The following is a 461,373-nucleotide window of genomic DNA, read 5'->3' as shown; positions in this document are numbered from 1 at the left end:
ATTAAACGTCAATGTAAATAGAGAGCCAAAAAGTGGTGGTTGCAAAGGTTCTATTATTAAATTTAATGTAAATAATATATTAGGGAAAGCTCCTTATAAATTTGAATGGAGAGCTCTAAGTTTGAATAATAGTATTTTTTCTTATGATAGTTTTGCTCTCTTTAAAGTACTTAATGATTCTGATGTTGTCTCTTTAGTTGTGTATGATATTAGTGGATGTGAATTTAAATATCAATGGGTTTTAATGAACAGTGCCATTAAAACTGAAATATCTCCAAGTAAGAATTTTTCAATCTGTAATGGAACATCTGCAAGTTTTAATATCAAATCATTAACTAAAAATAATTACACTTATACTTGGTCGCCAACTACTGGTATTGGCTCTCCAATTGGTGATTTTATTAAAGCTTCCCCATCAAAAAGTACAATGTATAAAGTTACTATTCGTGACTCTAATGGGTGTGAGTCTTTCGATTCTGTTTTTGTTAAAGTTACTAATGGTTTGTCTGCAAATTATACCGATAAATTTATTTGTACTGGTGAACAAACTCTTCTTACTGGAAAAACTGATTCTGGTTCTGCTCCTTTTAAATATAGTTGGTCGCCTTCTCAATTTCTAAGTAATTCTTCTTTAGCTAATCCTTTTGCATTTCCTAAAGTTACCACCAAATTCAAATGTATTATTATTGATGCTATTGGATGCACTGATTCTGTTTTTGTTAATGTTAATGTCGCTAACAAATCAACTAAACTTATGGGAGAACCTAATGATATTATTGATCTTGGTTCAATTGAGCAGAATTTTATTCATTGCAGAGATATTAATATTAACAACATGCAAAGTACTCCAATTACTATTGATGCATTAAATTTTTTGTCTAATAAAAATTATATTATTTCAAAAAATCCTGCTCCTTTTTCTATTCCTCCGCTTTCTACAAAAACTTTCAATCTCTGCTTTATGCCTTTGATTGAGGGCTTTGTTTATGATACTTTACTTCTGGATATTAAAGGAAGTTGTAGTAATAAATTTATAGTTAATGCTAATTCTTTTTATTCTGATTCTATGGGCAAAGGCTGCTCCACACAATACTTAAAATTACCTAAAAATGGATTTAATAATTTACTTAAGTTATCGCAAATAAATAGCTCTTACTGCGATTTTAAAGTAAAAGTTCAATACCCACCAAGCATAATTGGTAAAATTATTAGTATCGATTTAATTGATATTAAAGGAGAACTTGTTAAAATATTAAACTATTCAAAAACAGGATCAAAATTAGAAGATGAAATCAATTTTGAAATTGGTGAAATTATTCTTCCAATAAATAATGGAATTTATTTTTTAAAAGTAAATTGTGGTGGTGCTTCTAATGTTATTAAAGTTTTTCATTGATTCGATTTTATTAGAATAGTAGTTTTTTTAATTTTAGAATTATTAAGTTTGTATTTAATTTTAAAATTTATTCAATTATTATAATTAGATATTATAAATGAACCAGGACTTAATTACTCAAGAAAAATTAAAGCAACAAGTTAAAGACTATTGGAACGAACAGCCATGTGGCACACAGTTTTCTGATAGTGAAAAACTTAGTCAAGAATATTTTAATGATATTGAGAAACATCGTTACTTTGTTGAACCAGAAATTTTTTCATTTGCACAGTTCACAAGATTTCATGGTCAAAAGCTATTAGAAGTAGGTGTTGGTGCAGGAAGCGATTTCACTCAATGGGTTAGAGCTGGAACCAAAGCTCATGGCATTGATGCAACTGCTGAAGGTGTTGCCCATGTAAAAAAAAGGTTGGAATTATTTGACTTATATGCTGAAGAAATTAAAGTTGGAGACGCTGAAAATTTACCTTATTTAGATAACTTTTTTGACATTGTTTATAGTTGGGGAGTTATTCATCATTCACCCGATACACCTAAATGCTTTAGAGAAATTGTTAGAGTTATTAAGCCAGGTGGCAAAGCAAAAATTATGGTGTATCACAGGCATTCTTTACTGACTTATTTCTTTTGGATAAAATATGCACTTCTAAAAGGTAATCCATTTAAATCATTAGCAAATGTACTTTGGAACAACATGGAAAGTATTGGAACTAAAGCATATACAAAAAAAGAAATTGCTGAAATTTTAAAAGACCAACCAATAAAAAATTTAGAGATAAAAACTAAAATTACTTACTATGATAAGATGACAAGATTTGGAGGAATTCAATTTTTGATTGGTCGGGTTCTTGCATATATTCTTGGTGGAGATAAAGTTGGTTGGTTCTTAACTGTTGAATTTGAAAAAAATAATTAATAAAAAAAATTGTTATAAATGAGTTTAAAAAATTATATAGCTACAAATAATAATTTTGTGGTTAACTTTTTAAAAATATTCCTATATAAATTAAAGAATAAATATTACCATGTAAATGAAATTATTGATGTTGTTAGTATTGAAAATAATGGACAAATTAAAGTGAAATTAAAAGAAGGATTAATCATTTATAGTAATCCATCTAAAACTATAGCTGAGATTCAATATACTGATAGAGTAAAGTATGGTAATAAAAATAAATTGAATAAGATATTAGATGTAGATAAATTTTATTTTTTATATGAAGTGTTAAGTGAACTTTTTGTAGAGAAAGTTCATTTCCAATACTTCAAGCCAATGTTAGATGAGGTTATAGTTGATTGTGGAGCAAACATTGGTGGATTTGTAATTCAAGCTGCAAAAATGATTGGCGATAAAGGTAAAATAATTGCTATTGAACCTGATGAAGAAAATTACAATTTACTTCAAAAAAATATTGAAGCAAACGGATTTACAAATGTAATATTAGTTAAAAAAGGAGTATGGGATAAAAAAGATACTTTAACATTTCATATTGGTATTCGACCTGGTGAACATTCTATTATTATGCATGATGATATTAAAAACCAATCTCATATTAAAGAAGTAAAAATTGATGTTGATACATTAGATAATATTCTTACTGAGATAAATATTAAAAGCGTAAACTTTGTAAAAATTGATATTGAAGGGGCTGAAATTCAAGCCATTAAAGGTATGGAATCGGTATTTACTCAAACAGGTGTAAATTGGGTTGTTGAAGCAGGACATTTAGTTAATGGAGAAATGACTTTTAATGAAGTTGAGTCATTTATGAAATTAAAGGGTTGTAAAATATTAAGCACCCAAGAATCTTTTAGGGGAACTATTTATGCAATGAGTTAAATTAAATCTAATATAGTTTTGGTTTTGTTTGCAATATATTTACTTTCAATTAAAATACAAATAGTAGATTTTGAAATCAATTTTTTAAACTAAAATTATTTTTGATAAAATTGTAATGCAATATCAAATTAAATCACTTTTCTGATAAATGAAATAACCCTAATTATTTTTCACTAGTGATTTTTTTTTACTATTTTCGATTACAAATTTATAAGAATTACTTATCTAAAGAAAGCTTCATTAATGGTACTACCAATTTATTTATATGATCATCCAATTCTGAGGAAAAAACTTTCTCTAGTTGAGAATATTAATGATGAATTAGTCTCATTAATTGAGAATATGCACTTAACTATGGAGGCAGCAGAAGGCATTGGATTAGCTTCAAATCAGGTTGGTCAGGATTATAGATTAATTACAGTAGATTTAAGAGGAATTAAAGATCATGAGAATTTCAAGCCATTAACATTAATAAATCCAATTATTAATGCTTTTAGTGAAGAAAAAGAAAAGTATGATGAAGGCTGTTTATCTCTTCCAGATTTAAGGGCTGATGTAATCAGACCAATTGAAATTGAAGTTTCTTTTTATGATGAGAACATGATTGAAAAATCAATTAATGCAAATGAAATTTTAGCAAGAGTTATTCAGCATGAAGTAGATCATTTAAACGGTATTTATTTTTTTGATCATTTAAGTACTGTTAAAAGATCTTTGTTAAAAAGGAAATTACTTGAAATTAAAAGAGGTTATATTGATACAGATTACTTAATTTACAATTGATGCTTTAATAACATCTTTGAGTGTTTATAATCGAAATTCAGATTCTATAATTCAATTTACTAAATGCTAACTTTTACAATACGCCAATTCCTTTATTCACTCCTAATTATATTTGGAGTAATGACTGTTTCTTTTGCTGTTGTTAGAGTTTTACCAGGCGACCCAGCCAGGCTTATGCTTGGTCAACGTGCCGATTTGCAATCGGTTGAATCATTAAGAAAACAATGGAAACTAGATCAACCTATTTATGTACAATATGCTGATTTTATGGTGCGAGCTGTTCAAGGAGATTTAGGTAGAAGTTTTTCATTCAACAGACCAGTTCTTGAAACCATTCTAGAGAAATTCCCTGCAACTGCCATTTTATCTGTCTCTGCAATGTTTGTTGCTACTATATTAGGAATTTTGATTGGTGTAATGTCTGCTTGGAAACCATATACTATTTTTGATAACACTGCAATGGTCATTGCATTATTAGGTATTTCTGCACCAGTATTTGTAACTGGTTTATTACTCGCTTTAGTTTTTGGTTTGTGGCTTAAAATATTGCCATTATCAGGATACATTTTTCGTGGAGGTGGATTGCATCTTCAATATCTTGTGCTTCCAATGGTTGCATTAGCTGCCAGACCATTATCAATAATTGCCCGTATAACAAGAAGTTCAATGTTAGATATTTTATCTCAAGATTATATTAGAACTGCCAGAGCAAAGGGTTTGCCAATTCAAAAAACTATTCTTAAACATGCATTAAGAAATGCCTTAAATCCAGTTGTAACTACAATTTCTGCTTGGCTTGCTGCAACTTTAGCTGGTACATTATTTATTGAATATATTTTCTATTGGCCCGGTTTAGGTCAGTTAGCATTTGAAGCAGTTAGACAACTTGATTTTCCAGTTATTCAAGGTACTGTACTTTTTACTGCTGTTGTTTTTGTAATTGTTAATTTCTTTGTTGATGTAATTTACTCTTTACTAGATCCAAAAGTAAGACTATCATAATTATTGTTTTACTAGATTTAAAAGAATAATTTTTAATCTGATTTGTATAAACTAATTTTATCAATATCTATTTACAAAATATATTTTAACGCATTTTTATTATTAATCATAAATTTTATTTATTCTATTGGAAAATTCTTTTTGGTTCTATACAATTAAAATACTTCATTTAATTGGAATGTCAATTTGGTTTGGTGCAGCATTGAGTTGGGTTCGAGATATAAAAAAATCATTGGAATTAGGAGAACCACATTTGAAACCAATGGTTTCAAGAATTAATTCAATGAGTATTTTATCAACAATTAGTGGCACAATAACAATTGTAACTGGAGTTGTATTTATATTCCTTAAAGGTGGCTTTGGTGTTGTTCCTATACGCATTCATATTGGTTTTACTTTCGCTTTAGCAATGTTTGTAATCGGTGTTTTTGTTATCAGACCTACTTGGGCTAAAATTGAAGGGACTATTGCAAGCAACGGTGATATAAATAATGCAAAATTGAATTCAAAAAAAATTGCAATGTTAACTAGTATTTTTCATTTACTATGGTTGTTAACTTTAGTAACAATGGTTGTTCCATTTGAAGCACTTTAGAAAATTAATTTAAACACTTTTGTATGTTTTGTTTTTAATCAGAATATTTTATTTATATATTGAAAGAGTTAATTGAGTTAAAGCAGAACAATAAAGATAATGCCAAATCTCTTTGGTGGTATTCTTGGAAAAGACTTAAAAGAAATAAACTTGCAATTGTCGGTTTAACTTTTGTTGCAGTATTTGTATTAATTGCCGTGTTCGCAAATTTTATTGCACCAATGGATCCTGATTTGCAAACTTTAGAATACTCCCTCAAACCTTCAGGATTTAGAGGAAATCTTTTAGCGATAAAATCACCTGCAAGTGAATATCAAGAAGAATTAGTTGCAATAGAATCTTTTGTTATAAAAGGAGATTCAGTATTTTGTAAAACAACTTCTGGTGAAGATAAAGTATTTCCAAAGTTATCATTAAATGGAAAAACTGAAAGTCAATGGCATCACACTCCGCTATATATTATGGGTACTGATAGGTATGGACGAGATGTTTTTAGTAGATTAATTTATGGAGCTAGAATATCCTTATCAGTTGGATTTATAGCAGAAGGGATCTCATTATTTATTGGTATAATATTAGGAGCATTAGCAGGTTATTTTAGGGGCTGGGTTGATGGGGTTGTAATGTGGATTACTAATGTGGTTTGGAGTTTTCCTTTTATACTTTTGGTTATTGCTTTTTCTTTAGTTCTTGGGCAAGGTTTTTGGCAAGCATTTGTTGCAATTGGAATTGCTAATTGGGTTGATGTTGCTCGAATTGTTAGAGGTCAGTTCTTCTCACTTCGTGAAACAGAATATGTTGAAGCTACAAGAGCTCTTGGCTTTAGTTCAACTCGAACAATTTTCAAACATATTTTACCAAACGCCTTAGGTCCTATTATTGTTATAGCCACAGCTGGTTTTGCTAGCACTATTATTGCTGAAGCATCTTTATCATATTTAGGATTAGGTGTTCAGCCGCCTATGGCTTCTTGGGGACAGATGATTCGAGATGGTCATGGTTATATAGTTGCAGGTACAAATTGGGGGCTCATGATATATCCTGCTGTTACAATTGCTCTTGCAGTTTTTGCTTTCAATGTTTTTGGTGATGGATTAAGAGATGCATTAGATCCAAAGTTAAAACGGTAATTTTATTAATCATTTATTTTAATTTATCGTTTATTTCAGTTACAAAATTTTTTTAAGTTTTGTATGTTAAAGTTGAATTCTTAGAGTTAATTAATTGAATCTTAATTATTAAACTATATTATAATGGGTTTACTAGAAGTTAAAAATCTTTGTACTTATTTCTATACAGATGATGGCACTGCAAGATCTGTAGATAATGTTAGTTTTGATGTTGATAGAGGAGAAACACTAGGCTTAGTGGGCGAATCTGGCTGTGGTAAGTCAGTAAGTGCTTTATCTATTATGCAACTTATTCCAAATCCCCCTGGATTAATTGTAAGTGGACAAATAATTTATAATGGAAAAGACTTAACAAAATATTCTGAGGAGGAAATGAGGTCAATTAGGGGGAATGAAATTTCAATGATTTTTCAAGAACCAATGACTTCACTTAACCCGGTTTTTACAGTTGGACATCAAATTGATGAAGCAGTAATTCTTCACCAAAAAGTCTCTAAAAATGAAGCAAAAAAACGTTCAATAGAGATGTTGAAACTTGTGGGGATTCCAGCACCTGAACAAAGATATTCAGATTATCCACATCAATTATCTGGTGGAATGCGTCAACGTGTAATGATTGCCATGGCATTATCTTGTAACCCACAATTGCTTATTGCTGATGAACCTACAACTGCATTAGATGTTACTGTTCAAGCTCAAATACTTGAACTTATAAAGAAACTTCAAAAAGAATTTGGTATGGCAATGATAATGATTACCCATGATTTAGGTGTTATAGCTGAAGTTTGTGATCGAGTTGCTGTAATGTATGCTGCTAAAGTAGTAGAATATTCTACAGTGGACGAAATTTTTTATAACCCAAGACATCCATATACTTTAGGGCTGCTCAATTCCTTGCCAAAAATAGGTCATATAAAAGATAAACTTGAAACTATTGAAGGTTCTGTTCCCTCAGCTACTAACTTCCCAATTGGATGCCACTTTTGCACAAGGTGTGAATATGCTGATCAAAAATGTATTGATGAAGAACCACCATTAGTTGAGATTAAAAATGGTCATTCTGTTGCATGTTGGCAAATCGATAATGTACCTATGAAGATTAATTAAAAATTTTCAGATGATAATTTTATGAACACTTATAAAAATATTTTTTGAACCAATTAATTTACTAATTATCTTTTTAAAATTTTATCAAAGTAGAAAATTTTATGTTAATTTTTTCACTTTCTAGTTATTTTATAATCTATGTTTAATAGTTTTTTGTCATTGAGTTTAATATTCATTATTACTTCTTCTTGTAGAAAAAATGAAAGCAATATCATAACTTCTAAAGGAAACCTTGGGAGTAATATAAATACACCTTATAATGAGTTTTTTCCTTGTATGATTGATTCACTAACCTTAGTTTATTCAAGTGACAAACCAATTCCAATTGTTAAAGGTTTAAGTAATCAATTAGCAAATAATAATATTCCACATTTGTACTTATCAATTTTTAGTGAAGCTGAATGGGAATTTTCATTAAGTTATCAACCTTCATTTAATGAAGATAATTTATTACAACAATTATTTTTTTCAAATTGTGATAATATATATTGCTTAGGTACTAAGTTAAAATTAAATACTAATTCATTAAGTAATTATCAATCTAATAAACAAAACTCTAAATTATTTTCAAATGAAAAAGATTGTGATCTTGTAATTATTAATAAGAATAATTTTAAAGAAATGTCACATGAAATTAACTCCCCCTACTGGGATTCACAAGTAACATTATCAAATGATTGTAAAAATATTTATTTCTCAAGTGACAGAGATAAAGGGTTTGGTGGAAGTGATATTTGGAGAGTCTTGATTGAAAACAATAAATTTTCAGAACCTGAAAATGTAAAATTTATAAATTCAGAATTTGATGAACTCTCTCCTTATTTTGATGATGTTAATGATAGACTATATTTTGCTCGGAAGGAACTTAACAGTGGATTAGATATTTACTATTATGATTTTGGGAAAAAGATAATTATTAAATTACCTCAACCTTATAACTCTGAAAAAGATGATTTTACTCCATATATTTTTGGTGGAAAAATGTATTTATCTTCAAATAGAGATGGCTCTTGTGGTGGATTTGATTTGTATTCTTTCGATAAACCTAAATAATTTTAATTTTGAATTATGAATTATGATATATAATTTATAAATTTTATATCAAAAAATTTTAACTATAAAGTTTTCTTATTTGAGGTATCAAATACTCTTCAAATGCTTTAGTTAAATCATATTCAGCATTCCACCCCCAATCTATTTTCGCAGCCGAATCGTCTATATCAGCACACCATGAATCAAGTATTTGCTGCCTTTGAAGATGAGTGTCAAATTCAATTTTACAATCATTAAAATATAATTTAATTAATTCGAAAATCTCAATTGCAGATGGAGCAAAAGAAGTAACGTTGTAAGCTGATAATGTTAAGTTTTCAGATTTTGCAGAATGAAGTTTTAATATTGCATTTATAGCATCAGGCATTACCATAAAAGGTATAGTTGTATCTGCCCTTGCAAAACATTTATAAGTTTCTCCTTTAGCAATTGAATGCAACATCTCAGGAGCATAATCGCTTGTTCCACCACTCGGAATTGTAAATGCACTAATCAGACCAGGAAATCTTAATGCTCGAAAATCTATTTTTCTAAGGTTAGGATTATTTTCAAGTAGTTTGTAATGTTTAGAATAATATCTTCCCAAATGTTCGCTAGCAAGCTTGTTTGCTCCATACATTGTAATTGGATTTAAGAATTCATTTTCATTTACTTTACCCTTTAACATTTTAATTTCAAGGCTTGGTATTCCATAAACTGCTATTGAACTTGGAAATATAAACTTGACTCTTTCTGAATGTTCATTTGATTCACTATTTGCTAATTCTAGTAAATTCAAAGTTCCCTGAACATTAACTTCATGAGCTAACAAAGGATTTCTTTCACCAGAAGTTGATAACAAAGCTGCTAAATGAATTACAGATCCAATATTAAAATCAACAGCAATTTTATTTAATAATTCTTTATCAAGAATATTTCCTTCAATTGTTGAAAGGCACTTATGGGTTAGGTTAACTGGGAGTGGCTTTAAATCCATTGCAACTATGTTTCTTGCTCCTTCTTGATAGAAACTTTCAACTAAACTATGCCCTATTTCTCCTCCTGCTCCAGTTATTAAGACTATAGATTCCTTGCTCAAAATGATTTTACATTAGTTAATTATAAATTTATAGCATTAAATTAAAATCTCTAAAAAGAAATTTTTCTAAAATTGATTTAAAGAGATTTTAGAGTTCTACAATGAATTGTGAAAAATTAAGTAAATCCATTTGCTCTATAAATATTTTATCTACTCTAGAAAATTTATTACCTAGTTCTAATTGTTCTTTAAATGAATTATGATTCTCGTTTGAACCAGTTGCAATAACAGCTACTGAACTATCCTCCAAATTTTTAACAGTTCCGTTTATATCAAAAGCATTTGCAATTTTTACTACAAAAGCTCTAAATCCAACTCCTTGAACTCTACCATAAATTAAATATTTTTTTGTTGATTTATACAAATTAAACTTAAAAATTTAATTCATTTAGAATCTCATCAAAAGCAATATTCTTCTGTTCCCATGTTTCCATATTCTTAACTAAAGCTAATGATGTTTCAATTTCATCTTCCCCAATAATAATAACATATTTACAATTCAATTTACTTGCTTCACGTAACTGAGCTTTCATAGATCTGTTCATCAAATCCATTTCAACCGATTTGTTTGAGAGCCTTATTTTATGAGCTAATCTAGAAGAAATTAATTGTGCTTTTTCTCCCAATGAAACAATATATACAAAACAATTATTTCCTTTTACATTTAATCCATTCTCTAATTTTGAAACTAATATTAATCTTTCCATTCCAAAACCGAATCCAGTTGCAGGAGTTTGATTCCCTCCAATTTCTGCAATCAAATTATCATACCTTCCTCCACCACCTAATGCATCTTGAGATCCTAATGATTTTGTTTGAAATTCAAAAACTGTTCTAGTATAATAATCTAGACCCCTTACTAATCTTTTATCTACAATATATTCAACTTCATTTTCATCTAACAAATTTTTTAATCTGTTAAAATGTTCCAATGATTCTTCATTTAAAAAATCTAAAATGCTTGGAGCATCAACACAAGCTATTGCATCATATTCATTTTTGGAATCTAAAATTCTTAACGGATTTGATTCAATTCTATTTTTACTATCTTCCGATAATTGACTTTTGATTGAATTAAAGTAATCTACAAGAGCTTCACGGTATCTTATTCTTTCTTCTTTATAACCTAATGAATTAATCCTTAATTTGAAATTATTTATACCTAATAATTTTAATAGATCGTAGCCAATACTTATTACTTCTGCGTCTGCTATTGCTGAATGCGAACCAATAAGCTCAACACCAAAAGTATGATATTGCCTGGTTCTACCTTTTTGTGGCTGTTCATATCTGAATGAAGCTCCAACATAATACCATTTTGTAATTAATTGTTGTTTTCCTATATCATGCTGTATAAAAGCACGAGCAACAGGAGCTGTAAGCTCTGGACGTATTGAAATAGACTCAGGTGGAGTACTTTTATCATTAAATGTGTACATCTCCTTTCCAACTGCATCAGAAGCATCTCCAACTCCTCTGATAAATAATTCTGTTCGCTCTAGTATTGGGGTTCGAATTTCACTAAAGCCATATAAATTCATTAAATTACTAATTATACTTTCAAGAGAATGCCACAATGAAATGTCATCTCCATAAATATCTGAAAACCCTTTTAGCGTTTTGTATATCATTAAAATTAGGAAGGAGTATTTTCAAAATATTTATCTTCTTCATTTCTTAATAATTCCAATATTTCTTCTTGAGTTGAAACAGCAACAACTTTTTCTCTAAATTCAACACTGTTCATTAATCTACTAATTCTACTAAGCATTTTTAAATGAGTACCAACTTGTGTTTCTTTAGCAACAAGCATAAACAAAATATTAACAGGTTGATTATCTAACGAATCAAATGCTATTGGAGATGCACAGGTAGCAAAAACAGCAGTAATATCATTTACACCATCTGTTTTGCCATGAGGAATTGCAAATCCATGACCAACTCCAGTGCTCATTAATTTTTCTCGTTCCAAGATAGCAGTTCTAACTTTATTGATATTTTCAACTTTGCTAGAATTTTCTAAAGAGTTAATCATAGTGTTCAGAGCAGCCTCCTTATTTTCAGCATTCAACTGAACTATAATGTTACTTAAATCTAAAATTTCTGTGATACGCATTATTTATTTTTAAAAAAGTTTGCTATATAAAAATACATTGTTCGATTTAAATTTAATAAATTTTATTTGTGATTAAATTTAAATATTCTACAATTATAGTTTATGTATTAAGTGTGAAGAAAAAGAAATTTTAACTATCGATTTTTTAACTTTTGATTTCAAGGCAATCCCTATTTTTGCGGTTCAAAATTACGTTTTTATATTTGTTCAAAGATGAAATAATTTTACTTTTATTTAATATTACAAAATTATTTTTTTATTATTTTTTTATTTAAACATTAATATCCATATGCCTTTAATCAATTCTATATCTGGGCTTAGAGGTACTATTCCAGATTCATTGACTCCTGAAATTGTTATTCAATATGCAAATGCTTTTGTAAAATTTACAGGTGTTGGAGGTACAATTGTTATTGGTCATGATGGCAGACCTAGCGGTGAATGGATTTGCAATATTCTTGAAGGTACTCTTCAGGCATTAGGTTCAAAAGTAATATCAATTGGTATGGCTCCAACTCCCACTGTTCAGTTAGCTACTGAAAAAAGTGATTCTGTGGGTGGGATTTCTGTTAGTGCTTCGCATAATCCAGCACAATGGAACGGACTCAAATTCTTAAATAGTGATGGCATTTTCTTGGATAAAGATGAATGCAATACTTTTTGGAGCTTTTTAGATTCAAATCTTGATTATGTAAATTTCAACGAATATAATAAATTGCTCGATGAAAAACATTGGACAACAAAACATATATTTGAAGCTCTTTCTTTAAATTTTGTTGATCTTGAATTAATTGAAAAGAGAAATTTTAAAGTTGTTGTTGATGCAGTTAATGCATCAGGTTCTTTTATTGTCCCGAAGCTATTGGAAACATGCGGCTGTGAAGTGATAAGGTTGTATTGTGAAGGTAATGGAGAATTCCCTCATACTCCAGAACCTATTTCTGAAAACTTAAATGAACTTTCAAAAGCTGTTATTAAAAACAATGCTAATTTTGGTATTGCTGTTGATCCTGATGCTGATAGATTAGTATTAATTGATGAAAATGGCGAACCAATTGGTGAAGAATATACCATTACAATTGCAATTGATTTTATATTAGCATATTATAAATCTCTTATGAAAAAGGATTTATCTTGTGCTATCAATTTATCCACAACCAGGGCTGTTGAAGATATTGCAAAAAGATATGGAGCTGTAGTTTATAGAACTCCTGTAGGTGAAATTAATGTTGCAAAAAAAATGAAAGAGGTTGGCTCTGTAATTGGTGGTGAAGGTTCTGGAGGCGTTATATTGCCTGAATTACATTTCGGTCGAGATTCAATTGCAGGGATTATAATTATTTTGAATGCACTTGCTCGCGATGGAAGAAGTTTAAGTAAATTACGTGAGAGTATGCCACATTATTTTATCTCTAAAAAGAAAATTACAGTAACTGATAAAAATAATTTAAGTGATATAATTATTAAAATCAAAGAAGTTGAAAATGATGGAGAAATTAATACTGATGATGGCTTAAGAATTGCTTTTAACAATTCTTGGGTTCATTTGAGAGGTTCAAATACTGAACCTATTATAAGGGTTATTGCTGAAGCACCAACCCCTGAAGCCGCTGAAAAACTTGCTTTAAAGTATGTTGATATGTTTTCTTAGCTCTTTTATTTATTTATAATTGTTTTGTAATTATTATTCTAATCTCCTAATTAAATACATTAATTTTTAATTTTTTGCTTTCTATAAGTTTATTTTAATATTAAATTTTTATTATTTCTAACTTCACATTTAATAAGTTTATAGGTCATAATTTAACTCGTAAAGCTCTTGTTTGCTTACTTGTTGACCCTTCAATTTCAGGAATCATGATTTCATCTGAAGTTGGTACTGGCAAATCTGAATTAATAAAATTATTTTCTTTATTTGTAAATAATTACATTAACAATTCAATTCCATTTATTAAAATCCCCACAAATGTTACTTATGAGAATTTAGAAAATTCAATCGATGTAAGTAGTTTTATAACATCAAAATCAGATTTAAAAGATAAGAATTTATTTGAAAGAGCAAATAGTGGATTCATAATTTTGGATAATCTTCATTTGTTAAATTCATCTATTACAAACTACATTATTAATTCAGCAATTCTAAAAGGAATTCCAATTCTTGGGAACACAATTCCAGATTCTGATATTAGTATTTCCTTAATTGATAAAGTTGCATTTTTGATACATGAAAAAAAACTTGTGGATATTGAATTAATAAAATTTTTAAAACTTTTTAATAGCTCTACTCAATATAATTTTGAAAACAAGTATAATGAAGTTGAAAGTATTGATCTATCTGAAAAAATACATTTGGCTCAATTACTACTTCATAAAATTAATGTTTTAGATAATGCTATAAATCAAATTATCGATTATGCAACTAAGCATTCAGTGATTGGTGAAAGAGCTTTAATATTTGCAACAAAAGCTGCTAGAGCACATTGTGCATTAAGAGGTTCAACTATTATTGAAAATATAGATATCCAATTTGCTATTGCAACAGTCCTTTCTCCAAGAGCAGAAAGAATTTCAGACGAGCACTCAAATGAGGATACTGAAAAATCTCCTAAAGACAATTGCAATGACAATGAAGAAGATAATTCAGAGGAGTTAAATAAAGATTCTAATAAAGAATCTGATAAAGAATCAAACAAATATTTAGAAGATGAATTAGATAATAATAATGTAAATGAAAAACCTCTGTATGAAAATTCAAACAATTTATTTGATGACAAACTAGAATCGAATGATGAAAGTAGTTTACAATTTAAAAGCACAGAAAATGGTAAGGATAATAATTTTGAAAATAGTTTAAATTTGATTAAAGAAGAATTATTTTCAAGTCTAAATTTTAATAATGAAATTAATTTATCTGATAATCTTTTTAATAAAGACAATAATATTATTACTGGAAATCATTCTGAAAAAACAAATTATAAAAGAGGAAGATTTGTAAGATCAATAAAACGAAACAATAGGGGAAATCAGATTTCAATACTTTCAACTATTATTCAAGCAATTCCATTTCAAAAGATCAGAGGTAGAAAAGATAATGAAAGATTGATATTGAAAATTGAAGATTTAAGAGTTAAGCAATTTATTTCCAAAAGTGGTACTTTATTTGTTTTTTGTGTAGATGCTTCTGGCTCAATGGCTCAAAACAGAATGAGAGAGACTAAAGGAGCAGTGATTAAATTATTACAATCAGCTTACATCAATCGTGATAAAGTTGCAATGGTTGTGTTTAGGAAAGACGAAGCTGAAATTGTATTGAACCAAACTGGTTCTATTGAAAAAGCAAAACGAGAACTTGAAATTCTACCAACTGGAGGAGGAACGCCGCTTGCTGATGGTTTGTATAAATCATTAGAAATTGCTCTAAAAGCTAAAAAAATTAATCTTCAATCTGTAATTATTATTTTAACTGATGGTCGTGCTAACATTCCTATGAACAAAGATATTGCAATGATGCTTAATAATGTAAGGCAGGATGCTGTTAGAAAGGAAATTATATTACTTGGTGATTCTTATAAAAAATATAATATTAAAAGTATGATTATTGATACTAGATCTGTTTACTCAACAAAATCTGAGGCTTTTCAAATTGCTAATTTGATTAATGCTCAATACTTTCATTTGCCAATTGTAACAACAGATGAAGTAGTTAAATTAGTTAGGAATGCACTGTAAAAAAATTAAGTTTCAACTTTAACTGTAAATTCACAACCACATTTAGTACATCTAAATATACCAGATATCCAATTAAAAGCCTCATAAATTTCGACTTCTACAACATCTCCTTTGCAATCAATTTTTATACATTTGTTAATGTCAATTTCGAAATCTCTTTTTAATTCACTCATAAATTTTTTTAATTTAATTCATTAACACAAGTAATTATTTTTTTCTAGTTAAAAGCATTTCTCCAAACTCGATCAATTCTTTAGTATTGTAAATAATTGGAATAGTTGACAAGCTTTCAATAGCAAGCTTAGTATATTTTTCAACTTCTAACTTGGTTTTTTCTATAATTGAATATTTTTCATATAAAGATCTCATCAAATAAACTTTACCCTCTGGCAAACCTTTATTATTAATAAATTCGCTAATTAACAGAGCATCATCTTTATCTAAATCTGTATTCATGGCTGTTACAGCCAAATATGTTTTTTTACCTTCAATTATATCACCACCAATTTTTTTTCCAAAAGTTTCATCTCCAACAACATCCAGTAAATCATCTTGAATTTGAAATGCCATACCAATATTTAATGCAAACGATTTTATGGATTGAATATTTAACAAATTATCGGTTGCAATTAAAGCACCCATTTCTGCAGAAACTTCAATTAGCCTTGCAGTTTTGTACTTTATCATATTCAAATACTCTTTAATTGAAGCAGTATTACTTTGTTCCATATCACGGTCAAGTGCTTGACCTTCGCATACATCTAATAAGCCTTGTGAGAATATTTTACAGAGTTGATTTAAGTTGTTAGATTTGGTTTGAAGAAGAATATTATATGCCATTCCCATCATTGTATCACCAGATAAAATCGCAGTTTCTCTATCCCATTTCTTGTGAATTGTTGGCAAACCTCGTCTGGTATCAGCGTTGTCCATTATATCATCATGAACCAAAGTAAAATTATGCAAAACTTCAATTGATGCTCCGGCAAACAATGCTGTATCTGGTCTTGAACCAAACACTTTTACAACTATCATAGTTAAGAGTGCACGAATTCTTTTCCCTTCACTATTTAAAATATATCTGATTGGATTATATAATGAATCAATCGATTTATTTATTGTAGTTTCATCTAAGAACTTATCTATTTGTTTACGATAATAAATTAATGATTCTTCGAGTGTCAAAAGTTGTAATAAATTTAAGAAATTAAAAAAAATAAATTAAGGAGTAAGCCTATTCATTGTTCTTGGAAATGGTATTGCTTCTCTTATATGGTCAAGACCACACACCCAAGCAACAACTCTTTCTAAACCCATTCCGAATCCTGAATGAGGGACCGAACCAAATCTACGCAAATCTAAATACCATTCAAATGCATCCATAGGAAGACCTTCATCTTTAATTCTTTGTTGAAGAAACTCAATATTTTCCTCGCGTTGAGAACCACCAATAATTTCTCCATAACCTTCTGGAGCTATAACATCCATAGCTTTAACAACTAATGGGTTATTATCATCTCTTTTCATATAGAATGCTTTTATCTCAGTTGGATAATGATGAATTATTACTGGTCTGTCAAAATCTTCTGCAACTAAGGTTTCATGCGGTGCTCCAAAATCATCACCCCATTTCACCATTTCCATTTCTTCTTGATCTGACTTTCTATTTAAGTTCCAATTTGGAATTTTAATTTTTAGAAGCTCTACAGATTCAGTATATGAAATTCTTGGGAATGGTGTAACAACTGATTCTAATTTTGTGGTATCACGCTCAAGTCTTTTTAATTCTTCTTGACAATCAGTTAAAACTGATGCAATAATATATGAAATATAATCTTCCGCTAAGCGCATATTCCCTTCTAAGTCAAGGAATGCAACCTCAGGTTCAATCATCCAAAACTCTGTTAAATGTCTGCGAGTTTTTGATTTTTCTGCTCTGAATGTAGGACCAAAAGTATATATTTTCCTTAATGACATTGCACCAGCTTCACCATAAAGCTGTCCAGTTTGAGCAAGGTAAGCATTTTCAAAATCAAAATATGGAGTGGAAAATAAATTTCCTGTACCCTCACCAGCATTTGCTGTAAGAATAGGTGAATCTAGAAGTGTGAATCCTCTTGAGTCAAAAAAATCTCGAATTGCTTTTACAATTCTATGCCTAATTCTGAGTACTGCATGTGGCTTTGCTGAACGTAAATGTAAATGTCTTCTATCAAAAAGAAATTCAATTCCATGCTCCTTTGGAGTAATTGGGTAATCAATTGCTTTATTTATTATTTCAAAATCTATACCTTCAATCTCAAATACATTCTCTTGCTTTGGATGCTGAACAACCTTGCCTTTAATATACAAACTTGTCTCCTGAGAAATTTCATCAACTCTATCAAAAGCATTATTTAATGCTGAATTTGTGAAAACACATTGCACATATCCAGTTCCATCTCGAAGTACAACGAACTTTACATTTTTGGAAATTCTTGAGTTATAACACCAACCTCCTAAAGAAACTTCTTCTCCAATATGATCTTTTAATTCAGATACTTCTGTTAAATCGCTAAGTTTAATTGACATAATTTTTATTGATAAATAATTTGAAAATAATACAGATGAATTTCAAATTATAATTTATTGTTACCATTGTTCAATTTTTAATAGATGCAAATTTAACTCTCTATTTTAAATAAAAGGAAATGAAGGTAAATAAATTAGAAATATAAATTATATTTTTGTTCTTACTTTTTCATAACAATATTTAAGTAAAGATTCTAAAACCAAAATAAAATTTGTTTATTGCCTGGATATAAAAACCATATTTCTTTTGCAGTTGTGTTTGCTCTTATTCTTATTGTAGGCTCTACAACTACTGCATATGCTAATTCAATGAGCTTGCCATTAAAATTAAGTACAGCTATTGGTGTTGTGTGGTTGGCTGTTTTATTTTCATTGTTCCCAGATATTGACATTAAAAGTAAAGGACAATTGCTTTTTTATAGACTCTTTTTTGTATTAGATTTAATTCTTATTATTCTAGAAATGAATAAAGAAGCTGCACTACTCGGATTTTTAACTTTGCTTCCAATTGTTAGCCGTCATAGAAGTTGGACTCATTCAGTTTTTGCAATGATTTTAATTCCATTACCAATTCTTCTTTTACCAATGTACTATGCAAAAAATTACCATAATCTTGAAGGGCTACCCTTTTACTTAGGTTCAGTTGCTGGTTACTTTAGCCATTTGGTTGCTGATGGAATGATTATTAAAAAATCTAATTGAAATTTAAACTATATACAAATTATTTATATTTTATATTGTATAAAATCTTCTAATTTAATTTTAAATAATTAATATTTTTATAAAAAGTTAGATAACTGTTTTTGAATTTCTAACAATTCAATTTAATTATAAAATTAATTATATGAATAGTGTTTATATCTTTAAAGAGTTAAACAAACCAAGTTTTTTTCAACAACTATTTAATAAAAAACTTCCTCAAAATTTTGTTTTAGAAATAAACAATCTATTATCTCAAAATCAAATTTTGGAAGTAACTCAAGCAGACATTTCTGAAATTGCAAATAATTATGGAAGTAATATTTTAGGAAATAGTTTTACTGGTTTATTAGATTTATATTCAGTCTATTTCAAACATTGTTTAATTGATAAAGCTCTATCTGAAAACGAATTGATTGAATTAAAACACTTAAAGGAAATTTTATCAATTCCTAACAAAGATATTCTTGAATTACAAAATAATTATATAAGTGAAATTTATAAGAATAGTTTTAAAGAAATTATTTCTGATGGAAAAATAGAAGAATCTGAACAAGAATTTTTAAACAATTTACAGAAAGATTTACTTCTTTCTGAAGAATTTGAAATTGAAATATCCACTCAAGTTAGAAGACAATTTGTAAAAGATTTATTATTCAATTCCCTTACTGATGAAAGATTATCACCTACCGAAGAAGAACAACTAAATGCAATTTCTAAGAACTTAAATGTAAATCTTGATATTAATAATAAATCAAAATCCGATTTGGATAGATTTAAATTTTATTGGGTTATTGAAAATGGAGATATTCCTGAAATAGATGTTAATATCAATTTAGTGAAAAAAGAAAAATGTTTTTTTCAAACAAATTGTGATTGGTTTGAATTGAAAACTGTAACCCAAAGAATCAATTATAAGGGTACAACTGCAAATATTAAAATAATGAAAGGCGTTAGATATAGAATTGGATCAATTAAACCTCAAATAGTTTCCAGTGAACTTTTAATGAAAATTGATTCTGGAACATTGTATCTAACAAACCAAAGAATAATTTTTGTGGGTGAATTAAAAAATATGAATATTAAACTTCAAAAAATATTGTCTTTTACTCCTTTTTCAGATGGAATTGAAATTTCAAAAGATTCTGGTAGAAGCCCAGTAATTAAGTTTAAAAATAACATAGATATTTTTTCTTTAATGATGTCTAGATTGCTTAACAATTGAAATGAATTGTTAATTTACATAGGAATTTGTTAACTGGGAAAAATGTCAGAATCAGGATTTACAAGATTAAAGGATAAACAGGATTTTAATATACAGAATAATAAGAATAATCAAATTTATAATCTAAAATCTTAGAATCTTAGAATCTTAGAATCTTAGAATCTTAGAATCTTGGAAACTTAAAATCTTGTAAATCCTATAAATCCTGATTCAGACAATTTTCATCCAAAAAATAAAAATAGAAATGATAATAGACGAATTGATATATAAAATTAATGGTTGTGAAATGGAAGTGTATAAAACATTGGGCAATTGGTTTCAAGAGGTAATTTACCAAAGGTATTTGGCAATTGAAATGGAAAGAGCAAGCTTAAGTTTTGGTAGTGATAAAGAACAATCTATTTATTATGATTACATTAATGTAGGAATTCGCTGAGCTTATTTTGTTGTGGAAGGAAAAGTGATAGTGTAATTTAAGGCTTTGATAAATTTGGAAGATGTGCACTTAGCACAAGCTAAAAATTATGTTGTAGATTATGATTTTCCTATTGGTTTATTAATCAATTTTGGAAATACAAGTTTGCAATTCAAAAAAGTATTCAACAAAAAATATCAAGACAATCAAAATCCTGATTCAGACAAATGGTTCAAACTGAAAATATGGTATTTTATATTTACACAAAACCGTCTAACTGAAAATATAAATTTCTATAATAGCAATTGCAACCAAAAGTAAACAGATTGGCAAAAAACAAATGCTTGCTAAAAATGTCTTGTATTATTTATATAGTCAACCCATTAATGTTATTCAAAGCATTGCAGCTGCTTTGAATGTTAGTGCACCCACTGTTTTAAGACTATTAAATGATTTTGTGAGACTTGAGATTTTGGTAGAATTAACAGGTTTTAAACGAAACAGAGTATTTGCGTTTGAGCAATTTTTAAAATTATTCAGATAATGAGCAAAGTTGGTCAAATAGAACGTGCCACTCAATACCGAATTATTGCAAAAAGTTTTCAAAAGAGAATGTAATCTTTGTATATGCCAGTGAAGCTGATTTGCTCAACGTAGCATTGTTTGGAATCACATCAAAAGAATGGAGAGATAACAATCCAAATGCCGAATGTAATATTCGAGACAATGTAAGTATTGAACAATTAGCGATATTAAGTAATATGGAAAGTATTAACGCGGTATTAATTCACCAAGGACTATCTCTCAGAAAGATTAATACAACTGAATATAATTGCCATAACTCTAATAATATCATTGTTCAGAACAAGATTAAAACAATTTATAGATGCTCAAGAAAAAAAACGAAATGTATGAAGATTTAAATAATAACAACCACAAAATTATTAGTTAGTCTATGCAAGTTCACAATACACTTGGAAACGGATTTCATGAAGTTATTTACCAAAGAGCTTTAGCTATCGAAATGAGTCTTGCTAACTTTTCGTTTGTGATAGAAATGGAAATGCCTTTCGTTACAGAAATGAACATATAGGCACTAGACGGGTGGATTTTTTTGTTGAGAATTATATTATGTTGGAACTTAAAGCTATGGAAAAAATAGAAGTTGTTCACAAGGCTCAAGCTATAAATTACCTCGAAGCTTGTAACATTGCCGTTAGTTTACTTATCAATTTTGGAGGTTTAAGCCTTGAATCTAAAAGAATGTATAACAAGTTATTGGTTACTCCAACAGGATACTCAACAAATCATGTTATTCAAAACAATTTTTAAATCCTGTTCTGACAATTGAATTTTTCAATACTTAATACAACCAATCTTTTTGAAGCAGCTAATAATCTTTTTCAACATTTTATATTAATCTCATTTCAAAAACATAAACATAAACTTTGAACCAAAACAATTCAACTACCATTAAACCATTTTTAGTGGTTTCCAATGCTGAAAAAGCTATTGAATTTTATACTATTAATTTTGGTGCTGTTGTGTGCGTTAAGCATAAAATTGGTAATAATAAATTGATTTGTCAAATTGCAATTGAAGGGGCTGAATTCTGGGTTGGTGACAATGATAATGATACAGATGTTTCACCTAAAGTTGCTTCATTAAGTAGCATTGTAAGGTTAGTTTTAAACACAAAAAATGCTGATTCCCTTTTCAATAATGCCATCAAGAATGGTGCTACTCTACTTTGCCCAATGACTACTGAAAATGTATGGAGAATTGGAAGATTAATAGACCCTTTCGGGCATGTTTGGGAAATAGGTTATATTTTGTAACTAAACTTATGTTTCTTGATTTAATTATATTGAAATTTAGAAACAAACAATCCCAACTAATTACTTAATTGGGACTGCCTTAAATGTTTTCACTACGGAATAATCCTTATTGTGATTTGCTTCGCTACAAATATACTAAATTTGTAATGTTAATTTCATTTTTTTCAAATAATTTCTTGCCCCCTTGAGCAATGTCTTGTCCTGAAATAGGTTTACACTAAAAAGTGTAAAAATGGACAAAAAAATCATTCAAAAAGCAGGTAAGTATTATACCTTAGAAGAAAGACATCAAATCATTCAAGAGTTAATTGCGACTGGCTGTACTAAAGTTGAAATTTGGGAAAAATATACTGGAGATATAGAAGAACATGGTCAACTACTGCGCTGGATGCGTCAACTAGGATATAATGTTGGAATTAAAACAAGAAGGCCTAATATTGTATCAAATAATTATCTCATGGTAACTAAGAAATCAAAACCAGATAAGGAGATTAAAATTGAAGATGATTCTTTTGAAAATCTTCAATTAAAAAAACGAATTGCTGATTTGGAAAAGCAGTTAAAGGATGCCGAACTAAAGGCAATTGCATTTTCTACTATGGTAGATATTGCAGAAAAAGAGTTTAATATACCGATTAGAAAAAAGCTCAATACCAAACCATAGAAGTAATGAAAAATAATTTTTCACACATAGGATTAGCCAAGTTATGTGGATGGTTTGGTATTACTAGACAGGCTTATTATCAGAACAATTGGGAAGGAATATCTTCTACTCTAGAAGAAGATTTGATTATACATCAAGTAAAAGAAATTCGTAAAAATCATCGTAGAATGGGAACACGAAAACTATATGAATTATTACAACCATTTATTCTTGAACATCAAATAAAAATAGGCAGAGATGCACTATTTAATATGCTTTCGGCTAATCATTTATTAGTAAGAAAACGTAAACGTAGAATACAAACTACGAATTCATATCATTGGTTAAGAAAATATCCTAATCTCGTACGTGAGTTTGTACCAACTAAAATCAACCAACTTTGGGTAAGTGATATCACTTATTGGAAAATAGATACTGGAGAGCATCTTTACATCAGTTTTATTACTGATGCATATTCACATAAGATAGTAGGCTATCAAGTAGCTGAAACTATGGAAGCGATAGAAAGTATTCAAGCATTGCAAATGGCTCTCTCTGGCTTGGGGCCAGAGAGCCATTTGCAGCACACCTATCCAGTAAGTAATCTCATTCATCATAGCGATAGAGGTATACAATATTGTAGCAATGCTTATGTAAAGCTATTGAAAGATAATAATATCAATATTAGTATGACAGAAAAAGGCGATCCATTAGAAAATGCAGTGGCAGAACGTGTAAATGGAATCATCAAAGATGAGTATTTAGAAACTTATAATATTGATAACTTAAATGATGCTAAGGAATTACTTAAAGCTGTAGTAGATTTGTATAACAATGAAAGACCACATATGAGTATTGGAAACCATACACCAAATAATATACATCATTCAAAAACAAATATAAAAACCGATAGATTATGGAAAAACTATTATCGAAAAAAAACTACATTTGTAAACACAGTTCAGGACTAAATAGAAACTGTAAACTAATAGTAGGATTAATTAATTAAACTGTAAACTTTTTTTAGGACGAGTCAAGGCAATAGACATAGCAGTTTATGAATGGAATTGTATTTGTGGGTTTGAGAATATGCCCATACCCGACAAAAAATGCTGCCCAAAAATTAAGTTTATTTATAGATCGGAAGATTTTGATGATAAGGACTTAAAGAAAGTTATAGCAGATGCACCTCCTATTGGTTGTGGAACTGAAAGTGCGCCATGTAATGATGCGAACAGACCTTTAATTAGAGTAAATGCATCAATTGTAGCTGAAGAAAGACGCGGTCAGTGGAAGGTGGATAATAGCGGACATAATAATTTGATACCCGTCATACAGCATGAAATAGGTCATACATTTGGACTGTTTCATTTTGAAGATTGCCCAGGCAGTGAACGTGGTTATGGTGTTATGAATGCAAGTGTATCATATCCGCCAACTCGTGAAAAGTTAACCAAGGATGATAAATGTTATTTTAAAATGCTATACTGCCCAAATGGTCCAATAGGAGATGTGAATAATGGGAATCAAATTTCAATGAACTTACCACCTTACCCAAATCCTGCTCGTGATACAGTAAACATAAAATTTTCTTTGAAGAAACCATCATCAATTAAGATAGTTATCTATAATGCAAAAGGTGAGAAAATTTATACTGCTTTAGATGTAGATAATTTTCCAGCAGGAGAAAATTCAATTTATTACAACACGTTGCTTACAGAAAACGTTAATTATTTTTATACAGTAGAAACAGGAACAGAAAAGCGAACAGAAAAATTTGTGGTGCAAAGGTAGGCGGAGAACTAAGAATATCTAATAATAAAATAGCCACTTCGATATTAATTTGAAGTGGCTATTTTATTTACTAACAAACAGCCTATAAGCCGCATAGAACAGCATTTATATGGTTACACCTAACAACTTACAACATTTTAAAAATATACTTCATCTGAACATCATTTTCAATGGTATTATTTATCTCAATTACTTTTGTAGAAACCGCAACCCCATAGCTCGGCGAATACCACGAATCTGTTACCACAAATTTTTCTGAAGATTCAAAATTTAGTTTACCAATACTTGTATGGATATTCACAATATCCTTGTAAGCCCTATCAAGGCTTGCATTACAGTTTTTATCAAACATAAACTTAAGGGATACTTTATGCTTTTCTTTAGTATAAACTTTGTCTATTACAACCAAACTATTTTTACTTAAACAAAATGAACGCTTATATTTCACTCCTAAATTGTTATAGGCAAAATGCTCCGCTTCAACTTCCATATTATTTACATCATCATTAAGTATTTTAAAAATAGGTTTTTTAATCTCTTTTTTCACTCTCCATAATCCATCAAATTCTGCAATCTCTTTGTTATCAACTGTTATAGCATTATGGCTAAGTGAAGAACGCAAAGCATTGCGCAGTGTGGGTTCAGAGGTATAGCGGTATGTTCCTGTATCAACAATTATGGCATCATTTTTTGTGTATAAAGCAAAGCTCAATGAATCATTATTTCCATGCAAACCAATTACCCCAAGATCAATTATCACTTTATAGTTTTCGTTTTGTAAAATTATGAATCCTCCATTTTTATATACTTTTATTGAATTTTTATTTGTGGTATTACTATTTGTGATTTTCTTCTTAACAGAACGGAAAAATTCGTACCCTTCTGTGCCAGTAATTATCATTGCACTTAGAGAAATTTTTTTGCAATTTAATATAAAATCTTCTCGCTTGAAAATAACACCAGCAAGAGCCAGCGTGTCAGAATGGTCATAAATATTTTGGTCGTTGGTGGTTCGCAGAATTATTCCATCATCACTATCACCAAACTGTGGGGCAATATCACTACAATGGACATAATCATTTAGGAACTCCGACATTTTTTCAATTTTATTCATTGCCCACTCTGGAAATAGCTTACCAGCTTGCTTACAGAGCATTGATGAAATTAAGAACATCTCCAGAACTAACCTATGATAACATACCGAAAGTTCGTAATGAACTCCATCTTCCAATACCTGATTTTCAATTTCGGTGAGCAATCTTTTGTATCCTCCACCAAACCAATGCTTGCCTTGAGTCTCTTCATAAAAAATACTTCCTAATACAATTAGCCCAAAGCAATTTGAGATATAATGGTTTGTAAGGTTCGGGAAATATTCCAAATTATTTATTAAATGTTCTCCATGTGCATAAACTAATTTCAGGTAATTTGCCCACCATTGGCTTGAAATATTTGGCGCGCCATGGAACAAACCAAAGCCCATTGTAAGCCAATATCCGCGAATGGCAACCTCCATTGGCATTGCCCAATTAACCCCTTCATCAACTGGAATATTTTTTTGCCAATCCTCTGTACGCCGCATAAAATCTTGCTCGGAATATACCAGTTGCCATCACCAAGATACCAGCAAATACATGAACATAAAAGGCACTACGCCAAGGGATATAATTGACTAAATTTTGTTTTACCAACAAGAAATTTATATCAGGTTTGAACGAAAAATAATTAACACAAATTAAAATTAAATACAGCGAAAAGAGCATGGGAACAAACCAAGGTATTCGATATAAAATATTATTTAATTTTGATAATTGCAAGACTATTTTTTTAAGAGATTTTGTTTTCTGATTTAGCTCAGTAAAAGCAATTATGCTCCATGACACCATACTTTTGAGTGAGTAACAATTATTTTTTTTGTAAATTACTCCAAATAAAAATGTATTTCAAAAAAGAAAATATTAAAGAAGTTGGTAAGCTAAAATTTTATTCATCTGAAAGCGATTTTGAGAATGAATATATTATATTACGCAAAGTTGAAGGAAGGGTTTACCCAGATTCGGAACTTTTGATGCTACCTAATGTTGAACAAAACAATGTCCATTTTAAGGAATGGAATATCAGAAAAAAATCTGCTGATAATTTTATTAGTTACATTAGAAAAAAAAAATCAAAACTTTAAATTGCTTGATTTGGGTTGTGGCAATGGTTGGCTTGCAAATCTCATAGCAACTGCATTTAACGGAGGTTATGTGTTAGGAATTGACATTAACAAGTATGAACTTACTCAAGCAAATAATGTATTTAATCTGCCAAACATAAAGTTCGCTTATATGGATATATTTGATGATTGCCTTCATGAGAATATTTTTGATTATATACTTCTTTCATGTTCGGTGCAATATTTTCCTGACATTAAATTGTTGGTAAATAAACTTTTATCATTATTAAAAATTGATGGTGAGATTCATATAATTGATACCCCATTTTATACAAACGAAGAAATCTTATCAGCAAAATTTAGGAGCGAAAAATATTTCAATAAATATAATTCAGCAATGAAAGATAAATATTTTCATCATCAATTAAATAATTTATCAGAGTTCAAAACCAAAATTATTTTTAACCCTAAAAGCCCTATAAACCGCATAAAAAGGTCGCTATTTGATGATATAACACCATTTTTGCATATTGCAATTATGAGATAAAAAAGTTCAATAGATGTGTAGCCATTATTTTATGCGGGTTGATAGTACACCAAGCCCCTGACCATACATCTAAATTTTACTGGTGAGCCAACACCCAAGCAATTAATGCTTATAGCAGCAATGTAGCACAACCAAAACTTTTAGGTTGTTTTTCTTTATAGAACCCCCATAACACTTTAGGGCTTGCGTATGTATTAACGAATAATAATTTTACAGTTTAGCAAATGGTTTGCAGTTTGAAGTATGCAATTGTAAAACCCACTTGATAACCCTTTTGGTAGTATATCGCTCAAATTATAAGTTCCGTTTTTTAGTTCTTCATCTAACACAATTGAGACCATTTCTCCTATTGAATTTGTAAGATATATTTTAGTTCTCCCGTCTTCAATTATTCCAAATTCTATATTGATTTTTTTGTTATCTATACCTGATTCAATAACCTTTAAAAATAAATTTCCATTGTTTGATATAAACCTTCTTGTGCCACCAGAAGCGCATATATTCAGCACTTTAAAGCTACCATTATATGTCGGAACCTCATAATTAATTGGAGTTGAGTTTGCATCTAACCAATTAAATTTTTCAATCTTTATCTCTGTGAAATCTTTGTTACCCAAGCAGACAGTTATTGGTATTTTTGCTAAGGTATCGCTTAACCCGTCCCATTGTTTTTCTATTGTAATTTTTCTTAACCCAATATCTAACTTGGTTGCACTAAATTCACTTGCAAATAATACTGAATTATCATAACTTAGCTCTGCACGAAATTTTGTGTTCCCATTTTTAATTAAATAATTTCTTGCCCCTTTGAGCAACAATGGAATATATTTTTTATCATTTGGCGCACCCGAATCATGTGGGGTGCTAACTGTGCCACCAAGCCCCTGACCATACAAATAAATTTTAGCAGGAGAACCAATGCCCAAGTAATTAATACTTATTGCCCCATTTGTTCTGCCAATGCTTACAGGTGAAAAACGCAATTGTAAAGTTTTCATTTCGTTTGGTGAGAGTATAAATTCTGTGCTATCACTTATTAGTTTGAACTGCACATTATCAATTCCATTATTTGTGAGTGAATTAAATACAAGTGGTGCTGTCCCAATGTTTTTTATTGATGTTACAATTGTTGTATCTTTTTTATCATATAATTCAACCGCACCAAAATCTATTACTTTAGTTGGTATAGAAATTACTGGTGCTACACCCTCGCCGTAGATGTGAGTTGATAACACACCACTTTGCATTGTGAAATTTATTTGTGCTGAACGTAAACCTTGTGTTGTTGGGGAAAACCTGAACTCTATTGAACGAGTCTCATTCACCCCAAGTTCAAAGCCTTCTTTGGCAGTTACCGCAAGGAATTCCGAAGGGTTACTACCATTAATTGATACGGAATTTATTTTAACAATTACTCCGGAATTATTTTGAATAAATGCAGTAACAAGGGAATCTTTTTTACTACCAATTAATACTTTCCCCATATCAATATCTTGAATTGTAACAGCGGTGGGGGTAACAATTGACCATAACGAATCTGATAGATCATATTGAATTGGTGTATCATCTAAATTCCATAGATTAAGCCTTGAATCTATATCAAGCCCAGCCAGCCACTTACTATCAGGTGAAAACTGAACATCATAGATTGAGGTCTCATGCCATACACCAAAAGTTTTCATTACGCTTTTGTTCAAATATGAAAGGTCGTTAGGATTATATAGTGTTGGAATCGTCCTTGAATAAAACTCACCTTCACTCACAGCAATTATTGCCCCATCTGGACTGAAATTAGCTTTTATTATTCCATTACTTAATTTTTTTGTCTGAGCAGTTATATTAAAGTTGATTACATCTGCCATAAATAGGTTATTTGTATTCATTGAAAGAATTTTTTTTGAATCAGGTGAAAAGGCTAAAGGGCGATGTCCCTCCCACTTAGAAGAAATTTTGGTGTAAAGAGTATCCCTTTTCTTTACGTCAAACATAATAAGGGTATCATTAGTTCCCTCATTAAACAGACAAAGCAACGAGCCATTTGGCGATAAAATAAAATTATTATTAAAATTACTGGTTCTTATTTTCGAAACCGTTATACCACTAAACACATTCCACACACCAATTGAACCGTAATTATTAATCCCAACTGCAAATACACTATCTCCGATATTGTAAAGTTTTTCTGCTGTAAAGTCCGCCGTATCTGGCTCACGAGTATATCCATCCCAAGTAGGATAATACCAGTATTTAATCAAATCTCCACTCTTGGCCGAACGTATCTCTACTCTGCGCCCCCAGTCATTACTGCTTGCCACTACAATATAATTTCCGTCATTTGTGATTAAGGCATCTTTGATATCAGGTAGTTCGCCAGAGTCAAATTGGTGGGCTTTATCAAAAGGCATAATTAATTTTTTTGTGAGCGTTATCAGGTCGTAAATAAAAACCCTGCCACTGTCGCTACCAATTAATTTGTTCCCGTCTGGGCTATATCTCAGAATCTCACTTGTGAAAGGAAAAATAGATCTTGTCTTATCCTCCTCTTTTAATAACTGTGTTACCTTAACAACACAGCTATTACTTGGGCTGTTTGGCACCAACCAACTATAACTTTCACCATTTACACCTTTTGTGATGCTGTTCCAATTTTTTCCTGAGTCAATGCTGAACTCTAAACCTACGCTATCTTCAACTGGAATACCAGACCATTTAATATCTCTAATTTCACCCACACCAAGTTTTTCACCACCATTTGGAAATGTAATTCTCAAATCGGGCTTTGTTGGGCGCACACCTCTGAACCCACCAACAGCATAAAAACTCGGTTTTTGGCAGGCATTGCTTTCAAAGTCAAACCTGCAAGTTGTATATGATGAATCCTTTGGAATAAATCTAACTATCATTTTACGGCTTTCCCCAACATTCAACGCAAAAGGGGCATTACCACTTACAATTTCAAAACTATTATTACTTAATTTTATTTTACTTACCTGCACTCTCATATTTTGTGCTGTTATTGTAATTTCTTTTTCTTGAATTTGTGGCGGAGCAATATTATAAAAACTCAAAGTAACTGGATTTGTTATAATCTCCGGGGCAAGCGTTTTGGGCGCGGTGAACCATGTGTTCGTTTTTAAGTTTTTACCTACTACCTCTATTGTTACCTCACGGCGTTGGGTACAGTCTTCGCCGCTTAACCACTCTATTTCGCATGGCTTTACTCCTTGAATTTCACCCTGTATTTTAAAGGCAAGTTCCTCCGCTTTTTCTTTTGAACCATAACCCATATACAACTTTCCACCAGTTGCTTTTGCTATTTCGTCTAATGATTCAGAAATCCAACCCTTGTATTCTATGTTATCATACAAAACACCTGCATAAAATGTTATTCCTAACCTCCTACATACATCAATACATTCATCTATCTCTGGTTTAGGCATAGGATACCAAGCACCATCGGTTAGCAGTATTACATATCTTTTTTCTAAGCCATAGCTGGCTATTCTTAACGCACCATTTGGGGAGTTTAGAAGTTGTGCATAAAAATCGTTATTATCTCCTTCTTGTAAGCCTCTTGCTGCCAAATATGCTTTATCTCTGTTCTTTACAAAATCGGTCAACAATACTGGAGTATCATCACACATCTGCAACGAAAACTCAGATGGGTTGAATATGTATGAGGATATATATTTGTCATTAAATGCAACATAATACTTCATTGTATTTATCCAATGAATCGAAGCTGACACATCACAACTAATAACAACAGAGGTGGTTTTTGCTTTTTTAGGTGTTGGGCAGTCAATTTTTAAAATTTTTCTCTGTATTCCGTTTTCCACAATTCTAAAATCATCTATGGCGTAATTTGCTTGTGGGTTTACGTAAAATTTCCCCTTGATAACAGGGAAATAAGTGGAATCAATATCAAATAAAGCGATTGATTGGGCTTGCAGCTGCGAAGAAAAAATAAATAGGAAAAGAAGAAAAAAAGTTTTCATAGAAATGTTATATGACACATTAGGTAATAGCCATTTAAAATTTGGGTCATATTTATTTTTAATGCTCATTTAAGTATAAGACATAATGTTGTTAGTTCTCAGGTTATCAGCCATAAATTCTAAAATTTTCTTCATCAATGTTTTGCAGCTTGTTTTTATCTATCACTTAAATTCATACACATACCCCAAGTTTGCTACTAAGGCAAATCCCCATTTGTTTGGATCAATGTAAAGTTTATCATTTGCATCTCTTTCAAAGTTGCGACTAAAGAAAGAATTCTTACCATAACCAAACCCATACCCAATATAAAAACCATAGTAGTTTAAATCTAATCCAAACAATATGCTCGGACCTTGAAAAATTGTGTATTTATGTTCAGTTTTAAAAGTTGAATCGAAGGTGGTTATAGTGCTGTCATATTCTTTTAGATATTCATATTGACCACGAAGAAAAGATGTTATTGAAGTATGTTTTCTGTTATAAAATGTATTGGTAATATCCAGGGCAAATCCATAATTACTCGGTCCAAAACCAGCAGTAAGTCGTCCACCAATTCTTTCACTCAAATACCCACCACTTAAATTGAATATGCCGGGTGAGCCAATAACAATGCCTAGAGAGTAATATGAAGTAGGAACATATTCTGTTGTCTCCATAAATTTAATTTGTGAAACATGAAAAGTTTTTATGCTACTATCTCCTTTCTCGGTTTTATAGCGTAGCACAATGCTATCTTGCTCAGCCTTTGTAATTACCCCACGTTGTTGTCCTGAATCAGTTGTGATATATGTCTGCATGCGGGTTTGAGAGCTTGCAAGATTAGCACAGATAAAAAATAATGGAATAATTAATAGAAAATTTTTCATGATATTTAATGGAGAAATAAAAATTGTTAAATAGTAATAATTGTTTAAATTTTTCAAGTAACATTCAGACGATTTGCTAAAAATATTAATAATAGTATAATCATATTTTAATTAAAGTTTATGCTGAATTTATCCGAAACATTCACCATAGTCATAAGATTATAAACTATGTATCCAACACCAAACACCAAACTAATACCCCAACAAATATAAAATGATTCTTTTTTATGCTAATTCAAAAAAAATCAAGCCCCTCTAAATTTAAATATTTTGATCGGAGGGGCTATTTGAAATAACTGTTAATTTATTACCCCACCATTGCCATTTGGAGGTGAGTAAATTGGTGTATAAATAGTGAAAAAACCTTCGCTTAACACTTTGTTAGAATGATTTGTGAAGTCTTGAATCATTATTCTATACATATTTCCATCTGGTATAGTATTAGGTAAGTTGATTGTGAAAGACTCTGCTGTGGCAGGGGTCATTTCAGATATGCAATACCACCACCCTGTTTGTGCATTCCAAAGCCATATTTCTATATGTCCCTGGAACCTTGTAGAATCCCATTTTGCTGTAAAAGTTCTTGCACAATTTTCGCCACCATAAGGTTGAACCTCTGTGGTAGATGCTTTTGACATTGTAAAAGAAGAACCTATAATCGAGAATATAAGTAAAACTCTTTTTATTATATGTTTCATATTTTTTAATTAAATTTATTTCTTAAGGTATTTGATTTACTTTTAATAATGTTTTGACTTCATGTTCCACAATATTATTATTACTTCTATTCACTGAACTTGGATTTGCCCCAAACCAGTCGGATTTTGAAAAGATAAAATTGTTAGTTCCTAAAAAGTCTGTCTGGTGGTAAAACCAGGAGAGTATCCATGCTATAAGGGAAACAATAAATCCTATAACGAGATATCCCAGAAGAGTAATAATAACTCCTATTAATGCAAAAAGAATGATTTCCGGATCTCTATCTTTTAATTTCTTCTTAACTTTGTCATCGATTTCAGTTTTCATTATTTTATCCCAAACTTTTTCAAATCCATCACCGTAATTCTTCCATATTCTGATCTGCAAAGATGTATCACTACAAAAATCATCTGTCCCATCAAAGTCGAAAGAAGAGATATCTGCCGTTACTAAATCGGTTCGTGATAATTTGTCTTTTGAAATCATTTTTTTATTATAAACCAATTTGCTTCCTGCTTTTATCTCATCATAACACCACTCTGGTACCTTTCCATCAAGCGCATAACTTGAACCGCTTACTACATCTCTGATTCCAGCATCATACAATGTATATGCTTCTAATGGACCATCTCCTGAAGTTGCTGTTGGTCTTACTGAATGAAGAAATAAATTAACCCCCGGCATCTCTGTTTCTGCATAATACGTCCCTGGGTTCCATATATGTTCTCCACTCAGGTTTGTAATCCCTTCTGTTCTTATTCTAAATTTTTCCATATACGAAATCCCATATTCTGCACCATTACCAATCCTTGGGTTTGATTCAGTTGTTAGTAGTTTTTGCGTTACTCTTTTATCTTCATTAGACCAAGTTAAGTATTGGCTCTTAGGTGTATAAATTACTTTTTGCGAGCCGCTATAACCTATATCAAACCTCAAACTTTCATCCATACAATACAAACGCCACCAATTGGTTTCAGATATAGAACTCTTATTTACAGGTTCATTAAATTGATATTGAATTTCTGTCCCATATCTAACCCAATTAGTTTGAACATTAGGGGTTTCACCAACAGGTGCATAAGTATTCATCTCTATAGCAGTTAAGTATATGTTTATGTCCTCCGGCATTTCACCAGCTTTAGATAATGCATTGAGTATCTTTGTTGAATACCAACTTACATCCCCACCGCTCCAGGGTATAGCATTGTTTTGGTAGAAACCTATTTTTCTGAGCCTGAACTCCTCTCTAAAAATGGCAATAGCACTTTTATCTCTATCTAACACAAACGAAAAAGTAGGAGTTTCTGGGGGTGAGGGGCGCACATACTTTGTCATAGGTGAGCCGTAACTCCAGTGTGAGAAATTAAAACCCTCCTCACGAATATCTTTTACTGCCTCAAGTTCAATTTCTTCGCCACAAGGTAGTTCAATGTAAGCTACTTCTATCCCGCGCCTTATATCATATATCATGTTAGTTACAGATGTATTCTGCTGGTTTGCATAGCCGGAGTAACCTATTAATTCTCTTCTTTCGCCACATTTATGGTAGATCTTTACAGTAACATCCGTCAAATGACCACTACCATCTACCTCTTTTTTATAGCCAATTTCACTAGCTTTTCTATTATTTAAGTAAGTGGTCAAATCAAATTTGCATTTTACTCTGCTAATAAACACTACTACACTATTGCAGTTGGGGGCACGCCCAACTGGAACACTGCTAAGCAAAACTTGAACAGGTGGTGTAAACTGGGTTGGGACACCATTATTCATTATACCCTCAATTTGATAACAAGTTCCAGTTAAATCAATATTGATAGGGATTGATGCAAACGGGTCATCAGTCTCTAATGTAACATTCCCAAAACCTGGTAGGCTATTTACACTTTTACATCCTTCATCAATCAACCACTCAAAACTTAAAGAAGCACAATATTGCTTAGCCTTTGGAAGCCCTGGGTCAATATCAGATGTTACTTCAATAAGATTACCATATTTCCCCTTGTTCTGTATCTTTAGCGTGTTGTCAATCGGAGGGGAACCCGAGCCTATCATTGAGTTTAGGGGTGCATCATTAGTTATCCAACCAAAATGTTCATAATTAGAATCTGGGATTGAGACTAACTGGATTTGCTCATTCGGCGCAATTTTATAATTTCCAGCACCACCTAACAGAGCCAAGCTACTATTAAACACTTTTATCTGCCCGTTGGTTGGTGCTGAAACAACTACTTCAATCGAATCAAATTTTTTATAAACCGCCGTAATTTTTATATCCCTTAATTCACTGCACCCATAAGAAAATTTTACTACTGATTCGGTAGAGTTGTTAATAGCGGGGTTCTCAGGGCAAAGCCATTTTACAAACGAATATACGGAATCATTCTCCGCCGCAGAAAGCGTAACCTGTTCGCCAGAGATAAAATAATTATCCCCTTTTGGAATAGATATCAAACCCCAAATCCTATTGCTATCAGAGCCAGCAGGCGCACTTATATTCATGTTTAATTTGAAAGCATCTTTCTTATGAACGGCATATTCTTTGCGTGTGGTGCTATCGCCGTTTAGATAGTCAGTATAAACTGTCATTGTCAATGATGAGTTTTCTAAAGCTGGCCCAGGTTTGACAAATATGGTATTGCTATCTATACCACCTATCCAAATGGGGACAGTTACATCTGAATAGAAATGATGTGTAATTGAATTTGCATCAATATTTGAACTATCTAATTTCTTAAATTTTACCAAATTGCCTAATGGAGTTGTCAAAGAATTTATTTTCCTGTTGAACACAAGTTTTATACTATCACTGCATTTAATATATCCATTCTGTGGCAATGATGAAAAAAGTAATTTATGAACACTCGGAATAGTTTTAAAACTCACAACATAACCGGAGGCATTAAAATATGTTTGAGGTCCTGTGGTAATTCCACCAGAACCAACCCACAAGTTTTTAATGACCGCCACATACTCCATTGAAGGGATTAGCGGAATTGATGGAGTGAATTTCAATGTCGTGTCATCCACTAAAACATATTTGCCGGGAACTGATAAATACTTATGCAAAGAGTCTGCTAAACTATCTGATAAGATTCTTGGAATTACCTGTAACGTCTGTGGCACAGGGTTTTGGTTTACTGAGTTAGCCAAGTTGGGGTATTGCCAAGTTACCCGGCTTGAATCAATTGCCGTGTGTGTTCTGATTGTTATTGTCGGTAACAATTGAACATTTGTAGCATTGTCCGCGGGTGAGGATATCCAAGCAGGCGGGGACTGTGCATAAGAACCATAAGAAAACTGAATGAGCATTAGCAAAACAATTGCTTTGGCTCTGATGGAAAGATTAATTTTTTTCATTGTAAAAAAATTATTGGTTAAGGGATTTCCCGATATGGTTTTAAAATTAAAACCATTCGGAGCTAATAAATTCAAAACGAATTTGATGTGAAAAATGAAGACAATCGTGGGTTTTTATCGATTGTGATTCGGTAATATTTTTTTCTGTGAACAAAGAACGAACCAACTATTCAATTTCATTTTTACAACGCTACAAACCTAACAAACTATAGATTTCGTGGTATATGGCTGGTGTATAAAAAAATTAAAATTGTTGTGTAATATTTTAAACATTCAGAAGAAATGTTCAAAAATATTATTGTTAAGTTTGACAAAAAAATATTATCACTTTTTAACAACACTTCTAAAAATGAAATTTGTGTATAAAATAAAAGAGCAACGCTTAGAGAAAAGTTATACGCAGGAATTTGTAGCCAAAGAACTTGATGTCTGCCGCACAACTTATGGTAATTTAGAAAATGCAAAGGACTACAGCCTGCTCAAATACATTAGCGAACTTACTAAAATATTCGAATTCCCACAAATCTTTTTTTACAAACTCAACCCCAACTGGCAATCGCATCCCTCCAACCTCTATCAAAGCTGTAAAAAATTCACTCCTTTTACAGACCTTCCAAAAACATAATCAAAGTGACAACAATTCAATTCACTCTCGTCTGTATATCGTTTTTCTTCTATCGAAACATCAAAAGTTAAGGTTATCAATTCTTCGGATTGTGTCAATTCTTGAACATATACTTTTCCTGTTTGCCACACAAATTTGCTGTCATAATCCTCCATATATAATGCTCGGGTAATTTTGTCATGCTTGACGGACAACAATGATCCCAAACCTGTTGGTGTGGTATATGAACTATATGTAATCAAATAATCACTATATAAATCCGCAAAATTTTCCATTAAATTTTCCATTTCTTAACTTGAAAAGTTATTATTAATTCACTTGCAAATGTATTCAATTTTATTCTAATTCTGAGTAAGGTGAGTTATTTATTATGATTTATTATGATTTATTATTATTTATTATTTATTATTATTGTGATAATTAATATTCAATTAATAAATCTAAATCATTTTATGAAACACTTAGTCTTTTTTATTATCTTCCAAATTGTTATTTTACTTTCCAATTCCTTAATTGCTCAAAACATGAATTTACCTGCCCCACCATGTATGCCAAGCTACCGAAGTTTGGTCTATTCAAATTGGTATCAAATGAATACTTTGCCACTTACAAGCGATATGCCGCTTGATGTGATGGCAAGCTATATTGTAGGGGATAGCATTCAAAAAACTGTTTCTGTTGCATGGCTTGATGGTTTTTTCAAGCGTAGGACTTGGGACGATTCCTTAAAACGAGCTATAAGATACGACTACACAATGAATGACTATGACCCTGTTAGATTTTTCTACTACGGAAGAACTGGCTCTTTGAGCATTTATCAAATGGCAAGAGATTATTTACACAACAAAATTTTAGGAGATGTATTAGCCCTTTCTCCAAAACCATATTTAGATTATATGCTTACAAGTTCGGGCATAATAGCTTATGTAAAAACCGAAGAAGTAACAAATGCTTATGACCCTTATGCTGGCTGGGCAAAAAGCGGCAAGGTGCTTACAACCTCAATTATTGACCCGATAAAAGGGAAATTAATACCTGATTGCATTAACACAAACCCACCAGCGAAACCACAACCGAACACACTTTTAACTTCTACAAACAAGCATATTGCCAGTATTGGCTCATGCCTGCAATTTAAGTATGTGAGTGAATGGTTTAGAACTGGGATAAACAGCGATGGAACATATTTAACAGACACCACCTTAGAAGCCCATAAGAACAAAGAGTATGTTGTGTTTTTGGACGTTATAGATTTGTGCCATGAAAACTACTACAACTATTATTCTATTTTTCCACGAAAACAAAGCGATAGGTTTAGGAGTGTGGCTATGTTCCCTGTTCAAAATGGCATGGTAACGCATATAGAGGACTTTGGTTATGGCTCTACTCTATCAGTTACAGAGTTCATTGCAAGGCTTAGAGCAAGAATAAATGAGATGAAAAATTATTAACCACTAACCCAAAAAATAAAATTTTATAATGAGAAATATTTTAAAAGTAATTCTGTTTTTTGCTATATGTGGTTTTGCGAATGCGCAAAATATGCAGACTGACACCTGCCCTAAGAACCCATGTAATAAGCCTACAGGCTGCCCAGATAAAAAATATCCTTATCACTTTGACTGCTTTATTTCAAGTGGTCAGACTATCGTTAATGATTTTGAAACTTGTATATCTAACCCACACGCGTTTATAACACAAAATGGTACAAAAATTATGCCAGCGAGGATTAAACTCCCACTTTGCGCAGAGTTTGATAAGGATACATTGTATAATACAAACAATCCTCAAGAAAAAATGTATGATACTTTTTGCTTATACCCAAAGCACAAAAAGGTAGTTGCGGTGAATGATACTGCTATTGTAAAAGATACCGTTTGCATTTTTGATATAAAGAAAATTCATTGTGATTTAGCTGTGGTGCTTGATGAATGGAATTGCCTGTGTGATAAACAGAATGATAGTTGTAAATGTAAATTAAAAATTAGATTTAGTAACAGACCAGAGGATTTTTTAGGTGAACCATTAAGTAGAGTTCTTGGAATAAATCGAACTAAAGAAGCAGGAATAAATAAAGATGATTCCTGCCGCGGAAGATGCCCAACAGAGACAGGAATATTTATTAACTTTAGTAAAGGGGTTACTGATAGAAGCGATACAGTAAATATATTTTACTATAATGGTGAAAGCAGCGATTCAACCATGCAAAGCAATCTACAAAAATTAAGAAGTGGAATTGGTGGGCAAACAAAAGCAGTTTCGATGAGGGATTTATTAGAGCATGAGTTAGGGCATACTTTATTACGAATGGAATATGTGGACTCAACAGGTAGGGGTACTACGCATTATTACGAAAGAGATTCACTCGGAAATAAGATATTAAGTCGATGTGATTCAACAATTGATGGAATTATGCGGGGTGGAGGAGGAGGTGGAAATGCAAATCGTGAAGGGCTATCACAAGATGATAAATGTATGTTTATGAAGCTATATTGCCAAAGTGGAATAAGTGAGGTGGAGTTTTCAAGCAGTGATGCAAACCGCTCTACAATTATTGCATATCCTAACCCAACAAATTATTCACTTCATATAAAATTTAGAACTAATAGGGCGCAAAACGTAAAGGTATTTTTGATTGATGTAAAAGGGAAGAAAATTGAAGATGATTTGATTAAACAATTTGAAACAGGAGAACAATTATTTACAATTGATGCAAGCAGTTTTAATAATGGCAAATACTTCTGCACTATTGAGCATGATGGAATAACTGAAACTATTTCTTTTGTAATCCAAAAATGAGAAAATTATTTTACACAACAGCTTGTATATGGCTTATTTGCTTGAGTTGCGGATTATCTCAAAATGTGGAGTGGGTGAAATTAATTACAGGTAGTATAAATAACATCGACTTGGGACACATCTTTATAAGCGTTAATGGTGCTATTCTTTTTTCACAGGCTTTTACACCTGATACTTTACTAACTATTGACGACCAAATAATAAATCCAAATAATTATGGGGTAACAGAATTTTTTGTTTCAAACGTAAAAAACAATGGTACTATTGGCAATATAAAAATTCCTCAAAGTCGTAAAAAACATACTCTTAATGGTTTGGTGGTAGATGGTGATATGAACAGTTTTATAATTGGTGAGTATAATAATCTTGCAATATTTGATAGCATTATATTAGATAAGTCAGGTCAAACAAAAGGGTTTGGTATGTTTTTAATGAAACTTGATTCATCATTAAAAGTTAAATGGGCATACCCAATCTCATATTACAATAATGGAAGTTTTGGCACCGCGCAAGGTAAGGCTATAACCATAGATGAAAGTTCTTTATACTTCGCTGGGCTGTGCAGTGGTGGAGTAATAGCAAACAATGATACACTTAACTCTACAGCTTTTATAATTAAATCAGACTTGGAAGGCAATAATAAATGGGTAAAAAAAATTTATGGTAATCTCGGTTCATCGCAATTGTTTAACTACGGTATGCGACTTTCTAATGATAAGAAAAAAGGGTTGTTATTTGCTTCAAATATTTCTTATAAGGGAGCTATTATTATTGATTCTGTAAAACTAATTAGTAAAGAGAATGATATTCTAATTTCATTATTTGATACTTTGGGTAATTTGGTTTGGACAAAAATACTTGGTGGAGAGAAAACAGAAATTATGAGTGATGTGAAACTAATAAATGAAACCGTGTATGTAAGCGGTTTTACAAGTGGTGATATGTATATGAATGGAGAAAGAGTATTTAAAAATTCATCAACTTTTGTAATTGCCTTGAATGCAGGAAATGGTGAAAAAAAATGGATTAAAGACTACGGGAAATATTGTGGATACCCAAACTTGGCAGTTTCTAAAAATAATTTATTTGTTAGTGTAGAATTTTGGGATACTGTCTTATCGAACAGAAAATACATCCCATTTAAGAATGAAAAAGATACTTATTCAGCAGATATTTTAATTGAGCAAATAAATTCAAGTGGTGATGTATTATTTAGTTTTAAAATTGGCAACAAAGGAAGCGAACGGTTCCCAATTGTTGGCTTGGACTCATTAAATCACTTATACTTGATTTGCAACTTTGTTGGAGTGCCAGATATCCTAGGAATTTCTTTTGATGCTCATTACGGCTCATTCTTAGCAAAAATAAAATTGCCTACTTTATCGGTTAATTTAGAAGATAAAAATAATTTACAAGTTTTAGAATCAGAGGAGTTTGTAAAAATTAAAATGCCCGCTAAACCCCATAAATCCTTGCTTAGTTGCTTTAATTCAATTGGAGATAAATTATTTACTAAAGATATTTTACCACTTACAGATTTTATTGAATTGAGCAAATCAACTTTTAATAACGGTAAATACTTCTGCACTATTGAGCATGACGGAATAACTGAAACTATCTCTTTTGTAATTAATAAATGAGAAAATTATTTTACACAACAGCTTCTATATGGCTTATTTACTTGAGTTATGGGTTATCTCAAGAGGTGGAGTGGGTGAAGAAAATTGTAGGTAACGTCCACTTTCTAGATAAACCTTTTATTGAAACTAACAGTAATTCATATTGCTTTGGTTTTAACTTTTTGTCTGATACAATAATTAATATTGATAATAAAATTATTGACCCATTAACTACTCAAAAAGGCTTCTTTGTTTTCAGGTCTAATTTCAGTAATGAACTTATAAAAATTACTCAACCACTTTCCAAAAACAAAATTTTAATCCGTGATATTGCTTTACTTAATCAAGGTTATTCCTTGATAATAGGTGAATACTATGGACTAGCAATCTTCGATTCTGTAATTTTAGATAAATCTGGGAAGTTAGTTGGCAATGGTCTATTTTTAATTAAGTATGATACCACAGGTAAATTAATTTGGTCTTATCCAATAAAATATATAGATTATGGTTCAGCTCAAGGAGAGGCTTTAACTACAGATAAAAATGGTAATATATATGCGGCTGGGCTATGTGGAGGTCGGATAATATTAAATTCAGACACTTTAAGTGGTTGTCGAGGGTTTATTTTATCCACAGATTCGACTGGAAGAACAAATTGGATAAAAAAAATATACGGAAGAATTGATGGTCAGAGCTTTTCCACTAACAATATGGATATAATTAGTGATGACTTGAATCATATTGCATTTGTAAGTAATGTTGCTGAAAGTGGCAAGGTAGGTATTGATACAACAATTTTTACAGCGAGAAATTCTGATATATTCATTGCAATGCTTAATAACTCTGGTAAAGTATTATGGAGTAATTTAATTGGAGGTACATATTTTGATGAAGTTAACGAAGTCAAGTCAAAAAATGGGATTATTTATCTAAGTGGCCATACTACTGGTAACTTGCAATATAGAGGTGAAATTTTGGTAAAAGATAGCAGTTCATTTGTCATGGCTTTAGTAGCTGAAACTGGGAATCTTATGTGGATACAAACATTTGGTAATGCTTCATCTCCATCAATTGCACTTACCAAATTAGGAGAATTAGTAGTATCTTTTTCATTTAATCAACCCATTTCGATATTTAATAAAACTATAGTACCAACACTATCTGAATATTCTACATTTGAGTATTACTCAAGTGATATACTAATTCTGATGTTGGATCATTCAACTGGAAGTATTCTATGGCAAACTTCAATTAATGGGATGGGAAACGAGCGTTATCCGACTATTGCTACCGACTCAGTAAACAATATATACATTATATCTTTTCTTCAAGGAAGAACAGAATTAGGAAATTTTAACTTTAATATTCCTTATGGCGCTTTTTTAGCAAAAATAAAATTGCCTACTTTATCGCTTAAATTAGAAGATAAAAACAATTTGCAAATTTCAGAATCAGAGGAGTTTATTAAAATCAGGATGTCTGCTAAGCCGCATAAATCCTTGCTTAGTTGCTTTAATTCAATTGGAGAAAAATTATTTACTAAAGATATTTTACCACTTACAGAGTTTGTTGAATTAGACAAATCAACTTTTACTAACGGTAAATACTTCTGCACTATTGAGCATGACGGAATAACTGAAACTATCTCTTTTGTAATTAATAAATGAGAAAATTATTTTACACAACAGCTTGTATATGGCTTATTTGCTTGAGTTACGGATTATCTCAAAATGTGGAGTGGGTGAAGAAAATTCATGTAAATACTCATATCTTAGATATTTCTCAAATACAAGTTTCAGGTAACGGAAATTTATGTATTGGGCAAATGTATGTTTCAGATACAACAATGAAAATCGATGAAAATATCTTTGCTCCTGTTATGCATAATAAAACAGAATTTTACTTGGCAACTTTAAATTCTAATGGCGAAATTTTAAAAATCATTCAGCCACTTGGAAAGGAGCGTAGAAGCATACATGATTTGGCAATTGATAAATATGGGAACTATGTTATTTGTGGTGGTGCTTCTGGTAGAGCCATTTTTGATACGATTGTCTTAGAGCAAAACTCTATGTTTGCTTTGAAATATAATTATGAAGGCAAATTACTTTCTTCTTACAATAGTAGACCTTATTTACAATATAGCGGTGCGGAAATCATGTCTATTGATGTTAATAATTTCGATAATTCTACTTATTTTTCCGGGGCTTTTAGTCGGTGGTTGATTTTAGATAATAATGATACTTTAAAAAATGATGAACTATTTTATGGTGGAGGATATTTAATCAAAGTAGATTCAAATAATAAATTACTTTGGTCAAAGAAAATTAGAGCGAGAATTGATTGGAAACCTGTTTTCTATTACGAAAATGCTATTGTTTCAGATTCAACTGGAATTTTATTTGGTGCGAATATCCATGAAAATTTTGACTATACTTTTGACACCAGATATTACAAGGGAGTAATATGTTACCGTTACCATCATAGCTATAATCGTTACCATAATTACCCATCCATAACTTAAATTCAAATACATAAACATAAACTTTGAACCAAAACAATTCAACTACTATTAAACCATTTTTAGTGGTTTCCAATGCTGAAAAAGCTATTGAATTTTATACTATTAATTTTGGTGCTGTTGTGTGCATTAAGCATAAAATTGGTACTAATAAATTGATTTGTCAAATTGCCATTGAAGGGGCTGAATTCTGGGTTGGTGACAATGATAATGATACAGATGTTTCACCTAAAGTTGCTTCATTAAGTAGCATTGTAAGGTTAGTTTTAAACACAAAAAATGCTGATTCCCTTTTCAATAATGCCATCAAGAATGGTGCTACTCTACTTTGCCCAATGACTACTGAAAATGTATGGAGAATTGGAAGATTAATAGACCCTTTCGGGCATGTTTGGGAAATAGGTTATATTTTTTAACTAAACTTATGTTTCTTGATTTAATTATACTGAAATTTAGAAACAAACAATCCCAACTAATTACTTAATTGGGACTGCCTTAAATGTTTTCACTACGGAATAATCCTTATTGTGATTTGCTTCGGTACAAATATACTAAATTTGTAATGTTAATTTCATTTTTTCAAATAATTTCTTAAATATAATTTTTAACCTTTTTAAAATTCATTATGAATACAATTCTTGGTTTAGATATTGGAGTAGGTTCAGTTGGGTTTGCTTTAATTGAACTAATCGAAAACGATGAACCGAAAATTATTACAACTGGTGTAAGAATTATAACTCAAGACCCTAACTTTCATGGCAATTTCATTTCTGGGAAAACTGCAAGTAAAAATGAAGCCAGGCAAAGTAGCAGGTCTGCAAGGCGAAATTTACAGCGTTACAAATTAAGAAGATCTAAATTGAAAGATGTTCTTTTAAAACTAAATATGTACCCTAATAATGAGTTATTAAAAAATACTTCAAAATTAGAGCTTTTTACTTTAAGAAAAAAAGGATTAAGTCAAAAATTAACTTTACAAGAAATTGGAAGAATATTTTTAATGTTAAATGCTAAAAGAGGATTCTTAAGTAATCGTAAATCTGAAGCACCAGAAGAGAGTAAAAGTGAATATTTAATTAAAATTAATCAACTTAAAAAGGAAGTTCAAGATAAAACGATTGGAGAATATTTCTATAATAAAATATTAGATAATCCTGATTATCAAATCAAACAAAATATTTTTCCTAGAGCAGAATATATTAATGAGTTTGATACTATTTGGAACAAACAAAAAGAATTTTACCCAGATATTTTAACTGGTGGTTTGCATAAAAAAAATGCAAATACTTTATATAGAAAAATAAAAGAAGAAATTATTTATTTTCAAAGACCATTAAAAAGTGCTAAACATTTAGTTGGGAATTGTACTTTTGAAGCTCCAAGAAAAACAACGCCTAAGTCTTCACCTTATTTTCAATTATTTAGAATTTATCAACAGTTAAATAATATTGAACTTACTAATCTAGATAATTCTAAAAGGAATTTAACTTCTGAAGAAAGAATTATAATTTTTAATGCTTTACATAATCCTGATGAATTGGATAAAACTGGGAACTTAACTTCATCAAATTTATTCAAACTTTTAAAATTAAATAAAAATTTATTTACTATTAATTACCCTAAAATTGAAGGGAATAAAACTCTTATAATTTTATATAAAGCATTGGTAAAAGCTGGTGTAAAAAAACCAGAACAATATTTACAATTCGATCCATTTATTGAAGAAGAAAAAAATGGTTTGTATCAGCTGTGGCACATTACTTATAGCCTACAAACAGATGAAGAAATTTGCAATTCTTTAATTAAACATTTTAAATTTAGTGCTGATGAAAGTAAGATAATTGCTGAGAGTATTAAATTTACTTCAGATTATGGAAGCCTAAGTAGTAAAGCAATTAAAAAACTTTTGCCATTTTTAAATGAAGGTTTGCACTATGATAAAGCATGCTTGCAAGTTGGTTATAACCATACTCCTGAAGTAAACAAAGAGGTTATTGATTTGTTAGATTTTATGCCAAATATAAAGCCTAATGAATTAAGAAACCCTGTGGTTGAACAAATTTTGAATCAAACTGCAAATGTTGTAAATGCAATTATTAAAAAATATGGTCATCCTGCCGAGATTAGAGTAGAGCTTGCTCGTGAGCTGAAAAATAATGCTAAAAAAAGAGCATATATAGATAAATCTAACAGAGAATTAGAGTCAGAAAACAGTAAAATAAAATCTATATTAATTAATGACCATAACTTTAAAAGAGTGAATAGCAGAGATTTAAAACGTTACAGACTTTGGGTTGAAACTGATAAAAAATGCTTGTACTCTGGGAACAATATTCCATTTGTAGATGTGTATAATGGTAAAGCTGAAATTGAACATATTCTACCTAAGTCAAGAGCTTTTAGCAATGCTATGAGCAACTTGATTTTAGCTTACATGGACGAAAACAGAGTCAAAAATCAAATGACTGCTTTTGATTATATGTCAACTAAAAATGATACTGAAATAGTTAGATTTAAAAACGAAACTAAAAGACTTTTTTATGATAATAAAATTAGCAAAACAAAATTAGATAATCTTTTATGTGAAGGAGAAAATATTCCAGATGATTTTGTTGCAAGGCAACTTAAAGACACACAATACATTTCTGTTGAAGTTGTTAATAGATTAAAACAAATTTGCGGTTCTGTAAAAACTACTACTGGTTCTGTTACTGATTTTCTAAAAGATAGATGGAAACTTAATGATTTGCTAAATGAAATTAATTTTGAAGATTATAAAAGAGTAAGTTTAACTGAAATTATTGAAGTTAAAGATAAAGTTCAAGTTACTCACAATAAAGAAGTTATTAAAGACTTTACAAAAAGAAGTGACCAAAGGCATCATGCTGTTGATGCTTTAATTGTTGCTTTAACTACTGATTCTCATATCTTTAGGCTCAATAATTTAAACAAAGATTATGCAACATATAAAGATTTAAAAGAATCAAGTTATAATATTACTGAACCAATTAGAAATTTAAGATACAGAGCTAAAGAATTTTTAGAATCTATTTTAGTCTCTTATAAAAAGCCTTCAAGCAAGGTAATGAGCCGTAAAGTGAATAGATTCAAAACTAAAAATGGGACTAAAGAACAAATTACTTGGTCTCCTCGTGGAAGTCTGCATGAAGAAACTATTTTAGGACAGATTAAACAATATAAAGTTGTTAAAATTAAAGAGGCTTTTAATGAGCCTGATAAAATTGTTTCTGATTTACTCAAAAAATCTGTTAACTCAATTCTTGATGATAACAATTCAAACCCATCTTTAGCAATTAAATCTTTAAAGAAAAAACCCATTATAATTAATGGAATTGAAATTGAAACCGCTGTTATGTGGAATTACTTATACACAAAAAAGATAGGCTTGAACGATTCTATTACTCCACCCCAAGTTGAAAAAATAATTGATAAAAAAATTCAAAGGTTAGTAAGAGAAAGGATAAAAAATTCTGGTGGAAATATTAAAGCTGCGTTTAAGGATTATGCAAACAATTTGATTTATATTGACAAAGCAAAAAAATTGCCAGTTAAAAGAGTTAGGGTTGAAGATAATGGAAGTTTGATTCAATTAAAAAGAAGTGAAGGGTTTGGTTACGCTTACACTAAGGGGAACCACCATTCAATAATATACTCTGATAATGATGGGAACTTTGCTGAGAAAGTTGTTTCTTTTTTTGAGGCAACTCAAAATTGTTTGTCTAACTTGCACACAACTGGAACAATTTACCCAATTATAGATAAAAAGGATTTGACTGAAGATTTAAAATATAAATATTCGTTGCAAAAGAATGACTTGGTTTTAATTGGCTTAAACCCATTTGAATTAGACCTAAATGACTTTAGCAACAGAAAAATTATTGCTAAACATTTGTTTAGAGTACAAAAAATGAGTAAGGGACAATATGTTTTTAGGCATCAATTTCAAACAACTATTGATATTAATGTTGATTTTTCAATGAAAAGTATAAGTAGTTTAAAATATTTTCAAGATGTTTATAAAATTAAACTAAATCATTTGGGTGATATAATTAAAATTGGGGATTAATATTATTTAAATCAATTACATTATTTATAGGGGTGAAATTATTTTCATTCCTATTTTTTTTTAACAACAGAAACTAAAAATTACAATTTTTTTGCTAAAAGAATTGAATTATAGAATTAGATTAGTTTGTTTAAAAAATTGCAATGATTAAACGAGTAATTTATATTGGGAACCCAGCACTGCTCAAAACAAAAGATGAACAGCTTTTAATTGAATTTACAAGTGGAGAAAATAAAGGGGAAACAAAAGTGATTCCAATTGAAGATATTGGTTTGGTTGAAATTGACCATTACCAAGTAATGATTTCGCATGGGGCAATGAACAGATTAATTGAAAACAATACTCTCGTTTTAATTTGCAATAGTAAGCATATTCCATCTGGGCTTATGCTCCCATTTGAGGGGCATACAACTTTTTCTGAAACGCTTAGATCTCAAGTTTCAGCCACAGAGCCACTCACCAAGCAACTTTGGCAACAAACAGTAAAATCAAAGATATTTAATCAAGCAAAATCATTGGAATATGCAGGGGAAAATTCTAATGCACTTAAGGAATTGTTAAAAGAAGTTAAAAGCGGTGATACAACTAACACCGAAGGAAGAGCAGCAAATATTTATTGGAGAAAATTTTTTGGCAATGATTCTGATTTTAAAAGAAGAAGGTTTGGAAGCCCTCCTAATCATTTATTAAATTATGGTTATGCAATTCTGCGTTCAGTTATTGCACGTTCAATTGTTGGCTCTGGCTTGCTTCCAGCTTTAGGAATACACCATAAAAATAAATATAACCCTATGTGCTTGGCAGATGATATAATGGAACCATACAGGCCCTATGTTGACAAATTAGTGTTAGATATTGTTACTGAATTTGATGGTGATATACCTGCTGAATTAGATAAAAACTTGAAATCAAAATTATTAATTATTCCAGTTATGGATATTGAAATCAACAATGAAAAAAGTCCTTTGTTAATTGCAACAAATAAAACAACTTCAAGTTTGGCAAAATGCTTTTTGGGTAAAACTAGAAAATTAGTATATCCTCAATTTCATTATTAACATTTTTACTTATTTGAAAAACGACCAATCACAACGATTAAGCCTTTATAGAATTATGTGGGTATTTGTATTTTTTGATTTGCCAACTGAAACAAAACAAAATAGGAAAAACTATACTAATTTTAGGAAGGCATTACTGAAAGATGGATTTGCAATGGTTCAATTTTCTATTTATTCAAGGCACTGCGGAAGCTATGAAAATTCAATAGTTCATGTAAATAGAGTTAAATCTAATTTGCCACCAGCAGGTGAAGTAATGATTTTTAGAATTACAGATAAGCAATTTTCAGATATGGAATTTTTTGCTGGAAGAGAAGAAGTTGATTGCCCTGATATACCACAACAATTAGAAATGTTTTAAATAGGATTGAAAAAATTGATTACTAGCGAACTTATTTTCAGTATAATCATCATTTTTTTGTTTAAAAAAACGCCGAAACCCACGGTTTAATGCGGTTTTCGGCGCAAGTAAGATATTAAAAATATCACTTTGAAAGCAAATCACAACGCTATAATATTATTCTTAATAATATTATCTGATATTAAAAATATCACTTTGAAAGCAAATCACAACCCATCGACAATAAATGTAAATACAAATCAGATATTAAAAATATCACTTTGAAAGCAAATCACAACTTGCAGTTATAGTATTCAGGAATAAAAATATGATATTAAAAATATCACTTTGAAAGCAAATCACAACGAAAAAGAACTTTATTGCCTTATAAACAAAGATATTAAAAATATCACTTTGAAAGCAAATCACAACAATAATTGAATGCAATTTTTTAATATTAAAAATATCACTTTGAAAGCAAATAAATATTAAAAAATATCACTTTGAAAGCAAATCACAACAAAAGGCATTAATAATGCTTTAATCGATATTAAAAATATCACTTTGAAAGCAAATCACAACAGACGCTCGAAGAATAATTAATGGAACTGATATTAAAAATATCACTTTGAAAGCAAATCACAACTCGATTACTTGAGTTGTCGCAACATCGCCAGATATTAAAAATATCACTTTGAAAGCAAATCACAACCGTTTAGTAGTTTTAATCTGATTCTCTAAGATATTAAAAATATCACTTTGAAAGCAAATCACAACAACGAATTTATAGGCGTTAATTCGCCATCAGATATTAAAAATATCACTTTGAAAGCAAATCACAACTGTGAAATATCTGCTAGATTTACGATTTAGATATTAAAAATATCACTTTGAAAGCAAATCACAACTAAAATGCGTAACTTTTCGCCAACCTTTTAAAGATATTAAAAATATCACTTTGAAAGCAAATCACAACAATATATTGATGTTATTCTTAAACTAATTGGATATTAAAAATATCACTTTGAAAGCAAATCACAACACTGAATACCTACCTTCAAATTGTTTCTCTGATATTAAAAATATCACTTTGAAAGCAAATCACAACCGGTATCGTTTAAACTTATATTTTGCGAGGATATTAAAAATATCACTTTGAAAGCAAATCACAACTAGTGAGTAAATACTCTTTGAAATCATTACGATATTAAAAATATCACTTTGAAAGCAAATCACAACACAACTTTCATCAAATTAGATAAAATTGAAGATATTAAAAATATCACTTTGAAAGCAAATCACAACCATTTGTCTCGTGGACAGTTTTCGTTAATAGATATTAAAAATATCACTTTGAAAGCAAATCACAACTTGTTACGTCTGTAGTTGTTTCATTCATTTGATATTAAAAATATCACTTTGAAAGCAAATCACAACAGTTGTTCAATTGTATTCTCAATATTTTTAGATATTAAAAATATCACTTTGAAAGCAAATCACAACGGCGAGTGAAGTTGATTCTCCCTGCAAATGGATATTAAAAATATCACTTTGAAAGCAAATCACAACTTCTTAAATTAATTGAAGACGGAAAGATGGATATTAAAAATATCACTTTGAAAGCAAATCACAACGTACAAATCAAACTTACATCGGCGGAGGTTGATATTAAAAATATCACTTTGAAAGCAAATCACAACCAAGTGGGGCTGCAATTCAAAATGACAGCTGATATTAAAAAATATCACTTTGAAAGCAAATCACAACACACGTCCTTAAGTATATTTTTTACAAATGAGATATTAAAAATATCACTTTGAAAGCAAATCACAACTTCTTCTTTCTTTCTTAAATGTTTATATATGATATTAAAAATATCACTTTGAAAGCAAATCACAACATGATATGCTCGCAACTTTTAGCGAAAGTTGATATTAAAAATATCACTTTGAAAGCAAATCACAACTAGTTGTATTGTTAATCCCATTTACTATTTGATATTAAAAATATCACTTTGAAAGCAAATCACAACACATTTTATTACTCTTTAAAACATTTTTAAAGATATTAAAAATATCACTTTGAAAGCAAATCACAACAAAAATATAATAGCTTACAAATACAATTTAGATATTAAAAATATCACTTTGAAAGCAAATCACAACGCACTCCTAAAGTTGTAAATTTTAGACCGCGATATTAAAAATATCACTTTGAAAGCAAATCACAACACACAGCTTTATGGGTGGATACGGTTCACAGATATTAAAAATATCACTTTGAAAGCAAATCACAACACGAGGAATATTCGCATCCACAATTTTTAGATATTAAAAATATCACTTTGAAAGCAAATCACAACAAATAATATCTCCTAAATTTTTTCTGTTCCGATATTAAAAATATCACTTTGAAAGCAAATCACAACGGATTGCAATTTGATGACCCTAAAGCAAATGATATTAAAAATATCACTTTGAAAGCAAATCACAACATCATGGTCTCATGCAAGTTCATTGTGGGAGATATTAAAAATATCACTTTGAAAGCAAATCACAACACTCGCTCATTTTGTTTGTTTGTTTGTTTGGATATTAAAAATATCACTTTGAAAGCAAATCACAACCGTTAAACCTATCGATTTCAATAACTTTTTGATATTAAAAATATCACTTTGAAAGCAAATCACAACGCCTGCGTTGTAACAAATGGAGTTATATTAGATATTAAAAATATCACTTTGAAAGCAAATCACAACCACTCGAAGTTATTGCAAGTTTTAAAAAAGGATATTAAAAATATCACTTTGAAAGCAAATCACAACAAATGAAAGGGAGTTAACAATTGGGGAAGTGATATTAAAAATATCACTTTGAAAGCAAATCACAACCCTAACCTTCTCAATACCATTTAAAAATAGATATTAAAAATATCACTTTGAAAGCAAATCACAACTACATACTGAATTATCAAATAATAATTTGAGATATTAAAAATATCACTTTGAAAGCAAATCACAACCATTTGCCACGTGGACATTTTTCGTCTATGGATATTAAAAATATCACTTTGAAAGCAAATCACAACAACACTTTAAAACAATAAATAAGGTGCAATGATATTAAAAATATCACTTTGAAAGCAAATCACAACATATATTGGCGATGTTGCAACAACTCAAGTGATATTAAAAATATCACTTTGAAAGCAAATCACAACTTATTTGCAATTGGATCTATTTTATTGTTTGATATTAAAAATATCACTTTGAAAGCAAATCACAACCAACAAATAGCACTTCATATCAAATCCTAAGATATTAAAAATATCACTTTGAAAGCAAATCACAACTTGTTAGGCTGTAATTTTGAAAATAGAGATAGATATTAAAAATATCACTTTGAAAGCAAATCACAACTTCTTCTTTGTGGCATTCCGTATTCAGCAGGATATTAAAAATATCACTTTGAAAGCAAATCACAACTGTGTTTGTCATTTTATTCACCTTTGTTTTGATATTAAAAATATCACTTTGAAAGCAAATCACAACTGGCTGAGCTGTGCAGTTACGGGGTGGGTCGATATTAAAAATATCACTTTGAAAGCAAATCACAACACAAACATACCATTTAAATTTATTTTAAAAGATATTAAAAATATCACTTTGAAAGCAAATCACAACTCTATTGGATCGCGTTAAATGGTGATATTTGATATTAAAAATATCACTTTGAAAGCAAATCACAACTAGTTCCTTTTGTTTTAATAAACTTCCTAAGATATTAAAAATATCACTTTGAAAGCAAATCACAACAGACTGGAAGTGGTTTAAAATTTACAACTTGATATTAAAAATATCACTTTGAAAGCAAATCACAACAAATATATGGAATGGATTAATCAAAATTTAGATATTAAAAATATCACTTTGAAAGCAAATCACAACATTGTATTTTTTTGCCTTCAATTTTTTCGCGATATTAAAAATATCACTTTGAAAGCAAATCACAACGATTTGTAAAGTGCAGGCGAAACATACCAAGATATTAAAAATATCACTTTGAAAGCAAATCACAACGATGCAATGGTCGAGGAAATTGAAGAGCGAGATATTAAAAATATCACTTTGAAAGCAAATCACAACGAACAACTGGGGGGCAGGAATAGAAGACTTGATATTAAAAATATCACTTTGAAAGCAAATCACAACGACGATGGAACTTTAGGCGAGGTAAGCGTTGAAATTAAAAATATCACTTTGAAAGCAAATCACAACATACAGTCATAAGCTTGGCACTCGCTTACTGATATTAAAAATATCACTTTGAAAGCAAATCACAACGAGAATATTTGTAATCAAAATTTGATTGAAGATATTAAAAATATCACTTTGAAAGCAAATCACAACAACAATAAAATTGCAAATGAAATAATAAACGATATTAAAAATATCACTTTGAAAGCAAATCACAACAAATGCCTTTGTCAAAATAACTGGACTTTTGATATTAAAAATATCACTTTGAAAGCAAATCACAACGGACTAAAGAGAAAATATATGGTGTTGGTTGATATTAAAAATATCACTTTGAAAGCAAATCACAACAGTTGCTGTCAGAACTAAAAGGTTTAAATTGATATTAAAAATATCACTTTGAAAGCAAATCACAACTCCAACGGTAAAAGAACTTTCAGAGATTGGGATATTAAAAATATCACTTTGAAAGCAAATCACAACGCTCGACATAAATTGTTTGGTTTGATTCAAGATATTAAAAATATCACTTTGAAAGCAAATCACAACCCTGTAGGGAGATTTGTTATGGCTATTCATGATATTAAAAATATCACTTTGAAAGCAAATCACAACACTAAATCTCTTATTTGTTTGATTGTGTTTGATATTAAAAATATCACTTTGAAAGCAAATCACAACACCACTTCAATTGATGCCGTGCCTGCACTGGATATTAAAAATATCACTTTGAAAGCAAATCACAACACTTCTTTATTTTTAGAAAACTTAGTGGATGATATTAAAAATATCATTTTGAAAGCAAATAACAACACTATTTAGGGGACATAAATTTGTCAAGATGGTGAATGGTATGCCAAAGCGGGTTCCAAGTATATGGAAGACTGAAAGAGTTGGTGGTAGCAATAACTGCCTTGTTGATGTGCCTGTGAAGGACTGGGTTGAAGGATTGTGCTTTGATACCGGATGCACTACACCAAATGGCGATGGTGATGGGAACCTTGGTCTAAACAAAGAAAACGAGCCTGAACAACATCATTCTTCAAAATAAAAAATGAAATCAATAGTAGTATTAATTCTGTTGGGTTTATGTTCAACTGCCTTAGCTCAAATGCCACACAATTGGCAGAAGGTTATGGATTTCAAGGAGGCATATATTGCATCTATAAAAAATGGTGAGATATTAGATTCCCTAAATGCTGTAACCTTAGTAAAAGAAATGTATGAAGATTCGGCTGGCAGAACGAGTTATCATGAAGGGCTAAAGCGTTCCACAGACAGGGGAAGGACTTGGGAGTGGGTTTGGACGAAGTTCAAATTTGAGGCTACACGTATATCATATCCAAGTAAGAATACTATTGTTGTTGGTGGAAATAATCGTTTTTTAGGGGTGAGTAATGATTCCGGGCAATCTTGGCGGGATTTTCAATTTCCTAAAGAACCTGGGGAAAACAGCTATGATGCTTGGAGTCTATCTATGTTTGATGATAAACATGGCTTGATAAACATTACCGAACTTCAATATTATGGGGATAGTTTCATTTACAAAACAGATGATGGCTGGCAGACATATTCTAAGGTAATCCCACCAAAGGGTTATTATTATCCTAATCCATTAGGGGATAGGTCTCCTTATATGCAAGCCTTGACTAAAACAAATTATTTTGTAAAGTTGGGCATCTATTTTGATACCACACGTAAACAAGTATTTGGTAAAACAACAGATGCAGGTTCGACTTGGAAAATAATTACCGAAGATGAGATATTTTATGAGCGAAGCGACACTATTCAGGGGGTCTCATTTGATTTTGCAGATTCTTTGAATGGTTGGGCATTAGGTAATATGCGGTATAAAGGGGATAATGTCCCTTGGTGTATGTTATCTAAAACCACCGATGGTGGCTTAACTTGGAAGAAAGTTAATGAATACACAATGCCTTACCATAAAGGTAAGCAATATAAAGGTGCGAGCTATAATGGTGGAATAAGTGTAACAAATGATTCTGAATTTATTATAGCAATGCCCTTTGCAAGCAGAACCAAACAGAACAAAAATGATTGGAAAATAGATTCTGTTGATTTGGAATATTGGTATAATCGGGTATTTATTAATGCGCGTGGAAAAACTGATACTTACTTAGCATATTTTCCGGGGACGAAAGATATACTAATGGCAGACTTTGGTGAATACAAGCCAAGCGGAGCAATAGAAGAAGCAAGGGAGGGTATTGCAAACCTTTACCCCAACCCCGCGCAAAACCTCATAAACATTGGTTTGCAGGGTGTTGGTATTGGCATAAGTGAGGTGATATTGTTTAACAATATAGGTGAAAAAGTAATGAGTAAAATTATACCAAGTGGGGTAAAAGATTTGCAGTTAGATGTAAGTATTTTGCCTAATGGTATATATTCGGCGGTGATAAAAGAAGGAGGAAAAACAACGGTAAAGAAAGTAGTAATTACAAAATAATTTTTTTATAAAGGTTAATCAATCCTACTAGATTATTTAAAAGATATTTTGTTCTTGGGCAAGGGGGCATGCCCCCTTGTCTGTGAAGGAAGGTTCCATAGTGCTTTGCGGGTGTATCAAGTTTTATGCGGTTGTTCCCCAAAACCCAGTAGGAATGAAACTGTTATATCTATTGTTCTATGAGGTTTGAGGGTTTTTAAGAAATAACTTTACAAAACGAAAGAATAAATTTTGAAGGATAAAAATAATTATTAAGTTTGTTTTGTAAAAAAAGGATACACTTAATTGATGATAAATTGCAATTTCTAATGGAGATATAAAATAAAAAATAAGGTTTTGCTTGCTTTGTATCGCCTCCGCACAGCAACCTGACATAAACTAATTCCAAAATTATGTTTAAAGAAACTAGAACACCGGTAACCATTGTAAAAGTTTGTCTAATGGTTATCATTTTCTTTTCATTTGCTGGGACAAGCCAAAGGGCTTGGGGGCAGAATGAGAACCCAGCTTTACCACCACCAAGTGCGTGTGTGTCATGCCAATCAAATAACTGGATGAAAGTTCCAATGAGTTATCCGTATGTTTGCCCTGACAATTCGATTTGTACTTTGTGGGTAGATGTTCTTATTCCACTTGGTTGCGGGAGTTGTGAGATTTGGATAGGTGATATTACCGAACCAACAAACTGCTCTTGTTATGGCAATATGAATTGGAATGATATGGTAAAAGGGGCTGTAAAAATAGCACTCACCTATTATCAACAATCATGGTTCCAATGTAGTGGTAATGCAGTTCATGTATTTACAGCTGGATGCCTAAGACGGACTGACCCAATTACTCTTCCACCATTTTATCCAGGTGGGCAGCCACAAACTATTCAAATGATAATTCCTTGTGGAGAAAGTTGTTGTGAAAATGTTTATGATTTTTCTACAAGCCCTCCAACACTCGTGAGTTCTACTGTTCATGGTAATAACTTAGATAATTGTCAACCAATGTGGGGACCAATTAAAAATAATATTTGTTATACAATGGGCTGTGATGATGTAGTTCCATACATAAAACAGAAGAAAGAAAAAGAAACACTTACCAATAAATAAGTAACCATGAAAAAAATAATATTCTTACTTGGTATTTTCTTTTGTAGTATCAGGATAGCTAATGCCCAACCACACATTTGGAAGGAGGTATTGAATCTTGATAATAACGATCATGCTCCAATACTTTACAAAGGTTGTATATTAGATTCCAACAGTATGATTATACCACTTCAGATGGATGATATATTAGGCTTAAAAGGGCTAGTTGGTACAGTATTAAGAACAACTAATGGTGGGAAAACTTGGGATTATCTGGTTCCACGTTATACAATTGAGGCAACAAAAGAGACCTTATTTCCAAGAGTTGCAGATTATGTTAGTAAAGATGATATATTTATTGGGTGCCATTTCAATCACATTTTAAAAACAACTAATGCAGGTATAAACTGGGTGGTAACTTCATTACCAAGGTTTTCTACAAATAACTCTACCCAATTAGAAGATATCGCATTTTTAAGTATGTATGATAAAAATGTAGGAATCGCTTTGGTAGATAGTGAAATCTTTACTACAAATACACATCTATTTTCAACCACTGATAGTTGGAAGAGTTTTAAGGAAGTAAAAATACCAGAGGGATATTTCGTGGCACAATCAGTTGCTGGGAGTTATAGGGGTTTTGTTAAATGCTTAGGGCACGGAGTTTTTTTATGTAAGGTATTGGATAAAAAGACAAGTAAAGAAGAGTTCTTAGCTAGAACAACAAATGGGGGCGATAGTTGGCAGATAATAGAAGATCCTTTAAACTCACATATAAGGCGTGATTCTATTCAAGGGCGTAATTTTTCTTTTAAGGATTCATTGACAGGTTGGTGTATGGGGCATGTCTATCCAAAAGATCTACTTAAAGATACTACAAGAGGTTATTTATCTAAAACTATCAATGGTGGTAAAACTTGGGAATACATTGGTGAGATAAAAATGCCGATAGACTTAGATACAGTGAATAAAAATAGAAATACTTGGTATATGGGTTTTCACAAGTCCGATGATAAAAATTTGCAAGTAGCAACACCACTTACAAGCCGTTTAGGAAAGAAGGGTGAATGGGTAATTGACACTGCACAAGTATATCTATACTGGACCAAAACATATTTTGATTTGAGGTTTGGCGCACCAAATATCTTTATGAGGGTAAACGAGAATGTTATAATTAAAGACTTTGGTGAATACACGCCAAGCGGAGCAATAGAAGAAGCAAGGGAGGGTATTGCAAACCTTTACCCCAACCCCGCGCAAAGGCTGATAAACATTGGCTTGCAGGGTGTTGGTTATGGCATAAGTGAGGTGATATTGTTTAACAATATGGGTGAAAAAGTAATGAGTAAAATTATACCAAGTGGGGTAAAAGATTTGCAGTTAGATGTAAGCATTTTGCCCAATGGTATATATTCATTGCTGATAAAAGAAGGAGGAAAAACAGTGGTAAAAAAAATAGTAATTACAAAATAATTTTTTTGTAAAGGTTAATCAATCCTACTAGATTATTTAAAAGATATTTTGTTCTTGGGCAAGGGGGCATGCCCCCTTGTCTGTGAAGGAAGGTTCCATAGTGCTTTGCGGGTGTATCAAGTTTTATGCGGTTGTTCCCCAAAACCCAGTAGGAATGAAACTGTTATATCTATTGTTCTATGAGGTTTGCAGGTTTTTAAGAAATAACTTTACAAAACGAAAGAATAAATTTTGAAGGATAAAAATAATTATTAAGTTTGTTTTGTAAAAAAAGGATACACTTAATTGATGATAAATTGCAATTTCTAAGGGAGATATAAAATAAAAAATAAGGTCTTGCTTGCTTTGTATCGCCTCCGCACAGCAACCTGACATAAACTAATTCCAAAATTATGTTTAAAGAAACTAGAACACAGGGTGTTCTCAGTGGAAATGCCGCAACGCGTTTAACTTATCAACCATACTAAAAATTTGTGTAATGGTTATCACATTTACAACACTACTGGGGACAAGCCAAGGGCAAGATGGAGGCGATTTACCAGGACCAAGACCATAAATCTGGAAAGTAGAAAGAACAGGTGGTAGTGATAATTGCCTTGTTGGTGTGCCTGTTAAGGATTGGGTTGAAGGATTATGCTTCGATACTGACTGTAGCATTCCTACAACTGGTGGAGATGGGAACCTTGGTCTGAACAAGGAAAATGAACTTGAACAACATCATTCCTCTAAATAAAAATGAAATCAATAATAGTATTACTTTTAATGGGTGTATGTTCAACTGCATTGGCTCAAACGCCGCATAATTGGCGAAAGGTTATGGATTTCGAGGACACACACACCGCAGACATAAAAAGTGGCGAGATTTTAGATACTCTAAACGCTGTAACTATTGTTAAAGTATCTTATGAAGATTCAGTTAAAGGGTTCTATTCTCGTGAGGGGCTAAAGCGTTCCACAGACAGAGGAAGAACTTGGGAGTGGGTATGGTACAAATTCAAATTTGAGCCAGTTTGTCTATCATATCCGAGTAAGAATACTATTGTTGTTGGTGGAAGCAATCGTTTTGTTGGGGTGAGCAATGATTCCGGGCAATCTTGGCGAGAGTTCCAATTCCCCAAAGAATTCGGATCAAATAGATATGATGTATGGGATATATCTATGTTTGATGATAAGAATGGTTTAATAAACCTTACTGAACTTGAATATTTTGGGTTCAGCTATATTTACAAAACAGATGATGGGTGGCAGACATATTCTAAGGTAAGTCTGCCCAAGGGTTATTACTATTTTAACCCATTGGGGGGTAGGTATCCTTATATGCAAGCATTAAGTAAAACAAATTATTTTGTAAAATTGGGTATTGTATTCGATACTATAAACAAACAAGTATTTGGTAAAACAACAGATGCAGGTTCGACTTGGAAAATAATTACCGAAGATGAGATATTTTATGAGCGAAGCGACACTATTCAGGGGGTCTCATTTGATTTTGCAGATTCTTTGAATGGTTGGGCATTAGGTAATATGCGGTATAAAGGGGATAATGTCCCTTGGTGTATGTTATCAAAAAACCACCGATGGTGGCTTAACTTGGAAGAAAGTTAATGAATACACAATGCCTTACCATAAAGGTAAGCAATACAAAGGTGCGAGCTATAATGGTGGAATAAGTGTAACAAATGATTCTGAATTTATTATAGCAATGCCCTTTGCAAGCAGAACCAAACAGAACAAAAATGATTGGAAAATAGATTCTGTTGATTTGGAATATTGGTATAATCGGGTATTTATTAATGCGCGTGGAAAAACTGATACTTACTTAGCATATTTTCCGGGGACGAAAGATATACTAATGGCAGACTTCGGTGAATACACGCCAAGCGGAGCAATAGAAGAAGCAAGGGAGGGTATTGCAAACCTTTACCCCAACCCCGCGCAAAGGCTGATAAACATTGGCTTGCAGGGTGTTGGTTATGGCATAAGTGAGGTGATATTGTTTAACAATATGGGTGAAAAAGTAATGAGTAAAATTATACCAAGTGGGGTAAAAGATTTGCAGTTAGATGTAAGCATTTTGCCCAATGGTATATATTCATTGCTGATAAAAGAAGGAGGAAAAACAGTGGTAAAAAAAATAGTAATTACAAAATAATTTTTTTGTAAAGGTTAATCAATCCTACTAGATTATTTAAAAGATATTTTGTTCTTGGGCAAGGGGGCATGCCCCCTTGTCTGTGAAGGAAAGTTCCATAGTGCTTTGCGGGTGTATCAAGTTTTATGCGGTTGTTCCCCAAAACCCAGTAGGAATGAAACTGTTATATCTATTGTTCTATGAGGTTTGCAGGTTTTTAAGAAATAACTTTACAAAACGAAAGAATAAATTTTGAAGGATAAAAATAATTATTAAGTTTGTTTTGTAAAAAAGGATACACTTAATTGATGATAAATTGCAATTTCTAAGGGAGATATAAAATAAAAAATAAGGTCTTGCTTGCTTTGTATCGCCTCCGCACAGCAACCTGACATAAACTAATTCCAAAATTATGTTTAAAGAAACTAGAACACCGGGTGTTCTCAGTGGAAATGCCGCAACGCGTTTAACTTATCAACCATACTAAAAATTTGTGTAATGGTTATCACATTTACAACACTACTGGGGACAAGCCAAAGGGCTTGGGGGCAAGTGGAGAAACCACCGTGTGCAACCTGCGAGACTGGGTGGAACGCCTCCTATTTTAATGGATTCTCTGTATGTGGTGGAGAAAATTTCTCAGAGCGCATATTCTGTAACTTTAGAGTTTATTACAGATATACAAGTTGTGGTAATCGATGTGAATTATATGTTGACTCAATTAACTTTGATAATGCCTGCGACCAATTCTGTACTAATGATTACAGAGCAAGAATTAATGATGCAATTAAACATTTAACTTTCACACGTGGGGGTGGTTTTCCGTGTTATACAACAACAAATACAATAGCCATTATAACTTCGCAGTGCTATAAATCTAAAACTATAACTACAATACTTCCTGGGCAGCCTCCGATAACAAATAAAATGATGGTGTCATGCGGAGATGCCTGCTGCATTACTGTGTATGACAGAAGTACAGTTCCATCAACTCTTATTGGTCAATCATCAACGAATGGAAATTGTGACGAAGCCTATATCAGTGGTGTAGCTCTTGACGGTGTATGCTATCACTTTGGTTGTCCGGATCTTAGCAAAACATATGACAAGGATAAACCAGATATAAATATCTCAAACGCTAAAATTAAAAATTAATTATATATATGAAACTAACAATCTTGATATTACTCTTTTCTCAGACTCTAAATTGTCTTAGCCAGCCGCACCTCTGGAAGATAGTTAATGGCGGACCTGCTGGTGATCAGTGCTTTTTTTTTCGGGGGTGAAATAGTTGATTCTTTGAAGTCTTACATTGTATTCAATCATACCGATAGTGTTAATAATTTGTTTTATAGCTTAAGTAAATCCACAGATGGGGGTATGTCATGGAAAATACAAAAATCATGGGGTATAAATGATAGAGTTTTCCCGATGTCAATAGCCTACATTAGCGATGAGATAATGTATTTGGGCTGTTGGTTAAACGGGGTAGTTCTTAAGACCACGAATGGTGGTAAGAATTGGAGTATGAGATATATTGATACAATAGGAAGAACGATTCATATTAAATTAATAAGTATGCTTGATGCGGATCATGGAATATTAATATGTGATAATCTTGATTCAGAGACTGCAAGATATTACACCACAAATGATGGCTGGGAGACCTCGAATGAACTTATTCCGCCGAAAGATTATCAATTCTTGATGTCAAATGACTTTCTAGGAAGGAAGGGCTATATCAATTACTTAGAGCCAAACGTAATAGTCTGTAAAGTGGCATCGCCCATATATAAAGGTGATGCATTTGCAAGAAGTACAGATGCTGGAAAAACTTGGAGTGTAGATACGTCTGTGTTTTCTGTGGGAGTTGAAAATGGAAGGTTAGCGGACAAAATTTATTCGTTCAGAGATTCAAAAAATGGGTATGTATTTACATTTCAATATACCGATACATCAGATAAAACAGTTCAATATTTTTTTGCATCAACAACGAATGGAGGTGTGAGTTGGAGACCTAAAGGTAAAGTTGAGGTCGTAAAAAGTGATTTTTGGGGAGGTCCAACAGGGTTACAAATGGAGAATGATTTGAATGGTGTAATTTATGCACCAGTAATATGCAGAACGAATGACGGGTGCAAAACATGGGTTAGGGACTCAGTGGAGTTAGTCCCTAATAGGTTACCATTAATGGGTAGTGGTCTCAAAGTAGGGAAAAAAGCAGGTATTTACTTGTTTATAGCAGATGGTACTAGGTTAGTGAAAGATGCAGGCCTGTTATCTTCTATTGGTTTAAAGTCAACATTGGATAATTATCGTGTTAGCCTTTACCCCAACCCCGCACAAAGGCTGATAAACATTGGCTTGCAGGGTGTTGGAGTTGGTGTAAGCGAAGTTACTTTGTTTAATAATATCGGAGAGAAAGTAATGAGTAAGGTTATATCAAGTGGGGTAAAAGATTTGCAGTTAGATGTAAGCATATTGCCTAATGGTATATATTCATTGCTGATAAAAGAAGGAGGAAAAACAGTGGTAAAAAAAATAGTAATTACAAAATAATTTTTTTGTAAAGAAAAGTAAATCCTCTCAATTACTCACCTTACGCAAAAAGGTCATCAAAAATGGGAATTATGCCGCACTTAATGCTGATAGATTTTTAAGCTCCATGTAACATACTATTTTACATCCCCCTTACTGCCAAACCACGCATAAATGCTACAGGAACTATGTTCTCTGAATATACCTCATAAAATATATCTGTTTCCCTTACTTGACCTTCATACATATCCTTATACTTTATACTATCCTGACCACGCAACAAATTCTTTAACGCTCTTGTTAAGGCTGTGTCATTACCCACCTCTGACCACAAACCTGAATGATACGTATATACATCATCTGTATCATGTATCGTTATGCTTCTACCTCCAACAGTAAGAGTTGTATCTTTACCAAATTTTACCGTATCTAATAGATTCATCCGAAAACGCATATCACGCATTAATAGGGGGATAATTGGCTTACGTTTATCTTTTGTTGTATCAATAATATTCAACCACTCATACGCCGTTAGGGTATCAAATTTGTCTAAAGGTGCATCTGCGCCATAAGGGTAAGGTCTACGATAGTTCTGCTTTGTTATTGGAAACTCATGCCATAAGTTATACAGGTTTGTCCCTTTGCCACCTCCTAAACCTATTCTACGGTATACCTTCACCCGCGCAAATGGGGTTGTATTGGGGAGATTTGGCCATCTCGTAATGTAAGGCTCGCCCCTTCTCTGTCCTGAATCAGGAAGGATAGCAACATTCAAATCAAGCATGTTGTAGTTCGGTTCTTGGGAGTTAGGTGGACCTCCGGCTATGTTCAATGTGGCAGGGTTTACATATAGCACATTGTTGCTTAAATACTGCGAACCACTTGATATACGGTATGCGTGCAAACTATCCTGCTGACGAAACCAATGACCCCCTACTGCTAAATATAATCTCGATGGGCTTATACGGCTATTGTAATCTACCCTATCTCCATATACCACCTCTTTAAATGGCATGTTTTGAACTGTATCACCACCTCCCAAATCATAATAATAACTTATACAACTGTTCACCCAAGTCGCGTCAAACTTGAAACTTGGAGTGTATACCGATGTTATTCCACTATCTCGATATGCCTTATATGTATCATACCACATACGCCTGAACCAATCTCCACGATATGTTACCTGCTCATCTACATTTAAGTATTTATTCAAACTATCAGGATCCATGTGTGGCGTATTTAAGACTTTCCTGTTCCTTATCATATAGGTGAAACTATCCGGTAAATTGTATAAATCTATAAATTGTATTCCAAGTGATTTGTATATCTTCGCACTGAAATCTCCGTATAAATGCGAATGGGTCCCCCATATAAATTTCTGCTCAAACTTACTATTCCTATCATAACCCAAATATTTTGTAGGCGGGGCTGGTTCATGCTCTTCTTGCTGGGTGCTGGGCGTTGGGGCGGGAGCTGGTTTGTTGCTCTCCATCTCCCTTTTTATTCTATCTGCTTTCTCTTTGAGCGTTCTTTGCATCTGCTCTGTTTGGGAATGTAACATAAGAATGTTACTAAATATACTAATTACTATCAACAAAATAATTTGACTAATCCTTCTTGCTATTCTTCTAACTATTCTTCTAACTATTTTTGAGTCCATGGATATTACCTTTTGTTTTGAGTTGTTATTTGATCACTATTCTTCTTCTTAGAACTATTCTCTGTTAAACGCAATTTTCCAGTTGTTATCTCTTCGCTATCTACTCCTACAGATTCATGCGGTAGCTTACGCCTCTTGCCTTCTATGTTTCCCGGTACATCTTTGCTCGGCTCTAAAAACGTTAGTAATCTTCCGCTGATAACTGCTAATACCCATTTCTTATTCCCAAGTATATCTCCTAAATCTGCTCTCCCATCACTTACACCATGATAAATCGCATCGGCTAATGAATCCATTTCTACTCCTGCCGTATATACGAATGAGTAATTTGCTCCACCTCCACCCCAAATGTCATGAATACCGTCAAGGTCTATATCCCCCAAATCAGGGACACCAGGCCCACCTTGCCATACCGGGTTTATTCTATAACAACTCCAAATACTCGCCCAAGGTTTATTCCACCAATGTTTGCTATTTGGTGTTGCTTTCTCTTCCCCTTTTCCATATATCTCTTTTAACCTTTCACCTTTTACTCCCGCATATATTTTTAATTCCCCATCTTTACCTACTAACAATTCAGGAAAGCCATCACCGGTTACATCAAATATGTTTGCATCATACCAACCCAATGAATCCATATCAAACTCTTGACGCTCTAAGCTATCAGGTAGATTTCCCTGCCTGCCGTATAATATCCCGTATATTAGCCTGCCGTCTCCTCGTCCACCATAGTAAATATAATCCTCATACCCATCACCGTCTTGGTCTATTACTCTTACTATACTGGTACCTATTGTTCCAATTGGTCTTATATTCCAATAACTTTTATCATAAAGCCTGCTCTTATCTCGTCCCCAACGCTTTCCTTTCTCTCCAAGATACATCATTACAAAAGGTAGCTCTACACTAAGATTGGGTTGCTTATAGGCACTAATCCCTCCCCACATTAATATATCATCCACTCCATCATTGTTTACATCTGTTTTCGCGGGAACAGTCCTTGCGCCAAGCCAAGCATCATAACCATTACCAAGCCTAACTGAATCCCGTGTGCTATAGCTCGGTCCCCAGTATACCACCACATAGCTTAAATCTCTATACCGGGTGTTACCATAGCTTGTATCACTTAGCTTATCATAGCTCATCACTATATCCACGTTACCATCTTGGTCGTAGTCCCCATAACCTCCAAATCGCATCTGCAACCTACTTGAGGTGTCGCATATATCTATACCTTCACTAAACTTCGGTATTCTACCCTTTACTCCATAAAATAACTTCGGTAGCCTTCCCCAATCTGTCTTCCAATACATTATTATCCAATCATCTATACCATCTTTGTTCAAGTCACCTAACTTGTGCAGAGTTACATCGTTGTATGCACCTTCAGCAAGCATAGTGCCTATTGGCTCAAGGCACTTGGCATAAGGGTTACGTGGGTCTGAAACATTGTTAAATCCTTGCAAACAATCAGTTCTTTGCCCTTTGCTTACGCTTACAAGCAGGGCTAGCAGGGCAAGCATCAAATACAGATTCTTCTTCTTCATAATTTTTAAATCTTTTTTTGTTTTTTTGGTATTGATTAAGATACCAGAAATATAGTTGTAATTAATTTGATTAATTGCGAGTCGAGTGCAAATTAATCAATTTGATTTTAAATAGTTGAGGTGTAAGAATAAATAATTCAGGTTTCAATGCCAACCATTTTTCAAGTGAATCAAAAGGTCTTGTGTATCTGTGGTCTATCTTGTTTGTAGCGCATTTTATATCTAACAAAGAAGGCTTTGTGCAAAGATTATTCTTTTTACTATTGACTATCTATTTATAGATTCAAGTCCGTTGTCGGTGAGTATCAGCGTAATTTTAAATTTGAAATAGTTTGTGTAGAAGTTCCAAACTGAGCAGTTAATACCACCGCAGAGTAATGGAAGAGTGCGTAAAGGGAAGGATTATTTGGGTAATAGGAATGATGTAATAGAGAATATGAAGTTAAATGGGCGAAGAGTTGGGAGGAGAATAGTGTTTATCATTTACGAAGTAGGAACGAGAATGTGATGTATAGATATAAGATAACATTTGGAGAGTAGGAGAATAGAGAATCAAGAAGTTGTTTAATAAATAAAGTAATTGAATTCTTAAAATCTTTTTATAAACTAAAAATCAATTATAAGAAATTTTAATCCAGCTGATATTAAAATTAAAAACAAACATCCAATTATAATTTTATTATTAAATATTTTTGTACCCAAATATGAGCCTATTAATCCTCCAAATATTACAGCAATAATCCAATAAAAAATATTTGAATCTATTTTGTTAAATGCTGTAACATGACCTACTAAGCCAGCAATTGAGTTACATAAAATGAATAGAGCAGAAATTCCTGAAGCTTTTTTTAATGAAGTTTGATTTGTTAAAATGAGAATAGGTGTAAGAAAAATTCCACCACCAACTCCAATCAAACCCGAAACAAAACCAATAATAGCACCAAGAGATAATTTCCAAATTAGGGGCAAAGATTGAGTTGTATTTTTTTCAGTTTTTATAAACTCTTTTACAAACAATATAATAGCTGAAATTATTAAAAAAATTCCTGCAATTAATTTGAAATATTTTGGTGGAATAGCTACATAACCACCAATGAATGCCATTGGCAGAGCAGTTATTATGAATGAAAAAAAAATATTTTTATCGAAGTAACTTTCATTAATAAATTTATAAGAAGCAATACTTGCAACAACTATATTTAATATTAAAGAAGTTGGCTTTATTGAATCAGGAGCAAATGATAAAAGTGCCATAATAGCCAAATAACCAGAAGCACCTGCATGACCAATTGAGGAATATAGTAAAGCAATTACTGAGAATAAAATGAATGTTAATACAAAAAAATTATTTGTCATATTTACCAAAATTTAAAATTATAACCAATGCTTTATTCAATGATTAGCTTTCCAAATGAAAATATATATTTATCTGTTTGTAATCTTTAATGGTACAGACCACTTACTATATTTTGCTTTCATTAGTTAACTTTAATTCTCTCCCTATTCGGTAATTACGATTATACTCCATCGTTATTATGTATTTCCCTGATACAAGAGATTCAATATCTATTTCAAATTTGCCGATGCTGCTATTCTTCCTACACTTGTTCCGACTGCATATCTTCTAAATCTGATGGGGTCATAATCAACAATAGTATAAAGGTATTTCATAATACGGCGCAAAGTATCATTTGAATAATCAAGGCTATTTAGATATGCTTCAATCTCATCCGCAGTTTTTACTTTTCTCAAACTATCAATTACAATATACCCAACCAATACATCAATCGGCATATCTGTTGTGTAGGCAGGCGCAGTAAGTGCTTGCCCTTGTTTTGATGCGACTCCAGTATAACTATAGCCTAAAGCGCATGGCGGCGCAGGGTAGCCCCCATTTTGAGCCGATAAGAATTGTGAAGTGCTTACAAATAAACTCAATGTAGCAACAAAAAGGAAAGCATTGAAGTGTTTCATAAAGGAATAACAAATTAAAAAATGTGAGAATAAAATACTAAGACTTAATGCCGAAGAGAAATTTTAAAAAAAAACTTTAAACTACACAAGGAATATTTTGTAAAATTTAATAAATATTTTTTAATGATTATCTTCAAACCGAGTAATTAAAAAAATATTTATTCGATAAATTAGGTAAAATGTTATGCTTATTGTATTGAATTTCAAATGGGCAAAACTATACAACAAAAAAAACCTTGTAAAGCCCGCAAATACTTACTTTCACGATGAATGAATGAACTGCGCTATGTGTTTAAATGATACTAAATTTTATGCCTACCTTTTAACCACAAATTTTTCTGTCCTTTTTTCTTTTTCTGTTTCTACTACATAAAAATAATTTCCGTTTTCTGTAAGCAAAGTGTTATAATGAATTGAGCTTTCTCCTGCTGGAAAATTGTCTACATCTAATATCAAATGTAAGTATAAAGCGGTCTAATAAATAACCTTGTAAAGCGCTTAAATACTTGCTTATACAGCAACTAGATAAAACCTTATATAGCTACAATTGGTATTATAATGATTTCCTTATTAAACACAAAAAAAGCCGAGCATTGTTATTATAACTTTGTTCGGCTTTTGATTTTATTATTTTTTGTATTGTAAAAACTCGTATTTATGCGACTTACAGGACATTTTAATGAGGCTAATTTATTCTTGGATTTGGTATGACTTACTTTTTTTGATTTTTTGGATCATTCCGTTCTTCTTCTAATTTATTGATTTTCAGAGCCATCTGTTTTCTTTCTTTTTGCCATTCTTCTTTTTCTGAAAGATGAATCTTGAATTCTTCTTTTAATACATTAATTTCATCTGTTAATGTAGAAACAAGTTTTTCTTGTATCTCCATTTCTCTACAAGAAATTGTAACTGTGTTTGCTACAATTGAATCAATTTGAGTTTCAATACTAATGTTCATGACTCCAAGTTTTTCCTGAATTTCACTAAGTGGAACTTTAAATTTCTCTGCCATTAACTCAGCTATTTCTTTTTTGGTTCAAGTTTTTCGTTCATAAATTTAGACACCCATTCTCGAGACCTACCTATACTATTTCCAAGTTGGGTCTGTCCGATTTTATTTTTACGCATTAACAATTTTATTTTTTGAATATCAAGTTTCATATTCCCTTTCAGCAAATATAAATTAGAATATTTCACATACCTCACATAAATCGTAAAATGTGAAGTAAATTACCATTGATTGTGAGTTTTTTTACCATGAATTATCTTTAAGTTAAATCTGAAAATATTTGCAAATTATTTCATCGTAATTTTAACTTTTCACATTTTAATTTAATATTTTTTAATGAAAAATTACTTAAACTCACGCCGACTCATAACGGCGAATTGCTACAAGAAAGTTTTATCTATTTCTGCATTTTTTGCTATTTTGCTCTCAGTTTTCTTAACTGGTAATTTAATTGCACAACCAGTTCTATTAAACCCCTGTATGGCTGAAAATGACTGTTCAGATTCACCTTGGGGAATATTTGATGCTGAATTCCATATTTATATTTACAATAGCACACATGATACTATTATTGCGGAGTGCGATGATTCTGTTTGGTATAGATACAGATAGAATAAATGCACGGGTAAATATGAATTTATACTTGATTCCCTATATGGTTGCGACACATCAATAACTAACGATAACATGAATTCTATTTTACACCAAGCAAGAGCCAAAATTATTTTAGATAATATGGTTGGTAAAGCTCCTTCAAGTTCTGGGATAACATATCTTGAGAATGTATTTATCTATTCTGTCGGTTGTTTTCGTAAAGTATGCTATATCAATCCAATCCACCAAACCTCGACTCGAAAAAAAGATGAAGGGAAGATAGGTATGTCGCAGTCTCGGGGTGGGCCACAGAGCTATAAAGTAAATGGGGGCATTGGAGAATCGGATAGATATTATCCTGATTATACTTGTAAATATATTCCTTGCCCTGGTGTTACCTGCTGTTCTGTTCAGTATAGATTAGAATATATTGAAGGTTGGCTAAATCCAAACCCCTTGCTAATCAATAAAACGAGATATGGTTCACTCGAATGCCCGGCTATTCCAGTTGGTAGTACTACGGTTCAATGTAAATCAGTTTGCGATTAATTAAAATTACTAACAACCTCTAAATTACTTTTATTTAGAGGTTGTTAATTCAAAAAAATATTTATGAAACATCTAATTATTATCTTTCAATTACTTTTATTTACAAGTAATCTTCTTATTGCGCAAACGTACCATGATGCTCAATGGGTTGTATCCGATACCATATACAACAAATCAAATGGTAGAAAAGTATCAGTTCGTTGGAATGATATCCGTGCTTGTAATTCTGCAAACTGTATGGCAATTGGGAACCCGAATAATGTAAAATTTCTTATCAGAAGAACTACTGACGAAGGTAAATCTTGGGAGACTGTTTTTGCCGATTCATCTCTTGTGATAAACGGTAAACTCTACCCTTTTATGGATTTATATGATTTGGATTATCCTAATAAAAATTTATGTGTTGCATGTGGAGAAAGCCCTTACATTGTTAGAACGTCTGATAATGGTGGCACTTGGCAAAAAGTCTTAGTTACTGATACTTCACAGAAATTATGGTCGGTTAAAATGAAAGACGAAAAGAATGGCTTGGCGTGTAACAGAACAAATATTGTAGTTACAAATGACGGGGCTTTAACTTGGCAGAAAGTCCCTTTGCCAATTATTGATTCGGTTACTGTCCGCCCTACTCGTTGCCAAATGCTTGATGAAAAAAATTTTGTTTGTATTAGTTTTTATAAAGTAGACTATGCAAATGGGATTTATGATTATGCAATTTGCAGAACTGAAGATGCGGGAAAACACTGGTCAGCGTTTATATTCAGAGATGAACCTGAAAAAGGAGAATTCTATTTTGATTCACTTAGGTCACAATATGTAAGCAACTGTGTAAATGAACTGAATTTTACAAATAAGAATGAAGGGCTTTGTATTGGTCATAGAACCACAGAGGCAAATAATTTTATACGTAAAGATATTATTTACCGAACTACTGATGGTGGCAGGACTTGGCAGAAGGTTAGAAATCAATTTTCAGAAAGTAAAAAAGGGCTTTTATCACTATCATTTTATGATGAACTAAACGGTTTATTATGTGGTTACGATGGCGAGGTTTTAAGAACCACAGACGGTGGTAGAACTTATATTGAAGAATCAATTGATCCAAACGGGAAAGGAGTGTTTTTTTTCTCTGCCACTATGGTAAGCCCAGTCAAAGCATTTGGTGCTAATAGAAATGGATATATCTTTAAGTGGTTGGGACCGGTTGTTAAAGGTGTAGAGGAAAGAGATTCAAAAAATGTATTCTCTATTTCCCCCAATCCAGCAAGCAATTATTTTACAATTAATAGCAAAGGGCAGCCCGCTCAATACCGAATAGTTAATGGGCTTGGGGAGTTTGTATCCAGCGGCGTTTTATCACTCAATCAGACTAAAATTTCAATAGAAAATTTTAGTAGCGGAGTTTATTTTGTAACTGTAAAAACCACTAACAATGTTTTTACTGAAAAGTTGATGGTTCATTAACTATCATACTTACTATTTTTTTAATAACTCACCTTACGCCAAAAGGTCATCAAAAATGGGAATTATGCCGCACTTAATGCTGATAGATTTTTAAGCTCATTGTAAGCGGATTGTTGTGAGGCTAAATAAATCTGAGCTTTCATTTCAAAATGATTTTTGTTGGTTCGCAATTTTAAAAACTCAAGTTTGATATAGGCTTCTATTGATAATACAAAGTGATTCGTTTGTGTTTTTATTGTTTTTGTTGGAGCTTTTGCAAACCCAGTATTACTTTTTATTGATTTGTGATATTCCTCTACGCCCAACCGTTTTTTGTAGATTCTAGTGATTTGGGCATCCAATAAGTTCTTTTCGCTACAAGCCAAGTACAACTCCCCGACTCTACCATTCTCGTTTTTGAAAACTTGCTTTAAAAGCAACAGCGGAAAATCTACTTCTTTCAACCAAACCTCAACGGCTTGTTGTACCAGCTGTAGCTTATTAATACTTTTGTATAATTTATTCTCTTTATCCTCTAAGCATAATGCCACTTTTCGATTGCTTTTTACTCCCATTATAAAATCTCTTTTCAATTCTTTTTTTCAACAAATTATGTTCTCTACCGAGGAATACCAACTGTCGGCTAATACATAATTGAAATGCATCTTGTTAGTACAATCTCTGAGTATTTCTCTGAAAATCTCATTTTTTGTCTTACTACTTTTGCGTTTCGGGTTACCCGTTTTGGGGTCATCTTCCCACAAATCTTTCTTTACAAACTCAACCCCAACAGGCAATCGCATCCCTCCAACCTCTATCAAAGCCGTTATAAAATTCACTCCTTTTACAGACCTCCCAAAAACATGATCAATGTGCCAACAATTCAATTCACTCTCGTCTGTATATCGTTTTTCTTCTATCGTATCATCAAAAGTTAAGGTTATCAATTCTTCGGATTGTGTCAATTCTTGAACATATACTTTTGCTGTTTACCACACAAATTTGCTGTCATAATCCCCCATAGATTATGCTCGGGTAATTTTGTCATGCTTGACGGACAACAACGATCCCATCCCTGTTGCTGTGGTAAATGAACTAGATGTAATCAAATAATCACTATATAAATCCGCAAAATTTTCCATAAAATTTTCCATTTCTTAACTTGAAAAGTTATTATTAATTCACTTGCAAATGTATTCAATTTTATTCTAATTCTGCGTAAGGTGAGTTAGTAAGAGAAAAAGAGTTTGCTTAAAAATAAATTTTTATTAATAATTCACTTTTTTCTTGCGTATTTTTTTTTTTTGACTATGTTTGTAAGTGAAAGGTGTGTAAATCCTATCAATTAAAGAGTTGGTACCACTTTATTGGAAGTCCTTCACATTCACTTCGTCATATGAGGTGCTGGCATCTGACCCAATTCAATTATTACCTTAGCAAAAAATTATATCTTAAAAACACTAAATTTTTAGACAATGAGAAAAAGAATTATTTTAATTTTGAGCCTACTGATTGTTTCAGGTGTATTCCTCAATGTACAAGCAACAAAGTTTCAGACTAAACCCGAATGTATAGCTTCTCTAGTAGGTAGGACCTCAGGTAAATGTGCTTCAGGTTCAAAAGTATCTAGATGGGATGTCTATGTATATTATGAATCCTGTACTGGTAAAGTGTGGGAAACAACTTATGGATGTGATGGTGGTGTTTCACCAAGAGCATTAAACTATGACCCTTGTAATGGTGGAACTTTTAAAAAGCTAAGGGACGGATATTCTGTTGATGTTAGTATACCTACTAACATAGAAACATTAATACTAAACGCCGATTTACAAACACCTGGAGGTAATACTGGGCTCTTTTTCTATATAGACGAATGTATTTTCAGAGCAGTAAATCCTATTTCTCAATCTGAAATAGATGAAGCGAACAGGGCGTATCAATTATTCTTAAATTCTGGGATCAATCTCAATTAGTATGAAGCAATCTATTCTGGTATTTATCTTTTTGTTCATAACAGAGGTTTCCATAAAATCTCAAGTAATTGTTTTCAATTCCTCATGGAATGAAGGTAAGTCAGCTTGGGTTTCATTGGTATTACTTGATTACAAAGAGCCAAAGTTGTACCAATTTACATGGGGGGCTAATGGTGAAACTTATTGCAGTTATGCTACCTTGACAGATTCAGTCGTATTACCATTAGTCTATGATGAAGACGTAGATATATCAATAATGAACTCGCGTAAGAATATTGCCAATATACCTAATGGCGTTACCTTTAAAGATAATGTTGGGCATATCATAAAATTTCAGAATATCTCGGAGAGTTCTTTAGAGTATATGAAAAATAAGTGGTTAGAATTTTCTTCAAAAACTGATGTGTCAAGTGGTAAAGGGTTAGCTTATTTGCCATTTCAACCATTTGGTATAAAGCCAAAACCTATTAATTATAATCTTGAGAGCCATTAATATAATTTGATTTTAGTAATAGAGAAATATCTCCCCATGAGCAGTTGGTTTGTTTATGGGGAGATATTTTTGTCATTTATGAAGTATTGTTTAATCAATTGCATATATGTTAAAGTAAAGAAATCTAAAAACAGCCTGTAAGCCGCGTAGGCACAGCATATCATAGCTACTTACCTTATTTTTTTAGCTTTAAAAATAGACCTAAGATTTTTAATACTAAATTTTTATTAATAATTCACTTTTTTCTTGCGTATTTTTTTTTTTTTTGACTATGTTTGTAAGTGAAAGGTGTGTAAATCCTATCAATTAAAGAGTTGGTACCACTTTATTGGAAGTCCTTCACATTCACTTCGTCAGATGTGGTGCTGGCATCTGACCCAATTCAACTTTATTTATCAGCAGACTACGAGATTATAAAGCGAACTTTACTGATGAAAAATAATGGTACTCTTTAGTTTTAAAGTCTTCTTACAAACTTTCCTTTATCTATTATGAAAAACTTATTACTAATATCTATTATGAAAAACTTATTACTAACCTTTTCGCTTACTTCTCTCTTTTTTACTACAACTTTTGCTCAGGACACAACACTTCTTTCCCCGCCATGTTTACCAAGTTACCATAGTCTTTTTTTTAGTGAGCAATTTGAATTAAACACTTCACCCTTAGCAACTGATATGCCAATTGATTGCTTAATTGGTTACATTGGTAATGATAGTTTATGCAAGTATAAATTATCTGATGTATTGATAAATGGTATTCGGAACCAAACATGGAATGATACAATACGCAAGTCTTTAAGATACATATATGCCATGTCTGACTATGACCCTGTTCGGTTTGAAAATTTTAAGGAGACTGGAGTAATTGGAAGATATAAAAGCCCACGAGACGAAGCAATTAACCACATATTAAAACGTGTTAGAGAGGGGTTATCTCCAAATCCTTTTTTGGATTTCATGTTAGTCAATACTTCTATAATTGCACATATTAAAGTAACAAATGTTGTAAATGCTTATGACCCTGGAGCCGCTTGGGCAAAGAGTGGAAAGATAGTTAGCTCAACGATATTAGACCCAATAAAAGGAAAATACATACCATCATGTGTGAGCCTTTTCCCATCATCGGAACTAAATAATACACAAACACCTCAAAACACTTTAAAACAAATATCAGATTCTGGTAGTTGTTTACAATATGAGTATGCCACAGAGTGGCTTGGAATTCATGGAGGTGAAAATGATTATTTGAATCGAGATAAAATAGATACTTTGCTTGAAGCAAAAGCTGAGAGAGAGTTTATTGTTTTTCTTGAAGTTAGAAGTAACTGTAATCAGAATTATATAGATTATTATACTCTTTATCCTTGCCGCGATAATAGCCGTTTTCGTTATGTTTCAATATATCCAGTTATCAATGGACAAGTTAGCTTTATAGAAGATTTTGGGTATGGAACTTCACTTTCAGTAGGAGAATTTAAAGCAAGATTAAGAAATCGTATTAACGAAATTAAAAACTTCTAGCCCACTAATTAAATTAATATGAAACTAACACTGTTTTTTTGTATTTGGCTTGTTATAATAAATTTTAGCAATGCACAAACCACAGATTGTGGTAAGCCTCAAAAATGTGATGATAAACTGTACCCATTTATGTATTGTGATTCAAACCAAAGGAAAATTGTTTATAAATGTACGTCAAATCCACATAATGACACAATAGGTAAACCGTTAAGAATTAATTTACCACTCTGTGCTAAATTTGATAATTCATACAATTCTTGGCTTGCAGGTGATACTCTAAAAGATAAAATTTATATGTACGATACAAATAGAATCATTAAGTATAATGCTATAACTAATAAGCCAGATACAACAATTAAGATTGATACCATTCTTGTTTTTGAAAAGAGCAAGATGTATGGTGATTTAAAAACTGCGGTGGATGAATGGAATTGCCTTTGTAATAAACAAGATGAAGAGCCAAGTTGTTGTGTGAAAATAAGGTGGAGCAATAGGGGAATAGATTTTAGTAATGATAGCATAAATGTTCAGGGAATTGCTCCAGGATCACTATACACATCTACAACAGATACTAACTGTGTTCGTGTGTGTGATACCCAAAATGTGGCAGTGTTCCTAAATTATTCAAAGGCTCTAACAAATAGAAAAGATAGCATATCAAGACAGTTTTATAATGGTGATAAGCCTTGGTTCCTTGATAGTTTAGATATAGCACGTAATAGAACTCTCTCACTCATCCAACTTATCCAACATGAACTTGGGCATTATTTAGGATTTCTTCATTTTGATGAAAATGAAGAAACTGGCAGGGTTTATAAATGCAAATCGGATACTTCTGTAGGTGTTATGAATGATGGGGGTTCAGCATATCCTAATAGTCCAAGATTGGGTCTGACCAATGATGACAAATGCAGGTTTATGAAATTGTATTGCCCAGAGAAAACATCGGGTGTTCAAAACAAATTAGAAGTTTCAAAAAACTGCTTAAAAGATATTTACCCAAACCCTACAAGTAAATCATTAAAAATACCATTTGAACTAAATAAATCAGAATTAGTGAAAATGTGTATTACTAACCTGAAAGGAAAAATATTGAATCAGGTTTTTAAAGAGGAACTAACTCAAGGCAAATATACTCTTGATTTGGATATAGCAGATTACCCAAATGGTATTTATTTTCTTCAAGTTGAAATGGGCAAAACAAAAGCAAATAAAAAATTTATTATTAACAAATAAACCGTGACGAAACTTAATTACATACTGTTTATGTTGGCTGTTTATTTATCTAATATAGTCTTAATACAAGCACAAGATTTCAAATGGGCAAAAAAGATTATTGATAAAAAAACAACTGGTTGTGCGTATGTAAAAAGAATTACAATTGATAAAGAAGATAATATCATTTTAGCAGGAGGTTTTATTAAGGACGTTGTATTTGCTGACACCACCTACAAAAGCTATGGATATAACGATATATGTTTAATGAAATATAGTTCAACTGGAGAAAAATTATTTTTTAAGCAATTTGGTGGAAGGCAATCCGACCAAGTATATGGACTATTTGTAACTCCAAATTCAGATATTTACTTATGTGGTTCGTTTCAGGCAACCGCAATATTTGATACTTTAGTTTTCTATAAAGCACCACATATTTCAGACTATACTGAATACTATGACGAGATTTTTATTGTTGGTATAAATAAATCAGGTAAATTATTTTATGGAGAGCAATATAAAACTGGACCATTTAGAAATGAAGGACATAATATAGTTATTGACGCTGACGATAATATATTTTTAACTGGTGTATTCCGTAGCAGAATTAAATTCAAGGATAGTTTACTATTAGAGGGCGATCCATTATTCCTAACGAAAATAAATTCTAACCGCAATACTGAATGGATTAAGGAATTAACAAGGTATAATGATGACCTTTTTGTTGGTAATTTGTTAATTGATTCTCAACGTAATTTATTAGTTACAGGTAGAATTTCTCGGGTAGCTGATTTGGATGGGGTTAGTAATAAGATAAATTATCATAATGTTTTCATAGCAAAATATAGCTCCAAAGGGGAATTTATGTGGTATACAAATTTTGATACCGATAGAGAATACCCTATTAATCTAGCATTAGATAGCAAAAGTAATTCAATAATGACCACCACATTTAATAATAAACTTATTGTTGGAAATACCATGTTAACTACAACAGGAAATTATAACGGATTTATTGTAAAGCAAAATCAAGTAGGTGAAGTTATTTGGGCGAAGCAAATAGTATCAGATAATTTTAATGTGGCTGGCAATGCTATAATTGATAAAAGTGATAATATATTAGTTACAGGTAGATTTTTTGGTGAGATTAAAATCGGAGATAAGTCTGTTCAAAGCAATGGTCTCTCTGATATATTTATTGCAAAATTAGATGCCAATGGAAACACTTTGTGGCTTGCTACAATTGGTGGAAAAAATTATGACTATGACCCAATTATCAACTATAACAGTAAAGGGAATGTGGTGTTATTGGGAGCATATGATTTTACCACAACCATTGGAAATACAGTATTAAATTCTGACACATCTGGCAATACATTTTTAACCGAATTTTCAGAGCCACTAACTTCTGTTCCATCTGAAAAAACAGAGGCTTATAGATTAATCGTTCAGGATAATGGAGATTATTTAATTGACATAGATGGTGAAAGTATTACCGCTCAAATGTATAACCTATTAGGCGATGAGGTTAGAAAGTATACAACCAAAAAGATTAGTACATCTTCATTAATGAATGGGGTCTACTATTTAAAGATTTCAAACGGTCAAAATTATTTTTTAGAGAAGATAATTATTCAACATTAAAATACATGATACTCTGAATCAAACAGTGCATAATCTTTACTGTATTTAAAATTTGTTTAGGATTTTTTCCAACTGAAATATTGCTCATAAAATATTTGATTTTTTTTGTGAAGATAAGCCAATAATTGAATTTATGAGTAAAGAATTTTCAAGGTTTTAACTTTGTAAAAGAAAAAGAGTTTGCTTAAAAATAAATTTTTATTAATAATTCATTATTTTCTTGCGTATTTTTTTTTTTTGACTATGTTTGTAAGTGAAAGGTGTGTAAATCCTATCAATTAAAGAGTTGGTACCACTTTATTGGAAGTCCTTCACATTCACTTCGTCAGATGAGGTGCTGGCATCTGACCCAATTCAATTATTACCTTAGCAAAAAAATAATATCTTAAAAACACTAAATTTTTAGACAATGAGAAAAAAAAATATTTTAATCCCTTTTTTGTTAGTAGCTCTATTTTTACTATCATCAAATTTTTATCAATCTTATGCACGTTCTGTAACCTCAAACGGACCCTGCCCAAGTGGCTCTGAGTGTAATGAATGGATATATACAGCTGTCTATGCAACACAGGTTTCAGGTAATGGAACAACAAGTGAATATTTAGTATGTTCAATGGGTGTAGGCTGTAATGGCAAATCTTGGAACTCTTGTGGTATTTTAGAAACCCCAGCGGACACCAACTCAAACAGGACAGAAAGATTAAAAGATACTCCTGAATTATTAAAGCAGTTTTACAACGATATAAAAAAAGGATTAGCACTAACTGGTGAAAAATTTAATTCAAATTATAATAAATTTGAAGACCATAGTAATACCATAATAGTTTCTCCAAAAATAAATTCCATTGTGGAGTTGGTCAATATGAAAACAGGAGAAGTGGTTCACCGTTCATCAATGGTAAAAGGAAATGATGTTGTAGAGCTTGATAAGAAGAACTTAGAAAATGGAGTATATGCAATCGTAATTCGAGATAAGGATAATAATATGGTTGGTTTAGATGCTGTAATAAAATAGTATTTTTTAGAATATGCAAAATCCTCTAATCAAAGACTAATTGTTTAGAGGATTTTTTATTCGTTGTTATTTCTGAAATATTTTTTTCAATATTAATTCAATGTATAAAGCATAGTAACCTAACAGCCTGCAAGGCTTGTAGGCACAGAATGTTACAGCTAATTATCTTGTTTTTAGCTTTTAAAAATAGGCCTAAGATTTTTAATAATAAATTTTTGTTAATAATTCACTTTTTTGCTTGCGTATTTTTTTTTTGACTATATTTATAGTTGCAAGGTGTTTGAATCCCGTCATTAAAGAGTTGGTATCACTTTATTGAAGTCCTTCACATTTACTTCGTCAGATGAGACGCTGGCATCTGACCCAATTCAATTATTACCTCAGCAAATTTTTTTTTTAATTTTCGTAACTTCATGAAAAAATTTAAAATCATACCGAATGGTATGAAACTGATATTATTTACTATCTCATTGTTTCCAATCTTTAACAATATTTCATTTGCACAAGAGGCTGTATCTCCCCCGTGTAAGGATATCCAAGATACACCTTGGAGTGCAGCAGCTGATGGAGATGTAAATGGTAAGTATAATGTAAAACCAGATAAAGTTTTTGCTTCCTATAACTTTTTAAAATTTTATGACTCGTGCGATGTAGGTTATCAGTTCAGTGAACTTCAAATAAATTCCAAAAAAATAAAATTACAGAATTGGTGTATGGAGAAAGTAAGGAGAGAGTTTAATAATGATAGCCTAAGAAACGCAATGAGCCGCACTTATAGTTTTTTGGCTAGACCTGGGGATACTATATTTTTTTTTTAGAATTTTTTCATGGTATAATACAATAAAGCAAAACCGTGTATATTCATCATCAGGTAACATTTCGTTTTCTGTAGAACTTATTGATGCAACTAGTGGTAAAAGGTTGGCTTTATTAGATAGCGTATTTGTTAGGAAACAAACAGTGCCAACAGTTTCTCCTATTATCTCATCAATGTTTCCAATGGTCTTTAAACCTAAATATATTATTCCTAATGGGGTAAATGAAAGTAATTGCTACATAAGGGTATCAGGATACCAAGGGGAAGGTAGTGAGTATTATATTTACAGGAAAGATGAAATGACAATAGATATTTCTACAACATTTCTTAATGACCCAGATTTGATACAATTTTCGAAGGGTGTTAGTAATTACCAACAAATTATAAACTTTTTAAACTAATAAATAAAAATGAAAAAATATAAAATATTAATGTTGGCAGCTGCAATACAAGTTTTAATAGTTTCAAATCTTCTTGCGGATGTTGCTGAAAAATACAAAAAGAATGGTTGTGAAGCTTATGTAGGTCCTGGTCCACACTGTTATTGCTATTATATTTATTACGATTCCAATGGAAACGGAGAAGAAGACTTTTATGAAGCACGTTCTGGGAGCTATTGTAAACTCACCAACGTTGGATATTGGTTATGTTACTCTGATGGTGACTGTGCTCCGAGACCTCCAGTGGATAAATAATAGATAGCAGTCCCTTTGTTACAGGGCTATGAGAATTTGGTTAGAGATTCTTATACTTAAAAGAATATCTCATTTTGTAGGAACTTGGTAGTTTATCAAGTTACTACATTTATTTAAGACCATTAATACAAAATAGTTCAGCCCCTAAAACCACGTATCTATGCGGCTTACAAATTTTCTTTTAATTAAACCGATTCATATTTTGTTTTTATATTCACATATCTGTTACTATTCAATTATTTTTTATCACTTTAAATTTTTACTCTAATGGAAAAAATTACTCTGCTTCTTAACTTTATTGCTGTTAGTTACTAACCTATCTTTTGCTCAAAATGAAACGGGAACCAGGCCACTTACCAAAGATTGTGGTCAGTTCAGAAAAATTTGGTATGATTCCACAAATTCTATGTTTCAGGTTAAATATCCTATCATTCAGTCTATTCCTCCGATTTCAAGTGATATGCCTATAGATGTTATACTTTCGTATATTTATACAGATAGCTTGGTTAGGTTCTTTGAGAAAGGAACGAGAAAAAAAATCAATTCATGGACAACAATGAATGATACTTTAAAATCATCAGTCGTAGCACTTTATAAAATGGTAGATTATAATCCTATGATATTTAGGCAATATGATGGTGAAACTGGGCTTAATTCAGTAATGAGCGATTTAAAAGATGGGTTTGAAGAGACTACAAAACCATCTCCATGTGTAGATGTAGATGGTAGATATAGAATGTCCCCAGGTTTGTTACGCCACCAAATAGAAGAAAAATGGCTAACACTTTTACCTGGTGAAATGAAAAATAGCATTAAAATGTTTTCTCTGTTGCGTTCTGATTATATTTTACGTGTAAAAATTCTTTCAATAGATTCTACCGCAAACAAATACATAGCAGTTGATAGAATGACCAACAGGTATAAAGTACTTGCTGAGGAAATTGATACAATCAAGGGGAAGAGATTCCAGCCAGTAAATTACAGTTTGTTTAATACTTCGGAGATAATTAGACCCAAAATAGAGTTTCAATATTCGCCTTATGAATATAATGCAATACGAAGATATACAAGATTAGCAGATGCCCAAAAAGATAGTGCCTTTACAAATGGTTTAGGTGAATTTTGTATGCATAATAACCAAGAGGCAATAGTATTTTTAACACATGAAAATCCTTTATATGATGCACAAAATGATTATTTTGATTTAGGTGTAGCATCCGAATGTTTAAATGCCTTTCCAATTATTAAAGGAAATGTTCGTGATATTAACCATGTTTAGAATACAAACACTCTCCTAAATTATGGTTCTTGGAAGCAGAATGCTGATTCATTAATTCAAACTATTATCAACAAAACCTATTAAATTTAACAATGAAAAGTTATATAATAATACTTATAGCACTCCTTTTTAAAAACAATATTTTAGCACAAAATTGTGCACATTGTAAAGATAGAAAATACCCTTACTTTGTTTGTAAGGGTGATGTAATTTCCACTTTATGTACAAATGATCCGCAACATATAGGTGATGGTTCAAGGGTATTAAAGAAATGTCTAACTTCCTTTAATTTAAACAATATCAATTATGATGATACTAAAAGCCCATACCCAGTTGGAAAACGTATTTTTCAAACAAAAAGTGGTGTTGAATATGATGTTTATAGTGGGACAAAGGCAAAAGATTTGGTTAAAAAAGGACTGAGTGATTGGATGAATTCATGTGCAAATGGTAATGCAATTGATAATACAAACTGCGATGATTGTACGTTAAAAGTCCAATGGGCAAGTGATATAGCAGAATGGAAAAATTTAGATAAGAACCCAACATCAGAACATGATCCAAATAATGTTTTAGCTTATCTTTCTGAACAACAATTTAAAGTTGCTACTGGAAATCAAAAAGATTGTAGAGTTGATTGTTCTTCTTCAAGAATAGTAATTAATGGAACTAACTCATTTTTAGGTGGGACAACTAGACCCCCTTATAATTTTTTTTATACAGATAGAAATAATAAAACATATCCACAAAATGATCCAAAAGTTGAAAGAGAATATTATGATTTTTATGGTGTAATTACTCATGAAATCGGACATTGGTTAGGGTTTGCTCACTCTGACCCAAATTGCCAACCTGGAGATAACGCTCAAAGGAATATGATGACTGGTAGTGGTCTTCCATCATATCAAGACCAAGATTTAACAAATGATGATAGGTGTCGATTTATGAAATTATATTGTTGTCTGCCAAATTCAGGAATAGAAAATGATTCTATTCTAGTAAATTCGGACTTCACAATATCATCAAACCCAGCAAGGAGTGGGTCTGTGGTGATAGAACCATCAAATAGTGGAACAATAGTTAGATATTACATAAATGATATAAACGGTAAGATACTTATTGTAAAGGAGAATAGCAGCATCGGCAAATTTGAAATAGATATTGAATCTCTTGTATCAGGGAAATACATAATAACGATGGAGTATAATCGTAATTACCGAATAGGGAGAGAATTAAAGTTAACTAATGAAAGCAAAATATAGTAAGTGGTCTGTACCATTAAAGATTACAAACAGATAAATATATATTTTCATTTGGAAAGCTAATCATTGAATAAAGCATTGGTTATAATTTTAAATTTTGGTAAATATGACAAATAATTTTTTTGTATTAACATTCATTTTATTCTCAGTAATTGCTTTACTATATTCCTCAATTGGTCATGCAGGTGCTTCTGGTTATTTGGCTATTATGGCACTTTTATCATTTGCTCCTGATTCAATAAAGCCAACTTCTTTAATATTAAATATAGTTGTTGCAAGTATTGCTTCTTATAAATTTATTAATGAAAGTTACTTCGATAAAAATATTTTTTTTTTCATTCATAATAACTGCTCTGCCAATGGCATTCATTGGTGGTTATGTAGCTATTCCACCAAAATATTTCAAATTAATTGCAGGAATTTTTTTAATAATTTCAGCTATTATATTGTTTGTAAAAGAGTTTATAAAAACTGAAAAAAATACAACTCAATCTTTGCCCTAATTTGGAAATTATCTCTTGGTGCTATTATTGGTTTTGTTTCGGGTTTGATTGGAGTTGGTGGTGGAATTTTTCTTACACCTATTCTCATTTTAACAAATCAAACTTCATTAAAAAAAGCTTCAGGAATTTCTGCTCTATTCATTTTATGTAACTCAATTGCTGGCTTAGTAGGTCATGTTACAGCATTTAACAAAATAGATTCAAATATTTTTTATTGGATTATTGCTGTAATATTTGGAGGATTAATAGGCTCATATTTGGGTACAAAAATATTTAATAATAAAATTATAATTGGATGTTTGTTTTTAATTTTAATATCAGCTGGATTAAAATTTCTTATAATTGATTTTTAGTTTATAAAAAGATTTTAAGAATTCAATTACTTTATTTATTAAACAACATAACAGAGCATTTACCTAATGTTTTTATTTTTTTACAAGTATATAAAAAAAATTTAAATCGCAGAATAGTAAAAGTAAAAGTTGTAACAACTTATATTTAAAATTTATTGTGTAACTCAACAACAACTTAAATAAATAATTTTACAAAAATTTCATCCAGTTATTTTCTCATTTAATTTATTTAAAACTTAATGCTTGCACTGGGCGTAATTTTCCTGCAACAAAAGCAGGAACAAAGGTTGCAGCAAAACAAAGCAAGTAAGAAGTGGCAATAACAATTAAATAATCTGAATAATAAAAACTAACTGGTACTGCATCAACAAAATAGATTTCAGAGTTAAGTGGAATAAGTTTCCATTTGTACTGAACAAAAGTAAAAGCCAAAGAAATCACTAAACCTATAATTAATCCAATAGTATTAATAATTAACCCTTGAATTATAAATATCCATCTGATGTTAGATGGTGTTGTTCCAATGGTGGCTAAAGTACCAATTGATTCAGTTTTTTCTAAGACTACCATTAACAATGTACCAATTATATTAAACACTGCAACAATTGTAATTAAGCCAAGAACAATTGGAATTGGCTTACGCTGTAAGTCTAGCCAAGCAAATATAGACTGGAAGGTATCATACACAGTTCTAGGGTACATGGGGTATTCAAGAACAGTTTCTAAAATTCCAGAAGTAAAATTAATTGAGTCGGTATTCTTAACTAGAATATCACAACCGGTCATTTTATTTTCATCTATTGAAGCTATTTTTTTTACATCATCAAAGCAACCATAAATATACATATTGTCATATTCTCCAATCCCAGTTTGATAGAACCCAACTATTTTAAATTGTTCAACAACTGATGGGTTGTTGGAATTTGGCAATCCGTTAGAAGCAAATATTGTTGCAATATCATTTATTTTTAAATTTAACTTAACACCAAGTTTTTTTCCAATAACAATTGAACCAGGTTTTATGTTTTTAAATTCCCCTTCAACCATTTTATTTCTGACTTTAGAAACGTCTTTATCAATATAAATTCCTTTAAACAAAATCCCTTCTAATCCTTCACTGGTTCTAATAATTCCCTCTTTAGAAACAAATGGCGAAACCGATTCAACATTTGGTACAGCTTTAATTCTTTCAATAATTGAGTCTCTATTTTTAATACTCCCACCATCAAATTGAGTAACTTGAATATGCCCAACAAAAGAAATTAAATTAGTGTTAAGTGTTTTATCAAAACCATGTAAAATTGTTAAAGAAATAAGCAAAGCCATTACTCCAAGAGCAATACCAATTATTGCAACTGAAGTAATAAAATTCATAAATTTTTCTCGTCTAACTGAGCTTAGATATCTAATTGCAACAGAAAATAAAAAAAGGAATTTATTGATCATCATAAATACAACCAAATATAATTTTTATTCATCAGAACTTAAAAGTGAAGAGAGCATATCACTTAAAATAACTCCAGATTCTAATTTTGCACAAGAAATCATTGAATATTCCGATAACCCCCAAAGCACGAACTCCATAATAAAAAGCTTTTCTTCTTCAGATACATTTACTTCTTTATCCTCAGTAATCATTTTATCTACAAAGGCTTTTAAAGAATCAATATTGAGTAGATTTTTTTTGTATTCTTTATTAGAGATATCATAACCAATATCAATAACGTTACCAAGATTAAACCATTTAATAATTTCAGTATAAACACTTTCTTTGTTTTTATTTTTCTTTTCGGGAGAAGGATATAGCAAAGTAAAAGTAGTTTTAATAGCCTTTGAAACAAGGTTATAAGCCACAGCCACCGCACCCTCTTGTTCACCTTCATATACCATTTCAACCTTACCTGTTATTGCTGGAATCACACCTTGAAAATCTGATATTCTAACTGTTGTTGATTTTTCATTATTCATAATCATTCTCCTTTGTGCAGTACTCAACAAATTTTGATATGCTGAAATTGAAAGCCTTGCAGAGACACCACTTTTTTGATCTACATATTCACTTTTTCTTGCTTCAAAAGAAATTTGTTCTATTAATTCTTTTGCAATTTCTGGCACGAAAACTGAGTTTATAGATTTTACTTCTTGATTAGTTATTTCTATTGCTTGAACAAGATTTTTTGGATAATGAGTAAGAATTTGACTACCAATTCTATCTTTTAAAGGTGTAATAATAGATCCCCTGTTTGTGTAATCTTCTGGGTTTGCTGTAAAAATAAATTGAATATCAAGAGGTAATCTTAACTTAAAACCTCTAATTTGTACATCACCTTCTTGCAATATATTTAACAAAGCCACTTGAATTCTTGCTTGAAGATCGGGCAATTCATTTATTACAAAAATTGAACGGTTAGATCTTGGAATAATACCATAATGAATTACTTTTTCATTAGAGATTGATAATTTTAAATTAGCAGCTTTAATTGGATCAATATCACCAATTAAGTCAGCAACTGAAACATCAGGAGTTGCAAGCTTTTCTGAATATCTATCATTTCGGTGCAACCAACTTATAGGTGTATCGTTTTTGAGTTCAAGTATTAAATTTTTAGCATAAGTAGAAATTGGATTTTGAGGATCATCATTAATTTCTGATCCATTCACATAAGGAATGTATTCATCTAATAAGTTTATCATACCCCTAGCAATTCGAGTTTTGGCTTGCCCTCTTAATCCTAATAAATTTATGTTATGTCCTGACAAAATAGCTCTTTCAATTTCTGGAATCACAGAGTTTTCATAACCAATTATTCCATTAAATGCAGTTTCATTTTTACTTAAAAATTTAATTAAATTATCTTTTAATTCTTCCTTTATTGTTTTATATTTATATCCTGAATCAATTAGCTCTCCTAGAGTTTTTAGCATTAAAAATTATTTTTTGTATAAGATTATGTTTAAAGAAATTGTAAATGAATGGTAAAATCAAATAACGTATTTTAGTTATAATTATTTCCTAAAGCAAATATAAAACTTAAACTATATAAAAATTTGAACTTTAAGCTTAGAACATATTTAAATTATATAATCAGTTTAATAAAAATAATTGATATGCAATTCAATGAATTGAAATTGATATTATATATATTTTTTGTTTTATCAACTTTTAATAGTTCAATTTTTACAACAAAAGTAGAAGCACAAAATGTATCATCACAAATCTTTTTTGATGCAGTTTCATTTGCTTCAACGAATTCTCAAGATGATTTTTTCTGTGATATATATATTGCTATCCCATATTCAACTTTAGATTTCTCTCGGTTTGATGGGAAATTTGCAACTAATTATAGTTTGAAAATAACAATTAAAAAAGATGATAAAATTGTATATGATTCATCGTTCACAAGAATAATTTCAACGTATAAATACAACTTAACAAATGGTACTTCTCCAAAATTTGATTTTTATCAAAATAGGATATTGTTACCAATGAGTAATACAAATTATATTGCAGAGTTGGTGGTGAAACCACTAATTAATAATGAAACATTTTCAATAAAAAAAATTGTTGCATTCAAATCAATAGATAATTTAAACTTTGCTTTAAGTGGATTATTGCTTCTTTCAAAAGTACGTGAAGATATTTCTGGGTTTGCAATTACTCCATTAATTTCCGAAGATGTTACAAATTTATCTGAAGGATTTTTTATATTTTTTGAAGTCTACAATAAATCTAACAAGAAGGAATTTAAGTTTAATGTAACTTTTAAAAATGATAAAGGAGTTTCACTTTCAAATCCAATTTGGTTTGTTAAGAAAGCAAATGATGGAACAACCCAACAATGGATAAAATTGCAAACAAGTGATTTACCAAGAGGGTTTTACAATTTAGAATTAAAAGCTTTTAACACTGAAGATTCAACTAAACCAATTGCAATTTCTAATAGATCTATTAAAATTTCTGGAAGTGAAAATTTTCCTATAACTGAAATTGAACTAAAAGAAACATTAGATAAAATGCGGTATGTGGCTTACCAAGAAGATATTGACAGAATAAATAGTGGGATAAATATTTCTGAGAAGCTAAAAAAGTTAACAGAATTTTGGAAAAATTTAGATCCTACACCTAATACAATAACCAATGAAGCAATGGATGAATATTTTAAAAGAGTTAATATATCAAGTAAAAAATTATTCAACATTTAGAGATGGATGGAATACTGATAGAGGAAGAGTTTTAATACTTTATGGCGAACCAGATGTTGCAAATAATGACCCATTTAGAAGAGATGGAAAAGCAGTGGAAGTATGGCAATACAATTTTCTTAATAAAACATTTACATTTGTGGATGATAATGGATTTGGTGATTATAGGTTAATTACTTTACTTTCACAAAGTGAGAAATTTAGATATTCCAATTAAACTTAAATTATAATTCTTTACTAATTTTTTGTTTTTATTGTTATAATTAATTGTTGTTTCAAAATATTTTTTTATCATATATAAAAACAAATAACTATAATTATAATCAAATTAATAATGATTCAGTTCTTAAAAATATTATCTACAATTTTAATCACTCAATATAATATTACAGCATTTGATATTGATACGCAGTTAAATATTTATACAGTTAGTAAAGATAATAATTTAATAATAAAATATTCTTCCAATGAAGATTCATTGTTCTCGGTTGGTGGATTTGGTAGTTCAGAAAATAGCTTTGATAAACCAGTATCAATAACAATTAATTCGCTGAATGATATTTTTATTTGTGATTATAATAACAATAGGGTTCAAAGATTTAACAAGAGTTTGAATTTTATTAAATCAATTTATTTAAGAGAAGACCCAATTGAATCTCATAGGTTTGGTTATCCGCTAAATGTTGCAGTCTCTAGAGCAGGTAATTTATATATTCTTGATGGCGAAAACAAAAGAATAATAGTTACAACACCATTTGGTGAATGGCTTAATACTTATTTAGGAACAATTTCTAAAATTAAGTTGTTAAATCCAAAATTAATTAAACTAGATTTGAATGATAATATTTATGTGCTTGATAATAACAAGATTATAATGCTTAACCCATTTGGAGCTTATGTTAAAGATATAGTTATTCCAGATTCATTTGTAGTTGAAAGTTTCTCAATTCTAGATAACAAATTAGTTGCAATTTCTGATAATTTTATTTACATTTATGATTTGGAATATTCTTCCAAAATAGGGTTGATATCTTTAGAAAAAGGGGGTAGTGATATAAAAATAGTTAATGATAATTATATTGCAATTTCATCAACGAATAAAATATTTTCTTACAATATTAATTAATGATTAAAGGAATAACAATTGGTTCAGATTCACAGATTAAGGATTTGGGATTCATTGATCTTCAGAATTACATTATTGAAATATATAAAGAAATTGAAGCAGGAATAGAGCCTACCACTTTATGGATTGACATTTACAAACCTACAATTGAAGAAGAAAGTATTTTAGAAAATATTTTTCACTTTCATCCACTTACAATTGAAGATTGCAAGAATGAAAGTTACAATATTCGTGGAGGTGAGCATTTACCTAAGCTAGAAGATTATGATGATTATCTTTTTATAATAATAAATCAAATTCAACTAAATAGAAACACTCAAACAAACAAATTTGAATTACAAACGAATCAGTTAAATGCATTTATTTTAGATCATATAATTATAACTCATCACCTAAATTCTTCATCTGCAATTTTAAAGGCACATGAAGCTTGTATCAAAAACCCTAAAATATTTCATCATGGTCCTGACTTTTTATATCAATTAATTTTAGATGAAGCAGTGGATGAAATTCAACCTATTCTTAATAAATTTGATAATGTAATAGAAAAGCTTGAAGACGAAATATTTAAAACTCCTACTCAACTGATTCTTGCAAATATACTTTCATTAAAAAGAGATTTATTTAAAATTAGAAGAGTAATTACTTATCAAAGAGAAATAACATATAGGTTATCTAGAGGTGATTACAAGTTGATAACAGAAAAGGAGAGTATTTTTTATAGGAATGTTTATGATCATTTAGTTAGGGCAACTGAAATTACAGAATCTTATAGAGATACTTTAAGTTCACTTCTTGAAGCTTATTTATCAACTGCATCAAATAAAATGAATGAGGTGATGAAAGTTCTTACAATAATTTCAACATTTTTTTTACCCCTAACTTTTATAGTAGGACTTTACGGAATGAATTTTAAATTTATGCCTGAACTTGAATGGCATTATGGCTATGTAATGTGCTTAGGTTTAATGCTTGTTACATCAACTTTTATGTTTTTATTTTTTAGAAGAAAAGGTTGGTTATGAAATTAATTTCAATTAGATAATTCTTTTACCCATTACTGAAGCTACTAAATCTGAAGCTAAAACAGCACTCTTGTTTTTAATATCCAAAATTGGATTTACTTCAGCTATGTCAAGTGAATTCATTGCACCTTTTTCTGCAATTGTCTCCATAATTAAGTGAGCTTCTCGATAAGTTAATCCACCTGAAACTGGCGTTCCAACTCCTTCAACAACAGTAGGGTCAACGCTATCTAAATCGAAAGATACATGAATATGATCGCAATTTGATTTTAACAAATTAATTGCGTCAACAATAACTTTTTGTATTCCTTGTCTATCTATATCTGTCATGGTATAAGTTGTTACTCCATGAAATTTTAATAATTCTTTCTCACCTTTATCAACAGACCTTAAGCCAATTTGAACAATATTTTTAGGGTCTAACTTTACAAAATCTCCACCAACTTTTCTAAGCTCTTTTGGACCTAATCCAATTAAAACCGCAACTGGCATTCCGTGAATATTACCAGATGGGGAAGTTTCTGGTATATTAATATCAGAGTGTGCATCAATCCAGATTACACCTAATTTTTTGTTATTTTTTTTACAATAATTTGCTACTCCAGAAATAGTTCCAATTGCCATTGAATGGTCTCCCCCTAACACTAACGGGAAATTACCTTTTGATAAAACGCTACTAACTTTTTGAGCAAGTTTTTCACATGCTTTTTCAATTTCAGGTAAATATTTTAACTTATGATTTTTAATTTTTAGTACTTCTGGCATACTAATTTCAATATCACCATCATCTAAAACTCTATATCCTAAATCCTCTAATTTTTGTTCAATGTTTGCAATTCTTAAAGCAGATGGTCCCATATCTACACCTCTTCTGTCAGCACCCAAATCCATTGGAAAGCCTATGATATGTATAATCTGCTTTCTATTTTTTGAAGTTTTTTTAATATTCATATAAAATTATAATAATTGCAAAAATACACTTTATTGATTAACTAGTTTCAGCTTAAGTTATACTTCAACAACCTTTTAGGAACTAAATTAAAAATAATAAAATTGTTATTAGAATTTATATGAAAAAGAGGTAATTGGTAAAATCAAAGGCTTTGGTATGAGGGCTACGCCAAATACTGCTGAGAGGTGTTCATTTTGAACTCTTACACCAATCATAGAGGCTGTGTTTTGAGGTTTTGTAATATCACCATTCCATATTTCTCCAACCCAGTTCATATCATCACGACCAAATAAAGGCATATCAAAGCCCATTGCAACTCCAAATTTGGAAGTATAATAAAATTTTACTCTAGTGGTATCATAATTGAACAACTGAAATTTCAAATTTACTTCATCAGGTCCGGTTGCTCTTGCATGAAACATAAATGAATATCTACCACCATAAAAAGGAATGGTTGCAACTGAATAAATATGAGAATACATAGCTTGATCTCCTAAAAAAGTATAAGTACCACCGATTGCAACTTCTAAATCATTACTTCTTTCAATTGTATATTTCACACCTAGATGATATAGTTGAGAATTTAATGATAAACCAGGTATTGCAGTCATTGCTGCAGATATTGTAGCTCCATAACCTAATCCAAAACCTGCATACATAAATCCTAATTCATAATTTGTAATAAACCCACCAGGACCATTTGGTGAAGCTGTTGGCATTAAATAATGAAATGGTCTGTGAGTGTATGGTCCTTCAATTAGTGTAAATTTATTAATTAAATTTTTATCTATTGAAACTTCTCCTAAGGCTGTTTTTAATGTGATAGTTGAATCTGTAAATTTAGAAATTGTTCCTCTTACTGCATCACCATTCTTTAACCTTACCATATATTGAATACTATCTAATGACTGAGCTTTTAAAGAACTTAATGTTGCAAACAGGATTAAAACTGAGATATATTTCAAAAATTTAATCATACTTTTTTTATTTAAATTTATTTCTTAACGACGAAAAGAGTTTATATATATATATTTAATTTACTTTACAAACCAAATATATGTAGAATTTGCAATACTTAAAAGTCATTTTAGAATACACAACTTATATTAAAAATCTAACTTAAAATTGCTTTTATTTGATTTAACTTTTTAATAAAAAAATATCCTTACTTAAAATAAAAGTAAGGATATTAAAATTAATAATTTAGGTTGTTAACCAATAAATTTTTCTCTCATTTGAAAATGTAAATAAAGAACTATGCCAGTAAAAACTATGCCTCCAATTAAACCTCCAATGCTTAAATAGAGAGCTGTATTAGTTACAATAGTATTGATTAGCCCTACAAGCCAACCATAATAAACAAGCACCCAACCGGTTCTACCATGCTTTAACAAACTTGGGACAGAAAATATCATAAGTAAAATTGAAATACCTGATATAATAGATGTAATCAAAATCATACCACCCATTCCAACTTCCCCACCAAGTACTGAAGCAGCACTTCCAATAATTCCAAAGCCAAATAATGCTAGGAGTCCAATAATACCAAAGAAAGCGTAAATCATGTAACCCCATGGAGCAATTTTAGCTAAAACATCCTTAATATTATCAGGGAATGGCGGAAGTTTATCAATAAATATCAGTTCCAATTGTTCTTCTAAAATAGCTTTTTGCCCTTCTTGAGGCATTAAATTGTTAATTTCATCCATAAATTTTTTATTGGTATAATAATTGATTAGATCAAGTGAAAAAACTAAACGGAACTACCACCAGAATCTATAGCAACACCACCAGGACCAACATAAGTGGCATCACCAAAACCTAGAATAAATAATCCAACTACAAAAATACAAGCAATCCCAACTCCTGCACCTTTTCCAAAGCTTTTAGCTAATTCTATATATAACATAATTCCTACAATTAAATTTACGAATGGAATTAACATTAAAACAATCCACCAAACTGGCTTTCCAATTATTTCAAGAAGAATAACGATATTGTAGATTGGTACAATAGCAGCCCAACCAGGTTTCCCAGCCTTTTCAAAAATTTTCCACATAGCAGCAACAACTGCTAAAATAACGATGAGGTAAACTAATACTGCAACTATGCCAATTCCAGTTCCTGTTGATTCATCCATAATTTTTGTTTTTTTGTTAGATATTATTTACCTACTCTGTTAAAGGTTTTCGGTTACCCCTTAGTATAAATTAAATTTTTTTTCAAAATTTTAATAATTAAATAATCATCCTAATTGATTCAGCTGCAACAACTTGATTAAATTCAAATGCATTTTTTTTATAGTTAATAATATCAATTATTGTACCTATAAAACATAATCCGCCTGTAAAAAAATACAAAAGACCCATAGCAATTTGTTCTGTTAGAAATCTTTGAATTCCAGCCGCACCAACAAAACCAACAACAGTTGCAATTAAAATAAGTTGTGGATCACGTCTTTTATTTGAATAAAGAGTTAAGAACTTTACTTTTTGAGACTCATCTAAATTCTCTGTTAATTTTTCTAAAAACATTAACTCTTCTGAATCAAGATTTTTAAGTGAGAGATACAAATTATTATCCATAAATTTCTTTTTACTTTTTTAAAATACTAATTATTCTTTTTAAAATTATTAATAATGCAAAAAAACCAAACCAATGACTTTTAAAGGATTCTGATATATTACCATGAATCAAAAATGAGATTGATTTACCAATACCACATCCAGGACACCATTTAAAACCCAAAAATTTATAAATGCAAAAACTATAATTTGAATTTGAATTTGGATTTATTACTGATAAATAAACAAGTGAAGAAATCCAAAACATTAATTCTAAATTTGTGGATTTACTTATTAATTTGTTAGTAAGAATATTCATTTCTAAAAAAATACTTTATTTGAATTTCATAAACAAATTATTTATAAATTTATATATACTATTGAAAATATTACCCTCCAAAAGAGAACATTCCTTTGAATAATTGGCTTAATCCAGCCATTCCCAAGCCAACAACAAGATATGTGATTGTGCATACCATTATAGATTTACCTTTTTCAACTCTTGCAATTACAGAGATTCCAATTGCAGAAACAATTAACCACCAAATTGTAAAAGGATTTAAACTTCCAAATAAAAATTTCAAGAAACTATTCTCACTTTTCATGATTTGATTTAAACTAAAAGAAAACTCGTTATCAGTAATCAGAATTGCAATTGCACTAAAAACAGATTCAATTAAACTGATTATTCCTGCAATCATAGTCACAGCAAACGCAGTACTAAAAACTAACCCTTCATTTCGCTCTTTTTCTAAAATTCTAGCAACAATAAAAGTCAATAAACCGAATATAGCCCATATTAGTGGTGTTCCAACTATAATACCCAACATTCCAAAAATCATTGTCATACTCCCCTGAGTCATCATTTCTCTTGCTTTATCAATTTCTTCATCACTCATTTTACCATCTTTTTTCATCTTTTCAAATTGAGCCATCTGTTTATCTAGAATAACTTTCTTCATGCCATCAGATGTGGTTGCAATAATCATTGCAAAAGAGTAAGCTACAATAGAAAACAATAAACCCCAAATTATTATTGATTTCTTTTTAGTGCTGCTTAACAAGCCATCAAAGGCTTCTGTAGGAGAAGTAAGTACTTTTGCGAACCTATCAAAGGGGGTAAGTTCATCTATTGGATTTTCATTATTATATATTTCATCAGGTTCTTGAATTTCCTGAAAATTATTATTCTCTTCCATTAGTAGATTAACAAAATTGTGAATTGATTGAAAAAATAAAGTTTCTAAATTTTTATTAATGTAAATTAATACTTTTTTACAAAAAAATATCAATTTATTTCAAGGTTATTAATCAGATGAATTAATTTTTTATCTGAAGAGAGATAAATTAAAGATTGGTTGGGAAAATAAAGTTATTTAAAACTCAATTTTTATTCTATTGTGTTTGAAGTTTCATCTTTTTGTTTAAAATAATTAAAAACGGCTTCTCCAGTTTTATCACCTAACATATCTTTTAGCTCTTGAATTAGAGCTAATTGAACACCTCTTACAGATCCGAATTTTTCAAAAATCTTCAATGCAGTTTTAGGACCAACGCCATCAATATTAGTGAATTCAGTTTGTAAAGTCCTTTTATCTCTTAAAGATCTATGAAAAGTAATTGCAGTTCTATGGGCTTCATCTCTAATTTGTTGAAGCAACCTCAAACTACTTGAAGTTCTTGGTAAAATTAAAGATTCATCTTTTCCAGGTACAATAATTTCTTCTAGTCTTTTTGCCAATCCAATAAGTGGAATATGCTCTAAACCTAGTTCTAACATTGCTTCCATAGCAGATGATACCTGCCCTTTTCCTCCATCAATTACTATTAAATCTGGGAAAGATAGTCCTTCATCAATGACTCTTTTATATCTTCTAAAAACAGTTTCTTTCATTGTTGCAAAATCATCAATTCCAATCACATTTTTAACTTTGTATTTTTTATATTCGCTTGGTTTGGGCTTACCATCAATAAAACAGACCATTGAACTAACAGGTTCACTACCTTGAAAATTGGAGTTATCAAAACAATCAATTCGTCTTGGAGGTTTATCTAAAAACAAATCTCGTTGTAAAGAACTTAAAGTTTTTGGGATAACATCTTTGACTTTCATTTTTTGTATTTTCAAATCCTCAAGTAAAAATTTTGCATTAGTTTGAGCCATTGAAACTAACTTCTGTTTGTCCCCTTGTTTTGGGAAAACAAGTTTTACTTTTCCCTCTTTTCGTATGTCCGATAAAAATCTTTCTATCAAATCAACATCTTCAATTTCTGATGGTAACAATATTTCTTCTGGTACATCTTCACAAGTTAAATAATGCCTTCTAATAATAGAAGTTAGAATATCTTCTTCTGGCATTTCCAACACTCCGGTTAAATAGTGATGTTGTTTTCCTGTTAATCTTCCATCTCGAATTTTCAATATTACCGCACAGGCATCTTCATCTTGTGAACAATATGAAATAATATCTCTATCAGTCAAATCATCAACAACAACCTTTTGGTTACCTCTATATTCTTTTAATTTAGTTAATCTATCTCTGGAATGTGCAGCTTTTTCAAACATTAAAGCCTCTGAGTAATAAGTCATTTCACGTTCTAATTCATTTTCTAAGTCTTTTGTTTTTCCTTTAAGAACTCTTATCACTTGTATAATCATTTCATTATATTCCACACTTGATTGGTATGCTTCACAAGGACCTAAGCATTTACCTATATGATAATCCAAACAAATCTTAAATTTATTTTGTTCAATCAAGTCTTTTCTTAAATTTAAATCACAAGACCTTATCTGAAAGATTGATCTAATGGTTTTAAGCAAATATTTCATATACTTCAAATCTGTATATGGTCCAAAATATTTGCTACCATCTCTAATTTTTCTTCTTGTTGAAAATACTTTAGGAAATGGTTCGTTGGTTACTCTTATGAATGGAAATGATTTATCGTCTTTTAAAAGGATATTGTAACGAGGCTTGAACTTCTTAATTAAGGTATCTTCAAGAATTAAAGCTTCAACTGGTGAATCAGTTACAATTATTTCAATATCAAATATTTTATTTACTAATGCAATTGTTTTGGGATCTTTAGGTCTTCCCTCTTGAAAATAAGATTTAATTCGGCTTCTAAGGTTTTTTGCTTTACCTACATAAATTACAATCCCTTTTGAATCGTAATATTGGTAAACTCCAGAATCAGTTGGAAGATTCTGTATTTTATCTAAGATATTTGTTTCATTTTCCAAATAATCAAATTGTAAAATCTGAATAAATTATAAAAACAAGAGATGAATTCTTCAAGAATAATTAGTTTAAACAAACAAAATTTATGTTAACCAAATTTAAAAATAGAAATAAATTATCAAGTTAGAAAACAAAATTTATTTATGTAATTACAAATAATTTTCTAAAATTAAGTAAGTATTAAACCCAAGAAACTGCTTGTTCCTTTATTGTAAGAGTTTTAGTAAAAGAATTTAGTTCTGCTTCAACACCAATAGGAATTGTTAGTTTACTTTTTATATGACCAATCGATAATCCATAAACTACTGGGATATTAAATTTACTTAACTCTTCTTTAAGCACTTGTTCCAAAGAAGTTATCATTTTGTATTGTTCATTAACTTCTGTTAATTCACATTTTATAAATCTACCCAAAGCAATACCTGCACATTGTTTTAACTTTCCAGATAATCTTAACTGAGTTAACATTCTATCAACTCTGTAAGGTTCTTCTCCAACTTCTTCAATAAATAGGATTTTATCTTTCGTATCAATTTCATACGGAGTACCCATTAATGATGTGATTAAATACAAATTACCCCCTACAAGTTTTCCAGAAGTCTTACCTCCAACAATTGTAGAAGCCTTACTTTCACTAAATATTGTCGTGCTTTTAAACTCCTCACTTTCAAAAAATTCTCCTGCTGGCTTTTGGTTCATTAAAACCCTTTTAAAAGAATCCAAGGTAAAATCATCAAAATTTGAATATGCTACAGGTCCATGAAAAGCAACCATATTAGATTTCTGATAAACAGCTGAAACAAGCGCTGTTATATCTGAGTATCCAATTATAATCTTAGGATTTCTTCTAATTTCATCAAAGTCTAAAAGATCTAGAATTCTCATAACACCATACCCACCTCTGATTGCCATTACACATTTAACAGTTGGATTTCTGATCATAGTCATAAAATCATCAGCTCTTTGCATATCTTGAGCAGATAAATATCCAAAACTTTTAGTAAGATAAGATCCAAGAATTACTTTGAAGCCTAAACCTTCAAGTATTCTTTTTGCAGCTGTAATTTCCTCATCATTAACTCCACTAGCAGGAGCAACAATACCAATAGTATCTCCAATTTTCAGTGCTGGTGGTTTGATTAAACTATTTTGATTGTTTCGATTTGAAGTATTTTTAGAATTAGACTTAGTGAATAGGGTTGAACAAGCAGAAAGAGTAGATAAAACAGATAATCCAATAATACCTTTAATAAATTCCCTTCTTTCCTCTATTTTAAATGAATTACTTGTATTATGAATTATCTTTTTCAAATTAAATAAAATATAGTAATTCAAAATAATTAAAAAATACTATAGAGCTTCAATACCAGCAGCAGAAAGCCTTTCTTTAATAAAAGAAATAAGCTGAGTATGAGATAATGAAGTTCTTGAGTTTGATTCTAAAACTGCTTCTTCAATTGAAGTAATAGTACCCATAAGGTACAAATAAATGTGGTAACCTAACCTGATTCCATCATTCATTTCTAACCATTCCAAATTTTCTACAGATGAATAAGCAATACTAGCCAATTCATCTTTTGTCATATTTTTTATTCTTGATGTTGAAGTAGTATCATTCATAGAAAAAAAAGTAAATTGTTGATATAAGAATTAAAATATATTTACACAAAGATAATTCATACTTCTCAATAAATTGTCTCTGATTCAGATAAGATATCAAAATACATTATAAAAGTTTGAATTATAATTTTTAATTTTAACTAATTATTACAATCTAGGAGTATTCCAAGAAGCCAATCCACCTGATCTTAAAGACTTCATTGATCCAATATTTAATGCAAGTACCATTGCTGAGAAAAAAAGCAAATAATGTAGAAATGGAATTTTAATATTTATTTTATGAAACAAAAATGTGATAATTATTAATGATATAGAAATCAAACCTAAATTTGCAATTAACCAAAATATAATATTTGAATCAAAGTTTGGAAAAGTCAATAAATCATTATCTAGTTTATAACATAGAATAACTGATAATACAATTGTTGTAATTGCTGGTATAATAGAAATATTCCTTAATAATCGATGAGACCACATTTGGAATCCTATCCAAGACCTCCATGGATACTTAGTTGATTTATAACTTAAAATTGTTGACATTGCCTGCTCACCAACTCTTATTCTCCTTTTAAATTCAGACTCTAGACTTCTTTTATTTATTTCATAAATTTTTGCTTCTCTATCAAAACAAACTCTAAAACCATTATCAGGTATTGATATTGTTAGATGCAAATCATCACTCAATCTATAATCATCCATAGGGTAATAAGATCCTTTTCTAACTGCAAAACAAGGTCCTGTAGGAGCAACTGTTGAGTAAAAGTTTGCTTCATTTGAACGGAGATTTGTTTCAATTTGCAAGAATTTTTTCTCACCTTTATTTCCAATATTTTCTGCATTATCAGAATACAATATATTTGTAACAATACCTCCTACAGTAGGGTCGGTAAATGATGAAACAATTGAGTTTAAGCTATCTGGTGGCATTAATATATCAGCATCAGTAAATATAATTATTTCTGAATCAGTTTCTTGAGCTAATTCATAAACAATTTTAGTTTTACCTGTACGTTGAAATTTTTTTAGAAATATTGAACTATTAATCTTTTGGAACTCCTCTATTATTTCATCTGTTTTATCTGTTGAATAATCAGATCCTATATAAAATGAAAGTAATTCCTTAGGATAATTTAAATCTATATAACATTGTAGCCGTCCTCTGATTAATTGTTCTTCATTATGAGCTGCCATAACAAAAGAAACTTTAGGCTTGTAATTAAAATCCCTTTTTACTTTTGTTCCAAAAAATTTAGATAAGAAAGACAACAAAATGGGATACAAAAAATAAACATATATTAACCAAAATATAGATACATAAAGCAATATTTGAATTAACAATGTCACTAGATTATTAAGTTAAATGCTTGATTAATTTAATCTCATCTTAGAATAAATAACTAATAATAATTGTTTGATGAGAGAAAATTTTGAACGTAATCAGATATTCCATCTTCAATTGTAGTAAAGCCATCTTTATAACCAGAACTAATTAACTTCTCCATATTTGCTTCAGTAAAATACTGATAAGAGTTTCTAATGTCATTTGGAGTGTCTATAAACTCTAATTCAAGTTTAAGATTCATTGCTTTGAAAGTGCATAATGTTAAGTCAAAAAAACTTCTTGCAATACCACTTCCTAAATTGTAAATACCATTTTCAGGTTTATTCTGATACAAAAAATAACATACTTTACAAACATCTAACACATATATGAAATCCCTTTTTTGCTCTCCATCTTTCACATTATTAACATGAGATTTAAACAACCTCATTTTCCCATAAGTTCTAATTTGGTTAAATGCTTGATATACTACTGATGCCATTCTTGATTTATGATATTCATTTGGACCATATACATTAAAGAATTTCAATCCATACCAATTTGGGGGAGATGTCTTTTGTTTTAAAACCCATTTATCAAATTCATTTTTTGAAACCGCATAAGGATTTAAAGGCTTTAGTTTTGGAATTAAATCATAATCTTCAGTATAACCAAATTCTCCTAGACCATACGTAGCAGCACTCGAAGCATATATTAAAGGAATTGATTTTTGTGAACAAACATTCCACAATTCCTTAGAAAAATTTAAATTTAAAATTTCGAATATCGAATAGTCTTTTTCTGTTGTATCAGTCCTTGCGCCAATATGGAATAAAATTTCAATTTTCTCACTACAACTCTTTAACCAATTTATAAAAACTTCCCTTTCAATTTTTTCAGAATATATTTTATTTTCAATATTTTTTACTTTAGAAATAAATGAAAAATCATCAACTATTACGATATTATTTATTCCTTTGTCATTTAAAAACTGAATCAAACAACTACCAATAAAACCTAATGCTCCAGTAATAATTATCATCACTATTTGGATTTATGTTCTAAAATATATTTAGCTCTTACTGGCATTGCATCTTTTTTATTTAGACCACCTATAGTAGCAATGTAATATGCAGAACCAAAACACAATAAAATTGCTATAGTAGCAATAACGATTAAAAACTTTCTATTTTTAGAATTTAACTCACTGGTTCTATGAGTTTTATAATTATAAGTATTTTCCATTTGTTGTTTATACATTTTTATCAAAATTATTGATTTTTATAAAATTGGAATTTTAAATATTATTTTACAATTTTTTAAAATATGAATTCTACAAATCAAGATTCTGATTTAAATCATTTATTACTTACCATCACCTAGTAAAACTATTTTTTCTCTACCTAGTTTTACGTTTTTAGTAGCATTTCTAGTATCAATAACCACATTAGAATAATTCACAACTTCAGAGTAATCAATATCTGTATGATCAGTTGTGATAACAACTAAATCAGCACTTTGAAGCAATTCAATACTATATTTTTCAGAATTTAACTTTTGACCTAACAAATCCATTTGGGGAATAAATGAATCAACATAAACCATATTACAAGCCCCATCTTGTTTTAAAAGTTCCATAACTCTATGAGCAGGACTATGCCTTAAATCATCAACATCTCTTTTAAAAGCAACACCTAAAATTACAATTTTTGCAGTTTTTAATGTAACAGGTAAATGTGCAATTTGATGAAGTACCATCTGCTTGACGTAAAATGGCATTGATTCATTTACTTCAGCTGCTAAAGTAATAAAATTTGTTACAAAATCATGTTCACGAGCAAGCCAACTAAGGTAATATGGATCTATTAAAATACAATGTCCACCAATACCAGGACCAGGATAAAATGGCATAAAACCAAATGGCTTAGAAGCAGCTGCATCAACAACTTCCCACATGTTTACACCCCCCATTCGATCGCACAACTGAGCTAACTCATTTACTAAAGCTATATTTACAGATCTAAAAATATTCTCTAAAAGTTTCTCCATTTCAGCAACTTTTGGAGAACTGACTTCGATTACTTTATCTATGATAATTCTATTTGCTTCTGCAGCAATTTTAGTACAAACAGCAGTAACACCTCCAACAACAATAGGAGTATTTGAAGTGTGCCAATTTTTATTACCTGGGTCAATTCTTTCTGGTGAAAAAGCTAAATAAAAATTCTCACCAATTTTCCAATCATCATATTGTAAAATTGGCAAAACATAACCTTCAGTTGTATTTGGGAAAGTTGTACTTTTTAAGATAATACATTGCTCTTTTTTCCGATTTTGAGATATTCCTTCAGCTGCTTGAAGAATGTAAGAAATATCTGGTTCTTTATTTGGTGTAAATGGAGTTGGGACGCAAACATAGATTACATCACAGTTAGAGCAAACTGAAAAATCTGTTGAAGCTTGTAGTTTTTTACTTTTTAGTACTTGATTTACTTCTTCATTATTCAAATCTTGTATATAATTAACACCTAATTTTAATGAATCAATCTTTCTGGAATCAACATCAATTCCCCAAACATCAATTCCATTTTTAGCAAATTCTACAGCTAATGGAAGCCCTACATAACCCAGCCCCACAACGCCTACGGTGAATTCTTTGTTTTTAATTTTCTCTAATAAACTCATTTTTTTTAAAGTAAAAATATTATTGGCAATTACAAATAAATTATTTTATATACAAATTTAAGGTTAGAACAGTTAACTCCATAACTTTTTAAGTTACAATACATTTCAATCATTATAAAGTTGTTTATTACGTAACACTCATATCGTTTTTAAATTAAAAAAAGCAACAATGAAAAATTAATCAAAGTTGCTTTTAATAAAAATTTATTAAATACAATATAAAATTTAACCAACAATTTTAATAACCTTAACACTATTCACTGGAGAGTCATTTGCAAATAATGTACAAATATAAGTGCCTTGAGGAACTGGAATTCCATTATCATCATTCCCATCCCAAAAAATTGGGTAGTCACCTTGAGGATGCACTCCGTCATGAAGAGTTCTAACTTTCCTTCCAATAATATCAAATACTATAATTTGAATTTTTTCTACATTTGGCATCTTCAATTGAAAAGTTGTACTTGTTCGAAAGGGATTAGGATAAACCCTGCGAGCAAGTTCTAACCCAGTGTTAGCATTAAGATGTGATGATATAAGTAGTACAAAACTAAGTAATGTAACTATTAATTTATTTGAAAAGAAACTTTTCATTTTTTTAACCGATAAATGATTTTAAAACTTTTAATAACCAAAACTAAAACAAATCAACTTGAATAATTTAAAATACAAATTATTAAAAATACTTAATTACTAATTTACAAATTTTAATAACAGACGATCTAAATATTATTAAAATGTACTTTTATTAAATTACAAAACAAATAACAATCAACTAATAGAATTCCAAAACATAATCTTCTTTTAATGGAAGTTTTAATGAAACAACGTTAATGACAAATTGGTTAACTCCATTAATTTTAACATTTGAAAACCTTTTGTAAGACGAAAGACTAACGTTGCTTTCTGTTGTGATAATATTTAATGAAAAATCTCCAACTTTTGTTTTAATATTTAGGTTTGACAACACTGGAGCAATTTTTAATTCACCATCAGAAATTTTTATGCCACACAAATTTTCAATAACCATAATTATCCATTGAGCCCAACCCCAAACAATAATCCCGTTTGGGGGTAAACCTTCTGAATTTCTCTGACCATAAAATTCATGCCAACAACCACCTGAACCAGCTTTTTCAATTAGCCATTTTAATGTTCTTTCAGATTTCATATAATCTTCCATTATAAGTTGAGCTTGCAAAGCAAAACAATTTCCAAATGTCCAAGCTCCTGGTGAATCTTGGTCAGAATCATTTGGACATCTAGCATAGCCACCTAAACCATTAGTATTCCATAATTCTTCTATAGCCGACATTGTTTCAACAGCTTCTATAGAATTGTTTTCAACCATGCCATATATTATTGGGAGTATTGAAGTAATATCAGGCTCAGATTTTTTTAAGTTATTCCTAAAACTAAAACCTTTAAAATATACTTCATATTCTTCCCTTTGAAAATCTGAATTGCTAACCATATATTCCTGAACAGTTTCATCTAACAATCTTCTATGAATAAATTTATTTTTTTCTAACAGAGAATATTTTTTATGCCTTAATGTTGCTTTAATTAAATTATTTGATGATTTCTTCCATAAATTAAACTCAGCTTTATTTGATAATTGATTTGCAATTATACTAGCATATTGCAAACCATAAGCACATAACACTTGATGACCTAATTCAAATCCTTTATTAACACCCATCCAACCTAATCTTTCCCAAAAATCTCTTTCACTTAATAACAAACAAGATTTATGTACAAATTCAGGTCTTAAAACATAATTAGCTATAGATTTAATTTTTATCCAATAGCTTTTAGTTAATTCTAGATCGTTAGTATAATCTAAGTATGATTTGATAGTGCAAAGCAAAGCGCCATTTCCGTTTAACTCACTTTCTAAGCCATTCCTAAATCTATTAGACTCCATAATTTCACCATTATCTGAAACTATTTTAGAAAATATATTTGTTATAAGTTCTTGCGCTAAATTCTTATCTCCAGATAATATTGCTGCTTTTGTAACATAAGCCGAATCAAGACCCCATTGCATACCATATTGCCAGATAGATGCATCAAAGCTTCCAGTTTTTGAAACAACAGCTCTTAATCCAATTTTAGCAACATTATACAAATGGCTCACTTTAGATCCTAAACTATTATCTTTATTTAAGTTATTAGTAATATTTTCAAATTTTTTAGATTCAATCCCAATTAATCTATAATCATTCAAACTATATACTAAAACAATATCTTCCTCTTTAAGTTTATTATCAAGTTTTTGAATTGTAATAAATCTTTCAAAAGTACTCGATTCTCCAATTGATTTTAAACTAATATTTGCGTATCCAGTTGCTTTCAAACAATTATTATCTTTGTAACTAAAATCGTTAAACAAAGCTGGGTTAGCATACAAACTAACAACAACTTTATACTTAGTAACTTTATTAAATTTTACTTTTATTTGCCTGAATAATGATGAATTACAAACCATAAATTTTTCTTCTACATTTATCTCATTATTCCCCCAGCTTACAATTATACAAGCTTTATCTCCATATCCCCATTCAACTTTTGTGTTTTGGTGATCTGGTGTATATCTTTTGCCATTAGCAAGTATAAAAATTGTTGTTTTAGAGAATCCAAATTCTGGATGAAACAATAGTGAAGAGTCTTTACGAGCCCGTTTCTCTGGGTCTTGTAGTATTAATCCATATGGTGTCATTTCATGATTTTTACTCCATTGAATAGCACATGTTAATCTGCCATCACCAATAAAAAAATATTCTGTTTCTGAATTATATATATTTGAATCTGAGTGCATGTTCTGCAACTTAATATAATGGCTAATAAATAAATTTAAAAAATTAGTTACAAGGTGTTAAAATTCGATGAGTATTTGAATTATAAAAAAAGACCAATTTAATAATGAATTACAAATCAATTTAAAAAACCACACTCTTTTGTTCATATATTCGTTATTATTGGTTATGATTTGTTAGTTTTGCAAACTTTTTTTAAAAATATTATGAAAAAAATATCTATAGATTTAAAAGTTAATTTGAATATCCCAGTAGTGCCATTAAAGGAGATAATTGCATTACCACAAATATTTTTACCAGTTTTAGTTGGCAGAGAAAGTTCATTAAAAGCAGTCGAAGAAGCTTATGCGGGTGGAATTAACGTGTTTTTAGTATTACAAAAAAATGCAAATATTGAAGATCCAAAAGCTGAAGATCTTCATAAAAATGGCACAATTTGTAAAATTTCTCAAATGTTAAAAATGCCAGATGGGAAAATTAGAATGTTAGTTGAAGGTATCAAACAAGCAGTTATTTCTAATGTTAGAACCAAAGATGGTAAAATGTATGCAGATTTATCAGTACCATTAATTCCATTTGAGAACAAGAAAAAATTTACAGTTTTAAGTTCTCAAATTACAAATTTGTTTAATGAATATTCTAACCTTAATCCATTTTTACCTAAAGAATTTATTCAAACAATAACTTCTGAAGTGGATCATTTAAAAAGGTTATATTTAATGTTATCAGGATTAGATATTAATGCTGAAGATAGACAAAAGGTACTTGATGAAGTTTCAATGGAGTCAAAATTTTTGATTATGGCAACTTTGATTCAAGAAAAAATTGAGAGAACAAAAATAGAACAAGAGATAGATGATAAAGTACAAGATACTATGCAAAAATCTCAACGACAATTTATAATTCAAGAACAAATTCGTGCCCTTCAAAATGAATTAGGTGATGATTTTGAAGCATCTCCTGATTTGGCAAAAATATTTGATGCAATTAAAAAATCTGGTATGCCCCCGGCTGTTCATGAGAAAGCACTTGAGGAAATGGATAAGTTGAAAAAAACACCTTCAATGTCACCAGAATTTGGAGTAAGCAGAAACTATTTAGAATGGATTTCATCAGTCCCATGGACAACTCACACAGACGATAATCTTAATGTAAATAATGTTCAAGAGGTTTTAGATAATGATCATTATGGTTTAGAAAAAGCAAAAGAAAGAATTTTAGAATATATAGCTGTGTTATCTTTAGTTAAAGAAATAAATGGGCAAATACTTTGCTTAGTTGGTCCTCCAGGAGTAGGTAAAACATCACTTGGTAAATCTATTGCTCATGCTTTAGGTAGAAAATTTGTTAGAATATCTTTAGGTGGTGTTCGAGATGAGGCGGATATTAGAGGTCATAGAAGAACATATATAGGTTCTATGCCTGGTAAAATAATTCAATCAATGAAAAAAGCTGGTGTTGTAAATCCAGTTATTCTTCTTGATGAAATTGATAAAATGAGTAATGATTTCAGAGGTGACCCAGCTTCAGCAATGCTTGAAGTGCTTGATCCAGAACAAAATAATGCTTTCAATGATCATTATTTAGAAGTTGATTATGATTTATCAAAAGTTTTATTTATTACTACTGCCAATGTTTTGCATCAAATTCCTCTTCCTTTGCAAGATAGAATGGAGATTATTCAGCTAAATGGATATACTGACTATGATAAAATTGAGATAGCAAAAAGACATATAATTCCAAAGCAAATTATAGAACATGGTTTAAGTAGTTTCAATATTTCTTTCAACGATGATTCTATACGAAAAGTAATTAGAGAATATACTTCTGAGGCTGGTGTGAGGAGTCTTGAAAGACAAATAGCAGCAATATGCAGAAAAATTGCTAAAGAAATAGTATCAAAGAAACCTGATTTGTCAATTGTAAAAAATGAAACAAATTCTGATGTTGTAAAAGCTAAAAAGAATACTTCAAAGAAAATACTTAAAACAGAAATTTTAGTTGATAATGAATCTGTTGAGAAATATTTAAAAGTTCCTCAATTTAGAGACTCTCAAGAAGAACATGAAGATATGATAGGAGCTGCCAATGGGTTGGCTTGGACTTCAACTGGAGGCGATACATTAACTGTTGAAGTATCTATTGTTCCTGGAATTGAAAAACTAACATTAACAGGACAGTTAGGTGATGTAATGAAAGAATCGGTTGTTGCTGCTGTAACTTACATTAGGTCTCATGCAACCCAATTAGGTGTTTCTGAAAGTTTCTACAAAGGTAAGGAAATTCATGTACACGTTCCAGAAGGTGCCATACCAAAGGATGGTCCTTCGGCTGGTATTACAATGGCAGTTGCAGTTGTTTCAGCTGCTGCTAAAATTCCAGTAAGATGGGATGTTGCCATGACTGGAGAAATAACTTTAAGAGGTAAAATTTTAGCAATAGGTGGCTTAACTGAAAAACTAATTGCTGCTAAAAGAGCAAATATTAAAACAATTATTATTCCTAAAGATAATGTTAAAGATTTATCAGAAATTTCAAGTAAGGTAACTGATGGTTTAGAAATTATACCAGTATCTTATCTTACTGAAGCTGTTCCTTATATTTTTAGAAAAGGTTAATGACTTCTTTATCAAAATATTTTTAATACATTTTATTTTTTTAATAAACCTTTATTGAATTAAAAAGTCATCAACGTAACTTTGTGAATTTGAAAAAACCAATTAACTATTATTATGCATAATAAACTATTTACAATCTTAGGAATATGTTTGTTGAGTTTTGGGTTTGCTCATGTAACTTTAGCACAACCTAAAGTAGCGAGCACTGACCCAGACATTGAGCAACAACTAAATTTATCTGATGCTCAAAAAACAAAATTGAAATTGTTAAGGTTAAAGTTTAAAGCTGAAACTAAAGATATTAATATTGAAATCGCCAGATTAGTTGATGAAGAAAGAACAATAAAAAAAGAAACTCCAACAAATCTGGTTGCACTAAAATCTGTTTTAAAAGAAAGAGCTGAAAAAGAAGTTGAATTATCTTTAGCTCTTAGTAGATTTGAAGAAAAACAACTTGCAATTTTAACAAGCGATCAAAAGCAACTTTTAAAAAGATTGAAATCTGAAAAAGATAAAAATCAAGATTAAGATAGCTCCAGTTTTAGAGAAAAATTTTAAACCATAATTTATTGATTATGGTTTTTTTATAATGCCCTATTCCATTTAGAAATGAGATTAACTAATTTATTATTTTATTTGATAATAAGATTTTTCATTTAAAATTGTTATCAACTGTTTTATAATTTAGGTTTATTTAAATCTTTACAATATCCAACCATTATTACTTTTAACTTCATTAATTTTCAGATTCGTATTTTATTATTTTTATGGATTAACTTTTGAGTCCTTTTGATTATCTTTGTTTATTACTTGAAAGAATAAAATTAATTATAATTAGTCAATAGATTCCTTGTCCTACTCATTTTAGAACTTATTTTCAATTGTTTATGAACATACAAGAAGTTACAAATTCATATCAAAACATTATAATTCAAATAGCTTCTAGAACAGGCACAGGTAGTGGATTTTACCTAAAAGATTATAATTTAATTGTTACTAATAAACATGTTGTAGGGGAAAATTCTGAAGTTGTAATTTCTGGAAAGTTATTTCCACAAATGTTAAGTAAAGTTCTTTTTAATGACTCCTTACATGATGTAGCTTTTTTAGTTCCACCAAAAGACATTGATTTTCCTACTGCTAAAACTTCACTACCTCATTCAGTTAAGGATGGGGATGAAGTTGTTGCAATTGGTCATCCTTACGGATTAAGTTATACTGTGACTTCTGGAATTGTATCAAAAGCCGAAAGGATTCATGAAGGTACAAAATATATTCAGATCGATGCTGCCATCAATCCAGGAAATAGTGGTGGAGCTTTAATAAATATGGATGGTGAAATAGTTGGGATGAATACCTTTATAATTAAAGGTGGCGATAATTTAGGATTTGCACTTCCAGTAGAATATATATTGGAAAATTTAGAAAACTACAAACCTCATTATGGAACATTTGCAATTAAGTGTGAATCTTGTGGTAGTGTTGTTACAATTGAAACGCTTGATGATGGTAAATATTGCTCAAGTTGTGGTGTTGAAATTAAAATGCCACAATTAGAAACTGAAGAAAAAATAATATTGTCGAATGCAGCTACAATTATTGAGAATGTACTTGTTAAATTAAATTATGATCCTAAGTTATGTAGAAAAGGAAGTAACAATTGGTCTTTAAAAGCTGGTAACTCAATTGTTACAATTAACTACCATTTTCAAAGTACTGCGGCAATTATTTTTAATTCACTATTGTGTCAGATACCCAAAACGAATATTTCTCAATTGTATGAATATATGCTCAAAGAATGTGGAAAACCAGGTTCATTTAATTTAAACATAGTAAACCAAGATGTTTTTATTTCATTTGTTGAATACGATACGCATATAACTGAAATAAATGCATTTGAATTTATTTCTGATTTTCTTTCAAAGGCTTCTAATTATTATGATGTACTAATAAATCAATATGGTGCTTTAGTTAGAGAATTTGAATAAATAATTTGGATGATATATTTTGAAAGAGTCCGTAAGGTATTTTATAGTATCTTCTTCGGACTTTTTTTAATATTATGTAATTGAATTTTTTTTGTTTAAATCATTTTATAGTTTTAAGTATTAGAAGAAATTGTTAATTAAAAAATTATTATTTCATTGAAAAGAATTCTTGACCAAATAAGTAATAGTAAGGAATTAAACACTTTAATTGAAGAAATTAAGGTGTCAAGAAGTATTAAGATTAAAGGTCTAGCTGGGTCATTAAAATCTTTATATCCATCATTAGTTCATCAAAGAACAGGTGAACCAGTGCTTATTATAACAGAAGATCCTATTGAAGCAAACGATTTGTACACTGATATTTGTTCACTCATTGGAGGAGAGAATACAACCCTTTATCATGAAGAGCACCACACTCAAGTAGCAATAAGAGAAAGTGTTGAAGCTGAGTTAGTATCATTAACCGATGCTTTAAAAGTAATTTCAAGCCAACCAAACAGAGTTATTATTACTGATATTGAATCATTAATAGCTAAAGTACCCCCACCATTTGAAATGAATTCAAGTTCATTGAATTTAAAACAAGGGGATAATGTAAATATGTTAGAATTGGCTCATAGGCTTGCATTAGGAGGATTTGAAAAAAATGAAATTGTTTCCTCAATTGGTGAATATGCTGTACGAGGTGGGTTATTGGATTTGTTCCCATTAGGACTAACAAATCCATTGAGAATCGAATTTTTTGGAGATGAGATTGACTCTATTAGAGAATTTGATACAATGTCTCAAAGATCTATAAAAGAATTCAATGAAATAGATATTACTACAAGAGTTTTTCATTCTGATGATGAAATTAATTTATCATCAACATTGATAAATTATTTATCTGATAGCACTTTAATTTTTGTTGATGAACCAGAAAGAATATTTGGTATGATAAACGTGAAAGTAGATGAGAGATTTTTGTCATCAATCAACAACTTCAAGCAAATATTACATTCTAGTTTTTATAATGACGAAGTAATAGTTGTAAATTCTGAATCACAACCCTTGACAAATGCCACATTAAGAGAAATATGCAATTTAATTAATACGTTTTATAAAGACAATTACAAAATTTATATACTCTCTGAAGGAATTGACGCAAAAAGAAGAATTGAGGATTTATTGGAAAGTGAATGTGATAGAGCATTTGAAAGTGGTGAAGAATATTCATTTAATCCTGTTGATTTAACACTCACTCAAGAAAGTTTAGCACAAGGGTTTATATTAAATCAAAAGAAAATAGCAATTTTAACTGAGCATCAGTTATTTGAAAGAAGAAGAACTAATATTAAAACTTCTTCCAGAAATAAAAAGTTTAAAGGATTTACATTTAGAGAATTAAAGCAATTACATAAGGGTGATTATGTTGTTCATGTTGATAAAGGGATTGGGCAATTTATGGGTCTTGAAACAATTTCAGTAGCTGGTGCTGAAGCAGAAGCAGTAAAACTTAGATATGCAGAAAATGATTATCTTTTTGTGAACTTGAGTTTTATAAATAGATTACAAAAATATTCATCTAAAGAAAGTACTGAACCAAAACTTAACAAACTTGGTACTCAAGATTGGGAAAGAACTAAAGCTAAAGCAAAGAAAAGATTAAAGGATATTGCAAGAGAGTTGATTACTCTTTATGCTGAGAGAAAAAGACAAAAAGGCTTTGCTTACTCAACTGATACTACTTGGCAAAGAGAACTTGAAGCATCTTTTATGTATGAAGATACAGATGATCAAGCTAGAACTACTGTCGAAATAAAAAAAGATATGGAAAGCTCTACACCTATGGATAGATTAGTTTGTGGTGATGTTGGTTTTGGGAAAACAGAAGTTGCTGTTAGAGCCGCTTTTAAAGCAGTGCAATCAGGAAAACAAGTCGCAGTTCTTTGCCCTACAACAATTTTGGCCCAACAACATTATAATACTTTCAGAGATAGATTAGGCCGATATGCTGTTAATGTTGATTTACTTTCAAGATTCAGATCAAAAAGTGAACAAAATTCAACACTCAAAAAGTTAACTGAAGGTGGGGTAGATGTATTGATTGGAACACATAGAATTTTATCAAAAGATATTAGTTTCAAAGACATTGGTTTGCTAATAATTGATGAAGAGCAAAGATTTGGTGTTTCAGCTAAAGAAAAATTAAGAATGATTCGTGCTAACATTGACACATTAACTCTTACAGCAACCCCAATTCCCAGAACTTTAAATTTTTCTTTACTAGGTGCAAGAGACTTATCCTTAATAGAAACTCCCCCAAGAAATAGATTACCAATCCATACAGAACTAATTCAATGGAATGATGAAACAATAAGAGAAGTTATTCAAAATGAAATTAAACGTGGTGGGCAATGTTTTTTTGTTCATTGGAAAATAAGTGATATTGAAGATATTTCTGCAAAAATTAGAGAACTTGTTCCTAATTCTAGAATCACAATAGCACACGGACAGTTATCCCCAAATGTTGTTGAAAAAAATGTAATGGCATTTATTGAAAAAAAATTTGATATCCTGATTGCTACAAAGATTATTGAATCAGGGATTGATATTCCTGCTGTTAATACAATGATTGTAAATAGAGCTGATAAATACGGTTTGGCAGAGCTGTACCAACTTAGGGGAAGAGTTGGTAGATCTAATATCCAAGCATTTTGTTATATGATTGTTCCACCATCAGCAAGTATATCAAAGATTGCAATGAGAAGGTTGCAAGCTATAAGTGAACTCACTGATTTAGGTTCTGGAATGAAGCTAGCAATGAAAGATATGGAGATAAGAGGAGCAGGGAATTTACTTGGTGGAGAACAATCTGGTTACATTGATGACATTGGTTTTGAACTATATCAGAAAATAATAGATGAAGCAGTAAGTGAGCTTAAAAACGAAGAGTTCAAAGGTATGTTTAATGAAAATATTGAAGAAGACAAACTTCCATTTAATGAAGCAATTACCATTGAAACTGAACAAGATGCTTTAATTACTAAAACATATATTCCCTCAGATTCTGAACGTTATGATTTTTATTTAAGAATGTATTCAAGTCGTGATGAATCTACCATAACAAACATTGAAAATGAAATGCGCGATAGATTTGGTAAGCTTCCAGTTAAAACTGATCGTCTATTTGAGGTTGTTAAGCTTAGACTTTTAGCTATGAATACTGGAGTTGATAAAATTATTCTTCAACATAATAAAATGATTTTAGAATTACCAAACGAAAACAACAAACTGTTTTACGAAAAACATTTCAAAAAAATTCTACAATCTATTAGTAAAATTCCAAATTCCAGTCCAGAGGCAAAAGGAAAATCTTTAAGGGTTATTATTGAAGGTGTAAATAGTATTCAAATGGCATATAGTATTATTAATCAAATAGTATTGGAGTTAAAAATTGTATGAGATTTGTAAAAATTAAATTTTCAAAATTAATTCTTGATATTTTCAGTATTTATTCTTGAGATGTATCTTGAGATGTATCTTGAGATAGATGCAAACCTCCATCAATAATTAGAGTTTGCCCTGTAATATATGTTGTTGTAGTTGCAAAAAAATAAACAGCAGAAAAAATATCTTCGGTTGAGCCATATCTTTGCATTGGAATTTTTTTAACATCAATTAGGTTTCCTTCTGCTGGTTCATCTTCTAAATTTATAGCTCCTGGAGCTACAGAATTAACTGTAAAATTTGGTGCTAAAGATCTGGCTAATACCTTGGTTAATTGAATTACAGCTGCTTTAGAAACATTGTAAGGAATTCTATCTTTCCAAATTTGAATGCCCCCAAGTGAAGAAAAATTTATTATTCTTCCTTTAGTAAATAATTTTGCATAAGCTTGAGAAGCAAAAAATTCTCCAAATAAATTTACATTAAAAACTTCTCTCCATAGCTCTTCATTCACCTCTAATAAAGTACTTTTCGATGGATATATTCCTGCATTATTAACAAGAACATCTATTGTTCCAAAATATTCTTTTGCTTCTAAAATTGCATTATAAATTGATGCTTTATCTTTAACATCACCTTTAAATAATTTTGCTTTAATACCATACTTTTGTAAATCAAATAAAGTATTTTCTGCTTTATCTTTAGAAGAAAAATAGTTAACTGCAACATTCCAACCTTGTTGAGCAAAATTTAATACCAATGCTCTTCCTATTCTTCTAGCAGATCCAGTAATAAAAACAGTTTTATTCAAATTAAATTATATTATGGGATAAAAAATAAATTGGAATTTATACAACAATAATTAATCAAAAATTCTTAAATTTTCACCATCATATTGAGCATAAACAATGCTAGGGATAGACTCTTTATGATAAAAATTACCATATTTATCAATTCCTATTGCTCCAGCAAATCCATCAAATTCATTCAACTCGGCAAAAGTTTTTTTGAATGAATCTTCTATTGTTAATCCATCAGTTACTCTAATTACAATTGATGATGCCAAAGCAACTCTTACAATGTCCTCACCAATACCAGTGCAAGAAACTGCACAGTTCTGATTCGCAAAATTACCAGATGTTGTTGCAGAATCTGATATCCTTCCTAGCATTTCGAATCCTTTTCCACCAGTAGAAGTAGCAACTGCAAGATTTGAATTGTCATCTAATGCAACACAACCAACAGTACCAGAACCATTCCCTGCTTTACGCAAATTATATTCATCTTTCCTTTGATCAGTAATTGGGTTGTAATATGAAAAACCTATTTTGGAAGCGAATAAATTTGCACCTTCTCCCCCTATAACTTTATCATCATAATCTAATAATTTTTCAGCAACTAGAATTGGATTTTTTATGTTTTGAATATTAACTACTCCAGCGAATTTTTTAGTAACTCCATCCATTATTGAAGCACTCATTCTAATTTCTCCATCACTTTGTATTTGAGATCCAGTTCCAGCATTGAACCAATGAGAATCTTCTAACAATGATACAACATAAGATACTGTTTGCAGTGACGAATGATTTTTTAAATAATCATAACCTAATAAAATTATCTCCTTTAACGAATCTTGTTTTGAAATTTTAGTATTCAGATCTGTTTCATGTTCACTAAAAAAACCACCATGTATAATTAATTTACACAATTTATATTTTAAGTATTATTTATAGATTATTTCAAGACACATATAGTAGTCAATATTAATTTTCATCATTTTTTTCTAATTGATGTACAACTTCTGAAATATTAAATTTATGTTTTTCCAAATTATATTTATCTCCTTTAGCTAAAACATGTACAATCAAATTACTTATAGAAATTGGTTCACCCATATTAATTTGGGTAATATTTGTTTGATCTATTTTCCTGCCATCAACTAACATAACTAACCCAGAACCTATTGCCTCCATCAATTTACCTTGAGTAATTAATAATCCAGTATCTTCACCAAGACCAATACCTAATACTCTCGGATTACCAACAACGGCTTGAAACAATCTTCCAATTCTTCCTCTATGAACAAAATGAGTGTCAATAATAACATCATCTATTAAACCTAAACCAGAAGTAATTTTGATCTCACCTTTTAGTAAAGCTTCACTTGCCGAACCTTGATAAATCATATTTGTAGAGCAGGCAGCAGCTCCAGCTGAGGTTCCAGCAATAAGAAATTCGTGATTAAGATATTTGTCTTCCAATAAATTATGGAAATTAGTTCCACCTAAAATTGATGTTAATCTTAATTGATCGCCTCCAGTAAACATTACTATATCAGCGTTTTTCAGTCGATTACAAATGAGATCACTATTTGCAGTTTCTCTTGAAAGAATATTCATAACATCAACATTTTCAACACCAAGGTATGAGAATGCTTTAACATATTCTTTTCCAACAATTTCGGGGATTTGTGAAGCAGTTGTTACAACTTCAATTCTTGAGAAAATACCTTTTGATGACTCGATAATAATTCTTTTTAAAATTCCTTCTTCAAAAAAATTTATATTTTTTTCAATTTCATTTTCATAATTTTTTTCTGTAAAACTTCCTTTATCAACAGCCCCCCCTATGATTATTAATTTTCCTTTTGGTGTCATATTTTATAAATAAATTTAGTCGGCAAAAATCGTGAATTTTATATACTCTTCAACAAAAATAAATATTTTAATTCGTAAGTGAATTTTTAGTTTTATTTTGTTATTGAAATATATCTTAATTGTAAAAGTAATATAAACAATGTAATCATTAATTTTTATTTGAAATTTGTAATAATTAAATTGTTTTCAATTCCAGTATATTTTTATTCAATTAAATCATTCTAACTTTTTTTCCAATCAATTAATGAGAATATTAAAGATACAAGCTTTGCGAGGTCCTAATATATGGAGTATTAATCGTAAAAAATTAATTCAAATGAGAATTGATTTAGAAGAGTTAGAGCAGTTACCAACAAATAAAATTGAAGGCTTTAGTAATAGGCTTGAAGCAATGTTCCCATCAATGTATAGCCATAGATGCAGTAAAGGAGTTCCTGGAGGTTTTTTTTCAAGAGTAATTGAAGGTACATGGATGGGTCATGTTATTGAGCACATTGCTTTAGAAATTCAAACCTTAGCAGGAATGGACACAGGGTTTGGCCGTACTAGAGAGACAAAAACGTCAGGAGTTTATAATGTAGTTTTTAGTTATATGGAAGAAAATGTTGGAATGTTTGCTGCAGAATCATCAGTAAGAATTTCTGAAGCTTTGATTTCTGGAGTAGAATATGATTTAGCATCTGATATAAAAAAAATGCGTGAAATTAGAGAGTATGTTAGATTAGGACCAAGTACTGGTTCGTTAGTAGATGAAGCAGTTGCAAGGGATATTCCATGGATAAGATTAGGTACAAATTCACTTATTCAACTTGGTTATGGAAAAAATCAAGTTAGGTTTCAAGCAACTATAACACAAAATACTAGCAACATAGCTGTTGATATTGCTTGTAATAAAGAGCAAACAAAACGAATGCTTGATATGGCATCTATACCAGTTGCTAAAGGTTCTATTGCAGTTGATGAAGAGGATTTGAAAGATATTATTGATAGTATCGGTTATCCAATTGTTTTAAAACCATTAGATGGGAATCATGGTAAAGGAGCATCAATTAATGTAAATAACTTTGAAGATGCAATTGCTGGTTTAGCTTTTGCTCAAAAATACTCTCGTAAAGTTATAGTAGAAAAATTTGTAACGGGATTTGATTTTCGAATATTAGTTATTAATAATCAAGTTGTGGCTGCTGCCCAAAGAGTTCCAGCAAATGTTATTGGAGATGGAATCAATTCAATAGAAAAATTAATTGAAATAGAGAATAAAGACCCTAGAAGAGGATATGGACATGAGAATGTTCTAACAGAAATTGAAATTGATCGCGATACTCTTGATCTACTTGAGAAATTAGATTATACTATAGATTCTGTTCCTAAAAATAATGAAATTGTTTATTTAAAATCGACTGCAAATTTAAGTACTGGAGGAACTTCAATAGATATAACTGATATGCTTCACCCAGAAAATATTTTTCTATCTGAAAGAGTATCAAGAGTCATTGGTCTTGATGTGTGTGGAATTGATATAATGGCAAAGAATTTAACTGAACCACTTTCAGAAAATGGTGGTGTGGTTTTAGAGGTAAACGCTGCTCCAGGATTTAGAATGCATTTAGCACCTGCTGAAGGTTTACCACGCAATGTTGCTTCCCCTGTAATTGATATGCTTTATCCATTAGGAAAACCTTCTAGAATACCTATAATTGCAGTTACTGGTACAAATGGAAAAACTACTACTACAAGGTTACTTGCACACATTGTTAAAAACTCTGGTAAAAGAGTTGGTTTCACAACTTCAGATGGTATTTATGTTCAAAATCATATGCTTCAAAAAGGTGATACAACTGGTCCAATGAGTGCAGAATTTATTTTAAAAGATCCTACAGTTGAATTTGCATTATTAGAAACCGCTCGTGGAGGTATTTTAAGAGCAGGATTAGGCTTTAGTAGATGTGATATAGGTATTATTACTAATATACGAGAAGATCATTTAGGATTAAATGATATTGAGAATTTAGATGATTTAGGAAGAGTAAAATCGGTTGTTGTAAAAAGTATAAAAAATGATGGGTGGGCAGTATTAAATGCATCAGATGATCAATGCGTTAAAATATCAAAAGATTTAGATTGTAATGTATCATTCTTTAGTTTAGATGAAAACAATCCTATAATAGTTGAGCATTGTAAAAAAGGTGGCATTGCTGCAGTTTATGAGAACGGTTTTATTACTATAAAAAAAGGAGACTGGAAAATTCGTATTGAAAAAGTAACAACAATACCTTTAACATATGGTGGCAAAGCTAAATTTATGGTTGAAAATGTTTTAGCTGCATCATTAGCTGCATATCTGTGGGGTTTTAAAACAGAATTAATTAAACTTTCTTTGGAAACATTTATTCCATCTCCAGCATTAACTCCTGGTAGAATGAATATATTTAACTTTAAGAAATTCAAGTTAATGGTTGATTTTGCACATAATCCTGCTGGTTATACAGCAATTGAAGATTTCCTTACTTCAATTACAGCCACAACGAAAATTGGTATAATTGCTGGAGTTGGCGATAGACGCAACCAAGATATTACTGATTGTGGTATGATTGCAGCGAGAATGTTTGATCATATAATAATTAGACAAGAAAAACATTTAAGAGGAAGAGAAGCTCAAGAGATTATTGACCTTATAGTTGAAGGGATTAAGTCTGTAGATAAAATTGTAACATATGAAGTTATTCCAAAAGAAGTTGAAGCCATTAAGCATGCAATTTCAACTGCAGAAGAAGGTGCTTTTATTACTGCATTAAGTGACGTTGTTACTAATGCTATTGAGATTGTTCAAGTATATTTGGATAAAGAATCTGGGTTGTAATTTTTAGTTTTAATTTAAAAGCCTAACCAAATTTCAAATCGGTTAGGCTTTTTATTTTTTAATTATTCTAAAAAAATATTTGCTAATAATCCAAAGAGTAAATTATTTAATATAGTTGTTCCCAAACTCTTAAATCATTTTCATAAAATAATCTAATATCATCTATACCAGTTTTTAACATTACAGTTCTTTCAATCCCCATTCCAAAAGCATATCCAGAATATTCATCTGGGTCAATATTACAATCTTTTAAAACACTTGGATGAACCATTCCACAACCTAATATCTCAAGCCAACCTGTCCCTTTAGTTATCATATAATCTTTATCATTATTTAATCCCCAATAAATATCCATTTCCATACTTGGTTCTGTAAAAGGGAAGTAAGATGTTCTAAATCTAAATTTTGTTTGATCTCCATAATATGCCTTTGCAAAATCTACTAATACTCCCTTTAAATTTGCCATGGTAACATCTTTATCAATGCATAACCCCTCAACTTGATGAAACTCTGCTAATGCTCTTCCAGAAATTGCTTCATTCCTATACACTCTTCCCGGCATAATTGCTCTAATTGGTGGCTTATTCTTTTCCATAAATCTGATTTGAACCGAAGATGTATGGGTTCTTAAAAGTATATCATCCTTTCCTTCATGTTCCACAAAAAAAGTATCTTGCATATCCCGTGCAGGATGATCCTCAGCAAAATTTAATGCACCAAAATTATGATAATCATCTTCTATATCTGGACCCTTTGCAATTTCAAATCCCATTCTTGTGAATATGTTTTCAATTTCTGAAATTGTTTGCATTACTGGGTGTTCTGCTCCATGATATAACTTTCTAGCTGGTAAAGTTAAATCAATTGTTGATTCAGATACCTTGGTTGAGTATTTTTCAGTTGCTTCTTTATAAACTCCTTCAGCAAATAATTTTAAATCATTTAATGACTTACCAACATCTCTTTTCATCTCATTGGGTACATCCTTTAACTTTTCAAACAACTCTGCAACCTTTCCTTTTCTTACAATGTATTCCAATTTAAAAGCTTCAGCTCTTGCAATTGTTGAAATCTCATGTAACTCAGATTCTATTTTTTCTTTTAATTTTTGTATTTCTTCTTTCATATATTTAATTTTATCTGATAAAAAAGGGATTGTAAGTTATCCAATTTTTCAATTAAAATGGAATTTAAAATTTAATTACTTTTTATAAAACAATTTTGTAAGTAATATACAATACTACTAAGTTTATTTTGATTGAGCAAACTCTTTGTAATTAATAAATTAAACATTTTCATTAAAGTTTGTTTTGAAGATTAGTTTACAATTATTTACTTCATATTTTTATTGATTCTTAAATCACTTTCTTAACTTTGAAAATATTTATTTTTAATTAATGAACAAAACAATTCGTAGAACATTTAAAAGATTTGTAAATACATTTGGGTTTGATATTAGCGCTTCTAAAACTGAAGTGCAAACACTCCCAGATATTTATTCTAATAAAGATTTTATTAATATCATGAATGAATGTAAAGAATTTACAATGACCTCCACTGAACGTATGTACGGACTTTTTTCTGCAATACAATACATCGTAAAAAATAATATACCTGGAGATATTGTTGAATGTGGTGTATGGAGAGGGGGAAGCTCAATGATTATTGCAAAAACTTTGAAATTGTTAAATGATACTTCTCGTGAAATTTTTATGTATGACACTTATGAAGGAATGAGTGAACCAACTGAATTAGACGTAGATTTTTCTGGCCAAGTTGCTGAAAATAAGTTCAACAAAATTATTGATGAAAAAGGCAAACCAGTTTGGTGTTATGCTGACTTGTTTGACGTTTCAAATAATATGAAAACAACTGGTTATCCTTTCAATAAAATTCACTTAATTAAAGGTAAAGTTGAAGAGTCAATACCATCAACAATTCCTGAGAGAATTGCCTTGTTAAGGCTTGATACCGATTGGTATGAATCAACTTATCATGAGTTTATGCATTTATATCCGATATTAGTAAACAAGGGAGTTTTGATTATTGATGATTATGGCCATTGGCAAGGAGCAAGGCAAGCTACAGATAAATATTTTTCTGAAAACAATATCAATATGTTGTTGAGTAGAATTGATTATACAGCTAGAATGGGAATCAAAACAATATAATATTTTTATTCAACAATTAATTAAGTTATTGACATTGCTTTCTTAAAATAATGCATTGTTTTAATCAACCCTTCTTCTCTTTGAATTACAGGCAACCAATTTAAAATATTCTTTGCTTTTGTTATATCAGGTTGTCTAACTTTTGGATCATCTTCTGGCAATGCATTAAAAATAATTTCACTTTTAGAATTAGTTATTTTGATTATCTCTCTTGCTAATTCTAACATAGTAACTTCATGTGGATTTCCAATATTAACTGGGTCTGATTCATTTGACATAAGTAATTTATAAATCCCGTCAACTAAATCTGTAACATAACAAACAGACCTAGTTTGAGATCCATCGCCAAAAACGGTTACAGGCTTATTAAGTAGGGCTTGAGACATAAAAGCTGGTATTGCTCTTCCATCTTTTATTCTCATTCTAGGACCATATGTATTAAAAATTCTAACAATTCGAGTTTCTAATTTATGATAAGTATGATATGCCATTGTTATTGCTTCAGCGAATCTTTTTGCTTCATCATAAACACCACGTACACCAACTGGATTAACATTACCCCAATAACTCTCTTTTTGAGGATGTATTAGTGGGTCACCGTAAACCTCTGAAGTTGAAGCAATTAGAAAACGAGCATTTTTAGCTTTTGCTAAACCTAATGCTTTATGAGTACCTAATGACCCAACTTTCAGTGTTGGAATTGGGTGTTGTAAATAATCTAATGGGCTTGCAGGACTAGCAAAATGGAGAATGTAATCTAAATCACCTTCAATAAAAATATAGTTTGTAACATCATAATTTATAAATGAAAATTTACTATTCCCAAAAAGATGAGCAATATTATCAGTTGAACCTGTTATCAAATTGTCTAAGCAAATTACTTCATGACCTTCACTTAAAAATTTTTCACATAAATGTGAACCAAGAAATCCTGCTCCTCCAGTTATTAATGTTCTAGACATAAAAATGATTTATTTAAATTTATGATCTTGCAGTTTTTAAATGTGAATTATAAACCACAAAATAATCATGTGTTTAATTTTTATGTTACTAATTTACAGAATATAAATTAGTTTTATTAAGCCAGTTTTTTATTATAATTATTCCTAGAGGAGTTAAAATTGATTCAGGGTGAAATTGAATACCACGGATATCAAATTCTCTATGTTTAAAACTCATAATTGTTCCATTAGAAGTAATTGATGTTATTTCTAAAATATCTGGGAATCCATTATTTGATACTGCAAATGAATGATACAAACCAGTATCAATTTCTGAATCAATACCTTCAAACAAATAATCATTAGCTTTTATAAATGCTTTCATCTGTTTGCCATGCCTTACTGTTCCTATATTCATCAAACTTGCTCCGAATGATTCAGCAATGGCTTGATGACCCAAACAAACACCAAGTATTGGTTTAGTTTTATAAAATCTATCAATTATTTCATACATAATTGGGTACTCCCTTGGTAACCCAGCTCCTGGAGAAAAAACAATTTTATCGAAACTTTTAACTTCATCAATAAGTATCTTATCACTTTTTATTACAACAATCTCATTGCCATCTTTTGCTTGTTCTAATAGTTGAAATAAATTGTATGTAAAGGAATCATAATTATCAACAATAAGTATTCTCACTATTTTTGTAGTTTTTAAAAATATAAATGTTACTAACAATAACTGAACTTAATTAAATGTAGTTCTATTTTAAGTATAGTTTAGAATAATTTGATTTGTTAAGTTTTAATCAATTTTTAATTTTTATAATTTCAATTTGAATATAAGTAAAGCAATAAAACTAATGAATAATTATGGTAGTAATTCTCAACCATTTTTATTTGTGATTGATTTTGAAATGCTTAATCCAATTGTAATACAGTTAGATCAAATTGATGGTAATGAAATTTTATATAAGATAAATGATTATTCTAATTTTAAATCAAATAATTCAATTCTAAAAGAAAAAATTAAATTTCATTTTGAAGTAAAGCCTCCTACTTTCCATAATTATTTAGAATCTTACAATGAATGTATTGAAAATATCAAATTGGGAAATACATATTTAATCAATCTAACTTTTCCGAGTGAAGTAAACACTAATTTAACTTTTTTAGATGTATTTAAAAGATCTGATTCAAAATACAAATTGCTTTTGAAAGACAAATTTGTATTGTTCTCACCTGAAACTTTTGTTAAAATTAACAATGGTATAATTTCATCTTATCCAATGAAGGGGACTATTGATGCAGGAATTGAAAATGCTGAAGAAATAATTCTTAATGATTCAAAGGAAAAATGTGAACATGCCACAATAGTAGATTTAATAAGAAATGACCTTAGCATTGTTTCAAAAAATGTGAAATTAGAGAAGTATCGTTATTTAGAATATATAAAAACTTATAATAAAACTCTCATTCAAGTAAGTTCAAAAATAACTGGAATTTTAAGTAAAGATTACAAAAATCACATTGGTGATACTCTAATCTCACTCCTTCCAGCTGGCTCTATAAGTGGAGCACCAAAGAAAAAAACTTTAGAAATAATTAATAAAGTAGAAAAGTACAAACGTGGATATTACACAGGTGTTTTTGGTTACTTTGATGGAGTTAATCTTGAAAGCAGCGTTATGATTCGTTTTATAGAGAAAACCTCTAAAGGATTAATTTTCAAAAGTGGTGGTGGAATAACATTTTTAAGTGAAGCATATAAAGAATACAACGAATTAATAGATAAAGTTTATGTCCCTTTTATTTGAGTCAATAAAATTATTAGATGGTGAGTTATATAATTTAAACTATCATATTATCAGAATGTTTAAATCTCAAGATATGTTGTTTAATTTTAGTAATAAAGAACACTTAAACAATATCATTTCTAATAGAAATTTGCCTACGATTGGACTCTATAAATGTAAAGTTTATTATTCTGAAGTAATTACAAAAATTGAAGTATCGAAATATAAATTTAGAGAAATTAATTCTTTAAAATTGATTCACAATAATGAAATTGATTATTCATTAAAATATTCAGATAGAAAATTACTTAATAACTTATTTGATAAAAAAAATAATTGTGACGATGTTTTAATTATAAAAGATGGATTTGTTACTGATACTTCATATTCTAATATCATTTTTAAAATTAATAATTATTGGATTACTCCTAATACTCCATTGTTAAAAGGGACTTGTAGAGAAAGATTAATTAGCGAAAAAATGATATTTACTGATGAAATTAAATTAGGAGATTTAAAAAAATATTCATCTTTCAAATTGATAAATTCAATGAATGATTTCAATGATTCAAAAGAAATAAATGTAGAAAACATTTTTTAAAGTATTTTTGCGATTTGAAAAACTAAAAAATCTAAATGTACTTAAATTTATATTTAGAATAAAAGTATAAAATAAAATTTATGACAAGGGGTCCAATTTCTCAATTTATAGAAAAAAATTACTTGCACTTTAACTCTGCTGCATTAGTTGATGCAGCCAAGGGATATGAATGTCACTTGATTGAAGGGGGTAAAATGATGATTACTCTTGCTGGAGCAATGAGCACTGCTGAGCTTGGGATATCACTTGCTGAAATGATACGAAATGGCAAAGTTGATATAATATCTTGTACAGGAGCAAATTTAGAGGAAGATTTGATGAATTTAGTAGCACATAATCATTATAAACGAGTACCTAATTATCGTGATTTATCACCAAAAGATGAATGGGATTTATTAGAAGAAGGATTTAATAGAGTTACTGATACATGTATTCCAGAAGAAGAGGCTTTTAGAAGATTACAAAAACATATTGTTGAACTTTGGACTGATGCAGATAAAAAAGGGGAAAGCTACCTTCCTCATGAGTTTATGTATAAGTTATGTTTGAGTGGAGTGTTAGAGAAATATTATCAAATTGATCCAAAAAACAGTTGGATGATTGCTGCTGCTGAAATGAATTTACCAATCATTGTTCCTGGTTGGGAAGATTCAACAATGGGAAATATTTTCGCATCTTATTGTATTAAAGGAGAACTCAAACCTACAACAATTAAAGGTGGTATTGAATATATGACTTTTTTATCTAAATGGTATATCGATAATTCAGGAGGAAAAGGGGTAGGGTTCTTTCAAATTGGTGGTGGAATTGCCGGCGACTTCCCTATTTGTGTAGTTCCAATGTTATATCAAGATTTGAAAATGCATGACATACCTTTTTGGAGTTATTTCTGTCAAATATCAGATTCAACAACAAGTTATGGATCTTATTCTGGTGCAGTTCCTAACGAAAAAATAACTTGGGGTAAATTAGATATAAATACTCCTAAATTTATTGTTGAAAGTGATGCTACTATAGTTGCACCATTAATTTTCGCATGGGTTCTAAATCAATAATTACAATTTTGTTCTTTTATATTTTTAAAGTTTTTGTTTCACATTTTTTTGTAAAACAAATTATTCTTTAGTCATTTACATTGATTTTTAAATTTTATTTTTCTATTAACTTTTTACTTTTAAAATAGTGTTAAGCAGAGTCACACAAATTAGAGATGAACTAAAGCGTTTAGAACTAGACGCAATTATTATAACTCATGTACCTCATATTAGGTACATAGCAAATTTTACTGGTACTTCAGGCACTTTGGTTATTACCCCAAATAAAAGTGTGTTTTTTACTGATTTTAGATATGAACAGCAAGCCAAAGAAGAATTAGGCAAAATGTTTGAAACTTGCATTACAAAAAGTCCTTATGAGGAAATGCTTAAATTAAAATTAGTAGAAAAAACTAGTTCTATAGGTTTTCAAGAAGCATACACAACAGTTTCACAATATGATGATATAAAAAGATGCTTTAAAGAAGCTAAAATCAAGAAGACTAAAGAGTCGGTTAATAGAACTGTTTCAGTTAAAACTGATCATGAGTTAACCTTAATGCAAAAAGCTGCAGATATAACTGATTTGGTGTTTACTGATATTCTTAAAATAATTAAACCAGGTATTTCAGAAATAGAAATTGCAACTGAAATTAGTTATTATGGTAGAAAGTATGGTGCAGAATGCGAAGCTTTTGATATTATTGTAGCTAGTGGTGAACGTGGTGCTTTACCTCATGGTAGAGCTTCAGATAAAAAAATAAAAAAAGGTGATTTAGTAACTCTTGATTTTGGATTTAAGTATAAAGGGTTTTGTAGTGATATGACAAGAACTATTTCAGTTGGTAAACCTACTCACCCTAAAGCAAAGGAAATTTATGATATTGTATTGAATTCTCACAATTTAGGAATTGAAAATGCTAAAAATGGTATGACTGGCAAAGCACTTGATGATGTTTGTAGAAATGAAATTAAAAATGCAGGTTATGGTGATATGTTCGGTCATTCAACAGGACACGGCTTAGGTATTGAGGTTCATGAAATGCCTCCTGTCTCACAAGGTGGTGGAAAGTTCTTGCTTAAAGAAAACATTGTAATTACAATCGAACCAGGGATTTATCTTCCCGGTGAAATGGGAGTTAGAATTGAAGATGATATTGTGATTACTAAATCTGGTGCAAAATCATTAAATAATTCTTCGAAAGAATTTATTATTATATAAAATATTTTGATAGCTAATATTACTTTTTCAGTTCTAACATAATTGTTTGATTTTTAGATATTGATAAAGATGTTTAATTTTAGTAAGTATCAAAAACTAAAAATTTAATTAAAAAAGTGATAAGCGAAAACGAAAAAAGAGATATTCAGCTTGCTATCAATTTGTTAGAGGATGAAAACTATCCAGTAAGCAAATCTGAGACAGAAGTTCTATCAGAAAACATTTTACCAACATATTTTAACTTACTTGTCATTGCTTATTATTATCCTCCAATGGGGCTTAGCGGTGTTCAGAGGATTGCCAAATTTACTAAATATTTACGAGAATTTGGTTGGCAAAGCACTGTTGTAACTGTTGGGAATGTTGGTTATTTTGCTTATGATTATTCTTTATTAGATGAAGTATTGGAAGCAGAAGTTATTATTGAACAAACAGACACAATTGATCCTTTAAAATTTTTTAAAAGGAATAAAAATAAACCAGTTGAAATGCCTCCAGATAGACAGAGAAGATTTTTGTCTAAATTATCACAGGTTTTTTTACAACCTGATAATAAAATTGGATGGAAAAAATTTGCTCTTAAAAGAGTTGATGAGCTTTTTGCAAAGCAAAAATTTGATGCAGTTTTGGCAACTGCCCCACCCTTTACTTCTTTAGTTATTGCTAATGAAATCCAAAAAAAGTATGGTATTCCTTTAGTATTAGATTACCGTGATCCATGGTTAGATAATAAAAATCATTTTTATGCAACACCTTTCCATTTTAAACATGCTTATAAATTAGAATCTGAAGCAGTTTTAAATGCTGATGCAATAGTTACAGTGAATCGTAGAATTAAAGAAAGTTTGATGTCTAGATACAGTCATTTAACTCATGAAAAAGTACATGTTCTCCCAAGTGGGTTTGATCCACACTCAATGAAAATTGGAGCTAGATTTCCAGCAGACAAACCAAAAGAAAAATTTAGAATTACATATAGTGGAATTTTTGATGCAAACCGTTCACCAAAATTTTTCTTCAAAGCAGTTATGCAAATGTTTCAGAATCATCCTGAAACTAAGAATAAAGTTGAGTTATGTTTTATTGGTTTGCTTTCAGAAAAATACATGGATTCTGCAAAAGATGCTGGAGTAATTGGTGCACTTAACAATACTGGATATATTAACCATTCTGAAGCAGTTAGCTATTTATTTGGTAGTGATGCTCTTTGGCTTACTATTTACGATCCAATTATTACCCCTGGTAAAATTTATGAATATATTGGAACAAGAAAACCTATATTAGTTTTAACACCTACAAATGGTGCTATGATACAAGTTCTTAGGAATTATGATGCTGCTTATTTTGCTCAACCAGAAGATATAAATAGTATTTCCAATGCTATTTATGCAATGTATAAAGCTTGGGAAAATAATGAGTTACCAATTGGAAATGAAATTGTATCTAAAGAATTTGATCAGAGGAAACTTGCTGAAAACCTTTCAAGAATTATTTCTCATACAATGAATATTGAGTAATTTTTTATTTGAATTTAGGAAATTTTAACTTGGATTATTTGATTATTTCAAAATATAAAGTATAGTTATTTAGGTAAATTATTTGATGTGTATTTACATTCAGGATAATTTGTACATCCATAAAAAATTGAATTAAATTTTCCTCCCTTTCTTTCAACTATACTACCATTCTGACATTTAGGACACTTTATTGAAGATTCAATTTGCTTTGTATTTGTACACTCCGGATAATTTTTACAACCATAAAATTCATTTCCTAATTTTGAATTTCTTTTAATCATTTCACCCCCACATTTATTACAAATTATACCTGTTGAATCTATATTTTGATTCTCAAATGTTGATCCCTTCAAATGTGATAATAAAACTCCATTATTTATATTTAACTTGTTTTGAGTTTTAAAATTTATTGAGTTAGGACCTAAAGATCTAAGTAAGGCAATTTCAAGTGGTTTGTAAAATTCTTTCATTACATCAATGTATTTTTTTTCTCCTAATGCAACTAAGTCCAATTCTTTCTCCATTAAATTGGTAAATTTAGTATCAAACACTTCAGGGAAATTTTTTGTAAGTAAGTCGCAAACATCAAAACCCAAAACTGTTGGTTTTAGTTTCCTTTCTTCCTCAATAATATATTCTCTATCAATTAATAATGATAAAATACTTGAGTAAGTACTTGGTCTTCCAATTCCTAATCTTTCCAATTCTTTTACCAAAGAACTCTGAGTAAATCTTGGTGGTGATTGAGTTTTTTTTTCTAAAACTTTAGGATTTTTTATATTTAAATCTAACCCTAACTTTATTTTTTCAGACAAAACTTGATTGTTAATATCTGATTCTTCAATAATTTTAGATTCATCAACATCTTCGGAATAAACTTTCATCCAACCTTGAAATTTTTGTTTTTTCCCCTCTGCTCTAAATAGAAATTCACCCCCAGAAACTTCTATTAATGTTTGGTCATAAATAGCAGCGCTCATCTGGCTTGCAATAAACCTCTGCCAAATTAATTCATATAATTTTGAAGATTCGGAATCAAGATATTTTGAGGCTTCTTTAGGAGTTATCTTAATATTTGTTGGACGAATTGCTTCATGTGCATCTTGAACATTTTTCTTTGAATTTTTTTTAATCGCTTCAGATTTTTTCTTTGAAACATTGATTTTAAGATACTCCTTTCCATAGTTTTCATAAATAAACTCTTCAGCTTTTTCTTCTGCCTTCTGATTTATTCTAATTGAGTCTGTCCTCATGTATGTAATTAATCCTACTGACCCCATTGAACCAAGTAAAACACCTTCATAAAGCTTTTGAGCTATTTGCATAACTCGTTTTGTGTTCATTCTAAGTTTCCTTGAAGCATCTTGCTGTAATGTTGAAGTTATGAATGGTGGAGGAGAATTTTGAGTTACCTCTTTTTGTGAAATATTGCTAATTTTATATGATTGATTTAATGCTTCAGTACGAATACGGTTCGCTGTTTCTTCATCCGATATAAAGAAATTTTTTAGAGATTTATTATTTTTATCACTATGAGAGCCTTCTGGCTTTTTAATTTCTTGATTTCTATATCTTATTAAAGTAGCAGTAATTTTATCTTTTTCAATTGATACAAAATCGGCAATAATATTAAAGTAAACTATTGGTAAGAATGAGTTAATAATTCTTTCTCTTTCAACTATAATTCTTAATGCAACAGATTGAACCCTACCAGCTGATAAACCTTTAGCAGATCGATCCATATTCCTCCATAAAAATGGTGAAACTTTATATCCAATAAGCCTATCCATTACTCTTCTTGCTTCTTGTGAGGCAACCATTTCTTTATCAATATCTCTAGGATTTTGAATGGCATAGATTACTGCATCTTTTGTTATTTCATTGAAAGTAACTCGTTTTATTTTTTTAGATTTTCCTTTAAGTTCAGCTTTTATATGTTGTGCAATAGCTTCTCCTTCTCTATCTGGATCAGTTGCTAAAAAAACATAATCGCAATGTTTGGAAAGTTGAATTAGCTTTTTAATAACATCCCCTTTACCTTTGATAGTACAATATTCTGGAATAAATCCATTTTCAATATCTACTCCTAAACCATCTTTTGGGAGATCCTTTATATGACCAACTGATGCATCAACGATGTAATCTGAACCTAAGTAAGAATTAATTGTTTTTGCTTTTGAAGGTGATTCAACAATGACTAAGTTTTTCAAAATAATTATTGTAGGATTTTAATGAATTTTTGAACTGACCAAGCTATAAATATGGTTATACAAGCAACGCCACATTTGAAAGCAGCTACAAAAACTGATATTGATATTTCACCTTTCCATAAACCATGATTTTTTTTATAAAGCAATCCAATTTTTGATAAATAATATTCTGCAAATACAAAAATACAGAATACGAAAAGTGATTTCCACATATTTGTTGATTTATCAAACTTGAAAAATGAGAAAATAGCACTGCTTATAAGTATTACTGAAATAATTAAATTTGAATTAATTAATATAGAATTGTATAAATAAAATTTACTTAAATCAGCATCCGATGATGATACTTGAACAACTGCCAATACAAAAATGGATGAACATAATATAATTTGTAAAAGAAGATATATGTTAAATGATTTTATGTACATAGTTATAAATAAAACTAATAAGAATTCAAAAAAGAAGAACCTGGAATTCTATAGAAGATATGATAAATTAATAAGTGAATATAATTAACAAGTTAACTATTTATTAAAATAGTTGTATTAAATAGTTTATAAATTAAACATCAATTTAAATTATTTGTTATTAAAGTCATAGAATATTTAGCTCAATATAATCTTAAATTTCTAAATTTAAAAATACATTTAATCTCAACACTAACAATTAATAAAAGGACTTTTTGTTCTTAAATTTGTATTTTTGTTTTTTATAAAAATTTATGACGAAATTTAATCAAGCTATTATAATTGGAGCATCGAGTGGAATTGGTGAAGCCTTAGCTCGAGAACTTGTTAACAACGGATGTATAGTTGCATTAGTGGCAAGGAGGGGTGATTTACTAGATAAATTATGTTCTGAAATTAATTCGAATTCAGATAAAATTAAAGCTTATTCTTATGTTCATGATGTAGTAAATATTGACGAAGTTCCAGAACTTTTTCAAGTTATCACAAGACAATTAGGAAGACTAGATGCTATTTTTTATACTGCTGGAACAATGGCTAAAATTACTAAAGATGAATATGACACAAGTAAAGATTCATTGATGATTAAAGTAAACACAATTGGCGCGATTGCTTGGATTAATGAAGCTGCAAGGAGATTTGAAAGAATTAAGAAAGGTACTATTGTTGGTGTTTCTTCAGTTGCTGGAGATAGGGGAAGAAGCCGCAACCCAGCATATTGTTCAAGTAAAGCTGCACTGAACACATATTTAGAATCAATAAGAAACAGAATTGGGAAGTTAGGAGTAAAAGTTCTCACAATTAAACCTGGATTTATTGATACTGAAATGACAAAAGGAACAAAGGGTTTATTTTGGCTTATCTCACCAGAATCTGCTGCTAAAATGATTTTAAAATCAGCATCCAAAGGTAGAAAAATTTCCTATATTCCTGCTAGATGGAGATTAGTAATGTTTATTATAAAATCAATTCCATCTTTTATTTTTAGGAGACTTTCTATATAATTGAATTTATATTCTACTGATAAAATTGATTATTATTTTACCCACAAATTAGAGTAAACAACAAAATATATGAACGATATTGAATCAATAAAACAACTTAAATTAGATGTTGAAAGTCTCAGAAAAGAAATATCTAAAGTTATTGTTGGTCAAGATAATATTATTGAACAGTTAATTATTGCTTTAATATCAAAAGGTAATTGTTTGCTTGTTGGAGTACCTGGTTTAGCAAAAACTTTATTAATAAGAACAGTTGCACAAGCATTAGATTTGTCTTTTAGTAGAATTCAATTTACACCTGATTTAATGCCCTCTGATATCACTGGAACTGAAATAATTGAGGATAATAAATCTACTGGTGAAAAAATATTTAGATTTATTAAAGGTCCAGTTTTCTCAAACATTGTATTAGCTGATGAGATTAACAGAACACCTCCAAAAACACAATCAGCTTTGCTTGAGGCAATGCAAGAACATTGTGTAACTGCAGCAGGAAACACTTATCATTTAGAAGAGCCATTCTTTGTATTAGCTACTCAAAATCCTATTGAGCATGAAGGTACTTATCCATTACCTGAAGCTCAACTTGATAGGTTTATGTTTAATATATTTTTAGATTATCCTTCATTTGAAGAAGAAGTACTAATTGTAAAACAAACTACAACTTCAAATACTTTTGAACCTCAAAAAGTGTTAGATTCAAATCAAATTTTATCAATTCAAAATCTAATTCGAAAAGTTCCTGTAGCTGATAATGTAATTAAATTTGCTGTAAAACTAGTTAACATTTCTAGACCCAAATCAAGTAATACCCCTAGTTATATTAGTGAGTACTTAAGGTATGGAGCAGGACCAAGAGCTTCACAATATTTGATTCTTGGTGCAAAAGCTTTAGCTGCAATTCAAGGCAGATTCACTCCAAGTATTGAAGATGTTAAAGCTGTTGCTTTACCAGTATTAAGACACAGAGTTGTAACCAGTTTTAATGCAGAGGCAGAAAATGTTTCTACTGATGAAATTATAAACAAATTGATTAAGGAACTATTGTAATTTTTTAATATGCAAAAATTAACCCAAAATAAAATCATATTAGATTTAGGTAAACTTAATGCAAAACAGAGTGGATTAGGTGAATATGGTTTAAAATTTGGTGAAACTATTAGTAACAGATCTAAAGAATTCAATGAAAAGTTTAACTTAAAATTTTATTTTTTTCTCCCAAAAAAAGAAAGTGGAATATTTGGAGATAACGTTAAATACATTAATAGGAAACATATTTTTAAATTATTTAATCCTATGATTCAAAAATTTGATATTTGGCATTCACTAAATCAATTCTGTAAAGTCAAACCTTCACCATTTTCAAAAAATTCAATAACTACAATTCATGATCTAAATTTCCTATATATGGAAAATGATGAAATCATAAAAAAATTAATACTCAAACATACAAAACTTTTAAAAAGAACTAATTACCATATTAGTATTTCTGAGTTTGTAAAGAAAGATATAATTGATAATATTCCATACAAAATTAATCCTAAAGTTATTTACAATGGAGTTAGTAATTTAATTGGGTTTAAGCAGAGTAAACATAAAGATTTTGATTATACAAAACCATTTTTTTTCCACATTTCAAGACTTGCAACAAATAAAAATCCTGAATCTATTTTAAGAGTTTCAAAATTAATACCGAATTTTGATTTTGTTATTGCTGGCGATTTACATCATCCTCATTCAAATTACCTAATAGAGTATTGTAAAAGTAATAATTTAACAAATGTAAAATTTTTTCATTACATTTCTGAAGAAGAAAAAGCATGGTTTTATGCTAATTGCAAAGGTTTTATATTCCCTTCACTTCATGAAGGTTTTGGTATGCCTATTATTGAAGCAATGTATTTTGGTAAACCTGTTTTTGTTTCTAATTTATCTTGTTTACCAGAAATTACATCTACCTATGGATACTATTTTACAGATTTCTTAGAAGAAAATATGAAGAACGTTATATTGAATGGTTTAAATGATTTTGAATTGAATAATCGATCTAAAAGTGTATCAGAATATGCTGAAAATTTTTCTTGGAATAATTGTATAGACAATCATATTAAATATTATAATGAAATTATTCAGTTATCTAAATGATTTTTTTTAATAATAGAATTTGAAATTTTCAATAAGATTGATAAAATATTTCAATTGAAATAAACAATAAAAACAAATTTAGTAATCTATCTAATTTTTCTTTTAATTTAGATAGTTAATTGTTTGAATAAAAGTTATTCAACTTACCGAATATTATAATTTGGAATTCAATTGCTCCTTTTTAATTAGTTTATTTTAAATACTTAAATAATGAATAATTTTTCTAATAAGTCTATCAAAAGTATTTGCTTCCTTTTTGGTGGTTTATTATTGTTTAATTTTCAAATTTCAAATGCACAAAAATCAGACTTAGATTCTAAAGGAAATGAGTTTTGGGTATCATTTTTAGAGAATTTTGGTTCATTAGGATTTGGCGAAGAATCTAGATTAGTTTTATATGCTTCTTGCGATAAGTTAACAAATGTTTCAGTATATTTTGGCAATGATCCTACCACTCAATATAAATTCCCTATCACTAAAATTAATACTACTTTTGAAATCCCTATTCCATTTGATATGGAGTTAAATAGTAATGATACTGGAGTTTCAAACAAATCAATTTTAATATTAGCTGATGATGAAATAACTTTGTATGGTGCAAATATTAGAACCTTATCTGCTGACGCTTTTCTTGGTTTTCCTGAGGATGTTCTTACACGACATTATATTGTTCTTTCTTATCCAAATGGATATTCTGATCAACTAGGTACAGGAAATGGAACTTTTGATATGCCATCAGAATTTTCAATCGTTGCCCCTTATGATGGAACTGAGATAAAAATTAATCCATCACCAGGCACTTACATTAATAGTAGAATAGACGATAATCAATTTATTGTCAAATTAAATAAAGGTGAAGTATTTTTTGGACAAGCTAAAACAGGTATTTTCCAAGATGTAAGTGGAACTGAGCTTTCTTCAACCAAACCTATTGCTGTTTTTGCAGGTGTTAGAAGAACATCAATTCCTGTTTCTGTAGGTAATTATAGAGATCATTTATGTGAACAAATTCCTCCACTCCAAATATGGGGCACAAAGGTAATTGCAACTCCTCATTTTCCTATAGCTTTCTATTCTCCTTACAAAGCTGTAATCAGAGTTTTGGCTGCAATTGATAATACAAATTGGACAATTAATGGAGTTGTACAAAAGCCATTACAAAAAGGTGTATCTACTCAAGTCAATCTTGATCTCGTTATGTTTATTTCGGCAGATAATCCAATTCTTGTTGCTCAATACGAACATTCTGTTGGTCCTGATGAATCTGGGAATGGTTTTGGTATAGGTGATCCTTTTATGATGATTATTCCACCTTATGAGCAATATGATTCAATATATAGTGTTCAAAGTATAATCGATTCAGGCTTTGATTATCATTTTATGAATGTTATAGTTTCAAAATATCATACTGATAGTTTAACAATAGATGGAACAATTCCTAATGCAAATTATATTGATGTTCCAGGCACTCATTTTGTATATGCTCAAATAGAAGTTACACCAGGTTCACACCTTGTAAAATGTGATTCAGCTTTTGGATTATGCTTGTATGGATTTGGGAATGCAAATTCTTATGGATACATTGGTGGTATTGTTTTTAAGAAAATATTTTTTGATTACCAACCTCCACTTATTGAAGACTCAATTAAATGTGATGAGTTAAGTGGAATTGCTTTTGATAGTAGAATAATAGATTCTGGGATTGATTCTTGTTATGCTTTACAAATAAATAATATCAATTTGAATATTGATAATTTTAAAAGCACGAAGGATACTGTCAAATATAAAGCAAAATTATTAGATCAGTATTTAGATGGATTCTTAGGTATTATTGCAATTGATTCATCTGGAAGATCTAGAAGTCAGTTCACATCAATTCCAGGCTTTACAGTTAGGTCAGTTGGTATGACTAATTCAGCTTTAAATTTAGATACAATAATTCATTTAAATAATCAAGTAGTTTGTAGAGATTTTGAAATAGAAAATTATGGGAAGTTTCCAAGAACTATTTCTAAAATATCTATTCAAGATTCACTTCAAGAATTAATAACAAATGGTTCAATTAAAATTATCGGACAGTTACCAATAACTTTAAAGCCAAATGAAAAAGCTAAATTTCAAATTTGTGTTGAAGGTTGGGTTAGAAATTATCCTATTACAACAATTTTTAAAATTGCAGATAGTTGTTTTGATAGAGAAGTAATCTCAATTTCTATTATTGGTATTACCGATACTGTACCACCAAACCTTAAGTTCAATTTAAGACCATGCGGTTCAGAAGCTGATTACATTGTTACCGAATCAATTGGTAAATCAGCTGGAATTAGCAATGTACAGTTTGATTTGTTGAATTGCAGTTTAACTAATGATTCAGTGTTAAAGAACTTACCCTCCTTTTATGTTGATTTTAATTTACAATTGATAAATAAATTCCAGGATGGTTTTGTAAAAATTACTACAACAGATTTTGCTGGAAATAAATCATATAAAACTGATACTTTGTTTGGTTTTACTATTAAAGGCGTTAACCCACAAACAAGTGATTCTGTTGGATTGAGATATATGAAAGATTATTTGTGTGACACAATAAGTTATAATAAATGGAGAACTGATACATTAATTATAAGCAATTTTGGACTTGGATTAAAAATAATTTCTAAAGTTAATTTTAAAAACAATATTTCATTTAGTGTTGCTCCATCCATTTTCCCTTTAGTCATAAAGCCAGGTAGATTTGCTAAATTGCCTGTTAACATTTATGGTAGTCAAGTAAATTCAATTACTGATACTTTGATTTTAAATAACGATTGCAATGTAGAAGAACAAATACCATTCACAATTAATATCAAAGCAGACCAATCATTTGGAGATGATTGGTGTAAAAATAGAATTTTGTTCAATCCTACTAATGGTACAAATATTAATTTTATTCAAACTCCAATCCCAAATCCTATTAAATCTAGAATTGCAAAAGTTGATATTGGTTTGAAAAATGATGATGAAGTTAATTTAAATATTTATTCTTTAAAAGGTGAAAAGTTAATAGAAATTATAAAAAAAGAATATCTAAAAAAAGGTATTCATCGATTGACACTTGATTTTAACAAACTAGTAAGCGGTTCTTATTATTTAGGTTTTTCAACAAAAAATAATATCGAATCATTTACAATATTTCAAATAATTAATTAATTTTTAGTTTGAATTATTTGTTATATAAACTTGCTTATTTATACTTTGAATTTAATATAATAAACTCTTATCTCTTTTATAAGTCAATTGTTTTTATTTCGTAACTTTTATATAATATGATTATAAATAAATCTAAAATAATTTGTTCAATAGTTCTAATTTTTACTATTTGTTCCAATTTGAAATCTCAGGAAATTGAGGCAACTGTAAGTGCTAACTATGATAAAATTTCTCAAGATTCTAGAGATGAAATTGCAGGTTTTGCAGAAGAATTAAAGTCTTATGTTAATTCTACAAAATGGATAGAATCTGAATGGCAAGGTCCAAAACTTGCCATGACTTTTGGAATTACTTTTGTAAATGTTTCAGGAAATTTATACAAAGCAAAATTACTTATTGGTAGTCAAAGGAATATTGGAAATAACTCAAGCTCACCAATTCTTAAAATTTTAGATGATGAACAAAAAAATTCTCCAGATGATGGTTGGTCATTTTATTACAGAAGAGGTCAGCAATTAAGAAATGAACCAACATCTTATGATGATATTACTAGTTTAATTGATTACTATGTTTATATAGCATTAGGTTTTGATTTTGATAGTTATTCAATATTTGGTGGAGATGCAATGTTTGCAAAAGCTTATAGTATTGCCAACCTTGCAACTACTAGAGGTTTAGATGGATGGTCGTCAAATATAAAAAGTTCAAGATACTCTAGATACGGTCTTATTAAAGAATTAACTGATATTCGTTTTCAACCAATTAGAAGTTTTGTATATAATTATCATTATAATGGTTTAGATTTATTGTTAAAAGATAAAGCTAAATCTTTAGAAACTATAAGTAATTTGTTCTCAGATTTAGTTAGAACAATAGATAAGTTAGTTGAACCAACTGTATTGATAAGAGTTTTAAATGATACAAAATTTCAAGAATATTCAAGTATCTTTAAGGGTTATTCCCAAGATCCACTTCTTTGGAAGAAGTTAAAATATATTGATCCTGGTCATACACAATTTTATGAAGAAGCAGAAACTTCTAGATAAATTTGTTTACTAATTAAATAATTTGTTTCAAAAAAACAATTTATTTGTCAATATTTATAAACTTTTTTTATGGTTTATTGTCATTATAAATACAATAAAAACTTAACAACTCATTTAATTAAAAAAAACATGTCAATGAAAAAATTTTTATTTTTATTTATCTTTTTATCTTTTGTTGGATTTAAATTGGAAGCTCAAACTCTTAGAACTTCTTTAAGTTTAAATACAGGTTCTCAAGGAGATTTAAAATGGTCATCTAGCAATGATTTTAAAAGTCAAGATAACTTACAAGCAAGTGCTAAAACTTATTCTATTGCATCTCATCCTTTATGGTCAAATTTAAATGGCTCTCAATGGATTAACACAAATAAAACTTTCGATAATGATAACAAAGGTGAATATCAATATCAATCTACATTTGAATTAAAGAATGATGCAATTGTAGCCATTAATTTTAAAGCTTTAGCAGATGATGATGTAGAAGTACTTTTAGATAATGTTGTTATTTTGAATCGTCAATGGCATGCGTACTTAGATCCAGTTTTCGTAAATCATCAAGCTAGTTTATTAAAAGGAAAACATATTATAACTTTTAATGTTTGGAATAGTCAAGCAGTTGCTTCTGGATTATGTGTTAGTGGAAAAATAACTAATTTATCTCCAGTAAAATTAGAAGATGATGCAACTATTTCTTCAGTAATTGAGAACTAAATGTACTAATATTTATAAATCATAAAATCCCTACTATGTCTAATTTACTAGCTAGCAGGGATTTGTTTATTACATTTAATTATTTAATATTCTACAAATTGAATTATCAATGCTCATCATTTTTAGTTGCACCTTCATGGAATAAATGTCTGATATCCTCATTTATTAATGGTACTTCAACAACAGCATCTCCATAAATTTTGGACTGACAACCCAATCTAGAATAAATTGTTAATCCCTCTGCCTCATCTAATTGATCTGCTTCATCATCTTCCATCTCTGAAAGTGTTTCAAATCCTTTTTTAACAATAACATGGCATGTTGAGCAAGCACAAACTCCACCACAATTATGTTGCAAATCAATTTCATTTTGCATTGCTAAGTCTAAGAAATTTTCACCTTCAAGCGCATTCACAGTTATATTCCATGGCATAAAGGTGACTTTAAATATTTTTTTTTCTGACATTTAATATTTTAACTTTAAAATTGGTTGATTTATTTATTTGATGCAAAAATCAATAATAAAATTTAAATAACGAACAATTGTTTTAAACATTGATTTTTTTATCATAATCTTCAATTATCAATTTAATTTAACTTTTTTTAGAATACGTTATCTTTGTCAACAAATATTTTTAAAATTCTAACAGAACTTATTATTAAATATTATTATTAAAATTAAATATTAAAATTGAAACTTTTAGTTGTTGATAAAACTGCATTATTACGAAACAACAGAATGAGATATAATCTTCTTTCTGAGGATTGTAATATAGAGTTAACTCTTTTAACAACAAATAAATGGATTGAAAATACTAAACCTTTCCTTTACGAAAAATCGACTACAAAAGAAAATTATAAAACTATTGTAGGCAAAGTTTGGATGCATGGTCATGCAATGTTAGCTGGATATTACAGTGGAATGATTAAAGCTTTTTACAAATCACAACCTGAGATTATACTTTTGCTTGAAGAGTCGTTTTCAATTTTTGCTTTACAAACAATTTTTTTAGCTAAAATTTTTTCTCCTACTTCAAAAATTATTTTTTATAATTGGCATATTTTATCATATCGATATTTTCCACATAAATTAGGATTTTTGTATAGATTTATGGGGACAGCATTAGCTGGGATGTGTGATGTTGGGTTATCTCATCTTCCAAAATCAAAGCAAGCATTAGATGATGCTAGAAGTGGTGTTCGTTCATTGATTATGTTTCAGGGCTTGAATAATTCACCATTTACAAACAATTTAATTACCAAAGCTGAAGGAAGGTTAAAGTTGAATTTAACCAAAGATTCAATTTACTTTTTATATGTTGGAAGATTGCTTGAGCCTAAAGGAATTCAATATGCAATTAATGCAATTCACGATTTAAGATTAGAACTTAATTTAGATTTAAGGATGATCATTTTAGGTGAAGGTGATTTTAAAAATGAATTAGTAAAACTGGCAAATGAATTATCAATTTCTAAATTCATAAATTTTTTCTCAAGTGTAAAAATAGAACAAGTTCCATTATTTATGCGCTCTGCAGATTGTTTGATATTACCTTCAAAGAGTACTATCCATGAACAATTTGGCAGAGTAATTGCCGAGGCAATGTTTTCTGGAACATTTGTAATAGGCTCAACAAGCGGTGAAATTCCTAATGCTATTGGTGAAGATGGTTTTGTATTTATTGCAGATAATCTGCAAGATTTAAAAATTAAAATTTGTAATTTTATTTTTAATAAAGGTGAAGTTGAGAATATTATTAAAAATGCGAAAGTAAATTCCATTAAGAAATATTCAGTAAACTCTTTTGTTGAAAAATTAAAATCCCTCCTAAATGAATTGATCTAATCCATTTTTATTATTGAATTCCTATTCTTTTTAATCATTCTGAAAATTTAGATAAAAGAATATCAAACTTTTTTCTTCGTAATTTAGCACTTCAATTTTATAAAACTTCTCTTTTCATGTCGGTAAACAATAAATCTACTAAAGTAAAGCATACTTCAATTGAAGGAGTTACCGTTCAAGGAGCTAGGGTACATAATTTGAAGAATGTTGATGTATTCATTCCAAGGGATTCACTAACTGTAATAACAGGACTATCAGGTTCTGGGAAATCTTCATTAGCTTTTGATACTATTTATGCTGAAGGCAGAAGGCGTTATGTTGAAACTTTATCCCCCTATGCAAGGCAATTCCTTGGTGGTATTGAAAAGCCAGAGGTTGATTTGATAGAAGGGCTTTCTCCTGCAATTTCAATCGAACAAAAAACTATTTCTGGCAGTCCAAGATCAACTGTTGGAACTGTCACTGAAGTTTATGATTTTTTAAGACTTCTATTTGCAAGAGTTGGCGTTCAACATTGTACTAATTGTGGGCTGCCAGTTGTTCGCCAAACAATTGAGCAAATAATTGATAATATTTACGAGAAATATTCTTTACAAAAAATTTCAGTATTAGCCCCAATTGTAAGAGGTAGAAAAGGGCATTATCAAGAACTATTTGAGAAAATTTCTAAAGATGGTTTTACACGAGTTAGGTGTGATAAAGAATTTAAAGAAATCATTCCTGAAATGAAATTAGATCGGTATAAAATCCATTCAATTGAAATTGTAATTGATAGAATTGATGTTAAAGAAGAATCAAAATCTAGGTTGTATAATTCGATTGAAACAGCTTTAAAGTATGGAGAAGGAAGCATAGTAATTACTGTTTGGGATAATATGTTAATTCCTGATGACATTTATTCAGAGAAAAATTCTTGCCCAAATTGTAATATTTCATTTGAAGAACCTGAACCAAATTCATTCTCATTTAATACTCCTTATGGTTATTGTAGTACTTGCCAAGGTTTAGGTGAACTTTCTGGATTTATCGAAGGCAAAATTATTCCAAACAAAAATCTTTCTTTAAATGAAGAGGCAATTGCACCTCTAGGCAAACCTGATAGAACACCAAATTGGGCACAGATTGAAGGTATTGCAAAGCATTTTGGATATGATTCAAATACACCTCTTAATTTGTGGAGTGATGATGCTTTGAATATATTGTTCTATGGTGACAAAAAAGAAAGATTTGAAACAACAATTACTTATGCCAATGGCAGAACTCAAATTTATCAAATGAAGTTTGAGGGATTATTAAAAATGTTAGATAAATATTTTTCAGAAACAAAAAATTCTGCTTGGAAAGAAAGATTAAGTGCGTTTATGAATACAGAAGTTTGCAGAGATTGCTTTGGAAGTCGCTTAAAACCAGAATCATTAGCTGTAAAAATTGATAATAATAATATTTTTGATATTTGTAAATGCTCATTAAGCGATGCATCACAAATAATAAATAATTTAGTTCTTTCATCAAGACAAATGCAAATTGGCAGGTTAATTTTAAAGGAGATAAATGATAGAATTTCATTTTTACTTGAAGTTGGTTTGCATTATTTATCATTAAATAGATCTGCTAAAACTTTAAGTGGAGGTGAATCGCAAAGAATTAGGTTAGCAACTCAAATTGGCTCACAATTATCTGGGGTTATGTATGTACTCGATGAGCCTTCAATTGGATTACATCAGCATGATAACGCAAAACTTATTCTTTCTTTAAAGAAACTTAGAGATATTGGTAATACAGTAATTGTTGTTGAACATGATAAAGAAATGATTGAATCTGGAGATTATATAATTGATATAGGACCTAGAGCAGGGGTTAATGGAGGTAAAATTGTAGCTGAAGCAAACACATTAGATTATCTGAATTATGTTAAAGAAAGGAAATTAAATTCTAAGAGTATTAATTCAAAAGATAAATCTAAATCGAATAAATTATCGAAAGATTCTACAAAGATATTTTATGGGAATAACATATTATATTCAGATAATTTAGATTCTTTAACATTAGCTTATTTAAGCCAAACTAAAATTATTGCTATTCCTAAAGATAGAAGAGTTGGAAATGGTAAAGAGATTGTATTATATAATGCAACAGGTAATAATTTAAAAGATATAACACTTAAATTACCACTTGGAAAATTCATTTGTATAACTGGTATGAGTGGATCAGGTAAAAGTACTTTAATGAACAGAACACTTTATCCGATTTTATCCAAGCATTTTTATGATAGTGTAACTGTTCCAATGCCTTATAGTAAAATTGAAGGTTTAGAATTTATTGATAAAGTGATTGAAATTGATCAATCACCAATTGGTAGAACTCCAAGAAGTAACACTGCAACTTATACAGGATTGTTTACTTTGATTAGAGATTTATTTGCTCAGCTTCAGGAATCAAAAATTAGAGGTTACAAACAAGGTAGGTTCAGTTTTAATGTTGCTGGTGGTAGGTGTAACGAATGTGAAGGTGCTGGAATGAAAACTATTGAAATGAATTTTCTACCCGATGTTTTTGTTACTTGCGAATTCTGTAATGGGAAGCGATATAATAGAGAAACTTTAGAAGTTCACTTTAAAGGAAAATCTATTTCTGATATTCTTGAAATGACTGTTGACGAGGCAGTAATATTTTTTCAAGATATTCCTAAAATTCAAAGGAAAGTTCAAACTCTCCAAAATGTTGGTTTAGGTTATATTAAAGTTGGTCAGCAAGCTCCAACTCTTTCTGGCGGTGAAGCACAAAGAGTTAAACTTGCAACTGAGTTAAGTAAAGTTCAAACTGGTAAAACATTTTATATATTAGATGAACCAACAACTGGTTTGCATTTTGAAGATGTAAATATGTTATTAAAAGTGCTCCAGTCTTTAACTGATAAAGGGAATACAGTAGTTGTTATTGAACATAATTTAGATGTTATTAAATGTGCAGATTGGGTAATAGATTTAGGTCCTGAGGGTGGAAAATATGGTGGTGAAATTGTTGTTGAAGGTACTCCTGAGGATATTATTAATTCAACCAAAAGTTTAACTGCTAAGTACTTAAAAAAGGAATTAATTCCAGATTAAATCTTTTGTTTGATGTTTAGGGGTTATTTTTTTTAAAATTATTTTTAAAAGTATATTATTAATGCAAGAAATTTTAGACGATAAATTTGATTTAGTTGCTATAACCCTTGAAGGCTTAGAGGATACTTTAAAAGCCGAATTAGAGTCCTGTGGTGCAAAAGATATAGGATTAAGAACAAGGGCTGTAGTTTTTAAAGGAGATAAAAGACTCTTGTATTATGCTAATTTAAAATTAAGAACTGCTCTTAAAATTTTAAAACCTATTTTAAATTTTAAAGCAAAATCTGAATATGAATTGTATGCTAATGTAAGAAAAATTGAATGGGATAAAATAATTTCAATTAAACAAACATTTTCAATTTCAAGCTCGGTCTATTCTCAAATTTTTACTCATTCACAGTATGCAACTCTAAAAGTTAAAGATGCAATAGCTGATTATTTTGTAGATAAATATGACTCAAGGCCAAGTGTGGATACTGATAACCCTGATATAAAGATACATCTTCACATTTATGAAAATCAATGTGGAATTTCTTTAGATAGTTCTGGAGAAATTCTTAATCATAGAGGATATAGAGCTCATTCTGATACTGCACCAATTAATGAATGCCTTGCTGCAGCTATGATAATTTTATCTGGTTGGGATGGAGATTGTGATTTTATAGATCCAATGTGTGGATCTGGAACAATTGCTATTGAAGCTGCTTATATTGCTCGAAATATTGCACCAGGATTACTTAGAGATGATTTTGGCTTTATGAGTTGGGCAGATTTTGATGAGCCATTGTATGAAGAAGTATACGATAAAACTTTAGAAGAGATTAAAGATTTTAATCACAGTATTTATGCTTTTGATATTTCTCAAAAATCTATTGATTTAAGTACCAAAAATGCTGCAATTGGAAAAGTTAATGGTGATATTATTTTTGGTGTACAGGATTTTTTGGAACCAATTAATTCTCCAATTAAAAATGCTTTAATAATGTTCAATCCACCTTATGGTGATAGAATGAAAAAAGATGATATTGATTTCTTTTACAAATCTATTGGTGATAGTTTAAAGAAAAACTGGATTGGAAATACAGCATGGATTATAACTTCAAATTTTTCAGCACTTAAATTACTCGGTTTATCAACATCAAAAAAAATTAAACTTTATAATGGAGCTCTAGAGTGTAGGTTTGTTAAATATGACTTATATAAAGGGAGTAAAAAAACTAAGTATTCTCAAAATCAAGATTCTCTTCCAGAAATATTAGATTGATTTGATTTTGAAATACATTTGTTAAAAGAATAAATCGTAACTATTTAATAGTTTTTTGAGTTAAAAAAATTAGAAACACAATTACTGCAACAATGTAAGAAGATGCACTTGCAATGCCTGCTCCAAGCTCTCCATATTTTGGAACAAGAAAATATAGTAGTGAAAATTGCAAACTAATTGATATTAAAGTAGCCCAAATTGTTTTACTTGCTTTACCATGTACTAATAGCATTGGTCTTGCCCAAAAGAAAATAACAGCCGATGAAACTCCAATAATCATTACTAAAATTACGTTTAAAGCCGAAATATATTCTTTACCTAAAATTCCTAAAATGTATCCACCAAAAAAATACATGCCAACAAAATATGTAGTACAAACTAAAAATAGTATTTTCGTTAACATTATTAATAATCCTCTTATTTTTTTCTGCTCTCCAGTTGCTGAGAGTCTTGAAATCTCAGGATAAACTGCTGTTAACAACGGATCTGAAAACATAAGCAAAGAACCAGAAACCCTTGATGCAACCTTATACAGACCTACAACTTGAGCTGCCGAATTTACTGGTGATAAAGCTGAGATTACTAATACATCAAGTTTAGATGAAATAACTTTTAATGTACTAGCAATGTTAGTACTGAATATAAATTTTATTATTGATTTTTTAAGGTATGCTATTGAGTTTGTATTACTTATAAATGGATTTAAATTATATTTAGAAAACGATTTAATTGCAATTGAAATTGTTACAATAAAAAATGATACATCAGCAATTAAAGAACCTATTGCAATCAATTTAATATCAGGGTGATTTAAATATAACAACGTAAATATCAACAGCTTAAAAACAACCCATCCAATATGGAATTTAATTAAAGTTTGAAATTCATTTATTACCCTAAAATATGAACCCAAACATCTAACAGTAAATTTGAAAGAAGCTCCAATGCTTACTATTGTTAAAATAAATAAGTATTTCTGATCTATGTTAAACCAGTTAAGAAACAATTTATTCAAGATGAGAATTAAGATAAAACCCGTAACACCTATCAATAAATCTATCCCCATTAAAAATCTAAGTAATGAACTAATCCCCTTTGTTCCTATGTTTTGTTTAACTTCGGGCAAGTATTTAATAACTGCTTCACCAGTCCTAAAATCTAATATACCATAAACTAACTCTGAAATGGAATACACTATTGTGAATGTACCAAATAAAGCTAAGCCTAAAGATTTGGTAAAAATGAAAGTTTCAACAAAAGAGGATAATGCAACTGCTATTTGAAGAATGACTGCCAAACTGCTATTTTTAATTACTGACCTTGCTACTGAATCATAATTTTTAATTATATACTCTTTGAATTTCAATTTATTTCTTTAAAATATAAAAGATACTTTTTTGGTTAAATTCCTTAGTTTGCGACAAATTTTTTTGTTAAAATTCATTATGGCAAAAATACTCTTATTTGTACTATTTATCCCTATTATGGCATTCGATTGTAACTCTAATAAATTAAATGCAACATACCAAATAGATGAATTAAATATGGAACCAAAGTTAAGTGATAAGTTGTTTTATTTTGCATTTTATAATTGTGAAAATTTGTTCGATAATATCGATGATCCAATAACACGAGATTCTGAATTTTTACCTTATGGTTCTAAAAAATGGTCACAAACAAAATTTGAACAAAAACTAACTAATATTTCTAGAGTTATTAATTCAATGAACGATAATAATGGTCCAGATATTATCGGGTTAGCAGAAGTTGAAAATTACAATGTACTAAAAAAATTAAATGATGAGTTTTTACATAAAGATGTTTATGATATAATTCATTTTGATTCTGATGATTTACGAGGAATTGATGTTGCAATGTTATATAAAAAAAATGTATTCAAACTAATTAGTAAGTCTATTTACAAAATTGATTTAGGTGTTAATCAGGACCCTACTCGCGATATTTTAGTTGTAGATTTTAAATATGATAATAGAAATTTTACTGTAATTGCAAATCATTGGCCCTCAAGAAGAGACGGACAAGCCGCATCAGAACATAAAAGATTTAAAGCTGCTGAAGTTTGTGCGAATATTATTGATTCAATTTACAAAGATGATCCTATGAGTGATATAATTATGATTGGTGATTTTAATGATGAACCATTCGATAGATCTATGGTTGAAGTTATGGATGCTAACAAATATATTGAAGGAAAAGAATTCTCTCATAGAATGATAAATACTTCGTGGGGTTTAACTAGTAACAACAGATTAGGAACTCATTTTTATGATAACAAATGGAATATATTAGATCAAATTCTTTTTTCAAAAGGATTGCTCCATTCACCTGGTTTAGTAATTCATGATAAAAGTGCTCAAATTTTTGCCCCTGATTTTTTACGAGATGACTTTGATAAAAAAAATCGACCACCATATAGAACTTTTGCTGGAAATGAATTTATAAAAGGTTACAGCGACCACTTCCCTGTTTTTATTAAAGTTGGTTGGGTTGATTAATTATTTTTGTTTAACAAATTTATAAACTAAAGTTACTTTTATCTACAATATTATTTCAATATATTTTTCAAAAATAAACTACATTTATTATCAACAATTCAACTGTAAAAATTAAAAGAGTACGTGATGGCTTTGATGATATTTCTTTACCAAAATACGCCACTAATGGTTCAGCTGGAATCGACATTTGTGCTGCTATTAATGAAGAAATAACCTTACTTCAATTTGAAAGAAAACTTATACCAACTGGTTTTGCAATTTCTATTCCATATGGTTATGAAGCTCAAGTAAGACCAAGGAGTGGATTAGCTATAAAAAATGGAGTTACAGTTCTAAATTCTCCTGGTACAATTGATTCGGATTATAGAGGAGAAATTAGTGTAATACTTATTAATACTGGAAATGAGCCATTTACAATAAAACGTGGAGACAGAATTGCTCAAATTGTTATATCTAAATATGAACAAGTTTCTTGGGATGAAGTTGATGAACTTGATGAAACTTCTAGAGGAATTGGAGGTTTTGGTAGTACTGGTATTTGATGTAAATTATAAATTTAACAAAGTATCTACTTGATTTATTTATTAATATTTTTTCAACAACTAATAGCTAGTTTTACTCATTTAATTGGACAATATGCTGTTCAACATAATGATCCTGTATTAGTTCTTTTTGTTAGATCCTGGACTGCAGTTATATGTTTGTGGTTGTTTGTTTCTATAAAACAAAAAAAAATAAATTTATTTGAAGGAATCGATTACCAATCGTTTAAAAGATTGATAATATTGGGTTTATTAAATATCCCAATTAATCAATACTTGTATTTAACTGGTCTTCGCGATACAACCCCAGCTAATAGTGCATTACTATATGCCATGACACCTGCAATGGTTTTGATTATTGTTTTAACTTCAAAATTTGAGAAAAAATCATTTAGAAAAATTCTAGGATTGACAATTGCATTTATTGGTGCTTCTTTTATTATGTTTGAAAGAGGAGCAGATTTCCATAGCAAAACTACCAAAGGAAATATCATAATATTTCTTGCAGTTGTTGCTTGGTCTTTGTTTACTGTTTTAGGAAAACCTATAATTATGAAATTCGGTGCTTTAAGAGCTACATTTTTACATACTTTATTTGGTGCAATTATTTATTTACCAATTGCTTTTATTGTAACAGATTTATCTAAGATAAGTATTATTGACTCAAAGAGTTGGGGGAGTATTTTATTTTTAGGGATTGGTGCTTCATGCTTTAGTTATGTTCTTTGGTATTATGCTTTAAGTAAGTTAGAGCTAAGTAAGGTAGCTATTTTTCAGAATCTACAACCAATTCTTACCACTATTATTGCATTATATTTAGGAAAGGTTATACTGACAAATGAACTTGCAATTGGTGGGGTTTTAACTTTGATTGGGGTACTATTGGTTCAGTTTGGATAAATGAATAACATACAAACTTAGTATTTTAATTTTATGATAATTTTATGATAAAACTTTTTTTGACCTCTCATAATTGGAATAAAATTTATTTTCTAATTTTCAATTTCTTGTGATATAAACTTGTAATAATATCAGAAGCAGGAAAATTCATAATAGGTGATACAATAAAATTATTTATTTCAATTTTTGCTTCATCATATATTTTGGCTGATAAATAAGTTAATGCAAGTTCTGCTTTGAATATATTGTTTTTAGGTACTAATTCAATTGCTTTTTTTAAATGCATTATAGAATTATCTAAGTATCCAACAGGTTTGTATCCTGTTCTTAGTTTCATCCACATAGAAGTATAATTCGGGATTTTATTACAGTTCCTGTGCCATATTCCAAGTGAAATATGTGCAATTGGGTTATCATCAATATCAATTGCAACCTCTGCATGATATCTTGCTTGCCAAATCATAAAAGAATCAACTTTACACCAATTTTTGTTTGATATTAATAGGCATATTGCAAGTGAAGCAATTGCATGTGCTGTTGAAGAATCATCTTTCATCTTTAATGCTAAGAATGCATATTTTTCCATGTTAGTCAAATGACCTATATATGCAGGATGATTTTTATCATGGTCTAAAATAAATATCTGATAAAAGTTCGCTCTTGCCAAGTAACAACATAGTTCTGCTGATGGATACTTATTGTAAAGTTCCTCCCATAAATGAATTGCTTTAAATCCATTTTTAGCTAATAAGGAAATGTATCCTTCTTGCAAATATTCTGCAATAGGTTCATTAATCTCATTTATAAACTCGTTATTATTGTTTTGATTTATTATGGTTACTAAATTATATTTTTAATTAGTAATTTGTAAATGGATTCTAATACTTTTAAAAAGTTTATGCAAATTAAAACCCTTATCTTAAGAATTAATAATTTTATGGCAATCAAATTGTAAAAATATGTTCCCAATAATAAATATTCATATTGATAAAAATATTGCAACTAAGAATTTTGTCTGTGATTTGAATGAATGTAAAGGTGGTTGCTGTACTTCGCCTGGAGGAAGAGGAGCACCATTACTTGATAGTGAAGTTGAATTAATTAAATCATCAATTGATTCAACTTTAGATTTTCTACCAGAATTAAATAAAAAAATAATTTTTGGAGCAGGAGCAATTGAAGGGAGTAGAGGTAATTATGCTACAAGATGTGTTAATAAAAGAGATTGTGTTTTTGTATATTATGATGAATTTAAAGTTGCAAAATGTTCAATTGAAAAAGCCTTCTTTGGTGGTAAAACTAATTTTAGAAAACCCATTAGTTGTCATTTGTTTCCAATTAGAATTGAAAAAACACTATCTGGAACAACTTTTAGATTTGAAGAAATTGATGAATGTAATGCTGCTATAAAATTGGGTGAAAAACTTCAAGTTCCTTTATTCGAATATTTAAAAGATGCATTAATCAGAGGTTATGGTGAAGAATTTTACCATGAATTCAAAAAAAGTTGTGAGAATTTAAAAAAGTAGTTTCATATTAAAATAAATACTTTTTAATTTTAATTTAATTTAATAATTTTTTATTTTTCAGTTAAATCCAAATTTATTATATTAAGTTGACTTATATTTTTGTTTAAATTGTTTATTGTATATATTTTTCAAAGTAGTTATAAATGGAATTTCTAATTATAGATGACAGTGTTGAATTTTCTGGAGCAACAGCAGAAATGCTTAATTCTGAAGGTTTTAAAGTTCATGTTAGAAATAGTGGTGAAGATGGACTAGCATTTTTATCTCAAAAATCTACTAATATTTCATTAGTCCTTTTAGATGTTAGAATGCCAGGTGGAATTGATGGTATTGAAACATTGGAAAACATTATTAGGTTTCATCCTAAAATTCCAGTAATAATGTTAACCGGAGAGAATTTGATTGATTTAGTAGTTTCAGCAATTAAAATTGGAGCTGTTAATTATGTTTCTAAGGATCAATCTAAAAATGAATTATTAACGACTATTAAAAATGTTTTTGAAAAAAATGAATCTGAAAATTCATTATCTGATTATTCAATTTATGGAGTAATTGGAAGAAGTAAGTTATTATTAGATGTTCTGGAAAAAATTAGGTCATGTTCAAAATCAATGATATCAGTATTATTAACAGGCGAAACAGGGGTTGGTAAAGATGTGTTAGCAAGAGCTTTGCATAAAATGAGCCCACGATCTAATAAGCCCTTAATATCAATAGATGTACCTAATATCCCAGCAACTATGTTTGAAAGTGAATTATTTGGTCATACAAGAGGAGCATTTACTGGTGCATCTGAAAGTAAATTAGGATTAGTTCAAGCTGCAAACGGTGGAACATTATTTTTAGATGAGATTGGTGAATTCCCAATTGAACTTCAATCAAAATTTTTAAGAGTTTTAGATTCCCAAATTGTACGTAAACTTGGCTCAGTTTCTAATGAACAAGTTGATGTTAGAATTGTATCAGCAACTAATAGAGATTTACTAGAAAATGTAAAGAATAAATCTTTCAGAGAAGATCTATTTTATAGGCTTAGAGGAATTGAAATTTTTATACCACCCTTACGTGAAAGGATTGAGGATATTGCACCATTGGCTGAAAATTTTCTTTCAGAATTTTCTACCAGAAATAAATTAAGTGTTAAAAGATTTTCTACAAGTGCAATTGAACTTCTTGAAAGGCAAAGGTGGAATGGTAATGTTCGTGAATTGAAAAGAGTTACTGAGGCAGCTTCAGTTATGACTGAATCGGAGGTGATTAATCATTCAGATTTAGCTTATGTAATGGAACAATCTAATCATAGTTCAAAAACACAAACTACAGTTATTAGAGATTATAATGATGTTCAATTAATAGCTAATCGTGCAAAAAAAGATGAACTAGTTAAAATGCTTAATCAAAATGAGTGGAACATTACAAGAACAGCTGCTGAATTAGATATGGAACGTTCTACTTTATCAAAGCAAATGAAACAACTTGGTATCATTAAGCCTAAACCAATTCCTTAACGAGTTGATTCTAATTATATTTCAATTTAAAATTCCAATACATTTTTAAAGTATTATTTTATGCCTACTTACGAATATCTCTGTAAAACTTGCAATCAAAAATTTGATTATTTCCAATCAATGTCATCCAATACATTAACTAATTGCACTCTTTCCGATTGTAAGAATTCTGATGATTCAATAAAAGGAAAAGGTGAAGTAACTCGAATAATTAGTGGGGGTTCTGGTTTGATATTTAAAGGTGATGGATTCTATATAACTGATTATGTAAAAGGTGAAGGTAAAGTTAACTCCAAATCAAATACAGAAGCAAAAACTGAATCTAAATCAGATAATATTTCTAACAGTAATACAAAAGATTCAGGTTCCGATATAAATAAACCAAACAGTAATCAATCCGAAAATAATTCTGTTCAAAAAGCAGTTGATTCAAAAAGTAATTCAGAATCTTCTAGCATTAATAATAATTCAAGCAATTCTAATTCAGTAAATGTTGAATTAAAATCAAAGCAAGATTCTTCCAAATCAAATGAATTAAAATCTAATAAAACAAGTTCCAATAACAGTAAGTGATATTATGAATAAAATCTTTTTAGATAACTCTATAAAATTATTTAAATATTATAAGTCTTTAGGGGATAAAGCTCTAAGTCAGTTACAACCTCAACAAATTTTTTCTCAATTAAATGAACAAACTAATAGTATTGCAATAATTATCAAACATCTAAGTGGTAATATGCTTTCAAGATGGACAAATTTTTTAATTGAAGATGGAGAAAAAGAATGGCGTGATAGAGATAATGAATTTGTTGTAAATGAAATGAATCTTGAAAAACTATTGATTCAATGGGAAAAAGGCTGGGCATGTTTATTCAATACTTTAGAAGAAATAATACCAAATGATTTAACGAAATTAATTTTCATACGCAATGAAGGGCATACAGTTACAGAGGCAATTATCAGGCAGACTGCTCATTATGCTTATCATGTAGGACAATTAGTATTGCTTGCTAAATATTTTTCAAATGATAAATGGGAGTCATTATCAATTCCTAAAAACAAATCACAAGAATTCAACAATACAAAATTCTCAAATGAGAAATATGTAAAAAATTTCACTGATCAATAATAATTTGAATTTTTTAATTCCATTTTTCAATTAATTCATAATGAACAAAATATATTTTTCAATTATTTTATTTTCTTTTATGATTTTTTCGTGTAATAAAATAAATGAAATCCCAAAAAGCAATGATTCCTCAAATAAAATTCCAAATAGTAAAATTAAGATTGGATTTCTCGATATTGTTGAAGATGCAACATTAGCAAAAGCTAGAGAAGGCTTTGTTAGTGCCCTTAAAGAGAATGGATATCATGATAAAAAAAATATTGATATTTTATTCAGAAATGCTCAAGGTGATATTACAACATTAACTCAAGCTGTAGATTATTTTGTAAGTGAGAATGTTGATTTGATTGCTACAAACTCTACTATTTGTACAATTACATCTGTTCAAAGAAACAAAGAAATTCCTGTTTGCATGATGGTTTCTCCTTCTCCAAAAAATGCGAATTTAACTGACTCATTAGGTAATCCACCAAAAAATCTTTTTGGGATTTATGAAACCTTAGATTATATTGATACAGCTGTAAACTTAATTCCTACAATATTACCAAGCGTAAAAAAAATTGGAGCAATTTATAATCAAGCTGAACCTCAATCTCAAAATGCTTTAGATAAATTAAAAGATAAATGTAAAGCATTAAATTTAGAACTTGAAGTTTTACCAGTTAATAATTCTTCAGAAGTTATGTTAGTTACAGAAACTTTATTGAGTAAAAATATTGATGTTTTTTTTGCATTACCAGATAATGTTGTTTTTTCGTCTTTTGAAACTATAGCAAAAAGTTGTAATAAAGCTAAAGTGCCAATTTTTACATGTGAAGCTGGTTTAGTGCAACGTGGTGCAGTTGCAGGGTTCGGAGCAGATATGTATGCATGGGGTCATGCTGCTGGTTTGCAGGCAGTGGAATATCTTATTAGTAAAAAATTACTTCCAAAACCAGAACTTTTGAGGAAAAGACAAAAAATGCAGAACGAAGAAGTTGCTATGTTATATAATATTAAATTTGATAGTAATTTTATTAAGGTTCATTAGTTAAAATTAAAATTTAATTATTGAATTAAACTTCAAATGTTTTTGATTTATTTAAAAATAATCCAATTATTTTGTTTAAAATATTGTTAATCTAAATACCCTTTTTCTCTCATCCAAACATCGTTATATACTTTGCCAACATACCTACTTCCATGATCATGAAGAATTACCACAACAAAATCATCTTTGGTAAATTTTTCTTTTAACTGTATTAATCCCTGAACAGCAGCTCCAGCACTACTTCCACAAAAAAGCCCCTCCTCAGTTGCAAGTCTTCTACACATTATCATGCTTTCTTTGTCCTCAACAGTTTCAATATGATCTATAACAGTTCTATCGTAATTGTGTGGTAGAAAATCTTCACCCATACCCTCCACATCATAAACTTTTGCAAGACTTAAATCAATTTCACCAGTTCTAAACCAGTTGGCTAATATACTCCCTTTTGGATCAACACCATAACTTTTAAAATTTGCATTTTGTTCTTTTAAAAATTTACTTGTTCCACACAAACTCCCACCAGTACCAGTACTTACAACTAAAGCATTAATTTTACCATCAGTTTGATTCCATAATTCAGGACCTGTACTTTCATAATGAGCTAATCTATTACTAAGATTATTATATTGATCTGATAACCATCCATTGCGTTCAATAGCAATTCTCTCTGCAACTTTATAATAACTCCTTGGGTCCTCTGCAGGGACATCGGTTGGGCAAACAAAAACTTCAGCACCCATTGCTCTAAGTATATCAACTTTTTCTTGGCTCATTTTGCTTGCCATAGTAAACACACATTTATAACCCAAACTAGTTGCTGCAAGTGCTAACCCCATACCAGTGTTTCCACTTGTACATTCAACAATAGTACCACCTGGTTTAAGTTTTCCAGTTTTTTCTGCATCTCTTATAAGTTTTAATGCTAACCTATCTTTAATACTATTGCCTGGATTAAAATATTCCACTTTAGCGTAAACTGGACAAGGGAAATTTTTAGTAATACTATTTAATTTAACTAATGGTGTGTTTCCTATTGTTTCAATTATATTATTAAAAACGTTTTTCATAATTAGGTTAATAATTTTGAATTTATTTGATAGTTGTAATTTTTATATAAAAACAATTATTAGTATATTTAACTTAAAAATTATGCTGTTATTCATCTTAAAATTAATCACTTTTAAAGTGATATTTACTTTTTACAACATTATTACATTTACTTTTTCTCCAATTTTTCCTCCTGTTGATTCTTCATCAAAAACAATCAAACAATTTGCCAAACTCATGCTTATTAATGCCCCACTTGATTGAGTGCCAGTTGAACGAACAGTTAATTCCCCATCTTCATTGTTACAAATAATGCCTCTAATAAAGTACTTTTTATTATCATTTTTATTTATATCATGAAGAAGTATTGCTTTAATTTTAATTTGATTTGAATTATCCCCTAATAATAATTTGATTGCTGGCAATACAAATAATTTATATGTAACTAAAGATGATACTGGGTTTCCAGGTAATGAAAATACATAACAAGTTTCTGCATTTGGTTCTTTGTAAGTTCCAAACATAATAGGTTTTCCAGGTTTAATGTTTACTTTGTAAAATAATACCTCAACTCCCATTTCCTTAAGTACTTCAGGTAGTAAATCATACTTCCCCATTGAAACTCCACCAGTTGTAATTAAAATATCATACCTCAATCCAATTTCAAATTTATCTAATAGATCTATTTTATTGTCTTTTGCAATTCCAATATCAATAGGTTCTCCACCCGACTCATTTATAGCAGTATAAATTGCAGATGCTGAACTGTTTCTAATTTGATTTTCTAAAGGAATTTTGTAAGGTTCAATTAACTCATTTCCTGAAGATAATATACCTATAATAGGTTTTGTTCTTACAGGTACATTATTAATACCCAAAGAAGCCAATACCCCAACATCACTACTTGTAATTAATTTTCCCTTTGGAATACTTATATCACCAGAATGGATATTTTCTCCTTTTTTCCTAATCATTTCTCCATATTGAACTGATCTTCTAATACTAACAATTCCATCTGATTCAGAAGTTGATTCAACTTCAACAACTGCATTAGATCCTTCAGGAATTTTTGCCCCTGTCATTATTCTAACACTTTGATTAATGTTAACTAAACCTTCAAAGTTTTTACCTGCGGAGCTTTCACCAATAACTTGAAGTTCCTTTGGCCATTCAACAGAAGCTTCAGTAACGTCTTCAGCACGAATTGCAAATCCATCCATTGAAGAATTATCAAATAATGGTAAATCTTCATTTGAAACTATGTCTTGGCTTAAAACCCTATTTGAACATAATGCTAGTGGAACAGTCTCTTCAGGAGTTATTCGATTAATGTTTTCTTTTATTAAATTTATGGCTTCCTGAAAGTTAATCATATACTAAATCAATGTTTATTTTTTGCAAAAGTAAGCAATTCAATATAAGTTAACATTGTATGTATTTCAATAATTTTAAAAAGTCCTAAAATTCTAAAATTAAATTTATAATTCTTCATTAATTAAATATCACTATTTTTGCCGACTTTATGAGTATAATTCAAGCAATAATATTAGGATTAGTTCAAGGGTTATCCGAGTTCTTACCTATTAGTTCAACTGCCCATTTAACTTTGGCAGGAAAATATATGGGTTTAATCGATTTGTCTAATCCTGAAAGATGGACAGCATTTATTGCTATTATTCAATTAGGAACACTTGCTTCAGTCCTAATATATTTTGCAAATGATATAAAGGAAATTTCTAAATCTTTTATAACTGATAACTTTTCAAGAAAGAAATTCTCAGAGCAATCAGACCAAAGTAAAATGGGATGGTTTGTTATAATTGGTACAATTTCAATTGTTATAATTGGATTAGGTTTTAAAAAAATCATTGAGGGAGTTTTAACTAAAAATCTGACTGTTATTGGCTGTTCACTAATAGGATTAGCAATAATACTTTTTATTGCTGAAAGAACCGCTAAATTGAAAAGAGGTGTAAAAGATTTGACAGTTAAAGATGCTTTTCTTATTGGTACAGCCCAAGCATTAGCTCTTATTCCTGGCTCATCAAGATCTGGAACTACTATAACAGCAGGACTATTCTTAGGACTTAAAAGAGAGACTGCGGCAAGATTTAGCTTTTTGCTTTCAATACCTGCAGTACTTGCTAGTGGGCTTCTAGAGTTAAAGCAATCTTTTCATTATATTAATTCTAATGATGCAACGTCAATTGTGATTGCAACAATTGTTTCTGGTATATCTGGATATTTTTGTATTTCTTTCCTTTTAAAATATCTTGTTTCTCATAATACAAATGTTTTTATTATTTACAGAATTTTACTAGGTGCAGTAATACTTTATATAGTTTATAAATAAAATTTTATTTTTTGTAAAATTTCTAATTGATAAATATTTTCATTTATTTCAAACTTTATTCATAAAATATAATTCTTAAAAAACAATTTATTAAATCTAAAATATTAACATGAAAAAAATATTTTTAATTCTTGCAATTCTAACTTTAAGTTTAACTTCTTGCAAGAAATCTGATTCAGCATCTCAATCAACTGATTCAACAAAAGTAGCAGATACTGCACAGTTAGCACCACCACCAACTACATCAACTGATACTACAAAAAGTATAGATGTTAAACCAATTGCTACTCATTCTGGTGTAATTTCTACAGATATGGGAGATATTGAATTTGAACTTTATGGAAAAGATGCTCCAAAAGCTGTTGAAAATTTTGCTGGTTTAATTAAAAAAGGTTATTATAATGGAATCAAATTTCATCGTTGCATCCCAAATTTTGTTATTCAAGGCGGAGATCCAAGTAGTAAAGATAATTCTAAAAGAGATCAATGGGGTATGGGAGGAGAAAGCATTTTTGGTAAAACTTTTGAAGATGAATTAGCGCCTACTCCTAGTTTTAAAAGAGGTTACATTGATGGATGTTTTGCTATGGCAAATTCTGGACCAAATACAAATGGAAGCCAGTTTTTTATATGCAGTGGTCAAGGTGCTCAAACTTCATTAGGAGCTATGCCTAATTATACAATTTTTGGGTTTGTTACCAAAGGTATAGATGTAGTTGCAAAAATTGCTCAAACAGGTGCTTCAGGTGAAAAACCAGAGAATCCAGTTACTATGAAAAAAGTTACTATAAAAGAAATAAAATAATTTTATTAAAATTTAATTCACAGTTATTTTATAAAATATTTTTGTTATTAGTTTTTTATGAGAGACAAAAACATAAGAATATTTTTGTCTCTCTTGTTATTTTTCAACATTACTTTTCAATTATTTTAAAAATATTATATGAAGAATATTATCTTGTCTATCTCGTTTGCTATTGCATTGTTTGTGAATGGATGTTCATCTACTAAAACAACAAATATTAATACAAATAAAATAGATCCTAATGCCCCTATTGTAACTCATAAAGCTATAATGGAAACAAGTATGGGTAAAATTGAAATTGAATTATATGGAATTGATGCACCAAAAACAGTTGCTAATTTTGTAGGTCTTGCTGATAAAAATTTCTATTCTGGTATTTTATTTCATAGAGTTGTTACAGGGTTTGTTATTCAAGCTGGAGATCCAAAATCTAAAGATCCAGCTATGAAGCAGTATTGGGGACAAGGAGGGGAAAGTATTTATGGCAAAGAATTTGCTGATGAGCTTAATAGTAATACACCAAGTTATAAACAAGGTTATGTTCCAGGAAGTTTAGCTATGGCAAATAGAGGACCAAATACAAACACAAGTCAATTTTTTATTTGTTTAGATAATGCTGAAGGTTTACAAAAAAATTACACAATGTTTGGAAAAGTTACTAGTGGAATGGATGTAGTTAAAAAAATTGAAGCTAGTGAATCTACTCAACCAAAAGTTTATGTTGAAATTAAATCTTTAAAAGCAACAAGTGTTAATTAATATGAAATTTATATTATCATTCTTTATTTTTTCAGTTCTTTCAATTAAATTTTTATCAGCTCAGAATCCTGTTGTCACTAACATTGCAATTTTAAAAACAAGTTTAGGTGATATTAAAATTGAATTTTATGGTGAAGATGCACCAAAAACTGTAGCAAATTTTTTAGGTTTAGCTAAACAAGGATTTTATGATGGTATTCTTTTCCATCGAGTTGTTTCTGGATTTGTAATACAAGCTGGAGACCCTCAAACCAAAGACTCTACTTTAAAAGATTTGTGGGGAACTGGAGGTGAAAGTATTTATGGCTCAGAATTTGAAGATGAGCTAAATGCAAAATCACCTAGTTACAAAAGAGGTTATGTTGAAGGAGTTGTTGCAATGGCTAATGCAGGTCCTAACACAAATACTAGTCAGTTTTTTATTGGCTTCGGTAAAGCTATTAATTTACCTAAAAAATATACAATTTATGGTAAAGTAATTATGGGTTTGGATATTGTTCACACTATTGAAAAAGTAAAAGTTGATGCAAATAGCAGACCCTTAATTCCAGTTGTAATAATCAGTGTAAAAGAAGAAGTAAGTGGGCTAGATATTGAGGATGTTAATTCTAGAATTGATTGTTTAGAATTAAAATAACATTCAAATTTAAATTATATTTTAGATTTAATTAATAATAAAAAACAAATGAAAATAGCATTAAGCATTTTTTTTCTCGGAATATTTTTAACAATTATGACAGAAGCACAAACACCGGTAGTAACAAATGTAGTTCTTATGAAAACTACAATGGGAGATTTTACAATTGAACTTTATGGAAATGATGCACCTAAAACTGTTGCTAACTTTGTTGGCTTAGTAAATAAAGGTTTTTATGATGGAATTTTGTTTCATCGTGTTGTACCAGGATTTGTGATCCAAGTTGGTGATCCTAAAACGAAAGATTCAACAAAAAAATCAGAATGGGGGACAGGTGGTGAAAGTATTTATGGAGCTTCTTTTGAAGATGAATTTAATCAAAATGCTCCAAGTTATAAAAGAGGTTATGTTGAAGGTTGTATGGCTATGGCTAATGCAGGACCTAATACAAATTCAAGCCAGTTGTTTATCTGCTTTAGTGGTGCTGAAAGTCTTCCAAAAGCATATTCAATTTTTGGCTTAGTAACTAAAGGTATGGATGTTGCTCATGCAATTGAAAAAGTTGCTAGAGATAGAAGTGATTGTCCTATAACACCTGTAAAAATTATTTCAGCAAAGGAAGTAAAATCTATAAGTTCAGTAGATAAAAAAATGAAAGTTGCAAAAACTACAATTTCAGATTCTACTAAATCTAAAATTAAAAAAATTAAAAAATCTAAGACTAAATGATCTAGAAATTAAATTTATTTAGATTTAATTTCAAAAAATTATTAATTATAAAACAACAGCCATCATAACTTTTTATGATGGCTGTTATTGTTTCTATTGTTTATTCTTTTTAAAATTATTTATAAATTTTCTAATCCTACAACCTGTTTCATTTTGTTAAATGTTGCAAATTGTTGAATAGTTTTAATGAGTAGTTTTTTATCTAACTCTTTTAAAACAACACCAGTTTCTAACCAGAATTTTTTGATTTCAAATACAGAATCTTTTCGGTGTGCTTTAGCATCTAATTTTCCAATTAACTTTCCCTTTAATAAAATTGGAAGACAAAAGTATCCAAATTTGCGCTTTGATTCGGGAGTATAACATTCAATTTTATAATCAAAATCAAATAATTCTTTAACTCTTTTTCTATCCCATATTAAAGGATCAAAAGGTGATAAAACAGTTGAATGTGTCGGTTTTAATTTACCACTTATAATATCATTTATTAATTGAAAGTTATCTTTATGAAAGTAAAATTTGTTTTTAAAACCTTCAACTTCTATTTGATTAATATTTTTATTTTCTCTAATTTGTTCTTGAACTAATTCTTTAGAATCCTTTTTTTTAAGCCTGTAATAATCATAAATCCATTCCTCTTTAACAATACCTAAATGAAGTATAGTTCTTTCAATAAATATTTTTTTTACTTCATTAATTGGAATCACTTTGTAATCTAACAAATTTGGCTTTACTCTAATTGTTAAATCATAAATCCTACGAAAATTAATTCTATTTTTAATCATTAATTCTCCCCTTGTAAACAATGCCTCAAGAACTAATTTTTCAATTTTCCAATTCCACCATCCACCAACATCTTTCTTTTCATCATTAAAATCTATAGATGATACTGATCCATTAATTTCAATGTACTTTAACATTTTTTTTATTTCTTCCTTGTGTTCATTAACAAACTTCGAATGGTAATGCCAATTATTACTTTCAGCATTAAGCATTATGCTTCTGTAATATACAAAGTCAATATCAGCTATAAAACAAGCCTCGTGTGACCAATACTCAAACAAGTTTCCATTTTCTAAATTTTCAATTAACCAATTATTTTCAAAATTTCCAAGCCTACTAAAAAGGACAATATATGGGCTTCTTTCAACCACATTTATAGTATCAATTTGTAGAACTCCTAATCTAAAAACAGCCTTTACAATGTCTTCTTTATTAGGTTTGATTTTAGGCTTTGTTAACAATCCTGTTGCGCCTAACATAATGCTTTGAGCAACCTTTATTGTAACTTTTAATTTTTTAAACAAAATATATAAACAGCATTTTTAAATAACAATTTAAAAAATAAATATTTTAATTTAACAAGGATAAACTTAACTTATTGGATTTTGTGTTATTGTATATTCATAGTCATTTACATTTTTTTCATATAAAAACTTTTTCTCTGCATCACTTTGATTGAATGCAAGAAAATAAGATTTGTATTCATGATTATCAGCTTTCTTCTTCCATTTAATTGTAAATGAATACTCTGTTTGTTGGTTAGATCTATTTGTTTGAATGTAGCCTAACATTTTGTTTAAACAATCAATTGAACTTTTTCCTGAATAAGAATGAAGTAACATATATTCACTATGCCTTTCATTATAAGTTAATAGATTTAATCTTACAGTTTCATTATCACTTGTTATATTTATATGATAATCAAAATGAGGTGAAACACCATTATCTTCTCTTAGTATTTCCATAATTCTATGTTGAAGCTGAATTTGTTCTAACTTGCGGTCAAACTTACTCATTGTATTTTAGTAGAAATTATTATGTCAGAATATTGTTTAAAAACTATTTTCAAAGATAAAGAAAATGTCAGTTATTACAGATCTAGCTGATAGACTTTGGTCTGCTCAGTTTTTAGGAATTCCTTGTAAATCATTAACAGAAACAAATCCTGATTTTACAATTGAAGATGCTTACAAAGTTCAACAAATTAATGTAAATAAAAGAATTAACGAAAAGGGATTATTTGATTCAAAAGCAAATTTAGTTGGTAGAAAAATTGGAGTTACTAGCAAAGCAGTTCAAGATTGGCTCGAAGTTTACGAACCTGATTTTGGTGCACTTCTTAATGATATGTGGGTTGGAACACATTCAAAAGCTGATATTACTAAATTACTACAACCTAGAGTTGAGGGTGAAATTGCATTCGTTTTAAAAAAAGATATTGATGGTGAAAATATAACATCTGCTAAGATTATATCAGCCATTGACTTTGCTTTACCTGCAATTGAAATTATTGATTCAAGAATTATAGATTGGAAATTTAAAATCGAAGATACAATTGCTGATAATGCTTCTTGTGGAATGTTTGTTTTAGGTACTCAACCTATTTCATTGTTTGATACTGATTTGAGGAAAATTCAAATGTCATTATTCAAGAATGAAGAATTATTATCGGAAGGAAATGGTGCTGCTTGTATGAATAATCCAATTAATGCTGTTGTCTGGTTGGTTAAGAAACTTAATGAATTTGGTACTCAATTAAAGTCGGGCGATATAATATTATCTGGTGCTTTAGGTCCCGTTTCTCCAGTTGTAAGTGGTGACTACATTAGAGTCCAGATTGGTAATGTTGGTGAAGTTGCTGTAGAATTTTAAATATAAATATTAGAAGTTTTTTAAAAATAATTTGTTAAACTTATATTAAACTATAATTATATAAATGATTGAGGATAAATTTATAGAACTTAAAGAAAAGTTAAATGTGACTTTAGGAGAAAATTTAGGTATTGAAAAAATTACTTTTGTTGAGGATGAGTTAATGTCACTTACAAATGAACAAGCTCAAGAATTATCTATTTATTTTGGAAGTCAATTCTTAATAAAATTACCTTTAAAAGAGAGAGAATTTTTTGATTGGGTAAAAGAGCAAGATATTGATGTATGGCAAGATCTATGGGGCGATTGCGAAGAACCATATTTTGTTAGCATGAGTTTTTTACAAGATTTTTTACCAAAAGCAAGAGGATTCCCAATATGTGATTTGCAAAAATTTGATAATTATTATTTTTCTCAACATAATATAACTTCAGAAAATGGTTCACCATTTTGTGATGCCTCACTTGAAGCAGTAAAAGCAGGTGGGAAAATTAGAATTGATCAAGCATTTATAGTTGAAATATGGAGAGCACCAATTGATATTTGGAGATTTTCATACATGTATAATACTCCTTTGTTTGCTGTTAAAGAAATGGTTGAGTGGTTGCTAAAGGAAGAAATAATAACAAAGACTATTGATTCAGAATTAGAATCTAATACAATAAATAAGGATAATGAAAATTTTATTGAAGATGATTTGTTTAATAATGATGGGTTAGAATCTGATGAGTTTAATGATATAATAGATTAGATAATAATAGAATGAAAGTTGCAGCTTTACAATTCTCTCCAGTAAAAAATGATGTTAATTTTAATTCAAATAGGATTAATTACTTACTTGAAAATATTAATTCAGATTTGATTGTACTGCCTGAACTTGCTTCAACTGGTTATTTTTATATTAATAAAGAGGAGCTTTATACTATTTCAGAAAATCCTGAAAATTCTGATTACTGTTTGATGATAAGGAGTTTATCTGAAAAAAAAGGTAATGTAATTATAACTGGTTTTTCTGAAAAAACTAATTTTGGATTATTATATAATTCAGCTCTCATAGCAATGCCTGATGGAAGTTATAAAGTTTACAGAAAATCTCATTTATTTTACAAAGAAAAAATAATTTTTACACAAGGTGATACTGGTTTTTTTGTAATTGAATGGGACTCAGTTAAGATTGGAACTATGATATGTTATGATTGGAGGTTCCCAGAAGCTGCTAGAACACTTGCGTTAAAGGGAGCTGGAATTATAGCTCACCCTTCTAATTTAGTTGCTTCAAAAGCATTATGGTCACCTGTAATGCAAAGCAGATCAATTGAAAACAAATTATTCACAATTACATCAAATAGAAGTGGAATAGAAACCAACTTAAATGAAAGTTTAGAATTTTCAGGCGAAAGTCAAATTACAAATCAATTTGGTGAAATAATTGAATCCTGCAGTAATACATTTGAAGGTGTAATTGAAACAAATATTGAACCAAAATTAAGTCAAGATAAATCTATAAATTTTTACAATAATTTACTTTCAGATCGTAGAAATGATTTGTATGAAATTTAGGTTTACTGATATTATTAGGAGTTAAATAACTAGCAATTAATGCATATTAGAATTATAAATATTATTAATAAAAAATATTAACTACTAGAATTTGTCACAAATTGCAAACCTCAACTCCTTTAAAAGCATCATTTTTGGTAGAAAATAGCCACTTTGCTAAAAAAAGGCTTTCAACTGGAATATTTTCCTTAAATTCGCAACTTGCAAATTTTAAAATCTGAAAATTTAACTCACAACTACAATTTTATTCAAGAAACATAATACGGCTAAAAGCCTAAGCATACTTGTGGCAACGAGTGAGATTACTCCCTTTGCTAAAACCTCTCCAATTGCTGATTTATTAAGTGAGGAGGTGTTAGGTATGATAGAACTCGGGCATGATGTTCGAGTAGTTATTCCAAAGTATGGTCATGTATCAGAACGTAGGAATAGAATTCATGAGATTAAAAGGTTAATTGGAATTCCAATTAATGTTGCTGGAGAAGATACTCCTGCAACAGTTAAGAGTTCACAAATTATTAATTCCCGTGCAAAATCTCAAGTATATGTTATCACTGGTGAAAAATATTTAGATCCTTACAAAGGTATTTATAATGATGAAGTTACTGGTAAACCTTTTCAAAATAATGATGAAAGGTTTATTTATTTTCAAAAAGCAATTCTTGAAACATGTTTCCAATTAGGTTGGAAACCAGACATAATACATTGTCATGGCTGGCAAACTGCTTTAGTTCCCTTGCTTATGAAAGAACTTTATAATGATAAAAATTTTTTTTCACATACAAAAACTGTTTTTACATTTAGTTCTTTGGAAGATCAAGGAGTATTCCCTATTTCATCTTTTGATAAAATTGGGTTAGCAAAAAAATATCTCAGCTCATTGGAACATAATGGTAAATTGAATTTCATGAAAGCTGGTTTACTTCATTCCGATATGATTACAACAGTAACTACTGGAAATGCTAAAAGAGTTTTAGAACCTAAGCAAGCTAATGGTTTAGAAGATATATTAAAAAAACGTAAATCTAAATTGTCTGGCATTTGCTATGGTGTTGATTCAGAAAAATGGAATCCGAAAACAGATAAATTATTATTAGATAAGTTTACAGTTGATGATCGTGAAGGAAAATTTGAAAATAGATCTTGGCTACTTGAAAAAGTAGGCTTTGATGATAATACAGATATTCCTATTTTGTCTATAGTTGGTTCAATGAGTGAAACAAGTGGACATAAACTGTTTTTTGATGCTTTAAAGGACTTTGGTTCTATGAATTTACAAGTCATTATTGCAGATAAAGGTAGTGATAAAAAATTCTTCGGAAATCTACAAAAGGAAGTAAAGAAATATAAGAATATTAGAACATATTCTGAATGTAATAATGAAACTGAACATCTAATTTATGGAGGTTCTGATATTATGTTGTTTACAGATTTAAGTAATTTGAGCCATGTAGAACATTTAATTGCAATGGATTATGGTACTGTTCCAATAGTTCCAAATCATTCAGCATATTCAGATATGTTTGTTGAATATGATAGGAAGAAAAATGTTGGAAATGGGTTTGGATATGACTATAAATTAAAGAATATGTTAGTTGCAATTAATAAGGCAGTAGATTTGTATGAAGATGAAGTTGCTTGGGATGAATTGCAAGTTAGAATAATGAAAGAAGATCATTCTTGGAAAGCAATTGGTCAAATTTATATTGATACAGTTTATAGGGTTAAAGAATAGTTATAAATTAAACACTCTGTTGATAGTTATATGAAATTTTTACCGGTGTTTACTTTTTTAATCGGTCTGTTTTTTTATTCTTGTAGTGATGCTCCAACAACAATAGGAGGTGATTATATTCCAACTAATGTTGAATTTAAATCCTATATTCTTAAAGCTAGCGAATTTGAAATAAACAGCAAAATTGCTGATGCTTCAAATAGTTCAGCTGAATTTTCTCAGGAAATGTTAGTTGGCTCTTCAAATGATGGTACAATTGCTCATGGATTATTCTATATAATTGATTCATTGTTTATTGCTAAAGGATCACGAGCTGAAAATAAGGCAATTAGTGAAGTTGTTTTAAGGTTAAGACCAACAGGATATAGATATGGTGACACTACTAATAGAGAAGGAGGTTTTGACGTTATAGAAATTCCTCAATCGCTTGCAGGAAACGTTAAATGGAACGATTCTGTTATATCAAAAATTCAAAATGCAACTTCTATTGGGTCTTTTACTGGTAAGTTTTCTGATACAACTTTTATAAACATCCCTTTAGATAGAGTTCTAATTACTCAGTTTTTATCAACTTATTTAAAAGATGGTAAAATTCAAAAGATGCTCTGTTTACGTTCTAGAGCTGATAGCAAGTCAATTGTTGGAATTTGGGGATCTAGTGGTAATGCTGGTGTTATTGCAGATTCATTAAAACCACAATTAAAAGTGAGTTATGGTGATACTACTTTAACTTTAATAGCATCTGCATCTAATTGGATTTCAAAATCATTTGTTAACCCTGGAGTTGGAAAAATTGTATTTGCTGGAGGAGAATCTATTAGAACTTTAATTAAATTTAATCTAGACTCTATACCAAAAGATGCTGTTGTTCATAAAGCCGAATTAACATTAACAGTTGATACTAATTCCTCTAAATTTGGAACATTTAAACTATCAAGATATTTAGTTGGTTATTCAGCATCTGATAGTACAAAAGAGAATTTAAAATCAGGATCAATAGTTTCTACTTCAAGGAGAGCAGCAAAAGATAGTTTATCATATTTAAATACTTTCTCATTTCCTGTCTTGGGTCCTATTATTTCAGATTGGTTATTGTTTTCTAGAGGTTCTGGTAATCAAAAGAATAATGGGATAATATTCGCTCTTAATAGATCTCTTCGCTTTGATCAGCCATTAGAAGTAAATAGTGTTGACAAATTAGTGTTTTATGGAAATGATACACAGGATACAACAAAAAGACCTAGATTAGCTATTACTTATTCTATAAGTTCTAATAAGTAAATTTTCTATTTTGCAAAAATTTTTATCTACTCTATTAAAAAATTATTTTAACAATCTTGAAATTTTTATTCTCAATTTAAATCTAGTAAATTAGATATTAGTTCTAAATTTAAATATTCATTTATTTTTATTTATTAGTTTTGTAATTCATATTTTCTTTACATTAAAATAATCTTTTTATAAAGATTTGATATTTACAATTGGTCATTCAGCTTGAAGTATTGATGAATTTATTTTGTTACTTAATTATTATAAAATTGATTTTTTTCTTGATGGAAGTATAATACCATATTCTAACTTTAACCCACAATTTAATTGAGAAGATTTAATGAATTAGTTAAATAAAAGAAATATGGGTTATGAACATTTTATTGGGTTAGGAGGATATAAATTGGCTAATGAAATTATTTCAAAAGCTAAGTCTTGTAGTTAAAGAGGTATAGGGTTTGGAAAATATACAAATACAATAGAATTCAATACTGCACATCATTATGCTATTGGTTTAGCTTCTACTCAAAAAACTGTATTGATGTGCACTGAATCTTTACCAGATAAACTTCACAGGATTTTAATTTCAGATGCATTATCTTAAAATGGTGAGGAAATTTTACACATTATTTCTAAAGATGATATAAGAACACAAAACATTGGACTTTTTTAACATGTATCATTTTTAATTTTAGATCTCTAATTTTCAAAAGATTTTTAACAATTTTTCATATATGAGAATGACATTTAAAACTTCTATTTTCTCAATTTTGGCAGTTACTATATTTTTAGTTTCTACTGGATTTGAATGTGCATCAACCGAGATGACATCTGCAAAACTTGCAATGAGAAATAAGGAATTTAAAAAAGCTGAAGAACTTCTTAAAAAAGAAATCTCAGCTAGACCTAATAATGCTGAAGCTCATGGTGCTTTGGGAAACGTTTATTTTGATACAGAAAGATTTGTCGAAATGGCTAATGAGTATAATATTGCTCTTGGAATTACACCAAATACTTTTAAACCTGAAGAAATAGGAGCAATGGGTGCTCGTAAGTATAACGGTTGGATAGCTTATTACAATAAATTTTCCGAAACTTATAATAAAATTGCAATTGGTGATAAAAAATTAACTTCACTTGCTTTAGCTTACTTGGATTCATCCGAAATAATGCGTCCAAATTATCCAGATAATACTTTCTCAAAAGGAAGTATTCAAGATTTAGCTGACGATGAAACTGGTGCAACAAAATCATACACCAAATATGTAAATCTAATCACTAATGATTTAGATAAGGGATTAGATAAAGGGCTAACTTTAGGAATGACTCAAGAACAAGTTGCTTCAAAATTAGGTCAACCTAATGAGAATAAAATTGATAAAGGTTATGGTTTTACAAGATATCAAAAGGATGATCTTTATGTTTATTTTGGAGAAGATGAAAAATCAAAATTAGCTAAAGTTGAAGGATGGAAATTTTATGGAGATAACTCAAACATTCAGGATTTTTATAAACAAACTTCAACACCTTTACGTAGTTCAGCATTTTATCATTTAGGTTTTAATTATTATAAAGCTGGTGATAATGACAAATCTAAATATGATGATGCAATTAAGATGCTAACTTATGTTAGGAGAATGGATCCATCTCGTGAAGATGTAAATAATATTCTTTCTGAAACTTATATTAAATCAGGTAAATTATCTGAGGCAAAAGCAACCTTAGATAATCAAATTGCTTCAAATCCAAATGAACCAGCTACTTATATTAATTATGGTAATTTACTTTTTGGATTAAAGGATTTTTATGGAGCAGCTATAAAATTTCAATCTGTTTTGAAATTAAATCTTAATGATGATGATTCAAGATTACATACAGCATTGTTTAATTTAGGTGCTACTTTTAAAAACATAGGTGGGAACTGCCAAGATAGTATTAGAAAAGTTGTAGGGAATAAAGAACCAAAACCTGATCAACTTCTTGCTTTTGAAAAACCTTTAAGAGAATCAATTAAATATTTTGAAAAACTTAAAAAAATAAAAGGTAAAAGTGCCGATTTTGCAACACTTTCAGAACTTGGAAATTTATATGATGTATTAAATGAAAAAGAGCAAATAAAAACAATCATAAAGGATCTTGAGGGAATTGAGAATATAAGTGATAACTCAACTAACGGTCAATACTGGAGGTCAATGAGTAGATTATATCTTTTAATTAATGATGTTAAAAAAGCAGAAGAGAGTGATAAAAAAGCTTCAAAATATGATAAGTAATTCTTAATTCTAAGTTTATATTATCAGTAAAAGTATCTAAATTATTTTAAATATTTATTAAAACTAAATAATGGCAAAGAAAATGAATGATCAAGATAATAACCAGGGTGGACAACAAATAAATGTTGAATTAGGTGAAAAAGAAGCTGAAGGAATATATTCCAATCTTGCTATTATTTCCCATTCTCCTGCTGAATTTGTTATTGATTTTACAAGAATATTACCAGGAGTTCCAAGAGCAAAGGTTCATGCTAGAATTGTTATGACCCCACAACATGCAAGGCTATTATTGAACGCTTTAGAAGATAATATTGATAAGTATGAAGACCAATATGGTGCTATTGTTGTAAATGGTGGCACTACTGGTGGGGATTTCAATTTTCCAATTCCTGATGTTGACGAAAAAGCTAATTAATTCTTGTTAAAATTTTATATTTTATAGACCTGTAGGTTAATTGCTTACAGGTCTTTTTTTCACCTAATTGGAATTTTATTTTAGCTAAATTTGTTTTATAAGTTAACTTGATCCTTATCTAAATAAATTTAAATTTCCTTAAATGAATACTAATCGTGAAGGTAGAAATACATCCGCTGAAACTATTAACAAATCAGAACTTGAAATTGAATCTGTTCTTCGCCCAGCATTTTTACAAGAATTTATTGGGCAGAATAAAGTTGTTGATAATTTATTAATTTTCATTGAGGCTGCAAGACTTAGAGGGGAATCACTTGATCATACTCTTCTCACCGGACCTCCTGGCTTGGGAAAAACAACTCTTAGTTATATTATTGCAAGAGAAATGAATTCTCAAATTAAATCTACTTCAGGTCCAGTTTTAGAAAAGCCAGGTGACTTAGCTGGATTACTTACTTCTTTAAATCATGGTGATGTTTTATTTATTGATGAAATACACCGTTTAAGCTCTGTTGTTGAAGAGTATTTATATTCTGCTATGGAAGACTTCAGGATTGATATAATGATTGACTCAGGTCCAAATGCAAGAAGTGTCCAAATTTCACTTCCACAGTTTACATTAGTTGGTGCAACAACCCGGCAAGGATTATTAACTGCTCCATTGAGAAGTAGGTTTGGAATAATTAATAGATTAGATTATTATAACGTTAATGAACTTTATCAAGTTGTTACTAGGGCTGCTGATATTCTTAAAATTCCAATTGAAAATGATGGTGGATTTGAAATTGCTAGAAGAGCTAGAGGAACACCAAGAATTGCAAATAGATTGTTAAGAAGAGCTAGAGACTTTGCTGAAGTTAAAGGAAATGGAGTTATAACTAAAGAAATTTCTTTAATTGCTTTAACTGCCCTTGAAGTTGATGAACATGGCTTTGATGAAATGGATAAAAGAATTATTACCACTATAATTGAAAAATTTAATGGAGGTCCTGTAGGGTTAAACACACTTGCTGTAGCAGTTGGTGAAGATGCAGGTACTTTAGAGGAAGTATATGAGCCATTCCTTATTCAAGAAGGGTTTATTCAACGCACACCAAGAGGACGAGAAGTAACAATGTTAGCATACAAACATTTTGGAATTGATCGAAAGAATAAAGATGAAGCTCAATCTGCTTTAGGCTTCTAAATAAATTATTTTTTAAATATAAATTCTTTAAATTCAATTTAAATTTGATTTTTAAATTCCACAATTTTTTATCACTAATACTGAATAATGTCCTCAGATAAACTTCAAAAACGTTCTCCATTAATGAGACAGTATCACCAGATAAAAGAAAAGTATCCTGATACTGTTATGCTTTTTAGATTGGGTGATTTCTATGAAACTTTTGAGGGAGATGCGGAAATAGCTTCAAGGGTTTGTGGAATAACCTTAACTAAAAGAGCTAATGGATCTGAGGGAGAAACTCCCCTTGCTGGATTCCCTTATCATCAACTAGATAATTACCTACCTAAATTTATTAAAGCAGGATTAAGAGTGGCTATTTGCGAACAACTCGAAGACCCCAAACTTGCTAGAGGAATTGTTCGTAGAGATGTTGTTGAAGTTATAACTCCTGGAGTTGCAATGAGCGATAAGATTTTAGAATCAAATTCTAATAATTATCTAGCAGCAATTTATATTGAAAAAGGTAAAGTTGGAATAGCATTTTGTGATGTTTCCACTGGTGAGTTTTCTACAACTGAATCAAATTCAAATCTTCAAGAAATTTTAGAAACTATATCTCCAGCTGAGATTCTAATTTCCAAATCTCAAAAAAACGAGATAAAAAATCTAAAATTATCTTTATCACCCCTAATTACAAAACTTGAAGAATGGATTTTCGATTTAGATTATGCATCTGATAGATTAAACGAACACTTTGGGACTCTCTCTCTTAAAGGCTTTGGAATACAAGGAATGAGGCTTGCAGAGATTGCAGCTGGGGCAATTATGCATTATCTTCTTGAGACTCAAAAATCAAAATTAGGACATATTAAAAAACTATCTATTTATCATCATGGTGATTATATAGCTCTTGATTCAGCCACAAAAAGAAATCTGGAAATTTTATTTTCAACTAATGGTGGTTCTAAAAACGGATCACTATTAAATGTTATTGATAAAACTTCAACTCCTATGGGTGGAAGGTTGTTAAAAAGATGGTTAGTTCATCCACTAAGATCTGTTGAACAAATTAACAAAAGATTAAATGCTGTTGAAGATTTATATAATAATACAAATATTTCAAATGACCTTGAAAAGGCTCTTAGGAGTGTATCAGATTTAGAAAGATTAATGGGCAAGTGTGCTACCAACCGTGCAAACCCGAGAGATTTAGGATTTATTAGAAACACTTTAAGAGTTATTCCAATTGTTTGTAAACTTATGGAATCTTGCAACTCCATAACTTTAACAGCATTAGGGAAATCATTTATTCCAATTCCTGATTTAATTAAAAAGCTTGAAGAGGCTTTGCCTGAAGAACCATCAATTAATATTGGTGAAGGAAACGGAATTAGAATTGGCTATAATACTGACTTAGATGATATTCGTGAGGTTATTGCTGGTGGTAAATTGTTTATTGAAAAAATTCAAACTCGTGAAAGAATTAGAACAAATATTCCCTCTTTAAAAATTGGATTTAATAATGTTTTTGGTTATTATATTGAAATTACAAACTCAAATAAAGATAAAGTTCCATCTGATTATATACGCAAACAAACTCTAACAAATGCCGAACGATATATAACTCCTGAGTTAAAAGAGTTCGAGGAAAAAGCATTAAACGCAGAGGATAGAATTGAACAAATTGAAAGAAAACTATTTGTTGAACTAGTTTATTTTACAAATGGATATATTGAAAGTTTATTAAGAAATGCTAGCTTAATTGCTATGATTGATTGCTTTACTTGTTTGTCAAAGGTTGCTCATCAAAGAAATTATGTGAAACCAATTGTAAATGATTCTGATGTTTTGGAAATTCATAATGGTAGGCATCCAGTTGTTGAAACGCTATTAAAACATTCCGATGTTTTTATTCCTAATGACACAAATTTAGATCTTAATAATAATCAGATTGCAATTATTACCGGACCCAATATGTCTGGGAAAAGCTCATTACTACGCCAAGTTGGGCTTATTGTATTATTGGCTCAAATAGGCTCATATGTGCCAGCGGAAAGTGCTGTAATTGGAATAGTCGATAAAATTTTCACTAGAGTTGGGGCTCAAGATAACATAGCTGCTGGGGAAAGTACATTTTTAGTTGAAATGAATGAAGCTGCAAATATCCTAAATAATTCTACAAATAGGAGTCTTATTTTACTCGATGAAGTAGGACGTGGTACATCTACTTTTGATGGCATTTCTATTGCTTGGTCTATTGCCGAATATATCCATGATAAAATTGGTGCTAGAACTTTATTTGCAACTCATTACCATGAATTAAATGAACTATCAGAAAGATTTAATAGGATTAAAAATTTCAAAGTTGAAGTTCGTGAACATGCTGATAAAATTATTTTTCTAAGGAAAGTTACGCCTGGTACGGCAGATCATAGTTATGGAATACAAGTGGCTCAAATGGCAGGCTTGCCAGAAGAAGTAACTGAAAGAGCTAAAATTATTTTGAAGCAACTTGAAGGAGAAAATTCTGAATCACTAAATGATAATTTAGTTGAAGTTCAAGATACATTTAATGAAAACACAATTAAAAATGTTCGTAAAACTAATGGGAAAAATATTTCACATCAACCTTTACAATTTTCATTATTTGAAATAAATTCAGATCCTAAAATCGAAAAATTAAAAATTGCTTTATGCAATATAAATATCAACGAACTTACCCCAATTCAAGCAATTCTTGAATTAGAAAAGTTGATAAATATTTTAAAATAGAATTATTGATTTTAATTTTTTTCAATTCATTTTCAGATATTTATTATAAAAAATTCTATTTAAACTAAACGAAAAAAAATAGTGCATACTTATTTAAAAGAATATGTTATGTAAACTAAAGGATATTTGATTAACAATAGTTTAAAGGGATTAAATTGTACTTTTTGAATAAATTTTTATAGCAAATACTTTTTGTAAAAAATAGAAAAATTATTCTCACTTATTTTTTTTTAAAATATTTCAATCCAGAAAAAATCTTTTTTGAAAGTAATTGCTTCATCATTTGAAGAATTATTTGAAACAAAGAAAAACCTTCTCCACCATTTTTACTACTACTAAGCATCATTTGAATATCACGCAAATCATTGCTTGAAACTCCACTAACCATATTGCTCCCATTATTGCTCATTGTTTTTCCTACATCTTTCAGCAGTTCTTGTAAATTGTTTGCCATATCTTCTAGTTGTTTTTTTTGATTAGGATTTGGAGCGTTGTGCAATAACATTTGAATGTGTTCAAATAATAATGCTGCTTCTCTCAAAGCATCTGCATCAAAACCACCTTCAAAATCTAGTTCAATAGCATTTAACAATTCTTTAAGTTCATCAATTTCACTCTGATTTAATTTGAAAATATCATCTAAAACTAAATCATTTATATTAACATATACTTTTGATAGATACTCAATTTCTCTTCCATATTTTAACTTAATATCATCAATAATCATCAACTTTAATTGATTAGTTCTGTGCTCCATATCTGTTATTTGAGAGCGAAGGGCTTTGCTTGTTATTGTGCCAGCTGTAAATTCTAGCTCAGCTTTTAAATGCCTTAATTCTTCCTCCATTTTCTTAAGATCTTTTTGTCTTGGTGCATTCCCTCTTGATGCAATATCTCTTAAGTATTTCTCATCAGGAACAATAGTTGTGCTCCCAATTTTTATAGTGTTTATTATAATGCTTTTTCCTATACCTTCTTTAATTTTTTCAATATCTAAATGGCAAGCACCGTCTGTTACAAGTAGTATTTCTGCCCCTTCCAGACTAGAACTTTTTTTTATATCATTAATTGCAATCATAATTGCTTTTTCCATTACAGTACCATTACCAAGTTTTTTTAACCTCATAACGTACTTTATTAATTTTTTCAAAGAATTCAACTCAGTTGCTTTCCAAAGAGATCCAACCTCTGTATCAAAAGTTCTGAAGTAAACATGACCCAATTCTTTTAAATTTCGTTTTAAAAATACAAATACAACTGCCTTTGCCATTTGGATTCTGTGGTGTGCTGACATTGAGGTAGAAGTATCAAGAAGCATATAAACTTTTTGCTTGAAATTATTTGGATTATAATCTTTGCTAGAGCTCTTAAATGGTACTATTACTGGATTCTTTGGTAGGTTTATCCATAAAGATCTTCTTGATAATCTTTGTAAAAATACATCATAGGGTAGAGCATATTGAGTTGGAAGAATAAGTTTTACATCATTTAGATTTCTCATTAATGTAGATTCATATTCTTCTGGAGTATCTGTAAAGTTTTTGTTAGGTCTCCATTCACGTCCATTAACTTTTCCAGGCTCAATAGCTGAGGAAACAGTCATTACTTGTTGAATAGATTTAAATAGTTGGGAATCGGGATTTTCAATAACACGGGCAATTTCGAAAACTGAAGTAAAATCTTCTGGTAATGAATCCTCAATATCTCTAAAATAACCGAACTCTTCCATATGTTCAAAAAATGAACTATGAGTTAATATTTCGTGCTTCATTATTGATTTAACTTTAAATAATAATTTTACATTTAAACTTTAAAATTTTCAAATAATATTAACTGTATTGGATTAAGAGATTACAGCAATTTTTTTTGATGATTCTTTTTCAATATAATCTCGTATTGCAGGTTTTACAAAAATGGAATCTAGGTTCATATCAACTAAAGAATTCACAAGAACACTAATTCGTTTGGTTAACATGTGTCTTTTGTTGAGAACTAAAACTTCTTTTTCTTTAACAACACAAATCCCACCTTCAAAATCTCCTATTTCAAGTCGAATTTTAAAACCAAGTTGCTCTGCAATTAGTTTTAATTCCTGATATATATCTTCTTGTTTCTTTGTCATTTAAAATACTAAAAGTTTGAATTATTTATTAAGCAATTTACAAAAGAAGTTTAAGTGAAAAGAGTTGTTTCTTTTTGTATAATAATTACTTTAATCAATTAGAAATTATTATTAAAAAATTAAGAATTGATTAAAATAATCATAGTCTTTAAAATTAAATTCTAAGGATTAATTAATTTTTAACTCAATGAAAGTTCTCGCATAATTATATTTACAATTCTCTCTGCAGCTCTTCCATCCCAAAGTGGAGGAACTTTTGAATACAAATTTTGTGCGGTATTAGTGGCAATTCTTGAAACTGCATTTTTAACCATTTGAGGTTCTATACCAATTAAGGTATTAGTCCCAAGTTCAACTGTTGAAGGTCTTTCTGTACTTTCTCTTAGAGTTATACAAGGTACTCCAAGCCAAGTAGTTTCTTCTTGAATGCCACCAGAATCAGTAACTACACCTTTTGCACCCCTTACCATAGTAATAAAATCTTTATATCCAGCTGGATCTAGTAGTTTCCATTTTGTTAAATTTAAATTATTTATTATCCCACTATCTTTTAATGTTTTCATAGTTCTTGGATGTACTGGGAAATAGATTTCACAATCACCAGCCCCATCCTCAATAGATTGAAGCAAAGCTTTTAAATGTTCGTGATTATCTACATTACTAGGTCGGTGAAGAGTTAGAACAAAATAATTCCCTTTTTGTGGCGCAGAATTGTTAGTACAAAAATGTACTAATGTATCAATCATTGTATTACCAACAAAGAAAATTTGTTCGTACTTTTTGCCATCATGAAGTAAATGTGTTCTTCCACTTTCTTCTGTTACAAAGAACAAATCAGTAATAGAATCTGTAACAATTCTATTTATTTCTTCTGGCATTTCCCTATCGAAAGATCTTAAACCAGACTCAACATGAGCAACTTTTATATTTAACTTTTTAGCAACAATTGAAGCCGCTAAAGTTGAATTAACATCTCCATAAACAATAACTAAGTTTGGTTTTTGTTCAATACATACTTTCTCAAACTCAATCATTATCTTAGCAGTTTGTTCGGCATGAGAGCCGCTTCCAACACCTAAAAATAGATCTGGTTTGCCCATACCAAGTTCTTCAAAAAAAATATCACTCATAGCTGCATCATAATGCTGACCTGTATGCAATAACAAATGAGTGACATTTTTAAGTGAATCAAAAGCATGCTTAACTGGTGCTGCTTTCATAAAGTTGGGTCTAGCTCCAACAACAGAAATAACTTTTATCAAAATATATTTAAAGAATGATTTTATTAAAAAATATGATTGAAAGATTGGTTATCAAAATTAAATATTACGTACTTAACAAAGTTGAAAATATTATAAAATTTTGTTACTAAATATTTCCAATTATATCAATTTATATACAAGTTAGCTTAAACTCAATGCAAGTTTTTTACCAAGATTTACATTTTGAATTTTATTCCCAATTAGGAATCCTTTTCTAGAATTAGATCCATCTTCATTTGCAGAATATCCATTTACTATTATTTCATCATTTAAAATTATAGCATTTGCTGCAACAGGAGTATGGCAACCACCTCCAAGAGTTCTTAAAAACTCACGTTCGCAATCCACACAAAGCCTAGTATTTTCATCTTCAATACTCTTGAGCAAATCAATAACTTCAATATTATTTTCTAAAGATTGTATGCCCAAAGCACCTTGAGCAACTGCTGGAATCATTACATCAACTGGAATTACTTCCCCTATGTTCTCAGTAATACCTAGCCTTTCAAGTCCTGCCAAAGCAAGTATCATTCCATCCCAATTATTATCCTTATATTTTTGTATTCTAGTTGGGACATTTCCTCTTACATCTACAATATTAAAATCTGGTCGAATAGCAAGTAGTTGTGATTTTCGTCTAACAGAACCTGTTGCAATTTTCGCCCCATTAATTAAATTATTTAGAGTTATACCAGGCTTTGCAATTAATACATCTTCAGTTCTACCCCTTGATGGCACACAAGCTAATATTAAGCCTTCGGGCATTTCTGTTTGCAAATCCTTTAAAGAATGTACTGCAATATCTATTTCATTTTCCAACAAAGCATTTTCCAATTCTTTTGTGAATAAGCCTTTACCACCAATTTCACCAAGTGATTTATTTAAAACTAAATCACCTTTTGTGTTAATAATTTTAATTTCACAAATTAGATTTGGGTTGCTTTGTTCTAATTTTTGTTTTATATGTTTTGCCTGCCAAATAGCTAAAAGACTACCTCTGGAACCAATTGTTAAATTTTTCAATTTTAAGGAAGTATAAATTTTGAACTACAAAATTAACTATAATCATCAACTTGAATAGTATTTCTCTTAATTTGTATCTAACAATTATTATTAATTATTTAAAAATATATTCATTTCAATGGAACCTATATTAAATTATGGTAACTTAATAATAAATTACATTCTATGAAATATTCTAACTTTATTAGGTGTCATTTTATTTTCTTTTAATAGATTTTAATTATTAAATAAATTTTCAAACAATATGAATCGAAGAGAATTGTTAACATTTCCTACCAGAATAATTTTAAAAAGTAATCTGGTACAATTTAATAAAAGTCAGAATCATAGTTCTGAAACAAGAACTTTATCGGTCGGGATGGAATCATACACTGGCGAATGGACGTATAAGCAAGCCGCACACTTGTTAAGAAGGTGTATGTATGGTGTAAAAGATTCTGAGATTAGAAAAGCAGTTTCTGATGGACTTGATAAAACTGTTAAAACATTATTTGCGTCTTGGACTCCACCACTTGATGAGTTAAGCACTTGGATAAATCAAGAACCGCAAGTTAAACCTGAAGGAAGCCCACCTACCCAACAACAACTACAGGATTTCAATATTCTATATACTGCACATAAAATTCAATATCAAAGATGGTTATTAAAAACCATGGTTAACCAACCTGTAACATTACAAGAAAAAATGGTTCAGTTTTGGAGTAACCACTTTGTAACAGATTCAGATACTGTTAGATATGCAGAGTTTATGAATTATTTATCACAAATGTTTAGAACTAAAGGTTATGGTAATTTTAAACAAATGGTTAGAGATGTAACAACTGATGTTTCAATGCTAATTTATTTAGATGGGGTTAAAAATGTATATAACGCTAAAAAGCCTGGAATAAATGAGAACTACGCACGTGAAGTTCAAGAACTTTTCACTATGGGAGTTTATGATTGGAATGGTAAAGAAAATTACACACAGAAAGATATTTCTGAAATGGCAAGAGCTATTAGTGGTTGGAATTTAACTCTAAGTCCGAAGGGAGGAACTGATTTCAGAACAAATCTTTATAGAACATTGACCTCTACTTTTTTCCCTGCTACATGGGATCCAGGTGATAAAACTATTTATGGCAAAACTGGTAAATGGAAAGTTGATGATGTTGTAGATTTAATGTTCAGTGAAAGAGGAGATTCTATTTCTAAATTTATTTGTGAAAAGATTTATAAGGCATTTGTTTATAATGTACCAGATAGAGGTGCCATAGGTGATATGGCAAAAACTTTTGTTGATGCAAATTGGGATGTAAAAACTGTTTTAAATTTGTTGTTAAGAAGTGCTCATTTTTATGATGAGTCAAATTTAGGGGCAATAGATAAAAGTCCTTTTGATTATATGATAGGCTTAGTAAGGTCATTATCTTTAAATGGAATTCCAGATTTTACTTTATCTGATACAAGTAGGTTATCATCAAATTTAAATACTAGATTAACAACTATTGGTCAAGAAATTGCAAATCCACCAAATGTTAAAGGATGGGAAGGAGGAAGACTTTGGATTAGCGTATCTACATTACCAACAAGGCATAAATTTTTGTTAGATGTTATGGATGGTAAAATAACTAGTAAAATAAATAATAAACAGACACAGATTTATACATTTGATCCAATTTCATTTGCAAAAGGATTTCCAGATTACGATGATATTCACAAATTAGCTGATAACATGAATCAATTTTTCTTGAGCACTAAGCCAAGTTCTAAAGAAGCTACTTTATTATTTAATACTTTATTAGATGGAGGAGTAGATTACGAATGGAAAATTGATGATCCAGCACAAAAAGCAGGAGAAAGAATTAAAAAATATATTAAAGCAGTTGCAGTATTAGCTAAAATGCAGCTAACTTAATTTCAGACATGTTTTATCAATTAAGAACAGTATAGTATCTAGATCTTTTAAAAATTTTAATTACAAAATCTAACAAATATATGAAACGTAGAAATTTTATTCAAAGACTTGCTTCAACTGGAATTGTACTTCCAATTGCTTTAGGTATGCCGAAACTACGAGCATTTGCAGCTGCTCCAGAAGGCTCACCCTTTATGAAAATATCTGGATCTAATAATGATAATATAATGATACTTATTAGGCTTGCCGGTGGTAATGATGGATTAAATACAATTATTCCTTATAAAGATAGTAATTACTATAATTTACGTTCTTCAGATTCTGTTGCTATTGCTGAATCTGAGGTTATTAAATTACCTGATTCAACTACTCTGGGTATGCACCCTTCATTTAAGCCATTACTGGATTTGTATAAAGAAGGTAAAATGTCAATAATTGAAAATGTTGCTTATCCAAATCAAGTTTTATCTCATTTCAGATCTACTGATATTTGGCTATCAGCTAGCGACTACAATATCTTTGAAAATACTGGATGGTATGGAAAATATCTTGAAGAAGTTCATCCAGATTATCCGAATGTTATGCCTAAGGATCCATTTGCAATTGAATTTGGTCAGTACTTATCAACAACATGTATAGGTGTAAATGGAAATATGGGAGTTGCTATTCAAGATACTAGCTATATTCCAGGCCAACCAGATGTAACTGATACAATTGCAAAAACTCATGCTGGAGATGAAGAAGAATATGTTAGATCAATTATCCAACAATCGAATGTATTCTTAAATTCAATTTCGGATGCTTCAAAAAAAGTTACTGCAAATAAAGTAACTTACCCAACAGGAAGTCAGTTAGGGGCTTCACTAGCAAGCGTTGTTAGGTTAATTGCATCTGGAATGAAAACATCAATGTACATTGTAAATGTTGGTGGGTATGATACTCACTCCGATCAAATTCAAAGACACGAAGTTTTATTAGATGATTTAGCTGGATGTGTATTAGCTTTACAAAGAGATTTAGAAGCTTTTGGATTAGATAAAAAGGTTTGTGCAATGACAATTTCTGAATTTGGCAGAAGACCAGCTTCAAATGGTGGTGGATCTGACCATGGTTCAGCTGCTCCACAATTTGTTTTTGGTACAGGTGTTATTGGAGGTATTATTGGTCGCGAACCTAATTTAACTGATTTAGATGAAAATAAAAATATTAAAATGCAGTATGATTTTCGTCAGATTTATTCAAGTGTTTTAGGGCAATGGTATGGAGCAAGTGAATCTCAGATTCAACCCAAACCATTACCTCGTCATTTTGATCAATTACCAATTTTTGAAAAGACAACAACTGGAGTTTCTGTAAAAGACGCATTAGCTCAAGGAGTCAACCTTGGGCAAAACTTTCCAAATCCTTCTAGCAATGGTACTATAGTTCCATTTGATGGTATTGTCAATGGAATTGATGCTACATTTGTATTGAATACTATGGATGGAAAAGTGGTTTTTGTTTCACAATTACAACCAGGTCAAACTTCTTATAAAATTGATACTAAAGGTTTAGATGCAGGTAATTACATTTATTCTATTAAGTCAGGTAATATCACAAAGAGTAAAGTCATGACTGTTGTAAAGTAAATTAAAATAATATTTTATGTTCTCCTTACTAAAAATTTGAAAATTTTAGTAAGGAGTTTTTTTATACTATTTAATACGAAAGTAATAAATTTACTTTTATGAATAGAAGAAAATTATTTTTTGTAAGTCTTTTAGGAAATAAAAAAATTATTTATAAAAACGATTAAAATAATTTTACATCTTATTTATTTAAAAGACTTATATTTGCGCTCGCTTTTTTAGAAAATTCAATTGGGGCGTCGCCAAGTGGTAAGGCACCGGTTTTTGGTACCGGCATTCGTAGGTTCGAGTCCTTCCGCCCCAGCAAAGAAATTAGGTTCCAGATTTATACATTGTTAACAACAAATTAAATATTAATTTAAATTATATTTAATTTTTAGATAACTCGTTTTAGATTACTTATGCTAAAGATTGTAAGCGGAAGGTCAAATCAGATTTTTGCCGAAAAGGTTGCTTCATCAGCTGGAACAACATTATCAAAAGTAATTATTAGGAATTTTTCAGATGGAGAAATATGGGTAAAATATGATGAGAACATTCGTGGTGTTGATTTATTTATAGTTCAATCCACTCAGCCTCCAGCAGACAACTTAATGGAATTTTTGATGTTAATTGATGCCGCTAGAAGGGCTTCAGCAAAAAGAATTACAGCTGTTATTCCTTATTTTGGTTATGCAAGGCAAGATAGAAAAGATAAACCTCGAGTTGCAATTACTGCTAAATTAGTAGCAAACTTAATCACTCAAGCTGGGGCTGATAGAGTTATCACAATGGATTTACATGCCCCTCAAATACAAGGTTTTTTTGATATTCCATTTGACCATTTATATTCTTCTCCTGTTATTTCAAGTCATTTTAAAAATTTGAACTTGGAGAATTTAACAGTTGTTTCACCAGATGTTGGCGGACTTAAATTAGCAAGAGCATATGCAAAAAGGTTAGGTGCAGGTTTAGCTTTTATTGATAAAAGAAGACCAAAGCCAAATGTAGCTGAAGTTATGCACCTTGTAGGTGAAGTGGAAGGAAAAGATATTTTAGTAATTGATGATATGATTGATACTGGTGGCACTTTTATTAATGCAGTAAACGCAATTAAAGAAAGAGGAGCTTTGAAAATTTATGGAGCATGTACTCACCCAGTATTAAGTGGGAATTCATATGAGCTTATAGAAAACTCAGCTTTAGAACTTTTAGTTGCAACTGATTCTTTACCATTAAAAAAACATTCAGATAAAATTTTAATCAAGTCAGTTGCAGATTTATTTGCAGATGCAATTTTGAGGATAAATGGGAATGCTTCAGTATCAACTTTGTTTGATGATTAAAATTTATTATTATAAATAAAAAAAATAATTTATATAAGATTAATTAATTCAATTAAAACTGAAATAATTAATAGATTTCAAAATAACAAATACCTACTCATTAATCAAGTAGTTATACTAAACGAACCGAAGCAATGAGCGAAATTAAATTAAATGCTCTCAAAAGAGAGTCAGGAAGATGTGCTGCACGCGATATGCGCAGAATAGGCACTATACCAGGAATTTATTACCATAAAGGTGAAGAACCAATCTCAATTTCTGTAAAAGAATTAGATTTACGTCCATTAATCTATACTGCAGAATCACATATTGTCAAATTAATTCTTGATGGTGAAGAAGATAGAACTTGCATCATGAAAACATACGACTTTCATCCAACAACAGATAGAATAGTTCATTTTGATTTACAGGGAGTTTCAGGTGATGAGACTGTTCGTGTTGAGGTTCCAGTAGTATTAAAAGGACAATCAATAGGAGTAAAAGAGGGGGGTAAACTTGAGTTTATTGCTCATAAATTACAAATCGAGTGTTTACCAGCAAATATGCCAGAACATATTGCAGTTGATATTTCTACTCTTCAAGTTGGACATTCAATTCACGTTAGCGATTTAAAACTTGAAAATATAAAAATAACTTCTTCAAGTAAAATTACAATTGTTACAGTTGTTCCACCAAAGGATGAATCAGCTGCATCAACAAGCAACCAACCTGAGGTTATAATCAAAGGTAAAGCTGCTAAAGCTAAGTAAATTTTTTTTTGGGATTAACAGATTATGAATGTTATTATTGGTCTTGGCAATCCTGGTGATAAGTACATAAAAACAAGGCACAATATTGGTTGGTTAGTGTTGGATGAATTTGCTAGACAAGTTGGAGCTAAAGAGTATCAAGCTGGTAAAGGTGATTTTTACTTTACGAATGCAAGTTTTTCTAACAAAAAAATATTATTGGTTAAGCCAACTACTTTTATGAATCTTAGTGGAATTGCAGTTGAACAAATTCTAAATTTGTACAATATTAGTACTAATAATATTTTAGTAATTGCTGATGAAATTCAATTATCTTTAGGTAGAATAAAATTAAGTGCATTTGGATCTTCTGGTGGTCATAATGGAATACAGAATATTGTGGATTATTTAGGGACAACTAATTTTCCTAGACTTAAATTTGGAATTGGAAACGATTTTACTAGAGGTGAATTAGCAGAATATGTTCTTTCTGAGTTTCCTCCCAATTCAATAGAAATTGTACAAGAAATGATATTAAAATCTGTTGAAGCAATAAAATTATTTTTAGTTGAAGGAACTGAACAAGCAATGATTACTGTAAATCAAAAGATTAAGGTTATTACTGATTTTAATTTGAATAGTTCAAATACTGATTAATGTTAGATGAAATATAAAATAGATTTATAGATTATTCATTAAATTTATTTTATAATAGAACTCCTGCTCAAGTTAAATTAAAATTTGAGCTGTTAAAAAAAACAAAACAATAAATAAACATCCATAGGAGGATAAAATGGCAACAAACAATTTTTATGAAATTACAGTTATTCTTGATGCAAACTTTGATGATAAAGCAATTCAAGTAATAATTGACAGAACAACAGAGTTCATTGGGAAACATGAAGGGACTGTAAAAAGTACCGATCATTGGGGAAGAAAGAAACTTGCATATATAATTGATAAGAAAACAAATGGATATTACTTTCAATTAGGTGTTGATGCACCAGGGAACTTCGTTCATCTATTAGAGCGTCATTTTTATATTGATAATGATATAATGCGTTATTTAATTATTAATATGGATGAAAAGGAATTGAAAAAACGTTCTGAATCGATTGAAGCATTAAATAAAGTTGCTGCAGATATAGAAAGACTTTTAAATCCTCCTCCAGTTGATACTCAGAACTAATTTTTCTTATTATTAAAATTAATGTTGAAATAAATTTAATTAACGTTGAAACAAAATTATGGCAGAAATTAAGATGCCGGAGTTAAACTCCGTAATGATTGCAGGAAATCTAACAAAAGATCCAGTAGTTAGATCAACTAGAAATGGTACACCAGTTGCAAATTTTTCAATTGCTTCAAACAGAAAATTTCGTGGAAGTGACAATAAATGGCAAGAAGATGTTTGTTATGTAGGTGTTGTTGCATGGAATAAACTAGCAGAAAGTTGTTCATCAAAACTTCATAAAGGAAGTGCAGTTGTTGTTGAAGGTGAGCTACAAAGTCGTTCTTGGCAAAGTGAAGAAGGTTCAACCAGATCAACAGTTGAAATCAAAGCAAGAAGAATTCAGTTCTTAAATAAAAGAGTAAGTACAGATGGTACAACTCACGAGGATGAAGGTGTAACAGTTTTTGAAGATAGTTCATATGAAGTTGATTCTTGGAGTGCTTCAACAGATGATTTCTCAACAATGTCTGAAGTTGGAGATGCATCTCGAGATGTTTAGTAAATAATAAAATTATACAATATCATGAAAGTTATATTAAGACAAAATCAAGAAAATCTTGGTACAATAGGAGAAACAATAGAAGTAAAGGACGGATATGCTCGTAATTTTCTAATACCAAGAGACATTGCTTACCGTGCTAGCCCAGGTGCTATTAGAGCTATTGAAAGTGAAAAAAAACGTTACCTTATTAAAATGGTTAAATTCACTGATGATGCTAAAGCTAAAGCAGCTCTTTTAGAGAATGTATCTGTAACTCTTGGGGTTAAAGTAGGTGAAGATGAAAGAATTTTTGGTTCTATTACAACAGCTATGATTGCCGATGAACTTTCTCGTCAAGGTCATACTGTAGATCGTAAAACTATAGTTTTGAGCGAACCAATCAAAACTCTCGGAGCGCATGACGTTCAGGTAAAGTTACATCCTGAAGTTATTGCTACTTTAAAAGTCTTTGTTGTTGATAAAAAATCTGAAGCTCAATAGAATCATTTTAGATTTCTTTAGTGTAAAGAAATTATTTAGTGTATTTTTGTAACTCAGACTTTTAGTCTGAGTTTATATCGCGGGATGGAGCAGTTGGTAGCTCGTCGGGCTCATAACCCGAAGGTCGTCGGTTCAAGTCCGGCTCCCGCTACAAAATTAAAAACACTCAAAGAATTAACTACTAGTAGTAAATTCCTTGAGTGTTTTTTTAATGTTTAAATTAATTATCTTTTATTATTAAAATAAATAGAAAATAATTACTATTAATTTGAGGAATTACACCAATAAATATTTTATTTAAAATTACTATTGTAACAAATTCATATTTTATACAAGTAATCTATATATCTTTATATTAAAAGTTTTATTTTTTCTAATTTAAAAAATCAAAATTTTTCAATTTATAAGTAATTGAACATTTTAAGTTAAACAAGTTTTTCAAATTTTAGAATTATACCACAAAATTATTGAGTACAAACCAATTAGAAGAGCAAACCAATGAGGTTAGCGGGAAAATTATTAAAGGAAAGCAAATTATTCATTCAACAGAAATTGAAGTTGAAAGAGCAGTATTAGTTGGTATTGTAGTTTATCCAAATACTAAAGAAATTGTAGAGGAACATTTAGAAGAATTAGCATTATTAGCTGATACGGCTGGAGCTTTAGTTGTGGATAAATTTATGCAGATTTTGCCACATCCAGATGGTAGATACTACATTGGAAAAGGTAAAATGGAAGAGATACGAGATATAATTGAAAGAGATAAAATTACTTTGTTCATTGCTGATGATGAACTTTCACCAGTTCAAATTAGGAACCTTGAAACTCAATTCAAGATTAAAGTTCTTGATAGAGCAGGATTAATATTAGATATTTTTTCTTCTCGTGCAAAATCAAGCGAAGCTAAAACTCAAGTTGAATTGGCTCAATTGCAATATCTGATGCCTCGTTTAACAAGGATGTGGACACATTTATCAAAACAATTTGGAGGGATTGGAACTAAAGGTCCGGGTGAAACCCAAATAGAAACTGACAGAAGGGCAATTAAAATTCGCATTGCATTACTTAGAGAAAAGCTTGATAAAATTGAAACCCAAAGAGAAACACAACGTAAAGGTCGTGGTGATAAGTTTAGAGTTGCACTTGTTGGCTATACTAATGCTGGCAAATCTACATTAATGAATGAATTGTCTGGAGCTGGAGTTTATGTTGAGAATCAACTCTTTGCAACCTTGGATGCAACTGTCCGTTCAGTAGATCTAGAACATGGAAGAGTAATGTTACTTTCAGATACAGTAGGATTTATCAGAAAATTACCACAACATTTAATTGCTAGTTTTAGATCTACTTTATCAGAAGTTAAAGAAGCTGATTTATTGTTACATGTTGTTGATTCAACTCAAGTAAGTGCACTAGATCAAATTCAAGTTGTAAACGAAACTCTTTCCCAAATTGATGCCCAGAACATTCCAATTATAATGGTTCTTAACAAAATTGATAAATTAGTTAAAGATGATGAAAGGTTATTTGACTTAAGGAATTTAGATTCAACATCTATATCAATTTCTGCTCAAAAGGGTTTAGGAATTCAAACACTTAAAGATCGCATTATATCTGCTATAGAAGATACTTTTGTTGAACAGTTGATTAAACTCCCTTTAGAAAATTATTATGTTGTTTCTGGTTTACATGATTTAGCTGATATTTTAAAAAAGAAATTTGATAATGAATTTGCTTATTTAAAAATTAGATATGCTAATAAAGTTAATCAGAGAATTCAATCTGCATTAGCTAATGCAAAAGCGATTAAATTGGAATATAAGGACATAGATTTTGAGAAGGAATAAATTTCAAAAAAAATTGTAGACGATTGTAGGCTAAGATATATATATATTCTTAGCCTATTTTAATTTAATTCTTTCAAATTATCTTTTGTTGTAATTTCATTATCTTTATTTCTACATACGTAATCTGTAAAAACCCATGCAAGCATCATATTTAACGCACCAGCATATTGAGTAAATTGACTTGATGTATTATTCATAATTAATGCACAAATAATATAACCAATTACACCAGCTGAAAGTGCTCTTTTAAACTCATCACTTTTATCATTATTATATAAAAGAATAAAAATTGGATATAAAAGTAGAAATAGAAAGTAAATTGCAATTGGGATTCCAAATTTAAACAACGACCATATATAACCATTATGTATATAAGACCTTGTAATAGTTTCTTGAGTTAATGGGTCATAAAAACTATAATTAACACCAAAACCTACACCTAAAATTGGTGATCTTGCAATGTATCCTTTAAGAATTGTAGTTGATTCAGCTACCCTTGACCCTAATGATACATCACTTGCAACAGAAGCAACGCTACCAAGCCTTGATGAAACTGCTATACCAATGTTCTTAATAATATTAGGAAATAGAACATACATTAATCCAGCCCCTAAAAGTACTGATACAATTATTGCTAAATAAGTTTTTATTGAATTTTTAAATTTAATCCTAGTGGTCATAATAACAACTGCTATTAATCCACTTACAATTGGTCCCCTTGAAAATGAAATGGTTAAAAACAACAAACCCAATGCTGAAAGAATCAATGATATTAAAAGCATTTTTTTTGCTTTAGCATGTGCAAAGATTGTTGAACCAATAATTAAAAGTACGATTGAAATTGGCTCATTTGCTGTTTTACGACCTGCCAAAATTTCCCATTGAAAAGCAGCTTTTAATATATTTTGACGATAATATACTAAATTTGTAATGCCATTTATTAATGCTAAGAGAATTAACATTAATAGTAATATTTGTATATCTTTCTTTGAATTTAAAGAATTCCTAATAGGAAAAAACATTAAAAAATCTAATATGATAACCCATTCTTTTATATAATTTAAAGGGTTACCATTATTTAACATCATTGTAATAAATGATGTAACACTCATAATTATAAAGAAAGATAATAACAACACATCAAATCCAGTTTTAGCAATTTTTCTTTTATGAATTATCAATTCTTTAATAAACCAAACTGGAAGCCCAACTAAAACTGAAACTGAAAACATTACCTCTTGAATACCTATTCCCTCTTTCTGATTTACAAGAATTAAACAGTGCATTAATATTACTGCATAAACCCAAATTTTTTCATTTAACCAAATGCAATAAACTACTAAAATCCCTAATGGAATACCTATAAAAATAATTTCAATTGGAATACTTGTTTTTAAAGATAAAGCAATTTCTTGAAGTGATTCTGCTGAGTATAGAGCAATTAAAGTTCCAATAAGTGCAATTACAATTGTTAGAAAATCAATTTTTAATGATTTTAAATATGTATTAAATTTTTGCAAAAATTGATTTGATATTATTCTTCTAAAGAATGGTTAAATTGTAAAATTTATATGTTTAATTATTTTATTTATAATTAAATATACTCCACTTTGATGAAGCTGCTCGAGGATTGTTTCCAAATGTTTTATCTAATCTCCATTTGTAAGTTCTACCATTGATTAATCTCTTTCCATTATAACCAATTTTTTGAATTGAATTTGATAATGGAATTGAAAATTTCTCTTGCCATAATGTATCTAATGGAATATTTTTTTCATCATGATCTACCTCATATACTTGAATTGAAACCTCACCTCCAGATATATTATTAAATGTAAATGTAGAAACACTATCAGTTACTTCACCTTTTGGAAACTGCAAAATAGGTTTTTTAACTAAAGTGAAATTAACTGTATCAGAAGATGGTCCTTCATTAGAATTATCAATTTTACTAAAACCTTTTACAAAATAAAAAAATGTTTTTTCAATATCAACTTCAGGATCAATAACTATTGAATCTACTTCTCCAGAAGCTGCAATAAGAATTCTAATTTTAACAAACTTAAATGGTACTCCATTAGAATCAACTTCAGAACTTCTATATAGATAATAACCACCAAAATCTTTCTTAATTGAAGTTTCTTTTAGTTTTAGAGAATTATTCCATTCTATAATAATTGCACCAACGCCTTCTGCATCTGGGTAAGGTCTAATACCTGAATCAATAAATGGAGAGCCAGAATATGGAATCATTTTTGGAGCTGGAGGCTGAGTCAGATCAGGAGCGACAGAAGAGCAAGAATAAACTAAAAAAATTACAGCTATTAAAATATACTTTAAACTTAAATAAAAATTGAAATTGTAATTTTTCATGATTCAAATTTGGTGTGAATTATTTTTATGGGTTAACAACGCTTTGAGTCTTTTTATTCTCAATGAGCTTATCAAAGTTAAACGAAACTCCAATTCTATGAACATTACCCAATTGATTTGAAGAAGGTGCAAGATATGCATAATCAACATCAAAAAAATTAAAATTGACTCCAGCGCCAACAGCTAAAGTTGAACTATTTAAACCAAATCTGAAACTAAATTGTTTTCTATATTCTGCCTCAATTCCAAATTTGTTTTCACCGCCATACAAACCTGAATGATCATAACTTGCAATTATTTTGAGCTCATATTGCTTTAAAGGTTGTTGATAAGAAAAACCAAAATTAGTTACTGACCTAATTTCTTCTTCTTGTTTTGTTTGTTCCCAAGAAAGAGTTGAGCCACCAATATCTTTAATACAAACTCCACCAGAAATAATTGGCCAATCATCTGAGAGAACAATATCTTGCATATTAATTTTAACTATAAAACCAAAATCAATTCCAATAGCAGTAGCATTATTATCAGCTACTGATTGACGTATAATTTTTAGATTGGCACCAACTGGAATTTCTATTGGAACTCTTGAAACACTCCAACCAAAATCTAAAGATGGAGTGAGATTTTTAGCAAAACTTAATGAGAACAAATCTTCGTTGTCTGAAAAAGTTTCGGAAGGTGGTGAACTTTTGATTCTTTTATATCTTTCGTAAGCTGTTGGAATTTTAGATAAATCGTCATAATATGGAATATCTGTTACTGCAAACCTCATCCAATTAATAGAGAGTCCAATTGTTTTTACAGGCATAGTCCAACCTGCAAAATAATACCCAGCTAATGGAGTACCAATGCTTCCATATTGAGATGAATACATTCCAGATAAAAGTTTATTTTCTATTAATGCAACACCAGCAGGATTCCAATAAAAAGCTGATCCATCATTAGCTAAGGCAGTAAATGCACCACCAAGTGCTAAAGCTTTTGCACCCAATGGAAACTCTGTGAATGCGGCAACATAACGCCCATCATTTGGTAACGAATTACTTTGAGAGAATCCTTTAGTTAAACAAAAAGCAAAAGTTATTATGTAAAGTATTCTCATAAATCTATATTTTTATTCTTTACATTGTTTAATACTGGTGTCAAAACTATTTCTAATAATTTTAAAATTGAATATATTTTGAATATAAAAATTACTCTTTTTACTAATTATTGATTTAAGAGTTCTCAAGTGAAAACTCCTCTTTCATTTTTTCAAGAAGATTTAAAATTACATAATGAAATACAACAGTATGCACACTTTCAGCTGTACACATATCATTTAATGGTACATGAACTTTTTCATTTACAATATTGATAAGTTCACCACCATTAAATCCAGTAACGCCTATTGTCTTGATTCCATGACTGTTTGCATACTCAACCGCTTTGATAACGTTTTTACTATTTCCAGAACCAGAAATAGCAACCAATACATCATCTTGTTTTGCGAAAGTTCTAAGCTGCTGAACAAACACAGAATCATATCCTTCATCATTACCTAACGCTGAAAAGAAAGCAAAATTATCAGTTAATGATAAAGCTCGAATACATTTTATTTGATTTACATTTGCCCTTGTACCCTTTGCTAAATCTTGTGCAAAATGGCTTGCATTTGCAGCTGAACCTCCATTACCTATAACATAAATTGTTGAACCTCTTTTGTAAGCTTCATACAATGTTTCAATAAATTGTTGTACTTCTTCCTCTATTACTGAGTTTATTGCCTTATTTGTATAATCTTTATAATCAGAAAAATTCATCATAATTATTTACGAATATATTTATTTATTAAGTTAAGTAATTTTATAAAAAATTAATTCAATTTATTTAGTTTCAAATAAATGAATTAAATTAAGTAAATCTAAACAATCATTTGGTAAAACTAAGGTTCATTTTAACTATGAAAAAATTACAAATAGTAACTGTAATAATATTTGGATTATTCAAGTCTTTATATTCTCAAAACCCAACACAAATACAAGTTGAAAAGGTACTAAATTCAATTTCACAACTAAAAAAATGTGACTATAATGTTTTGACAGCTAAGTATTATACAATGACGGATTTACCTACTACAAAATTACAATTAGATACTTTAATTAACAATCCAAAAGGTGATATGTTCTGGATGTATAGCAGTTGCGGATTTTATTTTAATACAAAGAATAAATTGGATTCAATAACAAAATGTAAGTTTAGAGAACTTTGGAAAAAATATACACCCTATAGAGGTGACACTGAGAACCATTTTTTGATGTATTATAGTTCTTTATTGCTATTTTCACAAGAATGGAAAAATCTAGATTCAACTTTTTGGTTTAATGGTAAAAGTAGTATTGAAAATTATAACGAATCTAAAGAGTACCTAGAAAATTGGATTAATGAATCATCAAAATATGGGATTACAGAATGGGATTCACCAAGGTATACTTATTACTATATTACACCACTTATTCTATTACATGATTTTGTTCAAGATCCAATTCTACAAAATAAATGTACAATGATGTTGGAGTTAATTCTAGCAGACTATTCCTTTGATTACCTAAATGGAAATTATTGTGGTGCACATTCAAGGGATGGAGATAATTCTGTAATTAACCCTCTAAAAGCTGAATCAACAAGTTATGGGCAACTTTTTTTTGAGGATGAAATAGATTTTATATTACCTGATTTAGTATTTGCTGCTTTAAGTAATTTTAAATGTCCACAAATAATAAAGGAGATTGCTCATAATCGTGAAAAAAATACTATAAACATAGAACAAAAACTATCTAGAGCATTTATTCGATTCTCTGATAAAAGATATAAAACTATATTCAGATATAATTTCATGACCCCAAATTATTGTATGGGTTCAATTTCTGGAGATTTAATTCAGCCAATCCAACAGCATTCATTTGATATAACTTTTAATTCAAAAAAACATAATAATACAATTTTTTCACTCAACCCTCAATCTGATTCAAAAGAACTAGGTATGTTCTTTCCTGAAGAGCCAGAGCTAATAGCTGAGAATATAATCAAATCAAAAGCAAGTTATGGTAATGAGAATAAATGGATTGGAGGTTCATTTTATGAAAAAATATATCAATTTGAAAATACACTTTTATCAATGTATTCATTTCCAACAAATAGCAATTCTTTACATTCTGATCTTTACATTCCAAAAACTGTTGACACTATTTTTAATTCAAAGTCTGGTTGGATTTTTTGTTTATTTGAATCTACTTTAGTTGCAATTTACCCAATTGACAAAAATTATAAATGGATTGATGAGGAGGCAAATTATAGAATTAGAAGTTTTTCAAATAAAAATGGATATATTTTTGAGTGTTCAAATGATCCAAAAATAAATTTAAATTTATTTAAAAATATAATTGAAACCAAAACTAAAAAGGATTGTTTAAAAGTCCAGAATTCAGTTTTTAGTTATAAAAATTATAAGGGAATAAAAATAAAGTACGATTTTACAAATAAATCATTTATATCCAGTTCATCACAATTTTTAGATTATAATTATTTGTTTAAATCTGATAATTGTGAATCAATTTTAGGAAGCGGTGTCATCAAATTGTCTTTTAAAACCAAAACTAGAACAATAGATTTTAACTCAAATAGGATATACTAGTTTTAATTGATTAACCTTTAATAAAAATTTTGTTTTATTTGTTGTTTCAACCCTGAAATAATTTATTACAATTTGAAACTGAGATTCTTTCTTATTAATTTATTTATTCTTTACTTTAGTAACAAGAATTTAGTATTTAAATAGGAAGTGTTTTAACTAACTTTCAACTTCTAACTCATGTCAAAGATGATTGGTATTCAAAAAGAAATTCCTAAAAAATGGAATGAATTAGTGATTCTTGCAATTGTATTTGTTGCAATTTTTGGATTAGGATTTGTAAGATAAATTTAATTGTCTTTTATAAACAGCTAATTACATTTATTAAAATTTTATTAAATTTCTAGGGTATCTTGTATATATTGTAAATTATATTTTTTATAGTTGCAGTATTTACAAGATATTTTTTTAATGTACTATGAGAAAAGTATTTATTTTTATCTCTATTTTAAGTTTTTGTTTGTGCTTATTTAGCTTATATTATCTGGGTTTTAAAGGAAATCAAGTTAGCGATATCGAAAAAAATGTAAAAGAATTTTTTGGCTTAAACAAAGATTTATTTGTAAATAAAACTTTTAAAAAAGAGTTTTCATACCAAGTAATAGAAACATTTATTTTAAACCTTAACTGTTCGAATTTTGGTATAGAAGTTTTACATGGTAAATCAGAGAATTTATTAATAACAGTATTAATTGTTGGTGACTCTTCGAATTTTAAAAATTGTAAATTAGATTCAGATTATGATAGTATAAAAAAAAGTATTAAATGTAGTTTTAAATCAACAGATGAATTAAAATTTGGAAATGAAAATAAAATAATTATTGAATCACCAAATGTAAATGTTAAAAGTCAAATTGTAATAGAAAATGGATATTTGAATTATAAAGAATTAAATGGTGATGTAGAAGTTAATTCAGTTAATTCCAAAATATTTGTATCTGATATAAATGGAAAAATATTAATTAAATTCGAATCATGGAGATGTTTTTCTTGAGCGTTTAAATTCAAATGTAGACGCTAATTGTATAGGATGTAAAACATCAACAAATTTGAATAAAGGTAGCTTTAATTTAAAATCAGATGGTGATATTGTTATAAAAAAGCATTTTGGTAATGTTAAAGCAATATCTTATTTAGGTGAAATTTATTGTGAATTACCAGAACAATCGCCGGCATGTAATTTAACATCTGAACGTGGGAATGTATTTATTAAAATGTTCAATACTGTTAATGTAAATTTGAAATTAAATGCTATTAATGGAGAGATAATAAATACAATTCCAACAGATACAATTTCAATCAAAACTCCACTAAAATATTTCAATGGAACAATTAACGGTGGTGGTAAAACTATTAATGCAAAGTCACAAGGAAACATTTCTATTCAAGAAATTAAGGACTAAATTTATAATTTTTATGTTTAAATAAAATAAAAAGCCCTCAAACCAAAATAGGATTTGAGGGTTTTACTATTTACAAATGAATTAATTCCAATTTCTAACTAAATCTATAATTAAGCGAGCACCAGCACCAGTCCCTCCTTTATTCAGGTATCCTTTTTGTGAAGGAAATATGCCAGTTCCAGCTATATCAATGTGAGCCCATTTATAATTTCCAATAAAATGTTGAAGGAATAATGCTGCTGTAATTGATCCACCTAATTTTCCACCACTATTTTTAACATCAGCAATATCACTTTTAATAAGTTCTTCATATTCTTCATGCAATGGCATTTCCCAAACTCTATCATAAGTTCTTTCACCAGCAGATTTCAACTTAGAGTTAAAATCTTCATCTTTACCAAACAAACCTGAAGTAACATTACCTAAAGAGACACAGATTGCACCAGTTAGTGTAGCAAAATCAACCACATGAGATGGTTTATATTTATCAATAAATGTTAGGCAATCACCAAGTACAATTCTCCCTTCAGCATCAGTATTATCTATTTCAGCAGTTTTACCATTCATGAATGTGATTACATCTCCTGGCTTGTAAGCAGTTCCTGATGGCATATTTTCTGAACACCCAATTACAGCAACAACATTTTTCTTTAACTTCAAACTTGCAATTGAATGCATTGCTCCAACAACAGCTCCAGCACCACCCATATCCATTTTCATTTCACCCATTCCAGCAGCACCTTTAATTGAAATTCCACCAGAATCAAAACAAAGTCCTTTTCCTACTAGACCAATAGGACGTTCTTTACCACCCCCATTATATTCCATTACAACAACTGCTGGCTCATATTGGCTTCCTTGGCTAACTGCAAGAATTCCACCCATTTTATTCTTAACTAATTCTTTTTTACCTAAAATTGTAACCTTTACACCTAATTTAGAAAGACTTTTTGCTCTGCTAGCAAGTTCCATTGGGAAAAGTTCGTTCGATGGAGCATTTATTAAATCACGTGAAAAACAAACCCCTTCAGTAATGCATTTTCCAATTCTTACACCTTCTTGAACTATTTTAATATTATTTTTTTCTGTTAGAAGAATTATGTTTTCAATATTTACTATATCTTTTTTCATAGTAAAATATTTATTGTAAGAATAAGTCCCTAAAACAGATCCTTCAATAGTTGCTACAGAAATATCTTCTAAACCTAAGTTTTCAATTGTTGGTAATAAAAAAGCAATAGTTTTACATTTTAAAGCTTTAGCCCTTTGTGAAGCACCTGCTGAAGCAACTCTAACATTTTCAATTGTAACTTTAGATGTTTCACCCAAACCTACAACAATTGTTCTACTTGATTTTTTAGAACCTGAATAAGCAACTGATACTGCTCCTTTTTCAGCTGTAAAATCACCACTTTCAATTAACCCTGATAATTCAGGATATTTTTTAGTTTCAATTTTATAAGATTCTTTTGTAAAAAATAATACTGTACAATCTGATGTAAAAGATTGTGGTTTATACTCTTGAACTTTTATATTCATTATTAATATTTTGTTTTAAGAAAAATGCTGAGTAGATATGATAATTTTAAAGGTCGCAAATTTAAGTAAAAAATTTGTGATATTTATAGGATAGACAAAAGACGAAACAATCTTTAAAACATTATATTTTATTTACAGAACCTTAAATTTAATTAAAGAATATTTTAAGATTATAACTTTTAATTGATGAAATGATTAAATAAAATAATTATGATTTAATTCTAGAAACCCTTTTTGATATATTGGTACAAATCTCATAGGGTATTGTATTTGAGACTAAAGCTAAATCCCAAGCAGTTTGAGAATTATTACTACAAATAATTACTTCATCTTCAACTTTTATTGGATCATTTCCAATATCAATCAAAATTTCATCCATACAAATTGTTCCAGCAACTTTGTATTTTTTCCCATTTATAAATACATCAAGTTTATTTGTCAAGCATCTCATTAAACCATCTGCGTATCCTACTGGAACAGATGCTATAAATGTATCTTTAGTTGTAATATATTTTTTAGAATAACTTATTGGAGTGTTTTTTAATACTTTTTTAATATTAGTAATAGCAGATTTAAAAGTAAGTATTTGCTTTAAATTACTTTTAGATTGTAATGGAAAAGTTGGGTGTAAACCATAAAGAGATAATCCTGGTCTAACTAAATTATAATGTGAAGAAGGATAATTCATAATTCCTCCACTATTTGCAATATGAACATCTCTGAACTCAAAACCCGCATCAATACTGGCTTTTAGAGTTTTATCAAAAATTGTAATTTGTTCTAATGTAAAATTTGAATAGATTTCATCACTACATGAAAAGTGAGAACACAAGCCAATAATATTAATTTCTTTTGAATGTTTGAGATAAGTTAAAATATCTATTACTTCACTTGGCTCACATCCATTTCTTGTCATTCCAGTGTTTACAAGCAAATGAACATTAATTGATTTTGATAAACTTTCACCAATACTACAAATTTTATCAACTAAATTCTTATTTGAAACAACACATTCAATATTATATTGAAAATATAAATTTAGTTGATTTGATATTGGAGGAGTAAGAACAACAATAATAGATGATTGAGTTAAATTTCTTATCTGAATGGCTTCTTCAATAGTTGCTACACCAAAATAATTTATTTTTTCATCTATTAAAATAGGGATACAAATTTCGACAGAGTGTCCATAACAATCAGCTTTAACTATTGCCATAATTTTGCAATTATCACTTATAACATCTCTTATTACAGAAATATTATTTCTTAAAGCAGAAGTACTAATTACAGCTTGAGTAGGTCGCAATTCATTTAAAAAATTCGTTCACGTTGTTTTGGTTGAACTAAAATAAGCAGAATTAAAATTATAGAGATTATTGAAAGCATAAATGTGAAGCCCTCAGGCATGAAGTCTTTATTCATTAATATAAATTTGTAACCATACCAACCTAACACAAACAATGAGGTAGTCAACTCAATCATCATGGCTTTTCTAGAACCTTTTTGCATTGGGAATGCACTTAAAAAAATGATTAGCCCTGCAATTAATCTCCCAATAAGAGACATACGTTTGTCTTCTTGTTGGAAGCCTGTAATACCTGCGGTCATCATTAGAACTGCAAACAGCATTTCATAAAGTGCTGCAATCCTCATTAAAGTTGAAGGCTTATTATTTAACTGATTTGGTAAATCCATTTATAAAAACAATATTATTACTTGATTTAGTGTAACAAAGTTAAGGAAATTTAATTGCTAAAACTTGAGTTCTAAATATTTATCTAATTGAATTAATTTATTGAACTTTAAAAAATATTTATTAAAGATATTTCAAGATGGTGTTTACAAACAATTTGATTCTTATCTATTTATAGAAAATTTAGAATAATCTACATTATCTTTAATCGATACAATACAAATATAGTTTCCATTAGGCAGTTTAGTACCATTATCTAAAACGCTATTCCAATTTATATTTTGTACTCCAATCTGTAAATCCTTTTTAACAATTTCATGAACTTTCTTGCCCGCCAAATCATAGAAAGTTATAATAACATTATTTTTTTGAGTTAACATAAAGTTAATATTTAAATCATCTTTAACTGGATTTGGATAAACATTCAATTTGTAATCATTTTTATTTTCTGACTTTACATCAGTTGTGCCATTAATTTTTTTCTCAATTACAAAATCCCAAATTCCTCGTGCATACGTTCCAAATCTTACTGTTTTTGACTTTGGTAAATACTGAACAGACCAGTAAACTGCATCTGTTGCTTTTGATCCTCCCATGTAACTCCATTTTTTTGATGAGAAAGAAAATATATAAGGTCCAATTTCGGTTGCAGCAAAAAGATATTCTTCATTTAAATCTGAAGCAATTGCATAAACCAAAGTTTTGGGTAAATCATTATTCATAGCAGTAAAAGTTTTTCCATTATCCTCGCTTACTAAAACTCCTGCAGTTGAATATCCACTTCCCGCAACAAAAATTCTACCTAACTTTTTTTCTGATGGGAGAATTGCATTACCATAAAAATAATGACCATCTGGTAATTTTACTGAATCAGTTTTAGTCCAGTTTTGACCATCATCAATTGATGTAAAAAATTTTGATTTATTAGTAATAACATATCTATATTTTCCGTTTAAAGTACTAATACCGATTGCTGTTATGGCACCTTCACCAAAATCAAATGAATGTTTTTGCCATGTAATATCATTATTCGCATATGTTAATTTCCATAATCTTGCTTTTGGAATAACAGCATTTGAATCATCACCACCAGCTAACCAACATACATTTGATTGTAGTGGTTCTGGAGCTAACTGAGGGATCCATAACTGACCTTTAGTAATAAATTTTGAACTTTTGGTTACAAAAGGTTCCTCCCCTGCTTTAGGATAATAAACAGTAAATCCAGGATAATTATACCAAATACTTACCCCCTGATTTGATGAAACTATTTGACCATAATCTCCACTAATTAATTGCTTGAAATTTAAAATTCCAATAGAATCTTTCATACACCTTTGTAAGCCTTGATCTTGAGCACCAGCATAAATTATATCATTATTATATGGCAATGTATAAACACTATAATACTGAGCATTATTCATTTGGAATAGTGTCAAATTTCTAAATGTTTTAAGAGAATCTCTTGAGAAAAATATACCACCATCTGTGCCAACAGCAAAGACTTCATTATTTTTTTCCCTAAAAGGAATTATTGCTTGTATATCAGCATGAGGAAGTTCAGCATTATTACCATAATATGAATCCCATTTTGAAGCCCTTACAAAATTTGTATCTCCATATACAAATGATTTCCACAAATCAACCGCACCAGTAAATATTTGATTTGGATACATTGTTGAAGCAGTATAACTATTATTATTATATATGCCTAATATTGCAGTCCCCCCTTCAAAATTTTTACCATTATCATTGGAACTATAAATCCTTGATGAGTCCAATTTTCGTAAGATGTAAAAATGAATCCCATTTGATGTTTCAGTTCCTGTTAGAAATTGATCTGAAAAAATATTATTATCTTTTGGAAAATTCATTTTATTTCTTAAAATTAAAGTGTCATTAGGACTTAAATCATAAATTAAATCTTTTTTAACAACATATACTTTTCCAGAACCATACTTTTGTGAGAATATATCTATTTGATTATAATTCTTAAATGAAGTATCAGAATCTATTTTTTTAAAAGTAACACCAAAATCTTTAGAAGAATAAATCACAGGAATTGAAGTCCATCTTTTAGAATAATCCCATTCATTACCTAATGCATAAATCACATTAGATCCTTCCTTTAAAATTGCTCTTTTCCAACCACCCCATTTTTTAATGTCATCAAAACCTTTACATTCAACCCAATTAAATCCATCATCATCAGAATAAAATCCAGTTTTATCACCAATAACAATTAATCTCATTTTTCCATTAGGAAGTTTGATTAATCTCATGAAATTAGTTTGAATTTTTTGATTATCATTTAGGCACCTCCAATTAATTGCATTTGGTACAGGTTCGGAAATATAATTCCCTTTCCAAATATGACCACCAGATGAAGCAGCAAAAATTATATTCCTTTCAAAGTCGATATCTATATAAACTATTCTTCCTGCTGTATTCCCACTTCCTCTTTCATTCCACTTCCCAATCAAATTTGCTATAGTATCTTGTGAGAAAAAGTTAAGTTTATTTTTACTATCAGATTCACGATTTCTTGCTTTAACATTTTCCTCGTCAATCACAAATCGATTAACACCAGGCTCAATTCTGTGCATAGATTCAATCCATTCATCCCTTTGAATTTTTTGTTCAATTTCTTCTTCTTTATTTAGAGATTTAAAAATTGTTTGTGAATGGATATTTGTTAAATCAATGGCAAATACAAAAAATATAAAAAAAGTTTTCATTTAAAATAATTACGAATATTAATTGTCAAAAAAGGTGTTAAATCAGAACAAATTCAAGTAAATTGAAATAAAAAAAATCTAATTAAAATTGATTCTTAAATTTGTTCGATATAGAATTAACAAAATTAAATAATTTTAATATTTAATTAAAATTATAAAATTATATCCTAACAATTATAATATTTATGAATAGGAGAAACTTTCTAAAGTTAAAAAATAATAAGGAAAATTCTAACTTTAAATTAAACTCAAAAACACCTAGTTTAGTTCAATATAACGGAGAATGGAATGAGACTGTTGCTTTACATTTACTAAGGCGAACCGTTATAGGTCCTACTGTTTCTGAAATCAATTCAGTTGTAAATATGGGTTTAGTTGAGGCAGTTAATAAGCTAACAACTGCTGAAACAACTTTACCTCCTCCATCAAGATTTGTTGGGACTTGGTTAGATGCAAACATTTTATATCTAGACCCTGGCACATCAAATGCTTCAGTATTTATAGAAGAAATGAGAAGGTGGTGGATTGGTTTAATGATTAACAATGGATTATCTGTTCGAGAGAGAATGGTTTTATTTTGGCATAATCATTTTGCTTCGGACTATTTAACTTCTTATACAGATGCAAGATTTTTTTATAATCAGAATCAATTGTTTAGAAGAAATTCAGTTGGGAATTTCAAACAAATGTGTGTTGATATTACAACAGATAAAGCAATGCTTATTTTTTTAAACGGCAGAAATAATAAAAAAAATACTTTGCAAGAAAATTACTCCAGAGAACTTCAAGAGTTGTTTACAATTGGTTTGAATGATAACAATGGTAACCCAAATTATACTCAAAATGATGTTAGAGAAGCAGCCAGAGCACTTACTGGTTGGGAATGGTTGTTTGAACAAAACCCAGGTGCTACGGTGGAGAATAATTTACTTACTGGACATGATAATACTGATAAAAATTTCTACAATAAAATTATTAAGGGGGATAATTTGGGTTCAGTAGAATTAAACTCATTAATAAATTTAATTTTTGAAAAAGAAGAAACATCAAAATATTTAATTCGTAAACTCTACCGATATTTTGTTTATACAGATGTATCTTTAACTCCAGTTACACCTATTCCAGAAGTTATTGAAGAGAATATTATTACTCCATTATCAAAAGTGTTTAGAGATAGTAATTGGGATGTTGGTAAAGTTTTGAATGTTCTTTTTAAGAGTGAACATTTTTATGATGAATCAATTAAAGGCTCTATGATTAAGAATCCTGCTGAATTATTTGTATCTGTTATAAGACCAATGAAATCGGGTGAAATAAAAGATGAATTTTTATTGCACTTTTTTCAACAAGAATGTACGGCTTTAGGGATGAATTTATTTGCTCCTCCTGGAGTTCAAGGTTGGCAGTTTCATAGGTCTTGGATTAGTACTACTACATTACCTAGAAGGAGAACCGCAACTGATTCAATTATAAATGGTAAGAATTTATTTTACACTTACGTTCTTAATCCTATTTTTCAAGGAGTTGAGTATAAATCAGGTTCAGCAATTTTCAATGTAATGCCATTTATTAATTCATTGTCTGGAAAAAATGACCCTGATCTTTTAGTCAAGCAAATAGCAAATCATTTGCTTGCTTATTCTCCAAACGATAAAACTTTCAAGCAAATAAAAGATTCATTGCTTCAAGGTCAACCCGATTATGAATGGCAAAATATTTCTGATAAAATTAAAGAGGAAAGAATAAAATCCATGATGAAATTTATTATGAGATTACCTCACTTCCAGTTAACATAATAATATTTTTTAATTTAATTTTTACAATCAATTAATGATTAGGCGTTCATTTATAAAAAGAAGTTCAGCAATTGCATTACCTTTAATAGTTAATGGCTTGGGTTTTAAAGCTGTTGCAAAAAGCAAACTAAGTAATTTGTTAACTCAAATTTCCAATGATAGAGTTCTTGTAATTATTCAACTTGAAGGGGGGAACGATGGCTTAAATACTGTTGTTCCAGTTGAAATTGATATGTATTATAAGCTTAGACCAAATATTGGAATTAAAAAAGAGACTGCATTACCTATTATTGGTGAACCACAATTAAGATTCCATTCTGCTATGACTGGAATGAAGCAATTGTTTGATAATGGAGAATTAGCTGTAATTGAGAATATTGGTTATTTAAATAACACAATGTCTCATTTTGAAGGAACAGAAATTTGGAATACTGCTTCAAGCCGTGAGTTAAAAAATAAATTAGATACTGGTTGGATTGGAAGATTTTTAAAAACTGAATACCCTAATTATCCAAATGTAACCCCAACAGATCCACCAGCAATTCAAATTAGCCCTGCAACTTCATCATTATTTGCTGGACGTGGATCCTCTATTGCAATGTCTTTAACCGATCCAACTGAATTTTATAATTTAGTAAATAGTGGTATAAATAAACAAGATAATATTGAGCCTGATACTCCTGCTGGAAGAGAATTTAACTTTGTAAATTTAGTAGGTTCTCAATCTGTTCAATTTGCTGATTCAATCAAAAGAGCAGCTTCTAAAGCTGCTAATTTGGTAACCTATCCAAAAGATAATTCACTTGCTGAAGAACTTGCAATTATTGCAAGACTAGTGGCTGGTGGTCTTCAAACAAGAGTTTATATGGTAACTTTGAAAGGATTTGATACACATGCTTCACAGCTTCAACGTCATGATAAACTACTTAAAACTTTATCTGATTCAATCAAAGCATTTTCAGATGATTTGAAAAAACTTGGCGTAAAGGATAAAGTTACTGGAATGACTTACTCAGAGTTTGGAAGAAGAGTTAATGATAATGGTTCTGGTACTGATCATGGAATGGCATCAAATCATTTTGTATTTGGATCTCAAGTTAAAGGTGGAAAAATTTTTGGCGGATTACCAGATTTTAATAACTTAATCGGTGGGAATGGTGATTTTAATTTACAATTTAAAATAGATTATCGGTGTTACTATGCTTCAGTTTTAAAAGGTGTTTTTGGAATTTCTGATAAAAACATTCCAGCTATTTTTCCAATTTTTGATTGCAAAGATATTCTTTCAATTGTTAATGCACCAACAACTGGATTGCTCAATACAAGTTCTATTAAGAAACTTAAACTTAGTTAAAAATAATTCCATTATACTTGATTCAAAAGTAATTTGAACAAAATGATATAAAGATTAATATTTTCAATTTTCTATGTTTGATGGACATAGTTTATTGATTACACAAATTGAACATTTTGGTCTTCTTGCAATGCAAATTGCCCTACCATGATTTGCTATTAAATGAGAAAAATTAGTTTGCTTATTTTCTTGAATTATTTTTAACAACTCGAACTCAATTTCATCTGCAGAATTTGAATTTACTAAAGATAATAAATTTGAAATTCTTTTTACATGAGTATCAACCACAATTACTGGTTTGTTAAAACAATGACCAAGAATAACATTTGCTGTTTTTCTTCCAACGCCAGGTAATTTCAGCAGATTTTCCATTGTGTTTGGTACTTCCCCACCAAAATTATTTACAATTTCATAACTTGCATTTTGTATAGATTTAGCTTTGTTTTTGTAAAACCCAGTTGAGAAAATTTCTTTTTCTATTTCTTCTAAAGTTGCTTTAATATAATGATGTGGAGTAGGAAATTTTTCAAACAACTTTGGAGTCACTAAGTTTACTCTCAAATCAGTACATTGAGCCGCTAAAATTGTTGCAATAAGTAGTTCAAATGGTGTGTTGTAATCTAAAGCTATTTTTGCATCAGTATATTCATTTTCTAACTTTTCAATTATTACATTAACTCTGTTTATTAGTTTCTCTTTAGAATTCATACTTTTTAATTTAAAATTGAAAACAAATTTACAAACTTTACTTCTGTTTTTGTTTTAATGAAATTATTTATTAGTAAATTTCATAATTCTTCTCAACTATCTTATAAAATTTTGAACAAATTATCTGTTAACTATTTTCAATATCTTATTTTTGCAATGTTAGAAATTTAAATTTGTACTTACATAAAATTTCATTAAAATATGCCTCTTAGAACTGATATTAAATCTGTAATTGTAATTGGTGCTGGTCCTATTGTTATTGGTCAAGCATGTGAATTTGACTACTCTGGTACTCAAGCTTGTAGGGTTCTTCGCGAAGAAGGCATTAGGGTTATTCTTTTAAATTCTAATCCTGCAACTATAATGACTGATCCAGAATTAGCAGATGCAACATATGTAGAACCAATTACAGTTGAGATTTTAGAAAAAATTATTTCAATCGAAAAACCAGATGCAATTTTACCTACAATGGGAGGGCAAACAGCATTGAATGTTACTGTTCAAGCGGCTGAAAAAGGTATTTTAGATAAATATAATGTAAAAATGATTGGTGCAAATTTGCAAGCAATTAAAAAAGCTGAAGATAGAGAATTGTTTTTAGAATCTATGAATAATGCTGGGCTTGAAATGGCAAAAGGTGGTTTTGTTGAAAATATTAATGAAGGGTTAGAATTAATAAAGCAAATTGGATACCCTGCAATTATAAGGCCTAGCTTTACATTAGGAGGGACTGGTGGTGGAATTGCTTATAATGAAGATGATTATAGAATTAAACTTGAACATGGATTAAATGCAAGCCCTATTAAAAGAGTTTTAGTTGAAGAATCTGTTATTGGTTGGAAAGAATATGAGCTTGAAGTGATGAGAGATTTTAAAGATAACGTTACCATTATCTGCTCAATTGAAAATTGTGATCCTATGGGAGTTCATACTGGTGATTCGATTACTTGTGCACCTGCTCAAACCCTTACAGACCGTGAGTATCAAAGAATGAGAGATGCTGCAATTAAAATAATGAGAGAAATTGGGGTTGAAACAGGAGGATCTAATGTGCAGTTTGCTTTAAACCCAAAGAATGGAAGAATGTTAATTATTGAGATGAATCCAAGGGTTTCTAGGAGTAGTGCTTTAGCTTCAAAAGCTACTGGATTCCCTATTGCAAAAATGGCTGCCAAACTTGCCATTGGATATACTTTAGATGAAATTCAAAATGATATAACCAAAACCACTCCCGCTAATTTTGAACCAAGTATTGATTATGTTGTTGTTAAAATTCCTAGATGGGATTTTCAAAAATTTAAAGATGTAGACGATGAACTTGGGGTTCAAATGAAGTCAGTTGGTGAAGCATTGGCTTTTGGAAGAACTTTCAAAGAAGCACTTCAAAAAGCCCTTCGCTCTATGGAACAAGGTAGATATGGGTTTGGTGGTGATGGCAAGGAAAGATATAAAATTGAAGAGATGAGTAATGAACAAATTTTAATTGCTTCAAATGATACCATCAATCGTTTAAAAAAACGTACTTCAGAAACTATTTTTGATATTTATGATGCTCTAAAATTCAATATCTCAATAGATGAAATTGCATTAATTTCTGGATACGATATTTGGTTTTTAGATCAGATGTTGCAGATTGTTGAAATGGAAAATGAATTGAAATCTTTTGCACATAATTTGAATTAAAAAAGTTTTACTTGTTCTTTAATTAAAGATATTAAAGAAATTTTATAAATTGATTTATTTAAGATTAATTTTATTTGATATTAATTAATTGTTCAATTATTTTACTTGAAGATTTTCCATCAACAAATGTTATAACTTTTACTTCTTTTACAAATTCACTTCCAACAATATATTTTTCACCAAATTTTGCGGAAGGATCATAATCACCCCCTTTTACTAACACATTAGGCTTTAATAATTTAATTAATTCTAATGGAGTTTCCTCGTTGAAAATTGTTGTATAATCAACACACCTAAGCGATGAAATCACCTCTGCTCTTTCCTGTTCAGTTATCACAGGTCTTGACTTTCCTTTTAATTTTTTAACAGATAAATCACTATTAATTCCAACTATAACTACATCCCCTAATTTTGAAGCCTCTTCCAAATATCTTACATGGCCAATATGTAATAAGTCAAAACAGCCATTTGTAAATACAATTTTTTTATTTTTTTTATGTAGATCTTCACACACAGAAACTAATTTTTCTAAAGTAAAAATTCTATTATAATTTGTTAACATTATTGATTTCAATTATTTTTAATTTGACAATTAGAAGCATAGCAAAATTAGCATTTTACAAATAGAAAGTTATTTTTTATTAAACAATTGTATTTTTGCGAATTAAACAATATGTAATTTTATATTAATGAATAATCTTACATTCATTGAAGTTATAAATTATTTATTTTATTTAATGAGCTTAAAATCAAATTTTAAAATATTAACTTTCTGTTTTCTAATATTTTCTTTTTATGGCTTCATGCCCGAAGGAGAGCAATACTTTATTGTAAAATTCAAACAAGACTCAACTGAATTTAAAGTTCGTGACAATATTGTAAAAATAAAAAAAGCTCCTTTTGTAATTCAAATTGAAATGAAAAAAATTAATGGTGTGTTTTTGAATGCTTCTTACAATAGTGATTTTTTTGATAAATGTGAAAAACTTGATTGTAATATTATAGGAGATGTTATTTCAAAAACTATGGCTGAATCCGATTTTAATTCAGATAAAGAATTGATGATTGATGATAGTAGCTTTAGTTATTGGTTCTATGACTCAAGCATAAATTGGCATAGATTTGATAAAGACATAACATGTAAGAATGATGTTGTATTTGCTACTAAAACAATTTCCATTTTTAATTTACCGGTTAATAAAATAATTTCAAAAATTGCAGAATCTCCAGAATTTTTATACTTAGTATTTTTTTCTATAAATGAAAATAAAGATAATCATTCTAAAACTATTTCTCAAAAAGCAAAATATAAAATTAAATGGAAAACTACTGCTAAATCATAATTAAAATTTACTTGGCATATCAAACAAAGAATCATTAACTTTATTATTGACTTCTATTTTCTCATAAAAACTTCCACTTCCATATCCATTGCCTTCTGAATCTGCCCCTTGAACAAAGTAAGGTAAAACAATTCCAAATTCTGTTTTCCTGAAATCTGAAAAAAGACTATTAGTTGTATTTTCAGAATCTTTAGTTTTTACTTTTATATCCTCACGAAGTATGAAAAATGTTTGCACGTCTATATAATAATATATCATATCGTTTTCCTTAGTTACTAATCTTATTTTATAAACATCATTCCCTTCCACATCCTCTAATCCCAAATACTCAACGCTTGAACCATCAGTTTTATAATTCAATAAATGACCTTGTGGATCTGAATTTAATATCGAAGTTTTAATACTCATTTCATTCATTGGGTCTGCAGTTCTTTTACCATTAAATGGAGAATAGCTCCAACCTTTCCCATTTTTAAATGCTGATTTTTTTACCATTCCCTGCCATGCAAATTCTAGATAATTTGCTAATGGGTTTCGAGTTAATAGATTTAATATTTTTGCTTTCTGACCTCCATTCATTTTCACATATCCATTATATGATATGCTATTAACTTTTCCCCAAAGCTCGGAACCACCAATAGCGTTAATGTGTTTGGAAATTATTTCTTCAACTTGTTGAGAAAAAGTTGTAGTTAAATTTAGAATCAATATTAAAAAAATTAGAATATATTTCATACAAATAATTTTGGTTAATTGCCTTTAACAAAATGTAATTAATTTACAAATTGCAAACTATTATGAATTGCAAATTTATAATATTAAATTCAAACTAAAATTGTTGTTAATAATTAGAACTTAAAAAATATTTTTTATTATTATGTTTTGCAATTTAAAAAGTTGGGAATTATAGAAAAAATATTCCATTTATAAACCTATGCTTAGATTAAAATTAAACTGAAAACTTATATCAGGATAAATTATTTAAAATGAAACTATTTTTTGAAAATGTTAATGCAATAATAGATTATCTCTAAGTTATAACAATCTTTCCAACTAGTGTTGAATCTAGTAAAATATACTCTTTGTTAGAATTAATGTTTTAAAATTTGATTAAATTTAATTAAAAAAAATAATTTAACTTAAGAACTAACAACACATTGAATCAATGAAATTTTCCTTTGCTTAATTGAAAAACAAAGTATATATGCTATGCAATTAAGCAGCCTTCCTATGGTATAAATGTTGTTGAAATTCAATAAATAGACACTTGATATTGGCAACTTCTCCCAAAATTTCTTTAGCATCTTCTAATGATTGATATTTGTTTGTCAGCAAGATTGGTAGTTTATCTTGATCAAGTTCTTCTACGCCTGTCTCAATGTATTTGCTCAATACAAATTCTATAAATTCTCTTTGTTTGTTGTCAAGCAATGCAAAGATTGTCGCTTGTGCTGCTGCTACTCTTGCTTCTCTTGTAATTGGTTTTATGTCGCTGTTAAATACATATTCCAACACATCAAACAAGTCGCTTTTTTCAGCGTCAATAAGTTTTTGCAAAGTGGTCAATTCGTCTTTGCCAAAACCTGCTGCATCTAATTTTTCTAAAAGTGTTCGTCTGGTAAGTGGATTGCTCCAAAGTGTCCGCAATTCATCTTCACTTTTGAAAAGGTTTGGCAATTCGCCAAACAGGTTATTCAAAAATTCTTCTGCTGAAATTGGTTTGCCGTCTGCACTCCAAAAAGAAGTTGAAATCATTGACTGAATTTCACGTTCCTTTCCGTCTTTCAATTTTACTTTGATGCGTTTGTGTTTTTCTTTTTCTTCACCTTCATCATCACCGTCATTTGGCTCTTTTGGTTCTTTGGGCGGTGTTGGTGGTTTTGGTTCGGTTGGTTCAGGGTCTAAAGGTTCTCCGTCCCATTCAGGGTCTGCAAAATGGTGGTAAGCATCTACAAAATCGTAAATGGTAAAAAAGTCTTTGCCGTCAAACAAACGTGTTCCTCGACCTACAATTTGCTTAAACTCTATCATTGAGTTTACTGGTCGCATCAAAACAATGTTGCGAATGTTTCTTGCATCAACTCCTGTTGACAATTTTTGCGAAGTAGTTAAAATGGTCGGGATTGTTTTTTCGTTGTCTTGAAACTCACTTAAAAACTGTTCGCCTATTTCTCCATCATTGGCAGTTACACGAACACAATAATTCGGGTCGGTGCTTTTCTTGTATTGGTTTACCAAATCACGAACTGCCGCAGCGTGGTCTTGTGTTGCACAAAAAATAATTGCCTTTTCTTTTTGGTTGGCATCGTCCATATAAATCTGAACACGTTTTGCCTCTCTTTCTTTTATTTCAATAATTCTATTAAAATCAGACTCCTTGTATAATTTACCTTCTTCAATTTCCCCTTCTATTATTTGGTCATCGCTTGTGTAGATATAATCGTCAAGCGTTGTCTTGATGCGTTTTACTTTGAATGGCGTAAGGAAACCATCGTTGATGCCCTCTTTCAGCGAATAGACATAAACAGGTTCGCCAAAATATTTATAAGTATCAACATTGTCTTTGCGTTTTGGTGTGGCGGTTAAACCCAACTGAACAGCAGGAGAAAAATATTCTAAAATGCCTCTCCAGTTTCCTTCATCGTTTGCTCCGCCACGGTGGCACTCGTCAATAATGATGAAATCAAAATAGTCGGCTGGATATTGTCCAAAATTTGGTTTCGGCTTTCCTTCTTTGTCTTTGCCACTCATAAACGATTGAAAAATAGTAAAGAAGATGCTTCCGTTTGTTGGCACTTTTCCATCTTTCTTTACTTCGCTTGGCTTTATTCTTACCAAAGCATCATCGGCAAATGCTGAAAAAGCATTGAAAGCCTGGTCTGCTAAAATGTTTCTGTCGGCTAAAAATAAAATTCGTGGTCGCCTTAATAATGGAGAATTGACAGTTGAGAATTGAAAATTTGCATCACTTTCAATTTTCAATTTTGCATTTTCAATTACGGAAAGGTTCCAACGTGTTTGAAATAATTTCCACGCTATTTGAAAAGCTATAGCTGTTTTACCTGTACCAGTAGCAAGTGTGAGTAAAATTCGGTTTTTACCTTTAGAAACAGCTTTCAGTGTTTTTTGAACTGCAATTTCTTGGTAATACCTTAGTTGCCAAGTGCCACTTTTATCTTCAAACGGAACATTTGCAAATTTTTCAAACCAACCATTTTCAATTTTCAATTTTCCATTGTCAATTGAACCAAAGGTTTTATTCCAAAGTTGTTCGGGGGTTAAATAATTGGCAACCAAACCTTCTGCACCTGTTTTCATACAGATGCTATAAATTTCTTTTCCGTTGGTGCTGTAAGTGGTTTCTAATTTTAATTTCTCTGCATATTGTTTGGCTTGTGCCACACCTTCGCCAACGCCTAAATCATCGCTTTTGGCTTCTACCACTGCCAGTTTAATTCCTTTGTAAACCAATACATAATCGGCAGTCAGTTTTTTTGCTCTTACGCCACCTGTTTGTATTTTACCTGCTGTAATATTGTATTCACGAAGGATTTTAGAACCTTCTACAACGCCCCAACCGCAAGCCTTTAACTTGGGGTCTATGAGTTCTGCTCTTGTTTCTGCTTCGTTCATTGTTTGGTTGGTTTAAATTCTTCTGCAATCATCCATTTTTCACGCATTCGAAAGGCAGGAATGGTTTGCCTTTTGGCTTTGTTAGCAGCCACATTTGGTTTAATGGCGTTTTGCGATGCCCATATTGAAACTGGAATTATTTTTTTTGCTGTAAGAATGGTTATTCGTTTGTGCAATGTTTCTTGCATTAAAGAGGCAAACAACTGGGTAAAACCTCCAAATTTCATCGTTGATTGGTACTGGGGAAACAGTGGATAGTATTCCGTGTTTTTGCTTTTGTTTTGAATTATTATAGGAGGATACCCTGCATTCATTAACTGTAAGTTAATAAGCAATCTGCCCATTCGTCCATTTCCATCTACAAAAGGGTGAATGGTTTCAAACTCTGCGTGAAAGTGTGCAATAGCATCTAAAAAATAGCTGGTTTTATTTTGGTTGTAATTGTCCACCAACTCTTGTATTATAGTAACTACAAACTGCGGATTTGCTCCCAAGTGATTGCCAACCCTTACCCATTCTTTTCCACTGCGAAACCTACCTGCAATTTTGTCGTCAATGTGTGTAAGCAATGTTTTATGTAAACCTAAAATCAGTTTGATATTGAATTTTGATTTGTTTTTTTCTAATAAGGTTTCGGTCAGTATTGCCAAATTTTTGGCTTCGTACACCTCTCTTACATTTACTTTCCGCTCTAAACTGCTACCTGCAAGAATTTTTTCGGTATCTTCTAAACTAAGTGTTGAGTTTTCTATTGCATTTGAGTTATAAACCATTTCGGGAATTTCGGCAAGGGCAATTTCTTTTAGCAAAGGCTCATTGCCCGTTGCCAAGTTTATGTATTGCTGATGCAATGCCTCTATTTTATTTTTTGTTGTTTGGTTTATCATTTTTTGACTACAAATTTACCGTGAAAAATTGTTAAAATATACATATTTTCACGGTTAATTGTTGTTTACTGTTTTTGGTTCGGCAAGCTCACCATTGAAAGCCTTTTGCAAAATACTCTTTTTCAACTCATCTAAATCATTTATTTTTTGCTGATAAATGATTTCTAATTTTTTGGTTTCAGCTGATAAGGCATCCAATTTTTGAACGATAGTTTGTTGTTCCTTTATTGATTTTGGAAAACAAATAATGAATTCATTTTTTAAAGTATTTCTTGCCAATTCTGTTTGCCCACCGCAACCTTCGCCTCTTTTAGAAATTTCCTCTTCAATAAAAATTAAAGCCCAACCGAAGAAGTCTATAAAAAACAAATCCGTAATTGGTCTAACAATAGTAACGTGAGAATCAACTGTAACATTTTTCAATTCTTCTCTTACTTGAGCTACTCTTCCTAATGTCCCTGTTCCAGTAGAATTTATAAGCACATCACCAAGTTTAACCATTTTTTCTGGGCTAATTTTCTTTAAAACTCCATCGTGAAATCGTGATTGCTCAAAACTTATTTTATGGTCACGAATACATTTTTGGTTTAAAACAATTACTCCATCTTTTTCAAGATACTTTGGAGAAACGCCACGATTAATCAATTCGCAAATCTCTCCTAGTTTCTTCTCCTTCCAACCTTCTCCTTTATTCTCAAACACCCCTTGCAAATAACTTTCAAAAAGTTCTTTGGCGTTTTTGAGGTTTTGTTCGGCATTGGCTTTTGCCTTGGCTATGGCGGCAAAGGCTTCATTTAATATGGCTACAATGCGTTGTTGCTCGGGAAGAGGTGGAAGAGGAATTTCCAACTCAGCTATCATAACTTTAGTTATAACAGTTTGGGCTGCTCCTTGTGAAGAACTTCTTAAATAGTCAGTTTTTCCTGAAAGAAAATAATATAAATAATTCTGGTCTAATTTATTTTTTATTGGTCTTATTGCAGCAACAGAACGACCAATTGCACATTCAATTCCGAAATTAATTTTTCCGATTGTTGCACCAACAACACATAACAGAATATCACTACTTGAAGCTAATTTAAGTGGCAAGGTTGTCCATTCTCTGATTATAGGAAACACTTCGTTGAACTCACCAACTTTTACAAAAGGTACTCCTTTTCCGTCTCGATTACATTTCTTACTCGGTGGAGCTTGACCCATTATAATTTCAATTGCATTTCCGAGATGCTGAATATTAGAAATCATCTTCATATCAGTTCCAATATTGAGTTTAAAATATCTGCACTTGTTGTCTGAATCAGAATTTCCCTGATTTTAGGATTAGTAGGATTTCTTTTATTCATCATCGTTTCCTTTTTCGTAGCCTTCATAATAGTAGGATTGTTCTATGCCCTTAAAAATAATTTCTCGGTTGTTTATTTCGTCCGTTAAATTGGCTACAAGCAAGGTTCTTAATTCCAAATCGTTAATGGGGCTGCGTTCCATTGCTTGCAGGTAAAGTTCTTTGCTTACAAACTGCCAGTTTACCAATTTTTGCAAGCGTTTTTTCAAAATCATATCAAGCCATATTCTCATTGTTCTGCCGTTGCCTTCCATAAAAGGGTGAGCAATATTCATTTCTACATATTTGGTAATAATTTCTTCAAATGTGTTTTCGGGCAAAAGTTCCACTTTTGCCAAAATATCTTGCAAATAAAAAGCCGTTGCAAAACGGAAACCGCCTTTTGAAATGTTGTGGGTTCGTATTTTACCTGCAAAGTCAAACAGTCCATCAAACAAGTATTTGTGTAAATGCTGTAAGCCTTTGGTTGTGCCAATTTCAATTTTGTCAATGTCGCCAGTTTCAAAAAGGCGATAAGCGTTTTCTAAACTTTTTTTATCTAAGCCTCTCATAATGGATAATTGATAGTTGACAATTGATAGTTATTTTTTCGCATTATTTTTTGTGGATTTTATAATTGAGGTTAAGAGTTTCAATATTTCTGTCAAATCTGATTTCAATGAAAGACTTATTTTTTCTTCTAAATAGTTTGATTGTTCCAGCAACTCAATCCAATATTCGGTTTCGTTGGCTTCCTTCAATGCTATTGCCATTTTATGCACAAAGTCAGCACTGCTTTCTGCTTGTTCAGCTTCACGAACCATTGCTCCAATACTTGTTCCACTTCTAAGCATTTGTTTGCTCAATACATATTCCTTTTTCTGCTCACACAGAAATTGATACGCTTTTACAATTCTCAAAGCGAAAGCAAACGACTTATTTTTAATGATGTTCTCTTTCATTGTCAATTATCCATTATCAATTGTTAATTACCCTTTTCAATTATCAATTGTAAATTGTCCATTATCAATTGAGACTCTTCATCCAAGGCTTTCATTTGTTCTAAAATTTCTTGCGGTTGGCGTAGGGCAGCTTCAACTTTTTTATTGGGGTTTTTGGCGCTAAGGTCAAAGGTGCTTTGGTCAATGTCTTTTACTGCTATGCTCCAAGAGTTTTCGCTTTCGGCTTTTGTTTTTTGCAGTTCAATAAAGTCATTCAAATCTTTTTCGTTCAAGGCATTGGTCTTGCCCAAATTTCTATCTAAGTTCAGTTGGTAAAACCAAACCTTTTTAGTTGAAGAACCTTTTTCAAAAAACAACACTACTGTTTTTACGCCTGCACCTGTAAAAGTTCCGCCCGGCAAATCTAATACGGTATTCAGGTTGCAGCTTTCAAGTAGCAACTTTCGCAAACTCACAGAGGCGTTGTCGGTATTGCTCAAAAAAGTGTTTTTAATTACCACACCTGCTTTACCACCTGCCTTCATAATTTTAATAAAGTGCTGCAAAAACAAACTGGCGGTTTCGCCAGTTTTTATTGGGAAGTTTTGCTGCACTTCTGCTCTTTCTTTTCCTCCAAATGGCGGATTAGCTAACACAATATCGTAACGGTCTTTTTCCTGTATGTCGGCAAGGTTTTCAGCAAGTGTGTTTGTATGCACAATGTTTGGTGCTTCCACACCGTGCAAAATCATATTCATTGTGCCAATGATGTAAGCCAATGATTTTTTCTCTTTGCCGTAAAAAGTTTTTTTTTGTAGGATTTCCATATCATTGGTGGATAAGCCTTTGGGGCGGGGGTGAACCCCACCCGTACGAAGAAATTCGTATGCTTCCACCAAGAAACCCGCTGAACCAACTGCACCATCATAAATTTTGTTTCCTATTTCGGGTGCAACAATTTTTACTATGGTTTTAATCAAAGGTCGTGGCGTGTAATATTCTCCACCGTTACGCCCAGCGTTGCCCATATTTTTAATCTTGTCCTCATACAAGTGGCTCATTTCGTGCTTTTCAGCGTGGGTTCTAAAACGCAATTCGTCAATACGGTTTATTACTTCACGCAAATTATAACCGCTTTGTATGCGGTTCTTTAGTTCGCTAAAAATCTCTCCAATTTTATATTCAATTGTGTCAGCACTTTCGGCATCAGATTTAAATTTTTTGAGGTAGGGGAAAAGTTTAATATTTACAAAGTCAGATAAGTCATCACCTGTTAATGCTTTGTGATGATCTAGTTCGAGAAGCTCACTATCAGCTTTTTTCTTTTTGGGTGCAGCCCAATTGTTCCATTGAAATTCGGCATCAATGATGGGTGTGTAGGTCTTGCCGGTGAGTTCGGCAGCTGTGGCTTTGTCCTTTTCAAGATCATCCAAATATTTCAGGAATAATACCCATGAAGTCTGCTCAACATAATCTAATTCACTGCCACAACCTGCATCTTTGTGCAGTATGTCGTCTATATTTTTAAAAGTTTGTTCAAACATTATTTACTATTTTTTTAGGTCGCTATGTTAAGTTCTTTAGTTCTGTTTCATTCAATTATTATATTACATTTCATCTCATATTTCATCTCATATTTCTTCTAAAATTCTCTATTGAATATACTATTGAATTTACTCTAAAATTGTCTCTTGTTCAGTTTTAAGGTGTGGACGGTGGGCTTTGGGTGTGGTTGATTAAAAATATCTGTGCTGCAAAATCTTTGGATTATATATTGGTTCACATTCAATTAAAAAATACGGTTTAATTGAATTTTTCAAAAAAAGATTTGGGTTCATTTTTAGTACTTAAATTGAATTGCAATATTAAGACTTTTCTCAGAATAGTTCTTCCATAATTTTTCTAATACATTAATTGTTTTTGAATTATATTTATAATAAGATGAAGAACTTTTGATGCTTATGAGTGGAATATAAAGTGTTATATAAATCGACTACTATTTTGAGTGTAATATTAACATTAAAATTATTGTTTCATCATCAAAGAAAGTGACATTGTACTTCTAATTCTTAATTGTATTTTACTACAAATATTGTTTGTTTCACTTAGCTTGACTCAACTCTAGAATGATTTTTTATATCACCAATTCTCAATAAATTAATCTCTTTTAGTGTTATTTTTTCTTGTTTTTATATTTTTTATTGATAACAAAATTTAGAATTATGCACTTAAATTTTAAATTAAAAATAGTATTTTTTATTTTAAAATTTCACACAATCATTTACGACATGTATTATAGTTGAGCTAATAAAATTTATACAAACCATTTGAAGAATTCTATAAATTTCAAAGAATATTTAATCATTTAATTTTGTGAAAATCTTAACTAAATTGGATGTTAATATTTTAATATTAGGATTAAATTTAAGTGATAATTATCTTAGATTTCAACTAATATTTTAAGTTTTAAATCATCTATTTAAAAATATATTTAATTTAGTTTTACTTTACAATGACTTCAAAATAAATTGTAAATTGAAGTCTTATTTTTCTATTATACTTTTTTCAAATTACTTATTAAAAAAAACAGTAAATCATTTATTTATTATGAAGATTGAGCAGATATATACTGGTTGTTTGGCACAAGGGGCTTATTACATAACAAGCAACGGTGAGGCTGCTATAATTGATCCATTAAGGGAAACTAAGCCTTATATAGATAGAATTACTAATGATGGGGTGAAGCTTAAATATATTTTTGAGACTCACTTTCATGCAGATTTTGTAAGTGGACATTTAGATTTAAGCAACCTAACGGATGCAGATATTGTATATGGTCCAAATGCAAACCCTAATTTTAAAAGTATAATTGCGTATGATAATCAAGAGTTTGAAATTGGGGATATAAAAATAAAAGTACTTCATACTCCTGGGCATACTCTAGAAAGTTCAACATATTTACTAATTGATGAATTTGGAAATGATTATTGTATTTTCAGTGGTGATACACTTTTTTTGGGTGATGTAGGCAGACCAGATTTAGCTCAAAAAACTGGTAGTATAACCGTTGAAGATCTTGCTGGATTATTATATGAAAGTTTAATTAATAAAATTATGCCATTACCAGATAACATTATTGTTTATCCTGCACATGGTGCTGGTAGTGCTTGCGGTAAGAATATGATGAAAGAGACTTTAGACACCCTTGGCAATCAAAAGAGAATGAATTATGCACTCAATCAACCTGATAAAGAGACTTTTATAAAGGCAGTTACAAATGGTTTATTAACACCTCCAGGATATTTTAGTATGAATGTTGCAATGAATAAAAATGGATATAATAGTTTTTCGAATGTGTTAAAAAAAGGACTGACAGGATTAAGTATTGATGAATTTGAACAAATGATTGAATTTAATAATGCAATAATTCTTGACACTCGTGACTCTAGTGAATTTAGTAAATGTTTTATTCCAAATTCAATTAACATTGGTATTAACGGAGATTTTGCTCCTTGGGTTGGTACATTAATTTCAGATGTAAATCAAAATATAGTTTTAGTAACTGAAATTGGGAAAGAAGAAGAATCTGTAACTAGGTTAGCTCGAGTTGGGTTTGATAATCAATTAGGATATTTAGTTGGTGGAATTAATAATTGGTTGGAAAATGGCAAAGAGTCTGACAAAGTAAATAGGATAACGGCAAACGAATTTGCTGAGAATATAAAAGATAAAAATGAACTTATAATTGATGTAAGAAAAGAGAGCGAGTATGAAACTGGTCATTTAATAAATTCTTCAAACAAACCTCTTAATGAAATAAATAATTGGATTAATGAATTGAATCCAAATTCACATTTTTATATTCACTGTGCTGGGGGTTATAGAAGTATGATTGCTTCGAGTATATTGCTTTCAAGAGGATATAGAAATTTTTCAGAAATTGAAGGTGGTTATAGTGAGATATTAAAATCTAATTTGTTAGAACCCATAAAATAAAAATACAATTTCTTGAAGATAAAGTTAAATTAATTCAACATAAAATTAAAGTAGTTATATTAAAAGATGAGTTCATTATTAAAATTTTTTAGATTCAAACACAAAATTATTATCTTGAATATTTTAATAATATTTAGTTTGATTATTCAATCATGCAGTAAACCAATTGACTCTATAAAGCCTAAAGTTGGATTAATTACTGAATCAGTTTATGCTTCTGGAATAATTAAAAGTAAAAATCAATATATGGTTTATTCAACAGTTGCGGGCATTATACAAAGTGTGTTAGTTAAAAAAGGTGATGTAGTAAAAAAAGGAGATCCATTATTTATTATTAAAAATGAGACCTCAAAAATTAATACTGAAAATGCAAAAATATCAACTGAATTTGCAAACAGAAATATTAATGGTGACAAAGTAAATGAGCTTAAAAATGCAATAGAAAATGCTAAAAGCAAACTCTTAAATGATTCTCTTTTGTTAACTAGACAAAAGGAATTATGGGATCAACAAGTAGGTTCAAAATTTGATTTAGAACAAAGAGAATTAGCTTTTACCAATTCAAAGAATAATTATTTATCTGCTATTTTTAGGTTAAATGATTTAAAAAGACAATTAAATTTTAATGCTGAACAATCTAAAAAACAATTGGCAATCAGTAAAACAATTGCCAAAGATTATACAATTAGAAGTTTAGTAGATGGTAAAATTTATAGCATTACAAAAGAGCAAGGTGAATTGGTTAGTTCGCAAAGTCCAATTGCAATAATAGGTAACTCAGATAATTTTAGCAGTGAATTGCAAGTAGATGAAAAGGATATAGTTCAAGTTAAAATTGGTCAAGTTGTTTTTTTATCTTTAGATAGTTACAAAGGAGAAGTATTTGAGGGATTAGTGAACTTTATTAACCCTATTATGAATGATAGAACAAAAACATTTACAGTTGAAATTGAATTTACAAAGCAACCTCCACAACTATTTCCTAATTTAACAACTGAAGCTAACATTGTTATAGCAAAAAAAGAAAATGCTATTACAATTCCTAGATCATATTTAATTGACGACTCATTAGTTTTAATGGAAAATAAAGAAAAAAGAAAAATTGAAATAGGTTTGAAAGATTTTGAGAGAGTAGAAATATTAAGTGGAATAAAATCTGAAGAAACAATTATGAAACCTACTAAATGAACTTATCATTGATAAATTCAATTTCTATTTCCCTTCTTTTAGCAAGATGGAAACAATCTTTAGTTGCAGCTGTTGGGGTTACTTTTAGCATTACAATGTTTATTGCATTGTTAGGTTTTATGAATGGGCTAAATGATTTGCTTGATGGGCTGATTTTAAACAGAACTGCACACATAAGGCTATACAATGATATCAAGCCTAATTTGAACCAACCAATTAATTTATCGAAAGACTATTTAAAAAGTTATAATTTTATCAGTTCTTTAAAATCTAGTGGTAGTAGAATTGAAATTTATAATAGTAACGCAATAATGAATGCCCTGAAAAAAGACCCAAGAGTATTAGGGGTTGCTCCGAAAATTATTGCACCTGTATTGTATAATGCTGGAACAATTGATATTACAGGAACTGTTAGTGGAATTGATGTAATTGAAGAAAGTAAATTATTTTTTTTCAATGATTACATTAGAAAAGGAGATCCTATGAATTTGAAAAATGAGGGTAACAGTATAATTTTGGGTGTTGGAGTTGCAGATAAATTACTTGCTGAATTAGGAGACATTATTCAAGTAACAACTTCAAAAGGTGACAGGTTAGCTTTAAAGGTTGTAGGATTTTTTCAATCTGGTATTCAAGATATTGATAAAGTTCAAAGTTATGCTTCAATTGCCACAACTCAAAAATTGTTGGGTAAATCAAGCAGTTATATTACCGATATACAAATTAAAATTAAAGACTTAAAACAAGCACCAACAGTTGCATTAGAATATAAAAAATTGTTCAATACTGATGCTGTAGATATTCAAACTGCGAACTCACAATTTGAAACGGGATCTAACATAAGAACTTTGATTTCTTATGTTGTTGGAATTACTTTATTGATAGTTGCTGGGTTTGGAATTTACAATATTTTAAACATGATGATTTATGAAAAAATGGATACAATTGCAATTTTAAAAGCAACAGGATTTTCTGGAAAAGATGTAAAAAAAGTATTCATAAACATTGCTATGAGTATTGGAGTTTTTGGTGGTTTATTTGGTTTGCTTTTTGGGTTAATATTATCTTTAATAATTGACACAATTCCATTTAACAACGCTGGATTACCTACAATTAAAACTTTCCCGGTAAACTATAACCCAATTTTCTATATAATTGGAATAGTTTTCTCTATTGTTACCACATACTTAGCTGGTTTTTTTCCAGCAAGAAAATCAAGCAAAATTGATCCAGTAATAATTATTCGTGGCAAATAAAATGTCTGATATAGTTCTTGAATCAAAAAAAATAGTGAAATATTTTAAAGACCCAGTTACTGTAAAGGCTTTAAATGATATTAGTTTTTCAATTAATAAAAGTGAGTTTGTTTCTATAACTGGAAAATCTGGATGCGGGAAATCTACTTTATTATATATATTATCAACAATGGATACTGATTACGAAGGTGAATTATTTATTGATAATGAATTGATAAATGGTAAATCGGAATCAGAGTTATCTAAAATTAGAAATGAAAAAATTGGATTTGTTTTTCAATTTCATTATCTGCTAAATGAATTCTCAGTTGTAAAGAATGTAATGTTACCAGGATTGAAATTACAAAAATATTCTGATAAGGAAGTTGAATTTAGAGCAATAGAAAAACTCAAGACCTTAGGAATTGAAAAGCTTGCAATGAAAAAAGCTAATCAACTTTCTGGTGGTGAAAAACAAAGAGTTGCAATTGCTCGGGCATTGATAAATGATCCTTTAATTATTATGGGTGATGAACCTACTGGCAACTTAGATAAAAAAAATAGTGATATTGTTTTTGATATTTTCAAACAACTTGCTGATGAGTTTAAACAAACATTACTTATAGTTACTCACGATCAATCTTTTGCAGATAATACCAACAGAATAATTGTTATGGAAGATGGAATGATTATTAATTAGTTTACAATCAATCTTTAAATTTTAACATTTATTTACTCAATTACTAAAAAATTTAATTATGATTTACTTCGAAAATAGATTTATTGATTTCTTCAATCAACTTAAAGAAAATAATAATAAAGTATGGTTTGATGCAAATAGGAATTCTTATGAAACCTTTGTAAAAAAGCCTTTTTTTGAATTTGTAAATGAGTTCATTCATAACATTCAAGTTCATGATCCTAGAATACAAGTAACTGCTTCCGATTCGATTATGAGAATTAATAAAGATATTAGGTTTTCTAAAGATAAAACGCCTTATAAAAATAATGTTGCAGCTTTAATCTCATTAAAAGGAAAAAAAAATAAATCATTCCCAGGATTATTTTTTCAAATCTCAGCTGAATTTGTAGAGATTTATTCTGGAGTTTATCAGCCAGATAAAGATCAACTTAATAGTATTAGAGAATATATTGCTACAAATGGTAAAGAATTTTCAAATGCATATTCTGATAAAAATTTCATAAAAAAATTTGGTTTAATTCAAGGAGAAAAATCTAAAAGGATTCCAGCCCAATTTACTGATGCAATAGTTAAAGAACCTTATATAAGTAATAAGCAATTTTATTTTTCAGCAAAGCAAAAATCTGAAATTATATTAAAAGAGAATTTTATGGAAATCATGATGGATTATTATTTATCAGGAAAAATTTTGAGTGATTTTTTGGAGAAAGCAATCAATATTTAAATCGAGAATTTGAGGTAAAATTGTCACTTCAAGTTTTAAAATATTAAACAATCTAAAAAATTACAATATAGATTTTTATTTTTTTATAATCATACTACTATATTAAATTTTCATAAAACAAATAAAAAAAAAACATTATTTTATTGTTTTAAACGATAATTTTATATATTAGCACAAATATTCTATGAAAAGAATATTATTAAAACTCTCAAAACAACAAATTTTCATTTCTATTAATCAAATACAAATCTCAAATGAAATCTATTTTCAAAATTGCAATTTTTACAATTGTATGTATTTTTTCTAGTAGTATTGTTGAGGCTCAAATGCCAAGAACTATAGCCTATCAAGGTGTACTAGCAAATACAAATGGCACTTTTATTCCTGATGGGAATCACTTTCTAAAATTGACATTGTATACAACTCCATTAAATGGATCATCTGTTTACACTGAAACTCAAAACGTTTTAGTAATTAAAGGGATCTTTAATTTAGTTCTTGGAACTGTAACTCCAATACCTAATTCTTTATCATTTGATGTTCCTTATTTCCTTGGAGTAGCAGTTGATGGTGGTACTGAAATGTCACCTCGTACAGCACTTTCCGCTGCACCGTATTCAATTTTTTCACAAATTGCAAATCAAGCTAATTCATTAGCTCCTGGTGCAACTGGTGCTGTTACAACACTAAATGGACTTTCTGGTGATGTAACATTAGAAGGACTTGGTTCAACCTCTATTTTTAAATCTGGAAATAAAATTTCAATTTCGTCTTCTGGTGGTTCTGGGGTTGGATCTGGTATTCAAAAATTTGAGAGTATTGATGGAACAATTTCTGTAGCTTTCCCAAGTGGACCAGTTACATCAGTAGGTTTAACTGATAATACAATTACTGGAGCAAAAATTTTAAATGGAACAATTGAACCAATTGATTTATCTCCAAGTGTTCTATTCTTACCTCATCCACCAAATGGAGCTGCTGGTGGTGACTTGCTTGGAAGTACTTATCCAAACCCATCTATTGCAACTTCTGCAATTAATAGTGCTAAAATTTTAGATGGTTCAATTGTTAACGTAGATGTTTCTCCTACAGCAGCAATTGCTTATAGTAAATTAAATTTATTAACAAGTATAGTAAATAACGATGTTGCTCCAACTGCTGCAATTGCATATAGTAAACTAAATTTAAATAACAGTATTATTTCAAACGATATTGCTAACAATAATGTTACTTTACCGAAAATAAGTACAACAGGAGCATTAACAGGGCAAGCAATTACTTTTGATGGAACTAATATAGTTTGGGGTGATGGCTTATTCCTACCCTTTTCTAAAACTGTAAATTCTGGTAGTACACTATTTGATCTAACACAAACTGGTGCTGGTGGAGTTGGTAATTTTAAAATTAATAATGCTGCAAATATTTTAGATGCTGTACGTGGTGAAAGTAATGGTACTGGATCTGGAGTATTTGGGTTTTCGACTGGAACTGGTAATGCAGGGAAATTCCAAATTTCAAATCCATCAAGCGTAACTACAGCTGTAAATGTATCAACAAATGGAATAGGTTCAGGAGTTAGTATTCAATTAAATAATGCATCTAATGGTGCAAGGGGAGTTGATGTATTACAAACTGGTGTAGGACCTGGAGTTTTTGCTACAAGTGCTGGTGGAAATGCTCTTTGGGGTATTACTTCTTCTATTTCAGCTGCAGGCGTTATAGGTGACAACACTTTCGGTGAAGCTGTTGTTGGTCGTAATAGAGGAGGAAATGGAGTTGGTGCTGTTGTTGGAAGAAATGATTCTTCGGGTTATGGTGTACGTGGATTTAATACAAAAGATGGTATTGGTGTTCTAGGGCAAACAGGAATTTCTGGTGGTACTGGAGTTGGTGGAAGATTTGAAAATGTGAATGCTGCAAATGGTAATGACGCTTTGCAAGCTGCTACAAATGGAACTGGCTGGGCTGCCAATATTACAAATTCAAATAATTCTTCTTCTTCAAGAGGAATAAGAGTTTCAACTACTGCAAATCAGGGTGGTAATGGTTTGACTATAGCAAATGGTACTTTTTCTACTTCATACCAAAATCCTTATTCTTCAGGATCAGTTGTTGATGATGCAATTCTTGTAGTTACAACCGCAGGTAATGTTTCAATACCGACTGGAGCTCCTTTAGTTGATGGAGCAAACATACATTTAGTAAATAACTCAGGTGGAGTTGTTACAATTACTAATACAACTGTAGGTGCTTTTAATGTTAACCCTGGTAGAGCTGTAAAATTGCTTTTTGTTTCAACAGTTAGTGGTGCAAATTGGATTCCAGTTCAACCTTAATTTTAATAATTCAATAGTATGAAAAATATAAAATCAATTGTTATATTGTTATTGCTGATAGGTTATAACTTATCTGCTCAATCAACTATAATACCTGTTAGTGTTATCTCGCAAGGTGCTACCAAAGCTTCTGCTGGAACTATGGTTCTTGCTGGGACTGTTGGACAAACTGTTATTGGTTTTTCTCAGAATCCTGCTCTTTATAATTACCAAGGTTTTTGGAATTCTATTTCTAGATATATTATTTTTATCTCTGATGTTAAAGAAGAAGTTTTTAATTCTTCTTCTTCTAAATTACTTGGTTTAAAAAATTATCCGAATCCTATTGTTGACAACTCTACTTTTGAGTTTAACGTTTCAGCAGCTAACTTTGTTTCACTTAAATTATTTAATTCTCTTGGTAAAGAAGTTAAATCTCTAGTTGATGGTTTTCGTGAACCTGGTTTGATTAAAGTTTCTATTTCTGCTAATGAGCTTGGTTCTGGGCAGTATTTGGCTGTGCTTAACGTTGGTTCTAAAACTGATAGGATTAATGTTATTGTTTTGAAATAGTTTCTTTGATTTATTCTTATTAATAAAAAAGCCGAACTGATTTATTTCAGTTCGGCTTTTAGTTTGTGTTTTAAAGCTATTTTACAATTGAAAATTTCTTTAAAATATATTTTTTGTCAACTAATATTTTTGCAATATAATTTCCAGATTTTAGTTCAGTCAAACCTAAAAAAATATTCTCAGTTGGAATAACCTTTCTCAAAATTAAATTACCAATTGAATTGTAAATATAAACTTCTTGTTTAGTATTTCTTCTTAAAACATTGATTAAAAATAATTTCATTCCTACAATAACTATTAAACTAATTTCCACATCGTTATCTATTTTTCCAATAGGTGCTTTATAACAAAAATTTCGTTGCTACCATTTACAGTAACTGCGTTACCATTTTCAGTAAACTTAACGGAGTTAAATGTTTGAACATTTGAGCAAATGATTGAGTCACTTGTTCCAAGATGCCAAATTTTTCAACCATCAAATGTAAGTAAAATAGTGCCAGTTGAGCCTACTGCAATACCTTCATTTGAGTTTTTAAAGTTGATGTTAAAAAGAAAACCAATACAATCTTTGTAAAACAGACTATCAAAAATTAAATCCCATGTTTCTCCGCCATCCAAAGTTATATAAATAAAGCTCTTTTGTTGATAGCCAATAAGCCCAGCACCTACTTTTCCACCAATAGCCCAACCCAATTTTTCATTTAAGAAAAAGAAACGGTTACAACTATCAGGTCCTTTTCTAATTGTCCAATTAACTCCCTTATCTATACTTTTAAAAATTACAACATTAGGAACTCTTTGAGCAATTCCAATAATTACATTTTCACTTGGCATTGCTAAATCACTAATTGTTAATGACTTTGGGGAATAAGCTGTAAACATACTATCAAACTTAAAGGTATTATAACTTTCCCAACCATTAAATGTCATAAATATTGTTGTTGGATTTTCAATTATCACCCCATTTTGGGAGTTTAACATGATTATTTTTTTTAAATATTCACTTCCAAAGTCATAATTTTTCCAAATGATTCCCCCATCAGTTGTTTTGTACATATTGCCTTCATAACCTGAAATAAAGATTGTTTGTTTATCTATCATTGTAAGATAGAACATTGGTTATTTAGTCTCAAAAACTTTAAACCAATTGTATCCTCCATCTGTACTCTTGAATATATGAGCGTTAATAGAACCATTATTTCCAATGGCATAACATGTATTGCCAATAGCCTTTACACTAGGAAATCCTAATCCAGGAAAATGAGCAGTTTTATCCCAATTATACACTTGTGAATAACAAATATGAGATAGAAATAATAAGAATATTACAAGATTTTTCGAAACTTAATTCATATAAAAAAGATTTGATGTTTTCAATTTATAATGTTTTAAACCTTTACTTTTCATTTGTTTGAATTGTAAAGGTTTTTTTTAATTTTAATCAACTATAAATTTAAATTTTTTAATCACTATTTTTGTCAAAATAAAACTATTAAACTTTGAAATCAAATATGTTAACAGACAAATTTTATAAAGAATTAGGGAAACTGTTTTATGCAGTTGCAATAATTGATGGGGAAATAAACCCTAAAGAATTTAACGAATTAAAAAATCTTGTAGTAACTGATTTAGTTCCTCTTGATGAGAAAGAAGATAAATTTGGTACAGATTCAGCATTTTTAACTGAATTTGAATTTGAGATTTTTCAAGAAATGAATATAAGTTCAGAAAAAGCATATAGTTCCTTTATTGCTTATTATAATCAAAATGAAATTTACTTTACAATTAAAGTTAAAGAAATTATTTTAAAAATTGCTGATTCAATTGCAAACTCTTTTAAAGGCAAAAATAAATTAGAAAGTGATTTTCTGATTAGATTGAAATCTGATCTAAAAATGTAAGTTTTTAATATTTGGTTTAAAAAATATTCACTCAATTAATTCTCAAGATTCCTTTTTAAAAATTTGAATTTTAAAAATTATTATTAATGAGAAAAGATTTAATACAAAAATATAATGTACCTGGTCCGCGATATACAAGTTACCCAACAGTACCATATTGGGAGAATTCAATTTCCATAAAAGACTGGTCAAATCTAGTTAAACAATCATTTGATCAAAGTAATGAAAGTGAGGGAATAAGTATTTACATACATTTACCATTTTGTGAAAGTTTGTGCACTTATTGTGGTTGTAATACAAGAATCACAATTAATCATTCGGTTGAGAAGCCTTATTTGGAAGCAATTTTAAAAGAATTTGAAATGTATATTTATATATTTCAGAATGTACCAAAAATTAGCGAAATTCATTTAGGAGGTGGTACACCAACTTTTTTTAGTCCAGAAAATCTTACATTATTAATTGAAGGTATTAAATCTTTTGCAACTATTGATTCTAATGCTCATTTAAGTTTTGAAGCTCACCCAAATAATACAACAACAGCACATTTAAATTCATTATTCAATAATGGATTCAAACGATTGAGCTTAGGAGTACAGGATTTTGATGAAAAAGTACAAGTTGCAATTCATAGAATTCAAAGTTACGAACAGGTAAAATTTACAACCAATTCAGCAAGAGAAATTGGATATGAATCAGTTAATTATGATCTTATTTATGGATTGCCTTTTCAAACTATTGAAAGCATTGAAACTACAATTAATAAAGTGTTAATTATTAAACCAGATAGAATTGCATTTTATAGTTATGCTCATGTACCATGGATAAAACCTGCACAGCGTGGATATTCTGATAGTGATTTGCCAGAACCAGAAACAAAGAGAAAGTTATATGAAATTGGTAGAGAATTATTAGAAAAAGGTGGTTATTCAGAAATAGGTATGGATCATTTTGCACTACCCAACGACTCACTTTTCAATGCTGTTGAAAAAGGAACTTTGCATAGAAATTTCATGGGCTATACTTCAAGCAAAACTCGCTTACTGATTGGGTTAGGTGTATCTTCTATTAGTGATAGCTGGAGCGGTTTTTCACAAAATTCTAAAAACCTTGAAGATTATTTGACTAAGGTAAATTCAGGATTATTACCAATTTTTAAAGGTCATATTCTAACCAATGAAGACTTAATAATACGTCAACATATAATTAATATTATTTGCAAATTTGAAACTTCTTGGAAAGAGCCACAAAATCAATGCCCTGCTCTTTTTGAATCTTTAGAAAGATTAAATGAACTTATTCAAGATAACCTAATAATTATTGAAGAATCAAAATTATTTGTAACTAAAGAAGGTAAAAATTTTATTAGAAATATATGCATGGCATTTGATTCTAGACTACACAAATCAGAACCTACCATTCAATTATTTTCTCAAACTGTTTAATTTTGAAATTGTATTTTAATCCCAATGTTTTGGGATTTTTTTATTAAAATTTCTGAATTAAATAATCAGTAAATTTAACTTTAACTATGAATTTAGTAGGTCAAAATATATTTATAACAGGTGCAACATCTGGGATTGGTAAGGTTGCAGCACTCAAACTTGCAAATGATGGTGCAACTGTAATTGCAACTTATCGAAATGATGAAAAAGGGGAAACTTTATTACAAAACTTTAAAGACAATCACCCTAATTCCAAAGGTAAATTAGAACTAATTAAATGTAACTTATCTTCATTTGAATCAATATCAGAGGCTTGTAAAAAAGTTAAGAATAACTATGATAATTTAGATGCAATAATTAATAATGCAGGTATTATGAACTTTAGTTTGATTGAAAGTGAAAATAAAATTGAAGAGATTTTTCATGTTAATTTATTAGCTCCTGTTTTGATAAGCCACTTGTTAATTAATTCATTGGAAAAATCGGATCTAGGTAAATTAATTTTTACTACATCTGGTCTTCATCAAGGCAAAATAAATTTCAATAATATTGAACTAAAAATTAATTTTTCTGGATTTAAATCTTATAGTCAAACTAAATTAGGTTTAATTTTACTTACAAAGTTGTTTGCCATAAATCTATCCAAATCAAATATAGGAGTTTACAGTAATCATCCTGGGTTAGTAAGAACAGATATAGCTAGAACAGCTGGTATTTTTTCAAAATTGTTTTTTTATTTAATGGGTAAAAGCCCTTTAGAAGGAGCTAAAACTCTGATATATTTATCTGAAAATGAAAATAGATTTTTGAAGTCAGGTGAGTATTATGCTGATTGTAAAATTACAGAAACATCTAAAGAGAGTTATAATATAGAAACTGCTACAAATCTGTTAAATGTTTGCAAAACTTATCTTATTAATTGGATTAGTTACCCATCTGCAATATTCCCAAATTCTTAATTTATTATTTCAGGAATAAAACAAGTAAAAAGCTTTTTAGTTTTAATAATTTTAATATCTTTTTATAAAAAACAATGGTTGATAAGATTAAGTACATTGCAATTCTTAGGGGAATTAATGTTGGTGGGAATAAATTAATTAAAATGGATTCTCTTAGATTAATGTTAGAGAACATTGGATTTGAGAATGTTAAATCTTACATTCAAAGTGGTAATTTAATTTTTAATTATAAGTTATCAGATTGTAAAATTTTAGCTCAAAATATTTCAGATAAAATAAAAGAACTTCTCTTTTTTGATGTTCCAGTTATTGTATTAGGAATAAATGAATTAGAGAAAATCTATGAATCTAATCCTTTCTTAAAAATATTAGAACTAGATATTTCATATCTTCATATTACTTTTTTATCTGATGTTCCAAAGAATGAAAAATTGTTACTACTTCAAAAAGATTTTGATAATATTGAGTTTAAAATAATAAATAAAAGTGTTTATTTGTTTTGTCCTTATGGTTACAGCAAATCAAAATTGACTAATAGCTTACTCGAAAAAAAGTTAAATGTAACAGCAACAACTCGTAATTTAAAAACTGTTATTGAACTAATTAAAATGGCTAAATCCAATTAGTATTTCAGTTTTATCTTTTGTATAAAAATTTATTTATAACGAACATTAATTTTAAATCTAAGTATGAATATTAATCATCAATACAAACTAACTCTAAAATGGACTGGAAACAAAGGGCAAGGTACTAATGATTATGCTGCTTACGAGAGAAGCCATAATATTAATATTGAAAATAAAGTTGAATTACAGTGTTCTTCAGATGCACCATTCAGAGGAGATTATACTAAACATAGTCCAGAAGATTTTTTCTTAGCATCAGTTTCATCTTGCCACATGTTATGGTATCTTCATCTTTGTGCAGACTCAGGAATAGTTGTGTTAGAATATACAGATTTTGCAGAGGGAATCTTATCTGTATTTAAAGATAAAGGTGGTTGTTTTACAAAAGTTATTTTAAATCCATTAGTTATTGTGAGCGAAAGTTCTATGATAGAAAAAGCTATTGAACTACACAATAAAGCCAATCAAAATTGTTTTATAGCAAATTCATTAAACTTCAAAGTGGACCATATTCCTACAATCAAATCAATAAAAGAAAAATAATTAGAAATAAAAATCCATTCATAATTGTTGATATTTATAATTTTAAATAAAATTTATTTTTACAAACAAACATAAAATTCCTGATTTATGAACCAATTTTTTATTGATGAGAATATTTCGCTTGCTAAAACAATTCATTCAGATTTTTACACCTCTCAAGATATTTTCTCCCTATCTAAAGAAAAAATATTTTCAAAAAGTTTTCAGTTTATTGGTGACCTAGATTTGTTTCCAGATAATGGATTTGCATACCCAATTACATTTCTGGAATCATTTCTTGATGAACCCCTAATTATTCTTAAAGATAACAATTCAAATTTAAAGTTAGTGAGTAATGTATGTACTCATCGCGGAAATATACTTGTAAATAAACCTCAAAATTTAAATCAAATAAGATGTGGTTATCATGGTAGAACTTTTAATTCAAATGGTGAATTTCAATCTATGCCTGAATTTGAAGGAGTACAAAATTTTCCATGTAAAGATGACAACTTAACAGAATTGAATATTTTTAAATGGGGCAATTTGCTTTTCTCCTCACTTAATAATGATTCAGATCCATTAAAATTTTTTGGTGAAATGATTGATAGAATGAATTTCATTCAATTAGATAAATTAGTTAGAAGAGACGATTTGAGTAAAGATTATTATATTGAAGCAAACTGGGCTTTATATTGTGATAATTACCTTGAAGGATTTCATATTCCATTTGTTCATAATTCATTGAATAATGTTTTAGATTTTGAGAACTACAATAATGAAATTTTTTATCCATATTCAAACCTACAATTAGGAATTAGTAAAAGTAAGATTGGAACGTTTGATTTACCAAAAACATCGCCAGATTATGGTAAATTTGTTGCAGCTTATTATTTTTGGGTATTTCCAAATATGATGTTCAATTTTTACCCTTGGGGATTATCATTAAATATTGTAAAGCCATTGGCACATAACAAAACAAAAATTTCTTTTATTACTTATACTTATGATGAAAGCCTAATAAATATAGGAGCTGGAGTAGGCTTAGATACTGTTGAACTAGAAGATGAAGCTGTAGTTGAATCAGTTCAAAAAGGAGTTAAAAGTAGGTTCTACAATCAAGGTAGGTTTTCAATTAAAAGAGAAAAATGTACTCACCATTTTCATACACTTCTATCAAAGTTCTTAAATAGTTAATTTCTTATTATATCTTTAAATCAATTGAAATTTATAGAATTTTAACAATAGAGGTGTTAACAAAAAATGTTAATAATTCATTAACTTACTTTTTTTAATAAATTTTTATTAAAAAATTTCTCCAATTTAACATTATTTGTACTTTAAAATGTTAAATCCTAGTTTGGTAAATCCTTTAAAAATATTAATGTGGTTATTGATATTTTTCATGTTAAAATTAATACCGCCTAAAAGCAAAGCCTAACTTATAAAGAAAATAAATTTGATTTCAAATAATGAGGAGCTATTAGATTGTCCAATTCTTGAATATAAAACTGGATCTGTAGAAATTAGAGAAATACAATTGATGGAATAATTTCATTTACAATTTTTTTCAATATAGTAAGAACATTTTATTATTATTTTTAATAATTTTGATTATCAAATATTTATAAATTATTTTTCTAAAATTAAAATGAAAATTTTAAAGCGACTTCTAATAGCAATATTAGGTATCATAGCATTATTTTTAATTATAGCCATATTCGTTAAAAAGGAATATGTAGTTAAAAGAGATATTGTAATCAACAAACCAAAACAAGATGTTTTTAATTATATAAAATTTTTAAAAAATCAGAATGAATATAGTAAATGGTCAAAGATGGATGCTAATATGAAAAAAGAATTTAAAGGAACAGATGCAACTATTGGATTTATTTCTTCATGGGATAGTGAAAATAAAGATGTAGGAAAAGGTGAACAAGAAATTGTAAAAATAACTGAAGGCTCTAGAGTTGATTATGAAATTAGATTTAAAATTCCATTTGAATCAACAAGTAATGCTTACATGTCAACAGAAGAAAATGGACCCAATCAAACTAAAGTAACATGGGAGTTTAATGGGAAAATGAATTACCCAATGAACTTAATGTTGTTATTCATGGATATGGATAAAGAGATTGGAAGTGATTTGAATATAGGGCTAAATAATTTAAAAGGCATACAAGAAAATTATAATTAAAAAATTAATATTAAAATTATTTTATGGCATCAATTAATCCTTACATAACATTTAATGGAAATTGTGAAGAGGCTTTCAATTTCTATAAATCGGTATTCGGTGTTGAATTTCAATTTGTTGGTAGATATGAAAATATGCCACCAGAATACAATTTTCCAGAAAGTGAAAAAAACAAGATCATGCACATTTCATTACCAATAAACAATTCCACAATTTTATTTGGTGCTGATTCATCAAATTCATTTGGTGGTGATATGAAATTTGGTAATAATATTGCAATTACAATTAACACTGAATCAGAAGAAGAAGCTAATAAATTGTTTAATTCTCTTTCAATTGGAGGTATTATTACAATGCCAATTGATAAAACATTTTGGGGAGCATTGTTTGGAATGTTTACAGATAAATTTGGTATTAATTGGATGGTAAATTATGATTACCCTCAGTCTGAATAAATTAAGTTTGGTAACAATAGTGATATTAATCAACTAAAATAAAGAATTCATCCTATAATAAATACTAATTACCTTTTATATAGTGATGGTTATAATTCTACAATTGCTTCTCAAATAATTAGTTAAGATTTAATAGACAAAGCTATTATTTTATGCACTTTTTTTTTGAAATTGAAGTTATTAAACTACCAATTGTTCGTGAAATAATGTGATTAATTAGAATTCATTATTCAAGAAGCAAAGCAAGGTTAACATTTGATGGCGAGATTATTTAATTTTAAAATCAAATCTTATTGGAAATAATTTGTATTCAAAGTCAGAATTTGAATTAGAAAATATTCATATTTATTAGAACTTGGATAATGTGTATATAAAAATTATTGTATATACTTTAAATAAATTATATACAATTAGTTATCTAAATTAATTACAAAAGAATTTAGATATATTTTTGATAAAACGTATTTATAATACAATTATCAATTCTCACAATTATATAAATATTTTGTTTTCCAATCCTAAATTTTATTTGAGATTTATAAATAATTTTTCAAAGAGTAATTTGCAATATTATTTAGACAAAAATTGTGGATAGTACTTCTTAAAAAGTATGAATTGTTTTCTAAAATTTCAAGTCTCAAATTCTAAAACAAATATTATTTCATTAAATTTTAACATCATTTTTTAAATTAATCTCCTTTATTTTTATTATCTAAATCAATATGAAATTCTTTGCAATAATAATTATTACTCTTTTACTAACCCAAATATCATTCAGTCAAGATATAACTGGCTCTTGGAATGGTATATTAAAAGTCCAAAATATTCAACTTAGAATTGTATTTAACATTGTAAAAACTGATTCAAGTTATATGTCAACCATGGATAGCCCAGATCAAGGTGCAAAAGATATTAAAGTAGATTTTACCTTATTTGAAAATTCGATTTTAAAACTTGAAATTAAGGATGCAAAAATTAAGTTTAATGGAGAACTTAAAGATAAAATTATTGTTGGTAAATTCAATCAAGGTGGCCAAGTATTTGATTTAAATTTATCAAAAGAAATTATTGAAAAAGACAAAGTTTCCAGACCACAAGAACCATTAAAACCATACCCTTATAAAAGTGAAGATGTAACTTTTAATAATAAAAAAGCAAACATTAAATTAGCTGGAACATTTACTTTCCCGAGTTTTGGAGAAGAATTTCCAGTAGTTGTTTTGATATCTGGAAGTGGACCTCAAAATAGAGATGAAGAGCTTTTGAGCCATAAACCTTTTCTTGTTATTTCAGATTTTTTATCCAGAAATGGTATAGCAGTATTAAGGTATGACGACAGAGGAACTTATGGTTCAGAAGGAGACTTTAGTAAAGCAACTTCATTAGATTTTGCCTCTGATGTTGAATCTGCAGTAGAATTTTTGAAAACTAGAAAAGAAGTTGATATAAAAAAAATTGGATTAATTGGTCATAGTGAAGGTGGAATTATTGCACCAATGGTAGCATCTAAATCTAAAGATATCAGATTCATTATTTTGCTTTCTGGCACTGGTGTTTCAGGTGATAAATTATTGTTAACTCAGCAGGAGTTAATTAGTAAAGCTTCTGGAGTTCCAGAATCTGAAATTATAAAATCTAATGCTATAAACAAAATAGTTTTTACTATGATTGTTAAGTCTAACAATATTATTAAATTGAAAACTGATTTAAATAATTATTTGATTAATGAGTTAAAAAAATTAAACCAAATAGATAGTTCAAATGAAGCTACTCAAAAAGAATTAATTGCAAATCAAGTTAAACAAATTACAACTCCTTGGATGATGTTTTTTTTAAAATATGATCCAGCAAAAGCTTTAGAAAAGACTAATTGCGCGGTATTAGCTTTAAATGGGAGTAATGACTTACAAGTATCTCCAAAACAAAATTTAGTTGCAATTTCAAATTCTTTAAAAAAAGGTGGTAATAATAATTTCACAATTAAAGAACTACCAAAATTAAACCACTTGTTTCAAGAAAGTAAAACTGGTTCCCCAACAGAGTATTCTACAATTGAACAAACCTTTTCACCAATTGCATTAGAGGAAATTTTATCTTGGATAAAAACTCAAGTCAAATAGAATAATTGATTTGTAATATGATAATTTTACTATCGATTATTTTAATAATCATAATTGAAAAAAGTTGTTAATATTATTTATTTAAAAAAACAGATTTTTTAATTTAAAAAATATTTTAAGAATTTAAAATTATTTAACAATTATTAGTTTTTACTTAAATTTTCAATTATTAATTCAATCAAATAGTTATATTCGATGCCATTCAAAGGTATTTTCTATAAATTCTTAAATTATTTCATTGATATGAAATTTGTTTAGCATGGAATTATCGAAATTTGTGGAACTGCATTACTCACCTCAATTGCTTATATAATACATGTTTAAGACAAGTCTAATAACTTATTTTAATAGATGATTGTAGAACTGTAAATTGGAATTACTCTAAAAGTATAATTAATGAATTTCAATATTTTATGACAAAGAAAATTATAAAACGCAATCTATTATTTAAATAATGTATATCAATAAAAATTTAGAACTTTAAATTTGATTTTAATTATCAATAATATTTTTAACTTTTAATCTTAAATATTTAACATGCCACCAATTGTAATTGATTTATTGTTTTTTGTTGCTGGAGCAATTTTTGTAGCAGTAATTTGTTTTATAAAAAAAAATCATGAGAGTAAAATTACTCATCCATCGAATCAAAGTGAATTTATATCATGGCAAGAAGCTCAAAATTTGATGAACGATTATTCGAAACATCCTATCTATTGTAAAGATGAATCTGGAACAATTGTACCTTTAAAAGGGTTTATGCTTGAGTCAAATGATATTAATGAAATAATTAATTTTAATAGAAATATTCAACCTGGTGAAATTGTTTCTCAAGTAATGATTTCATTTGGATCAGTTGGTAGTTTTGAAAAAACTATTCCAGGAAATGAAGTTCTATTGTTTATCCAAATCTGAAAGTTATAATAAATGGTGTCAAAAAAGTTGGGGAAGAATATATTCTATTAATTCCGACTAACGTATCAGATTTTTCAGATTCTGATAAAAGCTCTATATGTGATCATGCTTCACCTTGTCCTCCAAATTGCCCTAAGCCTCCAATTATAACTACTACCCCACCAGTTAATTTAGTTCCTTAGTGGAAATTATATTTATTTTGATAATTTTAGAAATAACATCAAACAAAGTTTAAAACAATAATATGTAATTTTATTGTCATTTTTTAATTTTAGATTTTTACATTATCAAAAGTTAATTTATTAGTTGAATTTGACTTTACTTTTTCATAGATTTTTAAGTCCAAAATAAATGTTAAAATAAAATTAATTTATACTTATCACATTAACATTGTGATAAGTATAAATTTTATTTTAAAGAACTTATTATATTTAATAACTGATTCTTTATTTTTAATAAATATTACTTTAAAATTTTATAATAATAGTTGAATTTAAATTTCTACAATATATTTTATTACAGTTTGCTGTTATTATCATTAATAGTCAGTGTAAAATTTTTCATTAAAATTGAACAACCATATAAGTGGATTGGGATTTTAATTTTGCAAGGTGTGATAAGTGAATTAATAGCACATATAGTTCCTTATATATTTATTTATTTTAACATGGAACGTACTAATAGTATAGTTTACCATATATCAACACCAATTGAATTTATAATTTATGCAATAATTTTTAGTAATTTTTTCAATAGTAAATCCTGGGACAAGATATTATTTATCATGGTAATTCTATTGCTATTAACTGAAGTTGTAAATACAATTTATATTCAACCGTTAAATGTTTCAAACACAAATATTTTCATTTTAGAAAGTTTATTTTTAGTATTTCTTTCATTAGTCCATTTTTTGAAAATTAGAGAAAACACAAGTTACTCTAACATATTTAAAGAAGGTGTATTTTGGTTCAATAGTGCAGTATTGTTTTATTATTCAATAAACATTTTAATATGGGGTTTCCATAGTATTAAAGTATATCAGCTAAAGAACCCACCTTTAATAATATATGATATATTGTATATAATAAGTGGTTTATTGTACTTAACTTATGGGGTATCAATTTTTTTAAATTCAATTTCAAATAGAAATAAATTAGAATTATCTTGAATGAAGTATCACAAATAAACTCAAATGATGTAACTGTTTTTTTTATAGCAGGATTGATTGTATTATCACTTTTGTTTGGGTTTATATTGTATTTTATTTTTTCTTACCGACACAAACAGAAAGATTATAATTTATTACGGACTCAGAAATTTGAAATTGATACTCAAAAACAAGAACTTGAAGTATTAATCAATGAGTTAAAATCAACTCAAGCCCAACTAATTCAATCCGAGAAAATGGCTTCACTTGGTGAGCTAACTGCTGGAATAGCTCACGAAATTCAGAATCCATTAAACTTTGTGAATAATTTTTCTGAAGTTAATTCTGAACTTATCTCTGAAATGATTGAGGAAATTAGCAATGAAAATTATGTTGAAGTAATTTCATTAGCAAATGATATTAAGTTAAATGAAGAAAAAATTACTCATCACGGAAAAAGAGCAGATGCAATTGTAAAGGGTATGCTCCTACACAGCAGAAGTAGTAATTCAATAAAAGAACTTACGGATATTAATGCATTAGTTGATGAATATGTTAGGCTTTGTTATCATGGTTTAAGAGCTAAAGACAAATCTTTCAATTCTAAATTGATTACTGAATTTGATAAAAGTATAGGTAAGTTGAATATAGTACCTCAAGATATTGGAAGAGTTATTTTGAATATCCTTACTAACGCATTTTATGCTGTCAATGAAAAAAAATTATCTTCAGTTGTTGATTACGAACCTACAGTTTATGTTAGTACAAAAAATATAGGGTCGAATATTGAGATTAGAATTAAAGATAATGGGAATGGAATTGAACAAAATATTATTGATAAAATTTTTCAACCATTTTTCACAACAAAACCTACTGGTCAAGGTACAGGTCTTGGTTTATCATTAAGTTATGATATAATAAAAAAGAGCCATGGTGGTGAATTAAAAGTTGATACAAAAATTGGTGAGTATTCTGAGTTTATAATTAAACTGTAAAAACACATTCAAATTTACTTTATGAAGATATTAGTTATTGATGATGAAGTTGATATTCAATATCTCTTTGAACAAAAATTCAGAAAAGAGATTCGTAATAATGAAGTTGAATTTGTATTTGCATTTACTGCTGAAGATGCTGTAAAATATATGGATATTCACAATCATGAAGTGATATTGATTTTAACAGATATTAATATGCCAGGAATGAGTGGTTTGGAACTTTTGAAGTACTTTAAGAAACATTACATAGATCCTTCACCAAAAGTAATTTTAATAACTGCTTATAGTGATGATGAAAATTATAATTTGGCAATGAAACATGGGGCAGAAGATTTTCTGACAAAGCCTATTGATTTTAATCATTTAAAAAAGAAATTAAAAACAATTTTTATATGACAAAAATATTAGTTGTTGATGATGAAACTGATTTAGAAATTCTGATTAAACACAAATTTCGTCAACAAATTCGAGATCAAAAATATGTATTTATTTTTTCAATAAATGGTAAAGATGCTTTATTGAAATTAAAAGAAAACTCAGATATTAATATTATTTTGAGTGATATTAATATGCCCGAAATGGATGGATTGACACTGCTATCAAAGATCAATGATTCATATCCATTAATAAAAACTATTATGGTTTCTGCCTATGGAGATATGGAAAATATTAGAACATCTATGAACAGGGGAGCATTTGATTTTGTAGTTAAACCAGTAAACTTTGAAGATTTGGATCTTACAATTGAAAAAACTATAACACAAATAGAGCAGATGAAATCTACTATACAGGCAATCAAAGAAAATAATATTCTGAAAATGTATGTAGATGAAAGTGTTATAAATTTTATGGGTAGCCATGAATTTGAAGCATCGATGTTAGTAAATGAAACTGTTGAGGCAACTATTGCATTTATAGATATTTGTAGATTTACTTCAATAAGTGAAAAAGAAACTCCAGATATTGTTGTTAACTTACTTAATACTTATTTCGATATAATGGTTAAGGAGATTATTTTACAAAATGGTTTGATTGACAAATTTATTGGAGATTGTGTAATGGCAGTGTTTAAAGGATCTTACCATTTAGATAGAGCCATTGAGGCTTGCTTATCTATCCGAAAAAAAATTGATGAACTTCCAGATTTCATTGGAAAAAATGTATATAAACCAAAAGTTTCAATTGGAATAAATAGTGGCGAAGTAGTTTCTGGGAACATTGGTTCTTTAACTTTAAAAAGACTAGATTATACTGTTATTGGAGATACTGTAAACGTAGCAGCAAGGTTGCAATCTCTTTCTGGTGTGAATCAAATTTTAATAACTGGTGATTGTTATGAAGTTGTAAAAGATTCTTTTGTTTGTAAAAAAACAGATGAATTGATTTTAAGAAATAGAGAAGTGCATGTTATTAGTTATGAAGTTTTAAGTTAATTTATGTTAGATTAATAGAATATTTTATAATTATTAAATTAATAATCTTCTGAAATAAAGACTAAATTAACATGACATCATTTATAAATTTTTTGAAATATATTATACTATTTACTTTCATAATTGTTGTTTTTTCCTGTGGAACAAGCAATCAAACAATTATAGAGAAGCCAGTTCCAAAATACAATAATCCAAACTTAATTTTATTTTTAGTTTTAAGAATTAGTAATGATTCAATAAATAATAAAAACATTATTGAGGTAGTTAGTCATTCAAAAAGCTCTGGCAAATTCAAACCAAATACAGATTCAAATCCTGAATATGAGAATGATTTAAGTTTTGAACTTTTTGATCAAGGAAAATTAATCAGTTCAACTATTATTGAACATCCACTATTTAAAACTGTTGAGTTTACTGATGAACTTAATAATCTTACTAAAAAAATTGTAAAACTTAATAAAAAGGAATTTTTTGTTAGACTTCAAATGACAAACGATTCGAATAATGTAAGGATATTTGAAAAATTAAAAAATGGTTCTAAAACAGAGTTAAACAATGTAAAATTATAATCTTATGAAAAAATTAATTTATGCTTTTGTTGCTTTTATTTTCACAATTAATTTTAGTAAATCACAATTATTAAAAGTTGATACTATAAGTTTTAAAGGAGATGTAAATAAGTATATTAACTTTGTTATTATGGGGGATGGTTATACTTTAACTGAACAAGATAAATTTGTGTCAGACGCAAGGAAATTAACAGATTATTTATTTACTCAATCGCCTTGGTTGAATTACAAAAACTATTTCAACGTTTTTGCTATCAGGGTTGTATCTGCTCAATCAGGAACTAAACATCCAAATACAGCTAATGATTGCAGCACTGATCCAGTACCTGTTTCAAATCCTAATACTTACTTCGGTTGTTCTTTTGATGCATATGGTATTCATAGATTAGTTGTTGCCGAAAAAGCATCAAACATTGCAAATGTGCTTTTAAATAATTTTCCAAATTATGATCAAGCTTTTATAATTGCTAACTCAATTTATTATGGTGGAAGTGGAGGCGATTTTGCAACTTCAACAATTCAATCAAATAGCAATGAAATAAGTGCTCACGAACTAGGGCATTCATTTGCAAAGTTAATAGATGAATATTATGCTGGAGATGTATATTCTCAAGAAGGAATTAACATGACCAAACAAACTGACCCTTCACTTGTAAAATGGAAAAACTGGATGGGTGTTGATGAAATTGGTATTTATCAACATTGCTGTGGAGGGCAATCAAATTTATGGTACAGACCACATAATGACTGCAAGATGAGATATTTAAACAGACCATATTGTAATGTTTGCAGAGAAGGTTTGATTGAAAAAATACATTCATTAACTAATCCAATTGTTAGTTATTCACCAACAACTCTTGAAGTAAATTCTAATAATAAAATTTTATTATTTAGATTAAAAGAAATTATGTACCCAGTCCCAAATACTTTAAATATAAAATGGGAATTAGATGGAATTAACATTTTAAATAATGTGGATTCTGTAAATATAGATCCAAATAATTTATCTAATTCCAAACATTTACTCACCGCAACTGTTACAGATACTTCAGATATGATTAGAATAAATAATCATTCAACAAAACATTTTAACCTAGTAACCTGGACAATTGATAAAACCTCAAATACAGGAGTTAAGTTGATTAGTGAAGATAATAAGTTATCGTTTTCATTATATCCAAACCCGTCTAGCAAAATTTTAAACATTAATATTTCAACTGAAAAAAAATTAAATGCTTCATTTAAAATAGTTTCAATTGATGGTAAAGTAATTCAAGAAATCTCTAATGAAATTATTATTGATGGGAATTATACTAAAGATATAATAATTGGGAATCTAACTTCTGGAACTTACATTTTAGTAGCAAATTTAAATGGAGTTAATTATTCACATTTATTTGTAAAAGAATAATAAAGATTGATAAAGGAGTTTAATTTATACAAAAGTATTTCTTTTCAATTGAAAATTATTGGAACCATTTTGTGTTGGTTACACTGATCCATAAAAATTTTAATCTAATTAACAAGTTTACTATTTCCATTAATGAAATATATTTTTAGATATTTATTAACTCTTTTTACTGCAATAACATTTTTTGTAAATGTTTACAATGTAAAATCGCAAGGATTATATTTTCCACCTGTTAACCCAAATGCTAACTGGGATACAATTTCTCCATCAACCTTAGGTTGGTGTGTAAATGAAATCATACCTTTATATAATTTTTTAGAACAAGAAAATACAAAAGGATTTATCGTTTTAATTGATGGTAAAATTGTTATCGAAAAATATTTTGGCACTTTTACAAAGGATAGTGTTTGGTATTGGGCATCAGCGGGTAAAACATTAACTTCTTTTCTAATAGGTCAAGCTCAAGAATCAGGTTACTTATCTATCAATGACGTTTCATCAAAATTTCTTGGTAAACATTGGACAACTTGTACTGATGAGCAAGAGAATAAAATTACAATAAGAAATCAGTTAACAATGACTACTGGTTTGAATGATGGTGTTTCTGATAACCATTGTTTAGTGGACTCTTGTTTGAATTACATTGCAGATGCTGGTACAAGATGGGCATATCACAATGCTCCTTATACTTTGCTAGAAAAAGTATTAACAAATGCAACAGGACAAAATATAAATTTATTCACTGCAAATAAGTTAAAAAATTTAACTGGAATTTCAGGAAGTTGGTTTACAATTGATTATGATAATGTATTTTTTAGTAAAGCAAGAAGTATGGCAAGATTCGGTTTGCTAATTCAAAACAAAGGTATTTGGAATAATGATACACTTTTAAAAGATAAAGATTACTTTAATCAAATGGTGAATCCTTCTCAAACTTTAAATAACTCTTATGGATATTTGTGGTGGTTAAATGGAAAAAATAATTATATGCTTCCAACATCTCAGATTATATTTCCAGGTTCTTTAGCTCCTTTTGCACCGCAAGATATGATTGCTGCACTCGGTAAGAATGGGCAGATTTTAAGTATCTCTCCAAGTAAAAGAATCTTATTTGTTAGAATTGGTAATCAATCAGATAATGCTGAAGTCACAACGATTTTATGCAATAAAATTTGGCAAAAATTAAACGCTGTTATTTGTTCATCTAATTCGATTGAAGAATTTGAGAATAATTCTGAACTTTATATTCTTCAAAATTCTAGTAGATCTTATATTAAAATTGAATCACCAAATAATAATTTAATTGATATTTTGGACATCTCAGGTAAGTTAATTGTAAGTACCTATGTTTTAAAAGGTACAAATTCAATTGATATTTCTAAGTTTCAATCAGGAGTTTATTTTTTGAAATTTAGAAATAATGAAGGATTTAAAGTGTTGAAATTTGTAAAATAAATTAGTTAATCTTTGCGTTACACCAATTATTTTATTTTTAGTGTTTTTATTTGAATATACCAATGAAAGGAGTGGATGTAATTTTTATTTAAGACTTTGTATTATAGTTAATTAGATTAATATTACAATTTTATATTTTATGAGTAGTATATGGTTTACAAAAAATTTAAATATAAATGCTTCTCAATATTGATCTTATCAATTTATCTAATTATTTCAATTCATATTTATAATAAAGTATTTGCTGATACTAGTTTTAAATTAAAAACAAAAGAAAATTCTGAGATTCTTGTTAAAAATGAAATTGATACGAATTGTACAAAAGGAAAAGCTGAACCAATAATTTCAAATAAAAAAATTCTAAATTCAACTTTCAAATTACAATCAGATAGTATAACTGGAATTGAAACTTTATACTTTCCAAACAACGAAATAGTAATTATCAAAAACTGGGGTTGTGAATATTATAACTTAACTTTTAATTTTCAGACTAAGAGATTTAATAAAAACATAACTGACCTAAAATATTGGTATAAGAAATCATACATTCTTTTAAATGAAGTTTCAAAATTTATCAACCCACCTATAAATATTAAAGAAGGTATTCAATCCCTAAAATCCTATAAATCTAAAAGTAAGAAAATAATATTATCGAAAAAATTAGTTTATGGAAATGGTGAAATTCCAACTTTAGTTTCTGTTGATAGCATTTCTAAACGACCGAATAATTTTGTTAATATTCAAATTACATTCTCATACGGACCATTATAATATTTTAGAGTAAAATATTTGCTCATTTTTATCAATCATGATCTTTATTAAAAGTTATTTACAAATCTAATTATGAAGAAAAATGTATTAATCACTGGATCAAACAAAGGAATTGGATATGAAACAGCTCGTCAACTTGGATTGTTAGGTTTTAAAATTTTTATTTCAGGAAGAAATGAAAACTCATTAAATGAAGCTTGTACTAATTTAGCTAATTTAGGAATAGATGTATCAAAATTATTAATAGATGTAAGTGATTTACAAAGTATTTATAAAGCAGAAGAAAAATTTTCTAAATTAGGATTTAAGATTGATGTTTTAATTAATAATGCAGCAATACTTATTAAAGAAGATAATAGCATATTTAATATGAATACTAACTTGATAGAAGAAACAATTCAGACAAATTGTTATGGACCAATTAATGTTACTCGAACTTTTCTAAAACACCTAAATCCTTTTTGTAAAGTTATTAATGTATCGAGTGGGGGTGGATCTATGACAGATGAAATTGGTGGATGGTCTCCATTTTACTGTGTTTCTAAATCATTATTAAATTCAATTACACGTCAGATGGCATATGAACTTAAAGAGAAAGACATTTCAGTAAATGGAGTTTGTCCTAGTTGGGTTAAAACTGACATGGGTGGTCAGTTTGCTACAAGAATGGTAAGTGAAGGTTCAGAAACAATTGTTTGGTTAGCAAATGAAGCACCAAATGAACTAACTGGTAAATTTTTTAGAGATAAAATCCAAATACCTTGGTAATTTTAACTTTTGATTTTTGATTTTTTTTATTAGGTAATAAATAGTTAAATTGAAAAATTATGTTAGTAAAAATCACTTTAATACTTATAATGTTATTTTGTATCAATTCTTGTTCTGAAACACAATATATGGAGACAGTTCCCTATGTTGATTTGAATAAATTTATTGGTAAATGGTATGAGATAGCATCTTATCCTCAGAGCTTTCAAAAGGGTTGCCACTGTACAACTGCAGAATATACATTAAGCAAAGATGATTATATAATAGTTGAAAATAGGTGCAACAAAGATAGTATTAATGGTGAATTATCTTATATAAAAGGGAAAGCATTTATTGAGGAAAATTCTGGAAACTCAAAATTAAAAGTACAATTTTTCTGGCCTTTTCGAGGTAAATACTGGATAATTGAATTAGCTGAAGATTACAGTTATGTTGTTGTAAGCAACCCAAATAAAAAGTATTTGTGGATACTTTCAAGAACACCAAAAATGGATGAACAGATTTATCAAGGAATACTTGATAAATTAAAATTGAAACAATTTGATTTATCAATTCTAAAAATGACACCCCAATTTTAAAGTATAATATGTTTTCTATTGAAAATTTGATTTAAACAATTATTTGAACAATAATGCAGTTAATATTACAGAAGATTCAAGACCTTCCCCGCTTTGGCTTGCCTTTTGGGCAGGTGCAGATAAAGTGCTTCCATTAATATATGGAGTAGCAATGGTTCTAATTCCCTTAAAAACTTTACCTCAAAATGAATGGGCTATTTGGACTGTTACTCAAATGATATTTATGATTATATCAATTGTAGCAGATTTTTTTGTACTTCAACCAATGGTAAAACTTGGCTCTGAAACTAAAAGTGGTATTGCTCCATTGATTGTGGCTTCAACAATAATATATACATTATTTTGCCTTACCGTGACTTGGGTAGTAATTTTATTTGCTTTACCCTTAGAAACATTATTTAAAACACCAAATTTGTCATTTGCTTTTCCAATAATGGCTTTGATGATTTTAAGTACAATAATTAGAAATATTTCAATTAGAATTTTACAAATTTTTTATAGAATTGCCACTATATTTATTGTAGATTTAGCTTACTTCTTGCCAATTGTTTGGCTTATGTATTGGGGGTATTCTAACAATAAATTAAATAATGCTGAGTTACTTATTAACTATAATTACTATGCTTTTATTCTGAGTTCTTTATGCGGATTTTTTGTTTGCACACCAGACATAATTAGATCTTTAAAATCAAAAACAAATAACGTTAGAACAAGAATAAGAATTAAAAATGAATTCATAACATCATTTAAAAAAATAATTCAGATTGGCATACACCAAGGTGGAACAGGTATTCTAACAGTTTTACAACAACAAGGAGATGTAGCAATAGTTAGCGCAATAAGAGGGGGAACAGTGGCAGGTATCTACAATGCTGCAAGATTATTTTATAGAACATTTGATGCCATACGAGATGCAGTTCAATTGTTATTAGTGCCAGCAGTTTCTAGGGCAAACTCAACAGGTAAACATGAATCAGTTGAAGCAAAAGCAATTCTAGCAACTGCCTTATTATTTGTATTCTTTTTACCAATTACAGTTTCATTAATTTTTTTAGCTCCTGTTATAGTTGATACAATAATGCCAAAATATTCAACCGCTGTACATGAATTTCAATGGCTTTTTACAAGTGGAGTTGCAATGCCATTTATAATAGTACCTTCTGCAGTTTTGCTTGGAATTGGTAAATCAAAGGAACTTTTTTATGGTACTCTAATTGGTACAATAATACTGTTGTTGTCTGGGATTATATTAACTTGGTTTGAAGGTTCTGTTGGTATGGCTCAAGGAGTTTCAATTGGGACATTTGCAACTGCAATTTTGTTAACACAAAAGATGAATGAACAAATTCATTTTACTTTAAAATCAGTTCTTAAACAATCAAAAAGGTTACCAGCAATTTTCAAACAAACTATTATTGACTTAACTAAATAACTATTTTTTATTAAATTAATTTTTGTAAAAAACCCCATTTTTTACTATTCCTGAAATCATGTTAATTCCATAATGATAAACAATTTCAGGATAATCTTCACAATTAAAAATTAACATATCTGCGTTTTTTCCAACTTCAATAGATCCAATTTTATCTGCTAAACCTAAAGCAGCAGCACCATTTATTGTGACAGCACAAATTGTCTCTTCAATAGTCATCTTCATTCCCATTGTTGCAAGTGCCATTGTCATTTGTAAATTCTCACACATATTTGAGCCTGGGTTACAATCACTTCCAAGCGCAACACAAAGCCCTTCTGAAATCATTTTTCTTGCTGGTGCATAATCTAAACCAAGGAAGAAAGCTGTCCCAGGAAGTAATGTTGCAACTACATTATTGTTTAACATTGATAGAATACCCTCATTTGAAATTCTTAATAAATGATCAGCAGATATAGCACCTACTTCACTAGCAAGCTCAGCACCACCAAAGGAAGATAATTCATCTGCATGCAGTTTTAATTGTAATCCATATTGCTTTGCTGCTAGAAATATTTGCCTTGCTTCATTAGTAGTAAAATATCCATTATCAGAAAATACATCACAAAAAGTTGCCAAATTTCTTTTACTAATTTCAGGGAGCATTTGTTCAGTTATCTCATTTATATAGCCAGTACGGTTAATTGAATATTCTGGTGGAATATCATGAGCTCCTAAAAAAGTTGCAACAATAGTTTGTGGTGTTTCAAGTTTTAAATCAGAAATAACTTCTAATAATTTAATTTCATTAATGTAATCCAATCCATATCCACTTTTAATTTCAATGGTGGTTGTGCCATATTTAAAAGAGCTCAAAGCTAACATTTTTGCTTTTTGTAAAATCTCTTGTTTAGATGTTTTTCTAACTGACATCATAGTACTTTTTATTCCACCTCCTTCTTCAGCTATTTGCATATATGTTACTCCTTTCAATCTTTTAACTAACTCACCAGATCTTTCACCAGAAAAGACAATATGAGTATGTGAATCAACAAAACCTGGCACTACAGTTTTATTTGAACAATCAATTATAACATCATAATCGGAATTAGTATTTAATTCTGATGTTCCAGCAAATTCAATTATATCATTGTTAATAACTACATCAGCATTTTTAATAACTCCAATATCTTGCATTTGATTTCCACTTCTTCTCATTAATGGTGATTCAACAGTTACTAGAGTTGATATATTTTTCAAACAAGTTCTCATACTTTTAAAATTTATTATTTTCTGAAAATTTACAAATTAAACTGGTATTATACAATTTGCCAAATTGTTTGCTGGTGAGTTAACAAGATTAGATACTTGATATGCATTCATAAGTTCATCTGGATAACATTTGATTATTGTTTTTAATTCACGTTCAGTTGCCTTTGGATCTAGCCAAACATTAATATCTTCAGGTGATAAAATAACGGGCATTCTATTATGAATTTGTTGTAAGTAATTATTTGAATCTGTTGTTACTAAGGCACATGTATGGGCGGAGCTACCATCAATCATTTTGGGTGATGACCACAGAGAAGCTATTGCAAACGGTTCACCATCTTTCATAGTTATTCTATAAGGAATTTTCTCGTTTGCATTTTTTTGCCATTCATAATATCCATCAGCTATAACCGCACAACGAGCACTTTTAAAAGCACCACGAAAAAAAGGCTTTTCACTTATAGTCTCCCCTCTTGCATTTATAACAGGCTTTATATCTAAATCAGGCTTTGCCCATGTGGGAATAAATCCCCATTGTAGAATATCTATTCGAGGCATAGGATCAGCTATTAAAGCTAACACAGGTTGGCTTGGTGCAATGTTATATTCTCTTGGATGTTTAAGTTGAGGTATTACTCCAAAACCTAAAGACTCAAGAAATTCTTCAATATCAATTGCTAATGAAAATCTGCCACACATATACTATTATTATATTATATTATCTTTAGAATTAAATATTGTATCTAAATAAAATCAATCAAAAAAATTTAATTTTAACAATTAAATTGATTAAAAAACAAAACTTAATTAAATTAATATTTCAAAATTAATAAAGGAAAATTTTAATCAACAAAATTTCTCATTATTATATATAAAGATATGAATTCCTTTGTTGAATAATAATAATTAATACATACCGTTTCAATTTAAAGAAATAAGTAATTTTGTAATCAAATTAAAACTCTTGAAATTGAATAATAAAATTAAAGTTGGAGTAATTGGTTCTGGTCATTTAGGTAAAATTCATACTAAACTTTGGAAACAAGTAAATGATGCTGAGTTGACTGGCGTTTATGATATTAATACTGAGACCGCACAAAATCTTGCTGACGAGCATGGTATTATAAATTACAAGTCAATTGAAGATATTATATCCTTTAATGACGCAATTGACATTGTAACTCCAACTTCTACTCATTTTGAAATAGCAGTTCAATCAATAAAAAACAATAAACATTGCTTTATAGAAAAACCAGTTACTGCAAATTCATTAGAGGCAGAAGAACTTTATATTTTAGAGAAAAACTCTAAGGTTATAATTCAAATTGGTCATGTTGAAAGGTATAACCCTGCTTTTACTGGAGCAGTAAAATATAATCCAGCACCAATGTTTATTGAATCTCATAGGCTCTCACAGTTTTCACCTCGAGCAACAGATGTATCTGTAATTCTTGATTTAATGATTCATGATATTGATTTGGTTGTTAACTTGGTTAAATCACCTTTAAAAGAGATTAGAGCTAGTGGTGTGTCAGTTTTAAGTAATGAAATAGATATAGCAAATGCAAGATTAGAATTTGAGAATAATTGTGTAGCAAATTTAACTTCAAGTAGAATTTCAAACACACCTTTAAGGAAAATGAGGTTGTTTGCACAAGACAGTTATATTTCTATGGATTTCATTCAGCCATCAATTGAAGTTTTTAGAATGACAAATGGATTCGATTTGGATAAAACAAATATTATTACATCAATTGCTGGAGCTAATGGAACTAAGAATATTTTTTATGAGAAACCTGAAATTGATAAAGTCAATGCAATTCTAATGGAGTTAAATTCTTTTATCAATTCTATTAAAAATAATACTCCATCCGAAGTAACATTAAATGAAGGTAAATATAATTTATTTGTTGCTGAATCGATTCTATCAAAAATTGCTGAGACAAATCTGAACAAATAAAAATTATAACTTAAAAAATCGATTTATATTTTGAATTCTTGTTATAGGAAAGTGATACTTTTATTAATTTTATTTTTTGGATTTAAATCATTTGCTTTTGCAATTGGTAATAGATTTAAAGATACTGTTAGTATTATTACTTTCAAAGGATGGGAGTTATCTGAGTTAAAAATTTATTCAATAAGAGGTGTAAAGTTAAATTCAAAAGTATTCGATTCAGTTGTTACAATTAAAGCATTTGAGGATAAAATAATTATTAATTATGATACTTTATCAAAATGTAAAGTAACCAGTTTAACAGGTGGATTTATAACTTTAAAAAAAGACTCTTTAATTAAAAGAACAGTTAGAGGGGTTGTTTATATTAGTTGTTCAAATGGTTTGTTAAATATAGTATCAAAAGTTCCAATTAAAGATTATTTAGCATCAACCTTAGCTTGCGAAACCTCCGTTTCCGAACCAATAGAATACATGATTGCTTTATCAGTACTTCAGAGAAACTATTTTGTATCACATTTAGCAAGACATGATTCTGTAGATTTATGTGATAACACTCACTGCCAAAAAGCATTTAGTAAAATTGTCACTTCAAAGCATTATACTGCAATTTCAAAAGGACTTAAAATTAGATTAGGTAAACTTGATACAATTCCATGTTATTATTCTGCCAACTGTGGGGGTAGAACTTTAACTCCATTGGAAGTATGGAATAATGAGGAGTATGGATATTCCTCAATTGAATGTAATAACTGTTCTAAGGGTAAGTATTACAGATGGGTAAGAGAAATAGTATCCACAACTAGAGTTGATGAATTCCTCAGATCTGCAAATGAAACTCCATTTATAGATGATAATTTTAAGATAAGATTTGGTAGAGAATTTGGATTTAATATTATATTAAGTAACACAGTTGATAAAATTGAAAAAAGAAATAAGAAATTTATAATTCATGGTAAAGGCTTTGGTCATAGAATAGGACTTTGTCAGGAAGGAGCGATAATGTTAGCAAAAAAGGGATTTACACCAATGGATATTTTAAGATATTATTTTCCCAATGTATCAATAATTACAGATATGGAATATTTTTTAGATAAATAAATAATTTAAAATAAAATCAATAATAATTACTAAATTTTTCTAAAAAAAACAGCATTCAATATTTAAAATATAAAAATTGAATGCTGATTATTTTACTAATTATTTAACTTTAGAACTATTCAATAATTAAATCTTTTCCACTCGAAGAACCATTCACTTTAAGTAGTACCCAATATTTTCCAGGAGATAAATCGGTTGTATTTAATAGAATTGTATTTGAACCTTTATATACAAACACCTCAGAATTTTGAACAATTTTTCCTTCACAATTATAAAATTCTAAAGTTGCTTTTGAATTTATTTCAACATCAAATTTAGCAAAAGCCTGATTATTACTAATAATGTTTGGAGCTATCAAAAAATTGTTATTGTTATTATTACGTATTTCAATAGGTGCAGAAGAATATTTAGTAGTATCAATAACAACATTTTCATCTCCATTAAAATAAAGAGTAAATGCAAAATAAATAAGCATCATTTCATCTGTAGTAGATTCTCCAAGCCTAACATCTTTTGGAGGTTTGTTTGGGTTATGAGTGTTATTAGTAGTATTATCATAAGTTGCTTCACCATAAAGAATACTCCCTTTAGGTAATTTAATTAGTTTTTGAAATGCATAATTTCCTTGCCAATGAAAATCCCAATCATTTATTTTGACCAATTGAATTGTATCACCTGTTGGAGTAACTGCATATGATTTAATTTTAGTACCAATTAAATGCATATGTGGAGCAATATGAGTAATAGTTGCATCAAATGGAATTGTATACTTTGCATTAAATGTTTTTACTTTATTTGCAGGAATAAACAAAGGTCCATTCTGCAATACTGGGGCAGTATGAGTAATTATATCACTAAAAAATAATGGTCTAATAAAAGGACTATCATCAAATAAAAAGTTGATTTTAGTTTTATCTTTTTTACCTATTGAGCCAGCAGGATAATGAATCTGTAAAATTATATCGGTATTAGGTAACAATTGAATGCCCATACCGGCAGGAAAATAAGTTGGTCGTGACCCAGGCACCCAAGCTGCAATAAGTTGAGTGGTAGTTGATCCTGTTCCACCAAACCCCTTAAAACCAGGTTTAGGATCTGCTTGGTCTAATAGCCTTGGTTTTCTTGAAGTATCTTGAAATACTAGTACGTGGTGTACAATTTCTCTATTACCAGGAATTAATTCAATTGCCTTAGCATATTTTAATATAGGTAAGTTAGAAGGAATTACGAAATATCTGTACTCATCGTTGCCACCTTTTGCAGCTTCGGAAGTATATTCATCCATTGTTAATGATAAACTAGGAGTACCTAACTCTGAACCATCTTTAAAAATAGGTGGATTAGGTGCTTGTCCTAAATCTCCAGAAGGTGCTCCATCACTAACCCAAGAAACAATTTTTTGAATCTCAATATCAGTTAATCTTCTTTCACCAACATAATGACGATAAGAAGGATCAGCGGGCCATGGTGGCATTTTTCTTTCAAGAACTTTAGAAGGTATTAGTGCTGAAACTGAACTTGCTTCATTATATGTTGTTAAACTAAATGGAGCTATCCCACCAGCTCTATGGCATGAAACACAATTTTTGTAAAAAATTGGAGCAATATCTTTACTCCAAGTAGTTGATTGTGCTTGTATGCAATTAACAATTAGAAAGCAAAGTAAAAATGAGTAAATTAAACGCATAATAATATATTATTATTAAAAAAAAAATAAGTATCTATTAATTTTAAACAGTTCCACAATCGTTTTATATACTATTGTAATTAATAAATATTAAAAGGAAATTAATATTTTTAAATACACCTAAACGTACATAGCTTCTCTTTCAGTTATAGGGTTTCTACCATTTTTAATTTGATCTTGAATAAGCAATAATCCTTGAATCAAATTTTCAGGTCTTGGAGGGCAACCTGCAACAAAAACATCAACTGGGATAAATTGGTCAATACCTTGTACAACTGAATAAGAACGAAACATTCCACCTGAACTTGCACAAGCACCCATTGAAAGCACCCATTTAGGTTCTGGCATTTGATCATAGATTTGCCTAACAACCCAAGCCATTTTATAAGTTACAGTCCCTGCAACAATTAATAAATCTGCTTGTCTTGGAGAAAAAGAAAATCTCTCAGATCCAAATCTTGAGCAATCAAATCTAGGTCCTGCAAAAGCCATCATCTCAATAGCACAACAAGAAATTCCTAATGGCATAGGCCAAATCGAATTTTTTACGAGCCCAACCTATTGCTGATTCAACTGTAGTTGTTATAAAACCTTCTTTTTCTAATTGATCTATCATAAAAATATAAACTTTAATTTTTAATCTTTTTATAAAAACAAAACATAATAATTATCTCATATGAATTTTAAATTTCATATGAATTTTAAATTTAATCCCATTTTAATGCACCTTTTTTCAATATATAAATATAACCAGCAAATAATGTTGTTATGAACAATACCATTGAGATTAACCCATTTGTGCCAAGCTCTTTAAAGTTAACAGCCCATGGATACATAAAAACAACTTCAATATCAAAAAGAATAAACAACATCCCAACAAGATAAAACTTAACAGGAAATCTGTCTTTTAAAGATGTTATTGGCCTCATACCAGATTCATAAGTCTCTAATTTTTCTTTATTAGGTTTTTGCGGACCTAACCACTCATGTGCTTTTACTGAAACTAAACCAAACCCTAGACCAGCTAGAATCATTAATATCACTGGTAAGTATTGTTCAATCATAATTATAGGAATTTGTATAAATTAAACTTAAGTATTACCCAAAAATAAAGAAAAAGCGTACTATATATTTTTATTTTTTTTAAAATTGATTGAGTAAATCCTATTTAAGAAATAGTAGCCAAGTTATCTTTTACTTTTTTTTCCTGATTTAATGTCATGTATTACTTTAGTAACAGCACCCATTATTCTAATATCCTTAGGGACAACTTTAATAGGCTGATATTTAGGATTTTCTGCAACAAGCATAATAAAACCGTTAGAGTATTTTAGCCTTTTAATTGTTTGTTCACCCTTATCTTCCATATATGCAACAACAATGTCACCTTCCTGAACAGGCAGAGAGCTATCTACAACAACCATATCTCCATCAAAAATATCAGCACCAATCATAGAATCACCTTTAGCATAAATACAAAACACATCATCTTTATCACCTGTTAAAAAACTGTGTAAATCAACTTGTTTATCAACATACCCTTCAACTCTATTACCCAAACCAGCTGATGTAGGTTCTAACATAATTGGAACTAATCTTTTCCTACTTAAAACAGGTTTTGAAGTCAATGATTTTTCATAATTAGCTGCTAATGATTTCTCTCTTAAATCCCATCCAGCATCATTCTCAGCAAACATTTCCCCTTCACCAGTAAGTAACCATTGTATATTACAACCAACGTCTGCCATACGTTCTAAAAGCTTTGCTCCAGGCTTTTGCAAACCAGATGCATACTTATGAAGAACACCAGAACTATTATACCCAATTGCATAACCAAGTTGATCTAGGTTTCCAAATACTTCTTTTGCAAATAACAATATTCTTTTCATATAGTTGCAAATATAAATAAAATTACTTTTTAGAAAGATTTTTCTTGTCTGTCTAAATAGAAAGTTTTATATTTGAATCAAATAAAGTTCAATCATAATTTTATCTTAGTTACAGACTACCCTATTTACTGTTAGAATAATTCACCAATTTTTTATTTTTGTTAGTTTTAGTTTATTTTGGTTTTTCTATTTTTGATGATTTTTAATTTAAGAAATTTTCTATAACCTTTTTTTAATGGAACAAAATAAACTAGATATTTCAGGAATAGCATTAGTAAGTGTTTATGCACATAACTTTGAAGAATCATTTAAATTTTATAATGAGATAATTGGATTAAAAGAGTTTAATCCCATGGGTTCTGAGGCATGTTATTTTACTTTCGGTAAAAATGGTGGGATGTACTTAATAGGAGGTCATCATAAGTTTGATTTTCCTGAAAAAATTGTTAGAACTACTTTTGCATTTGAAGTATTTTCAACTTTAGCAATGTTTAATCATTTAGTTTTAAATAATATTCTTACAATCCAGTCAGAACCTATGAAAATGAATACGCAAGTTAGTTGGTTTCAATGTTACGATCCATCTGGAAATATATTAGAATTTTGTGGTGGAATAAGTTAACTTAATTGAAAGTTGTTTTTCTTAAGTCTGTTAATTACTAACAATTTAAAATCAGGACTATAAAGTAAATATAAGATAATTTTATAGTTAAAATTTTTACAAATCTTAAAATGAAGATTTTAACAAAAGTAGATAAGTTTCAAATTGGATTCAACTAATTTTTTATATATGTTTTACAATGACTAAACATTTTTTTATTAAATCCATTCAAATTTCCAAATTGATTTTTAAGTTCCAAATAATAATTATAATTTAAAATTAAACAAATGTCAATTTCATCAGATTTTTTAGCAGAACTTAGACATGAATCAAACACAACTAAAAAGTTATTAGAATTAGTTCCATTCGATAAAGCAGAATGGGCACCTCATGAGAAAAGTATGAAGTTAGGAAGGTTAGCCAGGCACGTTGCAGACTTGCCAGATTGGGTTAATACAACTATTACAACTGACGAGCTTGATTTTGCAAAATCAGATTCAAAGCCATTTAATCCTCAATCTAATGAAGAATTAATTGCTCACTTTAATGAACATCTTAAAAAGGCTGTAGTTGCTTTAGAAAATTCAACAGATGAACTTTTACAAAATCCTTGGACAATGAGGCAAGCTGAAAGAGTTTTCTTTACTCTTCCAAAGCAAGCAGTATTAAGGGACATGTGCTTTAATCATTTTATTCACCACAGAGCTCAATTGGGAGTTTATTTAAGAATGCTTGATATTCCATTGCCAGGTTCTTACGGACCTTCAGCAGATACTCCAAACATGATGTAAATATAAATTTAGTCATTTTAAAACTTATTTGATATTATTTTTTAAGGTACAAATTCACAACTAAATTAAACGTTTAAACCTAATATTTTAAATGCAACTATTAACCTCAGCTCAAGTTTCAATTACTATAAAATCAAGTACTACCCAAGTATGGAAAGCACTTTTATCAAATGAGATAGTTAATAAATACTATTATTTATATGAGGATATTTTAAATTTAGCTGTTGGTTCAATTGTTAGTTTTAAAAGGGCTATTAATGATTTAGAAATTACAGATACTGGTTCACTTGTTGAGTATATTGAAGGCAGTTTAATTAAATTTAAATTCTTAAATTCGTCAGAAATTTTACCTGGAATTCAAGAAGAATTTTATGAAATAACTTACAAGTTAATTGATAAAAATGGATTTACTTTTATTTCAATTCATCACGATGGTATTGAAAATGAATCTAATAAAGAACAATATGAATCTCATTGGGCTTTAGTGTTAGACAACCTTAAAATTTTATTAGAGAAGATAAATTAAAAAATACAGGATACTCTATAAATATAGGGTATCTTGCTTTATTTTTATTGATTGAAAATTATATTTTTTAATTATTGTAATTCCTAAAATTTTGTTAGAAAATTAATTAGGAAACTTATCTTTGTTTATCAAATATCTTTGTTTAATTATAGCTTCCACTGGTTTACCTTGAGGAGTGTAATCAGTATCAATAAAAACATCTAATTGATTTTCAATATCTGAATACCATTTCCATATGAATCCTCCTGCTAACCAATTTTCATTCCAAAAGGTATCAAACAAAGCTACATAAGAATTAACTTGTGACCTGTAATTCACAGCATTTTTAATTGATAGATTTTCTATTTCCCATTGTTTCCAAGCAGTATAATTTACACTTCTGTAACCATATTCTGTAAATAGAATTTTCTTTTTATTTTTAATTGAAATTGCTTTTAAATCTTTTTTTATATCTAACCATTCATTTTTTAATGTTTCAATGGAAGGCGTTTTGATTTTCAATAATGGGAAGTATGCATCAACTCCTATGAAATCTAGTTCTGACCAAAATGGTACATTATGATATTCATCCCAATTCGCTGCATAAGTTAATTTACCTGAGTAGTATTTACGTACTGAATCAATTAAATAAAACCAAAATTTTGGTCTCTCCTTTACGGCATTTTTCCATTCAGTACCAATGCAAAACATTTCAACTTTATTTGAATCAGCTAATTTTGCTAACCTCAAAATGTAATTTATATAGTTTCTTTCCCAAACTTTCCACTTATCATTTGATAGATTATAATCACCTGCCCAGCCTTCACCATCTACCCAAAAATGGGGTTTTAATAGAATTTTTAATTTGGAATTTTTAGCGAATTTTATCATTTCCTTAACGCCGTTGTATTTATCTCCGTACCAACTATCTGAATTTTCATATCTGATTTCAGGATTATTTGGTGTAAGAAAAGCAAAAGGACAAATTGCAACCCAATTAGCATTAATTGACTTTATTGTATCAATGGGATTTGAGTATACTTTTAATTTTGGTGATACTATATTTACTCCATTAATTTTTTGTGAAAGCAAAGTAATGGGAAATAGAAATAAAAGAAGGAACAACTTCATTTTTGATTTTAGAATTGGTTATAAATATTTTTATTAACCAATTCTAATAGAACCGCAAATCACATGATTCTTAGCTCCAGTTACATTTGGTACGTTGGATCTTATTTCATTTAAAGTTTCATTAGCTAATATAGCAAAGCAAATTGATTCTTTGGCATCCACTGGTAAATTATACTTATCACTTGAACTAAATGTTGTTCCAACAAATTCCCCTTTCAGATATTTTATTATTGCACTATTATGAAAACCACCACCACCAATTATTATTTCATCAACTGATTCTTCATTTCTACAAAAATTATTTATTCCCATTGCAATGCTTCTTGAGGTAACTGCTGTAATTGTAGAAATAATATCTTGATTTGATAAACCAATACTTCTACCTCTTACTGTTAAAGCTTTAGAAGTTTCTTCACCAAACTGTTCACGTCCAGTACTCTTAGGAGGTTTTAAATGATAATATTTCTTGCTAAGTATTTCTGTTAACCATTCTTCGTTAACTTGTCCAGTTAAAGCCACATCTCCATTTTCATCATATTTCTTATTATAGAATTCCAACATTGCAGAATCAATTATCATGTTTCCAGGACCAGTATCAAATGCAATCAAATTATCTAAGGTAGTATTTTTACCTAACCAAGTTATATTTGAAATTCCACCAATATTTAGTGATACTTTATTTACATTTTTATCATGTAACAACAAATAATCACAATAAGGAACTAAAGGTGCACCATGTCCTCCTGCGGCAACATCATTAGTTCTAAAATCATTCACAACAATTGTTGCAAGGTTCTGAGCAACCACACTACCTGATCCAATCTGTATTGTAAGGCCAATTGGTTTTCTATTAGGATTATGAAAAACAGTTTGACCATGTAATCCAATTGCATCAATCATATCTATTGATAAATTGTTTGTTTTAGCACAATCCAAAATTGAATCTACATAAATCATTCCTAAATCAATATCCAATTCAAAGCACTCTCTCATTGTAAGATTTCCTTCGCAAGCTGCATGTAACCTATCTTTTAATGATGATTCAATTGGTATAGATTTAAAAGCAATTAGCTTATGTTTTGTATTAATTGAGTAATTACTAATTTCAACAAATGCAACATCAATTGCATCTAATGAAGTTCCAGACATAACACCAACAACAACTTTAGTAACTTTATTTCTATAATTAATTAATTTAGACAATAGCTTTATTATTATTTTTAAGAAAATTGATATTGCAAGAGTAAATAATTTACAAGGTATAGAAGATTAATTAATTAGGTTCTTCTAACTCGAAATTTTATAAAAGGACGAAAAGACTTTATACCTAACCTTTTTGGTTTTAGAAATTCAGTTATTCCTTTACCTGAAACTAAATTATTCTTAAAGTAAATTTTGAAATCAGAAACAAATCTATGATAGAATGGACCTGATTCAGGTTTATATGATTCATTTACTTCAACTTTAATATCATCATTTGAAATTAATATTCGAGATGGATATTTAAGTGTCCAGCTTTTTTTAGAATGACTCATAATAAAATCAAAATTTTTACTTTGATATAGAAGTTCATGATTTTTAAATAATAACAATTGAGAGAATTCAATCTCTTTTTTTTCTTTACTCAATATTTTAAAGTATACTAAGGAGTATTCATCACCAATATATCTACCCCAAAACCAGTCAACATCTAACTTATGTAAAGGTGTTAAACCATAATTTCTATCATGATATGACCTACCTGAAAAATCAATTGTCTCGTCATTAAATTTTAATCCAAAGGATGTGTATAAATGTAAATTTAAATTAAAAGAACCAACCAAATTTGCAGGAACCCAATTGTGATTATCATCTAAATTATTTGAGGTATTAGCTATTGTTTTTAAATCTAAATCAGGGAATGATAAACTTATTCTTCCTGCTACTCTTTTTGTTCCAGTTGCAGAAGAAGAATGAATTTCAATCTCAAATTCTTTACCTAGTTTAATAACTTTACAAGTTAAAATATTTTCGTTGAAAGAAACATTTGGAGAATCATTTGTAAAGGTACTATGAGAAGAGTTCGCTTCATTTAAACACCAAAATTTCCTTACACCTTTATAGTATAATGAAAATGAAAATGCTGAAAAGTCCTCTGGATTAATATGAGATCCATTTAGAAAAGAGTAATCAATTTCTTTTGTATAGTGGGGAGACATAGGGCAACCTTTAAACCATATTGCAGTAAACCCCCATAATCCGTCATTTGATAGTCCATCAAAATAAGACCATTCGTAACCCCCTGAGTTCCCGATATTATGAAAATAATCTTCTTCTGGATTTCTAATTATCATTGTGTAAAAATAACAACAAATTTCAATGTTAAAATGTTTAAAGAATTAAGAATTTGATTACGATAACAAAATAGAAATTGAACTTAAATCAATTATATCTTCAACTGAACAACCTCTTGATAAATCAAAATATGGTTTATTTAAACCTTGAACAATAGGACCAATAGCTTTTGCTCCAGCCATTCTTTGAGCCATTTTATATGCAATATTTCCTGCATCAAGATTAGGAAAAACAAGTACATTAGCTTCACCTTTTAACTTGCCATTTGGATCTTTTATTAAAGCAATATCAGGTACAATAGCTGCATCTAATTGTAACTCACCATCAATTAATAAATCTAAATTTGTTTGTTTAATTAACTTTATTGCCTCAGTAATTTTTGAAACATTTGAATGTTCAGCACTTCCTTTTGTGCTAAAAGATAATAATGCTGTTTTTGATTTAATGTTTAATAACTTCTCAAAGTTTTTTGCAGTTACTATGGCAATATCTGCTAACTGCTGAGAATTAGGTTCTGGAATAATTGCACAATCAGCAAAAGAATAGATTTTATTTTTAAATTCAATTAAAAAAAATGAAGATACAGTTTTATTATCTTCAAGAAGTCCAATTGTTTGAATACCAGCTTTTATAACTTCCGCAGTTGTTGATATAGAGCCAGCAACACAACTATCACAAAGTCCATTTCTTAGATACATACCAGCAATATAAAGAGGGTTATTCATTATTTCTTTGGCTTGTTCTATAGAAATTCCCTTGTGTTTTCTAAATTCATAAAACTCATTAATTAAATTTTTATTTAATTCTTCAACAGACTTATCAACTATGTTTATTCCGTTTATATTTATAAAATTATCTTCCGCTAAATTCTGAATTTCATTTTTATTTCCAAACAAAATTGGTGTAGCAATATTCTCATTTAACAAAACATTTGCAGCCTTCAAAGTTCTAATATCCAATGAATCTGGCAAAGCAATTTTTTTATTAAATAATTTTGCTTTATTCTTAAATTCATTTAAAATTGTAATCATACAATAATTATTTATTCTTAAATATTATTAACAAATATAAGCCTGTTAACATTCATTATTTAAACTAATGGAATTTTAATATTGAAATTATTTAAATTTAAAATCTGAATATTATTATATGCATTTATATTTATAACTTGCATCCTCTTAAATTAAGTTAATTAAATGAAGATTATAAAAAAAATAAATAAAAAGTCAATTTTCATATTTGTAATTATCTTACTCATAGGTTCAATTGCTTGGAAATTGCCTGATAATGTAGATTACATAAGGATTGCAAAGGTTACCGAAACTTTTGCATCTGTTTACAGAGAGGTGTCTTTAAGATTTATAGATACTATTAATCATGAAGATTTTATAGTAACTGGTATTAAATCAATGTTAAAAACTCTAGATCCGTATACAACTTACATAGATAAAAATGACAAAAATGAATTAGATTTATTATTGCAGAATCAATATGGAGGAGCTGGTATAAGTGTATTTGCACGTGACAGTTCCCTTTTCATAAATGAATTGTTAGATAATTATCCAGCAAAAAAAGTTGGATTGAGAATTGGTGATAAAATAATTTCTATAAATGATATTAATCTTCAAAATTCAACTGTTGAGAAAATGCGTGAGGTAATTCGTGGAACGCCAGGTGGAGTATTGAAATTCGTTATAAAAAGGGGTGCAATACCTCAACCAATCTCTTATTCACTTATTCGTGAATTGATTCAAGCTAAAAGCATTTCATATAGTGGACTCCTAAATGATAGTACTGGTTATATTAAACTGACAAGATTTTCTCAAGGAGCACCATTAGAATTTAAAAGTGCATTAAAAGAACTTCAAGTAAAAAATAGTATTTCATCTTTAGTTATAGATCTTAGAGATAATGGTGGTGGTCTATTAGAATCTGCAGTTTCAATCGCAAGTAATTTTGTTCCAAAAGGGAGTTTGATTGTTTCAACAAAAGGACGAGACACAAATGATGTAAAATATTTTTATACTGAGGAAGTACCTATTCTTAAAAATGTAAAAATTGCAGTTCTGATAAATAAAAATTCTGCTTCAGCTTCTGAGATATTAGCTGGAGCTATTCAAGATCTTGATGCTGGAGTAATTCTTGGTCAGCCAAGTTTTGGTAAAGGTTTAGTTCAAACCCTTCACTGGATAGGGCAGAACATTCAGCTTAAAATTACAACTGCAAGATATTATACTCCATCTGGAAGGTGTATTCAAAAGTATACATATGATAAATCTGGCAAAGCAATCATTACAAATGATTCTATCCAACATGAGTTTTTAACTACTTCTGGTAGAAATGTTAAAAGTAGTGGTGGCATTCTCCCAGATTCAATATTAGCGGTTGATACTAGTTCTTTTGTTTCTCAGCTTAACCGTTCTTGGGTGTTTTTTGATTATGCAACTTTGTTAACTTCCAATATGAATTCAATTCCAATTGATTTTAAAATAAGTAATGATATTGCGAATTCTTTTTTTAAATACGTTATTTCATTACCAAGTAATAAACTTCCTGATAACTTTGTTTATAAAAAAGTAAAAGAATTTGAAACTTTTGCAAAAGACAAAAATGTTAGTAATTTAATTATTAATTCTATATCTGAAATAAAAAATGAAAGTATCAAAAATATTAATTTATCTTTAAATTCTAATAAAGATAATATTTCAAGATATATTTTGAGGGAAGTATACTCAAGGTTCAATGGAACTAAAGATAGAGTTCAATTAGGATTGATTGATGATAATCAATTACAGTCAACAATAATTTTTTTACAATCAAAGGTAAATTATTATTCAATGTTACATAAGGATATTAAACAAGATTAATTATTAATTATTAAAATTTATGATCAAAAATTACAACAGAAGAGATTTCGTTTCAAGGTTATTTGGGGCAACGGTTATGTCGATGGCAGCACCTGTTATTTTAGGTGAATTAATTCCTACTCTATGTGCAAAAGCTGGTGTTTTATCAGGTATTTATTCATTTAAGATAACTGATTTCCCAGCCCTAACTGTTGGTGGTTTGGTGTGGATTTCTGTTCCAAATATGCCAGCACCATTTAAAAATAAAAAAGTTATTGTTTACAGAAAATCAGAAACTGAATTTATTTCTTATTCAGAAAGTTGCACTCATCAAGGATGTAGTGTTGGAGAAACAAATTTCAACTCAACTACTAAAAAACATGTTTGCCCATGTCATGGTTCTCAGTTTTCAGCAGAAGGTTTAGTAACAAAAGGACCGGCAACAAGTGATTTAAACTCATTTAAAACCACAAATGATGGAAGTAGAGTTAACATAGAAATTCCTAATTTAACGACAGGTGTTTATAACAATTCTGATGGTGATAATTTTATATCAAATGTTGAAGAATATGATAATACTGTCTCAATCAAATGTCGTTTTGTTAATGGATGTGAAGTTAAAACTACTATTTATTCTATTGATGGTAATGTTATAAAATCAAAAATGGAAACTTATAATGTTCCAAATGAGTTGTCAACTTTTAAATTAGATAAACCTACATTATCTGGCACATATTTGTTCGTTATAAAATCTTCATTGGGTATTGAAGATGTAAGGAAATTTACTATCGTTAAGTAATTATTATTTATTTTTTAAAAAATAAAATTAACATTCCTGTATTTATATAGGAATGTTTTTTTAATTAATGTTGTAACTTTAATCAAATTAAAGGTGTCATTAATTTAAACTATATTTTAAATAATTTAAATAATGCAATCTGTAAATTCAAGAAGAGACTTCATTTCAAAACTATTTAGTGCAACAGTATTATCGTTTACAGCCCCTATCGTATTAGGTTCACTTACACCTACATTACAATCAAAAGGAAACACACTTTCAGGAATTTATACTGTTAAGTTAAGCGATTTTCCTAATTTATCGAATTTAAATGGAATGGTTAGGCTATCAATTTCTGGAATAGGGAAACCATTATCTACACTTCCATCTAACCGAAAAGTTATTTTAATTCGAGAAAGTTTAACAAAATTTAATGCAGTGTATGAAGTTTGCCCACATGAAAATTGTAATGTTGGGGATTTTAATTCAACTAAAATGAGGTTTGTTTGTGGATGTCATGGTGCAGAATTTGATGTTGCAGGAGTTGTAAAAAAAACACCAGCTCGAACGAATTTATTCCAATTTAAAACTACTTTCGATGAAAAAGCAAATACTGTACAAATTGAAATACCAAATTTAACAACGGATTTAAATAACTCAATTTTATTAGAAAATAATGTTTCTGAAGTAATTCTAAAAAATGGATCAGCCAACTTAACCGTAATTCTTAACGAACCGAGTAATTTAATACTCTCTTTATATAACATTAATGGTGTAGAACTAGAAAAGAATTCAATATATTACGAAACAAGTAAAGTTCCGCTTGAAATTAGATTTAATCAACCATCACAAAGTGGAGTATATTTTATAGAGATAAAAGATTTGAATAATTTTAGAGAAATTAGAAAATTTTCAGTTAATAAGTAAGTGGATATTTTTTTATATATTTGTCTTTTATAATAGTTCAAAAAATTTAAATTAATAAATTACAAATGTCATTATTTGAAAATGTATCACAGTTGTTGAGCGGACCTGCATTACAACTAATAAGTAGCCAGTTAGGAGCTGATCAAGGTAAAACACAAAGTGCAATTCAAGGAGCATTACCATTAATTATATCTGCTTTATCTAAGAATTCATCAACTCCAGAAGGAGCTAATTCATTAGTTAATGCTCTTGATCGAGATCATGATGGAAGCGTGGTAAATGATATTGCAGGTTTTATTGGGGGAGTTATGGAAGGAACAAATGCTGCAAATGGTGCTGGAATATTACAGCACTTATTAGGAGATAAACAACAGTTAGCTCAACAAGGAGTTGCTCAATCAAGTGGACTTGATATGGGTCAGGCTGCACAACTTTTAACAACATTAGCCCCAATAGTAATGAGTTACTTAGGTCAAAATAAACAACAAGCAGGTTTGGACGCAAATAACATATCAGGGTTTTTAGGAGATCAACAACAACAAGCTCAACAGTCCACACCAGGGATTTTAGGAACATTAAGTAATTTAGTTGATATGAATCATGATGGTAGTCCAATAGATGATGTACTTGGTTTCATTGGAAACTTTATGAAGAAATAATTTTAATTCATAATATGATATTAAAAAGGGGTGAAATCAGTTTCACCCCTTTTTTTTATATTATATTTTTAAATGATAAATTTTAATACTTGATTAAACACTAATTAGTATAACCTGAACTCATAACCATTATATCACTTGGATATTGATAAGAACCAACTGGTGTTTGAACTGTAGGTCTTACTGATAATTTCAATCTAGTAGTTGAACCTTGTGCTCCACCTAAAGCTAATGCTAAGTTAACCAAATCGTCAACTCCTTTATCATTAAAAAATTTCATTAAATCCAATTGTATTCCTACTGGAATAATTGTTGACTGACCAGCTCCAGGTACATTAATAGGTTGATTAACGACCCCATTTATAGTTGTTCTATCATCAATCAAAAGAGTCCAATTCATTTTTGTCAATGTAATTGCATTGCTATTACTACTTGAATTACCAGATGTACCATTTGGATTTTTAGCAGATACATTTAATGTAAAATCAACTGGTAATTGTTTTTTTGTTATCATATTTGTTAAAGATAGCATATCAATAATGCTGAGTTGAGAAGGCTGACTTATTTTACTAACATCAATTCCATTTAACTTGAAATTATTTACATTATCAAGTTTGAATTGTAAATTTTGAAGATTCTTAGCCAAGTTAGATATTGTGCTACAACTTTGAATACTAGTTAAAGTTATAATTGAAACTAATATTAAAAAAGGTATAAAAAAGATTTTTTTCATTATTAACTTTTTGATTTTAAATTATTGATTATTAAATTTTAATTTGATTTAACAACAAAAAAACATTCTAATATTTTTCTGTATATTTCTTTTGTAAAATCTTACCTCAAAAAGTTTAAGATAAATTTAAATTACTTTCTAATACTTAACAGCATTAATAAATGCTTTTGCGTTTTCAACAGGTGTAATTGGTAATATGCCATGACCAAGATTTGCAACGTATCCACGATTATCATCTATTTTGCTTAACATCTTTTTTGTTTCTTCATGAATTTTATCAGGATTTGTAAGTAATAATACTGGGTCAAGATTCCCTTGAATTGCATATTCAATCGGTATCTCTTTTTGAGCTCTATTGATATCAATTTGCCAATCAATACCAAAACCACTTGCATTTGATTTAGTTATTGAATCGTAACTTCTTAGCCCTTTTGGAAAATACAATACTGGAATATCAGGGTAATTTCTGCGAACTTCTTTTATTACTATTGATGCAAATTCTAAACCAAATTCATTATATTTTTCTTCAGGTAATAAACCAGCCCAAGTATCAAAAAGCTGAAGCATATTAGCACCACTTTTGATTTGACCAATCATATAATTGATTAGCTCATGAGTTAATTTTTCAAACATTTTTTTTGCAGCTGAACTTTCATTATAAATAAAAGTTTTAAATAAATCGAAATTTTTAGAACCAGCACCTTCAATCATATATGCTGCAAGAGTAAGGGGAGCTCCAGCAAACCCAATTAATGGAACCTTTCCATTTAAATTTTTTTTAGTAAGTGATATTGCATTAAAAACAAAATCCAATTTATCAGTTACTGATGTTTGTAAATTATCAATTGCATCCACAGTTCTTATTGGCTCAGTGAATCTTGGTCCTCCCTTACCTTCTTCTACTACAAGATTCATTCCCATAGCTTCTGGAACAACTAATATATCACTAAATATTATTGCCGCGTCAACCCCAACCAAATCCACTGGTTGAATAGTTACTTCAGATGCAAGTTCAGGATTTTTACAAAGTTCTAAAAAAGTGGTTCTACTCCTTATTGCCCTGTATTCTGGAAGGTATCTGCCAGCTTGACGCATCATCCATACTGGCGGTCTTTCTACTTTTTCACCTTTAAGTGCTCTTATTAACAAAGAATTGTTTTGATCATTCATATTAACTGCAAAAATAATGCAGAAGAACTTAACAACACATATTTTTTGATTTAAATAATGAATTTATATTGTGTTTATATCATAATTCTTTAATAAAATTTTATTCACTTATGATATCACATATAATTTATATTTTATCAATGGTTTAGTTAACTATTCATTTACTTTTTAAGAATTATTTAAGCCAATTCACTACTACTAATTTCATTATTTTTAACATTTTTTTTAAAGTAATATTATTAGATTTTAATTAACTTCTAAAGTATTTATTTACTTTTTTCAAAATAATTACTTGTTGAGATTGAATTTTAAATCATAATATTTTTAATCTAATTATTACCTACTACTCATATTAGTCATTTATCGAATATATTTATTTCACTTATCAAAGGGAATAGAATTTACACTAATAAATTCTTTTCGTTTGAAATATATATTTTACTCTTCATTACTATTGGAACTAATTATTGTTTAGCCCAAAAAACTGGGCTTATTAGAGTGAGTGATTTAGATTTTCATGAAGTGGAAATTGGCAAACTCTCTGAGTTTACGTTTATAGTTGAAAACATTTCAAATGTTATTGGAGAGGACATTATAATTAGTTCTGACTACATTTCTAAAGACCCTATTTTTTCAACTATTGATGGTTTTAATTTCCCAATAACTATTAAATCAGGAGGATTTTTTGTTTTCAAGGTTGGGTTTCAACCTGTTTCAGATCAACCATATTCTGACACTATTATTTTTAAATCTAATGCCAAAAATTCATTAAATGGTGATAACAAATGTATCTTAAATGGGTTAGGAATTAAGTCTGATTTTGCTGATGTGAAGTTTGATTGGGGTAGGAGAAAAGTGAATGGGGGATATTTATCAAATTTTGTTTTAAAAAATATAGGGTTAGCAGATGTTGAAGTAACAGGAATTTTATCTGCAGTTGGAGATACAAATATATTTTCAATTTATAATTTAAGCCTGATTAAAAAGAAATTGTTTAGAAAAAATGATTCTTTTTATGTTGTTATTACTTATCAACCTAAAGAAATTGGTTACCATAAAGTTGAGTATATTTTATCGACAAATAAAAAATACCTTACTTTTAAAATTAGTTTATTTGGTACTTCAGTTCAATCAAAACTTTTTACTCAAAATTTTGACTTTGGTTTGATTGAATATGGAAATTATATAAAAAAAACTAAAATTCCATTTTACATCGAGATAAATGAATTTTCAGATTCTTTAACAATTTCTGATATTCAAATTGAAAGTGATAGTAATAAACTTGGAAAAGATTATTCAATATCTAACAAGCAATCTATAAATTTCCCATTCACATTTAAATTAGGTTCTCAAGATACTCTTTGGTTAGATATAGAATTTACTCCTAAAGATAGTGGATTTAGAAATGCAATTATTAAACCAATCATACTTTTTGATTCTGATAACAATTCAAATGTTGAATGTAAACTTGAAGGTAGAGTTGAAAAAACTTTTTTAATTGGATCTGGTGATAGTATTAATAATTTGTGCTACCCAGATTCAGCTATACTAGAAGCTAAAATTACCAACACAAGTAGAACATTTCCTATTGAAATAAGCAATCTAAGGTTAATTGGTGAGTTAGATAAATTTCAGATTTTAAATATTAAGCCATTTGAGAATTTTTCTATAAATCCTAACGAAACAAAAATTATTCGAGTTAAGTACAAAAACAAAATAGACGGATTGTTTAAAACTGCCTTGCAAATAACAAATTCATCAAGTGAAAACGATAAACTATTTGTTAATATTGAAGGTGGATCAGTAAATGTAAATTCAAAACTAAATGTTACAATAAATAAATTCTCAAAATCATTACTCCTTAATTTATTAGATTCATTTAATCTAAATGTTTCATTATCAAATTCATTTTATCCTTTCAAAATTAATCAAGGGATTCTAACCATTTATTATGATTCAACTTCATCTATATTTTTAAATACATTTTCCTATGATCCAGATAAAATTAGTTTATCGATAATTTCCAACGAGACAAATCCAGGAAAAATTGTAATGTTGATTAATTTTCTCAATGATGATTTTGATGTAAATAATTTATTACATCTTAATTTCTCAATTCCATTTACAAAAAGTAGAATTAGTAAGTTTTCTATCAAGTTAGAAATACCAGAATACGATTGTGTTGAAGTTGAGAATGATTCTGTTTTTGTATTAATTAATGAAATCTGTAATAATGAATTGTTTGACAAAAATAATTTCATGATATGCAACCCTTACCCAAATCCATTTAAATCTAATACTATACTTAAATATACAATTGGATTTGATTGTAATGTAAAAATTGATATTGTAGATAAATTGGGGAATCATATAATTCCAGTTGCAAAAGAATTCAAGCAAAAAGGCATTTATGAAAAAGAAATTTCATTTGAAGGATTACCTATTGGTTCATATTTCCTTAGAATTTGGGTTGGAGATTTATATAAAAATTTTCTAATTTCATTAATCAAATAGTAGTTTTTGATAATTAGATATTTTAAAAATTTTGATTTAGAATTTATTTTTTAAGATTATTATGACTGAAACTATTTTGAGATAATACATAAATAATAATCTAAATTTATAAAGTTATTACCTGATCAAATTCTTATTCCGTAAATTTGCAATCTAATTTTTTGTTAAAAACTTAAATCGAAATAATAAATCTTACTAAAAATGTCTCTTGATATAATGATGCCTAAAATGGGCGAGTCTGTTCAGGAAGGAACTATTTTACGTTGGTTAAAGAAACCAGGTGATACTATAGAACGTGACGAAATAATTGCTGAAATTTCAACAGACAAAGTTGATACTGAAATTCCTTCTCCCTATGCTGGAGTATTATCTGAAATATTATTTGAAGAAGGATCAACTGTATTAGTTGGTGTTGTTATTGCTAAAATGGGAGATTTAAACGATAAGTCTGTAAGTCCTCAACCCCAGTTAATTCATGCACCTGAACAGATTAAAGCACCTGAGCAAACTATTGTAGAAATAAAAGAACAAGATGTTATAATTGAATCACCAGTAGATATAAATGATAACTCAGTTAAATCTGAGATTAGAATGCCAAAGATGGGTGAATCTGTTCAAGAAGGGACTATTTTAAGATGGTTAAAAAAGATAGGTGATTCAATAGAACGAGATGAAATAATTGCAGAGATTTCAACTGATAAAGTTGATACTGAAATCCCATCTCCATTAGCAGGTTTTTTGGTTGAAATTGTGGCTCAAGAAGGGGCTGTTGTTCCTGTGAATGAAGTTATTGCATACATTTCATCATCAGTAAAGGGTACTAGCAACTCAACTTCTGTTAGTAATAATCCAATTGCTAATAAAATTGTAAATGTTGAGAATAATCAACAAGTTAAAATTGATAATGCTATTACTTCTAATTCAGTAGTTACTCAATCATTGCCTGGAGTTCCAATCCCTAGAAATTCTAATGGTAAATTCTATTCACCACTTGTTCGTTCAATTGCAGAAAAAGAAAATGTATCTCTTAATGAATTAGACTCAATTAAAGGGAGTGGTGATAAAAGTAGGGTAACAAAATCTGACTTATTAAATTATTTAAATTCTAGGAGTGCAATTTCTCAAGATGCTAACCTGGACTCGAATAAAGAATTAAAACAAACAACTGCTCAAGTTTTTTCATCACAACCAAAGCCTACTCAATCGTATACTAATGCAACTCAGCCAAACCCAGATGTTGAAATTATCCAAATGGATAGAATGCGTCAGCTTATTGCAGAACATATGGTTCGTTCTAAACAAACTTCTCCACACGTATCGGGAGTTGCAGAGGCAGATTTAACTAAAATTGTACATTTAAGAGAAAAACATAAAATTGCATTTGAAAAAAGAGAAGGTGTAAAGTTAACTTTTACTCCATTTTTTATTTATGCTATTGCTAAAGCTTTAAGAAATAATCCATGGATAAATGCATCAGTTGAAGGAACTAATATTATCTTGAAAAAGAGAGTGAATCTTGGTATGGCAACAGCTTTACCAGATGGTAATCTAATAGTACCAGTAATAAAAGATGCAGATAGATTAAGCCTTTCAGGTGTTGCACATGCAGTTCATAACTTAGCTAACAAAGCCAGAACAAAGGCTTTGACACCAGATGATATTTCTGGTGGTACATTTACTTTAACTAATTATGGGGTTTTTGGAATGCTTCATGGAGCACCAATTATTAATCAACCTCAACTTGCTATATTAGGTACTGGTGCTGTTCAGAAAAAAGCAGTTGTTCGACAGATTGAAGGAAATGATATGATAGTTATAAGATCTATGGTTTACCTTTCTATTTCGCATGATCACAGAGTTATTGACGGAATGTTAGGTGGTAAATTTTTGTCTGATGTTGTTTCTATTTTAGAAGGAATTGATGAAAGTGTACTATAAATAATATTAGTTTCAATTTACTTAAGAACAAACCCGCTTAATCTTTTTTTACTTTTGCGGGTTTGTTTTTTTTAATTTACATCTTTGATGAAATATTTTTTTAGAATATTTTTTAAAATATAAAAACTATCTATAAATTTAAGTTTTGAATAATTTCTTTAATTAATATATCAGATAATGGGAATTGTTTTAATGATTTTTTTAAGTTGTGGAGTTTTATTTCTAATTTATTATGGATTCGGAATTGTAAATAGAAAACCCCCAACAACAGAAGAACTAGCTTTAGGGCAAGAAGTTGAATGTCATCTTTGTAAAAAAAAACTTTCAGAGAGCAAAATGATTCACAGAGATAAAATAGCAGGTTTTGTAAATTATTTTTGCGGTGATTGTATTGAGGGTTTACATGATGAATACTTAGAAAAATTTAGAGGATCTGGAAATTAAAACCATTATTATTACTTTTTTATTTTAATTTTTTTATAATGAGAATAGAAGATGAAATAAAACAAACAAAACCATTTAGATCTGAAGAACAAAAGGCTGGAATAAATCTTATGTTTACTTCAAATTGGTATTTATCAAAGAAAAAAAAATTTTTTGAAAAGTATAATATTACATCCCAACAATACAATGTATTAAGAATTTTAAAAGGTGTATATCCTAGTGTTGTTTCAACTTGTGTTATTATGGATAGAATGATTGATAAATATTCTGATGCATCAAGAATTGTTGAAAGATTATTTACTAAAAAATTGATTGATAAGAATGTAAATTTAAATGACAAAAGATTGGTTGATGTAAAAATTAATTCTATTGGAATTTTGTTAATTGTTACAATTGAAAAGGATATAAATCAACTAGATAATTTTATGAGTTCATTAAATCAAGAAGAACTCATTTTACTAAATAAACTCCTTGATAAACTTAGAAATTAGGATTGTAATTAACTTAAAGTTTATTTTATTATTCTTAATAAAAAAATTAGTATTTTGAAAAAGAAAAAGATGTTTGGGATTATAATATTTCTACTTACAAATTTATATTTATCTTATTTATCAAATCTATCAGCTCAAGAAAATAATAAAGATTCAAGTATTTCTAAAAGTATTATAATAAAAAAGAATCCAACAGCAGCAGTATTATTTTCAATTATTCCAGGTGGAGGGCAGTTTTATAATGAACAATATTGGAAAGCCCCGTTATTTATGTTATCATCTGGGTATTTGGTTTATAAAGGTATTCAATGTAATACACTTTTCACTGAGAATTCATCTCTTTTTGAAAATTCAATTATAGGAACTTCTGAGAATTTAACATATAGAACCAGACGTGATTTATACAGAAATGATAGAGATAAAATTATTCTTGGATTAATTGGGGTAATTGGATTGAGTATGATAGATTCTTACGTTAGTGCTCATCTTTATGACTTTGATGTAGATGATAAACTTACATCAAATTTAATTATTACTCCAAATAATATTTCAATGAATCTTCAAATCAAATGGTAATAGTAATTTGTTTAATAATTAATAAACTACTCATCTCTTTTTATAACTGGTAACCCATTTCCAGGATTGATTTTCTTAACTAATGGTTTATTTATTTTAGTATTTTTGGGTATAATTACTTTTTTTACTAAAGGGTTTTTAACTAGATTTTGTGTAGGGTTGTTATTTTTTAATGGCTGTAATGCTGTTTTTTTTGAATTAACATTTTGATTAGATAAACTCCCATTAGTTTTCAAATCATTAGTTGTCTTAACCACATTTTTATTATTAACAAAAGATGTACTATTATGTACATTCTTAGCATTTAAAGGAGTTTTTGGGACATTGTTACTTTTATCATTACTAACTTTTGTTTGAGTAATTGGTTTTGAATTAGAACTCTTTTGTTTAGTAATTGAAGATAAATCTTTCACCATTCTCTCTGGTAATTTGTCTTTAACATTTTTGAGTTTACCATTATTATTTAAAGAAGTATTACCTAATTGAATTTTTTTATCAACATTAATAGTAGTTGATAAATTATTATTGTTATTTCCAAATCCACTTTGATTAATTGATTTATTTTCATCAAGCAACTCCTTAACTTTAGCAGTGTCTTTAAGCAAACTACCTGGTTTTACTGCAACAGTTACATTCACATAGGAATATTGTGCAACAGATGTGTATGCTGATAAAGATTGAGCAATAATTAAATTTGCCTCATAAGATTCAGTTTCCTTATAAGAAATTTTTCCGAGTGAAAGTCCAGCAATTGCAAGCTTTGCTCGAGCATCATCAATGTTAACTCCAATTAGGCTAGGCATCATAGTTTGTGCTACAGATTTGCCTCTAGAAATCATCATATCAACCTTTGTTCCTGGTCTTGCCATAGCAGTTGGTTGCATAGATTGACCTGAAACTTTGCCAGGTTCAATAGTATCACAAAATTCATAAACAATTTCACCAACATCCATACCAACTCTAATTAGATTTATTCGAGCCTGCCTCAATTCCAACCCAATTAAATTAGGTACAAATTCTAAATTCTCACCACGGCTGACTGTTAAATATATTCTTCTACCTTGCTTTGTTTGAGAACCTGCATAAGGTAATTGCATAACAACTGTTCCAGCTGGAGATCTTGCATCAAACCTAGGTTCAGATTTTTTAACTTCAAATCCTAATTTTACTAGTTTATCTTCAGCTTCTTCATATTTTATTCCAAGTACATTTGGAACCTGTGCAACTGCTCCAAGCTTTACATACCAGGGCATTATAACTTTATCTAAAAGAACAATTGCTCCAAACCCTAACAAAATAGCTAAAAAAGCAAATAGAATTATTTTCCATTTACTAAATCTTTTTTTGTTATTTAAATTACCCTGACCTAAATTATTTGTAGTATTACGACTCACAGAACTAATAATATTAGATGTTCTGGGCTTATTTGGTTCTCCGCTAAAATTCATTAATATTTAAAATTTCAATTGTAATACTAAACAATATTTGTAAATTAAAGTTTAAATTTTCTTCACTTAAATTATGACTAAAAACTATGAATCCGTTGCAAATTATTTTTGTTATTATTTATAAATATCTAAAAAACAATGCCTAGTATTTTTTCAAAATTGTTGTATTTTTTTAAAAGTCCTAAAATAATACCTAATGTATTAGTTCTTTCAAAAATTGACTGCCATTTATGTGATGAAGCAATAGATACAATTCTTAAGGTAAAATCAAAACATAAATTTAATTTAGAAATTATTAAAATCAATATAGGTGATAATTGGTATGAATCTTATTGGGATAAAATCCCTGTAATTTTTATACATAAAAGATTAGCATTCAAATATAGATTAACTGAAAATGAATTTATAAAAAAATTAAATGCTAAATATTAGAATTGTTTGATTGATTTCTTTTAGATTCTAATTTGTCAAACAACCCATCAAATGAAACAATAAACTTACTTACCCCATCTTCGAGTAAATTTTGCATTACTAAATTAATATCAATCCCAACTTCTGAAAGATTTTTTAATACTTCATCAGCAGAACCAATTGCTGAGAAAATATTTTTTGAAGTATCAGCATGATCTAGAATACCAACAAGAGTTTCAGGTGGAACTGTATTTACAGTGTTTGGTGCAATTAGATTATCTACATACATTAAATCTGGGTAAGATGGATCTTTTGTTGATGTACTAGCCCAAAGTGGTCTTTGTGGCTTTCCACATTCATTAGCAATCTTATTCCATCTGTCACTTGAAAACAAATTTTGATAGTGTTGATAAATAATTTGTGTGTTGGCAATTGCTGCTTTTCCCTTTAAATTTAACGCTTCAATTGAACCTATATTATCAAGTTGTGAATCTATCATTCCATCAATTCTACTTACAAAAACACTAGCAACAGAATTGATATTTGAAATATCACCTCCATTAGATAATCTTTCCTCTAAGCCATTGATATAAGCATTTGAAACATCTATATATTGTTGTAATGAAAACATCAAGGTTACATTCACGTTAATCCCTTTTGAAATGGTTTTTGTGATTGCAGGTAAACCTTCTTTAGTTGCAGGAATTTTAATCATTAAATTTGGTTTATTAATCATAGACCAAAGTTTTTCTGCTTCATTTATTGTGCCTGTAGTATCAAAAGCTAATTTAGGGTTAACTTCTAATGAAATAAATCCATCACTTTTATTTGATGAATCATAAACCCCTTTGAGTATATCACATGCAGACTTAATATCATCAATCATTATTCCTGTAGCAACTTCAGATGTAGTTTTACCTTGAGAATAAAGTTCCGTTATTTGAGAATCATATTCATTACCACTTGCCACTGCCTTTTCAAAAATGCTTGGATTTGAGGTCATGCCTCTAATACCTTTGGCAACATATTCTGCCATTTTACCAGATGAAATAAAATCTCTACTGATAAAGTCATACCAAATTGATTGACCTTGATTTAGAATTAATTCTAGAGGATTCATTTGTTAATTTAAAATTTTAAAGACAGAATATCTAATCATAAGTTATTATAATTGGCAAAACTAAAAGTTAAGTATTAATTGAACGAATAATTTTTACATTAGGTTATTTCTAACTAATTTTATAACAGATATTCACATTATAATTATTCTCATTTCATATTAAATAGTGAATAGATAATTTTAATACTTCAATTTAAGAATAAAATAAAATTTGAATTTTAAAATATTTATTCATTTAATTTCAATTAAATTTTATTTTCGCGGTTGTTATTTTAATTAATATTTTTTTCCGACAAATTTTTAAACTAAAACCTGATACAAATACTATGCTTTGGACACCAGATCTAGCCCGCTATCTTGAGGAAGCACCTTGGCCAGCAACAAAGGAAGAATTGCTTGATTATGCTAACCGCACTGCTGTTCCACTTCAAGTTATTGAAAACCTACAAGAGCTAACAGATGACGAAGAGGCAATTTACGACAACATTGAGGATATTTGGCCTGAAGCATTTAATCATGATGATATGTATATGGATGAAGATGTAGATGATTATTAATAAATTTGTTAATTAATCATATATTTACTTTTATACAACCCAAATTGATTTATTAATTAAGGGAACTTATTGTAACGAAATTTAATAATATAATTTTGTTAAAATATCTTCCCTATTTTTATTTTTACTCATATATGAAAAATGATCAAAATAAATATCTAAATTTTAGTTTAATTCTATTTGCTCCTTTCTTTTTTTTGATAAACTTCTATAATTTATCAGCTCAAACAGAAATACAAGAATTAGCTTTAACACCAGTAATTACTAAGGTTTCAATTGTTGGGAATAAAAGTTTTACTTCAGATATTTTATCAACTCTCTTTTCAACTAAGTCTAGCGAATCAACTCTTAGAAACGGTATTATGTTACCATTTTATACACTTTCAATTTCAAAGTATTTCAATTCACAACATGACTCAATTCTAAAAAAAAGAATGGACGAACTTTCTATTCCACCTCAAAGATTAGATATGAAAAAATTGAAAAATGATTTAGAAAAATTGAGATCATTTTACTTCGATAACGGGTTCCATTCTTCTAAAATATATTGTAGTTTGAAAAGAGATACTGTAAAAAATATTGTTTATCCAACATTTGTTGTTAATGAAGGTCCTCCCTATTTATTAAACAATATTGTATATTTAGGTTTAGATTCATTAGAAACATTTATAAAATACAAAATTGGGAATGAGAATAGGATAAATTTAATTGGAGAAAGGTTTTCTTCGGAATTACTATCTCAAGATAGTGGTAGGGTTGTTAATATCCTTCGTAATCAGGGTTATCCATTTGCTAGTGGTACTCCTGGAACACTTGGTTCTGTAAGTATTTTTGAAGATTCATTGAATAATAAATATCTTGATAGTGCAATACTTTTTTTTACAACAGGATCAAGATATAAATTTGGAAAACTTGACAGTAATAACTTTAAAATAAATATTGGGAAAGCTAGTAAAACTTTAAATAAAAAATTCATTTTTGATATATGTCCTTTTAATGAAGGAGATTGGTTCTCTGTTAATAAATTATCAGAATTTGAAGTTTCTTTAAGAACACTTCCTTTTGTTTCCAAGCTACATATGAAAAATGTAATTGATACAATAACTAATCAAATATTTGTAAGTATTGATTTAGAACTCACAGAGTTAAGTGGCTTGGAAGGTGTTCTTTCATTCTCTTTAACTGGAACTGAATCTATAAATGATACTACTTTTTATGGTTTTAGTGCTTCAGCAAATGGTTCTTATAAAAAGATGAACATAACTGGAAATGCAGATCAAATTGGTTTTAAAGGTTCAATAACTTTAAATGCCTTAACCAATTTCAAGCAATTATTGTTGAATGATTATCCAAATTTATCATTAGGAATTGAATATCTAAATTCTGCTTATTCTGTAAATTTCAATGTTGGTTATAGTAGCGAAAAATCACCTTTAAATACAAGTAATGAATTAAATAATTTCTTTGGAAATATTACTTTTGCAAAAGGGATAAAATTTAATACTTATACTTTTTTTCAAAGAGCACTCCTTAATTTCAATTTGAATTATAAGGAATATATAGATATTAATAGTTACAATGCAATAGAAGTAAACAATATTTTCTCAACTTTGAATGGAACTAATTGTGTAGATACTAATAGAATAAATGGCGAGATTTCAAAGTTACTGATAGAGAATATTTACAAATTACAATATTCACAAGGAGATGATTTAGATTACGTAACTAATCCACTTGTAAAAGATAATTTTGATGCTCTAAAGTTAAAAATTACATTGAATGGGAATCTAATTCATGATAAAAGGAACGATTTCTTTAACCCAACAGATGGGAATATCTTAACTTTAAATACAGAAATTGGAACACTTGGTTTTAAAAGTTTTTGGTTGAAATTGGAATATGATTACAGATGGTATTATCCTTTAAATGCTAATTCTTCACTCGCATTTAGGAATCATGCAGGGTGGATTATAGAACCAAGTGCTCTAAAACTTACTCCCCCTCAATCACGGTTTTTTGTTGGAGGAGCAAATAGTTGTAGAGGTTGGGAAAATAACAATTTGTTAGCCACTGTACCCCCACCTCCTCAAGAGTTTGATCCATTAATTAGAAGTTGTATTGCACCATTAGCTCAAAGGTTGTTACAGAAGAGTATAAGTATTTTTGGTGGTATTGGTGTTTTTGAAACAAGTTTCGATTTTAGAGTTTCAAGGTTATTTAAATTACCAGAAACAAACTCCTTTAATCGTCAGTTAAATAATATTGGTTTAATTATTTTTATAGATGCTGGGAACGCTTTTTATCGTGATTTTCAAAATGAAAGTTTAGCAGGAACTAATATACTTGATCATATTGCATGGTCATTTGGTGGTAGCTTAACTTATAACACTCCTGCTGGTATTATTCGATTCACTCCTGCTTTGCAAATCTATGAACCAATCTACCCAAATTTAAATTCGATTAGTAATAGATATTTTTATAAAAGATTTTCTGATGCTTGGACTTTTCATATTTCATTAGGACAAGCATTTTAACTCAGTAGAATTTAAATAAAAAAAATCCCAACTGAAAAGTAATATTACAATTTCATTTGGGAAATTATCTATAAAATATCTTTAAAAAAAAAACTACTTATGTTCCAACAGCATATTCATTCATATATTCAATTTGATCAGAAGTTAAAGAATCTATATTTATACCCATTGTTTCTAATTTCATTTTAGCTATCATTTGGTCTTGTTCTAAAGTAATATCATAAACCTTATTTTCCCAACGAGTATCACTCTTATCCATTTCAGCTAATCGAACTTGTGATAAAAACTGATTCGCAAACGACATATCCATAACTTCTGAAGGGTGCCCTTCAGCTGCAGCCAAATTTACTAACCTTCCTTCTGCTAGAACATAAATTTTGCGACCATCTTTCATTATATATTCTTCATTATTATCCCTTATTGTTCTTTTAGAAACAGAGAGCTCTTGTAATTCGTCAATTTTTATTTCACAATCATAATGCCCAGTATTACAAACAATTGCACCCTCTTTCATTGAAGCAAAATGTTTTCCAGTTATAATATCTTTAATACCTGTTGCAGTAATAAATATGTCACCAATTTTTGCAGCATCTTCCATTTCCATTACTCTCATTCCTTCTAAAGTAGCCTTTAATGCAGCTGTTGGTTTGATCTCAGTAATTATTACATTTGCCCCCATTCCTTTAGCTCTTAAAGCAACACCCTTTCCGCAATGTCCGTATCCTGCAACAACAATATTTTTTCCAGCTAGCATTACAGATGTAGCTCTAATAACTCCATCTAATGTTGATTGTCCTGTACCATAAACATTATCAAAATCCCATTTTGTTTCTGCATCATTTACAGCAATTACAGGATATTTTAAAGCTCCATCAGCAGCCATTGCTCTCAAACGATGAACACCAGTTGTAGTTTCTTCAGTACCACCAACCATGGTTTCAATTAAATGAGGATATTTGTTGTGTACAGTAAAAATTAAATCTGCACCATCATCTAATGATAAGTTTGGATTAATTAATAAAGTCTGATCAATACACCAATAAAACTCTTCTACATTTAATCCATGCCAAGCATAAATTTTGACACCCTCTTCAGCTAAAGCAGCTGCAACTGCATCGTGAGTTGATAATGGATTACAACCAGACCATGAAATTTCTGCACCAGCTTCTCTTAATGTTCTAATTAAAACTGCAGTTTCTTTTGTTACATGTAAGCAACCTGCAATTCTATAACCAGCAAGTGGTTTTGTTTCTGAGTACTTTTTTCTTAAAGACATCATTACTGGCATTCTACTTTCTGCCCAGTCTATAAGTTTACGACCTTCATCGGCTAAACTAATATTAGCAACTTTGTATTTTCCTTCTACTTGATCCATTTTCTAATTTGTTATAATTTTATGTTATTAATTAATCTTTTTTAAAAATTTTTGCTATCATTATTTAAAATAATCTACTTAATCGCTTTCATTCTAAAATAGATATTTTCAGGTCGAAAAATATATGCAAACAATTGTTCCCATCTATGAGAAAATTTATTTGCTAACCAAGCAACTCCAGTAATCCTCCAAAGTTTTGGGAATTCAATTGTTCGTTCCAAAAATTTGAATCTTGATTCTGTATATAGTAAATTTGGTTTATCAGCATTAAATCCATCAAATGCATAAATGCTAAAAAATCTTTTATGTGTTGGGTCTCCGTAAGCATAGTATCCAGCATAATGAGGAGTTCTTAAACGAAGTTCAGCCCCATTTTTACAGACTCTATAAACCTCATTTAATGTTCCTGGTACGTTTTCGAGATGCTCTACAACATCTTGCATAATTACTAAATCAAAATAATCACTTTCTAATGGATATGGAAAATTATCTAGATTATGTAAAATATCTGCATCTGAAATATTGCTCAAATCAACACCTACAACTTCAATTGCTTGGCTAAACTCAGGGAAATCATTCTTTTTATTTCCACATCCAAGATTAAGAACTCTCATAAAAAACAAGATATTATAAATGAAAGTTCATTATTAAATTGTATTAAACACAAACCCCTTACAAAAAAAAAATTGTATTTTTCCAATTATTTAACTGCCTTTTGAATTTGTTTTACTAGGTTTGTCTGTTCCCATGAATATTCTGGTTTACCAAAGTGTCCATATGCAGCAGTATTTCTGTAAATAGGACGACGCAAATTCAATCTTTTAATGATTCCTTTTGGAGTCATATCAATCTCTTTAAGTAAAATTTCTGATAACTTACTATTACTAATTTCTCCTGTTCCATGAGTGTCAGCATATAATGAAACTGGCTCTGCTACACCTATTGCATAAGAAACCTGAATTGTACAACGGCTTGCTAGTCCTGCTGCAACTACATTTTTTGCTAGATGACGAGTTGCATAAGCTGCACTCCTATCAACTTTTGATGGATCTTTACCACTAAAAGCACCCCCCCCATGTGGAGCTGCACCACCATAAGTATCAACTATTATCTTCCTTCCAGTTAATCCTGTATCTCCATGAGGTCCCCCAATTTCAAAATTTCCAGTTGGATTAACATGATAAATTGTGTTTTTATCCAACATATTTTTTGGCAATACTTTTGGAAAAACATATTTATTTAAATCATCTAAAATTGACTTTTGCATTATTGCAGGACTTTTAAATGGATCATGTTGAGTTGAAACAACAATTGTATGAATACGTTTTGGTTTGAAATCATCACCATATTCAATTGTTACTTGACTTTTAGAATCTGGACGTAAATAAGACATTGGAGAGTTTTTCATTTTTCTTACTTCTGCCAATCGCGACATAATTCGGTGAGAGAACATCAGGGCTGCCGGCATTAACTCTTGAGTTTCATCACAAGCATATCCAAACATCATCCCTTGATCTCCTGCACCACCTGTATCAACACCCATTGCAATATCAGGAGATTGAGAATGCACAGCATTTATTACTCCACAAGAATCTGCATCAAATCTATATTCTGGCTTTGTGTAACCAATTTGTCTAATTGTTTCTCTAGCCACATCATCGAAATTAATATAAGTTTTAGTAGTAATTTCTCCACCAATAACCACCAATCCAGTTGTACAAAAAGTTTCACAAGCAACTCTTGCATTTGGATCTTTAGCAATAATTGCATCAAGTATTGCGTCAGATATTTGATCGGATACTTTGTCTGGATGCCCTTCAGAAACAGATTCAGATGTGAATAAAAACATTTTTAATAAATTTATATTTTTTGTTGATTAATTTTTTAATTTTCACTAAGATACTATCCTAAATATAATTCAGAATTAGCACCTATATTTACTTTTCTCCAATTGCCTCTTACTACACTATTATTTCCAATAATTGATTCATTTAGCATTGCTTGCTCAACCAATGCATTATCCCCAACAATTGAATTTGTTATAATAGAATCTTTAACTATTGCACCCTCAGCAATTGTTGCAAATGGTCCTATTACAGAGTTTCTAATTTGTGCACTTGGAGCAATATGTACAGGAGGATTTATTACCACTCCAGGTAATTCTCTCTCTAAAGATTTTTTATCGAGTAGGTGACGATTTGTTTCAAGTAATGTTTCAGGCTTACCACAATCTAACCAGCCATCTACATTAAATGTTGTAAATTTTTCACCACGATCTATCATTTTTTGTAAAGCATCAGTTAGTTGATACTCACCTTTGTTACGTTCATTCTTAGTCACCAATTCATCTAAACATTCAGATAATACTCTTGGTTGTTTAATGAAATACAATCCGACAATAGCTAAGTTTGTTGTTGGAAATTCTGGCTTTTCTATCAATTTACTAATAGACAACCCATTCAATTCTACAACTCCAAATCTACGAGGATCATCAACTCTTTTTACACCTATAGAAGAAACTTTACCAATTAGTACTGGGCGTAAATCTACATCAAAAATAGTATCCCCTAAAATTATCAGAAGTGGTTCATCTCCCAAATCTTCCTTTGCTAACATAATAGCATGACCCAAACCTTGTGGTTCTTTTTGCTCTATAAATTTTACATCAAATGTATAATTCTTCCGAACATAATCCTCTACCATTTCCCCCATGTAACCTACAATAATAGTTGCAGATGTAACCCCTTCCGATAGTATCTTATCTAAGATATGACCAAGTATTGGCTTTCCTGCTACATTTAGCAAGACTTTTGGAGATGTATATGTATGTGGTCTTAACCTACTCCCAAGACCTGCAACTGGTATTATTGCTTTCATAGTGGGTGCAAAATTAAGGAATGTAAAACAAGTGTATTGAAATAATTTGTTACGGTGGATTTTAGAATTTTAGTATAACAATTTACTTTAAAAATGACTGAATATCACTTACTTTTCCAATAAAAATAATAGATTTATTGGAAGAATTTTTCTACTTAATAAATTAATTTGACTTCTTTAAATTATTACTACTCTTATCATTCAAAAAACTAATTCATTGCTTTTAAACTCTCATTTAATTTAATAATTGCATCACTAAAATTAGCTAGTTTATTTTTTTCTGATTCAACAACATTTTCTGGAGCACCTGACATAAATTTTTCATTATTGAGTTTAGACTCTACACCTTTTATCTGACCTTCTAATCTAGAAATCTCTTTTATAATTTTTTCTTTTTCTTTATCTAAATCTATCAAACCTTCTAAATGAACGAAAACTTCACATCCGTAAATTACCTCACTTGCAGAAAGATTTGGCTTTTCAATTTGATCTGAAATTATTAAATTTTCAATTTTACCTAATAACTTTAATAATTTTTCAGAAGATTTTATAAATGTTATTAGCTCAAAATCTGAAGATTTAATTGATACGTCAATCTTTTTACTAGGTGATGCATTTGCTCCACTTCTCATTCTTCGAATTGACTCAATTAAAAGTTGCAAGATGTTAAACTCTTTTTCAATGTTTAAATCTATATTTTCTTTTTTATATTTTGGAAATTCTGCAATACAAATTGATTCGTTATCATTTCTATTATATATATTTTGCCAAAGTTCTTCTGTAACAAAAGGCATAATTGGGTGAACCATACATAGAATATTTTCAAATAAACTAATTCCAAAATTAATTTGTTTTTGATTACTCTCAATTGAATTTCCTTGAGTTTCAGCTTTTAAAAATTCAACATACCAATCACAAAAATCTCCCCATACAAAATCATAAATTAACTTTGAGTATTCGCCCATTTTAAAATCTTTTAACGCACGTTCTATATTAAATAATGAATTATTAAAACGTGATAAAATCCATTTGTCAGAAGTTGTAACTGGTATTAAATTCGTATGCTCACTATGAATGTATTCAATCTCAACAAAATCTTCATTAATTAAATCTGATTCATTAACTTCTACTTTAAAAGCATCATTCCTTTTCATTAAAAGGAACCTACAAGCATTCCACATTTTATTTGCAAAATTCCTACCAAGATCGCACATTTGCTCTGTAAACCTAATATCTTGACCATGAGGAGCAGAATATATTATTGTAAATCTCAATGCATCTGCACCATATTTTTCTATAACATTCAAAGGGTCGGGCGAATTACCTAATGACTTTGAAAGTTTTCTTCCTTTTTCATCTCTTATTATTGAAGTAAAATAAACGTCCTTAAATGGAATTAAATCTTTTAATTCTTTCCTTTCAGATCCGTCAGCCATATTAACAGATGGCATAAATTCCAATCCTGCAATTATCATTCTTGCAACCCAAAAGAAAATAATATCTGGTCCTGTAACTAATAAATTTGTTGGATAAAAGTATTTCAAATCTTTTTCATTTATTTCATCACTTCCCCAACCATGAACAGAAAAAGGCCATAACCAACTTGAAAACCAAGTATCTAATGCGTCTTCATCTTGTTTGATTACAACTTCTTTTGATACATTTAATTTAGTACGAGCTTCATCCTCATTATGAGCTGCAGTATATTGACCAGATTCTGTATAATAAACAGGGATTCTATGACCCCACCAAAGCTGCCTAGAAATGGGCCAATCCCTAATATTTTTCATCCAATTATTATAGGTTTTTGTCCAATGCTCAGGGTGAATTTTAATCAAACCAATATTTACAACTTCAATTGCTGGTTTTGATAATTCTTTCATTGACATAAACCATTGATCTGATAAAAAAGGTTCTATTTGCTCTCCTCCTCTTTCACTAAAACCAACTGAATGTATGTAGTCTTCTTGGCTAATTAATGTCCCTTCAAGTTCTAAAAGTTCAATTGTTTTTTTCCTTGCAATAAACCTTTCCATTCCTGCAATTGGTCCAGCAAGATTGTTCATTGTCCCGTCAGGATTTAAAGTATTTATTATCTCAAGCCCATGCCTAATTCCAACTTCATAATCATTTATATCATGAGCTGGAGTAATTTTTAATGCACCTGTACCAAAATCAATTTCTACATAATTATCAGCAATAACAGGAACTAATCTGCCAACTACTGGAACAACTACATTTTTCCCAATAAGATGTTTGTACCTGATGTCTTCAGGATTAACTGCTACTGCAACATCACCCCAAATAGTTTCTGGTCTAACGGTAGCTATACAAATTCCTTCTCCTCCATTTTCCTCTTTATACTTAAGATTATATAATTTATCTTTAACTTCTTTATGAATCACCTCCTCATCGCTAATAGTTGTCTGCATTTTAGGAGACCAGTTTACTATTTTTTTTCCTCTATAAATTAACCCTTTATCAAAAAGTTTGACAAACACATCAGTCACAGCTTTTGATAATGTAGGTTCCATAGTAAATCTTTCTCGACCCCAATCAACAGAAACACCTAATGATTTTAGTTGTTGGAAAATTATACCACCATATTTATTTTTCCATTCCCAAACTTTCTCAACAAATTTTTCACGTCCAAGTTCCTTGTAATCAATCCCTTCAAGTTTCAAAGCTTCAACAACTTTGGCTTGAGTTGCTATTCCAGCATGATCTATACCAGGAATCCAACAAGCTTCAAACCCACTCATTCTGTGCCACCTAATATATAAATCCTGAATAGTGTTGTTCAACACATGGCCTAGAGTTAAAATTCCTGTGACATTTGGAGGAGGAATAACAATTGTATATGGAGTTTTTCCTGAAGATGAATCTGCTTCGAATAGTTTATTATCATACCAGTATTTATACCATTTATTTTCAGACAAGTTTGGATCAAAAGATTTTGTGAGCATAATTATATTAATAGAATTTATTTAATTTAAAATCAAGCAGATTTAGTTTTTACTTTTCCTTTACTATTTTTAAGAATTAGATAGCCTATGAAACCTGCTGAACATGAAGATATAATAATAGCAAGTTTAGATTGAGAAATAATTTCTTCATTTTTAAAGGCAAGCATTGTTATAAAAATTGACATTGTAAAGCCAATTCCAGCAAGAAAACCAACACCAATTATTTGATTCCATGTAACACCTTGTGGCAATGAAACTAGTCTAGATTTTATAGATAAATATGTTGCTGATAATACTCCAATTGGTTTACCTAAAATTAACCCCAATCCTATTCCAAAACAATGAGGTTCAACTAAAGCACTAAAAGCATTAGAATTTATAACAATTGATGTATTTGCTAAAGCAAAAATAGGCATTATAATAAAATTTACTGGCTTCAGAAGCATATGCTCTAAATTAATTGAGATTGACTTTTTAGAATCTTTATCTAATGGAATTACAAAAGCAAGAAGTACACCAGATATAGTTGCATGAATACCAGATCTATACATAAAATACCATAATGGTATGCCGAGAACTAGATAAACCCATAATTTTCGAACTTTCAATTTATTCAATCCATAAATAAAAATTAAAGTAAATAAAGCGTACAAACAAAATTGCAATTGAAATCCATGCCCATAAAATAATCCAATAATAATTATTGCTCCTAAATCATCAATAACAGCAAGTGCTGTTAAAAATACTTTTAATGACGATGGAACTCTTTCTCCTAACAATGATAAAACTCCTAAAGCAAATGCAATATCTGTGGCAGATGGAATTGCCCATCCTGAAATTGTATCTTTCCCAAGATTACTTAATATATATAATAATGCAGGAAATACCATTCCAAATAATGCAACTATAAATGGCAATACTCCTTTTTTAAATGTAGATAATTCACCAATTACTAATTCCCTTTTAATTTCTAATCCAACTAATAAAAAAAATATCGCCATAACAAAATCATTTATCCAAAATAATATATCACCAGGAATTTTAATTTCATTCAATGATAAATTTATATTAGTTTCCCATAATTCTGGATACCAGTTTGTTGTATTTGCAAGTATCAATGAAATTAAAGTACAACCTATTAGCAAAATTCCCCCAGATTGAGAACCATCTAAGAACTCCTTTAAAACATTTAACTTTTTATTCATTTTAAATTAAATTGATAATTTTTATCGCAATTTAAAACTTATGATTGAATTGACTTACCAAGCAATTAAATCAATGTTTCTATCAATAAAATTTAAAAAAAATTCTCATTATTTATAAATTATTTTTTTTGTATAAATTTTAACTTTAGGTTGAAAAATATTTCTTAATAATAAAATTGATAGAACTATTTTTGAAATATATTTAACCTAAAAATGTGTAATTTTCACTAACAAGTTATTTTTTTACTTTTAACCATCAAATGATAATTGCTGTTGCAGGACCATATTCAGCTGATACTGAAGAAAAAAAAGAAATAAATCTAAAGAATTTGAATGTTGTTGGAGCTAAGTTACTTGAATTAGGTCACGTACCTATAATTGGTATAAATGCTGCTTTAAGAGTAATTGAGCAGTCAAATACTGTTGATAAGAACAAAGGAATCATGGATATTTCTATGGCAGTTTTAAACTGCTGTGAAGCTCTATTAATAATAGGAGAAAGTCCTGGTGCTTTAAAAGAAAAATTTTATATGAAAAATTTAGGTCGTCCAATATTTCATTCAATTAATGAAGTAATGAAAATCTAATTTAAGAGTAAAAGTAAATTCTATTTTTCCTTATTAAATTCTGCAATTCTAAATTATCGTCAAATCAAAATCAAATTATACTAGTAAATTAATGTCAGTTCAAATTATTGTTGGTGCTCAATGGGGAGATGAAGGAAAAGGAAAAATAGTGGATTTACTTGCTGAGAAATCGGACATAGTTGCAAGATACCAAGGTGGAGCAAACGCTGGTCATACTATTGTTGTGGGTGATAGAAAATATGTTCTTCATTTGATTCCTTCTGGAATTCTTCATGATGGAGTAATTTGTGTAATTGGAAATGGGGTTGTTATAGACCCTACAGCTCTTATGGAGGAAATTACTCTTCTTGAATCTTTTGGAATTTCTGTTTCTGGTAGATTAAAAATTAGCCATAATGCTCATTTAATAATGCCATATCATAAGCAACTCGATAAGCTTCAAGAAAGTGGTCAAAGAATTGGAACAACGGGCAGAGGGATTGGTCCTGCTTATATTGATAAATATAATAGATCTGGTATTAGAATTGTTGATTTGTTGGATAGAGATAAACTCTCTGAAAAATTTAGATCTGCAATTCAACAAAAAAACAAATCATTTGACAAATTATATGATTCAGTTCAGTTAGACGTTGAAAAGACTATTACAGAATATCTGGAATTTGATAAGAGAATAGATTCTTTTATTACCGACACAACTTACTTTTTAAATGACGCAATAAAATCAGGCAAAAACTTGTTACTTGAAGGTGCTCAAGGTGCTTTATTAGATATTGATCATGGAACTTATCCATTTGTTACAAGTTCTTCACCTACTAGTGGTGGTGCTTGCACAGGGCTTGGAGTTCCTCCAACATCTATTACAAATGTAATTGGAATAGCAAAAGCTTACTGCACTAGAGTGGGTAACGGACCATTTCCAACTGAACTTGTAGATGGAATTGGTGAAACTCTTAGAAGTGAAGGACAAGAATTTGGAGCTACTACTGGCAGACCAAGAAGATGTGGATGGTTAGATTTATTTGCTTTAAAATACTCTTGTATGATTAACGGAGTGAAAGAAATTGCTTTAACTAAATTTGATGTTTTAAATAAATTCTCAGAAATAAAGGTTTGTACAAGTTACACTATAGATGGAAAATTTGTAAAATATTTCCCTAGTGATGCAGTTACACTAGAGAAAGTAATACCAATATTTGAAACTTTAAAAGGTTGGAATACTGAATTAAAAAATTTTGATGGTTTTGATAATTTACCTTCAGAAGCTCAAAATTATATTTCATTTATAGAAAATTATTTAGAAGTAAAAATATCATCAATTGGTACAGGACCCGCAAGAAATCAAATGATTCTAAGATAAATCATATTTTTTTATTCTATATTTTTTAAAGTATATCCTGTTGCAATTTGTCAGGATCTAATTTTATAACTAATAATTATATTTATGATAAGGGATAAAATTGTAATAGCAATTGATGGTCCTGCTGCTTCAGGAAAAAGTACTACTGCAAAGTTGGTTGCAAAAAAACTCAATTTAAATTACATTGATACAGGTGCTATGTATCGTGCAATTACTTTAGCAGTATTACAAGCCGGAGTATCCCCGAGTAATAAAGATGATGTAGAGTTCATTGCAATGAATGTAAATATAAAAATTGAGCATGATAAAGAATTTCTTTTAAAAGTAATGCTTAATGAAATAGATGTTTCTAAGGAAATTCGTAAAAATGATATTTCTAATAATGTTTCAGTTGTTTGTATGTATCCACTTGTTAGAAAAAGAATGGTTGAGTTGCAAAGGGAAATGGGTAAAAAAGGAGGCGTTGTTTTAGATGGAAGAGATATTGGAACTGTTGTTTATCCTAATGCTGATGTTAAAATTTATATGATAGCAAATATAGAATCAAGAGCTAAAAGAAGATTTTTGGAATTAGAAAAGTCTGGTGAAATAATTGATTTAAAAGATTTGATTAAAGATATTTTAGAACGTGATAGAATTGATTCAACTAGAGATGAAAGTCCACTAAAAAAAGCAGATGATGCAATAGAGTTAGATACTTCTAATATGTCAATAACTGAGCAAGTTAATTCAGTTTTGAAAATTATTGAAACTAAAACAAATGTGTTATAAAATAAAATAGTATGAACTTTTTTAAAACAAAAATTATTTCCAACTTGTTTCAATTATACTACCTTTATCTTTGTCTTTTCTAATTTTCAAATACACATCAATTTCCTGCTTGACTTCTTCCACATGTGAAATTACACCAACAATTCTGTTTTCATTAAGTAACGATTTTAATGTATCAAATACATTCTCAAGTGTAGATTTATCTAATGAACCAAAACCTTCATCTAAAAAAAAGAAATTCTGTTTAGAGTTACTATAAGTTTGAATACTTCCAGATAATGCTAATGCTAACGAAAGTGCTGCTTGAAATTTTTGCCCACCAGATAAAGTAAAAGCTCCTCGAACTTTTCCACCATTTAAAAAATCTTTTACTTCAAAATTATTGTCTTCTGTTACAACTAGTTTATAATTCTGAGAAGTCATTTTATAGAATCTTTCATTTGCTGAATCGCAAAGTTGATTCAAATAAACTGAAATAATATAATCTAAAAATCCTTTTCCTTTTGCTACAAAATGTGATTTTAGTAAATTTAAATTGAAAGCTCTGATATTTAAATTCTCTAAGTTATTATTAAAATTACTTACTTCTATTATTGCTTTTTTATAATTGCTAATGGTTGATTTTAAACTTCCTTCTGAAACTCGTAACTCATTCTGTTCCTTTGTTACACTATCTAAATCAAACTTTAATTTTTCATGTAATTCACTATTATAAACTTCACCATTTGATTGATTAAAAAAATCTAATTTATTTTTTTCACAAGTATTAATATCAAGTTTAAACTGTTCAATCTCTTTTCGAACTACTTCAACATTTAGGTTTTTATTTAAAATTACATTAACTTCTTCTACATTATTGAAGTTGTTTTCAATTAACTTTTCATTTAACTTCTCAATCTCTTCTTTAAGTTGAAACTCAATATCTTCTAGCATAGTTTTCTGAGAAATTATTTGTCCATCTAATACATTTTTTTTAATCTCAACTTCCTTAAGTTGTTTTTCTTTTATTTCAAAATTATTATCAATTGATATTATCTCCTGGTTTAAGCTCTTAATTTTAATTTCAATTTGAGTATTATTCATCATTTCTACTTCTTGAAAATTGCTCAATTTTACCACTTCCTTCAAGGTATTACATTTGGTCTCAATTGTAATTAGCTCATTCCCATACTTAAGTATTTCACTTTCATCCTGTTTTTTATTTTGATTTTTTTTATCAATATCATTCCTCAACTTTTCAATAAAAGATTTACATATTTCGATTTGCTCACTATTTAACTTTGCAATTTTATAGTTGTTAATAATCTCATATTCATCAATCAGTTTATAATCACTCCATACAAACAATGCATCATGATTTTTTAAATCATTTTGTTGTTTATTAATTTTTTCATTTAACCTGATATTTGAGTCCAAATAGATTTTTTTATTTGAATGTAATTCTTTCAATTTTTCGAATAATAAATCTAGACTTTTAATTCTTTCTTTACATTTTATCTTTTTATTATCATTAATGTAATTATTCTGTAAATCATTCGTTACCAATGGCTTTGGGTGCTCAAGAGATCCACATAATGGGCAAGCTTCTCCATTAGATAATGTTTGTGTAAACTCTTTTAATTTTTGTTGAACTGTAACTAAATTTATCTCTTTATCTATGTGAATAATTTCTATTTCGATACTCTTTTTCTTGTCACTTATTTGATTACTAATTTTAATTTCATTATTTTTTATCAATCCATTTGAGATTGCATTTTCTATTGTATTTTTTAACTCTTCTTCAATTTTTAAAATTTCATTTAAATTAAATTTATTTTCAACTTTAGTATCATCCAAATTTTTCATGAAATTATTTTTCAAATTGAACCAATACTTAATTTCAGAAAGTGTTTGCAAATTACGTGCAGTTAAATTCAAATTTTCAACTTCATTTATTTTGACATTTAATTGCTCATTAATATTTTTAATTTCAAAATCATAATTTTCAATACTTCTCTTAATTTTATCTATATTTATTTTTTTTCTATTTAAGGAAGATATTAAATTATTTATTTCAATTATGCAATTAAAATCATTTACTTTTTGAATCAAATCATTTTTATTTTCATATTTAGTTTTAATTAAATTGAATTCCTCTAATAGACTTTCTAAGGAAACTTCAAGTTTAATTCTGTCTGATTCATCACTTTTAATTGATGAAACTTTTGAGGAATATTCAATTTTTTTGTTTTCAATACTCGAAAGCATAAATTTAAACTCTCTGTAACATTTTTCATAATTCTTCAACTGATTAGATTTTTCCAAATAGAATTGTTTCTTAGAATTAAGATTTTCTAGTCGAGAATTATTTGCATCTATCTGATTAAATATATTTTTTAACCAGTCATATTTTTTGTCTTGGGTTGAGAACTTATCTAATATTTCATCATTCTGTTCAATCAACTTTTTAACTTCATTTAGATTCCTTTCTTCGTTCTCCAAAACTTCATTAGAAACATCTCCAATTTGTGATATCTTAGCATTTATTTGATTTATTTTCTCATTATTAATTTTATCTAAATAATCAATTTTTTTGTAAAGATTATATTTGCTTAAGTCAAATATCTCCTCCATCATTGATCTTTTATCTGTCCCACTTAGTTCTAAAAATTCTTGAAATTTATTTTGAGGAATAATTACTGTTCTTTTAAAATTATCATAACTTAAATTTAATATTAATTTTCCATCAATTGATTCTAATGGCATCCATTGTTCATCAATTTTTTTATAAGCTTTACGATCAATTGTTTTTACATCTTCAAATTTCTTTTTGTTCCTTTTTGCCGAAGCAGTAAATCTATATTCAATTTCTTTCCCGTCAGATCCATGAACAAATATGAAATCAATATGGAATTCATTTGAAAGTAAATTCATCATATTATAACTACGATTTTGTTGCTTATTCATTCTTACAGTTTCACCATACAATGCATAAGTTATAGCTTCTAAAATTACAGATTTCCCACTCCCAACTTCTCCAAAAATTCCAAACAACCCAGACTCTGTAAGGTGCTTGAAATTGATGGTCTGCTCTTCTTTATAAGAATAGATTCCTTTTAATGTAAGTGAAATAGGTTTCATTTATCTTCTGTTATTTCGGTTGCAATTACTTCTCTAAACAATTCCATCAATTGATTATTCGGTTTTTGATTAGTTTTCCATTCAAAATAATCTCTATACAATTCCTCAATATTTTTATTCAAATCAATATTTCTTGTTAAGGAAACCTCATTTGGATTAATACTAGTTTGAGGTATAATACAATGAATTCTTTTATGTGCCATTCTCAATCTCTTACCATCTTCATCCGAAAAACTATTTTCTGAAACAATAGTAATTTCTACAATTGCTTCAGAATTTTCAGTTAACCATTCAACAGCTTTATCGATATTATCAAAAGTACTTCTCAACAATTTCCTACCATTAACTAAAGGTATATCTTTAATAGTTACCTCATCACCTGGTTCAGCATTGATGAGAACTACATACTTTGTTTGGTTGGTTTCTCCAAAACTATAAGCAATTGGACTACTACTATAAACAACATTTTTCTCAATTGATATTCTTCTATGCAAATGACCCAAAGCAGAATATTGGATCTGTTTTGGAATATCATTAGAATAAATTACTTGAGCACCACCAACATGCAAGATTGATTTTTCATCTTCATCTTCTAATTCAATATCATTCCCTTTTTTAGAAAAAAACAAATGTGCGACTAACAAATTCACACCGCTATTATCACAATATTTATCAGCAATTTCTTTCCAATGATTTTTAAGAATTAATCTTAACTCATCTTCAGAATTATCTTGACCTAAAAAAGTTTTTAGAGTTTGTTCATTAGCATAAGGAGTTAATAAAACTCTAATAGGAATATCAGAAGTAGGCAACTTAATTTCAATAAAACCTTTATCACTTTTAATTATAGAAAATCCATTACTGACATCCAATAATTTTATCTCACAATTAGGATAACCAGCAAATATTATTCCACATTCACGTGCTAATACATCAGCAGAATCAACTCTATCTGGTGAATCATGATTTCCTGCAATGGCTATAACTGGCTTAGTACCATTATTAGTAAGTCTTTTAAGAATTGTATAAAGTAATTCGATAGATTCGCTGGTAGGGTTTTTATTATCAAACAAATCACCAGCAATTATAATTATATCTGGATTTTCTTTATCTGAGATTTCACATATCTCATTTAATACTTTTCGTTGTTCCTCAAAGCGAGAAAATTCGCCTAATCTTTTACCTATATGCCAATCTGCAGTATGAAGTATTTTCATAACAATTTTTAGTATAAGATATTAGAAAAATAATAATTAGAATTAAAAAATACAAACCTGATAAATAAAAGTTGTAGATGATAAAATTATATTTGTCATCTAAGTTTATCAATTCAAAGTAAGTGTTCTTTAGTTTTACCAAGATCTACTTTAAATTTTCAAAAGAAGAATTGATTGAATTTACTAAAATGTGTTGTCTGATTTTTTATTAAGTTATTTCAATACTCCTTAAAGGGTAAATTAATCTTCAATTAGGAAATCAATTAGCAAAATTATTTTTGAAGTAAAGTACAATTCCGATTTCTATTATTTTTAAGTTTGATTTGTTTAAAAAAAAACTCCCAGAAACTGAGAACTTTTTGATTGAGTTCTATAATCTGAGAGATTTCACTAACTTAGTAATAAAGTTTTTGAGTTGCTTAATCATTCATTACAAATAATTTAAAATGATTTGGTATTTATTATATTAACAAGCTAAAAATTAACATTATAAGTTTAAATATTTTTTTAGAAAGTAAAACTTCTTGAAAAATATATTAACCTATTAAATTAAAAAGGTAAATCATCATTTTGATTAGATGAAGGTGAATCATTATGTGAATTAGTATTTGACGTACCACTATTATTATTAACTTGTGCATTTGAACCAGAATTAGATTCATCATTTCTTTGACCAACACTATCTAAAAAAGCAAAATCGCTTCCTACAATTTCGGTTACATACCTAGTAACACCATCTTTATCATCATACTTCCTGCTTTGTAATCTTCCTTCAACATACATTTGGCTTCCTTTTTTCATATATTGATTGATAATTTCGCCAGGTTTCCCCCAGAAAACAATTGTATGCCATTCAGCACGTTCAACAGTATTCCCTTCTTTATCTTTATAACTTTCGTCTGTTACCATTTTGAAAGTGCATACTGGCTGACCGGTTTGTGTATATCTCAATTCTGGAGCATTGGGTTGAATACGTCCAATAATCATAACCTTGTTTAATCCTCTTGCCATTTTTTTAATAAATAATTTGATAATGAATTGTTAATTTGTTACTTATAAGTAACGCCTACTTATTATGAATGTGCAACTTATGAAATTCCTTCAAACAAATTTCAACTCATATTTCGTATTTTTAAAATATTTTTAAATTGAATTTAATTATTCATTTTAATTTTCTAAAAAAAGAAAAATAACAACATTAAAAGCAGAATGTCAATAGGAGAAAAATTAAAATCGGCTCGTGAGCAAAATAAATTAAGTGTTGCTGATATAGCCAGAAGATCATATATACAACCCAAGTTTATACAAGCAATTGATGATAATAATTTAGAGTTTATTCCAGCTTCTCACAGGAAACATTTCATTAAAGAGTATGCTAAATTAGTTGGTTTAAATTCGAATGAGGTTTTAGAAGAATTAGGAATTCAATCAAAACAAGTTCTTAGTTTCACTAAAGTAGATTTACCAATTGTTGAAAGTAATAATTTAAAAGCTCCAAGTTATTCTTTTAGTTCATTTGCACAAAAATCTGAATCTGAATCTCTAAATCCAAAAGATAAAAAAAATAAAAATCTTTCTTATTATACTAATACTCAAAGTGCATTTGATACAAGTATTATAAAAAATGTTATTTCAATTGTTGTTGTTTTACTTTTGATTGGAACTGGAATCTATTACTTTTACTTTAAAGTGGATGACACCTCTGTAGCTCAGAAGGGATTGCAGTCAATGACTAAAGACAATCAATTTGCAGACTCTCCAAGTGATGTTTCACCTAGATTTGATGATGATTCATTATCTGCAATTTTATCAGCTCAAATAAAAGATAGCTTAAGGCTTGATGGTCATGCAGTTGCACAGGTTTGGTACTCAGTTCTTTTAGATGGTTCTAGAACTGAAACTGGAGTGATAGATAGTGGACAGACTAAAACTTGGCGAGCAGAAAAAAACTTCAGAGTCTCTTTGGGTAATGCTGGTAATCTTCAATTATATCTTAATGAGAAACCATTAGGTGTTTTGGGACCAAAGCAATCAGCTGTTAAAAGTCAATTGATTGACTCAATTGGAGTACATAGAGTGACAGCAATTATTACAAAAAAGAGCTCAGTTGTTACAACAAAATCAAAAAAACCTAAACCTTCTTTGATGAAAGTTATAACGCCAACTGAAGTAAGACCATCCACCTCAGGGAATCCATAATTTTTACTTTAAAGAATTTTTATTAGAAAATATTTATAAATAAATAAGGCTTATAATTTTTAATCTCTCATTAAAAAAATGAAAAAGATATTAGTTTTAGTTCTATTAGTTTTAGCATCAATTATATCTGCATGTAAAAAAGATGCCCCAAAACCAGAAACGGTTTCAAGCTATACAGAATATTCAGATCCATCTTTAAAGTTTGGAGTTAAGTATCCAAAAGGATGGGCTCAGGCAGTTGACCCAGGTAAAGTTGCTATGTTTTATTCATCTGAAAAGATTCAATCTGGATTTACAGATTTTGATCCTCAAGGTGAGCGTGGTGCTAAAATCATGGTAGGATCAATGATTGGAGGTGATGCAGAATTACAAACATCTATTGAAGGAATGAAATCTGTTTTCACAGATCCAAACGTATTTAAAAATGAGGGGATTACAACACTCAATGGCATGTCAGCTACTAAAGTTAGTTATGCTTTTGATGTAGAAGACACTAAATTTAAAGCTGAAAGATATTATGTAATTAAAGATAGTGTTATTACTTATTTAGAAACTGGAGTAATAGGGAATTATGACGATTATAAAGTTATATTTGATGAAGTTCAAAAAGCTTTTGTAACTGGATCAATTGCAAAAGCTGCAGCTGTAGTTACTACTAATGATTCTGCTAATGCTAAGCCAGCAGATTTAACTGAACCTCCTTCAACTACATTAAAAAGTTTTTCTAGTCCTAATTTTACAATCCAACATCCAGCAAACTTTAGTCCAACAAATGGAAATAAAGGTACTGTTACTTTTACAGGAGCAAGAAATGATTGTTCAATTCAAATAGATATACTAGATCCTAAAGGAATTGCATTAGATAAAATAGTTGAACAAAATAAAAAGGCTTATAAGTCAGCTGCTTCTGCAACAAAAGTAGGTAATTTACCAGGATTCGTATTTAATTACAATGGCGGTAAGAACGTTGCAAGTAAAGCATATTTTGCAATGAATGGAGTTAAACTTTATCGAATAACTGTTAATTATTTCATCCCTCAAAAAGATAACTACTTGCCAGTTTTTGAGAAATGTATATCAACTTTTTCTTCTAAATAATTTTTTATAGAACAAATTTAATTTATATGAAATTTTTAAGGGATTGTAATTTTTTTTTACAATCCCTTTTAGTTAAACAAACTATTTGTTTTATAAAAACAACAAATTTCTAAAATTATTTTTCTGTCAATATTCTCCTTTGAATTATTGATGTAACTAATATTATTAGAAATACAACATATGCAATTGCTGATGCATATCCCATTTTATCAGATTTTTCAAAAGCATTTTCAAATACTTGGTAAACTAAAGTTGTAGTAGAGTTTAATGGACCCCCTTTTGTCATTACATAAATTTCAGTGAAAACTTGGAAAGACCTTATAGTATTAATTACAATTATAAAAAGTAACATTGGCTTTAATGATGGTAAAGTAATATTTTTAAACTGATTCCAATTATCAGCTCCATCTAAAGACGAAGCTTCATAAAGTTCACTTGGGATTGTTTGTAAAGCAGCTAAAAATAAAATCACATAATAACCTATTGCAATCCACACATCCATTCCCATAATTGCAAGTAAAGCTGTTCCAGTATTCATAAGCCAACCTTCCTTAGGATATGGTATTCCAATGAATTTTAAAAGACTATTTAAATACCCATCATGTGAAAAAAGATTTGTAAAAATTAACGAAAGAACTACAATAGAAGTAACAGATGGAATGAAGTAAGCAGATCGATAAAAATTTTTCCATCTTATATTTTGATTTAATGCAATTGCTAAAGCTAAAGCACAAATAGTTGTAAATGGAATTGTTCCAACTACGAATATTAAAGTATTACTTAATGCTTTTAAAAAAACTGTATCATTGAATAATGACTTATAATTATCAAATCCAATAAACACAGTTTCATTGCTAAGAGTTGAGTACTTTGTAAAACTTAAGTATAATGAATAAATTAAAGGGTAAAGCCAAAAAAGTAAAAGTGTAATTATCCATGGAGTAAGATAAAGCCAAGTAATTACAGGGTTTTCAGTTGCACTTCTTTTTTTTAGCATTATCTAAATACTTTAATAAAGTCAAATTGGAAATTTGATAATTTTGTTTACTGAAAAGATCTCCAGCCAAATAAATTATTTATATCTATCTCAACAACAGGGAACCTATTTGATATTTTTTCACTTTTCACCCATTTGATTAATTTGTCTAATGGAACAACTGTTTTTCTAACTCTACCAATTAAACAAAAACTTGCATCAATATCATAACAGAAATACCATAAAAACTCTTTAGATGCAGCAATCACATGAATCACTGTTCCAAACTCATGAAAGTGCGTGTAATATCTATTTGAAATGGAAATATGTCTTTCATCATCTTCAGGGTCTCTTTCGGTAATTACACATTTTAAATCAACATAATTAATATAGGAATTAAGTACATCAACAGAAACAAATTCAAGTAAAGTTCCTTCAGGAAGAATATCATCAGTAAGCAAAGAAGGGTTATTTGCACTTACATAATATTGGAATACTGATCTATTTTTCTTTAATTCAACTTTTCTATTTGGTTTAGAATCATTATTCTGAATTGTCAGAAAATCATTCTCATTAAGATTTAATATTTTCTTCTGAATATTTCCCATATTATTTAGTTAACTAAAATAAGAAGTTATTAAAAATTATATTACTTTTATTTGGAGTTATTAGTAAAATCAAAATTCTAATATTTGTAAGATTTGATATTTTAACCTGATAATAAAGTTGAAATTTTATTTAATAATTATTTTCTTAAATTTGTTTATAAAAATGATTTTAAAATTAAAATATATTAAATTCACAGTTGAAAAAATTTCTTTTACAGATTAGTCAAAAATGGATTGAAGAAGATAAATTAAGTTATTCTATCAAAACAAGTACAGCATTAACTTTAATTTATGTTGTAATATTATTCCCAGCAATAATATTAATCAACACTATTTTTAATTATGCATTCAAAACTTATACAAAAACTCATCCTTCAATTCAATTATTTTCTTTAGTATTGATAGCCTTATTTATATCAATTTCAATTGTAAATTTTATTGAATTTTACCTGACATACAATTACAAAAAGAAAAAATTTGAAATAAGTAAAGAATTAGAATCTATGTTTGAAAATCATGAATTAGATACAAACATTAGAAACAAATTGAGAGAGTTTTATGGTGATGATAATTACAGATTATTCCAAAATTTTACCATTTTTTCAGGATTAATACCTGTCTTTTATTTTCTTGGATCTTATAATTTTTTATTTGATGGAGGTGAAATTAGATCTTATTTAGTATCTACATTGTTTTCATGTCTCTTTTTGTTTTATGTAGTTTATTTCATCTATAAAAACAAAAACATTAATGAATAAAATAATTTTAATATTAATTGCAAGTATATTTATAATTGGATGTAATAGAGAAGAATCAAGAGTTAAAGAAATGATTGAAAACTTGGTTAGTTCTATGAGAGCAAATGATTTAAAAAAAACTTCTTCATTTTATGATGATGGAACTATTGAACCAATTACTTTAAGTGGAGATAGCAGTTCTATATACAGAATGGTAACAATTCCAGGTGGAAATAATTTTATATTGAATGACATTAATGTGAACCTAACTGGTGATAAAGAAGCTCAAGCTACATTACAGATAACTGCTGAAGTTATAAGGGAGGGTAAAGTTCAGGGGACTATGTTACAAAACATCAAATTACTCATAGAAAAAAATGAATATGGAGAATGGAAAATAATTTCAGGTAGTGAATCAAGATATTGATTACAAATCTTATAAATTTATTATTAACTCTAAATCAATTTAATTTTGTTTTTTATATCCTAAAATTAAACTGATTTTATTTTTGAAGAGCAGAATAAATAAAAGATTGGTATTATATTTTTCTCTTTCCATAAGGTAGTTTTAGAGTAGAATATTTTTAAAAATAATTTCTAGGTAATATCAAAAAAATCCAGTCCATCAATTTAATTTAATGGTAAGTCTTTTATTTTACTACTTTTTTAAATTCTTCAGGTAATTACAAACTCCAATTGCAACTGACTTAGCAATTTTGTTCTGTCCTGTTTTTGAGTTCATCAGAACTCTATCTTTTATATTAGTTAAGTAACCCATTTCAACTAATACTGCAGGCATTAATGTTCCTCCCAACACATAGAAATGAGCTTTCTGAATTCCTCTATTTTTTATACTTGTTCCTTTAGCCATGCTCTTAACTATCCAATTTGCAAGTTGCCAGCTGAATGCTTCATCTGCAATATCTACTTTTCTTTTCTCAGTTGTAAACAGAAAACTTTTTGAAAATAACATATCCATTCCATAACTTTTATTTTCTATAAACTCAGCAGAAGTAATATCTTTAGAACTTGATTCTAACTTTTCTCTGAAGATATAACATTCAAAACCATGTGCATCTTCTGGTGATTCAACTGCAGAATTACAATGTAATGAAACAAAAAGTTTGGCATTGTTTCTGTTTGCAATTCTACTCCTTTCTAATAATGAAATATAAGTATCGTCATCTCTTGTAATTATAATTTTTCCATTGGGAATCATTTGAGTTAACTCACGAACCAATTTTTTTCCTACAGATAAAGTAACGTTTTTCTCCATAGTTAAATCTTCATCAGAAATTGTACCAGGGTCTTCCCCACCATGCCCAGGGTCTATTACGATTGTATAATTACCTTTAAGTTTTAAATTTGCTATATCAATTTTAGTTTCATCTTTTTTTAGATTCTGATTATCTTTTGAATTGGTTTTAGTTCCTTTGCTTTTTGTATTGGAAATTTTAACTTTATCAGTTACTAATTTTTCTGAAATTGAATTAGTTTTATCAACTTTTATAACTTTAGTTACAATCTTTGAATCTGATTTTTTGGGGTCTATTTTACATATCTTTTTATTCTCAATTTTATTTTTATCTAGTGAATTGTTATTAGATAAATTATTTGATGGAATTACATTCAAAATTATTGTGGCTTGATTTCTAGTCAAATGATAATTTTCAATTTTATAATTAAATACTATATCAGAAACTAATACATCTTTTCTTTCAATCCTTGTTTTTACAGATTTAATGTTATTTCTATTTGATAATAATTTAACAATATTATTATTCATTAATACAGATTTCATTCTAAGCTGAATTGTATTAACATTTTTTTTCTCTACCACACATTTAGAAATTTTTACATTGAATTTGTAAACAATTTTAATGGAAGTTTTACTATTGGATAATTCAATTCCTTTTAGTTCTGAATATTTTATCTGTAAATTCTGAGATAACCCATTAAAAGTTAGGAATATCAATAATATATTTATAACTAATATTTTACTTATCATAATAATTAAAGTACATTTACAATTATTTGTATAACAATTTCAAATTAGAATTGAATCAATTTATTACATTTGAGATAATCTAAATTTTTAACACATATTTTGCATAATCCTCATTTTAAATTAATTAACTATTTTAACTTATAATTATTTATACTAATAAATGTTGCTATATTTTTATTAAACGTAACTTTATCATTTTATATGTTTTTATGCAACTTCAGTTTTAACGATAAAGTAAACTTACTAAATGTTTAAATTTTTGTGAAGTAATTTAAACAATCATCTAAAAAAAAATTTAATTCAATTAAATACATAAATGACTAGAGAACAACTATTAGAATCCAGTTTAGAACAGTTAGAATTTGAAAGAGTGCTTGAAGAAATTGCTCGTTGTACTACTTCATCGTTAGGTGTTGAGCACCTTGCAGATATGCTACCAATGATAGATAAAAGAACAATTGATTGGGAAATAAGTATGGTTTCTGAGATGAGATTTTTTTTACAAAAAGGAGAACAACCTCCTCTTAATGGTATTTATGATATTAGGAATGCACTTTCATTATCGAAAATTGCAGGAAGTATTTTGAATGGTGAAGATTTGATTCATATTGCAACAACAATCCAATCTTTAAGATTAGTACGTGATTTTTTTTCTACAAGAATAGATAAATCACCATCAATCAATGAGCTCACAAGTGAAATTCATTCTAATAAATTATTAGAAAGGCACATAACTGATACTGTTGATGATCAAGGTTTGATTAAAGATAATGCCAGCCCTGCATTGTATAAAATAAGAAGGGATATTATTGATAAAAGTGCCTCGTTAAGAGAACGATTAAATAGAATTTTAAGAAAAGTTTCTGATGAAGAACTTGTAACAGATGAATACGTTACCTTGAGAGAAGGCAGGTTGGTGTTACCAGTTAAAACTGAATACAAAAGAAGAATTCCAGGAATTATTCATGGTGAATCAAATACTGGATCAACTGTATTTTTAGAACCTGCCGAGATTTTCGATATGAACAATGAAATTGCAGAATTAACTTTTGCCGAACGTAGAGAAATTGAAAGAATCTTGAAAACTATAACATTAGAAATTGGAAATGATGCTACATATTTTCAAATTGGCTTAGATAAATTGAAGTTAGTGGATTCAATTTATGCACGATCAAAGTTTGCAGAAAAATATAATTGTATAGCTCCAATAATCTCAGAAAAAAGTGAGATTAGGTTGATAGATGCAAGACATCCTATTTTGATTTTAAGATTATCAAATGTTGTTCCCATGAGTATAGAACTTGATAATAATAAAAGATGTGTTGTTATATCTGGTCCAAATGCTGGAGGTAAAACTGTTGCAATGAAAACTTTAGGTCTAATTTGTATGATGGCTTTATGTGGTATGCACGTTCCAGCAGTTGAATGTTTAGTTCATCCTAGTTTTGTTTTCTCAGATATTGGAGACAAACAATCATTAGAAAATGATTTGTCTACATTTAGTTCTCATCTTTCCAGAATTAAAGAAATTTTGTTAAGAGCTCTTGAAAGCGATATAATATTGTTAGATGAAATTGGAACTGGGACTGATCCAGATGAAGGGAGTGCAATTGCTGCAGTAGTATTAAATGAACTGATTGAAAGGAAATGTTTTTCATTAGTTACAACTCATCATAGTTCTTTAAAAGTATTCGCTTATAATAATGAATTTGCAATAAATGCTGGAATGGAATTTGATGCTGCTCATATTACACCAACTTATAAATTCAATATTGGAAGCCCTGGAAATAGTTATGCTTTTGAATTAATAGAGCGATTAGGACTTCCCAAATCATTGATAATAGCTGCAAGAGAAAGGCTAGGTGAAGATAGGAATAACATGACTGATATAATCTTTAGAATGGAAAAAGATGCAGCTGAAGTTTCTAATTTAAAAAGTAAAATTACAATAGAAAGGAACTCAATTGAAGAGTTAAAAAGCAAAATTGAAATTCAACAAAAAGAATTTGAATCAAAAAAGAAAGAGTATCTTTTAGTTGCAAAAGCAGAAGCTCAATCAATAGTCAAAAATGCAAATTCTATGATTGAGAATGCTATTCGAGAAGTTAAATCAGGTGCATCACCAGATAGCATTAAGTTAATTAGGAATGCTATTGCAACCTTACATAAAGATTTGTCAATTAAATCATCAGAGAAAATTGAACCATTAATTAAATTTGAAATTGGAGATAAAGTAAAAATGATAAATGGTGGTTCTAGTATTGGAGAGATATGTAATGATCCAGATAGTCATGAACATATTGTGGTTCAATTTGGATCTGTTAAGATGAGAGTTTATATAGGTGATTTAGAGAAAGTTTCAAATAAAGAGGCAAGAAAAACAGAAAGAGCAAGCTCTCGGAAAGTGTTAAATAGTGCTCAAGCTGAAACAAGAATTGATGTTAGAGGAATGTATGGTGATGAAGCTATAAAAATAATTGAACAATCTTTCACAGCTGCTTTAAATTCCAATATTTCAATATTAGAAATTATACATGGCAAAGGAACTGGTGCTCTTAGAGAACGAATTCATAACCATTTAAGGAATCATCCTATTATTGAATCATATAGGCTTGGTGAACTTACTGAAGGGGGTGCTGGAGTAACTTACGTTGTATTTAAGTAGCAAGTAAAATTAGAATTTCACATTAAGTCCGAAGCTTAATGATCCATCACTTAAGAAGTTAAAACCATAATTAATTTTATAATTACTAGTAGTTAATTTTTCTACCTCTGTTTTAGGTGATAATAAGTTTGCAAAATAATAACCAATTGCAACTCCAAGGGGTATATCGCTCCACCAATGAATACTTGTTCCTACCAAACCAATTGCTACTAATGAGATTATTGGATAACCAACATAGGGCAACCACTTTTGATCTGGATAATTGTTTTGTATGACAAAATATGTTGCTGTTGCAGTAGCAACATGCCCTGATGGGAATGCATCATAATTTGGAACATTATAAAAATAATCTTTTTGGTTTGGGAACAAACGCCATCTTCCCGTTGGAGTGGTTGCAACAAAAGGGCTTTCACGGCCAGTTGTATGCTTTAAAATCTGTATAATTGTTCCACATGAAAATATCACTTCAGTGATTTGTGAAGCACATCTTTTTGCTATAGAATCATTAAATGCAAAACCATATACTGCTAATGCGGCTGCAATACCAAATTGTGTTTTACCATCACCAATTCCTTCTCCAACATCACATGCAAATTTAAATGCAGGATACTTTTCATAAGGCTTTTTAAACAATTGCCATGATTCATAATCAGTATCAACTAATATCCAAGCGTAAATTGAATGTTCAAATATACTTATTATACCTTTGTTAGTTACCAGATATTTACCAAATTCAAACCAATCATTGGGTAAATTAGTTATCATTGCAAAGGGGCTTGGTAACTGATTTCTGAAACTTGTTATGGAATCCAATTTAACTACTTTTATACTATCATTTTTATTTGCAATTTCTTGACTAGTTGCATAAGAATTTTTGCTAAATGCTATAAAAATTAAAATTACTTTTAAGCACAATATTGAAATTTTGATCATCAAATCATTATATTATTTTATAACATAGTAAGTACCATTTGAATAAATATTTTTTATCAAAAATAGATTAACAAAAACTATTTTATCATCAATCTACATTTATAAAAACAAATTAAGCTTTCATTCTTGCCCCTTCTTCTTCGATTGTAAAAATCCAACCACAAATTTTTCCAATAGGCATAGTATCAAAATTTTCCCAATAATGTAAATTAAAATTCTCGCTACTTGATGAATCTTTTATTGATTGTGTTGAAACATATTCTACTATTTTTTTTAATCTAATTTTCCATTTTAAAATATTTTCAACTCGTAAATCAACCCAACCAGCATTAGCCCATTCTTCTATATTAATTATATTAGAAATGATTTTATCTTCACCTCTATAAGGTGGTATTTTCACTGATTCTCCTCTTAAAATACTAACTCCATCTCTTAATAAAATTGGTATTCCAATTGAAATTATTTTTGACCTCAAATCAGAATTAGTTTTAATTAAAGCCTCTGCTGTTTGAGATATTAATTCTTCATCTGAATTTAAAATTGATTTTATTGATCCTCCAACTAAGCCTAAAATGTGAGCTTCATAGAGTAGCTTTGATAATCTTGGTGGACCTAACATTTCAAATGCAACTGAGTTAATTGAAGTTTCTTTCTCAAGTTTTTTCAATCTATCGAGCGCTCTTTCTCTTAGTTGACCACCACGGTAAGTTGGTCCAAATACAGTTCCATCAAGCCCTGCAATAACATCATGGCCAGAATTACCACCCATAACTTCAAACCTAACAGCTTCAGCAATTTCTTCTGGAGTAATCATTTCCATTTGATCTAAAGAAGAAATAGTTTCAAATTCGCCTGTAGAAAATATTCCATTTTCTCCAGTATCAATAAAAGGAGCTGTTAAATTTTTGTTTAAATTAGTATAACAATTCTCTTCTTTTAAGTTAAACATTTCAGATACATTTATAGAATTTTCAGGAGTACAATCCACTAATGGAATTGGATTCCCTTTTCTTAAAACTTCGCCTGATTCTATGCGCTTCCAAGCAATTGTTGCAGTTGGCTTTATCTCTTTTATAATAGGACCATTAGGTGTTCTAGCCATCATAAACAATAACAAAGTATGTGCTCCTGCAACTGCACTTTTACTGAGTAGAACTCTTGAAGGTCTTTCTTCAGAATGAGTATATGGTATATTCAAACCCATTCCACCTGCTCCAGCAGTACCAATTTTTAGGTACATTCCAGAATCTGCGTCTTTAAGACCTTTAAACAATATCTGAATATGTCTGATTAACTGAGGAACATATAAAGTTGTAAGTAAATTTTCTGTTGCAGAATTTACGTTATCACCTTCATCAATTGCTTTGAGAGTAGCTCGAGCGGAAGTATAAATATCTTGGTATGCAATTGCAGTGGCACTATTAATACAATCAATTACAATATCTGGTTTGAACTCAATTAACAGATTATAAAGTGCAGACTCCCCAAGCATTTTATCGCTTAGATCCTCCATTATATCTGCTATTAATTCTCGTCTTTTAGTAACATCTATTATTAGTTCTGATTTTGGGGTATGCTTATATTCATTCCTTCCAAAGATATTTCCAGACCATGATTTTATCTCAATATCAGGATAATTAGTTTGAAGTTGATTTTGAGCATCATTTGCCTCTTTTTCGTTAAGTGATGTAACAATAAGACAAGATGGTTTTTCTGATAATATTTTTTTACAGACTGCATTTCCAACAAGTCCCCAACCTCCTAGCACAAGAACTCGACTTCCAGTAATTTTCATTTAATGATACAAGTAATTAATTTATTCGGTAAAATTTGCAACGCGAACTTAATTAAATAAGTTTTAACTCACAAGATATTGATTAAGCTGTATTTTAAAATAAGCACTTTGAAATAAACTTATATTTCAAAATTAAAAATCATATTATTACAATAAATATTACATAATCTGGATTATACTTATTTAATATAATTCAATCATATTAATTAAAGATTATATAAAGAAATGATTAATGAAAAGATTTTCATGTGGGTAATAATTAGGAATTATTCCAATTTGAAAAATATTTTAAAACCTAATAGGATAAAATATTAATTCAGGATAAATTTTCAAACAAGGGGCTGGATATTTATATAAGTTTAGAAATTTTTTAACTGCCATCCACCAGTCAGCTCCATCTGGTAACAACTTTTCCATATCATAATCGAATGATAAAAATAACTCATGATTCCCACCACCAACATATTCCCAATTTTTATCTCTTACATTTTTCACTGAGTTTCCAATTGCTAAATTCAAGAATTTAGGATAATAATTTTTGAAAGATTCTGGAAGTTTATCGTAAACACTAAAAGATAACCAGTTGTTTTTACTATCATAATCATGAGATGCTTCTTTAAATCTTTCATATTTTCCTTCAAATTTTCCTTTGATAAAATCAGAAGGATTTATTGAAAATTTGTATCTTACATTTGAAAAAAATGGGGAGTAATGTTGAGCAACTGGTAGTAAAGCTCCAACCAAATCTGCTCCAAGGTCTCCGAAACTAAATCCGAAATATGGCACAATTCCTTCCTTTGCAGTTATAAACCCATCTTCAACTTCTATTAGAGTTTGATGTAATATAGAAACTCCAGCCCCAAGCCAAAGTGAACTTACAGTATCAACACCAGAAAATTGAAGTATTTCTTTTGTACCTAAAGCGAGTGAATATCCCGCAAAAGCATGTCCAAATTTATCTGCTCCTTTAGCATAATTCCAATCATTATAAAAATTGAAATAAAATGAAGTGTCTGCTCCAGAATAAAAATGAGCTTGAGAAGACAAAGAATAAATTACGAACCCAACTGTTAAGCATATTGCAGGTATTAATCTTTCATATTTAATTTGACTATTTAAAGTATCCATATTAACTTTACTATAAGTTAAAACTTCATTTTTAAATTGAGCATTTAGGTTAATATTTAATATTAATGTGCCAAATATTATGAAACATAATCTATTCATATTTTATAATTCAAAAAATATTGTTAATTATTTATAATTAGACTTTAACACAAATATACAATTATAACATTTTTCTTCTTTTAGAGATATACTCTGTAAGTGCTGTATCAAAAGGAGTTGAAGTATCAATTAATAAATAATCAATACCTGAATTACTACATTCTTTTTTAAATTTTTTTAAAAAATTATTAATTGTTATTTGATAATCATTTTTAATTTGACTTGGTTGTGAAACCATTTGTTCACCAGTTTCCATATCACGAAAAGTTGCATTGTAATCAAAGTTAAAAGATTTTTCTAATGGATCTAGAAGTTGTATTGCAATTACTTCATTCTGTTTATGCCTAAAGTGTTTGAGTGCTGAAATACTCTCATTTATATCATCTAAAAAATCGCTAATTACAATTACAAGACCTCTACGTTTAATTCTTTCAGCCATTAGATTTAAAGCTTTACTAGACATAGTTCCACTACTTGGCTTAGCATCAGAAAGTACTTTCATAATTTCAGATAAGTAGTTTAATCTAGAATGAGCAGGGAGAAAACTATTTAACTTATTATTGTAAACTCCAGCACCAACGGCATCTTGTTGTTTAATCATTAAGTAAGCAAAAGCAGCTGAAAGCGAAAGTGCATACTCGAATTTATTAGGTAATTTTTTATTTGAACAATAACCCATAGAAGCCGATGAATCTAAAACTATATAACATTTTAAATTAGTCTCTTCTTCATATTGTTTTACATAAAACTTGTTAGTTTTACCATAAATTTTCCAATCAATTCTCTTAATTTCATCGCCAGGCATATACTGCCTATGTTCTGCAAATTCTACTGAAAATCCATGAAATGGTGACTTATGTAATCCCATAATAAATCCTTCAACAATATATTTTGCTTTTAGTTCTAATGAAGATATTTTTGAAACAATACTAGGATTTAGATACTTTTGATATTCCATAAGTTTTTGAATAATTAGCTTAATTACTTTATCAAATTAAATTTTATATATTTAATTTTCTTGAAGCAATAATGTTGAATAGGGCAACAAGTCAGTCTTGTTTTTTGAATGAGCGAGTATCATTAAATATTGTTTACCAGATCTAAATTCTAAACCATCAATTCTACCAACAATAGTTGTATCTGTTGCACTTTTGGTAAAAAAGAATGAATATTTTTTAGAATCAAAAGTGAAATTAAAACTTGGTTTTTTATAATCTAGAACAACTGGATCTGCCGTATTTGAACTTGCTCTAAATGCTAATTGATCAACACCAATAATTCCATTTATTATTCTAATTTTTGATTTATTACTTTCAACTATGTCATTTGTAGATGGAATTACTAACAGATCTTTAGATTCACCTTTGCCAATTGTACCAATAGTGTAACTATGTGATGTTGGTGAAAAAGTGGTATCACCTAAATTTGATTTTATAATTTCTTGAGTAACTGGAATTAAAGTTGTTGTTGCATACCTATAAGGTATTGGTGATAACTTTACTCCACTAATTTCAAATAATGCACTAGTATCGGTGTACAAGTTGAAAAATTGGGATTGTATTCCGTAGCTTATAATACTGTTAGGTTTACCTAACATATCAAAAACTACTATGCTTGGATTATTGTTAATATTTATTAGTGTTAAAATAAATGTTCCTATGTTAAATTTGTAAAACCCACCTTTGATAAATTTGTTTGAAGATGAATTGTTAAAAATTAGAGGATAATTTCCGATTGGAATTATTATAGGATTAGATATTCTTCCTGTTATTGCATCAGGAAATGGTCTTAGTCCTTCAGGGATGCCTGATGGAGAACCAGATCCAAATGTTAATGAAACTGTATCTGGATTAATACAATTTAATAGGTATAAATTTGTGCTGGTATTTAAAACATTTCTTTCAATTAATGAAAATGAAAAATTTTCGGAATTCCCTGAAATGAAACACAAATAGTCTTTACCAACATCAAATTTAACTGGTATAGAATATTTCCCTTTTGAGTTAGAAACCTCTAATGTATCCCCGTTAATATTTTTACAAGCTGTAGTGCTAACCTCCTTGGAATCTAAAAATTTCAAGTTAGAGAGTAAGTCAGTTACATCTCCTTTAATTTTAATGGAAATATCTATTGAATCTGATGTGGTATTTATAAACCTTAAATTACTTTGTGAGCTTTTAACACTATCACATACTTGTAAAGATGTTAACTTATTTGAAATTTCTGATTGAAGTATATACAATTGTTGTTTGCCATTAACTAAAGATGAAATTAAATATAAAATTTCACCATTACTAATTTTGAATTCTGCATTTGTTATTGGCTTCGGATTTTCACTTTTGATTAAGTATAAAGATTGAGTTCCAGGGGTAACTTCTTGATAAGAGACTCCACCCTTTGGTAAATTATTAAACAATATACCACCACTCTGACAACCCGATTTAATTAGATATTGACTTGAATCATTTATCCCTTGAATGAATACAATTTTACCACGGTTTCTACTAGCTAAATCAGTTTTCTCTTGTTTATTAGATTGCACTTCTGTTATTGAAACTGAATCTTTAGCATTAAATACAAAGTAAGTTATAATGACACTTTTATTAAGAATTTTCCTAATAAGAGTGTCAGTTCGATTACCTTTTGTAATTATTCCATAAGAAATTTGATTTGTTGTTGCGGATTTATGTGGAGTTGAAGATAAATATGAGATATTTTTTCCAAGATAACTTCCAGATAATTGCATATCTATATTAGCCCCATCTGACAAGTTAACACATCTTGTGTAAGTACTATCTGCAACAGGTGGATTAAGTAATCCAGGGTCTTCACTCATATCACAAGAACCAATGAAAATTAAAAATAAAGGTAAAATTATTACCTTATAAAACGACATCAATTTTTTATTAAAAATAATTTCTTTCATTATCTTTTGTTGTTTGCGAAAAAAAAACTTATTTTTGCAGTCCAATTTTTACTATCAGACTAATTAGGTTTAGATTGTTATGGAATCCTTGAATAAAAGTTTTATTGAAATAAATATCTCTAACCAAAGTGAAGGTGAGCATACTTATAAAATAACTTGCAATGCAAAGGATTTATCGTTAGAAAATTTTTCAGAAAAAATTGAATTAGATGTTTCTGTAAAAAGAGTATCAAACCAATTTTTTGTATCTTGCAAAGTTAAGGGTAACAGATTAAATGAGTGTGATAGATGCCTTATTGAATTTACAAATTTAGTTGAAGAATTTTTTAACATATGTTATGTTTTAGAAAATGTGAATAGCAGGCATTCAAAGTTGATGGGAGTTGGGAATGATGAAGATGCTGAAAATGATGAATATAGGTTTTTACCTCCTGAAACAAATATGTTAATTTTAGATGAGGATGTAAAAGATGTTTTTTTGACATCTACTCCACTTAAAAATTTATGTAAGGAAGATTGCAAAGGGCTTTGCCAACACTGTGGGGTTGATTTAAATATCAATAAGTGCAGTTGTGAAAATACGCAAATTGATCCAAGATGGGCTAAGTTATTGGAATTAAAAAAATGATATTATTACTTTAGATTAAAAAAAATATTTTATAAATTAAACTAACACAATAAGATGCCAAATCCAAAGAGAAGACATTCTAAGTCTCGCAGAGATAAGCGCAGAACGCACTATAAATTAACTGCTCCTTCATTTGGTAAGTGCCCAAAATGTAGTGAAGCTAAATTAAATCATACTGCTTGCCGTGCTTGTGGTTATTATAATGGAAGAGTTATACTAAGCGTTACCGAGACTACTTAAGAATTTTTTTTACTATAAATCGCAATTATTTATTTAGTTGCGATTTTTTTTTGTTTTAAAATGCTAACTATTACTTTATTTTACTATTATTATAATTTAGTTATTAATTATTTTCTAATTTATTTGATGCTATCTTTAATATATAAACCATTTTATTAATAAAGTAATGAAAGTATTATTTTCAATATTATTTCTATTAATTCCATCTTGCGGAGAAAACTCTATTTCAGAAAAAGAAAAATGGAAAGTGTCTCAAACAATTTCAGATATTTTATTAGTTCAACAAATATATAAATTTGATTCAATAAGATCTAATTATGCTATTGATAGTATAATTAAAAATAATGGATACAAAAACAGAATTGAATTTAATTTACAGCTAGAAAATTTGAGTAAAAACTCAAATAGTTTGAGAGAAATGTTTGATAGTTCTAACCGTTTAATAGATAAAGTAAAAAAGTAATTCTTAATTTAATCTTCATTTTTTATAATTACCCACCCGCATCTTTTGAATTTGAATTCAATCTCTTTAAGTTACATATTGTTACCCTATAAAGTTAATTGTACTTATTCCATCTAACTATATTAGCAATGAAATAAGTTTAAAAACAATTAAAATTGATAATTTATGAAACAGAAGTTTCTTTTTACAAAACTTACATTTGCTATTATTGCATATTGCTTTTGCTCTTTTAAAGCTACCTCTCAAAACTTTAGATTAACATCTGGTGATGCACATTTTGGGGCATTAATTGACCAGAATTACATTGTTCAAACTTGGGGAGATAATCATTTTGGTCAGCTTGGAGATAGCACATCCATAAGCAGAGATTATATGTACCCTGTTTTTAAAGGTGCATATAATGGTTCAGCATTTCTTGGAGACAATAATTCAAATAGAGTGTTCTCAATTTCAATTGCAGAGTTTCATGGTTTAGCTTTAACAGAAAAAGGTGAAGTTTTTTCTTGGGGAAATAACGGTAATGGTAGATTAGGTGTTAATTCAACTTCTGATAAATGGTTACCTGTTAGAGTTTTAAAAGGAGATTACCCTGGTACAAATTATTTAGGAGATGATTCATTGAATAAAATAATAAGTGTAATTGCTTATGGTGATGCTAGTTATGCTCTTTCTGAACTTGGTGAAGTTTACTCTTGGGGCTTTAATAGTGAAGGTCAATTAGGTACTGGCGATGTTATTGAATACCATTCACCAAAAAGAGTTTTAAAAGGTACTTACCCTGGAACAAATTTTCTTGGTGATGCTGCTTCTAATAAGATAATCCAAATTGCCGCAGGTAGTAATTCTGGTTATGCTCTTACTTCAAATGGTTTAGTTTATTCTTGGGGTACAAATTATAATGGAGAATTAGGTGATGGCACAGATACTTCAAGGTTAACACCAGTTCAAGTTATAAGTGGTGCTTATGGTGGGAATATATTCCTTGGTGATGATACAACTGATAAAGTTGTTAAAATTTTTGCTTCTGAAAACAATGCTTTTGTTCTTACAAGTAAACACAAACTTTTTGCTTGGGGATATAACTTCTATGGTACATTAGGAGATAATACAATGGTAAATAAAAATTATCCAATGAGACCATTAGCGGGTGATTATCCTGGAACATATATTGGTGATTCTCCATCAGACTTTATTGTTCAAGTTGCTGGTGGTCGTGCTCATACTCTTTTCTTAACTTTAAGTGGAAAAGTTTATGCTACTGGTTGGAATCCTGGTGGACAATTGGGTAATGGTACAACTTCAAATAGAGAACTTCCTGTACAAGTTAGATCAGGAACTTATCAAGGTTCTGCATTTTTAGGTGAGTTATTATCAAACCCAATATTAACAATTGGAACAGGTTATGCTTCAAGTTATGCAATTGATAAACATGGTGAAGTTTATTCATGGGGTGGAGATGATTATCCAAGACCAAAATTTAACATATTAATTTCTGGTGCTTTAGGTGATTGTAATTCTGCAATTAACCAAGTAAGACCAGTAAATGTAAAAGATGGTTCTTGTAATGATGTTTTGCTACCAGTTGAGTTAACTCTTTTTACTGCAGAAGCAATCAACAAAAACAATATTAAAATTAATTGGAAAACAGCATCTGAATCTAATTGTGCTTACTTTGAATTATCTAGAAAAACTAAGCTGGAAAACGAATGGGGTATTATTCAACTTGTTAAGGGAAGTGGTTCAACTTCAACACCTCAAAATTATGAATTTCAAGATGATATAACATTAGCAGAAAATGATAATATTATTGATTATAAATTAGTTGAAATAACAATTGATGGTAGTAAAAGGCATATAGCATCTTGCAGAGTGAATCTTGCAAATGTTAATAATTCAATGACTGAATTATATCAAGCAAACCCAAATCCTGCAAATTCTGAAACGAGTATTAATTACTCAATTTTAGAAGATGGTTTAGTTAAAATATTTTTATTCGATGTAAATGGTAAACATATAAGTACTCTTTTTGAGGGGTATGAAAAAGTTGGTAAGCATTCTCAGAATGTTAGTTTAACAGATATTCAATCTGGTACTTATAATATAAGATTTATTTCAAATGGAATTATTCTAAATAAAATACTTAAAGTTATAAAGTAACCTTTGTAAATTTTTATAAAAGAAATTCCTTGAAAATTTAATTTCAAGGATTTTTTTTAACTTAAATTATTATCGTTGATTTCTACTTTTTCATGAATTGAAAATCCTTTTTCCGAATGTGATAAACTAATTGCTTGTGTATAAGGGTCATGTTCAAAACATAATAACCAATTGTTTTCAAATGCTTCTCGAATAAAAAATTTTTTTTCATCTAATGTTGTTAATGGAAAATTATCATAACCCATTATGTAAGGTAATGATAAATGAGCTGATGTTGGAATTAAATCTGCACAATAAACCAAACCATTATTGCTATTGTTTATTTGATTTGTATCTTTTATTATAACTATTTGCATTGCCTGAGTGTGACCATAAAGAGGACGAACTTCTATTCCTGGTAATACTTCGCTAATACCTTCTAATTCCTCTATTAAACCCCAACTAATAACTGGTTCCCAATTATCTTGCATAAAACTAGCTCTATCTTTATCACTTGGATTACGAGCCCATTTTAGTTGTTCAGTTTGTACATAATGCTTTGCATTGGGGAACATAGGTTCAACTTCCCCTTTATCATTTAAAAAAGTTGAACCACCTGCATGATCAAAATGTAAATGTGTATAAATAAAATCGGTTACATCTTGTGGGTCAACACCTTTTTTCTTTAATTCATTTTTTAAAGTATACTCAGAATAATCTAGATTATAAATTTTATTTAATTTATCTGGCATCTTGTGTCCACATCCAGAATCTACTAAAATAGTTTTTCCATTACCTCTTATTAGTAATGCTCTAGCAGACATATCAATTCTATTTTGATCATCAAAATGAGGATATGCTTTGCTCCAAAGATTTTTTGGGACCACTCCAAACATTGCTCCCCCATCTAATGAGAACTTACAAGTTTCAATAATATCTACAATGTAATTACCTATTTTCATTTTAATTAAATTAATTTCTTAATTGTTGTAATTATTTAAATATTTCAAAATTTCAATTTTAAAAAAGAAATAAAAATACTTTTTAGATTATTTTTGTAAAAGATATTTATTCTCCATGAATATAGTTTCAATTAAAATTCTAATAGAAATTTTTTAATGACCAATAAAAACGGAAAACCAGTATTTTTAAAATCAGGTGCACAAGCATTAGCTAATTACCCTCATGCAAGAATTGCAAATGGGTTCATTTATGTATCTGGTGTTTCTTCAAGAAAAGAAGATAATACTCATGATGGCGTAAAAATAAATGAAGATGGAACTGTGGAACTTGATATTAAAGTACAAACTAGAGCTGTTATTAATAACATAAAAAAGATTTTAAAACTTGCTGGTGCTGATCTAGAAAACATTGTAGATTTAACAACTTTCCTAATTAATATGGAAGATTATAAACATTATAATGAAGCCTACAACGAATTTTTTGATTCATATACTGGTCCTTCAAGAACCACTGTAGCTGTTCACCAATTACCACACAAAAATTTATTGATTGAAATAAAAGTTGTAGCTTTAATAAATCATTTATAATATTCTTTCATTTTAAATTTTTTACTACTCTTTATCCATTTACCATTTATTAAACTACTAGTAGTAACCAAAACAGTTTTTCCATTTGAATTTGTTGCATCTTCAATTAATTCATAAACTTTCACCAAACCTTTTTTGGGAACAACTACGTATTGAGTTGTAAGATGCCAGCAACAACCCGATTTTGAGAATGTAGTAATTCTTTTATTTGTATGATCTACTAAAAACATACCCAAATTATCTGTAACAAGCTTTGTAAGTTCACTGCTAAATACAAATTGTTTTTTATTTGCATTATAAACATAAACATCATAGGAAGGTCCTGAATAACCACTATTATTGCCATTTCTAATAGCTAAGTCTTCTGTTCCATCAAAGTTAAAATCATCAAATATCAATGGGCTTTGTTCACCATAAAGTTCAACAACATTAACTGAAGGTGAATTTGAAACATCTAAGGAAAAATATAAATCATCAGAACTTAAAATCTGGAACAAAGATTTTGTACTTTTAACAAAAATTGAAATAGTACCTTTCCCTGAACATGTTCCATCTTCACATTTTTCAACAGTAATTTTTGAATAATAATTTTCAGAACCATTATTAATAGAAAACTCTTGTTGTGATTTTGCATCAGTAATTATTGATAAAAGCCCTAAAAAAATTAATAACTTAATCATTTATTATTATTGTTATTTTTATTGAAGTAATCAGCCCCACCTTCTAATGATAAATTTGAAATTTTTCCTTGAATTAAATCAAAATCAACATACAAAATAGCTCCACTTGTTACTGTTACCTTTACAGGCTTATTAACCCCTCTAAGAAAATTAGAAATAATAGCAGAAGAAATGGCACCAGTTCCGCAAGCCCCAGTTTCGGCTTCTACTCCTCTTTCAAACGTCCTTAACATAATGCCCAAATCACTTATTTCAACAAAATTTGCATTTGCTCCATCAGGTGAAAAATCAGTATGATTCCTTACAGATTTTCCCCATAAATTCAAGTCCAAATCTTTAAGACATAATGTTTGATTTAAGTCATTAATTTCATCAACAAATAAGACTGCATGTGGAGTACCTACATCAGCAAAATGACAAATTCTCATATCACCTAAAAGATTTAATTTGAATTTTAATTTAAATTTTTTTGGTTCAGGGAAGAATACTTTTACCCCTCTTTCAGTTATAATTGCTGAGTATTCAATCTGAGAATTTACAAAAGTAATTTTATCTTGAGTTGTATAGCCCTTATCAAATGCAAATTTCACTGCACATCTTCCACCATTTCCACACATCATTCCAGTACTTCCATCTCTATTAAAATATTTCATTTCAAAATCACATTGTTGACTCTTACAAATAATTATTAAACCGTCAAGTAAAATACTATCTAAATTCTTAGGGTTGCATAATAGTTCAGCAATTTGTTTGTAATCCGATTCGATTGGAAAATTTGATTCTTCTGCAACGACAAATAAATTTCCTGCACCTGACATATAGTAGTAATTTTGAGGCATAACATTTTAAAGAAATTATAGAATCGAAGTTATTTTAAATAAATCAAAGTTGAATATAGCTTTTTAAATTTTCAATTAAAACACTCATTAAATTAATAAATGATTATCAATCCAAATATACAATTTAGCAAAAACATAATATTTATAATAATATTTCTTTTATCAATATTTACATCCAAATCACAAACTTGGAAACAACTTGCAGATTCATTAAAAGATCCAATTATTGAAGCTACTTATATTCAGTGTGGTGATTCTGCGGAAGCTTTTTTAATATATGCAGATAAGACAGTTTATTATTCAAGAGGCTCACAAGCATTTTTTTATACAATGATGGAAGAGCAATTTACTGAAGTTCAAAGTTTAGATAAAAAAGCAAAGTCATTTGTAAATAAAGAAAATTCTGATACATGTAATATGTTAGCAGTAGTATTAAAAGGACCAAGATATGTACTTGTTAACACTTTAAATACAGATCCTGAAACAAGAGATATAAAGTTAAGGTTGGATTTATTGAAAAAGGATATAAGAGAAAAAATGTATCATTCAATTGATAAATTTAATAAACGAGCTGACGAAATTGATTCTACGATTACCCAAGAAGCAACTGTGAAAAAAGATAGAATACAAAAAAATCTTTATCTTTCTATAGTTGCAAAGCAATGGATGTGCAAAGGGAAAGTAACCATAAAGGCACTTATTAATAATCGAGGTTTTTCAAAAAGAGCATTTGTTTCAAATGTTGATTCAGAGGCAAAGTGTGCACCTTTGTTAGCAATTGCTGCATTACGATCAGTAAATTTAAGTGATTTTAGTGTTGCATTAAATAATGAAGGCAATCCAATTTCATCTTGGATTACAGTTGATGTAGAATTTGGAAAATGATATAAATGTTGAAATTATTTTTGAATATAAATTTATGTTTCTTTCAACTTTAAAAATATTTTTATATCATATAAAATCAATATTTACTTTACAAGCATAAATTCAACTCTTCTGTTTTGAGCTTTCCCTTCTTCAGTTTCATTGTTAGAAATAGGATTTGATTTCCCATATCCTTTTGCACTAATCCTAATAGGTGAGCATCCTTTATTTATTAAATAGTTTGAAACAGCCTCAGCTCTATTCTTAGATAATGTGAAATTATAGTTATCAGTTCCTTGGTTATCAGTATGACCCATTATTTGAATTTTAATTTTCTCATCAGTCTTTTTTAACATTTCAGCTAATCTATTTAGTTCTGGAAAAGACTCAGGTTCAAGCTCGTACTTATCATATCCAAAAAAAACATTTTTGATTAAAATTGGACTATTTTCAATAATTTTTAAAAGTTTAAAATTATATTCAATATCTTTAGATTCATTTGTTTTACTCAAATCTATGTTTGATGAAACTGGGTAATATCCATCTTTTTCAGCAAAGCAACCATAATTATTTCCAAGAGGTAAAACAATAAAATAGGTTCCATCTTGAGGATTGCTTCTCATCTCACCAACAACTTTATTTGTTGATAAATTCTCCCATTTTATTGGTGCATCATAAATAGGAATATTTTTTTCATCTAAAACTTTACCATGAACAACAGCAACAGGCTTTGGTTTAGCTGATTCAGGGAGTGTTGTAGAGTAGATTTCATCGAGCTTTGTGTTAGGGTCTTGTCTTGCATAATATGCTTTGTCGCCAGTTGTAGATATTTTATACCCCCAATCATCACCAGAAGTATTTACTTCTTTACCTAAATTAACAGGTTTACTCCAATCGGTCCAAGAAGTATCATTAAGCCTAGTACACTTAAAAACATCCAACCTACCAAGCCCAGCATGTCCATCACTAGAGAAATAAAATGTTTTCCCATCTGGATGAAGAAAAGGTGAACGTTCTGCAAAATGTGTATTAATGTTCTTACCTAAATTTATTGGTTCGCTCCATGTTCCATCAGGTTTTTTAGTGCATACATAAATATCTATATTACCCCATATATGACCGTGATAAGGAGTATCTTTTCTATGTAAATCTCCAATATTTCCTAATCTATCACTAGCAAAAAAAAGTGTTTTCCCGTCAGAAGAAACTATCAAATCACATTGCCAATAATCAGAATAGACTTCTTTAATTTCATTTGGATTGCTCCAACTTACTGTTCGCTGTTTGTGAGTTTCCATATTGAGGACAGCGTTTCTGCCAGAGTTTAACATGTATAAAGTATTTCCATCAGAAGAAATACCACTCGGATAATTAAAGCCATCATCATTAATTATCCCACCTAAATTTTTACTTTCTTGCCACTTATTATTTGCAAATTGTGAATAATAAATATCTTCATAACCAAACCCATCTGGTCTGTTTAGTGAGCAAAAATACAATCCTTTATTATCTGCCGAAGGTACAGGACCATACGTTCTAAATCCTGGAATGTTTATTTCGTCTGGTAATCTTTCAATGTTAATTACTTCATCTTTAGCATAAAGAATACTAATCACATCATCAAATTTATCTGATATATTAGGAAATAAGGGTTTGTATTTTAGATAAATATCTACAGCAGATTGCCATTTTTTTTGTTTTATATAAATGCCGGCTATTAAACCAACAGCTACAAATGAGTTTTCAGATGGAGCATTTTTTACTATATAAGCATCATATTCTTTTTTAGTTCTTAATGTTGCTTCTTGAAATAAAATTGGATCTTCTTCATCTTGAGCTACCAATAATGATGGTACTAACATCATACAAAAAAAAATAATGAGAAAGATTATTCTAATATAAGTTTTGATCATAATTACAATTTATACTCTTAAGAAAATTGGATATTTTAATAAAATAATATTCTTAAACAATTTTATATAATAGAAGTTATTTAATATTTTGGATTTAATTTTTCTTTTTAATTAACTCTTGTTTTAAATCATACATTATATTTTTTAAAATAGTATTAGAAATAACGATATCCGAAATAGAATTATGTTTAACACTTAAAAGTTTTTTTCCCTCGTCAAATGGTTCAATTAACACATCTCCAAATCCTATGTCATAGTTATCAATATCATTATTAAGATATTTTTCTACTTCTTTTATTTCATCTAATGTAAATTCTTTAATTAAAATCTCAAACAAAGGATCTTTTTCTTTTGTCTTTTTTATCATTTTTTTAAGTTTAATTACAACCAATCAATCTTGTATTATTATTATCAATTTATTTTTTAGTAAAATATATCTTAAATTATTTTTTAAATGTATCGAACCAAAACATATTTAATGTTAACAATGGACCAGCTGCAGTTTCGTGAACACCAAGTTTATTTGTATCTAATACAACATTTTTAGATCCTAAAGTTTTGAAACTGTTGTATGCATTAATTGTATTTTGGTAAGGAACCAAATCGTCTTCAGTAGAATGAGATAATTTCATTGGAGCAACTGGAGACCATCTTGTTAAATCATTCTCATACAATCTTCTATTAATAATAAAATTAGGATCATTTTGAAATTTTGAGATAAAATCATTTGTTAACATATCTCTTGGAACACTAGGTAATTGATAATTAATAGCTTGAGTAACATTAGTATACCAGTTCTCAATTGGAGTAAGATATTGATCTTTAAACACTTCTGAAAAGCTTGAATACATATTATAAACAGACTGATAACTAAGAACTGTATATGGTAAAAAACCAGGTGACCGATATTGTTTATTTGTGATTAATAAATTTGACATAACATTAGATAAATCATAAGGTCCTGCCATTGGGCTTGATGCAACAAGATTAAATTCAGTAGAATAATTTTGTTCTATTTCTTTATGAGTTGCCATTGTAGCATAACCACCCTCTGAATACCCATATAGAAAAAGTTGACTATTTAATTTCACTCCTAATCTTTTACACATCCATTTAGAAGCTCGTATCATATCAATAACTGAAGTAGCAGTTGGCTTAGCAACTACATAAGGGTGAAAACCAGGGGAATCTCCTAATCCTAAATAATCTGTTGCAGGAGAAACATATCCACCACTTGCGCAATATAAAATAGGAATTGTAGATTCGTAATTTCTAGCAGATGGAACATTGTTTCTTTCAAATACTGTACCATGTTGGTAGCTTGCTATTGGGTAAGATCCATTCCCACTATTAGGTATAGCTAAAAAACCTGAAGCATTTATTTTATTTCCCTTTGGATCTATTGTTTCATAGACAATTTTATATTCATCCACTCCGTTTTTAATTTTTACAGTCAAGTTCTGACTCCTCAAAAAAGAATCAATCTCAGATATGGTTGAACTTTTAATTAATTGTTTAGATACTATAGCACCTCTTCCTGAAGTTGGTTCTTTATTTAATGATGTTTCGTTACTTGTAGGATTTGTTTCACTACAACTAAAAATAAAAACTGAAAATAATCCAATTAAAATGTAAGAAAGTATTTTTTTATTCATTAGATTAATTATTCTTAAAATATGTTTTAAAATAAATATTAGGGATTGAACCTATTTTATTTAACAATGAAGTTGAAGCTCTTAAATGAAAAACATCATAATTGTTTTTTTCAATTCTACGCAAAATTTTTCTATAATTTATACTCATAATTTTTACAGTTATTTGGCTTTCTTTGCTCAACATTTTAATACCATTTTCTGCTTTATCATAGTAATAATCAGCCCTATTAATTTGATTCTTCATTAATTTAATAAAATTAATATTGATTTCTTTTTTAAACAAATCATCTCCACTTAATTCAAATTTATTTAATTCATCTTCTGGTAAATATATTCTGTTATTGTTAAGATCTTCCCCAATATCACGAAGTATATTAGTTAATTGCATAGCAACTCCTAAATCAACAGCATAATCTAGAGTTTCAGGTTTAGCATAACCAAATATAGGCGTTACCATAAGTCCAACTACTGAGGCTACCTTAAAACAATAATCATAAAGCTCTTCAAATGTTTTGTATCTGACCGATTTCTTTAAATCACTCATTACACCTTCAATCAAATAATCGGGTAGTGTTCTATCTATTTTATACTTTTTTAAAGTGTCTGCCCAAGCTACCATTATTGGATCTGATAAAGAATCTCCTGCATAAACTGAATCAAGATTAGATTGCCACCTCTTCACAGTTTTAATAACTAGCTCATTATTAATTTCACCATTTGAATCACCTACTGCTTTATCTATCAAATCATCAATGTACCTACAAAATGCATATACTGCATAACATGAGTTCCTTTTAGCTTTATCCAAAAATATAGATGCAAAGAAAAATGTTTTAGAATTTTCTAAAGTTATTTTACGGCAAATAGAATACGCACTAATTACATTTGTATTTTTTATCATAATAATTTTAGATTACGCTTTAATTCCTTTTATATTTTTTATGATATTATTATTATTGTGAAAATAAAAAAAGCAAACCATATAAAATGATTTGCTTTTGATATATTTTAAGAGCTCTTATATAATGAGCCCGACATAAAAATTCAGGTTGAACTTCTACTTTCAATTTATTCAACCCTCTTTGATGTGTTGAATGTGATTATTGGTTCACATTCTTTGAAGTTACACTTGATTTAACTTCATAAAAAAAATTCTGTTCTTATTTTTAACTCTCTGATAACGAATACGTTACCCAATTAATATTTAAATTCAGGTTTGAATTTAACTGCCATAGAATTAAAACTCGATTGCAAAATTCATATTTTAAGTTCGACAAAATAAATTTGAATGTGTAACCAAATTTTTTTAACCAATAATCCAAATAACAAACAAAAACAGTAATTTACTTTTCGGTAACTTTGATTAATCACACAAAGTTCTAACATAAAAATATTTTTATACTATTTAATTTTAACTATTTTTTTCTGAATAATATTATCATTAGAAAACAATTGTAAAAAGTAAATACCGCTTATAATATTAGTCATATCTAAATTAATCTCTTTTTGATTATTTGATATTATTTCACTAAACTGTATTTCACCCATCAAATTTACAATATTGTACTTTTTATATATTCCAAATTGATTGAGTTTAATCAAAGTATTACTCATAACTGGATTTGGGATAACACTAATTTTACTTTCATTGAATTTATTATCTACTCCGCCTATAGATTGCCTTAATTGAATAAAATTTCCACCAGTATTTGTTACAACATATAATCCAAAACTAGATCCATTACTATTATTTTCAGGTTTCATAAATCCTGATAAAATGATAACAATACTTTTACCACCAAGCCCCATAGTTTGCATTGGTAAACTAAAAGTTGCAGTTGTTTTTAAAGGATCACCACTTGGTTCTCTTAATCCAACATAAACATCATTTGTGGGATACTGAAAGTACGATTTAGAGTAATCTCCAAAATTTAAATTATCACCAATTGCTTTTACACTTCCAGGTGCCCAAACATCCAACTCTGGTGCATCCGTTGAACCATGCAATACAAGAATATCAGTGTTTTCAGAGCTCATTGCTCTTTCTTGTGCTAATTCGAAAATTGATATATTAATTGGTTTGAATGGATTATAACCAGTCAAGTTTACAATACCTTGAGCAGCAATAATATATTTTTTACCTGCAACAACAATTGGAGAATAACTTACTAACGCCTCAGATTCTTTATTACTTGTGTAAAGACCAATAGAAATTTTCAAAGGTCCAGCAGGTACTTCAATAAAATTAGTAGCAGTTCTAAAAGGTAAATCGTCAATTTTATCACCATTTATCCATACATCAACTTTTGCAACAGTTAGATCTGGACAATTATGGATTAATTGTATTTTAGCACTACCTTGAGCATAACTCGAAGCTACAAATGTGATAAAAAGAATTAATATTAAAAATAGTTTTTTCATGAGTATAGTGGAATTAAATTTATACAATACTTTATTTAAAACTAACAATTTAATTTCATTGGTAATTTAAAATTGACAAATCATGTTGTAACAAAATTCATCTAATTGTATTAGAACTAAGAATGAGAATTATTAGAAATGAATTTTAACTACATTAAATTCAAAATATTAAACTTCTTAAATTTTAGTTATCGAGAATTCGAGAAACTTCTAAAAAATCTTTAGTTGCTTTAACATCATGTACTCTAATAATTTTCGCACCCAATTTTAAAGCAAAATAATTAGCTGCTATTGACCCATACAACCTATCACTTTTTGAGTCATTTAACATTTTTCCAATTAGTGATTTCCTAGATAATCCAACAAGAGTTGCCACTCCCAAATTTGAGAATATCTTGTAATTTTTAAGGAGAGTTAAATTGTCATTAAATCCTTTTGAAAAACCAAATCCCACGTCAGCTATTATCTCCTTTACACCAGCACTCCTTGCACTATTAATTCTTTCAAGAAGGAATTCAAAAACTTCATTTACAATATTAGAATAAAAATACTCTTGATTTGATTTTCTATTTGATGGATTGAATCCATGCATTAGAATATAGGGGACTTGAAATTTTGATGCAACTTTCCAAATTGTTTCATTGTAAGTTCCAGCACTTACATCATTAATAATGCAAGCACCAACTAAGATAGCTTTTTCAGCAACTTCAGGTTTGAATGTATCAATAGAAATAATAGCATTTCTTTTAATACTTAAAATTTTTTCAATTACTGGTAATACTCTTGATAACTCAACTTCAATGGGAACAAATTCAGATCCAGTACCATAATCATTTCCTGGAGGACGGGTTGATTCTCCTCCAATATCGATGATATGAGCTCCTTCATTGATTAACTTAACAGCCTGAGTAACTGCTTTATCAACAGAGAAATATTCACCCCCATCATAAAAAGAATCAGGAGTACAATTTAGGATTCCCATTATTTTAACTTCATTGTAATTCATATTTTGAAGTTAGGAAATGAAACAAAAAAAAATCTATTTTAAAAAAATATTTATTGTTGAATTAACAATGTAGATGTTTTAAACATTAAAATATTTCGCCAAAGAATTATGAACTATAATAGCACTTGTTGATTGTTCAGGTTCAAGCATAAATTCTTCAGATAGCGATACTCCTATTCTTTCTGGTTTTAACAAATCAAATATTTTTGATTGATCTTCAAGATTTGGGCAAGCAGGGTAACCGAAAGAATATCTACTTCCTTGGTATCCTTGAGCAAAAAGCTTTCTAACATCTGTTGCATCATTATGATTAATTCCAAGTTCTATTCTTGTTGTTCTGTGCATATACTCAGCTAATGCTTCAGCACATTCCACAGACAAACCATGAAAATATAAATAATTTGAAAAATTACCATCTTGAAATAATTTGGCTGTATATTCACTTGCTTTTTGACCAACTGTAACAATCTGAAAAGATACTACATCAAACTCATTTAGAGATTTTGGTTTAAAATAATCTGATATACATAATTCCCTTTCTCCGTTTTGTCTTGGAAAATCAAACTTACAATATTCTTCAAAATTTTCTATTCCAGAATTTAAGTTTAAATCCCATTTTGAATGAAGTTGATTTGTTGATATATTTTTTGGTTTATAAATAATAAGAGAATTACCATCAGAGTTACAAGGAAAATATCCATACACGCATTTTGGCTCAATAAGTTTTTCTCTTTTTGCAAGCAATTTTAATTCATCAAGTTTAGGGTAAACTATTTTATCTAACTCATTTTTATAATCTTCATTTGTTTTAGATCCTTTTTTAAATAGCCATTGCCCACGTATCAAAGCAACTTCATTTATATATTCAAAAACTTTCTCAATTCTAATATCTTCAATAATATTTACTCCTAAAAAAGGTGGATTTATATTTTGATAATCTGGAATAACTTTTAAAACAATTTTATTCTCTAGTAATTTATTAGTGTTATTTTTTTTATAGATTAAACTTGTTATATTTCCATTATCGGTTAGATTTTCAACATTTGTAAAACCAAATGCTTTATAAACTCTATGATATAATTTATCATCTAGTGGAATATTAATAAGCAAACTCTCATCATTGTTTAAAGTTAATTTTAAGGCATTTATAACATCAATTAAGGAATTCTTTTGTTCATCATACAGCTTGATATTTGTTATCTCTTTAATATCATTTTCTATATATTTTAATGATACAAATCCAACTATTCCTTCATTTAATTTTACAACAAAAAGAATATCATCATTAAATGTAAAGTCAAATATTGATTTTATATCAATTGTATCTATTTCATCAGCAATATCTATAAATAGAGTCTCTCGATCTATTAATTTTCTCTTAACTGATACTTCATTCTCAATATTATTAGAACCAATGTTTAATATACTTTTCCCAGCAGAAATATTTTCCATAAAATGAAGTCCATCAAAAGCATCAGCAGCATAACCAACATTTTCACCATAAATACTTCTCAAGTCACTCTCAACATATCTTCTAGTTAAAGCAGCACCACCCAAAATTACAGGAATGGTAATTCCACGCCCTTTCATAAGTTCAAGATTTTCTTTCATAATTAATGTGCTTTTAACTAAAAGACCACTCATGCCAATTGCTTGAGCTTTATTTTTTTCAGCAGAATCGAGCATTAAATCAACAGCTACTTTTATTCCAAGATTTATAACTGTGTAACCATTGTTAGTAAGTATAATATCAACTAAATTTTTTCCAATATCATGTACATCTCCTTTAACAGTTGCTAAAACAATTGTTCCTTTTGTAGTAGTATCTTCTTTTTCCATATATTTTTCTAGAAAGGCAACAGCAGTTTTCATTGTTTCAGCTGATTGCAAAACAAATGGTAATTGCATTTGACCAGAACCAAAAAGTTCACCAACCACTTTCATACCATCCAATAAAATATCATTGATAATAATTAATGGTGTATGATTTTTCATGCCCTCTAATAGATCATCGCTTATACCAATTTGATCTCCATCAATTATTCTTAACTTAAGACGTTCTTCAATAGTGATGTTAGCAACGTCAACTTTTTCTTTCGTTGCTTTTTTTCCAGCATAATGAGCCATTAGCTCCATTAGTGGATCATATATACATTTAATTTCTGACATATTATTTTTTATAGTTTGCAAAATTAGCTTTAATTTATATTTTAATATATAAAGTTCTAAATGAATCAAAGTAACATTTGGTATATATTATACCAATTAGAAATACTTTCAATAAATTATTATTATTTTGAATTTAAAAAATACAAGAAATAATTCATAATCATATTTTAATAAAATGTAACTATCAAATACTATTTAGTGTTAATACGTCAAGAAATATAAAGTTATATTTAATTATAATATTTTAAAATTAGAACAAATATTTTGTTGCGGTGTTTTAGATAATGTGTCACATTTATAATTAATTTGAAGTATTATTTTTTTTAATTAACAAAGTATTTATTGATAAAGCAAATTTAAATAGCAACAATATTTTGATGAAATCATCTTAAAATTCATTAGAAAAAAAATAGAATGGCAAACAATTTTTCAAACAGAGTAAACGATGTAATAAGGCTAAGTCGCGAGGAAGCTTTAAGATTAGGTCATGATTACATTGGAACAGAACATCTTCTTTTAGGAATTATAAGAGAAGGTGAAGGAATTGCAGTAAAAATACTTCGCAACCTCGGTGGAGATTTATTTAGAATTAAAAAAGCTATTGAAGAGACAGTCCGTTCTACAGGCGGAACTCCAACGATTGGTAATATTCCATTAACTAAACAAGCTGAAAGAGTACTTAAGATTACAGGATTAGAGGCAACAATGTACAAAAGCGATATAATTGGAACTGAACACTTGCTACTTGCACTTCTAAGGGACGATGATAATATTGCTTCTCAGATTTTAGCCCAATTCACTATTACTTATGATTCTGTAAAACAAGAATTATCACAGATTCATTCTGGAAAATCAACTTCTCAATCAACAAGTACATCAACTGGTCAGCCAAAATCATCTCGTGAACGTCATGAAAGAGTGAAAACTCCTGTGTTAGATAATTTTGGTAGAGATTTAACAAAACTTGCTAATGATGATAAACTAGACCCCGTAATTGGTCGTGAAAAGGAGATTGAAAGAGTAGCTCAAATTTTATCTAGAAGAAAGAAAAACAATCCAGTACTTATAGGAGAACCAGGAGTTGGTAAAACTGCAATTGCTGAAGGTTTGGCTTTAAGAATTGTCCAAAAGAAAGTATCAAGAGTATTACATGATAAAAGAATTGTTACCCTTGATTTAGCTGCATTAGTTGCAGGTACTAAATATCGTGGTCAATTTGAGGAAAGAATGAAGGCAGTGATGACTGAGTTGGAAAAAGCTAAAGATGTAATTCTTTTTATTGATGAGTTACATACAATAGTTGGTGCTGGTGGAGCTTCTGGTTCATTAGATGCTTCTAATATGTTCAAACCAGCTTTATCCAGAGGTGATATACAATGTATTGGAGCTACAACTTTAGATGAGTACAGACAATTTATTGAGAAAGATGGCGCTTTAGATAGAAGATTCCAAAAAGTTATGGTTGAGCCTCCATCTATTGAAGAAACCTTACAGATTTTGATGAATGTAAAGAATAAATATGAAGAACACCATAATGTAAGATATACTGAAGAAGCTGTTAAAGCCTGTGTGTTTTTATCTGATAGATATATAACTGATAGATTTTTACCTGATAAAGCCTTGGATGTGTTAGATGAAGTAGGCTCGAGAGTTAGACTAAGTAGTATTGTTGTTCCACAAAATATAATGGATCTCGAAAAAAGAATTGATGAAGTTAAACTAGAAAAAAATCAAGTTGTAAGAAGTCAGAACTTCGAGGAAGCTGCAAGACTTCGAGATATGGAAAAAAGATTACAAAATGAATTAGAATTTGCAAAAGAAGAATGGGAAAATTCAAGTGAACAAAATATAGTTGATGTAGTTGAAGATAATGTTGCTGAAGTTGTTGGAATGATGACTGGAATACCAGTTAAAAAAATTGCTGAAGAAGAATCTTTGAAGCTTATGAAAATGGCTGATAAGTTAAAAGAAGAAGTAATTGGTCAAGAAGAAGCAATATTGCATTTAACTAAAGCTATCCGTCGTTCAAGAGCAGGTTTAAAAGATCCAAATCGACCTATAGGTTCATTTGTTTTTCTTGGTCCTACTGGTGTTGGAAAAACTGAATTAGTTAAATCTTTAGCTAGGTATTTATTTAGCTCTGAAGACTCTTTAATCAGAATTGATATGAGTGAATATATGGAGAAATTCTCAGTTTCTAGATTAGTAGGTGCTCCTCCTGGATATGTAGGTTATGAAGAAGGTGGACAGTTAACTGAGAAAGTTAGAAGAAAACCATATTCTGTTATTCTTCTAGATGAAATTGAAAAAGCTCATCCTGATGTGTTCAACATCTTACTTCAAGTTTTGGATGATGGTGTACTAACTGATAGCTTAGGTAGAAAAGTTGATTTTAAGAATACTATCATTATAATGACTTCTAATCTTGGTGTTAGAGATATTAAGGCAGGAGGAATTATGGGATTTACAGATTCTAAGGAAGCAGATAAATATGATGAAATGAAGGCTACTTTAGAAACTGCAATGAAAAGAGTTTTCAATCCAGAATTTCTAAATAGATTAGATGATACTATTGTATTTCGTCAATTAACAAGAGATGATATCTTTAGAATTATTGATATTCAGTTAAATAAGTTATTCAAGAGAATTATTTCTATGAACATTACAATAAATGTGACTGAAGATGCAAAACACTATTTAGCAGAAAAAGGTTATGATGATAAATTTGGTGCAAGACCATTAAGAAGAGCAATTCAAAAGTATATTGAAGATGAAGTTAGTGAACTTATTCTTCTTGGTGAATTACCAGTTGGTTCGGTTTTAAATATAGAATTAGAAAGTGGTAGTAAAATTTTGAGCTATAGAGTTGATGGTAAAATTACACCTGTATCAATTGTAAATGATGAATTAAATATTGAAATTACTAAATCTATAGAAGAGCCAACATTACTTCCAGCTGTTGATGAAAATGACCCAATAGAAAATTCACCAGTTAAGAATACTCGTAAGAAAAAAAGTTGATATTCTAGATATATGTATATTAAAAAAAGATCAGTTCTTAATAGAGCTGATCTTTTTTTTAATAATTATCATTTGAAAAATGATTCCAATATTACTTTATCATAAATTCTACTCTTCTATTTAAAGATCTTCCTGCTTCTTTATCATTACTTGCAATAGGCTTAGTTTTACCAAAACCCTTAGCACTTAATAAACTTGAATTACATCCTTTAGAAACAAGATATTTCATTACGGATTCAGCTCTTTTATGAGATAAAGTAAGGTTATAAGCATCTGCACCTTGATTATCTGTATGTCCTAAAATCTCGATATTATTATTTTTATAATCAGTATTTAAAGTTGTAGCCAAACGGTTTAACTCTGCATTTGATTCTGATTTTAAGTCATATTTATCAAAATCAAAAAATACATTATTAATTCTTATTGGTACATTTGTAGTAATTTTAACTAACTTAAAGTCTTGATTAATATCTATACTATTTTTCTGTTTTAATAAATCTATATTTACTGTAACAGGGTAATATCCTTCCTTATTTGCATAAAATCCATAGTTGTTTCCTAATGGTAGAACTGCAAAATATGTTGCATCTTGAGGATTGCTCTTAAGTTCACCAACAATTTTACTTGTAATTAAATTCTCCCATCGAATTGATGCATCATATAATTTGTTTCCATCCTGATCAGTAACTTTTCCATGAATAGTTGCAACAGGATCTGGCTTAGCAGTTTTTGGCAGACCTATTGAGTAAATATCGGACTCTTTTTTATCAGCATCAAATTTTGCGAAATATGCTTTCTCTCCATCAGTAGTTATTTTATAACCCCAATCATCAGATGCGTTGTTTATTTCTTTCCCTAGATTTACAGGTTCACTCCACTTAGTCCAAGAATCATTGTTCAATCTAGTAGATTTAAAAACATCCATTTTCCCAAGACCAGCATGGCCATCTGAACTGAAATACAGTGTTTTACCATCAGGATGTATAAAAGGTGTTCTTTCAGTATAAGGAGTGTTAATTACACTACCAATATTCACAGGAGATCCCCATTTCCCATCTGGTTGTTTTTCGCTTACATAAATATCAGTATTTCCCCAACGGCCTCCATGAAAGTATTCTTTATCTTTAGCATGATAATCACCAACCCCACCACTTCTATCACTTGAGAAGAAAATTGCATTTCCATCTGGTGATAATATTGCATCCCCTTGCCAGCTTGAAGAATTTATCTCATTGATACTGTTTAAATCAGACCATGATCCATTCCGTTGTTTTGCACTAACGAAATTCTTCCCATTTCTAAAAACATACAATTCGTTTCCATCAACAGAAATACTATTTGGAGCATCGTTTCCTTTACTATTAACATCAGAAATATTTTTAGCATTTTGCCATTTACCATTTGAAAATTCAGAATAATATACATCTTCACCACCTTCCCCTTCAGGTCTATTGTTTGAACAAAAGTAAAGCCCTTTATTGTCTGCTGTAGGTTGTGGAATATAACTTTGAGTGTTTGGCTTGTTTACTTCATCTGGTAACTTGTTTGGTTTAATTCCTTCTTCCTTAGCGTTAAGGTTGGAAATTATTTTATCAAATCTACTTTCCATACCTGGGAACTTAGGTTTATACTTTTTATAAACTTCCATAGATTTATCCCATTCTCTGGCGTTCACATTTAATCCAGCAATTTTTTGAACAGCTACAAATGCATCTTCGCTTGGAGCGTTTTTATTTACATATTCCTCTAAACTTGGAATATCTTGTTTTGTAGTTCCATCTTTGACTATAATATCAACAATCTCCTTTGAAATTTCATCCACTAGTATTTGTCCAGCCTGTCTAACTAAGATGTTGCCTAAGTTTCCACAAGAAATAAAAAGTATTGAGATAATTGTTAATAACAAAAATTGTATTTTCATATTTTGATAATTATTTTTTAAATTATTTATAAATATAACAATCAAACGTAGCATATTTTATCAAATTCGTTGCACCTAATTTTAATTATTCAATATTTCTTTTAATCAATTAATAAATTAATCCAATCAACAGGATTTACTTTATCAATTGTTTTTCCAGCGTTTACATTTACAATTACTTTTTCATGAGAATGACACCAAGGTTCTTGTTTGCAAACAACCCACTCAGTGAAATATGCTCTTGTATTAGGCATTAGATTTGTGAATGCATAAATGTAATACTTTCCAATTTTTAATTTTAATGAGTAAGTATTCTTTTTTCTTGATTCAATTTGGGTGGATGAAACTGTATCTTTTGTTTCAACATTTTCAGCTATTACTCTAAAATCTTTTGGATTCAATGTATCTGGGTAATAGACTGTCCCCTTGATAATTCCAAAATCAGAATTTTGGTTTTTTGATTTATCTGTATTAAAAACTTGTGGTTTAGTTATTGAAATTTGAGGCTTCTTTCTTGCTAACAAATTATCATATACAAAAATAATTATGAATAAAATATATAGTTGATTTTTCAATTCTTTTTTATGTTTTTAATTCAGTATACTTATTAATTAAATAAATTTGAGATTTTAGCTTTTAGATATTAAATCTGAATTTATATGATACAATTAGTTTTAACTTAGTTTAGAAAGCATTGACAATATGGTTGATACTTGGTTTACTAGATATATTATCTAGATAATCTATTGCTACAATATCAAACCTCCCTTCAAAGTTTTCCAAGTTCATAATTTGAACAAATCCTTCTGCAACTTTTCTAACTTGTTTACGCTTTCCAATAGAAACTGCTAACTCAGATCCACCGTATTTATTATTGAAACGTGATTTAACTTCAATAAAAACAAATATATGTTTGTCTTTCATTACGATATCAATTTCTCCAATTCTACCTAATCTGAAATTTTTTTTTACTAGGGTATAACCTTTATTCAAAAGAAAGTTTAAGGCAATTTCTTCTTGAATCAAACCAATTTCTCGGGTATTCATTATGTAAATAATATTTGTTCTTTAAAGTATACCTAAAGACTTTAATTCCCAAAAGCACTTTGCTGTTATCTCAATATCTACTAATGCATTATGAGCTTCTGAAAAATCAGTTTTAAAAAGTTTAAAATGCAATTCCGATAATTTTGGCCATTTATTTCCATAAGGTCCTGAGATTTTACAAAAATTTGTAGAATTCATCATTGTACATAATTTTTTCTTTGATGCAATATTGTTATCCATTTTAAATCTCAAAAACTCAGCTCCAATAATTTTCTCATCAAAACTCATATTATGAGCCACTAAGCAGTTTGCAACATTAACATCTTGAATGAACTCATTTAAAACTTCAGTTATCTCAAAACCAGATTTTAAAGCTAGTTCATGCGTAATCCCATGTATCTTTGTTGATTCTTCAGAGATAATAAAACCAGATGGTTTTACAATGAAATTCTTAGTAGAAATTTTATTTCCAATATTATCATATACTAACCAAGCCAACTGAACTAATCTTGGCCAATTTTCCAAATCAGTTATTGGTGCTTTCCAGTTTTTTGGCAAACCAGTTGTTTCAGTGTCAAAGAATAAATACATATTTTATTTTTAAAGGTTACCTCTCAAATCTTGCTCCCTTTCAATAGCTTCAAAAAGTGCTTTAAAATTTCCTTTGCCAAATGATGTTGCCCCTTTTCTTTGTATAATTTCAAAAAATACTGTTGGTCGATCTTCAACTGGTTTTGTAAATATCTGTAGTAAATATCCCTCATCGTCCCTATCAATTAATATACCTAGGTCTCTTAATGGAGCTATATCTTCATCAATTTCCCCAACTCTATTTAGTACCGTATCATAATAAGTTTCTGGTACTCTTAAAAATTCAACACCCCTATTCTGAAGCTCTGTAACTGTACTAATAATATCATTAGTAGAAACAGCTATATGTTGAACTCCTGGTCCTTTATAAAAATCTAAATACTCTTCAATTTGTGATTTTTTCTTTCCTTCTGCAGGTTCATTAATTGGAAACTTTATAAACCCATTACCGTTACTCATAACCTTACTCATTAATGCAGAATATTCTGTTGAAATATCTTTATCATCAAAAGAAATTATTTGTTTAAAACCCATTACTTCTTCGTAAAAATTTACCCAAGTATTCATTTCACCCCATCCAACATTTCCAACACAATGGTCAACATACAACAATCCAGTCTCTTTTGGATTGTATTTACTTTCCCATTTTACAAATCCAGGGAGAAAAACTCCATTATAATTTTTTCTCTCAACAAAAATATGAATTGTATCACCGTAAGTATGTATTCCAGATCGAATTACAACCCCATTGTTATCTCTTTCTTCAATTGGTTCTAAGTATGATTTTGCACCTCTTTTCGTTGTCTCTTCCCATGCACATTTTGCATCATCTACCCATAAAGCTAGTACTCTAACACCATCACCATGTTTATACAAATGATCTGCAATAGGATTATCAATTTCTAATGGAGTTGTTAGAACTATTCTTATTTTACCTTGTTGGAGAACATAACTAGCTTTATTTTTCACTCCAGTTTCAGGTCCTGAATACGCTAATGTCTGAAATCCAAAAGCTGTTTTATAAAAGTGAGCGGATTGTTTAGCATTTCCAACAAACATTTCAATGTAATCAGTCCCTTTTAATGGTAAAAAATCTAACTCTTGTTCTTTAATAAGTTCTGTTTGAATTTCCATTACGTAAATTGAATTAAATATTTTTATTACAAAAATAGATATAAAATCTTAAAAATTAATATTTACAAATCTAATTATTGCTGAATCTATACAAGCATTTCAAATTATTTTAATTAAAAGTAGAATGATTTTTTTGTTTAATGATTGATTAATTAATCAATCAATCAATCAATTAAAGTTATTAAACAATATAAAATTTCTAATATTTATACTTATTTTAAAAAGTAATTATTATAGAAATTATTCTAAAAAATTCATAACCATCTCACTAATAAAATGCTATCAAATAATATAATTGTACCTATAAAAAAAGATCTAAGTTGGTGGCAGGGTTTCCTACATGCAAACTATTATGGGGCTGTATATGAAAGAGAACATTGGCGATATGTTGCAAAATCTATTATTAAAAGAACAGGTATTCCAAAAGGTTCAAAAGTTCTTGAACTTGGTTCTGGGTCAGGTGAACTATTAATAAATATGTCACAACTTGGAATGATTTCCACAGGTGTTGAACTTTCACCTTACTTAGTTGATCACTCTAATAATTCTGCTTTAGAACGAGGTTGTAATTTGAATATAATTCATGAAAATATGTTTAAATTTATTCCAAAAGAAAAGTACGATTTAATTCTTTCTGTTAATACTAGCTTTGGATATGGTTCTGATGAAGAAAATTTTGGATTAATAAAAAGTATTGGGAGTTGGTTACCAGTGGGTGGAAAATTTTTCTTTGATACTATAACATCTGATAATGCAAAGGCATTTGGCAGATGGACAGATAATGTTGCTAAAGGAAAACTAACAGTATATAATGGTTATGACAAAGTTTTAAAATTAATGAGAAGTTCTATTAAGTGGGTTTCTGAAACTGGTGAAACTTACATTTCGGAAGAACCTGAAATTGTTAAGCTTTACTCAAGAGATGTTTTAGTTAACAATTTATTACAATCTAAATTAAATCCTATCAGACTTCAAAGTGCAATGAATAGGGCTTTCAGGCAATCAGTAAATTCAGAATTCACAACTTGGTTAGCCGAAAAAAAATAATTCAAATTTTATGATATTTTTTTTCATTATTTAATATATAATATTAAGATATTAGTTAAATATTATAACTTTCTTTAATGTCATTTTTTGAAGTTTACTTGCAATATCATTTTTTGAAGTTACATCTTTCAATTTGATTTCAATTCCTGTTGCTTCATCTGGTGCAACTGAATCAATTTTTTGTGCTAATGTCATTGAGCATATTAACTCGTTATTTTTATCAAAATCTTTCCAATCAATAATTCCCAATACAACACAATGATAAATTTCACCAGATACTGAAATTAATTTAACATTTGAACCCAATTTAATATTCAAACTTGATGCAACATCTTTACCAAATAATATTCCATTTGAAATAGATCCAAATTTTTTAACTGATATTTTTGATAAATAATTTGATAAATTATCTACTACTATTTCCTTTTTAGGTATTACCCCTTTTAACCTCACAAATTTTGAATTAAATCCAATTGAAGCAATTGCATTAGTGCTTAAATATGGTAATGCATAAATTATATCATTAGAATATTTTACTTCAATAATTCTAGTTTTAGAAAGTGCATTTCGTATAATTGAAGTGTGTTGAAAATTACTTCTTTTAAATAAAGATACTGGTCCGTATTCTTCTTCATCAATAATTAAATCATTTGATTTAATAAAATCGTCATTTGATACTAATAGTTCAGCAGAACTATTTCTAATATTAAACTTATTTGAAGTTGCAACACTTTTTGATAAATCATTATATAAATCACAATCTTTAGAGTTTGCAATATTAATTTTCAAATTTAATTTCATAACTTGATTACTTATTTCATCAAAATTAGAATCTTTTGTTTTTATAAATATACCAGTTGAAACATTATCGCTCATTAAACAGAGCTCTCTAGCAAATTTCGAGTTTATCAAAATTATTCCAGAATTTTGTTCATTAACAAATTGCTTATCAACAATCACCCTAAACTCTTTTAAAATTCCAAAACTAGAAGTAATGTTAACTTTTTCTCCTTCAATAATTTTAAAATAACTTGCTGTTTTATTATCAAACAATATTTTTGGTTCAGAATTATCTAATTGATTTAATAATCTTAATATTGGTTTTTCAGGAAATATTTGTGAGTTGATTTTATCAGAATCAAATGATGTAATTATTAGCTGGGAAGTTGTAAGATTATTTTTACAAAAACCTTTAAATACAATTATAGGTGAATTAAAAAGGATGTTTTGATTTTGTTTTAAAGACTTTGAGATTTGCTCTGAGTTGAAGATAATAGAATGACTTGAACCATTTGAATTGGATGATACATCAGTTAGTACATTGAATTCATTATGAGTAATAACATTTTTATAATTTAATTTATTAACAGTAACAACAAACTCAGAATTTGGATTCTCATTTTTACATGAGAAATTAAAAACTAATAACGATACTATAAAAAGTTTTATAAAAATCATTTGATTCACACCTTTAACTAATCCAATGTTATTATTAATTTTTGCAAATCTGAATTATAAATACTATTATATAATTTTAATGGAAATATTCCATTTCCTTTTTTTACAGTTCCATTTAAATTATATTGAGTTCCATCACAAGGGCATGTAATAATGTTATTTATTGGATCAATTGCTTCACAAGGATCTCCACATTTTTTTGAAAGTACAACGAAATTATTTTTAGATAAACAGATTATCAGGACTGGGTATCCATCTTTTCCTTTTATAGTTTTATTTGTAACAGCCCATAATCCAGGAAAATTAATTTGAGAAGTATTAAATTCAAAAGTAAATGGAACTGGATTTAATGGTGGGGAATCTTGACATGAATTAATACAAACAGAAATTGTTGTTATTAAAACTATAACATATATTTTCAAAAAAAAATTAAACATATTAAAATTTAAAAAATATAAAACATTAAATAAGATAAAAACTTTAAATTATTCTGGAATTGTAATAGGTTGTTGAGAAGTTTTATTTCCAGTAACAGCTGGATGATTATTTATAACTTGTGAACTTGAATCAGGAGTAGAATTATCATCTTTTATTGGTAAAATTCGTTCTGCCAAATTGGCTATTGCATTTGAATAATCATAAGAACGATTATAATTCCTTAATGCCCTCCTTACGGCTACCATATTCCCTTCTATATAACCAGATCTGTTTAAATAATTAGCTACACTAAAAATTGCATCTGATGGATTGAATAAATTTACTTTTTTATCACCATTTCCATCACTAGAAAATTTCAAATAAGATGATGGTAAAAATTGAGCCCAACCAAAAGCTCCAGCCCATGAACTTTTAAGTTGTAAAATATCAATAGAGCCATTTTTTTCAATAGTTAATAATGCTTTAATTTCTTCAAAAGCCCAATTTGATTTTGTGATACTTCTTTCTCTAATTTTATTGATTACTTCATGTCTTTCAATAGAATCAACTCCAATTGAATCTAAATACTGATTTGTATTTTTTATACTTTTTAACAAACAAGTTGGATGAGACATCATTGCCATTGAAGCAAAAGAACTTAAAATTGGATAATCTCCAGTTACCTTTCCATGCCTAGTCTCACACCACAACAAAGCAGATATAACTTCAGGATTTACTCCATAGATTCTTTCAGCATTAAGAAGACTTTTACTGTATTTTTCAATAAAATTTTTACAAATTGAATCACTTTCTTCAGTATACATCCAAGAGTAAGAATTATTCTCTTTCAGCACTTTACTTTTATTAAATGAAGTTAAGGCTAATTTTGGAATAAACACAGTACTGTTATCTGCAAATTTCTCTCTAACCCAGCTTTCATCCCATCCTAATGCAACTAATTTGTTAACTAATGGAATAAATCGTAAATTAATTCCATCAGTCCTTTCAATAATAAAAGGTTTTCCTGCTTGAGTTTTTATTTCCTCATATCTTCTGTAATTCGATGCAATCATTTGCGCATTAATTTTATTAATGTCTGCAAATACAATAAATGCAAGTAATGTATTTAAGGTTATATTTATTATTTTATTCTTCAATGATATTAAAATACAACGAATATTTTTTTTATAAATAAATTTTAAAAATTTATTATTTCAATTTATTTCAAATTTATTAGTAGATATTAATTTCAATTTATTATAAAAAAGTTGAAAAAAGTTGAAAAAAGTTTATAAATATTTATTAATTCATTTGTTATCATATCTAAACATTAATTTTGCATTTATAAAAATTGGCTTTATATTTTTCATATCAAATTACAGCATTTAATAATTATCATGTTCGGAAGATATACAGATTCATTTAAAACTACAGAACAGCTCGCTGCCTGGAACACATCGGTTCAAGAATATGATTCTAAAAATTTTTTAAAATCAGTTATTTCATTTTTAGGATATATTCGAGATCCAAAAGAAGATAACGTTAGATGGATTGAAAAAGATGGTGTTCTTGAGTTCACAATTTATCAAGGTACACAGTTAATAAAATGTGTTGTAAATGATAAAGGAATTTCATGTGAATGTAAAATTGCTAAAATTGTAAAACCTAGTGTTTCCGCTATGAGAAGATTACTAGAATTAAATTTTGCTTTAGATTATTCACAGTTTGGCTTTAATGAAGATAATATTATCATTTTAAGATATGATTCTAAAGAGAATAATTCTCACCCAAATAGGTTGTATTATGCATTAAGAGAACTTGCTTTATCTTCTGATAAATATGACGATTCTATCAGTGATGATTTTTCTGCTTTGGAAATGATTGACAATATGAACACAAAACCACTTCCTATTGAACTCAAAGAATTGAAATATGATTTTTTTATTAAACAAATTGAAACTATTGTTTCACAAGTTAATAGTTTAGATTCTGAAAAAGATGCAGGTGCAATTTCTTGGTTGTTGATGAGTTTAGTATATAGACTAGATTATTTAATTTCTCCTCAAGGTGGTACTTGGTTGAATTTACAAAAGATTCAAAATCTATATTACACACAAGAAAATACACCTTTAATTGAAAAAAATTCTATTATAAAAATTGAATTAGAAAAATTGTTGAAATTTAATAAAGAACAATTTTGCAATGATATGTATGATGTTGTTAATACTTTTGCTATAACTAAAAATTCTAATCCTGAGGATATTAAATCTAGTTTATCTGAATCATTAAAAAGCTACTTACATTGGAATAATGAAAAGAGTATTAATATAGCATATTCAGTATTAGAGCATGGTATAGGGTATTCACTTTTTAATTTTTCTTTACCAAAAGTGATGAGAGATTTTTTTAAACTGTTTATGAATGTAATGTATAACGATTACTTTTTATCTTTAAATCAATTAGGGAAATACGTTGAAAATAATGTATATAACTCAAATGAAATTAAAAGTAAAATAAATGCAATTGTTTCAGATAATATAACAGTTTACCCTAAACTAACTTTCAATAATAACAGTCTAAACTGCAATTCTAAAATTGAATTTATTACTACATACTTATCAGAACTAATAAATGTTATTTCAAGTATGAGTAAATAATCCCGTTATTAATTTTCTCTTGAATATCTTCCACCTGCTTTTAAAATTCTATCTAACAACCCAATTGTAATTTCATTTTTTTGGGTGTAGATTATTACTTCATTCATTCTTAAATCGTCTGCTAATCTTAAATATTTGTAAAGTGAAGACTCAGACAAATTAAAGATTGTTTCATTTGGGAATTTGGGTTTGTGTTTATCTGTTGTAATCACAATTCGATTTAATTTTTCTTTAGGAATTTCTTCATCATCAAAAATTAATGAGACCTTCGTTTTAGGTGAATAATGCTTGTACTTCATTCCTGGGGCTTTTGGAAATTTATCACCATTATTTGAAAAAACTACTTTCTCCTGTAAAGTACTTTCAATCTCTTCTAAACTTATTATTCCTGGTCTTAACAACACTAGTTCTTTTGTTGTTGTATCTATTATTGTAGATTCGATTCCCATAGAACATTCTCCTCCATTGAGTATTCCATTTATTCTACCATTTAAATCATTTAACACATGTGATGCATTTGTTGGTGATGGCTTTGTGGAAAGATTTGCTGATGGACCAACTAACGGACCTGAATTTCTCAATAACTCATATGCAACTTTATGATTTGGGATTCTTACCCCGACTGTTGGCAATCCTGCTCTTGCAATTAATGGGATTTTATCATTAGAGTTAATTATAATTGTTAAAGGACCAGGCATGAATTTTTCAGCTAATTTTAATACTCTGGAATTAATTTCTCCTACTAATTCAATATCTTGAAATGAAGCAACATGAACAATTAATGGATTGTCTGAAGGTCTGCCCTTTGCAATAAAAATCTTCTCGATTGATTCTGCATTAAACGCATCTGCGCCTAACCCATAAACTGTCTCAGTTGGGAAAGCCACTAAATCACCATTTCTTAACATTTGAGCCGCTTGAAGAATATCCGTACATTCTTCAAACGACTCTGTTGCATTTAAAAATATTGTTCTCATTAAATAAAAAATTACTTCTGCTGATTTTCATTTTTCATAAATATATATCCACCCTTTACTGCTCCCCACACTTGCTCTCCAGCTGAATTGTAACCTCTATCCCATGTTATCATATCATCTAAACCAATTGAAACTTCAGATTTAGCATACTTTGCTCCTTTAAGTTCACTACTACATTCATTCCCATTTGTGCCTCCAATAAATCTACCATTTTTAAAATCTAAAATAACTTCGCAACCATTTTTACGATCGAGACTTGCAAAAGTTAAATCCTTTTCAAGATCTTTATTCTTCCATAATCCTATAAATTTTTTATCATCTTTTATAGTATATACTTCGCTTATACATTTTGGGAAATTTGGGAATATATGATAAATCCTTTGACGATATGGTTTGTCTTGAGCAGATGCTACAGCTTGTTCAACATATAACCAATGACCACCGGGCTTATCTTCCCAAACTCTTTTTATATGAAGTCTAATATCAAAATAATCAGAATCTGCAATTGATTGTTCTTTTGAAGAATAATCACCGATTAAATATTCTGAAAGAGTATCAGAAATATTTGGGGGCATTTTGGGGATATTGGGGTGTTTAATTCCTGGGGTGCAAGATGGTAGTATGAGAACTAAACTTAATAATGATATAAAGATTTCAGGTTTCAAATTATTTTTGATTTGATTTATTATTAACATTTTAACTCTATTATTTTAAAGTTGATTAATTATATATGTATTTAAATTTTTATAACTTTAACTTAGGATTTTGAAAAGGTTTGCAGCACCAATAACTCCTGAATCTTTAAGATATTTTGCTAATCTTAACTCTGATGTTGGTTGTATAGATTTTAAAAGTCTAGAATTCATTTCTTCATTAGTGCTTGAAATTAAAATATTAGATTCTGAAGTCCCTCCTCCAATTATTGTTAAATGTATATCCAGTAAATTCATTACAGAGGCTATAACCGAACCAAGCATTGCTCCTCTTTTTCTCAAAAATTCTATAGCAAATTTATCATTTTGTTCTGCTGCTTTGTTAATTAATTTTGGTTCCATTTTATTAAATTTAATCATGTCAACTAAAATAGAATCTGGATTATCCTTCAATTCATCAGTTGCTTGATCTGACATAAATTTTTGACCCAAATAAGATTCAATACATCCTCTTGATCCACATTTACATAATAATCCTTTGTAATCTATACTCACATGACCAATCTCACCTGCTCCACCTTTGAAACCACGAAAAATTTTCCCTTTACTTATTATACATCCACCAACTCCAGTTCCTAAAGTTATAAATATCATATCTGAAATATTTTTACCACAATTTAGAAATTCTGAAAGAGCTGCAGTTTTTGCATCATTGTCTATTCTAATTTCAAACTTCTCTCCTATGTTCTTTTTTAAAATCTCATATAGTGGTACTTTGTTCCATCCATTAAAATTTGGTGGGTAACATACCTCATTATTATCATTTATAACTCCTGGAACACCAATACCAATATAATTTATTTCAGGATTTACTTTTGTGAGCTTATCTATTCCCTTAATAATATTTTCTATAACTATAATTGGGCTAATTTCAGATTGAGTTGGTATTGAAAAGTTATATTGAATTTTATTATCTTTCAAATCAACAATTCCAAATTTTATTGTTGTTCCCCCAATATCACATGCGAAGATTAAATTTGAATTTTTCAAAAAATTTAAATTTTAAAATTATAATTTAAAATTTCTAAGTATTAAAAATCTATATATTAGAAATATCGAATAGTCAAAAATATGCATACTATGATTATTCTAGGTAAAATATAATATTAATAATTTTCACTAAATTTGTATAAATTCTAAACAGATTTTTATTTTTTAAAAATTTTTTCAAAACATTATTTTAATGGAATTTTCTGAAGATGTGTTAAATGTTCTTGATTTTTTAGAAAAAAATTCTTCTATGGGCTTACGGAAAAGAAATGATTTAGGTATTTTAATGGAAGTTTCAGCTCATAATAATTTATTTGAAGTTTTTAATAATCTACTTTTTACAGGTAGTGCTTATTGTAAAATTTATAATACATTAAAAAAAGAATCACAAGAATATGAAGGTTACAAATTACTCGAAAAAGAATTCGCATTAACAACTGAGAAAATTCTTGATCTAATAGCAAATATTTTATCAAATACCAACAATGACGAAGTTATTGATGGGTTTCAATCTAGGTATTACCTCACTTCTCATGGAAGTTTGAGAAACATAATTGATATTGCTTACGATTTGAAATTATTAAAGCAGATTCAAAATGATGGAAAAACAACTTAATTTAATTAACCATATTTCATCGAGAATTCAGTTTGTATATTTTTAATAGTTTATTTCATATGTTTCAATTTAATTTTCATAAAATTTAAATAGTTATTTTAAATTTGTTTATCATAATCAAACAGTATTTTTCGTCATTTATTGTAAATTATATTCAATAAATTATTATGCAAGAAAAAGATTTCTATAAAATATTAGATGTTCCTGAAACTGCAACTGAATCTGAGATAAAGAAAAATTACAGATTGATTGCAAAAAAATTTCATCCTGATTTAAATCCTGGTAATAAAGAGTTTGAAGAAAAATTTAAAGCTGCAAGTGAAGCATATGATATACTTGGTGATAAAAAGAAGCGAACTCAATATGATTCTATGAGAAAATTGGGTTACAGAGGAAGTAGCAATATCAATTCTGGTAATTCGAATTTCAATATCGATTACGAAGAATTTATGCGTAGATATGGAAATGCAACACAAAAAGAAAGATTTGATAAAAGTTCTTCTACAAAAAAGAAGACAGAATCAAATTTCTCTTTTGATGATGTAATTTCAAATTTATTCGGAGGGAAAAAAGAAAAAACTGCTCAACAACAGGCGGCTCAACAACATACACTTGAATCTGACGAACCTCAACCAACCTCAGACCCTTTCTTTAAACAAAAAGGATATAACGCTTATGTAGATTTAAAGCTAAATATTGTTCAAGCAATTATTGGAAGTAAAGTAAGTGTAAGAACTCCACAAGGGAAGAAAGTTACCATTTCTATTCAACCTGGAATTGATAATGGAAAAAAGTTAAGAATTCCTAAAATGGGTTTTTCAATCGATAATGGTTCAACTGGTGATTTATTCATAACATTAAACATACAAATGCCAAAAAATTTAACACCTGAGCAAATTGATTCAATCAAATCAATGGCAAAAGTATTAGGTTTAAAATATTAAAAGTAATATTCAGGTTCTTGAAAACAAATATATCATTAAGATAAATATTATTTTTTAATTTATTTCAGATTTCATTAATTAAATTTGCAAAAAATAATATAACTAATCTATTATTTTTTTAATTTCTTAACCTTTCTTTAGAAACCAACAATTTAAATGCAAATTATTTTCATTTCTTTAGTCTCATATTTAATTGGATCTATACCATGGGCTGTTTTGATAGGGAAGGCTTTTTACAAAATAGATGTTAGAACAAAAGGGAGTGGTAATATGGGGAGTACTAATACATTTAGAACTTTTGGTTGGAGGGCGGGATTAGCAGTACAGATACTTGATATATTAAAAGGTGCAGGAGCAGTTTTATTTGCAACTTGGATGTTTAACGGTAACTTACCTTTTCATAATGCTACTCCATTTGATGATTCAACAATCGTTAAAACAATTGCTGGTTGTTGTGCAGTTATAGGTCATGTTTGGACGATATTTGGCGGGTTCAAAGGTGGAAAAGGGATTAATACTGCAGTAGGAATGTTATTATCTATTGCTCCAATAGAATTAGCAGTTGCAGGTGGTATTTTTTTATTAATAGTATTTGCATCTGGTTATGTTTCTCTTGGATCTATTATAGCCGCATTAACTCTTCCAACAACAATGTTTGTTAGATACAATTTCTTTAAAGTTGAAATTCCTAGTTATGGTACAATTGTATTCTTTTTAATTGGTTTAGCATTGTTAATTGTTTTTACTCATAGAACAAATATTTCAAGGCTAATTAAAGGTGATGAGAACAGATTTAATAAACTAAAATTGTTTAAATAGATTCATATTTTATTTTGAAATTTTAAAAGTATTTATATAAAAAAAACAGTTCAATTTATTTACTAATTTGAACTGTTTTTTCTTTTTATTAATGATTATTATTTTGAGGTCTTAAATCATGTGCTACATAAACAGGACCATGTATTTTAGGAGAATTCCCTTCATGAAAATTTATACCCATATATTCATCAAGTTTTTTATAATCCATGAAATTTAAACTAATTATTTTTGTTGAAATTTCTTCGAACACTTCTGATTCTGAAAGATAACTCCACTTTGCTCCAGATGAATTTGCAAATGCTTTCAATATCTCAAATCCAGATTTAACTTGCCTAACTTCTCCTTGAGTCCATCTATCATTATATGATCCAAATTTATCTAATCTTGACTGCTTCATGCCCATTATTCTTAAGTTAGATTCAGTAACTAACACAGGTTCAAAATGCTGAACTAATCCATTAACATTTACAAATGTACCTTCTTTTTCGGCATAAGTAGCCTGAGGAATCAACGTTGTTGCAAATTCAGTTATAGGTCTTGAATTACTCCCACAAACAATAATAGCATCCATTTGTGTTAATGTTTCTGAAAGTTCGAAGTCTTCAGAAATTTTGTTTTCAAATTCAAATAAATGATCATCAATTGTAAGTATAGCCTTAACACTTAACTTAATCAAATCAGCTAATTGATGAGCTGAAATAATTTCAGCTCCACATATTTTTGCTCCATTAGAATTTGGAGTTCTATCAGATGTTTTTAATTTGTTATCTGCAAAATCTTTGTCATTATACTCACAATAATAGACTCTTTTTGCACCAAATTGTTCTTTTGCTAGTTTTACAAAAAGATAATTTTCTTCAATCGTTGCAAATGGTGAAGTAATAAATAAAATATCATTTTTATTTACACTTCTTAACTGAGATATTGCTGAAGTAATTGCTTCTTCAAATTTAGTTTCATTCTTATTAACACAATATTTGAGCAACCTATTATTATTCACATAATCGTATTCTTGTAGTCTGCCAGTATCACACATCCAATATTTGTTTACTTTCATGTTTACTCTTGGTTCTAACCTTAAAATCTCATTATCTCGAACTCCAGCTTGTATATTACACCCTTTTGAACATCCAGGACAAATAGTATCATTAAATGACATATCCCATACTCTTGATTTAAACCTGAAATCTTTTGAGGTTAATGCACCAACTGGACATATATCAATAACATTCATTGAATAACAATTGTCTAGAGAAGTGCCAGGAAAAGTTTCTATTGTTACTTTATCACCTCTGTTTACAAATGTTAAAGCTGGTTGTTCAGCAATTTCATCACTAAACCTAATACATCTTGAACAGGTTATACATCTTTCTGCATCAAAAAGAACTTCAGGACCTAAAGAAACCCTTTTATCTTTATGATTCTTAACTTCTGAAAATCTACTTTCTCCTGTTCCATGATTAAATGCATAATCTTGAAGTTTGCATTGACCTGCTTCATCGCATATTGGACAATCTAGAGGATGGTTTATCAGCAAAAACTCCATTATAACTTCCCTTGCTTTATCTACTCGTTCATTGTTTATATTTATCACCTGACCATCAACTACTTGAGTTGAACATGCAATTACTAGCTTAGGCATTTTTTCAACTTCAACCAGACACATCCTACAATTACCAGAAACTGAAAGCGCTGGATGCCAACAAAAATGTGGTACCATTAATCCATTTTCAGTAGCAACCTCAATTATAGTTTTCCCTGAAGCACACTCAATTAATTTTCCGTCTATTGTTATAGTTGGCACTTTATACTATTTTAGATAATGTTAAAAAAAACTTTTTAGATATAACAAAAATAAGAAATTACCAACTCTTTTTAATAGTTACTTTTAAATATTAAAAAATTTTTAATAGAACTATCTTAAATAATGAGATGTTTTAAGTTAAATATTCTATTTCTTATTAAAATAATTCAATTCAATCAATATTCATTATTTTCTATAATAACATTATATCTATCATCAAAAATATAAACTCAATAATAAATTTATTCACAATTGTATCTTTGTAATAATTATTAAAAAAAAATCCTATAATAAATTCAAGAATTAAAATTGTCTGCAAACAGATCTCAAGAAATAAAAGTTGGTTTGATAACTCTCATAGCATTGCTATCTGTAATTGGTATAATTATTTGGGGCAAGAGTGCTGGGCTTGGAGTAAACAATAAAACTTTATCAATTATTTTACCTAGTTCAAATGGAATTGAAGCTGGTGCTCCTGTAACAGTTTATGGGGTTAGATGTGGATCAGTAATTAGTGTTACCATTTCTGAAAATAAAGTAATTGCAAATGCAGTTATTCAATCATCTATAAAATTATATTCAAATGCAAGAGCTTCTGTACAAATGTTAGAGCTTACTGGTGGTAGAAAAATTGAAATTGAACCTGGTGATTCAGGTAAAGAAGTTAAAGATGATATTTTAATAAAAGGATATTCTCAAGGAGATATTTCTTCTTCAATTTCAAAGGTTGATTTAATAGTTACAGATGCCCAAATAATGATTAAAAAATTAGATACTACAATCTCATCAATTAATGGAATTGTATCTTCACCTGCTTTCAAACAATCTATTACAAATTCTCTTTCAAATACTGAAAAAGCAAGTTTGCAATTAAATGAAGTTATCACTCAAAATAAAGATGCAATCAAAAAGACCTTACTAGATTTGCAAAGTGCGTCTGTTGAGTTGAAAAATACTATAAATGAAATTTCTCCAATTGCAAAAAATTTAATTACAAATGCAAACGGAGCAGTTACTGAAATTTCTGGGAATGTAAAAAGTGTAAGTGCTTCAACTGAAAATACATTGAAATCTGCAAATGAAACAATTTTAAAAATCAATTCTTTAACAGAAAATTTGAATAAAATTACTGAAGGAATTAATAACAAAGACGGAATTATTGGCAGACTAGTATTTGATAAAAAGCTTTCTGATGATATTGATTTAACAATAAAAGAAACTAAAGAACTGGTTACAAAAATTCGTAAATATGGGATTAATACAAATGTTTCTATTGGTCAAAAACCTTGATTAATATTTATATCATAATTTAATTTTATCTATATTTGAATTCGAGTTGTGTTATAAATAATAATGGTTAAAAGAAATAACATATTCAACAGAGTCTCTATTTTCATTCTTCTTTCAGCATACTTAAGTATGTTGTTTGCAGGTGTTTCTCATATTGATTGTAATCATAATTGTAAATCCCATAGTATAGTTTCAGAAATTTCTTCTCAAGGAAATAGTTCTGATAATTTTAATCACCTATTAAAATCCTATACACTTTCAATAGAAGAAAAAGAATCTTTCTGTTTTTTCTGTACTAATGGATCAAACTTTTCTTCAACAATTAATAGTACACTAAATTATTTAAATGTTTGCCTATTCTCATTAAATTTAATAAACTATCACCCAATTATTAAGTCAAGTTCCAATTATGTAATTTCAATTCCAAGAGCTCCACCTACATTTCTATTTTCATAATAATTTTTTACATCAATTTAATTTGTTTCTAATCAAATTCAATATTTGTATTATTGAATAACAAACCAAATTATCTATTTATATCAAGTAATATTTAATTCAATAAAAATTGGATTGATTATTCTATTTGTAGTATTAATATTATCATAAAACCTTAAATCAAATAAATTAACATTGAAATTATTAATTTTATCAATCTCAATTTTCTTTACTGTATGCAGTTTATCATTTTCTCAAAACTCAAATAGTTTTTCTGGAATTGTGTTTGATAAAGAATCAAATAAACCATTAAATGGAGTAGTAATTGAGATTAAGGAATTTAAAATTGGTTCAATATCCAGTTCAGATGGTAGTTTTATCATTAAAAATATTCCTGAAAAATCTTTTATCGTTAGAATAAAATTGATTGGTTATGAAGAACAATTTCTACAAATTTCTGATCATTCTCAAAAAGTGAATGTTAAAATTTATTTGTTATTAAAAAATAATGTTACTGATGAAGTTGTTGTTAAAAGGAAAAAATATGAAGATAATTTAATTTCGAGCAACCAATCCAAATCTGTAATAGATGAAAATGAACTTGATAAACATAGAGGTGAAAATTTTTCTGAATCACTAAAGAATGTAGCTGGAGTTACATTATTACAAACAGGACCATCAATATCAAAACCAGTAATTCGTGGGCTTCATTCACAAAGAGTATTGATACTAAATAATGATACTAGGCAAGAAGGGCAACAATGGGGAAATGAACATGCTCCTGAAATTGATCCTTTTTCTGTTGGAAAAATTGAGGTATTAAAAGGTGCAAAGGGTGTAGAATATGGATCGGATGCAATTGGAGGAGTTATACGAGTTGAAGCACGTGAATTACCTGAGGAAGGAATTAATGGCAAAATACTTTTAAATGGATTTAGTAATAACAAACAATTCTCTGGCTCAACATTTTTAGAAGGAGCAAATTTATTAGCTGATGGCTTTGCATGGCGTGTTCAGGGGAGTGTTAGATATGCTGGTGATGCACAAACTCCAAATTATCTTTTGGCAAATACTGCCTTTAGAGAATCAGATGCATCAATCAATTTATCGTACAAATTTAATAGAACATCTTTTACGTTTCTTGGTAGTCATTTTAATACAAATATTGGTATTTTTTCTGGTTCTCATATATCAAGTTCAAGTGATTTATTGAGGGCTATAAAAAGTGATACTCCATTAGTTAGTAGATCTTTTTCATATGATATTTTACCTCCAGATCAAAAAATTAATCATAATATTTTATCACTTGAATATAAAACATCTACATCTGAATTAGGAACTTTTGACGCAAAATTTAGTTATCAACTCAATCAAAGGCAAGAATTTGATTCACACAAACCATATAGTGATTCATTAGCAAACTTATTGATTGGTAAACCTGCTATTGATATGTCACTTTATACATATACTATTGATGGTACACTTAATCATAATGCGGTTATGGGTGGATCAGGGAAGATTGGATTATCGTTTACTAGGCAGAGTAATGTTTCAGATGGTAAAAGTCAGTTCATTCCAAATTATCGAGTATATTCAGCTGGTTCATTTATCACTGAAGAGTTTTATCCTTCAGATGATTTGATTTTAAATTTTGGTGCTAGGTTTGATTATAGGAATCTTTTTGTTTATCAATTTGAGAATAACAAAATAGTTGAAAAAGAAAGAATTTACTCAACACTTTCATTTGATGTTGGAGAAATTTTGAAGCTTTCAGATAATTTTTCTATCTCATCAAACTTAGGTTCGGCTTGGAGAGCTCCTAGTATTAATGAACTTTTTGCAAATGGCGTTCATCATGGTACAGCTACATTTGAAATTGGTGACACAAACTTAATTGAAGAAAGAAGTTATAGTATTGATGCAACTCTAAGATATAAAACTGAAAAAATTAGAGGAGAACTAAGTAGCTATTTTATGTATTTTCCACATTTCATTCAGCTTTTACCAAAGCCTGAGCCTACATTAACTATTAGAGGTTCTTTCCCAACATTTTACTTTTCTCAAAATAAATCAACTCTAAAAGGGTTAGAAGGATTAGTAGAAATTTTTATAACTGATTGGTTTAAAATTGAATCTTCAGTTACTATTGTTAGGGGCGATAATATTGATAGCAATAAATTTCTATTTCAAATGCCTTCTGATAAATTTAGATTTAGTACTCATTTTCATATTGATGATATGAAATTTTTAAAAGATTCTTTCTTAGAGTTTAATATGAATTCAAGTTTTAAACAAACTAGAGAATTGTTAAATGAAGACTATTTACCTGCTCCTGATGGATATGTTCTATTTGGAATTAATGGTGGAACAACTTCAAACATTTTTTCTAAAGAGTTAGAATTTAATTTTTCAGTAGATAATTTATTCAACATATCTTATAGAGATTACCTTAGTAGATACAGATATTTTGCAGACGATATTGGAAGGAATATCTCTTTTAGAATATCTTTAGCTTTTTAGAATTTCATCTTCAATAGTTATAAACTTTCTTTACTTACTTAACTATTTATTTAAAAAACAAATCAAGTTTTTTATTAATTAACAAATCAAAAATGAAAAAATTATATCCAGTTTATTTAACAGCAATATTGTTATTTTTCACAATCTCTGCTTGTGAAAAATCAGTAGAACCAAAACTAACATCAGATCAAGAGTTAATTACAACAGTCACTCTAAATCTTTATGATTCTGCTAATACTTCGAATAAAATTTCTGTTACTTGGAAAGATTTAGATGGTGAAGGTGGAAAATCTCCTGTTATTGACACATTAAAACTAAAATCTAATGTTACCTATTTGGGTAAAATTGTTTTAAAGGATGATACAAAAATTCCACCTCAAGATATTTCTATTGAGGTTGAGAAGGAGAAAAATCAACATCAATTTTTCTTCAAATCAAATTCTGAATTAAATAATTTGTTGGGAATAATGGTTAATGATTATGATACAAACATTCCACCATTGCCTGTTGGACTTGAATTTAAACTTATTGTTGGTAAAACAAATGAGACTAAGAAAGGATTATTAAATATTTTTTTAAGTCATTACGAAGGAGTTAAAACAGTGGCACCAAGCCCTGAAACAGATGTTAATGTAGATTTTCCAATACAAATTCAATAACGATATTGTTTTACATTGATAATATTGAGTTTTAATAAAGTTAATTTTATTAGCATAACAAGATGGCAATAATTCTCACTAAATTAGTTTAAATGAAAACTTTAAAATCATATAAATATATTGATGAGTTGTTGAATTATTAGATATGGAATCTGAATTCGTCTTGAATTGTTGAAAGACATTTATTAATAATATTCAAAAGGCTATTTAACATTTTTAAAGCAATAGCCTTTTGTTTTTTATGACTTAAAGTTTATGTTTGTCACTCATTTATTTATAATTTTAGTTTATCATATTTTAGTACAATTTACTCAAAGTCGATTTTTTTAGAATACAGATTTAAAAGAGGTTTTATCATATACTGGGCATTGAAATTAAAAAAGTACTCCCAATTGCAAAATCACTTTCAACAGAATTACTACCACCTTGGGCTTCTATAAATTCTTTACTAATGCTTAATCCTAAGCCAGTACCTTCTGTTTTTTTGTTCCTGGAATTCTAAAATATCTGTTAAAAACTTTTGTTATATACTGAGGAGCAATGCCTTGGCCTGGCGAATAACAACATCAATATCATTTCTTTCTAATTGTTTTAAACCTGATTTACAATCGGAAGCTTGAAACACATTAAAACCTTCTAAACTCACAAGTTTTTCAATTAAGTTTCTTAGCTTTTCTTAATCATCAATTATAAGTATGTTGTTATTCATATTTATATATTTTACAGAAACCATATTTTTCAAATTCCATATTCAAGTATATTATAATTTTTTATAGAGTTAAATTTATAAACCCAATTCAGAATATTTTTTTGATTATAATTTTACAATTTCAAATTAGAATTAATATCCATTGTATTTAAAAAAGTATGTTAAATAATTAATATATTAGTTGACTCAATTTGACTAATACAATTCAAGTAATAAATTTTCTATTTACAAGGTTCAATTATTCTAATTGCAATTTTATCTCTGTTTTTTAGTAAAGGTTTTAATCCTTTTACAATAGTTGTATCCATTTTTGTGGCTTTGCTTTCTCTGTTTCCATACCCTACAGTTGCTTCAATTTTAATTGGATCTATGTTCTGATCTATCAACCATTTCTTAACTGATTCAGCTCTTTGTTCACTCAATTCACGGTTTTTCTTTGAATCTGATATATCATCACAATGACCTTGAATTAAAATGCTCATCTGGCTACATTGATTAATATATTGAACCAATTGTGTTAAACTTAATAATGTTTCTTTATCTTTTAAATCAAGTTTTGAACTGTTTTTTTGAAATGAAATTCCTGCAACTTCAAGAATATCACCTGCAAGTTTTGGTTCAGGGCAACCATTATTTTTTTCATCTCCTGATAATAAAGGGCATTTATCTTTTCCATCAATAACACCATCTTGATCAGTATCACTTTTTCTTGGATCAGTTTTTGAATTTTTAATTTCATACCCATCTGTTAATCCATCTAAGTCACTATCAGTTGAAGTAGGGAGTGTTTTATATTTAATTATTTCATCATAATCACTCAATCCATCATTATCAGAATCCCTATTGGTTGGATCCGTCTGAAACTGATTAACCTCTTCAAAATCATTTAATCCATCCAAATCTGTATCAGTTTGTGTTGGATCAGATTTATAAGTTAAAACTTCTTCACCATCATTCAACCCATCTTCATCTGTATCAATTTTTAATGGATCTGTAAAATATTTTTTAACTTCATCACCATCTTTAAGTTTATCTCCATCTGTATCAGCTTTTCGTGGATCAGTTTTTAGATTTAATTCTTCTCTATCAGTAAGTCCATCTCGGTCAGTATCTTTCTTTCTAGGATCAATTTGGAAAATAAAAATTTCTTCATAATCAGATACATCATCACCATCGGTATCTCGAAGCTTGGGGTCGGTAAAATATTTTGTAATTTCATAGTAATCACTCAAACTATCTGCATCAGTATCAGAGTTGCATGGGTTTGTACCTAATTCCTTTTCTTCACTATCAGGAATTAAATCTTTATCACAATCTATAATACCAAATAAATAATAACTCCCTCCTATTGAAAAATTTGCAAATGCATCGGGCAATTTATTTGGAATTTTATAATCATCTAAATAGTTAGTTGTTGAAATATTAAAAGAAGCTTTAACATTTAATGTTACATCTTCAGTTAAATAATATTCAGAGCCAACTCCTACAGGAAAAATAAAATTCAACTTTGAATAATTATTTTTATCATTATTTGGTAGTTTGTTTTTACTTAATAAATTCTTAGGAGAAAAGTAAATTGCCCCAAACCCAACAAAACCATAGGGAGCAAATTTATAATCTGTTAGAAAAGTATAGGAAGCAATTGCATCTAAGCTAAAAACATCAGTTTTTTTTTCATATTCACGAGGAATAAAAGTATTTGGATAATATATATCATTTTCATCACCGAAATAATTTTTATCATTAGCAATAAGATTATTGTCAAGAATATATCTTAATCCTGTTAAACCTAAAGTAGACTGAATTGCAAAATTATTTGTAAAATTATACCTCCCAAAAACACTTACATTAAAGGAATTTTTGCTTGATGTGAAAGTACCGAAATAAGTTGTTAAACCACTTTGAATACCTACTGAACCTCTTTCATCATGTACTTGACCAGAAAGAATCTGGACAATATTAATAAAAAATATTCCACAACTCAAAATTAAATATAAATGATTTTTAATAATTTTCATCAAGTTTGAATTTTAAATACAACAATATAATAATGAACTTAACATTATTTAATACCCATCTTTTTCATGATCTCTTCTGTTTTACTTACATCGCTTGGTACATCTACTGCGCAAGCTTTATGAGTTGTTTCAACACAAAGCAAATTCATACCATTTTCAAGCATTCTTAACTGTTCTAAAGCTTCATAATGTTCATAATTAGATTCTGGCAATAAGCTAAATTTTTCTAATGATTTATACTTATAAGCATAAAGCCCTATGTGAGAATAAAAGTTATTTTCAATGAAAAATTTTTCACAATCAAAATTGCCTACATCAAAGCTATTGCCTCTAACGTAAGGAATTGGACTTCTTGAAAAGTACAATGCTTTTCCTGTTATTGACTTTGTAACTTTAACAAAATTTGGGTTTAGGTATTCAGTTAAATTGTAAATCCTTATAATTGGAGTTGCACAATCGAAATCACTATTTTGAATAGCCTCTGCTAACGAATCAATTAGATTAGGAGAAACTAGTGGTTCGTCCCCTTGAATGTTTAATATATAATCTGCATTAAAACCTTTAGAAGCTTCAAAAACTCTATCTGTACCGCTATTATGTTTATCTGAAGTTAATACTGCATTCCCACCAAAAGATAAAACACAATCAATTATTCTTTGATCTTCGGTTGCAACAATCACTTCATCAATTTTTTTTGCTTGAATTGTTCTTTCATAAACTCTTTCAATCATTGTTTTACCAGTAATTAAAGCAAGAGGCTTACCGGGAAATCTTGATGAAGAATATCTTGCAGGTATAATTGCAATTGTTTTACTCATAATTATTCGCTAATATCACCAATTACTTTTGGGACACCAAAAAAACCTTCAATTCTTTTTGGTGCATTTTGAAGTGCTTCACTTTGCAATAACATCTTACCAATTATATCTTCTCTAGGTAATATATTCACTTCTTCTAATGAATTTGTCAAAGGCTCAATACCATCAGTATTTGCTTCATTTAAATGATCTATATAACCTATGATTTTAGTGAATCCCTCAGTAAAAGATTCTAATTCACTATCAATAAATTGCAATTTTGATAGTTTAGCTATGTGCAATATTTGCTCTTTAGTAAAATTCATTTAAATTATTTTATAAGGAATTGATTATGAGAATTAATTTTAATAAAAATTATATTTCAAAAATAGTGATTATCGATTTGAAATCAATCCATATAAATAGATTACAAATCCAAATCTAATTGAATTGAGATAGTATTGTTTAATGGTGAATTAATTTCTTGTAATGAACCTTCACTTTGAAATTTTCTATCATAATAAAATGTTTCAGAGTATTTTCCACTTAGAGAAATTTGCTCACTTAATTGCCATTTAGCAATTGCATAAAATCTTCTTCCACAACCATACATTATCGAGTTTGTGAGCTTTCCAGGTATGTCATTTTCAAATTCATAAAGTGCAGATTCAAAATTATCAGTTCGAAATATTGAAACCCTTGTTCTAAATTGTAAGTTTTCATTTGGTTTGTATGAAATATCTAAATATGACATATACCCTTGCGATGAAGATTTATTTGTACCAAAATCTACAAACGTTTTTTCAATTCTACATTTCAACGAAAAATCATTTTTTTTAGAAATGAAAATTGCTTCTATTCTTGAATTATAAAAATTTCTTTTGTCGATTATTATTTTTTCAATCAATTGTTTATCAATATTTTTATACGCATCATCTTTTGAAGTTGTCCTAAACCTACACTTAAAAGTCAGTTGTGAATTTAATTTGTATTCTACATATAATGCAGCATCAATATTACTTAATGGTTGAGGAACAAAATAAGTTCTTTCGAAAGACCGTGATAAATCGAAGTAAGTTGAAACTGAAAAATTTATCAATGGCTTAAATGCTAAACCAAAATATACCCCTTGTTCATTCTCTGGTGATACACTTTTATTTGCAAATATTATTCCTTTTGGTGAAAAATATCCAGCTTCAATATTCCTAAAATGAATAGATGCATCGAATTTAGAAAACTTTAAAATACTTCCTATAACAAGAGCATATTTATTAAAACTACTTTTAGTTAACTCTATGAAAAAACATGACTTGTCAAAATTATACTCACCACTTAAACTAATATTTACATTTTCATTTGATGAAAATTCATATAAATAATTCGACAAAAAAGGATTACTATATTTAGTTTTTATTATAGAAAATTCAACTTTCGCATTTGTAAATTCCTTTGAAATTGCACCACCAAAAATAATTTCTGAAAAATTATTATTTTTTCTTAATTCACTATGAGTTCTATTGTAACCATCAACAGATATGGATGAAACCTTCAATATAGAATCTGAGCTTAAATTTAATGATGCAGGCAATAACCTATTAGAATAAAATGTAAATCCTGATATTCCAGAAATAGTATCTTTTATAGATAACGAACAACCTCTTAAAAATGATACTTCTCCAGTTGATGAATAATTTGTTAATCCTCTCATAGATCTATAAGTTTGCTTTATAACTTCTTCAGATTTTCCACCACCACCAGATCCACCTAAAATTAAACCTTGACCAAATTCAGCATTAAAATCACCAATAATAATTTTACCCCAATTGAAATTGTATGAAGCAGATCCACTTATAAAAGCACAGAATGATTTTTTTACATTTAATTTTGATGTATCACTAACATTATTTTTGCCATAAATTTTTTCATAATTAGAATAATTAAAATTTAAAGTATCATTAATTGTAATTGGTTCACCAGCATCTTTTTCAAACAACAAATTTAAATACAATCCAAAATACTCTAAGTTTATTTTTGTTAACATAGAAGCCTCTGACCCTAAGTAAGGTAAACCAACAGAAATGGTGTCTGAATGATTAGTTCCTATACTATCAGATACAATTTTAATTCTTTTTAAATCACTAATATATCCCTTTCTTTTTTGTAAATCCTGAACAAATCTTGTTCTTAGAGATAGTTTAAAATCGTTAACATTAATTGCTTTTTCTTCTGGAATAAAAGTAAAATTATTTAATGCCGCCAATTGTTTTTCAGTTAAGAATTTATATTCATCAAAGTTTATTGATTTTGTACTATCTCTAAATTTAACAATTTGATTAGCATCTTGAATTGAAATTGAGGGGAGTCTTGAAAGCGAATTAATTTTAGCTTTCAAGAAGTTAATATGATTCTTTTTATATGATTCAAATTCATTTAGAATCGATTCATCACTTTCATTCTGAGATTGTTCCAATGACTCTTCAATACTTTTATCAATTGTTTCTAAATCTTTTTTATGGATTGATTCACCAGTAGTTTGAGATAAAATGATATTTTGATTTAGTATCAAAATAATCAAAATGAAAAAAGCGATGTTAGGTAGTTTTTTCATAATTCTTTATTAGGTTAAAGATTATATATTTTAGGGATCTAAATTTATTTTTACTAACATTAAAACTTAAAGAAAATAAAGAAGTAATTTATGTTTAATTCATAGTGGGTAAACAAAGTATTGATTATAAAACAATTGGTTCTTTAATTACTCCTCCTCCAACAACATCACATCCATCATATATAACTATTGATTGACCTTTAGTTACTGATTTTCTTGGGTTATCAAAAATCACTTCAATATTTCCGTTTTGGAGTTCTCTACAAATTGCATTATGCCCTTCATCTTTATATCTAATCTTAACAGTCAAATGTTTTGGCTCTATTAAATTATGAAATTTCATCATATTAACATTATCAGCAATTAATCCTTTACTCAATAGTTGGTCATCTGTTCCTACTTCAACAGTATTAGTTTCTGGATAAATTCCTATAACATAAACTGGTTCTGGTTGAGAAACAGCAAGACCTTTACGCTGACCGATTGTATAGAAAGGGAACCCTCTATGCTTTCCAATCACATTTCCATCTCTTACAATATCACCACCAGATACTTTCTCTTCTAAACCTTCAACCCTATCTTTTAAAAATCTTTCATAATTATTATCTGGAATAAAGCATATTTCATAACTCTCACTTTTATCTGCTATTGGCAATTTATATTTTTTCGCTAATTCACGGATATTAGTTTTATCAAATCCAGATAATGGGAAAAGAGTTCGAGATAAATTTTCTTGACTTACTGCCCAAAGAGCATATGATTGGTCTTTATTTAAATCATTTCCTTTAGAAATATAATATCTATCGTTTTCAACATTATGTTCAATTTTTGCATAATGTCCAGTTGCTATAAAGTCAGCTCCAAGAGCATCTGCACGTTTAATTAACTCTGCCCATTTAATTTTCTTATTACACATTACACAAGGGTTCGGAGTTTCACCAGATAAATAAGCATTGGTAAAATAATCAATTATTTCGTTTGAGAAGACTTCTGTAAAATCATATACATAATGCGGAATTCCAAGTTTTGTTGCAACTCTTCTAGCATCATTTATCCCATCAATTGAGCAACATGAAGTGTCATTACTTATGTTACCTCCAACATCTTCATATTTGTATGTTTTGATAGTAATACCAATTACATCAAAACCTTGTTCTAGAAGTAAACCTGCCGCAACTGAGGAATCAAGCCCTCCCGACATTCCTACAACTACTTTAACTTTATTTGGTTTGTTTAGTAAAATAATTTTTTGATTTAAATTCTTTTGTAACTATAGTAATTTATTATAACAATTACAAACTTATGATTAGCTAATAATTAAATCCAAATTTATTTTTTTATTATCTTATTATCTCCATTCAATATTTTTGAAACTAACAATAATAAATTTGAATCATTAGGAAAACTCAATACATTAAAAGCTTCATTAATCGTCACCCATTTAACATCACTAACTTCATGAGAATGAGTTTGTAAACCTTCTCCAATAAATTCCATTAAAAACCAGTAAACTCTTTTGGGTTTAAATTTACCTTTGTTAGTTGAATAAGTATAAGTTGTATCTGGTAATTTTTTCAATATAGAAGCACAAACCCCAGTCTCTTCTTCAACTTCGCGAATTGCAGTTTCTTCAGAACTTTCACTTTTTTCAATATGACCTTTAGGAAATCCCCATTCGTTATGCAATTTTAATAGAACCAATAACACTTCATATTCATGTTGAGCATTCTTCCTAACAACTACTCCTCCAGATGATAATTCAACTTCCTTTAAAATTGTTTTTGACAACATCTTAATTACTTTAACATTCCCTTTTAAAACCTCATATTTAAAAATATCTTGTACAGCCACAAATTTAATTTCTTCATATCCATTATTATCTTGAATTATACCTTCCCACTCTCTTACTAAATAAAATTTAACTGCAAAAATTTCATCGGTTGAATATGTAATATTTTCTTCGTAAAACAATTCACCAACTTTTATGTTAATTCTTAATTCTTCATTTAATTCTCTAATTAATCCTTCTTCATATGTTTCATTTAACTCAAGTTTACCTCCTGGGAACTCCCATAATAAACCATATTTAGACTTTTTATTTCTTTGACATATTAATATTTTTTCATTTGAATCAATTAAAATTCCTACAACAACTTCTGTCATATATCTAATAAATTATTAATTATTATGAAGTACAAGTTTGTAACAATATTTTTAACTTTAGTAAAAATATGAGTTTATTATTTATTTAAAGATTAGTAATAATTTGCATAAAATATTTTTTTATAATTTACATTATTATTAATCAAAAAAATTTAATCTAATTAGGAATGCAATACACAAATCTAGGAAGAACTGGGTTACAAGTAAGTAAACTTTGTTTAGGGACTATGAATTTTGGACCCTTTACATCAGATGAAGATAGCTTCAAAATAATGGATGAAGCTTTAGAGTTAGGAATTAATTTTTTTGATACAGCTAACGTTTATGGTTGGGGATTAGGTTCAGGATACACAGAAGAACTTATAGGAAGATGGCTACAACAAGGAGGTGGTAGAAGAGAAAAAATTGTTCTTGCTACTAAAGTTTATGGGAAAATGGGTCCTAATTTAAATGAATCAAAACTCTCTGCATACCACATTAAACGTGCTTGTGAAGACTCTTTAAAAAGATTAAAGACTGATCATATTGACTTATATCAAATGCACCATATTGACCGAGCAACCCCTTGGGAAGAAATTTGGCAAGCAATGGAACAGTTAATTCGTGAAGGTAAAATAACTTACGTTGGAAGTAGTAATTTTGCTGCTTGGAACATTGCTCAAGCAAATTGCATTGCCGATAACAGACATTTTTTAGGACTTGTATCTGAACAAAGTATTTACTCACTCAGAAATCGTCATATTGAACTTGAAGTAATTCCTGCTTGTAAAGCGTTTGGTTTGGGGTTAATGCCTTGGAGTCCTCTTGCTGGTGGTATGTTAGCTGGTATGTTAGCAAAATCTAAAGAGAAATCTGAGAGAAGAAGAGACCGTGAACCTTTAAAAGAATCTGCTAAAATACTTTTACCTCAAATTGAACAGTATGAAAAATTATGTAAAAAAATTGGTGAACGTCCTGCAGACGTTGCTCTTGCTTGGGTTTTAAGCAATCCAGTTGTTACTTCTCCAATTATTGGTCCGCGAACTCAAGCCCAACTTCATGAAAATGTAAAAGCATTAGATATTATATTGGATGAAAAAACATTGTCAAAATTGAATGAGATTTGGCCAGGACCGGGGAATCAAGCTCCTGAAGCATATGCTTGGTAAAGTAAAATATAGATTTTAATTATTTTAAAAAAGGACTTGATAATAAATTCAAGTCCTTTTACTTTTTATACCTCTAATCAAATTTAGTATCACTTTTGATAATTTAGTTTTATAGATTTACTTTGATTGTCAACTATCATTTTTAAATAATATAAACCAGTATTTAATTCATTCCCACTTAATTTTAATTTATGTTCTCCAAACTCCATAACCCCCTCTTCAATTGATTTAACAAGCTTTCCAGATTGATCATACAACTCAAATTTCACATTACTTTTATTTTGAATATAGTAATTAATAACTGTTTCATTTGTAAATGGTTCCGGAATATTTCTGAATAAACTAAATTCTAAATTACTATTAGTTTCATATATTTCTTTTAAAGTTGATGACTCACCAATCCATAAAGTTGTATCTTTTTGACATATTGCATTTGTAAAAATTTTAGCAGTAGTATTAAATTGACCTAATCTTGAGCTTTTAAACATTACATTAATATTTATACTATCTCCAGATTTGATTTTCGAGTTTAATAGTAAATTCTGATCTAATTTACTAATTGAAAAAGCAGATTCAGACCATACAATAGGACCTTTCCCATTTTGATCTATAAAAATCAATTCCCCATCACCAACATTTTTAATATGTAAAGGGAGCTCTTTAAATGTTTGATTATTTATAAGTCCGAAATTCAAATCATTTACAGAAATACATGGCTCATCTGATTTAGTAGAAGTTAATAGAACTAAATAGTTGTTGCATTTTGATTTAATAATTAATGTATCATTAAAATTCATCATATCAACTTTTGGGTTGATTTTTATTTTTATAATCAAACTATCAGCGATTGAAAGAACTACTGGTAGAGAATTGGATAACGATACTATTTCATATCCTAATTTATTTTTAAATTGAATTGAATCTATTATTAAAATTTTACCTAGATTACTTTTAACTATTAATTCTTCAACTGTTGAAGAAATTCCTAGTTTAACTTTACCAAAATTAATTAAATATTTATCTAATATAATTTTCTCTGCTACATATTGAAATGGGATTGACCATACTTGCCCAGTTTTACTAATTAATTCAATTGTATCTACTACATTACTACTTGGGTTGATAGGAATTACACTAAAATTGACTTCATTTAATCCAATTATTGATGTAATTTTTGATGGAGTATTCCAAATTATTTTTGTTTTATTAAAGTTAACAGATCTTACCATTCTGAACCCGGCAGAATTTTTAGATAAAAGACCAATTAATTTGGCATTTATATTCAGCGATTTACAATCTTGATTTACTTTTAAAATAATAGAATCTTTTTTAAATAAAGTAAGTCGGTTTGGTGCTAATGGATAACCATAAGAGTGGGCATTCGTAGTGTAATAATCTGATGGATGTAACACTTTATCTTTACCTCCACCTTGAGTTTCATTACCATTTTTATCATCGTCTTTTTTCTTTGTTGTACCTGGTTGATATTGTTCTGAACCATTTCCAGTACCAGAAACATCACCAAAGAACTTACCTTTACCACTCTTTGATTGCACTATAAATTTCATTGCAGAATTTAATCCTACATTTGTCCAAACGTAAGGACTACCTGGAATTTTTCTATTGAAATTTATTTTTGTTACACTTCCTCCTTCATTTACAAGTTCAATATCATCTTTATTTAATGAATCTGTACAAATGTTTAAGTTATTGTCATAAGTTCCTGTAACAGGAGTAAAACCTGGTGCAAAAGTTACCCACTGTTCTACTGGAACCATTTCAACCATAAAAGGTGCCCAAGTATTATATGTTCCTGAACCATCTGTTGAATTTGCTACAACGAAAGAAACTGAAGTTGAAATTTTTGTAGCTTGAGTTGGTTTATCTGCCTTCATATAATATGCAGCTTGAGGATCAAACTCAATTCCTTCTCCATTAATACCAGTAATAGTTTCAACCAGTGTCCCTTGACCCAATTTCACATTTCTTTTTCTCATTGGCAAACCAATTGGTCCTGGATTAGTTAACTCTATATTAGTAACATCATCGCCAGATGTATCATTTTTACTTGTTCCATAAAATCTACCATACTCCCTTAATCTTACACCCCCTTTACCTTTAGCAGGAGGGATATCAGTTGGTCGTCTTGAATCCCAAGTTGGCATATATACAAATTCTTTCCCATGAGTTTCAATTGGTGCAACAGCTTCCATTAACATATTAAGCATTGTTGTTTTTCCAGCTCCATATAATGATCCCGTACGAATTCCACCCATTGTTCTTGTATTACCAGAAATCATTCCAACGGGTTTATCTGTAGTAACTCTAACCCCACCTGCATCTGGTTGGTTAACTCCTAAATTCCTTTGAAGAGTATCTACATCAGATTCAATCAGGTTAGCAAAATTTTCATTTAAAGTAAAACTTATTTTAGTGTCAGATGGGTAATATCTATGAGTAACAACATCACTTGTATAAGTAGGATCAGTTAAAGATACATGTGTATCTGAATCTAATGCAGCAACTACAAACTGGCCAACTGCTAATTTTGGAGCAGTTGAATATGTATATTCTCCAGCAGTAAATACATTATTGATTGGTTGGCCAGGTACACCAACAGAATAATAATCAGTGCCCCAACTTTCAGCTGGAAGTGGTGTCCATGCTTCTGTTCCAAATCTAGTATCAAACATTACATAAACAATAATAGGTTTTTCTGATTTTAATACAAACAATTTATTTGCTTGAGGAAGATTTGGAATTGTAATCTGAGGATTTCCACCTTTAACTTTTCCAGCTGTTATAACTTCGTACTTACTAATTTTATAAGCTTTTAAAACAACCTTCTCAAGTACACCATTTGGTTTTAACATTTCTAATGTTTGATCAACTCCAGAATAAATCATAATGTAAACATTATCTGGATATATAGTTGGGTGTCTAGCATCCTCAGTATTTCCAGAAGTATCTGGTAATGCGATACTATAAATTGTGCCCGACTGACCTTCTTCTAAGCCATACCTAGACTTTTGAGAATATAAATTTGATATTATTAGTGAAAAAAAAGAAATTGTAAGGACTATGAATATTTTGTTAGTTGAAATTTGTAGATACTTCATGGTATGGGTTATAAAAATGTTAAATAGAATTATTGTAATTTTTCAGTTAGGTATAAGAACACTTTACTTGAATATAAATTAGAATTTATAAATTATCTTCATAAAGTTTTATTTGATTTTATGATTGAATGATTTTTATTATTAATTATATCATTATAAATATTATCTGAACTAATATAATTTCTAGAATTAACCCATCTGGCGCATTGGGTGATTGCGCCATTGATAGATTTTAAAATATGGGAACACTTTTTGATTAATTGGACTTTAATCATATTTGAATGGGCGGGAGAAAATCTGTTTTCTAGCTTATTAATACTTATAAAACTAAAAGACACTAAATTGGAGTTAGAGTTACTAAAAAAATTAAAAAATAAATTCATATTAAAAATATATTATTATCAATTAATTAAAAATCTCATTAATATTTAAAATGTAATTATTTGAATAATTAATTTTATGATAAACAATTATTGTACCATAAATAAGTATATCAGTTTTTATGCTTGTTAGAAGGGATTCTTAAAATTTGTATTGTGATTAATTTGCACTGTTTGTGATTTTTTTTCACTAAATATATTTATGAAAAAATTTTTAAGTATGATACGAACTAAATGTTTTTTTTATTTATTTAGATTAGATTTAAAGTTTCAGTTCAACAATTTATTTTGTTTTCATTTAAATAAAGCAACATTTATTTGAAATTAATTTTAATCATTTTGTAATTTTGATATTATTATTAAATTTTTTAAATAATTATTAAATTTTTTAAATAATTACTAAATTTCATATTCTGCAATTTTATTTTTAATTTATAACAATTCAAATTTGATATGCCATTCTATAATAAGTTAGGTTCAATTCCTCCAAAAAGACATACTCAATTTCGAAAACCAAATGGCGAATTGTATTCTGAAGAGCTCATAAGTACTGAAGGTTTTTCTTCAATGTATTCTTTAGTTTATCATACTCATCCTCCCACTTTGGTTTCTGCTATTGGAGAATCTTTTTCAGTTAGGCCAGAAATTGTTGTTTCTAATAATATGAAAAGCAGAAGTTTGCTTACTTTTAAAGCTACTCCAATGGAAGATTATATTAAAAGCAGGAAAATTTTACTCTGTAATAATGATTGTCAAATTTCTGTTGCTGCCCCTAGTAAATCAATGACAGAATACTTTTATAAAAATTCTGATGCTGATGAAGTTATTTTTATTCATGAAGGTACTGGTGTTTTTAAAAGTATTTATGGAAATTTGAAGTTCGAATATGGTGATTACATAGTGATTCCTCGCGGCACTATTTATCAGTTTGTATTCGATACTCCTGAAAACAGATTATTAATTGTAGATTCTTTTGCACCAGTTTATACTCCTCAAAGATATAGAAATGAATTTGGACAATTGTTAGAACATTCTCCATTTTGTGAAAGAGATATAAGAGTTCCAGAACAATTAGAAACTCATGATGAACTAGGAGAATTTAAAGTAATGATTAAAAAACAAGGTGATATTTTCCCATATACTTATGCTTCACATCCATTTGATGCTATTGGTTGGGATGGTTATGTATTCCCTTATATATTCTCAATTCATAACTTCGAACCAATTACTGGAAGGCTTCATCAGCCACCACCAGTTCACCAAACTTTTGAAACTAAAACATTTGTAATATGCTCATTCTGTCCAAGACTTTTCGATTATCATCCACTTTCTATTCCTGCTCCTTATAACCATAGCAACATAGATTCAGATGAAGTACTCTATTATGTAGATGGTGAGTTTATGAGCCGTAAACATGTTGTACGTGGTATGATTTCTTTGCACCCAAAAGGAATTCCTCATGGTCCTCACCCTGGTACAGCAGAAAAAAGTATTGGTGCTAAAGAAACTTTAGAACTTGCTGTTATGGTTGATACTTTCAATCCATTAATGGTTACTAAAGAAGCATTATTAATGGAAGATCCAACTTATTGGGAAAGTTGGATTAAGTAAAATTTTTAATATAAGTATTATATTTATGGAAATTACATCTGAAATAGTTGATTTTTTCAGTACCTATTCAAATGATGAATATGCAAAAGGAATGAAAAAATATATGAGAGATAAATTTGAATTTTTCGGAATTAAATCTCCAATTAGAAAAGAAATTCAAAAAAAGTATTTTTCGGTAAATAAAATTCCTGATAATTTAGTTCCATTTATTAAAAGTTTATGGATGCTCCCTGAACGTGAACTTCAATACTTTGCAATGGATATTCTTTTTAAAATTAAAAAATTTTGGAAAGAAGAATACATTGATTTATTTGAATGGTTAATAATACACAAAAGTTGGTGGGATACTGTAGATTATATTGCTGCAAGGCTTATAGGTGAATACTTTGTTGAATTTCCAAGTAAAAAATTAGTGCTTACTAACAAGTGGATAACTTCAGAAAATATGTGGTTGGAAAGAACAGCTATAATTCATCAATTGAGTTATGGCATTAATACAGATTGGAATTTATTAAAAGAATTTATCTTATTTAAAATAGACTCAAATGAATTTTTTATTCAAAAAGCTATTGGATGGGCTTTAAGACAGTATGCTTATAAAAAACCAGATATTGTTTTAAGTTTTGCAAATGAATTTCCACTAAAACCATTAAGCCGTCGTGAAGCATTAAGGAGAATAACCTAAACTTTAAAATTTGAAGTAATATAAATAATGATAGCAATTAAATTCTTTTTTTAACCTAAATGATACCAGAAAAAGATTCAACAAATGAGAATTTACAAGAACAACAAATTGTAAATCCTATACCCCAACCATCAAAACCTGATGTCTCATTTGTTATACAGATGGGTATCGGTTGTGGTGGTACTATTGGGCTAGTAATTGTTTTTATTGTATTGTATTCAACTGCAATGGGTTTTACTCAGGCTTATGATATAGTAGCTGGTGTAATAGTTGCTGCTTTTCTTGTTTCAATTATAGTTATGAATTATATTGTTTATCAGAAAAATAAATGGAGTGGATTTGTTGCTGGATCTTTAGGTTTTATTGGAATTGCAATATTACTGTTTGGCCTTTGTGTTGCTATGATGTCAAGTAATTCATTTAGATAATCAACAATTTAATAGTTTTTTAAATTCAATTATAGTCATACTCAAAAATTTATATAACTTCACTATTGAAAAATTTTAAAACAGTTTATTCATGTTAATATTTAAATTCAAAATCGATATTAATTGTTGTCCAAGATGAGTTTCCAACTTTAATTGTACCATTATGAATAACTAAAACTTCAGAATTAACATTTGGTACTATAGTTCCAAAATCATATTTTCCATTCATATTTTTATCTTTAAAACAAGACACTTCATATTCTCCTTGAGCTATTGATTTAAATTCAAATTGTCCTCTATTTAAATTTTTTAAAAAATAGTTTTTTCCAGAATTTAAACTTCTTGCAACAACACAATAAACTTGACTTAAATCTTTACTTTCATCATTAATACTTCCAGTTAATTTTCCATTTTCAGAATTTTTTCCAAATCCAATTTTATAAATAATTGTTGTATCAATATTTTTCTTTTCACTTTTGCTTAAATTCTTTTTTTCAAAAAGTCTTAAATCAATTTCTAAAAGAGGTTTTTTGAACTTTGGGATTGAATCACTTAAATAAGCATAGAAATCAGATGGAGATATTTTTACTAATGTTAATGGGACTAATTTTCTAGTATTACTATCCTTCAGAACAACTGCATTTTTATCATCTAAAAAATTTAATTCACAATTAAAACTTAATAATAAAGTATCATTATTTGTAAACAATCCAAGCTGCTTTTCATTTACTCCATAAAAGTTAAAAGGGGTTAAATTGCATGAAATTATTTCATTGGAAATTGATATTCCCAAACTATCTGGCATTAAATTTAAAGCTGTATCTGCTAAATTATTACAACTAAATTTTAAAGATCCGTCTAAAACTTTTCCATGTTCCACAATTATTGAAAATGGATTTATTTTAGATTTCCAAACATTTAATATTTGAATTTTATTATTATTATTAATCAATTCAAAATTATTTACATTAATTGAAATCTCTGAAATTGGTTCACTAAATTTTAGTTCAGTTAATGAACAATCTATTCTTTTTGTTGAGAATAATTCTGGTGGTTTAATATCTAATTCTCTTCTTAGTTTAATTAAAGAAATTTTAGTTGGAACAACCATTGAAACAACATTAACATCACTTGAAGCACAGCCAAAAGCGTCGTTATCAATAGAATATAACATGTCATTAAATTCATCTGCAATTGCATATATACGATATTTCCCAAGTGGTAAGCCTTCAATTGAAAATATCCCTTCACTACTTGGCAAGGCAATATAATCGGGTTTATCAAGAATAGGGTTAGGTTCTTTTGTGTCATATTTAAAACAAAATATAGTTACCCTCTTATTTATATCATTTATTACTTGACCTTCAATTCGACCACTATCAATGTTTAAACCAGTTGAAAAACGAACAACTTCTTGCTTTAATAATTTATTTCCAGAAATATCAGTGGTACTGCTCCCAATTGAAATTGCATACGTTTTATTCTCTTGGAAAAGAAATTTTATCTCAACATCTTTTCCACTATTCCCCCAATTAATCTCCATTGAATTATCTGTTGGAGGCGTTATTACTAATGATTTTTCAAATGTTTCTTCCTGAATATATTTATCAAATTTAATTATTACTTTATCCTCCTTAAAATTAACTGTTCCACTTTTTGGTGATATAGAAATAATTTTCGGTGGAGTTTTATCATCTTCTCCACCAAGTGGCACAATACCTTGTCCGCTAGCACAGGCAGATAAAATAAAAGCAATTGATAATATTATAAAATTTAAAATATTAATTTTTTTCTGATTTAATAATAATTTTGTACAAAGATAAATTCTTAAAAATAAACTGCATAATAAAAGTAACTGTAAAATAAAATGGGTTTACTTTAATTTTATTTTAGATTATATTTTGTATATTTATTTAATGAATAATTTCAATCAAAAAATTCTTACCAAAAACTATTCAAAAAAATTTCTCTCTTAACAGTAAATATGAACTTAGATAATAATTTAACCCCTAAAGAAATTCTTAAAAAATATTTTGGATATAACAATTTTCGATCAGGACAAGAAGAGATTATTCACTCAGTTATAATGGGTGAAGACTCACTAGTAGTTATGCCAACAGGTGGGGGGAAGTCACTTTGCTTTCAAGTTCCAGCAATGTTATTAAAAGGTATAACTGTAGTTGTTTCACCTTTAATAGCTCTTATGAAAGATCAAGTCGATTCATTAGAAAAAGTAGGAATTAAAGCCACTACTATTAATTCAACATTAGAATTTGGCGAAGTAAGGCAAAGAATGACTGATATAAGGTACGGGCTATATAAAATTGTATATGTTGCACCTGAAAGATTTGAAAGTAAATCTTTTGTTGAACTCCTTTCTGATTTGGATGTATCTTTATTTGCAGTAGATGAAGCTCATTGTATATCTGACTGGGGACATGATTTCAGACCAAGCTATATTAAGCTCAAAGAAGCAATCGAAAGCATTGGCAGACCTACCGTTATAGCTCTAACAGCAACAGCTACCCCTAAAGTTCAAGAAGATATTGTTACATATTTAGGCTTGCTAAATTCTAAAAGATTTGTGCGTGGATTTGACAGACCAAATTTGAGATACAATGTAAAACCTTCAATCAATAAAATTAATTCTTTAGTTGATTTGTTGAAGTTAAAACTTAAATCACCTGGCTCAATGATAATATATTGCGGTACTCGTAAAACTGTTGAAAATGTTGGTTCACAACTTTTATCAAATAAATTACCTGTTACAATTTATCATGCAGGGCTTAAAGACGATGAACGCAATAATGCCCAAACTTTGTGGATTAATTCAGTTGCTAAAATCATTGTGGCTACAAATGCATTTGGGATGGGTATTGACAAATATGATGTTCGAGATGTAATTCACTTTGATTTACCTGGATCTTTGGAAGCATACTATCAAGAAGCTGGAAGAGCAGGTAGAGATGGTCTTCCAAGTGATTGCACATTACTTTTCAACAATCGAGATAGAGGGTTACAAGAGTTTTTTATTAGAAATTTATATCCTGAAAGAGATAAAATTGAAGCTGTTTATAATGCTCTTTGGGATTCATTAAATATTGGAATTGAGGGAATTTTTGAAGGTGTTTTTTTACCAAATGAAGATAATATAGCATTCCGTGGTAAAGTATCTCGAAGCGATGTTAATAGCGTAATTAACCTATTAGAGAAAAATAATATTGTTAGAAAAGTTCGTGCTGAAAAATTAGCTATTGTTCAGTTGCTTGTTGATAGTGAAAATATAAAACAATATTATTCACTTACTAGAGTTGAATCCAGAAAATTGACTATAATGGCTTTGCTCAGAACAATTGGTTCAAGCGAATTGAGTAATAGAATAATGATTAACACTGAAGACATGGCTAATAAACATGGACTTACAATTGAATTATTAGATGAAAATTTAAGAGCTTTAATGATGAATAAAATATTAGTTTATACACCACCAAACCAACATACTGGGGTTCAATTCATTAGCCAAAGAATTGAATCAAAACATTTACAGATTGATGAAAATGCAATTACATTAGGTCGAGAAAGAGCATTGTTTAAATTAAATTCAATGGAAGAATTTGCCAAAAAGAATAAATGTAGAAGAGATATAATATTGGAATATTTTTGCGCAGAAATTCCTAAAAAAAGTTGTGGTTTTTGTGATTATTGTAGAAATCCTAATTCCGTTATCGATATTCAAGCTAATATAACCCCAAGAATTTCTAGGGCAATGGAAACTTTTTTAGCTTGCGTAGTTGAACTTAACGGAAAATTTGGTTTGATGACTTATGTGGATATTTTAATTGGGATTACAAGTAATAAAAATGTATTCAGATTTAAATTGAACGAATATAAAAGATTTTCCGAATTAAATGATTTTAATAGACAAGAACTTGCAATGCTAGCTAACGGTCTTCTTGATGCTGGTCTGTTAAAAAGAACCGGTACAGATTACCCAATTATCACATATTCAGAAATAGGTATTAAATCAATTTCACATTTAAATATAGAAAGCTTTTTTGAAAATGGATATTAATTTTAAGTTAGTTAACTTAAACTATTTTCAATGTTAAAACTTTAATTTTAATTAGAATTAATTGTCAGTTTCCGTAGGTTTTATTATTGCAGAATGAGATACAGGTTCAACAGGAGTATGAACAACAGGTTCATCTCTTAAAGCTTCATCCATTTGATCTTTGAATTGCTGTTGTGCTTTTTTAAACTCACGCATACCTTTTCCGAAGCTTTGTGCTAACTCAGGTAATTTTTTAGGTCCAAAAAGAACCAATACCACAACAAGAATTAAAAGAAGCTCACCCCCGCCTATATCAAACATTTATTGTATTTAAAACTTTATGAATGAAAAACAAAAATATAGAAAGTTTTGTTTTATTGATTAATCTGACTAGGAGGTTGAGGTGGTTGTACTTGATTAGTAGTAGCTTCCTCAACATCTGTTGCTGCTTTTTTAAATTCCTTAATTCCAGAGCCCAAACCTTTCATTAATTCAGGAATTTTTTTTCCTCCGAAAAGTAATAATGCCCCACCAATAATAAGTAACATTTCAGGTGCACCTAAACCAAACATAATATTTTATTAGTTTAAAAATTAAAATTAATAATACAAAGTAACTTATATATATCAACCAACTCTACAATTTAAATAGAAACAATTAAGGAATCAATTAAAGATGAAAAAATTGCAATACCATCTGTTGATCCTAACATTAAATCGCATGCCCTTTCAGGATGAGGCATCATTCCTAAAACATTTCCATTTTTATTAACTATACCAGCAATGTTATGAACAGATCCATTTGGGTTTGATTCTTCTGTTAAGTTACCATTTATGTCACAATATTGAAAAACAATTTGATTATTATCTTGCAAAGTTTTTACAAGATTTTCATCAGCATAATAATTACCTTCACCATGAGCAATTGGAATTGAAAGAATTTGATTTTGAACTAGTTTTGATGTAAAAATTGTTTTGTTATTTGAAACCAATAAATTTACATACTTAGAAATAAATTTAGTATTTGTATTTCTTAACAATCCACCTGGGAGCAAACCAGCTTCGCAAAGTATTTGAAATCCATTACAAATTCCCATTACTGGACCTCCTGAATTTGCAAACTTCACTACTTCTTCCATTATTGGTGAAAATCTAGCTATAGCTCCACAACGTAAATAATCACCATAACTAAATCCACCTGGCACAATAACTGCATCAACTCCTTTAAGATCATGTTCTTTATGAAACAAAAACTCAGTATTAACACCTATAACATGCTTTATTGAGTAGTAAGCATCATGATCACAATTCGATCCTGGGAAAACTAGAACGCCTATTTTCAAAATAATAATTAGTAGTTAATAATTAAAAAATGATAAAATTACTAATTTAGTAATTTCAATTTAAAATTTATTCAATCTCAACAATATAATCTTCAACTATAGGGTTACTTAATAACTGATCAGCTGCTTTTTTTACAATATTTTCAGCTTCTTCCTTATTTTTTGCAACAACATCAAGTGTTATATGCTTTCCAATCCTTATGTGAGATATAGATCCATAACCCATAGAATTCAAAGCATTTTCAACAGTTTTTCCTTGTACATCTAAAATTGCTGTTCGCAATTTAACTGTTACTATTGCTTTAAAATTTAAGTTTGTAGACATTTATTTATTTTTAAAAATTATACTGCAAAATTATCTTGTTATACCCTACCATCCAAAATTATATTTTAATTATTTTTAAAAATGTTTTTACTAATCTCTTTTACAATTTTAATGTACTAACTAAAATCCATATTTTAATCCTAAATTAATTTATATTGTTTACTTCACTTTATTTAAAGACAAAATCTAACCTAAATATATTACATGCTACAAAAAATAATATTAGCTTCTGGTTCTCCAAGAAGGATGCAATTATTAAAGCAGATCGGAATTGTATTTGAAGTAGAAATCCCTCAATCAGATGAATCTATAATTGTTGGAGAATCACCTTCTGAATTAGTTATGAGGTTATCAAAACTAAAAGCAACTGAAATTGCTAATAAATTGGTTACTGGAATTATTATTGGATCAGATACAATTGTTGTGCTAGAAGGTGATGTTTTAGGAAAACCAATCAATAAATTAGATGCAATTTCTATGTTAAAAAGATTAAGCAATAAAACCCATAAAGTTTTTACAGGGTATTCAATTATAGATGTTGTAAATAAAGTAACAATTACCAATTTTAATGAAACTGAAGTAAAATTTAGAAACCTTGATGAAAATGAAATTTTTCAATATGTAGAAAGCGGGTCTCCTCTTGATAAAGCTGGAAGTTATGGCATTCAGGATGATTTTGGAGCTGTTTTTATTGAATACATTATAGGTGATTATTATACTGTTGTTGGTCTTCCAATTAGTAAATTGTATTTAGATTTAAAAAAAATAAATGCCATTTGAATTAAAAAAAAATATATAGTTTGATAACAATATTTTACAACAATTTATTAAACATTGGTTTATTTTTGTGAATGAATAAATATAATTTAATTAATGTTAAAAGGAATTGGTATTGACATTGTTGAACTCTCTAGAATTGAAGAAGCTAATCAAAAGTATGGTGATAGATTCTTAAATAGAATTTATACCGAACATGAACTAGCATATTGCAACTCTCGTGAAGCTACTAAATTTAAACATTTAGCTGCAAGATTCGCTGCAAAAGAAGCTTGCTCTAAAGCAATGGGTACTGGTATTGCTCGTGGTGTTTCTTGGAAGGATATGGAAATTCAAAATCTATTTTCAGGTGAACCTATTATGAAACTTTATGGGAAAGCTCTTGAAATATGCCAAGGATTAATTATTCATGTTTCACTAACACATACTAATACAAATGCAGCTGCTGTAGTTGTTCTAGAGCAATTGTAATTTACATATCTCAAAATTAAAATCGTTTTCTGGTTCTTAATTGAAAGATTTATTGTTGAGAATTTTCAAAAAATATGAAAAATTTATTAAGAAAAATATATAATCTTCACCCTTTGGTTGGATTTCCATCAGTTGTTAGAATCGGATTAAATCGCGAATTAAAACGTCAATTCTCTCGTCTAAAAAAAGGTGTGGTTATGGATGTAGGTTCTAAATTATCTCCATATAAAAGTTTAATACCTTCAACTGAATATCTTAGATTAGATATTGATCCAGATTCAAAACCAAATATCTGCTCAGATCTTCATTCAATTATTGGTTATGATAATTATTTTGACACTGTTATTGCAACAGAGGTTTTAGAACATTTGTATGATCCGCAGTTAGCAATTGATCAATTGTATAAAATATTAAAACCAGGTGGGGTAATGATTCTTTCTACTAGATTCATTCATAGGTTGCACCCAGACCCTCAGGATTTCTATCGTTTTACACCTGATTCTTTTAATCACTTAATGAAAAAATTTTCCAAGGTTGAAATTTTTCATCACGGTAACAGGCTTCAAACTCTTTGGTACATTTTTGTAAATAATAAAATTGCAATGCTTTTTTTACTCCCATTATTAAATCCAATTTTTGCATTAATCAATGTAAAAAAAACTGATTTCCCTTTGGGTTATGTTGTTTATTCAGTAAAGTAGAATTTCAAATTTATTTTAATTAAAAAAACCGACTAAGATTCTACTTGTCGGTTTTTATTAATTTAAATACTTTTAGTAATCACATTACAAATTTTATTGACCTCCGCCAATTAAAATTGGTGAATTACCTCTTCCATTCATAATTATAACTTTAGCATTAGGAGATGTAGCAATTTCTTTTTGAGCTTTAATAGATTCATATTGTAACTGATTATCAGTCAAACCTGATGCAATTGTCTTTTGATAGTCAGCTATACCCTGTGCCTCAACCCTTTTTCTTTCAGCTTCTTGCTTTTCTTTCTGAAGAACAAACTCCATTTTTTGTGCTTCTTGTTCTGCATTGATTTTTGCTTCAATACTACCTTGAACTGATGGTGGCAATGAAATGTTTCTGATTAAAACTTGTTCAAGTTGCAAACCTCTTTTAGCAAATTCAACATCAATAGATTTAATAATTCTTGTTTGAAATTCATTCCTTTTTTCAGAATAAAGTTCAACTGCTTGATAATATACAGCGTTATCACGAATATAAGTTCTTGTTATTGGTCTAACAATGTTGTCAACATAATCAACTCCTATTGTTTTTAAAATCTGAGGAGTTTTGTTTGGTATGACCCTAAATAATACTGTCATATCAATAATCACCTCTAGTCCATCTTTTGTTAAAACTCGAATTGCATCATCACCTTCTTTTTGCCCTTCGCTATGAATTTTTGACATAGTATAATTTTGAGTTTTTGCCTCAAAGATTTCTATTTCAGCGAGAGGATTAATTATGTGGAGTCCATTATCTAATACACCATCTTGTACTGTACCAAATAATTTTTGAACACCAATTTCTCCTGGCTCTATAATTTTTACTGAACTCATTAAAATACCCCCTATTAAAATTATCAAACCTAAAGTTAATGATAAAGTTTTGAAAATTGGTTTACCAGAGTTAGTAGCTAAAATTCTACCAATAAAGATAATTAAAGTTCCGAAAATTGTTGTAGTAATCATTTTTTTTAAATTTTTTTTCTGTCTATTCGACGAATTGTTGAAATTAATAATATAAACATCTATCAATAACTATGCCAAATAATCAATTATATACAAAATATTAATTAACTCTAATATTTATCCACCTTGCATAGCTGTTATCAATTCTATATTATCATTTTCTTTTAATTCATAGAATATCCATTCATTTTTTTTGATAATCAAATCATTAACAGCAACTGCAATTCCAGGTATGTCAGTCTGCACAGAATAATTATTCAATAAACTAAGCAAAGTTTTTAACTCTGTATCAATTGGAAATCCATTGATTGATATTTTCATTTTATCAATTTGTATTTAAATAAAATCTATCTAATGAAAACAATTCTAAGTATTTATTAGATTTATTATATAAAATTTTATCGCAAAGTAATTTAGCACTTAAAGGAGAAAATAAAACCCCATGTCTGTAATAACCTGTAGCAAAATACAATCCTTTTATCTCAGATTCTCCTATGGCAGGTTCGTTGTCATATGTCGCTGGTCTGAAACCAGTTCCTAACTCTAAAATAGGTAATTCATAAATTCCAGGTAGAACTTCGTATGCAGAATTTAACAATTCAAATATTTCACCAGCAGTATTTGAATTATCGAACCCTTTATCTTCTGTACTTCCACCAACAACCAAAGATCCATCAGATTTGGGAACTAAGTAAACTTCTGGAGTTCTAATAATATAATTTATTAATTCTAATTTTTTTTGATCTAGCCTAATTACCTGCCCTTTTACAGGTCTAACTAAATTTTTAATACCACATTGAGAGGCATATTTGTTTGATTTTGCCCCACAAGTAACAATAAAATTTTTAGCATTAATTAAAATATTATCAAATTTAAATTCTTTAACAGTATTGTTCACAATAACTAATTCCCCATTAATTACTTTTTCATGGAAACTAACTTTTTTATTTTTACAATTTTGGAATAAAGCTTTTATAAATATTCTATTATTTAACTGAATATCCGACTTTGAAAAAATACCAGTATTAATTTGTGCAGATAAATTTGGTTCTAATTCTCTACATTCTGAACCTGTTAACCAGTTAATATCTAATCCTAAACTTTCATACTCATAATACCTATGTTTTAATATATTTCTATCATCTTCATTTAAAGCTAAAAGTAAAGTACCTTCCTTTTTAAATCCAACATCAAAATTCGTTTCAGATTCTAAATTTGAAATATAATCTGGATAGTATTTCAGAGCTTCTAATCCGTAATTCACTATATTAACCTCCTCTATTTTTGATTCAATTAAAGGTGCTAACATACCAGCAGCATAATATCCAGCACCCTTACCAATTTCATCTTCATCAATAACAACCACAGATACTGAATTACGAACAAGTTCATTTGCTATTGTTAAACCAGCTATTCCTCCTCCAATTATACAAAAATCAAATATCATTTAAGTAAACCATTTTTTTCAAATTAATATTATACATTTCAATAAAAAAACTTACAAATACCCATCAGATTTAATTACTTCTTAAAGAAATAATTTTGTATCAAATATTCTAGAGTAAATAACCTAACAAGGCATCCAGAAGAAGTATTGATGAAGACGAAAGAGTAAAAGCTCTCACTGTTGAAGCTCCAACTCCTTCCGCACCCCCAGTAGTTGAGAATCCGACGTGACAGCTTAGAACAGAAGTTGCACAACCAAAAATAAAAGCTTTAAAAAGACCTGTTAATAATTCATTTATTGCAAAATATCTTTGTAAAGAACCAAAAAAATCTTCTGCTGAAAAACCAAATTTAACAACCATCAATATATATGATCCAACAATAGCAATTATATTTGAGAAAACTATTAGTACTGGAAGCATTATTGCTGTTGCAAAAACTCTTGGCATTGCAAGGTAACGGGCTGGTGGTATAGCCATCATCTCTAGTGCATCAACTTGCTCTGAAACAACCATTGTACCTATTTGAGCAGCAATTGAACCACCAATCCTTCCAGCAATTACAAGAGCTGTTAAAACTGGAGATAATTCTGTAAAGACTACAGTTGCTATAGAACCTCCTATAAAAGTTCTAGCCAATGAAACTAAGTTAAATTTAGCAAATAAATTTGTTGCCTGCAACGCAGAAATTGCCCCAGTAAATAAGCCTATCATTAATACTAATGGCAATGACTTAACGCCAATCTGAGTCATTTGAGAAATTACGTTCCCTCGAGTATGAAAAACTGTTGGTAAATACTTAATTACTTTCCCCAACAATAAAACAATTTTGCCAAGCTCTTCAAAAAAACTTATAATTTTTCTCCCAATAAATTGAATTAAGCTGATAATAAAATATTGATAAAAGTAATTGTAAATAATAGTTGTTACAAAATTCGTTTAAATCATCAAAATAAAACAAAAGAATTTTTTGTAAGTTTAGTAAATATTTCTTATAATTGTTTTTAAAATTATTTTATTTACCTTTTTAATTAATCCAAATAATTTATAACTCATAGCAATTAGGTTCCTTACTTTTTTACCTGCATCGCTTCTTTAATGAACTACACGGTGCAAAATTAAGATTTTCAACATTTTAACTCCGTAATTAAGTTATGTTAAGAACAACATTGCGTTCTCGTGTGCGATTAGCCAAATTGAATTCTTTTAATCAAATTTCACAAGATGAAAAGATTCAAATTGAAAAACCAAAACCAACCGTTTATACAAATCCTTTAAATGATTTGATTGATGACTCAACTTTCAACATGTTATTTGAAAATGACTTAATTGATTCGATACAATTAAGAAATTATCAAATCAGAAAAAAGTATTACAGTCTAAAACCAATGCTTGGATCATCAAATGCAATTGAAAGTTTACAAGAACTATATCCATATTTACAATACGATACAATTCGTAAGATTATATATAAAGCTGCATAAATTAGAAAATAAAAAAAAGAACTAAATTAAATTTAGTTCTTTTTTTTAGATCAATATTCTATTTCTAATAATTTATTTATACCATTCTTGTAGCGATTTTACATTTACTTCTTTAGTTAGTAATGATTTAATACCCCTTAGTGCAGCAGCTGCAGCTGAAGCCGTTGTAATAAAAGGCACCTTGTATTCCATGGATACTGCACCCATTCTTTTCTCATCTTCACGTGCTACTTCACCTGATGGGGTGTTTATAACTAATTGAACTTTCCCCTCACGAAGAAAATCTAATATGTTTGGAGAACCTTCAGATATTTTTAAAATTTTTGTATTTGGAATTTCACTTTCAGATAGGAAAGCACTAGTACCCCCTGTGGCAATAATTTCAAAACCCAATTCAACAAACCCCTTCATTGTTTCCGCTGCTCTGGGTCTTTTATCATTATCAGATAAAGTTACAAATATAGATCCAGAAATTGGCAAACTATTCCCAGAGGCAATTCTGGCTTTAACAACTGCTAACCCAACTCCTGAATCTATACCCATTACTTCGCCTGTACTCCTCATTTCTGGACCCAAAAACATTGATGATTTTGGAAATTTGTTAAATGGGAAAACAGATTCTTTTACAGCTGAATGCTTCAATGTCATCTGCATATCTTCTAATCCAAAATCTTTAATCTTTTCACCAGTCATTGTTCGAGCAGCATACTTAGCTAATGAAATTCCAGTTGCTTTACTTACAAATGGAACAGTTCTACTTGCCCTTGGATTTACTTCAAGTACATATATTATGCCCCTTTGCATTGCAAATTGTATATTCATTAATCCAACAACTTTAAGAGCTATTGCAAGTTTTTTTGTATAATCAATTAATGTTTCATATTGGTCTGCTGTTATACTATAAGGGGGTAAAATACAACTTGAATCACCAGAATGAATTCCAGCTTCTTCAATATGTTGCATTATACCACCAATTAAAACATCTTCCCCATCACAAATTGCATCTACATCAAACTCAAAAGCCTTTTCTAAAAAGTGATCTATTAAAACTGGATGATTTGGAGAGACAAGGGTGGCATTTATCATATATTCTCTTAAACGTACATTCCTATAGCAAATCTCCATTGCACGACCTCCTAAAACATAACTAGGTCTAACCAAAACTGGATAACCAATTCTCTCAGCAATTTCTACAGCTTCATTTTCACTTAAGGCTGTGCCCCATGCAGGAACTGGTATTCCAAGATTATCAATCAATTCACCAAATCTTTTTCTATCTTCGGCTAAGTCTATACCCTCTGAAGAAGTACCTAGAATCTTAACTCCACTATTTTCTAATTCTTTGGCTAACTTTAATGGAGTTTGTCCACCAAAAGAAACTATTACACCATCAGGTTTCTCAATCTCTATTATATTCATAACATCTTCATAAGTAAGTGGCTCAAAATATAATTTATCTGTTGTATCATAATCAGTTGAAACAGTTTCAGGATTACAATTTATCATGATAACTTCAAAACCTTTTTCCCTAAGTGCCATTACAGCATGTACACAACAATAATCAAACTCAATTCCCTGTCCAATTCTATTTGGTCCTCCGCCTAGAATTATTATCTTCTTTTTGTTAGAAATTACTGATTCATTTTCTATTTCGTATGTGGAATAATGATAAGGAGTATTTGCTTCAAATTCAGCTGCACATGTATCTACTGTTTTATATACTGGCATTACTCCCAATAACTTTCTAAGCTCGCGAATTTCTTTCTCCGATTTATTCCAAAGGTATGCTATTTGTCTGTCGCTAAAACCCATTTTTTTAGCTTCTAATAGTATATTTTTTACTTTTTCTGAATTTATATCATTCATATTTTGGTTTGAAACAGATACTTTAATAAAATAATTTTGCAAATATAACTCTTATAAAAATGGTTTTGAAAAACAATATAAAATTAAATTTTATGAAAATCTAATACCTTAAATTACTAGTGTTATTTTTGCCACAAAATTTAATTTTTAAATAAATACTTTTTGGTTTATATCTAAAATTCTATCTAACAATTTTGATATTAATTTTCTATCTTAAAATCAATAATTCAATAAAACAACAAATATTTTGTCCTTATTCTCTGCATCAAATTTAAGTAAAAGTTATAATGATTCATTATTGTTTGAAAACATTAACTTCGGAATGGAAGTAAGTGAAAGAGTCAGTATAATTGGTAGAAATGGTGTTGGTAAAACTACTTTTCTTAAAATTATTGCTGGAGTAGAAACCCCAGATACTGGTATAGTTGGTTTTAATAGAGAATATTCTTATGAATTTTTAGAACAACTACCACAATTTCAACTTCATGAAAATGTTCTTGAAGCTGTAATGAACGGCAAACGTAAAGTATCTGAACTCATAAATAGACATTCAGAATTATGTAAAAATTTAACATTAACTCATTTAGAAGAAGATGAGTTAAACAATATTACTTCTAGCCTTAATGAAGAAAATGGTTGGACGTTAGATACGGAAGCAAAAACTATATTGACGAAACTTGGAATGGATAATTTTGAATCTGATGTTATGAATTTGTCAGGAGGTCAAAGAAAACGAGTAGCATTGGCAAGAGCATTAATATCAGATCCAGATTTATTAATTCTAGATGAACCTACAAATCATTTAGATACAGCTTCAGTCCAATGGCTTCAAGATTACATTCAACGTTCTAAAATTGGCTTACTCCTTGTTACCCATGATAGATATTTTCTTGATGCTGTTAGCAACAGAATTGTTGAACTTGATAGGAATAAATTATTTTCTTTTCCAGGCAATTTTGAAAAATATCTTGAAAGAAAAGAATCTATGATTGCTGTTGAAGAATCAAATGCAGACCACTTAAGAAACAGACTTCGAACTGAATTGGTCTGGTTGCAAAGAGGGGCTAAAGCACGCAGATCCAAACAACAGAGCCGTATAGATTGGATTGCTAAAATGAAAGCTGAACCACCTCCACCTGAAGAAAAAAACATTAAGATTGAATTTGGTGCTGCCTTCTTAGGCGGTATTGTGATTAACTCACATAATATTTCTAAATCAATTGGTGATAAAATTCTATTCAATAATTTTAGTTATTATGCCGCCCCAGGGGATAGGATTGGAATTATTGGTCCGAATGGTACTGGTAAATCTACTTTGTTGAATGTAATGGCTGGATTAATTGAACCAGATAGTGGCAGTGTGAAAATAGGTGAAACAGTCAAAATTGGTTATTTCCGACAGGAGAATTCCGATTTAGATCCCAAAAAAACAGTTATAGGGGTGCTTAGGGATATTGCGGAATATATTAATGTTGGTGTTGGAAAAGAGAATTTTTTAACTGCAAGAGAATTACTTGAGAGATTTTTATTTCCAGTTAAACAGCACTTTGCTTTAGTAGAATCACTTTCTGGAGGAGAAAGAAGAAGGTTAGCATTACTTTGTGTTTTAATGGGTAACCCAAATGTACTATTACTTGATGAGCCAACAAATGACTTTGATATAGCTACTTTAAGCACTCTTGAAGAATTTTTAGATCATTTCAAAGGTACTCTAATTGTTGTTTCTCATGATCGTTCTTTTTTAGATAAAACTGTTAATTTTATTTATGCTTTTGAATCAGATGGAATTATTAAACAATACCCAGGGAATTATTCTATTTATCTTGATAAACTTGAAGAAAAATATGAAGAGAAACAAGAATTAAAAATTCAAAATCAAAAGGTAAATTTACAAGCTCAAATTATACCAAATGCTAATTCTGAAAAAACATTAAATCCAAAAATTACTTTTAGTGAAAAATTAGAACTAAAAGAACTTGAAAAAATTATATCTATTCTAGAGGAGAATCATTCTGAATTATCGAATCAAATTAATGATAATGATGGTACAGATTATAAATTAGTTTTAGAAATTACTGATAAATTAAAAACTGTTGACGAAAAATTAAATAAAAACCTTGAACGATGGATGGAACTATGTGAGAAAGAATAGTACATTCAACAACCCATGTTAGAAAAATAAAAGGTCAATTCAAAAATTCATGAATTGACCATTTAATATTGTATTCTAAAAGCTTTAAAAGATTTATCTCTTTCCAAATGGCATCATTCCTCCAGCATTGCTTTTAGGCATCATCATTCTATTTAGCCCACCACCAGCAACTTTACGCATCATTTTTCTCATATCATCAAACTGTTTTAACAATTTATTTACATCTTGAATATCAGTTCCAGAACCTTTAGCAATACGCTTTTTTCTGCTTCCGTCAATAACTTCTGGTTTTTTTCTTTCCTCTTTTGTCATTGATGTAATTATTGATTCAACTTTTACAAAGGCTTTATCATCAATGTTAACTCCTTTCATAGCTTTATCCATACCTGGCAACATACCCAACAAATCTTTCAAAGATCCCATTTTTTTTATTTGTTGAATTTGTTCATAAAAATCATCTAAGTTAAATTGATTCTTCTTGAACTTCTCTTCCATTTTAGCCATTTGCTCATCATTGAACTGACTTTGAGCTTTTTCAACTAATGAAACTACATCGCCCATTCCCAAAATTCTTGATGCCATTCTATCAGGATAAAACAACTCAAGGGCTTCAATCTTTTCGCCTGTACCAATAAATTTAATTGGTTTTTTTACAATTGATCTAATTGATAATGCTGCTCCACCTCTAGTATCTCCATCAAGTTTCGTGAGTATTACTCCATTTATATTTAATTTATCATTAAAAGCTTTTGCAGTTGTTACTGCGTCTTGACCAATCATTGCATCTACAACAAATAGTATCTCATTTGGATGTGTCCTTTCCTTTATCTTAACTACCTCATTCATCATGTCATCATCAATAGTTAACCTGCCAGCTGTATCAATTATTATGACATCTCTTCCAGTACGTTTAGCTTCAGTAATTGACTTTTCTGAAATGTTAACTGGTGTATCTCCTTCAATTGTAAATACTGGTACATTAATTTGTTCACCTAATGTTTTTAACTGGTCTATAGCAGCCGGACGGTAAGTATCGGCAGCAACAAGTAAAGGATTACGTCCTTTTCCCTTGAAATAATTTGCTAACTTCGCAGAATGTGTAGTTTTACCAGAACCTTGTAATCCGCACATCATAATTATTGTTGGTCCAGCAGCAGCTATATTTATATTCTCCTGCTCACCACCCATGAGTTCTATCAATTCATCATGAATTACCTTAACAATCATTTGGCCTGGGGTAACAGTTTTTATAACTTCCTGCCCCAAGGATTTATGCTCAACATCTTCAACAAACTTTTTTACCACTTCTATATTTACATCCGCCTCAAGCAATGCTCTTCTTACTTCTCGAAGTGCTTCAGTTATGTTGTCCTTAGAAAGCTTAGACTCTCCTGATATTTTTCTGATTGCTGAATCTAATCTTTCACTTAAATTTTCAAACATATCTATTTCAATTTGTTATTATTTTTTAGTTATCACTTTAGTAATTATTAATTACTTTTAGTTTGTAATTACCTATTTATTAAATTTTACAATTAATGCAAATAACTTTAAATCCACTTTTAAGTTTAATTAACTAAATTTGGATAAAATATTAATTAAATTAAAGTAACTTTTAATCTGTTATTGTTTCTTTCTTATAATAAAGAATTGCAAAAATACAACTTTACCTTTTAAGAAAAGTAATTTTTGAAGTACAATATTTTAATTATCCAATAAATCTATTTCTTGAATTTCCAACGTTTAAAATTCAAATTGTTTTTCACTATGAAGTTTTCAGGAGTTCCTTTTTTCTTATTATATCTGTGTTTAAATTCCCTATTATCTCAAACTGAAATTTATTCTCTAGTGAATGTTATTTCACCTTCTGATTCTATTTTAAATGTTGTTTCAACTTTAGATTGTGATCATTCAATAATGATTAATGGAGGATTGAAAGTGGCTTTGAGCAAAACTGATATTGATAAAATAATAACTGCTGGAGCTAAATTTGAAGTACTTATTCCAGATTTAACAAAGTATTATTCCGAACGTTCAGAATTAGACTTAAAGAAGTTTAAAAGCAATAATCTCTTTTCAAAAACAAATGATCTCAAGAATTTTACTTTGGGTTCATGTGCAGGTTTTTTAAATTTAAGTGAAATTGAAACTGCCCTAAGGCAAATGAATAATCAATACCCTGCACTCTCAAGCTCTCTGCAAGTTTTAGGTTTGTCAAGACAATCTAAGCCAATTTGGGGGATTAGATTATCTGCAAAACCAGAGTATGACAAAACTCTTCCAAAAGTACTATTTACAGCCATGCATCATGCTCGCGAACCAATTGGGATGATGAGCTTGATTTACACAATGTGGTGGCTACTTGAAAATTATGGGAAAGATTTTAATGCTACTAATATTCTTGAAAATTATTCAATCTATTTTGTTCTTGTTGTTAATCCAGATGGTTATCAAAAAAATATATCCGATGCTCCAAATGGTGGTGGAAGTTGGAGAAGAAATGTAATTGATGGGGATAAGCTAAAAAATAGTGTTGACTTAAATAGGAATTATGGACCTCAAGAATATTGGGATTCTCCAATTGGGGGTTCAAGCGATACACCAGGTAATGACACTTACAGAGGGACATCTCCATTTTCAGAACCAGAAACTCAAGCTATTCGTGATTACTGTCTAACAAAAAAATTTAAGTTAATTCTTAATTATCATTCTTATTCTAATTTGTTAATTGAACCTTTTGATTGGAAAAATAAATACCCTGTTTCTGATACTGATTATTATAAAATTGTTTCTCCTATTATATCTAATACAATTGGTTACGCAACTGGGTCAGCTAATATTACAGCTGGCTACAGTGCACGTGGAGTTGCAGATGATTGGATGTATGATTTTTCTAATGTTGATTATAAAACTATTACTTGGACTCCAGAAGTTGGTTCGTTCGAAGATGGTTTTTGGCCCATTCCAAGTAGAATAATTCCATTATGTAAATTAAACAATAATCTGAACTTAAATTTCATTCGATTAAGTGGTGCTTCACCAATTGTTTATGATTACAATATCATAATTGAGAATAATCACCCAATTTTAAATGTTGTTGTATTGAATATTGGTCGAGAAGGAATGACTCAAAATGCTACTCTTAAATTACAGAAACTAAGTGATACAATAATTAATATCCCAATTCTTTCATCTTTAAAAAAAGTAGAATTTAACATTCCTTTGCATGTTCTAGATTCAAATTTATTCTCATTAAAAGACTCAATTTCTATTTTGACAAATTATAATGGTTTTGAAAATATATTTTCATTTAAACCAATTTTACAAAATACTATTTTATTTGAAGATAACTTTGATTTAAATAACGGTAAATGGATTTTAGGTGATTGGGATTATGAAAATATTCAAGGAAGGGGTAAAGTAATTTCAGATAGTCCTTATAAAAAATATACTGAGTCTAGTGTAAATAACATACTTGAAATGAAAGAATCTATTTCACTTAAAAATTTAACTTCAGCCGATTTATCATTTGATATATTTTATGAAGTGCAAGCCAGAAATCACTCTGCTGCTTTACAAATACGAAAAGGAAGTTCGGGTATTTGGGAAAATATAGAAAGTCCTCAATTTAAAATTTCTACTTCTGATACATCATCAAACAGATATTATCTATTAGGATCCTCAAAATCTTGGGAGAAAAATCATGTAAATTTAGATAAGTATCTTGGTGAAGATGTATATTTTAGATTTGTACTTTCTACCCCAAAATCTCAATATAGTACCGACTTTACTGGTTTACAAATTGATAATTTGAAAGTGAAAGGATTTAAAAGTAAAATGAATTCAATTTATGATGCAAATGTATTGGAAAATTTCTCGATTACTTTAAATCAATTTTATAATGAGTTAAAAATCAATTTCAATCAATTTCAAACTTTAAATGTAAGAGTTATAATTACAAATTCATTGGGTGATATTGTTTTAAATGAAACCACCCTAAATCCATTTACTTTAAATGTTAGTACTTTAAAAAGTGGTACCTACTTAATAAAAATTTTAGATGGAAAAAATATTTATAATAAGAAATTTCAGATTGTGAGATAAATATTCATTAATATTTAATTATCCTAAAAACTCTAACAAACTGAAATCAAAAATTGAAAAAAGCATAAGTAAAAAAGTGAAGAAGTAAGCAACTCTATAAACTACCATTATGAAAAACTGTATTGAAAAGTATAAATTCATTAAGAATCAAAACCTTTAACTTCAAGAAAGACTTTAAACAGTTTCTATTATTACTTATAGTAATTTTATAATAATCGAAACAATTAAAAATCAATTAATTATCTTATTCAAGAAGGAAATAATTTACTCGTAAATTTTTATTTTAATATTTTTGGGTTAATACATTTTTTAAAATTTCAATTATAAACTAGTATTCTTTTATAATCTAATTGAACCCCTAAATCCTCTTCCAGCATAATATGATTGTGCACCGTTGTGATACACAAAGACTTTTCCATATCTGTAATCGGCAAATATTGCTCCACCAAGTTTTCTGATCTCAGTTGGTGTCTTCAACCAACTTGACGTTGTAGTATCAAAATCTCCAAGCATTTGTAATTCACCATATTCTTCTTCCGTTAATAGTTCAATCCCCATTGCATTAGCCATATCTATAACGTTATTTTCAGGAGCAAAATTTTTCCTTGATTCTAACCCTTCTCTGTCATAACAAAGACTCCTTCGTCCTTTTGGGCTTTCCTTTGAACAATCACAAAATATGTATTCCCCACTTGTTATAATATATTTAACTACATCTGGTTCACCACCACTAATTTCCATCTCATTAACTGACCAAAGTTTGCTAAGATTGGCAATTAATTTAGTTTGTATGTTTAACCATTTTAGATTATCATGCCGAATCATGTTATTATTGAAACGATCTTTTAATATTTCAAAAAGTTCTTCTTGTTGATTCTGTTTCAGCTCCTTTTTAAACATATTTTTTTTTCAAATTTATGACTTTTAACAATTTGATTAACAAAAAATGATAACTTAAAAATACAGTTTTCAATGGATTAAATAAAATTGATTAAAATTAGAACTATAAAAAACTATGTTTATACAAATAAATTTCAGACTATATTCAAAACAAGTTTTTCTTTTTTTAGTTAGTTTCAGTATACTTTTTAAAGTTGTCAAGAATTAATTGCCAACCAACTTTTTGCAAGTCTATTGGATTTTCATTTTCAGCATCAAAAACTATTTTTATAATTGTCTTATAATTATTTTGTTCAAATTCTACAGATACATTTCTATTATCAAGTAAAGTGTAATTAATACTTTTTTCTGAAATAATATTATTATAAGTACCTTCAAAATCAAATCCAAAACTACCATCTTTTGCTTCCATTCTTGCTTTATAAACACCACCAATTTTCAATTCGTTTTCTACTTTAGGGCAGCACCAGTCTGAGGAAGCGAAGTTCCATTTTATAATATGTATTGGTTTTGTATAGTAATCCCATACTTTTTTAACATCTGAATTAATTGTAGAAACAACTGTAATTTTTTGCATATTTTTTTTATTTAATTCTAAAATTATTTCATCTAAATTTTTCAATGTCATTGTTAACCCTTCTTTCATTCCCATCTTAATTAAAGCTTCCAAATCTTCTAGAGACTTATAACTAATAATTATTTTAACCAATGTGATATCATTTTTAACTTGAAAATTGACATTCCAATATTGACTTGGCAAATCCATATTTTGAATTCCATTCTCATCACAAAATTTATCTAAACCTTCATAACTTTCAATTGGGTTAATATTAAAATATTCCATTTTTCCCCAATGTTCTTCTCCATTTGGTCCGCACATAGCATAAAGCCAAAACCCGCCTTTTTTAAATTCCATTGTTTTAGTTTTTGCATGCCAAGGTTTTGGTGCAAACCATTTTTCGAGAAGTTCTTTTTTTGTAAAGCAGTTCCATACTATTTCACGATCTGCTTCAAACTCACGAATAATAACAATTTGTTTTTCATTTTTATTTACTTGAAAATCAAAGAATAAATTAGTTTTCATTTTTTATTTTTTTTAATTAATGATAATAAATTGTCTAATTGATTAAATCTACAATCCCATATTTTCTTTAATTGAGAAATCCATTTATCGATTTCTTTAAATTTATTGAAATCAAGTTTATAATAAATCTCTCGTCCTTGATAATCTTGTTTAACTAAATTACATTCATATAGAATTTTCAAATGTTTTGAAATAGCTTGACGAGTTATATCAAATTGTTTTGCAAGTGCATTTGGAGTCATTGAGTTCATAGCTATTAACATTATAATAGATCTCCTTGTTGGATCAGCTATGGCTTGAAAAACTTCTCTTCTCATTTCATTCAAATAATTTGTGAAACTAATCAATTGCAAATATTTGCGAAACTGATCGGATTCTTAATTATTATTTTTAATAAAAATAATATTTGTAACTTAAAGTATAGTTTTTAAGATAAAAACAATTTACTGTTAATTTATATTTATAATAAAACTTGGAGTGCAGGGGAATAAAATAAGTAGAAATTAATCACGATGTAACTCTGTTCAAATATGAAAGGATTACATCGTGATATAATTTTAAATTAGTTTGATTGATTATAATATCAACATTTGTGATTTATTTATATAGTATCTTTGAATCTCTTTCAAGAATGTTAGAATCTATCCAAATCCATTACTTTGCACCATGCTGCAACAAAATCATTTATAAATTTCTCTTTGCTATCTTCACAAGCATAAACTTCAGCAATTGCTCTTAATTCAGAATTAGATCCAAAAATTAGATCCACTCTTGTAGCTGTCCATTTTACCTTACCAGTAGTTCTATCTGAACCTTCAAAGATATCTCCAGCTTCAGATATAGGTTTCCAAGTAGTTTTTAAATCCAATAAATTTAGAAAAAAATCATTTGATAATAGCTCATGATGATTTGTAAAAACACCTAATTTAGAACCATTATAGTTTGTGTTTAAAACTCTCATCCCACCAATTAAAACAGTCATTTCAGTGGTTGTTAAATTTAACAATTGAGATTTATCAACTAACATTGCTTCAGCTGGAATATTTGCCATAGAAATATTTTTGTAATTTCTAAACCCATCAGCTTTTGGTTCTAAAACTGAAAATGATTCAATATCTGTTTGAGCAATTGTAGCGTCTGTTCTACCAGGAGTAAAAGGAACAGAAATTTTCAATCCCGATTCTTTAGTTGCATTTTCAATACCAACACAACCACCTAAAACAATGATGTCAGCTAACGAAACCTTTTTATCTGAAATTTGTGATTCATTAAACTCTTTTTGAATACTTTCATATTTTGTTAATATCTTTTTTAATAGGACTGGATTATTTACTTCCCAATTATTTTGAGGAGCTAAATTAATACGAGCTCCATTTGCACCACCACGCTTATCAGAACCTCTATATGTTGAAGCAGAAGCCCAAGCGGTAGAAACCAATTCTGAAACTGAAAACCCTGAATTTGCTAACATATCTTTTAAAATCTTAATATCTGTATCATCAATTAAAATATGATCAATTATTGGAATTGGATCTTGCCATATCAATTCCTCAGATGGAACTTCAGATCCTAAATAATTTGCTCGAGGACCCATATCTCTATGTGTTAATTTAAACCAAGCTCTTGCGAAAGCATCTTCAAAATCAGAAAAATTTTCATGAAAGCGTCTAGAAATTGTTTCATAGATAGGATCTAATTTCAATGACAAATCTGCCGTTGTCATTATAGGTGCATGACGCTTATTAATGTCGTGAGCGTCTTCAATTAAATTAGCCGATGTCTCATCAGTAGGAATCCATTGATGAGCACCTGCAGGACTTTTTGTAAGTTTCCAATCATATTTGAACAAAGTATCAAAATAGCCATTGTCCCATGTGGTAGGATTTGGCTTCCATGCTCCTTCAATCCCACTGGTTATTGTATCTCCACCTTTACCAGTACCAAAACTATTTTTCCAACCTAATCCTTGTTCTTCAATATTAGCTCCTTCGGGTTCACGATTAACATTTGTTGCACTTCCAGCACCATGAGCCTTACCAAAGGTATGCCCTCCAGCAATTAATGCAACAGTTTCTTCATCATTCATTGCCATGCGGGCAAATGTTTCTCGAATATCTTTTGCTGATGCTAAAGGATCAGGATTCCCATTAGGACCTTCAGGATTTACATAAATCAATCCCATTTGAACTGCAGCTAAAGGATTATCTAAATCTCTTTTTCCACTATAACGGTTATCCCCCAACCATTCAGTTTCATTTCCCCAATAAATATCTTGTTCTGGTTCCCAAATATCTACTCTTCCACCACCAAATCCAAATGTTTTTAAGCCCATTGATTCCAATGCACAATTACCAGCCAAAATCATCAAATCTGCCCAAGAAATTTGTTTACCATACTTTTGTTTAACTGACCAAAGTAATAATCTTGCTTTATCTAAATTACCATTATCAGGCCAACTGTTTACAGGAGCAAAACGTTGGTTGCCAGTTCCTGCACCACCTCGACCATCTGAGGTTCTGTAAGTACCAGCACTATGCCATGCCATACGAATAAATAAAGGACCATAATGCCCATAATCTGCTGGCCACCAATCTTGAGATGTTTTCATTAAACTAAAAATGTCCTTTTTGATTTCATTTAAATCTAATTTTTTAAACTCTTCAGTATAATTGAAATCTTTATCCATTGGGTCAGATAAAGTTGAATGTTGACGAAGAATATTAAGATTAAGTCGATTGGGCCACCAATCTTTGTTTGAAGTTCCCATCCCTCCTATCTGTACTTTTTGTCCATGATTAACAGGACATTTACTTTCATTTGTATCGTTCATTGAAAATATTTATATTTTTAGTTTTTAATAAGTTTGCCAGTTAATTGAATTCCAATTATAAAATTATTTAGTTATTATAAAATGTATTTTGAAAAAAATATCGAAAGTAGCAAAAAAAATTCATTTTCAATATTTTAATCTTTTCTTAATAAGTTAATTTATATTGTTAAAGAATGAAAAGAAAGTATCTATTAGGATAATTTTAATTTTGAGTTTAGCTTTCATGTCTTGATTATTTCAAGCAGTATTTTCTATTTCTATAAATAAAATCAGACTTTTAAGAGAGAATAAAAAATTTTATAAACAATTTAATATCAATAAAAGTTTTACTAATATCTAACTCCATTTTTTCCTCATTTACTACAACTTATGATCTTTAATTACAAGTCATTTTTTTTCTATCAAATATATAAATCCTACTTTATTAGATTTAATTTTGATAAATATTATTAATGCAAAGATAATATTTATCAGTTAGAATGATTAGAAATTAAGTTGAAATCAAATAATTATTTGTTGAATTTTATTATGAAAAAATACTATTACTATTCTATTCTGTTTAATAAAATAGTTATTATTCCTATACATTTCACAAAATCTTGATGTTAAAATTCTCTAAATATTATATTAAATTTTGTGAATATTTTTCTGTTAATTTTTGAAATGTTTTCTTAAACTATAGTCATTTTATTTTTATGATAAGAATGAATCATAAGTTATTAATTTATTATAATTTAGTTAAATTATTCAATATTTAAATCTAATATATCATTAAATTTATGATCAAATTTTTTAGAAATAAATCTTTAACATTCTTGTATAATCTTTGCATCTAATATTAATATTTTTATACATTAACAAACCATATTGTTAAATTCAAGAATGCTTTTTAAAATTACAAAAAAAAGCGTCCTCCTAAGGTAGAAGAACGCTTAATTACATAAATTAATTATAAATGTTATTTAACAACCATAACTAGTTGCCTCATAATATTATCACCATCCTTTATAACTAACATATAAGTTCCACTAGCTAATTTAGAAACATCTAATACTGAGCTTCTATCATTTCCAGCAGTAACATTTTCGATGTTGAATAATGAAATTAATTCAGTTCCTTTTAAATCATAAAGTTTAATTTCAGAATTCAAATCACTTGATGTTGTAAAATCAACTTTCAAAGAGGTATTTGCTGGATTCGGAGAAAGCTTAGTAATAGAACCAGCTCCATTTGTTCCACGAAGTCCACCACGATCACAGAAATCATAAGCAGTAAACATTCCATCAAGTAATCCTAGATTCTTAACAATACCACCTTCCCAAACTGGCTGAGAGTAGAATCTTAACGGAGTTGTACGAGCATTACCAAGAAGAACAAACATTGGAATTTCTTTAATTAACCCATTAGTAGGAGGATTATTTACAACAACTTTCATAATACCTTCACCACCTTCATATCTAACTGGAGTTCCATCTTGTGGATAAAGCATTGTTCTATTAAATGCAATTTCAAATGTTACGCTTCTAATATTTGCCTCAGCCATTTTTACTGGAGTACCCGCAAATTCAACTCTTAAAGGGACTGTAGATTGATTTTTAACTTGAGAATTCATATCTAAAATTCTAAGAGCTGCTTTAGCAATTTTATCATTTCCTGTTCCTGTTAAAGTTCCAGTTAATTGAGCATCACATGGTCTATCAATATTTACTAACAGACTACCATTTTGAGTTCCATCGGTTGCAACATAACGGATTTTAATCCTCAATTCTTCACCTTTATTTAAAGTCGCAGGTAAAATTGGAGTTGTATTCATCACGATAAATGGAGAACTTGGAGAAGTTATTCCAGAAACATTTACAGGACTATTTCCAGTATTTGTAAACACCATGAATTCTTCTTTATATTCTCCAACGTTTACAGTTCCAAAATTAATTGAAGAAGTTGTTGCAGTTAAAGCAACTTTATTTACAGAAATTGAAAGTTGATTACTTACAGCATCTGGTTTACATTCATTTGAAACAACACAATCATAAGTTCCAGCATTATCAATTTTCAAATCTCTAACTTCATATATAGCAGTGTTAGCACCTAAAATAGGAGTTCCGCTTCTTCTCCATTGATAAGTAATACCTGTTCCTGTTCCATTTGCACTCAATACAAGCTTTGAATTAGTTCCTTCACAAAAAGTTGTGCCATTTGCTGAAATTGAAACTGTAGGAGGAGCATTTACTTTTAGATTAGCAACCCCACTCGCTGATGGAGATTTGCAAGGACCAGAAACTAAACAATCATAATCACCACCATCTGAAGTTTTAACTGGATTAATTATAAGTTTATCACCTGTTTGACCAGATAAATTTGCTCCATTTCTTCTCCATTGATAATTAACATTTGAACCTGTTGTTGTTACTGTAAAAGTAACCGATGACCCAGAACAAACAGACTGACTACTTGGGCTGGCTGTAATTGAAAATGGAACATTTACAGTTATAGTTGCTTTTGCACTATTTAATTTACCTTTGCAGCCTAATGTTGTTACTTCAACATCGTAAACACCAGCATCGGTTGCTTGTGCACTTTTAATTATAGAATAAGAAGGACCATTTGCTCCAACTATATCTTTACCATCTTTACGCCATTGATATGAAGCTCCACTACCAATAACCCCAATTGTTAAAGATATTGGGTCACCAACACATATTGATAAGTCACGAATATCGCTAGTTATTGCAGCTGGTTTGTTAACTGTTAATTTTGCTTTTACAGATGTTTCGTTTGGAGGACATCCACCAGTAACAACACATTCATAACTTGAAGCATCAGATGGATTAACAGAACTAATAGAGAAAGAAGCATTAGTAGCTCCTGAAATATTAACTCCATTCTTTCTCCACTGATAACTTACTGCACCTGTAGCAACTACAGTAAAAGTAGCTCTTTCACCCTCACAAACAGATACATCTATTGGCTGAGTTGTAATTTTTGCGGCTGATGTAATCGTCAGTTTTGCTGATGCATTAATGCTTGGAGTACAATCACCAGTAACTGTTACATTATAGGTTCCTGCATCGGTTGTTGCAGCATTGAATACAGAATATGTTGTTCCAGTTGCTCCTGGAATTACAGTACCATCTTTCTTCCATTGATATTGTAAATTCTGACCATTTGCTGAAACTCTAAATATAGCTGATCCACCAACACATATAACCTGATCAATTGGACCTTCTTTTAAAGATGGTGGCGTTTTAACAGTTAATAATACACCTTTACCATTAACAACTGTTGAACAAGCATTAATATAAACACATCTATAAACACCTTCATTAACAGCTTGTACATTATTAAGAGTTAAGGTTGTTGAAGTTGCACCAGGAATATCTACATAGTCTTTTTGCCATTGATATAAAATAGGAACAGCGCCACCAGCTGCAACTGTAAATATAGCTGATTGACCAGTACAAACTGACTTATCAACTGGAGATGTAGTTTCAAAAGGAGTTTGAACAACTTTTAATTGCATTGTGCTAACATCTGATGAAAGATTACAAACAGACGATTTAACAGTAACTCTATAGTATCCAGCGTTTGCACTAATCAATGAAACTATTGGGAATTGTGGTCCATTTGGTGCTCCAATAATTGGTAAATAAGGTCCTCCAACTGTAGAAGAATAAGACCATTCATAAATTAGATTAGCTGCTCCAGTTGCTTGGATACTAAACAAAATTGGTTCTCCAACACAACGAGTTAAATCAACTAATGGAACTATTATCCTTGGTTTACCAAGTACTGTAACAAGAATTTCAGTACTAATTAAAGCATCTCTACCAACAGGACTTACAACGTACCCACAAGTTCCAATTCCGGTTAAAGGCATAGTTGTTGATCCATTTGTAGCAGGACAACTAGCCAAAGGAACAGGAACAAAAATACTACAATCTGGTCCTACAGGTGCAGGAACTGCAGGTTGTGGAGTTGGATGGCAAGCACCTCCTACTAATATTCTATATCTTCCTCTATCATTTGTATCAATATTGGGTTTCAAATAATCTCTAGTAACTGCTCCGGCAATGTTTTTCCAGCACATTTGTCCTGGAGTTGAATCAAATTTTTGCCATTGGAATACTGAATCAGTTCCACAAGCTCCTACTGTCATTGCTAAAGTTGTTGCTTCACATATTTGTGGCATCTCCATTGTTGAGTTATTAACTCTTAATGTAGGAGAAGTTGAAGCAGCTGTTGTTGTTACTAACAAAGGTGGAGAAGCTGGTAATGGACTAACTGAAGGTTGAGTTAAATTCAAAGTTTTTAGAACTCTTATTGGTAATGATGCACTACATGTTGTGTAACAACCATTTGAAAGTCTCATTCTAACAAAATAGTTAGTGTTCATATTAATAGCAGTAATTCCAATACATGCAGCTCCAGCTGAAGCTGTTGTATTACAAGATACCAAAGAAAGAGTTGGACTTATTGTTAATAACGCACCCCCTATTCCTGAATTACCTAATGCAACATTACAAGGTCTGAATGTAAACGGCTGAGCTACATACGGATTTGTTGTATTCTGTGAATTCCCCATTACTGTCCAACACCAATTATCTGGATTTGGATCTCCAGGTACAACTGCACTATTTGGTCCTAATGATATATCCCAAACTGACGCCATTTCTGGTCCAGGTGCAATTGGAGTAGCACAAGGAGGAGTAGCAATAGGAACTATTGGTACTAAATCTGAAGAACTATTTGGGCAAACTCTAGAAGATGTTGCAGATACACTCGTTATAATTGGTCTACGACAAATTGTAAATGTATTATTATTTGGTAATAGATTTGGTAAAGTATCACCAAGTACTACGTTATTAGCCAAATATGCATTATCCCCAGAACGGATTCTAATTTTATAATTTTGACCACAAACTTGTCCTATTGGTACAACTGCATCACGAATTTTCCAGTCATAAGTATAACAATTATATCTAACACCAACGAATTGATCATTAGCAATTGTTGCTGGAATTGAAGTTTGTGAAGTAATCAAATCACCAGATGTTCCAGGAACTGCAACTGGCAAACCATTTGCTAATCCAGTTGAAACATCTACACCACCTGATGGTGTTATTACTAAACCAGTTGGCCAAGTTGCTCCACAATCACTAGAAAGTTCTATTTCAAATTTCTTCAAACAACCTGATGATTGCCAAGTAACACGCATGTATTGATCAACACAATATCTTGGAGAAATCAATGTTGCGTTTTGAACTAAAGGTACAATTGGTTGCGGACAATCTGCAGCTGGAATTGGTCCTAATCCAGCTGGAAGAGGAGCAACTAATGCAGGATTTGCCCGAATACTTGCTAATTGTATATCTGCTGGATAAAGCTTTGTAATAAACGCTTCATTTGCTCCACGAACTGTATTTGCTAAGTTAGGAACAGGAGTAACTGATGGTGGAGTATTATAAAATAAGCTATTCCCTGCACCACTTGTATTACCAAGAATAATCATATTTCCATTTATATCCAAGGCAACTCCATAACCAGTCTCTGGTACTGGACCGTTTACAACTGCAGGCAAAACACCACCACCAGTTCCACTTATTATAGTTGAATAACAAATACATCCTCCAACATCTAATTTAGTTGCAAATGCATCTGTATTTCCCCTTAGAGGAGCTGTATGGCGAATAACGTCTATAAAGTTTGCAGCAGAAATATAATCATCTGGAGCAGTTGTTGGAAAATCTGTTGATGCAGTTACTCCAGAAATGTGAGCTTGATTGCTAGCATCTACTCTAATGCCATAACCCGCATCATTGCCTGAACCTCCAATGAAAGTATAATAACCTATGTTAGGAGCTGCAGCTCCAGAACCGCTAATTGTAGTGTTTAATTTTACAACAAAAGCATCTGAAGGTCCATGTAAAATTGAGTTACCAATTGCGGATGTTGAACCTGGAACGCAAGGAGGGGTTGCCCAATTTAGTCCCCAATTAGATGCATTATCAGATTGACCTGTTAAATAAATATTATTAGCACCATCAATTGCTATATCATAAATTTGTTCATTACCACTACCACCTATATAAGACCAATTCATTAAAGAACCACCAGAGGTTCCACCTAAAATAGTATTGGTGTTAATTTTGATATAAAATCCTTCAGAAGTACCAAAAGTATTAAAATTATTATCTGCACCATTTGCTAAAAATATCCCATTAGGAACTATATGATTTCCACCAGTTGCACCAGCTGTATTTGCGGGCAAAGTTCCAACATTTCCCATAATACCACCAACAAAAACTACTCCATTTGAACCAAAGGCTATACCATAACCTATTTCTGGAATTAAATTGCCATAAGTTGCACTGTTTGATCCTCTTGGGTCAGATGCAAAGAATGATCCGCCAGGTGGTGATGTCAATCCAGGTATTAATGGATTTGTCATTGCTGCCACTACTGTTGTTGCAAAGAATGTTGTTGCAGCATTTCCAGCACTTGGTGCTGGGGCAGTAGTTGTGTTATGAGTAGTACCAATAAAAGTAGAATAAACTAAACCAGCAGAACCACCATTTAAATCAAGTTTACTCAAAAATGCATCATCACTTATATACCTTGTATTCAACCCTACAGTTGTAAATGAAAAATTTGGTCCTGGCATGTAAGCATTATTTGTAGTTGGATATGCAATCGGCATATTTGTCAAACCGAAAGGATCTGATAATGCTGCTCTACGACCAGCATCACCACCCGATCCATTAGTATGAGCAGTTGCAATTATTGGGTTAGCATTCGTTGCTAAGGTAGGAATTACAACATCAAAATATGTTTCACCTGTAAAAGCAACAACATTAGCGTTTGAAGGATCAATAGCAATATCATAAGCTATATCAGTTGTAGGAAGATTTCCTCCACCCAAAATATTAGCTTCACCTCGACCTCCAATAACGCTTGAATATAAAGGTACACTACCTGATGCATTTAATTTTACAACGAAAGCATCTGTTGTATTTGAAGCACCTGCAGTTGCAAGAATGCCAAAACCAGCAGGTTGGGCAGTAACAACTGAAGCACCTACACTTGGGTTATTAGTAGCTCTATAAGGTGCTAATACTGTTGGCAAGGAAGGAGCAGTTGGGAAGTTGTTAGTTGCTCCTAAAGCTAAGTTTGTTGTTGATGTTGTTCCACCACATACATAAACTTCACCAGAAGGATTAATTGCCAAACCAAAAGCTATATCAACTCCATTACCACCAATAAATGTTGCATACACTAAAGAATTTCCATTAGGTCCAAACTTTGCTACAAATGCATCATAACCTCCAGCACTATTTGCTAAAGCTTGTGGAGGATTATTATTATATGCTCCTGAAGTTGAAGGGAATGATGGATCATTTGTGCCTCCAGCAATGTAAACATTCCCAGCTGCATCAGTTTCTATATCACTATAAGGAGATATTGTACTTCCCCCTGCATTCCCAATACTTTGAGAGTACCATAGTGGATCTATTACTAATTCCTTTGATTTATCATAATTGCCCAATGAAAAAATTACTTCATTGTTATTGTTTTTCACAAATCGACAATCAATTTTTTTATTTAAACCATTCACATTTTGATATGCAAACAAACCAACTTGACGAATAGTACCTAACGATGTAGTTATTGCCAAATCGCCTTCTTTTGTTACATACAATCCATCTGCACCATCAAAATTCAAACGAACCTTAGAAGGATCTGAATTAGGTGCAACTAAGATATCGTATCTTGGTTTATTACTTTCAGCATAAACTTTAACTGAAATTCCCTTATACAAATTTTCAATTGATGTTTGAGAAAAAAGTGGAACATTTGTGGCATATTTACTTCTATCACAACCGATAAAGTAATTATGAACACCAGTTTGCTTATCAAAACCAATTACTTTTGCATCTTTTGAAGCACCAAGGAAATTCATTTTGATGATATGACCAACAGTACCACTTTGGTCAACTTTACCAGATGCAAATTTTCTTGCAATGCTTTCAGTTGATTGAGGTGTTATGTTATTATACATATCATAAACGACTCCTGTGTTTGTTACCCAAAAATTTAAGCCTTCACTTTTTAAAAGATAACGAGCTGAATTATCCCATTGTCCATTGTTCTGAATAAAAACTGGAGTTTGATGTGATTTCATATTTTCTCCAACCAATCTAGATTGTGCAAATCTAGAATCAGGAGATCCTGGAGTAAAATTTTGTGCTTTAACATTTGCAATGGTAAACAATACCATTAATAAAGTCAAACTAAGATTTAATCTTAACTTCATAAGCTTTAATAAGTTTATAATTAAATTTAATTAATTACGTAGAAATATATTTTATTTTTAATTTTTCAGTTAAGTATGTTATGTATTTTAACTTTAATTTTGAATACAATTTTGCATAAAATTACTTTAAGATACAATTTCTCACAATTTACGAACTTCAAACCTAAAAAAAAAAAACTAAACACAACTAACAAAAATTTTTTAAATACATTTAATATATAGTAACAAATATGTTTTCTAAAATTATAACTGATCGAATTAACTTTCTTAAAATTCAAATAAACATAGCAAATGATAATTATTACCTTAAAAACAATCCAAATATTTCTGATTTGGAATATGATTTGTTGATAGCTGAACTTGTAAAACTTGAAGAAGAAAATCCAGAATATTTTTCAATTGATTCTCCAACTCAACTAGTAGGTTCTGATATTACAAATTCTTTCGCGCAAGTTTCTCATAAAAGACCTATGTTATCTTTAGGGAATACTTACAGTAGAGAAGAAGTTTTGAATTTTGATAGTCGAGTAAAAAATATATTAGGTGATGAGAACTATTCCTATTCCGCTGAACTGAAAATTGATGGGGTTGCAGTAAGTATTCATTATGAAAAAGGTAAATTCTATCAAGCGGTTACTCGTGGAAATGGTGAAGAAGGTGAAGAAATAACAAATAATGTTAAAACTATAAAATCAATTCCTTTATCTATCAATAACTTTAAAGTTTATGATTATATTCTAGATGATTTTGAAATTCGAGGTGAGATTTTCATTAAAAAAAATGACTTTTACTTAATGAATTCTGAAAGAGAGTTAATTGGTGAAAAACTTTTTGCAAACCCAAGAAATTCAGCTTCTGGTACATTAAAAATGCTAGATTCCACCATTGTTGCATCAAGACCTTTATCAATGTTTGGTTATTACCTTTATTCAGAAAATATAGAATTAAAATCTCATTCTGAGAATTTAAAGATTCTAAAAGAAATTGGTGTACCCACTAATCCTCATTCTCGTGTTTGTAAATCAATATTTGAAGTTTTAGATTATTGTGATGAATGGGAAAATAAAAGAGATGAATTAGAATATGAAATTGATGGTGTAGTTATTAAAATTGATTCATTAAAACATCAAGATGAATTAGGATTTGTTTCCAAAGCCCCAAGATGGGCAATTGCCTACAAATTTTCATCAAAAAAAACAACTACAAAACTAAAAGGTATTACATTTCAAGTTGGTAGGCTTGGGACAATAACTCCTGTTGCGGAGCTTGAACCTATTTTACTTTCAGGATCAACAATCAGAAGGGCGACTTTGAATAACTCAGACTTTATTATTTTAAAAGATATTCGAATTGGCGATACAGTTGTTATTGAAAAAGGTGGAGATGTTATTCCTAAAGTAAGTGAAGTTGTAATTTCTGAACGTAATGTAAATTCTATTCAGTTTTCTTTTCCAACACATTGCCCTTGTCATTTTGAAACATTACTAACAAGACCCGATGGTGAAGTAAATTTTTACTGTGAAAATCCAGATTGTCCAAGTCAAATTAAAGGAAGAATATCTCACTTCTCATCTAGAGCAGCACTAGACATTGAAGGTCTTGGTGAAAAGGTTGTTGATCAATTTGTTGAGCTAGGATTACTCGAAACTTATGCAGATATTTATGATTTAGAAAGTAAAAAAAAACAGATTTTAGAATTAGAAAGATGGGGTATAAAAAGTATTGAGAATTTGTTAAATGGCATTAATGAAAGTAAAAATAAACCATTTGCAAAAGTATTATTTGCATTAGGTATTAGGCACGTAGGTTCAACTGTAGCTAAAATTTTATCCTATGAATTCGGTTCTTTAAACTCGTTGATTGAAGCCACGTTTGATCAATTAGTTTCTACCAATGAAATTGGGGTGAAAATTGCTGAATCAGTAATTAGATTTTTCTCAAATGATACTAATATTAAAATTATTAATAGACTTAAAGAAAGTGGACTGAATTTTGAGAATGAAATGAAAAAAAATATAGATTCTATAAATTCTCCTTTCTTTGGGAAGACTATTGTTTTAACTGGAACTTTAATGCATTATTCAAGGGAAAAAGCTTCAGCACTTATTGAAGAATTTGGAGGTAAAACAAGTTCAAGTGTTAGTAAAAAAACTGATTTACTTATTGTAGGATTAGATGCAGGTTCAAAACTTATAAAAGCAAATTCTTTAGGTGTAAAAATTATCACTGAAGATGTTTTTAAAAATATGATTGAAGGATTAAAGCCAAATTAGTTTTTGTATCATTAAGTTTATGAATTTTGTCAAAGCTATTATTTAATTAAATTTAAAAACTCTATCATCAATAACAATTCCCTGTTTTTTTTAAATTTGCAATTAATTAAGGTTGAATAACTTCAGGTATTGAATCATCATCTTGAGCACCAATAATAATTTTAGGCTTAGGTAATTTACTAATAATTGATTTTTTATTTACAAATAAATTATCTAACCAAACAATACTAGATTTACTACTCAACTTGTTATAAATCCTTAAGTTATCTGGTAGCTTTTGAGCTGGAATTTCTACTGCTTTACCAATAGGCATACCCCATCTAACTCTTTGTGGGGATTTATGTACTATTCTTGGAATTGGATTAGTCCAATACTCTCCTTTCATTAGCATATTATACCTGTCTAACCCAAGTTTGCGATTGTAAACAGAGGCACTATCAATTAAAATTGCATTCATTGTGTCAGATTTATCACAGAATGCTACAACTCTTGCTGGCTCACCATTATGGACTTTTATGATTGACCCTTCATGAACTAAAGAGTACATCTCTTTAATCTCATTTCGAGCCATTCTGATGCAACCATGTGAAGAAGGTCTTTTACCAAGATTCCAATAATAACCACTTCCATCTAACCCATGAAAACCAACTCCACCTTGAACTCCAATCCAAAAATGAAGTTTTGCATTATGAAACTGCTTGCTCAAAGCCATTGGAGTTTTATTTTGCACTGTAAAAATTCCTGAAGGTGTTGCCATTCCACCACTTATGTATGGTGTACCACTTGAAATCAAAAATTTATTCTTTGTACCGTCTCTATTAATTACAGTAACTGTTTGATTTGAGAGATTTACATCTAAATACTCATTTCCTGTAGTGTAAATTGTATCTCTAATAGGTAACCTTTCCATTACTAACGGTGCTAAACTAACCCCACTATATAATTTATTTTTTGAATTAATAGACTCATCACTAATAGCCAAAGATTTAGCAGCTTTATGTTGGGTTTTATTTTTTTCTGAAACTAAAGTTTTGCTTGTATTTAATGCTCTACTTATGGCAGTTTTATCACCTTCACCAGAAATTAGATTACTTACAGTATTTGGTTTAAATACTGCAATTCCTGCACTGCTGAGCAGGACACATAAAATTGCAATTGCTCTCATATTATAAGTTTTACTTTTATTTTCAGACAAAACCTTCAAATCTGTTTCAATTTTTTCAGGTAATTCAATCTGAATAGAATCTAGATTTTTATCATTATTAATATTTTGTTCAAAGCCCTTGTTCATGATATTATAATGAGTTACAAATAAATGGAAAACTTTTCTTTGGAAGTAATTCAAATTATTATCTGTTACAAAAAATTATTATTTGTGAATAATTAAATTTTTTTAATAAAGATTAATTAATTAACTTGCAAAATTATGAATTAAGTTTTGTTAGAATACTTTTTAATTTATTTAGTTCAAAATATTTGATAGATTTTTCTTGTTCAAATTAAATTTTCAACATTACATGTAATTTATAATACTTTATTACTTTTATGGCATCATTCTCTTACCTCTTAAGTTCACCGTCACAACCGACGGATGTAAATGATTACTTAATAAGACAAAGTCAGACAATTTCGTTTGCTTGTGCATTAGCTGTTTCTTCTTCTAATTCAGAATTGATTTCTAATCCTACAAGCTGTTATTTCAAAACAAAAATTTCTGATGCAGTCTCTTTTGTTGAAAGAGCGATTGCTGCTTGGAGTTATAATTCTTACTTTAGAGACGTATTTGGTAGTATTGTTGTTTTTAAGGATTGGTTAAAATCACTTCCTATTGATTCAGTATTATATTTGAATATTACTGAACTAATTTTGAATTCTCCAACACCACAAGAAGATATTACTCAACTAAGATTGCTTTCAAGCAAAATGGAAAGGGCAATAAAAGAAATTGAAAGTAAAAGCTTTACCATTTTTCTAAAAGAACTTAGAAAAGTTTCTTATCCATTAGTTAATGTTCCTGTTACTGGTGATAGAGATAAGGATAACGAAATTTTACTTTCTGAAATTAGAGGAGGTACTAACACTCCAGAAGAAGAATTAGCTTTGCAATTAATTGGTATTGATAAAAATGGAAAGTTATTGAAAGCCGCACTTGATTCTACAAAACTTGTTAAAGATGATGTTGATATTGATAAAAATTCAATAAATTCTAACGGAGAATTATCAATTGAACCAGAATTTATATTAACAACAACTAATATGAAAAAAACTCTTAAAGCACTAAAAGACTCAGGTTGTTTAGAGATTAATAGTTCTAAGGAGGGATATTTGTTAAATTTGAATGGTACAGTTTTTGAATTAAAATAAAATTTTGAACAATATAACAAAGGCACATTAATAATTAATTAAGGTGCTTTTTTTTTTATACTAACTAAAAATTAATTCTTTTCTCCAAATTAAATTTTAATTGCTTTGCATTAACTCAAGTGGGATAAATTTAGGAGTACCATCACTATTAACTGTACTTCCAAAAAGTGTTGCTGCATTACCACGATTTATTTTTACATAAGCAAACTCTCCAATTTGCTCATCTCCTTTTGGAAAGATTACTATCTTATTTGAATCAGTTCTGCCCCTCCATTCGTTAAAATCTTTTTTGCTCTCACCTTCAATCAAAACCAATTCTATTTTACCCACAGTTTGATTGTTTATTTCATCAGATATTCTTCTTTGTAATTCAATTATCTCATTTAGTCTTCTAGTCTTAACTTCTTCTTCAACAGTATCTCCCATTGCCCAGGCTTTTGTATTTTCTCTTGGTGAATATTTAAACATAAAGGCACCATCGTATCTAACTTTTTTAACAAGATCTAATGTTTTTTTATGATCATCTTCATTCTCTGTTGGGAAGCCAGCTATTATATCAGTTGATAATGATACATTAGGAATGATATTATAAATCCTCTCAATTCTTTCTAAATAATGTTCAACGGTATAAGTTCTATTCATTAACTTTAACACTCTGTTTGATCCTGATTGTACTGGTAAATGAATATAATTACAAATGTTATTTTTTGATGCCATTGTTTCAATCAACTTATCTGACATATCTTGAGGGTGGGAAGTTGTATACCTTATTCTAATATTTGGATTTATATCTGCTACCTTTGAAAGTAAATCTGCAAAATCGTTTCCTTCACTTCTGTAACTGTTCACATTCTGACCTAACAAAGTAATTTCTTTGAAATTATGGTTAGACAATTCTTCAACCTCTTTTAATACTGAAGTCATAGTTCTACTTCTTTCACGCCCTCTAGTAAATGGGACTACACAAAAGGTACAGAACTTATCACAACCTCTCATAATAGAAATCCACCCTGATATCCCTTCGGTTCTAACTGGTGTGATATCATCATACGTTTCAACTCGCGATAACTTTACAGCAATTCCTTTCTGTCCATTAAATGCTTCATTTACTAAATCTGGGAGAGCCCTATATTCATCAGGACCAATAACAATATCAACAACGTCTTCAACTTCCAACAAATCTCTCCTCATTCGTTCTGCCATACACCCAAGTACACCAACTACTAGTTTAGGATTCTGTTTTTTATAGAATTTGATATTTTTTAATCGACCATGAATTCTTTGTTCTGCGTTATCTCGAATTGCACAAGTGTTAATCAGTATTACATCTGCTAAATCAATTTCATTAGTTTTTTCAAATCCATCCTTACCCATTACAGAAAGTACAATTTCAGAATCTGATTCATTCATCTGGCAACCGTAGGTTTCTATATATACTTTTTTACTCTTTTTATTAATTATTGAAAGGTTATATAATTCCATAATACTTGTTTTTTGTTTGAATTTGCAACTACAAAACTAAGTGATTTTAATCGAATAGAAGCTCAATCAATTTACTGAATTTCTTCTTAGAACCTAATATTTAAAATGAAATATTAAAAACAAAATCAATTTTATTCAATTCTTAATTTACTTAGATAAATTTAATGTTCAAGATATTTTTTAGTTTCTTTAATTTTGTTTCTCAAATTACAAAACAATTATGACTTCAAGAGAGTTATCAGATATACTTTCAGAAATGGAAACTTTATTAATTCTTCATGGTGAGAATGAATTTAAAGCAACAGCATATAATAGAGCTTCAAGGGCTTTATCTATGACTCAAATTGACATACAACAAGCAGTAGAAAATGCAACCCTCCTTTTAATACCTGGCATTGGTAAAAGCATTGCTGGTGAGATTGCTGATATTGTAATTAGTGGAGAATCTGTTCAATTAAATAATCTTTTAAAAAAAACTCCGTCGGGTATATTAGATATTTTAAAGATTCGAGGTTTAGGAGCTAAAAAAGTTAAAACTTTGTGGAATGAACTCCAAATTGAATCAATTGGTGAATTAGAATATGCTTGTATGGAAAATAGAATCTCAACTTTAAAAGGATTTGGAATAAAATCCCAAAATAAAATTCTTGAAGGTTTGAATGATTTGAAGAATAATTCAGGAAAATTAAGGTTGGATGCTGCTACAGTAATAAGTGAGTTACTTTTAGAAAATTTCTTGAAAATTCAAGGTGTTATTCAATGCTCAATAGCTGGATCAGTAAGGCGTGGAGCTGAAGAAGTTGATTCTTTAATATTTGTAATTGAATGTGAAAACATAAGCAATTTTATTGAGAATTTATCTAAATTAGAAAATGTTACGGATGTTCAATCTAATTTGAACAGCTCACATTTTATTTTAGATAATGATGTTAAAGTTAAAATTCGATTTGCTGAAAAAGGTAATTTTTATGGGGTACTTCATGGTTATACCGGAGCAAGCGATTATTATTTCATGATTTCAATTCCTTTGAAAGATCATGGCTTTGACTTAAAGGATGATGGTATTTATCAAGATAATTTATTGATAAAAATTAATTCTGAAGAAGAGATTTTCTCTAAAGCAAAAATGCAATTTATCATTCCAGAATTAAGAGAAGGAATTGAAGAAGTTAGATTTGCTATAGATAATAAAATCCCAGAAAAATTTATTACTCTTGATGATATTCAAGGAATGTTTCATGTTCATTCCAACTGGAGTGATGGTGAAAACAGTTTAGATGAAATTGCAAACCATTGTGTTAAAAATAATTGGAAATATATTTTATTATGCGACCATTCAAAAGCAGCTTTTTATGCAAATGGTTTAAATGAAAAAAGATTATTAGAACAATCTAAAGCAATTGACGAAATCAATAAAAGATATGATCCATCAGTTTTTAAAATGCTAAAAGGTATTGAGTGTGATATACTAAGTGAAGGTAGAATGGACTTTGATGATGATGTATTAGCTAGCTTAGATTCAGTTGTTGGCTCAATTCATAGTATTTTTAATTTAAGTAAAGAAGCACAAACTGACAGGCTTTGCAATGCATTAGAAAATAAGTATGTAACTATATTAGGGCACCCTACTGGTCGTTTAATTTTGTCTAGAAAAGGTTATGATATAGATTTTCAAACTGTAATTGATACTGCTGCCAAAAACAATAAATCAATCGAACTAAATGCAAGTCCATATAGATTAGATATGAACTGGCGAATGATTAAATATGCTAGAAAAAAAGGAGTTAAAATTGCAATAAATACTGATGCTCATTCTATTAAAGGTTATGATGTTTTGAGGTATGGAATTACTATGGGTAGAAAGGGATGGTTAACTAAAAATGACATTTTAAATTCAATGACTAAAGAGGAATTTTTAAAGTTTGCTAAAAAATAAAAAAAGCCAAAAGTTTTTTTGATTGGCTTTTAAAATTGCTTAATTTGCAATTCTTTTAGAATCCAGTTTCAATTCCGCCATAAATTCCTTTTGAACTATTTGGAGTAATATTATTTTTGCTAAAACTATGAGCAAATGTACCAAAAGATCCAATTGTAATAGTGAAATTTTTAGAGATATTAGCTGCTAAATAAAGTCTAATATTACCGATCATTGCATTATCAGTTCCACCTATTGCAATTCTAGAACAACCATCAACAAAACTTAGCAAATTAAATTTTCTATCATAAAAAATTGCACCATAAGTTTGTTGTGATGTTTTGATACTTGAATTACTTTTAAGTATTGGAGCAATCATATTGTCAAAAGATACCTCATTTAAAAGTACTTTATCGTTATTTGAATATTGATCTTCATCTCCTGAAAATGTTTTTATAGATTTCTTGCTATAACCTCCAATTTTATTGTTAGATAAGTTGCTTGAAGGTATATTTGCATTGATTCCTCCAACTTCTATTCCAAGTCTGTCAGATTCTGAAACATTTAGTGAAACATAATAAGAATTTAAATTATTATTTTCATCTGGTGTAAAATTCACACCGAATGAAATATGTTTGATATCTTTAATTAAATTTTGATTAAGTAAGTTAACAGAATTATCATTGTCACGATTTATATTAAGTAAAGAAATAATTTCTTCTTTATTTTGAATAATATAATCGGTTATATTAACATTTTCATTTAAAACATTATTAGCAATTATTCCAGAATTCGAATTGTTTGAATTTAAATTACTTCTATCATCATTAAAATTAACATTGTTAAAATTATCAAATTCAGATTTTAAAATTACATTATCTGCAATTTTCTTACTAACATTTACAATTGATTTGTTATTAGTTTTATATTTATAGATTTTCGAAACATCATGAGTATTAGTTGTAAACTTATTTGAGTTGTAATTAGAAAAAACAGTTTTATTTTTGAATAGATTTATTGCATTATTTTTTGAAATTGAATTACTGAATTTATGAGATTTATCATTAATTAAACTTCCTTTGATTTCAATATCTTGAGAAATATCTTGAGTTCTAATATTATTGAAATTTAAAAAGAAATTTTCTGGAGCAATTGAGTTAATAAATATGAAAAATATTATAGTAGTAAAAGCGACTGCTAACTTGGTGTTATGGGTTCTGGTCTTTTGAATTTTAATATCTCCAATAAAATTACTCAACCCACTTATTGAACTTGAGAATTTCAAATTATTTTCTTTCAATTTTGAATCTGAAATTAATTCTATTGGAACAATAACTGGTTTGGCTTTTTCACATTGAGCGAATAGATCTGAAATCTTTGCTCTAACATTTTCAGTAAAATCTTCTGGAGTTTCAATACTCAAAAGATCGTCTCTTAACATAGATCTTAATTCAAGGGTAGAACTAAACAAATAACTTGCTTCTGGAGAATTTTCGATAGTCTCCTTAAGTTTGTTAATTTCTGAAGTAGAAAGTTCACCACTAGTATAACGTCTAATTATATTATCATAATCTATTTTCATTTTTTATCAAATTTATAATCGTTAATAATAGGTGTAAGAATTTCGCGTAACAAATTTCTAGCTCTAAAAATTCTTATTTTAACAGTCGAAATAGAAGTTCCAACAATATCAGCAATTTCATTATATGTATAACCTTCATATTCAAAAAGAACAATAACTTCTCTAAAATCTTCTGGTAATTGAATTAAGGCTTTTGCAACATACTCATGCAAAAAAATATCATCATAAGTATTGTTTATTGAAACATCTACAGAAGAATGCTCGAACTCAACATTTATTTTTCTATTTCGCTTCATATTTAAGCATGTATTTCTTAAAATTCTGAAGAACCAGACCATAAAATTTTTACCTGAAAATGAATTTCTATGTTCATACATCCTCATAAAACCTTCTTGAAAAGCATCTTGAGCTAATGTTTGATCTGATAAAACTCTGAAACAATAAATGTAAGCCTTTTTTTTATACCTAGTGAATAACTGATTAAATGCAATAGTATCCCCATCTTGAGCCAAAGCAAATAGTTGCTCATCACTCAATTTATTATAAAGGATATTTGATTTAAAATTCATTATTCCAAAGTTAATGCTTTGTTTCAATTTTTAGTTTAAACTTCAATCATTAATTGCTATTACTAATTTACACATCTATTTTAAATAAGTTACAAGTCAAATGTTGTTGTTAGTTAAACTCAGTTTAATATCAAATTTATTTTTATAATTTTAATATTGTTGATTTTATACAAACAATTACTTTTAATTTTTTATATTTTTGAATCATGTCAATAATTAGCGATAAAATTTCAAAAGCACAAACTGTAAATTCTGTTGAATTTAAAGATTTAGTTTCAAAATATTCTTCTTTAGGTGACTCACTTTGTAAGAATGCTTTAGAGTTTCATAACAAACCTTTTATTATAGATTACAATGAGTTCGGTATTAGGAAAGAGTTTTCATACATAGAATTTTCAATTATTGTTGGAAAGGTTAGCCAATACTTGAATAATAAAGGAATAGGAATTGGTGATAGGGTTGCAATTTTTGCTTACAATCATTGGGAAACAGTTGTTCAATATTTTGCTATTTGGAGTGTTGGTGCCACCGTTGTACCAATCAATTCTACTGAAGATGATCAACGCAATGAATATATTATTAAAGATTCTAATTCTAAACTAGTTTTTGTACGAAGTGAATTCTTAGAAAAAGTAAAATCAATTTTTAAAAATATTAATAAAGAACTACTAATTTGTGTAAGTGGTGAAAAAGATGTAGAGTATGATTTTTTTACTGATTTAATTTTAAATGATAATTCTAAGATTTTTCATCCAATCAGTAATCTTCTTAATCAAGAATGTATGATTGTTTATACTAGTGGAACTACTGGAAATCCTAAAGGAGTTATGCTAGCTCATGGTAATTTATTATCAGATTCAAAGGGTATTTCTGAATGTCATAAGATAAACAATTTAACAATAATGATGTGCGTTTTACCTATTCATCATGTTAATGGAACTGTTGTAACTATAGTAACGCCTATGTGTTCGGGGAGTACTGTTGTTTTAAATAGAAAGTTTCAAACTGGACTTTTCTTTGAAAGGCTTGCAAAAGAAAAAGTAAATATTGTATCAGTTGTACCAACTTTGTTAGCTTTTTTAATGCAAGCTGATATAGATATTAATAAATTCGATTTAACTAATTTTCAACATGTTATTTGTGGAGCAGGTCCATTAACTTGTGAACTTGCAATTAGTTTTGAAGAGAAATATAATTTAAAAGTAATACATGGATATGGGTTATCTGAAACAACTTGTTATAGTTGTTTTGTGCCAGTTGATTTAAACTTATTTGACCATAAAAAATGGATGAATAATTATGGCTTCCCTTCCATTGGCGTTCCAATAGCTCAAAATGAAATGGATATTCAAAATGAATTTGGGGAAAGTTTAAAAGAAGAAACTAAAGGAGAAATAGTGATTCGAGGGCATAATGTAATGCTTGGATATTACAACAATGATGAAGCAAATGAAAGTTCTTTTAAGAATAATTGGTTTAGAAGTGGAGATGAAGGTTTTTTCAAATTTGATTCTGATTCAAATAAATTTTTTTTTATTACTGGTAGACTCAAAGAACTTATAATTAGAGGTGGAGTTAATATTTCTCCATTAGAAATTGATGAAGTAATTAATTCCCATATTAAAGTAAAAGCTGGAATTACTGTAGCTTATGAAAATGATATTTATGGTGAAGAAGTAGGTGCTTTAGTTGATAAATTAGATGACTCATTAACTGAAGAAGAATTAATAGCATATTGCAGAGAACATCTTCCATTTCACAAAACTCCAAAAGTAATAATTTTCAGCAACAACATACCAGTTACTTCAACTGGGAAATACCAAAGAAATAAAGTTAAATATTTATTCAATGATTTTAAAAGTATTCAGTTTAAAGATCTTAAATAAATTTCATGTAATTAGTTTTACTATTTTAATAAATTAACTTGTGTATTTAAAAAAACTCAAATGACTTATTTTCAATTTCATTTATATTTTAATCTTCCACTGATACTTTTGTTACTGATTTTAAACCTTAAGAATATTGATAAGATAATATTAAAATGGATTGTTATTGTCTGTTTAATTGCATTGTCATTTACTTTTATTTGGGATAATCATGCCATAAGTATGGGGATTTGGGAATTCCCAAATGATCGAATTATGTTTAGAATATTAAAACTTCCAATTGAAGAAATTTTGTTTTTTATTATAGAATCAATAGTTGTTTGCCTTACAGTTTTACTATTTCTACCAAAAGTTAATTCCAAATTAAATGGATAATAAATTAAACTATATATTTCATCTTTTAGTATGGATGTTGCCAGTAATAATTGGACAGTGGTTTATTGCAAAAAAGATATTTTTAAAGAATATAAAAGCAATAATTTTACCAACAATTATTATAGGTACATATTATTCAATTGTGGATACAGTTGCAGTTTTTGATGGAATATGGTTTTTTGATTCAAATCAGATTCTAGGATTACATATTGGAGTTTTACCTCTAGAAGAGATTCTATTCTTCTACATTACATCCTTACTTGTTTCTCAAACTTTTATAATGTTATTACCTTCAAATAAAATTAAGAGTTAAAACGATTATGAATCTTAACACAAAGATTACTTGCATTTAAAGAATTGATAAATATGCTTAAAGATTTATTATTCGGTGAAACAAAATAAGAATATATTTCAATATCTTCTAATTCAGAAAAGATTATTGATATCTCTTTATTACTTAACATATTTGAAGCTACAACTGATAATATTGAACCTTGAATAATATTTATAATTTTCAAAGAATTATTTTCTAATTCAAAATTTTCTAATGGCAAAGAAGTTGCAATTTGTAATCTTTTTCTGAATCGATTACTCCATAACACAGGAACTTTCTTATAAATTGATTCAAATGTTTCAGACACATTTTCTCGAGCTGTAAAAAGTTCAAATTCAATTAGAGTTGCTTCAGTAATCAGTGGAATAACTCTTGCATTTGTTTCTTTATTCAAAGTTATTAAGCTACCAACATAACCAATAGATGTAATTGTTAATGGGATGTTTGCTCTTATTATTGGTGCTACAGTTCTTGGGTGAATTACTTTAGCTCCCAATTCAGCTAATATTTGTGCTGTATTGTAAGTTAAAGATTCAATTTTTTTTGCACCTTCCACCATATTAGGGTCTGCTGTAAAAACACCAGGAACATTTGTATAAATTCTAACTTCACGTGATTTGCAAAGCTCCGCAATTAATGTTGCTGTAAAGTCAGAACTCTCTCTTCCCATTGTTGTTACTTGTCCGTTTGCACCTCTTGATATATAACCTTCAGTAATAATAATTTGATATTTTTTAGTTAGAGGTATTAGAATGTTATCAACTCTTTCTTTTGTTAATAATAAATTAGGTGCTGCATACCTGAAGTTATCATCTGTAATTATAAAATCTAGAGCTGAAATGTACACATTTGATTTATCAGATATTTTTTTTATTAGGTTAGTGAATATAATTGAGGAAAATTTTTCACCATAATGCACTATCAAATCAAGAGTTCTATTTGAAAGTTCTTTAACAATTGATAATCCTTTTGATATATCTTTAATTTTAGCAATATATTCATTAAACTCAAATTCGCACTCATCAAATATATTTAATTCCTGAGCAATATCAATTTGATAATTTAAGAGTTCACTTATTTTATTATTTGCTTTGATTATATCTGTTAATGATAGATTGGCAATAGTTTCTAACCAATTTGTTACACCCTTTGAAGCACTAACCACTACAATAATGTTTTCGCTAAAGGATAAAACTTCACTGATTGCTTTTTTAATATTAATTGCTGAATCTAAAACAACTCCACCAAATTTTGTTACAATAGCCAAATTGATTTTTTACTTTATTTTATTTTAATTATAAAACTCTAAACAAAAAGAATACAATACTTTTTACAAGATTAAACAATTACACATTAATGAAATATCTAATTTACAACATCTTCAAAACCTTGTTTTAAAGAATTTGCAATTTCATTAAATTTAATATTATCCGAATTCAAAGTTTGTTTTATTGTAGCTGTTTTACTTTTCAATCTAAGTTTCATTTTATCTATACTAAGTTCATCATTATAACATGATAAACAATTAATCAAGTTTAAATGTTCATCTCCTATAAGTATCGAGCCATGTTGAAGTAATGTATCATCATACCTCCTTTGAGCAGATCCAACAATTTTTTTTCCATTCCATGTAAGCTCATTTAATGCCGATGAATTAAAACAACTTGCAGAATCATCAATTTTATATTCGGTTTTGAAATCAGGATGAGACCTAGAAAATTCTAGATTCTTAACACCATATTTTTCAAGTCCAATTTTAATTGCATTGTTAATCAATGCATAGGTCTGATGAAGAGTTCCATTTAAAATCTTCATTGTAATTGAATAAGTAATTTCTTCGGCATGTAAAACTGCTCTTCCTCCAGTTGGTCTTCTTATAATATCATAACCTAAATCATGTGCTTTGACTTCATTAATCTGTAATATATCTTGATGAGCTCCAAGTGAAATTGTGTAAGGTTTCCATGAATAAAGCCTAACTCTGATTATTGAATCAGTAGATGTTAATGTAGCATTTTGCTCATCTAACTTCATATTAATTTTACCTAGAAAGTCTTGATCAATTGTAAAAATAATTTTTTCCTCTTTCATGTTTCAAAATTAGTTTAAAATTAGCAAGTCTCATATTCTTATTTTTGTAATTCTAAATTATATGCTAACATTAAAGAAAATAAATAATGAACCTAATAATCAAAACTCAGATTTAAGTGTTTCACAATTAAATGCAGAAATTGGTAAGACTTTAGCTGGCATGTATAGTAATGGTGTTAAAGTTTTTGGTGAGATAAGTTCATGGAATAAACATACAAGTGGGCATAAATATTTTACTCTTAAAGATGAATCTTCTCAAATTAAGTGTGTAATGTGGAAAGATAAATCATTGAGTTCCGATATTCAAGAAGGTTCAAAAGTAATTGTTTCAGCAAATATTAGAGTATATTCACCTCGAGGAGAATATCAATTAGATTGTTTAAGTATAGAAATTATAGGTATAGGGGGTCTTTTTTTACAATATGAAAAACTCAAATCAAGATTGTTATCAGAAGGTTTATTTGATAATAATCTAAAGAAAGATATACCTCTTTATCCTAATAGAATTGGTGTAATAACATCTATAAATGGGGCTGCTTTTCATGATATACTAACAACTCTATCAAGAAGAATGCCGGTTGTTGATGTGGTTATACGTCCAACTTTAGTGCAAGGTATTGGAGCAAAAGAAGATATTGTGAATGCTATTATAGATTTTAATAAACTAAAGAATGTAGATGTTATTATTCTTGGAAGAGGTGGTGGTTCAGTTGAAGATTTGTGGGCTTTTAATGAAGAACTTGTTGCAAGAGCTATTTATGATTCAGAAATTCCTATTATTTCTGCTATTGGACATGAGGTAGATTTTACTATAGCAGATTTTGTTTCTGATTTAAGAGCTGCTACTCCAACTGCTGCAGCTGAATTAGCAGTAAGAAGCGTTGAAGATTTAAACTCAAGAATTAATTTTTATTATAAATCTCTTAATAAAAATATATTTAAGAAGATTGAAATTGAAAGAATTAGAATAAATAATTTGATTAATAGTTATGGAATTATTAGGGTTTCAGATCATCTTAGTAATAACATACAAAAAATTGATGAGTTAATAATTGAACTGGATAATAAAGTTAATTTAATTTTTGAAAAATTCAATATCAAAATTTTTAATTTAATAAATTCTCTGAATATTCTTAATCCTGAAAATGTACTTATAAGAGGTTATGCAATTTTACAAAAAGAGAATGAAATTGTATCTTCTACAAGTGAATTAGAAAAAGGTGATATTGTTTTAATTACCTTACAAGATGGAATTATAAGTTCAGAGATAAAATGATATTTGGAATATTTTACAAACAAACTTATTGATTTAATAATAGCAAAAAATTAAATTGTTTAAAATATTCTATCAATAAATTGTAATAGATATTGTTAATTATTATTTTTAATTTAATTCATTCTTTAAAATTATTATCCTAATTATTATTAATAAATAAGTATTCTAGAATTTACAAAATTTGTGTTTACTTTTGTAATTAGAACTAAATGGATTTAGAATTAATCACTAGCGTTACAATTTTAAATATTTAAATAAAATATGATTTCAAAAAAATTATTATGTATCTCAATATTAGTAACTACAACAATTATATTAGGTTGCGGGTCTTCAAATAAAATTGTTGATGTATCAAAATTATCTGTTGATAGGAATATTGAAATTACAGGACCTCAATTTAATATTTCATTCAATGATAGTAATGATTTTCAGTTGATTGTATCAATGGGAGGAGGAGGAAGTTCTAATTCTCCATCATTGAAAGCTTTATCATCGATTAAAGATATTGTATTTAATATCTATGATAAAAACAACAAGTTAATAAAACAATTGATTACTGATAACATTACAAAGTCCGGAATTCAGAATAGTGAAACTGGGAATACATCCTTAATGGGTTCTGCGGGAGTTGAATTTCCTAAATATAATATTACTGATTCTTTTATACCTTTTTATGCTGAAGCATATTTTAGAACTAATGATGGTGCATTGATGAGGAAAGCCACATTCCCAATGTTAAAGTTAAGTGGGAAATCTATTTCAATTAATATAACTGGCAAACCAGCATTTGAAGAATTTCATTTTGATGTTAAACTATTAAGAAATTTTGAAGAAACACATGGTGAATTTTTATCGACATCAGAACTTTATAGATTAGAAATTTTTGATTCAACAAACTCAAAAGTTTATTCAACATTTGAGGATAGATTTTTTGCTCCAATATTTAATAATGTTGAACCTATAAAAGTAGGGGAGAAAAAATTTCTTGCTTTTGATATTAAAATGAAGCATTATAAAACTGGTAAAAAGTTACCAGATGGGAATTATAGAGTAGAGTTTACAATACCTTGTAAACCAGAACCATACATATTTAAACAGATTATGTTATTAACAACTTTAAAGTAGATTAATGGATTTAATTCAAGATGAAATTTATATTAAAAGAGCTTTAGAACTTTCTGAACGAGGCAAAGGGTTTGTTAGTCCTAATCCTTTAGTTGGTGCTGTAATTGTAAATCAATCTGGCGAGATAATTGGGGAAGGGTGGCATAAACAGTTTGGTTCGAATCATGCGGAAGTGAATGCTATGAATGAATGCGGTAAGGATGACTTAAAAAGTGCTACTTTATACGTTACCCTTGAGCCTTGTGATCATTATGGAAAAACTCCGCCATGTACTGATGTTATAATTGAAAATGGGATTAGAAGAGTAGTTATTGCTTTAAGAGACCCAAATCCAATTGTAAATGGAAGAGGGATTAAAAAATTTAGGGAAAATGGCATTGAAGTAGTTGTTGGTGTGTTAGAGCAACAAGCTAAACTGATGAATGAATCATTCTTACATTTTGTTAAAACTTCTAATCCATTTATTACATTAAAAACTGCTCAAACATTAGACGGATTTGTTGCAATGCCTGATGGAACTTCAAAGTGGATTACTGGTGAATTGGCTTTACAAAGAGTTCATAAGCTTAGATCTTTTAATGATGCTATTATTATAGGTGGCTCAACTGCTATAAAAGATGATCCAAGTTTAACAGTTAGATATGGTATTGAATCAAGAATTCCAAGAAGAATTATCTTGGATCTAGATTGTGAGTTACCATTAAATCTTCAATTATTTAATGATGAATTTAAAGAACATACTTTAGTTTTTACTTCTGAAAAAAATATTAATTCCAATAATGCTAATTCAATTTCTGATAAAGGAATAAATGTACTTTCAGTTGGCTCAGATAAATCTGGATTAAGATTAGATGAGGTTCTATCAATTTTAGGTAGTATGAATTTAGCTTCAATTATGGTTGAAAGTGGAGGTTCTCTTGCAGCTTCTTTTATTCAAAATAAATCGGTAAATAAATTAATTTCTTTTGTATCACCAAAACTATTTGGTAAGGGTATTCAGGTTTTTAACGGTATTGAGACAATAAGTATTGATGATGCTATTAAATTTAATATACATAATACTGAATCGGTTGGTGAAGATATTATGGTAACTATGTATCCATAAAAATAATTTAAAGTAAGTATTATTTTTTAGCTTTACATTTATTTTAAATTAATAATGATTCTGTTTTTCTGTCTTGATTAATCATAGATTCTTCCAGTTTATTCTTTAATTCTTCATCATAAGGTATTGATACTAAACTAAGTTTTAGTAATTTTTCTGAATTTTCAAAATCATATTGTTTATTCAAGATATTAACTAATGAGATTGTTGTGTTCCTAATAGAATTTTCAAAATCTTCCCTCATAGTTTCAAAAAACTGAGAATATAATCCAGGGAAAAAGACTTTATCACCTATCATTTCTAAAGCTGATGCTAAAGATTTTATGGCAATTAAATTATTATTTTCTTTAATAGCTTTTTTTGTTTCCTTTAATAATTTGTAAATATCAACTATATCAATATGCACATTAGTCATATTAAACATAATTGATTCTCCTTCTTTAATTGCCAAACAATTCTCAGAGATTTGATCATTTAATCTAAATCTAATACTTCTCATCATTGTCTTTGCAACAATTGGATCATTTTCTTCTGTAATTATTTTATTAAAATCATCTAATTTTAATTTTGAGCTTAGAATCTCATTTATTGCTATTACAGCAATGGCATGCTTCATACGCTCTCCACGAATTTTATTTACTTCAGAATCTGGTTTTGCAATTGATATATTCCCAATCAAAGTAATTCTAAGTTTAGATTCTATTGCTTTTTTTGATTGTTCTTCTTTATATTTTGCCTCTTTTGATTCTTTAATTAAGTTCCTATACTCTACTAATTTTCTTTTTTGGTAATGTTGTTTGAATTCAATTATCAAACACTCTAACTGAAAATAAAATTTCTTTTCATAAAATAAATCTGCAACTTGCCTTGCTAATCCTTGGGTAATTAACCCAAACTCCTGTATAATTTCAGGTTCTCGTTCTATCCATTTTTCTAAACAACGTAATATGTAAAGTTTATCACAAATTATTGGAATTGTAATTAAAGGCTTATTGAAATTTGAATAAATATATTCTTTAACTACACTATCAATTTTAATTAGACCTGTTGTGCACTTTGCTAAAGCTAACATTTCAGGATTTTCATGCAACTTATTTTCTTCAATATAGTTAATTACCTCATTAAAAGAATTATCTAATAAACTAAATCTAAGTCTTGTTTGTGCCGTTATTCTTTTAAAATCAACTCTATATCTTTCCTTAAATAAACTAAATATATTTTTTTCGTTTCTAAGGAATAACACATTTGTTAAAAATCCCCAAGTAGATGCTTCAAGTGAAACATCAAAGTTAAATGCATCATCCATTAATTTAATAATATTATCCCAATTTTCACCTAATAATGATAATGATTGATGCTTAAAAAGTAGTATAGCATATAAATCAATATTTTCAAGCTGTAAAATTGAATTTTTAATACTTATATCAAAGCTTATTACTGATTTTTGAATTTCAAGTATAGTATATAGAAATTTTGCTATTGTAAAATTCAGATCTACACTTTCTATTGGGATAATCATTTTATTAAATATTTGTAACTTTTCATGAATATCATTTTTAGTATATAAATTAATAAGTAAGATATAATATTTTATATTTCCCAATAATTTTAAATTTCCAATTCTATAAATATTTTGGTTGAAAAATTCATATTCTTTTAACAATTTACCTATTGAACTTGAATTAGATTGATATGATCTAGTAAAGATAACAAAGAGCTCCACTATAATATTTATATAAGAATCTTTTAGTCTAATTTCTGGATAATTAATTACTAGTGATAATATAATTTTTAGTTCTTGATTTATGTCTATATAACTATAGGTAGAATTCATTGAAATATATTTTATTGCTAAAAGACTAAATCTTAATTCAATAATTTCTAAATCATCATATATATAAGTAAACTCTATTATTTTCTCAATCTCTTTCTGACATTCTAAAGTATATAAATTTTTGTTATGATAAAATTGAATTATCTTAACTTTCACATTTAATTTATCTTTTTCAATTGTAGTTAAATGAATTATTAACAATTGATAAAGTTTTTCAATTATCACAATAAAAGAATTATACTTCCAATATCCATCATTCATTTGATAACTAAAAAGTTTGAAAAATTTATCAAAACACTTAATTAATTTATCATATTCAACTTCAATTTTAAATTCCCTTGTTGCCAATGAATTCAAAGGAACATATGAATATATTGGAAAATCTTTACTAAAGAGATTTAACAAATATGAAGGCTCAATATTTGTAGATTTCAGTAAATAATCATGTAATAAGGAGTGTGTGAATGTAAGAGGAATAAACTCACTCATTATGAATCCAGGTAATGGGTTTGATTTTCGAGTAGAATTAACTATTAACCCCAAATTTTTTAATTCATTTAAAACTTCATCAGCATCATTAATTAATTCTCTTACAGATTCAATAGCAAACACCTCACCTAATTGAGATATTTTTTGTGCTTTTTCGAGTAAATTAATATCCATATTAATTGTAAACCCAATGATAACTGAGTTTGTAATTCTCTTACAATAATCTTTTAACAACAAATCATCGCAATTTAATTCACCAATATTTCCTTGATAACTTATTTCATTAGTTCTTTTTAATTTTAATATTAATGAATGAATAACTAATGCATTTCCAAATGTTTCTTCTAATATTATTTTTAATTTACTAGAGCTAATTTCTTTATTTAAAATTTTATTAAATATTTCTCCAACTTCTAACTCATTTAAATTCTCAAAGATGATTTCTTCTGTTTGCCTTAACTCAAATATGCTTCTAATTAAATTGTCAATTGGTCGGGATAAAAGTATAATTGGCAATGTTTCATCCTTTAAAGCTTCTTGGAAATTTAACAATTCTTTTTGTGACTCTTCATTCAATAAATGTATGTCCTCAATTACTACTACAAATTGCTTCAACTGGCAAAGTCTTCTAATTGATGAAACCAATTCAATTAAATTTCCTTTAAGTGGAATTTTTATTACATCTTCAATTTTTTTGTTGTTTAAAGCTGATGCCATTAATTCTATTATCGATGTAACTCCTTCTGGGAATAGTTTTATATGAATAATAGTATATCCAGATTCTTCAAGAATTGGAGTTATATGTTTGATAAATGAGGTTTTGCCAACCCCTGCTTCTCCTTGAATTAAAGCTATTTGAAGTGTTTCAGATTGTTGTGTTGTTGTTAAAAAACTAAGAATTCTTTCTAGAATAGTTTCTCTTCCAACAAAGGGTAACATTCCAAATTCAATGAAATTTTTTTGGTGTATTGTCATATTATTTTAAACAAAATTAAACTATTCTTAATAATTATTGAAATAATTTGAAATTGAAACGCTGGTACATCAAAATTAAAACGTTGGAACATTATATTGTATACACTAGAATTTAAATTTTGATTTGCATGGATTTAAAATATATTAACTTAGATTATTATATAAATACTTAATAGCTAAATATTCTAAATTTCATTAAAAAGTTTTGTCCACTCTATAAGATTATAGATTTAGCCCTTGAACAAAAATAATTCACTTCGTTCTTTGAAATTAAAAAAATTCAATCAAATTTAGCTTATTATCTCTACAAATTCATTCAAATTTTAACCCTAAAAGTACACCCTGAACAAATAAAATAATCTTCAATTATTCACCCAGTTTTCATCTAAATTATAAAATCAATCAAATTTAGAATCCCTATATTTTAACACCCAAATTGCATTGATAAAACTAATTTTTATGTAAATTTAATTGGAGATTATTTTATTCTTTTATTGATTTAATTTAGTTATTTACAACCCTTTCTAAAGAGTAAATAATTCACAAACTCAAAAAAAAAAGTTGATAGAAAATTTTCTATCAACTGTCTTTTTTTATTTAATTCAGAATAAATAAATTCATAATTATCATTTGTTCAATCTTTGAAGCTACTATCATTAGTAATTTTTTGAAAATTTTCATTTTGATTATACATTGGAATTACTTTCATTCTTGCTGCTTTATTTCTTAAAAAATATCCCCCAACAACGCCAGCAACAAATCCGCCAATATGTGCCCAGAAGGCAACTCCAGATGCAATTCCTCCTAAAGCCCCTAAGCCATTAACAAATTGCATTGCTCCCCATATTCCTAGAAAGTATAAAGCAGAAACATCACTCATTCCAAAACCATATCCTATCCAGAGAACCTTTACTCTATTCTTTGGGAACATTATGATATATGCACCTAAGACTGCCGAAATTGCACCACTTGCTCCAACGCAAGGAAGGTTACTACCATGGTTAGTCATCAAATGAGCAAACAATGCAACTATTCCACCAATCATATAAAACAAAAAATAAAAAAAGCTTCCCATTACTTTTTCAATATTATCTCCAAACCTCCATAAAAAAACCATATTACCCAATAAGTGCATTATTCCTCCATGTAAAAACATTGAAGTTATTATTGTAAAAAATTTTTGGTTTTGTTCGATTATACTTGGGACAGCTCCAAAATTCATTATAAAATCATTGCTTTTTTGTGGATCACCCATTAAAGGAAATTGTAGCAATGCAAAAACTAATAAATTTATTACAATGAATGAATAATTTACAAAGGGTAAACCTCCAACAACATTATCATCTTTTATAGGTATCATTTTTAATTACAAAATTATTAAATATATCTTTAATTCTTAACTTATGATTTTTTTTCATACAAGTTATTTACATACTAATATATACAACTTTTTACTAACTTTATATTAAGAAGTAAACTCAATTATTTAATTTTGATGCATGAAATATTTAAATACAATTCAAAAATCAAAAGAAATAGATTCTAATCTTATAAATGATTATGGTTTGTCTTCAATTACATTAATGGAGAATGCTTCAAGAGGTGTTTTTGATGAATTAGCTAAAGTTTTTCCTTCTTTAGAAAATATTAAAATACTTATTATTTGTGGTAAAGGGAATAATGGTGGAGATGGTTTTGCATTAGCTAGACATTGTATAATTGCAAATATGAATGTTGATTGCATTATGTTACATGATGAATGGGATTTAACAAAAGAATCACTTTATCAATTTACAATCCTTAAAAATTTGTATTCTGATAAAATTAATTTTCATAATAAAAAGATTAATGATCAAGATTATGAAATTATTATTGATGCAATTTTAGGTATTGGTGCAATTGGAAATTTAAATGAATTATATTCTGACATTATTACTTGGGCGAACAATAAGAATTGTTTTAGAATTTCTATAGATGTTCCAACTGGTTTGAATGCTGATACTGGTTTAATATTTAATGAGATTTGTTTTAAAGCAGATTTAACAATTACAATGGGTTCTTACAAACCTGGTTTATTTTTTAATCTTGGTAGAATATATTGTGGGAAAGTGAAAGTAGTTCATATTGGAGTTAGTGATTATTTTTTCAAATCTAATTTGGTTTTATTAGATAAAGAGATTGCCTCTAATGGAATAGAAAAATTTTCACCTACTCAACATAAGTATCAGCGTGGTAAAACAGTTATAATTGGCGGATCTATAGGTATGAGTGGTGCTGCTTCAATAGCTTCTGAAGCTTCATTAGAATCAGGTGCTGGAATTGTTTATTTGATAACTCCATTTGGATGTAATACGAACCATAGAAACGAAATTATTTCTTTTAATTTAAAAGCAAATTTAAAAGGTACATTTGAAGATCAACCATTCAGTTCATATTCTGATTTACTTGATTCTGCTAAATCATTAGTTGTTGGATGTGGCTTAGGTAAAAGCGAAACTCTAAAGAATTTCATTTCTGATTTATTAATTAATTCCAAAGTTCCAATTGTTTTAGATGCAGATGGACTTAACGCGTTTAATGAAAACCCAGATGAAATTTCGAAACATAAATCGGAACTAATTATTACACCTCATCATAGTGAAATGTCACGTTTATTGAAAATACCTACTGAAGAAATAGCTATGAATCCAATTGAAATTGCAAAAATTTCTTCTAAAAGATTTCATTGTATTACTGTTTTAAAAGGTGCTCCTACAGTTGTTGCGGATACTAATGGTTTCGTATATATAAACTCAGTTGGTAATTCATCAATGGCTACAGCTGGATCTGGTGATGCTCTTGCGGGTGTTATTGGTTCGTTGGTAGCTCAAAATAGTGGCAATGCTTTCAACTCAGTACTAACTTCAGTGTTTGCACATTCTTTTTCTGGTGATTTATCACTTAATTTTAAAGGGACCAAATCAGTTACAACTTCAGATATAATTGCAAATTTATACAAAGCTTTCATATACATTTCAGAATGAAATTAAAACAATATTTCAAGTTCCATTCTCCAATTATATTATATTGTTCATTAATATTTGCATTAAGTTCACAATCAAATTTGCATCCCAGTGGAGTTTTTGAGATTTGGGATAAGTTAAACCATTTTGGAGCATATTTTTTAATGATGCTATTTATGTTCATTTCTTTTAGAAATATTTTTGTAAAAAAATCTTTAATTAAAATTCTTTTAATTTCTTTTATTGCAACTTCTATATTTGGAATTACAGATGAACTTCATCAATATTTTGTTCCTAACAGAACCTGTGATTACAGAGACTGGTTAGCAGATTCGATTGGAAGTGGATTGGCAGGAGTATTAATATATTTGATTTATAAAAGTAGAATAAAAAAAGGATTAGATATTAATTCCTAATCCTTTAATAAATAAAATTACTTTCAAACTACAAACTTGAAATTTTTTCAACAAGATCTACAATGCGGCTTGAGTATCCGAACTCATTATCGTACCAACCAATTATTTTAATATGATTTCCAATTACCATTGTACAATCTGCATCTAAAATACAAGAATGTGGATTTCCTATAATATCAGATGAAACTATTGGATCTTCAGTGTATTGAAGAATATTTTTCATTGCTCCATTTGCTGCCTCTTTAAATTTTGCATTAATTTCCTCCTTAGTAGCAGATCTTTCAAGAATAGCCGTAAAATCAGTTACAGAACCATCTGGAGTTGGAACTCTCATTGCCATACCATCTAACTTTCCTTTAACTTCAGGTATAACTAACCCTAATGCTTTTGCTGCACCAGTTGAAGTTGGGATAATGTTTACTGCTGCTGCTCTAGATCTGCGTAAGTCTTTGTGAGGCAAATCTAATATGTTTTGATCGTTTGTATATGAATGTACTGTTGTCATAAAACCTGATTGAATACCAAAATTATCCATTAAAATTTTTACCATAGGTGCTAAACAATTAGTAGTACATGAAGCATTGGAAACAATTTTTGACTCAGATGTTAATATATAATCATTTACTCCAAGCACAACTGTAGCATCCATTTCGTCTTTAGCAGGTGCTGTTAACACAACTTTTCTAGCTCCTGCATTAAGATGTTTTGTCAAACTTAATCTATCTGTAAAAACTCCAGTAGATTCAATAGCAACATCTATTTCTCCCCATCCAATATCTTCAATTGTTTTTGATGATGAAATTTTAATTCTATCTCCATTAACAATTAAATCATTTCCATCAACTTCAACATCCCCTTTAAAAAGACCATGTACGGAGTCGTACTTTAACAAATGTGCAAGTGTTTTTGCATCAGTTAAATCATTTATTCCCACGAAATCAAACTTATCTTTGTTAGCTATTGCGTGACGAAAAACTAGGCGACCAATACGACCAAAGCCGTTAATTGCTATGCGAATTGCCATTAAATTTGTAAAAAAATTATTGTTGTAAAAAATATTTCTTAATTATCTTTTCTTGAATTGCAAAATTACAAATTGAATTTTAATAATAAGCAATTGATTCTAATTCATTGAATATTAAATATATTTAAAATTCAGTTTTACTTTCACTATGAGAATTTAACTTCTTTTTTATGTTTTCTAAAAATAATTTTAGTAAAAAAAAGACGAATTTACTTACAGAAGTAAATCCATCTTTATTTATTACCAAAATTTTAAATAGTCATTATAATTTTGAGATTATCTTCTTCTCAATTCTTTTTTTTCAAGTAAATTTCCTACAGAATCATAAACAAGCTTATACCCTGTTCTATCTCCACCAATAATTACTACTTCATAATTAGAGATTCCTTTAATTACATCATTCACAATTTCCAAATGTTTAATTGTATAACTTGAGTATTCTAATTTGATTTTGTCAGAAATAACCACCGGAAGTTTGTCTATTCCTACATGAGTTTCAATAGTTAACAAAATTCCACTTAAATTAAATATTGCTTCAGTTTTCAAACTATCAGTTGTAGTAAATCTTGCTGAATAAGTTGTATCACGTTTACTCCATTTTGGTGTTATTCCAGGATATTTGACAGTAAAATTATCTTTGATTATTTGGGGTACTAATGAATCTGGAATACCCATACATCCATTATTTAAGCTATCTCTACCTGGACAATGATGTCCTCTTCTTCCTTTACCTTTATCTTCAAATCCCTTTTTTTCATAATGACCATAATCTAAATTACTATTTGAATCTTGGAAATCTGAAATCCAAGAATTTTTATCTAATCCATTTTGATTGTCTGTTGATAATACACTTTCTTGACATCCAGTTAAGAATGCACCTCCCAATACGAGTGCTGAAAGCACCGCTAATAAATTTGTTTTCATTGTTGTTTTTTTTGTTAAGTTTATTTGAGGAATTCTATATTTGAACAGTTGTAAACAACTGACAAATTGTAAAATTTTATATTGAAAAATCGAAAAGTCCTAATTTTATTCCAACACTAAATGACAAGCCTTGATTTATATTGTTTTCAAGAACTTTAACATCATTACCAATTATTGTTGAGTATCGATAATTTGTTCCTATATAGAACTTTGCATATTTTATTAAATTGACTTCGGCATTTGCTCCTGCTTGTAAAATCAAAAGATTGTTTTGTTTTAATGATCTATTTTTAAAATAATGATCATTATAATCCCACATATCATCTTCTAAATTTGCAGAATCTAATGAAACTCTACTTACTCCAGCCACCACAGGAAATGAAAAGTGAATAAGGTTATCTGGGTTAATTGTATATTCTATTTTACCACCTATGAATTCACTTCTTACTAATAATGGGCTAACGTTCGTTGGAGAATAATTTTCTGAAATACTTCTTAAAAAAGTTCCACCAAATGCTATTCGCTTATTAATGGTAATCATTATTGATCCAGAAGCAAAATTTGTAAATCCTCCACTAAGTTGACCCAATTGATATTCTGGAGATACATAAATCCCAATTGTTTTAATTGATGAAAAATCAATTAATGTTTCTGGTTTTTCTTGTGCACTTAATTTTTGGCACATAATTCCTATTGCGATAAATATTATCGCTAAATAAATTTTCATAGTTGTTAAGTTGTTAAGTTTGGTAAGTAAATTACTTTTTAATAATATACTCTTAGAATTGTTCCATTAAGTAATGTTTTATAAATTGTTAAACCACTACTACCATTTTTATTGGTTCCTTTACCTGTCAAATCAAATGTTGCTCCATGAGCAGAACATATATATTGATTCTTAGACTTATCGTACAAAACTTTTTTTTCATTTTCATGAGAACAAATTACAGTAGCAGCATAAAATGCTCCGTCAATTCCTTTTGAAATAACTACACCATTATATATTAAATAACTGCCATTTGTATTTAAACTTTTAAACTGATCTTGATTTAAGTCAATCGTGAAATCAATTTCTGTAGGTGCAGTTGAGCTAGAACACGATTCCAAACATCCTACTGCTAAAGTTAAAGCTGCTCCTGCTCCAAGTTTCATTAAAAATTCTCTTCTTTCCATTTTGTTTGGATATTAAGTGAAATCAGTCTCGAGTTTCTGATTCAAATTAATATAATTTTATCTGTTTGTTTATTTCGTTTGTTAAGTACTTTTAAATAACAATTTCTATTCACAAATTTTATTTTGATATAGTCATCATTTTACATTGAGTAAAAACTCCATCTTTATTTTTAATCTTTAGCTGATAAACATAATTTGTTATTGGTAAACCAAGTAATCCAAAATCTATTTTGATACTATGTTTTCCAGCATTTAAAACTCCTTTATTTATTTCAGTTAATATTTTACCAGATAAATCCCATAATTGAAGGCTAACTTCTCCACTATTAATTAAATCAAATGGAATTGCGGTTTCATTCGAAAATGGATTCGGTACATTTTGTTCTAATTTAAAATATCCCCCAGTTTCTGGTTCATGATTTGCAAGACCCGCTGTGCTTTTCCCTGCTCCCTTAACTGTTACTTCTAAAGTTCCATTATAACTTCCATCTGAATTAACTGTCAAAGTTGAAATTTGAAAATTGTATCCGTCTGAAAATATTCCATCTTGTGATGGCAATGTTGCATCAGGACCTTTCATATAAAATGTTGGATTATCTGTATACAATTTATTTTTAGCATCAACTGGGAATGTCAATTGAGATACAGCTGAATAAACTGAACTAACATAAACTTGAAAATGTATATGACATACTCTTCCATTATACCATCCCGGAAAATTAGTAATAAAATTTACTTCACCATTTAGATCTGTAAGTTGATATCCACGATTAAATGTTTTACCAGCTTGTCCAGCATTCATATTATTGTCATACCCAGAGTACAAGCCATCTTTATTGCAATGCCAAATATTTACTCTTAAATTTTGCATTGGAAGGCAATTATCAAAACCAATAATTCTAAGTTTTAAATTCAACTTTACGCCAACTTGATCTTCCCTAATATCTTGTCTAAAATAAAAATTATTTGCACTCAAATCTAATGGGAAAGGTCCAGCAGTTTCGCTCGGTATTAGTACACAATTTGGATTTGTTACTTGATTTGCATTAGCTATATTTTGAATTACATCAGTTGATATTAACGAACCTGCACTTGCCAAACCAGCTACTTTAAGAAAATCACGTTTATTCATTTTTATATTTTTAAAATAATTTAATATTATTTTTTCGAGAACTTAAAATTTTATATCTGCTCCTAAACTAAATCCAATTTTAACAGGTGTATGAATTGGACCATCCATTTTTCTTTCTAATTTACCTGGCATTTTAAAATCTACATTTGGCTCATCACTAAAAGAATTTACTGTGAATTCTGGTCCTAAAATCAATTGTAAATTTCTTAACGGTTGATAAGATATTGTAGGGGAATATTTTACACAAAGTCCATAATTTGTAATCCCAAGCAATATTTTATTTTGCAATTCAAAGAAACTTAAATTTGAAATTGGAACAAACGAATGTTGAACAAAAGCTCCATAAAAGTTTACTGAATTAACTTTTTGAACAGATGAATCTTTACCCTTAAAAAGCATTGGAAAAGACTCTTCTCCAAACTCTGCACCTGCTTTCCAATTCGAATTGATAATATAACCAGCTGATAATGCCAAATTATTAATTGAAGAAGTATTAATATTTTTCCTTTCAAATTTTTCTCCAGTAATTACACCTTCAAAAATTGTTCTTATTCCAAACATCCATTTTTCTTTATTAATAGTTTTACTTTGTAACATTTTATCTTTTAAATTTTCATCTACTATTAATGGCTCTATTTTTTTGAATTCTACAATTTCCTTTTTATCAATAAAAGTTAATTCTCTGTTAGAAGTATAACCTAAAACACTTTGTGGAATCATACTATTTATTTCAATTTGCTCAATCACTTTTTCATTTGAACTTTCAATTTCTTTGCTTTGATTTAATAAATTGTTTGATTTATTATTTACAATATTTTTATTTTTTTTAATGGATTTAATAACAAAACTTTTGTTATCTATACTTGAATTATCTTTAAAATTACTTGATAAACTATTAAACTTATCATCTCTATTTTTAGTAATTCCGAAACCTTTAGCATTTAATTTTTTATGATTTTCATTTAAAAAATTACTCTGGAAATTTTTATCAGTTATTAAATTCTTATCTACTAAAATATTTGGCGGTTCAACATTTTGATTGATTCTATCTTGATTTCCATTTTTATCAATTAAACTTGAACCTGATAATTTTTCATCCTCAACAATCTGATTATTCTTATAATGATTTGGATTCTCTTTTACTGGTATTGTATTGTTTAATTTTCTAGAACTAACAAGATTTGAATTATAAGATTCCCATAAAATTAAACTTGTTATTGCTGATGATAAAATGGCTAATAAAATTATAGCACCAAATCTTTTTTTCTCCTTTATTGTATTCTCATTTTGTTTTAAACCGTTGTAAACTAAATTCTCTTTTTCGTCTTTACTACTTATAATATCAATTGAATTGGTACTATAACCTAATGTAGAAAAAAGTGATTTAGTAACAGCTTCTGGGGGAACTCTATTAATTGAGTTTGATTGTATTGTTTCTCTCAATTTCAATGATGCACGAAGTTCCAAACGCATTTCATCATTATTTGAAAGTTCATTAAATAATGCCATTTCTTCTGGCTCAGTTAACAGACCATCAATGTACTTTTGTATTAAATTACTACTCATATTATTAGTTAAAAAACAATTTTTTTTAAAGAAATTAAAACAAAAGTAACAGTCAGAATTTATGATTTATTTAAATCTTGGATATAAGGTTGTAATATTTTTACAATTTTTTCTCTTGATCTTACAGCTAACATTTTTGCATTAGATAAAGACAAATTGCATAAATCAGCTATTTCCTGAAAAGACATCATTTCAAATTCCCTTAGTACAAAAACATCCCTATATTTATCATCAAGTAAATCAAGAGCTGAGAGGATAAGATTGTATAACTCTTCTTTTTCATATTTATTATCATTCACTTGAAAAACATCTAATTCATCTATATCTCTTATTTCCTCTCTTATTTTCTCTTGATTTGATAAATGCTTATTTCTGGCAATTCTAATTATATACTGCAAAGGTTTTTCTATAACTGTTTTTTTTATAGCATCATGAAATCTTATAAAAGTATCTTGGAATAAATCATTTGCTTTATCTTTATCACCTGTGCAAGCTCCTACACAATAGCTGTACAATGGTTTTGAAAGCCTTTTATATATCTCAGTAAAAATTGCTTCCTTATTTCCATAATCTTCGCTCATCATTTTTATAAGCTCAATTTCTGTTGTATTTTTAAATTGACTGTTCATTTATTTTAGAAACATACTTTATTATAATGACCATGTATAATTAGAAAAAGATACAAAACTAATTCTGAACAAGTACTTTAATAGTAAACTAATTTCATCTTTAATTAATGACTTGTTATCTAATTAAATAGATACAATTTTAATTTAATTTTATTTGATAAAACAACAAAGCTTAATTTGATAAATTAAATTTTTTTGATTATATTTATTCAAAACTTAACCAAGAAATTATTAGAAATAATATTTGATATCTCAATTATTAATTATCTAAATTCTAAAGTTTTTTAGTTTCCTTAAACAAAACATTAAATATCTTATTCATTATTATTATTTTACTCTTCTAATTATTTAAAATTCTATGAAAAATATTTTTTACTTATCTACTTTATTAATTTTATTAGTTTCTACTGGATGCAAAACTCTATACGATCCTAACATGATTAATTCTCCTATGATAACCAAACAAGGTGATTTGAGTTTAAATATTACACAAAAAGATTTTCAAGTGGCTTATGCTTTAAATAACAACTTAGGGATAATGGCAAATGGTTATATACGAAATGAAAATGTAACATCAAATTCAAATGGTGTTATTACAACTAATGAAAAGGATGATGGATACTTAATTGAAACTGGATTAGGCTACACTTACCCTTTAACTGTAAACTTGTATACAGATATTTTTGCTGGAGCTGGGTTAGGTCAAATTAATTTTAATGTAAACCCTGATAATGTTTCTGAGAATAGAAAATTTACATGCAATGGGACTAAATTATTTTTTCAACCTGGTCTATTTTATAAATCTGATTATATAAGTATTAGTACTAATTTAAGGCTTTCAATTGTAAGCTTTAATAACCCAATATTTACAAATTATACTGAACAAAATAAAATAGATGATAAGTTAAATGAATTCGATAAACAACCATATTTATTTATTGAGCCTGGTGTAACATTATTTGCTGGATATAAATGGATAAAACTGTTTGCTCAAGTTGGTAAATCATTTAAACTTACTGATAAGCCAATAAATAATAATGATGCTATTTTAAATTTAGGATTGAATATAAATTTTAATATATAATTTTAATATATAATTTTAATAATTTTAATAATTTATTAAAAAAAAAGAGGTTATAACTTTTATTATACCTCTTTTTAGTACTTTAATTCAAATTAAAATAAACTATATTTGTTCTATACTTTCAGTTGATTTGTCTCTTAACATTATTCCTGTAGGAATAACAATACAATATGCAATTGTAAGGATAATTGGCGCAATATTAACTGCTAAAGAATTGTTCCATATACCATCATTATTAGCTGGGTCTTTAGATATACTCGTAGCCATTAATGCATAACCAAGTATTAATAAACCTATACCAGAAAAAATTAATATCCAATTTTTCTTTGTAAATGGGAAATTAAAATCTACAAGATTATTTTGCTTAATGGTATTTTTTTTTGCAATAGTTTTTGCCATTTTTTAGAAATATAATATTAAGGAAATTTTAAAATATCTTTATTTGAACTAAAATAAAGAGAATATCTTTTTATTACAAATTAGAATTTATTTAGTTCTTTTAGAAAACTCAAATTCTTGTAAATAATAAACACAAAAATATATGATTTGTATCTATAATAAGTTAAAATTTATTTTTTCAATATTAATAATTTTTATTTCTACTAATTCTGTTAATTCTCAATCTTTATTTAATAATGTAAATTTCAAAGGAAACAGATCTCATACATTTGATGTTCAAAGTATTTTAATAGAATTAAAATTCGATGAGCCAAATAAAAAAGTAATTGGTGTTGTTGAACATTCAATAAATTCCTTAAGTACTAACTTAAGCAAAATTGAACTAGATATTGCTGAGAATATGAAAATTAGTGGGGTTTGGGTGGATGAATTAATGACTAGTTACGATAGAAATGATGGGAAATTAATTATTAAATTTCCTAAATCAAAAAGATATTTGCAAAATTTCAAACTGAAAATTTATTATGATGTAATTCCTAAAAAAGGAATGTACTTTATTCAACCAGATTCATTAAACCCTAAACAAAGAAGGCAAATTTGGACTCAAGGTGAAGCTGAAGATAATCATTATTGGTTACCAATGTATGATTATCCAAATGATAGATTTACTGTTGAAGTTAAAGCTACTGTAAATATCGATCAAAAAGTATTGTCAAATGGTGAGCTTATAAGTACCAAGGATAATCTAGATGGAACTGTAACATGGCAATGGAAAATGGATAAACCAATACCTGGCTATTTGATAATGTTAGCAATTGGAGATTACTTAGTAACAAAAGATACTGTAAACAATCTTCAGCTAGAATATTGGAGTTATAAAGATATGCCAGAAAAAGTTCAAACTACATTTAAACATACCCCTGATATAATAAATTATTTTGAAAAGTTGACTGGAGTTAAATTTCCATGGATTAAATATGCTCAAGTATTTATTGCAGAATTTATGTTTGGTGGAATGGAAAATACAACAGCAACAACTTTAAATGACAATTCACTTGTTGATTCTTATGGATTGATTGATAATAACCCTGATGGATTAATAGCTCATGAAGCTGCTCATCAATGGTTTGGTAATTTGATTATCAATAGATCTTGGGGTCATTTATGGCTTCATGAAAGTTTTGCTACTTACCTATCATCACTCTTCATGGGATTTAAATATAGTAAAGATGATTTGATAATGGATATGTACAACCAAAGATTAGGTTCCATAAATACAGATGAATCTCAGGGTCGTGATCCTATAGTTAATGGAAAAGGTATTACACCTAATATTTATGGGCGTGGATCAAGAATATTGTGGATGCTTAATACTTTAATTGGTGAAGAACTATTTTGGAAATCTATTAATCATTTTCTAAAAAAAAATGAATACAGCCTAGTTGAAACAAATGATTTAAAAATTGCTTTTGAAGAAACAACTGGAGAAAATTTAGATTGGTTTTTTAATCAATGGGTTTATAAGGCTGGTTTTCCAGAGTATTCAGTAAGTTATAATGTTAAGGATGATACTTTAAATTTAAATGTTAAACAAATTCAAAAACAAGATTCAATTTGTGGTTTGTTTAAAATGCCTGTATCAATTGAAATTTACTCAAATGATAACTGGATGAGTGAGTCAGAAATTGGAGGAGCTAAGCTAGTTAATAGCAATATAGGTGTTACTATTGATACTATTTGGGTAACAACCGTTGATAGTACTTATAAATTTAAAATTAATTCTAAACCAAGATTTGTAATTTTTGATGGAGGAGATTTGGTTATGAAAAAAATTAATTTTTCTAGAACTCAAAATGAGCTAGTTGCTCAAATGTGTTATGCTCCAAGATTTTTAGATAGGTTAATGGCAGTTAAAGAACTAGAAAAAAAATATCCTGATACAAACTCAAGCCAAAAAAATTGGATGTGGACAATGACATTAGATTCAATTTATAAATTTGAAAAAAATAGTTATGTAAAAATTGCAATGATTGAAGCAATGAAAAAATCTAGATCAAATGTTGCAAATAATATTTTAATATCAGGTTTAACAGATTCAAATAGAGATGTTCGTAAATCAGCTGTTGGGGTTGCAGAAAGAATTACTGATAAAAAATTGTTATCATCTATATTAAGAGGAATGTTAAATGATAGTAGTTATTCATTGAGGGCAAGTACACTTAGTTTATTATCAAATTATGATACAACTGGATTGAGTGTGTATTTACTAAAAATGAAAGGGGTAAAAGGCAGAAGAGGAAGATTTGCAAATGCTTGGCTAAGCGCAGTTTCTGATGGTAAATTTAAGCAAATGATTAATGATGTTATTGACTACACCAAACATGATTATAGCGATTGGACTAGGGCAAATGCATATGAAACAATTGGCAAATTAGATACCATTAATTCAAAAGTAATAGAAACTTTAAAATTAGGTATTCTTGATAAAAATACTTTTGTTTGTGATGAAGCATTAAAAACATCAAAGCTGTTAAAAAACAATGAACTTTTAAATTATATAATAGAATTAAAGAAAACTGCAGATAAAGACTTATTTGATAGAATTGAAAAAATAATGTATCCAGTTGTTAAAGATTCAGATGTGAATAATTCAGTTGATAATAATTCAGTCAATTCGAAATTAAATGAAAATAAAAAAAAGGAAAATAAAGTTATTGTTAAAACAGTTAAGAAGATTCAATTGAAAGGGAAAAAATAATTTTATAAATTAAATCAATAAGTAATTCTAATTAAACTTTTTAAATAAATGATAAATATTCCTCCTTATAATGACAGATCTGATATAACTGTATTACCATTCGAAGGAATATCCCCAAGAATACATAGTAGTGTTTTTATAGCCTCTGGTGCTAGAATAATTGGTGATGTTGAGATAGGTGAACAATCAAGTATTTGGTATAATGTAGTAATTAGAGGAGATGTACATTGGATTAAAATAGGAGTAAGAACTAATATTCAAGATTTAGTAATGTGTCATGTTACTAACAAGAAACATCCTTTAACAATATGTAATGATGTTACCATTGGTCATAGTGCCGTTCTTCATGGCTCAACAATTAATGATAAAGTGTTAGTTGGTATGGGTGCAATTTTACTTGATAAGTCTGTAATTGGTACTAATTCAATAGTTGCAGCAGGTACAGTTGTTAAAGAAGGGTTTGTAGTACCAGAAGGAGTTCTAATTGCAGGAGTTCCAGGGAAAATTATCAGAGATTTAAATGATGATGAAAAATTATATTCTGCAAAGGGTGCTGCAAATTATAAAGGTTATGTAGAAAGATTTATTAAATCTGGGTTTGAATTATATTAAAGAAATTTATAAAAGTAATTTTAAAGTATAAATTACCATTTAATTCCATTTAGTATTGCCTTATGAATTGAGATAATTTCTACATTTGATGGTAGAGGTTTATATTTATTAGGTATTTGAGTTAACATGCATTCATACAATTTTTGTGTTCCATTAATTTGGGTGTTAAAAATGCCAGATCTAATTATTGTTACACTTGAATCACTACTGTAAGTGAATGCACCAAAAGTTTTACTCTTTATATTTATTTCAGAAGGGTCTTCAATCAATTCAATATTTCCTATGAACCTTTTTTTTCTCCATTTCAATGTACCCATCGTTAAAGATATTATGTCAATTCCTGAAGATATTACTTTTACATCATTATATGGAAGTTCTGTAAAAGTTAGCATGTATCTATAATCTGGATCACAAACAACTGCAAATATATTTGCATTATCAGATTTTTGTTGTGGAGTTACAATGAGCCACCCATCAGGAATTCTAGCACTAATATTACCATCAGGTGAATAAATCAAATCCTGAGAATACAAGAAATTAGTTACCGGAATTTGAATTTGGGAATCATTAATTACTATTTTGGAACTACTTCCACACGAAGCAAAAATAAAACCAAGAATAAATATGATTGTTTTTGATCTGTATAAAAATTTCAATACTTTTTTAATCTATTTTAATATCAAGTAACATTTAGCAAAAAATTGCATATTAAAAAATCTACAAAATAAAATATAAATCTGCAATCTAATTAAACCAAAAATAAGAATTAAAAATTGCTTTAGTCAAAAAGATTGAATTATTATCAAATAAAAATTTCTAAACTTTTATTAAAAATTAATTTTATACAAGACAACTTTTTTATTTTTGCAGAAGAAAAATAATTTAATAGAATTTATATATATAATTTAAAATGAATCTTCACGAACATCAAGGAAAAGAACTTTTAGGTAAATACAATGTACCAGTTCAGCAAGGTATTGTAGCATTTACTCCAGAAGAAGTTGAAAAGAATGTAAGAGAATTAGTTTCTAAAGGAGCTACCCTCATAATCCTCAAAGCACAGATTCATGCGGGTGGAAGAGGGAAAGGTTACATGCATAATGTAAAAACTAATTTACTTGTTTTCAACGGAGATAAAGAACTTCGTGGAGTAAAAGTATTACCTGTAAAAACTGCTGCTTCAACTGCTAGAGAAGCAAAAGATTTAGCAAAGAAAATGTTAGGTAACAAACTCGTAACAATTCAAACTGGTGAATCTGGTAAAATTGTAAATAGATTACTAGTTGCAAACGGAATTGATATTGCAAAAGAATTTTATTGTTCAATTTTACTTGATCGTGAAACTGGAAAAAATTTAATTATGGTTTCAAGTGAAGGTGGAGTAGAAATTGAAAAAGTGGCTGAAGAATCACCAGAAAAAATTATTAAAGAAAGAGTTGATATTGGACAAGGTCTTTTACCTTTTCAAGCTCGTAAACTTGCTTTTGGATTAGGCTTAGAGGGTATTGCTCAAAGAAATTTTGTCAATTTTATTACATTACTTTATAATGCCTATCTTCAACTTGATGCCTCAATGGTTGAGATTAATCCAATGGTTTTAACTCCAGCTGGTGAAATAATTGCTGTGGATGCTAAAGTTAGTATTGATGATAATGCCCTTTATCGTCATTCAGATATAGAAGCAATGAGAGATAAAACCGAGGAAGATCCTTTGGAAGTTCTTGCTAGTGAAAATGATTTGAACTACATTAAACTTGATGGTAATGTAGGTTGTATGGTAAATGGTGCTGGGCTTGCAATGGCAACTATGGACATTATTAAACTAGCTGGTGGAGCTCCTGCCAACTTCCTTGATGTTGGTGGTACTGCAAATAGTGAGAGAGTTGCTGCTGCATTTAAATTAATGATGAGTGATCCAAATGTTGAAGCAGTTTTGATTAATATATTTGGAGGAATTGTAAGATGTGATAGAGTTGCAAGTGGTATTATAGAAGCTATGAAAACAGTTGAAGTGAAAGTTCCTGTTATTGTTAGGCTTGATGGAACAAACGCTGTTGAAGCAAGACATTTGTTAGAGAACTCACCTTTGAAATTCTTAGTTGGAACTACATTAGCTGAAGCAGCAGAAAAAATTTCTGAAGCTATGTCTTTTGAAGTCATCAATTGTTCTGCCCCATCTGCTAAAATTTCTTTAGATGACGATGATGACGATGATGATGATGAAGTTACTGATAGTGATGATGATGAAGACGAAGATGAAATTGTTGATGATTATGATGAAGGGAAATTAAGTGAGTTTGATGCTGAAGAAATTGAAGATCCAGATTCATTGGATTTTGAAGATTTTGATGCTGATGATTTGGATGATGATTTGGAATTAGATGACGATGACGAAGATGATATTGGATTTGATGATCCATTAGATATCTAATTTTTTATTTTTGTATTTTAGGTGGTATGTAAATATCACCTTTTTTTATATCCAAAATTTTATTTTTGAATTTATTTAAATTAATTTTCTAGTTTAGGTGTGTCCATTTTCTTTTTGTAGTGTCTTATCTTTTTATAAATTTCAAATAAACATATTGAATCTTAAATCTCCAATAGTAAATAATTTTAATTCTCAAAATGATAATTTGAGAGACTTGGAATTATTGAAGTCATTCTTAGCTGGAGATAATACATCATTTGGGAAATTATACTCATTTTATGAAAAGAAGGTAATGTTTTATTGTAAACATTTAACAGAAAATGATTTAGTTGCACAAGATGTATTTCAAGAAATTTGGATTAAAATTATTAATTTAAGAACTAAGAGTATTAAGGTAGAATGTTTTAAAGCTTTATTATTTACTATTGCTCGAAACACTACTCTAAATCATATTAGGGGTGAAAAACGGTATAGTACCAAATTGATTTATAATTACGATGTCAATTTAAAAGCTACTAACTCTGAGTATTCTGAAACTGAAGAATTAGTTAATAAAGCATTAGCAAGGTTGCCATTTATTCAAAGAGAAGCTTTTTTAATGCATGCAATTTTAGGGTATTCATTTGAAGAAATATCTAAAGTTCAAGGAGTTGGATTATCTGCCGTGAAATCAAGATCTGCAAGAACAAGAGATTTTATCAGAAAATTGTTATCTAATTGGATGGCTTTAAGCGAAGAGGTTTTAGATTGAATATTGTATTGTCAAATAAAATTTATTAATTGCTAAGTATGAATAATTTTGATAGAGTTTACTCTTTCTTTAATAACGAAATGACTCTAGATCAAGAAAGAGAATTTTTGATTTCTGTTGCGTCTAAAGATAGCTTAAGGAGAGAAATAAAATCTCAAGTTTTACTTGATTGTATACTCCAGAATCACTTAATTAATACAAACATAGACGAACAAGTTAGAAGTAATATATTTAACAAATTAAACCAAAATCATATTGTAAAATTAACAGGATTAAAAAATAAATTTAATAATTATATATTTTTTAGTTTAATAATAATTTCTACTTTTGGATTTGGATATTTAGCTGGAAATAAAAGTCTGATTAATAAAAGTGAGATTTCATATAAAAGTAAAAGCCCTAGTGTTGTAACAGAAGTTAAATCAGATATTAATAATAATAATCAAGTTCAAAATATAATTCTATCCAGCTTAACCAAAAAAAATAATTTCAAACCTATTTTTAACTATAGTAAGAATAAGAGTAAGCTTTCACATAAATCAAATAAAAATTATGTTGAACAAAGAATGTCAAATCCTCTAAATCCGAATAACTTATTAAATTATCAAATTACTTCTAGCCCTTTAGATCCTATTAGATATATAAAACCTCAAGGTAATTATAACAAAGAATACCAAACTTCTGATCCACTTAATCCGAAAACAATTAAAAGCATTAATTACAAACCAAGTGGAACTCCTTTAGATCCACTTAACAAAGGGAGTCAGCAAATAATTCCAAATAATGTAAATTCCGGGAATGAACTTCCTAAATAAATAATTATTGTTGTAAATTTTTTAATTATCAAAAAATAAAAAACTAAGTTAATACCTTAAAAGAAGTATAAACTTAGTTTTAAATTTTATGAACCTTAATCTAAATTATTTAAAGTATTTATAAGATTTTATTTTTTAGATTCTTTTACCCTATCATCAACTGCAAAATTTTCTGTCCCGATTTTTTTTAGAAAAGTATCATGAACAATATCAACTTGTAAAATACCTCCAAAACTTGGTTGCATAGTAATTCTTCCAGTTGAGTTTGTCCATCCTGAATTTAGCTCACCTCCATCATTGAATGTAAAGTCGCCAGTAAGTTTAGAATTTCCATAATCAATTTTAAATGGTTTATCAAAACCTGCTAAAATTATTTCCTTTGAAAATGGTATATCAAATTTCCCATTAAGAATAAGATGATTTTCAGAAGATGTTAAAGAATCACCTGTTTTAATATAAGTTAAATTAACTTTACCTTTAAAAATTGTCATATCCAATATATTAATAGAACTTATGACAAGTTTACCATTAGGTTTGATTACTCTATCAATTGGTGCTAGAAGCCTCCAGGGAAGCAAAGTTGTTGCTGCATAGTTAACTTCTAATGTGGACTTGCATTTAGCTTTACTAAGATCATCTAAAGCATCAGCTCCCATTAACTGACTTCTTGCAATATCAAATTCCTCACTTTCCATACTTAATAATTCACCATAAGGAGAAAGTTTGAATTTAACAGGTCTGTTTACAAATAGAGATGGGGCTAAGACTTCTAAATCACCTACTTTCTTTGATTGAGCATCGGTTAATTTTTGAGTATTAAATACTAGTTTTCCAGAACTATTATTATTTTCTATAATCATAGAATCCACATTTACCTCAAATATTAATTTCCCACGATTTTCTGGTTTTGCAGATTGAACTGGGCGACAGCTTATAAAATAATTTAAGATTCTTTCTGTAGTATCGGAAGGTTGAGATGGTAATTTAACAATTTTTCTAACTCTCTCAGTATATTTATATGAAGTTAAATAATTAGGTTTGATTGGTAAATCAAACCTAAAAACTTTTTCACTTTGATTATCAATTTTTGAACTTTTTTGTTGTGCATTAACATTTAAAATAAATACAAAGCTGAATAATAATCTAAATGTTACTCTAAAAAAAAGTCTTGATTTTGTAAAATACATTAATTTAATTTTCATTTAATAAATTTGAAATTCTTAGAGTAGGCTAATTATTTCACTGACTAAAAACAAAAAGTAAGTAACTTTATATTTTAATATCTTTGAAAAATTACTTATACAAGTTCACTTTTTGCAAAGAAAAAAGATATTTCATTATTCGCATTTTCTACTGAGTCAGAACCATGAACTGCATTTTCACCTTTACTACTAGCAAAGTTTTTACGAATTGTCCCCTCAGCTGCTTCAATAGGGTCAGTAGCTCCAATTAAAGTTCTCCAATCTGCAACTGCATTATCTTTTTCAAGTGCAACTACTACAACTTCCCCACTAGACATAAACGAACATAGATCTGTATAGAATGGTCTTTCCTTATGAACTTCATAAAACATACCAGAAATTCGTTCTGATAAATGAATCATTTTCATACCTATTATCTTGAATCCTGCTTCTGTTGTCATTGTTAATATCTGACCAATTACATTTTTTTTAACAGCATCTGGTTTTAGAATACAAAGTGTCCTTTCCATTTTAATTAAAATTTATATTTTGAATTGTTTTAAATATCTTTTTTTACAATATCATACTCTTTTTCGTTCCAACCACGCCAACCTTCTGACATAGATGATACATTTGTATATCCCATCTGAACAAGTGTTGATGCGGCTAAAGCAGATCTGAAGCCACCCCCACAATACAATATTATCTCTGAATTTTTATCTTCGATTTTAGATTCCACATCTCTTTCAATTACTCCCTTTCCAATATGAATTGCATTAATTATGTATCCTTCTTTCCATTCATTATCTTCTCTAACATCAACTAAAATAAAATTCGAACCTAATTTAATTTTATTATAAGTTTGTTCTGGTGTAACTTCATTGATATGAGCTTTTGCTTCATCTACTATTTTAAGGAATCCTTCTGAATGAGCCATTTAAGTTATTTTAATTTATTTAAAATCTAATAGTTGTAATTTAAAAAATTGATTATAATTTTAATTAAATTTACCATAATAAAATAATAGTTATAAAATACAAACAAGTCAGACCCATTAGCCTGACCTGTAAAAAAGTTAAATAATAAACAAGCATAATCTAAATCCATATCAACAAATGTCGATCTAATAACACTTAAAAAATATATATTAGCAACAAAATTTTCTTTTAATTAGAAATTACTAAATTAAAAAAAATGAATTTTTTAAGGATTACATTCCTCAAAATTATTTTTTTAAATTTGGTTTCTTAATTACTTTTTTTTTATCAGCTAATTTATTTGTTAAAGTTTTAGTAGCAATTTTATTAACCGCTGCTTTTTTAGCAACTAATGTTTTTTTTGCTACAACTTTTTTACTTGCAGTTTTATTTGTAGGTTTTTCAATTTTTGAAATTCCTAATGCAATTAACATTGTTTTACCTAAATCAGCTGGAGAATCTGAGACGAAAACACCAGCTCTTTTTAAAGCTTTGACTTTTTCAGAAGCGGTTCCTTTTCCTCCAGAAATAATAGCACCAGCATGACCCATTCTTCTTCCAGGGGGTGCAGTACGCCCTGCAATAAAGCCTACTACAGGTTTTTTTACATATTTCTTAATATAAGTAGCCGCTTCTTCTTCTGCATTACCTCCAATTTCACCAATCATAATTATAGCTTTGGTAGCAGGATCTTCGTTAAACATTTTCAATGCATCAATAAAATTAGTGCCGTTAATAGGATCTCCACCAATTCCTATGCAAGTTGATTGTCCTAACCCAACATCAGTTAACTGTTTTACTGCTTCATAAGTTAAAGTACCAGATCTTGAAACAAGTCCAACATATCCTTTCTTATGAATGAAACCTGGCATTATCCCTATTTTGCATTCACCTGGAGTGATTACTCCCGGACAATTAGGACCAATAAGCCTAGTTTTAGAATCTTTCAAAAAGCTTTTTACAGAAACCATATCCCTAATTGGAATACCTTCAGTGATACAGATAACCAACTCTACTCCTGCTGCAGCTGCTTCTTTTATTGCATCAGCTGCAAATGGAGGAGGAACGAAAATTACAGAGGCATTTGCTTTAGTTGCCTTAACAGCTTCAGCTACAGAATTAAACAATGGAACAGAATCAATGAATTCTTCTGGTTTGTAATTAATTCCACCTTTGCCAGGAGTTACACCTGCAACAACATTTGTTCCGTATTCTAACATTTGAGAAGTATGAAAAGTTCCTTCTTTACCTGTTATTCCTTGAACTAGCAATCTAGTTTTTTTATTAACTAAAACACTCATTAATAATTTATAAATGTATAATTGTAAATTGAAAACCTATGACTATTTTTTATCTTAATAAATAAAAGTTTGCAAAACTAACTTATAAAGTATAATTAGCAAATAATTATTGAACAGTTAACTTTATAATCAATTCAAATAATTTTTATAATTCAAAAATCAAATTAAAAAAAATGCGGATGTTGATATTTTCAACATCCGCAATAAAAATATAAGGATATTTATCTGAATAATTCTTTTATCATTCCCCATGAACGTTTAACACTTGAAACCTCATGTATAATCATAATTGGTTGTGAATATTGCTCACCATTTGTTCCAACAGACTTAATTCGATAAATAAACTGCTTTCCAGTTTCATTTTTGAAAAAAGCACCATTATCAGTATATGAGTAATTATTATTACAATTCATACAATTTCCACCTTTAGATTTGGAATCGATTCTACCAATTCGTCTGAAATCTACAACTTCACTACTCTTACGTTCAATTTCATAACTATAAATACCTAGTTCACTTGCTGTGTTCCATTGAATTAAAACTTCCCCACCTTGTGAAACTGCTTTCATTGTACCAAATACTACTCCATTTTTACCTGCATAAATGGCTGTACTTACCACAAATACAATAAAAGATAATGTTACAACTAATTTATATTTCATAAAATTTACTTTTAATTAAACTAATTTACAAAGATAAAATATTTTTAACTTTAATGAGTAAGATATAATACAATATTTAAATAAATATTCTTTAACAAAACACATCAATTCAAGTTAAGTTAGAAATATTTACTTTTTTTTTATAATTAAACTCAAGATGAAATAATCTAATGGAAACTGATTGATAATAAATTTCTTAGAATTACATTTGTTACTTTTTAAATTCTTTTACAACAAATTCAACTCTTCTATTTTCAGCCCTTCCATCTTCAGTATTATTATCAGAAATTGGATAATCAGAAGCATAACCTAATAGTGTTAATTGATCCGGGTTAACACCTTTGGAAATTAGATTTTCATAAACAGCTATTGCTCTTCTTTTTGATAAATCTAAATTATGTTCCCTTGTTCCAGAATTATCTGTATGTCCTGCAATTTCAACTCTCATATTTGGATTAGATTTAATAAAACCTGCTGCATGCTTAAGTTCAGTAAAAGACTCCCTTTGAAGGATTGACTTATCTGTATCAAAGAAAACTAATAATTGAGTCTTTCCAAATTCATCAACTTTTATCATTTTTACTTTTCCTTTACTTTTTGACTTAGCATTTCCATTTTCATCAAACTCCACTAGTTCGCTTGTAAACACATATCCATCAGCATCTGCTGTTACAGAGTATTTCCCTTTTTTAGGAACTTTTACAATGTACTTTCCTTGTGAATTTGAATGTGTTCTATCCACAACTTCATCATTTTCTAAATCAGTTACAGTAATGTTTGCACTTATTGGATCATCTGTTTTGCTATCAGTTAAAGTACCAATATATGTGTATTTACCATTTGCTAATTTCACTAATCTTACTTTATAATCTTCATCATATGCATAAATTCCAGATTCATTTTGATTTGATAATCCTCCAATTGGAACTTTAATTCCAACAGATAAAACTGCTCCAAATAAATCTGTAGTTTTTAATGGAACAGTTGAATTATTTAAATCCTTAATTTCATTATTTGTTGTTCTACCCAAATTAATTGTTGTACTTAATTCTGGTGTTAAAACCAAACCGTCATCACTTAAAGGAATAAACGTACCTAATCCTAACTTTAAATCAAATCTTGTAGTTTTGAAGAAATCATTCATTGTTTGGTTATCAATTGTTAATCTATTTGATGGAGTAAGTGTTTGATTTCTAGATGGGAGAGAGAGCCAAACAGCATCTGTTATATCCCAAGTTCCATTAATTTTTGCACTGGTTGATAATATTGTGCTAACTCCGCCAAGCAAATACCATTTATCTCTTGAAAGCTGATATCTTAATAAAAGATCTATTTGGGCTGAGTTTATTGTTACTTTGAATTTTCTTTCATCTGGCTGCAGAGTAGTATTTCCCAATAAATTTACAACTGGTACAACTCCTATTTCATTAACATTAAATCCACCTGACTGAAACAAGCCTTTTGAAACAATTGCAAAAGATCTTGATAAAGCATAATCTAAAGTCAAACCAAGAGAATAACCAAGAACTCCATCTGAAACACCTTTCAATTGTGTTGCTGGAATTGGAATTAAACCATTACCATTATAATCTGGGTCAAGATTTGGATACTTAAACATAAAGAAGAAATCTTTCTCAGCCTGAGGAGTAATTCCATATATACCAGCTTCAGCACCAAAGTAATGTTTGTTAGTTACTTGAGCATTCAAGGAATTATAAGTTTGTAAAAGATAAATACAAGCAATAAATAAAAAAGAGTTTTTCATTTTATATATTATTAATAAAAATTGTTAAAATTTGATTTGATTTAAAAGTTAAAAAACTATTTGAACATTAGATTAATTTGAAAAAATTAATTCTTCATTCTATTTTCTTTTATAAAATCCATTATTGAATTGTACAAATCTTTTACGTCAATTGGAGCTTGATTATTAGAATTACTCCATCCAACTTCATTTACCAAAGAATCATTTTCATAAAACAATAGAGAGTTTGTCTGGTTACCTGGAATTAAATATTGAATGTTTTTAAATCCAATTTTATCAATTTTACTAAAGAAAATTTTTACAGAGTCTGGAGCATTAAATTTTGAAATATACTCTAGTGATTTCCCTGCAACCATTTCCCAACCTCTAATTTCCCCATTTGATTTCAAATCATAGCCTATAGATTCTCCAGAAAAACCACCAGAAGCACTTACAACAATTTTTAAATTTTGAGAATAACTTTTTTCTTGATTAATGTTTTTTTTACAACAACCAGCAGCCATAAAAATTATCGAAATTGTTAATAATGTTTGATAAAAGTTCATTTTTATAAGCATTATTTTTTAATTGTTAGTTTAATCGCTTTTCTTTGATCGTTGCTATTAAGTTCTAAAAAATAAACTCCACTAGAAAAATTACCAGCATCAATTAATAATTTATTGTTTCCTACTTCAGTTTGAGAATTCTTTGTTAAATAAACTACTTCACCAATAGAATTAGAAATTTTAATTTCAATATTTGATGATTTTGAGATTGAATAATCAAGTTTAATTTTTCCATTATAATAATTTGCATTTACAAAACTTATATTGGAATTATTATTTTCATCATCAACTCCAGATTTTCCTCCAAACAAAAACCATCTAGGGTTTTGCATTACTCCTTGAGCTTTTATATAAGAGAGTTTTTGAGATGAAAAGTCAAATAATAATAAAGCATTATTTAACGGGCTACTCAAACATAATTTAGAATCATCTGGAGCAAATGTTGGTCTTTGTCCGTCCACAATACTGACTCCATCAATAGTAAACATTTTAATATTCAATGGAAAAACTGAATTAGATTTTGATAAGTCTGTTAAATAAGTTTCATATTCATTTGAATAAATTGAATTTAAAGCTATAACTCTTGATGCTGTATTTGAATAAGTTATATTCCCTAAAGTATAACTTGGATCTTGATTTGCAACCAAATTAAACGATGACATACTTATTAGATTTAACTCATAAATTGCCCAAAAGAAGATTCTAATCCATCGTAATTATATACATTTAATCCATCGAAAGATATTTTTGGATTGTTCATATCTGGTGACCAAGAAACTACATCTAAATAATTTAGATTAGTTGAAAAATCTTGTGATGAAGTTGTTACATTAATTGCCACCTTCACTAATTTAGTTCCATCAAATAAATAAAGATTTGGATCTTGATTATACTTTGAAACAAAAGCAAGATAATTCCCATCTGGAGAAATTGATACATTCCACAAATCACCTGGGTTAGATATAAAAACAGAAGGATAAATTAATACTTCCATTTTAGCAACATCTATAGATGACAAAACACCATTAGGATTAATAAACCAAATTTTAACACCAGATCTAGGAGTTGTTAATTGTGTCCAAGTACTTGAAATAGAAGTTCTACCAAAAGCTCCATTATTATTTATCAGTCCAATTTTAGGATTAGCATTCTCATTATAAATTCCAATATGTCCATCTTGAGCCATAAATGCTATCATTGAAACACCTCCATTTTGAGGTGGAACTTTTTTATTACCTCCATCACTAACGCCTTCACCAATTCCTACATCTGCGAATGACTTAGAAACAGCTTTATTTTCTGCTCCATCCTTTCCAAACAAATCTGCCGAAGCTTGTTCACATGCTCTTCTAGCATCAATGAACTGGCTATTCATTGTCATATAATTACTAATAGCTCTGTACCAAATTTTCTCAACTTTTTCGCGACCAATTGCTTGGATTGTTAAATATGCAGCTTTGTTTGGAATACCACTATTAACATGAACACCGCCATGATCATTTTCTTTATCATTTGGTAATTTTTTAAAATTTGAATAATGTGCTGGTTGTGGAGATGCTACATTTGGATTCTCTGGATTTGCAATATCTCTTAAAGCAATTCCTATAGCTGGTCTGACAACATCTTCACCTAGTAAAAAATTTGATCTATCTATCATAATTCCAAAAATGTCTGCGAAAGATTCATTCAATGCACCTGGTTCTAATTCATAAACTAAATTCGCAGTATTCTCAACTACACCATGTGTCATCTCATGTCCTGCAACATCAAGAGCACCTGCTAATGGGCTAAATCTGCTATTCCCATCACCATAAGAAATATATTTACCATTCCAGAAAGCATTTCCCATACTAGTTCCATCAGAATTAGGTACATGGATTACAGAAATTATTGTTCCGTTTTTATTATCAATTGATTTTCTACTATGAACATCTTTATAATATTTATATGTTAATTCAGAATTTGCAATTGCTGAAACAGCACTTTTATCACTCCATTGATTATTTGATGAAACTTCCATATAAATTTTAGAATCATTCCTAACTTCATAAACTGCTGAACCTCCTGCACCTTGTGGATTATTAAATCCACTTCCTTGAAATTTAGTTCCATCATAATTTGATAAATCCCAAATCATTTCATAAAAACCATTATTGTTTCTTGTTCTGAAACTTCTTTGTTTGTTATTCAAATCTGTTCCACTTGCATCAGAAAAACTCAATGATGACAATTCATTTAGTTTAGATTTTTCATTTGATTTTTCTTGGATTACATTTGTATTAACCTTATTATGATAATCTATAATACATTCATGATGCAATTCCTTTTCAATTTTTCCATTAACCGAATTAACAAAAAAAGTGATATGTTCAACCATGTTTGCATGAATTTCAACTATATAAACTTGAGTCATTGTGCAATTCCCATTGCTTAGTAAACCTAATTTAATCATAGGTGAATCATTGCTTCCATCAATGTTTGTGAATGATTGATAACTCCCTTCTTTTTTAAGATAATTTGTTACTATATCTTTACTTTCATCTGAAGTAATTTTTGAAGTTGGGAGTTCATCATGATTTGATGGTTCGTACCTTCCATTAACAGCATAAATTTCTCCTTTGTTATTTATATGTGTATAAATTTCTCTTCCAAACACTGGTAATCCTTTGTAAATCTGTTCAAATTTACTATGAGTAAATCCTAAAGCATCCATTTCTACTGTTACTGGACGGAATTCTTCCCTTGGGTTTTCAATTTTCAATTCGTTTTTAATACTTTCCATTAAACCATAACTTGCTTCAATTGAATTATTTCTCATTGATTGAGTTGATGATCTTTTTTCTTTAGAAATGAAATTTTCAGCCAAACCAAAATTTTTACTAATCCATGTTATAGTACCATTTATTGATTTATCTGTTAACTCAGTAATATCAAAATTACAAGTTTTATTTTCATTTCTAGAACCTGAATTCCTTATTACAGATTCATTGCTTGAATATGAACTCATTGAATAATTACCCAAATTAATACCATTTAAATTCGATAAATTTGGTTGAGCTTGAAAAAGAAAATCTTTTAAATTCTTTACTGTTGGTATATGGTTGTTTTCAACTTTTTCATTTGATCTTTCAAGATTTAATTTTGTTGTTTGTGAATATGTTGTTGTAAAACCAAAAATTGAAAAAAGAAAAAATATAATAACACTTGGTAACACATTTAAAGAATCACATCTTTTAATGTAAATTTGATTTGTAATTTTTAGAAGATTTTTCATTGTTTTCTTATTTAAAGATTAAATTAATTTTTATTTCAAACACTTTTGAATTTAAAGAATTTCCCAATATTAATGATGAACTTTAACTATTTTTTTCGATTTTTTCCCCACATTTGGTGCAAAATATTACAAAAGGATTTTCTTGATGTGCCTCGCATTTATCAATCTCAATTCCATTTGTTAACTTTACACCACATTTTGAACAGAAATTATCATAGTAATTGCCAACAGTATCGCAGCACTTGCAGACTTTCAACTCATTTTTCCCGATTAGATATTCTAAAATTTCTGACATGGTTAATTTAAGATTTTTCTTGTTTGATTTTTACTAAATTTGCTCAGTCAAATACTACTCTTTAAATGACTGTATACAATATATTTTTTATTAGTATCGATTAATTACTGTTTGGGTATCGATTTTAAAAAAGATTCCAGTTAACAGATTATATAAAGAACAAATACTTGGATTAAAACTTTATAACTTCATGCTAATTAATACTTATTTAATTCTATTATCTACTTTATAATTTTGATTCTGAGCTAATACTATCACTTTATATTTTTCCGTATTACATAAAATTGAATCTATATTTTTGAAAATTCCTAATTGTTCATCGGCTAATAAATCGCTATTTAATATATCATTTGTATTAATTTCAAATTTGTAAATTAAGACCAAAGGAATTGAATCAGTTAGTTGTTTTGAGTATATTTCAATTTGATTAATTGAAGGAGGAACAAATACAACCGGTGAGGGAGCAAATTGAGCTAAAGATGAATTGTACATTAAAATTTTAATTAGTACAAAGATTGAGATTGTTATTATAGATTTTTTCATTGTATAAATATATTATTATTTTAATTTTTAGTTTATTAATTGAATAAGCAATTTTGATTTTGATTAACTTCTATATCTAATTTTATTTCTTTGTAATTATCATCTTCTTTTATGTTTAATATTACTTCTTTAATTGTGTTATCATTTGTTATTAAAATCATTTTTAATCCATAATTTGCATTTGAATTTGCAACGAATGTATATTCTCCTGTTGAAGAATTAGATTTTGCTATTTGAATTGTATCATTTGATTTCATATTTATATATATAATTTTAGATTCAATATTTGCTCCAGTTTCTTTATCATAAACACGCCCTTGAATAAGAGTAACTCCATTTGAATAAGCAGTTTCTGCATATAGTTTAGTTGAGTTATAAATTGAGAATAAACTATTTGTAATAACTAGTATTAAAATTGAGACTAAAATTGTTTTCATTTTTTTTGTTTGATTAATTGTTTTTTAAAATAATTTTAACTATATATAATTTAACATTTTAGAGTATTGATTTTTAAATATATAGGTATTGATTTTTTTTTCTTTGGTATCGAATTTTAATCAATTTTTAAAATCGTTTTAAAAAATATTAAATAACTTTAGTTAATTCTTAATATGAAACAGCTTGCAAGCTTCTTAAATCATAGTTCTATGCCATTTGTAGGGCGTAAAGTTGAGCTTGAGAAGTTAAATCAATTTTATCTAAATGCAATTGGGTCGCATGAGTTGAGAATTTTTCTAATTGTTGGAGAAGCAGGTGTAGGTAAATCAAGAATGATAGAGAAGTTTAAAACTATTGTATCTGAAGATAAATCAACTGCAGTAATACACATTAAAATTCGACCTGAATCTAACACTTCTGTTAGATCGCACTTGATTCAATCTTTAAATGAAGACGAGAAATTAATTTCTTTAATTCAGACCACCGTTAACCCTGAGAACCTTGTTAGATCAATTAGAAGACTTACCTCCTTAAGAGTTACAATTATAATTATTGAAGATATCCATCTAATAAATAATGAATCTTATTGCGATATGAATTCGCTTATTGAAGCATTGTCAGAAGATAATATTTCATTGTTATGTGCAACCAGACCAGCAGTTGTAAAAATCATGGGTTCATTAGAGCCTTACTTAATGGAAAGAATTGAATTAAAAGGATTGAACTTGATTGAAATTGATGAGTTTTGTAAAGAGCTATTTTCTCATGATATTTCTGAAGATGTAATTAAAATTTTATCAGATTCAACCAAAGGAAATCCGTTAGTTCTTAGATCTGTTATGCGAGGCGTAATTCAACGTAATGCTATTAAAGGAACTGGTTCTGGTAAATGGGAATTTGAAGATCATTTTGAGCAAAGTGTTTATAAAAGTGCAATTACATTTGGCGAGGGTTTGTTAGCATCTCTAACTGATAGTGAAAAAAAAATTGCTAGTGATATTGCTGTTCTTGGAGAATCATTTGCTCCTCAAAGTGCAAAATTTATTTCAGATTGTACAGATGAAGTTTTAAAGAATTTAATTTTTAAAGGTATTATTGTTGAATCAAATACTGCTGTATTACCTTTAATGAACTTACTACCCTATCAAATTGGATTATCTGAAAGTACAAATACAATTACTATTAAAAGTACATTCCCTCTTGTTTTTACTCACACTTTAATTCACAAAACTTTATTAGATATTAACTCAATTGAATCAGAAAAAATAATATATTTAATTGTTGAAAAACTCCCCTTTTATTCAATTACACTTTATGAGGTGTTGCATAAAAATAATGACCAAATATCTATTTCCTATGACGTTTGGTTTAAATATCTTGAATGTAGTTTTAAAGTTGGAATGTTGTTACAAAGTTTTTTTGAATGGGAATATATAGATGTTATCTTCAAAGCTCATTCTAAATTATTTAATTTCATGAAATTTGATTTAGAAACTAGCTATCGAGAAGGTATTAAATTAAAGTTAAATAATTTGAAATTGAAATTAAAAGATCAAGGTTCAAAAACTAGAATTGAAGAATTAAAATCAATAAAAAATGAGATAAATAAATTTCCTAACAATAAATTATTTTTACACTTTACAACATTACTTCAAATTGAAGAAATGTCCTGCTTAGCAGCCTTAGGTGATAAAGAAAAAAGTTTAGGTTTAATGACTACAATTGATGCTACTTATAATTCTAATCCAGAATTAAAAAATCAAACAGGATATAATAGATACTTACAAATGAAACATATCTCTGGAATTTGGCTCAATACAAATTTCGATTATGTGTTAAGAGATACATTTAAACGCCAACAAGATCTCTTTAATGATTCTTCTATGCCAGATTTAAATCGCAATCATGCAAGGATGTGTTTTTATATGCAATCATTTGATTTCTTTTCAACAAAAAATGAATCCATAGAGATTGAAAAAAGGTTCAGTGAATTTCACCTCTATTTTAATAATAATTTTTCTGAATATATGAAGTATACATTCTATTCTTTAATAGGTAAACTTCAGATGTATAAAAATTATTTTCAGAAGGAATTTGAGGCTTTTAACCAAAATAAATTATCGAATGATCAATATGAATTAATCCTCAACTATTATGATAAATTGATTTTAACTGGTGAATTGAACAGTAAATCTTTCCAGCCAGTTATTGATATATTAAAACAAAATGATTCCATACTAAAGAAATCCTATACTAATTCAGCTGTTAAAAATTATTGTTTGTATTCAATAACATATTCTGATATAGACTTAGTCAATTTAATTATAGAATTATTTGAAGTTAAACCTACCGATTTTATCGTTAAGTTATTCATTGAACTTACAAATGGAAAATTAGCTACTGGTATTAAATTTAATGAACTTGAAGTTGAGGCATATAAATATGTTTATCAACTATATTTATTAGTTTGCAATGTAGAAAAAATTAATAACTTGAATGAAATTATTGAATGTGCCAAGCTAATGCTAAAAACCGAAATTGTAAGGATAGATCAGCCACAAGTTAGATATGTTGGTGTTATGCTCCTAGAGCATTTATTTGTTATATATCCAGAATTGAAAAAGGAATTAAAAGTACCTATTGAAAAAGGACTGATTGATATTCTTGAATGGATGCAAGATTCTGAGTTATTATCACGTGCAATGAAGTATTTAGTAAAGAGATTCGGGAATTATTTTCAACCAAAAAATCTTGAAAAATGGAAAGTAATAAATGATCAGTTGTCATCATTACAATTTCCAGATGAAATATCAAAAAATAACAAAAATTCAAATGAATTAGAATTTACTATTTCATTGATTGGTAAAGTTGAAGTTACAAACAACCGAACTAATACTTTATCTAGAATTCAAGGTTATAGAGCAAAAGTTATATTAGGTGTAATTTCAGCAAATTATATAACAGGGAATAAAATGAATCGGGATCAATTCATTCAATTAGCATCTGAAAGGGGATTTGACCCAAAAAGAGGGAGTGAAATTTTAAAAAATACTATTCATAGATTACACGAATTAGTTGGCTCAAACATAATATTCAACAAAAGAGGTGAGCCTCCTTGTTTAGATAATTCTAAAGTAATTTGTGATATTGTTGTTTTAAATGAACTAAGAAAAGAATCTAAAGTTGCATTAAAAAATAATGATTATGTTCTTAGTGGAAAATCACTTTGTAAATTACTTGATTTAATTGGACACAATGTTTTATTCCCAGGAATTTATGAAGAGTATTTTGAAGAATTAAGGAACAAATTAGAGAATGAAATAAGACATTTAATTATTCGAGTAAGTAGTGAGTTAATTAAAATGCAAGATTTTCAACAAGCTGAGGATATTCTAAACAAAGCTTTAACAATGATACCAGATGACAACGAGTTTATTGATTTGATTGATAGCTTGAAAGTTTCAATCTAATTACCCAAAGTGATTGTTAATTTTACTTTGGGTAATTGTTGATATCATCAATAGATTTATATTAATTAATAATTGTCAATTTGAGCTCTTTGTAAAGAACCAGAGTAATCTATATAAACAGTTTTCCATTCTGTGAATATATCAAACACAGTCCATCCTCCTTCCCTATGTCCATTACCTGTACCTTTAATACCCCCAAATGGCATATGAGCTTCTGCTCCAATTGTTGGTACGTTGATATAGGTTATTCCAGCTTCAATATCTCTAACAGCTCTCATTGCTAAATTTACATTTGTGGTGTAAATGCTAGAAGATAACCCATAGTCTGTATCATTTAAAATCATAATTGCATCATCAAAATTTTCAGCTTTTAATATAGATAAAACTGGTCCAAAAATCTCTTCTCTTGCAATTCGCATTTCTCTAGTTACATCGATAAAAATTGTTGGCAAAAAGAAATTTCCGTTATTAGGATTTTTTTCCTCTGGCAACGAATCTCCACCCAATACGCATAATGCCTTATCATCCTCTTTTCCTATTCTAACATATTCTATTATTTTATCTAACTGCTTTTGATTTATTACTGGTCCCATCTCAGTATTAACATCTAAACCTGAACCACTCTTAATTTTAGAGGCTTTAGTAATCAGTTTGTTTATAAAATCATCATAAATATCTTTATGTAAAATTAATCTACTTGTTGCGGTACACCTTTGTCCTGTTGTTCCGAATGCACCCCATAAAACTCCCTCTAGCGCCAAATCCATATCTGCGTCTGGCATTACTATTTGAGCATTTTTACCCCCCATTTCTAGAGAAACTCTTTTATTAGATTTTCCACATTTAGATGCAATTTCCTTACCTGTAATTGTAGATCCTGTAAATCCAATCAGACTTACATTTGGACTCTCAACAATTGCGTTGCCACATTCTTGGCTACCATGAATAACATTAAAAACGCCTGTAGGTATGCCTGCTTCTTCAAAAACTTCTGCTAATAAATTACCACTATAAGGTGAATCTTCTGATGGCTTATAAACTACAGTATTACCACAAGCTAGAGCTGGGAAAATTTTCCAACTCGGTACTGCCATAGGGAAATTCCATGCAGTTATAATTCCACAAACACCAATAGAATTCCTAAAAGATAGATTCATTTTATTTGGCATTTCACTTGGTGTATTATACCCAAACAATCTCCTTGTTTCAGTTGCAGAATAATATGCAGTGTCAATTGCTTCTTGAACATCTCCTTTAGTTTCAAAAACTGGCTTTCCCATTTCACGAGTCATTATCAAAGCAAATTCATCTTTTCTTCTAGATAATATATCACCAGCAATTCGTAAAATATCACCCCGTTTAGGTGCTGGAATCAATTTCCATAATTTATATGCAGCTAATGCTGACTTTGTAGCATATTCTACATCTTCAGTGTTACTTTCTGGGAATGAACCAATTATATCATTAGAATCAGCTGGGTTCTTATTTAAAAATGTTTTTGATGATGATGAATCTAAATATTCACCATTAATATAATTTTTGAACGATTGCATTTATTCTATGTTAATTAAATATTTATTTTTTGCAAAGATATGTAAGTTTGATAATGAAGTTTATTTATGTAGATTTATTTTCTTAAAATAATTTTGTAAACTACCACCTGCTGATTGAAAATAAAAATATCCCCAATTAATATTGGAGATATTTTTAATAATAGACAAATAGTTTACTAAATTTTATTTATCAAGATTTATATCCTTTTTTTTGGGGATAAGTAATGATAATATAATTGATAGTAAAATCACACCTAAAATAATTGAAAGTGACAACACAATCGGGAAATGACCACCATACAAATTATTTAACCAAACCATTTTAAGTCCAACAAAA

Annotated in this window: 399 protein-coding genes, 2 tRNA genes, 6 pseudogenes and 1 CRISPR repeat array (2 of these 408 running past the window's edge); of the genes and pseudogenes, 219 read left to right on the top strand and 188 right to left on the bottom strand. The window is 29.0% G+C overall.

Annotated features, from left to right (window positions below; genetic code table 11):
* The 9 genes from IPP08_03610 to IPP08_03570 all read left to right on the top strand — a co-directional run.
* Positions 1-1,396: the 3' portion of a LamG domain-containing protein gene (locus IPP08_03610; protein QQS67267.1), read on the top strand. Its footprint begins 1,019 nt before the window's first position; only the last 1,396 of its 2,415 coding nucleotides appear in the window; the start codon falls outside the window, past its left edge; its stop codon occupies positions 1,394-1,396.
* Between the two features lie 97 nt (positions 1,397-1,493).
* Positions 1,494-2,312: a class I SAM-dependent methyltransferase gene (locus IPP08_03605; GenBank protein ID QQS67266.1), complete on the top strand. Its 819-nt coding sequence runs from the start codon at positions 1,494-1,496 to the stop codon at positions 2,310-2,312.
* 18 nt (positions 2,313-2,330) lie between these two features.
* Positions 2,331-3,236, top strand: coding sequence for an FkbM family methyltransferase (locus IPP08_03600; protein ID QQS67265.1), 906 nt, complete (start codon positions 2,331-2,333; stop codon positions 3,234-3,236).
* Between the two features lie 243 nt (positions 3,237-3,479).
* A complete protein-coding gene (def, locus tag IPP08_03595; protein ID QQS67264.1) occupies positions 3,480-4,019 on the top strand; it encodes a peptide deformylase in 540 nt (179 codons plus the stop codon).
* A 63-nt stretch (positions 4,020-4,082) separates the two neighbouring features.
* The gene (locus tag IPP08_03590) at positions 4,083-5,021 is read left to right on the top strand and encodes an ABC transporter permease (GenBank protein QQS67263.1); all 939 of its coding nucleotides are present in this window, start codon (positions 4,083-4,085) and stop codon (positions 5,019-5,021) included.
* Between the two features lie 127 nt (positions 5,022-5,148).
* Positions 5,149-5,616, top strand: coding sequence for a hypothetical protein (locus IPP08_03585; protein QQS67262.1), 468 nt, complete (start codon positions 5,149-5,151; stop codon positions 5,614-5,616).
* A gap of 71 nt (positions 5,617-5,687) precedes the next feature.
* Positions 5,688-6,746 carry an ABC transporter permease gene (locus IPP08_03580; protein QQS67828.1) on the top strand — a complete coding sequence of 353 codons (1,059 nt, stop codon included), beginning with the start codon at positions 5,688-5,690 and terminating at the stop codon, positions 6,744-6,746.
* A 120-nt stretch (positions 6,747-6,866) separates the two neighbouring features.
* A complete protein-coding gene (locus IPP08_03575) occupies positions 6,867-7,853 on the top strand; it encodes an ABC transporter ATP-binding protein (protein ID QQS67827.1) in 987 nt (328 codons plus the stop codon).
* A 159-nt stretch (positions 7,854-8,012) separates the two neighbouring features.
* Entirely contained in the window at positions 8,013-8,906 is an 894-nt protein-coding gene (locus IPP08_03570; protein QQS67261.1) for a PD40 domain-containing protein, read from the top strand.
* A gap of 58 nt (positions 8,907-8,964) precedes the next feature.
* On the opposite strand, the gene IPP08_03565 is transcribed toward IPP08_03570, so the two are convergent.
* The 4 genes from IPP08_03565 to IPP08_03550 form a co-directional block, all read right to left on the bottom strand.
* Positions 8,965-9,984, bottom strand: coding sequence for an NAD-dependent epimerase/dehydratase family protein (locus IPP08_03565; GenBank protein QQS67260.1), 1,020 nt, complete (start codon positions 9,982-9,984; stop codon positions 8,965-8,967).
* A gap of 88 nt (positions 9,985-10,072) precedes the next feature.
* Positions 10,073-10,348 (bottom strand): acylphosphatase, encoded by a 276-nt coding sequence (locus IPP08_03560; protein ID QQS67259.1) that lies wholly within the window; start codon positions 10,346-10,348, stop codon positions 10,073-10,075.
* A 7-nt stretch (positions 10,349-10,355) separates the two neighbouring features.
* On the bottom strand, positions 10,356-11,615 hold the full coding sequence (locus IPP08_03555; GenBank protein QQS67258.1) for a histidine--tRNA ligase: 1,260 nt from the start codon (positions 11,613-11,615) through the stop codon (positions 10,356-10,358).
* 5 nt (positions 11,616-11,620) lie between these two features.
* Positions 11,621-12,100, bottom strand: a complete 480-nt coding sequence (locus IPP08_03550; protein ID QQS67257.1) for a PTS sugar transporter subunit IIA — start codon at positions 12,098-12,100, stop codon at positions 11,621-11,623.
* 289 nt (positions 12,101-12,389) lie between these two features.
* Between IPP08_03550 and glmM the strand changes: the two genes are divergently transcribed.
* Both glmM and IPP08_03540 read left to right on the top strand, forming a co-directional pair.
* Positions 12,390-13,751: a phosphoglucosamine mutase gene (glmM, locus tag IPP08_03545; protein ID QQS67256.1), complete on the top strand. Its 1,362-nt coding sequence runs from the start codon at positions 12,390-12,392 to the stop codon at positions 13,749-13,751.
* A 206-nt stretch (positions 13,752-13,957) separates the two neighbouring features.
* Entirely contained in the window at positions 13,958-15,829 is a 1,872-nt protein-coding gene (locus IPP08_03540) for a VWA domain-containing protein (protein QQS67255.1), read from the top strand.
* Positions 15,830-15,834: 5 nt separating this feature from the next.
* Here IPP08_03540 and IPP08_03535 read toward each other — a convergent pair whose 3' ends face one another.
* The 3 genes from IPP08_03535 to asnS are packed head-to-tail and all read right to left on the bottom strand — an operon-like array spanning position 15,835 to position 18,400.
* Complete coding sequence (locus tag IPP08_03535; GenBank protein ID QQS67254.1) at positions 15,835-16,002, bottom strand: hypothetical protein; 168 nt, start codon at positions 16,000-16,002, stop codon at positions 15,835-15,837.
* A 34-nt stretch (positions 16,003-16,036) separates the two neighbouring features.
* On the bottom strand, positions 16,037-17,014 hold the full coding sequence (locus IPP08_03530) for a polyprenyl synthetase family protein (protein QQS67253.1): 978 nt from the start codon (positions 17,012-17,014) through the stop codon (positions 16,037-16,039).
* 36 nt (positions 17,015-17,050) lie between these two features.
* Complete coding sequence (asnS, locus tag IPP08_03525) at positions 17,051-18,400, bottom strand: asparagine--tRNA ligase (GenBank protein QQS67252.1); 1,350 nt, start codon at positions 18,398-18,400, stop codon at positions 17,051-17,053.
* A 219-nt stretch (positions 18,401-18,619) separates the two neighbouring features.
* On the opposite strand from asnS, the gene IPP08_03520 reads away from it, so the two are divergent.
* From IPP08_03520 to IPP08_03480, 9 genes and pseudogenes are all read left to right on the top strand, one after another.
* Positions 18,620-19,102: a metal-dependent hydrolase gene (locus tag IPP08_03520; protein QQS67251.1), complete on the top strand. Its 483-nt coding sequence runs from the start codon at positions 18,620-18,622 to the stop codon at positions 19,100-19,102.
* Between the two features lie 142 nt (positions 19,103-19,244).
* Positions 19,245-20,324 (top strand): hypothetical protein, encoded by a 1,080-nt coding sequence (locus IPP08_03515; GenBank protein QQS67250.1) that lies wholly within the window; start codon positions 19,245-19,247, stop codon positions 20,322-20,324.
* Positions 20,325-20,568: 244 nt separating this feature from the next.
* A pseudogene (locus IPP08_03510) lies at positions 20,569-21,060 on the top strand (GxxExxY protein).
* A gap of 323 nt (positions 21,061-21,383) precedes the next feature.
* Entirely contained in the window at positions 21,384-21,662 is a 279-nt protein-coding gene (locus tag IPP08_03505) for a hypothetical protein (GenBank protein QQS67249.1), read from the top strand.
* A gap of 32 nt (positions 21,663-21,694) precedes the next feature.
* A pseudogene (locus tag IPP08_03500) lies at positions 21,695-22,071 on the top strand (GxxExxY protein).
* Between the two features lie 116 nt (positions 22,072-22,187).
* A complete protein-coding gene (locus IPP08_03495; protein ID QQS67248.1) occupies positions 22,188-22,577 on the top strand; it encodes a VOC family protein in 390 nt (129 codons plus the stop codon).
* 232 nt (positions 22,578-22,809) lie between these two features.
* Positions 22,810-23,241 carry a hypothetical protein gene (locus IPP08_03490; GenBank protein ID QQS67247.1) on the top strand — a complete coding sequence of 144 codons (432 nt, stop codon included), beginning with the start codon at positions 22,810-22,812 and terminating at the stop codon, positions 23,239-23,241.
* A gap of 5 nt (positions 23,242-23,246) precedes the next feature.
* The gene (locus tag IPP08_03485; protein QQS67246.1) at positions 23,247-24,191 is read left to right on the top strand and encodes an IS3 family transposase; all 945 of its coding nucleotides are present in this window, start codon (positions 23,247-23,249) and stop codon (positions 24,189-24,191) included.
* 118 nt (positions 24,192-24,309) lie between these two features.
* Positions 24,310-25,014 carry a T9SS type A sorting domain-containing protein gene (locus IPP08_03480; protein ID QQS67245.1) on the top strand — a complete coding sequence of 235 codons (705 nt, stop codon included), beginning with the start codon at positions 24,310-24,312 and terminating at the stop codon, positions 25,012-25,014.
* A 127-nt stretch (positions 25,015-25,141) separates the two neighbouring features.
* Here IPP08_03480 and IPP08_03475 read toward each other — a convergent pair whose 3' ends face one another.
* On the bottom strand, positions 25,142-26,596 hold the full coding sequence (locus tag IPP08_03475) for an alginate lyase family protein (protein ID QQS67244.1): 1,455 nt from the start codon (positions 26,594-26,596) through the stop codon (positions 25,142-25,144).
* Between the two features lie 354 nt (positions 26,597-26,950).
* On the opposite strand from IPP08_03475, the gene IPP08_03470 reads away from it, so the two are divergent.
* Positions 26,951-27,193: a hypothetical protein gene (locus IPP08_03470; GenBank protein ID QQS67243.1), complete on the top strand. Its 243-nt coding sequence runs from the start codon at positions 26,951-26,953 to the stop codon at positions 27,191-27,193.
* Positions 27,108-27,719, top strand: a complete 612-nt coding sequence (locus IPP08_03465; protein QQS67242.1) for a class I SAM-dependent methyltransferase — start codon at positions 27,108-27,110, stop codon at positions 27,717-27,719. Before IPP08_03470 ends, IPP08_03465 begins: the two co-directional genes overlap by 86 nt.
* Positions 27,720-27,913: 194 nt before the next feature.
* Here the strand turns inward: IPP08_03465 and IPP08_03460 are convergent, their stop codons facing one another.
* The 4 genes from IPP08_03460 to IPP08_03445 form a co-directional block, all read right to left on the bottom strand.
* A complete protein-coding gene (locus IPP08_03460) occupies positions 27,914-31,786 on the bottom strand; it encodes a choice-of-anchor D domain-containing protein (protein QQS67241.1) in 3,873 nt (1,290 codons plus the stop codon).
* A 93-nt stretch (positions 31,787-31,879) separates the two neighbouring features.
* Positions 31,880-32,584, bottom strand: a complete 705-nt coding sequence (locus tag IPP08_03455) for a hypothetical protein (GenBank protein ID QQS67240.1) — start codon at positions 32,582-32,584, stop codon at positions 31,880-31,882.
* Positions 32,585-32,883: 299 nt separating this feature from the next.
* A complete protein-coding gene (locus IPP08_03450) occupies positions 32,884-33,282 on the bottom strand; it encodes a hypothetical protein (GenBank protein ID QQS67239.1) in 399 nt (132 codons plus the stop codon).
* A gap of 22 nt (positions 33,283-33,304) precedes the next feature.
* Positions 33,305-36,595 carry a hypothetical protein gene (locus IPP08_03445; protein ID QQS67238.1) on the bottom strand — a complete coding sequence of 1,097 codons (3,291 nt, stop codon included), beginning with the start codon at positions 36,593-36,595 and terminating at the stop codon, positions 33,305-33,307.
* 346 nt (positions 36,596-36,941) lie between these two features.
* Between IPP08_03445 and IPP08_03440 the strand changes: the two genes are divergently transcribed.
* The gene (locus IPP08_03440; protein ID QQS67237.1) at positions 36,942-37,268 is read left to right on the top strand and encodes a helix-turn-helix domain-containing protein; all 327 of its coding nucleotides are present in this window, start codon (positions 36,942-36,944) and stop codon (positions 37,266-37,268) included.
* Here the strand turns inward: IPP08_03440 and IPP08_03435 are convergent.
* Positions 37,220-37,423, bottom strand: a complete 204-nt coding sequence (locus IPP08_03435; protein ID QQS67897.1) for a hypothetical protein — start codon at positions 37,421-37,423, stop codon at positions 37,220-37,222. The genes IPP08_03440 and IPP08_03435 overlap by 49 nt on opposite strands.
* A 297-nt stretch (positions 37,424-37,720) precedes the next feature.
* Here IPP08_03435 and IPP08_03430 point away from each other — a divergent pair, with 297 nt between their 5' ends.
* The 13 genes from IPP08_03430 (at position 37,721) to IPP08_03370 (ending at position 58,969) form a co-directional block, all read left to right on the top strand.
* Positions 37,721-38,719 carry a hypothetical protein gene (locus tag IPP08_03430; protein QQS67236.1) on the top strand — a complete coding sequence of 333 codons (999 nt, stop codon included), beginning with the start codon at positions 37,721-37,723 and terminating at the stop codon, positions 38,717-38,719.
* Positions 38,720-38,747: 28 nt separating this feature from the next.
* Positions 38,748-40,067: a T9SS type A sorting domain-containing protein gene (locus IPP08_03425; GenBank protein QQS67235.1), complete on the top strand. Its 1,320-nt coding sequence runs from the start codon at positions 38,748-38,750 to the stop codon at positions 40,065-40,067.
* On the top strand, positions 40,064-41,707 hold the full coding sequence (locus IPP08_03420) for a hypothetical protein (GenBank protein ID QQS67234.1): 1,644 nt from the start codon (positions 40,064-40,066) through the stop codon (positions 41,705-41,707). Before IPP08_03425 ends, IPP08_03420 begins: the two co-directional genes overlap by 4 nt.
* On the top strand, positions 41,704-43,353 hold the full coding sequence (locus IPP08_03415) for a PQQ-like beta-propeller repeat protein (protein QQS67233.1): 1,650 nt from the start codon (positions 41,704-41,706) through the stop codon (positions 43,351-43,353). The genes IPP08_03420 and IPP08_03415 overlap by 4 nt, the downstream gene beginning before the upstream one ends.
* Positions 43,350-44,210, top strand: coding sequence for a hypothetical protein (locus IPP08_03410; protein ID QQS67232.1), 861 nt, complete (start codon positions 43,350-43,352; stop codon positions 44,208-44,210). The genes IPP08_03415 and IPP08_03410 overlap by 4 nt, the downstream gene beginning before the upstream one ends.
* Positions 44,211-44,233: 23 nt before the next feature.
* Positions 44,234-44,623 (top strand): VOC family protein, encoded by a 390-nt coding sequence (locus tag IPP08_03405; protein QQS67231.1) that lies wholly within the window; start codon positions 44,234-44,236, stop codon positions 44,621-44,623.
* 209 nt (positions 44,624-44,832) lie between these two features.
* Positions 44,833-48,294 carry a type II CRISPR RNA-guided endonuclease Cas9 gene (cas9, locus tag IPP08_03400; GenBank protein QQS67230.1) on the top strand — a complete coding sequence of 1,154 codons (3,462 nt, stop codon included), beginning with the start codon at positions 44,833-44,835 and terminating at the stop codon, positions 48,292-48,294.
* Positions 48,295-48,437: 143 nt separating this feature from the next.
* Positions 48,438-49,352 carry a type II CRISPR-associated endonuclease Cas1 gene (gene cas1 / locus IPP08_03395; protein ID QQS67229.1) on the top strand — a complete coding sequence of 305 codons (915 nt, stop codon included), beginning with the start codon at positions 48,438-48,440 and terminating at the stop codon, positions 49,350-49,352.
* Positions 49,353-49,407: 55 nt separating this feature from the next.
* Entirely contained in the window at positions 49,408-49,713 is a 306-nt protein-coding gene (cas2, locus tag IPP08_03390; protein QQS67826.1) for a CRISPR-associated endonuclease Cas2, read from the top strand.
* Positions 49,714-49,824: 111 nt separating this feature from the next.
* A CRISPR array of direct repeats spans positions 49,825-54,760; the repeat unit is 36 nt; unit sequence GATATTAAAAATATCACTTTGAAAGCAAATCACAAC.
* A gap of 40 nt (positions 54,761-54,800) precedes the next feature.
* A complete protein-coding gene (locus IPP08_03385) occupies positions 54,801-54,998 on the top strand; it encodes a hypothetical protein (GenBank protein ID QQS67228.1) in 198 nt (65 codons plus the stop codon).
* 3 nt (positions 54,999-55,001) lie between these two features.
* On the top strand, positions 55,002-56,417 hold the full coding sequence (locus IPP08_03380) for a T9SS type A sorting domain-containing protein (GenBank protein QQS67227.1): 1,416 nt from the start codon (positions 55,002-55,004) through the stop codon (positions 56,415-56,417).
* 392 nt (positions 56,418-56,809) lie between these two features.
* Positions 56,810-57,517, top strand: coding sequence for a hypothetical protein (locus tag IPP08_03375; protein ID QQS67226.1), 708 nt, complete (start codon positions 56,810-56,812; stop codon positions 57,515-57,517).
* 6 nt (positions 57,518-57,523) lie between these two features.
* Positions 57,524-58,969, top strand: coding sequence for a T9SS type A sorting domain-containing protein (locus IPP08_03370; protein QQS67225.1), 1,446 nt, complete (start codon positions 57,524-57,526; stop codon positions 58,967-58,969).
* 423 nt (positions 58,970-59,392) lie between these two features.
* Here IPP08_03370 and IPP08_03365 read toward each other — a convergent pair whose 3' ends face one another.
* Positions 59,393-59,665 carry a hypothetical protein gene (locus tag IPP08_03365; GenBank protein ID QQS67224.1) on the bottom strand — a complete coding sequence of 91 codons (273 nt, stop codon included), beginning with the start codon at positions 59,663-59,665 and terminating at the stop codon, positions 59,393-59,395.
* Positions 59,666-59,704: 39 nt separating this feature from the next.
* Here IPP08_03365 and IPP08_03360 point away from each other — a divergent pair, with 39 nt between their 5' ends.
* The 4 genes from IPP08_03360 (at position 59,705) to IPP08_03345 (ending at position 63,659) form a co-directional block, all read left to right on the top strand.
* Positions 59,705-60,574, top strand: coding sequence for a hypothetical protein (locus tag IPP08_03360; GenBank protein QQS67223.1), 870 nt, complete (start codon positions 59,705-59,707; stop codon positions 60,572-60,574).
* Positions 60,513-61,121: a T9SS type A sorting domain-containing protein gene (locus IPP08_03355; GenBank protein QQS67222.1), complete on the top strand. Its 609-nt coding sequence runs from the start codon at positions 60,513-60,515 to the stop codon at positions 61,119-61,121. The genes IPP08_03360 and IPP08_03355 overlap by 62 nt, the downstream gene beginning before the upstream one ends.
* 477 nt (positions 61,122-61,598) lie before the next feature.
* Positions 61,599-62,255 carry a hypothetical protein gene (locus tag IPP08_03350; protein ID QQS67221.1) on the top strand — a complete coding sequence of 219 codons (657 nt, stop codon included), beginning with the start codon at positions 61,599-61,601 and terminating at the stop codon, positions 62,253-62,255.
* A gap of 144 nt (positions 62,256-62,399) precedes the next feature.
* Positions 62,400-63,659: a T9SS type A sorting domain-containing protein gene (locus tag IPP08_03345; GenBank protein ID QQS67220.1), complete on the top strand. Its 1,260-nt coding sequence runs from the start codon at positions 62,400-62,402 to the stop codon at positions 63,657-63,659.
* 121 nt (positions 63,660-63,780) lie between these two features.
* Here IPP08_03345 and IPP08_03340 read toward each other — a convergent pair whose 3' ends face one another.
* The 6 genes from IPP08_03340 to IPP08_03315 form a co-directional block, all read right to left on the bottom strand.
* The gene (locus IPP08_03340) at positions 63,781-64,080 is read right to left on the bottom strand and encodes a hypothetical protein (protein QQS67219.1); all 300 of its coding nucleotides are present in this window, start codon (positions 64,078-64,080) and stop codon (positions 63,781-63,783) included.
* 1,226 nt (positions 64,081-65,306) lie between these two features.
* A complete protein-coding gene (locus tag IPP08_03335) occupies positions 65,307-66,848 on the bottom strand; it encodes a hypothetical protein (GenBank protein QQS67218.1) in 1,542 nt (513 codons plus the stop codon).
* Between the two features lie 606 nt (positions 66,849-67,454).
* Entirely contained in the window at positions 67,455-68,204 is a 750-nt protein-coding gene (locus IPP08_03330) for a sulfite exporter TauE/SafE family protein (protein QQS67217.1), read from the bottom strand.
* Positions 68,205-68,414: 210 nt separating this feature from the next.
* Positions 68,415-68,822 (bottom strand): hypothetical protein, encoded by a 408-nt coding sequence (locus IPP08_03325; GenBank protein QQS67216.1) that lies wholly within the window; start codon positions 68,820-68,822, stop codon positions 68,415-68,417.
* 315 nt (positions 68,823-69,137) lie between these two features.
* Positions 69,138-69,278, bottom strand: coding sequence for a hypothetical protein (locus IPP08_03320; protein ID QQS67215.1), 141 nt, complete (start codon positions 69,276-69,278; stop codon positions 69,138-69,140).
* A gap of 256 nt (positions 69,279-69,534) precedes the next feature.
* Entirely contained in the window at positions 69,535-69,834 is a 300-nt protein-coding gene (locus IPP08_03315) for a hypothetical protein (GenBank protein ID QQS67214.1), read from the bottom strand.
* A gap of 417 nt (positions 69,835-70,251) precedes the next feature.
* Here IPP08_03315 and IPP08_03310 point away from each other — a divergent pair, with 417 nt between their 5' ends.
* The 3 genes from IPP08_03310 to IPP08_03300 all read left to right on the top strand — a co-directional run bounded on the left by IPP08_03310 (position 70,252) and on the right by IPP08_03300 (position 72,438).
* A complete protein-coding gene (locus IPP08_03310; GenBank protein ID QQS67213.1) occupies positions 70,252-70,443 on the top strand; it encodes a hypothetical protein in 192 nt (63 codons plus the stop codon).
* A 75-nt stretch (positions 70,444-70,518) separates the two neighbouring features.
* Positions 70,519-70,974 carry a hypothetical protein gene (locus IPP08_03305; GenBank protein QQS67212.1) on the top strand — a complete coding sequence of 152 codons (456 nt, stop codon included), beginning with the start codon at positions 70,519-70,521 and terminating at the stop codon, positions 70,972-70,974.
* A gap of 63 nt (positions 70,975-71,037) precedes the next feature.
* Positions 71,038-72,438: a T9SS type A sorting domain-containing protein gene (locus IPP08_03300; GenBank protein ID QQS67211.1), complete on the top strand. Its 1,401-nt coding sequence runs from the start codon at positions 71,038-71,040 to the stop codon at positions 72,436-72,438.
* Positions 72,439-72,500: 62 nt separating this feature from the next.
* On the opposite strand, the gene IPP08_03295 is transcribed toward IPP08_03300, so the two are convergent.
* Both IPP08_03295 and IPP08_03290 read right to left on the bottom strand, forming a co-directional pair.
* On the bottom strand, positions 72,501-73,010 hold the full coding sequence (locus IPP08_03295) for a hypothetical protein (GenBank protein QQS67210.1): 510 nt from the start codon (positions 73,008-73,010) through the stop codon (positions 72,501-72,503).
* 9 nt (positions 73,011-73,019) lie between these two features.
* A complete protein-coding gene (locus tag IPP08_03290) occupies positions 73,020-73,382 on the bottom strand; it encodes a transposase (GenBank protein ID QQS67209.1) in 363 nt (120 codons plus the stop codon).
* Positions 73,383-73,916: 534 nt separating this feature from the next.
* On the opposite strand from IPP08_03290, the gene IPP08_03285 reads away from it, so the two are divergent.
* The 13 genes and pseudogenes from IPP08_03285 (at position 73,917) to IPP08_03225 (ending at position 85,189) form a co-directional block, all read left to right on the top strand.
* Positions 73,917-74,390 carry a hypothetical protein gene (locus IPP08_03285; GenBank protein ID QQS67208.1) on the top strand — a complete coding sequence of 158 codons (474 nt, stop codon included), beginning with the start codon at positions 73,917-73,919 and terminating at the stop codon, positions 74,388-74,390.
* Positions 74,391-74,421: 31 nt separating this feature from the next.
* The gene (locus IPP08_03280) at positions 74,422-74,883 is read left to right on the top strand and encodes a hypothetical protein (protein QQS67207.1); all 462 of its coding nucleotides are present in this window, start codon (positions 74,422-74,424) and stop codon (positions 74,881-74,883) included.
* Between the two features lie 314 nt (positions 74,884-75,197).
* Positions 75,198-75,338, top strand: coding sequence for a hypothetical protein (locus IPP08_03275; GenBank protein QQS67206.1), 141 nt, complete (start codon positions 75,198-75,200; stop codon positions 75,336-75,338).
* A 63-nt stretch (positions 75,339-75,401) separates the two neighbouring features.
* Positions 75,402-76,406 (top strand): hypothetical protein, encoded by a 1,005-nt coding sequence (locus IPP08_03270; protein ID QQS67205.1) that lies wholly within the window; start codon positions 75,402-75,404, stop codon positions 76,404-76,406.
* Between the two features lie 18 nt (positions 76,407-76,424).
* The gene (locus IPP08_03265; GenBank protein ID QQS67204.1) at positions 76,425-77,642 is read left to right on the top strand and encodes a T9SS type A sorting domain-containing protein; all 1,218 of its coding nucleotides are present in this window, start codon (positions 76,425-76,427) and stop codon (positions 77,640-77,642) included.
* A gap of 30 nt (positions 77,643-77,672) precedes the next feature.
* Positions 77,673-79,265, top strand: coding sequence for a T9SS type A sorting domain-containing protein (locus IPP08_03260; GenBank protein QQS67203.1), 1,593 nt, complete (start codon positions 77,673-77,675; stop codon positions 79,263-79,265).
* 409 nt (positions 79,266-79,674) lie between these two features.
* Entirely contained in the window at positions 79,675-80,280 is a 606-nt protein-coding gene (locus IPP08_03255; protein ID QQS67202.1) for a hypothetical protein, read from the top strand.
* A 413-nt stretch (positions 80,281-80,693) separates the two neighbouring features.
* Complete coding sequence (locus IPP08_03250; GenBank protein ID QQS67201.1) at positions 80,694-81,098, top strand: hypothetical protein; 405 nt, start codon at positions 80,694-80,696, stop codon at positions 81,096-81,098.
* Between the two features lie 103 nt (positions 81,099-81,201).
* Complete coding sequence (locus IPP08_03245; protein ID QQS67200.1) at positions 81,202-81,498, top strand: hypothetical protein; 297 nt, start codon at positions 81,202-81,204, stop codon at positions 81,496-81,498.
* Between the two features lie 30 nt (positions 81,499-81,528).
* The gene (locus tag IPP08_03240; protein ID QQS67199.1) at positions 81,529-81,792 is read left to right on the top strand and encodes a hypothetical protein; all 264 of its coding nucleotides are present in this window, start codon (positions 81,529-81,531) and stop codon (positions 81,790-81,792) included.
* Positions 81,793-82,090: 298 nt separating this feature from the next.
* A complete protein-coding gene (locus tag IPP08_03235) occupies positions 82,091-83,071 on the top strand; it encodes a hypothetical protein (GenBank protein QQS67198.1) in 981 nt (326 codons plus the stop codon).
* Positions 83,072-83,163: 92 nt separating this feature from the next.
* A complete protein-coding gene (locus tag IPP08_03230) occupies positions 83,164-84,333 on the top strand; it encodes a T9SS type A sorting domain-containing protein (protein ID QQS67197.1) in 1,170 nt (389 codons plus the stop codon).
* Between the two features lie 106 nt (positions 84,334-84,439).
* A pseudogene (locus IPP08_03225) lies at positions 84,440-85,189 on the top strand (sulfite exporter TauE/SafE family protein).
* Positions 85,190-85,414: 225 nt separating this feature from the next.
* On the opposite strand, the gene IPP08_03220 reads toward IPP08_03225, so the two are convergent.
* Together IPP08_03220 and IPP08_03215 are read right to left on the bottom strand one after the other, a co-directional pair.
* Entirely contained in the window at positions 85,415-86,638 is a 1,224-nt protein-coding gene (locus tag IPP08_03220) for an ABC transporter permease (protein ID QQS67196.1), read from the bottom strand.
* A 21-nt stretch (positions 86,639-86,659) separates the two neighbouring features.
* Positions 86,660-88,114, bottom strand: coding sequence for a magnesium chelatase (locus tag IPP08_03215; GenBank protein ID QQS67195.1), 1,455 nt, complete (start codon positions 88,112-88,114; stop codon positions 86,660-86,662).
* A 183-nt stretch (positions 88,115-88,297) separates the two neighbouring features.
* Here IPP08_03215 and IPP08_03210 point away from each other — a divergent pair, with 183 nt between their 5' ends.
* From IPP08_03210 to corA, 4 genes are all read left to right on the top strand, one after another.
* The gene (locus IPP08_03210) at positions 88,298-89,392 is read left to right on the top strand and encodes a GWxTD domain-containing protein (GenBank protein QQS67194.1); all 1,095 of its coding nucleotides are present in this window, start codon (positions 88,298-88,300) and stop codon (positions 89,390-89,392) included.
* Positions 89,340-89,609: a GWxTD domain-containing protein gene (locus IPP08_03205; protein ID QQS67193.1), complete on the top strand. Its 270-nt coding sequence runs from the start codon at positions 89,340-89,342 to the stop codon at positions 89,607-89,609. The genes IPP08_03210 and IPP08_03205 overlap by 53 nt, the downstream gene beginning before the upstream one ends.
* A gap of 117 nt (positions 89,610-89,726) precedes the next feature.
* Positions 89,727-90,518, top strand: a complete 792-nt coding sequence (locus IPP08_03200; protein QQS67192.1) for an NHL repeat-containing protein — start codon at positions 89,727-89,729, stop codon at positions 90,516-90,518.
* Positions 90,518-91,543 (top strand): magnesium/cobalt transporter CorA, encoded by a 1,026-nt coding sequence (corA, locus tag IPP08_03195; GenBank protein QQS67191.1) that lies wholly within the window; start codon positions 90,518-90,520, stop codon positions 91,541-91,543. Before IPP08_03200 ends, corA begins: the two co-directional genes overlap by 1 nt.
* Before the next feature lie 12 nt (positions 91,544-91,555).
* On the opposite strand, the gene rocF is transcribed toward corA, so the two are convergent.
* From rocF to IPP08_03115, 16 genes are all read right to left on the bottom strand, one after another.
* Positions 91,556-92,494: an arginase gene (rocF, locus tag IPP08_03190; GenBank protein QQS67190.1), complete on the bottom strand. Its 939-nt coding sequence runs from the start codon at positions 92,492-92,494 to the stop codon at positions 91,556-91,558.
* A 108-nt stretch (positions 92,495-92,602) separates the two neighbouring features.
* Positions 92,603-93,472: a hypothetical protein gene (locus IPP08_03185; GenBank protein QQS67189.1), complete on the bottom strand. Its 870-nt coding sequence runs from the start codon at positions 93,470-93,472 to the stop codon at positions 92,603-92,605.
* Positions 93,473-93,706: 234 nt separating this feature from the next.
* Complete coding sequence (locus IPP08_03180; GenBank protein QQS67188.1) at positions 93,707-94,204, bottom strand: hypothetical protein; 498 nt, start codon at positions 94,202-94,204, stop codon at positions 93,707-93,709.
* A gap of 44 nt (positions 94,205-94,248) precedes the next feature.
* Complete coding sequence (locus IPP08_03175; protein QQS67187.1) at positions 94,249-94,635, bottom strand: signal peptidase I; 387 nt, start codon at positions 94,633-94,635, stop codon at positions 94,249-94,251.
* Positions 94,636-94,732: 97 nt separating this feature from the next.
* Positions 94,733-95,080 carry a TM2 domain-containing protein gene (locus tag IPP08_03170; GenBank protein QQS67186.1) on the bottom strand — a complete coding sequence of 116 codons (348 nt, stop codon included), beginning with the start codon at positions 95,078-95,080 and terminating at the stop codon, positions 94,733-94,735.
* Between the two features lie 10 nt (positions 95,081-95,090).
* The gene (locus tag IPP08_03165; protein ID QQS67185.1) at positions 95,091-95,378 is read right to left on the bottom strand and encodes a DUF2752 domain-containing protein; all 288 of its coding nucleotides are present in this window, start codon (positions 95,376-95,378) and stop codon (positions 95,091-95,093) included.
* A gap of 70 nt (positions 95,379-95,448) precedes the next feature.
* Entirely contained in the window at positions 95,449-96,258 is an 810-nt protein-coding gene (locus IPP08_03160) for a YIP1 family protein (protein ID QQS67184.1), read from the bottom strand.
* Between the two features lie 191 nt (positions 96,259-96,449).
* Positions 96,450-98,285, bottom strand: a complete 1,836-nt coding sequence (locus IPP08_03155) for an excinuclease ABC subunit C (protein QQS67825.1) — start codon at positions 98,283-98,285, stop codon at positions 96,450-96,452.
* 196 nt (positions 98,286-98,481) lie between these two features.
* A complete protein-coding gene (locus IPP08_03150; protein ID QQS67824.1) occupies positions 98,482-99,441 on the bottom strand; it encodes an LD-carboxypeptidase in 960 nt (319 codons plus the stop codon).
* Positions 99,442-99,651: 210 nt separating this feature from the next.
* The gene (locus tag IPP08_03145; GenBank protein ID QQS67183.1) at positions 99,652-99,921 is read right to left on the bottom strand and encodes a hypothetical protein; all 270 of its coding nucleotides are present in this window, start codon (positions 99,919-99,921) and stop codon (positions 99,652-99,654) included.
* A gap of 147 nt (positions 99,922-100,068) precedes the next feature.
* Positions 100,069-101,187, bottom strand: a complete 1,119-nt coding sequence (locus IPP08_03140) for a glycosyltransferase (GenBank protein QQS67182.1) — start codon at positions 101,185-101,187, stop codon at positions 100,069-100,071.
* Between the two features lie 131 nt (positions 101,188-101,318).
* A complete protein-coding gene (gene rfaD / locus IPP08_03135) occupies positions 101,319-102,284 on the bottom strand; it encodes an ADP-glyceromanno-heptose 6-epimerase (GenBank protein ID QQS67181.1) in 966 nt (321 codons plus the stop codon).
* 2 nt (positions 102,285-102,286) lie between these two features.
* Positions 102,287-102,502 carry a hypothetical protein gene (locus tag IPP08_03130; GenBank protein ID QQS67180.1) on the bottom strand — a complete coding sequence of 72 codons (216 nt, stop codon included), beginning with the start codon at positions 102,500-102,502 and terminating at the stop codon, positions 102,287-102,289.
* A gap of 105 nt (positions 102,503-102,607) precedes the next feature.
* Positions 102,608-103,927, bottom strand: a complete 1,320-nt coding sequence (locus IPP08_03125) for a nucleotide sugar dehydrogenase (GenBank protein ID QQS67179.1) — start codon at positions 103,925-103,927, stop codon at positions 102,608-102,610.
* Positions 103,928-104,152: 225 nt separating this feature from the next.
* Entirely contained in the window at positions 104,153-104,521 is a 369-nt protein-coding gene (locus tag IPP08_03120) for a T9SS type A sorting domain-containing protein (protein QQS67178.1), read from the bottom strand.
* Positions 104,522-104,702: 181 nt separating this feature from the next.
* A complete protein-coding gene (locus IPP08_03115; GenBank protein QQS67177.1) occupies positions 104,703-106,748 on the bottom strand; it encodes a hypothetical protein in 2,046 nt (681 codons plus the stop codon).
* 204 nt (positions 106,749-106,952) lie between these two features.
* Here IPP08_03115 and lon point away from each other — a divergent pair, with 204 nt between their 5' ends.
* From lon to mfd, 4 genes are all read left to right on the top strand, one after another.
* The gene (gene lon / locus IPP08_03110; GenBank protein QQS67176.1) at positions 106,953-109,364 is read left to right on the top strand and encodes an endopeptidase La; all 2,412 of its coding nucleotides are present in this window, start codon (positions 106,953-106,955) and stop codon (positions 109,362-109,364) included.
* Positions 109,365-109,478: 114 nt separating this feature from the next.
* On the top strand, positions 109,479-109,892 hold the full coding sequence (locus IPP08_03105; protein QQS67175.1) for a Spy/CpxP family protein refolding chaperone: 414 nt from the start codon (positions 109,479-109,481) through the stop codon (positions 109,890-109,892).
* Between the two features lie 359 nt (positions 109,893-110,251).
* The gene (locus IPP08_03100) at positions 110,252-111,352 is read left to right on the top strand and encodes a trypsin-like peptidase domain-containing protein (GenBank protein ID QQS67174.1); all 1,101 of its coding nucleotides are present in this window, start codon (positions 110,252-110,254) and stop codon (positions 111,350-111,352) included.
* A 156-nt stretch (positions 111,353-111,508) separates the two neighbouring features.
* Positions 111,509-114,796, top strand: a complete 3,288-nt coding sequence (gene mfd, locus IPP08_03095) for a transcription-repair coupling factor (GenBank protein ID QQS67173.1) — start codon at positions 111,509-111,511, stop codon at positions 114,794-114,796.
* Between the two features lie 49 nt (positions 114,797-114,845).
* Here the strand turns inward: mfd and IPP08_03090 are convergent, their stop codons facing one another.
* The 3 genes from IPP08_03090 to IPP08_03080 are packed head-to-tail and all read right to left on the bottom strand — an operon-like array spanning position 114,846 to position 117,438.
* Positions 114,846-115,592, bottom strand: coding sequence for an SDR family oxidoreductase (locus IPP08_03090; GenBank protein ID QQS67172.1), 747 nt, complete (start codon positions 115,590-115,592; stop codon positions 114,846-114,848).
* A gap of 51 nt (positions 115,593-115,643) precedes the next feature.
* Positions 115,644-116,489 (bottom strand): isoaspartyl peptidase/L-asparaginase, encoded by an 846-nt coding sequence (locus IPP08_03085; protein ID QQS67171.1) that lies wholly within the window; start codon positions 116,487-116,489, stop codon positions 115,644-115,646.
* Positions 116,490-116,544: 55 nt separating this feature from the next.
* Complete coding sequence (locus tag IPP08_03080) at positions 116,545-117,438, bottom strand: cyanophycinase (GenBank protein QQS67170.1); 894 nt, start codon at positions 117,436-117,438, stop codon at positions 116,545-116,547.
* Positions 117,439-117,682: 244 nt separating this feature from the next.
* Between IPP08_03080 and cphA the strand changes: the two genes are divergently transcribed.
* Complete coding sequence (cphA, locus tag IPP08_03075; GenBank protein QQS67169.1) at positions 117,683-120,298, top strand: cyanophycin synthetase; 2,616 nt, start codon at positions 117,683-117,685, stop codon at positions 120,296-120,298.
* A 106-nt stretch (positions 120,299-120,404) separates the two neighbouring features.
* On the opposite strand, the gene pheS is transcribed toward cphA, so the two are convergent.
* On the bottom strand, positions 120,405-121,424 hold the full coding sequence (gene pheS / locus IPP08_03070) for a phenylalanine--tRNA ligase subunit alpha (GenBank protein ID QQS67168.1): 1,020 nt from the start codon (positions 121,422-121,424) through the stop codon (positions 120,405-120,407).
* Between the two features lie 271 nt (positions 121,425-121,695).
* Between pheS and IPP08_03065 the strand changes: the two genes are divergently transcribed.
* A complete protein-coding gene (locus IPP08_03065; protein QQS67167.1) occupies positions 121,696-122,469 on the top strand; it encodes a class I SAM-dependent methyltransferase in 774 nt (257 codons plus the stop codon).
* Between the two features lie 20 nt (positions 122,470-122,489).
* On the opposite strand, the gene IPP08_03060 is transcribed toward IPP08_03065, so the two are convergent.
* A complete protein-coding gene (locus IPP08_03060; GenBank protein QQS67166.1) occupies positions 122,490-123,431 on the bottom strand; it encodes an SDR family oxidoreductase in 942 nt (313 codons plus the stop codon).
* An 88-nt stretch (positions 123,432-123,519) separates the two neighbouring features.
* Positions 123,520-124,110 (bottom strand): aminodeoxychorismate/anthranilate synthase component II, encoded by a 591-nt coding sequence (locus tag IPP08_03055; protein QQS67165.1) that lies wholly within the window; start codon positions 124,108-124,110, stop codon positions 123,520-123,522.
* Between the two features lie 136 nt (positions 124,111-124,246).
* Between IPP08_03055 and IPP08_03050 the strand changes: the two genes are divergently transcribed.
* The 5 genes from IPP08_03050 (at position 124,247) to IPP08_03030 (ending at position 129,580) form a co-directional block, all read left to right on the top strand.
* The gene (locus IPP08_03050; GenBank protein QQS67164.1) at positions 124,247-125,227 is read left to right on the top strand and encodes an aminodeoxychorismate synthase component I; all 981 of its coding nucleotides are present in this window, start codon (positions 124,247-124,249) and stop codon (positions 125,225-125,227) included.
* Positions 125,211-125,807: an aminotransferase class IV gene (locus IPP08_03045; GenBank protein ID QQS67163.1), complete on the top strand. Its 597-nt coding sequence runs from the start codon at positions 125,211-125,213 to the stop codon at positions 125,805-125,807. Before IPP08_03050 ends, IPP08_03045 begins: the two co-directional genes overlap by 17 nt.
* Positions 125,808-125,887: 80 nt before the next feature.
* Entirely contained in the window at positions 125,888-126,862 is a 975-nt protein-coding gene (locus IPP08_03040) for a deoxyhypusine synthase family protein (GenBank protein ID QQS67162.1), read from the top strand.
* 127 nt (positions 126,863-126,989) lie between these two features.
* Positions 126,990-128,063, top strand: a complete 1,074-nt coding sequence (locus tag IPP08_03035) for an aminopeptidase P family protein (GenBank protein QQS67161.1) — start codon at positions 126,990-126,992, stop codon at positions 128,061-128,063.
* A 116-nt stretch (positions 128,064-128,179) separates the two neighbouring features.
* Positions 128,180-129,580, top strand: coding sequence for a glycosyltransferase (locus IPP08_03030; protein QQS67160.1), 1,401 nt, complete (start codon positions 128,180-128,182; stop codon positions 129,578-129,580).
* Between the two features lie 65 nt (positions 129,581-129,645).
* Here IPP08_03030 and topA read toward each other — a convergent pair whose 3' ends face one another.
* Positions 129,646-131,790 carry a type I DNA topoisomerase gene (gene topA, locus IPP08_03025; protein QQS67159.1) on the bottom strand — a complete coding sequence of 715 codons (2,145 nt, stop codon included), beginning with the start codon at positions 131,788-131,790 and terminating at the stop codon, positions 129,646-129,648.
* A gap of 5 nt (positions 131,791-131,795) precedes the next feature.
* Complete coding sequence (locus IPP08_03020) at positions 131,796-132,152, bottom strand: hypothetical protein (GenBank protein ID QQS67158.1); 357 nt, start codon at positions 132,150-132,152, stop codon at positions 131,796-131,798.
* A 7-nt stretch (positions 132,153-132,159) separates the two neighbouring features.
* Here IPP08_03020 and IPP08_03015 point away from each other — a divergent pair, with 7 nt between their 5' ends.
* The 7 genes from IPP08_03015 to IPP08_02985 all read left to right on the top strand — a co-directional run bounded on the left by IPP08_03015 (position 132,160) and on the right by IPP08_02985 (position 140,352).
* Positions 132,160-132,306, top strand: coding sequence for a hypothetical protein (locus IPP08_03015; protein ID QQS67157.1), 147 nt, complete (start codon positions 132,160-132,162; stop codon positions 132,304-132,306).
* Between the two features lie 205 nt (positions 132,307-132,511).
* Positions 132,512-133,261: an SDR family NAD(P)-dependent oxidoreductase gene (locus IPP08_03010; GenBank protein QQS67156.1), complete on the top strand. Its 750-nt coding sequence runs from the start codon at positions 132,512-132,514 to the stop codon at positions 133,259-133,261.
* Between the two features lie 69 nt (positions 133,262-133,330).
* Positions 133,331-134,311: a MoxR family ATPase gene (locus IPP08_03005; protein ID QQS67155.1), complete on the top strand. Its 981-nt coding sequence runs from the start codon at positions 133,331-133,333 to the stop codon at positions 134,309-134,311.
* 9 nt (positions 134,312-134,320) lie between these two features.
* Positions 134,321-135,406 carry a glycosyltransferase family 4 protein gene (locus IPP08_03000; protein ID QQS67154.1) on the top strand — a complete coding sequence of 362 codons (1,086 nt, stop codon included), beginning with the start codon at positions 134,321-134,323 and terminating at the stop codon, positions 135,404-135,406.
* A 210-nt stretch (positions 135,407-135,616) separates the two neighbouring features.
* Complete coding sequence (locus tag IPP08_02995) at positions 135,617-138,595, top strand: IgGFc-binding protein (GenBank protein QQS67153.1); 2,979 nt, start codon at positions 135,617-135,619, stop codon at positions 138,593-138,595.
* Between the two features lie 179 nt (positions 138,596-138,774).
* The gene (locus IPP08_02990; protein ID QQS67152.1) at positions 138,775-139,641 is read left to right on the top strand and encodes a DUF4835 family protein; all 867 of its coding nucleotides are present in this window, start codon (positions 138,775-138,777) and stop codon (positions 139,639-139,641) included.
* Positions 139,642-139,776: 135 nt separating this feature from the next.
* The gene (locus tag IPP08_02985) at positions 139,777-140,352 is read left to right on the top strand and encodes a hypothetical protein (GenBank protein ID QQS67151.1); all 576 of its coding nucleotides are present in this window, start codon (positions 139,777-139,779) and stop codon (positions 140,350-140,352) included.
* Between the two features lie 106 nt (positions 140,353-140,458).
* On the opposite strand, the gene IPP08_02980 is transcribed toward IPP08_02985, so the two are convergent.
* A complete protein-coding gene (locus IPP08_02980; GenBank protein QQS67150.1) occupies positions 140,459-140,818 on the bottom strand; it encodes a 2Fe-2S iron-sulfur cluster binding domain-containing protein in 360 nt (119 codons plus the stop codon).
* Between the two features lie 225 nt (positions 140,819-141,043).
* Between IPP08_02980 and IPP08_02975 the strand changes: the two genes are divergently transcribed.
* From IPP08_02975 to IPP08_02965, 3 genes are all read left to right on the top strand, one after another.
* Positions 141,044-142,198, top strand: coding sequence for a glycosyltransferase (locus IPP08_02975; protein ID QQS67149.1), 1,155 nt, complete (start codon positions 141,044-141,046; stop codon positions 142,196-142,198).
* A gap of 116 nt (positions 142,199-142,314) precedes the next feature.
* The gene (gene uvrA / locus IPP08_02970) at positions 142,315-145,305 is read left to right on the top strand and encodes an excinuclease ABC subunit UvrA (protein ID QQS67148.1); all 2,991 of its coding nucleotides are present in this window, start codon (positions 142,315-142,317) and stop codon (positions 145,303-145,305) included.
* A 61-nt stretch (positions 145,306-145,366) separates the two neighbouring features.
* A complete protein-coding gene (locus IPP08_02965; protein QQS67147.1) occupies positions 145,367-146,569 on the top strand; it encodes a class I SAM-dependent RNA methyltransferase in 1,203 nt (400 codons plus the stop codon).
* Positions 146,570-146,609: 40 nt separating this feature from the next.
* On the opposite strand, the gene IPP08_02960 is transcribed toward IPP08_02965, so the two are convergent.
* Complete coding sequence (locus IPP08_02960) at positions 146,610-147,935, bottom strand: hypothetical protein (GenBank protein QQS67146.1); 1,326 nt, start codon at positions 147,933-147,935, stop codon at positions 146,610-146,612.
* Between the two features lie 79 nt (positions 147,936-148,014).
* On the opposite strand from IPP08_02960, the gene IPP08_02955 reads away from it, so the two are divergent.
* The 3 genes from IPP08_02955 to IPP08_02945 all read left to right on the top strand — a co-directional run bounded on the left by IPP08_02955 (position 148,015) and on the right by IPP08_02945 (position 150,527).
* The gene (locus IPP08_02955) at positions 148,015-149,085 is read left to right on the top strand and encodes a hypothetical protein (protein ID QQS67145.1); all 1,071 of its coding nucleotides are present in this window, start codon (positions 148,015-148,017) and stop codon (positions 149,083-149,085) included.
* A gap of 89 nt (positions 149,086-149,174) precedes the next feature.
* Complete coding sequence (dut, locus tag IPP08_02950) at positions 149,175-149,627, top strand: dUTP diphosphatase (protein QQS67823.1); 453 nt, start codon at positions 149,175-149,177, stop codon at positions 149,625-149,627.
* A gap of 30 nt (positions 149,628-149,657) precedes the next feature.
* A complete protein-coding gene (locus IPP08_02945; GenBank protein ID QQS67144.1) occupies positions 149,658-150,527 on the top strand; it encodes a DMT family transporter in 870 nt (289 codons plus the stop codon).
* Positions 150,528-150,612: 85 nt separating this feature from the next.
* Here IPP08_02945 and IPP08_02940 read toward each other — a convergent pair whose 3' ends face one another.
* Complete coding sequence (locus tag IPP08_02940; GenBank protein QQS67143.1) at positions 150,613-151,299, bottom strand: hypothetical protein; 687 nt, start codon at positions 151,297-151,299, stop codon at positions 150,613-150,615.
* Positions 151,300-151,486: 187 nt separating this feature from the next.
* Between IPP08_02940 and IPP08_02935 the strand changes: the two genes are divergently transcribed.
* The 5 genes from IPP08_02935 to IPP08_02915 all read left to right on the top strand — a co-directional run bounded on the left by IPP08_02935 (position 151,487) and on the right by IPP08_02915 (position 155,723).
* Entirely contained in the window at positions 151,487-152,056 is a 570-nt protein-coding gene (locus IPP08_02935) for a DUF3109 family protein (protein QQS67142.1), read from the top strand.
* Between the two features lie 143 nt (positions 152,057-152,199).
* Positions 152,200-153,564 (top strand): sigma-54-dependent Fis family transcriptional regulator, encoded by a 1,365-nt coding sequence (locus tag IPP08_02930; protein QQS67141.1) that lies wholly within the window; start codon positions 152,200-152,202, stop codon positions 153,562-153,564.
* Between the two features lie 60 nt (positions 153,565-153,624).
* Positions 153,625-154,137, top strand: coding sequence for a hypothetical protein (locus tag IPP08_02925; protein QQS67140.1), 513 nt, complete (start codon positions 153,625-153,627; stop codon positions 154,135-154,137).
* 4 nt (positions 154,138-154,141) lie between these two features.
* Positions 154,142-154,693 carry a DUF1572 family protein gene (locus tag IPP08_02920; GenBank protein ID QQS67139.1) on the top strand — a complete coding sequence of 184 codons (552 nt, stop codon included), beginning with the start codon at positions 154,142-154,144 and terminating at the stop codon, positions 154,691-154,693.
* A gap of 79 nt (positions 154,694-154,772) precedes the next feature.
* Positions 154,773-155,723, top strand: coding sequence for an ABC transporter substrate-binding protein (locus tag IPP08_02915; protein ID QQS67822.1), 951 nt, complete (start codon positions 154,773-154,775; stop codon positions 155,721-155,723).
* Between the two features lie 86 nt (positions 155,724-155,809).
* On the opposite strand, the gene IPP08_02910 is transcribed toward IPP08_02915, so the two are convergent.
* Positions 155,810-156,790: a pyridoxal-phosphate dependent enzyme gene (locus IPP08_02910; protein ID QQS67138.1), complete on the bottom strand. Its 981-nt coding sequence runs from the start codon at positions 156,788-156,790 to the stop codon at positions 155,810-155,812.
* A gap of 132 nt (positions 156,791-156,922) precedes the next feature.
* Positions 156,923-158,143: a molybdopterin molybdotransferase MoeA gene (locus tag IPP08_02905; GenBank protein ID QQS67137.1), complete on the bottom strand. Its 1,221-nt coding sequence runs from the start codon at positions 158,141-158,143 to the stop codon at positions 156,923-156,925.
* 149 nt (positions 158,144-158,292) lie between these two features.
* Here IPP08_02905 and uppP point away from each other — a divergent pair, with 149 nt between their 5' ends.
* The 5 genes from uppP to IPP08_02880 all read left to right on the top strand — a co-directional run bounded on the left by uppP (position 158,293) and on the right by IPP08_02880 (position 162,053).
* Positions 158,293-159,123, top strand: coding sequence for an undecaprenyl-diphosphatase UppP (uppP, locus tag IPP08_02900; GenBank protein ID QQS67136.1), 831 nt, complete (start codon positions 158,293-158,295; stop codon positions 159,121-159,123).
* 109 nt (positions 159,124-159,232) lie between these two features.
* On the top strand, positions 159,233-159,928 hold the full coding sequence (locus tag IPP08_02895; GenBank protein ID QQS67135.1) for a peptidylprolyl isomerase: 696 nt from the start codon (positions 159,233-159,235) through the stop codon (positions 159,926-159,928).
* Between the two features lie 270 nt (positions 159,929-160,198).
* Complete coding sequence (locus IPP08_02890; GenBank protein ID QQS67821.1) at positions 160,199-160,687, top strand: peptidylprolyl isomerase; 489 nt, start codon at positions 160,199-160,201, stop codon at positions 160,685-160,687.
* Between the two features lies 1 nt (position 160,688).
* The gene (locus IPP08_02885; protein ID QQS67134.1) at positions 160,689-161,324 is read left to right on the top strand and encodes a peptidylprolyl isomerase; all 636 of its coding nucleotides are present in this window, start codon (positions 160,689-160,691) and stop codon (positions 161,322-161,324) included.
* Positions 161,325-161,420: 96 nt separating this feature from the next.
* On the top strand, positions 161,421-162,053 hold the full coding sequence (locus IPP08_02880; GenBank protein ID QQS67820.1) for a peptidylprolyl isomerase: 633 nt from the start codon (positions 161,421-161,423) through the stop codon (positions 162,051-162,053).
* 119 nt (positions 162,054-162,172) lie between these two features.
* Here the strand turns inward: IPP08_02880 and IPP08_02875 are convergent, their stop codons facing one another.
* Both IPP08_02875 and IPP08_02870 read right to left on the bottom strand, forming a co-directional pair.
* Positions 162,173-163,360: a YcaQ family DNA glycosylase gene (locus tag IPP08_02875; protein QQS67133.1), complete on the bottom strand. Its 1,188-nt coding sequence runs from the start codon at positions 163,358-163,360 to the stop codon at positions 162,173-162,175.
* 66 nt (positions 163,361-163,426) lie between these two features.
* Positions 163,427-163,852, bottom strand: coding sequence for a hypothetical protein (locus IPP08_02870; GenBank protein ID QQS67132.1), 426 nt, complete (start codon positions 163,850-163,852; stop codon positions 163,427-163,429).
* A 64-nt stretch (positions 163,853-163,916) separates the two neighbouring features.
* Between IPP08_02870 and IPP08_02865 the strand changes: the two genes are divergently transcribed.
* The 9 genes from IPP08_02865 to mutS all read left to right on the top strand — a co-directional run bounded on the left by IPP08_02865 (position 163,917) and on the right by mutS (position 175,900).
* Positions 163,917-164,708: a fumarylacetoacetate hydrolase family protein gene (locus tag IPP08_02865; protein ID QQS67131.1), complete on the top strand. Its 792-nt coding sequence runs from the start codon at positions 163,917-163,919 to the stop codon at positions 164,706-164,708.
* Positions 164,709-164,772: 64 nt separating this feature from the next.
* Complete coding sequence (locus tag IPP08_02860; protein QQS67130.1) at positions 164,773-165,459, top strand: hypothetical protein; 687 nt, start codon at positions 164,773-164,775, stop codon at positions 165,457-165,459.
* Between the two features lie 11 nt (positions 165,460-165,470).
* Positions 165,471-166,268 carry a beta-ureidopropionase gene (locus IPP08_02855; protein QQS67129.1) on the top strand — a complete coding sequence of 266 codons (798 nt, stop codon included), beginning with the start codon at positions 165,471-165,473 and terminating at the stop codon, positions 166,266-166,268.
* Between the two features lie 286 nt (positions 166,269-166,554).
* Complete coding sequence (locus IPP08_02850; protein QQS67128.1) at positions 166,555-168,003, top strand: glycogen synthase; 1,449 nt, start codon at positions 166,555-166,557, stop codon at positions 168,001-168,003.
* Positions 168,004-168,033: 30 nt separating this feature from the next.
* Entirely contained in the window at positions 168,034-169,284 is a 1,251-nt protein-coding gene (locus tag IPP08_02845; GenBank protein QQS67127.1) for a hypothetical protein, read from the top strand.
* A gap of 728 nt (positions 169,285-170,012) precedes the next feature.
* Positions 170,013-171,545, top strand: coding sequence for a tetratricopeptide repeat protein (locus IPP08_02840; GenBank protein QQS67126.1), 1,533 nt, complete (start codon positions 170,013-170,015; stop codon positions 171,543-171,545).
* An 82-nt stretch (positions 171,546-171,627) separates the two neighbouring features.
* Positions 171,628-171,960, top strand: a complete 333-nt coding sequence (locus tag IPP08_02835; GenBank protein ID QQS67819.1) for a DUF3467 domain-containing protein — start codon at positions 171,628-171,630, stop codon at positions 171,958-171,960.
* Between the two features lie 142 nt (positions 171,961-172,102).
* Positions 172,103-173,146, top strand: a complete 1,044-nt coding sequence (ruvB, locus tag IPP08_02830; GenBank protein QQS67125.1) for a Holliday junction branch migration DNA helicase RuvB — start codon at positions 172,103-172,105, stop codon at positions 173,144-173,146.
* A gap of 87 nt (positions 173,147-173,233) precedes the next feature.
* Complete coding sequence (gene mutS / locus IPP08_02825; GenBank protein ID QQS67124.1) at positions 173,234-175,900, top strand: DNA mismatch repair protein MutS; 2,667 nt, start codon at positions 173,234-173,236, stop codon at positions 175,898-175,900.
* 220 nt (positions 175,901-176,120) lie between these two features.
* Here mutS and IPP08_02820 read toward each other — a convergent pair whose 3' ends face one another.
* From IPP08_02820 to hemC, 4 genes are all read right to left on the bottom strand, one after another.
* The gene (locus IPP08_02820) at positions 176,121-177,671 is read right to left on the bottom strand and encodes a VWA domain-containing protein (GenBank protein ID QQS67123.1); all 1,551 of its coding nucleotides are present in this window, start codon (positions 177,669-177,671) and stop codon (positions 176,121-176,123) included.
* A 72-nt stretch (positions 177,672-177,743) separates the two neighbouring features.
* A complete protein-coding gene (locus IPP08_02815) occupies positions 177,744-178,022 on the bottom strand; it encodes a hypothetical protein (protein ID QQS67122.1) in 279 nt (92 codons plus the stop codon).
* 179 nt (positions 178,023-178,201) lie between these two features.
* Positions 178,202-179,284 carry a UDP-N-acetylglucosamine 2-epimerase (non-hydrolyzing) gene (gene wecB / locus IPP08_02810; protein ID QQS67121.1) on the bottom strand — a complete coding sequence of 361 codons (1,083 nt, stop codon included), beginning with the start codon at positions 179,282-179,284 and terminating at the stop codon, positions 178,202-178,204.
* Between the two features lie 141 nt (positions 179,285-179,425).
* Positions 179,426-180,307 carry a hydroxymethylbilane synthase gene (hemC, locus tag IPP08_02805; protein QQS67120.1) on the bottom strand — a complete coding sequence of 294 codons (882 nt, stop codon included), beginning with the start codon at positions 180,305-180,307 and terminating at the stop codon, positions 179,426-179,428.
* Between the two features lie 244 nt (positions 180,308-180,551).
* Here hemC and IPP08_02800 point away from each other — a divergent pair, with 244 nt between their 5' ends.
* The 11 genes from IPP08_02800 (at position 180,552) to hflX (ending at position 189,948) form a co-directional block, all read left to right on the top strand.
* Positions 180,552-182,204 carry a DUF1800 domain-containing protein gene (locus IPP08_02800; GenBank protein QQS67119.1) on the top strand — a complete coding sequence of 551 codons (1,653 nt, stop codon included), beginning with the start codon at positions 180,552-180,554 and terminating at the stop codon, positions 182,202-182,204.
* A gap of 80 nt (positions 182,205-182,284) precedes the next feature.
* Positions 182,285-183,832, top strand: a complete 1,548-nt coding sequence (locus tag IPP08_02795) for a DUF1501 domain-containing protein (protein QQS67118.1) — start codon at positions 182,285-182,287, stop codon at positions 183,830-183,832.
* A gap of 232 nt (positions 183,833-184,064) precedes the next feature.
* Positions 184,065-184,136 (top strand) — tRNA-Gln (locus tag IPP08_02790).
* A 97-nt stretch (positions 184,137-184,233) separates the two neighbouring features.
* A complete protein-coding gene (locus tag IPP08_02785) occupies positions 184,234-185,157 on the top strand; it encodes a ribose-phosphate pyrophosphokinase (protein ID QQS67117.1) in 924 nt (307 codons plus the stop codon).
* 134 nt (positions 185,158-185,291) lie between these two features.
* The gene (locus IPP08_02780; protein ID QQS67116.1) at positions 185,292-185,906 is read left to right on the top strand and encodes a 50S ribosomal protein L25; all 615 of its coding nucleotides are present in this window, start codon (positions 185,292-185,294) and stop codon (positions 185,904-185,906) included.
* A gap of 24 nt (positions 185,907-185,930) precedes the next feature.
* Entirely contained in the window at positions 185,931-186,542 is a 612-nt protein-coding gene (locus tag IPP08_02775) for an aminoacyl-tRNA hydrolase (protein QQS67115.1), read from the top strand.
* 136 nt (positions 186,543-186,678) lie between these two features.
* Complete coding sequence (gene rpsF / locus IPP08_02770; protein ID QQS67114.1) at positions 186,679-187,074, top strand: 30S ribosomal protein S6; 396 nt, start codon at positions 186,679-186,681, stop codon at positions 187,072-187,074.
* A gap of 58 nt (positions 187,075-187,132) precedes the next feature.
* Positions 187,133-187,618: a single-stranded DNA-binding protein gene (locus IPP08_02765; protein QQS67113.1), complete on the top strand. Its 486-nt coding sequence runs from the start codon at positions 187,133-187,135 to the stop codon at positions 187,616-187,618.
* A 24-nt stretch (positions 187,619-187,642) separates the two neighbouring features.
* On the top strand, positions 187,643-188,101 hold the full coding sequence (locus IPP08_02760) for a 50S ribosomal protein L9 (protein ID QQS67112.1): 459 nt from the start codon (positions 187,643-187,645) through the stop codon (positions 188,099-188,101).
* A gap of 78 nt (positions 188,102-188,179) precedes the next feature.
* Positions 188,180-188,252 (top strand) — tRNA-Met (locus IPP08_02755).
* A gap of 382 nt (positions 188,253-188,634) precedes the next feature.
* On the top strand, positions 188,635-189,948 hold the full coding sequence (gene hflX, locus IPP08_02750; GenBank protein QQS67818.1) for a GTPase HflX: 1,314 nt from the start codon (positions 188,635-188,637) through the stop codon (positions 189,946-189,948).
* A 59-nt stretch (positions 189,949-190,007) separates the two neighbouring features.
* Here hflX and IPP08_02745 read toward each other — a convergent pair whose 3' ends face one another.
* The 4 genes from IPP08_02745 to IPP08_02730 form a co-directional block, all read right to left on the bottom strand.
* Complete coding sequence (locus IPP08_02745) at positions 190,008-191,468, bottom strand: O-antigen ligase family protein (GenBank protein ID QQS67111.1); 1,461 nt, start codon at positions 191,466-191,468, stop codon at positions 190,008-190,010.
* A 64-nt stretch (positions 191,469-191,532) separates the two neighbouring features.
* Positions 191,533-192,321: a hypothetical protein gene (locus tag IPP08_02740; protein ID QQS67110.1), complete on the bottom strand. Its 789-nt coding sequence runs from the start codon at positions 192,319-192,321 to the stop codon at positions 191,533-191,535.
* Positions 192,322-192,346: 25 nt separating this feature from the next.
* A complete protein-coding gene (locus tag IPP08_02735) occupies positions 192,347-193,423 on the bottom strand; it encodes a UPF0164 family protein (GenBank protein QQS67109.1) in 1,077 nt (358 codons plus the stop codon).
* Between the two features lie 115 nt (positions 193,424-193,538).
* Positions 193,539-194,126, bottom strand: coding sequence for an SIS domain-containing protein (locus IPP08_02730; GenBank protein QQS67108.1), 588 nt, complete (start codon positions 194,124-194,126; stop codon positions 193,539-193,541).
* Between the two features lie 137 nt (positions 194,127-194,263).
* Here IPP08_02730 and IPP08_02725 point away from each other — a divergent pair, with 137 nt between their 5' ends.
* The 3 genes from IPP08_02725 (at position 194,264) to IPP08_02715 (ending at position 197,394) form a co-directional block, all read left to right on the top strand.
* Positions 194,264-195,994 carry a hypothetical protein gene (locus tag IPP08_02725; protein ID QQS67107.1) on the top strand — a complete coding sequence of 577 codons (1,731 nt, stop codon included), beginning with the start codon at positions 194,264-194,266 and terminating at the stop codon, positions 195,992-195,994.
* Between the two features lie 415 nt (positions 195,995-196,409).
* On the top strand, positions 196,410-196,985 hold the full coding sequence (locus IPP08_02720) for a hypothetical protein (GenBank protein QQS67106.1): 576 nt from the start codon (positions 196,410-196,412) through the stop codon (positions 196,983-196,985).
* Between the two features lie 55 nt (positions 196,986-197,040).
* The gene (locus IPP08_02715; GenBank protein QQS67105.1) at positions 197,041-197,394 is read left to right on the top strand and encodes a hypothetical protein; all 354 of its coding nucleotides are present in this window, start codon (positions 197,041-197,043) and stop codon (positions 197,392-197,394) included.
* Between the two features lie 81 nt (positions 197,395-197,475).
* Here the strand turns inward: IPP08_02715 and IPP08_02710 are convergent, their stop codons facing one another.
* The 4 genes from IPP08_02710 to IPP08_02695 all read right to left on the bottom strand — a co-directional run bounded on the left by IPP08_02710 (position 197,476) and on the right by IPP08_02695 (position 203,364).
* The gene (locus IPP08_02710) at positions 197,476-198,933 is read right to left on the bottom strand and encodes a leucyl aminopeptidase (GenBank protein QQS67104.1); all 1,458 of its coding nucleotides are present in this window, start codon (positions 198,931-198,933) and stop codon (positions 197,476-197,478) included.
* Between the two features lie 208 nt (positions 198,934-199,141).
* Entirely contained in the window at positions 199,142-200,239 is a 1,098-nt protein-coding gene (alr, locus tag IPP08_02705) for an alanine racemase (protein QQS67103.1), read from the bottom strand.
* A gap of 5 nt (positions 200,240-200,244) precedes the next feature.
* Positions 200,245-200,628: a TMEM14 family protein gene (locus tag IPP08_02700; GenBank protein ID QQS67102.1), complete on the bottom strand. Its 384-nt coding sequence runs from the start codon at positions 200,626-200,628 to the stop codon at positions 200,245-200,247.
* Between the two features lie 162 nt (positions 200,629-200,790).
* Entirely contained in the window at positions 200,791-203,364 is a 2,574-nt protein-coding gene (locus tag IPP08_02695) for a T9SS type A sorting domain-containing protein (protein QQS67101.1), read from the bottom strand.
* A 185-nt stretch (positions 203,365-203,549) separates the two neighbouring features.
* Here IPP08_02695 and IPP08_02690 point away from each other — a divergent pair, with 185 nt between their 5' ends.
* The gene (locus IPP08_02690) at positions 203,550-205,160 is read left to right on the top strand and encodes a DUF1800 domain-containing protein (protein QQS67100.1); all 1,611 of its coding nucleotides are present in this window, start codon (positions 203,550-203,552) and stop codon (positions 205,158-205,160) included.
* Positions 205,161-205,194: 34 nt separating this feature from the next.
* Positions 205,195-206,514 (top strand): DUF1501 domain-containing protein, encoded by a 1,320-nt coding sequence (locus IPP08_02685; protein QQS67099.1) that lies wholly within the window; start codon positions 205,195-205,197, stop codon positions 206,512-206,514.
* Between the two features lie 63 nt (positions 206,515-206,577).
* Here the strand turns inward: IPP08_02685 and nth are convergent, their stop codons facing one another.
* Positions 206,578-207,222: an endonuclease III gene (nth, locus tag IPP08_02680; protein ID QQS67098.1), complete on the bottom strand. Its 645-nt coding sequence runs from the start codon at positions 207,220-207,222 to the stop codon at positions 206,578-206,580.
* A 201-nt stretch (positions 207,223-207,423) separates the two neighbouring features.
* Between nth and carB (IPP08_02675) the strand changes: the two genes are divergently transcribed.
* On the top strand, positions 207,424-208,905 hold the full coding sequence (gene carB / locus IPP08_02675) for a carbamoyl-phosphate synthase large subunit (GenBank protein ID QQS67097.1): 1,482 nt from the start codon (positions 207,424-207,426) through the stop codon (positions 208,903-208,905).
* 70 nt (positions 208,906-208,975) lie between these two features.
* On the opposite strand, the gene rfaE2 is transcribed toward carB (IPP08_02675), so the two are convergent.
* Positions 208,976-209,467 (bottom strand): D-glycero-beta-D-manno-heptose 1-phosphate adenylyltransferase, encoded by a 492-nt coding sequence (gene rfaE2, locus IPP08_02670; GenBank protein QQS67096.1) that lies wholly within the window; start codon positions 209,465-209,467, stop codon positions 208,976-208,978.
* 175 nt (positions 209,468-209,642) lie between these two features.
* Between rfaE2 and IPP08_02665 the strand changes: the two genes are divergently transcribed.
* Positions 209,643-210,248: a hypothetical protein gene (locus IPP08_02665; protein QQS67095.1), complete on the top strand. Its 606-nt coding sequence runs from the start codon at positions 209,643-209,645 to the stop codon at positions 210,246-210,248.
* Here IPP08_02665 and IPP08_02660 read toward each other — a convergent pair whose 3' ends face one another.
* The 7 genes from IPP08_02660 to IPP08_02630 all read right to left on the bottom strand — a co-directional run bounded on the left by IPP08_02660 (position 210,249) and on the right by IPP08_02630 (position 218,574).
* Positions 210,249-210,983, bottom strand: a complete 735-nt coding sequence (locus tag IPP08_02660) for a hypothetical protein (GenBank protein QQS67094.1) — start codon at positions 210,981-210,983, stop codon at positions 210,249-210,251.
* Between the two features lie 480 nt (positions 210,984-211,463).
* Positions 211,464-213,881: a DEAD/DEAH box helicase family protein gene (locus IPP08_02655; protein ID QQS67093.1), complete on the bottom strand. Its 2,418-nt coding sequence runs from the start codon at positions 213,879-213,881 to the stop codon at positions 211,464-211,466.
* Complete coding sequence (locus IPP08_02650; GenBank protein ID QQS67092.1) at positions 213,878-214,768, bottom strand: Fic family protein; 891 nt, start codon at positions 214,766-214,768, stop codon at positions 213,878-213,880. Before IPP08_02650 ends, IPP08_02655 begins: the two co-directional genes overlap by 4 nt.
* 54 nt (positions 214,769-214,822) lie before the next feature.
* A complete protein-coding gene (locus IPP08_02645) occupies positions 214,823-215,629 on the bottom strand; it encodes a restriction endonuclease subunit S (protein ID QQS67817.1) in 807 nt (268 codons plus the stop codon).
* 474 nt (positions 215,630-216,103) lie between these two features.
* Positions 216,104-216,661, bottom strand: coding sequence for a Fic family protein (locus IPP08_02640; protein ID QQS67091.1), 558 nt, complete (start codon positions 216,659-216,661; stop codon positions 216,104-216,106).
* Positions 216,662-216,691: 30 nt separating this feature from the next.
* Positions 216,692-217,051: a four helix bundle protein gene (locus IPP08_02635; GenBank protein QQS67090.1), complete on the bottom strand. Its 360-nt coding sequence runs from the start codon at positions 217,049-217,051 to the stop codon at positions 216,692-216,694.
* Positions 217,052-217,074: 23 nt separating this feature from the next.
* Positions 217,075-218,574, bottom strand: a complete 1,500-nt coding sequence (locus tag IPP08_02630) for an N-6 DNA methylase (GenBank protein QQS67089.1) — start codon at positions 218,572-218,574, stop codon at positions 217,075-217,077.
* A 1,063-nt stretch (positions 218,575-219,637) separates the two neighbouring features.
* On the opposite strand from IPP08_02630, the gene IPP08_02625 reads away from it, so the two are divergent.
* The 7 genes from IPP08_02625 (at position 219,638) to IPP08_02595 (ending at position 227,764) form a co-directional block, all read left to right on the top strand.
* On the top strand, positions 219,638-221,026 hold the full coding sequence (locus IPP08_02625) for an MBL fold metallo-hydrolase (GenBank protein ID QQS67088.1): 1,389 nt from the start codon (positions 219,638-219,640) through the stop codon (positions 221,024-221,026).
* 66 nt (positions 221,027-221,092) lie between these two features.
* A complete protein-coding gene (locus tag IPP08_02620) occupies positions 221,093-222,214 on the top strand; it encodes an efflux RND transporter periplasmic adaptor subunit (GenBank protein QQS67087.1) in 1,122 nt (373 codons plus the stop codon).
* Positions 222,211-223,470: an ABC transporter permease gene (locus IPP08_02615; protein QQS67086.1), complete on the top strand. Its 1,260-nt coding sequence runs from the start codon at positions 222,211-222,213 to the stop codon at positions 223,468-223,470. The genes IPP08_02620 and IPP08_02615 overlap by 4 nt, the downstream gene beginning before the upstream one ends.
* A 1-nt stretch (position 223,471) precedes the next feature.
* Positions 223,472-224,149, top strand: a complete 678-nt coding sequence (locus tag IPP08_02610) for an ABC transporter ATP-binding protein (GenBank protein QQS67085.1) — start codon at positions 223,472-223,474, stop codon at positions 224,147-224,149.
* A 58-nt stretch (positions 224,150-224,207) separates the two neighbouring features.
* Positions 224,208-224,876 carry a DUF2461 domain-containing protein gene (locus IPP08_02605; protein ID QQS67084.1) on the top strand — a complete coding sequence of 223 codons (669 nt, stop codon included), beginning with the start codon at positions 224,208-224,210 and terminating at the stop codon, positions 224,874-224,876.
* Positions 224,877-225,130: 254 nt separating this feature from the next.
* Positions 225,131-227,212 carry a hypothetical protein gene (locus IPP08_02600; GenBank protein QQS67083.1) on the top strand — a complete coding sequence of 694 codons (2,082 nt, stop codon included), beginning with the start codon at positions 225,131-225,133 and terminating at the stop codon, positions 227,210-227,212.
* An 18-nt stretch (positions 227,213-227,230) separates the two neighbouring features.
* Positions 227,231-227,764, top strand: a complete 534-nt coding sequence (locus IPP08_02595) for a T9SS type A sorting domain-containing protein (GenBank protein QQS67082.1) — start codon at positions 227,231-227,233, stop codon at positions 227,762-227,764.
* Positions 227,765-227,840: 76 nt separating this feature from the next.
* Here the strand turns inward: IPP08_02595 and IPP08_02590 are convergent, their stop codons facing one another.
* From IPP08_02590 to IPP08_02580, 3 genes are all read right to left on the bottom strand, one after another.
* Complete coding sequence (locus IPP08_02590) at positions 227,841-228,047, bottom strand: T9SS type A sorting domain-containing protein (protein ID QQS67081.1); 207 nt, start codon at positions 228,045-228,047, stop codon at positions 227,841-227,843.
* Positions 228,048-228,232: 185 nt separating this feature from the next.
* Positions 228,233-228,865, bottom strand: a complete 633-nt coding sequence (locus IPP08_02585) for a hypothetical protein (GenBank protein QQS67080.1) — start codon at positions 228,863-228,865, stop codon at positions 228,233-228,235.
* An 18-nt stretch (positions 228,866-228,883) separates the two neighbouring features.
* The gene (locus IPP08_02580) at positions 228,884-229,051 is read right to left on the bottom strand and encodes a hypothetical protein (GenBank protein ID QQS67079.1); all 168 of its coding nucleotides are present in this window, start codon (positions 229,049-229,051) and stop codon (positions 228,884-228,886) included.
* Positions 229,052-229,275: 224 nt separating this feature from the next.
* Here IPP08_02580 and IPP08_02575 point away from each other — a divergent pair, with 224 nt between their 5' ends.
* The 21 genes from IPP08_02575 (at position 229,276) to IPP08_02475 (ending at position 249,466) form a co-directional block, all read left to right on the top strand.
* Positions 229,276-229,665, top strand: a complete 390-nt coding sequence (locus tag IPP08_02575; GenBank protein QQS67078.1) for a hypothetical protein — start codon at positions 229,276-229,278, stop codon at positions 229,663-229,665.
* Positions 229,666-229,751: 86 nt separating this feature from the next.
* The gene (gene hemN / locus IPP08_02570) at positions 229,752-231,110 is read left to right on the top strand and encodes an oxygen-independent coproporphyrinogen III oxidase (GenBank protein QQS67077.1); all 1,359 of its coding nucleotides are present in this window, start codon (positions 229,752-229,754) and stop codon (positions 231,108-231,110) included.
* Positions 231,111-231,196: 86 nt separating this feature from the next.
* The gene (locus IPP08_02565) at positions 231,197-232,069 is read left to right on the top strand and encodes an SDR family NAD(P)-dependent oxidoreductase (GenBank protein QQS67076.1); all 873 of its coding nucleotides are present in this window, start codon (positions 231,197-231,199) and stop codon (positions 232,067-232,069) included.
* A gap of 74 nt (positions 232,070-232,143) precedes the next feature.
* Positions 232,144-232,695, top strand: coding sequence for a DUF1697 domain-containing protein (locus IPP08_02560; GenBank protein QQS67075.1), 552 nt, complete (start codon positions 232,144-232,146; stop codon positions 232,693-232,695).
* A 63-nt stretch (positions 232,696-232,758) separates the two neighbouring features.
* Positions 232,759-233,238 (top strand): OsmC family protein, encoded by a 480-nt coding sequence (locus tag IPP08_02555; protein QQS67074.1) that lies wholly within the window; start codon positions 232,759-232,761, stop codon positions 233,236-233,238.
* An 87-nt stretch (positions 233,239-233,325) separates the two neighbouring features.
* Positions 233,326-234,414, top strand: a complete 1,089-nt coding sequence (locus IPP08_02550) for a Rieske 2Fe-2S domain-containing protein (protein ID QQS67073.1) — start codon at positions 233,326-233,328, stop codon at positions 234,412-234,414.
* A gap of 454 nt (positions 234,415-234,868) precedes the next feature.
* Positions 234,869-235,414 carry an SRPBCC family protein gene (locus tag IPP08_02545; protein ID QQS67072.1) on the top strand — a complete coding sequence of 182 codons (546 nt, stop codon included), beginning with the start codon at positions 234,869-234,871 and terminating at the stop codon, positions 235,412-235,414.
* 23 nt (positions 235,415-235,437) lie between these two features.
* Positions 235,438-235,869, top strand: a complete 432-nt coding sequence (locus tag IPP08_02540) for a VOC family protein (GenBank protein ID QQS67071.1) — start codon at positions 235,438-235,440, stop codon at positions 235,867-235,869.
* A 722-nt stretch (positions 235,870-236,591) separates the two neighbouring features.
* Positions 236,592-237,989: an alpha/beta fold hydrolase gene (locus IPP08_02535; protein ID QQS67070.1), complete on the top strand. Its 1,398-nt coding sequence runs from the start codon at positions 236,592-236,594 to the stop codon at positions 237,987-237,989.
* A gap of 537 nt (positions 237,990-238,526) precedes the next feature.
* Positions 238,527-238,904 (top strand): hypothetical protein, encoded by a 378-nt coding sequence (locus tag IPP08_02530; protein ID QQS67069.1) that lies wholly within the window; start codon positions 238,527-238,529, stop codon positions 238,902-238,904.
* 523 nt (positions 238,905-239,427) lie between these two features.
* Positions 239,428-240,072 carry a hypothetical protein gene (locus IPP08_02525; protein ID QQS67068.1) on the top strand — a complete coding sequence of 215 codons (645 nt, stop codon included), beginning with the start codon at positions 239,428-239,430 and terminating at the stop codon, positions 240,070-240,072.
* Between the two features lie 236 nt (positions 240,073-240,308).
* A complete protein-coding gene (locus IPP08_02520) occupies positions 240,309-241,046 on the top strand; it encodes a two-component sensor histidine kinase (GenBank protein QQS67816.1) in 738 nt (245 codons plus the stop codon).
* 21 nt (positions 241,047-241,067) lie between these two features.
* Positions 241,068-241,445, top strand: coding sequence for a response regulator (locus IPP08_02515; GenBank protein QQS67067.1), 378 nt, complete (start codon positions 241,068-241,070; stop codon positions 241,443-241,445).
* Entirely contained in the window at positions 241,442-242,482 is a 1,041-nt protein-coding gene (locus IPP08_02510; GenBank protein QQS67066.1) for a response regulator, read from the top strand. The genes IPP08_02515 and IPP08_02510 overlap by 4 nt, the downstream gene beginning before the upstream one ends.
* A gap of 92 nt (positions 242,483-242,574) precedes the next feature.
* Positions 242,575-243,051 (top strand): hypothetical protein, encoded by a 477-nt coding sequence (locus tag IPP08_02505; GenBank protein QQS67065.1) that lies wholly within the window; start codon positions 242,575-242,577, stop codon positions 243,049-243,051.
* Positions 243,052-243,055: 4 nt separating this feature from the next.
* Positions 243,056-244,462 (top strand): T9SS type A sorting domain-containing protein, encoded by a 1,407-nt coding sequence (locus tag IPP08_02500; GenBank protein ID QQS67064.1) that lies wholly within the window; start codon positions 243,056-243,058, stop codon positions 244,460-244,462.
* Between the two features lie 132 nt (positions 244,463-244,594).
* Positions 244,595-245,917, top strand: a complete 1,323-nt coding sequence (locus IPP08_02495; protein QQS67063.1) for a serine hydrolase — start codon at positions 244,595-244,597, stop codon at positions 245,915-245,917.
* Between the two features lie 189 nt (positions 245,918-246,106).
* Positions 246,107-246,688, top strand: a complete 582-nt coding sequence (locus IPP08_02490; protein QQS67062.1) for a hypothetical protein — start codon at positions 246,107-246,109, stop codon at positions 246,686-246,688.
* Positions 246,689-246,760: 72 nt separating this feature from the next.
* Complete coding sequence (locus tag IPP08_02485) at positions 246,761-247,456, top strand: SDR family NAD(P)-dependent oxidoreductase (protein QQS67061.1); 696 nt, start codon at positions 246,761-246,763, stop codon at positions 247,454-247,456.
* 89 nt (positions 247,457-247,545) lie between these two features.
* Positions 247,546-248,034: a lipocalin family protein gene (locus IPP08_02480; protein ID QQS67060.1), complete on the top strand. Its 489-nt coding sequence runs from the start codon at positions 247,546-247,548 to the stop codon at positions 248,032-248,034.
* Between the two features lie 43 nt (positions 248,035-248,077).
* Positions 248,078-249,466 carry a hypothetical protein gene (locus IPP08_02475; GenBank protein ID QQS67059.1) on the top strand — a complete coding sequence of 463 codons (1,389 nt, stop codon included), beginning with the start codon at positions 248,078-248,080 and terminating at the stop codon, positions 249,464-249,466.
* Positions 249,467-249,481: 15 nt separating this feature from the next.
* On the opposite strand, the gene IPP08_02470 is transcribed toward IPP08_02475, so the two are convergent.
* Positions 249,482-250,705: an imidazolonepropionase gene (locus tag IPP08_02470; protein ID QQS67058.1), complete on the bottom strand. Its 1,224-nt coding sequence runs from the start codon at positions 250,703-250,705 to the stop codon at positions 249,482-249,484.
* Positions 250,706-250,753: 48 nt separating this feature from the next.
* The gene (locus IPP08_02465; GenBank protein ID QQS67057.1) at positions 250,754-251,416 is read right to left on the bottom strand and encodes an SOS response-associated peptidase; all 663 of its coding nucleotides are present in this window, start codon (positions 251,414-251,416) and stop codon (positions 250,754-250,756) included.
* A gap of 271 nt (positions 251,417-251,687) precedes the next feature.
* On the opposite strand from IPP08_02465, the gene IPP08_02460 reads away from it, so the two are divergent.
* The gene (locus tag IPP08_02460) at positions 251,688-252,677 is read left to right on the top strand and encodes a Gfo/Idh/MocA family oxidoreductase (GenBank protein QQS67056.1); all 990 of its coding nucleotides are present in this window, start codon (positions 251,688-251,690) and stop codon (positions 252,675-252,677) included.
* 51 nt (positions 252,678-252,728) lie between these two features.
* Positions 252,729-253,775, top strand: coding sequence for a hypothetical protein (locus tag IPP08_02455; protein ID QQS67055.1), 1,047 nt, complete (start codon positions 252,729-252,731; stop codon positions 253,773-253,775).
* Positions 253,776-253,890: 115 nt separating this feature from the next.
* Here the strand turns inward: IPP08_02455 and IPP08_02450 are convergent, their stop codons facing one another.
* The 4 genes and pseudogenes from IPP08_02450 to IPP08_02435 all read right to left on the bottom strand — a co-directional run bounded on the left by IPP08_02450 (position 253,891) and on the right by IPP08_02435 (position 257,351).
* Positions 253,891-255,462, bottom strand: a complete 1,572-nt coding sequence (locus tag IPP08_02450) for a hypothetical protein (GenBank protein QQS67054.1) — start codon at positions 255,460-255,462, stop codon at positions 253,891-253,893.
* Positions 255,463-255,582: 120 nt separating this feature from the next.
* Positions 255,583-256,078, bottom strand: a pseudogene (locus tag IPP08_02445) (NADH-quinone oxidoreductase subunit B).
* Positions 256,079-256,169: 91 nt separating this feature from the next.
* The gene (locus IPP08_02440) at positions 256,170-256,526 is read right to left on the bottom strand and encodes an NADH-quinone oxidoreductase subunit A (protein ID QQS67053.1); all 357 of its coding nucleotides are present in this window, start codon (positions 256,524-256,526) and stop codon (positions 256,170-256,172) included.
* A 123-nt stretch (positions 256,527-256,649) separates the two neighbouring features.
* Positions 256,650-257,351: a hypothetical protein gene (locus tag IPP08_02435; protein ID QQS67052.1), complete on the bottom strand. Its 702-nt coding sequence runs from the start codon at positions 257,349-257,351 to the stop codon at positions 256,650-256,652.
* Positions 257,352-257,586: 235 nt separating this feature from the next.
* Between IPP08_02435 and IPP08_02430 the strand changes: the two genes are divergently transcribed.
* From IPP08_02430 to IPP08_02420, 3 genes are all read left to right on the top strand, one after another.
* The gene (locus IPP08_02430) at positions 257,587-257,973 is read left to right on the top strand and encodes a VOC family protein (GenBank protein QQS67051.1); all 387 of its coding nucleotides are present in this window, start codon (positions 257,587-257,589) and stop codon (positions 257,971-257,973) included.
* 266 nt (positions 257,974-258,239) lie between these two features.
* Positions 258,240-258,743, top strand: coding sequence for a DinB family protein (locus IPP08_02425; protein ID QQS67050.1), 504 nt, complete (start codon positions 258,240-258,242; stop codon positions 258,741-258,743).
* 91 nt (positions 258,744-258,834) lie between these two features.
* Positions 258,835-259,269 (top strand): SRPBCC domain-containing protein, encoded by a 435-nt coding sequence (locus tag IPP08_02420; GenBank protein ID QQS67049.1) that lies wholly within the window; start codon positions 258,835-258,837, stop codon positions 259,267-259,269.
* A 102-nt stretch (positions 259,270-259,371) separates the two neighbouring features.
* On the opposite strand, the gene IPP08_02415 is transcribed toward IPP08_02420, so the two are convergent.
* The 4 genes from IPP08_02415 to pta form a co-directional block, all read right to left on the bottom strand.
* Positions 259,372-260,379, bottom strand: coding sequence for a hypothetical protein (locus IPP08_02415; protein QQS67048.1), 1,008 nt, complete (start codon positions 260,377-260,379; stop codon positions 259,372-259,374).
* 33 nt (positions 260,380-260,412) lie between these two features.
* The gene (locus tag IPP08_02410; GenBank protein ID QQS67047.1) at positions 260,413-261,582 is read right to left on the bottom strand and encodes an anhydro-N-acetylmuramic acid kinase; all 1,170 of its coding nucleotides are present in this window, start codon (positions 261,580-261,582) and stop codon (positions 260,413-260,415) included.
* A 74-nt stretch (positions 261,583-261,656) separates the two neighbouring features.
* Positions 261,657-262,712 (bottom strand): hypothetical protein, encoded by a 1,056-nt coding sequence (locus IPP08_02405; GenBank protein QQS67046.1) that lies wholly within the window; start codon positions 262,710-262,712, stop codon positions 261,657-261,659.
* Positions 262,713-262,769: 57 nt separating this feature from the next.
* Positions 262,770-263,744 (bottom strand): phosphate acetyltransferase, encoded by a 975-nt coding sequence (pta, locus tag IPP08_02400; protein ID QQS67045.1) that lies wholly within the window; start codon positions 263,742-263,744, stop codon positions 262,770-262,772.
* Between the two features lie 165 nt (positions 263,745-263,909).
* On the opposite strand from pta, the gene IPP08_02395 reads away from it, so the two are divergent.
* The 4 genes from IPP08_02395 to IPP08_02380 all read left to right on the top strand — a co-directional run bounded on the left by IPP08_02395 (position 263,910) and on the right by IPP08_02380 (position 267,923).
* Positions 263,910-265,580, top strand: coding sequence for a S41 family peptidase (locus IPP08_02395; protein ID QQS67044.1), 1,671 nt, complete (start codon positions 263,910-263,912; stop codon positions 265,578-265,580).
* Between the two features lie 19 nt (positions 265,581-265,599).
* Positions 265,600-266,358: a Rieske 2Fe-2S domain-containing protein gene (locus tag IPP08_02390; GenBank protein ID QQS67043.1), complete on the top strand. Its 759-nt coding sequence runs from the start codon at positions 265,600-265,602 to the stop codon at positions 266,356-266,358.
* Between the two features lie 132 nt (positions 266,359-266,490).
* Positions 266,491-267,264: a Rieske (2Fe-2S) protein gene (locus IPP08_02385; GenBank protein ID QQS67042.1), complete on the top strand. Its 774-nt coding sequence runs from the start codon at positions 266,491-266,493 to the stop codon at positions 267,262-267,264.
* 65 nt (positions 267,265-267,329) lie between these two features.
* Positions 267,330-267,923 carry a DUF937 domain-containing protein gene (locus IPP08_02380; protein ID QQS67041.1) on the top strand — a complete coding sequence of 198 codons (594 nt, stop codon included), beginning with the start codon at positions 267,330-267,332 and terminating at the stop codon, positions 267,921-267,923.
* 100 nt (positions 267,924-268,023) lie between these two features.
* Here IPP08_02380 and IPP08_02375 read toward each other — a convergent pair whose 3' ends face one another.
* Entirely contained in the window at positions 268,024-268,656 is a 633-nt protein-coding gene (locus tag IPP08_02375) for a hypothetical protein (GenBank protein QQS67040.1), read from the bottom strand.
* Positions 268,657-268,794: 138 nt separating this feature from the next.
* Entirely contained in the window at positions 268,795-269,826 is a 1,032-nt protein-coding gene (locus IPP08_02370; protein QQS67039.1) for a uroporphyrinogen decarboxylase, read from the bottom strand.
* A gap of 498 nt (positions 269,827-270,324) precedes the next feature.
* On the opposite strand from IPP08_02370, the gene IPP08_02365 reads away from it, so the two are divergent.
* From IPP08_02365 to IPP08_02345, 5 genes are all read left to right on the top strand, one after another.
* Entirely contained in the window at positions 270,325-272,340 is a 2,016-nt protein-coding gene (locus IPP08_02365; GenBank protein QQS67038.1) for a hypothetical protein, read from the top strand.
* Positions 272,341-272,541: 201 nt separating this feature from the next.
* Positions 272,542-274,278 carry a 2-oxoglutarate dehydrogenase, E2 component, dihydrolipoamide succinyltransferase gene (sucB, locus tag IPP08_02360; GenBank protein ID QQS67037.1) on the top strand — a complete coding sequence of 579 codons (1,737 nt, stop codon included), beginning with the start codon at positions 272,542-272,544 and terminating at the stop codon, positions 274,276-274,278.
* Between the two features lie 177 nt (positions 274,279-274,455).
* Entirely contained in the window at positions 274,456-274,722 is a 267-nt protein-coding gene (locus IPP08_02355; protein QQS67036.1) for a hypothetical protein, read from the top strand.
* A gap of 38 nt (positions 274,723-274,760) precedes the next feature.
* On the top strand, positions 274,761-275,213 hold the full coding sequence (locus IPP08_02350; GenBank protein QQS67035.1) for a winged helix-turn-helix transcriptional regulator: 453 nt from the start codon (positions 274,761-274,763) through the stop codon (positions 275,211-275,213).
* A 54-nt stretch (positions 275,214-275,267) separates the two neighbouring features.
* Positions 275,268-275,789 carry a hypothetical protein gene (locus IPP08_02345; GenBank protein QQS67034.1) on the top strand — a complete coding sequence of 174 codons (522 nt, stop codon included), beginning with the start codon at positions 275,268-275,270 and terminating at the stop codon, positions 275,787-275,789.
* Between the two features lie 26 nt (positions 275,790-275,815).
* Here the strand turns inward: IPP08_02345 and IPP08_02340 are convergent, their stop codons facing one another.
* Positions 275,816-277,237, bottom strand: coding sequence for a PASTA domain-containing protein (locus IPP08_02340; GenBank protein QQS67033.1), 1,422 nt, complete (start codon positions 277,235-277,237; stop codon positions 275,816-275,818).
* Positions 277,238-277,375: 138 nt separating this feature from the next.
* Between IPP08_02340 and IPP08_02335 the strand changes: the two genes are divergently transcribed.
* Complete coding sequence (locus IPP08_02335) at positions 277,376-277,669, top strand: glutaredoxin family protein (protein ID QQS67032.1); 294 nt, start codon at positions 277,376-277,378, stop codon at positions 277,667-277,669.
* Here the strand turns inward: IPP08_02335 and tal are convergent.
* Complete coding sequence (gene tal, locus IPP08_02330) at positions 277,659-278,768, bottom strand: transaldolase (GenBank protein QQS67031.1); 1,110 nt, start codon at positions 278,766-278,768, stop codon at positions 277,659-277,661. The genes IPP08_02335 and tal overlap by 11 nt on opposite strands.
* Positions 278,769-279,094: 326 nt before the next feature.
* Here tal and IPP08_02325 point away from each other — a divergent pair, with 326 nt between their 5' ends.
* Together IPP08_02325 and IPP08_02320 are read left to right on the top strand one after the other, a co-directional pair.
* Positions 279,095-279,325, top strand: coding sequence for a DUF2795 domain-containing protein (locus tag IPP08_02325; GenBank protein ID QQS67030.1), 231 nt, complete (start codon positions 279,095-279,097; stop codon positions 279,323-279,325).
* Between the two features lie 134 nt (positions 279,326-279,459).
* Positions 279,460-281,859, top strand: a complete 2,400-nt coding sequence (locus IPP08_02320) for a BamA/TamA family outer membrane protein (protein QQS67029.1) — start codon at positions 279,460-279,462, stop codon at positions 281,857-281,859.
* Positions 281,860-281,956: 97 nt separating this feature from the next.
* On the opposite strand, the gene ahcY is transcribed toward IPP08_02320, so the two are convergent.
* The 6 genes from ahcY to nhaA form a co-directional block, all read right to left on the bottom strand.
* On the bottom strand, positions 281,957-283,234 hold the full coding sequence (gene ahcY, locus IPP08_02315) for an adenosylhomocysteinase (GenBank protein ID QQS67028.1): 1,278 nt from the start codon (positions 283,232-283,234) through the stop codon (positions 281,957-281,959).
* 74 nt (positions 283,235-283,308) lie between these two features.
* The gene (locus IPP08_02310) at positions 283,309-283,848 is read right to left on the bottom strand and encodes a class I SAM-dependent methyltransferase (GenBank protein ID QQS67027.1); all 540 of its coding nucleotides are present in this window, start codon (positions 283,846-283,848) and stop codon (positions 283,309-283,311) included.
* Positions 283,849-283,934: 86 nt separating this feature from the next.
* Positions 283,935-285,083, bottom strand: coding sequence for a methionine adenosyltransferase (locus IPP08_02305; protein ID QQS67026.1), 1,149 nt, complete (start codon positions 285,081-285,083; stop codon positions 283,935-283,937).
* A 53-nt stretch (positions 285,084-285,136) separates the two neighbouring features.
* The gene (locus IPP08_02300; GenBank protein ID QQS67025.1) at positions 285,137-286,111 is read right to left on the bottom strand and encodes an NTP transferase domain-containing protein; all 975 of its coding nucleotides are present in this window, start codon (positions 286,109-286,111) and stop codon (positions 285,137-285,139) included.
* 209 nt (positions 286,112-286,320) lie between these two features.
* Complete coding sequence (locus tag IPP08_02295; GenBank protein QQS67815.1) at positions 286,321-289,098, bottom strand: valine--tRNA ligase; 2,778 nt, start codon at positions 289,096-289,098, stop codon at positions 286,321-286,323.
* 11 nt (positions 289,099-289,109) lie between these two features.
* Positions 289,110-290,282 (bottom strand): Na+/H+ antiporter NhaA, encoded by a 1,173-nt coding sequence (nhaA, locus tag IPP08_02290; protein ID QQS67024.1) that lies wholly within the window; start codon positions 290,280-290,282, stop codon positions 289,110-289,112.
* 260 nt (positions 290,283-290,542) lie between these two features.
* On the opposite strand from nhaA, the gene IPP08_02285 reads away from it, so the two are divergent.
* The 3 genes from IPP08_02285 to IPP08_02275 all read left to right on the top strand — a co-directional run bounded on the left by IPP08_02285 (position 290,543) and on the right by IPP08_02275 (position 292,997).
* A complete protein-coding gene (locus IPP08_02285; GenBank protein ID QQS67023.1) occupies positions 290,543-290,869 on the top strand; it encodes a hypothetical protein in 327 nt (108 codons plus the stop codon).
* A 91-nt stretch (positions 290,870-290,960) separates the two neighbouring features.
* Positions 290,961-292,226 (top strand): adenylosuccinate synthase, encoded by a 1,266-nt coding sequence (locus tag IPP08_02280; GenBank protein ID QQS67022.1) that lies wholly within the window; start codon positions 290,961-290,963, stop codon positions 292,224-292,226.
* A gap of 87 nt (positions 292,227-292,313) precedes the next feature.
* A complete protein-coding gene (locus tag IPP08_02275; protein QQS67814.1) occupies positions 292,314-292,997 on the top strand; it encodes a (d)CMP kinase in 684 nt (227 codons plus the stop codon).
* A gap of 33 nt (positions 292,998-293,030) precedes the next feature.
* Here the strand turns inward: IPP08_02275 and IPP08_02270 are convergent, their stop codons facing one another.
* The 3 genes from IPP08_02270 to ssb all read right to left on the bottom strand — a co-directional run bounded on the left by IPP08_02270 (position 293,031) and on the right by ssb (position 298,345).
* Positions 293,031-296,117 (bottom strand): SMC family ATPase, encoded by a 3,087-nt coding sequence (locus IPP08_02270; GenBank protein ID QQS67021.1) that lies wholly within the window; start codon positions 296,115-296,117, stop codon positions 293,031-293,033.
* Positions 296,114-297,334, bottom strand: a complete 1,221-nt coding sequence (gene sbcD / locus IPP08_02265; protein QQS67020.1) for an exonuclease subunit SbcD — start codon at positions 297,332-297,334, stop codon at positions 296,114-296,116. Before sbcD ends, IPP08_02270 begins: the two co-directional genes overlap by 4 nt.
* A gap of 549 nt (positions 297,335-297,883) precedes the next feature.
* Positions 297,884-298,345: a single-stranded DNA-binding protein gene (ssb, locus tag IPP08_02260; GenBank protein QQS67019.1), complete on the bottom strand. Its 462-nt coding sequence runs from the start codon at positions 298,343-298,345 to the stop codon at positions 297,884-297,886.
* Positions 298,346-298,543: 198 nt separating this feature from the next.
* Between ssb and IPP08_02255 the strand changes: the two genes are divergently transcribed.
* Both IPP08_02255 and IPP08_02250 read left to right on the top strand, forming a co-directional pair.
* Complete coding sequence (locus IPP08_02255; GenBank protein ID QQS67018.1) at positions 298,544-299,533, top strand: helix-turn-helix domain-containing protein; 990 nt, start codon at positions 298,544-298,546, stop codon at positions 299,531-299,533.
* Between the two features lie 78 nt (positions 299,534-299,611).
* Positions 299,612-300,631: a hypothetical protein gene (locus IPP08_02250; protein ID QQS67017.1), complete on the top strand. Its 1,020-nt coding sequence runs from the start codon at positions 299,612-299,614 to the stop codon at positions 300,629-300,631.
* A 115-nt stretch (positions 300,632-300,746) separates the two neighbouring features.
* Here the strand turns inward: IPP08_02250 and IPP08_02245 are convergent, their stop codons facing one another.
* Together IPP08_02245 and IPP08_02240 are read right to left on the bottom strand one after the other, a co-directional pair.
* Positions 300,747-301,628 carry a sugar ABC transporter permease gene (locus IPP08_02245; GenBank protein QQS67016.1) on the bottom strand — a complete coding sequence of 294 codons (882 nt, stop codon included), beginning with the start codon at positions 301,626-301,628 and terminating at the stop codon, positions 300,747-300,749.
* A 47-nt stretch (positions 301,629-301,675) separates the two neighbouring features.
* The gene (locus tag IPP08_02240) at positions 301,676-302,215 is read right to left on the bottom strand and encodes a hypothetical protein (GenBank protein ID QQS67015.1); all 540 of its coding nucleotides are present in this window, start codon (positions 302,213-302,215) and stop codon (positions 301,676-301,678) included.
* Positions 302,216-302,412: 197 nt separating this feature from the next.
* Between IPP08_02240 and IPP08_02235 the strand changes: the two genes are divergently transcribed.
* On the top strand, positions 302,413-302,973 hold the full coding sequence (locus IPP08_02235) for a hypothetical protein (protein QQS67014.1): 561 nt from the start codon (positions 302,413-302,415) through the stop codon (positions 302,971-302,973).
* Positions 302,966-303,379, top strand: a complete 414-nt coding sequence (locus IPP08_02230) for a hypothetical protein (protein ID QQS67013.1) — start codon at positions 302,966-302,968, stop codon at positions 303,377-303,379. The genes IPP08_02235 and IPP08_02230 overlap by 8 nt, the downstream gene beginning before the upstream one ends.
* Positions 303,380-303,610: 231 nt before the next feature.
* On the opposite strand, the gene IPP08_02225 is transcribed toward IPP08_02230, so the two are convergent.
* On the bottom strand, positions 303,611-304,960 hold the full coding sequence (locus IPP08_02225) for an N-acetylmuramoyl-L-alanine amidase (protein ID QQS67012.1): 1,350 nt from the start codon (positions 304,958-304,960) through the stop codon (positions 303,611-303,613).
* Between the two features lie 316 nt (positions 304,961-305,276).
* On the opposite strand from IPP08_02225, the gene IPP08_02220 reads away from it, so the two are divergent.
* Entirely contained in the window at positions 305,277-307,625 is a 2,349-nt protein-coding gene (locus IPP08_02220) for an endonuclease MutS2 (GenBank protein QQS67011.1), read from the top strand.
* A 9-nt stretch (positions 307,626-307,634) separates the two neighbouring features.
* On the opposite strand, the gene IPP08_02215 is transcribed toward IPP08_02220, so the two are convergent.
* The 5 genes from IPP08_02215 to IPP08_02195 form a co-directional block, all read right to left on the bottom strand.
* Positions 307,635-308,558 (bottom strand): phosphatase PAP2 family protein, encoded by a 924-nt coding sequence (locus tag IPP08_02215; GenBank protein QQS67010.1) that lies wholly within the window; start codon positions 308,556-308,558, stop codon positions 307,635-307,637.
* Positions 308,559-308,670: 112 nt separating this feature from the next.
* Positions 308,671-310,353 carry a short-chain dehydrogenase gene (locus IPP08_02210; protein ID QQS67009.1) on the bottom strand — a complete coding sequence of 561 codons (1,683 nt, stop codon included), beginning with the start codon at positions 310,351-310,353 and terminating at the stop codon, positions 308,671-308,673.
* Positions 310,354-310,641: 288 nt separating this feature from the next.
* Entirely contained in the window at positions 310,642-311,580 is a 939-nt protein-coding gene (locus IPP08_02205) for a DUF2279 domain-containing protein (GenBank protein QQS67008.1), read from the bottom strand.
* Positions 311,581-311,641: 61 nt separating this feature from the next.
* Positions 311,642-312,553: a DUF58 domain-containing protein gene (locus IPP08_02200; GenBank protein QQS67813.1), complete on the bottom strand. Its 912-nt coding sequence runs from the start codon at positions 312,551-312,553 to the stop codon at positions 311,642-311,644.
* A gap of 36 nt (positions 312,554-312,589) precedes the next feature.
* Positions 312,590-314,476, bottom strand: a complete 1,887-nt coding sequence (locus IPP08_02195) for a hypothetical protein (protein QQS67007.1) — start codon at positions 314,474-314,476, stop codon at positions 312,590-312,592.
* 109 nt (positions 314,477-314,585) lie between these two features.
* On the opposite strand from IPP08_02195, the gene IPP08_02190 reads away from it, so the two are divergent.
* The 4 genes from IPP08_02190 (at position 314,586) to IPP08_02175 (ending at position 317,994) form a co-directional block, all read left to right on the top strand.
* Positions 314,586-315,134, top strand: coding sequence for a DUF177 domain-containing protein (locus tag IPP08_02190; GenBank protein QQS67006.1), 549 nt, complete (start codon positions 314,586-314,588; stop codon positions 315,132-315,134).
* 54 nt (positions 315,135-315,188) lie between these two features.
* Positions 315,189-315,374, top strand: coding sequence for a 50S ribosomal protein L32 (gene rpmF / locus IPP08_02185; GenBank protein QQS67005.1), 186 nt, complete (start codon positions 315,189-315,191; stop codon positions 315,372-315,374).
* A 166-nt stretch (positions 315,375-315,540) separates the two neighbouring features.
* Complete coding sequence (locus IPP08_02180; protein QQS67004.1) at positions 315,541-315,837, top strand: hypothetical protein; 297 nt, start codon at positions 315,541-315,543, stop codon at positions 315,835-315,837.
* A 165-nt stretch (positions 315,838-316,002) separates the two neighbouring features.
* Positions 316,003-317,994, top strand: a complete 1,992-nt coding sequence (locus IPP08_02175) for a T9SS type A sorting domain-containing protein (GenBank protein ID QQS67003.1) — start codon at positions 316,003-316,005, stop codon at positions 317,992-317,994.
* Between the two features lie 56 nt (positions 317,995-318,050).
* On the opposite strand, the gene IPP08_02170 is transcribed toward IPP08_02175, so the two are convergent.
* Entirely contained in the window at positions 318,051-318,935 is an 885-nt protein-coding gene (locus IPP08_02170; protein QQS67002.1) for an MBL fold metallo-hydrolase, read from the bottom strand.
* A gap of 156 nt (positions 318,936-319,091) precedes the next feature.
* Here IPP08_02170 and IPP08_02165 point away from each other — a divergent pair, with 156 nt between their 5' ends.
* Positions 319,092-319,523, top strand: a complete 432-nt coding sequence (locus IPP08_02165; GenBank protein QQS67001.1) for a RidA family protein — start codon at positions 319,092-319,094, stop codon at positions 319,521-319,523.
* Here IPP08_02165 and IPP08_02160 read toward each other — a convergent pair.
* Together IPP08_02160 and IPP08_02155 are read right to left on the bottom strand one after the other, a co-directional pair.
* Positions 319,514-320,203 carry a hypothetical protein gene (locus IPP08_02160; protein QQS67000.1) on the bottom strand — a complete coding sequence of 230 codons (690 nt, stop codon included), beginning with the start codon at positions 320,201-320,203 and terminating at the stop codon, positions 319,514-319,516. The genes IPP08_02165 and IPP08_02160 overlap by 10 nt on opposite strands.
* Positions 320,200-321,042 (bottom strand): diaminopimelate epimerase, encoded by an 843-nt coding sequence (locus IPP08_02155; protein ID QQS66999.1) that lies wholly within the window; start codon positions 321,040-321,042, stop codon positions 320,200-320,202. Before IPP08_02155 ends, IPP08_02160 begins: the two co-directional genes overlap by 4 nt.
* Before the next feature lie 99 nt (positions 321,043-321,141).
* Here IPP08_02155 and IPP08_02150 point away from each other — a divergent pair, with 99 nt between their 5' ends.
* Positions 321,142-321,927 (top strand): hypothetical protein, encoded by a 786-nt coding sequence (locus IPP08_02150; protein ID QQS66998.1) that lies wholly within the window; start codon positions 321,142-321,144, stop codon positions 321,925-321,927.
* Between the two features lie 83 nt (positions 321,928-322,010).
* Here IPP08_02150 and IPP08_02145 read toward each other — a convergent pair whose 3' ends face one another.
* The 7 genes from IPP08_02145 to IPP08_02115 form a co-directional block, all read right to left on the bottom strand.
* A complete protein-coding gene (locus tag IPP08_02145; GenBank protein ID QQS66997.1) occupies positions 322,011-323,771 on the bottom strand; it encodes an OmpA family protein in 1,761 nt (586 codons plus the stop codon).
* A gap of 142 nt (positions 323,772-323,913) precedes the next feature.
* Positions 323,914-324,186 carry a hypothetical protein gene (locus tag IPP08_02140; protein QQS66996.1) on the bottom strand — a complete coding sequence of 91 codons (273 nt, stop codon included), beginning with the start codon at positions 324,184-324,186 and terminating at the stop codon, positions 323,914-323,916.
* 76 nt (positions 324,187-324,262) lie between these two features.
* Entirely contained in the window at positions 324,263-325,474 is a 1,212-nt protein-coding gene (locus IPP08_02135) for a hypothetical protein (GenBank protein ID QQS66995.1), read from the bottom strand.
* 4 nt (positions 325,475-325,478) lie between these two features.
* Positions 325,479-326,375: a phytoene/squalene synthase family protein gene (locus IPP08_02130; GenBank protein QQS66994.1), complete on the bottom strand. Its 897-nt coding sequence runs from the start codon at positions 326,373-326,375 to the stop codon at positions 325,479-325,481.
* A 500-nt stretch (positions 326,376-326,875) separates the two neighbouring features.
* A complete protein-coding gene (locus IPP08_02125; protein ID QQS66993.1) occupies positions 326,876-327,895 on the bottom strand; it encodes a DUF4397 domain-containing protein in 1,020 nt (339 codons plus the stop codon).
* 184 nt (positions 327,896-328,079) lie between these two features.
* A complete protein-coding gene (gene folP, locus IPP08_02120; protein ID QQS66992.1) occupies positions 328,080-328,901 on the bottom strand; it encodes a dihydropteroate synthase in 822 nt (273 codons plus the stop codon).
* A gap of 78 nt (positions 328,902-328,979) precedes the next feature.
* Positions 328,980-331,070, bottom strand: a complete 2,091-nt coding sequence (locus IPP08_02115; GenBank protein ID QQS66991.1) for a B12-binding domain-containing protein — start codon at positions 331,068-331,070, stop codon at positions 328,980-328,982.
* 414 nt (positions 331,071-331,484) lie between these two features.
* On the opposite strand from IPP08_02115, the gene IPP08_02110 reads away from it, so the two are divergent.
* On the top strand, positions 331,485-334,091 hold the full coding sequence (locus IPP08_02110; GenBank protein ID QQS66990.1) for an ATP-dependent Clp protease ATP-binding subunit: 2,607 nt from the start codon (positions 331,485-331,487) through the stop codon (positions 334,089-334,091).
* Positions 334,092-334,182: 91 nt separating this feature from the next.
* On the opposite strand, the gene IPP08_02105 is transcribed toward IPP08_02110, so the two are convergent.
* The 5 genes from IPP08_02105 to hppD form a co-directional block, all read right to left on the bottom strand.
* Positions 334,183-336,012: an OmpA family protein gene (locus IPP08_02105; protein QQS66989.1), complete on the bottom strand. Its 1,830-nt coding sequence runs from the start codon at positions 336,010-336,012 to the stop codon at positions 334,183-334,185.
* 101 nt (positions 336,013-336,113) lie between these two features.
* Positions 336,114-336,587, bottom strand: coding sequence for a hypothetical protein (locus tag IPP08_02100; protein QQS66988.1), 474 nt, complete (start codon positions 336,585-336,587; stop codon positions 336,114-336,116).
* A gap of 109 nt (positions 336,588-336,696) precedes the next feature.
* Positions 336,697-337,059, bottom strand: coding sequence for a YraN family protein (locus IPP08_02095; GenBank protein QQS66987.1), 363 nt, complete (start codon positions 337,057-337,059; stop codon positions 336,697-336,699).
* Positions 337,060-337,080: 21 nt separating this feature from the next.
* On the bottom strand, positions 337,081-337,650 hold the full coding sequence (locus IPP08_02090) for a 3'-5' exonuclease (GenBank protein QQS66986.1): 570 nt from the start codon (positions 337,648-337,650) through the stop codon (positions 337,081-337,083).
* 9 nt (positions 337,651-337,659) lie between these two features.
* Positions 337,660-338,784 (bottom strand): 4-hydroxyphenylpyruvate dioxygenase, encoded by a 1,125-nt coding sequence (gene hppD, locus IPP08_02085; GenBank protein ID QQS66985.1) that lies wholly within the window; start codon positions 338,782-338,784, stop codon positions 337,660-337,662.
* Between the two features lie 276 nt (positions 338,785-339,060).
* On the opposite strand from hppD, the gene IPP08_02080 reads away from it, so the two are divergent.
* Entirely contained in the window at positions 339,061-339,831 is a 771-nt protein-coding gene (locus IPP08_02080; GenBank protein QQS66984.1) for a class I SAM-dependent methyltransferase, read from the top strand.
* Positions 339,832-339,882: 51 nt separating this feature from the next.
* Here the strand turns inward: IPP08_02080 and IPP08_02075 are convergent, their stop codons facing one another.
* The 3 genes from IPP08_02075 to IPP08_02065 are packed head-to-tail and all read right to left on the bottom strand — an operon-like array spanning position 339,883 to position 342,863.
* Complete coding sequence (locus tag IPP08_02075) at positions 339,883-341,289, bottom strand: hypothetical protein (GenBank protein ID QQS66983.1); 1,407 nt, start codon at positions 341,287-341,289, stop codon at positions 339,883-339,885.
* Between the two features lie 17 nt (positions 341,290-341,306).
* The gene (locus IPP08_02070; GenBank protein QQS66982.1) at positions 341,307-341,726 is read right to left on the bottom strand and encodes a hypothetical protein; all 420 of its coding nucleotides are present in this window, start codon (positions 341,724-341,726) and stop codon (positions 341,307-341,309) included.
* A 48-nt stretch (positions 341,727-341,774) separates the two neighbouring features.
* Positions 341,775-342,863 carry a lytic murein transglycosylase gene (locus IPP08_02065; protein ID QQS66981.1) on the bottom strand — a complete coding sequence of 363 codons (1,089 nt, stop codon included), beginning with the start codon at positions 342,861-342,863 and terminating at the stop codon, positions 341,775-341,777.
* Between the two features lie 240 nt (positions 342,864-343,103).
* Here IPP08_02065 and IPP08_02060 point away from each other — a divergent pair, with 240 nt between their 5' ends.
* A complete protein-coding gene (locus IPP08_02060; GenBank protein QQS66980.1) occupies positions 343,104-344,363 on the top strand; it encodes a hypothetical protein in 1,260 nt (419 codons plus the stop codon).
* A gap of 8 nt (positions 344,364-344,371) precedes the next feature.
* Here IPP08_02060 and IPP08_02055 read toward each other — a convergent pair whose 3' ends face one another.
* The 3 genes from IPP08_02055 to IPP08_02045 all read right to left on the bottom strand — a co-directional run bounded on the left by IPP08_02055 (position 344,372) and on the right by IPP08_02045 (position 347,043).
* On the bottom strand, positions 344,372-345,340 hold the full coding sequence (locus tag IPP08_02055; GenBank protein ID QQS66979.1) for a threonylcarbamoyl-AMP synthase: 969 nt from the start codon (positions 345,338-345,340) through the stop codon (positions 344,372-344,374).
* Between the two features lie 11 nt (positions 345,341-345,351).
* Positions 345,352-346,005: a chromophore lyase CpcT/CpeT gene (locus IPP08_02050; protein ID QQS66978.1), complete on the bottom strand. Its 654-nt coding sequence runs from the start codon at positions 346,003-346,005 to the stop codon at positions 345,352-345,354.
* A gap of 87 nt (positions 346,006-346,092) precedes the next feature.
* A complete protein-coding gene (locus IPP08_02045; protein ID QQS66977.1) occupies positions 346,093-347,043 on the bottom strand; it encodes an ROK family protein in 951 nt (316 codons plus the stop codon).
* 193 nt (positions 347,044-347,236) lie between these two features.
* Between IPP08_02045 and IPP08_02040 the strand changes: the two genes are divergently transcribed.
* From IPP08_02040 to plsY, 3 genes are all read left to right on the top strand, one after another.
* Entirely contained in the window at positions 347,237-347,659 is a 423-nt protein-coding gene (locus IPP08_02040; protein ID QQS66976.1) for a hypothetical protein, read from the top strand.
* 167 nt (positions 347,660-347,826) lie between these two features.
* A complete protein-coding gene (locus IPP08_02035; protein QQS66975.1) occupies positions 347,827-348,603 on the top strand; it encodes a J domain-containing protein in 777 nt (258 codons plus the stop codon).
* A gap of 156 nt (positions 348,604-348,759) precedes the next feature.
* Positions 348,760-349,422 (top strand): glycerol-3-phosphate 1-O-acyltransferase PlsY, encoded by a 663-nt coding sequence (gene plsY, locus IPP08_02030; protein QQS66974.1) that lies wholly within the window; start codon positions 348,760-348,762, stop codon positions 349,420-349,422.
* Between the two features lie 88 nt (positions 349,423-349,510).
* Here plsY and IPP08_02025 read toward each other — a convergent pair whose 3' ends face one another.
* Positions 349,511-351,226 (bottom strand): (2Fe-2S)-binding protein, encoded by a 1,716-nt coding sequence (locus IPP08_02025; protein QQS66973.1) that lies wholly within the window; start codon positions 351,224-351,226, stop codon positions 349,511-349,513.
* Positions 351,227-351,535: 309 nt separating this feature from the next.
* On the opposite strand from IPP08_02025, the gene IPP08_02020 reads away from it, so the two are divergent.
* The 4 genes from IPP08_02020 to IPP08_02005 all read left to right on the top strand — a co-directional run bounded on the left by IPP08_02020 (position 351,536) and on the right by IPP08_02005 (position 356,130).
* Positions 351,536-352,516 carry an MCE family protein gene (locus IPP08_02020; GenBank protein QQS66972.1) on the top strand — a complete coding sequence of 327 codons (981 nt, stop codon included), beginning with the start codon at positions 351,536-351,538 and terminating at the stop codon, positions 352,514-352,516.
* Between the two features lie 63 nt (positions 352,517-352,579).
* Positions 352,580-352,972, top strand: coding sequence for a hypothetical protein (locus tag IPP08_02015; GenBank protein ID QQS66971.1), 393 nt, complete (start codon positions 352,580-352,582; stop codon positions 352,970-352,972).
* A 174-nt stretch (positions 352,973-353,146) separates the two neighbouring features.
* Positions 353,147-355,471, top strand: coding sequence for a TonB-dependent receptor (locus IPP08_02010; GenBank protein ID QQS66970.1), 2,325 nt, complete (start codon positions 353,147-353,149; stop codon positions 355,469-355,471).
* 92 nt (positions 355,472-355,563) lie between these two features.
* Complete coding sequence (locus tag IPP08_02005) at positions 355,564-356,130, top strand: hypothetical protein (protein QQS66969.1); 567 nt, start codon at positions 355,564-355,566, stop codon at positions 356,128-356,130.
* Positions 356,131-356,484: 354 nt separating this feature from the next.
* On the opposite strand, the pseudogene IPP08_02000 reads toward IPP08_02005, so the two are convergent.
* The 7 genes and pseudogenes from IPP08_02000 to IPP08_01970 all read right to left on the bottom strand — a co-directional run bounded on the left by IPP08_02000 (position 356,485) and on the right by IPP08_01970 (position 364,425).
* Positions 356,485-356,681, bottom strand: a pseudogene (locus tag IPP08_02000) (HAMP domain-containing histidine kinase).
* Positions 356,682-357,060: 379 nt separating this feature from the next.
* Positions 357,061-358,857: an OmpA family protein gene (locus IPP08_01995; GenBank protein ID QQS66968.1), complete on the bottom strand. Its 1,797-nt coding sequence runs from the start codon at positions 358,855-358,857 to the stop codon at positions 357,061-357,063.
* Positions 358,858-358,901: 44 nt separating this feature from the next.
* Positions 358,902-359,675 (bottom strand): 3-deoxy-manno-octulosonate cytidylyltransferase, encoded by a 774-nt coding sequence (gene kdsB, locus IPP08_01990; protein QQS66967.1) that lies wholly within the window; start codon positions 359,673-359,675, stop codon positions 358,902-358,904.
* A gap of 2 nt (positions 359,676-359,677) precedes the next feature.
* A complete protein-coding gene (gene gatC, locus IPP08_01985) occupies positions 359,678-359,980 on the bottom strand; it encodes an Asp-tRNA(Asn)/Glu-tRNA(Gln) amidotransferase subunit GatC (protein ID QQS66966.1) in 303 nt (100 codons plus the stop codon).
* Between the two features lie 101 nt (positions 359,981-360,081).
* Positions 360,082-362,262 carry a hypothetical protein gene (locus IPP08_01980; protein ID QQS66965.1) on the bottom strand — a complete coding sequence of 727 codons (2,181 nt, stop codon included), beginning with the start codon at positions 362,260-362,262 and terminating at the stop codon, positions 360,082-360,084.
* Positions 362,263-362,386: 124 nt separating this feature from the next.
* On the bottom strand, positions 362,387-363,463 hold the full coding sequence (gene mnmA / locus IPP08_01975) for a tRNA 2-thiouridine(34) synthase MnmA (GenBank protein ID QQS66964.1): 1,077 nt from the start codon (positions 363,461-363,463) through the stop codon (positions 362,387-362,389).
* A 128-nt stretch (positions 363,464-363,591) separates the two neighbouring features.
* Positions 363,592-364,425: an NUDIX domain-containing protein gene (locus IPP08_01970; GenBank protein ID QQS66963.1), complete on the bottom strand. Its 834-nt coding sequence runs from the start codon at positions 364,423-364,425 to the stop codon at positions 363,592-363,594.
* A 167-nt stretch (positions 364,426-364,592) separates the two neighbouring features.
* Here IPP08_01970 and IPP08_01965 point away from each other — a divergent pair, with 167 nt between their 5' ends.
* The gene (locus IPP08_01965; protein ID QQS66962.1) at positions 364,593-365,573 is read left to right on the top strand and encodes an aldo/keto reductase; all 981 of its coding nucleotides are present in this window, start codon (positions 364,593-364,595) and stop codon (positions 365,571-365,573) included.
* 89 nt (positions 365,574-365,662) lie between these two features.
* On the opposite strand, the gene IPP08_01960 is transcribed toward IPP08_01965, so the two are convergent.
* Positions 365,663-368,692, bottom strand: a complete 3,030-nt coding sequence (locus IPP08_01960; GenBank protein ID QQS66961.1) for a T9SS type A sorting domain-containing protein — start codon at positions 368,690-368,692, stop codon at positions 365,663-365,665.
* Between the two features lie 833 nt (positions 368,693-369,525).
* Here IPP08_01960 and IPP08_01955 point away from each other — a divergent pair.
* From IPP08_01955 to IPP08_01945, 3 genes are read left to right on the top strand one after another with little or no spacing between them, the layout of a single operon-like run.
* Positions 369,526-370,683 (top strand): homogentisate 1,2-dioxygenase, encoded by a 1,158-nt coding sequence (locus tag IPP08_01955; GenBank protein ID QQS66960.1) that lies wholly within the window; start codon positions 369,526-369,528, stop codon positions 370,681-370,683.
* A 25-nt stretch (positions 370,684-370,708) separates the two neighbouring features.
* Positions 370,709-371,368 (top strand): DNA alkylation repair protein, encoded by a 660-nt coding sequence (locus IPP08_01950; protein ID QQS66959.1) that lies wholly within the window; start codon positions 370,709-370,711, stop codon positions 371,366-371,368.
* Between the two features lie 59 nt (positions 371,369-371,427).
* Positions 371,428-371,796 carry a hypothetical protein gene (locus tag IPP08_01945; protein QQS66958.1) on the top strand — a complete coding sequence of 123 codons (369 nt, stop codon included), beginning with the start codon at positions 371,428-371,430 and terminating at the stop codon, positions 371,794-371,796.
* Between the two features lie 94 nt (positions 371,797-371,890).
* Here the strand turns inward: IPP08_01945 and IPP08_01940 are convergent, their stop codons facing one another.
* Positions 371,891-373,510, bottom strand: a complete 1,620-nt coding sequence (locus IPP08_01940) for an Ig-like domain-containing protein (GenBank protein ID QQS66957.1) — start codon at positions 373,508-373,510, stop codon at positions 371,891-371,893.
* 270 nt (positions 373,511-373,780) lie between these two features.
* On the opposite strand from IPP08_01940, the gene IPP08_01935 reads away from it, so the two are divergent.
* Entirely contained in the window at positions 373,781-375,868 is a 2,088-nt protein-coding gene (locus IPP08_01935) for a RecQ family ATP-dependent DNA helicase (GenBank protein QQS66956.1), read from the top strand.
* Between the two features lie 57 nt (positions 375,869-375,925).
* On the opposite strand, the gene tatB is transcribed toward IPP08_01935, so the two are convergent.
* The 4 genes from tatB to purS all read right to left on the bottom strand — a co-directional run bounded on the left by tatB (position 375,926) and on the right by purS (position 377,514).
* Complete coding sequence (gene tatB, locus IPP08_01930; protein ID QQS66955.1) at positions 375,926-376,168, bottom strand: twin-arginine translocase subunit TatB; 243 nt, start codon at positions 376,166-376,168, stop codon at positions 375,926-375,928.
* 53 nt (positions 376,169-376,221) lie between these two features.
* Positions 376,222-376,419 carry a twin-arginine translocase TatA/TatE family subunit gene (gene tatA, locus IPP08_01925; GenBank protein QQS66954.1) on the bottom strand — a complete coding sequence of 66 codons (198 nt, stop codon included), beginning with the start codon at positions 376,417-376,419 and terminating at the stop codon, positions 376,222-376,224.
* 71 nt (positions 376,420-376,490) lie between these two features.
* Entirely contained in the window at positions 376,491-377,189 is a 699-nt protein-coding gene (purQ, locus tag IPP08_01920; protein QQS66953.1) for a phosphoribosylformylglycinamidine synthase subunit PurQ, read from the bottom strand.
* A gap of 67 nt (positions 377,190-377,256) precedes the next feature.
* Positions 377,257-377,514, bottom strand: coding sequence for a phosphoribosylformylglycinamidine synthase subunit PurS (gene purS, locus IPP08_01915; GenBank protein ID QQS66952.1), 258 nt, complete (start codon positions 377,512-377,514; stop codon positions 377,257-377,259).
* A gap of 204 nt (positions 377,515-377,718) precedes the next feature.
* Here purS and maf point away from each other — a divergent pair, with 204 nt between their 5' ends.
* The 3 genes from maf (at position 377,719) to IPP08_01900 (ending at position 379,463) form a co-directional block, all read left to right on the top strand.
* Complete coding sequence (gene maf / locus IPP08_01910; protein QQS66951.1) at positions 377,719-378,294, top strand: septum formation protein Maf; 576 nt, start codon at positions 377,719-377,721, stop codon at positions 378,292-378,294.
* A gap of 93 nt (positions 378,295-378,387) precedes the next feature.
* A complete protein-coding gene (gene acpS / locus IPP08_01905) occupies positions 378,388-378,762 on the top strand; it encodes a holo-ACP synthase (protein ID QQS66950.1) in 375 nt (124 codons plus the stop codon).
* A gap of 74 nt (positions 378,763-378,836) precedes the next feature.
* A complete protein-coding gene (locus IPP08_01900) occupies positions 378,837-379,463 on the top strand; it encodes a methyltransferase domain-containing protein (GenBank protein QQS66949.1) in 627 nt (208 codons plus the stop codon).
* 93 nt (positions 379,464-379,556) lie between these two features.
* Here IPP08_01900 and IPP08_01895 read toward each other — a convergent pair whose 3' ends face one another.
* From IPP08_01895 to IPP08_01880, 4 genes are all read right to left on the bottom strand, one after another.
* Positions 379,557-380,465, bottom strand: coding sequence for a prohibitin family protein (locus IPP08_01895; GenBank protein ID QQS66948.1), 909 nt, complete (start codon positions 380,463-380,465; stop codon positions 379,557-379,559).
* A gap of 117 nt (positions 380,466-380,582) precedes the next feature.
* Positions 380,583-380,786, bottom strand: coding sequence for a sulfur carrier protein ThiS (gene thiS / locus IPP08_01890; protein ID QQS66947.1), 204 nt, complete (start codon positions 380,784-380,786; stop codon positions 380,583-380,585).
* Between the two features lie 4 nt (positions 380,787-380,790).
* Positions 380,791-381,912, bottom strand: coding sequence for a glycine oxidase ThiO (gene thiO, locus IPP08_01885; protein ID QQS66946.1), 1,122 nt, complete (start codon positions 381,910-381,912; stop codon positions 380,791-380,793).
* 109 nt (positions 381,913-382,021) lie between these two features.
* Entirely contained in the window at positions 382,022-382,798 is a 777-nt protein-coding gene (locus IPP08_01880) for an ABC transporter permease (GenBank protein ID QQS67812.1), read from the bottom strand.
* A gap of 350 nt (positions 382,799-383,148) precedes the next feature.
* Between IPP08_01880 and IPP08_01875 the strand changes: the two genes are divergently transcribed.
* Positions 383,149-383,394 (top strand): hypothetical protein, encoded by a 246-nt coding sequence (locus tag IPP08_01875; protein QQS67811.1) that lies wholly within the window; start codon positions 383,149-383,151, stop codon positions 383,392-383,394.
* Positions 383,395-383,466: 72 nt separating this feature from the next.
* On the opposite strand, the gene carB (IPP08_01870) is transcribed toward IPP08_01875, so the two are convergent.
* Entirely contained in the window at positions 383,467-385,260 is a 1,794-nt protein-coding gene (carB, locus tag IPP08_01870) for a carbamoyl-phosphate synthase large subunit (protein ID QQS66945.1), read from the bottom strand.
* A gap of 247 nt (positions 385,261-385,507) precedes the next feature.
* Here carB (IPP08_01870) and IPP08_01865 point away from each other — a divergent pair, with 247 nt between their 5' ends.
* Positions 385,508-387,412, top strand: coding sequence for an ABC-F family ATP-binding cassette domain-containing protein (locus IPP08_01865; GenBank protein QQS66944.1), 1,905 nt, complete (start codon positions 385,508-385,510; stop codon positions 387,410-387,412).
* 93 nt (positions 387,413-387,505) lie between these two features.
* On the opposite strand, the gene ffh is transcribed toward IPP08_01865, so the two are convergent.
* Positions 387,506-388,855 carry a signal recognition particle protein gene (gene ffh, locus IPP08_01860; GenBank protein ID QQS66943.1) on the bottom strand — a complete coding sequence of 450 codons (1,350 nt, stop codon included), beginning with the start codon at positions 388,853-388,855 and terminating at the stop codon, positions 387,506-387,508.
* A 324-nt stretch (positions 388,856-389,179) separates the two neighbouring features.
* On the opposite strand from ffh, the gene IPP08_01855 reads away from it, so the two are divergent.
* Positions 389,180-391,516, top strand: a complete 2,337-nt coding sequence (locus IPP08_01855; GenBank protein ID QQS66942.1) for an immune inhibitor A — start codon at positions 389,180-389,182, stop codon at positions 391,514-391,516.
* 339 nt (positions 391,517-391,855) lie between these two features.
* Here IPP08_01855 and IPP08_01850 read toward each other — a convergent pair whose 3' ends face one another.
* The 6 genes and pseudogenes from IPP08_01850 to IPP08_01825 all read right to left on the bottom strand — a co-directional run bounded on the left by IPP08_01850 (position 391,856) and on the right by IPP08_01825 (position 404,641).
* Positions 391,856-392,416 (bottom strand): DUF4256 domain-containing protein, encoded by a 561-nt coding sequence (locus IPP08_01850; GenBank protein QQS66941.1) that lies wholly within the window; start codon positions 392,414-392,416, stop codon positions 391,856-391,858.
* Between the two features lie 166 nt (positions 392,417-392,582).
* Entirely contained in the window at positions 392,583-392,993 is a 411-nt protein-coding gene (locus tag IPP08_01845; GenBank protein QQS67810.1) for an SRPBCC domain-containing protein, read from the bottom strand.
* Between the two features lie 6 nt (positions 392,994-392,999).
* Positions 393,000-393,500, bottom strand: a pseudogene (locus tag IPP08_01840) (SRPBCC domain-containing protein).
* The gene (locus IPP08_01835; GenBank protein ID QQS66940.1) at positions 393,497-393,817 is read right to left on the bottom strand and encodes a winged helix-turn-helix transcriptional regulator; all 321 of its coding nucleotides are present in this window, start codon (positions 393,815-393,817) and stop codon (positions 393,497-393,499) included. Before IPP08_01835 ends, IPP08_01840 begins: the two are co-directional and overlap by 4 nt.
* 317 nt (positions 393,818-394,134) lie before the next feature.
* Positions 394,135-396,330, bottom strand: a complete 2,196-nt coding sequence (gene katG / locus IPP08_01830; GenBank protein QQS66939.1) for a catalase/peroxidase HPI — start codon at positions 396,328-396,330, stop codon at positions 394,135-394,137.
* A gap of 958 nt (positions 396,331-397,288) precedes the next feature.
* Positions 397,289-404,641 carry an immunoglobulin domain-containing protein gene (locus tag IPP08_01825; protein QQS66938.1) on the bottom strand — a complete coding sequence of 2,451 codons (7,353 nt, stop codon included), beginning with the start codon at positions 404,639-404,641 and terminating at the stop codon, positions 397,289-397,291.
* A gap of 230 nt (positions 404,642-404,871) precedes the next feature.
* On the opposite strand from IPP08_01825, the gene ligA reads away from it, so the two are divergent.
* Entirely contained in the window at positions 404,872-406,914 is a 2,043-nt protein-coding gene (gene ligA, locus IPP08_01820) for an NAD-dependent DNA ligase LigA (GenBank protein ID QQS66937.1), read from the top strand.
* A gap of 106 nt (positions 406,915-407,020) precedes the next feature.
* On the opposite strand, the gene IPP08_01815 is transcribed toward ligA, so the two are convergent.
* The gene (locus IPP08_01815; GenBank protein ID QQS66936.1) at positions 407,021-408,205 is read right to left on the bottom strand and encodes a L,D-transpeptidase; all 1,185 of its coding nucleotides are present in this window, start codon (positions 408,203-408,205) and stop codon (positions 407,021-407,023) included.
* 254 nt (positions 408,206-408,459) lie between these two features.
* On the opposite strand from IPP08_01815, the gene IPP08_01810 reads away from it, so the two are divergent.
* Positions 408,460-409,278, top strand: coding sequence for a hypothetical protein (locus IPP08_01810; GenBank protein QQS66935.1), 819 nt, complete (start codon positions 408,460-408,462; stop codon positions 409,276-409,278).
* A gap of 96 nt (positions 409,279-409,374) precedes the next feature.
* Here IPP08_01810 and miaB read toward each other — a convergent pair whose 3' ends face one another.
* Positions 409,375-410,760, bottom strand: coding sequence for a tRNA (N6-isopentenyl adenosine(37)-C2)-methylthiotransferase MiaB (gene miaB / locus IPP08_01805; protein QQS66934.1), 1,386 nt, complete (start codon positions 410,758-410,760; stop codon positions 409,375-409,377).
* Between the two features lie 220 nt (positions 410,761-410,980).
* On the opposite strand from miaB, the gene polX reads away from it, so the two are divergent.
* Positions 410,981-412,696, top strand: coding sequence for a DNA polymerase/3'-5' exonuclease PolX (gene polX / locus IPP08_01800; GenBank protein ID QQS66933.1), 1,716 nt, complete (start codon positions 410,981-410,983; stop codon positions 412,694-412,696).
* A 55-nt stretch (positions 412,697-412,751) separates the two neighbouring features.
* Here the strand turns inward: polX and IPP08_01795 are convergent, their stop codons facing one another.
* Both IPP08_01795 and IPP08_01790 read right to left on the bottom strand, forming a co-directional pair.
* Positions 412,752-414,257: a hypothetical protein gene (locus IPP08_01795; protein ID QQS66932.1), complete on the bottom strand. Its 1,506-nt coding sequence runs from the start codon at positions 414,255-414,257 to the stop codon at positions 412,752-412,754.
* Positions 414,254-414,826, bottom strand: coding sequence for an RNA polymerase sigma factor (locus tag IPP08_01790; GenBank protein QQS66931.1), 573 nt, complete (start codon positions 414,824-414,826; stop codon positions 414,254-414,256). The genes IPP08_01795 and IPP08_01790 overlap by 4 nt, the downstream gene beginning before the upstream one ends.
* 206 nt (positions 414,827-415,032) lie before the next feature.
* Here IPP08_01790 and IPP08_01785 point away from each other — a divergent pair, with 206 nt between their 5' ends.
* From IPP08_01785 to IPP08_01775, 3 genes are read left to right on the top strand one after another with little or no spacing between them, the layout of a single operon-like run.
* The gene (locus IPP08_01785; protein QQS66930.1) at positions 415,033-416,712 is read left to right on the top strand and encodes an acyl--CoA ligase; all 1,680 of its coding nucleotides are present in this window, start codon (positions 415,033-415,035) and stop codon (positions 416,710-416,712) included.
* A 60-nt stretch (positions 416,713-416,772) separates the two neighbouring features.
* Entirely contained in the window at positions 416,773-417,087 is a 315-nt protein-coding gene (locus IPP08_01780; GenBank protein ID QQS66929.1) for a lycopene cyclase domain-containing protein, read from the top strand.
* A complete protein-coding gene (locus IPP08_01775; protein QQS66928.1) occupies positions 417,080-417,400 on the top strand; it encodes a lycopene cyclase domain-containing protein in 321 nt (106 codons plus the stop codon). The genes IPP08_01780 and IPP08_01775 overlap by 8 nt, the downstream gene beginning before the upstream one ends.
* On the opposite strand, the gene IPP08_01770 is transcribed toward IPP08_01775, so the two are convergent.
* Together IPP08_01770 and IPP08_01765 are read right to left on the bottom strand one after the other, a co-directional pair.
* Positions 417,390-418,688 carry an aspartate kinase gene (locus IPP08_01770; GenBank protein QQS66927.1) on the bottom strand — a complete coding sequence of 433 codons (1,299 nt, stop codon included), beginning with the start codon at positions 418,686-418,688 and terminating at the stop codon, positions 417,390-417,392. The two genes, IPP08_01775 and IPP08_01770, sit on opposite strands and share 11 nt — an antisense overlap.
* 98 nt (positions 418,689-418,786) lie before the next feature.
* Positions 418,787-419,512 (bottom strand): lipoate--protein ligase family protein, encoded by a 726-nt coding sequence (locus IPP08_01765; GenBank protein QQS66926.1) that lies wholly within the window; start codon positions 419,510-419,512, stop codon positions 418,787-418,789.
* 61 nt (positions 419,513-419,573) lie between these two features.
* On the opposite strand from IPP08_01765, the gene xseA reads away from it, so the two are divergent.
* The 3 genes from xseA (at position 419,574) to ribD (ending at position 423,018) form a co-directional block, all read left to right on the top strand.
* Complete coding sequence (xseA, locus tag IPP08_01760) at positions 419,574-420,788, top strand: exodeoxyribonuclease VII large subunit (GenBank protein QQS66925.1); 1,215 nt, start codon at positions 419,574-419,576, stop codon at positions 420,786-420,788.
* A 261-nt stretch (positions 420,789-421,049) separates the two neighbouring features.
* Positions 421,050-421,913: a hypothetical protein gene (locus IPP08_01755; protein QQS66924.1), complete on the top strand. Its 864-nt coding sequence runs from the start codon at positions 421,050-421,052 to the stop codon at positions 421,911-421,913.
* 4 nt (positions 421,914-421,917) lie between these two features.
* Positions 421,918-423,018 (top strand): bifunctional diaminohydroxyphosphoribosylaminopyrimidine deaminase/5-amino-6-(5-phosphoribosylamino)uracil reductase RibD, encoded by a 1,101-nt coding sequence (gene ribD, locus IPP08_01750; GenBank protein QQS66923.1) that lies wholly within the window; start codon positions 421,918-421,920, stop codon positions 423,016-423,018.
* Between the two features lie 43 nt (positions 423,019-423,061).
* Here ribD and IPP08_01745 read toward each other — a convergent pair whose 3' ends face one another.
* On the bottom strand, positions 423,062-426,316 hold the full coding sequence (locus tag IPP08_01745) for an ATP-binding protein (protein QQS66922.1): 3,255 nt from the start codon (positions 426,314-426,316) through the stop codon (positions 423,062-423,064).
* A 634-nt stretch (positions 426,317-426,950) separates the two neighbouring features.
* Entirely contained in the window at positions 426,951-427,676 is a 726-nt protein-coding gene (locus tag IPP08_01740) for a rhomboid family intramembrane serine protease (GenBank protein QQS66921.1), read from the bottom strand.
* 139 nt (positions 427,677-427,815) lie between these two features.
* On the opposite strand from IPP08_01740, the gene IPP08_01735 reads away from it, so the two are divergent.
* Both IPP08_01735 and vanZ read left to right on the top strand, forming a co-directional pair.
* On the top strand, positions 427,816-429,339 hold the full coding sequence (locus tag IPP08_01735) for an NAD(P)H-hydrate dehydratase (protein QQS66920.1): 1,524 nt from the start codon (positions 427,816-427,818) through the stop codon (positions 429,337-429,339).
* Positions 429,336-429,734, top strand: coding sequence for a VanZ family protein (vanZ, locus tag IPP08_01730; GenBank protein QQS66919.1), 399 nt, complete (start codon positions 429,336-429,338; stop codon positions 429,732-429,734). Before IPP08_01735 ends, vanZ begins: the two co-directional genes overlap by 4 nt.
* Before the next feature lie 28 nt (positions 429,735-429,762).
* Here the strand turns inward: vanZ and gap are convergent, their stop codons facing one another.
* The 7 genes from gap to IPP08_01695 all read right to left on the bottom strand — a co-directional run bounded on the left by gap (position 429,763) and on the right by IPP08_01695 (position 436,182).
* Complete coding sequence (gene gap / locus IPP08_01725) at positions 429,763-430,758, bottom strand: type I glyceraldehyde-3-phosphate dehydrogenase (protein QQS66918.1); 996 nt, start codon at positions 430,756-430,758, stop codon at positions 429,763-429,765.
* Positions 430,759-431,034: 276 nt separating this feature from the next.
* Complete coding sequence (locus IPP08_01720; protein ID QQS66917.1) at positions 431,035-431,682, bottom strand: PepSY-like domain-containing protein; 648 nt, start codon at positions 431,680-431,682, stop codon at positions 431,035-431,037.
* Positions 431,683-431,758: 76 nt separating this feature from the next.
* Complete coding sequence (locus tag IPP08_01715; protein QQS66916.1) at positions 431,759-432,409, bottom strand: hypothetical protein; 651 nt, start codon at positions 432,407-432,409, stop codon at positions 431,759-431,761.
* Between the two features lie 38 nt (positions 432,410-432,447).
* Positions 432,448-432,855 carry a Rieske 2Fe-2S domain-containing protein gene (locus IPP08_01710; GenBank protein ID QQS66915.1) on the bottom strand — a complete coding sequence of 136 codons (408 nt, stop codon included), beginning with the start codon at positions 432,853-432,855 and terminating at the stop codon, positions 432,448-432,450.
* Positions 432,856-432,973: 118 nt separating this feature from the next.
* The gene (locus IPP08_01705; GenBank protein QQS66914.1) at positions 432,974-433,987 is read right to left on the bottom strand and encodes a T9SS type A sorting domain-containing protein; all 1,014 of its coding nucleotides are present in this window, start codon (positions 433,985-433,987) and stop codon (positions 432,974-432,976) included.
* 42 nt (positions 433,988-434,029) lie between these two features.
* Positions 434,030-435,553, bottom strand: coding sequence for a hypothetical protein (locus IPP08_01700; protein QQS66913.1), 1,524 nt, complete (start codon positions 435,551-435,553; stop codon positions 434,030-434,032).
* A gap of 59 nt (positions 435,554-435,612) precedes the next feature.
* On the bottom strand, positions 435,613-436,182 hold the full coding sequence (locus IPP08_01695; GenBank protein QQS66912.1) for an RNA polymerase sigma factor: 570 nt from the start codon (positions 436,180-436,182) through the stop codon (positions 435,613-435,615).
* A 358-nt stretch (positions 436,183-436,540) separates the two neighbouring features.
* Here IPP08_01695 and IPP08_01690 point away from each other — a divergent pair, with 358 nt between their 5' ends.
* A complete protein-coding gene (locus IPP08_01690) occupies positions 436,541-437,266 on the top strand; it encodes a hypothetical protein (GenBank protein QQS66911.1) in 726 nt (241 codons plus the stop codon).
* 102 nt (positions 437,267-437,368) lie between these two features.
* Here the strand turns inward: IPP08_01690 and IPP08_01685 are convergent, their stop codons facing one another.
* The gene (locus tag IPP08_01685) at positions 437,369-437,665 is read right to left on the bottom strand and encodes a DUF3098 domain-containing protein (GenBank protein ID QQS66910.1); all 297 of its coding nucleotides are present in this window, start codon (positions 437,663-437,665) and stop codon (positions 437,369-437,371) included.
* 142 nt (positions 437,666-437,807) lie between these two features.
* On the opposite strand from IPP08_01685, the gene IPP08_01680 reads away from it, so the two are divergent.
* Positions 437,808-440,423 carry a M1 family metallopeptidase gene (locus IPP08_01680; GenBank protein ID QQS66909.1) on the top strand — a complete coding sequence of 872 codons (2,616 nt, stop codon included), beginning with the start codon at positions 437,808-437,810 and terminating at the stop codon, positions 440,421-440,423.
* 48 nt (positions 440,424-440,471) lie between these two features.
* Positions 440,472-441,035, top strand: a complete 564-nt coding sequence (locus tag IPP08_01675) for a gamma carbonic anhydrase family protein (protein QQS66908.1) — start codon at positions 440,472-440,474, stop codon at positions 441,033-441,035.
* Between the two features lie 32 nt (positions 441,036-441,067).
* Here the strand turns inward: IPP08_01675 and IPP08_01670 are convergent, their stop codons facing one another.
* On the bottom strand, positions 441,068-441,691 hold the full coding sequence (locus IPP08_01670) for a hypothetical protein (protein QQS66907.1): 624 nt from the start codon (positions 441,689-441,691) through the stop codon (positions 441,068-441,070).
* Positions 441,692-441,945: 254 nt separating this feature from the next.
* On the opposite strand from IPP08_01670, the gene sucC reads away from it, so the two are divergent.
* The 3 genes from sucC (at position 441,946) to IPP08_01655 (ending at position 445,032) form a co-directional block, all read left to right on the top strand.
* Positions 441,946-443,466: an ADP-forming succinate--CoA ligase subunit beta gene (gene sucC / locus IPP08_01665; GenBank protein QQS66906.1), complete on the top strand. Its 1,521-nt coding sequence runs from the start codon at positions 441,946-441,948 to the stop codon at positions 443,464-443,466.
* Positions 443,467-443,620: 154 nt separating this feature from the next.
* Entirely contained in the window at positions 443,621-444,217 is a 597-nt protein-coding gene (locus IPP08_01660) for an RNA polymerase sigma factor (protein ID QQS66905.1), read from the top strand.
* A 38-nt stretch (positions 444,218-444,255) separates the two neighbouring features.
* Positions 444,256-445,032, top strand: a complete 777-nt coding sequence (locus IPP08_01655; protein QQS66904.1) for a hypothetical protein — start codon at positions 444,256-444,258, stop codon at positions 445,030-445,032.
* Between the two features lie 128 nt (positions 445,033-445,160).
* On the opposite strand, the gene IPP08_01650 is transcribed toward IPP08_01655, so the two are convergent.
* The 12 genes from IPP08_01650 to IPP08_01595 all read right to left on the bottom strand — a co-directional run bounded on the left by IPP08_01650 (position 445,161) and on the right by IPP08_01595 (position 456,012).
* On the bottom strand, positions 445,161-446,234 hold the full coding sequence (locus IPP08_01650; GenBank protein QQS66903.1) for a hypothetical protein: 1,074 nt from the start codon (positions 446,232-446,234) through the stop codon (positions 445,161-445,163).
* A gap of 95 nt (positions 446,235-446,329) precedes the next feature.
* Complete coding sequence (ndk, locus tag IPP08_01645; protein ID QQS66902.1) at positions 446,330-446,743, bottom strand: nucleoside-diphosphate kinase; 414 nt, start codon at positions 446,741-446,743, stop codon at positions 446,330-446,332.
* 29 nt (positions 446,744-446,772) lie between these two features.
* Positions 446,773-447,150, bottom strand: a complete 378-nt coding sequence (locus IPP08_01640; GenBank protein QQS66901.1) for a sulfurtransferase — start codon at positions 447,148-447,150, stop codon at positions 446,773-446,775.
* A 288-nt stretch (positions 447,151-447,438) separates the two neighbouring features.
* On the bottom strand, positions 447,439-448,491 hold the full coding sequence (sucD, locus tag IPP08_01635; protein ID QQS66900.1) for a succinate--CoA ligase subunit alpha: 1,053 nt from the start codon (positions 448,489-448,491) through the stop codon (positions 447,439-447,441).
* Between the two features lie 221 nt (positions 448,492-448,712).
* Positions 448,713-449,153, bottom strand: coding sequence for a hypothetical protein (locus IPP08_01630; GenBank protein QQS66899.1), 441 nt, complete (start codon positions 449,151-449,153; stop codon positions 448,713-448,715).
* Between the two features lie 211 nt (positions 449,154-449,364).
* On the bottom strand, positions 449,365-450,918 hold the full coding sequence (locus tag IPP08_01625; GenBank protein ID QQS66898.1) for an OmpA family protein: 1,554 nt from the start codon (positions 450,916-450,918) through the stop codon (positions 449,365-449,367).
* An 86-nt stretch (positions 450,919-451,004) separates the two neighbouring features.
* Complete coding sequence (locus IPP08_01620) at positions 451,005-451,463, bottom strand: hypothetical protein (protein QQS66897.1); 459 nt, start codon at positions 451,461-451,463, stop codon at positions 451,005-451,007.
* Between the two features lie 11 nt (positions 451,464-451,474).
* The gene (locus IPP08_01615) at positions 451,475-452,125 is read right to left on the bottom strand and encodes a T9SS type A sorting domain-containing protein (protein QQS66896.1); all 651 of its coding nucleotides are present in this window, start codon (positions 452,123-452,125) and stop codon (positions 451,475-451,477) included.
* Positions 452,126-452,136: 11 nt separating this feature from the next.
* Positions 452,137-454,737 carry a M4 family metallopeptidase gene (locus tag IPP08_01610; protein ID QQS66895.1) on the bottom strand — a complete coding sequence of 867 codons (2,601 nt, stop codon included), beginning with the start codon at positions 454,735-454,737 and terminating at the stop codon, positions 452,137-452,139.
* 82 nt (positions 454,738-454,819) lie between these two features.
* Entirely contained in the window at positions 454,820-455,032 is a 213-nt protein-coding gene (locus IPP08_01605) for a hypothetical protein (protein ID QQS66894.1), read from the bottom strand.
* A 204-nt stretch (positions 455,033-455,236) separates the two neighbouring features.
* On the bottom strand, positions 455,237-455,575 hold the full coding sequence (locus IPP08_01600; GenBank protein ID QQS66893.1) for a hypothetical protein: 339 nt from the start codon (positions 455,573-455,575) through the stop codon (positions 455,237-455,239).
* Between the two features lie 35 nt (positions 455,576-455,610).
* Positions 455,611-456,012 carry a hypothetical protein gene (locus IPP08_01595; GenBank protein QQS66892.1) on the bottom strand — a complete coding sequence of 134 codons (402 nt, stop codon included), beginning with the start codon at positions 456,010-456,012 and terminating at the stop codon, positions 455,611-455,613.
* Positions 456,013-456,186: 174 nt separating this feature from the next.
* Here IPP08_01595 and IPP08_01590 point away from each other — a divergent pair, with 174 nt between their 5' ends.
* Positions 456,187-459,483 carry an ATP-binding protein gene (locus IPP08_01590; GenBank protein ID QQS66891.1) on the top strand — a complete coding sequence of 1,099 codons (3,297 nt, stop codon included), beginning with the start codon at positions 456,187-456,189 and terminating at the stop codon, positions 459,481-459,483.
* Between the two features lie 65 nt (positions 459,484-459,548).
* Here IPP08_01590 and IPP08_01585 read toward each other — a convergent pair whose 3' ends face one another.
* Both IPP08_01585 and IPP08_01580 read right to left on the bottom strand, forming a co-directional pair.
* The gene (locus IPP08_01585) at positions 459,549-461,036 is read right to left on the bottom strand and encodes an aldehyde dehydrogenase family protein (protein QQS66890.1); all 1,488 of its coding nucleotides are present in this window, start codon (positions 461,034-461,036) and stop codon (positions 459,549-459,551) included.
* A gap of 183 nt (positions 461,037-461,219) precedes the next feature.
* Positions 461,220-461,373 carry the 3' portion of a TerC family protein gene (locus tag IPP08_01580; protein QQS66889.1) on the bottom strand. It continues 866 nt past the right edge of the window, so only the last 154 of its 1,020 coding nucleotides appear in the window; its start codon lies beyond the right edge, outside the window — the gene reads right to left on this strand; the stop codon is at positions 461,220-461,222.

This window comes from Chlorobiota bacterium (assembly GCA_016700335.1).
Classification (GTDB): domain Bacteria; phylum Bacteroidota; class Ignavibacteria; order OLB7; family OLB7.
This window is presented reverse-complemented; position numbering and strand designations above follow the sequence as displayed.

Excerpts from the sequence above, each read along its gene's own strand:
- IPP08_03605 (QQS67266.1), top strand. The coding sequence starts at position 1,494 with ATGAACCAGGACTTAATTACTCAAGAAAAATTAAAGCAACAAGTTAAA.
- IPP08_03600 (QQS67265.1), top strand. The coding sequence starts at position 2,331 with ATGAGTTTAAAAAATTATATAGCTACAAATAATAATTTTGTGGTTAAC.
- def (QQS67264.1), top strand. The coding sequence starts at position 3,480 with ATGGTACTACCAATTTATTTATATGATCATCCAATTCTGAGGAAAAAA.
- IPP08_03590 (QQS67263.1), top strand. The coding sequence starts at position 4,083 with ATGCTAACTTTTACAATACGCCAATTCCTTTATTCACTCCTAATTATA.
- IPP08_03555 (QQS67258.1), bottom strand. The coding sequence starts at position 11,615 with ATGATATACAAAACGCTAAAAGGGTTTTCAGATATTTATGGAGATGAC.
- IPP08_03550 (QQS67257.1), bottom strand. The coding sequence starts at position 12,100 with ATGCGTATCACAGAAATTTTAGATTTAAGTAACATTATAGTTCAGTTG.
- glmM (QQS67256.1), top strand. The coding sequence starts at position 12,390 with ATGCCTTTAATCAATTCTATATCTGGGCTTAGAGGTACTATTCCAGAT.
- IPP08_03540 (QQS67255.1), top strand. The coding sequence starts at position 13,958 with ATGATTTCATCTGAAGTTGGTACTGGCAAATCTGAATTAATAAAATTA.
- IPP08_03535 (QQS67254.1), bottom strand. The coding sequence starts at position 16,002 with ATGAGTGAATTAAAAAGAGATTTCGAAATTGACATTAACAAATGTATA.
- asnS (QQS67252.1), bottom strand. The coding sequence starts at position 18,400 with ATGTCAATTAAACTTAGCGATTTAACAGAAGTATCTGAATTAAAAGAT.
- IPP08_03515 (QQS67250.1), top strand. The coding sequence starts at position 19,245 with ATGAATAGTGTTTATATCTTTAAAGAGTTAAACAAACCAAGTTTTTTT.
- IPP08_03490 (QQS67247.1), top strand. The coding sequence starts at position 22,810 with ATGGACAAAAAAATCATTCAAAAAGCAGGTAAGTATTATACCTTAGAA.
- IPP08_03485 (QQS67246.1), top strand. The coding sequence starts at position 23,247 with ATGAAAAATAATTTTTCACACATAGGATTAGCCAAGTTATGTGGATGG.
- IPP08_03480 (QQS67245.1), top strand. The coding sequence starts at position 24,310 with ATGCCCATACCCGACAAAAAATGCTGCCCAAAAATTAAGTTTATTTAT.
- IPP08_03475 (QQS67244.1), bottom strand. The coding sequence starts at position 26,596 with ATGCGGCGTACAGAGGATTGGCAAAAAAATATTCCAGTTGATGAAGGG.
- IPP08_03470 (QQS67243.1), top strand. The coding sequence starts at position 26,951 with ATGTATTTCAAAAAAGAAAATATTAAAGAAGTTGGTAAGCTAAAATTT.
- IPP08_03465 (QQS67242.1), top strand. The coding sequence starts at position 27,108 with ATGTCCATTTTAAGGAATGGAATATCAGAAAAAAATCTGCTGATAATT.
- IPP08_03460 (QQS67241.1), bottom strand. The coding sequence starts at position 31,786 with ATGAGCATTAAAAATAAATATGACCCAAATTTTAAATGGCTATTACCT.
- IPP08_03455 (QQS67240.1), bottom strand. The coding sequence starts at position 32,584 with ATGAAAAATTTTCTATTAATTATTCCATTATTTTTTATCTGTGCTAAT.
- IPP08_03450 (QQS67239.1), bottom strand. The coding sequence starts at position 33,282 with ATGAAACATATAATAAAAAGAGTTTTACTTATATTCTCGATTATAGGT.
- IPP08_03445 (QQS67238.1), bottom strand. The coding sequence starts at position 36,595 with ATGCTCATTCAGTTTTCTTATGGTTCTTATGCACAGTCCCCGCCTGCT.
- IPP08_03435 (QQS67897.1), bottom strand. The coding sequence starts at position 37,423 with ATGGAGGATTATGACAGCAAATTTGTGTGGCAAACAGGAAAAGTATAT.
- IPP08_03430 (QQS67236.1), top strand. The coding sequence starts at position 37,721 with ATGAAACACTTAGTCTTTTTTATTATCTTCCAAATTGTTATTTTACTT.
- IPP08_03425 (QQS67235.1), top strand. The coding sequence starts at position 38,748 with ATGAGAAATATTTTAAAAGTAATTCTGTTTTTTGCTATATGTGGTTTT.
- IPP08_03420 (QQS67234.1), top strand. The coding sequence starts at position 40,064 with ATGAGAAAATTATTTTACACAACAGCTTGTATATGGCTTATTTGCTTG.
- IPP08_03415 (QQS67233.1), top strand. The coding sequence starts at position 41,704 with ATGAGAAAATTATTTTACACAACAGCTTCTATATGGCTTATTTACTTG.
- IPP08_03410 (QQS67232.1), top strand. The coding sequence starts at position 43,350 with ATGAGAAAATTATTTTACACAACAGCTTGTATATGGCTTATTTGCTTG.
- cas9 (QQS67230.1), top strand. The coding sequence starts at position 44,833 with ATGAATACAATTCTTGGTTTAGATATTGGAGTAGGTTCAGTTGGGTTT.
- cas1 (QQS67229.1), top strand. The coding sequence starts at position 48,438 with ATGATTAAACGAGTAATTTATATTGGGAACCCAGCACTGCTCAAAACA.
- cas2 (QQS67826.1), top strand. The coding sequence starts at position 49,408 with ATGTGGGTATTTGTATTTTTTGATTTGCCAACTGAAACAAAACAAAAT.
- IPP08_03385 (QQS67228.1), top strand. The coding sequence starts at position 54,801 with ATGCCAAAGCGGGTTCCAAGTATATGGAAGACTGAAAGAGTTGGTGGT.
- IPP08_03380 (QQS67227.1), top strand. The coding sequence starts at position 55,002 with ATGAAATCAATAGTAGTATTAATTCTGTTGGGTTTATGTTCAACTGCC.
- IPP08_03375 (QQS67226.1), top strand. The coding sequence starts at position 56,810 with ATGTTTAAAGAAACTAGAACACCGGTAACCATTGTAAAAGTTTGTCTA.
- IPP08_03370 (QQS67225.1), top strand. The coding sequence starts at position 57,524 with ATGAAAAAAATAATATTCTTACTTGGTATTTTCTTTTGTAGTATCAGG.
- IPP08_03360 (QQS67223.1), top strand. The coding sequence starts at position 59,705 with ATGAAATCAATAATAGTATTACTTTTAATGGGTGTATGTTCAACTGCA.
- IPP08_03355 (QQS67222.1), top strand. The coding sequence starts at position 60,513 with ATGTCCCTTGGTGTATGTTATCAAAAAACCACCGATGGTGGCTTAACT.
- IPP08_03350 (QQS67221.1), top strand. The coding sequence starts at position 61,599 with ATGGTTATCACATTTACAACACTACTGGGGACAAGCCAAAGGGCTTGG.
- IPP08_03340 (QQS67219.1), bottom strand. The coding sequence starts at position 64,080 with ATGAATCTATTAGATACGGTAAAATTTGGTAAAGATACAACTCTTACT.
- IPP08_03335 (QQS67218.1), bottom strand. The coding sequence starts at position 66,848 with ATGAAGAAGAAGAATCTGTATTTGATGCTTGCCCTGCTAGCCCTGCTT.
- IPP08_03330 (QQS67217.1), bottom strand. The coding sequence starts at position 68,204 with ATGACAAATAATTTTTTTGTATTAACATTCATTTTATTCTCAGTAATT.
- IPP08_03325 (QQS67216.1), bottom strand. The coding sequence starts at position 68,822 with ATGAAACACTTCAATGCTTTCCTTTTTGTTGCTACATTGAGTTTATTT.
- IPP08_03315 (QQS67214.1), bottom strand. The coding sequence starts at position 69,834 with ATGGCAGAGAAATTTAAAGTTCCACTTAGTGAAATTCAGGAAAAACTT.
- IPP08_03305 (QQS67212.1), top strand. The coding sequence starts at position 70,519 with ATGAATTCTATTTTACACCAAGCAAGAGCCAAAATTATTTTAGATAAT.
- IPP08_03300 (QQS67211.1), top strand. The coding sequence starts at position 71,038 with ATGAAACATCTAATTATTATCTTTCAATTACTTTTATTTACAAGTAAT.
- IPP08_03270 (QQS67205.1), top strand. The coding sequence starts at position 75,402 with ATGAAAAACTTATTACTAACCTTTTCGCTTACTTCTCTCTTTTTTACT.
- IPP08_03265 (QQS67204.1), top strand. The coding sequence starts at position 76,425 with ATGAAACTAACACTGTTTTTTTGTATTTGGCTTGTTATAATAAATTTT.
- IPP08_03260 (QQS67203.1), top strand. The coding sequence starts at position 77,673 with ATGTTGGCTGTTTATTTATCTAATATAGTCTTAATACAAGCACAAGAT.
- IPP08_03255 (QQS67202.1), top strand. The coding sequence starts at position 79,675 with ATGAGAAAAAAAAATATTTTAATCCCTTTTTTGTTAGTAGCTCTATTT.
- IPP08_03250 (QQS67201.1), top strand. The coding sequence starts at position 80,694 with ATGAAAAAATTTAAAATCATACCGAATGGTATGAAACTGATATTATTT.
- IPP08_03240 (QQS67199.1), top strand. The coding sequence starts at position 81,529 with ATGTTGGCAGCTGCAATACAAGTTTTAATAGTTTCAAATCTTCTTGCG.
- IPP08_03230 (QQS67197.1), top strand. The coding sequence starts at position 83,164 with ATGAAAAGTTATATAATAATACTTATAGCACTCCTTTTTAAAAACAAT.
- IPP08_03220 (QQS67196.1), bottom strand. The coding sequence starts at position 86,638 with ATGATGATCAATAAATTCCTTTTTTTATTTTCTGTTGCAATTAGATAT.
- IPP08_03215 (QQS67195.1), bottom strand. The coding sequence starts at position 88,114 with ATGCTAAAAACTCTAGGAGAGCTAATTGATTCAGGATATAAATATAAA.
- IPP08_03210 (QQS67194.1), top strand. The coding sequence starts at position 88,298 with ATGCAATTCAATGAATTGAAATTGATATTATATATATTTTTTGTTTTA.
- IPP08_03205 (QQS67193.1), top strand. The coding sequence starts at position 89,340 with ATGAATATTTTAAAAGAGTTAATATATCAAGTAAAAAATTATTCAACA.
- IPP08_03200 (QQS67192.1), top strand. The coding sequence starts at position 89,727 with ATGATTCAGTTCTTAAAAATATTATCTACAATTTTAATCACTCAATAT.
- corA (QQS67191.1), top strand. The coding sequence starts at position 90,518 with ATGATTAAAGGAATAACAATTGGTTCAGATTCACAGATTAAGGATTTG.
- rocF (QQS67190.1), bottom strand. The coding sequence starts at position 92,494 with ATGAATATTAAAAAAACTTCAAAAAATAGAAAGCAGATTATACATATC.
- IPP08_03185 (QQS67189.1), bottom strand. The coding sequence starts at position 93,472 with ATGATTAAATTTTTGAAATATATCTCAGTTTTAATCCTGTTTGCAACA.
- IPP08_03180 (QQS67188.1), bottom strand. The coding sequence starts at position 94,204 with ATGGATGAAATTAACAATTTAATGCCTCAAGAAGGGCAAAAAGCTATT.
- IPP08_03175 (QQS67187.1), bottom strand. The coding sequence starts at position 94,635 with ATGGATGAATCAACAGGAACTGGAATTGGCATAGTTGCAGTATTAGTT.
- IPP08_03170 (QQS67186.1), bottom strand. The coding sequence starts at position 95,080 with ATGGATAATAATTTGTATCTCTCACTTAAAAATCTTGATTCAGAAGAG.
- IPP08_03165 (QQS67185.1), bottom strand. The coding sequence starts at position 95,378 with ATGAATATTCTTACTAACAAATTAATAAGTAAATCCACAAATTTAGAA.
- IPP08_03160 (QQS67184.1), bottom strand. The coding sequence starts at position 96,258 with ATGGAAGAGAATAATAATTTTCAGGAAATTCAAGAACCTGATGAAATA.
- IPP08_03145 (QQS67183.1), bottom strand. The coding sequence starts at position 99,921 with ATGAATGATACTACTTCAACATCAAGAATAAAAAATATGACAAAAGAT.
- rfaD (QQS67181.1), bottom strand. The coding sequence starts at position 102,284 with ATGATAATTATTACTGGAGCATTAGGTTTTATTGGTAGTTGTTTGATT.
- IPP08_03130 (QQS67180.1), bottom strand. The coding sequence starts at position 102,502 with ATGTATAAACAACAAATGGAAAATACTTATAATTATAAAACTCATAGA.
- IPP08_03125 (QQS67179.1), bottom strand. The coding sequence starts at position 103,927 with ATGAGTTTATTAGAGAAAATTAAAAACAAAGAATTCACCGTAGGCGTT.
- IPP08_03120 (QQS67178.1), bottom strand. The coding sequence starts at position 104,521 with ATGAAAAGTTTCTTTTCAAATAAATTAATAGTTACATTACTTAGTTTT.
- IPP08_03115 (QQS67177.1), bottom strand. The coding sequence starts at position 106,748 with ATGCACTCAGATTCAAATATATATAATTCAGAAACAGAATATTTTTTT.
- lon (QQS67176.1), top strand. The coding sequence starts at position 106,953 with ATGAAAAAAATATCTATAGATTTAAAAGTTAATTTGAATATCCCAGTA.
- IPP08_03105 (QQS67175.1), top strand. The coding sequence starts at position 109,479 with ATGCATAATAAACTATTTACAATCTTAGGAATATGTTTGTTGAGTTTT.
- IPP08_03100 (QQS67174.1), top strand. The coding sequence starts at position 110,252 with ATGAACATACAAGAAGTTACAAATTCATATCAAAACATTATAATTCAA.
- IPP08_03080 (QQS67170.1), bottom strand. The coding sequence starts at position 117,438 with ATGACACCAAAAGGAAAATTAATAATCATAGGGGGGGCTGTTGATAAA.
- cphA (QQS67169.1), top strand. The coding sequence starts at position 117,683 with ATGAGAATATTAAAGATACAAGCTTTGCGAGGTCCTAATATATGGAGT.
- pheS (QQS67168.1), bottom strand. The coding sequence starts at position 121,424 with ATGAAAGAAGAAATACAAAAATTAAAAGAAAAAATAGAATCTGAGTTA.
- IPP08_03065 (QQS67167.1), top strand. The coding sequence starts at position 121,696 with ATGAACAAAACAATTCGTAGAACATTTAAAAGATTTGTAAATACATTT.
- IPP08_03060 (QQS67166.1), bottom strand. The coding sequence starts at position 123,431 with ATGTCTAGAACATTAATAACTGGAGGAGCAGGATTTCTTGGTTCACAT.
- IPP08_03045 (QQS67163.1), top strand. The coding sequence starts at position 125,211 with ATGTCCCTTTTATTTGAGTCAATAAAATTATTAGATGGTGAGTTATAT.
- IPP08_03040 (QQS67162.1), top strand. The coding sequence starts at position 125,888 with ATGACAAGGGGTCCAATTTCTCAATTTATAGAAAAAAATTACTTGCAC.
- IPP08_03015 (QQS67157.1), top strand. The coding sequence starts at position 132,160 with ATGGATGAACATAATATAATTTGTAAAAGAAGATATATGTTAAATGAT.
- IPP08_03010 (QQS67156.1), top strand. The coding sequence starts at position 132,512 with ATGACGAAATTTAATCAAGCTATTATAATTGGAGCATCGAGTGGAATT.
- IPP08_03005 (QQS67155.1), top strand. The coding sequence starts at position 133,331 with ATGAACGATATTGAATCAATAAAACAACTTAAATTAGATGTTGAAAGT.
- IPP08_03000 (QQS67154.1), top strand. The coding sequence starts at position 134,321 with ATGCAAAAATTAACCCAAAATAAAATCATATTAGATTTAGGTAAACTT.
- IPP08_02995 (QQS67153.1), top strand. The coding sequence starts at position 135,617 with ATGAATAATTTTTCTAATAAGTCTATCAAAAGTATTTGCTTCCTTTTT.
- IPP08_02985 (QQS67151.1), top strand. The coding sequence starts at position 139,777 with ATGAAAAAATTTTTATTTTTATTTATCTTTTTATCTTTTGTTGGATTT.
- IPP08_02980 (QQS67150.1), bottom strand. The coding sequence starts at position 140,818 with ATGTCAGAAAAAAAAATATTTAAAGTCACCTTTATGCCATGGAATATA.
- uvrA (QQS67148.1), top strand. The coding sequence starts at position 142,315 with ATGTCGGTAAACAATAAATCTACTAAAGTAAAGCATACTTCAATTGAA.
- IPP08_02965 (QQS67147.1), top strand. The coding sequence starts at position 145,367 with ATGCAAGAAATTTTAGACGATAAATTTGATTTAGTTGCTATAACCCTT.
- IPP08_02955 (QQS67145.1), top strand. The coding sequence starts at position 148,015 with ATGGCAAAAATACTCTTATTTGTACTATTTATCCCTATTATGGCATTC.
- IPP08_02935 (QQS67142.1), top strand. The coding sequence starts at position 151,487 with ATGTTCCCAATAATAAATATTCATATTGATAAAAATATTGCAACTAAG.
- IPP08_02930 (QQS67141.1), top strand. The coding sequence starts at position 152,200 with ATGGAATTTCTAATTATAGATGACAGTGTTGAATTTTCTGGAGCAACA.
- IPP08_02925 (QQS67140.1), top strand. The coding sequence starts at position 153,625 with ATGCCTACTTACGAATATCTCTGTAAAACTTGCAATCAAAAATTTGAT.
- IPP08_02920 (QQS67139.1), top strand. The coding sequence starts at position 154,142 with ATGAATAAAATCTTTTTAGATAACTCTATAAAATTATTTAAATATTAT.
- IPP08_02915 (QQS67822.1), top strand. The coding sequence starts at position 154,773 with ATGATTTTTTCGTGTAATAAAATAAATGAAATCCCAAAAAGCAATGAT.
- IPP08_02910 (QQS67138.1), bottom strand. The coding sequence starts at position 156,790 with ATGAAAAACGTTTTTAATAATATAATTGAAACAATAGGAAACACACCA.
- IPP08_02905 (QQS67137.1), bottom strand. The coding sequence starts at position 158,143 with ATGATTAACTTTCAGGAAGCCATAAATTTAATAAAAGAAAACATTAAT.
- uppP (QQS67136.1), top strand. The coding sequence starts at position 158,293 with ATGAGTATAATTCAAGCAATAATATTAGGATTAGTTCAAGGGTTATCC.
- IPP08_02895 (QQS67135.1), top strand. The coding sequence starts at position 159,233 with ATGAAAAAAATATTTTTAATTCTTGCAATTCTAACTTTAAGTTTAACT.
- IPP08_02890 (QQS67821.1), top strand. The coding sequence starts at position 160,199 with ATGGAAACAAGTATGGGTAAAATTGAAATTGAATTATATGGAATTGAT.
- IPP08_02885 (QQS67134.1), top strand. The coding sequence starts at position 160,689 with ATGAAATTTATATTATCATTCTTTATTTTTTCAGTTCTTTCAATTAAA.
- IPP08_02880 (QQS67820.1), top strand. The coding sequence starts at position 161,421 with ATGACAGAAGCACAAACACCGGTAGTAACAAATGTAGTTCTTATGAAA.
- IPP08_02870 (QQS67132.1), bottom strand. The coding sequence starts at position 163,852 with ATGAGTAAGTTTGACCGCAAGTTAGAACAAATTCAGCTTCAACATAGA.
- IPP08_02865 (QQS67131.1), top strand. The coding sequence starts at position 163,917 with ATGTCAGTTATTACAGATCTAGCTGATAGACTTTGGTCTGCTCAGTTT.
- IPP08_02860 (QQS67130.1), top strand. The coding sequence starts at position 164,773 with ATGATTGAGGATAAATTTATAGAACTTAAAGAAAAGTTAAATGTGACT.
- IPP08_02855 (QQS67129.1), top strand. The coding sequence starts at position 165,471 with ATGAAAGTTGCAGCTTTACAATTCTCTCCAGTAAAAAATGATGTTAAT.
- IPP08_02845 (QQS67127.1), top strand. The coding sequence starts at position 168,034 with ATGAAATTTTTACCGGTGTTTACTTTTTTAATCGGTCTGTTTTTTTAT.
- IPP08_02840 (QQS67126.1), top strand. The coding sequence starts at position 170,013 with ATGACATTTAAAACTTCTATTTTCTCAATTTTGGCAGTTACTATATTT.
- IPP08_02835 (QQS67819.1), top strand. The coding sequence starts at position 171,628 with ATGAATGATCAAGATAATAACCAGGGTGGACAACAAATAAATGTTGAA.
- ruvB (QQS67125.1), top strand. The coding sequence starts at position 172,103 with ATGAATACTAATCGTGAAGGTAGAAATACATCCGCTGAAACTATTAAC.
- mutS (QQS67124.1), top strand. The coding sequence starts at position 173,234 with ATGTCCTCAGATAAACTTCAAAAACGTTCTCCATTAATGAGACAGTAT.
- IPP08_02820 (QQS67123.1), bottom strand. The coding sequence starts at position 177,671 with ATGAAGCACGAAATATTAACTCATAGTTCATTTTTTGAACATATGGAA.
- IPP08_02815 (QQS67122.1), bottom strand. The coding sequence starts at position 178,022 with ATGACAAAGAAACAAGAAGATATATATCAGGAATTAAAACTAATTGCA.
- IPP08_02800 (QQS67119.1), top strand. The coding sequence starts at position 180,552 with ATGAATCGAAGAGAATTGTTAACATTTCCTACCAGAATAATTTTAAAA.
- IPP08_02795 (QQS67118.1), top strand. The coding sequence starts at position 182,285 with ATGAAACGTAGAAATTTTATTCAAAGACTTGCTTCAACTGGAATTGTA.
- IPP08_02785 (QQS67117.1), top strand. The coding sequence starts at position 184,234 with ATGCTAAAGATTGTAAGCGGAAGGTCAAATCAGATTTTTGCCGAAAAG.
- IPP08_02780 (QQS67116.1), top strand. The coding sequence starts at position 185,292 with ATGAGCGAAATTAAATTAAATGCTCTCAAAAGAGAGTCAGGAAGATGT.
- IPP08_02775 (QQS67115.1), top strand. The coding sequence starts at position 185,931 with ATGAATGTTATTATTGGTCTTGGCAATCCTGGTGATAAGTACATAAAA.
- rpsF (QQS67114.1), top strand. The coding sequence starts at position 186,679 with ATGGCAACAAACAATTTTTATGAAATTACAGTTATTCTTGATGCAAAC.
- IPP08_02765 (QQS67113.1), top strand. The coding sequence starts at position 187,133 with ATGGCAGAAATTAAGATGCCGGAGTTAAACTCCGTAATGATTGCAGGA.
- IPP08_02760 (QQS67112.1), top strand. The coding sequence starts at position 187,643 with ATGAAAGTTATATTAAGACAAAATCAAGAAAATCTTGGTACAATAGGA.
- IPP08_02740 (QQS67110.1), bottom strand. The coding sequence starts at position 192,321 with ATGAAAAATTACAATTTCAATTTTTATTTAAGTTTAAAGTATATTTTA.
- IPP08_02735 (QQS67109.1), bottom strand. The coding sequence starts at position 193,423 with ATGAGAATACTTTACATAATAACTTTTGCTTTTTGTTTAACTAAAGGA.
- IPP08_02730 (QQS67108.1), bottom strand. The coding sequence starts at position 194,126 with ATGATGAATTTTTCTGATTATAAAGATTATACAAATAAGGCAATAAAC.
- IPP08_02725 (QQS67107.1), top strand. The coding sequence starts at position 194,264 with ATGAAAAAATTACAAATAGTAACTGTAATAATATTTGGATTATTCAAG.
- IPP08_02720 (QQS67106.1), top strand. The coding sequence starts at position 196,410 with ATGAGAAAAGTATTTATTTTTATCTCTATTTTAAGTTTTTGTTTGTGC.
- IPP08_02710 (QQS67104.1), bottom strand. The coding sequence starts at position 198,933 with ATGAATATAAAAGTTCAAGAGTATAAACCACAATCTTTTACATCAGAT.
- IPP08_02700 (QQS67102.1), bottom strand. The coding sequence starts at position 200,628 with ATGGATTTACCAAATCAGTTAAATAATAAGCCTTCAACTTTAATGAGG.
- IPP08_02695 (QQS67101.1), bottom strand. The coding sequence starts at position 203,364 with ATGAAAACTTTTTTTATATTTTTTGTATTTGCCATTGATTTAACAAAT.
- IPP08_02690 (QQS67100.1), top strand. The coding sequence starts at position 203,550 with ATGAATAGGAGAAACTTTCTAAAGTTAAAAAATAATAAGGAAAATTCT.
- IPP08_02685 (QQS67099.1), top strand. The coding sequence starts at position 205,195 with ATGATTAGGCGTTCATTTATAAAAAGAAGTTCAGCAATTGCATTACCT.
- nth (QQS67098.1), bottom strand. The coding sequence starts at position 207,222 with ATGAATTCTAAAGAGAAACTAATAAACAGAGTTAATGTAATAATTGAA.
- carB (QQS67097.1), top strand. The coding sequence starts at position 207,424 with ATGCCTCTTAGAACTGATATTAAATCTGTAATTGTAATTGGTGCTGGT.
- rfaE2 (QQS67096.1), bottom strand. The coding sequence starts at position 209,467 with ATGTTAACAAATTATAATAGAATTTTTACTTTAGAAAAATTAGTTTCT.
- IPP08_02665 (QQS67095.1), top strand. The coding sequence starts at position 209,643 with ATGAGCTTAAAATCAAATTTTAAAATATTAACTTTCTGTTTTCTAATA.
- IPP08_02660 (QQS67094.1), bottom strand. The coding sequence starts at position 210,983 with ATGAAATATATTCTAATTTTTTTAATATTGATTCTAAATTTAACTACA.
- IPP08_02655 (QQS67093.1), bottom strand. The coding sequence starts at position 213,881 with ATGAACGAAGCAGAAACAAGAGCAGAACTCATAGACCCCAAGTTAAAG.
- IPP08_02650 (QQS67092.1), bottom strand. The coding sequence starts at position 214,768 with ATGATAAACCAAACAACAAAAAATAAAATAGAGGCATTGCATCAGCAA.
- IPP08_02645 (QQS67817.1), bottom strand. The coding sequence starts at position 215,629 with ATGATAGCTGAGTTGGAAATTCCTCTTCCACCTCTTCCCGAGCAACAA.
- IPP08_02640 (QQS67091.1), bottom strand. The coding sequence starts at position 216,661 with ATGAGAGGCTTAGATAAAAAAAGTTTAGAAAACGCTTATCGCCTTTTT.
- IPP08_02635 (QQS67090.1), bottom strand. The coding sequence starts at position 217,051 with ATGAAAGAGAACATCATTAAAAATAAGTCGTTTGCTTTCGCTTTGAGA.
- IPP08_02630 (QQS67089.1), bottom strand. The coding sequence starts at position 218,574 with ATGTTTGAACAAACTTTTAAAAATATAGACGACATACTGCACAAAGAT.
- IPP08_02625 (QQS67088.1), top strand. The coding sequence starts at position 219,638 with ATGAAGATTGAGCAGATATATACTGGTTGTTTGGCACAAGGGGCTTAT.
- IPP08_02620 (QQS67087.1), top strand. The coding sequence starts at position 221,093 with ATGAGTTCATTATTAAAATTTTTTAGATTCAAACACAAAATTATTATC.
- IPP08_02615 (QQS67086.1), top strand. The coding sequence starts at position 222,211 with ATGAACTTATCATTGATAAATTCAATTTCTATTTCCCTTCTTTTAGCA.
- IPP08_02610 (QQS67085.1), top strand. The coding sequence starts at position 223,472 with ATGTCTGATATAGTTCTTGAATCAAAAAAAATAGTGAAATATTTTAAA.
- IPP08_02605 (QQS67084.1), top strand. The coding sequence starts at position 224,208 with ATGATTTACTTCGAAAATAGATTTATTGATTTCTTCAATCAACTTAAA.
- IPP08_02600 (QQS67083.1), top strand. The coding sequence starts at position 225,131 with ATGAAATCTATTTTCAAAATTGCAATTTTTACAATTGTATGTATTTTT.
- IPP08_02595 (QQS67082.1), top strand. The coding sequence starts at position 227,231 with ATGAAAAATATAAAATCAATTGTTATATTGTTATTGCTGATAGGTTAT.
- IPP08_02590 (QQS67081.1), bottom strand. The coding sequence starts at position 228,047 with ATGAAATTATTTTTAATCAATGTTTTAAGAAGAAATACTAAACAAGAA.
- IPP08_02585 (QQS67080.1), bottom strand. The coding sequence starts at position 228,865 with ATGATAGATAAACAAACAATCTTTATTTCAGGTTATGAAGGCAATATG.
- IPP08_02575 (QQS67078.1), top strand. The coding sequence starts at position 229,276 with ATGTTAACAGACAAATTTTATAAAGAATTAGGGAAACTGTTTTATGCA.
- hemN (QQS67077.1), top strand. The coding sequence starts at position 229,752 with ATGAGAAAAGATTTAATACAAAAATATAATGTACCTGGTCCGCGATAT.
- IPP08_02565 (QQS67076.1), top strand. The coding sequence starts at position 231,197 with ATGAATTTAGTAGGTCAAAATATATTTATAACAGGTGCAACATCTGGG.
- IPP08_02560 (QQS67075.1), top strand. The coding sequence starts at position 232,144 with ATGGTTGATAAGATTAAGTACATTGCAATTCTTAGGGGAATTAATGTT.
- IPP08_02555 (QQS67074.1), top strand. The coding sequence starts at position 232,759 with ATGAATATTAATCATCAATACAAACTAACTCTAAAATGGACTGGAAAC.
- IPP08_02550 (QQS67073.1), top strand. The coding sequence starts at position 233,326 with ATGAACCAATTTTTTATTGATGAGAATATTTCGCTTGCTAAAACAATT.
- IPP08_02545 (QQS67072.1), top strand. The coding sequence starts at position 234,869 with ATGAAAATTTTAAAGCGACTTCTAATAGCAATATTAGGTATCATAGCA.
- IPP08_02540 (QQS67071.1), top strand. The coding sequence starts at position 235,438 with ATGGCATCAATTAATCCTTACATAACATTTAATGGAAATTGTGAAGAG.
- IPP08_02535 (QQS67070.1), top strand. The coding sequence starts at position 236,592 with ATGAAATTCTTTGCAATAATAATTATTACTCTTTTACTAACCCAAATA.
- IPP08_02530 (QQS67069.1), top strand. The coding sequence starts at position 238,527 with ATGCCACCAATTGTAATTGATTTATTGTTTTTTGTTGCTGGAGCAATT.
- IPP08_02520 (QQS67816.1), top strand. The coding sequence starts at position 240,309 with ATGGCTTCACTTGGTGAGCTAACTGCTGGAATAGCTCACGAAATTCAG.
- IPP08_02515 (QQS67067.1), top strand. The coding sequence starts at position 241,068 with ATGAAGATATTAGTTATTGATGATGAAGTTGATATTCAATATCTCTTT.
- IPP08_02510 (QQS67066.1), top strand. The coding sequence starts at position 241,442 with ATGACAAAAATATTAGTTGTTGATGATGAAACTGATTTAGAAATTCTG.
- IPP08_02500 (QQS67064.1), top strand. The coding sequence starts at position 243,056 with ATGAAAAAATTAATTTATGCTTTTGTTGCTTTTATTTTCACAATTAAT.
- IPP08_02495 (QQS67063.1), top strand. The coding sequence starts at position 244,595 with ATGAAATATATTTTTAGATATTTATTAACTCTTTTTACTGCAATAACA.
- IPP08_02485 (QQS67061.1), top strand. The coding sequence starts at position 246,761 with ATGAAGAAAAATGTATTAATCACTGGATCAAACAAAGGAATTGGATAT.
- IPP08_02480 (QQS67060.1), top strand. The coding sequence starts at position 247,546 with ATGTTATTTTGTATCAATTCTTGTTCTGAAACACAATATATGGAGACA.
- IPP08_02465 (QQS67057.1), bottom strand. The coding sequence starts at position 251,416 with ATGTGTGGCAGATTTTCATTAGCAATTGATATTGAAGAATTTCTTGAG.
- IPP08_02450 (QQS67054.1), bottom strand. The coding sequence starts at position 255,462 with ATGCGTTTAATTTACTCATTTTTACTTTGCTTTCTAATTGTTAATTGC.
- IPP08_02440 (QQS67053.1), bottom strand. The coding sequence starts at position 256,526 with ATGATTGAACAATACTTACCAGTGATATTAATGATTCTAGCTGGTCTA.
- IPP08_02435 (QQS67052.1), bottom strand. The coding sequence starts at position 257,351 with ATGAAAAGAATATTGTTATTTGCAAAAGAAGTATTTGGAAACCTAGAT.
- IPP08_02430 (QQS67051.1), top strand. The coding sequence starts at position 257,587 with ATGGAACAAAATAAACTAGATATTTCAGGAATAGCATTAGTAAGTGTT.
- IPP08_02425 (QQS67050.1), top strand. The coding sequence starts at position 258,240 with ATGTCAATTTCATCAGATTTTTTAGCAGAACTTAGACATGAATCAAAC.
- IPP08_02420 (QQS67049.1), top strand. The coding sequence starts at position 258,835 with ATGCAACTATTAACCTCAGCTCAAGTTTCAATTACTATAAAATCAAGT.
- IPP08_02415 (QQS67048.1), bottom strand. The coding sequence starts at position 260,379 with ATGAAGTTGTTCCTTCTTTTATTTCTATTTCCCATTACTTTGCTTTCA.
- IPP08_02405 (QQS67046.1), bottom strand. The coding sequence starts at position 262,712 with ATGATAATTAGAAATCCAGAAGAAGATTATTTTCATAATATCGGGAAC.
- pta (QQS67045.1), bottom strand. The coding sequence starts at position 263,744 with ATGATTACAATTTTAAATGAATTTAAGAATAAAGCAAAATTATTTAAT.
- IPP08_02395 (QQS67044.1), top strand. The coding sequence starts at position 263,910 with ATGAAGATTATAAAAAAAATAAATAAAAAGTCAATTTTCATATTTGTA.
- IPP08_02390 (QQS67043.1), top strand. The coding sequence starts at position 265,600 with ATGATCAAAAATTACAACAGAAGAGATTTCGTTTCAAGGTTATTTGGG.
- IPP08_02385 (QQS67042.1), top strand. The coding sequence starts at position 266,491 with ATGCAATCTGTAAATTCAAGAAGAGACTTCATTTCAAAACTATTTAGT.
- IPP08_02380 (QQS67041.1), top strand. The coding sequence starts at position 267,330 with ATGTCATTATTTGAAAATGTATCACAGTTGTTGAGCGGACCTGCATTA.
- IPP08_02375 (QQS67040.1), bottom strand. The coding sequence starts at position 268,656 with ATGAAAAAAATCTTTTTTATACCTTTTTTAATATTAGTTTCAATTATA.
- IPP08_02370 (QQS67039.1), bottom strand. The coding sequence starts at position 269,826 with ATGAATGATCAAAACAATTCTTTGTTAATAAGAGCACTTAAAGGTGAA.
- sucB (QQS67037.1), top strand. The coding sequence starts at position 272,542 with ATGTCTCTTGATATAATGATGCCTAAAATGGGCGAGTCTGTTCAGGAA.
- IPP08_02355 (QQS67036.1), top strand. The coding sequence starts at position 274,456 with ATGGGAATTGTTTTAATGATTTTTTTAAGTTGTGGAGTTTTATTTCTA.
- IPP08_02350 (QQS67035.1), top strand. The coding sequence starts at position 274,761 with ATGAGAATAGAAGATGAAATAAAACAAACAAAACCATTTAGATCTGAA.
- IPP08_02340 (QQS67033.1), bottom strand. The coding sequence starts at position 277,237 with ATGAATTTTAGCGGAGAACCAAATAAGCCCAGAACATCTAATATTATT.
- IPP08_02335 (QQS67032.1), top strand. The coding sequence starts at position 277,376 with ATGCCTAGTATTTTTTCAAAATTGTTGTATTTTTTTAAAAGTCCTAAA.
- tal (QQS67031.1), bottom strand. The coding sequence starts at position 278,768 with ATGAATCCTCTAGAATTAATTCTAAATCAAGGTCAATCAATTTGGTAT.
- IPP08_02325 (QQS67030.1), top strand. The coding sequence starts at position 279,095 with ATGCTTTGGACACCAGATCTAGCCCGCTATCTTGAGGAAGCACCTTGG.
- IPP08_02320 (QQS67029.1), top strand. The coding sequence starts at position 279,460 with ATGAAAAATGATCAAAATAAATATCTAAATTTTAGTTTAATTCTATTT.
- ahcY (QQS67028.1), bottom strand. The coding sequence starts at position 283,234 with ATGGATCAAGTAGAAGGAAAATACAAAGTTGCTAATATTAGTTTAGCC.
- IPP08_02310 (QQS67027.1), bottom strand. The coding sequence starts at position 283,848 with ATGAGAGTTCTTAATCTTGGATGTGGAAATAAAAAGAATGATTTCCCT.
- IPP08_02305 (QQS67026.1), bottom strand. The coding sequence starts at position 285,083 with ATGTTTTTATTCACATCTGAATCTGTTTCTGAAGGGCATCCAGACAAA.
- IPP08_02300 (QQS67025.1), bottom strand. The coding sequence starts at position 286,111 with ATGAAAGCAATAATACCAGTTGCAGGTCTTGGGAGTAGGTTAAGACCA.
- nhaA (QQS67024.1), bottom strand. The coding sequence starts at position 290,282 with ATGAATAAAAAGTTAAATGTTTTAAAGGAGTTCTTAGATGGTTCTCAA.
- IPP08_02285 (QQS67023.1), top strand. The coding sequence starts at position 290,543 with ATGATAATTGCTGTTGCAGGACCATATTCAGCTGATACTGAAGAAAAA.
- IPP08_02280 (QQS67022.1), top strand. The coding sequence starts at position 290,961 with ATGTCAGTTCAAATTATTGTTGGTGCTCAATGGGGAGATGAAGGAAAA.
- IPP08_02270 (QQS67021.1), bottom strand. The coding sequence starts at position 296,117 with ATGAAACCTATTTCACTTACATTAAAAGGAATCTATTCTTATAAAGAA.
- sbcD (QQS67020.1), bottom strand. The coding sequence starts at position 297,334 with ATGAAAATACTTCATACTGCAGATTGGCATATAGGTAAAAGATTAGGC.
- ssb (QQS67019.1), bottom strand. The coding sequence starts at position 298,345 with ATGGCAAGAGGATTAAACAAGGTTATGATTATTGGACGTATTCAACCC.
- IPP08_02255 (QQS67018.1), top strand. The coding sequence starts at position 298,544 with ATGTCAATAGGAGAAAAATTAAAATCGGCTCGTGAGCAAAATAAATTA.
- IPP08_02250 (QQS67017.1), top strand. The coding sequence starts at position 299,612 with ATGAAAAAGATATTAGTTTTAGTTCTATTAGTTTTAGCATCAATTATA.
- IPP08_02245 (QQS67016.1), bottom strand. The coding sequence starts at position 301,628 with ATGCTAAAAAAAAGAAGTGCAACTGAAAACCCTGTAATTACTTGGCTT.
- IPP08_02240 (QQS67015.1), bottom strand. The coding sequence starts at position 302,215 with ATGGGAAATATTCAGAAGAAAATATTAAATCTTAATGAGAATGATTTT.
- IPP08_02230 (QQS67013.1), top strand. The coding sequence starts at position 302,966 with ATGAATAAAATAATTTTAATATTAATTGCAAGTATATTTATAATTGGA.
- IPP08_02225 (QQS67012.1), bottom strand. The coding sequence starts at position 304,960 with ATGATAAGTAAAATATTAGTTATAAATATATTATTGATATTCCTAACT.
- IPP08_02220 (QQS67011.1), top strand. The coding sequence starts at position 305,277 with ATGACTAGAGAACAACTATTAGAATCCAGTTTAGAACAGTTAGAATTT.
- IPP08_02215 (QQS67010.1), bottom strand. The coding sequence starts at position 308,558 with ATGATCAAAATTTCAATATTGTGCTTAAAAGTAATTTTAATTTTTATA.
- IPP08_02210 (QQS67009.1), bottom strand. The coding sequence starts at position 310,353 with ATGAAAATTACTGGAAGTCGAGTTCTTGTGCTAGGAGGTTGGGGACTT.
- IPP08_02205 (QQS67008.1), bottom strand. The coding sequence starts at position 311,580 with ATGAATAGATTATGTTTCATAATATTTGGCACATTAATATTAAATATT.
- IPP08_02195 (QQS67007.1), bottom strand. The coding sequence starts at position 314,476 with ATGTCGTTTTATAAGGTAATAATTTTACCTTTATTTTTAATTTTCATT.
- IPP08_02190 (QQS67006.1), top strand. The coding sequence starts at position 314,586 with ATGGAATCCTTGAATAAAAGTTTTATTGAAATAAATATCTCTAACCAA.
- rpmF (QQS67005.1), top strand. The coding sequence starts at position 315,189 with ATGCCAAATCCAAAGAGAAGACATTCTAAGTCTCGCAGAGATAAGCGC.
- IPP08_02180 (QQS67004.1), top strand. The coding sequence starts at position 315,541 with ATGAAAGTATTATTTTCAATATTATTTCTATTAATTCCATCTTGCGGA.
- IPP08_02175 (QQS67003.1), top strand. The coding sequence starts at position 316,003 with ATGAAACAGAAGTTTCTTTTTACAAAACTTACATTTGCTATTATTGCA.
- IPP08_02170 (QQS67002.1), bottom strand. The coding sequence starts at position 318,935 with ATGAAAATAGGTAATTACATTGTAGATATTATTGAAACTTGTAAGTTC.
- IPP08_02165 (QQS67001.1), top strand. The coding sequence starts at position 319,092 with ATGACCAATAAAAACGGAAAACCAGTATTTTTAAAATCAGGTGCACAA.
- IPP08_02160 (QQS67000.1), bottom strand. The coding sequence starts at position 320,203 with ATGATTAAGTTATTAATTTTTTTAGGGCTTTTATCAATAATTACTGAT.
- IPP08_02155 (QQS66999.1), bottom strand. The coding sequence starts at position 321,042 with ATGCCTCAAAATTACTACTATATGTCAGGTGCAGGAAATTTATTTGTC.
- IPP08_02150 (QQS66998.1), top strand. The coding sequence starts at position 321,142 with ATGATTATCAATCCAAATATACAATTTAGCAAAAACATAATATTTATA.
- IPP08_02145 (QQS66997.1), bottom strand. The coding sequence starts at position 323,771 with ATGATGTTAGTACCATCATTATTGGTAGCTCAAGATGAAGAAGATCCA.
- IPP08_02140 (QQS66996.1), bottom strand. The coding sequence starts at position 324,186 with ATGATAAAAAAGACAAAAGAAAAAGATCCTTTGTTTGAGATTTTAATT.
- IPP08_02135 (QQS66995.1), bottom strand. The coding sequence starts at position 325,474 with ATGAATAAAAAAATACTTTCTTACATTTTAATTGGATTATTTTCAGTT.
- IPP08_02130 (QQS66994.1), bottom strand. The coding sequence starts at position 326,375 with ATGATAAAAAATACAAATGTAATTAGTGCGTATTCTATTTGCCGTAAA.
- IPP08_02125 (QQS66993.1), bottom strand. The coding sequence starts at position 327,895 with ATGAAAAAACTATTTTTAATATTAATTCTTTTTATCACATTTGTAGCT.
- folP (QQS66992.1), bottom strand. The coding sequence starts at position 328,901 with ATGAATTACAATGAAGTTAAAATAATGGGAATCCTAAATTGTACTCCT.
- IPP08_02115 (QQS66991.1), bottom strand. The coding sequence starts at position 331,070 with ATGTCAGAAATTAAATGTATATATGATCCACTAATGGAGCTAATGGCT.
- IPP08_02110 (QQS66990.1), top strand. The coding sequence starts at position 331,485 with ATGGCAAACAATTTTTCAAACAGAGTAAACGATGTAATAAGGCTAAGT.
- IPP08_02105 (QQS66989.1), bottom strand. The coding sequence starts at position 336,012 with ATGAAAATACAATTTTTGTTATTAACAATTATCTCAATACTTTTTATT.
- IPP08_02095 (QQS66987.1), bottom strand. The coding sequence starts at position 337,059 with ATGAATACCCGAGAAATTGGTTTGATTCAAGAAGAAATTGCCTTAAAC.
- IPP08_02090 (QQS66986.1), bottom strand. The coding sequence starts at position 337,650 with ATGTATTTATTCTTTGACACTGAAACAACTGGTTTGCCAAAAAACTGG.
- hppD (QQS66985.1), bottom strand. The coding sequence starts at position 338,784 with ATGGAAATTCAAACAGAACTTATTAAAGAACAAGAGTTAGATTTTTTA.
- IPP08_02080 (QQS66984.1), top strand. The coding sequence starts at position 339,061 with ATGCTATCAAATAATATAATTGTACCTATAAAAAAAGATCTAAGTTGG.
- IPP08_02075 (QQS66983.1), bottom strand. The coding sequence starts at position 341,289 with ATGATTTTTATAAAACTTTTTATAGTATCGTTATTAGTTTTTAATTTC.
- IPP08_02070 (QQS66982.1), bottom strand. The coding sequence starts at position 341,726 with ATGTTTAATTTTTTTTTGAAAATATATGTTATAGTTTTAATAACAACA.
- IPP08_02060 (QQS66980.1), top strand. The coding sequence starts at position 343,104 with ATGTTCGGAAGATATACAGATTCATTTAAAACTACAGAACAGCTCGCT.
- IPP08_02055 (QQS66979.1), bottom strand. The coding sequence starts at position 345,340 with ATGAGAACAATATTTTTAAATGCAACAGAGTCGTTTGAAGAATGTACG.
- IPP08_02040 (QQS66976.1), top strand. The coding sequence starts at position 347,237 with ATGGAATTTTCTGAAGATGTGTTAAATGTTCTTGATTTTTTAGAAAAA.
- IPP08_02035 (QQS66975.1), top strand. The coding sequence starts at position 347,827 with ATGCAAGAAAAAGATTTCTATAAAATATTAGATGTTCCTGAAACTGCA.
- plsY (QQS66974.1), top strand. The coding sequence starts at position 348,760 with ATGCAAATTATTTTCATTTCTTTAGTCTCATATTTAATTGGATCTATA.
- IPP08_02015 (QQS66971.1), top strand. The coding sequence starts at position 352,580 with ATGGTTAAAAGAAATAACATATTCAACAGAGTCTCTATTTTCATTCTT.
- IPP08_02005 (QQS66969.1), top strand. The coding sequence starts at position 355,564 with ATGAAAAAATTATATCCAGTTTATTTAACAGCAATATTGTTATTTTTC.
- IPP08_01995 (QQS66968.1), bottom strand. The coding sequence starts at position 358,857 with ATGAAAATTATTAAAAATCATTTATATTTAATTTTGAGTTGTGGAATA.
- kdsB (QQS66967.1), bottom strand. The coding sequence starts at position 359,675 with ATGAGTAAAACAATTGCAATTATACCTGCAAGATATTCTTCATCAAGA.
- gatC (QQS66966.1), bottom strand. The coding sequence starts at position 359,980 with ATGAATTTTACTAAAGAGCAAATATTGCACATAGCTAAACTATCAAAA.
- IPP08_01980 (QQS66965.1), bottom strand. The coding sequence starts at position 362,262 with ATGAAAAAACTACCTAACATCGCTTTTTTCATTTTGATTATTTTGATA.
- mnmA (QQS66964.1), bottom strand. The coding sequence starts at position 363,463 with ATGTCGGGAGGGCTTGATTCCTCAGTTGCGGCAGGTTTACTTCTAGAA.
- IPP08_01970 (QQS66963.1), bottom strand. The coding sequence starts at position 364,425 with ATGACAGAAGTTGTTGTAGGAATTTTAATTGATTCAAATGAAAAAATA.
- IPP08_01965 (QQS66962.1), top strand. The coding sequence starts at position 364,593 with ATGCAATACACAAATCTAGGAAGAACTGGGTTACAAGTAAGTAAACTT.
- IPP08_01960 (QQS66961.1), bottom strand. The coding sequence starts at position 368,692 with ATGAAGTATCTACAAATTTCAACTAACAAAATATTCATAGTCCTTACA.
- IPP08_01955 (QQS66960.1), top strand. The coding sequence starts at position 369,526 with ATGCCATTCTATAATAAGTTAGGTTCAATTCCTCCAAAAAGACATACT.
- IPP08_01950 (QQS66959.1), top strand. The coding sequence starts at position 370,709 with ATGGAAATTACATCTGAAATAGTTGATTTTTTCAGTACCTATTCAAAT.
- IPP08_01945 (QQS66958.1), top strand. The coding sequence starts at position 371,428 with ATGATACCAGAAAAAGATTCAACAAATGAGAATTTACAAGAACAACAA.
- IPP08_01935 (QQS66956.1), top strand. The coding sequence starts at position 373,781 with ATGAACTTAGATAATAATTTAACCCCTAAAGAAATTCTTAAAAAATAT.
- tatB (QQS66955.1), bottom strand. The coding sequence starts at position 376,168 with ATGTTTGATATAGGCGGGGGTGAGCTTCTTTTAATTCTTGTTGTGGTA.
- tatA (QQS66954.1), bottom strand. The coding sequence starts at position 376,419 with ATGTTTGGTTTAGGTGCACCTGAAATGTTACTTATTATTGGTGGGGCA.
- purS (QQS66952.1), bottom strand. The coding sequence starts at position 377,514 with ATGTCTACAAACTTAAATTTTAAAGCAATAGTAACAGTTAAATTGCGA.
- maf (QQS66951.1), top strand. The coding sequence starts at position 377,719 with ATGCTACAAAAAATAATATTAGCTTCTGGTTCTCCAAGAAGGATGCAA.
- acpS (QQS66950.1), top strand. The coding sequence starts at position 378,388 with ATGTTAAAAGGAATTGGTATTGACATTGTTGAACTCTCTAGAATTGAA.
- IPP08_01900 (QQS66949.1), top strand. The coding sequence starts at position 378,837 with ATGAAAAATTTATTAAGAAAAATATATAATCTTCACCCTTTGGTTGGA.
- IPP08_01895 (QQS66948.1), bottom strand. The coding sequence starts at position 380,465 with ATGATTACTACAACAATTTTCGGAACTTTAATTATCTTTATTGGTAGA.
- thiS (QQS66947.1), bottom strand. The coding sequence starts at position 380,786 with ATGAAAATATCAATCAATGGATTTCCAATTGATACAGAGTTAAAAACT.
- thiO (QQS66946.1), bottom strand. The coding sequence starts at position 381,912 with ATGATATTTGATTTTTGTATAATTGGAGGAGGAATAGCTGGTTTAACA.
- carB (QQS66945.1), bottom strand. The coding sequence starts at position 385,260 with ATGAATGATATAAATTCAGAAAAAGTAAAAAATATACTATTAGAAGCT.
- ffh (QQS66943.1), bottom strand. The coding sequence starts at position 388,855 with ATGTTTGAAAATTTAAGTGAAAGATTAGATTCAGCAATCAGAAAAATA.
- IPP08_01855 (QQS66942.1), top strand. The coding sequence starts at position 389,180 with ATGAAGTTTTCAGGAGTTCCTTTTTTCTTATTATATCTGTGTTTAAAT.
- IPP08_01850 (QQS66941.1), bottom strand. The coding sequence starts at position 392,416 with ATGTTTAAAAAGGAGCTGAAACAGAATCAACAAGAAGAACTTTTTGAA.
- IPP08_01845 (QQS67810.1), bottom strand. The coding sequence starts at position 392,993 with ATGCAAAAAATTACAGTTGTTTCTACAATTAATTCAGATGTTAAAAAA.
- IPP08_01835 (QQS66940.1), bottom strand. The coding sequence starts at position 393,817 with ATGAGAAGAGAAGTTTTTCAAGCCATAGCTGATCCAACAAGGAGATCT.
- katG (QQS66939.1), bottom strand. The coding sequence starts at position 396,330 with ATGAACGATACAAATGAAAGTAAATGTCCTGTTAATCATGGACAAAAA.
- IPP08_01825 (QQS66938.1), bottom strand. The coding sequence starts at position 404,641 with ATGAAGTTAAGATTAAATCTTAGTTTGACTTTATTAATGGTATTGTTT.
- ligA (QQS66937.1), top strand. The coding sequence starts at position 404,872 with ATGTTTTCTAAAATTATAACTGATCGAATTAACTTTCTTAAAATTCAA.
- IPP08_01815 (QQS66936.1), bottom strand. The coding sequence starts at position 408,205 with ATGAACAAGGGCTTTGAACAAAATATTAATAATGATAAAAATCTAGAT.
- IPP08_01810 (QQS66935.1), top strand. The coding sequence starts at position 408,460 with ATGGCATCATTCTCTTACCTCTTAAGTTCACCGTCACAACCGACGGAT.
- miaB (QQS66934.1), bottom strand. The coding sequence starts at position 410,760 with ATGGAATTATATAACCTTTCAATAATTAATAAAAAGAGTAAAAAAGTA.
- polX (QQS66933.1), top strand. The coding sequence starts at position 410,981 with ATGACTTCAAGAGAGTTATCAGATATACTTTCAGAAATGGAAACTTTA.
- IPP08_01795 (QQS66932.1), bottom strand. The coding sequence starts at position 414,257 with ATGAAAATAGATTATGATAATATAATTAGACGTTATACTAGTGGTGAA.
- IPP08_01790 (QQS66931.1), bottom strand. The coding sequence starts at position 414,826 with ATGAATTTTAAATCAAATATCCTTTATAATAAATTGAGTGATGAGCAA.
- IPP08_01785 (QQS66930.1), top strand. The coding sequence starts at position 415,033 with ATGTCAATAATTAGCGATAAAATTTCAAAAGCACAAACTGTAAATTCT.
- IPP08_01780 (QQS66929.1), top strand. The coding sequence starts at position 416,773 with ATGACTTATTTTCAATTTCATTTATATTTTAATCTTCCACTGATACTT.
- IPP08_01775 (QQS66928.1), top strand. The coding sequence starts at position 417,080 with ATGGATAATAAATTAAACTATATATTTCATCTTTTAGTATGGATGTTG.
- IPP08_01765 (QQS66926.1), bottom strand. The coding sequence starts at position 419,512 with ATGAAAGAGGAAAAAATTATTTTTACAATTGATCAAGACTTTCTAGGT.
- xseA (QQS66925.1), top strand. The coding sequence starts at position 419,574 with ATGCTAACATTAAAGAAAATAAATAATGAACCTAATAATCAAAACTCA.
- IPP08_01755 (QQS66924.1), top strand. The coding sequence starts at position 421,050 with ATGATTTCAAAAAAATTATTATGTATCTCAATATTAGTAACTACAACA.
- ribD (QQS66923.1), top strand. The coding sequence starts at position 421,918 with ATGGATTTAATTCAAGATGAAATTTATATTAAAAGAGCTTTAGAACTT.
- IPP08_01745 (QQS66922.1), bottom strand. The coding sequence starts at position 426,316 with ATGACAATACACCAAAAAAATTTCATTGAATTTGGAATGTTACCCTTT.
- IPP08_01740 (QQS66921.1), bottom strand. The coding sequence starts at position 427,676 with ATGATACCTATAAAAGATGATAATGTTGTTGGAGGTTTACCCTTTGTA.
- IPP08_01735 (QQS66920.1), top strand. The coding sequence starts at position 427,816 with ATGAAATATTTAAATACAATTCAAAAATCAAAAGAAATAGATTCTAAT.
- vanZ (QQS66919.1), top strand. The coding sequence starts at position 429,336 with ATGAAATTAAAACAATATTTCAAGTTCCATTCTCCAATTATATTATAT.
- gap (QQS66918.1), bottom strand. The coding sequence starts at position 430,758 with ATGGCAATTCGCATAGCAATTAACGGCTTTGGTCGTATTGGTCGCCTA.
- IPP08_01720 (QQS66917.1), bottom strand. The coding sequence starts at position 431,682 with ATGAAAACAAATTTATTAGCGGTGCTTTCAGCACTCGTATTGGGAGGT.
- IPP08_01715 (QQS66916.1), bottom strand. The coding sequence starts at position 432,409 with ATGAAAATTTATTTAGCGATAATATTTATCGCAATAGGAATTATGTGC.
- IPP08_01710 (QQS66915.1), bottom strand. The coding sequence starts at position 432,855 with ATGGAAAGAAGAGAATTTTTAATGAAACTTGGAGCAGGAGCAGCTTTA.
- IPP08_01705 (QQS66914.1), bottom strand. The coding sequence starts at position 433,987 with ATGAATAAACGTGATTTTCTTAAAGTAGCTGGTTTGGCAAGTGCAGGT.
- IPP08_01700 (QQS66913.1), bottom strand. The coding sequence starts at position 435,553 with ATGAGTAGTAATTTAATACAAAAGTACATTGATGGTCTGTTAACTGAG.
- IPP08_01695 (QQS66912.1), bottom strand. The coding sequence starts at position 436,182 with ATGAACAGTCAATTTAAAAATACAACAGAAATTGAGCTTATAAAAATG.
- IPP08_01690 (QQS66911.1), top strand. The coding sequence starts at position 436,541 with ATGAAAAATATTTTTTACTTATCTACTTTATTAATTTTATTAGTTTCT.
- IPP08_01685 (QQS66910.1), bottom strand. The coding sequence starts at position 437,665 with ATGGCAAAAACTATTGCAAAAAAAAATACCATTAAGCAAAATAATCTT.
- IPP08_01680 (QQS66909.1), top strand. The coding sequence starts at position 437,808 with ATGATTTGTATCTATAATAAGTTAAAATTTATTTTTTCAATATTAATA.
- IPP08_01675 (QQS66908.1), top strand. The coding sequence starts at position 440,472 with ATGATAAATATTCCTCCTTATAATGACAGATCTGATATAACTGTATTA.
- sucC (QQS66906.1), top strand. The coding sequence starts at position 441,946 with ATGAATCTTCACGAACATCAAGGAAAAGAACTTTTAGGTAAATACAAT.
- IPP08_01655 (QQS66904.1), top strand. The coding sequence starts at position 444,256 with ATGAATAATTTTGATAGAGTTTACTCTTTCTTTAATAACGAAATGACT.
- IPP08_01650 (QQS66903.1), bottom strand. The coding sequence starts at position 446,234 with ATGAAAATTAAATTAATGTATTTTACAAAATCAAGACTTTTTTTTAGA.
- ndk (QQS66902.1), bottom strand. The coding sequence starts at position 446,743 with ATGGAAAGGACACTTTGTATTCTAAAACCAGATGCTGTTAAAAAAAAT.
- IPP08_01640 (QQS66901.1), bottom strand. The coding sequence starts at position 447,150 with ATGGCTCATTCAGAAGGATTCCTTAAAATAGTAGATGAAGCAAAAGCT.
- sucD (QQS66900.1), bottom strand. The coding sequence starts at position 448,491 with ATGAGTGTTTTAGTTAATAAAAAAACTAGATTGCTAGTTCAAGGAATA.
- IPP08_01630 (QQS66899.1), bottom strand. The coding sequence starts at position 449,153 with ATGAAATATAAATTAGTTGTAACATTATCTTTTATTGTATTTGTGGTA.
- IPP08_01625 (QQS66898.1), bottom strand. The coding sequence starts at position 450,918 with ATGAAAAACTCTTTTTTATTTATTGCTTGTATTTATCTTTTACAAACT.
- IPP08_01620 (QQS66897.1), bottom strand. The coding sequence starts at position 451,463 with ATGAACTTTTATCAAACATTATTAACAATTTCGATAATTTTTATGGCT.
- IPP08_01615 (QQS66896.1), bottom strand. The coding sequence starts at position 452,125 with ATGTCATCGTTTAATTTGGTTGCAAATCAAGATCCAAGTTATACTTTA.
- IPP08_01610 (QQS66895.1), bottom strand. The coding sequence starts at position 454,737 with ATGAAAAATCTTCTAAAAATTACAAATCAAATTTACATTAAAAGATGT.
- IPP08_01605 (QQS66894.1), bottom strand. The coding sequence starts at position 455,032 with ATGTCAGAAATTTTAGAATATCTAATCGGGAAAAATGAGTTGAAAGTC.
- IPP08_01600 (QQS66893.1), bottom strand. The coding sequence starts at position 455,575 with ATGAAAAAATCTATAATAACAATCTCAATCTTTGTACTAATTAAAATT.
- IPP08_01595 (QQS66892.1), bottom strand. The coding sequence starts at position 456,012 with ATGAAAACAATTTTAGTCTCAATTTTAATACTAGTTATTACAAATAGT.
- IPP08_01590 (QQS66891.1), top strand. The coding sequence starts at position 456,187 with ATGAAACAGCTTGCAAGCTTCTTAAATCATAGTTCTATGCCATTTGTA.
- IPP08_01585 (QQS66890.1), bottom strand. The coding sequence starts at position 461,036 with ATGCAATCGTTCAAAAATTATATTAATGGTGAATATTTAGATTCATCA.